This is a genomic window from Rhizobium albus, from assembly GCA_030160035.1.
GTDB classification, from domain to species: Bacteria; Pseudomonadota; Alphaproteobacteria; order Rhizobiales; family Rhizobiaceae; genus Georhizobium; species Georhizobium albus.
Map to the genome: position 1 here is coordinate 1202815 of BSNO01000003.1, position 379565 is coordinate 1582379.

Annotated in this window: 363 protein-coding genes, 12 tRNA genes, 1 pseudogene and 1 riboswitch (1 of these 377 running past the window's edge); of the genes and pseudogenes, 198 read left to right on the forward strand and 178 right to left on the reverse strand. The window is 62.0% G+C overall.

The annotated features are described in order from the left end of the window. The 5 genes from glcE to QQL76_RS13450 all read left to right on the forward strand — a co-directional run. Nucleotides 1-202: the 3' end of a glycolate oxidase subunit GlcE family protein gene (glcE, locus tag QQL76_RS13430; protein WP_499208376.1), read on the forward strand. It extends 1034 nt beyond the left edge of the window; only the last 202 of its 1236 coding nucleotides appear in the window; the start codon falls outside the window, past its left edge; it ends in the stop codon at nucleotides 200-202. Nucleotides 203-229: 27 nt separating this feature from the next. Further along, the gene (locus QQL76_RS13435) at nucleotides 230-628 is read left to right on the forward strand and encodes a DUF4870 family protein (protein ID WP_499208068.1); all 399 of its coding nucleotides are present in this window, start codon (nucleotides 230-232) and stop codon (nucleotides 626-628) included. 11 nt (nucleotides 629-639) lie between these two features. Continuing rightward, a complete protein-coding gene (glcF, locus tag QQL76_RS13440; protein ID WP_499208069.1) occupies nucleotides 640-1965 on the forward strand; it encodes a (Fe-S)-binding protein in 1326 nt (441 codons plus the stop codon). 26 nt (nucleotides 1966-1991) lie between these two features. Next, nucleotides 1992-3347, forward strand: coding sequence for an NAD(P)H-dependent oxidoreductase (locus QQL76_RS13445; RefSeq protein ID WP_499208070.1), 1356 nt, complete (start codon nucleotides 1992-1994; stop codon nucleotides 3345-3347). A 286-nt stretch (nucleotides 3348-3633) separates the two neighbouring features. Continuing rightward, nucleotides 3634-3858 carry a hypothetical protein gene (locus tag QQL76_RS13450; RefSeq protein WP_499208071.1) on the forward strand — a complete coding sequence of 75 codons (225 nt, stop codon included), beginning with the start codon at nucleotides 3634-3636 and terminating at the stop codon, nucleotides 3856-3858. Between the two features lie 31 nt (nucleotides 3859-3889). On the opposite strand, the gene QQL76_RS13455 is transcribed toward QQL76_RS13450, so the two are convergent. Beyond that, nucleotides 3890-3965, reverse strand: a tRNA-Val gene (locus QQL76_RS13455). 242 nt (nucleotides 3966-4207) lie between these two features. Here QQL76_RS13455 and QQL76_RS13460 point away from each other — a divergent pair. From QQL76_RS13460 to QQL76_RS13580, 25 genes are all read left to right on the forward strand, one after another. Continuing rightward, a tRNA-Asp gene (locus tag QQL76_RS13460) sits at nucleotides 4208-4284 on the forward strand. Between the two features lie 341 nt (nucleotides 4285-4625). Beyond that, nucleotides 4626-4991, forward strand: coding sequence for an NADH-quinone oxidoreductase subunit A (locus tag QQL76_RS13465; RefSeq protein ID WP_499208072.1), 366 nt, complete (start codon nucleotides 4626-4628; stop codon nucleotides 4989-4991). A 38-nt stretch (nucleotides 4992-5029) separates the two neighbouring features. Next, a complete protein-coding gene (locus tag QQL76_RS13470) occupies nucleotides 5030-5584 on the forward strand; it encodes a NuoB/complex I 20 kDa subunit family protein (protein ID WP_164528007.1) in 555 nt (184 codons plus the stop codon). Between the two features lie 65 nt (nucleotides 5585-5649). Next, the gene (locus QQL76_RS13475; protein WP_499208377.1) at nucleotides 5650-6261 is read left to right on the forward strand and encodes an NADH-quinone oxidoreductase subunit C; all 612 of its coding nucleotides are present in this window, start codon (nucleotides 5650-5652) and stop codon (nucleotides 6259-6261) included. A 3-nt stretch (nucleotides 6262-6264) separates the two neighbouring features. Continuing rightward, a complete protein-coding gene (locus QQL76_RS13480) occupies nucleotides 6265-7455 on the forward strand; it encodes an NADH-quinone oxidoreductase subunit D (protein WP_499208073.1) in 1191 nt (396 codons plus the stop codon). A gap of 2 nt (nucleotides 7456-7457) precedes the next feature. Continuing rightward, nucleotides 7458-7724, forward strand: coding sequence for a hypothetical protein (locus tag QQL76_RS13485; protein WP_499208378.1), 267 nt, complete (start codon nucleotides 7458-7460; stop codon nucleotides 7722-7724). A 15-nt stretch (nucleotides 7725-7739) separates the two neighbouring features. Then, nucleotides 7740-8957: an NADH-quinone oxidoreductase subunit E gene (locus QQL76_RS13490; RefSeq protein WP_499208074.1), complete on the forward strand. Its 1218-nt coding sequence runs from the start codon at nucleotides 7740-7742 to the stop codon at nucleotides 8955-8957. A gap of 14 nt (nucleotides 8958-8971) precedes the next feature. Beyond that, nucleotides 8972-10279, forward strand: coding sequence for an NADH-quinone oxidoreductase subunit NuoF (gene nuoF / locus QQL76_RS13495; protein ID WP_499208075.1), 1308 nt, complete (start codon nucleotides 8972-8974; stop codon nucleotides 10277-10279). Nucleotides 10280-10357: 78 nt separating this feature from the next. Next, the gene (locus QQL76_RS13500) at nucleotides 10358-11236 is read left to right on the forward strand and encodes an NADH-quinone oxidoreductase subunit E (protein ID WP_499208076.1); all 879 of its coding nucleotides are present in this window, start codon (nucleotides 10358-10360) and stop codon (nucleotides 11234-11236) included. 89 nt (nucleotides 11237-11325) lie between these two features. Continuing rightward, nucleotides 11326-13404: an NADH-quinone oxidoreductase subunit G family protein gene (nuoG, locus tag QQL76_RS13505; RefSeq protein WP_499208077.1), complete on the forward strand. Its 2079-nt coding sequence runs from the start codon at nucleotides 11326-11328 to the stop codon at nucleotides 13402-13404. Between the two features lie 18 nt (nucleotides 13405-13422). Then, complete coding sequence (gene nuoH / locus QQL76_RS13510; RefSeq protein WP_499208078.1) at nucleotides 13423-14469, forward strand: NADH-quinone oxidoreductase subunit H; 1047 nt, start codon at nucleotides 13423-13425, stop codon at nucleotides 14467-14469. Nucleotides 14470-14493: 24 nt separating this feature from the next. Then, complete coding sequence (gene nuoI / locus QQL76_RS13515) at nucleotides 14494-14982, forward strand: NADH-quinone oxidoreductase subunit NuoI (RefSeq protein ID WP_126010656.1); 489 nt, start codon at nucleotides 14494-14496, stop codon at nucleotides 14980-14982. A gap of 137 nt (nucleotides 14983-15119) precedes the next feature. Further along, nucleotides 15120-15734: an NADH-quinone oxidoreductase subunit J gene (locus tag QQL76_RS13520; protein ID WP_126010655.1), complete on the forward strand. Its 615-nt coding sequence runs from the start codon at nucleotides 15120-15122 to the stop codon at nucleotides 15732-15734. 48 nt (nucleotides 15735-15782) lie between these two features. Further along, complete coding sequence (gene nuoK, locus QQL76_RS13525) at nucleotides 15783-16091, forward strand: NADH-quinone oxidoreductase subunit NuoK (RefSeq protein ID WP_126010654.1); 309 nt, start codon at nucleotides 15783-15785, stop codon at nucleotides 16089-16091. An 8-nt stretch (nucleotides 16092-16099) separates the two neighbouring features. After that, nucleotides 16100-18088 carry an NADH-quinone oxidoreductase subunit L gene (nuoL, locus tag QQL76_RS13530; RefSeq protein WP_499208079.1) on the forward strand — a complete coding sequence of 663 codons (1989 nt, stop codon included), beginning with the start codon at nucleotides 16100-16102 and terminating at the stop codon, nucleotides 18086-18088. Further along, a complete protein-coding gene (locus QQL76_RS13535; RefSeq protein ID WP_126010652.1) occupies nucleotides 18088-19593 on the forward strand; it encodes an NADH-quinone oxidoreductase subunit M in 1506 nt (501 codons plus the stop codon). Before nuoL ends, QQL76_RS13535 begins: the two co-directional genes overlap by 1 nt. 16 nt (nucleotides 19594-19609) lie before the next feature. Then, nucleotides 19610-21052, forward strand: a complete 1443-nt coding sequence (gene nuoN / locus QQL76_RS13540; protein WP_499208080.1) for an NADH-quinone oxidoreductase subunit N — start codon at nucleotides 19610-19612, stop codon at nucleotides 21050-21052. 8 nt (nucleotides 21053-21060) lie between these two features. Continuing rightward, nucleotides 21061-21894, forward strand: a complete 834-nt coding sequence (locus tag QQL76_RS13545; RefSeq protein ID WP_499208081.1) for a biotin--[acetyl-CoA-carboxylase] ligase — start codon at nucleotides 21061-21063, stop codon at nucleotides 21892-21894. A gap of 68 nt (nucleotides 21895-21962) precedes the next feature. Then, a complete protein-coding gene (locus QQL76_RS13550; RefSeq protein ID WP_126010649.1) occupies nucleotides 21963-23630 on the forward strand; it encodes a ribonuclease J in 1668 nt (555 codons plus the stop codon). Nucleotides 23631-23643: 13 nt separating this feature from the next. After that, nucleotides 23644-24054, forward strand: coding sequence for a methylmalonyl-CoA epimerase (mce, locus tag QQL76_RS13555; protein WP_126010648.1), 411 nt, complete (start codon nucleotides 23644-23646; stop codon nucleotides 24052-24054). Nucleotides 24055-24081: 27 nt separating this feature from the next. After that, the gene (locus tag QQL76_RS13560) at nucleotides 24082-24351 is read left to right on the forward strand and encodes a DUF1467 family protein (protein WP_126010647.1); all 270 of its coding nucleotides are present in this window, start codon (nucleotides 24082-24084) and stop codon (nucleotides 24349-24351) included. 417 nt (nucleotides 24352-24768) lie between these two features. Next, nucleotides 24769-26100, forward strand: a complete 1332-nt coding sequence (proS, locus tag QQL76_RS13565) for a proline--tRNA ligase (RefSeq protein ID WP_126010646.1) — start codon at nucleotides 24769-24771, stop codon at nucleotides 26098-26100. Nucleotides 26101-26131: 31 nt separating this feature from the next. After that, complete coding sequence (locus QQL76_RS13570; protein ID WP_499208082.1) at nucleotides 26132-27451, forward strand: ABC transporter permease; 1320 nt, start codon at nucleotides 26132-26134, stop codon at nucleotides 27449-27451. Nucleotides 27452-27477: 26 nt separating this feature from the next. Next, entirely contained in the window at nucleotides 27478-28170 is a 693-nt protein-coding gene (locus QQL76_RS13575) for an ABC transporter ATP-binding protein (RefSeq protein WP_126010644.1), read from the forward strand. A gap of 178 nt (nucleotides 28171-28348) precedes the next feature. Beyond that, nucleotides 28349-28855 carry a hypothetical protein gene (locus QQL76_RS13580; protein WP_499208083.1) on the forward strand — a complete coding sequence of 169 codons (507 nt, stop codon included), beginning with the start codon at nucleotides 28349-28351 and terminating at the stop codon, nucleotides 28853-28855. A 21-nt stretch (nucleotides 28856-28876) separates the two neighbouring features. Here the strand turns inward: QQL76_RS13580 and QQL76_RS13585 are convergent, their stop codons facing one another. From QQL76_RS13585 to QQL76_RS13600, 4 genes are all read right to left on the reverse strand, one after another. After that, complete coding sequence (locus QQL76_RS13585) at nucleotides 28877-30115, reverse strand: L,D-transpeptidase family protein (protein ID WP_499208084.1); 1239 nt, start codon at nucleotides 30113-30115, stop codon at nucleotides 28877-28879. A gap of 97 nt (nucleotides 30116-30212) precedes the next feature. Then, complete coding sequence (locus tag QQL76_RS13590; protein WP_499208085.1) at nucleotides 30213-31514, reverse strand: DNA polymerase IV; 1302 nt, start codon at nucleotides 31512-31514, stop codon at nucleotides 30213-30215. A gap of 97 nt (nucleotides 31515-31611) precedes the next feature. Then, entirely contained in the window at nucleotides 31612-32268 is a 657-nt protein-coding gene (locus QQL76_RS13595; protein ID WP_499208086.1) for a hypothetical protein, read from the reverse strand. Nucleotides 32269-32271: 3 nt separating this feature from the next. Next, complete coding sequence (locus QQL76_RS13600) at nucleotides 32272-32583, reverse strand: DUF3572 domain-containing protein (RefSeq protein WP_499208087.1); 312 nt, start codon at nucleotides 32581-32583, stop codon at nucleotides 32272-32274. Nucleotides 32584-32691: 108 nt separating this feature from the next. Between QQL76_RS13600 and QQL76_RS13605 the strand changes: the two genes are divergently transcribed. Both QQL76_RS13605 and QQL76_RS13610 read left to right on the forward strand, forming a co-directional pair. Beyond that, nucleotides 32692-33063, forward strand: a complete 372-nt coding sequence (locus QQL76_RS13605; RefSeq protein WP_126010639.1) for a response regulator — start codon at nucleotides 32692-32694, stop codon at nucleotides 33061-33063. Then, nucleotides 33060-34427 carry a PleD family two-component system response regulator gene (locus QQL76_RS13610; protein ID WP_499208088.1) on the forward strand — a complete coding sequence of 456 codons (1368 nt, stop codon included), beginning with the start codon at nucleotides 33060-33062 and terminating at the stop codon, nucleotides 34425-34427. Before QQL76_RS13605 ends, QQL76_RS13610 begins: the two co-directional genes overlap by 4 nt. A 544-nt stretch (nucleotides 34428-34971) precedes the next feature. Here the strand turns inward: QQL76_RS13610 and rpmG are convergent. The 6 genes from rpmG to topA all read right to left on the reverse strand — a co-directional run bounded on the left by rpmG (nucleotide 34972) and on the right by topA (nucleotide 42745). Beyond that, a complete protein-coding gene (gene rpmG, locus QQL76_RS13615) occupies nucleotides 34972-35139 on the reverse strand; it encodes a 50S ribosomal protein L33 (protein WP_126010637.1) in 168 nt (55 codons plus the stop codon). 147 nt (nucleotides 35140-35286) lie between these two features. Further along, nucleotides 35287-36453 (reverse strand): MFS transporter, encoded by a 1167-nt coding sequence (locus QQL76_RS13620; RefSeq protein ID WP_499208089.1) that lies wholly within the window; start codon nucleotides 36451-36453, stop codon nucleotides 35287-35289. 19 nt (nucleotides 36454-36472) lie between these two features. Next, nucleotides 36473-37216 (reverse strand): NUDIX hydrolase, encoded by a 744-nt coding sequence (locus QQL76_RS13625; RefSeq protein WP_499208090.1) that lies wholly within the window; start codon nucleotides 37214-37216, stop codon nucleotides 36473-36475. Nucleotides 37217-37222: 6 nt separating this feature from the next. After that, complete coding sequence (locus QQL76_RS13630) at nucleotides 37223-37672, reverse strand: DUF983 domain-containing protein (protein WP_499208091.1); 450 nt, start codon at nucleotides 37670-37672, stop codon at nucleotides 37223-37225. A 98-nt stretch (nucleotides 37673-37770) separates the two neighbouring features. Continuing rightward, a complete protein-coding gene (gene rnr / locus QQL76_RS13635) occupies nucleotides 37771-40041 on the reverse strand; it encodes a ribonuclease R (RefSeq protein ID WP_499208379.1) in 2271 nt (756 codons plus the stop codon). 28 nt (nucleotides 40042-40069) lie between these two features. After that, a complete protein-coding gene (topA, locus tag QQL76_RS13640; protein WP_499208092.1) occupies nucleotides 40070-42745 on the reverse strand; it encodes a type I DNA topoisomerase in 2676 nt (891 codons plus the stop codon). A 264-nt stretch (nucleotides 42746-43009) separates the two neighbouring features. On the opposite strand from topA, the gene QQL76_RS13645 reads away from it, so the two are divergent. Continuing rightward, a complete protein-coding gene (locus QQL76_RS13645) occupies nucleotides 43010-43240 on the forward strand; it encodes a hypothetical protein (protein WP_499208093.1) in 231 nt (76 codons plus the stop codon). Here QQL76_RS13645 and dprA read toward each other — a convergent pair. Genes dprA through QQL76_RS13665 form a run of 4 tightly spaced genes read right to left on the reverse strand, consistent with a single transcriptional unit; the run spans nucleotide 43190 to nucleotide 47191 of the window. Next, entirely contained in the window at nucleotides 43190-44344 is a 1155-nt protein-coding gene (gene dprA / locus QQL76_RS13650; RefSeq protein WP_499208094.1) for a DNA-processing protein DprA, read from the reverse strand. The two genes, QQL76_RS13645 and dprA, sit on opposite strands and share 51 nt — an antisense overlap. Continuing rightward, nucleotides 44344-44958, reverse strand: a complete 615-nt coding sequence (gene plsY / locus QQL76_RS13655) for a glycerol-3-phosphate acyltransferase (protein ID WP_499208095.1) — start codon at nucleotides 44956-44958, stop codon at nucleotides 44344-44346. The genes dprA and plsY overlap by 1 nt, the downstream gene beginning before the upstream one ends. Before the next feature lie 14 nt (nucleotides 44959-44972). Next, the gene (locus QQL76_RS13660; RefSeq protein ID WP_499208096.1) at nucleotides 44973-46262 is read right to left on the reverse strand and encodes an amidohydrolase family protein; all 1290 of its coding nucleotides are present in this window, start codon (nucleotides 46260-46262) and stop codon (nucleotides 44973-44975) included. After that, nucleotides 46259-47191, reverse strand: a complete 933-nt coding sequence (locus QQL76_RS13665) for an aspartate carbamoyltransferase catalytic subunit (RefSeq protein WP_499208097.1) — start codon at nucleotides 47189-47191, stop codon at nucleotides 46259-46261. The genes QQL76_RS13660 and QQL76_RS13665 overlap by 4 nt, the downstream gene beginning before the upstream one ends. 151 nt (nucleotides 47192-47342) lie before the next feature. Between QQL76_RS13665 and QQL76_RS13670 the strand changes: the two genes are divergently transcribed. Beyond that, on the forward strand, nucleotides 47343-48989 hold the full coding sequence (locus QQL76_RS13670; protein WP_499208098.1) for an acyl-CoA dehydrogenase family protein: 1647 nt from the start codon (nucleotides 47343-47345) through the stop codon (nucleotides 48987-48989). Here the strand turns inward: QQL76_RS13670 and QQL76_RS13675 are convergent. Further along, on the reverse strand, nucleotides 48974-49906 hold the full coding sequence (locus tag QQL76_RS13675; RefSeq protein ID WP_499208099.1) for an AEC family transporter: 933 nt from the start codon (nucleotides 49904-49906) through the stop codon (nucleotides 48974-48976). The genes QQL76_RS13670 and QQL76_RS13675 overlap by 16 nt on opposite strands. Nucleotides 49907-50142: 236 nt before the next feature. Between QQL76_RS13675 and QQL76_RS13680 the strand changes: the two genes are divergently transcribed. Together QQL76_RS13680 and QQL76_RS13685 are read left to right on the forward strand one after the other, a co-directional pair. Next, entirely contained in the window at nucleotides 50143-50640 is a 498-nt protein-coding gene (locus tag QQL76_RS13680; RefSeq protein WP_499208100.1) for a hypothetical protein, read from the forward strand. Beyond that, nucleotides 50637-50960, forward strand: a complete 324-nt coding sequence (locus QQL76_RS13685; protein WP_499208101.1) for a DUF6105 family protein — start codon at nucleotides 50637-50639, stop codon at nucleotides 50958-50960. The genes QQL76_RS13680 and QQL76_RS13685 overlap by 4 nt, the downstream gene beginning before the upstream one ends. On the opposite strand, the gene ruvX is transcribed toward QQL76_RS13685, so the two are convergent. After that, complete coding sequence (gene ruvX / locus QQL76_RS13690; protein ID WP_404864539.1) at nucleotides 50927-51355, reverse strand: Holliday junction resolvase RuvX; 429 nt, start codon at nucleotides 51353-51355, stop codon at nucleotides 50927-50929. The genes QQL76_RS13685 and ruvX overlap by 34 nt on opposite strands. A gap of 131 nt (nucleotides 51356-51486) precedes the next feature. On the opposite strand from ruvX, the gene QQL76_RS13695 reads away from it, so the two are divergent. Then, entirely contained in the window at nucleotides 51487-52194 is a 708-nt protein-coding gene (locus QQL76_RS13695; protein WP_499208102.1) for a metal-dependent hydrolase, read from the forward strand. Nucleotides 52195-52223: 29 nt separating this feature from the next. Here the strand turns inward: QQL76_RS13695 and QQL76_RS13700 are convergent, their stop codons facing one another. Further along, nucleotides 52224-54185: a putative bifunctional diguanylate cyclase/phosphodiesterase gene (locus QQL76_RS13700; RefSeq protein WP_499208103.1), complete on the reverse strand. Its 1962-nt coding sequence runs from the start codon at nucleotides 54183-54185 to the stop codon at nucleotides 52224-52226. A gap of 163 nt (nucleotides 54186-54348) precedes the next feature. On the opposite strand from QQL76_RS13700, the gene gatC reads away from it, so the two are divergent. From gatC to recJ, 9 genes are all read left to right on the forward strand, one after another. Next, nucleotides 54349-54636 (forward strand): Asp-tRNA(Asn)/Glu-tRNA(Gln) amidotransferase subunit GatC, encoded by a 288-nt coding sequence (gatC, locus tag QQL76_RS13705; protein ID WP_126010622.1) that lies wholly within the window; start codon nucleotides 54349-54351, stop codon nucleotides 54634-54636. Nucleotides 54637-54690: 54 nt separating this feature from the next. Continuing rightward, nucleotides 54691-55107 carry a GNAT family N-acetyltransferase gene (locus QQL76_RS13710; protein ID WP_499208380.1) on the forward strand — a complete coding sequence of 139 codons (417 nt, stop codon included), beginning with the start codon at nucleotides 54691-54693 and terminating at the stop codon, nucleotides 55105-55107. Further along, on the forward strand, nucleotides 55107-56588 hold the full coding sequence (gene gatA, locus QQL76_RS13715; protein ID WP_499208104.1) for an amidase: 1482 nt from the start codon (nucleotides 55107-55109) through the stop codon (nucleotides 56586-56588). Before QQL76_RS13710 ends, gatA begins: the two co-directional genes overlap by 1 nt. Next, a complete protein-coding gene (locus QQL76_RS13720) occupies nucleotides 56582-57121 on the forward strand; it encodes a GNAT family N-acetyltransferase (protein ID WP_499208105.1) in 540 nt (179 codons plus the stop codon). The genes gatA and QQL76_RS13720 overlap by 7 nt, the downstream gene beginning before the upstream one ends. Nucleotides 57122-57233: 112 nt before the next feature. After that, nucleotides 57234-58736 (forward strand): Asp-tRNA(Asn)/Glu-tRNA(Gln) amidotransferase subunit GatB, encoded by a 1503-nt coding sequence (gene gatB, locus QQL76_RS13725; RefSeq protein ID WP_499208106.1) that lies wholly within the window; start codon nucleotides 57234-57236, stop codon nucleotides 58734-58736. 4 nt (nucleotides 58737-58740) lie between these two features. Then, nucleotides 58741-59232: a GNAT family N-acetyltransferase gene (locus tag QQL76_RS13730; protein WP_126010617.1), complete on the forward strand. Its 492-nt coding sequence runs from the start codon at nucleotides 58741-58743 to the stop codon at nucleotides 59230-59232. A gap of 119 nt (nucleotides 59233-59351) precedes the next feature. Beyond that, nucleotides 59352-60572: a pyridoxal phosphate-dependent aminotransferase gene (locus tag QQL76_RS13735; protein WP_499208107.1), complete on the forward strand. Its 1221-nt coding sequence runs from the start codon at nucleotides 59352-59354 to the stop codon at nucleotides 60570-60572. 58 nt (nucleotides 60573-60630) lie between these two features. Beyond that, nucleotides 60631-61956, forward strand: a complete 1326-nt coding sequence (locus tag QQL76_RS13740) for a homoserine dehydrogenase (RefSeq protein WP_499208108.1) — start codon at nucleotides 60631-60633, stop codon at nucleotides 61954-61956. Nucleotides 61957-62035: 79 nt separating this feature from the next. Beyond that, nucleotides 62036-63838: a single-stranded-DNA-specific exonuclease RecJ gene (gene recJ / locus QQL76_RS13745; RefSeq protein WP_499208109.1), complete on the forward strand. Its 1803-nt coding sequence runs from the start codon at nucleotides 62036-62038 to the stop codon at nucleotides 63836-63838. A 94-nt stretch (nucleotides 63839-63932) separates the two neighbouring features. On the opposite strand, the gene QQL76_RS13750 is transcribed toward recJ, so the two are convergent. The 3 genes from QQL76_RS13750 to QQL76_RS13760 all read right to left on the reverse strand — a co-directional run bounded on the left by QQL76_RS13750 (nucleotide 63933) and on the right by QQL76_RS13760 (nucleotide 66031). Beyond that, a tRNA-Glu gene (locus QQL76_RS13750) sits at nucleotides 63933-64007 on the reverse strand. 151 nt (nucleotides 64008-64158) lie between these two features. Further along, nucleotides 64159-65400 (reverse strand): YcbK family protein, encoded by a 1242-nt coding sequence (locus QQL76_RS13755; protein WP_499208110.1) that lies wholly within the window; start codon nucleotides 65398-65400, stop codon nucleotides 64159-64161. A 190-nt stretch (nucleotides 65401-65590) separates the two neighbouring features. Continuing rightward, nucleotides 65591-66031: a VOC family protein gene (locus tag QQL76_RS13760; RefSeq protein ID WP_499208111.1), complete on the reverse strand. Its 441-nt coding sequence runs from the start codon at nucleotides 66029-66031 to the stop codon at nucleotides 65591-65593. Between the two features lie 187 nt (nucleotides 66032-66218). Here QQL76_RS13760 and QQL76_RS13765 point away from each other — a divergent pair, with 187 nt between their 5' ends. Both QQL76_RS13765 and QQL76_RS13770 read left to right on the forward strand, forming a co-directional pair. Continuing rightward, on the forward strand, nucleotides 66219-66797 hold the full coding sequence (locus tag QQL76_RS13765) for a cold-shock protein (RefSeq protein ID WP_499208112.1): 579 nt from the start codon (nucleotides 66219-66221) through the stop codon (nucleotides 66795-66797). Between the two features lie 15 nt (nucleotides 66798-66812). Then, nucleotides 66813-67319 carry a DUF192 domain-containing protein gene (locus QQL76_RS13770; RefSeq protein ID WP_499208113.1) on the forward strand — a complete coding sequence of 169 codons (507 nt, stop codon included), beginning with the start codon at nucleotides 66813-66815 and terminating at the stop codon, nucleotides 67317-67319. A gap of 56 nt (nucleotides 67320-67375) precedes the next feature. On the opposite strand, the gene QQL76_RS13775 is transcribed toward QQL76_RS13770, so the two are convergent. After that, on the reverse strand, nucleotides 67376-68143 hold the full coding sequence (locus QQL76_RS13775) for an EAL domain-containing protein (protein ID WP_499208114.1): 768 nt from the start codon (nucleotides 68141-68143) through the stop codon (nucleotides 67376-67378). Nucleotides 68144-68328: 185 nt separating this feature from the next. Between QQL76_RS13775 and QQL76_RS13780 the strand changes: the two genes are divergently transcribed. From QQL76_RS13780 to QQL76_RS13800, 5 genes are all read left to right on the forward strand, one after another. Then, nucleotides 68329-68405, forward strand: a tRNA-Pro gene (locus QQL76_RS13780). Between the two features lie 47 nt (nucleotides 68406-68452). Then, nucleotides 68453-68758 (forward strand): ETC complex I subunit, encoded by a 306-nt coding sequence (locus QQL76_RS13785; RefSeq protein ID WP_151985664.1) that lies wholly within the window; start codon nucleotides 68453-68455, stop codon nucleotides 68756-68758. A 21-nt stretch (nucleotides 68759-68779) separates the two neighbouring features. Further along, a tRNA-Arg gene (locus QQL76_RS13790) sits at nucleotides 68780-68856 on the forward strand. Nucleotides 68857-69111: 255 nt separating this feature from the next. Further along, on the forward strand, nucleotides 69112-69873 hold the full coding sequence (locus QQL76_RS13795; protein ID WP_499208115.1) for a cytochrome c biogenesis CcdA family protein: 762 nt from the start codon (nucleotides 69112-69114) through the stop codon (nucleotides 69871-69873). Nucleotides 69874-69970: 97 nt separating this feature from the next. Further along, nucleotides 69971-70672 carry a DUF502 domain-containing protein gene (locus tag QQL76_RS13800; protein ID WP_126010554.1) on the forward strand — a complete coding sequence of 234 codons (702 nt, stop codon included), beginning with the start codon at nucleotides 69971-69973 and terminating at the stop codon, nucleotides 70670-70672. Here QQL76_RS13800 and recG read toward each other — a convergent pair whose 3' ends face one another. Continuing rightward, a complete protein-coding gene (recG, locus tag QQL76_RS13805; RefSeq protein WP_499208116.1) occupies nucleotides 70673-72778 on the reverse strand; it encodes an ATP-dependent DNA helicase RecG in 2106 nt (701 codons plus the stop codon). A gap of 96 nt (nucleotides 72779-72874) precedes the next feature. On the opposite strand from recG, the gene QQL76_RS13810 reads away from it, so the two are divergent. Together QQL76_RS13810 and mfd are read left to right on the forward strand one after the other, a co-directional pair. Beyond that, nucleotides 72875-73174 (forward strand): FAD assembly factor SdhE, encoded by a 300-nt coding sequence (locus QQL76_RS13810; protein WP_499208117.1) that lies wholly within the window; start codon nucleotides 72875-72877, stop codon nucleotides 73172-73174. A gap of 2 nt (nucleotides 73175-73176) precedes the next feature. Continuing rightward, nucleotides 73177-76692 carry a transcription-repair coupling factor gene (gene mfd, locus QQL76_RS13815; RefSeq protein ID WP_499208118.1) on the forward strand — a complete coding sequence of 1172 codons (3516 nt, stop codon included), beginning with the start codon at nucleotides 73177-73179 and terminating at the stop codon, nucleotides 76690-76692. Nucleotides 76693-77048: 356 nt separating this feature from the next. Here mfd and QQL76_RS13820 read toward each other — a convergent pair whose 3' ends face one another. Beyond that, nucleotides 77049-79028, reverse strand: coding sequence for a bifunctional 2',3'-cyclic-nucleotide 2'-phosphodiesterase/3'-nucleotidase (locus tag QQL76_RS13820; protein WP_499208381.1), 1980 nt, complete (start codon nucleotides 79026-79028; stop codon nucleotides 77049-77051). Between the two features lie 183 nt (nucleotides 79029-79211). Between QQL76_RS13820 and QQL76_RS13825 the strand changes: the two genes are divergently transcribed. Further along, the gene (locus tag QQL76_RS13825) at nucleotides 79212-79520 is read left to right on the forward strand and encodes an HlyU family transcriptional regulator (RefSeq protein ID WP_499208119.1); all 309 of its coding nucleotides are present in this window, start codon (nucleotides 79212-79214) and stop codon (nucleotides 79518-79520) included. A gap of 25 nt (nucleotides 79521-79545) precedes the next feature. Here QQL76_RS13825 and QQL76_RS13830 read toward each other — a convergent pair whose 3' ends face one another. Next, complete coding sequence (locus QQL76_RS13830; protein ID WP_499208120.1) at nucleotides 79546-81195, reverse strand: MFS transporter; 1650 nt, start codon at nucleotides 81193-81195, stop codon at nucleotides 79546-79548. 109 nt (nucleotides 81196-81304) lie between these two features. After that, a complete protein-coding gene (locus QQL76_RS13835) occupies nucleotides 81305-81778 on the reverse strand; it encodes an Lrp/AsnC family transcriptional regulator (protein WP_499208121.1) in 474 nt (157 codons plus the stop codon). A gap of 157 nt (nucleotides 81779-81935) precedes the next feature. Here QQL76_RS13835 and ald point away from each other — a divergent pair, with 157 nt between their 5' ends. Continuing rightward, nucleotides 81936-83054 (forward strand): alanine dehydrogenase, encoded by a 1119-nt coding sequence (gene ald / locus QQL76_RS13840; RefSeq protein WP_499208122.1) that lies wholly within the window; start codon nucleotides 81936-81938, stop codon nucleotides 83052-83054. 44 nt (nucleotides 83055-83098) lie between these two features. On the opposite strand, the gene QQL76_RS13845 is transcribed toward ald, so the two are convergent. Genes QQL76_RS13845 through QQL76_RS13860 form a run of 4 tightly spaced genes read right to left on the reverse strand, consistent with a single transcriptional unit; the run spans nucleotide 83099 to nucleotide 86366 of the window. Beyond that, nucleotides 83099-83611 carry a GNAT family N-acetyltransferase gene (locus QQL76_RS13845; RefSeq protein ID WP_499208382.1) on the reverse strand — a complete coding sequence of 171 codons (513 nt, stop codon included), beginning with the start codon at nucleotides 83609-83611 and terminating at the stop codon, nucleotides 83099-83101. 58 nt (nucleotides 83612-83669) lie between these two features. Continuing rightward, nucleotides 83670-84557, reverse strand: a complete 888-nt coding sequence (gene sseA / locus QQL76_RS13850) for a sulfurtransferase (protein ID WP_499208123.1) — start codon at nucleotides 84555-84557, stop codon at nucleotides 83670-83672. 31 nt (nucleotides 84558-84588) lie between these two features. Next, complete coding sequence (locus QQL76_RS13855) at nucleotides 84589-85326, reverse strand: alanyl-tRNA editing protein (RefSeq protein ID WP_499208124.1); 738 nt, start codon at nucleotides 85324-85326, stop codon at nucleotides 84589-84591. After that, entirely contained in the window at nucleotides 85323-86366 is a 1044-nt protein-coding gene (locus tag QQL76_RS13860) for a cysteine synthase A (protein ID WP_499208125.1), read from the reverse strand. Before QQL76_RS13860 ends, QQL76_RS13855 begins: the two co-directional genes overlap by 4 nt. 268 nt (nucleotides 86367-86634) lie before the next feature. On the opposite strand from QQL76_RS13860, the gene QQL76_RS13865 reads away from it, so the two are divergent. Then, nucleotides 86635-87306 (forward strand): cupin domain-containing protein, encoded by a 672-nt coding sequence (locus QQL76_RS13865; protein ID WP_499208126.1) that lies wholly within the window; start codon nucleotides 86635-86637, stop codon nucleotides 87304-87306. A gap of 99 nt (nucleotides 87307-87405) precedes the next feature. Next, entirely contained in the window at nucleotides 87406-88218 is an 813-nt protein-coding gene (locus QQL76_RS13870) for a Rossmann-fold NAD(P)-binding domain-containing protein (protein ID WP_499208127.1), read from the forward strand. A gap of 11 nt (nucleotides 88219-88229) precedes the next feature. Here the strand turns inward: QQL76_RS13870 and QQL76_RS13875 are convergent, their stop codons facing one another. The 6 genes from QQL76_RS13875 to QQL76_RS13900 form a co-directional block, all read right to left on the reverse strand. Further along, nucleotides 88230-89609 carry an MFS transporter gene (locus QQL76_RS13875; protein ID WP_499208128.1) on the reverse strand — a complete coding sequence of 460 codons (1380 nt, stop codon included), beginning with the start codon at nucleotides 89607-89609 and terminating at the stop codon, nucleotides 88230-88232. A 53-nt stretch (nucleotides 89610-89662) separates the two neighbouring features. Beyond that, the gene (locus QQL76_RS13880; protein ID WP_499208383.1) at nucleotides 89663-90916 is read right to left on the reverse strand and encodes an SAM-dependent methyltransferase; all 1254 of its coding nucleotides are present in this window, start codon (nucleotides 90914-90916) and stop codon (nucleotides 89663-89665) included. A 147-nt stretch (nucleotides 90917-91063) separates the two neighbouring features. Further along, nucleotides 91064-91909 carry a DUF1365 domain-containing protein gene (locus tag QQL76_RS13885; RefSeq protein WP_499208129.1) on the reverse strand — a complete coding sequence of 282 codons (846 nt, stop codon included), beginning with the start codon at nucleotides 91907-91909 and terminating at the stop codon, nucleotides 91064-91066. A gap of 9 nt (nucleotides 91910-91918) precedes the next feature. Then, nucleotides 91919-93289: an NAD(P)/FAD-dependent oxidoreductase gene (locus QQL76_RS13890; RefSeq protein WP_499208130.1), complete on the reverse strand. Its 1371-nt coding sequence runs from the start codon at nucleotides 93287-93289 to the stop codon at nucleotides 91919-91921. Further along, nucleotides 93286-94776, reverse strand: a complete 1491-nt coding sequence (locus QQL76_RS13895; RefSeq protein WP_499208131.1) for a cryptochrome/photolyase family protein — start codon at nucleotides 94774-94776, stop codon at nucleotides 93286-93288. Before QQL76_RS13895 ends, QQL76_RS13890 begins: the two co-directional genes overlap by 4 nt. Before the next feature lie 175 nt (nucleotides 94777-94951). Continuing rightward, a tRNA-Asn gene (locus tag QQL76_RS13900) sits at nucleotides 94952-95026 on the reverse strand. Between the two features lie 192 nt (nucleotides 95027-95218). Here QQL76_RS13900 and QQL76_RS13905 point away from each other — a divergent pair. Continuing rightward, nucleotides 95219-95521 carry a hypothetical protein gene (locus QQL76_RS13905; protein ID WP_126010536.1) on the forward strand — a complete coding sequence of 101 codons (303 nt, stop codon included), beginning with the start codon at nucleotides 95219-95221 and terminating at the stop codon, nucleotides 95519-95521. A 175-nt stretch (nucleotides 95522-95696) separates the two neighbouring features. Further along, nucleotides 95697-96572, forward strand: a complete 876-nt coding sequence (locus QQL76_RS13910; protein WP_499208132.1) for an alpha/beta hydrolase — start codon at nucleotides 95697-95699, stop codon at nucleotides 96570-96572. Nucleotides 96573-96629: 57 nt separating this feature from the next. On the opposite strand, the gene QQL76_RS13915 is transcribed toward QQL76_RS13910, so the two are convergent. From QQL76_RS13915 to minC, 4 genes are all read right to left on the reverse strand, one after another. Then, nucleotides 96630-96806 carry a hypothetical protein gene (locus tag QQL76_RS13915; protein WP_499208133.1) on the reverse strand — a complete coding sequence of 59 codons (177 nt, stop codon included), beginning with the start codon at nucleotides 96804-96806 and terminating at the stop codon, nucleotides 96630-96632. Nucleotides 96807-96889: 83 nt separating this feature from the next. Next, nucleotides 96890-97156, reverse strand: coding sequence for a cell division topological specificity factor MinE (gene minE, locus QQL76_RS13920; protein ID WP_126010534.1), 267 nt, complete (start codon nucleotides 97154-97156; stop codon nucleotides 96890-96892). After that, on the reverse strand, nucleotides 97153-97968 hold the full coding sequence (gene minD / locus QQL76_RS13925; protein WP_126010533.1) for a septum site-determining protein MinD: 816 nt from the start codon (nucleotides 97966-97968) through the stop codon (nucleotides 97153-97155). The genes minE and minD overlap by 4 nt, the downstream gene beginning before the upstream one ends. A gap of 29 nt (nucleotides 97969-97997) precedes the next feature. After that, nucleotides 97998-98741 carry a septum site-determining protein MinC gene (gene minC, locus QQL76_RS13930; protein WP_499208134.1) on the reverse strand — a complete coding sequence of 248 codons (744 nt, stop codon included), beginning with the start codon at nucleotides 98739-98741 and terminating at the stop codon, nucleotides 97998-98000. Nucleotides 98742-99160: 419 nt separating this feature from the next. Between minC and QQL76_RS13935 the strand changes: the two genes are divergently transcribed. From QQL76_RS13935 to QQL76_RS13970, 8 genes are all read left to right on the forward strand, one after another. Further along, nucleotides 99161-99234: transfer RNA gene (locus QQL76_RS13935), tRNA-Cys, on the forward strand. A gap of 163 nt (nucleotides 99235-99397) precedes the next feature. Further along, the gene (locus tag QQL76_RS13940) at nucleotides 99398-100066 is read left to right on the forward strand and encodes a protein-L-isoaspartate O-methyltransferase family protein (protein WP_499208384.1); all 669 of its coding nucleotides are present in this window, start codon (nucleotides 99398-99400) and stop codon (nucleotides 100064-100066) included. 157 nt (nucleotides 100067-100223) lie between these two features. Then, a complete protein-coding gene (locus QQL76_RS13945; protein WP_499208135.1) occupies nucleotides 100224-101570 on the forward strand; it encodes a TolC family protein in 1347 nt (448 codons plus the stop codon). A 155-nt stretch (nucleotides 101571-101725) separates the two neighbouring features. After that, a complete protein-coding gene (locus tag QQL76_RS13950; protein ID WP_499208136.1) occupies nucleotides 101726-102502 on the forward strand; it encodes a PopZ family protein in 777 nt (258 codons plus the stop codon). Nucleotides 102503-102654: 152 nt separating this feature from the next. Beyond that, nucleotides 102655-105561 (forward strand): valine--tRNA ligase, encoded by a 2907-nt coding sequence (locus tag QQL76_RS13955; protein WP_499208137.1) that lies wholly within the window; start codon nucleotides 102655-102657, stop codon nucleotides 105559-105561. Between the two features lie 453 nt (nucleotides 105562-106014). Then, entirely contained in the window at nucleotides 106015-107259 is a 1245-nt protein-coding gene (locus tag QQL76_RS13960) for an OmpP1/FadL family transporter (protein WP_499208138.1), read from the forward strand. Between the two features lie 266 nt (nucleotides 107260-107525). Then, nucleotides 107526-109250, forward strand: coding sequence for a dihydroxy-acid dehydratase (gene ilvD / locus QQL76_RS13965; RefSeq protein WP_499208139.1), 1725 nt, complete (start codon nucleotides 107526-107528; stop codon nucleotides 109248-109250). Nucleotides 109251-109284: 34 nt separating this feature from the next. After that, entirely contained in the window at nucleotides 109285-110049 is a 765-nt protein-coding gene (locus QQL76_RS13970; protein WP_499208385.1) for a tetratricopeptide repeat protein, read from the forward strand. A gap of 376 nt (nucleotides 110050-110425) precedes the next feature. On the opposite strand, the gene xth is transcribed toward QQL76_RS13970, so the two are convergent. The 3 genes from xth to erpA are packed head-to-tail and all read right to left on the reverse strand — an operon-like array spanning nucleotide 110426 to nucleotide 111814. Then, a complete protein-coding gene (gene xth / locus QQL76_RS13975; protein ID WP_126010524.1) occupies nucleotides 110426-111208 on the reverse strand; it encodes an exodeoxyribonuclease III in 783 nt (260 codons plus the stop codon). Then, a complete protein-coding gene (locus QQL76_RS13980) occupies nucleotides 111205-111501 on the reverse strand; it encodes a hypothetical protein (RefSeq protein WP_499208399.1) in 297 nt (98 codons plus the stop codon). Before QQL76_RS13980 ends, xth begins: the two co-directional genes overlap by 4 nt. Further along, the gene (erpA, locus tag QQL76_RS13985) at nucleotides 111473-111814 is read right to left on the reverse strand and encodes an iron-sulfur cluster insertion protein ErpA (RefSeq protein WP_126010523.1); all 342 of its coding nucleotides are present in this window, start codon (nucleotides 111812-111814) and stop codon (nucleotides 111473-111475) included. The genes QQL76_RS13980 and erpA overlap by 29 nt, the downstream gene beginning before the upstream one ends. Before the next feature lie 143 nt (nucleotides 111815-111957). Here erpA and QQL76_RS13990 point away from each other — a divergent pair, with 143 nt between their 5' ends. The 13 genes from QQL76_RS13990 to QQL76_RS14050 all read left to right on the forward strand — a co-directional run bounded on the left by QQL76_RS13990 (nucleotide 111958) and on the right by QQL76_RS14050 (nucleotide 128194). Continuing rightward, nucleotides 111958-113166 carry a deoxyguanosinetriphosphate triphosphohydrolase family protein gene (locus QQL76_RS13990; protein ID WP_499208140.1) on the forward strand — a complete coding sequence of 403 codons (1209 nt, stop codon included), beginning with the start codon at nucleotides 111958-111960 and terminating at the stop codon, nucleotides 113164-113166. A gap of 84 nt (nucleotides 113167-113250) precedes the next feature. Beyond that, nucleotides 113251-115005 (forward strand): arginine--tRNA ligase, encoded by a 1755-nt coding sequence (gene argS, locus QQL76_RS13995; RefSeq protein WP_499208141.1) that lies wholly within the window; start codon nucleotides 113251-113253, stop codon nucleotides 115003-115005. 65 nt (nucleotides 115006-115070) lie between these two features. Beyond that, nucleotides 115071-118946 (forward strand): SPOR domain-containing protein, encoded by a 3876-nt coding sequence (locus tag QQL76_RS14000; protein ID WP_499208142.1) that lies wholly within the window; start codon nucleotides 115071-115073, stop codon nucleotides 118944-118946. Between the two features lie 106 nt (nucleotides 118947-119052). After that, nucleotides 119053-120072, forward strand: a complete 1020-nt coding sequence (gene nagZ, locus QQL76_RS14005; protein WP_499208143.1) for a beta-N-acetylhexosaminidase — start codon at nucleotides 119053-119055, stop codon at nucleotides 120070-120072. Nucleotides 120073-120085: 13 nt separating this feature from the next. Continuing rightward, nucleotides 120086-120922 (forward strand): segregation and condensation protein A, encoded by an 837-nt coding sequence (locus tag QQL76_RS14010; protein ID WP_499208144.1) that lies wholly within the window; start codon nucleotides 120086-120088, stop codon nucleotides 120920-120922. After that, the gene (scpB, locus tag QQL76_RS14015; RefSeq protein WP_499208145.1) at nucleotides 120915-121622 is read left to right on the forward strand and encodes an SMC-Scp complex subunit ScpB; all 708 of its coding nucleotides are present in this window, start codon (nucleotides 120915-120917) and stop codon (nucleotides 121620-121622) included. The genes QQL76_RS14010 and scpB overlap by 8 nt, the downstream gene beginning before the upstream one ends. A 168-nt stretch (nucleotides 121623-121790) precedes the next feature. Continuing rightward, on the forward strand, nucleotides 121791-122003 hold the full coding sequence (locus QQL76_RS14020) for a twin-arginine translocase TatA/TatE family subunit (RefSeq protein WP_126010517.1): 213 nt from the start codon (nucleotides 121791-121793) through the stop codon (nucleotides 122001-122003). A 47-nt stretch (nucleotides 122004-122050) separates the two neighbouring features. After that, the gene (gene tatB, locus QQL76_RS14025) at nucleotides 122051-122848 is read left to right on the forward strand and encodes a Sec-independent protein translocase subunit TatB (RefSeq protein WP_499208146.1); all 798 of its coding nucleotides are present in this window, start codon (nucleotides 122051-122053) and stop codon (nucleotides 122846-122848) included. Then, a complete protein-coding gene (gene tatC, locus QQL76_RS14030; RefSeq protein ID WP_499208147.1) occupies nucleotides 122845-123669 on the forward strand; it encodes a twin-arginine translocase subunit TatC in 825 nt (274 codons plus the stop codon). The genes tatB and tatC overlap by 4 nt, the downstream gene beginning before the upstream one ends. 121 nt (nucleotides 123670-123790) lie before the next feature. Further along, complete coding sequence (serS, locus tag QQL76_RS14035) at nucleotides 123791-125074, forward strand: serine--tRNA ligase (RefSeq protein WP_499208148.1); 1284 nt, start codon at nucleotides 123791-123793, stop codon at nucleotides 125072-125074. Nucleotides 125075-125104: 30 nt separating this feature from the next. Continuing rightward, a complete protein-coding gene (gene surE, locus QQL76_RS14040) occupies nucleotides 125105-125875 on the forward strand; it encodes a 5'/3'-nucleotidase SurE (protein ID WP_499208149.1) in 771 nt (256 codons plus the stop codon). A 9-nt stretch (nucleotides 125876-125884) separates the two neighbouring features. After that, on the forward strand, nucleotides 125885-126547 hold the full coding sequence (locus QQL76_RS14045) for a protein-L-isoaspartate(D-aspartate) O-methyltransferase (RefSeq protein WP_245451297.1): 663 nt from the start codon (nucleotides 125885-125887) through the stop codon (nucleotides 126545-126547). Between the two features lie 102 nt (nucleotides 126548-126649). Further along, nucleotides 126650-128194 (forward strand): LysM peptidoglycan-binding domain-containing M23 family metallopeptidase, encoded by a 1545-nt coding sequence (locus QQL76_RS14050; protein ID WP_499208150.1) that lies wholly within the window; start codon nucleotides 126650-126652, stop codon nucleotides 128192-128194. 60 nt (nucleotides 128195-128254) lie between these two features. On the opposite strand, the gene QQL76_RS14055 is transcribed toward QQL76_RS14050, so the two are convergent. Then, the gene (locus QQL76_RS14055; protein ID WP_404862014.1) at nucleotides 128255-129142 is read right to left on the reverse strand and encodes an ATP-binding protein; all 888 of its coding nucleotides are present in this window, start codon (nucleotides 129140-129142) and stop codon (nucleotides 128255-128257) included. 182 nt (nucleotides 129143-129324) lie between these two features. On the opposite strand from QQL76_RS14055, the gene yajC reads away from it, so the two are divergent. The 7 genes from yajC (at nucleotide 129325) to QQL76_RS14090 (ending at nucleotide 136852) form a co-directional block, all read left to right on the forward strand. Beyond that, entirely contained in the window at nucleotides 129325-129648 is a 324-nt protein-coding gene (yajC, locus tag QQL76_RS14060) for a preprotein translocase subunit YajC (protein WP_499208151.1), read from the forward strand. A 100-nt stretch (nucleotides 129649-129748) separates the two neighbouring features. Continuing rightward, nucleotides 129749-132316, forward strand: coding sequence for a protein translocase subunit SecD/SecF (gene secDF / locus QQL76_RS14065; protein ID WP_499208152.1), 2568 nt, complete (start codon nucleotides 129749-129751; stop codon nucleotides 132314-132316). A 4-nt stretch (nucleotides 132317-132320) separates the two neighbouring features. Continuing rightward, on the forward strand, nucleotides 132321-132707 hold the full coding sequence (locus tag QQL76_RS14070) for an Mth938-like domain-containing protein (protein ID WP_126010508.1): 387 nt from the start codon (nucleotides 132321-132323) through the stop codon (nucleotides 132705-132707). Between the two features lie 6 nt (nucleotides 132708-132713). Next, entirely contained in the window at nucleotides 132714-133580 is an 867-nt protein-coding gene (locus tag QQL76_RS14075; protein ID WP_499208153.1) for a phytoene/squalene synthase family protein, read from the forward strand. Between the two features lie 119 nt (nucleotides 133581-133699). Further along, nucleotides 133700-134161: a hypothetical protein gene (locus QQL76_RS14080; protein WP_499208154.1), complete on the forward strand. Its 462-nt coding sequence runs from the start codon at nucleotides 133700-133702 to the stop codon at nucleotides 134159-134161. After that, on the forward strand, nucleotides 134148-135092 hold the full coding sequence (locus QQL76_RS14085) for a sterol desaturase family protein (RefSeq protein ID WP_499208155.1): 945 nt from the start codon (nucleotides 134148-134150) through the stop codon (nucleotides 135090-135092). The genes QQL76_RS14080 and QQL76_RS14085 overlap by 14 nt, the downstream gene beginning before the upstream one ends. After that, complete coding sequence (locus QQL76_RS14090; protein ID WP_499208156.1) at nucleotides 135089-136852, forward strand: DUF4153 domain-containing protein; 1764 nt, start codon at nucleotides 135089-135091, stop codon at nucleotides 136850-136852. Before QQL76_RS14085 ends, QQL76_RS14090 begins: the two co-directional genes overlap by 4 nt. 22 nt (nucleotides 136853-136874) lie before the next feature. On the opposite strand, the gene trmFO is transcribed toward QQL76_RS14090, so the two are convergent. From trmFO to QQL76_RS14110, 4 genes are all read right to left on the reverse strand, one after another. Beyond that, entirely contained in the window at nucleotides 136875-138311 is a 1437-nt protein-coding gene (gene trmFO, locus QQL76_RS14095; RefSeq protein WP_499208157.1) for a methylenetetrahydrofolate--tRNA-(uracil(54)-C(5))-methyltransferase (FADH(2)-oxidizing) TrmFO, read from the reverse strand. Nucleotides 138312-138354: 43 nt separating this feature from the next. Further along, on the reverse strand, nucleotides 138355-138495 hold the full coding sequence (locus QQL76_RS14100) for a YjiS-like domain-containing protein (protein WP_404862007.1): 141 nt from the start codon (nucleotides 138493-138495) through the stop codon (nucleotides 138355-138357). A gap of 184 nt (nucleotides 138496-138679) precedes the next feature. Further along, nucleotides 138680-138823, reverse strand: a complete 144-nt coding sequence (locus QQL76_RS14105) for a DUF1127 domain-containing protein (RefSeq protein ID WP_499208158.1) — start codon at nucleotides 138821-138823, stop codon at nucleotides 138680-138682. A gap of 179 nt (nucleotides 138824-139002) precedes the next feature. Continuing rightward, on the reverse strand, nucleotides 139003-139143 hold the full coding sequence (locus tag QQL76_RS14110) for a DUF1127 domain-containing protein (RefSeq protein WP_126010500.1): 141 nt from the start codon (nucleotides 139141-139143) through the stop codon (nucleotides 139003-139005). A gap of 796 nt (nucleotides 139144-139939) precedes the next feature. Here QQL76_RS14110 and QQL76_RS14115 point away from each other — a divergent pair. The 3 genes from QQL76_RS14115 to QQL76_RS14125 all read left to right on the forward strand — a co-directional run bounded on the left by QQL76_RS14115 (nucleotide 139940) and on the right by QQL76_RS14125 (nucleotide 143270). Next, a tRNA-Leu gene (locus QQL76_RS14115) sits at nucleotides 139940-140024 on the forward strand. Between the two features lie 98 nt (nucleotides 140025-140122). After that, the gene (gene tig, locus QQL76_RS14120) at nucleotides 140123-141607 is read left to right on the forward strand and encodes a trigger factor (RefSeq protein ID WP_499208159.1); all 1485 of its coding nucleotides are present in this window, start codon (nucleotides 140123-140125) and stop codon (nucleotides 141605-141607) included. Between the two features lie 118 nt (nucleotides 141608-141725). Further along, nucleotides 141726-143270: a cryptochrome/photolyase family protein gene (locus tag QQL76_RS14125; protein ID WP_499208160.1), complete on the forward strand. Its 1545-nt coding sequence runs from the start codon at nucleotides 141726-141728 to the stop codon at nucleotides 143268-143270. A gap of 16 nt (nucleotides 143271-143286) precedes the next feature. Here the strand turns inward: QQL76_RS14125 and radC are convergent, their stop codons facing one another. From radC to QQL76_RS14145, 4 genes are read right to left on the reverse strand one after another with little or no spacing between them, the layout of a single operon-like run. After that, nucleotides 143287-144057 (reverse strand): JAB domain-containing protein, encoded by a 771-nt coding sequence (gene radC / locus QQL76_RS14130; RefSeq protein WP_499208161.1) that lies wholly within the window; start codon nucleotides 144055-144057, stop codon nucleotides 143287-143289. Nucleotides 144058-144081: 24 nt separating this feature from the next. Continuing rightward, entirely contained in the window at nucleotides 144082-144909 is an 828-nt protein-coding gene (gene map, locus QQL76_RS14135; protein WP_499208162.1) for a type I methionyl aminopeptidase, read from the reverse strand. Further along, nucleotides 144910-145659, reverse strand: a complete 750-nt coding sequence (gene sfsA / locus QQL76_RS14140; protein ID WP_499208163.1) for a DNA/RNA nuclease SfsA — start codon at nucleotides 145657-145659, stop codon at nucleotides 144910-144912. Between the two features lie 7 nt (nucleotides 145660-145666). Next, nucleotides 145667-147520 carry a PHA/PHB synthase family protein gene (locus QQL76_RS14145; protein WP_499208164.1) on the reverse strand — a complete coding sequence of 618 codons (1854 nt, stop codon included), beginning with the start codon at nucleotides 147518-147520 and terminating at the stop codon, nucleotides 145667-145669. A 171-nt stretch (nucleotides 147521-147691) separates the two neighbouring features. Between QQL76_RS14145 and QQL76_RS14150 the strand changes: the two genes are divergently transcribed. The 3 genes from QQL76_RS14150 (at nucleotide 147692) to QQL76_RS14160 (ending at nucleotide 149171) form a co-directional block, all read left to right on the forward strand. Continuing rightward, on the forward strand, nucleotides 147692-148081 hold the full coding sequence (locus QQL76_RS14150) for a hypothetical protein (RefSeq protein ID WP_404861999.1): 390 nt from the start codon (nucleotides 147692-147694) through the stop codon (nucleotides 148079-148081). Between the two features lie 142 nt (nucleotides 148082-148223). Next, entirely contained in the window at nucleotides 148224-148622 is a 399-nt protein-coding gene (locus QQL76_RS14155; protein WP_126010492.1) for an NADH:ubiquinone oxidoreductase subunit NDUFA12, read from the forward strand. Nucleotides 148623-148736: 114 nt separating this feature from the next. Further along, entirely contained in the window at nucleotides 148737-149171 is a 435-nt protein-coding gene (locus tag QQL76_RS14160) for a DUF2155 domain-containing protein (RefSeq protein WP_499208165.1), read from the forward strand. Nucleotides 149172-149247: 76 nt separating this feature from the next. Here QQL76_RS14160 and QQL76_RS14165 read toward each other — a convergent pair whose 3' ends face one another. The 7 genes from QQL76_RS14165 to QQL76_RS14195 form a co-directional block, all read right to left on the reverse strand. Continuing rightward, nucleotides 149248-151383, reverse strand: a complete 2136-nt coding sequence (locus QQL76_RS14165; RefSeq protein WP_499208166.1) for an OmpA family protein — start codon at nucleotides 151381-151383, stop codon at nucleotides 149248-149250. A gap of 149 nt (nucleotides 151384-151532) precedes the next feature. Then, complete coding sequence (aat, locus tag QQL76_RS14170) at nucleotides 151533-152147, reverse strand: leucyl/phenylalanyl-tRNA--protein transferase (RefSeq protein WP_499208167.1); 615 nt, start codon at nucleotides 152145-152147, stop codon at nucleotides 151533-151535. A gap of 83 nt (nucleotides 152148-152230) precedes the next feature. Further along, the gene (gene accC / locus QQL76_RS14175) at nucleotides 152231-153574 is read right to left on the reverse strand and encodes an acetyl-CoA carboxylase biotin carboxylase subunit (protein WP_499208168.1); all 1344 of its coding nucleotides are present in this window, start codon (nucleotides 153572-153574) and stop codon (nucleotides 152231-152233) included. A 10-nt stretch (nucleotides 153575-153584) separates the two neighbouring features. Next, nucleotides 153585-154061 carry an acetyl-CoA carboxylase biotin carboxyl carrier protein gene (accB, locus tag QQL76_RS14180; protein ID WP_499208386.1) on the reverse strand — a complete coding sequence of 159 codons (477 nt, stop codon included), beginning with the start codon at nucleotides 154059-154061 and terminating at the stop codon, nucleotides 153585-153587. 28 nt (nucleotides 154062-154089) lie between these two features. After that, on the reverse strand, nucleotides 154090-154539 hold the full coding sequence (aroQ, locus tag QQL76_RS14185; RefSeq protein ID WP_499208169.1) for a type II 3-dehydroquinate dehydratase: 450 nt from the start codon (nucleotides 154537-154539) through the stop codon (nucleotides 154090-154092). Nucleotides 154540-154744: 205 nt separating this feature from the next. Beyond that, on the reverse strand, nucleotides 154745-155512 hold the full coding sequence (locus QQL76_RS14190; protein WP_499208387.1) for a DsbA family protein: 768 nt from the start codon (nucleotides 155510-155512) through the stop codon (nucleotides 154745-154747). 43 nt (nucleotides 155513-155555) lie between these two features. Then, nucleotides 155556-156923 (reverse strand): M48 family metalloprotease, encoded by a 1368-nt coding sequence (locus tag QQL76_RS14195; protein WP_499208170.1) that lies wholly within the window; start codon nucleotides 156921-156923, stop codon nucleotides 155556-155558. Between the two features lie 158 nt (nucleotides 156924-157081). On the opposite strand from QQL76_RS14195, the gene QQL76_RS14200 reads away from it, so the two are divergent. Further along, nucleotides 157082-158233 carry a pyridoxal phosphate-dependent aminotransferase gene (locus QQL76_RS14200; RefSeq protein WP_499208171.1) on the forward strand — a complete coding sequence of 384 codons (1152 nt, stop codon included), beginning with the start codon at nucleotides 157082-157084 and terminating at the stop codon, nucleotides 158231-158233. Nucleotides 158234-158306: 73 nt separating this feature from the next. Here QQL76_RS14200 and QQL76_RS14205 read toward each other — a convergent pair whose 3' ends face one another. Beyond that, entirely contained in the window at nucleotides 158307-161477 is a 3171-nt protein-coding gene (locus QQL76_RS14205; protein WP_499208172.1) for an Rne/Rng family ribonuclease, read from the reverse strand. Nucleotides 161478-162232: 755 nt separating this feature from the next. Between QQL76_RS14205 and QQL76_RS14210 the strand changes: the two genes are divergently transcribed. From QQL76_RS14210 to prfB, 3 genes are all read left to right on the forward strand, one after another. Continuing rightward, complete coding sequence (locus QQL76_RS14210) at nucleotides 162233-163471, forward strand: N-acetylmuramoyl-L-alanine amidase (RefSeq protein WP_499208173.1); 1239 nt, start codon at nucleotides 162233-162235, stop codon at nucleotides 163469-163471. Between the two features lie 186 nt (nucleotides 163472-163657). Beyond that, a complete protein-coding gene (locus QQL76_RS14215) occupies nucleotides 163658-166117 on the forward strand; it encodes a penicillin-binding protein 1A (RefSeq protein WP_499208174.1) in 2460 nt (819 codons plus the stop codon). A 121-nt stretch (nucleotides 166118-166238) separates the two neighbouring features. Beyond that, nucleotides 166239-167367 (forward strand): peptide chain release factor 2 gene (gene prfB / locus QQL76_RS14220; RefSeq protein ID WP_499208175.1). Its coding sequence is split into 2 segments (ribosomal slippage): nucleotides 166239-166307 and nucleotides 166309-167367, totalling 1128 coding nucleotides; the frame shifts between segments, so codons are not numbered across the junction. A gap of 21 nt (nucleotides 167368-167388) precedes the next feature. Here the strand turns inward: prfB and QQL76_RS14225 are convergent. Then, on the reverse strand, nucleotides 167389-168033 hold the full coding sequence (locus QQL76_RS14225; RefSeq protein ID WP_499208176.1) for a hypothetical protein: 645 nt from the start codon (nucleotides 168031-168033) through the stop codon (nucleotides 167389-167391). A gap of 199 nt (nucleotides 168034-168232) precedes the next feature. On the opposite strand from QQL76_RS14225, the gene QQL76_RS14230 reads away from it, so the two are divergent. Beyond that, entirely contained in the window at nucleotides 168233-168646 is a 414-nt protein-coding gene (locus QQL76_RS14230; protein WP_499208177.1) for a DUF4168 domain-containing protein, read from the forward strand. Between the two features lie 97 nt (nucleotides 168647-168743). On the opposite strand, the gene QQL76_RS14235 is transcribed toward QQL76_RS14230, so the two are convergent. From QQL76_RS14235 to gltX, 3 genes are all read right to left on the reverse strand, one after another. After that, the gene (locus QQL76_RS14235) at nucleotides 168744-169379 is read right to left on the reverse strand and encodes a MarC family protein (RefSeq protein ID WP_499208178.1); all 636 of its coding nucleotides are present in this window, start codon (nucleotides 169377-169379) and stop codon (nucleotides 168744-168746) included. Nucleotides 169380-169457: 78 nt separating this feature from the next. Then, complete coding sequence (gltA, locus tag QQL76_RS14240; RefSeq protein ID WP_499208179.1) at nucleotides 169458-170747, reverse strand: citrate synthase; 1290 nt, start codon at nucleotides 170745-170747, stop codon at nucleotides 169458-169460. Nucleotides 170748-170940: 193 nt separating this feature from the next. After that, nucleotides 170941-172359 (reverse strand): glutamate--tRNA ligase, encoded by a 1419-nt coding sequence (gltX, locus tag QQL76_RS14245; RefSeq protein ID WP_499208180.1) that lies wholly within the window; start codon nucleotides 172357-172359, stop codon nucleotides 170941-170943. A gap of 404 nt (nucleotides 172360-172763) precedes the next feature. Between gltX and QQL76_RS14250 the strand changes: the two genes are divergently transcribed. Then, the gene (locus QQL76_RS14250; protein WP_499208181.1) at nucleotides 172764-175058 is read left to right on the forward strand and encodes a ComEC/Rec2 family competence protein; all 2295 of its coding nucleotides are present in this window, start codon (nucleotides 172764-172766) and stop codon (nucleotides 175056-175058) included. Here the strand turns inward: QQL76_RS14250 and lexA are convergent. The 6 genes from lexA to QQL76_RS14280 form a co-directional block, all read right to left on the reverse strand. Continuing rightward, nucleotides 175052-175783: a transcriptional repressor LexA gene (gene lexA, locus QQL76_RS14255; RefSeq protein WP_499208182.1), complete on the reverse strand. Its 732-nt coding sequence runs from the start codon at nucleotides 175781-175783 to the stop codon at nucleotides 175052-175054. The two genes, QQL76_RS14250 and lexA, sit on opposite strands and share 7 nt — an antisense overlap. A 95-nt stretch (nucleotides 175784-175878) precedes the next feature. Next, nucleotides 175879-177096: a molybdopterin molybdotransferase MoeA gene (locus QQL76_RS14260; protein WP_499208183.1), complete on the reverse strand. Its 1218-nt coding sequence runs from the start codon at nucleotides 177094-177096 to the stop codon at nucleotides 175879-175881. Between the two features lie 2 nt (nucleotides 177097-177098). After that, on the reverse strand, nucleotides 177099-177602 hold the full coding sequence (gene moaC / locus QQL76_RS14265; RefSeq protein ID WP_499208184.1) for a cyclic pyranopterin monophosphate synthase MoaC: 504 nt from the start codon (nucleotides 177600-177602) through the stop codon (nucleotides 177099-177101). After that, entirely contained in the window at nucleotides 177599-178423 is an 825-nt protein-coding gene (gene trpC, locus QQL76_RS14270) for an indole-3-glycerol phosphate synthase TrpC (RefSeq protein WP_499208185.1), read from the reverse strand. Before trpC ends, moaC begins: the two co-directional genes overlap by 4 nt. A 34-nt stretch (nucleotides 178424-178457) precedes the next feature. Beyond that, nucleotides 178458-179483, reverse strand: coding sequence for an anthranilate phosphoribosyltransferase (trpD, locus tag QQL76_RS14275; protein ID WP_499208186.1), 1026 nt, complete (start codon nucleotides 179481-179483; stop codon nucleotides 178458-178460). A 25-nt stretch (nucleotides 179484-179508) separates the two neighbouring features. Continuing rightward, on the reverse strand, nucleotides 179509-181389 hold the full coding sequence (locus QQL76_RS14280) for a peptidylprolyl isomerase (RefSeq protein ID WP_499208187.1): 1881 nt from the start codon (nucleotides 181387-181389) through the stop codon (nucleotides 179509-179511). Between the two features lie 172 nt (nucleotides 181390-181561). Between QQL76_RS14280 and tpiA the strand changes: the two genes are divergently transcribed. The 8 genes from tpiA to QQL76_RS14320 all read left to right on the forward strand — a co-directional run bounded on the left by tpiA (nucleotide 181562) and on the right by QQL76_RS14320 (nucleotide 189144). Continuing rightward, the gene (tpiA, locus tag QQL76_RS14285) at nucleotides 181562-182326 is read left to right on the forward strand and encodes a triose-phosphate isomerase family protein (RefSeq protein ID WP_499208188.1); all 765 of its coding nucleotides are present in this window, start codon (nucleotides 181562-181564) and stop codon (nucleotides 182324-182326) included. Nucleotides 182327-182443: 117 nt separating this feature from the next. Beyond that, entirely contained in the window at nucleotides 182444-182983 is a 540-nt protein-coding gene (gene secG, locus QQL76_RS14290; protein WP_499208189.1) for a preprotein translocase subunit SecG, read from the forward strand. A gap of 155 nt (nucleotides 182984-183138) precedes the next feature. Continuing rightward, nucleotides 183139-184767, forward strand: a complete 1629-nt coding sequence (gene pyrG, locus QQL76_RS14295) for a CTP synthase (protein WP_499208190.1) — start codon at nucleotides 183139-183141, stop codon at nucleotides 184765-184767. Nucleotides 184768-184840: 73 nt separating this feature from the next. Then, the gene (locus QQL76_RS14300; protein ID WP_499208191.1) at nucleotides 184841-185734 is read left to right on the forward strand and encodes a VOC family protein; all 894 of its coding nucleotides are present in this window, start codon (nucleotides 184841-184843) and stop codon (nucleotides 185732-185734) included. A gap of 3 nt (nucleotides 185735-185737) precedes the next feature. Further along, nucleotides 185738-186577, forward strand: a complete 840-nt coding sequence (kdsA, locus tag QQL76_RS14305) for a 3-deoxy-8-phosphooctulonate synthase (protein WP_499208192.1) — start codon at nucleotides 185738-185740, stop codon at nucleotides 186575-186577. Nucleotides 186578-186789: 212 nt separating this feature from the next. After that, a complete protein-coding gene (locus QQL76_RS14310; protein ID WP_126010464.1) occupies nucleotides 186790-187326 on the forward strand; it encodes a DUF992 domain-containing protein in 537 nt (178 codons plus the stop codon). A 126-nt stretch (nucleotides 187327-187452) separates the two neighbouring features. Continuing rightward, entirely contained in the window at nucleotides 187453-188727 is a 1275-nt protein-coding gene (eno, locus tag QQL76_RS14315) for a phosphopyruvate hydratase (protein WP_499208193.1), read from the forward strand. A gap of 108 nt (nucleotides 188728-188835) precedes the next feature. Continuing rightward, complete coding sequence (locus QQL76_RS14320) at nucleotides 188836-189144, forward strand: FtsB family cell division protein (RefSeq protein ID WP_499208194.1); 309 nt, start codon at nucleotides 188836-188838, stop codon at nucleotides 189142-189144. A 73-nt stretch (nucleotides 189145-189217) separates the two neighbouring features. Here the strand turns inward: QQL76_RS14320 and QQL76_RS14325 are convergent, their stop codons facing one another. Both QQL76_RS14325 and QQL76_RS14330 read right to left on the reverse strand, forming a co-directional pair. After that, nucleotides 189218-189796 carry a transglycosylase SLT domain-containing protein gene (locus QQL76_RS14325; RefSeq protein WP_499208195.1) on the reverse strand — a complete coding sequence of 193 codons (579 nt, stop codon included), beginning with the start codon at nucleotides 189794-189796 and terminating at the stop codon, nucleotides 189218-189220. Nucleotides 189797-190067: 271 nt separating this feature from the next. Next, nucleotides 190068-191282, reverse strand: a complete 1215-nt coding sequence (locus QQL76_RS14330) for a cystathionine beta-lyase (protein WP_499208388.1) — start codon at nucleotides 191280-191282, stop codon at nucleotides 190068-190070. Nucleotides 191283-191548: 266 nt separating this feature from the next. On the opposite strand from QQL76_RS14330, the gene QQL76_RS14335 reads away from it, so the two are divergent. From QQL76_RS14335 to QQL76_RS14350, 4 genes are all read left to right on the forward strand, one after another. Further along, nucleotides 191549-192568: an amino acid ABC transporter substrate-binding protein gene (locus QQL76_RS14335; RefSeq protein WP_404861969.1), complete on the forward strand. Its 1020-nt coding sequence runs from the start codon at nucleotides 191549-191551 to the stop codon at nucleotides 192566-192568. Nucleotides 192569-192793: 225 nt separating this feature from the next. Further along, nucleotides 192794-193993, forward strand: coding sequence for an amino acid ABC transporter permease (locus tag QQL76_RS14340; RefSeq protein WP_499208196.1), 1200 nt, complete (start codon nucleotides 192794-192796; stop codon nucleotides 193991-193993). A 19-nt stretch (nucleotides 193994-194012) separates the two neighbouring features. Further along, nucleotides 194013-195164, forward strand: a complete 1152-nt coding sequence (locus QQL76_RS14345; protein ID WP_499208197.1) for an amino acid ABC transporter permease — start codon at nucleotides 194013-194015, stop codon at nucleotides 195162-195164. A gap of 18 nt (nucleotides 195165-195182) precedes the next feature. Then, a complete protein-coding gene (locus QQL76_RS14350; protein ID WP_499208198.1) occupies nucleotides 195183-195971 on the forward strand; it encodes an amino acid ABC transporter ATP-binding protein in 789 nt (262 codons plus the stop codon). 64 nt (nucleotides 195972-196035) lie between these two features. Here QQL76_RS14350 and QQL76_RS14355 read toward each other — a convergent pair whose 3' ends face one another. After that, nucleotides 196036-197202 (reverse strand): Rossmann-fold NAD(P)-binding domain-containing protein, encoded by a 1167-nt coding sequence (locus QQL76_RS14355; RefSeq protein WP_499208199.1) that lies wholly within the window; start codon nucleotides 197200-197202, stop codon nucleotides 196036-196038. A 15-nt stretch (nucleotides 197203-197217) separates the two neighbouring features. Beyond that, a complete protein-coding gene (locus tag QQL76_RS14360) occupies nucleotides 197218-197463 on the reverse strand; it encodes a zinc-finger domain-containing protein (RefSeq protein WP_499208200.1) in 246 nt (81 codons plus the stop codon). A gap of 159 nt (nucleotides 197464-197622) precedes the next feature. Between QQL76_RS14360 and QQL76_RS14365 the strand changes: the two genes are divergently transcribed. The 4 genes from QQL76_RS14365 (at nucleotide 197623) to QQL76_RS14380 (ending at nucleotide 200664) form a co-directional block, all read left to right on the forward strand. Then, on the forward strand, nucleotides 197623-198405 hold the full coding sequence (locus QQL76_RS14365) for an alpha/beta fold hydrolase (protein WP_499208201.1): 783 nt from the start codon (nucleotides 197623-197625) through the stop codon (nucleotides 198403-198405). After that, on the forward strand, nucleotides 198402-199283 hold the full coding sequence (locus QQL76_RS14370; protein WP_499208202.1) for an alpha/beta fold hydrolase: 882 nt from the start codon (nucleotides 198402-198404) through the stop codon (nucleotides 199281-199283). Before QQL76_RS14365 ends, QQL76_RS14370 begins: the two co-directional genes overlap by 4 nt. Nucleotides 199284-199452: 169 nt before the next feature. Next, nucleotides 199453-200274, forward strand: a complete 822-nt coding sequence (gene cysE / locus QQL76_RS14375; RefSeq protein ID WP_126010451.1) for a serine O-acetyltransferase — start codon at nucleotides 199453-199455, stop codon at nucleotides 200272-200274. A 186-nt stretch (nucleotides 200275-200460) separates the two neighbouring features. Further along, a complete protein-coding gene (locus tag QQL76_RS14380) occupies nucleotides 200461-200664 on the forward strand; it encodes a DUF3126 family protein (RefSeq protein WP_126010450.1) in 204 nt (67 codons plus the stop codon). A gap of 52 nt (nucleotides 200665-200716) precedes the next feature. Here QQL76_RS14380 and QQL76_RS14385 read toward each other — a convergent pair whose 3' ends face one another. Next, nucleotides 200717-201457 (reverse strand): hypothetical protein, encoded by a 741-nt coding sequence (locus QQL76_RS14385; RefSeq protein ID WP_499208203.1) that lies wholly within the window; start codon nucleotides 201455-201457, stop codon nucleotides 200717-200719. A 128-nt stretch (nucleotides 201458-201585) separates the two neighbouring features. Here QQL76_RS14385 and QQL76_RS14390 point away from each other — a divergent pair, with 128 nt between their 5' ends. Next, nucleotides 201586-202113 (forward strand): gamma carbonic anhydrase family protein, encoded by a 528-nt coding sequence (locus QQL76_RS14390; RefSeq protein WP_499208204.1) that lies wholly within the window; start codon nucleotides 201586-201588, stop codon nucleotides 202111-202113. Nucleotides 202114-202197: 84 nt separating this feature from the next. Here QQL76_RS14390 and QQL76_RS14395 read toward each other — a convergent pair whose 3' ends face one another. Beyond that, entirely contained in the window at nucleotides 202198-202809 is a 612-nt protein-coding gene (locus QQL76_RS14395; protein ID WP_499208205.1) for a transglutaminase-like cysteine peptidase, read from the reverse strand. Between the two features lie 292 nt (nucleotides 202810-203101). Further along, a complete protein-coding gene (locus QQL76_RS14400; RefSeq protein ID WP_499208206.1) occupies nucleotides 203102-203713 on the reverse strand; it encodes a PilZ domain-containing protein in 612 nt (203 codons plus the stop codon). 251 nt (nucleotides 203714-203964) lie between these two features. Here QQL76_RS14400 and QQL76_RS14405 point away from each other — a divergent pair, with 251 nt between their 5' ends. Beyond that, nucleotides 203965-204711, forward strand: a complete 747-nt coding sequence (locus QQL76_RS14405) for a rhomboid family intramembrane serine protease (protein ID WP_499208207.1) — start codon at nucleotides 203965-203967, stop codon at nucleotides 204709-204711. A gap of 115 nt (nucleotides 204712-204826) precedes the next feature. Continuing rightward, entirely contained in the window at nucleotides 204827-205255 is a 429-nt protein-coding gene (locus QQL76_RS14410) for a CBS domain-containing protein (RefSeq protein ID WP_499208208.1), read from the forward strand. A 4-nt stretch (nucleotides 205256-205259) separates the two neighbouring features. On the opposite strand, the gene QQL76_RS14415 is transcribed toward QQL76_RS14410, so the two are convergent. The 3 genes from QQL76_RS14415 to QQL76_RS14425 are packed head-to-tail and all read right to left on the reverse strand — an operon-like array spanning nucleotide 205260 to nucleotide 207599. Beyond that, nucleotides 205260-206603, reverse strand: coding sequence for a sensor histidine kinase (locus QQL76_RS14415; RefSeq protein ID WP_499208209.1), 1344 nt, complete (start codon nucleotides 206601-206603; stop codon nucleotides 205260-205262). A 1-nt stretch (nucleotide 206604) separates the two neighbouring features. Next, nucleotides 206605-207273 (reverse strand): response regulator transcription factor family protein, encoded by a 669-nt coding sequence (locus QQL76_RS14420; protein WP_499208210.1) that lies wholly within the window; start codon nucleotides 207271-207273, stop codon nucleotides 206605-206607. Beyond that, the gene (locus tag QQL76_RS14425; protein WP_499208211.1) at nucleotides 207270-207599 is read right to left on the reverse strand and encodes a PepSY domain-containing protein; all 330 of its coding nucleotides are present in this window, start codon (nucleotides 207597-207599) and stop codon (nucleotides 207270-207272) included. The genes QQL76_RS14420 and QQL76_RS14425 overlap by 4 nt, the downstream gene beginning before the upstream one ends. Nucleotides 207600-207789: 190 nt before the next feature. On the opposite strand from QQL76_RS14425, the gene QQL76_RS14430 reads away from it, so the two are divergent. The 4 genes from QQL76_RS14430 (at nucleotide 207790) to QQL76_RS14445 (ending at nucleotide 212717) form a co-directional block, all read left to right on the forward strand. Next, the gene (locus QQL76_RS14430; protein WP_499208212.1) at nucleotides 207790-208770 is read left to right on the forward strand and encodes a hypothetical protein; all 981 of its coding nucleotides are present in this window, start codon (nucleotides 207790-207792) and stop codon (nucleotides 208768-208770) included. 333 nt (nucleotides 208771-209103) lie between these two features. Next, the gene (locus QQL76_RS14435; protein ID WP_499208213.1) at nucleotides 209104-210060 is read left to right on the forward strand and encodes a TAXI family TRAP transporter solute-binding subunit; all 957 of its coding nucleotides are present in this window, start codon (nucleotides 209104-209106) and stop codon (nucleotides 210058-210060) included. A 135-nt stretch (nucleotides 210061-210195) separates the two neighbouring features. After that, on the forward strand, nucleotides 210196-212328 hold the full coding sequence (locus tag QQL76_RS14440) for a TRAP transporter permease (RefSeq protein WP_499208214.1): 2133 nt from the start codon (nucleotides 210196-210198) through the stop codon (nucleotides 212326-212328). Next, a complete protein-coding gene (locus QQL76_RS14445; RefSeq protein ID WP_499208215.1) occupies nucleotides 212325-212717 on the forward strand; it encodes a DUF1850 domain-containing protein in 393 nt (130 codons plus the stop codon). The genes QQL76_RS14440 and QQL76_RS14445 overlap by 4 nt, the downstream gene beginning before the upstream one ends. On the opposite strand, the gene QQL76_RS14450 is transcribed toward QQL76_RS14445, so the two are convergent. After that, nucleotides 212696-212917 carry a hypothetical protein gene (locus QQL76_RS14450; protein ID WP_126010437.1) on the reverse strand — a complete coding sequence of 74 codons (222 nt, stop codon included), beginning with the start codon at nucleotides 212915-212917 and terminating at the stop codon, nucleotides 212696-212698. The two genes, QQL76_RS14445 and QQL76_RS14450, sit on opposite strands and share 22 nt — an antisense overlap. Before the next feature lie 366 nt (nucleotides 212918-213283). Here QQL76_RS14450 and pdhA point away from each other — a divergent pair, with 366 nt between their 5' ends. The 8 genes from pdhA (at nucleotide 213284) to QQL76_RS14490 (ending at nucleotide 221489) form a co-directional block, all read left to right on the forward strand. Then, nucleotides 213284-214372: a pyruvate dehydrogenase (acetyl-transferring) E1 component subunit alpha gene (pdhA, locus tag QQL76_RS14455; RefSeq protein WP_499208216.1), complete on the forward strand. Its 1089-nt coding sequence runs from the start codon at nucleotides 213284-213286 to the stop codon at nucleotides 214370-214372. 15 nt (nucleotides 214373-214387) lie between these two features. Next, the gene (locus QQL76_RS14460; RefSeq protein ID WP_499208217.1) at nucleotides 214388-215797 is read left to right on the forward strand and encodes a pyruvate dehydrogenase complex E1 component subunit beta; all 1410 of its coding nucleotides are present in this window, start codon (nucleotides 214388-214390) and stop codon (nucleotides 215795-215797) included. 13 nt (nucleotides 215798-215810) lie between these two features. Further along, a complete protein-coding gene (locus QQL76_RS14465) occupies nucleotides 215811-217226 on the forward strand; it encodes a pyruvate dehydrogenase complex E2/E3BP family protein (RefSeq protein ID WP_499208218.1) in 1416 nt (471 codons plus the stop codon). Nucleotides 217227-217233: 7 nt separating this feature from the next. After that, nucleotides 217234-217875: an SGNH/GDSL hydrolase family protein gene (locus QQL76_RS14470; protein WP_499208219.1), complete on the forward strand. Its 642-nt coding sequence runs from the start codon at nucleotides 217234-217236 to the stop codon at nucleotides 217873-217875. 135 nt (nucleotides 217876-218010) lie between these two features. Beyond that, nucleotides 218011-219456 carry a dihydrolipoyl dehydrogenase gene (gene lpdA / locus QQL76_RS14475; protein WP_499208220.1) on the forward strand — a complete coding sequence of 482 codons (1446 nt, stop codon included), beginning with the start codon at nucleotides 218011-218013 and terminating at the stop codon, nucleotides 219454-219456. A gap of 105 nt (nucleotides 219457-219561) precedes the next feature. After that, complete coding sequence (locus QQL76_RS14480) at nucleotides 219562-219816, forward strand: GlsB/YeaQ/YmgE family stress response membrane protein (protein WP_126010431.1); 255 nt, start codon at nucleotides 219562-219564, stop codon at nucleotides 219814-219816. A gap of 124 nt (nucleotides 219817-219940) precedes the next feature. After that, the gene (lipA, locus tag QQL76_RS14485; RefSeq protein WP_499208221.1) at nucleotides 219941-220909 is read left to right on the forward strand and encodes a lipoyl synthase; all 969 of its coding nucleotides are present in this window, start codon (nucleotides 219941-219943) and stop codon (nucleotides 220907-220909) included. A 112-nt stretch (nucleotides 220910-221021) separates the two neighbouring features. Further along, on the forward strand, nucleotides 221022-221489 hold the full coding sequence (locus QQL76_RS14490; RefSeq protein WP_499208222.1) for a type II toxin-antitoxin system RatA family toxin: 468 nt from the start codon (nucleotides 221022-221024) through the stop codon (nucleotides 221487-221489). Nucleotides 221490-221501: 12 nt separating this feature from the next. Here QQL76_RS14490 and QQL76_RS14495 read toward each other — a convergent pair whose 3' ends face one another. From QQL76_RS14495 to QQL76_RS14515, 5 genes are all read right to left on the reverse strand, one after another. Beyond that, nucleotides 221502-221930, reverse strand: coding sequence for an HIT family protein (locus QQL76_RS14495; RefSeq protein ID WP_499208223.1), 429 nt, complete (start codon nucleotides 221928-221930; stop codon nucleotides 221502-221504). 94 nt (nucleotides 221931-222024) lie between these two features. After that, entirely contained in the window at nucleotides 222025-222354 is a 330-nt protein-coding gene (locus QQL76_RS14500; protein WP_126010427.1) for an SMR family transporter, read from the reverse strand. 68 nt (nucleotides 222355-222422) lie between these two features. Continuing rightward, entirely contained in the window at nucleotides 222423-223631 is a 1209-nt protein-coding gene (locus QQL76_RS14505; RefSeq protein WP_499208224.1) for a GNAT family N-acetyltransferase, read from the reverse strand. Nucleotides 223632-223694: 63 nt separating this feature from the next. After that, nucleotides 223695-224426 carry a glycerophosphodiester phosphodiesterase gene (locus tag QQL76_RS14510; protein WP_499208225.1) on the reverse strand — a complete coding sequence of 244 codons (732 nt, stop codon included), beginning with the start codon at nucleotides 224424-224426 and terminating at the stop codon, nucleotides 223695-223697. 30 nt (nucleotides 224427-224456) lie between these two features. Then, nucleotides 224457-224924: a RidA family protein gene (locus QQL76_RS14515; protein ID WP_499208226.1), complete on the reverse strand. Its 468-nt coding sequence runs from the start codon at nucleotides 224922-224924 to the stop codon at nucleotides 224457-224459. Nucleotides 224925-225060: 136 nt separating this feature from the next. On the opposite strand from QQL76_RS14515, the gene QQL76_RS14520 reads away from it, so the two are divergent. Further along, nucleotides 225061-225888, forward strand: coding sequence for a cell envelope integrity EipB family protein (locus QQL76_RS14520; RefSeq protein ID WP_499208389.1), 828 nt, complete (start codon nucleotides 225061-225063; stop codon nucleotides 225886-225888). 3 nt (nucleotides 225889-225891) lie between these two features. Here QQL76_RS14520 and QQL76_RS14525 read toward each other — a convergent pair whose 3' ends face one another. The 6 genes from QQL76_RS14525 to QQL76_RS14550 all read right to left on the reverse strand — a co-directional run bounded on the left by QQL76_RS14525 (nucleotide 225892) and on the right by QQL76_RS14550 (nucleotide 231008). Beyond that, the gene (locus QQL76_RS14525) at nucleotides 225892-226653 is read right to left on the reverse strand and encodes a molybdopterin-binding protein (protein ID WP_499208227.1); all 762 of its coding nucleotides are present in this window, start codon (nucleotides 226651-226653) and stop codon (nucleotides 225892-225894) included. Then, nucleotides 226650-227489, reverse strand: coding sequence for a cytochrome b/b6 domain-containing protein (locus tag QQL76_RS14530; RefSeq protein ID WP_499208228.1), 840 nt, complete (start codon nucleotides 227487-227489; stop codon nucleotides 226650-226652). Before QQL76_RS14530 ends, QQL76_RS14525 begins: the two co-directional genes overlap by 4 nt. A gap of 73 nt (nucleotides 227490-227562) precedes the next feature. Then, complete coding sequence (locus tag QQL76_RS14535) at nucleotides 227563-227868, reverse strand: hypothetical protein (RefSeq protein ID WP_499208229.1); 306 nt, start codon at nucleotides 227866-227868, stop codon at nucleotides 227563-227565. A 172-nt stretch (nucleotides 227869-228040) separates the two neighbouring features. Beyond that, nucleotides 228041-229069, reverse strand: a complete 1029-nt coding sequence (locus QQL76_RS14540) for a sensor histidine kinase (RefSeq protein WP_499208230.1) — start codon at nucleotides 229067-229069, stop codon at nucleotides 228041-228043. A gap of 2 nt (nucleotides 229070-229071) precedes the next feature. Then, nucleotides 229072-229518, reverse strand: a complete 447-nt coding sequence (locus QQL76_RS14545) for a response regulator (protein ID WP_126010421.1) — start codon at nucleotides 229516-229518, stop codon at nucleotides 229072-229074. Then, nucleotides 229515-231008, reverse strand: coding sequence for a sensor histidine kinase (locus tag QQL76_RS14550; RefSeq protein WP_499208231.1), 1494 nt, complete (start codon nucleotides 231006-231008; stop codon nucleotides 229515-229517). The genes QQL76_RS14545 and QQL76_RS14550 overlap by 4 nt, the downstream gene beginning before the upstream one ends. A gap of 320 nt (nucleotides 231009-231328) precedes the next feature. Here QQL76_RS14550 and rpsB point away from each other — a divergent pair, with 320 nt between their 5' ends. The 20 genes from rpsB to tgt all read left to right on the forward strand — a co-directional run bounded on the left by rpsB (nucleotide 231329) and on the right by tgt (nucleotide 252465). After that, the gene (gene rpsB / locus QQL76_RS14555) at nucleotides 231329-232117 is read left to right on the forward strand and encodes a 30S ribosomal protein S2 (RefSeq protein ID WP_126010419.1); all 789 of its coding nucleotides are present in this window, start codon (nucleotides 231329-231331) and stop codon (nucleotides 232115-232117) included. A 233-nt stretch (nucleotides 232118-232350) separates the two neighbouring features. Further along, entirely contained in the window at nucleotides 232351-233274 is a 924-nt protein-coding gene (tsf, locus tag QQL76_RS14560) for a translation elongation factor Ts (protein ID WP_126010418.1), read from the forward strand. 109 nt (nucleotides 233275-233383) lie between these two features. Then, nucleotides 233384-234109 (forward strand): uridine monophosphate kinase, encoded by a 726-nt coding sequence (pyrH, locus tag QQL76_RS14565; RefSeq protein ID WP_499208232.1) that lies wholly within the window; start codon nucleotides 233384-233386, stop codon nucleotides 234107-234109. A 60-nt stretch (nucleotides 234110-234169) separates the two neighbouring features. After that, entirely contained in the window at nucleotides 234170-234730 is a 561-nt protein-coding gene (gene frr / locus QQL76_RS14570; RefSeq protein WP_126010416.1) for a ribosome recycling factor, read from the forward strand. A gap of 59 nt (nucleotides 234731-234789) precedes the next feature. Continuing rightward, nucleotides 234790-235521: an isoprenyl transferase gene (locus QQL76_RS14575; RefSeq protein ID WP_499208233.1), complete on the forward strand. Its 732-nt coding sequence runs from the start codon at nucleotides 234790-234792 to the stop codon at nucleotides 235519-235521. After that, entirely contained in the window at nucleotides 235521-236360 is an 840-nt protein-coding gene (locus QQL76_RS14580; RefSeq protein ID WP_499208390.1) for a phosphatidate cytidylyltransferase, read from the forward strand. Before QQL76_RS14575 ends, QQL76_RS14580 begins: the two co-directional genes overlap by 1 nt. Before the next feature lie 74 nt (nucleotides 236361-236434). Beyond that, nucleotides 236435-237568, forward strand: coding sequence for a M50 family metallopeptidase (gene rseP, locus QQL76_RS14585; RefSeq protein WP_499208234.1), 1134 nt, complete (start codon nucleotides 236435-236437; stop codon nucleotides 237566-237568). A gap of 212 nt (nucleotides 237569-237780) precedes the next feature. Beyond that, nucleotides 237781-240123 carry an outer membrane protein assembly factor BamA gene (bamA, locus tag QQL76_RS14590; RefSeq protein ID WP_499208235.1) on the forward strand — a complete coding sequence of 781 codons (2343 nt, stop codon included), beginning with the start codon at nucleotides 237781-237783 and terminating at the stop codon, nucleotides 240121-240123. Nucleotides 240124-240194: 71 nt separating this feature from the next. After that, entirely contained in the window at nucleotides 240195-241262 is a 1068-nt protein-coding gene (lpxD, locus tag QQL76_RS14595; RefSeq protein ID WP_499208236.1) for a UDP-3-O-(3-hydroxymyristoyl)glucosamine N-acyltransferase, read from the forward strand. Continuing rightward, entirely contained in the window at nucleotides 241255-241731 is a 477-nt protein-coding gene (gene fabZ / locus QQL76_RS14600; protein ID WP_499208237.1) for a 3-hydroxyacyl-ACP dehydratase FabZ, read from the forward strand. Before lpxD ends, fabZ begins: the two co-directional genes overlap by 8 nt. Beyond that, nucleotides 241728-242537, forward strand: a complete 810-nt coding sequence (lpxA, locus tag QQL76_RS14605) for an acyl-ACP--UDP-N-acetylglucosamine O-acyltransferase (protein ID WP_499208238.1) — start codon at nucleotides 241728-241730, stop codon at nucleotides 242535-242537. The genes fabZ and lpxA overlap by 4 nt, the downstream gene beginning before the upstream one ends. Nucleotides 242538-242544: 7 nt before the next feature. Further along, a complete protein-coding gene (locus QQL76_RS14610) occupies nucleotides 242545-243411 on the forward strand; it encodes an LpxI family protein (protein WP_499208239.1) in 867 nt (288 codons plus the stop codon). Between the two features lie 14 nt (nucleotides 243412-243425). Beyond that, on the forward strand, nucleotides 243426-244625 hold the full coding sequence (lpxB, locus tag QQL76_RS14615) for a lipid-A-disaccharide synthase (RefSeq protein WP_499208391.1): 1200 nt from the start codon (nucleotides 243426-243428) through the stop codon (nucleotides 244623-244625). A gap of 122 nt (nucleotides 244626-244747) precedes the next feature. Continuing rightward, on the forward strand, nucleotides 244748-247579 hold the full coding sequence (gene gyrA / locus QQL76_RS14620; protein ID WP_499208240.1) for a DNA gyrase subunit A: 2832 nt from the start codon (nucleotides 244748-244750) through the stop codon (nucleotides 247577-247579). Nucleotides 247580-248202: 623 nt separating this feature from the next. After that, a complete protein-coding gene (coaD, locus tag QQL76_RS14625; RefSeq protein WP_499208241.1) occupies nucleotides 248203-248709 on the forward strand; it encodes a pantetheine-phosphate adenylyltransferase in 507 nt (168 codons plus the stop codon). Between the two features lie 19 nt (nucleotides 248710-248728). After that, nucleotides 248729-249304 carry a peptidylprolyl isomerase gene (locus QQL76_RS14630; protein WP_499208242.1) on the forward strand — a complete coding sequence of 192 codons (576 nt, stop codon included), beginning with the start codon at nucleotides 248729-248731 and terminating at the stop codon, nucleotides 249302-249304. 32 nt (nucleotides 249305-249336) lie between these two features. Next, nucleotides 249337-249846 carry a peptidylprolyl isomerase gene (locus tag QQL76_RS14635; RefSeq protein ID WP_499208243.1) on the forward strand — a complete coding sequence of 170 codons (510 nt, stop codon included), beginning with the start codon at nucleotides 249337-249339 and terminating at the stop codon, nucleotides 249844-249846. Continuing rightward, nucleotides 249843-250238, forward strand: coding sequence for a hypothetical protein (locus tag QQL76_RS14640; protein WP_499208244.1), 396 nt, complete (start codon nucleotides 249843-249845; stop codon nucleotides 250236-250238). Before QQL76_RS14635 ends, QQL76_RS14640 begins: the two co-directional genes overlap by 4 nt. Before the next feature lie 3 nt (nucleotides 250239-250241). Continuing rightward, nucleotides 250242-251342, forward strand: a complete 1101-nt coding sequence (gene queA / locus QQL76_RS14645) for an S-adenosylmethionine:tRNA ribosyltransferase-isomerase (RefSeq protein WP_499208245.1) — start codon at nucleotides 250242-250244, stop codon at nucleotides 251340-251342. Next, on the forward strand, nucleotides 251335-252465 hold the full coding sequence (gene tgt / locus QQL76_RS14650; RefSeq protein WP_499208246.1) for a tRNA guanosine(34) transglycosylase Tgt: 1131 nt from the start codon (nucleotides 251335-251337) through the stop codon (nucleotides 252463-252465). Before queA ends, tgt begins: the two co-directional genes overlap by 8 nt. A gap of 7 nt (nucleotides 252466-252472) precedes the next feature. Here the strand turns inward: tgt and QQL76_RS14655 are convergent, their stop codons facing one another. Next, complete coding sequence (locus QQL76_RS14655; protein WP_499208247.1) at nucleotides 252473-252895, reverse strand: DUF4864 domain-containing protein; 423 nt, start codon at nucleotides 252893-252895, stop codon at nucleotides 252473-252475. Nucleotides 252896-253183: 288 nt separating this feature from the next. Between QQL76_RS14655 and cysG the strand changes: the two genes are divergently transcribed. From cysG to mmsB, 8 genes are all read left to right on the forward strand, one after another. Next, a complete protein-coding gene (gene cysG / locus QQL76_RS14660) occupies nucleotides 253184-254611 on the forward strand; it encodes a siroheme synthase family protein (protein WP_499208248.1) in 1428 nt (475 codons plus the stop codon). A gap of 22 nt (nucleotides 254612-254633) precedes the next feature. Continuing rightward, nucleotides 254634-254960 (forward strand): DUF2849 domain-containing protein, encoded by a 327-nt coding sequence (locus tag QQL76_RS14665; protein WP_499208249.1) that lies wholly within the window; start codon nucleotides 254634-254636, stop codon nucleotides 254958-254960. Between the two features lie 12 nt (nucleotides 254961-254972). Then, entirely contained in the window at nucleotides 254973-256643 is a 1671-nt protein-coding gene (locus QQL76_RS14670) for a nitrite/sulfite reductase (protein ID WP_499208250.1), read from the forward strand. 9 nt (nucleotides 256644-256652) lie between these two features. Then, nucleotides 256653-257189, forward strand: a complete 537-nt coding sequence (locus QQL76_RS14675; RefSeq protein ID WP_499208251.1) for a DUF934 domain-containing protein — start codon at nucleotides 256653-256655, stop codon at nucleotides 257187-257189. Between the two features lie 29 nt (nucleotides 257190-257218). Continuing rightward, a complete protein-coding gene (locus QQL76_RS14680; RefSeq protein WP_499208252.1) occupies nucleotides 257219-257551 on the forward strand; it encodes a 2Fe-2S iron-sulfur cluster-binding family protein in 333 nt (110 codons plus the stop codon). A 93-nt stretch (nucleotides 257552-257644) separates the two neighbouring features. Further along, nucleotides 257645-258793 carry an acyl-CoA dehydrogenase family protein gene (locus QQL76_RS14685; RefSeq protein WP_499208253.1) on the forward strand — a complete coding sequence of 383 codons (1149 nt, stop codon included), beginning with the start codon at nucleotides 257645-257647 and terminating at the stop codon, nucleotides 258791-258793. Further along, on the forward strand, nucleotides 258790-259833 hold the full coding sequence (locus tag QQL76_RS14690; protein WP_499208254.1) for an enoyl-CoA hydratase/isomerase family protein: 1044 nt from the start codon (nucleotides 258790-258792) through the stop codon (nucleotides 259831-259833). Before QQL76_RS14685 ends, QQL76_RS14690 begins: the two co-directional genes overlap by 4 nt. Nucleotides 259834-259859: 26 nt before the next feature. Next, nucleotides 259860-260729, forward strand: coding sequence for an HIBADH family dehydrogenase (gene mmsB / locus QQL76_RS14695; protein WP_499208255.1), 870 nt, complete (start codon nucleotides 259860-259862; stop codon nucleotides 260727-260729). A gap of 39 nt (nucleotides 260730-260768) precedes the next feature. Here the strand turns inward: mmsB and QQL76_RS14700 are convergent, their stop codons facing one another. Then, entirely contained in the window at nucleotides 260769-260942 is a 174-nt protein-coding gene (locus tag QQL76_RS14700) for a hypothetical protein (RefSeq protein ID WP_164527888.1), read from the reverse strand. A 257-nt stretch (nucleotides 260943-261199) separates the two neighbouring features. Between QQL76_RS14700 and purU the strand changes: the two genes are divergently transcribed. Continuing rightward, nucleotides 261200-262051 (forward strand): formyltetrahydrofolate deformylase, encoded by an 852-nt coding sequence (gene purU, locus QQL76_RS14705; protein WP_499208256.1) that lies wholly within the window; start codon nucleotides 261200-261202, stop codon nucleotides 262049-262051. 48 nt (nucleotides 262052-262099) lie between these two features. On the opposite strand, the gene QQL76_RS14710 is transcribed toward purU, so the two are convergent. Continuing rightward, nucleotides 262100-263599, reverse strand: a complete 1500-nt coding sequence (locus QQL76_RS14710; RefSeq protein ID WP_499208257.1) for a CoA-acylating methylmalonate-semialdehyde dehydrogenase — start codon at nucleotides 263597-263599, stop codon at nucleotides 262100-262102. Nucleotides 263600-263718: 119 nt separating this feature from the next. Between QQL76_RS14710 and QQL76_RS14715 the strand changes: the two genes are divergently transcribed. Together QQL76_RS14715 and QQL76_RS14720 are read left to right on the forward strand one after the other, a co-directional pair. Then, nucleotides 263719-264645: a LysR family transcriptional regulator gene (locus QQL76_RS14715; protein ID WP_499208258.1), complete on the forward strand. Its 927-nt coding sequence runs from the start codon at nucleotides 263719-263721 to the stop codon at nucleotides 264643-264645. A 228-nt stretch (nucleotides 264646-264873) separates the two neighbouring features. Further along, nucleotides 264874-267156 carry a mechanosensitive ion channel domain-containing protein gene (locus QQL76_RS14720; protein ID WP_499208259.1) on the forward strand — a complete coding sequence of 761 codons (2283 nt, stop codon included), beginning with the start codon at nucleotides 264874-264876 and terminating at the stop codon, nucleotides 267154-267156. A 39-nt stretch (nucleotides 267157-267195) separates the two neighbouring features. Here QQL76_RS14720 and QQL76_RS14725 read toward each other — a convergent pair whose 3' ends face one another. After that, nucleotides 267196-267432, reverse strand: a complete 237-nt coding sequence (locus QQL76_RS14725) for an Lrp/AsnC ligand binding domain-containing protein (protein WP_499208260.1) — start codon at nucleotides 267430-267432, stop codon at nucleotides 267196-267198. A 152-nt stretch (nucleotides 267433-267584) separates the two neighbouring features. Here QQL76_RS14725 and QQL76_RS14730 point away from each other — a divergent pair, with 152 nt between their 5' ends. From QQL76_RS14730 to recQ, 3 genes are all read left to right on the forward strand, one after another. Continuing rightward, on the forward strand, nucleotides 267585-268145 hold the full coding sequence (locus QQL76_RS14730) for a LemA family protein (protein WP_499208261.1): 561 nt from the start codon (nucleotides 267585-267587) through the stop codon (nucleotides 268143-268145). 45 nt (nucleotides 268146-268190) lie between these two features. Beyond that, nucleotides 268191-270119, forward strand: coding sequence for a DUF2207 domain-containing protein (locus QQL76_RS14735; protein ID WP_499208392.1), 1929 nt, complete (start codon nucleotides 268191-268193; stop codon nucleotides 270117-270119). A 99-nt stretch (nucleotides 270120-270218) separates the two neighbouring features. Continuing rightward, nucleotides 270219-272006 carry a RecQ family ATP-dependent DNA helicase gene (gene recQ / locus QQL76_RS14740; protein ID WP_499208262.1) on the forward strand — a complete coding sequence of 596 codons (1788 nt, stop codon included), beginning with the start codon at nucleotides 270219-270221 and terminating at the stop codon, nucleotides 272004-272006. Nucleotides 272007-272030: 24 nt separating this feature from the next. Here recQ and QQL76_RS14745 read toward each other — a convergent pair whose 3' ends face one another. From QQL76_RS14745 to uvrA, 6 genes are all read right to left on the reverse strand, one after another. Beyond that, nucleotides 272031-272276: a hypothetical protein gene (locus QQL76_RS14745; protein ID WP_404861910.1), complete on the reverse strand. Its 246-nt coding sequence runs from the start codon at nucleotides 272274-272276 to the stop codon at nucleotides 272031-272033. A 269-nt stretch (nucleotides 272277-272545) separates the two neighbouring features. Beyond that, a complete protein-coding gene (gene glnA, locus QQL76_RS14750; protein WP_404861909.1) occupies nucleotides 272546-273952 on the reverse strand; it encodes a type I glutamate--ammonia ligase in 1407 nt (468 codons plus the stop codon). A gap of 69 nt (nucleotides 273953-274021) precedes the next feature. After that, nucleotides 274022-274360 (reverse strand): P-II family nitrogen regulator, encoded by a 339-nt coding sequence (locus QQL76_RS14755; RefSeq protein ID WP_126010387.1) that lies wholly within the window; start codon nucleotides 274358-274360, stop codon nucleotides 274022-274024. A 295-nt stretch (nucleotides 274361-274655) separates the two neighbouring features. Beyond that, entirely contained in the window at nucleotides 274656-275468 is an 813-nt protein-coding gene (locus tag QQL76_RS14760; protein WP_499208263.1) for a DUF72 domain-containing protein, read from the reverse strand. 9 nt (nucleotides 275469-275477) lie between these two features. Next, nucleotides 275478-276104, reverse strand: a complete 627-nt coding sequence (locus tag QQL76_RS14765) for a glutathione S-transferase family protein (protein ID WP_499208264.1) — start codon at nucleotides 276102-276104, stop codon at nucleotides 275478-275480. 42 nt (nucleotides 276105-276146) lie between these two features. Beyond that, nucleotides 276147-279068, reverse strand: coding sequence for an excinuclease ABC subunit UvrA (uvrA, locus tag QQL76_RS14770; RefSeq protein ID WP_499208265.1), 2922 nt, complete (start codon nucleotides 279066-279068; stop codon nucleotides 276147-276149). Nucleotides 279069-279425: 357 nt separating this feature from the next. On the opposite strand from uvrA, the gene QQL76_RS14775 reads away from it, so the two are divergent. After that, complete coding sequence (locus tag QQL76_RS14775) at nucleotides 279426-279935, forward strand: single-stranded DNA-binding protein (RefSeq protein WP_126010383.1); 510 nt, start codon at nucleotides 279426-279428, stop codon at nucleotides 279933-279935. 57 nt (nucleotides 279936-279992) lie between these two features. Here QQL76_RS14775 and QQL76_RS14780 read toward each other — a convergent pair whose 3' ends face one another. Continuing rightward, on the reverse strand, nucleotides 279993-280766 hold the full coding sequence (locus QQL76_RS14780; protein ID WP_499208266.1) for an NAD kinase: 774 nt from the start codon (nucleotides 280764-280766) through the stop codon (nucleotides 279993-279995). Between the two features lie 153 nt (nucleotides 280767-280919). On the opposite strand from QQL76_RS14780, the gene QQL76_RS14785 reads away from it, so the two are divergent. The 7 genes from QQL76_RS14785 to hflX all read left to right on the forward strand — a co-directional run bounded on the left by QQL76_RS14785 (nucleotide 280920) and on the right by hflX (nucleotide 287617). Beyond that, a tRNA-Thr gene (locus QQL76_RS14785) sits at nucleotides 280920-280995 on the forward strand. 207 nt (nucleotides 280996-281202) lie between these two features. Continuing rightward, nucleotides 281203-281970, forward strand: a complete 768-nt coding sequence (locus tag QQL76_RS14790; RefSeq protein ID WP_499208267.1) for an outer membrane protein — start codon at nucleotides 281203-281205, stop codon at nucleotides 281968-281970. 125 nt (nucleotides 281971-282095) lie between these two features. Further along, nucleotides 282096-283472 (forward strand): Trk system potassium transport protein TrkA, encoded by a 1377-nt coding sequence (gene trkA / locus QQL76_RS14795; protein ID WP_499208268.1) that lies wholly within the window; start codon nucleotides 282096-282098, stop codon nucleotides 283470-283472. 6 nt (nucleotides 283473-283478) lie between these two features. Then, on the forward strand, nucleotides 283479-284963 hold the full coding sequence (locus tag QQL76_RS14800; RefSeq protein ID WP_499208269.1) for a potassium transporter TrkG: 1485 nt from the start codon (nucleotides 283479-283481) through the stop codon (nucleotides 284961-284963). Nucleotides 284964-284997: 34 nt separating this feature from the next. Further along, the gene (locus tag QQL76_RS14805; protein ID WP_499208270.1) at nucleotides 284998-285861 is read left to right on the forward strand and encodes a D-amino-acid transaminase; all 864 of its coding nucleotides are present in this window, start codon (nucleotides 284998-285000) and stop codon (nucleotides 285859-285861) included. Between the two features lie 117 nt (nucleotides 285862-285978). After that, entirely contained in the window at nucleotides 285979-286230 is a 252-nt protein-coding gene (hfq, locus tag QQL76_RS14810) for an RNA chaperone Hfq (RefSeq protein WP_499208271.1), read from the forward strand. A gap of 13 nt (nucleotides 286231-286243) precedes the next feature. Beyond that, on the forward strand, nucleotides 286244-287617 hold the full coding sequence (gene hflX, locus QQL76_RS14815; protein WP_499208393.1) for a GTPase HflX: 1374 nt from the start codon (nucleotides 286244-286246) through the stop codon (nucleotides 287615-287617). Between the two features lie 41 nt (nucleotides 287618-287658). Here hflX and mazG read toward each other — a convergent pair whose 3' ends face one another. The 10 genes from mazG to QQL76_RS14865 form a co-directional block, all read right to left on the reverse strand. Beyond that, nucleotides 287659-288486, reverse strand: a complete 828-nt coding sequence (gene mazG / locus QQL76_RS14820) for a nucleoside triphosphate pyrophosphohydrolase (RefSeq protein WP_499208272.1) — start codon at nucleotides 288484-288486, stop codon at nucleotides 287659-287661. A 172-nt stretch (nucleotides 288487-288658) separates the two neighbouring features. Continuing rightward, the gene (locus tag QQL76_RS14825) at nucleotides 288659-289171 is read right to left on the reverse strand and encodes a YbaK/EbsC family protein (RefSeq protein WP_499208273.1); all 513 of its coding nucleotides are present in this window, start codon (nucleotides 289169-289171) and stop codon (nucleotides 288659-288661) included. Further along, nucleotides 289168-289998: an MBL fold metallo-hydrolase gene (locus tag QQL76_RS14830; protein WP_499208274.1), complete on the reverse strand. Its 831-nt coding sequence runs from the start codon at nucleotides 289996-289998 to the stop codon at nucleotides 289168-289170. Before QQL76_RS14830 ends, QQL76_RS14825 begins: the two co-directional genes overlap by 4 nt. An 8-nt stretch (nucleotides 289999-290006) precedes the next feature. Next, nucleotides 290007-290801, reverse strand: a complete 795-nt coding sequence (locus QQL76_RS14835) for a TatD family hydrolase (RefSeq protein WP_499208275.1) — start codon at nucleotides 290799-290801, stop codon at nucleotides 290007-290009. Between the two features lie 36 nt (nucleotides 290802-290837). Then, entirely contained in the window at nucleotides 290838-292388 is a 1551-nt protein-coding gene (gene metG / locus QQL76_RS14840; protein ID WP_499208394.1) for a methionine--tRNA ligase, read from the reverse strand. 56 nt (nucleotides 292389-292444) lie between these two features. Next, nucleotides 292445-293491 carry a DNA polymerase III subunit delta' gene (locus tag QQL76_RS14845; protein ID WP_499208276.1) on the reverse strand — a complete coding sequence of 349 codons (1047 nt, stop codon included), beginning with the start codon at nucleotides 293489-293491 and terminating at the stop codon, nucleotides 292445-292447. Continuing rightward, nucleotides 293488-294162, reverse strand: a complete 675-nt coding sequence (tmk, locus tag QQL76_RS14850; protein WP_499208277.1) for a dTMP kinase — start codon at nucleotides 294160-294162, stop codon at nucleotides 293488-293490. The genes QQL76_RS14845 and tmk overlap by 4 nt, the downstream gene beginning before the upstream one ends. A gap of 123 nt (nucleotides 294163-294285) precedes the next feature. Then, a complete protein-coding gene (locus QQL76_RS14855; RefSeq protein WP_499208278.1) occupies nucleotides 294286-295452 on the reverse strand; it encodes a D-alanyl-D-alanine carboxypeptidase family protein in 1167 nt (388 codons plus the stop codon). Nucleotides 295453-295587: 135 nt separating this feature from the next. After that, nucleotides 295588-296697 (reverse strand): septal ring lytic transglycosylase RlpA family protein, encoded by a 1110-nt coding sequence (locus tag QQL76_RS14860; protein ID WP_499208279.1) that lies wholly within the window; start codon nucleotides 296695-296697, stop codon nucleotides 295588-295590. A gap of 254 nt (nucleotides 296698-296951) precedes the next feature. Next, nucleotides 296952-297446, reverse strand: a complete 495-nt coding sequence (locus tag QQL76_RS14865) for a hypothetical protein (RefSeq protein ID WP_499208280.1) — start codon at nucleotides 297444-297446, stop codon at nucleotides 296952-296954. Between the two features lie 172 nt (nucleotides 297447-297618). Between QQL76_RS14865 and QQL76_RS14870 the strand changes: the two genes are divergently transcribed. Further along, a tRNA-Ser gene (locus QQL76_RS14870) sits at nucleotides 297619-297708 on the forward strand. Nucleotides 297709-297749: 41 nt separating this feature from the next. Here the strand turns inward: QQL76_RS14870 and QQL76_RS14875 are convergent. The 13 genes from QQL76_RS14875 to dusB all read right to left on the reverse strand — a co-directional run bounded on the left by QQL76_RS14875 (nucleotide 297750) and on the right by dusB (nucleotide 312195). Next, the gene (locus QQL76_RS14875; protein WP_499208281.1) at nucleotides 297750-298280 is read right to left on the reverse strand and encodes a hypothetical protein; all 531 of its coding nucleotides are present in this window, start codon (nucleotides 298278-298280) and stop codon (nucleotides 297750-297752) included. A 13-nt stretch (nucleotides 298281-298293) separates the two neighbouring features. Beyond that, the gene (locus QQL76_RS14880) at nucleotides 298294-299493 is read right to left on the reverse strand and encodes an agmatinase family protein (protein WP_205665584.1); all 1200 of its coding nucleotides are present in this window, start codon (nucleotides 299491-299493) and stop codon (nucleotides 298294-298296) included. A 37-nt stretch (nucleotides 299494-299530) separates the two neighbouring features. Beyond that, complete coding sequence (locus QQL76_RS14885) at nucleotides 299531-300340, reverse strand: ABC transporter ATP-binding protein (protein ID WP_499208282.1); 810 nt, start codon at nucleotides 300338-300340, stop codon at nucleotides 299531-299533. After that, nucleotides 300337-301158: an ABC transporter permease gene (locus QQL76_RS14890; protein WP_499208283.1), complete on the reverse strand. Its 822-nt coding sequence runs from the start codon at nucleotides 301156-301158 to the stop codon at nucleotides 300337-300339. The genes QQL76_RS14885 and QQL76_RS14890 overlap by 4 nt, the downstream gene beginning before the upstream one ends. Continuing rightward, nucleotides 301149-301841, reverse strand: coding sequence for a hypothetical protein (locus QQL76_RS14895; protein WP_499208284.1), 693 nt, complete (start codon nucleotides 301839-301841; stop codon nucleotides 301149-301151). The genes QQL76_RS14890 and QQL76_RS14895 overlap by 10 nt, the downstream gene beginning before the upstream one ends. After that, nucleotides 301834-302898, reverse strand: coding sequence for an isopenicillin N synthase family dioxygenase (locus QQL76_RS14900; protein ID WP_499208285.1), 1065 nt, complete (start codon nucleotides 302896-302898; stop codon nucleotides 301834-301836). The genes QQL76_RS14895 and QQL76_RS14900 overlap by 8 nt, the downstream gene beginning before the upstream one ends. 12 nt (nucleotides 302899-302910) lie before the next feature. After that, the gene (locus QQL76_RS14905) at nucleotides 302911-303984 is read right to left on the reverse strand and encodes a putative urea ABC transporter substrate-binding protein (RefSeq protein WP_499208395.1); all 1074 of its coding nucleotides are present in this window, start codon (nucleotides 303982-303984) and stop codon (nucleotides 302911-302913) included. A 98-nt stretch (nucleotides 303985-304082) separates the two neighbouring features. Further along, nucleotides 304083-304197: riboswitch (guanidine-I (ykkC/yxkD leader) on the reverse strand. A gap of 152 nt (nucleotides 304198-304349) precedes the next feature. Next, nucleotides 304350-304685 carry a hypothetical protein gene (locus QQL76_RS14910; protein ID WP_499208286.1) on the reverse strand — a complete coding sequence of 112 codons (336 nt, stop codon included), beginning with the start codon at nucleotides 304683-304685 and terminating at the stop codon, nucleotides 304350-304352. 128 nt (nucleotides 304686-304813) lie between these two features. Further along, the gene (ntrX, locus tag QQL76_RS14915) at nucleotides 304814-306178 is read right to left on the reverse strand and encodes a sigma-54-dependent transcriptional regulator (protein WP_499208287.1); all 1365 of its coding nucleotides are present in this window, start codon (nucleotides 306176-306178) and stop codon (nucleotides 304814-304816) included. After that, nucleotides 306168-308453, reverse strand: a complete 2286-nt coding sequence (locus QQL76_RS14920; protein ID WP_499208288.1) for a sensor histidine kinase NtrY-like — start codon at nucleotides 308451-308453, stop codon at nucleotides 306168-306170. Before QQL76_RS14920 ends, ntrX begins: the two co-directional genes overlap by 11 nt. A 96-nt stretch (nucleotides 308454-308549) precedes the next feature. Beyond that, nucleotides 308550-310001 (reverse strand): nitrogen regulation protein NR(I), encoded by a 1452-nt coding sequence (gene ntrC, locus QQL76_RS14925; RefSeq protein ID WP_404861825.1) that lies wholly within the window; start codon nucleotides 309999-310001, stop codon nucleotides 308550-308552. After that, nucleotides 309998-311155: a two-component system sensor histidine kinase NtrB gene (locus tag QQL76_RS14930; RefSeq protein ID WP_499208289.1), complete on the reverse strand. Its 1158-nt coding sequence runs from the start codon at nucleotides 311153-311155 to the stop codon at nucleotides 309998-310000. The genes ntrC and QQL76_RS14930 overlap by 4 nt, the downstream gene beginning before the upstream one ends. A 14-nt stretch (nucleotides 311156-311169) precedes the next feature. Continuing rightward, nucleotides 311170-312195, reverse strand: coding sequence for a tRNA dihydrouridine synthase (gene dusB / locus QQL76_RS14935; protein ID WP_499208290.1), 1026 nt, complete (start codon nucleotides 312193-312195; stop codon nucleotides 311170-311172). 180 nt (nucleotides 312196-312375) lie between these two features. On the opposite strand from dusB, the gene QQL76_RS14940 reads away from it, so the two are divergent. Then, nucleotides 312376-313590, forward strand: a complete 1215-nt coding sequence (locus tag QQL76_RS14940; protein ID WP_499208396.1) for a bifunctional 2-C-methyl-D-erythritol 4-phosphate cytidylyltransferase IspD/2-C-methyl-D-erythritol 2,4-cyclodiphosphate synthase — start codon at nucleotides 312376-312378, stop codon at nucleotides 313588-313590. Continuing rightward, nucleotides 313571-314041: pseudogene (locus tag QQL76_RS14945) on the forward strand (CinA family protein); the annotation flags it as partial. The gene QQL76_RS14940 and the pseudogene QQL76_RS14945, both read left to right, overlap by 20 nt. 22 nt (nucleotides 314042-314063) lie before the next feature. Here QQL76_RS14945 and QQL76_RS14950 read toward each other — a convergent pair. From QQL76_RS14950 to QQL76_RS14970, 5 genes are all read right to left on the reverse strand, one after another. Further along, entirely contained in the window at nucleotides 314064-314414 is a 351-nt protein-coding gene (locus tag QQL76_RS14950; protein WP_499208291.1) for an AzlD domain-containing protein, read from the reverse strand. After that, entirely contained in the window at nucleotides 314411-315061 is a 651-nt protein-coding gene (locus QQL76_RS14955) for an AzlC family ABC transporter permease (RefSeq protein ID WP_404861821.1), read from the reverse strand. Before QQL76_RS14955 ends, QQL76_RS14950 begins: the two co-directional genes overlap by 4 nt. 257 nt (nucleotides 315062-315318) lie before the next feature. After that, on the reverse strand, nucleotides 315319-317853 hold the full coding sequence (gene clpA / locus QQL76_RS14960; RefSeq protein ID WP_499208292.1) for an ATP-dependent Clp protease ATP-binding subunit: 2535 nt from the start codon (nucleotides 317851-317853) through the stop codon (nucleotides 315319-315321). A 12-nt stretch (nucleotides 317854-317865) separates the two neighbouring features. Beyond that, nucleotides 317866-318219, reverse strand: a complete 354-nt coding sequence (gene clpS, locus QQL76_RS14965) for an ATP-dependent Clp protease adapter ClpS (protein ID WP_126010351.1) — start codon at nucleotides 318217-318219, stop codon at nucleotides 317866-317868. 257 nt (nucleotides 318220-318476) lie between these two features. Beyond that, on the reverse strand, nucleotides 318477-318806 hold the full coding sequence (locus QQL76_RS14970) for a phasin family protein (RefSeq protein WP_126010350.1): 330 nt from the start codon (nucleotides 318804-318806) through the stop codon (nucleotides 318477-318479). 297 nt (nucleotides 318807-319103) lie between these two features. Here QQL76_RS14970 and QQL76_RS14975 point away from each other — a divergent pair, with 297 nt between their 5' ends. Then, complete coding sequence (locus QQL76_RS14975) at nucleotides 319104-320570, forward strand: D-alanyl-D-alanine carboxypeptidase (protein WP_499208293.1); 1467 nt, start codon at nucleotides 319104-319106, stop codon at nucleotides 320568-320570. A gap of 94 nt (nucleotides 320571-320664) precedes the next feature. Here the strand turns inward: QQL76_RS14975 and QQL76_RS14980 are convergent, their stop codons facing one another. The 4 genes from QQL76_RS14980 to QQL76_RS14995 all read right to left on the reverse strand — a co-directional run bounded on the left by QQL76_RS14980 (nucleotide 320665) and on the right by QQL76_RS14995 (nucleotide 324096). Then, nucleotides 320665-321360 carry a DnaJ domain-containing protein gene (locus QQL76_RS14980; protein ID WP_499208294.1) on the reverse strand — a complete coding sequence of 232 codons (696 nt, stop codon included), beginning with the start codon at nucleotides 321358-321360 and terminating at the stop codon, nucleotides 320665-320667. A 1-nt stretch (nucleotide 321361) separates the two neighbouring features. Further along, nucleotides 321362-322105 (reverse strand): VWA domain-containing protein, encoded by a 744-nt coding sequence (locus QQL76_RS14985; RefSeq protein WP_499208295.1) that lies wholly within the window; start codon nucleotides 322103-322105, stop codon nucleotides 321362-321364. 78 nt (nucleotides 322106-322183) lie between these two features. Then, nucleotides 322184-322621: a DUF1489 family protein gene (locus tag QQL76_RS14990; protein WP_499208296.1), complete on the reverse strand. Its 438-nt coding sequence runs from the start codon at nucleotides 322619-322621 to the stop codon at nucleotides 322184-322186. A 74-nt stretch (nucleotides 322622-322695) separates the two neighbouring features. Next, nucleotides 322696-324096, reverse strand: coding sequence for a serine dehydratase alpha family protein (locus QQL76_RS14995; RefSeq protein WP_499208297.1), 1401 nt, complete (start codon nucleotides 324094-324096; stop codon nucleotides 322696-322698). A 624-nt stretch (nucleotides 324097-324720) separates the two neighbouring features. Here QQL76_RS14995 and QQL76_RS15000 point away from each other — a divergent pair. Beyond that, on the forward strand, nucleotides 324721-325440 hold the full coding sequence (locus tag QQL76_RS15000) for a DUF599 domain-containing protein (RefSeq protein ID WP_499208298.1): 720 nt from the start codon (nucleotides 324721-324723) through the stop codon (nucleotides 325438-325440). Here the strand turns inward: QQL76_RS15000 and QQL76_RS15005 are convergent. Next, complete coding sequence (locus QQL76_RS15005) at nucleotides 325401-326237, reverse strand: aldo/keto reductase (RefSeq protein WP_499208299.1); 837 nt, start codon at nucleotides 326235-326237, stop codon at nucleotides 325401-325403. The genes QQL76_RS15000 and QQL76_RS15005 overlap by 40 nt on opposite strands. Before the next feature lie 113 nt (nucleotides 326238-326350). Here QQL76_RS15005 and QQL76_RS15010 point away from each other — a divergent pair, with 113 nt between their 5' ends. Then, the gene (locus tag QQL76_RS15010) at nucleotides 326351-327334 is read left to right on the forward strand and encodes an acetyltransferase domain-containing protein (RefSeq protein ID WP_499208300.1); all 984 of its coding nucleotides are present in this window, start codon (nucleotides 326351-326353) and stop codon (nucleotides 327332-327334) included. Nucleotides 327335-327350: 16 nt separating this feature from the next. Here the strand turns inward: QQL76_RS15010 and QQL76_RS15015 are convergent, their stop codons facing one another. The 4 genes from QQL76_RS15015 to QQL76_RS15030 all read right to left on the reverse strand — a co-directional run bounded on the left by QQL76_RS15015 (nucleotide 327351) and on the right by QQL76_RS15030 (nucleotide 330421). Next, on the reverse strand, nucleotides 327351-327737 hold the full coding sequence (locus tag QQL76_RS15015) for a MerR family transcriptional regulator (RefSeq protein WP_126010344.1): 387 nt from the start codon (nucleotides 327735-327737) through the stop codon (nucleotides 327351-327353). 66 nt (nucleotides 327738-327803) lie between these two features. Further along, on the reverse strand, nucleotides 327804-329231 hold the full coding sequence (gene mgtE, locus QQL76_RS15020; RefSeq protein ID WP_499208301.1) for a magnesium transporter: 1428 nt from the start codon (nucleotides 329229-329231) through the stop codon (nucleotides 327804-327806). A 183-nt stretch (nucleotides 329232-329414) separates the two neighbouring features. Next, nucleotides 329415-330212, reverse strand: coding sequence for a DUF1003 domain-containing protein (locus QQL76_RS15025; RefSeq protein WP_499208302.1), 798 nt, complete (start codon nucleotides 330210-330212; stop codon nucleotides 329415-329417). Nucleotides 330213-330336: 124 nt separating this feature from the next. Then, nucleotides 330337-330421 (reverse strand) — tRNA-Leu (locus tag QQL76_RS15030). 146 nt (nucleotides 330422-330567) lie between these two features. Here QQL76_RS15030 and lipB point away from each other — a divergent pair. Further along, entirely contained in the window at nucleotides 330568-331317 is a 750-nt protein-coding gene (lipB, locus tag QQL76_RS15035) for a lipoate-protein ligase B (RefSeq protein ID WP_499208303.1), read from the forward strand. A gap of 4 nt (nucleotides 331318-331321) precedes the next feature. Here the strand turns inward: lipB and QQL76_RS15040 are convergent, their stop codons facing one another. Together QQL76_RS15040 and QQL76_RS15045 are read right to left on the reverse strand one after the other, a co-directional pair. After that, nucleotides 331322-333334 (reverse strand): acetyl-CoA carboxylase biotin carboxylase subunit, encoded by a 2013-nt coding sequence (locus QQL76_RS15040; protein WP_499208304.1) that lies wholly within the window; start codon nucleotides 333332-333334, stop codon nucleotides 331322-331324. 76 nt (nucleotides 333335-333410) lie between these two features. Next, on the reverse strand, nucleotides 333411-334349 hold the full coding sequence (locus QQL76_RS15045) for a DMT family transporter (protein ID WP_499208305.1): 939 nt from the start codon (nucleotides 334347-334349) through the stop codon (nucleotides 333411-333413). Nucleotides 334350-334420: 71 nt separating this feature from the next. Between QQL76_RS15045 and QQL76_RS15050 the strand changes: the two genes are divergently transcribed. The 3 genes from QQL76_RS15050 to gph all read left to right on the forward strand — a co-directional run bounded on the left by QQL76_RS15050 (nucleotide 334421) and on the right by gph (nucleotide 336744). After that, the gene (locus QQL76_RS15050; RefSeq protein ID WP_499208306.1) at nucleotides 334421-334816 is read left to right on the forward strand and encodes a helix-turn-helix domain-containing protein; all 396 of its coding nucleotides are present in this window, start codon (nucleotides 334421-334423) and stop codon (nucleotides 334814-334816) included. 106 nt (nucleotides 334817-334922) lie between these two features. Further along, nucleotides 334923-336050 carry an S-(hydroxymethyl)glutathione dehydrogenase/class III alcohol dehydrogenase gene (locus tag QQL76_RS15055; protein ID WP_499208307.1) on the forward strand — a complete coding sequence of 376 codons (1128 nt, stop codon included), beginning with the start codon at nucleotides 334923-334925 and terminating at the stop codon, nucleotides 336048-336050. Further along, nucleotides 336013-336744, forward strand: coding sequence for a phosphoglycolate phosphatase (gph, locus tag QQL76_RS15060; protein ID WP_499208308.1), 732 nt, complete (start codon nucleotides 336013-336015; stop codon nucleotides 336742-336744). Before QQL76_RS15055 ends, gph begins: the two co-directional genes overlap by 38 nt. A 71-nt stretch (nucleotides 336745-336815) precedes the next feature. Here the strand turns inward: gph and QQL76_RS15065 are convergent, their stop codons facing one another. After that, nucleotides 336816-338825, reverse strand: a complete 2010-nt coding sequence (locus QQL76_RS15065) for a L,D-transpeptidase family protein (RefSeq protein WP_499208309.1) — start codon at nucleotides 338823-338825, stop codon at nucleotides 336816-336818. 295 nt (nucleotides 338826-339120) lie between these two features. Between QQL76_RS15065 and QQL76_RS15070 the strand changes: the two genes are divergently transcribed. Together QQL76_RS15070 and QQL76_RS15075 are read left to right on the forward strand one after the other, a co-directional pair. After that, a complete protein-coding gene (locus QQL76_RS15070; protein WP_126010287.1) occupies nucleotides 339121-340728 on the forward strand; it encodes a fumarate hydratase in 1608 nt (535 codons plus the stop codon). A gap of 135 nt (nucleotides 340729-340863) precedes the next feature. Further along, nucleotides 340864-341940: a GGDEF domain-containing protein gene (locus tag QQL76_RS15075; protein ID WP_499208310.1), complete on the forward strand. Its 1077-nt coding sequence runs from the start codon at nucleotides 340864-340866 to the stop codon at nucleotides 341938-341940. A gap of 26 nt (nucleotides 341941-341966) precedes the next feature. On the opposite strand, the gene QQL76_RS15080 is transcribed toward QQL76_RS15075, so the two are convergent. Continuing rightward, a complete protein-coding gene (locus QQL76_RS15080) occupies nucleotides 341967-342362 on the reverse strand; it encodes a gamma-butyrobetaine hydroxylase family protein (RefSeq protein WP_499208311.1) in 396 nt (131 codons plus the stop codon). A gap of 205 nt (nucleotides 342363-342567) precedes the next feature. Between QQL76_RS15080 and moaA the strand changes: the two genes are divergently transcribed. Then, nucleotides 342568-343557, forward strand: coding sequence for a GTP 3',8-cyclase MoaA (gene moaA / locus QQL76_RS15085; protein WP_499208397.1), 990 nt, complete (start codon nucleotides 342568-342570; stop codon nucleotides 343555-343557). 26 nt (nucleotides 343558-343583) lie between these two features. Further along, nucleotides 343584-344612 (forward strand): alpha/beta hydrolase, encoded by a 1029-nt coding sequence (locus QQL76_RS15090; protein ID WP_499208312.1) that lies wholly within the window; start codon nucleotides 343584-343586, stop codon nucleotides 344610-344612. Here the strand turns inward: QQL76_RS15090 and QQL76_RS15095 are convergent. Both QQL76_RS15095 and QQL76_RS15100 read right to left on the reverse strand, forming a co-directional pair. Continuing rightward, entirely contained in the window at nucleotides 344552-345766 is a 1215-nt protein-coding gene (locus QQL76_RS15095) for an MFS transporter (RefSeq protein WP_499208313.1), read from the reverse strand. The genes QQL76_RS15090 and QQL76_RS15095 overlap by 61 nt on opposite strands. 147 nt (nucleotides 345767-345913) lie before the next feature. Continuing rightward, a tRNA-Leu gene (locus QQL76_RS15100) sits at nucleotides 345914-345998 on the reverse strand. A gap of 155 nt (nucleotides 345999-346153) precedes the next feature. Here QQL76_RS15100 and QQL76_RS15105 point away from each other — a divergent pair. Then, nucleotides 346154-347302: a vWA domain-containing protein gene (locus tag QQL76_RS15105; RefSeq protein ID WP_499208314.1), complete on the forward strand. Its 1149-nt coding sequence runs from the start codon at nucleotides 346154-346156 to the stop codon at nucleotides 347300-347302. A 67-nt stretch (nucleotides 347303-347369) separates the two neighbouring features. Here the strand turns inward: QQL76_RS15105 and wrbA are convergent, their stop codons facing one another. Next, a complete protein-coding gene (gene wrbA, locus QQL76_RS15110; RefSeq protein ID WP_499208315.1) occupies nucleotides 347370-347966 on the reverse strand; it encodes an NAD(P)H:quinone oxidoreductase in 597 nt (198 codons plus the stop codon). A gap of 198 nt (nucleotides 347967-348164) precedes the next feature. Between wrbA and QQL76_RS15115 the strand changes: the two genes are divergently transcribed. Both QQL76_RS15115 and gpt read left to right on the forward strand, forming a co-directional pair. After that, entirely contained in the window at nucleotides 348165-348932 is a 768-nt protein-coding gene (locus QQL76_RS15115) for a competence/damage-inducible protein A (RefSeq protein ID WP_499208316.1), read from the forward strand. Nucleotides 348933-349004: 72 nt separating this feature from the next. Beyond that, on the forward strand, nucleotides 349005-349502 hold the full coding sequence (gene gpt / locus QQL76_RS15120; RefSeq protein WP_404861796.1) for a xanthine phosphoribosyltransferase: 498 nt from the start codon (nucleotides 349005-349007) through the stop codon (nucleotides 349500-349502). A 30-nt stretch (nucleotides 349503-349532) separates the two neighbouring features. Here gpt and QQL76_RS15125 read toward each other — a convergent pair whose 3' ends face one another. Then, nucleotides 349533-350477: an AraC family transcriptional regulator gene (locus tag QQL76_RS15125; RefSeq protein WP_499208317.1), complete on the reverse strand. Its 945-nt coding sequence runs from the start codon at nucleotides 350475-350477 to the stop codon at nucleotides 349533-349535. A gap of 101 nt (nucleotides 350478-350578) precedes the next feature. On the opposite strand from QQL76_RS15125, the gene QQL76_RS15130 reads away from it, so the two are divergent. Further along, complete coding sequence (locus QQL76_RS15130; RefSeq protein ID WP_499208318.1) at nucleotides 350579-351343, forward strand: SDR family NAD(P)-dependent oxidoreductase; 765 nt, start codon at nucleotides 350579-350581, stop codon at nucleotides 351341-351343. A 73-nt stretch (nucleotides 351344-351416) separates the two neighbouring features. Here the strand turns inward: QQL76_RS15130 and QQL76_RS15135 are convergent, their stop codons facing one another. After that, entirely contained in the window at nucleotides 351417-353618 is a 2202-nt protein-coding gene (locus QQL76_RS15135; RefSeq protein WP_499208319.1) for an esterase-like activity of phytase family protein, read from the reverse strand. A gap of 222 nt (nucleotides 353619-353840) precedes the next feature. Here QQL76_RS15135 and QQL76_RS15140 point away from each other — a divergent pair, with 222 nt between their 5' ends. Beyond that, nucleotides 353841-355346, forward strand: a complete 1506-nt coding sequence (locus QQL76_RS15140; protein WP_499208320.1) for an inorganic phosphate transporter — start codon at nucleotides 353841-353843, stop codon at nucleotides 355344-355346. Between the two features lie 16 nt (nucleotides 355347-355362). Here QQL76_RS15140 and QQL76_RS15145 read toward each other — a convergent pair whose 3' ends face one another. Continuing rightward, nucleotides 355363-355824, reverse strand: a complete 462-nt coding sequence (locus QQL76_RS15145) for an NUDIX hydrolase (RefSeq protein WP_404861791.1) — start codon at nucleotides 355822-355824, stop codon at nucleotides 355363-355365. Nucleotides 355825-356405: 581 nt separating this feature from the next. On the opposite strand from QQL76_RS15145, the gene QQL76_RS15150 reads away from it, so the two are divergent. From QQL76_RS15150 to QQL76_RS15160, 3 genes are all read left to right on the forward strand, one after another. Further along, on the forward strand, nucleotides 356406-360239 hold the full coding sequence (locus tag QQL76_RS15150; RefSeq protein ID WP_499208321.1) for a vitamin B12-dependent ribonucleotide reductase: 3834 nt from the start codon (nucleotides 356406-356408) through the stop codon (nucleotides 360237-360239). A gap of 9 nt (nucleotides 360240-360248) precedes the next feature. After that, complete coding sequence (locus tag QQL76_RS15155) at nucleotides 360249-361367, forward strand: hypothetical protein (RefSeq protein WP_499208322.1); 1119 nt, start codon at nucleotides 360249-360251, stop codon at nucleotides 361365-361367. Nucleotides 361368-361587: 220 nt separating this feature from the next. After that, nucleotides 361588-362499, forward strand: coding sequence for an NAD-dependent epimerase/dehydratase family protein (locus QQL76_RS15160; protein ID WP_499208323.1), 912 nt, complete (start codon nucleotides 361588-361590; stop codon nucleotides 362497-362499). An 88-nt stretch (nucleotides 362500-362587) separates the two neighbouring features. On the opposite strand, the gene QQL76_RS15165 is transcribed toward QQL76_RS15160, so the two are convergent. Next, nucleotides 362588-363760, reverse strand: a complete 1173-nt coding sequence (locus tag QQL76_RS15165) for a zinc-dependent alcohol dehydrogenase (RefSeq protein WP_499208324.1) — start codon at nucleotides 363758-363760, stop codon at nucleotides 362588-362590. Between the two features lie 212 nt (nucleotides 363761-363972). On the opposite strand from QQL76_RS15165, the gene QQL76_RS15170 reads away from it, so the two are divergent. Next, nucleotides 363973-364695 (forward strand): thermonuclease family protein, encoded by a 723-nt coding sequence (locus QQL76_RS15170; protein WP_499208325.1) that lies wholly within the window; start codon nucleotides 363973-363975, stop codon nucleotides 364693-364695. Between the two features lie 103 nt (nucleotides 364696-364798). Here QQL76_RS15170 and rplQ read toward each other — a convergent pair whose 3' ends face one another. The 27 genes from rplQ to rpsJ all read right to left on the reverse strand — a co-directional run bounded on the left by rplQ (nucleotide 364799) and on the right by rpsJ (nucleotide 379427). Beyond that, nucleotides 364799-365224, reverse strand: coding sequence for a bL17 family ribosomal protein (gene rplQ, locus QQL76_RS15175; protein ID WP_499208326.1), 426 nt, complete (start codon nucleotides 365222-365224; stop codon nucleotides 364799-364801). A gap of 53 nt (nucleotides 365225-365277) precedes the next feature. Beyond that, nucleotides 365278-366288, reverse strand: coding sequence for a DNA-directed RNA polymerase subunit alpha (locus QQL76_RS15180; RefSeq protein ID WP_126010270.1), 1011 nt, complete (start codon nucleotides 366286-366288; stop codon nucleotides 365278-365280). A 105-nt stretch (nucleotides 366289-366393) separates the two neighbouring features. After that, nucleotides 366394-366783: a 30S ribosomal protein S11 gene (gene rpsK, locus QQL76_RS15185; RefSeq protein ID WP_126010269.1), complete on the reverse strand. Its 390-nt coding sequence runs from the start codon at nucleotides 366781-366783 to the stop codon at nucleotides 366394-366396. A 145-nt stretch (nucleotides 366784-366928) separates the two neighbouring features. Next, nucleotides 366929-367297 (reverse strand): 30S ribosomal protein S13, encoded by a 369-nt coding sequence (gene rpsM / locus QQL76_RS15190; RefSeq protein ID WP_499208327.1) that lies wholly within the window; start codon nucleotides 367295-367297, stop codon nucleotides 366929-366931. A gap of 248 nt (nucleotides 367298-367545) precedes the next feature. After that, nucleotides 367546-368196, reverse strand: a complete 651-nt coding sequence (locus QQL76_RS15195; RefSeq protein ID WP_499208328.1) for a nucleoside monophosphate kinase — start codon at nucleotides 368194-368196, stop codon at nucleotides 367546-367548. After that, on the reverse strand, nucleotides 368193-369533 hold the full coding sequence (gene secY, locus QQL76_RS15200; RefSeq protein ID WP_404861785.1) for a preprotein translocase subunit SecY: 1341 nt from the start codon (nucleotides 369531-369533) through the stop codon (nucleotides 368193-368195). Before secY ends, QQL76_RS15195 begins: the two co-directional genes overlap by 4 nt. Before the next feature lie 240 nt (nucleotides 369534-369773). Then, complete coding sequence (rplO, locus tag QQL76_RS15205) at nucleotides 369774-370262, reverse strand: large ribosomal subunit protein uL15 (RefSeq protein ID WP_499208329.1); 489 nt, start codon at nucleotides 370260-370262, stop codon at nucleotides 369774-369776. Nucleotides 370263-370281: 19 nt separating this feature from the next. Then, nucleotides 370282-370482 (reverse strand): 50S ribosomal protein L30, encoded by a 201-nt coding sequence (rpmD, locus tag QQL76_RS15210; RefSeq protein WP_126010264.1) that lies wholly within the window; start codon nucleotides 370480-370482, stop codon nucleotides 370282-370284. A gap of 61 nt (nucleotides 370483-370543) precedes the next feature. Further along, entirely contained in the window at nucleotides 370544-371116 is a 573-nt protein-coding gene (rpsE, locus tag QQL76_RS15215; protein WP_126010263.1) for a 30S ribosomal protein S5, read from the reverse strand. Nucleotides 371117-371166: 50 nt separating this feature from the next. Further along, entirely contained in the window at nucleotides 371167-371529 is a 363-nt protein-coding gene (rplR, locus tag QQL76_RS15220) for a 50S ribosomal protein L18 (protein WP_126010262.1), read from the reverse strand. Between the two features lie 12 nt (nucleotides 371530-371541). Beyond that, nucleotides 371542-372075 carry a 50S ribosomal protein L6 gene (rplF, locus tag QQL76_RS15225; RefSeq protein ID WP_499208330.1) on the reverse strand — a complete coding sequence of 178 codons (534 nt, stop codon included), beginning with the start codon at nucleotides 372073-372075 and terminating at the stop codon, nucleotides 371542-371544. Between the two features lie 41 nt (nucleotides 372076-372116). Next, nucleotides 372117-372515 (reverse strand): 30S ribosomal protein S8, encoded by a 399-nt coding sequence (gene rpsH, locus QQL76_RS15230; protein ID WP_126010260.1) that lies wholly within the window; start codon nucleotides 372513-372515, stop codon nucleotides 372117-372119. Nucleotides 372516-372527: 12 nt separating this feature from the next. Beyond that, nucleotides 372528-372833, reverse strand: a complete 306-nt coding sequence (rpsN, locus tag QQL76_RS15235; RefSeq protein ID WP_126010259.1) for a 30S ribosomal protein S14 — start codon at nucleotides 372831-372833, stop codon at nucleotides 372528-372530. Between the two features lie 34 nt (nucleotides 372834-372867). Next, nucleotides 372868-373425: a large ribosomal subunit protein uL5 gene (gene rplE / locus QQL76_RS15240; RefSeq protein WP_499208331.1), complete on the reverse strand. Its 558-nt coding sequence runs from the start codon at nucleotides 373423-373425 to the stop codon at nucleotides 372868-372870. Continuing rightward, entirely contained in the window at nucleotides 373418-373729 is a 312-nt protein-coding gene (gene rplX / locus QQL76_RS15245; RefSeq protein WP_126010257.1) for a 50S ribosomal protein L24, read from the reverse strand. Before rplX ends, rplE begins: the two co-directional genes overlap by 8 nt. 12 nt (nucleotides 373730-373741) lie before the next feature. Then, complete coding sequence (rplN, locus tag QQL76_RS15250) at nucleotides 373742-374110, reverse strand: 50S ribosomal protein L14 (protein ID WP_126010256.1); 369 nt, start codon at nucleotides 374108-374110, stop codon at nucleotides 373742-373744. 118 nt (nucleotides 374111-374228) lie between these two features. Then, a complete protein-coding gene (gene rpsQ, locus QQL76_RS15255) occupies nucleotides 374229-374468 on the reverse strand; it encodes a 30S ribosomal protein S17 (RefSeq protein WP_404861783.1) in 240 nt (79 codons plus the stop codon). 13 nt (nucleotides 374469-374481) lie between these two features. Further along, complete coding sequence (gene rpmC, locus QQL76_RS15260) at nucleotides 374482-374685, reverse strand: 50S ribosomal protein L29 (protein ID WP_126010254.1); 204 nt, start codon at nucleotides 374683-374685, stop codon at nucleotides 374482-374484. 11 nt (nucleotides 374686-374696) lie between these two features. Then, complete coding sequence (gene rplP, locus QQL76_RS15265) at nucleotides 374697-375110, reverse strand: 50S ribosomal protein L16 (protein WP_126010253.1); 414 nt, start codon at nucleotides 375108-375110, stop codon at nucleotides 374697-374699. Between the two features lie 36 nt (nucleotides 375111-375146). Continuing rightward, nucleotides 375147-375851, reverse strand: coding sequence for a 30S ribosomal protein S3 (rpsC, locus tag QQL76_RS15270; protein ID WP_126010252.1), 705 nt, complete (start codon nucleotides 375849-375851; stop codon nucleotides 375147-375149). A gap of 2 nt (nucleotides 375852-375853) precedes the next feature. Further along, a complete protein-coding gene (gene rplV / locus QQL76_RS15275; RefSeq protein WP_126010251.1) occupies nucleotides 375854-376243 on the reverse strand; it encodes a 50S ribosomal protein L22 in 390 nt (129 codons plus the stop codon). 2 nt (nucleotides 376244-376245) lie between these two features. Beyond that, nucleotides 376246-376524: a 30S ribosomal protein S19 gene (gene rpsS, locus QQL76_RS15280; protein WP_126010250.1), complete on the reverse strand. Its 279-nt coding sequence runs from the start codon at nucleotides 376522-376524 to the stop codon at nucleotides 376246-376248. Nucleotides 376525-376539: 15 nt separating this feature from the next. Next, entirely contained in the window at nucleotides 376540-377376 is an 837-nt protein-coding gene (gene rplB, locus QQL76_RS15285; RefSeq protein WP_126010249.1) for a 50S ribosomal protein L2, read from the reverse strand. 39 nt (nucleotides 377377-377415) lie between these two features. Continuing rightward, nucleotides 377416-377709 (reverse strand): 50S ribosomal protein L23, encoded by a 294-nt coding sequence (locus QQL76_RS15290; protein WP_126010248.1) that lies wholly within the window; start codon nucleotides 377707-377709, stop codon nucleotides 377416-377418. Next, a complete protein-coding gene (gene rplD, locus QQL76_RS15295) occupies nucleotides 377706-378326 on the reverse strand; it encodes a 50S ribosomal protein L4 (RefSeq protein ID WP_126010247.1) in 621 nt (206 codons plus the stop codon). Before rplD ends, QQL76_RS15290 begins: the two co-directional genes overlap by 4 nt. Further along, nucleotides 378326-379045: a 50S ribosomal protein L3 gene (gene rplC / locus QQL76_RS15300; protein ID WP_126010246.1), complete on the reverse strand. Its 720-nt coding sequence runs from the start codon at nucleotides 379043-379045 to the stop codon at nucleotides 378326-378328. The genes rplD and rplC overlap by 1 nt, the downstream gene beginning before the upstream one ends. A gap of 73 nt (nucleotides 379046-379118) precedes the next feature. After that, nucleotides 379119-379427 (reverse strand): 30S ribosomal protein S10, encoded by a 309-nt coding sequence (rpsJ, locus tag QQL76_RS15305; protein ID WP_099868158.1) that lies wholly within the window; start codon nucleotides 379425-379427, stop codon nucleotides 379119-379121. Nucleotides 379428-379565 lie beyond the last annotated feature (138 nt).

Here is a 379565-nt window from a genome sequence, read left to right on the forward strand (position 1 = left end):
GCGCCAGGCGATCCGCGCAGTCGGCGGAGGCCACGCGACGCTGGTGCGCGCTGCGCCGGAATTGCGCCGTTCGGTGGACGTGTTCGAACCGCAGCCCGGTCCGCTGGCGGCTCTGTCTGCACGTCTCAAGGCCGAGTTCGACCCGATCGGCATCCTCAATCCCGGTCGCATGGCCGCGCTGAAGGCGCCCGAGCCCGCGTGAGCGACAAATATTGAAAGGCACACGTCGATGAGCTTGCACGAGGAAGGTCCAAGGGCGCCACAGCCCGGCGGCAGCACACCCAATGGCGGTGGCTGGTTCGAGCCCGGCAAGAACAACATCATGTTGATCTACGGCCTCTATCTTGTCAGCGCCATTGTCGGCGTCACCGCGTTCGTCGGACTGATCATGGCCTATATGAGCCGCGGCACCGCACAGCCCTGGGCTGAGACGCATTACACCTGGGCGATCCGCACCTTCTGGATCGGCGTTCTCTACACCATCATCAGCTCGATCCTGGCGCTCGTCGCGATCGGCTTCCTGCTGATGATCCTCGTCGCGATCTGGGCAATCGTTCGCATCATCGCCGGCCTGCAGAAAGCATCGCGCGAGGATCCGATGCCCAATCCGCAGAGCTGGCTTTTCTAGGATTCGCTGCTTTGGAAACGAATTTCTCCGCCGCCCAGCTTGCCGATCCCGGCGTCGCCGAATCGGAAAAGATCCTGCGCAAATGCGTTCATTGCGGCTTCTGCACCGCGACGTGCCCGACCTATGTGACGCTCGGCAACGAGCTCGATAGCCCGCGCGGACGGATCTACCTGATCAAGGACATGCTGGAAAACGACCGGCCGGCCGACAAGGAGATCGTGACGCATATCGATCGTTGTCTCTCGTGCCTTGCCTGCATGACGACGTGCCCCTCGGGCGTGAATTACATGCACCTCGTCGATCATGCCCGCGTCCACATCGAGAAGACCTACAAGCGGCCGCTGATGAACAGGCTGACGCGCCAGGTGCTCGCTGCCGTGCTGCCGTATCCCGCGCGTTTCCGGCTGGCGCTGAACGCGGCGCGGCTCGGCCGGCCGCTGGCGCCGCTCTTCGATTCGGTGAAGCCGCTGAAGCCCTTTGCCGCCATGCTGCGCCTGGCCCCCTCGTCGGTGCCCGCCAAATCGAAGTCCGCAGAGCCGGGCGCGCGGGCCGCCACCGGCACCCGCCGTGGCCGCGTGGCGATTCTTACCGGATGCGCCCAGCCGGTCCTGAAACCGTCCATCAACGAAGCGACCATCCGGCTTCTAACGCGCCTCGGCATCGAGGTCGTGGTGCCGGAAGGCGAAGGCTGTTGCGGCGCGCTGGTCCATCATATGGGCCGCGAGGAAGCGGCGCTCGAATCGGCAAGGCGCAATGTCGATGTCTGGACACGTGAGATCGAGCGGGGTCTCGACGCGATCATCATCACCGCATCCGGCTGCGGCACGACGATCAAGGATTACGGCTACATGCTCCGGCTCGATCCGGCCTATTCGGAAAAGGCGCGAATCGTTTCGGAGCGGACCAAGGACATCACCGAATATCTGATGACGCTGGCGATCCCCGCGGTTGCGGCACCCGAGCCGCTGACGGTGGCTTATCATTCGGCCTGCTCCATGCAGCACGGCCAGAAGATCACGCGCCAGCCGAAAGACCTTCTGAAGGCCGCTGGGTTCATTGTGAAAGATCCGCCCGAAGGACATCTGTGCTGCGGGTCGGCCGGCACCTACAACATCATGCAGCCGGAAATTTCGGCCCGATTGAAGACGCGCAAGATCGCCAATATCGAGAAAACACGGCCGGATGTGGTGGCGACCGGCAACATCGGCTGCATCACCCAGATCGCAAGCGGCACGGCCATTCCCGTCATCCATACGGTCGAGCTTCTGGACTGGGCCCATGGTGGGCCGAAGCCTGCCGGCCTTGTCGCCGCACGGACGCTGGAGGCGGCCGAGTAACTTCAAAACGTCCGGGGAGGACAATCATGAACCTATACGCCAAGCTCTGCCGCAGGGCAGAGGAGGGCCGGCCCGTTCGCGTCGGCCTCATCGGGTCGGGAAAATTCGGCTCGATGTTTTTGTCGCAGGTTCGAACCATCCCCGGCATGCATTTGATGGGCATCGCGGACCTGTCGGCCGAGCGTGCCCGCAAGGCGCTTGAGGCAACCGGTTGGGATGCCGATTCGGCGATCGCTCGATCCTTCGATGATGCCCGGTCCTCCGGCCGCACGATGATTACCCAGGATACGGAAGCGCTGATTAAGGCCGATGGGCTGGATGTGGTGGTCGATGCGACCGGCAATCCCGCAGCCGGCGTGCGGCACGCGCTGCTTGCCGCCGAGCATGGCCGCCACATCGTCATGGTCAATGTCGAGGCGGACGTGCTTGCCGGCCCTCTGCTGGCCGAGCGGTTCCGCCGCGCCGGGCTTGTCTACGCCATGGCCTATGGCGACCAGCCGGCGCTCGTCTGCGAAATGGTGGACTGGGCCCGCACCTGCGGCTTCCGGGTCGTGGCTGCCGGCAAGGGCACCAAATATCTGCCCGAATACAGCCGCTCCACGCCCGACACCGTATGGGGCTATTATGGAATCACGCCGGAAGATGCTGCCAAGGGCGGCATGAACCCGCAAATGTTCAATTCCTTCATCGACGGCACGAAATCCGCAATCGAGATGGCGGCCATCGCCAACGCGACGGGCTTGGCTGCGCCTGAAGACGGCCTTTCTTTCCCGCCTTGCGGGGTTCACGATCTCGCCGAGATCCTGAAGCCGCGCGCCCAAGGCGGACTTTTGGAAAAGAGCGGCATGGTCGAGGTAATCTCGAGCGAGGAGCGCGATGGCCGCCATGTCGTCGGCGATCTGCGCTGGGGCGTCTACGTGACCTTCGAGGCCGAGGACGAGGGCGCACGCGGTGACTATGCGAGGCGCTGCTTCAAGGAATATCAGGTCGCGACTGACCGGTCCGGCCGTTACGCCTCGCTCTACCGACCATCCCATCTGATTGGGCTCGAACTTCCCGTCAGCGTTGCGTCCGCCGCGCTGCGCAACGAGCCGACCGGCGAGCCGGTGAGCTTCTCAGCCGACGTCGCCGCCGTTTCAAAGCGCGCCTTGAAGGCCGGCGAGATGCTCGACGGGGAGGGTGGCTATACGGTGTGGGGCAAACTCATGCCGGCCGAGCGCTCGCTTGCTTTCGGCGCGCTTCCGATCGGTCTCGCCCACGGCGTGAAACTCACCCGCGACGTCGCCGCTGGCGCAGTCGTCACATGGGCCGATGTGGCGATCGAGAACAGCCAGGCCGTCCGCACTCGCCGCGAGATGGAATCAGCCTTCAACCGACCATGAGGTTGTCCGGCGGAATCCCGCTCAGCCCTCATGGTGAGCCTGTCGAACCACGAGGGCGTGGCAGGATGTCGGGCATATCGTTCTGCGGCAACCCCGGCCGCAGATGGAGGCCCGCCTGAGCTTTTTAGTCACGGCGAGACCCACCGACTCACCATTTCATCCGCATCGGCCGCCAGACGACCGCTTCGCGAATGCGTTCGTTATCGCGTTCCACCACATAGGTCTTCAGCCGGCGCGACCCGCATTGCTTGCACCGAAAGGGCACGTTCTGGATCGCCCGACTCGGATGAACGAACTGGGTCAGATCCAACGAGAAAAACAGCGCCTTCCGGTCGCAGGGAAGGCACTCGGCCTGAATATAAAGGCCATGGCGCGCGGCATCTTCAAGCGTTCGGATCGGGCGGGGCATGGTCGAGAAGTGGAACAAATAAGGAACATCGTCAATGGCCGAAAAGCTGAACGGCAGTTGGCCGCACGCGTACGAGCAGAAGTGATCGCGGCTAACAGATGACGAGCAACGCAGCAAAAAAGAGAAGGGGGGATGGTGGGCGATGACAGGCTCGAACTGCCGACATCCTCGGTGTAAACGAGGCGCTCTACCAACTGAGCTAATCGCCCCCGGCCGGTAACGGTGACCGGCGGTACGGGCGTCCATCTAGGCGTTTTGGATGGGCAGTGCAAGAGAAAAACGCGCCGATTGTGCAGAGCCATGGGGAGAGATGGCCGGTGGAAAATTGGCGTCGTGCAATTGTCGTATTTCGTCCAACCTGCGCTTGACAGCCCCGAAGCAAGGTCCTATTCAGCCGCCACGAACGAAGCGCGGCCCACACAAAACGCGGTCACTGCTTTGCTTCATGGATGCGGGTGTAGCTCAGTTGGTTAGAGTGCCGGCCTGTCACGCCGGAGGTCGCGGGTTCGAGCCCCGTCACTCGCGCCACTTTCCTCTGAAATTTCAGAATGTTGGAAAGTGGCGCTCACGCCTCGTGTGAGTACGCACATCGCTTTTCTTTTATCGCTGCTGGTGGTTGGGCGTCGCGCACCATTGGGCGCTTGGCGGTACCATTTGCGCATGGTTGACAACGACGTCTCGTGGAGCGGGCCACTCGCCCGTCATCAAGACGACATCGCGGGTTGAATTGGCGGCGTTCGCCCTTGCTTCGCGTGTCCCCGTGCGATAGTCAGACACCGCATTGCAACATGACCTGCTTCCGAACGATTGGGCATCTTGGCCGTCTCGCGCGACCTTTGAGGATGCCTCGGAAGCAAGAGGCAGCCATCATGAACGAACTTCTCGGTTCCTACGTCCCCATCGCCATCTTCCTGGGGCTTTCGCTTTTCATCGGATGCGCGCTGCTCCTGGCGCCATTTCTCGTCGCCTATCGCGCGCCGGACCAGGAAAAGCTGTCGGCTTACGAATGCGGCTTCAACGCGTTCGACGACGCCCGCATGAAGTTCGACATCCGATTCTACCTCGTGGCGATCCTCTTCATCATCTTCGACCTCGAAGTGGCCTTCCTTTTCCCGTGGGCGGTGTCCTTCAATGAAATCGGCTGGATCGGTTTCTGGTCGATGATGAGCTTCCTTGTCGTGCTGACCGTCGGCTTTATCTATGAATGGAAGAAGGGAGCGCTCGAATGGCAGTAGCGTACCCGCAGCGCCCGGCGGCACAGGGCGGCGCCACCATGGTAGCTCCGGCTTCGTCAGGTATCATCGATCCGAATACCGGCAAGCCGATCGGTCATGACGACGCGTTTTTTGGTGAGATCAACAACGAACTGGCCGATCGCGGTTTTCTCGTCACCTCGACCGACGAACTGATCAAATGGGCACGCACGGGCTCGCTCATGTGGATGACGTTCGGGCTTGCCTGCTGCGCCGTCGAGATGATGCAGATGTCGATGCCGCGCTATGACGCCGAGCGTTTCGGCTTTGCACCGCGCGCGAGCCCGCGCCAGTCCGACGTCATGATCGTGGCCGGCACGCTGACCAATAAGATGGCGCCGGCGCTGCGCAAGGTCTACGACCAGATGCCGGAGCCGCGCTACGTGATTTCCATGGGCTCCTGCGCTAACGGCGGCGGTTACTACCACTATTCCTATTCTGTGGTGCGCGGCTGCGACCGCGTCGTGCCCGTCGATATCTACGTCCCGGGCTGCCCGCCGACCGCCGAAGCCCTGCTTTACGGCGTCATGCTGCTGCAGAAGAAAATCCGGCGCACGGGTACCATCGAGCGCTGACGCTTGCCGCGGCGTCCGGCGCTGGGCTGGGCGACCGCTTCCCTTTGTGGAGAAAACGGTTGGATATTGCTGTTACGAGCGCCGGGCTGAAAGAGCTTGCGGCCTACATTCGTGAAGAGCGTGGGGCTCTCGTCACCGACGCGACAATCGCGTTCGGCGAGCTGACACTGCACGTGCAGCCATCCGGATTGATCGAGCTGGCGACGTTCCTGCGCGACGATCCGCAGTGCCAGTTCGTGAATTTCATCGACATCTGCGGCGTCGACTGGCCGGGCAGGGCCGAGCGTTTCGACGTGGTCTATCATCTCCTGTCCCCGCGCCAGAACCTGCGCATCCGTCTGAAGCTCATGACGGGCGAGGACGTGCCGGTGCCGTCGCTGTGCGGCGTCTATCCCGGTGCAGACTGGTTTGAGCGCGAGGCCTACGATCTTTACGGCATCCTGTTCACCGGCCATCCTGACCTGCGCCGCATCCTCACCGACTACGGTTTCGAGGGCCATCCGCTGCGCAAGGATTTTCCGCTGACGGGCTTCGTCGAGGTGCGTTACGACGACGAGGTCAAGCGCGTCGTCTACGATCCGGTGGAACTGCGCCAGGAATATCGCGACTTCGACTTCCTCTCGCCATGGGAAGGCACCGACTACGTGCTGCCCGGCGACGAAAAGAAGAGCCAGTAGGTCATGACCGAACACAACGTCCGCAACTTCAACATCAATTTCGGCCCGCAGCATCCGGCCGCGCACGGCGTTCTGCGCCTCGTGCTGGAGCTTGACGGCGAAATCGTCGAGCGCGTCGATCCGCATATCGGGCTCCTGCACCGCGGCACCGAAAAGCTGATCGAGCACAAGACCTACACGCAGGCGATCCCGTATTTTGATCGTCTCGACTATGTCGCGCCGATGAACCAGGAGCATGCCTTCGCGCTTGCCGTGGAACGTCTTGCAGGCGTCGAGGTGCCGATTCGCGGCCAGCTGATCCGCGTTCTCTATTCCGAGATCGGTCGCATCCTCTCGCACCTTCTGAACGTGACCACGCAGGCCATGGACGTCGGTGCGCTGACGCCACCGCTCTGGGGCTTCGAAGAGCGCGAAAAGCTGATGGTGTTCTACGAGCGGGCGTCCGGCTCGCGTATGCACGCCGCCTATGTGCGACCGGGCGGCGTCCATCAGGACCTGCCGGAACAGCTCGTCGAGGACATCGGCAAATGGTGCGATCCGTTCCTCAGGACGGTCGACGACATCGACGAGCTTCTGACGGAGAACCGCATCTTCAAGCAGCGCAACGCCGATATCGGCGTCGTGACGCTCGACGAATGCTGGGCCTGGGGCTTTTCGGGCGTCATGGTGCGCGGCTCGGGCGCCGCTTGGGATCTGCGCCGCTCGCAGCCCTATGAGTGCTATTCGGATTTCGAGTTCGATATTCCGATCGGCAAGAACGGCGACTGCTATGACCGCTATCTCATCCGCATGGAAGAGATGCGCCAGTCGGCCCGCATCATGAAGCAGTGCGTAGAGCGCCTGCTCGGCAAGGACAAGATCGGCCCGGTCTCCTCGCGCGACGGCAAGATCGTTGCGCCGAAGAGGGGCGAGATGAAGCGCTCGATGGAAGCTCTCATTCACCACTTCAAGCTCTACACCGAGGGCTATCGCGTACCGGAAGGCGAGGTCTACGCCGCCGTTGAAGCGCCCAAGGGCGAATTCGGCGTCTATCTCGTATCCGACGGCACGAACCGCCCCTATCGCTGCAAGATCCGCGCACCCGGCTATGCGCATCTTCAGGCGATGGACTTCATTTGCCGTGGTCACCAATTGGCCGACGTGTCGGCGATCCTCGGCTCGCTTGATATCGTGTTCGGCGAGGTTGATCGCTGATGCTGAGGCTGGTCGCGCTCCTGGTGCTGGGTCTGGCAGCGTCGCCGGCCGCGGCCCAGACAGCCAATCCATCGAGCTCGCTCGGCGGTCCTTCGGGTGCGGTATCATCCGGTTCCCGCTCGATGGGCGCTCTGGTCGCCGAAGGCTACGAGATCAAGGCGTCATCGCCGACCGGAAACAGATTCGTCGTCTTCCTGCAGAAGGAAGGCTCCGCCTATGCTTGCGAATTCGTGACGCTGTCGAATTCGCGCTGTGGCGAAATCGACTAGAGAGGCAATTGCGAAATGTCCGTGCGTCGTCTTGCTGAAGACCATGTTCAACCCCCGGCCTTCGCCTTCAATGCGGAAAACGCCGACTGGGCCGAAGCGACCATCCGCAAATATCCCGAGGGGCGCCAGCAGTCGGCCATCATCCCGCTTCTGATGCGGGCGCAGGAGCAGGAAGGCTGGGTCACCAAGGCCGCGATCGAAGGCATCGCCGACATGCTGTCGATGCCCTATATCCGCGCGCTCGAAGTGGCGACCTTCTACACCCAGTTCCAGCTCAAGCCGGTCGGCACCCGCGCCCATGTCCAGGTCTGCGGGACGACGCCTTGCATGTTGCGCGGCTCGGAAGATCTGATGCGCGTCTGCCGCGAGAAGATCCATGCGCAGCCGTTTCACACCAACGCGACGGGCACGCTCTCCTGGGAAGAAGTCGAGTGTCAGGGCGCCTGCGTGAACGCGCCGATGGTGATGATCTTCAAGGATGCCTATGAGGACCTGACGCCCGAGCAGCTCGCCGACATCATTGACAAGTTCGATGCGGGCGAGGGTGCTTCGGTGACGCCCGGTCCACAGAACGGCCGTCATCTTTCGGCGCCGCTCGGCGGGGCGACCACTCTGCTCGACGAGGACGCGATGCAGCGTGTCGCCGATCGGGATGTCGCCGAGCGCGCCGTGAAGCCGTCGGCGCCTGAGGGCGCCTCTGGTGGAGAAGAGGCCGTCGAAAAAGGCCGTCCTGCGCAGAAGGGCGTGCCGCTCGAAGCCGATCCGACTGTTGCAAGGCCGCAGGAAGCCAAGGGCCCCGGTGGCCCATCGAAGACCAAGGACGAAGCCGGTGGCGAGCCGGCCGATCCGAAAAATGTCGAAGCCGACGCGGCCCCGGCGGCAAGCGGCCGAACCGGCGGCGATCGCACCGATGCGCCTGCTGCCACGGCCTCAGTGCGCTCGACTCCGGTCAATGATGCGGACAAGCCGGCGCCTGCGGAAAAGCCGGCAGAGCCGGACGATCTCAAGCTCATTTCCGGTATCGGTCCAAGGATCGAAGCGAAGCTGAACGATCTGGGGATCTGGACCTATGAGCGCGTCGCAAGCCTGACGCCGGCGGAGCGGGCCTGGGTCGACGACTACCTCAAATTCTCCGGTCGCATCGAGCGCGACGACTGGGTGCGCCAGGCCGAGGCACTCGCCCGGGGTGGCGAGGCGGAATATGTCCGCGTCTTCGGCCGGAAGCCGCGATAAGGAAGGTATGGACGATGCTGAAAGACGAAGACCGCATCTTTACCAATATCTACGGTTTGAAGGACAAGTCCCTGAAGGGCGCGATGCAGCGCGGCCACTGGGACGGAACCGATATCCTGATCGCCAATGGGCGTGACTGGGTGATTTCCGAGATGAAGGCGTCGGGTCTGCGCGGCCGCGGCGGCGCGGGCTTCCCGACCGGCCTGAAATGGTCCTTCATGCCGAAAGAGAGCGACGGCCGTCCGCATTATCTGGTCGTCAACGCCGACGAATCCGAGCCCGGTACCTGCAAGGACCGGGACATCATGCGCAACGATCCGCACACGCTGATCGAAGGCTGCGTGATTGCCGGTTTCGCGATGGGCGCCCATGTCGGCTACATCTATCTGCGCGGCGAATATATGCGCGAACGCGAAGCCCTGCAGACCGCGATCGACGAATGCTACGACGCCGGCCTTCTCGGCACCGGCAACAAGTGCGGATGGGATTTCGATCTCTACCTCCACCACGGCGCCGGCGCCTATATTTGCGGTGAAGAGACGGCGCTTCTCGAAAGCCTCGAAGGCAAGAAGGGCCAGCCGCGCCTGAAGCCGCCGTTCCCGGCGAATGTTGGCCTCTACGGCTGCCCGACGACCGTCAACAACGTCGAGTCGATCGCCGTTGCACCCACCATCCTGCGTCGCGGTGGTGCTTGGTTCGCCGGCATCGGCCGGCCGAACAACACGGGCACCAAGCTTTTTTGCGTATCCGGCCACGTCAACACGCCGTGCACCGTCGAAGAAGCCATGTCGATCCCATTTCGCGAACTGATCGACAAGCATTGCGGCGGCATTCGCGGTGGCTGGGAAAATCTGCTGGCGGTCATCCCCGGTGGCTCGTCCGTACCCGTGGTCCCGGCCGACCAGATCATCGATTGTCCGATGGATTTCGATTCGCTGCGCGATCTGAAGTCCGGTCTCGGTACGGCAGCGGTCATCGTGATGGACAAGTCGACCGACATCATCAAGGCGATCGCGCGTCTCTCGGCCTTCTACAAGCATGAGAGCTGCGGCCAGTGCACGCCCTGCCGTGAAGGCACGGGCTGGATGTGGCGCGTGATGGAACGCATGGTCGAAGGCCGCGCCCAGAAGCGCGAAATCGACATGCTCTTCGATGTGACGAAGCAAGTCGAAGGCCATACGATCTGTGCGCTCGGCGACGCTGCCGCATGGCCGATCCAGGGCCTGATCCGCCATTTCCGTCCAGAAATGGAAAAGCGCATTGAAGCCTACACCTACCGGGCCGATTCGACCCGCAACACGACACTGCAAGCGGCCGAATAAGCCGCGGCACAAAGACTGATCTAGAGGAAACGTCTCACTGGGACCCATGACGTCATGACGACAGCAAGGAGAACTCCGATGTCGCAAGCAGCATCTCCCTTTGGAATGAGCCCGGAAGACATGATGAAGCCGGTTGCCGACATGCAGCAGATGATGACGGACATGGCGAAGGCCATGCCGGCTTCGCGCATGATGTCGCCGTTGATGACACACCCGACGGCTGCAGCGGTTGCGGCAAGCGCCATCGGCATGGGCGCGGCAAGCCAGATGATGGGCATCTTCTTCGGCTCCGTGCAGGGCGCGATGGAAGCATCCCGCCGGTTCGGTCTGCCTGTCGCGCCAATGACCTTCGATGCGAAAACTGCATTGAAGTCTGCCGATGTCGAAGCCATGACCAATGCCGGCACCAAGATTGTCGACGATGCGGTAAAGCAGACGGAAAAAGCCTCGAAGGCTGTCGAGAAGACGGTGGCCGAAAGCGTCAAGACGGCCACGAAGACCGCTGAAGCTGCGACCAAGGTTGCGCGCAAGGCGGAGAAGTCTGTGAAAGACGCGGCTGCCTCGAGCACGGCTGTTGTCGAGAAGGCAGTGAAATCGGCTTCGGCCGCTTCTGTGCGGTCGGCCGAGCCCGTTGCGGCCAAATCGATGCAGAAGGCGGCGAACGCGACCGTCGAAGCCGTCGCCAAGGTCCAGACGGACGCCGTGAAGGCTGCAGAGGCGATGATGGTTGCACCGGCCTCCATCGCCAAGCCTGCAAGCCCGGACGATCTGAAGACGATTTCCGGGATCGGCCCGAAGGTGGAAGAAGTGCTGAACAAGCTCGGCGTCTGGTCGTTCGCGCAGATCGCCGCATGGAGCGACAAGGAAATCGCCTGGGTCGAGGATCATCTTCAGTTGAAAGGCCGCATCGGCCGGGATGATTGGATCGGCCAAGCGGCGGGATTTGCCAAGAAATAGGTTGCACTGGCGGCCCGTCCGATGCGAAAGCCGGGCCGGCCGCCGATGCGGTTCAAAGACACGCGGCATCGGCCGCATGAGGACTGAGAATGGCTAGGTTGAAAATCGACGGAAGAGAGATCGAGGTTCCGGATCACTACACGCTGTTGCAGGCGTGTGAGGAAGCCGGCGCCGAGGTTCCGCGATTCTGCTTCCATGAGCGACTTTCGATCGCCGGCAATTGCCGCATGTGCCTGGTCGAGGTGAAGGGCGGCCCGCCGAAGCCGGCGGCTTCCTGCGCCATGGGCGTGCGCGACATGCGTCCTGGCCCCAACGGCGAATTGCCGGAAGTCTTCACCACCACGCCGATGGTGAAGAAGGCGCGCGAAGGGGTGATGGAGTTCCTCCTCATCAACCACCCGCTCGATTGCCCGATCTGCGACCAGGGTGGCGAATGCGACCTGCAGGACCAGGCCATGGCCTTCGGCATGGACAATTCGCGGTTCTACGAAAACAAGCGCGCCGTCGAAGACAAATATATCGGCCCGCTCGTCAAGACGATCATGAACCGCTGCATTCACTGCACGCGCTGCGTTCGCTTCACGACCGAAGTCGCCGGGATTTCCGAGCTCGGCCTTGTCGGTCGCGGCGAGGATGCCGAGATCACCACCTATCTCGAACACGCGATGACGTCGGAACTTCAGGGCAACGTCATCGACCTGTGCCCGGTCGGGGCGCTGACGTCCAAGCCCTACGCATTCCAGGCGCGTCCTTGGGAACTCGGCAAGACCGAGTCGATCGATGTCATGGACGCCTGCGGCTCCGCGATCCGCGTCGATACGCGCGGCCGCGAAGTCATGCGCATCATGCCGCGCATCAATGAGGCGATCAACGAAGAGTGGATCTCCGACAAGACCCGCTTCATCTGGGATGGCCTGCGCACGCAGCGCCTCGATCGTCCCTATGTGAAGCGCGACGGCCGTCTCCAGCCGGCAAGCTGGGGCGAAGCCTTTGCGGCGATCAAGGCGCAGGTTTCCGCAACATCGGCCGACCGGATCGGCGCGATTGCCGGCGATCTGGCAGCGGTCGAGGAAATCTACGCGCTGAAGCTTCTCATGGAGAAGCTCGGCTCCACCAATATGGACTGTCGCCAGGACGGTGCAGCGCTTGATCCGTCGCTTGGCCGTGCCTCCTACATTTTCAATCCGACAATCGAAGGCATTGAAGATGCCGATGCGCTGCTGATCATCGGCGCCAATCCGCGCTTCGAGGCTTCGGTCCTGAATGCCCGCATCCGCAAGCGCTGGCGGATGGAAAACTTCCCCGTCGGCGTGATCGGTGAAGAGGCTGACCTTCGCTACGAGTACACCTATCTTGGCGCCGGCACCGATACGCTCGCCGGCCTCGTCGATGGCTCGGGTGACTTCTTCAAGGTACTGCAGGACGCTGAGCGGCCGATGATCATTGTCGGGCAGGGCGCTCTGGCCCGCACCGATGGCGCGGCGGTACTCGACAGCGTGCTGGCGCTTGCCGATGCCGTCGGCGTTGTCAGCGAAGATTGGAACGGTTTCGGCGTGCTCCACACGGCTGCAGCCCGCGTCGGCGCTCTCGACCTCGGCTTCGTGCCGGGACAGGGCGGCAAGAATGCCGCGGAGATGCTCGGCGACACCGACGTGCTCTTCCTTCTGGGTGCGGACGAACTGGATTTCACGGCCCGCAATGCCGGCTTCACGGTTTATATCGGCACCCATGGCGACAATGGCGCCCATCAGGCGGATGTCATCCTGCCGGGCTCGGCCTATACCGAAAAGTCCGGCACCTATGTGAACACGGAAGGCCGCGTGCAGATGGCATCGCGCGCCGGTTTCGCGCCTGGCGACGCCAAGGAAGACTGGGCGATCCTGCGTGCGCTGTCGGACGTGCTGGGCCACAAGCTGCCGTTCGATTCGCTGCCGCAGCTGCGTGCGCATCTCTACGCCGCCCACCCGCATTTCGCAGCGATCGACGAGATCGCGGTCGGCGTTGTGTCCGGCATTCGCGGCCGCAAGGCTGGCAGCAATTTCGACAAGACCCCGTTCCGCTCGCCGGTGACGGATTTCTACCTGACCAACCCGATTGCCCGCGCTTCAGCGGTCATGGCCGAATGCTCGGCGCTTGCGCGCGGCGACGTCAAAGTCGCAGCCGAATAGCCGCCGAGGGGGACGATGATGGACGGATTTTTCGCAACTTACGCCTGGCCGGCCTTGATTATTCTCGGTCAGTCGCTCCTGCTTCTGGTCGCGCTCTTGGTGTTCATCGCCTATGTGCTCTACGCCGACCGCAAGATCTGGGCGGCCGTGCAGATGCGCCGCGGCCCGAACGTCGTCGGTCCCTGGGGGCTGCTGCAGTCTTTCGCCGACCTTCTGAAATTCGTCCTCAAGGAGCCGGTCATCCCGTCCGGCGCCAACAAAGGCATCTTCCTTCTGGCCCCGCTCGTCTCCGTGACGCTGGCGCTTGCCGCCTGGGCCGTCATCCCGATCAACGAGAACTGGGCGATCGCCTCGATCAATGTCGGCATCCTCTATGTCTTCGCCATCTCCTCGCTCGAGGTGTACGGCGTGATCATGGGCGGCTGGGCATCGAACTCGAAATACCCGTTCCTCGGTGCGCTGCGCTCGGCTGCGCAAATGGTCTCCTACGAAGTCTCCATCGGCTTCGTCATCGTCACCGTTCTTCTCTGCGTCGGGTCGCTCAGCTTGACGGACATCGTCCTGTCGCAGCGTGACGGTCTCGGCACGATGGTCGGCCTGCCAAATTCCTTCCTCGATTGGCACTGGCTCGCGCTGTTCCCGATGTTCATCATCTTCTTCATCTCGGCGCTCGCCGAGACGAACCGGCCGCCTTTCGACCTGCCGGAAGCCGAATCGGAACTCGTTGCGGGCTTTATGGTGGAATATGGCTCCACGCCGTACATGATGTTCATGCTCGGCGAATACGCCGCAATCGTCCTGATGTGCGCCCTGACGACGATCCTGTTTCTGGGCGGCTGGCTTCCCCCTGTCGATTTCTGGCTCATTAGTTGGGTCCCGGGCGTCGTCTGGTTCGTTCTCAAGATGTGCATGGTCTTCTTCATGTTCGCCATGGTGAAGGCCTTTGTGCCCCGTTACCGCTACGATCAGCTGATGCGTCTTGGCTGGAAGGTTTTCCTGCCGATCTCGCTCGCAATGGTCGTCATCACCGCATTCGTTCTCAAACTGACCGGCTGGTCCGCCTGATCGGCCGGGAGAGGTTGAAAAGCCATGGCTCTTGCTCAAGCCGCTAAATCGCTGTTTCTCAAGGAATTCGTCGGCGCGTTCTTCCTGTCGATGCGCTACTTCTTCGCGCCGAAGGCAACCGTGAACTACCCGTTCGAGAAAGGCCCTGTCAGCCCGCGTTTTCGCGGTGAGCATGCCCTGCGCCGCTATCCGAACGGCGAGGAACGCTGCATTGCCTGCAAGCTCTGCGAAGCGATCTGCCCGGCACAGGCGATCACCATCGAGGCCGGCCCACGCCGCAACGACGGCACCCGCCGCACGGTGCGCTACGACATCGATATGGTGAAGTGCATCTATTGCGGCTTCTGCCAGGAAGCCTGCCCGGTAGACGCCATCGTCGAAGGGCCCAATTTCGAGTTCGCCACCGAGACGCGTGAAGAGCTTTATTACGACAAGGATCGCCTGCTCGAGAACGGTGATCGCTGGGAGCGCGAAATCGCCCGCAACATAAAGATGGATTCGCCGTACCGGTGATGATCTAGACGGGGCGAAGGCCCTGATCTAAGAGAACCGCGCGAGGTTCTGCCTCTCGCACCTGCGAAAGACACTCTTGAGCGCCGCTTTCGAATTTTCGGGACTGCGCGGCATTCGGGAAGACAAAGGCACGCCAGATGGGTCTTCAGGCCGTATTCTTCTATCTCTTCGCCTTCGTCGCCGTGGCATCGGCGTTCATGGTGATTTCGGCCCGCAATCCGGTTCACTCGGTGCTGTTCCTGATTCTGACCTTCTTCAATTCGGCCGGCCTGTTCCTGCTGACGGGCGCCGAATTCCTCGCGATGATCCTGCTCGTGGTCTATGTCGGCGCGGTCGCGGTCCTCTTCCTCTTCGTCGTCATGATGCTCGACGTGGACTTCACGCAGCTGCGTTCGGGCGTGCTGGAATATGCGCCGATCGGTGCGCTGGTCGGCCTGATCCTCGCGGCAGAGCTCATCATCGTGCTCGGCGGGGCGACGTTCGCTCCCGAGATCGCCGGTTCCGGCGCGATGGCAATCCCGCCTTTGACCGAACGCCAGAATACGCAGGCGCTCGGCGACGTGCTCTACACGGACTTCATCTACTTCTTCCAGATCGCCGGCCTGATCCTTCTGGTCGCGATGATCGGTGCGATCGTTCTGACGCTGCGCCAGCGTGACAACGTCAAGCGCCAGGACATCGCAGCCCAGGTCGCCCGCGGCCCCGCCAACTCGATCGAGGTGGTGAAGGTCAAGCCGGGGCAGGGCGTCTGATTGCTTTATTATAGCCTTCCACGAGGGCTACGAGGGGTTTAGGGACTCATGGAAATCGGGATTTCCCACTATCTGACGGTCGGCGCGCTGCTCTTCACGATCGGCGTCTTCGGCATCTTCCTCAACCGGAAGAACGTCATCGTCATTCTCATGTCGGTCGAACTGATCCTGCTCGCCGTCAACCTGAACCTGGTCGCCTTCTCCGCTTTCCTGAACGACATCGTCGGCCAGGTCTTTGCGCTGTTCATCCTGACGGTCGCGGCGGCGGAAGCGGCCATCGGCCTCGCCATCCTCGTCACGTTCTACCGCAACCGCGGCTCCATCGCGGTTGAAGACATCAACACGATGAAGGGCTGACCTGCGTCATGTATCACGCGATCGTCTTCCTGCCGCTGATCGGCGCCATCATCGCCGGGCTCTTCGGCCGCTCGCTGGGCGCCAAGGCCTGTGAGTACATCACCTCCGGCTTCCTGGTCTTTGCCGCGTTTCTGTCGTGGATTGCCTTCTTTTCGGTCGCCTATGGCGACACCGACGTCATCCGCGTTCCCGTGCTGCAGTGGATCCAGTCCGGCTCCATGTCGGTCGACTGGTCGTTCCGCATCGACACGCTGACGGCCGTCATGCTGGTTGTCGTCAACACCGTCTCGGCCTTGGTGCACATCTACTCGATCGGCTACATGCACCACGATCCGCATCGGCCGCGCTTCTTTGCCTATCTGTCGCTCTTCACCTTCGCCATGCTGATGCTGGTGACGTCTGACAATCTGCTGCAGATGTTCTTCGGATGGGAAGGCGTCGGTCTCGCCTCCTATTTGCTGATCGGCTTCTGGTACAAGAAGCCGACAGCCACGGCTGCTGCGATGAAAGCGTTCATCGTCAACCGCGTCGGCGATTTCGGTTTCGCGCTCGGCATCTTCGGCGTCTTCGTCCTGTTCGGCTCAATCAGCTTCGATACGATCTTTGCCGGTGCGGCCGACTTCATGCCGGTGGAGGGTGCAGACCCGGGTATGGAAGTCGTCTTGAACTTCCTCGGCTACAGCCTGACCCGTGCCGACGCGCTGACCGTCACCTGCCTGCTGCTCTTCATGGGCGCCATGGGCAAATCCGCCCAGTTCCTGCTGCACACCTGGCTGCCGGACGCCATGGAAGGCCCAACGCCGGTATCGGCGCTCATCCACGCAGCTACCATGGTTACCGCAGGCGTGTTTCTTGTCGCCCGCATGTCGCCCATCTTCGAACTCAGCATCGATGCGCGCACGGTCGTCGTCATCATTGGCGCGATCACGGCCTTCTTCGCCGCCACCGTCGGTCTGGTCCAGAACGACATCAAGCGCGTCATCGCCTATTCGACCTGCTCGCAACTCGGCTACATGTTCGTGGCGCTCGGCATCGGCGCCTATGGCGCGGCGATCTTTCACCTCTTCACGCACGCCTTCTTCAAGGCACTGCTGTTCCTCGGCGCCGGCTCGGTCATCCATGCCGTATCGGACGAGCAGGACATGCGCCGCATGGGCGGGCTGCGCATATACATCCCGCGCACCTACTGGATGATGATCATCGGCACGGTCGCGCTGACAGGCGTCGGCATCCCGGGCCTCTATTTCGGCACCGCCGGCTTCTTCTCCAAGGATGCGATCATCGAAAGCGCCTTCGTCGCGGAGAATGCGGCTGCTGGCTTCGCCTTCACCATGCTGGTCATCGCCGCGCTCTTCACGAGCTTCTATTCCTGGCGCCTGATCTTCATGACCTTCCATGGCAAGCCACGTGCTTCGGCCGACGTCATGCACCATGTGCATGAATCGCCCGCGATCATGATGGTGCCGCTCTATATCCTCGCGGTTGGCGCTCTGCTGGCCGGCATCCTGTTCCACAAGCAATTCTTCGGCGATTACTACGAGGGCTTCTGGCAGGGCGCGCTGTTCACGCTGCCGACCAACCAGATCCTGGAGGAGTTCCACCACGTTCCGTTCTGGGTGAAGCTGAGCCCCTTCATGGCCATGCTCATCGGCCTCGTGACCGCCTGGTACATGTATATCCGCTCGCCGGAAACGCCGAAGGAACTCGCCGCCCAGCATCGCGGGCTCTACCAGTTCCTTTTGAACAAGTGGTACTTCGACGAACTCTATGACTTCCTGTTCGTGCGCTCGTCCAAGGCGCTCGGCCGGTTCCTCTGGAAGGAGGGCGACGGGCGCGTCATCGACGGCTTCGGGCCGAACGGCGTCGCCGCGCGCGTTCAGGACGTGACGGGCCGCGTGGTCCGCCTCCAGTCCGGTTACCTTTATCATTACGCATTCGTCATGCTGATCGGCGTCGCTGCGCTCGTCACCTGGATGATGCTCGGGAGTGCCTTCTGATGACCGATTGGCCGATCCTTTCCACGGTCACATTTCTTCCGCTGGTCGGTGCTCTGCTGATCCTGATGATCCGGGATGATTCCGAGATCGGCCGGCGCAATATCCGCAATGTGGCACTGCTGGCGACGAGCTTCACCTTCGTGCTGTCGCTCTTCATCTGGATCAACTTCGACAGCGCCGAGCCGAACTTCCAGATGGTGGAGCGGGTCGAGTGGCTGGGTAGCGGCATTGCCTATCATATGGGCGTCGACGGCATCTCGATGCTGTTCGTCATCCTGACCACGTTCCTGATGCCGATCTGCATTCTCGCCAGCTGGCGGGTCGAGAAGCGCGTCAAGGAATACATGATCGCGTTTCTCGTGCTCGAAACGTTCATGATCGGCGTCTTCTGCGCGCTCGATATCGTTCTTTTCTACATCTTCTTCGAAGCCGGCCTCATTCCGATGTTCATCATCATCGGTGTCTGGGGCGGCAAGCGGCGCGTCTACGCCTCGTTCAAGTTCTTCCTCTACACGCTGCTCGGCTCGCTGCTGATGCTGCTCGCCATCATGGCGATGTACTGGGACGCCGGCACGACGGACATTCCGCTGCTGCTTAACCATGACTTCTCGGCAGAGATGCAGTTCTGGTTGTGGATCGCGTTCTTTGCGTCCTTTGCCGTGAAGATGCCGATGTGGCCGGTCCACACCTGGCTGCCGGATGCCCACGTCGAAGCGCCGACCGCAGGTTCGGTCATTCTGGCGGCGATCCTGCTGAAACTCGGCGGCTATGGCTTCATCCGCTTCTCGCTAGCCATGTTCCCGCTGGCGTCCGCCGACTTCGCACCGCTCGTCTTTGCGCTCTCCGTCATCGCCATCATCTACACCTCGCTGGTAGCGCTGATGCAGGAAGACATCAAGAAGCTGATCGCCTACTCGTCCGTCGCCCATATGGGCTACGTCACGATGGGTATCTTCGCAGCCAACGCGCAAGGTCTTCAGGGCGCGATCTTCCAGATGCTGTCGCACGGCCTCGTATCCGGCGCGCTCTTCCTCTGCGTCGGCGTGATCTACGACCGGCTGCATACCCGCGAGATCGCGGCCTATGGCGGCCTCGTCAACAACATGCCGAAATACGCGCTGGTCTTCATGGTCTTCACCATGGCCAATGTCGGCCTGCCGGGCACGTCAGGCTTCGTCGGCGAGTTCCTGACCCTGATCGGCATTTTCCGCGTCAACACCTGGGTCGCTCTCCTGGCCACGACCGGCGTCGTGCTATCGGCCGCCTATGCACTCTGGCTCTATCGCCGCATCATCTTCGGTGCGCTGGAGAAGGAGAGCCTGAAGGCGATGCTGGACCTCAGCCGCCGCGAGAAGGTCATCCTTTATCCGCTCGTCGCGCTCGTCATCTTCTTCGGCGTCTATCCTATGCCGATCCTCGATGTGACGGCGGCTTCGGTCGAAAATCTCTTGAACAACTATACGGCCGCGATCCAGTCCGCGGGCGATGTCGCCCTCTCGAACTGATGCTCCGAGGACCAAAATGACCGCTGAACTGCTGCTGCAAAGCATCCAACTGTCGATGCCGGAAATCATTCTGGCCGTCGGCGCCATGGCATTGCTCATGGTCGGCGTCTTTTCGGGCGAGCGCTCCACCAGCATGGTCACCGGCCTTGCAGTCGGCGTCCTGATCATTGCGGGACTGTGGCTCCTGCTGGTGACTGGCACGGGCAGCGCATTCGGCGGTGCGTTCCTCGCGGATCCATTCGCGAAGTTCATGAAGGTGCTGATCCTGATCGGCTCCATCACGGCGATGGTGATGTCCGTCGGGCAGGCGCGCGAGGAGCGGATCAACCGCTTCGAATTTCCGGTCCTGATCGTTCTCGCCACGCTCGGCATGATGCTGATGGTTTCTGCCAACAGCATGATCGCGCTCTATCTCGCGCTCGAGCTGCAGTCGCTGGCGCTCTACGTCGTCGCCGCGATCAATCGCGACAGCGTTCGTTCGACGGAAGCCGGCCTCAAATATTTCGTCCTCGGCGCACTGTCGTCGGGCATGCTGCTCTATGGCGCGTCGCTGATCTACGGCTTCACAGGCCACACGGGCTTCCAGGAGATCGCGGCGGTGCTTGCAGCCGACGAGCGCTCGCTCGGCCTCGTCTTCGGTCTCGTCTTCGTCCTGGCAGGCCTCGCCTTCAAGATTTCGGCCGTGCCGTTCCACATGTGGACGCCGGACGTCTATGAAGGTGCACCGACGGCGGTCACGGCATTCTTTGCCGCCGCTCCGAAGGTCGCTGCCATGGCCATGCTGACCCGCATCGTCATCGAAGCCTTCGAGCCGATCACGCCGGACTGGCAGCAGATCATCGTTTTTGTTTCGATCGCCTCGATGATCCTCGGCGCCTTTGCCGCGATAGGTCAGCGCAACATCAAGCGCCTGATGGCCTATTCGTCGATTGGCCACATGGGCTACGCGCTGGTCGGCCTCGCCGCCGGCACGCAGGCAGGCGTATCGGGCGTCGCGCTCTACATGCTGATCTACATGGTGATGACGCTCGGCACCTTCGCCTGCATCCTGGCGATGCGAAAGAAGGAAGAGGGCAATGTCGAGGAAATCGACGATCTTGCCGGGCTCGCCTCCACGCATCCCTTCATGGCGATGATGTTGACGATCCTCATGTTCTCGCTGGCCGGCATTCCGCCGCTCGCAGGCTTCTTCGCCAAGTATTTCGTCTTCGTTGCCGCCATCGAAGCCGAGCTCTATGCGCTGGCCGTCATTGGCGTGCTCGCATCGTGCGTCGGCGCCTATTATTACCTCCGGATCATCAAGATCATGTGGTTCGATGAAGCGACGGAAAGCTTCGTGCCGGCTTCTGGCGAACTGAAGCTTGTGTACGGCATCGCTGGCATCTTCACGCTGGGTTATCTGTTCATCGGCGGCCCGATCGGTGCTGCTGCGCAGGCAGCCGCCGCGTCGTTCTTTTGAGCCTGGGCGTGGCGGCCAAGCAAGCGCACTTCGCTCTGGCTCCAACGGCCGCCCAGTCGGGCTACCGCGTCAAAAGCTTTGAGACCGTCGGGTCGACCAATGCCGAGGCTCTCGATGCAGCGCGTGCTGGCGACACCGGCCGGTGCTGGTTCGTGTCCGATCATCAGCAAACCGGGCGAGGGCGCAGGGGTCGGCCATGGCAGACCGAGCGGGGAAACCTCGCCGCGTCACTTCTGATCGTGGATGATCTGGACCTGAAGGCAACGGCGACGCTCGGTTTCGTCGCGGGTCTGGCGTTGCACGATGCACTGAGCGCGCTGATCCCCGACGCGGACCTCGCCGTGGCTCTCGACGGTGATGCGCGGCGGCGGTTCGAGCTGAAATGGCCGAACGACGTTCTGGCCGGCGGCGCGAAGCTTTCCGGCATTCTTCTGGAATCGACCAAGCTGCCAAATGGCCGCCAGGCCACATCGATCGGTTGGGGCGTCAACGTTGTCACCCATCCAGGCGATACCGAATTTCCAGCGACGTCTCTGCGGGCACTGGGCAGCAGCGCCGATGCGGGCGACGTTTTCCTCGCGCTCAGCGACGCTTGGGCCGAAAATCACGCCATCTGGAACGGTGCTTCGGGACTGGATGCCATCAGGTCGCGCTGGCTCGAGCGCGCAAGCGGGCTCGGCGGACAGGTCGCGGTCCGGATCGACGGACGGGTCGCGCGCGGTATATTCGAAACGATCGACAGCGATTGTCGCTTCGTCATCCGTGAAGATGACGGTCGCCTGACCCATATAACAGCCGGTGACGTGCATTTCGGCGCAGTCGCATCCGCGCGGGCAATCTGACCCTGCTTGAAGATTGCGGAGCGTCGAGAATGCCGGTCGCGCCAGAACAAGGACATTGAAGAAGGCTAATGGCGAAACAGGACGAACTTGTATTTCTGCCGCTTGGCGGTGTCGGTGAGATCGGCATGAACCTGGGTCTTTACGGCTGGGGCCCTGCCGGCGCGCGCGAATGGCTGATGGTCGATTGCGGCGTGACCTTTCCAGGTCCCGACCTGCCGGGCGTCGACCTCGTCCTGCCGGATATCTCGTTCATCGAGGAAGAACGCGCCAATCTGCGTGGCATCGTCATCACGCACGCGCATGAGGATCATTACGGCGCGCTGTCGGATCTCTGGCCTGGGCTGAACTGTGCGGTCTACGCCACACCGTTCACGGCCGGCATGCTCGAAGCGAAGCGGTCCTACGAGCGCGAGCGCAATCCCGTGCCGATCACCGTCTACAAGCCGGGAGACCGGTTCACGGTCGGCCCGTTCCAGGTCGAGGCCATTCCGGTCAACCACTCAATCCCCGAACCGGTGTCGCTGGCGATCACGACGCCTGCGGGCACCGTCATCCATACGGGTGACTGGAAGATCGACGAGGAGCCGACGCTGCTGCCGAAGACCGATGCGCATCGCTTCCAGCAACTGGGCGATGCCGGCGTGCTGGCGATGATCTGCGATTCCACCAACGCCATGCGCGAAGGCGTATCGCCGTCGGAGCGCGCCGTCAGCGACAGCTTACGCTCGATCATCGAGCGTGCCGAGGGCAGGGTGGCGATCACCACATTCGCCTCCAATGTCGGCCGCATTCGCTCGATCGCCGAAGCCGCGCGCGACGCCGGGCGCCAGTGCCTGCTGCTCGGCTCTTCCATGAAGCGCGTTGCCGATGTTGCAACCGAAATCGGCTTGATGGACGACATCCCGCCCTTCATCGCCGAGGACGAGTTCGGCTATATCCCGCGCGACAAGGTCGTCGTGATCCTAACCGGCAGTCAGGGCGAGCCACGCGCAGCACTCGCCAAGATCGCGCGCGATGAGATGCGCCATGTGGCGCTGACGGCCGGCGACACGGTTGTCTTCTCCTCGCGCACCATTCCGGGCAATGAGAAGGCGATTCTCGACATCATCAATGGTCTGGTCGATCAGGGCATCAAGATCATCACCGACGGCGCCGAACTTGTGCATGTGTCGGGCCACCCGCGCCGCTCGGAACTGCAGCAGATGTATTCCTGGGTGAAGCCGCAGATCCTCGTGCCCGTGCATGGCGAGGCAGCCCATCTCTCCGCGCATGCGGAACTTGCCAAAGCATCGGGCATCAAGCAGGTGCCGCGGCTTCGCAACGGGATGATGTTGCGTCTCGCACCCGGGCCCGCCGAGATCATCGACGAAGCCCCGGTCGGCCGGATCTACAAGGATGGCCGACTGATCGGCGATCTGGAGGAGATGGCGATCGGCGAGCGTCGCAAGCTCTCCTTCGTCGGCCATGTCGTCGTCAACGTTCTTCTCGATGCGAAATACGAGCTCGATCGCGATCCCGAGATCATCACCCAGGGCGTCCCCGCCTTTGACGACGAAGGCGATGCCATCGCCGACCTTCTGGTCGATGCGGCGATTGGCGCGGTGGACTCCATCCCGCGCGCTCGGCGAAAAGATCTCGCGACCGTACGTGAGTCCGTGCGCCGGTCGGTGCGCGCCGAGGTCAACAACATCTGGGGCAAGAAGCCGGTGACCACCGTTCTCGTCACCCGGATTTAAGGGAGGAGACACCGTGCTGGGACGCTTGAACCACGTCGCGATCGCGGTGCCGAACATCGCCGCGGCAAGCGCGATCTATCGCGAGACGCTCGGTGCCGACGTGTCGGAGCCGCAGTCCTTGACGGACCACGGAGTGACGGTGGTCTTCGTCGATCTCGGCAACACCAAGGTCGAACTGCTTGAGCCGCTGGGTGAATCCTCGCCGATTGCGGCTTTTCTCGAGAAGAACCCGTCCGGCGGCATGCATCACATCTGCTATGAGGTCGAAGACATCTTCAAGGCGCGAGACCATCTGATCAAGGAGGGCGCGCGCGTCCTCGGTGATGGCAAGCCCAAGCTCGGCGCCCATGGCAAACCCGTCCTGTTTCTGCATCCAAAGGATTTCTGCGGGACGCTTGTCGAACTAGAACAGAGCGCGGCCTGAGCGCCGCCAAGCCAAGGCTTCCCTGCCATGTCCTTCTTTTCCGGATTTGCTGTCTATTTCATCATCTGGTGGGTCACGCTTTTTGCGGTTCTTCCGCTTGGCGTCCGCACGCAGGAAGAAGCGGGCGACATCACGCTGGGCACCACCGAAAGCGCGCCGTTCACCGCACAACTCGGGAAGAAGGCGCTGATCACCACTTTGGTATCCGGTGTGATTTTTGCGGTCTACTATGTGATCACGTCGGTTTACGGTCTATCCGTCGACAGCATACCACGCATCGTTCCGGAATTCGGCTAGACGTCCGCGCCTGACGCCTCTGGTCGGAAAGCAAAAAAAAACAAGGCCAAAGCCTTGTTTTTTGAAGTCCCGCGTGATCGACCCGATTTCTCGGTGGCAGCGATTTAGCGCGCCGGCGACCTGATCCTCCCAAGACTTGACCGCGAATGGGCAGAAATTCATCGATCCCTGCCTCGTTTGTGGGCACAAGCTAGCGTAAGGGGATTTGAATGTCACCATCAATCTTCGAAAAACTGTCACATTTCGTCGCAGGGTTGTGATCGCTTCGTGAGCCAACGTCATTGCATTGGCTACCGATCCGGCGCGGCAAGGGGCCGGGTTCCATTCAATCCGCGAAGCCGCTATGAACGCGCGTCTTTCCATCGCCAATTCGCCTGATTCCGGGGCTAGCCCAATCAGGTCACACCTGGACACGCCATGCGCCTCTCACGCTACTTTCTTCCCATCCTGAAAGAGATTCCCAAGGAAGCGGAGATCGTTTCGCATCGCCTCATGCTGCGTGCGGGCATGATCCGCCAGCAGTCGGCCGGCATCTATTCCTGGCTGCCGCTCGGCAAGCGCGTCCTCGATCGCGTGAACGCCATCGTTCGTGAAGAGCAAAACCGCGCCGGCGCCATCGAAATCATGATGCCGACGATCCAGTCGGCCGACCTCTGGATGGAAAGCGGCCGCTACGACGATTACGGCAAGGAAATGCTGCGCATTGAGGATCGCCAGAAGCGCGCGATGCTCTACGGGCCGACCAACGAGGAGATGGTGACCGACATTTTCCGGTCCTATGTACGCTCCTATAAGAGCTTGCCGCTCAACCTCTATCACATCCAGCTGAAGTTTCGCGACGAGATCCGCCCGCGATTTGGCACCATGCGCTCGCGCGAATTCATGATGAAAGATGCCTATTCCTTCGACATCGACAAGGCAGCGGCAGTTCATTCCTACAACAAGATGTTCGTCGCCTATCTGCGCACCTTCGCGCGGCTCGGCCTGAAGGCGATCCCGATGCGCGCCGATACCGGTCCGATCGGCGGCGATCTCAGCCATGAATTCATCATCCTGGCGTCGACGGGCGAGTCGGAAGTGTTCTGCCACCGCGATTTCATGGATTTCGAAATCCCCGGTGACGATACCGATTTCGACGATGTGGCCGGCCTGCAGTCGACCGTCGATCGCTGGACGTCGCTCTATGCCGCGACCTCCGAGATGCACGATGCCGACGCGTTTGCCGCTGTTCCGGAGCATTCGAAGGTTTCAGCCCGCGGCATCGAAGTTGGCCACATCTTCTATTTCGGCACCAAATACTCCGCTCCGATGAAGGCGACGGTCACTGGTCCGGACGGCAAGGATCACCCGGTTCACATGGGTTCCTACGGCATCGGCCCGACACGTCTCGTCCCCGCGATCGTTGAGGCGAGCCATGACGAGGGCGGCATCATATGGCCGGCCGGCGTGGCGCCATTCGATGCGGTCATCATCAACATGAAGGCCGGCGATCAGGCCTGTGATGCGGCGTGCGAACAAGTTTACGCGGCGATGACTGCCGCCGGGCTGGACGTGCTGCTGGACGACACCGACGAGCGGGCAGGTGGCAAGTTCGCCACGGCCGACCTGATCGGCGTGCCATTGCAGGTGATTGTGGGTCCGCGGGGCATTGCGGCTGGCGAAGTGGAAATCAAGACACGCAGCACGGGCGAGCGCGAGACGCTGCCGCTCGATGCGGCGATCAACCGACTGACTGCGACTGCAGGCTGAGCGCAACCGACGATCCAAGGGGATAGCCGACATGAGTGACGCCACCGCCGTGCCGGACAATGCGCTCGAGGAGCAGCCGCGGCCTGTGTCGCGTTCTGCCGGCGCCTTTTCGGCGTTCGAGCGCATGGTCGCTTGGCGCTATCTGCGCTCGCGCCGCAAGGAAGCGTTCATCTCGGTGATCGCCGGTTTCTCCTTTGTCGGCATCGTTCTTGGCGTTGCCACGCTCATCATCGTCATGGCCGTGATGAACGGTTTCCGCACCGAACTGATCGACCGTATTCTCGGCATCAATGGTCACATGATCGTTCAGCCGATGGACCGACCGCTCGACGATTACCGGGATCTGGCTGCCCGTTTCGAAGGCGTCCAAGGCGTCGAAATGGCAATTCCCCTGGTCGAGGGGCAGACACTTGCTTCCGGTTTTCAGGGTGCGGGCACCGGCGCGATCGTCAAGGGCATCAGCGCGGACGACCTGACGCGCATGACGACGGTTTCGGAAAACATCCGGTCGGGTGATCTCGTCGGCTTTGCCGCGGGGCAGGGCGTATTGGTCGGATCGCGCATGGCCGAAGCGCTGGGCGTCGGCGCCGGCGATGACATCACCCTGGTGGCACCCGATGGCGACATTACTCCCCTTGGCGTGACGCCGCGGGTCAAATCCTATCCGATTTCCGGCGTGTTCGAGATCGGTATGTCGGAATTCGATGCGGCGATCATCTTCATGCCGCTCGAAGAAGCGCAGCTCTACTTCAATGCCGAGGGTCTGGTTCAATCGATCGAGCTGTTCGTCCAGAATCCTGATTTGGTCCAGGACTACCGCGCGGCGATCGAAGAGGCAGCGGGTCGGCAGATCTTCGTGACGGATTGGCGCCAGCGCAATCAAACCTTCTTCTCGGCGCTTGAAGTCGAGCGCAACGTGATGTTCATGATCCTGACGCTGATCGTGCTCGTTGCCGCGCTCAACATCATTTCCGGCCTGATCATGCTGGTGAAGGACAAGGGCCGCGATATCGCGATCCTGCGCACCATGGGCGCGACGTCGAGCTCGATCATGCGCATCTTCTTCATGACCGGCGCAGCCATCGGCGTCACCGGAACGATCGCGGGCGTCTTGCTCGGCGTCATCGTCTGCCTCAACGTGGAGTCGATCCGCTGGTTCTTCTCCTGGCTGTCGGGCACGACGATCTTCGATCCGGAACTCTATTTCCTGTCGCAGTTGCCGGCCGAGATGGATCCGGGCGAGACGCTGTCGGTGATCCTGATGGCGTTGCTGCTGTCCTTCATCGCCACGCTGTTCCCGGCCTGGCGTGCTTCACGCCTCGATCCCGTCGACGCTCTTCGCTACGAATAGACCTCCGAACAGAATAGAAAATCCGCATGGTCCTCGATACCGCACCCTATGTGCTGCAGCTTCAGCAGGTCGAACGGCACTACAACCAGGGCGACACCGAGCTCGCCATTCTGCGCGGCGCCGACTTTTCGTTGAAGCGCGGCGAAATCGTCGCGCTCGTCGCGCCGTCGGGCGCAGGCAAGTCGACGCTGCTGCATGTGGCGGGTCTCCTGGAAAAGCCGGATGCTGGCGAAGTTCTTTTGGCCGGTGATCCCTGCTCCAACCTCACGGACGAGCAGCGGACAGATCGCCGGCGCAGCGATATCGGCTTCGTCTACCAGTTCCACCATCTGCTGCCCGAGTTCACGGCCCTTGAGAACATCATGATGCCGCAGCTGATCGGCGGCCTGCCGGAAAAGGAAGCGTCGGAGCGCGCGGCTCAGCTTCTCGATTACATGCGCATCGGCCACCGCGCCGGTCACCGGCCATCGGAGCTGTCCGGCGGCGAACAGCAGCGCGTGGCGATTGCCCGTGCCGTTGCCAATGCACCGCTCATCCTGCTCGCCGACGAGCCGACCGGCAATCTCGATCCCGAAACGGCTGGCTATGTCTTCGAGGCTCTGGAGGCACTGGTGCGCCAGTCCGGCCTCGCGGCATTGATCGCCACGCACAACCACGAACTGGCCGGTCTCATGGATCGCCGGGTGACGCTGAGCGAAGGCCTCGTCGTCGACTTTTAGAAAATCGCTTCAGTTCTCTTGAAAACCGGCGTGGCCTTGGCTGCGCCGTGCGCTTCAACACGCCTTTGTGATCGTACCTGTCTTATCCCGCACGCATTGCCGCGCCAATTGGGATGCGGCGATCGAAGAAGGGCGCGCTCGTCAAATGACAAACGACACTCTGTCAGGAGACACGATCATGAAGCTTATTCTAGCCTTGGTGCCCGCCCTCGTCATCGGCGTGAGCTTTCCCGCAGCGGCCGAAGACACGGCATTTATCGAAGGGCTTTCGGGCTCTTGGGCCGGCGAGGGCACGGCGCGGCGCACCGCCGACAGCGAACCGGTTGGCGTGAACTGCCAGTTCACGTCCAGCGCCGAGGCCCAGAGTTTCAGCCTCGATGGCACCTGTCGCGCCATGGCAATCATTCGCCAGAACGTCTCGGCGCAGCTGACGAACACCAGCGGCACCAGCTATGAAGGCATCTATACCGGTCCCCGCGGCGGACAATCGGCGCTTTCGGGTGCCCGAAACGGCAACACGCTCGACCTGCAGGTCGCCTGGGCTCAGGAAGTCAATGGCGACAGTGAGGCACGCATGCAGGTGGAAGTGCCCAACCCGGACTCCATGATCATCCGCACTATCGATACCAGCCCCACAACGGGTGCCGAGGTCGTGACGAGCGAGATCAGCCTCAGCCGCCAGTAACCGGCGCGCTGTTCGTTTCCGTCATCCCCGCCGCGTTAGCACGATGAAGTCGGTGCCTTTGCCGGTTTCAGTGCCGAGGCCGTTGTCCGAGATGGCGAGCGAAGAGCCGACCGTCAGCTCGCGCGACAGCCGATCGGAGATGGCCGGCGTGAGCTGCAGTCGGCCAAGCGTCGACGCTAGATCGACTTGCGCGGCCGTCGGGGCGGCATCGGGTTCAAGTGCGGTCAATCCGGCGACCGAAGGGGCAGGCCGGTCCGACAAGGACAGGCCGTTCCACGTCGCCCTGCCGGCGGTGATGGCAGACACCGTGACCAGATGCGCTCCCAGTGGACGCTCCGGCGACTTCAAATGCACCGGCATGTCGAAAATCGGCACGAAGTCGCGCCGCGCATAGAGATGCCCGGCCGGCACGTCGCCCTTGCCCGCCGCTTCGTACAAGGCGGCGATATCGGCCTTTGCCAGATAGCCGGTCGGCGTGAGACCTGCTTCCTTTTGGAAGCGACGGAGCGCATCGGCGGTGCGTGGCCCGGCGAACCCATCGGTAGCACCGGCATCAAAACCGAGCGTGTTGAGCAGTTGCTGCGCATCCCGGGTCAGCTCGCGGTGGGTGCGGCGCGTGAGGAAGAGCCGCAGCGGCGATCGCGGCGTTTCGGCCGATCCGGCATCGGTCACCGTTGCAGTCATCTGACCTGCAGATGCCACCTCGACCCCCTCCGCATGTGGATCAAGCGTGTCCAGCCGCAGTTCCAGATTGCCCGCCATCAGCCGATCGTAGGGCGTGAGCGCGTCGGGCAGAGTACGATGTCGGATCGACTTAGGCCGGATGCTCTCGCGCGTGATGACAACATGGGCCTGCAGCTGCGTCATCGCAAAAAGATCGCGCGCAAAGTCATTCGGCATGCGCACGCAGCCGTGGGAAGCCGCATAGCCAGGCACATGGTTCGAGGCATGGAGCGCGATGCCGGACCAGGTCAGCCGTTGCATATGGGGCATCGGCGCATTCGAGTAGATATTCGACCGGTGGAACGTGCGCTTGTCCAGGATCGAGAAGATGCCGGTCGGCGTTGTATGGCCAGCCTTGCCACTGGAAATCGGCGAGGAGGCAATTTCGTCAAGGCCGGAGAAAACGACGAGCCGCTGCGCATCGAGCGACACGCAGATCGTCAGCGGTTCCTTGCTGCTTGAAGCGACCGCTTCGCGAATGCCGCCGGACGCCAGCAGGGAAACGGACAGAAAGCCCAGAAAAGATCGTCGATCCATGATTTCATACTCGATACAGACAAGGGATCGTCCTCAGTCTGCCCGAGATAGATTTCCGGAATCTTGCGATTGCCTGCTGATCAGTTGCCCGATGACGTCAGGCGTCATCTCGCTCCGGGCGCCCGCGATTTCCTCGGCCGAACGTATAGCCGGTTTCGACGCTTGCACGCCCGAATTTGGCGCGTACGCTGTCCATGGCGCTTTCCGCCACCGCCCGGCGGCCTGCCAGTGGGTCCACGAGATCCGGCATGTCTGCGCGGGCAAGATCGGTGAGGTCGGAAACGCCGATCCCGAGCAGCCGGAATTTCGTTCCGTCCATTTCCTTTTCCAGCAGAGAAAGTCCGGTGCGGAAGATCCGATCGGCATAGCGCGTCGGGTCGTCCAGACGCCGGTTGCGGGTGCGGATGCGAAAATCAGCCGTCTTCAACTTCAGCACCACGGTTTGCCCGGCAATACCCGATGCCTTCAATCGATGAGCCACCGTCTCCGACAGCGAGCGCAGAACCGGCACGAGATCGTCTGGACGACCGAGATCGCTGTTGAAGGTCGTTTCCGCCGAAACGCTCTTGGCAGCCTCGCGGGGTTCGACCACCCGCTCGTCGCGCCCGCGTGAAAGCCGGTAGAGCCGTTGCCCCATGGAGCCGTAGCGCGCCATGAGAACGCCTTCCTCCATGCGCTGCAATTGGCCGATAGAGCGGATGCCGTCGGCGGCAAGCTTGTCGGCGAAGGCTTTACCCACGCCCCAGATCATCGTCACGGGCTTATCGGCCAGAAACTCGAGCGCCTCGGCCTCGCCGATCACCGCAAATCCCCGCGGCTTGTCGAGATCGGACGCGACCTTGGCGAGAAACTTGCAGTAGGAAAGCCCCACCGAAACCGTGATCCCGATTTCGTTCTGCACGCGCGTCGCGAAACGCGCCAAGGTGCGGGCAGGGCTGTCCCGGTGCAGCTTTTCCGTGCCCGTGAGGTCGAGAAACGCTTCATCGATCGAGATCGGCTGAACAAGCGGCGTCAGCGCTTCCATCAGCCGCCGCACCTCGCGACCCACCGCAACGTATTTCTCCATGTTCGGCTTGATGACGACCGCTTCGGGGCAGGCCTCGAGCGCCTTGAACATCGGCATGGCCGAGCGAACACCGGAGATGCGGGCAATGTAGCAGGCCGTGGAAACAACGCCGCGCTTGCCGCCGCCGATGATCACCGGCTTGTCGGCAAGCTCCGGATTGTCACGCTTTTCCACCGCTGCATAAAAAGCGTCGCAGTCGATATGGGCGATCGACAGACGGTCGAGCTCGGCATGACGCACGATGCGAGGGCTGCCGCATGCCTGGCAAAACCGGCCGCGCGAAACGGCCGGCCGCAGGCAATCCCGGCAGAAGCTCAAGACGGCGTCACCCATGGCGCGAGATTGTCGTCCTCTGGAACATAAGTTGAACACCTGCACGATAAGCGCTAGCGTTCAGATGCTCAAGACGTCGGGATAGCGAGTCGGAGCGTCAATTCTCAAGAAATTCGAGGATCAGATCACGCGTCTCGTTCCAGTCCTTCGCCATCGCGACCTTCTCGCCAGGATGCGGCGCCAGAGCGCGGAATGTGTCGTTGGCCATCAGGTTGATGAGGAGAGCGTTCGGCAGCCGGTCGCGCACGGAGTGCAGATTGTGGAAGATGTCGTCGATGAACACGACCTTGGTGTCGCGATCCCCGTGAATGAGATGAAGCACCGTGCCCTTTTCGTCCTCGGTCGCAATCATCGGGTAGGACATGTCGTGCGCGTCGAGCAGAGTGCGCCGAACGGCGAAATGGCGCGGCGGCATCGCCGTCAGAAAGACGATGTCCGCGTGGTGCTTCAATGCGGCGAGCGTTTCGGCGGCGCTGGCAACCGGTGTTTGCCAATCATGCTGCTCGACGAAGAACGCATCGATGCTGGCCGAGATGTCTCGATCCGAGACAGGTGTGCCATCGTCGCGCCGGTAGACATTGCCGTGCAACCGGAACGACGAGGGGCGCAGCTCCAGTCCCTTGTTCTCCAGATAGGCAATGAAGGGCGTGACGAATTCGAGCACGACTTCATCGACATCGCAGACGATCAGAGGGCGGTTGGAACGCGCGACCCAGTCGAACTGGGCAAGATCTTCGGGAAGGACAGCGGGCATCGGTCAGAAGCTGTTGGTGTCGAGGCCAGGCGGGCCGGACAGGGCCCGGTGGGCGCGCGCAACGCGCTCGGGCTTTTCGCCGGTCGCCGCGCAGAAATCCATCAAGGTCCGCTCGTGGTCCATGAGGAAGTCGATCAGCGCCAGATGAAAGCCAGGCTCACCGGCCGACTGGCGCAGGGTCGAAACGCTCATGCCGGTCAGCGACAGAAAGCGGCCGAGAAGCTCCGGTTCGTTCGCCAGCCAGCCAAGTATAGAAATCGCGATCGTCTCGGCTTCAGTCCCGTCTTTTCCGGGTTGTGTTGCATTTGATGCCAAGAGTTTGCTTTTCCTCAACCAGATGCCGATACGGTAGAACAGTGAAGGGAGCGGCTTTCGCCGGCGACGAGACGTCCAAGCCGAAGTGAACCGCTGATGGGAGTATCTATGCCCAAGACCGTTTTGATTGTCGAGGACAACGAGCTGAACATGAAGCTGTTCCGCGACTTGATCGAGGCGTCCGGCTACGAGACCATCCAGACCCGCAATGGGACCGAAGCGGTCGATCTTGCCCGCGCCCACCGCCCCGATCTGATCCTCATGGACATCCAGCTTCCGGAAGTCTCCGGCCTCGACGTCACCAAATGGCTGAAAGCCGATGACGAGCTTCACTCGATCCCGGTCATCGCCGTCACTGCTTTTGCCATGAAGGGAGACGAGGAGCGCATCCGCCAGGGCGGTTGCGAGGCCTATATTTCGAAGCCGATCTCCGTGCCGCGCTTTCTCGAAACGATAAAGACCTACCTGGGTGAGGCATGACCGCGCGCATTCTCGTCGTCGATGACGTCCCGGCCAACGTCAAGCTTCTCGAAGCCAGGCTGCTTGCCGACTATTTCGAAGTTCTGACCGCCGTAGACGGCCCGAGCGCGCTCAATGTCTGCGCCGCGACTCAGGTCGATCTCATCCTGCTCGACATCATGATGCCCGGCATGGATGGCTTCGAGGTCTGCGAGCGGCTGAAGGCGAACCCGCGCACCGCACATATTCCGGTGGTGATGGTGACGGCGCTCGATCAATCGGAAGATCGGGTGAGGGGCCTGCGTGCAGGCGCCGACGAGTTCCTGACCAAGCCTGTCAACGACATCCAGCTCATGACGCGGGTGCGTAGCCTGCTGCGCCTGAAGGCGCTTGGCGACGAGCTGCGCATGCGCGCCGAGACTGCTGAGCTGATCGGAACGCAGGATCTGATCAACGGCGTTGACGGCATCGACAAGGCCCATGTCCTGCTCGTCGATGAACGCGTCAGTGCCCAGGAGCGCGTCACCCGCATGCTCGCACCGATTGCCGAGGTGGTGTGCATGTCGGATCCGCAGGCCGCGTTGTTCGAAGCGGCGGAACGGCCTTACGATCTGGCCATCATCAGCGACAATTTCACCAACTACGATTCGTTGCGGCTTTGCTCGCAGCTGCGCTCGGTGGAGCGCACGCGCTTCCTGCCGGTGATGCTGATGGCTGAAGCCGGCTCGCAGGCTCTCGTCACGCGTGCGCTCGAACTCGGCGTCAACGACTACATCCAGCGCCCGATCGACCCGCACGAGCTTCTGGCGCGTGCCAACACGCAGATCAAGCGCAAGCGCTACAACGATCACCTGCGCAGCAGCGTGCGCGCCACGATCGAACTGGCTGTCACCGATGCTTTGACGGGCCTCTACAACCGACGTTATCTCGACACCCACATGCCTGTTCTGGTCGAGCGCTCGAGCAAGCGGGAAAGGCCGCTTTCGGTCTGCATGATTGACCTCGACCGCTTCAAGTCGATCAACGACAATTTCGGGCATCAGGCTGGCGATGATGTGCTGCGGGAACTGTCGCGCCGCATCAAGCAAGCCGTGCGCGGTGCCGATCTTGCCTGTCGCTATGGGGGCGAGGAGTTCGTTGTCGTGATGCCCGATACCGACGGCACGCTCGCCGCAGCTGTTGCCGAGCGCCTGCGCGTCAGCATCGAGGCCGTGCCCTTTAGGGTCAACGGCCGCGCCGAGCCGCTCTCCGTCACCGCGTCGCTCGGCATCGCGACGCTCAAGGATGGTGAGGCGGCTGCAAGCAGCGTCTTCCAGCGCGCGGATGAGGCGCTCTACACGGCCAAGCGCAGCGGTCGCAACCGTGTGGTCGCAGCAGCAGCCTAGACCGCTCCCATCCATTTCGTTGTTGCGTGGAAAAAATCATGGATCGCTTGTGACGAAAGCGTCAGAGTGGATCGTGAAGCCGACCGAGCACCACGTCAGTGTCGCTAGACTTGGTGCTTCTAACTGTAAAAAATTCTATACACGGTTCTGCAGGTATCGGACGTCGCTTAAAGCCTCCACAATTAACCAAGGTCCTGTGCGCCTTAGAAAATGCTTAACGCAAGATTGATTTCGTAGGGTTTTTGGGCGAAGCTTCAAGGGTGAGGCGTTGGGACACTTCACCTAAACAGATAACCCCGTGATGTTCAGGTCCGCCGCATCTCCTGGGTCATGGGGTCGGTCGATCAGAGCGCTCGAACAAACGTGGCATCCTCGTACCACGTCGAGCGCCTGATCGACCCCTTTTTGTTGGCACGGCTACCAACCGTCCCATCACCCAAGACACCGAGTTATCTTCAAAAACGACAAAACCCCGGACGAGGAGTCCAGGGTTGCCAATGCTCTTCCGACGATGTCCGCGCGGCGTGCCGCGCAGAACGAAGACTTACTTGATCTTCGTTTCCTTGAACTCGACGTGCTTGCGTGCGATCGGGTCGTACTTCGTCTTGTTCATCTTGTCGGTCATGGTGCGGCTGTTCTTCTTCGTAACGTAGAAGAAGCCGGTGTCTGCCGTTGAAAGCAGCTTGATCTTGATTGTGGTTGCCTTGGCCATGGGAATTCCTGCTCGTCAAAAACGACGCCGCGGACAGCCGACCGGCTCCACGGCGCGAGAAACTTGGGGCGATACCTACTGATTGTCCCGCGGATGTCAAGGTCGATTGGGGCCCGGAGGTCGTGTCGGAGCCCTATACCCAGGGTTTCAGCCCCGCGCGGGTCCGAAAATCATACGTCCGAGTGTCAGGAGCACGTAGAGGCTGAAGAAGAATCCAAGGGCAATCGCGAATCCGTCCGTCCCGAAGATGTCCATGGCGATTCCGATTGTCTGCGGCCCGATAAGAGCACCGAGCGCGTAGCAGAGGATGAAAGCGGCATTGGCGGCTGCAAGATCGGCGCCTTTGAGCGAGGCTCCAAGATGGGTCAGGCCGACCGTGTAGAGCCCGCAGACCACGCCGCCCCACACGAAGAGCACCGCCGCCATCAGCCACCAGCCTCCCACGATGAACGGCAGTGCGGCAGAGCCTGCAAGCCCGATCAGAGCCAGCAGTGTCAGCAAGATGCGCCGGCTCTTCACCCGGTCGGCAACGAGGCCGATTGGAATCTGCAGCAGCACGTTGCCGAGACCGATCGCCGTAAGGAGGAGCGCACCTTCCGATTCGATGAAGCCGGTGCGTGCCGCATAGATTGGGAATAGCGCCAGCCCGCCCGCTTCGACGGCACCGAAGACGAAGACGGCGGCAGTGGCCGTCGGCACCAGAAAGACGTAGCGCAGGAAACTGCGCCGCGGCTTCTCTTCAATCCGCGGCGCTTCGTTTCGCGCCAGCGCGATGGGAATGACCGCCGCAAGCACAATGGCGGCGCCGGCCGCAAAGGGCAGCATCCCCTGGCTCCCGATCATGGCGAAGATCAGCGGGCCGGTGGCAAAACCAAGAGCCAGAACGGTGCCATAGACGCCGAGCACGAGTCCGCGCCGCTCCGGCGGTGCCGCGGCATTGATCCAGAATTCCGACAGGATGAACACGATGGTGACGGCGCCGTGGAACACGACGCGCAGCGGAAACCATGTCCAGAAGGGTTCCGCGATATAGAAGCAAAGGCCGCTTGCCGCAGCGAGGCAGAGCATCACGATCATGGTGCGCGCGACGCCGAACCAGCGCGCAAGCTTGGGTGCAAGCGGTGCGGCCGCGATCGATGCCAGGCCGGCAAACGCCGTATTGAAGCCGATCATCGAGGAGGAGATGCCGCGGCGCTCCATGATGACACTCAGCAGCGGCAGGCCGAGGCCGATGGCAACGCCGACGGCGCCGATGGCTGCAAGCGCAGCGATTAACGAAGACCACCGGATCGTCGTACCGACCTCGGACCGCATGGCGTTGCTCCGCATGGAATCAGATGATGTCGCGCACGAAGGTGCCGTGCTTCACGTAGTAGAAGGGGACCGGTTGATCGAAAGGCAGGTCTGGCTCCGAGCTCAGCGCATCCTGGAGATCGCCAATGATCGTGCGGGTAATGCGCGGCAGTTGCACCCGGTCGATATCGTCGAACCCGATCCAGGTCAGATCCTGAAGTTCCTCGCTGTCGGAAACGTCCTTCGGGTCTGCGCCGATCTCGTCGAGGAAACAGGCGAAGAACCGCGTGTCGAACCGTCGGCTCTGTCGCGGTGGCGTGATTGCCCGCGCAACGTAGCGAAGAGATGAGAGGTCCGGTGCCAGCCTGCGCTCGGAGAAACCGGACCAGTCGGAATGGAGGCCAACTTTGCCGTCGCCGGCAATCATGATCCCGGCCTCTTCCGACGTCTCGCGAACGGCCGCGACCGCCAGCGCCTGCGCGCGAGCGGCGGTCATTGTGCGATCCGTGCGTGTCATGAGGCGCTCCGTCACCGTCTCCTTCAGCGGCCTGGCGACGCCGACCCGCGAATCGGCGCGATCGCGACGACCACCGGGAAACACGTAGAAATTGGGCATGAAGGTGTGGGCGCGAGCGCGCTTGCCGACGAGAAATCGAATCTCAGGACCAGTACGATCGATCAGGATGATCGAAGCGGCATCCTTCGGCTTCAAAAGGGGATGCTCGCCGGAAGTGATATAGCGTGTGCCTGCCCGGGGCGCCTGGTCGCGCGCCATGCCGCTCATGGTCGGTCAGGTCCGGCTCTCATCGGGCACCTCGTCCAGCGGATCTTCTTCACCGCCGAAGCCATGCATACGCAACGCCCATTGCAGTCCGATGACGCCGCCTTTCAGCGGCTGCATGCTCGCAACGGTCATGATCAGGGTGACCGGGATCCAGAACGCAAGCGCCTGCCAGGATGTCCAGTCGACGACGCGCTCCCCGAACATGTAGCCTGCGACCACGATGTGGCCGACGATGAAGATCGCGAGATAGGGCGGCAGATCGTCGGCACGATGATGGTGCATCTCCTCGCCGCAGGAAGCGCAGTGATCGACGGGCTTCAGGAAAGCGCGAAACAATTTGCCTTCGCCACAGGCGGGGCACTGACATTTCAGACCGCGCATGATCGATCCGCCAAGCGCACGAGGAGCATCATCATGCCGGTCGTCTGCCGCGTGCGATTGTCCGAATGTCTGCATCTCGACGGTCTCTTTTCATGAACCCGGGCGTTGATGCACCATATAGGCGCGAATGGAGCCGATGTCGCCCCATTCGGCCTTTTCGGCGCGCATTTGCCTCAGCGACGTCCGCGAGGTGGCCGTGTGCCGGGCTTTTTCGACGCGCCGCGCCGCTTCTCGCCATGCTTGGCCTTGTGAAACGATCTCGCGCCCGCAGGCATCTTGCGTGGCTCGCTGACGATCTCGAAACGGAGCGCACCCGCGAGCGGGAGTGCCTCGACAAGCTTGACCTCGACATCGTCGCCCAGACGGAAGCCTTCACCACTCTCGCGACCCGTCATCGACTGATGCGCCTCGTCATAGATGAAATAGTCGTAGCCGAGCGTCGATACCGGCACGAAGCCGTCTGCCCCGAACTGCGGAAGCGAGACGAAGAGGCCGGATTTGACGACGCCGGAAACGCGGCCATCGAACGTATCGCCGACCCGGCTGGCCAGATGATGGGCGATCAACCGGTCGACCGTGTCGCGCTCCGCGGCCATCGCCCGGCGTTCCGACGTGGAGATGTCGGCTGCGATGTCGACCAGCGCCGCTTCCTCTTCCGGCGTGATCGCGCCATCTCCCAGCTTGAGGGAGCCGATGAGTGCCCGGTGGACGATAAGGTCGGCATAGCGGCGGATCGGCGAGGTGAAATGCGCGTATCGCATCAGGTTCAGGCCGAAATGACCGAGATTGTCAGCGCTGTAGATCGCTTGGCTCTGTGACCGCAGGACCATCTCCGACACCATCGTCTCATGCGGCTTGCCGCTTGCCGATGCCAGGATGTGGTTGAAATTGTTGGCGCGAAGGCTGCCGCGCGCAAGCGACAGATCAAGCGTCGCCAGGAACTCGCGCAGAGTTTCCTGCTTGGCCAGAGATGGAGCGTCGTGGATGCGATAGATCAGGCTCTGGCGCTTGCGCTCCAGTGTTTCCGCAGCGGCCACATTCGCCTGGATCATGCATTCTTCGATGAGCTTGTGGGCATCGAGCCGTGGCGGCACGATCACCTTGTCGACCTTGCCATCCTTGTCGAGCACGATCTTGCGCTCCGGCAGATCGAGCTCCAGTGGCTGTCGCTTGTCGCGACCCTTGCGCATCGTGCCGTAGGCTTCCCAGAGCGGCTTCAGCACGCCTTCGAGCAGCGTGTCCGTCTTATCGTCTGTCGCACCGTCGATGGCCGCCTGGGCCTGTTGATAGGAAAGCTTGGCAAGGCTCCTCATCATAATGCGATGGAAACTGTGGCGCAGCTTCTGGCCATCCTTCGAAAAGGTCATGCGCACGGCGAGTGCGGGCCGGTCGACGCCTTCCTTCAGCGAGCAGAGGTCGTTGGAGATCCGTTCGGGCAGCATCGGCACGACCCGGTCGGGGAAATAGACCGAATTGCCGCGCTTCAGCGCTTCGCGGTCCAACTGCGATCCCGAGCGCACATAGTGGGAAACGTCGGCGATCGCGACCGTGACGATGTGGCCGCCCTTGTTGTCGGGCGAGGGATCCGGCTCGGCATGGACCGCGTCGTCATGGTCCTTTGCGTCCGGCGGGTCGATCGTGACCAGCGCGAGATCACGCCAGTCTTCGCGGTGCGCCATGGTTGCCGGCTTCGCGGCCTCAGCCTCGGCTATGACGCTGTCGGGAAAGACATGCGGAATGCCGTGATCGTGGATGGCGATCATCGAGATCGCCTTCTCGCTCGAAACCGAGCCGATGACCGAAAGAACCTCTGCGCGTGCCAGCCCAAAGCGTCCGATCCGTGTGACTGCGATCTCGACCAGATCGCCGTCTTGCGCGTTGTTGGCCTGTGCTGCTTCGACGACGAGCTCGTTCTGCTGACGCTCGATCGGCATGATGCGTCCGCCGCCGCCGGGCTCGGCACGGAAGACGCCGAGCGATGCGTCCTTGCGCTTGTCGATCAGCTTGATGACACGGGCGGTGTAGGCCGGGCCGGTCTTGTCCTTCGACGGGAATATTTTCGCCAGCACCCGATCGCCGACACCGGGCGTGCGGCCAGGCTTGCCCGAACGGCCGACCGCTCTGTTGAGGCGGATCGACACGGCGGGCGCAACTTTCTGCGCGTCGTCCCATTCGGCGGGCCGACCGATCAGTCCGCCCTCGGCGTCACGTGTCGTGATGTCGATGAGCGTGACGGGCGGCAGCTTGTCTGGACGAACGAGCTGCTTGCGGTCCTTCTGGACCAGCCCGTCATCGGCCAGATCGCGCAACAGGTCCTTCAGCGCAACGCGATCCTCACCCTTAAGCCCAAAGGCCTTCGCGATATCGCGCTTTGTGGCGCGATCCGGGTTGTCCGCGATGAAAGCGAGCAATGTCTCGCGGTCGGGCAGGGTGGAGTGGGCGATGGTCTTGCCTCCGGCGAAGGGTCGGACCCTACGCCTCCTTCGATTTTGCCGAACTTGTCTTCTCGGTCGATGTCTTGGCAGCGGCTGCCTTCTTCTTCGGGGCGGCCTTCTTTACAGCAGCCGGCTTCTTGGCCGGGGTTGCCTTCTTGGCTGCCGCCTTCTTCGGCGCAGCCTTCTTGCCGCTCTTGCCGGCGCGCTCGGCCACCAGCTCCAGCGCCTTTTCAAGCGTCACGGCCTGCGGGTCGAGGTCCTTCGGAAGCGTCGCGTTGACCTTGCCCCAATTGACATAGGGGCCGTAACGGCCGTCGCGCACGGTGATCGCGCCGCCATCGGGGTGCTCGCCGAGCTCCTTCAACGCCGCAGTGGCTGTGCGACCGCGCGCAGGGCCCTTGGCCTTGCGTTCCGCAATAACCGTCACTGCCCGATTGAGGCCGATGGTGAAGACATCCTCGACCGTCTCGAGGTTCGCGTAGCCGCCATCGTGCAGAAGGAAGGGACCGTAGCGGCCGAGGCCGGCCGAAATCATCTTGCCGCTTTCAGGATGCTTGCCGATGTCGCGCGGCAGGCCGATCAGCGCCATCGCCTTTTCATGGTCGATGTCCTCGACCTTCCAGCCCTTCGGCAAGCTCGAGCGCTTCGCTTCCTTGCCGTCGCCCCGCTGGACGTAAGGACCGAAACGGCCTGATCGAAGCGTGATCGGCTCGCCCGTGTGCGGGTCGCGGCCCAGATCCTTCGGCTCGCCGGACAGCTGCGCTTCGTCGCCATTGGCACTCTCGGCGGAAAGCTGGCGGGTAAAATTGCATTCCGGATAGTTCGAGCAGCCGACGAAGGCGCCAAACTTGCCGAGCTTCAGCGACAGATTGCCGGTGCCGCAGGTCGGGCAGATGCGTGGATTGCCGCCGTCTTCGCGCTTGGGGAAGACGATCGGGGCAAGCTCTTCGTTCAAGACGTCGAGCACGTCGGAAACGCGCAATTCCTTGGTGTTCTCGATCTGCGCGAAGAAATCCTTCCAGAACGCGCGCAGCACGTCTTTCCAGGCAAGATCGCCGTTCGAGATCTTGTCGAGCTGCTCTTCGAGATTGGCGGTGAAGTCGTACTCCACATAGCGCTCGAAGAAGTTCTGCAGAAACGCTGTGACGAGACGTCCCTTGGCCTGCGGGATCAGCTTGCGCTTGTCGATCTCAACATATTCACGGTCCTGCAGCGTGGAAAGCGTCGCCGCATAGGTCGACGGCCGGCCGATGCCGAGCTCTTCCATGCGCTTGATCAGCGTCGCTTCCGAGTAGCGCGGCGGCGGTTCGGTAAAGTGCTGGGATGCGTTGATCTTTTCTTTGGCGACGGTCTCGCGTGCATTGATTTCCGGCAGACGGCCATCGTCGTCACCGTCGTCGGATTGCTCGCCGTCTTCCTTCTGATCCGTGTAGGCGGCGATGAAGCCGTCGAAGCGGATGACGGAGCCCGTGGCTCTCAGGCCCGCGATCTTGTCGCCATTCTTGGCGGCGATCTCGACGGTGGTCCGCTCGATCTCCGCCGATGCCATCTGGCTTGCGATCGCCCGCTTCCAGATCAGGTCGTAAAGACGGATCTGGTCCTGGTCGAGATAGCGCTTCACGTCATCGGGGCGGCGCTCGAAGCCGGTAGGGCGGATCGCCTCGTGGGCTTCCTGTGCGTTCTTCGCCTTGGTCGAATAAAAGCGCGGCTTTTCGGGCCGGTAGCGGTCGCCGAAATTCGACGCGATCTCCTCGCGTGCGGCCTCGATGGCGCTCATGTCCATCTGCACGCCATCGGTTCGCATATAGGTGATGAGACCGACGGTCTCGCCGCCGATGTCGATGCCTTCATACAGCTTCTGCGCGACCTGCATGGTGCGCTTGGCATTGAAGCCGAGCTTCGAAGATGCAGCCTGCTGCAGGGTCGAGGTCGTGAAGGGCGGGGCAGGGTTGCGCTTCGTCGGCTTTGCCTCGACGCTTTCGACCGTGAAGGAGGCGCCTTCAAGCATCGCCTTAATCGTGTCGGCTTCGCCGACATTCGACACGGTTTGGCGCTGGATCCGCTTGCCCTCATAGGACGAGAGCCGCGCATTGAAGACGTCGTTGCGCGGTGTCTTCAGGTCGGCGCTGATCTGCCAGTATTCTTCGGCGACGAAACGCTCGATTTCCGCCTCGCGATCGCAGACGAGCCGAAGCGCCACCGACTGAACGCGGCCGGCCGAGCGCGCACCGGGCAGCTTGCGCCACAGAACCGGGGAGAGATTGAAGCCGACGAGGTAGTCGAGCGCGCGCCGCGCCAGATAGGCATCGACCAGCGGCGCATCGATATCGCGCGGATTGGCCATCGCATCGAGCACGGCCTTCTTGGTGATCGCGTTGAAGACGACGCGCTGGACGGATTTGTCCTTCAGCGCCTTCTTCTTGTTCAGCACTTCCAGCACGTGCCAGGAAATGGCTTCACCTTCGCGATCCGGGTCGGTCGCAAGAATGAGGCTGTCGGCGCCCTTGAGCGCGTCGGTGATGTCCTTCAGTCGCTTGTTGGAGGCGGTATCCACCTCCCATCTCATCTCGAAATCCTCGTCCGGCTTCACCGAGCCGTCCTTGGCCGGCAGGTCGCGCACGTGGCCAAAGGAGGCCAGGACCTTGAAGTCCTTGCCGAGGTATTTGTTGATTGTCTTTGCCTTGGCAGGCGATTCGACGACGACGACGTTCATGAACACGCTCAAATTCTGATGAGTGGGCACCGCGCGACCAGTGCTGGATAGTGCCGCTTGGCGGCGATCACAGGCCCGGAGATGGACAGCAAGCGGCTTGAGGTCAAGTCATTTCCGATTATGCAGCAATTGCTCATGTAGTTATACAACCTCAAGATGCGCCACGGTGTGTTGCACTTATGGCTAGAACCGCTATGTTTCTGACATTGGCTTTGGACCGATGATCCTGAGCTCGGATGAGGCGCTGCGCGCGGGAGACCTCAAATGGATGGTCAGAGAAATGGCGGGCGCGACCATGCGCATGACCCGGAGACAATAGCCTTCATCCGGCAGATGCTCGGCGAACTGCGCGTCATGGCAGAGCAGCAGCGGTGCTTCATGCTCTGCTATCTCATCGAGATGGCGTATGTTGAGGCGGGCGACATCCAGCTCGGCGTCAAGCCGTCAGACATCATCCGTAAGAAGACTGACCAGTCCGGACGGATGACGGGATAGCCGCCCGGCAAGATCAAGCTCGAGCAGGACCAGGTAAACGACAGCCGGCGGCAGTCCGGTATGGCGCACGATATCATCCACTTCGACGGGCGTCGCGCCCAGCGCCGACACGATCCTGTCGCGATCTGTTTCGCCAGGCTCGGCCTGCAAGCCAGGTCCATCCTCGTCCCGCTCGCGCACCGAGAGCGGCGGCGCGACCGGCCTGCCGACCAAAGGAGCCAACGCTTCCAGAATGTCAGCGCTGCCGGTGATCAGCGTCGCGCCGTCCTTGATCAGCGCGTTGGTGCCGGTCGATCGCGGGTCAAGCGGCGATCCCGGAACCGCGAAGACGATGCGGCCGAAATCCGCGGCACGACGCGCCGAAATGAGCGAGCCCGAGCGGGTCGCTGCCTCCACCACGACGAGGCCGTAGCCGATGCCGGCAATCAGGCGATTGCGGCGCGGAAAGTCGCGGGCGCGGGGCTCCCATCCAAACGGCATTTCCGAAACGGCAAGACCGGCGCCGTCCGTCATCTGCTGGTAGAGCTCGAGATTTTCGGGCGGGTAGGGCATGTCGAGCCCCCCGGCCATCGCCGCGATGGTGCCCGTTTCGAGCGTCGCACGGTGGGCCGCCGCATCGATGCCTCGGGCGAGACCGGACACGACGACGTATCCGGCGGCCCCGACCTCGCGCGCCATGCGGGCGGTGAACTTCGCGCCCGCCGCCGATGCATTGCGCGAGCCGACGAAGGCGACCGCCGGCTTCTGGGTCAGTGATGTGTCACCTTTGACCGCCAGAAGCGGTGGGGCGGCATCGATCGAACGCAGAAGCGGTGGGTAGTCCGGCTCCCCGATCCCGACGAAGCGCGCACCGAAGCGCGTCGCCTGTTCCAGTTCCCGCTCGGCCTGTTCGACACTCGCCACCCGCAGTGACCGCCCGCCACCACGTTCCGAAAGGTCGGGCAGGGCATCGAGCGCAGCTTCTGCCGAGCCGCAATGGTTGATCAGTTCGCGGAAGGTGGCAGGACCGACATTGTCGCTGCGGATGAGGCGCAGCCAGGCGAGGCGCTGGCGATCGGTGAGCGCGATCCCGCGCGGCCGGCCGGCGCCCCCATCGTGCGCCATCAGCCGCGGGCCCCGATCCGGCTTTCGGTGCCGTTGATCAGGCGGCCGATATTCGCCCGGTGCTTGATGAAGGTGATGATGCTCATGATGACGAAAAGCTCCATCAACCGCATTTCCCCCAGAATGAAGAAGGAAAGCGGAACGACGATCGCTGCAAGAAGCGCGGCAAGTGAGGAATAGCGCGTGAAATAGGCCGTTCCGATCCAGATCACCGCGAAGATCAGCACCATTGCGGGCGCAAGCCCGAGCAGCACACCCACATAGGTTGCAACACCCTTGCCCCCGCGAAACTTCAACCACACGGGGAAAAGGTGGCCGATAAACGCACCGAAGCCGGCAATGATGGCGAGGATTTCGGAAAATTGCGCGGCGACGACGACCGCCAACGTGCCTTTGAGGGCGTCTCCGATGAGCGTTGCGGCCGCAAGCTTTTTGTTGCCAGTGCGCAGAACGTTTGTGGCGCCGATGTTGCCGGACCCAATGTTGCGCACGTCCCCAAGCCCGGCCATGCGCGTCAGGATGAGCCCGAAGGGGATGGAGCCGAGCAGGTAGCCGAACGTCAGCGCAACCAGGAACAGGTCGAATTGGACCTGCGTGATGATCGGTTCAGGCATGCATCAACTCCGGCTCAATCCGCTCTGAAGACTGTGGCGCCCGCCACGAAGGTTTGCAAGACGCGCCCCTGGAAGCGTGCATCTTCGAACGGCGTGTTCTTGGAGGTCGAGACGATGCGATCCTTCGAAAACACGAAGGGCTCGTAGAGATCGACGATCGCGAGATCGGCCCGTGCCCCAACCTTCAGCGTGCCCGCGTCGAGGCCGTAGCGCTTGGCAGGGCTCGTTGAAAGCGCGTCGATGAGCCGAGGGAGCGGCACGTCGCCGGAATGGTGCAGCCGCAATGCGGCGGCGAACAGCGTTTCGAGACCAATGGCGCCGTTTTCCGCGTCGGAGAAGGGCAGGCGCTTGGTATCGACGTCCTGCGGGTCATGGGCTGACGAAATGATGTCGATCGTGCCGTCGCGCACGGCCTCTACCATCGCACGACGATCCTCCTCGGTGCGCAGCGGCGGCGACAGCTTGAAGAAGGTGCGGTATTCGCCGATGTCGTTCTCGTTCAGCGTCAGATGGTTGATTGAGATGCCGGCGCTCACGTCGAGCCCGCGCGCTTTTGCAGCCGCAATGGCGTCGCTGGATTCGGGAACCGAGATGCTGGTTGCGTGGTAGCGTCCACGCGTCAGTGCAGCGAGGCGCAAATCGCGCTCGAGCGGGATGATTTCCGCTTCGCGCGGGATCCCCGACAGGCCGAGCCAGCTGGCGAAAAGCCCGGCGTTCATCACGCCCTGGGCCGCTAGATGCTTGTCCTGCGTCTCGCAGGCGATCAGGGCGCCGAAATCGCGTGCATAGGTCAGCGCGCGGCGGATGACGGCAGTGTTGGCGAGCGTGCGTCTCCCATCGGTGAAGACGACGGCGCCTGCGGCCGAGAGAAGGCCGATCTCGGTCATCTCCTCGCCCGCGAGGGCTTTTGTAAGCGCTGCTGCGGGATAAACACGCACGACCGCCGAATCGCGCGCCGTCTTCAGAACGAATTCGACGAGCGCCACATCGTCGATCGCCGGGGTCGTATCCGGCATCATGACGAAGGACGTGACACCGCCCGCAGCGGCTGCCCGACTGGCCGAAGCGATGGTCTCGCGGTGCTCGCTGCCGGGTTCGCCGACGTGAACGCGCGTATCGACGAGCCCGGGAATGACCAGCTTGTCGCGGCAGTCGATGATTTCGGCGCCTTCCGGAATGCCCTGATTATGGGCTCCAGCGCCGGCCGCTTCGATGATCCCGTCCTTGATGATGACGGAACCGATCTCATCGATGCCGCGCGACGGATCGATGATCTGCGCATCGGTGAGGACCGTGATCGTCATGGCCGCGCCTCCTCGCCTGTAAGAAGTGTTTCCATGACGGCCATGCGCACGGCGACCCCCATTTCCACCTGCTGCTCGATGACGCTCTGCGGGCCGTCTGCGATCTCCGAGGCGATCTCGACGCCACGGTTCATCGGGCCCGGGTGCATGACCAGCGCGTCCTCCTTGGCATAGGCAAGCTTCTCCGCATCGAGGCCATAGAAGCGGAAATATTCGCGCACCGATGGCACGAAAGCGCCTGACATGCGCTCGCGCTGAAGGCGCAGCATCATCACGACGTCGGCGTCCTTCAGCCCTTCCTTCATCGACGTGTAGACCTCGACGCCCATGTCGCCGATGCCCGAAGGCATCAGCGTGGATGGGCCAATGACGCGGACGCGCGCGCCCAGGAGATTGAGAAGCACGATGTTGGAGCGCGCCACGCGGCTGTGCAGCACGTCGCCGCAAATGGCGACGATCAGGCGGCCGACCTTGCCCTTTGCACGCCGGATCGTCAGCGCATCGAGCAGCGCCTGTGTCGGGTGCTCATGCGCGCCGTCGCCGGCATTGACGACGGAGCAGCCGACCTTCTGCGAAAGAAGTGCTGCGGCACCGGCTGACGAATGCCGCACGATGAGGATATCTGGCCGCATGGCGTTCAGCGTCATCGCCGTATCGACGAGCGTCTCGCCTTTTTTGACGGACGAATTGCCGACCGACATGTTCATCACGTCGGCGCCGAGCCGCTTTCCAGCCAGCTCGAAGGAGGCTTGTGTGCGCGTCGATGCTTCGAAGAAGAGGTTGATCTGCGTCAGCCCGCGCAGGCTCGCCTTCTTCTTTTCGCGCTGCCGACTAAGCGCGACGGCAGCATCGGATCGATCAAGGAGATAGTGGACGTCGGCCTCGTTCAGACCCTTGATGCCGAGAAGGTGGCGGTGCGGAAAGGACATGCGCGTGACGGGCTCCGGCTTGCGGCTCGTCGCTCTATAGGCGTGGCCCGCCGCCCGAACAAGCGCCGGCCCTCAGCGCAGCCGCGCTGCTCCACCGCAAATTCTCCGTCTATCCCGCTGCAATCGCGCTCGAATCCGGTTAGGAAGGGCGATGAGCACCCGTCCCCAGCCAGCGACCCACGACGTCTTCAACCAGCCGCCGCGCTTTTCGGGGATGAATGCCTATCGCGCCGATCCGCTGCTCGTCGAAATCACGCTCGACATGGATCGCGCACTCCGCCTCGATTTCGAGGGCGTCGGCCGTTTCGTGATGAGTGCGGAGGCGCAGGATCTCGCGCGGCTTGCCAACCGCAACCCGCCGGAACTGAAGACCCACGATCACCAGGGGAACCGCATCGACCAGGTGGATTTCCATCCCGCCTACCATGCGCTTTTGCGCAAATCTGTCTCGAGCGGGCTCCATGCCTCGGTCTGGGAAGACCTGCCGACGGAAGCGGGCGTCGCCCACAAGGCGCGCGCTGTCCGCTTTTTCCTGACGGCCGGGCTCGAGACAGGGCATCTTTGCCCCGTGACGATGACCAATGCATCGGTCGCCGCGATCATGGCGTCGCCCCGGATCGAACGCGATTGGCTGCCGAAGATCCTGTCCCGCAAATATGATTCCGCCCACAAGCCGGCGATGCAGAAGACCGGCATCACGCTCGGCATGGGCATGACCGAGAAGCAGGGCGGCACGGATGTGCGCGCCAACACGACATCTGCCGAGCGTGTGGGCGAGGGCATCTATCGGCTGGCCGGCCACAAATGGTTCATGTCCGCGCCGATGAGCGACGCATTCCTGATGCTGGCTCAGACGCCCGAAGGCATCGGCTGTTTTCTGGTTCCCCGCATCCTAGAGGACGGATCACCCAACGGTCTGCGATTCCAGCGCCTCAAGGACAAGCTCGGCAATCGGTCGAACGCTTCCAGCGAGGTGGAGTTTTCCGACACCTATGGCTTCCTGCTCGGCGAACCGGGCGAGGGCATCCGCACGATCCTCGACATGGTGACCATGACGCGGCTCGATTGCGCGGTCGCCTCCGCAGGCATCATGCGATCCTCGCTGGCCGACGCGGTGCACCACACCAGGCACCGCTCGGTGTTCGGCAAGAAGCTGGTCGACCAGCCGCTGATGGCGCGTGTTCTCGGCGACATGGCGCTTGATGTGGCAGCCGCGACAGCGCTCTCCATGCGGCTTGCCACCGCCTTCGACCGCGCCCGCAACGATCCGCGCGAAGCGGCTTACGCACGGCTGATGACGCCGGTCGTCAAATACTGGGTCTGCAAGATCGCTCCGGCTCTGGTCTACGAGGCGATGGAATCGGTCGGCGGCAATGGCTATGTCGAGGAGAAGGCGCTCGCCCGCCACTACCGCGAGGCCCCGGTCAACGCGATCTGGGAAGGTTCGGGCAACGTCATGGCGCTCGACGTGCTACGCGTACTGGCCCGGGGGCGCGATCTCTTCGACGTGGTGCTCGAAACGATCGCCGCCGATCTCGGTGCCGCGGGCAGGCGGACACGTGACGTCCTGGAGGCTGCCATGGCTGTCTGCGAGAGCGACCAGGGTGCGGCCCGCATGCTGACCGAGCAACTGGCCCTTTCAGCTGCAGCAGCGGAACTGAACCGAATAGGCGCAGGCCGCGTCGCCGATGCCTTCATCGAAACGCGGTTGGCGGGCGCTTGGCGCTCCACCTACGGAATGCTCGATTCGCGTTTCGACGCCCGCCAGCTCGTCGATCTTCTCTATCCGGAAAGCTGACGCAGCAGGAAGAGCGCCAGCGGCATGGTTCCGATTGAGGCCGCCGTCTGGATGGTCGTAATCGCCGCATAAAGCGGGGCGTCGCCATTCATCTGGCGCGCCAGCAGATAGCCGTTCATGGCCGTCGGCACTGCCGCGCAGAGGACCAGGATCTCGAGCGTTGCGCCTTCGATCCCCATGGCGAGCGCCACCGCGACCATCACCAGCGGAAACAGGATCAGCTTGATCGCAGAGGTCAGCGCTGCGACGGGGCGTGGTTTCAGGGCGTCGCCGACCCGCAGTCCAGCACCCACCATCAGGAGGCCGAGGCCGAGCGCGCTGGCGCCGATGAGATCGATCGCCGTGATCAGCGGGGCGGGGATGTCGAACGGCAGAAGGCGGGCGCCGAGGCCGGCGAGGCAGGACAGGATGAGCGGGTTGCGCACCATGCGCAGCGCCAGCACCGAGAGCTTGCGCGCCCCGCCGCCGAACCACACCATCACCGCCACGCAGACGAGATTGATCGGCAGGATGATCAGCGCCATCACGAGCGCGACGAGCGCAATCCCTTCAGCGCCGTGAAGGCTGCTGGCGATGGCGAGCGCGACGAAGCCGTTCCAGCGAATACCCGTCTGGAAGATGGTGGTGAAGCTCGATGCGGTGATGCCTTGCCGCTGCATGATCGGCCAAAGCGCAAGCACGAACGCCATCATCAGACAGAGCGTGATAGCGACGGTCAGTGCGACACGACCGATGTCGAGCGCTGCGAAATCGGCTTCATAGAGCGTCATCGAGAGGAGGGCGGGAAAGGCGACGAAATAGCCGAACTGCTCCAGCCCCGACCAAAATCCCTGGTCGATGGCATTCCAGCGCTTCAGCACGACCCCGAGCAGCACGAGCAGAAAGATCGGGATGATACTTTGCAGGATCGAAATCATGAATGCGGGCCTTTCGAAGCCCGTTCATTAGGCCCCATACGACGGATGAGCAACTCGCTCCGCAATGGGACCGCCGTTAACCATGAATAACGATAGCTGATTACCGCGATGGCCCGGAATCGTTGGCTCCCTTATGGTTAGCAGATCGTTAACGGGTTTTTGGCGGTAAGCTTTCTGCAACCGCGTTCTACTTGTTTTGTTAACGGTGTGACAAATGAGGCAAGGGCTTCCCACGCATGCGGACGATCGTGATCGGCATATCGCTGTTCTGGATGGTGGAGTTTTCCATGTCCGGGCTGAGCCGCGCCGTTCCGTCGCCCTCGGCCGCTGAGCCCGGAATGTTTGCTTGGTTGAGCATCAATCATCTCTTCGGTTTCGCTGAATTCGGGACAGCCGCATTGTTTTGCTTGGCGGCACTCTTTGCGCTGTTCGGCGCGGACGCGACCAAGCGCGATTCGGGCGAGACGCTTGTTGCAGCCGTAACCGGCGCATTGGTGCTGACGGCGGCGACACATGCCTTCGGCTGGCTCGAGGGCAGGGTGGATGCAGGCGTGTTCATCGAAGCCGGCCTGCTCCTGATGACGGGGGCGGCAGCGCTGTTCCTTGATGGGACCACCGTCAAAACAGCCGCTGCCGACGACGATGCGGCTGTTTCGAATGTTTACCTGAAGAACCGGATCGCCGCCGCGACAGCGTCCGTCCACACCTTCCCCGATGCGAGGCCGCGATCATGAAATGGTTTCTGATACTCTGGGCCGCGCCGGTGGGGTCGCTGATCGCATGGTATGGGCTTTCCTATCACGATATCAGCTTCGGCTTTTTCATGCTGACGCGTGAGACGCACGATCTGGTCTTCCAAATCTATGGAAATGTGCTCGGGATCGAGCCGGAAACCATACCGCCGCTGGTGGCGCGCGCGCTCGTGGTCGACACGTTCATCGTGCTGGGCATCGTCGCTTTTCGCAAGCGTCGTGAGATCCGGGCGTGGTGGGCAGCGCGTCACACGCGCAATGCGTCGCTTCAGAGCGACGAGAGCCTGTCGAGCGCTCCCTGAAGAATGAACGCCGCTGCGGCGGCGTCGATACGTTCAGCTCTTCTCGCGCGTGACACATCCATGCCGATCAGCGCCCGTTCGGCTGCCACCGTCGACAACCTCTCGTCCCAAAAGGCGAACGGAAGCTCGGTTAGAGGCTCCATATTGCGCACGAAGGCGCGGGTAGCCTGCGCCCGGGGGCCCTGGCTGCCATCCATGTTGATCGGCAGTCCGATCACAATGCCCGAAACCTGCTGCTCCGCCAGAAGCTTGAGCAGTGCGTCCGCGTCCTTGGAAAATTTCGCGCGCCGGATCACCCCGCGCGGGCTTGCCAGCGTCAGCCCCAGATCCGAAATGGCGACGCCGATCGTCTTGGTGCCGAGATCGAGGCCGGCGAGCGTGGTGCCCTTGGGCATGTGGCCGGGCAGGTCTTCGAGCGCGACGATTGACAAGATTTCGGCCTTCCGGATTTTGCAATTGGGCTTCTCTGCGCCATCTTCCGGCGCGGAGCAATAACCCCCGCTCGGGCATCAGCAAGGAGATATCGATGAAACTGACCTGGCTCGGACACGCCGCCTTCAGGATCGAAACCGACAAGGCAACGATCCTGATCGATCCGTTCCTCACTGGAAATCCCGGCTTCGCTGGTCTCGATCGCAGGGATGCCGTCGAAGGCGTCACGCATATCGTCCTGACCCATGGCCATGCGGATCATGTCGGCGATACCGCAGCGATCGCTAAGGAAACCGGTGCGACCGTCGTCGCCAATGCCGATCTCTGCGGCTTCCTCGGCAAGCATCGCGGCGTGGAGAAGCTCGATCCGACGAACACCGGCGGTACCGTCCATCATGACGGCTTCTCGGTGACCTATGTGAACGCGCTGCATTCCTCCGCCGACATCACCGAGGATGGCGTGTCGCACGCGCTCGGCAACGCCAATGGCTGCGTCTTCCACATCGAAGGCGGGCCAACGCTTCTGCACATGGGCGACACCGACATCTTCTCCGACATGGCGCTCATCCACGAACTGCACCGGCCAGAAATCGGCATCGTGCCCATCGGCGATCGTTTCACCATGGGCGGTGCCGTCGCAGCGCTCGCATGCCGCCGCTATTTCGACTTCAAGACGATTATTCCGTGCCACTACGGCTCGTTCCCGATCATCGATCAGACGGCGGATGTGTTCGTTGATGCGTTGGAGAGCCAGGCGGAACGCGCGAAAGTGGCCGCTGCCGGCACGCTGCATCAGTTCTGAGTTCTGAAGCAGGCTTCCGGCCCGAAAATCTATGCCCGCAGTGCGACACGCTGGCGCCCGGCGCTGCGGGCGAGGCTCAAGGCGTTCTGGAAGGTTAGCGGGCGGTCGAAATGGTAGCCCTGGCCATAGGCACAGCCGATGGTCTTCAACTGCGCCGCAATCGCGCCGCTTTCGACGCCTTCCGCGACGCAGTCGATCCCGAGATTCGCCGAGAGATCGACCACCGACTTCACGATGTTGCGGCAGCGCACGTCGTTTTCCATCTGCTGCACGAAGCTGCGGTCGATCTTAAGCTTGTCGAAGGCGAGGCGATGCACGTGGCTGAGACTCGAATAGCCCGTGCCGAAATCGTCGAGCGCCACCTTGATGCCGGCGGCGCGGAAAAGCGAAATCATCCGCTCCGCCGTTTCGAAGTTCGACAGGAGTGCCGTTTCTGTGATCTCGAATTCGAGGCGATTCGTGGCGACGCCCGAGCGCTCCACGAGGCTGAGGATTTTCAGCGCGTCGATATGATTGCAGATGTCGCGCGCCGAAAGATTGAACGAAATCCGGCAGTCGAGCGGCAGTTCGTCGAGTGCGTCGATCGCCTTGCGCAGGAGGATCAGCGATACGTCGTTGATCAGCCCGCAGCGCTCCGCAATCGGCACGAAGGCGGCGGGCGAAATCTCGCCGAGCGTCGCATTGTGCCACCGGCCGAGCGCCTCGAAGCTGACGACTTCACCCGTCTTCAGATCGACGATCGGCTGAAACGCCAGATAGAACTCCTGCCGGAGATCGCCGATCCGCAGTTCGCGCTCGATCGATGTCCGTTCATGCAGAAGCTGCGTGTGCTGCTCGGAAAAGATCTCGACGCCGCCATTCTGTTTGGACTTGGCCTGATAGAGCGCGAAATCTGCCTGTTCGATGAGGCTTGCAGCCGTCACATGACGTTCCTGCGAGACGACGATACCGCATGAGCCGGAAAGCCGTGCGATGCCGGCGGGCGTTTCGTAGTGGTCCTTCAGCGCGAGGCAAAGGGCGTTGGCGATGTCCAAGGCTTGGGCCGCATCCAGTTCCGAGGGCAGGATGAAGCCGAATTCGTCGCCCCCAATTCGCGCGATTGTGGTGCCGGGCTGCAGGATCTTGCGGAAGCGCCTGGCGGTCTCGACGAGAACCGAGTCACCGGCTGCATGGCCGAACACGTCGTTGACCGGCTTGAAGCCATCGAGGTCGATCAGGCCGATCACCGGAGGCTTGCCGCCCGCCGCCGTCCTCATCACCTGGTCGATTTTCTCGAAGAAGCTGCGCCGGTTGTCGAGGCCGGTCAGTTGGTCCTCAAGCGCGTGCTTGGCGTTCAGGACGCCGAGTTGCTCGGTCTCCTTCTGCTTTTGTTCGAGAATGTCGGAGATGCGCACGATCGACACGAAGTTGTCGAAATTGCTGTGCGTGACGTGGATGAAGGCAAGCGAGATGAAGCAGACACTGATCGAGATGGCCGTGAACACGGGCTGGCCGCTGAACATGAAGTTGCCGATCAGGATGAAGAAGACGCTGCCTGCCGTGACCAGTGCGGCCGGCGGGAGGTTCATCAGGCAGAAGACACAGGAAATGGCCGAGATCGACAGGAAGAAGGCGATGTGGCTCTGCTGGTAGGCATCGCCGAAGGGGTACAAGCTGACACCCCAGAAGCCGAAGCAGATGGAAAAGAGGCCGGCGAGCACGACGGTGCCGCGCATTTTGCGGACGGCCTGTTCGGGCGTCGGACGGTCGTTGCGCCGCAGATGCCATTTGGCCAGACGCACGATGCAGATGAGCGACAGGAAGCCCGGAACGTAGAGCGTCTGCCATTGCGGGGCCGCCCCATGGTGAGTCCATGCGAGTGCCGCCGCGTTCACCATCAGCAGGATGTAGAGAATCGGAATTTGCTGCGTCAGCGCGGCATATTGTGCGATCGCGAAACGCTCGTTTCCCACGTCGACATTGAAGAGAAATGACTTACGAAAAAACTGCAACACAACCAGGCACCCCCAACGGCTGCAGTTAAGAAGAGAAGCATTGAAATATCGTATAGACTGCTGGACATACGGGGATCGTAATGCACAGTTTGCCAGCCTTGCTCTCAGCAGGCACGAACGCTATAGGCACCCGCACGCCTGAAAATCCCGGAGTTTTCGCATGTCTGTCGATATCGCAACGGTAAAGCGCGTTGCCCGTCTGTCCCGCCTTGCGGTGAGCGACGAGGATGCACAGCGCATGGTCGGCGAGCTCAACGTCATCCTCGGCTTCGTCGAGCAACTGGACGAGGTCGACGTGAGCGGCGTCGAGCCGATGACCTCGGTGATTGCCATGGACATGAAGAAGCGCGCCGACGTCGTCACCGATGGCGACAAGGCTGCCGATATCGTGGCCAATGCGCCGGCTTCCGAAGAAGGCTTCTTCCTCGTCCCGAAAGTCGTGGAGTAGGCTGTGGATCTGGCTATCGCAGCCGAAACGCCTCTTCAGGACGATGTGCGTGACATGGTCAGCGCGCTGAACGCTCACATGATTCCGTTGACGCCGCGCGAGTTCCAGTTCCAGCTGACGGTCGAGCAGATGGCCGAGCCTTCGGTGACGGTGTTCGTCGCGCGCAATGGAGATGGAAACGCTGTCGGCATGGCGTCGCTGAAAGAGCATGGGGAAGGCCTCGGCGAGGTGAAGCGCATGTTTACCAAGCCCGAAGTGCGCGGCCAGCGCGTCGGCTCCGCGCTTTTGCGTCAGGTCGAGCAACGCGCTCGGGATCGCGGCCTGTCTCGCCTCGTTCTCGAGACGGGGGAGGCGCCGGGTTTCGAGGCCGCGTGGCGCATCTACGAGCGCAGCGGTTTTACCCAGTGCGGCGCTGTCCTCGACTATCCTGATTCCGGTTATTCCAGATTTTACGAAAAGAAGTTTGCCTGATGTCCGAACTGACCCGCCTGACCATCGCCGAAGCTCGCGAAAAGATGCGCGCACGCGACCTTTCCTCGGTCGAACTGACGGATGCCTATCTGAGCGCGATCGACGCCGCGAATCCCTCGATCAATGCCTATGTGACGGTGACGGCCGACAAGGCGCGCGCCATGGCAAAGCGTTCGGACGAGCGCATGGCGAGCGGTGAGGCGGGAGCACTCGAAGGAATCCCGCTTGGCATCAAGGATCTTTTTGCGACGGAAGGCGTCCATACGCAGGCCTGCAGCCATATCCTGAACAGCTTCGAGCCGCGCTACGAATCAACCGTCACGTCCAACCTCTGGAACGACGGCGCCGTCATGCTCGGCAAGCTGAACATGGACGAGTTCGCCATGGGCTCGTCCAACGAGACGTCCTATTACGGCCCGGTCGTGAACCCCTGGCGCGTCGAAGGCTCCAACAAGAGCCTCGTGCCCGGCGGCTCCTCCGGTGGCTCCGCGGCAGCCGTTGCCGCCGAACTCTGCGCCGGTGCTACCGCGACCGACACGGGCGGCTCCATCCGCCAGCCGGCCGCATTCACCGGCACGGTCGGCATTAAGCCGACCTATGGCCGCTGCTCGCGCTTCGGCATCGTCGCCTTCGCATCGTCGCTGGATCAGGCTGGTCCGATCGCTCGCGACGTGCGCGATGCGGCGATAATGCTGCGTTCCATGGCCTCGACCGATGCCAAGGACACGACCTCGGTCGATCGCGCTGTTCCGGATTACGAGGCCGCAGTCGGCCGTTCGGTCAAGGGCCTGAAGATCGGCATTCCGAAGGAGTACCGCGTCGACGGCATGCCGGGCGAGATCGACGCGCTCTGGCAGCAGGGCATTGACTGGCTGAAGGAAGCCGGCGCCGAAATCGTCGAGATTTCGCTGCCGCACACCAAATACGCGCTGCCCGCCTATTACATCGTGGCACCGGCCGAAGCGTCGTCGAACCTCGCGCGCTACGACGGCGTGCGCTACGGCCTGCGCCAGCAGGGCCGCGACATTCTGGAAATGTACGAGAAGACCCGCGCCGAAGGCTTTGGCGAGGAGGTTCAGCGCCGCATCATGATCGGCACCTATGTGCTTTCCGCCGGCTATTACGACGCTTACTACCTGAAGGCGCAGAAGGTCCGCACGCTGATCAAACGTGATTTCGAGACCGTCTTTGCCGATGGCGTCGATGCGATCCTGACGCCGGCAACGCCATCTGCAGCCTTCGAGATCGGCGATGCCGAAATGGCAGCCGATCCGGTCAAGATGTACTTGAACGACATCTTCACGGTCACGGTGAACATGGCCGGCCTTCCGGGCATCGCCGTGCCGGCGGGCACTTCGACGGATGGACTGCCGCTCGGTTTGCAGCTGATCGGCCGGCCCTTCGACGAAGAGACGCTCTTTGCCGCAGCCAGCGTCGTGGAGAAGGCTGCCGGCCGCTTCACGCCAAAGCGTTGGTGGTAATCCGACCAGCCAAACGCAGTGATGCCGCGAAACTCGCGGAGATCGGATATCGTGCCTGGGAAGACCGCCTGTCGGTTTGGGCATCGGGCCAGACAAACGTCGCGAGCCTTCGCCGCAACGCGATGGACTCCTATCTCACCTTCACGAGTCGCAGCTGGTCTCTGATCCGCGTTGCCGAGGAGGATGGCATGCCCGTCGGCTGGGGCGCCCATGAAGACCCACTCGACGTAGAAACAGCCAGGCCAAACGCCATTTCAGATCTCTGGATCGATCCCGACTTTCAGCGGCGCGGTCACGGCGCGAAGCTGCTCACCTGTCTGGAAGACGAGATCGTCGAGGCGGGACACGAGACTGCCGAGCTCGAAACCCATGCCCGCAATCACGAGGCGATCGCGTTCTATCGCCGCTATGGCTATACGGTGATCTGGCTTTCGACGGTCTATTCCGCATCGCTCGACCGCGACATTGAAAAGGTCGGAATGTCGAAGCGCCTGGTGCATGAGCCCGAAATTGAGATCTACGGACCTGCTTGATGGTATTGCGTCGCAGGGAAAGCGGATCGGCAGCAGCGCCAAAGTCCTTGCGCCGGGCAGCCCGATGTTCTAGCCAAAACCCACCCTCAAGGCCATTGAAGAGCGTCACCGCATGACCATCGTCGATACCCGCACACCCGATCCGAAGCGCTTCATCCCCGGTGCCACCGGCGATTGGGAAGTCGTCATCGGTATGGAGGTGCATGCGCAGGTGACGAGCAAGTCGAAGCTCTTTTCCGGTGCATCGACAGAGTTCGGCAAGGCGCCGAACGCCAACGTCTCGCTCGTCGATGCCGCGATGCCCGGCATGCTGCCGGTCATCAACGAGGAATGCGTGAAGCAGGCGGTGCGCACCGGCCTCGGCCTCAAGGCCCAGATCAACAAGCGCTCGATCTTTGACCGCAAGAACTATTTCTACCCGGACCTGCCGCAGGGCTACCAGATCTCCCAGTTCAAAGACCCGATCGTCGGCGAAGGCAAGATCGTGATCTCGGTCGGACCGGACCGTAAGGGCGAGTTCGAAGACATCGAAATCGGCATCGAGCGGCTGCACCTGGAACAGGATGCCGGCAAGTCGATGCACGACCAGCATCCGACCATGTCCTATGTGGACCTGAACCGCTCGGGCGTCGCGCTGATGGAAATCGTTTCCAAGCCGGATCTGCGCTCTTCCGACGAGGCGAAGGCCTATCTCACCAAGCTGCGCACCATTCTGCGTTACCTCGGCACCTGCGACGGCAACATGGACGAAGGCTCCATGCGGGCCGACGTCAACGTGTCCGTGCGCAAGCCAGGCGGCGACTTCGGAACGCGCTGCGAGATCAAGAACGTCAACTCCATTCGCTTCGTCGGCCAGTCCATCGAATACGAAGCGCGCCGCCAGATCGCCATTCTGGAAGAGGGTGGCTCGATCGACCAGGAGACGCGCCTGTTCGATCCGGGCAAGGGTGAGACCCGCTCCATGCGCTCCAAGGAAGACGCGCACGACTATCGCTATTTCCCCGATCCGGACCTTTTGCCGCTTGAGTTCGACGATGCGTTCATCGAAGAGCTTGCAGCACATCTGCCGGAACTGCCGGACGACAAGAAGGCGCGGCTGATCGAGACGGTAGGGCTTTCCGTCTATGACGCCTCCATCCTGGTGTCCGACAAAGCGATTGCCGATTATTTCGAACGCGCCGCCAAGGGCCGCGACGGCAAGCTCGTCGCCAACTGGGTGATCAACGACCTCCTGGGTGCCCTGAACAAAGCCGGCCAATCCATTGAAGAGACTCCGGTTTCGCCCGATCAGCTCGGCGGCATCGTCGACCTCATCAAGGCCGAAGTGATCTCCGGCAAGATCGCCAAGGATCTCTTTGAGATCGTCTGGAACGAGGGCGGCGATCCGGCTGCCATCGTCGAAGAACGCGGCATGAAGCAGGTCACCGATACCGGCGCGATCGAGAAGGCCGTGGATGAGATCATTGCCGCAAACCCCGACCAGGTGGAAAAGGCGAAGGCCAAGCCCTCGCTCGCCGGCTGGTTCGTGGGGCAGGTGATGAAGGCGACCGGCGGCAAGGCGAATCCGCAGGCGGTCAATGCGCTGGTCAAGGCCAAGCTCGGCCTCGAGGACTGATCGAATGTTCTTCGTACGAACGGCGATGAAGGCCGATCTTCCCGCCGTTCAAACTCTGCTGACTGAAACGTGGCACGCGACCTATGACACGCTCTACGGCGTGGAGAAGGTCGCGGAGATCACGCGCTCCTGGCATTCGGTGGAAGCGCTCCAGACGCGCCTGTCGCGGCCGCAATCGGAGTTTCTGGTTGCCGATGACGGCAAGCGGATCGGCGGGATGGCCTATGCGGCCCGCTCCGACAAGGATGTGGTCCTGCTCCACCAGATTTACGTGCACCCATCGCTGCAGCGCCAGGGTATCGGCCGCGATCTCTTCGCCGAGATCGAAACCTGCTTCGACGGGGCGAAGCGCATCCGCCTGGAGGTCGAGCCCGAAAACGAAGCCGCATGCGCTTTTTACCGCGCCCACGGGTTCGTGGAGGTCGGGCGCACCGAAAATTGCGGAGCCGACGGTTCCGGCATCCCGGCACTGGTGATGGAAAAGCCGCTTACCTGAGCGATCTTCAATGCGGCGCGCTTGCTCGCCACAATGTCCCGCTTGCTTTTGCGCTTGATTGGACGCATGCACGGCGTTCCACTATTCTTGGCCAAACCCAGTCTGATCCGGATAAATCGATGGAAGAGTTTCACAAGGTCCGCCGCCTTCCGCCCTACGTCTTCGAACAGGTCAACCGCCTGAAGGCGAGCGCGCGAGCGGCCGGCGCCGACATCATCGATCTCGGCATGGGAAATCCGGATCTGCCGACGCCGAAGGCCGTCGTCGACAAGCTGTGCGACGTCGTGCGCGATCCTCGCACCCACCGCTACTCGTCCTCGCGCGGTATCCCAGGCCTTCGCAAGGCTCAGGCAGCCTATTACGCTCGCCGCTTCGGCGTAAAGCTGAACCCTGACACGCAGGTCATCGCGACGCTCGGCTCCAAGGAAGGCTTCGCCAATATGGCGCAGGCGATCACCGCGCCGGGCGATGTCATCCTGTGCCCAGATCCGACCTATCCCATCCACGCCTTCGGCTTCCTGATGGCAGGCGGCGTGATCCGCTCCATGTCGGTCAAGCCCGACGACCAGTTCTTCGTCGCGATCGAGCGCGCCGTGCGCCATTCGATCCCAAAGCCGCTCGCGCTGATCCTCAACTATCCGTCGAACCCGACCGCCTACACGGCCGACCTCGATTTCTACAAGGAAGCGGTCGCGCAGGCGAAGAAGCACGACATCATCATCCTGTCGGATCTTGCCTATTCGGAGATCTATTTCGACGACAATGCGCCGCCGCCGTCGGTCCTGCAGGTGCCGGGTGCAATGGATGTGGCGGTGGAATTCACCTCCATGTCGAAGACCTTTTCCATGCCCGGCTGGCGCATGGGCTTTGCCGTCGGCAACGAGCGGCTGATTGCGGCGCTGTCTCGGGTCAAATCCTATCTCGATTACGGTGCCTTCACGCCAATCCAGGTTGCGGCGTCAGCTGCGCTCAACGGCGATGGCTCCGACATCGAAGAGGTGCGCAGCATCTACAAGCGTCGCCGCGACGTGCTGGTGGATAGCTTCAGCAAGGCGGGCTTCGACGTGCCGCCGCCGGCCGCCACCATGTTCGCCTGGGCTCCGATCCCGGAAAAGTTCAAGTCGCTCGGTTCGCTGGAATTTTCGAAACTTCTGGTCGAGAAGGCAGATGTCGCCGTGGCGCCCGGCATCGGTTTCGGCGAGCAGGGCGACGACTATGTGCGTATCGCACTGGTGGAGAACGAGCACCGCATCCGCCAGGCCGCGCGCAACATCAAGCGCTTCCTTGCAACGGCGGACGAGACGATGCACAACGTCATCGCGCTGAACGCACGGCGCTGATGCCTTTCGGCCGCGGGCATCTATCCGCGGTCCTTCCAAGCCGAACGATGGAAATTCCATGTCTGAACCGCTGAAAATCGGGATCGCAGGTCTCGGTACCGTTGGAGCCGCGCTCGTCCACGTCCTCGTGTCGCGCTATGCGCTGCTTGCCGAAGCCTGTGGCCGGCCGATCGAGATCGTCGCCGTGTCGGCGCGCGATCGCGAACGCAACCGCGGCATCGACCTGCGCGCGATGACATGGTTCGACGATCCGATCGAACTGGCGAAGACCGGCGAGATCGACGTCTTCGTCGAACTGATCGGCGGCGCGGCCGATCCGGCCTTGAGCGCGGTCGAAGCGGCCCTGTCGCGTGGCATCCATGTCGTTACCGCCAACAAGGCGCTGCTCGCCAAACATGGCGTCCGGCTGGCGGCGCTCGCGGAAGAGAAAGGCGTTCTCCTCAATTTCGAAGCGGCCGTCGCGGGTGGCATCCCGGTCATCAAGGCCATGCGCGAGTCGCTGACGGGCAACCGCGTCAGCCGCCTCTACGGCATCATGAACGGCACGGCGAACTACATCCTGACGACCATGGAGCGCGAAGGCCTGAGCTTCGAGGCGTGCCTCAAGGAAGCGCAGCGCCTCGGTTATGCGGAAGCGGATCCGACCTTCGACATCGAGGGCAACGACACCGCGCATAAGCTTGCCATCCTGACGAGCCTTGCCTTCGGCACCGAAATCGCAGCCGACGATATCTATCTCGAGGGTATCTCCAACATCTCGATCGACGACATCCGCGCCGCCGACGATCTCGGCTACCGCATCAAGCTACTTGGCGTCGCGCAGCGCACCGATTCCGGCATCGAGCAGCGCGTTCATCCCACCATGGTGCCGAAGGATAGCGTCATAGGCCGGGTCGACGGCGTGACGAACGCCGTCGCGATCGAATCCGACGTGCTCGGCGAGTTGATCATGTCGGGCCCAGGTGCGGGCGGTGACGCGACCGCGTCGGCGGTGATGGGTGACATCGCCGATATCGCCAAGAGTCGTCCCGGCATCCAGCACGGCCCTGCGCTCGGCAAGCCTGCAGCCAAGCTCGTTCCCTACAAACGCGCCAAGATGCGCAGCCATGAGGGTGGCTATTTCATTCGCGTCACCGTGCAGGACAAGGCCGGTGTCTTCGCGTCGATTGCAACGCACATGGCGGAGAATACGATCTCTCTCGAATCCATCGTCCAGCGCGCCAAGCACACGTCGCCGGCCGGCAGCGGCCGCCAGACGGTCGTGCTCGTCACTCATGCGACCACCGAATCATCCGTTCGGGCGGCTGTTCAGGCCATGGTCGCGGATGGCTATACGATCGGTGCGCCGCAGGTGATCCGGATTGAGCGTCCGAAAGCGGCTTGAGCCAGCGGATCGCTTGGCGAAGACCCGTTTCTAGGAGGCCCGTACTCGGGAAGCCGGTTCAAAGGAAGACGGAATAGAGATGGCGCCGATATCGGGAGAGGTCAGCCGCGCATTTCTCGATGTCGAGCGCTCGCTGACGGGCCAGCGCTGGGTGCAGCGCCTCGATCAGGCCGGCCTCAACCAGGCGCTCGCGATTTCCCAGTCTCTCGGGCTTTCTGAACTGGTGGCGCGGGTGATGGTCGGCCGCGGTGTGACCATGGGTGACGCCGTCGACTTTCTCGATCCGACGCTGAAACGTCTGATGCCCGACCCGTCGACGCTGACCGACATGGACCGGGCGGCCGAGCGCTTGGCGGCAGCCATCATCATCGGTGAACGCATCGCCATTTTCGGAGACTATGATGTCGACGGCGCATGTTCGTCGGCGCTCATGAAGCGGTTCCTCGACCATTTCGGTATCCAGAGCGAAATCTACATCCCGGACCGCATTTTCGAAGGTTACGGGCCGAATGTCGCGGCCATCGAGGAGCTGATCGATCGCGGCAACCGGCTGATCGTGACCGTCGACTGTGGCTCGACGAGCCATGAGTCGCTGGCTGCTGCCGCCGCGCGCGGAATCGATGTGGTGGTGATCGACCACCATCAGGTCGGCAATGTGCTTCCGCCATGCGCTGCGTTGGTCAATCCCAACCGGGAAGACGATCTTTCGGGCCAGGGTCACCTCTGCGCTGCCGGTGTCGTGTTCCTGACGCTGGTCGCCACCCTCCGGCTCCTGCGCATGCGCCAGCAGCCGGGGCATCAGACGATGAACCTCCTGTCGCTGCTCGATCTCGTGGCGCTCGGCACCGTATGCGACGTGGTGCCTCTGAAGGGGCTGAACCGCGCTTTCGTGACCAAGGGGCTCGTCGCTGCCCGCCAGCTGGCCAATCCGGGCCTGGCTGCGCTGGTGCGCGTTGCCGGGATTGGCGGACCCATCACGCCCTATCATTTTGGGTTCATGATCGGCCCGCGCATCAATGCCGGCGGGCGCATTGGTGATGCCGCCCTTGGCAGCCGACTGCTGACCATTGAGGACCGGGCACAGGCCGACCAGATCGCCATCCAGCTCGACGGGCTGAACCGCGAACGCCAGGCGATGGAAACGGCGATGCTGGAGGAGGCGGAAGCCGAAGCGCTGGCGGAATATGCCAACGGCTCGGGCCCGGCCGTTTTCGTTACGGCGCGCGAGGGCTGGCATCCTGGCATCGTCGGTCTCATCGCTTCGCGCCTGAAAGATCGGTTGCGCAGGCCGGCATTCGCCATCGCTTTTGACAGCCAGGGCAAGGGCTCGGGCTCCGGGCGATCAATTGCCGGGTTCGATCTCGGCCGGGCGGTGCGCGCAGCGGTGGATCGGGGGCTGCTGGTCAAGGGCGGCGGTCATGCCATGGCGGCCGGCCTCACGGTCGAGCGCTCGCGGCTCGGCGCGCTTCGTGCTTTTCTGGAAGAGCAGGCCGCGAAAAAGGTGGCGAGCCTCGTGGCCGACAGCACGTTGCAGATCGATGGTGCGCTTTCAGCGACAGGCGCGACGCTAGCCCTCTTCGATCTTCTCGAATCGGCCGGCCCCTATGGCGCCGGCCATCCGCAACCCATTTTCGCCCTGCCGCGCCATCGCCTGGTGGATGTGCGAACCGTCGGCAAGGGCCATGTGAAGATCAGTGCCGCCGCAGCCGATGGCAGGCGTGTCGATGGCATCGCGTTTCGCGCTGCCGACAGCGAACTGGGGCAGGGACTGCTCGCCGGGCAAGGGCTGTCGTTTCACTTCGCGGGAACGCTCACTGCAGACCATTGGCAGGGAACGCAACGTGTCCAACTGAGACTGCTGGACGCCGCTCGGGCTGATTGATCGGGAACTGAAGATCGGTTGCTCTGGCGAGCAAGCAGCGCAGCGACCGAACTCGGTCGGCTGTGACTGTATGGTGACTGCTTTAGGAGAGGGGTGGCACGCCCTAGGGGAGTCGAACCCCTCTTTCCAGAATGAAAATCTGGCGTCCTAACCGATAGACGAAGGGCGCATGCCGTGGTCGCCGCGAGGCGATGGGCGTCTTATAGTCAGGTGATCTGGTTCCCGCAAGCGCCAAACCGACCGATTTCGAAAAAAAATGACAGAAGAATGTGGTTTTTTGAGTCGGTGTTTTGTCAAGCCCAAACAAGGGCTTGCATGCATCAGCTGCGACGGCGGCAGCGCCAGTTCCAGTCGCGCTTCGAGCCGATATCCACATGCACGGAATCGGTATGGCAGTAGGTGCCAACACCGCCGCGGCCGGGCAGGCTGCGGGCGAACTCCGCGATGTCCCACTTGCTCACGCCCGGCACCTGAATGTCGGCCGCTTCGCAATACATGTGCCGCGATTCCATCGCGCCGCCGACCTTGCGATTATAGGCACGATCGCGGAAACCGGAGGTGACGAGAACAGGCCGGCCGAAATGGGCTTCGATACGCTTCAGGGTCTGAACCAGTTGAGGCTTGAGGCAGGCGACGTCGACGCGCTCGTGTTGCGTCCGCAACCGGCCGCCGGCAAGTCCGGCGATGCCGGCTGCAGAGGCAAGCCGAACCGTGCCGTTGTCGTCGGAATAGGAATTGTAATCGAAACCGTCGCGGTGCTGGAGCTGGTAGAGCGATCCGACTTCGCGGACGCCTGGCAGCACCGGTCCATCGGTGTTGGCGACACTCAGGCGGGCGCGTGGCGGGCTCGATTCGATGGAAGCCGTGGTGATCTGCGCGGGTGGTGCTTCTTCGGCAAACTCGTCTTCCGTCTCCACCGTCTCGTCTTCGGCAGCGCCAAGATCGATGATCGGCTGCGGTGCGCGATCATTCGACTGCTGAATGACCGGGCGCGGTTCGGCATCATCACCGCCATTGCGCGAAAAGAGACGGGCGAACGGGGAAGGGCCCCGGTCCGTCTCTTCCGACAAAGCGTTGACGGGCGCGGATGTCGAAGCCTGCTCGGCCGAGGCCACCTGCTGCGGCTCACCGGCGATGGCGGCCCGCGCAGTCGGATTCGCAACCTCTCCCGGCGCCGCGGCAGCGACGGCCTGCTCGGTCTCGGCTTGTGGCTGTGGTGCGACGGCTTCGGATGCGACAGTCTCGGCTTCTGGAACCGGAACGGTCTGCGTCGCAGCAGTCTCTACGGCTGCTTCGGCTTCGGCATCCGCTGTGGCGGTATCGGCAGAGGCGGCATCACCCGCTACCGTCGCAGCCGCGTTGCTCACCGGCGCATTGGCGCCAGACGCACCAACGCTGCTCGAAGGTCGGCTGATCGCCGAAGTGGTGATGGATGGATCGCCGTTGAAACCGAGCTGACCATCGTCGGAGACTGCGCATGCCGACAGCAATCCGAGAAGGGCGGTGGCCCCCGCCAGTCGCTTCAGAATATGGGCTGTCCGGCTGCGTCTTTCGACCTGCAATACCCCGTCCCCGCTCGTCCCGCTCTCAATATATGGCGAGCGTTTTAAGCAACTCGGCCGATATTGTCCATGCCCCCTGAGATTTCAGGGTCCAAACCGAATCACATGACCTTTCGGCCGATGAAAATCCGTGCGTTGGACATGGGAGAGCGAGACGGTGGAAACGATATTGTGTCGATGTTCGATGCGATTACCAGCTGCCGGTATTCTCCATCGAAGCCCATGGCTCTTGGCGCGGCAAGGCATCGCCTTTCTGTAGCAATTCGATCGAAATGCCATCCGGCGAGCGCACGAAGGCCATGTGCCCGTCGCGGGGCGGGCGGTTGATCGTGATGCCCGCGTTCTGCAGCTTGCTGCAAAGAGCGTAGATGTCGTCGACCACGTAGGCGAGATGACCGAAATTGCGCCCGCCGGTATAATCTTCCGGGTCCCAGTTGTAGGTGAGCTCTACCATCGGTGCGCGCTCGCTCTCGGCCCGCGCCTTGTCCTCGGGAGCCGCCAGGAAGACCAGGGTGAAACGACCCTGTTCGTTTTCCATGCGCCGGATTTCCACAAGGCCCAGCTTGTTGCAGTAAAAGTCGAGTGAGGCGTCCAGATCGCGCACGCGCACCATCGTGTGGAGATAACGCATCGGGGTGTCCTTTCATTTTGGTTCGGTCAGCCCGTAGGTAGGCGCAAGCGTGGCGCACACAATGCCGCCTCGTATGATTGGTCCTGTATTCATGGAAAAGTAACACTTGCGCAGAACGCCCTTTGCGATGCTATTCTGACAGACGAGAATCAAGATTACTTGGCTCGCATGACAAAGGCGGTAGGGGATGGGGGACAGCTCCTCGCATAAGGAATTTCGGCTCGACGACGCGGTCCTTAGCGATCCCGTCGACCTGATGGAGATTTCCGGCACCATCAAATGGTTCGATGTTGCCAAAGGTTTCGGCTTCATCGTGCCTGACAACGGGATGGAAGACGTTCTTCTACATGTCACCTGTCTGCGCCGCGATGGCTACCAGACCGTCATGGAAGGCACGCGCGTCGTGTGTGAGATCCAGAAGCGGGATCGGGGCTACCAGGCCTTCCGCGTACTTTCGATGGATCAGTCTAACCTGCCGCATCCCTCGCAGCTGCCGCCGGCACGCACCAAGGTTCAGGTGACGCCGACGAGCGGGCTCGAGCGCGCCATCGTCAAATGGTTCAACCGCACCAAGGGATTCGGATTCGTCTCGCGCGGCGAGGGGACCGAGGACATTTTCGTGCACATGGAAACGCTGCGTCGCTTCGGTCTGGCCGAACTGCGTCCCGGTCAGGTCGTGCTGGTTCGCTTCGGTCCGGGAAGCAAAGGCCTTATGGCTGCCGAAATTCACCCCGACAACGACAGTCCGTTCCCGCAATCGCACTGATCAATCGGAGTGCAGATGATCTTTTCCCGCCGCCATCTGGTTGCGAGCGCCGCATCGGCGCTTTTTCTTTTTATCGCAGCACCGCTTCAAGCCCAGGACCAGCAGGGTGAGCCCTCGCTGCTGCCGGTCCATGAGGAGCGTCTGGTCATCGAGACCTCCGAAGGCAGCTTCGATTATTCCGTGGAACTGGCCCTCAACGGGCGCGATCGTGCCTCGGGCCTGATGTTCCGCGAACAGATGGATGACGATCACGGCATGCTCTTCCGCTTCGAGGAGCCGCGCCAGATCACCATGTGGATGCGCAACACGCTGATCCCGCTGGACATGATCTTCATCCGCGGGGACGGAACGGTCGCCGGCCATCACGCAGATGCCGTTCCACTGTCGGAAGCCGTCATCGCTTCGCCCGAGCCGGTTCTCTTCGTGCTGGAGCTGAATGCCGGCAAGGCCGAGGAAATGGGACTGGCCGAAGGCGATCGCGTCTCCCACCCGATCGTCGCTGAAGCGGCCGGCGCGCAATAGCGCTTGTCGAGAGGGACGTGCCGCCAGGTGCCCGCTGTTCAGACGGCGGGCTCGCGTCAGGCGGCGGTCGCGAACAATCCGTCGAGCTCAGCGGTTGCAGCCAGGCTCTCGAAGGTCGGCCGCGCCAGCACATAGCCTTGCACCAGCCGCACGCCAAGGTCGCGCAGCACCTTCAGCTCTCCAATCGTCTCCACACCTTCGCACAGCGGCACGACACCGAGATCGTCCAGCATCGCCAGCGTATGGCGAACGATCGTGCGCTTGACGGGATTGGTGTCGATATCCCGGATCAGCTCCATGTCGAGCTTCACGATGTCGGGCTGGAATTGGGAGAGAAGTGCCAGGCCCGCGTGACCGGCGCCGAAATCGTCGATGGCCGTCTTGAAGCCCATGTCGCGATAGGTGCGCAGGATATGCAGCACATGCGCGGTATCGAGCCGCTCGTCCTCCGTGAACTCGAAGATGATCCGATCCAGCGGAAAGCCTGTCTTTATTGCGGTGGCCAGCGTCACGCGAATGCAGGCGCGGGGTTCATAGACGGCATTCGGCATGAAATTGATCGAAAGCTTCGTCGGCGCCTGCCGATCGAACAGCGTGGCCGCGAGTTCGATCGCTTTCACGCGGCACTGCTGATCGAAGGCGTAGCGGTTGTGGTCCTTGATCTGGCCGAGCACATGACCGGCACCTTCGCCGGAAAGACCCCGGACCAGCGCTTCATGCGCAAACACGTCACCCGATGAAATGTCTATGATGGGCTGAAACGCCATGGAGAAAGCGACATCGAGGTCGCTTCCGTCGCGACAGCCCGTGCAATTGATTCCCATGAACGCACCTCTCCCAATCAGCCAGATCGCATTGATAGGCGGGCGAGCCCTAAAATTTCGTTGCAATTGCATGGACCGCCGTCGTCGAATGTGGATACGCCATGGCGCTACCGGCGCGATTTCCAAGCATCGGCAGATTTTCTCCTTGCGCGCCATCCGCCGCAAAGGTAGGGGTCTCGCGTCGGCGGAGCGTAGCGCAGCCTGGTAGCGCATCTGGTTTGGGACCAGAGGGTCGCAGGTTCGAATCCTGCCGCTCCGACCAATCAAACTTTCCCGCGACGAGCAGGTAAGGGGAGACGCTGAGGCATCATGACGGCCAGGATCTACCGCCCCGCAAAGACGGCAATGCAATCCGGCAAGGCCAAGACCCAGGATTGGGTGCTTCGCTATGAGCCCGAAATTCCCCGCTCGATCGACCCGATGATGGGCTACACCTCTTCGCGCGACATGAAGCAGCAGATCAATCTGAGCTTCGATACCCGCGAGGCCGCCATCGACTACGCCGAACGCAACGGCATTCCCTATCGCGTCATCGAGCCGAAAGAGCCGAAGCGGAGCCGGGTCGCCTATTCCGACAATTTCCGCTATGACCGAAAGATGCCCTGGACGCACTGACGCCACCGTCAGCGCCCGCACGGCCCCTTAGCTCAGCTGGATAGAGCACCGGCCTTCTAAGCCGATGGTCGCAGGTTCGAATCCTGCAGGGGTCGCCATTGGGCGTTCTGCGCATGCCGTCAAATCGCCGGCACCCCGAAGGCTATGCCATTCTTTCAGAAACCAAGCTGGTATCGTGCGGCTCATGAAGGTCCGCCGACGTGCAGGTCGATTGCACGCCATTCTCTTCGGCAGACGGTGTTTGACAGCCACGGTCGGACACATCGTCGCTATGCGCGAAAAGGTGACTGGCCTTTCGAGGGCGCAATCCGGTAAGGCAGGGCATTCGAAGAGCCGGCGGACCCGAAAATAGCGTGACCATAGCCGATATCTCCATCTTCACGGCCATCTTGGCGGGCGCGATCTCGTTTCTGTCGCCCTGCGTACTGCCGTTGGTGCCGCCCTATCTCTGTTACATGGCCGGCGTGAGCGTCGAGGATTTCCGCGCGGAGCCGGCAGGCGCCGGCGGTGCGGTGGTGGCGACGCGCACGCGGCGTGCCGTGTTGCCGGCAGCGGTCATCTTCACGCTTGGTTTCGCGACCGTCTTCGTTGCACTCGGCGCTGGCGCATCGCAGATCGGGGCGCTCCTGCGCTCCAACATCATGCTCTTGTCGCAGGTCGGCGGCATCGTCATCATCGCCATGGGCCTGCATTTCCTCGGCGCGTTCCGGATCGGTATTCTCAACCGGGAAATGCGTTTCCAGGGTGCGGGAAAGCCGGCGACGCTCACCGGCGCCTATGTGATGGGTCTCGCCTTCGCGTTCGGCTGGACGCCCTGCATCGGGCCGGTTCTCGGCGCGATCCTTGGTGTTGCGGCTTCGCGCCAGACCGTGGGCGACGGCGCGCTCCTGCTTTCGGCCTATTCGCTGGGGCTTGCCATTCCGTTCTGGATCGCAGCCGCCTTCTCCGGCCATTTCATGCGGTTCCTCACGCGCTTTCGGCGTCACCTCGGCGCCGTGGAGAAGATCATGGGCGCGCTGCTTGTCTTCACCGGCATCATGTTCCTGACCGGCGGCATGGCGCGCTTTGCGTTTTGGCTGCTGGAGACATTCCCGGTCCTCGGCACGATCGGCTGACGGTGAAATCGCGCGCATCGCGTGCGCTCTGTCACATGCTTGCCGCATCGCCCACGCATAGGCCATAGTCCGCGTCGCTAGACGGACAGCTTCGACCATGGCCGAAAAACCAAAACGCCTGCCGCCAACCATGCGCATCAGGAACTACTTCCTGACGGGCCTGATCATCTGTGCGCCGCTGGCCATTACCGCCTATCTCACATGGTCGTTCATCATGTGGGTCGATGGCTGGGTGAAGCCCTATGTGCCGCGGGTCTATAATCCCGATACGTATTTGCCGTTTTCGGTGCCGGGCTTCGGGCTCGTTGCGGCGCTGATCTTCATCACGATCGTCGGCTTCCTCACCGCCAACATCATCGGGCGCACGCTGATCGATGTCGGCGAAAGCCTGCTCGATCGCATGCCGATCGTGCGCAGCATCTACAAGGGCCTGAAGCAGATCTTCCAGACCGTGCTGGCCGAGCAATCAAATTCCTTCAAGCAGGCGGGCCTGATCGAGTATCCGCGCACCGGTCTCTGGTCGATCGTTTTCCTGGCGACCGACACGAAGGGCGAGATCGGTCACAGGCTGGAAGAGCGCGGTGAGGACACCGTGTCGGTGTTCCTGCCGACGACGCCGAACCCAACCTCCGGCTACCTGCTCTTCGTCGAGCGAAAGGACGTCATCATTCTGGACATGACGGTGGAGGAGGCGGCCAAGATGATCATCTCCGCAGGCCTCGTCGCGCCGGATTATCAGCCGAAGCTGAAGGCACTGGCCGAGGCGCACCGCAAGGACGAGCCACGGCCGGCTGCCTGATCATCCGGCGCGCAGAAGCCGGATCGCCTCGTCACGGCGGAAGAGGTAGAGCAGGGCACGCAGTGCCTGTCCCCGCGGGCTGGCAAGCTCGGGATCGGTCTCCAGGATGTATCGCGCATCGTTGCGGGCCGTTTCGAGCAGATCCCCATGTGTCTCCAGGCTCGCGAAACGGAAGCCCGGCGTGCCCGATTGCCGCGTGCCGAGAAGCTCGCCTTCACCGCGCAGCTTCAGATCTTCCTCGGCAATGACGAACCCGTCCTCGGTGTCGCGCATCACGCCGAGGCGCGCCCGGCCGGTCTCGGAGAGCGGCGATTTATAGAGGAGGATGCATGACGATGCCTCGTCGCCCCGGCCGACGCGCCCACGCAACTGGTGCAACTGGGCAAGCCCGAAGCGTTCGGCATGTTCGATGACGATGATGGTCGCGTCCGGCACGTCGACGCCGACCTCGATGACGGTGGTCGCCACGAGGAGCCGGGTCTCGCCGTTCTTGAACGCCATCATCGCGGCGTCCTTTTCCGGCCCGCTCATGCGGCCGTGCACGAGCCCGACCTTTGGCCCGAGGACGGACGCCAACAGCTTGTGCCGCTCATCCGCCGACATGAGGTCGGACACCTCCGACTCTTCCACGAGCGGGCAGATCCAGTAGGCTTTCTTGCCTTCCGCCACCGCCGCGCTCAGCCGGTCTACCATCTCGCCGATCCGCTCGTCCGGCACAGTGACGGTCTGGATCGGCTTGCGGCCGGCGGGTTTTTCGGTGAGGCGCGACACGTCCATATCGCCGAAGGCGGCGAGCACGAGCGTGCGCGGAATCGGTGTCGCCGTCATCACGAGCATGTGGGGTGCCGCGCCCTTGGCCGTCAGCCGCAGGCGCTGGTGTACACCGAAGCGATGCTGCTCGTCGACGACTGCCAGCATCAGATCTTTGAACGTCACCGTGTCTTGGAAAAGCGCATGGGTACCGACGACGATCTGCGCGTCACCGCTTTCGATCCGCCCGAGCACGGCGGCCCGCTCGCGGCTGCCGGCGCGGCCCGTGAGGATGTCGACGCCGATCCCGAGCCCGGCCGTCAGCTTCTCGATGGTTGCCAGATGCTGCCGGGAAAGGATTTCCGTCGGTGCCATGAGCACCGCCTGGCCACCGGCTTCCACCGCCGCCAGCATCGCCATCAGCGCGACGACCGTCTTGCCGGAGCCCACGTCACCCTGCAGCAGCCGCAGCATGCGCTCGTCGGCCTGCATGTCGGCGAGGATGTCGTCGACGGCTTTGAGCTGTCCGCCGGTCAGTTTGAACGGTAAGTTGGTGCTGACCTTTTGGCTAAGCCAGCCCGTGCCGATGACGGGACGGCCCGAAAGCTTGCGGATGCGCTGCCGCACCATGGCAAGCGACAATTGTCCGGCCAACAATTCGTCATAGGCAAGCCGGCTGCGGAAACTGTTGCGCGGTTCGAGATCGGCGGCCGACTGGGGTGTATGCAGGTCCCGCAGCGCTTCATGGAAAGCCGGAAAGCCGTGAGGCGTGACGATGCCGGGATCGATCCATTCGTTGAGTACCGGAAGCGTCTCGAGGGCCCCATCTATCGCACGGCGCAGCACCTTCGGCGAAAGACCGGCCGTCAACGGATAGACCGGCTCGACGAACGGCATCGAGGCCGCATCCGCCTCCCGCACCATGTGATCCGGGTGAACCATGGATGGCCGCCCGTTGAACCAGTCGACCTTGCCCGAAACCAGCACGGTCTCGCCGATCGGCAGCGCATGTTTCAGCCAGTCGGTTTTCGCGCGAAAGAAGGTCAGCGCGATCTCGCCCGTGTCGTCGGAGGCAAAGACGCGATACGGCATGTTCGGCTTGCCGCGCGGGCCGGGCTGGTGACGGTCGATCGTCACCTTGAGCGTCACGATCAGTCCTTCGGGCGCGGACGCGATGCCCGGCTGCTGGCTGCGGTCGATGATCGAGTGCGGCGCGAGAAACATGAGATCGACGACACGCGTCTCCTCCGCCCCGTCACGGCCGGTCAGGCGCGCAATCAGGTCTGCGAGCTTCGGCCCGATACCGGGTCGGCTGGCAACGGGAACAAAGAAGGGGTCGAGTTCGCTGGGACGCATGGCCGCATACTGATGCCCCTCCGCAGGCGCGCGAGCAAGGCTGACAAGCGATGCAGGCTTGGCTATAGAGGCGCGATCAACAGGAAGCTTTCTCATATGACCGGTACGACAGTGACGAGCGCCGACCTTGATCCGCGCCGCAGGCGAATTCTCTTTCGCGCCTGGCACCGCGGCATTCGCGAGATGGACCTGATGCTCGGATCATTCTGCGATCGCGAAATCGCGACCATGAGCGAAGCCGAGATCGCGGAATTCGAGGGCATTCTGGCGCTCGACGACCGAGAGCTGGTCAAATGGGTGACGGGGGAAACCCCGATCCCGGCCAATTACGACACGCCGCTCTTCACCCGCATCCGCGCATTCGACCCCGACATATTCGGCACGAACAGGACCTGACGATGATCGAAGGCCTGTCGCTCGATCTCCTGACGAAGAACCGCACGCCCGTCACGCTGGCCCATGTGCCGGCTGGCGCCGAACCGCTCGTCATCGCCGAAATGGCGCGGGCAGGGCAGGCGGTCGCCTATGTGGTTTCAGACGGGCAGCGCATGGGCGATATCGCGCAGGCGCTTGCCTTTGTCGCGCCTGAGATCCCGGTGCTGCAATTATCAGCCTGGGACTGCCTGCCTTACGACCGCGTGTCGCCGAGCACGGAAGCTGCCGCGCGCCGGATTTCCGCGCTGACATCCCTCATCGGCTATCAGGCAAAGCCGCATCCGGCGATCGCGCTCGTGTCCGTTAACGCGATGCTCTTGAAGGCACCGCCGGTCTCCGTCATCGACGGGCTCGGCTTCACGGCGAAGGCCGGCAGCCAGGTTGGAATGGACGCGATCATCACCCGGCTTGCCGCAAACGGCTTCGAGCGTGTCTCAACCGTGCGCGAAGTCGGCGAATTTGCCGTACGCGGCGGCATTCTCGACGTCTATGTCCCGGGCGCACAGGAGCCGCTTCGCCTCGATTTCTTCGGCAATACGCTCGAAAGCGTGCGAAGCTTCGACCCGGCGACGCAGCGCACGACCGGGCAGGCGAAGACGCTCGACCTGAACCCGATGAGCGAGGTGACGCTGACGCCGGAAACGATCAGCCGCTTCCGCACGAATTATCTGGCGCTCTTCGGTGCCGCAACGCGCGACGACGCGCTCTATCAGGCGATCAGCGAGGGCCGCCGCTATGCGGGCATGGAGCATTGGCTCCCGCTCTTCTACGACAAGCTCGATACGGCCTTCGATTATCTGAAGGGCTTTTCCTTCATCACCGATCATCTTGTGGCCGAGGCGGCAGCCGAACGCTCGGCCCAGATCAAGGACCATTACGAGGCACGGCGCCACGCCGGCGAGCAGTCGGGCAAGGGGCAGGGCACGCCCTATAAGCCTGTGGCCCCTGAAAGCCTCTATCTCGACGCATCGGAAGTCATGGCGCGCATCGATGCGCTGCATGGCATCCGCATGACGCCCTTCGACGAACCGGAAACATCCGATCGCCGCGTGGTGACCCTTCAGGCCAAGCCTGGTCCGCGCTGGGCACGCAAGGTCGAGGAGGCACGCCAGGCCGGCAGTGCCGACGACGAACGCGAGAACCTCTTCGCCACCGCCTCGCGTCACATTGCCGACAAGCGGGCAGACGGCAAGCGCGTGCTCGTGACCGGCTGGTCGGAAGGTTCGCTCGATCGTCTGTTGCAGGTGCTGAGCGAGCACGGCCTTGCCCGCATCAAACGGATCGAGAAGCTCGACGATATTCTGAAGCTCGCCAAGGGCGAGGCTGCGGCTGCAATCCTGCCTCTGGAGCAGGGTTTCGAGACGGGCGATCTCGTCGTTATCGGCGAGCAGGACATTCTGGGCGACCGGCTTGTTCGCCGCGCGCGTCGCAAGAAGCGCGGCTCGGACTACATCTCGGAAGTGGCGGGGCTTGAAGAAGGCTCGATTGTCGTCCATGCCGAGCACGGCATCGGCCGCTTTGTCGGCCTCAAGATCATCGAGGCCATGGGCGCGCCCCATGACTGCCTCGAACTGCACTATGCCGGCGACGACAAGCTTTACTTGCCGGTCGAAAACATCGAACTCCTGTCGCGCTACGGGTCCGAGGGCACCGAGGTCACGCTCGACAAGCTTGGCGGCGTTGCCTGGCAGGCGCGCAAGGCCAAGCTGAAGAAGCGCCTGCTCGATATGGCAGGCGGCCTGATCCGCATTGCAGCCGAACGCCGCATGCGCTCAGCCCCGGTCCTGACGACGCCGGAAGGCCTTTACGACGAATTCGCGACCCGTTTCCCCTACGACGAGACGGAAGACCAGTTGAACGCCATCGAGGCAGTGCGCAGCGATCTTGGCGAAGGCCAGCCGATGGATCGTCTCGTCTGCGGCGATGTCGGCTTCGGCAAGACGGAAGTCGCCCTTCGCGCCGCCTTCGTTGCGGCGATGAACGGCGTCCAGGTGGCGCTGGTCGTGCCGACGACGCTGCTTGCGCGCCAGCACTACAAGACCTTTGCCGAGCGCTTCCGTGGCCTGCCCATCCGCGTCGCCCAGGCGTCCCGCCTCGTCGGCGCAAAGGAGCTCGCGCTCACCAAGGGCGAGCTCGCCAGCGGCAAGTGCGACATCGTTATCGGCACGCACGCATTGCTTGGCTCGTCGATCAAATTCGCCAATCTCGGCCTGCTCATCATCGACGAGGAGCAGCATTTCGGCGTCAAGCACAAGGAACGGCTGAAGGAGCTGAAGTCGGACATCCACGTGCTGACCTTGTCGGCGACGCCCATTCCGCGCACGTTGCAACTGGCCATGACCGGTGTGCGCGAACTGTCGCTGATCACGACGCCGCCGGTCGACCGCCTGGCGGTCCGCACCTTCATCTCGCCCTTCGATGCGCTGACGATCCGTGAGACGCTGCTGCGCGAGCACTATCGTGGTGGCCAGAGCTTCTATGTCTGCCCGCGCATCGCCGATCTGGAGGATGTGTCGGCCTTCCTGCAGTCGGAAGTGCCGGAGCTGAAGGTCGCGACCGCGCACGGCCAGATGCCGCCAGGCCAACTCGACGACATCATGAATGCCTTCTATGACGGCCACTACGATGTGCTCCTGTCGACGACGATCGTCGAATCCGGCCTCGACGTACCGCGCGCCAATACCCTGATCGTGCACCGCGCCGACATGTTCGGCCTTGCCCAGCTCTACCAGCTGCGCGGCCGCGTCGGCCGGTCGAAGGTGCGTGCCTTCGCGCTCTTCACGCTGCCGGCGAACCGCCTCATCGCGCCCATGGCCGAGCGGCGCCTCAAGGTGCTGCAGTCCCTGGACGAACTCGGCGCCGGGTTCCAGCTCGCCAGCCACGACCTCGATCTGCGCGGCGCGGGCAATCTGCTCGGCGAAGAGCAGTCGGGCCACATCAAGGAGGTCGGTTTCGAGCTCTACCAGCAGATGCTGGAGGAGGCCGTGGCCGAACTGAAGGGCGAGGACGAGGTCCGCGATACCGGCTGGTCGCCGCAGATCACCGTCGGCACCCCGGTCATGATCCCGGAAGACTATGTGCCGGACCTGCATCTGCGTCTCGGCCTCTACCGGCGCCTGGGCGAAATTACCGATCTTTCCGAGATCGACGATTTCGGCGCGGAACTCATCGACCGCTTCGGGCCGATGCCGACGGAAGTGCAGCACCTCCTGAAAATCGTGTACATCAAGGCGCTCTGCCGCACGGCGAACGTCGAAAAGCTGGACGCGGGGCCGAAGGGCGTCGTCGTGCAGTTCCGGGACAAGCAGTTCCCGAACCCCGCTGGCCTCGTGAAGCACATCGCGCGGCTCGGCAACCAGGCGAAGATCCGCCCGGACCACAGCGTCGTCTTCATCCGCGAACTGCCGACTCCGGAAAAGCGCCTTGGCGGCGCTGCCGTGATCATGAACAAGCTCGCGGAGATCGTGAAGGCCGCTTGATGGGGCTTGCGCCGATCCAGGTGGCCGTCATGGTCGGGCTTGACCCGACCATCTACGATGGACGCTCCGCCGGTAGACCCTCGGCACAAGGCCGAGGGTGACGGAAAGATTGGCGTGTGCCTCCGAACAGTGCGGTGCCGGAGAGTTGGCATGAGGCCCACTCTCCCCTCTTGCGGGGGAGATGTCCCGAAGGGACAGAGGGGGGCCGTGCCGTTTGCTGGTGCTCTCGCGTGCCACCGCCAGTCGCATCTGTGTCCGGGCACACGATGCCACCGACATGAGGAGAAGCCCCTCTGTCGGCCCCTTCGACAGGCTCAGGACCGACATCTCCCCCGCAAGGGGGGAGAGTGGGAGCGCTACAATGTAATCCGATACCGCGCGAAGCCGTTCTCGCCAGCCCCGGCTTCCTCGATCGCCACGCCTTCGACATCGGCGATCACGTCAGCGGCTGCCGGGCCCGTGTCGAAGACGACGGTGGTGTCGGGCAGAGGGCTGAAGCGCCAGTTGCCGTCGGCGGCAGGATCGATCTCGCCCTGTTCGATGATGTAGCGGACGATGATGTCGCGGTTGGTGTCCGGTCCGACGAAGATGATCTTGTCGGAGGTGATGCCCGGAAAGCTGCCCCCGCCGCCGGCGCGGTAGTTGTTCGTGGCGACCGCAAAGCGCTGGGCCGGATCGACAGGCGCGCCCTCGAAGGCAAGGTTCTTGATCCGGCTGGCGCCTTCATCGACGAGCACGCCTTCGGAATCGTAGCGAGAGGGCTGCGACAGGTCGATCTCGTAGGTGACGCCGTCGATTACGTCGAAATTGTAAGACGGGAAATCCGGATTGATCAGCGCGGCATCGGTCGCGCCCGGTTCGATCTGGTTGAAGATCCCGGCCGAGCGCTCCAGCCACTCCTTGAGATCGGCACCGGTGATGGCGACCGCATGGATTGTATTCGGATAGAGATAGAGGTCGGCGACGTTCCTGATCGCGATCTCGCCGATCGGCACGTCGGTGTAATAGTCCGGCCCGCCGCGCCCGCCAGCCTTGAACGGTGCGGCTGCGGAGAGCACCGGCAGATCGGCGTACTCTGGATCGCGTGACAGGATGTCGGCGATGTACCAGGTTTGCGCCTGGCTGACGATTTGCACCGACGGATCATCGGCGACCAGCGCGAAATAGGAATGCAGCCGGGCCGCCGTGCGCCCCACGGGCGTGCGGACATAGGCGATGGTCGCCTCGTGCTCGGCTTCGACGGAGGCAAGCACCTCGGCGTCGCTCTCGACCAGCGGCGTGACGGTTGAGTCCACCCGCTCGAAGATCGGCCGCGCCTCGGATGTGTGCGTGACGACCCGCCAGCTGTTGCCGTCGCGCTCCAGCAACAGGTCGATCAGCCCGAGATGGGAGCCCCAGAAGCCAGGCATCACGCCGGGCTTGCCGGCAATCGTGCCCTCGGCATTGTCGACGCCCGCCACCCCTTCGAACTCTTCGCCCGGGAAAACGCGGTGCAGATGGCCGGTGACAATCGCGTCGATGCCGTCGACGGCGGCAAGCGGAATCGCCGCATTCTCCATGCCGTCGCTATGGGCTTCTTCGCCGATGCCCGAATGGGCGAGCGCGATGACGATGTCGCAGCCTTCCTCGCGCATCTGCGGCACAAAGGCGCGTGCAGCTTCCACCATGTCGCGCGCGGCCGCGTTGCCGGTTAGGTGGGCGGCGTCCCAGGTCATGATCTGCGGTGGCACGAAACCGATAATGCCGATGCGGATCGGGTGTGTTTCCCCCGCGCCGTCGGTCAGCTCTCTGTCCAGAATGACATAGGGTTCGATATAAAGCTCGTCCTGCACCGGATTTCCGGCGAGTGCCCCGCGCGTGACATTGGCACAGACGAAGGGGAATTCAGCGCCGTCGAGCGCCTTGAAGAGAAAGTCGAGGCCGTAATTGAATTCGTGATTGCCGAGTGTGGAAGCGTCGAAGCCGAGCGCGTTCATCGCCTTGATGACGGGATGCACGTCGCCGTCGTTCAGGCCGCGCTCATAGGCGATGTAGTCGCCCATCGGGTTGCCCTGCAGGAAATCACCATTGTCGACGAGGATCGCGTTCGTCGCCTCCGCGCGGATCGAATTGACGATCGCCGCCGTGCGGGCAAGCCCCATCGTGTCGTTCTCGCGGTCGGCGTAATAGTCGTAGGGGTAGACATGCACGTGCAGGTCACTGGTGCCCATGATCCGGAGATGCGCCTGGTTCGCCTGCGCCCGTGCCGAGAACGGGTGCAGCAGGATGAGGGTAGAGAGAGCGGCGGAGCCGGTGAGCAGATGGCGTCGGGTCAGGGCAAGCGGCCTTTTATGCATGATCACGGGTACGGTTCCTCTCGATGTCGATGTGGCCTGATCCCCAGCGCCGCGCAATCGAGCATCTGCCTGTGACGCATTGATGACGGCAAAGCGGATCGGCATGAATGGTGGCCTGAAATGGCTGGCCAAGCGGCAGCCGCGTGCTAGAAAGCCTGAGCACCTGACCATGGGAGACCGGCAATGTCATTTCTTTCCAAGCTGTTCGGCCTTGGCGGCGAGAAGGCCGCGCCTACGCCTGTGGCAGCCGCTCCCATCGAACATCAGGGCTGTGAGATCATCGCAAAGCCGATGAGCGAAGGCGGCCAGTGGCGCGTTGCCGGCATCATCGCGAAGATTGTGGACGGCCAGCGTGTCGAGCGTCAGTTCATCCGCGCCGATCTCTGCATGACGGAAGAAGAAGCCGTCGAAGTCTCGCAGCGCAAGGGTCGTCAGATCATCGAGCAGAATCCGCGGCTTTTTGCCGATCCGGGCGATACCGGCCCGGTCTGATCGCCCGTCGGTCTTAGACACGGCCTCAGTGAATATCCAGCATGTCCTTGGGCGTGACGTGCTGGTTTGCGCTCCAGTCGGTTGAGCGCTCGATCATCCGGTGGATCACCGGCTTGCCCGGTCCCTTGTGCATGGCGCGAATGGCTTCCGCAATCACGGCATCGGCCTCCGTGGTGCGCTGATGATAGCGCTGATATTCCGTCCATGTCGGCAGGTGGTAGGTCTCCTGCCAGAGCTCGGGATCTTCCAGATCGCGCATCAGTGTCCAGTGGCGAGCGCCATTCCGGAAGCTAAGGCGCCGGCGTTCCGCCATGGCCTTCAGGAATTCCGGCATGTCGTCATTGCCAATGCGATACTCGACCATGATGACGATCGGGCCGCTCTGCGGCTTGATGTCGAGCGCGAGATGCGGCTCCTTCCAGCGGTTCAGCGGATCGAGTTTCAGCCGCGGTGGTGCCGGCAGCGGCAGGATGAGGCCGATCGCGGCGCCAACCACCATCAGAACCGATGCCGCAAGCAGCGCGTTCGAAGCGCCATAGCTCTCCGTCACCATGCCCCAGACCCACGAACCGAGCGCCATGCCCGTGAAGGTGGCCATCTGATAAAGTGATAACAGCCGCCCGACGACCCATCGTGGCGTCGACAGCTGCACGGTAGTGTTGAAAAGGGAAAGCGTCAGCACCCAGCAGGCTCCGCCAAGCGTCATCGCTGCCATGGTCAGCGGCGCGGAGCGGCTGAACGAGGCGATGAAGGCGCAGGCGGCGAAGCCGAGGAAGCCGGTTCGGATCAGCGTTTCACCGGCAAAGCGCGCCCGCAGCGCCGAATTGGAAAGCGCCACCGCGACCGCGCCAAGCCCGAACGAGCCAAGCAGCAGGCCGAAGAGCTGCGGGCCACCTTGCAGAATATCGCGCGCAATCAGCGGCATCAGCGCCATCACGGCACTCGCCGAAATGCCGAACATGGCACTGCGCAGCATGACGATCTCGATCTTCGGCGACATGACGAGATAGCGAAGGCCGGTCATGATCGCGCTGCCAAGGCTCTCGCGCGGCAGCGTGCTCGCCGGGAGCGATGGCTTCCAGCGCACGAGAACGAAGATCAGTCCGAGATAGCTTGCTGCATTGATGGCGAAGGCGGCGGCGGCGCCTGCCGCAGCAACGATCGCGCCGCCGATGGCCGGACCGACGCTGCGCGACAGGTTGAAGCCCATAGAGTTCAGCGTGACGGCTTGCGGAAGATCGTCGCGACCGACCATGTCGCCGACGGAAGCCTGCCAGGAGGGATTGTTGAGCGCCATGCCCGAGCCGATCAGGAAGGTCAGGCCGAGCAGTGTCCATGGCGTTAGCGCGTCGTACCATGCGGCAATCGCAAGCACGGTCGCGACGACCAGCATGAAGCATTGGGCAAGCAGCATGACCTTGCGCCGATCATAGCTGTCGGCGATGGCACCCGAGATCAGCGCGAGAAAGGCGATGGGCAGCGCGTTCGATGCCTGGACAAGCGCCACCATGTCCGCCGAAGCCGCCAGCTGCGTCATCAACCAGGCGGCGCCCACCGTTTGGATCAGCATGCCGAAATTCGATGCCATGGCGCCAAGCCAGATGGCGCGGAATGTCGGATGCCTCAGCGGTGCGAGCGCGGCAAACGTCGCAGGCTTGGAAACGTCTTCCTTCATGATCGGCTTTCGGTGAGGCGGCTTGCAGGCAGTTTGAACGATGCGGGGGAGAGCGAGACTAAACCTCTGTCTCCGCTTCCGGAACCCCTGTTGCCTCAAACACCGGCGGTCAGAAATGTTCCGCGTCGATGCCGATATTCGGTCTGTCGATCACGTCGCGCAGCGCAAACGAGGAGTTGATGCGCACCACATGGGGCAGGGCCGACAACCAGTCCCGATGCAGCCGCTCGTAATCCTGGAGATCCTTGACGGCGACCCGCAGCACGTAATCGTACTCGCCCGACATCAGGTAGCAGGACAAGACGTTGGGGCAGAGCTTCACGGCCTTCTCGAATTCGGAGAGCGTGCGCGCGAACTGGCCCGACAGCGAGATGTGAACGATCGCCGTCATGCCGTAGCCCAGCGCCTTATCGGACAGTCGCGCGTGATACCCGCGGATAACGCCGGACTTTTCAAGCAGATCGAGGCGGCGGGAGCAGGCAGAAGGCGAGAGCCCCACAGCTTCCGCGAGATTGGCGTTCGAGATGCGCCCTTCATCTTGCAGGCGCTTCAAAATCGCACGATCGATAGCGTCGAACTCCATAGGCGGCGAAATCCCCGAATAAAGCGGCAAGAGACGCAAGAATATTCGAAATTCCGCGATCTGTGAATTCATCTTCGCAAGGACATTGCAGGCATCCAATGTTGAAATCTGGTTTCGTCGCCCGCCATCCCGTCGCGGGCCGCCATGGAGGATCGCGATGCGCGTAGGCTGCCCGAAGGAAATCAAGAATCACGAATACCGCGTCGGCCTGACGCCGGGCGCCGTGCGCGAATATGTTGCCCATGGCCATGAAGTGATCGTCGAAACCGGCGCGGGCACCGGCATCGGCGCCGATGACGGCGCCTATCAGGCGGCCGGCGCCAAGATTGTGGCAACAGCCGCAGAAATCTTCCAGCGCGCGGACATGGTCGTGAAGGTCAAGGAGCCGCAGCCGTCCGAATGGGCGCAGCTGCGCGAAGGCCAGTTGCTCTACACCTATCTGCACCTCGCTCCGGATCCCGCGCAGACCAAGGGGCTCGTCGAATCCGGTGTGACGGCAGTTGCCTACGAGACCGTTACCGACGACCATGGCGGCCTGCCGCTTCTCGCTCCGATGTCGGAAGTTGCCGGACGCCTCGCCATCCAGGCCGGCGCAACCGCGCTGCAGAAAGCCAATGGCGGCCGCGGCATCCTGCTCGGTGGCGTTCCTGGCGTGCTGCCCGCGCGTGTTTCTGTCATCGGCGGCGGTGTCGTCGGGCTTCATGCGGCGAAGATGGCAGTCGGCCTCGGTGCCGAGGTGACGATTCTGGATCGTTCTCTGCCGCGCCTTCGTCAACTCGACGACATCTTCAACGGCCGCGTCCGCACGCGCTTCTCCACGATAGAGGCGCTGGAAGACGAAGTTTTCACCGCCGACCTGGTCATAGGCGCTGTTCTGATCCCGGGCGCTGCGGCACCGAAGCTCGTCACCCGCGAGATGCTTTCAGGCATGAAGCGCGGTGCCGTCATCGTCGATGTGGCGATCGACCAGGGCGGTTGCTTCGAGACGAGCCACGCGACGACCCATTCCGAGCCGACCTACGAGGTCGACGGCATCGTGCATTACTGCGTGGCCAACATGCCGGGCGCCGTGCCGATCACATCGGCCCATGCTCTGAACAACGCGACCCTGCAGCACGGCCTGAGGCTCGCCGATCGTGGCCTGAAGGCGATTGCCGAAGACAAGCATCTGCGCGCCGGCCTCAACGTTCATGCCGGCCGCATCACCAATCGCGCCGTTGCCGAAGCGCTTGGCTACGAAGCCGTGGAACCGCAAGCGGTCCTCAAGGTCGCCTGAAGGCATGGATGGCAGCGCTCGGCCGCTGGCCGAGCGCTGCCATCTCAATCGAGCCTGGCAAGCCTCAGGTGATCGACGTCCGTCATCGGATGGATAAAGGTTTCCGTCTGACCGATCGGGTTGAAGCCCATTTTCTGGTAAAGCGGCAAAGCCGCCTTGTGGTCGAGCGTGCAGGTGTTCACCGTCACGCGCTCCGGTCCCAAAGCCCAGGCCGTATCGATCGCCTGGCGCAGGAACCAGCGCCCGATCCCGCGACCATGCGCGTGCTTCATCAGCCCGAAATAAGCGAGATCGACGACCTCGTCGCTTTCCCGCTTCAACTCGAAGAATCCTGCGGGTGCACCATCGAGGTAGAGCACGTCGATCGTGGTCGCCGGATCGTGCACGACGCCTGACAGCGTTTCGTCATCCATGCGCAACCGGTAGACCCAGTGGTAGTCGCGCCCGATTCGATACTGCAGGTAGCGGTAGAAGTGCAGCGGTATGTCCCGGGCGCGCATCAGTGCTGCCTGCACATTCACCGGCAGCGGGTGATGACCCGATGGTGGCTTGACCATCTCCAGATAGGTGACCGTCGTCGTCAGCGGTGCGGGCGTTTTGCCTTTGGCCAAGCCGTCACTCCTTCAGCGACGACGCGGCATCGTCGATGATGCCGGCGCCTTGCTTCACCGGCGTATCGTCCCGCGAACCCCATTCCGACCACGAACCGTCATAGAGCTTATTGTCCGTATAGCCGAGCGAGTGGAGCGCGAGCGTGATCGTCGCTGCCGTGACGCCCGAGCCGCAAGTGGTGACGACGGGTTTGGCAGGATCGACGCCGGCATGCTTCAGCGTCTCAGCGAGTGCTTCGAGATCCTTGAGACTTCCGTTTGCGCCGAGCGAGGCTGCCGGCACGTTGAAGGCACCCGGCATATGGCCCGAGCGCATGCCGGCGCGAGGCTCGGGCTCTTCGCCGGTGAAGCGACCATGCGGGCGCGCATCTGCGATCTGGGCGGAGCCATCGTCGATCACGGCGCGCACATCGTCGATCGTGGCAACCCGGCTCGCATCGAAGGTGGGGGTGAAGACAGCCGGCTCAGGCTCAGGCGCAGACGCCTCGGCCGTGACGGGGCGGCCTTCGGCCTTCCAGCGGTCGAGCCCGCCATCGAGCAGAAGCACCGAACCTGCGCCCATGGTGCGGAACATCCACCAAACGCGGGGAGCGGAAAAAAGCCCCGGACCGTCATAGACGACGATCGTGTCGTTCTCGGAGATGCCGAGGGCGCCGACTTTCGCAGCGAAGACCTCCGGCGAGGGCAGGGCGTGCGGCAGCGACGAATTCGGATCGACGATGGCGTCCTGATCGAAGAACACCGCCCCCGGGATATGGCCGTTCGCATAGTCAGCACGCTGGTCACGGTTCTGTGCAGGCAGGTACCAGGACGCATCGACGATCCGCAGGCGGGCTTCACCGAGCCGCGCCTGAAGCGTTTCGCCGTCGATGATGAATGGGCTTTTGGTCATGGCGTCATCCTCCCTGGTAGGCCCGGCAATACTAGTCCGGCGCGGGTCCGAAGCGAATGCGGAAACGTCGGTTTTCCTTGCCCTTTTTCTCGATCTTGGCGATGTGGATCGCGCCAACCTCCTGCGTTTCGGACACATGAGTGCCGCCGCAGGGCTGGCTGTCCACGCTCGAACCTTCGCCGATGCAGACGAGACGGATGCGCCCGGTACCACGGGGTGGCCGCACATTCTTAGACTTGACGATGCCTGGATTGGCGTCGAGCTCGGCCTCGTCGATCCACTGGGTGAAGATCGGGTGATTGGCGTTGACCAGTTCCATCAGCCGCGCGGTCACCTCGGCACGATCGATCGTCTCGCTCATGTCGAAATCGACCCGGCTGTCATCTTCGGCGACCGATGCGCCTGTGATCGGGTAGGGGCAGACAACGGAGAGCAAATGGCAAGCCGTGTGCATGCGCATCAGCCGGTATCGTCGCGCCCAGTCGACATGAAGCACCAGCCTCTCGCCGAGCTCCGGCTGGGCCGCCCCATCTAACGGCAGGTGGATGATCTGGCCCGGCGCCTCGCCCTTGATGGTCGCGGCGATTGGAATGAGCGAGCCGTCGGCGCGCTCGAATTGTCCCACATCGCCGGGCTGACCGCCCGATGTGGCATAAAAACAGGTCTGGTCGAGCACGATACCGCCGGCCGCATTGACGGACAGGACGGTTGCCTCGGCAGTCGAGAGATAGGCGTCTTCGATGAAGAGCGGACGCGTCGCCTCGCTCACGCCTGCACATCCTCGAATGGCACGTCGAACTTCGCAGGGTTCTCGATCCAGCCCGGCACCGGGAGATCCTTGGAGCGCAGGAACTCCGGGTTGAAGAGCTTGGACTGGTAGCGGTTGCCGTAGTCGCAGAGGATCGTCACGATCGTCTTGCCGGGGCCCATGTCGCGCGCCATGCGCATCGCACCGGCAATGTTTATGCCGCTGGAGCCGCCGAGGCAGAGGCCTTCTTCCTGCACGAGATCGAAGACGAGCGGCAGGGCTTCGGCATCGGGAACACGATAGGCGAAATCCGGCGTGAAGCCCTCGAGATTGGCCGTGATACGGCCCTGGCCGATGCCTTCGGTGATCGAGGTGCCGGGCGAGGCGAACTCGCCGCTGGTGTAATATGAGTAGAGCGCAGCACCTTCCGGATCGGCGAGGCCGATCTTGATGTCCGGGTTCTTGTCCTTCAGCCCCATGGAGACGCCGGCAAGCGTTCCGCCCGATCCGACGGCGCAGATGAAACCATCGACCTTTCCGTCAGTCTGCTCCCAAATCTCAGGCGCAGTCGTCGCGATATGCGCGTCCCGGTTCGCGGTGTTGTCGAACTGGTTCGCCCAGATCGCGCCATTTGGCTCGGTCTTTGCCAGCTGTTCCGCTAGACGCCCCGAGACCTTCACGTAATTGTTCGGGTTCTTGTAGGGCGCGGCCGGAACCTCGACCAGTTCGGCACCAAGGAGGCGAATCGCGTCCTTCTTTTCCTGGCTCTGCGTTTCGGGAATGACGATCACGGCACGGTAGCCGAGCGCGCGGGCCACGAGTGCCAGCCCGATTCCCGTGTTGCCCGCCGTGCCTTCGACGATCACGCCGCCTTGGCGCAGGAGGCCCTGCCGTTCCGCCTCGCGGATGATGAAGAGCGCAGCCCGGTCCTTCACCGATTGACCTGGGTTGAGAAACTCCGCCTTGCCGAGAATGGTGCAGCCGGTCTCCTCCGAGGCTCGTTTCAGCTTGATCAGCGGCGTATTGCCGATGGCGTCGAGAACGGAAGGAAGAAAGGACATGAAAATCCGCCTTTTGGGATTGTTTTTCGTAGAGTAAGAACGAGGTTGTGCGTTCTCAAGCCTTCTTTAGCAAGAAATGCCGTTCGCCTTTTAAGCTCCTGGGCGGAATGCAACATGCGTCTGGCGCACGCATGCGGAGGCGTGAATGCTCGACTATTTTGACCACTGATCCGAGTTGCCGAATTGACCGTATTCTCGATAGTGGTGGTATTGAAGAATCCTGGAAGCGGTGCTTGGGTGGAAGTGCCGCGTCAGAATAGGGCGACGAATGGTTCGTGAGCATATTGATACGATCGACTCGCTGATGGCGCGTTATGTTGCAGGCACGCTTCCGCTGCCCGCACACGTGCTGGTGCAGTCGCATCTCGAACTCCGCGAGGGTGCGCGCACCTTCGTCTCCGATCTAGAGGCAATGGCGGGCGACACGCTCGAAAGCCTTGCGCCGGCACCGATTGCTGCGCGCGACGACCTCCTGGATCGCATTTTTCAGTCAAAGCCGGATAGTATTCGTCTGACACCGATGGACTTTAGGACCGACATGCCGCGGACAGCGCCGAGCGAGGGCAGCATGCCTTTGGCGCTGCGGGATTTCGTCGGCTTCGACATCGCCGACGTTCCGTGGCGTACCAAGATGCCGGGCTTCAAGGAATACGACATGGGCGAGATCGATGGCTGCCATGTCAGCATGTTCTGGCTGCGCCCCGGTCGTGCCGTGCCGGCCCACACGCATCACGGCTGCGAAATCTCTCTCGTGTTGAAGGGCGCCTTCTCCGATGGCATGGGCCGTTATGGCCCCGGCGACATCTCCGTTGCCGACGATGATATCGACCATCGCCCCGTTGCCGAGAGCCATGGCCCCTGCATCGGCTTTGCCGTCACGGATGCGCCGCTGCGCCTCACCGGTTCTTTTCGCCAATTGATTGGCGACCTGATCGGCTGACGGGCTTCCTGCGTACCAGTTTCGAGCGGAACGAAAACCGCGCCGGCCAATTTTGGGCTGGCGCGTTTTCATTTCTGAAACACAAGCAGGAGCCGAGAGATGCGCCACTATTTCGCCGAACCATCCCATGGAGCCGTCTGGGTCACGGGCGCGAGCTCCGGCATTGGTGCGGCGCTGGCGCTGAAGCTCGCGCAGGCGGGCTACACGGTCGTTGCGACCGCCCGCGGCGAGGACAAGCTCAACGAGCTTGCGGCAAAGGCGTCCACAGCCAAGGGGCGCATCCACCCGATGCCGGGTGACGTAACCGATGAAGCCGACATGGCCCGCATCGTCGATTCGATCCTCAGCCAGCACGGCAAGCTCGCGCTCGCGATCTTCAATGCGGGCGTCTACATTCCGGTTCATGGCAACGAACTGAAGGTCGAGGACTTCCACAAGACGTTCGCCGTCAATCTGAACGGCGTCGTGAATGGGCTGGTGCCCACTGTGAATGCGATGCAGCGCGCGGGCAGGGGCCACATCGCCATCGTCTCCTCGGTCACGGGATATGGTGGATTGCCTACGAGCGCAGCCTACGGCGCCACGAAGGCCGCGCTGACCAACATGGCGGAAAGCCTGAAATTCGACCTCGACAAGATGAACATCCGCATTCAGGCGGTGCACCCGGGATTTGTCGACACGCCGGCAACCGAAAAGAATGAATTTGCCATGCCCGCGCTGATGAAGGTGGACGATGCGGTGGACCGGATCATCGAAGGGCTGAAGCGCCCGGGTTTCGAGATCACATTCCCCAAGCGCTTCACCTACGCCCTCAAGTTCCTCGGGCTTTTTCCCTATCCGGTCTACTTCGCGGCGATCAACCGCATGACGGGATGGTCGAAGCGCCCGCTGGAGAGCCGCGGAAGCGATTGAGCATACTCTGCCTAGCTGCTTGTCTCGCCATCGATCGAGGCTCGCAGCTTGGCATGCTCGGCCTCGTCGAGCGGGAAGTTCCACATTAGGAAGACCGCGATCAGCTTCAGCGCGATCGGCACCCAGGCGTAAATGACGGCGAGCGCGAGCAGGGATGTGTCGGTGTTGTTGCCGCTCGCCTGCGGATCAAAGCCGAAGAACGCCAGCGCCGGAAAGATCGTCCCGCCGGCAAGCGCCAGTGACAGTTTAGTGGCAAGGCTCCAGGCGGCGAAGTATATACCGGACCGCTGCTCGCCCGAGCTTGCCGTATCGACATCGACGACGTCGGCCTGGATCGACGCGGGGATCGTCAGGTCGAAGCCGAGAAAAATGCCGGTTGCGATGCACATCGCGCCAAAACCGTAGAGCGCGCCTTCCGGCAGCATCGGCGCCACGGCGAAAATCGCGCAATTGATCAGCATCGCCCAGCACCAGGCCCGGTGCTTGCCGATTGTGTCGGCGATCTTGAGCGCGATCGGCACCCCGATGACGCCGGAGAGGAAATAGAGGAAGAGCAGCGGGCCGCGTGCCTCGGGTAGACCAAGCCGTTCCGAGACGAAATAGAGGAAGAGCGTTGCCGGGATCCCGTTCGCCAGCCCGTTGATCAGATAGGCGAAGATCAAGCGCAGGAAGGGTTTGTTGTTGCGCAGATGGCCGAGCCCCTTTCGGAAATCGACGCGCTGCTTCGTATGTTCTTTCGGCTCCGGAACGATGAGAACGGCGATCAAGCCAAAAACTGGCAGGGCCACCGCAATGCCGATGGCGAGAAGTGCGAGCCCGTGGACGCCTTCTGCAGTGTCGAAGCCGATCGTGAACGGAACGGCGATCGCAATCAGCGTGCCGATCAGAATGAAACCCTCGCGCCACCCGGCAAGACGCGACCGCCCGCGATATCCACTGGACAGTTCGGCACCCCAGGCTGTCAGGGGAATGACGGATGCGGTGTAGCCGAGCGAGAGCATCATGCCCCAGCCAAGCAGGTAACCCGTGGTGGCGTCGACCGGCGGCCAGAAAAGCATGAAGCCCGACAGTGCCGTCAGCGGCAGGCTTGCCGCGAAAAGCGTGCGCCGCCGCCCGAAACGCGGCCGAAAGCGATCTGCCACGAAGCCGACCAGCGGGTCGTTCACGGCATCGAACAGCCGCATGACGAGAAGGGCGAAGCCGACGCCCGCAAGCGAGAGCCCCAGCGTCTCGGTGTAGAACGTCGGCAGCAGGATATAGAGCGGCAATGTCATGGCCGCGAGCGGAAGCGCCGGCAGCGCATAGGCTGCCAGAATGCGCGCAGGCACTTGGTCGCCATAGGAAGCCGTGCGCGCTGCGCTGGAGGGTTCAGGCTGGCTGCGCTTGGTCATGCGCGAAGCGAAGGGGCAGAGGATCGGAGGCTCATGCCGCTTCTACGTGCTGATCACCGTGCATAGACCACTTGGCGGACATTGATATTTTCCGCCCGGAACCCAGCCTCGCAGTAGAACAGATAGAATTCCCAGAGACGCTTGAACCGTTCGTCGAACCCGAGCGGCCGGATCGTTTCCCAGCGCGCCCAAAACCGCACGCGCCATTCGGCCAACGTGCGGGCGTAATCGGCTGCGAAGGCCCGGTTGCCGACGATGCTCAGTCCTGCCTCGTCCCCATATGTGCGCAAGTGCTCGTTGGTCGGCAGCATGCCGCCTGGAAAAACGTAGCGCTGGATGAAATCCGGCTGGCTGCGATACATGGGGTATACAGCACTGGCAATGGTGATTGCCTGGATGCCGGCGCGACCGCCTTCACGCAAGCAGTCTCGCAGCTTGCCGAAATAGGTCGCCCAGAATTTTTCGCCCACAGCTTCCAGCATCTCGATGGAGATGATCCGGTCGTAAACGCCTGTTTCGTCGCGATAATCCTGAAATTTGAATGTGGCGCGGTCGGAGAGACCAGCCTTCTGGATCCGCTCTTCCGCGTAGGCCAGTTGCTCGCGGCTGATCGTCAGGCCAGTGACTTTGCACCCGATCTCGCTTGCCGCAAACTCGGCAAACCCGCCCCAGCCGCAACCGATTTCCAGCACGTGGTCGTTCGGTCCGATGCCCGTCGCCTCTGCGAGCGCCCGGTACTTGGCGATCTGTGCCGACTGCAGGTCGTTTGCGCCGGTCTGGTAGAGTGCCGACGAGTAGGTCATCGTCGGGTCGAGCCATTCCTTGTAGAAGGCGTTTCCGAGATCGTAATGGGCGGCGATGTTGCGCTTGGACTGGCTGCGCGTGTTGATGTTCAGCCAATGGCGCAGCTTGTCGAAGAGCTGCAGGATTCCTCGTCCGCCAGTCGCGTACTTCTCGCCAAGATCCATGTTGACGAGGAAGAGCTCGAGGAACGCCGTAACGTCGGGGCTGTCCCAATCATGATCCATATAGGATTCGCCAACACCGATCGTGCCGCGCATGAAGGCACGTTGCGGAAGGTTCCAGTTGTGCAGGACGACGGTCGCGTCCGGTCCGGGCTTTGCGCCCTCCACACGAAAGGTCCGGGCATCGGGCATGCGGACATTCAGCGCGCCGTAGTTCATGTTGACCAGCGCCTTCAGCGTCACCTGCGCACGCGCCGGCAGCCCCCGCATGAAGGCCGCGACATTGTCGGCCGTCAGCCGCTCGGCGGCTGCGAAGTGATCGTTGGAGAATATCGCATCCATACTCATGCACGTCCGTCCCAGTGATAGCCGGCTCTTTGAAGCATGACCGGCTTAAAATTGCCCCAACGGGTTCGCGTCTTGATCGTCACGGCGCTGGCAGCCGGTCTTGCAAGAATGCGAGGATGAAAAGCCAATCTGTCTTTGCGTTCAAGCGGTGTCATCATCGAAGCTTACGGCGACCGGAGCCGGTCCGCGCGACCGATAGCGGGCGCCTTTCAGCCAGAGCCGAAGCGCCTCGAAATGGATGCCGGCCACGATCTTCCATGTCTGGAACGGCACCCGCAGCAGGCACCCGAGAATCGCTCGTGATGTGAAGTCGGTGCGCTCACCATCGAAGGTTGCGGAGAGAAAAGGACCTTGGCTGTCCGTCTCCAGAATGCGCCACCGCATGGCCTCACCCGGTGGAAGCATGCGGAAATGGTAGCGCATCTCCATGTCGATAAAGGGCGATACGAAGAACCGCTTGTTTCGCTCCTGGCGGATACCGGCCGGGCTCACGTCTCCCGGCTTGCACACGCAGACATAGCTGTGACGCTCGCCGAACGTATTGCGCACTTCATAAACCAGCGCCTTCAAAACATCGTGCCGGTCGTAGGCGTAGTAGACTGCAAGAGGATTGAACACGCGCCCGAAAACGCGCGGATAGCAGGCAAGCAGAACGCGGTCGGCCTTCTCGGTCAAGCCGGCCTGGCTCAGCAGATGATCGACATAGCTGCGCGCGCTGTCATGTGGGCCGTCGATGTGATCGCTTTCATGGAAGGATGTGACAGCGGCACGGTTCACGCCGAACAGCTTGCTTTGCCGATCGGCGTCGTTCAGCCGATCGAGATCGATCAGGATGTTGAAGACGCGGTAGGTGAAGCGATGCGGCTTCGGGCGCATGCGTTGATGCATCACGTCGCCCACATAGAGACTGACAGCCGCAGCCGGCGCCGGAAAGGCAATGGCGGTTGAGGCTTGGCTCGTCTCGAAATTGGGTGCGTGCACGGTCATGGCGAAAGCCTATTCCGCAGCCTCGACGAAGTCGACAGAGGGATCCGTTTCCCATGACCGCCAGGGAATTGTCGCACCCAGCGCTTCGGCCGCAGCGAGTCCCGAAGACAGGCCGTCCTCGTGGAAGCCGTAGCCCGTCCAGGCACCGGCAAACCACGTGTTGGACTGTCCCTGCAGCCCAGCCAACTGCTGCTGGATCCTGACCGCGTCCGCACCGAACTGCGGGTGGTCGTAGGAGAACTCGCCGAAGACCTTCGCCGGATCCGGTTCGCGATCGGGATTGAGCGTCACGAAAAGCGGGCAGGCGGGATCGATGCCCTGAAGGCGGTTCATCCAGTAGGTGACGGCCACATCGCCTTCGCCGCCATCGACCGACGAGCGTAGATAATTCCAGGATGCCCAAACCTTGCGCCGTTTCGGCATGAGGTTTGGATCGCGATGCAGAACGACGCGGTTCGGCCGGTACGGAATACCCTCAAGGACCTGTCTCTCTGCTTCGCTCGCATCTTGAAGCATCGCCAGCGCCTGGTCGGAATGTGCCGCGATCACGATGGCACCGAAAACGTCTTCATGGCCCGAAGAATCGCGAACGAAGACCTTGCCACCGGAGCGCCGGACGCTGACGGCGCCGCAGCCGACGCGCGTCCTGTCCTTCAGTGGAGAAAGCAGGCGCTCGAGATAGGTGCGCGATCCACCGGTGACGGTCCGCCACGGCAGCTGCTGGCTGTACACGAGACGATGGTTGTCGAAGAAATTGACGAAATGCTCTGCCGGAAATTCCATCATCTGCTTGGCCGGCGTCGACCAGATCGCAGCCGCCATTGGCACCAGGTAGTTGTTGGTGAAGCCCGGCGAGAAGCGGCGCCAGTTGAGATAATCGCCGATCGAAATATTGCGCAGATGGCCGTCGGCGCGATCGCGCAGGCACATCTTGTTGAAGCGCAGGATTTCCCGAAGCATCACGAGGAAGGTCGGGCGAAAGAAATTGCGCTTCTGCGCAAAGAGCGTGCGAAAGCTGTCGCCGCTCCATTCCAGCTTTCCGTGGTCGAGCGACAGCGAAAAGCTCATATTGCTCTTATGAGTCTCGACGCCGAGATGCTCGAAAAGCGCCTTGAGATTGGGATAGTTCACCTCGTTATACACGATGAACCCCGTATCGACGGCGATGGCCTTGCCCTCATAGTCGACGTCGACAGTGGCCGTATGTCCGCCGAGACGCGATTCCTTTTCGTAAAGCGTGACGTCGTTGTCGGCGTTCAATGCCCAGGCAGCGGACGATCCGGAGATGCCGGAGCCGATCACGGCGATCCGGCGACGCTGGCCGTTCTCACGGTCGATCGGGACGGCGCCGCGTTCCGGATGAGGCAAGTGAACGGTCATGCTGCTTCCTTGAGTTTCTTGTAGGCGTCGAGAGCGCGCTGTCGCGCTTTCTGATGGTCCACGATCGGGCGCGGGTAATTCTTGCCGAGCGTGATGCCCGCGCGGCTCAATACCTCGGTCGGTGCTTCCCAAGGCGTCTGGATGTACTTGTCGGGCAGCTTGGCCAGTTCCGGCACGAAGCGGCGCACATAGTCGCCCTTCTGATCGAATTTCGAGCCCTGGAGCATTGGGTTGAAGATGCGGAAATAGGGGGAAGCGTCGGCGCCGGATCCGGCGACCCACTGCCATTGGGCGGCGTTCGAAGCCGGGTCGGCATCGACGAGTGTATCCCAGAACCAGTCCTCGCCAATGCGCCAGTCGATCAGGAGATGCTTGGTCAGGAACGATGCCACGATCATCCGGACCCGATTGTGCATCCAGCCGGTTTGCCAAAGCTGACGCATTCCTGCATCCACGATCGGATAACCCGTCATCCCGCGCTGCCAGGCGCGAAGCGCATCCTCGTCCTGCCGCCACGGCATCGCGTCGAAAGCGGCATTGTAGTTCGCTTCGGCAAGATCGGGCTTGTGAAAGAGCAGGTGGTAGGAAAACTCGCGCCAGACGATTTCCTTGCGATAGGTGGTGCGATCCTCGCTCGCCACTTCTTTCGGGCGGCGACTCGTCTCGGCCCAGATCTGATAGGGCGTGATTTCGCCGAAGGCGAGGTGCGGGGACATGCGTGACGTTCCGGCACGGTCGGGCAGGTCGCGCCCCTCGGCATAGGCATCGAAGGGACCTGCGATGAAATCGTCCAGGCATTTCCATGCGCCGGCCTCGCCCGGCGTCCAGCTGTCCCCGGTTCCCCCCGACCAGTCGGGCTTGGTCGGCAACAGCTTCCAATCGTCGAGCTTGTCTGACGAAAGATTTCCGGCCGGGTTTGTGACCTTGCGCGGTGCGCCGATCGGATCACGCGGCGGCGTTCCGGCATCCAGCGCGCGCCAGAACGGCGTGTAGACCTTGTAATGACCACCGCTGCCCGTCGTCGTTTTGGACGGTTCGTGCAGGAGCTGTCCGTCGAAGCTCTCCACGTGGATGCCGTCATCTTTCAGGGCAGTCTTGAGTTCCGTGTCGATCGCAATGCCCGGAGGGTCGTAGCGGCGGTTCCAGAACACACTGCCCGCTTTCGATTCGTCGACGACGGCGCGCACGAGTTTCTCCGACTTGCCGCTCTTCAGAATCAGGGGAATATCGAGCGCGGCGAGAGATGCCTTCAGCGCGACGAGCGAGTGATGCAGCCACCAGCGGCGGGCGCCGCCGAGCTTGCGCGGCGCCCGAGCCGTTTCGTCCAGAATGAAGAGTGCAATGACCGGCGCATCGCTGTCCACGGCCTTTGCGAGAGCGAGATTGTCTTTGACGCGCAGATCGTTGCGGAACCATACCACAACAGGTCCGCCGGCATGCGCTTCATTCGTCGCGCCACCATCCTTCTCCCGCGCTCTAGGTGCCATGAAAACGCTTTTCTGTCTGAAACGTCAGAAGGGGAAATCGGACCATCCCCGTGTTGGTGTCGTTACGTCGATACGAACGGAATGGATCAAAGGTTTCAGAGACAAAGCAAGGAGGGCTGCACATGAAAAAGGCCGCTGCCCCGTGAAACGGATGGCAAGCGGCCTTTGACGTGATTGGCTCCCCGGGCCGGATTCGAACCAGCGACCGATCGATTAACAGTCGAGTGCTCTACCACTGAGCTACCGGGGAAAAACTCGTCTTTTCGTCGAGTTGGCGAGCCTATAACAAATGCCTTTCCCACTTGCAAAGCCGTTTCCAGAAAAAAGTGCTCCGTCTTGCACATTCATCGCAGAGTGCCCACTTCTCAACACCGAGGCGCCTGGGGGCGACCGTTGCGAGGTGGCGTTGCCAGCCGTGTCCGAAACCAATCCTGAAAGTAAAATGGCATCCGAAAGCCGCTTCCGGTTCGATCCCGTAACCCGAACGATTCATATCCTCGGGCGCCGGATCAGCCTGCCGCAGTCGCGTGGTGCACGCATAGCGCTCGGTATTGCCCTGATCTTCGGAGGGATCTTCAGCTTCCTGCCGATTCTCGGCATCTGGATGCTGCCGCTTGGTCTTTTGGTCCTGTCGCAGGATTTTGCCTTCGTGCGCCGCTGGCGCCGGTCGGGCTCGGTCTATTACGGCCGGCGCTGGGGCCGGAAGCCCAAGGCGCCAGCCGGTCAGGACCATCCCGAGCATTGAGCGTGTTGGCGTGCGCCACAGCGTCGTTGATGATGAACGCCATTGCCACGTTCCAGCCAAATCGCGCTGCTTGATGTGGGGTGAACGAATCGAAAGATGACGCCTCCAGCAAGGGTACGCGCACTTCCCAATGACTGTTTCGACCGACCGCTCCGGCACGGGGATGATGCGCAAAATGGCAATCGGGCTTGTATTGGCTTCCACGCTGTTGGCCGCGACGTTCGGCGTCGCCACGACCATTCCCGAGCACATCCTTTTTCGCCAGCGGACGCTCTTCAACTTGCTGGAACTCGACAGCCGGCTTGCCGTCCAGCCGCTTGATTACGAGACCCATGACGGCCTGACGATCCGCGCCTGGTATCTGCCTGCCGTCCCGGGCAAACCCACCATCGTCTACTTTGCCGGCCGGGAAGGCGACCTGGTTCGAAAGCCCCGGCATCTCTACGAACTCGCGGAGGAAGGCTACGGCCTGATTCTGGCGGGGTACAGGGGGTATGGCGGCAATCCCGGCCGGCCCCGCGAGGGCAACATGTATCGCGACGCTGCCGCGATGCTCGATCAGGCCGAGCAGGCGGGCCTCGCCCGGGATGGCTTCGTGCTCTACGGCTACTCGATGGGATCCGGCATCGCGACCAACGCGGCGGTGCAGATCGAGCCCCGCGCGCTGATCCTGGAAGCGCCGATGACCAGTTTTCCGGAAGCCGTTCGCCAGCAGGTTGCCCGCGTGCCGAATTGGGTGGTGCGCACCAAGTTCGACAATGTCGCCCGGCTTGCGGAACTGAAGGTTCCGGTTCTGATCGTTGCCGGCGAACAGGATCCGGTGACGCCGGCTAGGTTTGCGACCATGCTGGCATCTGCAAACGATCAGTTTGCGACGGCTGTCATCGTGCCGACTGCAAACCACGTGAACATCATCCGGCTGGGCGGACGGCAAGCGATCGCTGCTTTCATGGAGCAGTTTGACGGGAGCGGCATCCTCGCCTCGTTGTCGGCGCTCGGTGATCAAGCGAGCGACATCGCCGACCAGATTCTGCCTACCATGGACGACTGACCAGCGCTGCTTGAAGGCATTCGCTGGCTCGAAACGTCAGATCGACGATCGCGATGGTCAGCCGGCCTGGCTGACCACGCGTTCATGGACGCCCGCCACTTCCTCACAGACGCGCACATGTTCGATGAGTGCATCCATGGTCAGGCAGGCGCTGATCGTACGGATGTCACGGTTCTGAAACTTCGGCAGCCGCTGAAGCTCTTTCAAACGTTCGAGAAGGGCCAATCGTGTCATGCTGGGTCTCCTTATCGTCTGGAGCCGGCGGCCGAGATCAGCCACCGGAAGGTTCGATGCCGGCATCCTTGCCAGCCAGGTCGTCAGGCAGCGCGAACGCCGGCCGACAGCGGTATTTCGATGTCCACCTCGAGCGTCGAGACCGAGTCGCCCCGGTCCATCTTCACGAGAACCTTGTCGCGATCGACCTGCACGTGCTTTGCGATCACCGCCAGGATTTCCTCGCGCAGGACGGCCACCAGATCGGAATGGCCGACCGTGGTGCGCTCATGGGCCAGGAGGACCTGCAGACGCTCGCGCGCTTTCGGCGCCGAGGTCGTTTGTCGATTGAAGAAGCTGAAGAGGCTCATGCGGCCCTCCTTCCGAAAATCTTCTCGAACAGCCCACGCTTTTCGCCCGGGATGGTCATCGCCACCTGTTCGCCGGCAAGGCGACGAGCCGCATCGTGATAGGCAATAGCGGCAGCACCACGGCCTTCGGCTAGCGTCACCGGCGAACCGATGTTGGAAGCGCGAAGCACATCCATGCTTTCCGGAATGATGCCGAGAAGCGGAATGGAGAGAATCTCCAGAACGTCGTCGACCTTCAGCATGTCGCCACGCTCGGCGCGAACCGCGTCGTAGCGCGTGAGAAGCAGATGCTTCTCGACCCGCTCGCCGCGTTCGGCTTTCGCCGTCTTGGCGTCGAGAAGCCCGATGATGCGATCCGAATCGCGAACCGACGACACTTCCGGGTTGGTGACGACGACGGCGATGTCGGCATGACGCATGGCGAGCGTCGCGCCACGCTCGATGCCTGCGGGGCTGTCGCAGATGATCCAGTCGAACTGTTGGCGAAGCTCGGCCATGACCTTCTCCACGCCTTCGGACGTGAGATTGTCCTTGTCGCGGGTCTGGGAGGCGGGCAGCAGGTGAAGCGTATCCAGGCGCTTGTCGCGGATGAGTGCCTGCGACAATTTCGCATCGCCTTGGATCACATTGATCAGGTCATAGACGACGCGTCGCTCGGCGCCCATGACCAGATCGAGGTTGCGCAGGCCGACGTCGAAATCGACGACGACGGTCTTCTCGTTCCTTTGCGCAAGTGCCGCGCCGAGCGCGGCGGTCGAAGTCGTCTTGCCGACCCCGCCTTTGCCCGATGTCACCACGATAACTTTAGCCATATCTCTCTCCTGTCCTGGCCGCCCCCGGCTCAAATGAGTTTTTCTGCCATGATCGCGTCGCCTTCCAGCCAGAGCTGAACGGCCTCGCCACGCAATCCGGGCTGCATGTCTTCCGCTGTCTTGTACAAACCGTCGATTGCCAGAAGCTCGGCCTCGAGCTTGCGGCAGAAGATGCGCGCCGATGCATTGCCGATCGAACCGGCAAGCGCGCGGCCGCGCAGTGTTCCGTAGACGTGGATGGAACCACCCGCGACGACTTCCGCGCCGGAGGCGACCGATCCGATGATGGTCACGTCGCCTTCCGGGAAGATCACCGACTGGCCTGAGCGCACCGGCTCGTGAATGATGATCGACGGCATGGCGCGCATGACTTGCGGCGCGCTGACCGGCTGCGGCTTGCTGCTCGTCGCGGATTTTTCCGGCGCCGCGGTATCGGCTTCCGGCTCGTCGAAATCGGGAGCAGGGCGCCCGCCGCGCATTGCCGGCGGCATGCCGCTCGTCAGTTGAGACGGGCGCGCGCCCTCGATGCCCATGACTCGTACATTGCGCTCGGAAAGCGCGTCGATCAGCGATTTCAGTTCGTGCTTGTCGACGTCGAGATCCTCGACATCCAGCACAACCGGGCGACCGAGGAAAAAACCCGCCGAGCGGTGCGCAAGGTCGTCCAGGCGGGCAAGCCAGCCGTCCAAAGGCAGTTCCGGCGACAGGACGAGCGCCAGAAAGGAACGGCCTTTGAGCCTGATGGGACGGGTGTCGGTTAGCACTTTGGTCATCTACGTTAAAAATCCATTGCCAATCGATAGGCGTGCGTTGGTTAACCAACCGTTAACCGAGCTTGCCTGTGCGAAGCTGGAGCGAGGCTGGTGGCCTGTTCCAAATCTGCACGGCGCTCGAACCTGGCCATCCGGCGAAGCGAAGCCGAGACTGTCCTTCACGGCAGGGGCTCGCGAGACGACGAATCGCGACTCACTGAAGCCTCAGTCGACCTGAAAAGCTGGGCAAAGACGTGTCCGTCGGTGCTTGCGTCCTGCTTATCCCGGTTTCTTCTCGGCCCCATGGCGGACGCAGCGTGTGCGCCTGCGTTGGAAAGCGCGGTGGCAGCCAAAAAACGCACCATTGCCGCAAGCCCTGCTTGAACTGTGGGGGAATTCATTCTAATGCCCTCAGCCGTCGGCAGCGCTTGCCGATACGAGGCCTCGTGGCGGAGTGGTTACGCAGAGGACTGCAAATCCTTGTATCCCGGTTCGATTCCGGGCGAGGCCTCCAATCTTTCGATCCCAGCAAGAACAGTCCCGCCAGTTGCAGTGCGTGTGCAGGCGAGGGCGGTTCTTTGTCTTTGCCATTCGCGCGATGACGGTTTATCGAAGCGACGGGCAGCGCTTGCAGCGGTGCCGACGGGGATATGCAGGAGTTTTCCAGTCCGATGACGATCGATTACGCTCAGGCGCGTGCCAAGATGGTCGACTGCCAGATCCGCACGATGGATGTCACGCAACATGCGGTCCTTGCGGCCTTCTCGGAGGTGCCGCGCGAGGCTTTCGTGCCGGCCAAGTTCGCTCAGCTTGCCTATATCGATGACGATCTGCTCGTGAAGGAAGGCAAGGACGGTGCGCCCGATCGCTTCATGATGGAGGCCGGCCAGCACGCCCGTCTCGTTCAGCTTGCGGAAATCACGCCGAACGACGTCGTCCTGGAGATCGGATGTGCGACCGGCTACGGCGCTGCGATCCTGTCGCGTCTTGCCGGCTCGGTCGTCGCACTGGAATCGGATCCTGAGCTTGCCGATGAAGCCAGCGCGAAGCTCGCCGATCTTGGCTTCGACAACGTCGCGGTCGTGCAGGGTGACCTGGCAGCCGGTTGTCAGGACGAAGCGCCTTACGACGCCATCATCTTTTCTGGCGCCGTGGAGGTTTTTCCTTCGGCGATTCTGACCCAGTTGCGCGATGGTGGCCGGCTCGTCGTGGTCGAGGGAACGGGCAACGCCGCGCGCGCCAAACTCTATATACGCGAAGGCGAATTCACCGCGCAGCGGACCGTCTTCAACTCGGCCGTGAAGCCGCTGCCCGGCTTCTCCAAGGCCCCTGAATTCGTGTTTTGATCGGTTGAATGGCGCTGTTGCGATCCGGCAACGCGCCGCCGCATACTTGGCGTAAGCTTGCCTGTGTACTTGTCTCTAATAGACGGCGGCGCGATAAGCGTCTGACGGACACGATTCATCATCGTGATCGCGATGTATTTTGACTGAGGAGTTCGTCATGGCGCGTTACCGCAAATGGCTTTCGACATTCGCGCTTGCGTCTATCATGGCCTTCTCCCCCACGATCTCCATGGCCGAAACGATCCTCGGCGCCATGGCCAAGGCCTACGAGAACAATCCTGATCTGAACGCGGCAAGAGCCGGCCTCAGGGCGACCGACGAGGGCGTCGCGATTGCCCGATCGGGATACCGCCCCCGCATCGCCGCGCAGCTCGATGTGTCGGCCACCGAGACCTCGACCGGCTTTGGCGATGGCACCGATGCTGCGCTCGGACTGTCCGTTTCGCAGACCTTGTTTGACGGGTTCCAGACGCGCAATGCCGTTCTCGGCGCGCAGTCGGATGTGTTCGCGGGCCAGGAAGGGCTTCGCAGCACCGAACAGGACATCCTGCTGTCGGCGGCGCAGGCCTTCATGAACGTCGTGCGTGACCGCCAGATCGTCCAGATCCGTCGCCAGAACCTCGAATTCCTCAACGAGCAGCTGAATGCTGCCCAGGCGCGTTTCGATGTAGGTGAAGGCACCCGCACCGATGTCAGCCAGGCGCAGGCCTCGCTCGCTGCAGCGGAAGCCGGTCTGGTGGCCGCGCGGGCGCAGGTGAGCTCGTCTGAAGCCGTGTACGTCCAGATCGTCGGCGCGGCGCCGCCCGCGTCCATGACGCCGGCCCCGGCTGCAGGTGGTCTGCTGCCGCCCTCGCTGGATACAGCGGTCACATCCGGTCTTGCCGAGCACCCGCTGGTCAAGTCCGCGCAATTCGCGATGAACGCGGCCGACTTTTCGGTCAAGCAAGCCGAAGGCGCGCTTCTTCCGGGCGTCAATCTGAGCGGCTCGGTTGGCCAGGATCTCCAGAGCGGCGATACGCAGGCGACGATCGGGGCAACGCTGTCGGTGCCGATCTACCAGGGCGGCTTGACGTCGGCACAGGTGCGCCAGAGTAAGGAACTGCTCGGCCAGGCGCGCATCAACGTCGATGTTGCCCGCAACCAGCTTCGTCAGGCGATCGTCACGTCCTGGACCCAGCTCGAGGCCTCCCGCGCTGCGATCGCGGCAAACCGCGCCCAGCTCAATGCATCCGACCTCGCTCTCTCGGGCGTTATCGAAGAGCGCGATGTCGGGCAGCGCACCACGCTTGACGTGCTGAATGCGCAGCAGGACGTGCTGACAGCGCGCGAAACGCTGGCGCAGGCCGAGCGCGATGCCATCGTGGCCAGCTATTCGGTGCTGTCCACCACCGGCCGGTTGCTTGTCGGTCGCCTTGGTCTCCAGGTGGCCGAATATCGGCCGGAAGTCCATTACGAGGCTGTCCAGGACAAGTGGTACGGCCTGCGGACCATCGACGGACGCTAGTCTACACTTCGGTCTCGAAGCTTATTGTCAGACAAAGTTGTGCATCCCCGGTGGCCCACGGTCACCGGGGATTCTTTTCGTCGCATCAATCGCTTATGATCAAACCGAACGAATCGGGCCGATCAGGCCCGGCAGGCGGCGGTAAGAGGGCAACGATGGTACAGACGAGCGCGGCGCGAGAGCCTTCCATGGAGGAAATTCTGGCCTCCATCCGCCGGATCATCGAGACCAACGATGCAGCGTCGCCGGACCGTGGCGATAGCCGGCCCCAGCTTGCCGCCGTGAGCGAGGTGCCTGCTGCGGCACAGCCCCAGAACACCCAAGTCGACAATCACCCGCAGCCCCAGGCTGCACAGTCAGCTGCGGCGGCCCGAACCATTTCGCTTGCCGATGTCGCCGCACGTCTTCGGTCGGCGCCGGATGCGCAGCCGATACCGGCCGCCGCAGCGCCTGCCGTAGAGGACGAGGTCGCAAGGGCCATGACCGCGGATAGCCTCCAGCGCTTCGACAGCGAAGAACTGGACGTCGCCGAGGACGATGCCGCGAATGACCATTGGAACCGCCTGGCCGACGAGGAGCATTTCGAAGAGCCGGCCGATGGAAGCGACTGGCCGGACCTCGACGCGCTCGATCAGTCCGCCTCCGTTCTTCACCTGCACGAGCATGCTGCCGAAAAGGCGCAGGACACGCGCACATCCACCGAGCAGAAGGGCGGCGAGCTCATCTCGAGTGCTGCCGGCGCCAAGGTCGCAGCGGCCTTCGAAGACCTGAACGAAGCGGTCGTGCGCGGCCAGATGCGGTCTTTCGACGACATCGCGGAGGACATGCTGCGTCCGATGCTGAAGGATTGGCTCGACGACAATCTGCCGACGCTCGTGGAACGCCTCGTGCGCGAAGAGATCGAGCGCGTCGCGAGGGGTGGTCGGCGCTAACTTCCGACGCCGCCTCGAACGTCAGCTGACATTGCAAACTGCATCTGCAAGCGGGCAGGCCTATGGAGCCTCGCTCGGTTGCGCATTTGGTTGACTCGGCGCCGGCCATCCGGTTTACACCGCACCACCAGTTCTCCCCGAAAGCCGCGTTGATGCTTGAAAAAACCTATGATGCACGGGCAATCGAGCCTGAAATTTCCAAGCGTTGGGAAGAGGCCGATGCCTTCCGCGCCGGTGCCGGCGCCAAGGAGGGAGCTGATCCCTATACCATCGTCATCCCGCCGCCAAACGTCACCGGCTCGCTCCATATGGGCCACGCGCTCAACAACACGCTTCAGGATGCGCTGATCCGTTTCGAGCGCATGCGCGGGAAGAACGTGCTGTGGCAGCCGGGCATGGACCATGCGGGCATCGCCACGCAAATGGTCGTCGAGCGCCAGCTGGCCGAGCGCCAGGAGCCGAACCGCCGCACCATGGGCCGCGACGCGTTCGTCGACCGCGTCTGGCAGTGGAAGGACGAGTCCGGCGGGATGATCATGAACCAGCTGAAGCGCCTTGGCGCCTCGGCGGATTTCTCGCGCGAACGGTTCACCATGGACGAGGGCCTGTCCAAGGCAGTCCTGGAGGTGTTCGTCACGCTCTACAAGGAAGGCCTGATCTATCGCGGCAAGCGGCTGGTCAACTGGGACCCGAAATTCGAAACTGCGATTTCGGATCTCGAAGTCGAGAATCGCGAAGTCGAAGGCCACATGTGGCACTTCAAGTATCCGCTGGCCGGGGGCGAAACCTACGAATATGTCGAGCGCGATGCCGATGGAAACGTCGTGCTCAGCGAGACCCGCGATTATATAGCGATCGCAACAACACGCCCGGAAACGATGCTCGGCGACGGTGCTGTCGCTGTTCATCCATCGGATGAGCGTTATGCGCCGATTGTCGGAAAGCTTTGCGAAATTCCCGTCGGGCCCAAAGATCACCGCCGCCTGATCCCGATCATCACCGACGAATATCCCGACAAGGATTTCGGTTCCGGTGCGGTCAAGATCACCGGTGCGCACGACTTCAACGACTACGCTGTCGCCAAGCGCAACGACATCCCGCTCTACCGCCTGATGGACCTGACAGCTTCGCTGCGCACCGACGGCCAGGGCTACGCGACCTGCGCCGCGCAGGCTGCTGAAATCGTCCGTTCGGGCGAACTGCCTGACGAAGCGACCATCGACGAGATCAATCTCGTTCCCGACGAATACCGTGGTCTCGACCGCTATGCCGCGCGTGAAAAGATCGTTCAGGCGATCAACGCGGAAGGTCTCGCGGTCATGACGACCGATGTCGAGGGCAACACCGTGCCCTTCGTCGAGACCAAGATGATCATGCAGCCCTTCGGCGATCGCTCCGGCGTCGTCATCGAGCCGATGCTGACCGACCAGTGGTTCGCCGATGCCGCAACATTGGCAAAGCCCGCCATCGCCTCTGTCCGCGAAGGCCGCACCAGGTTTGTCCCAAAGAACTGGGAAAAGACCTATTTCGAATGGATGGAAAACATCCAGCCCTGGTGCATCTCGCGCCAGTTGTGGTGGGGTCACCAGATCCCGGCCTGGTATGGCCCGGATGGCTCCGTTTTCGTCGAAAAGACGGAAGAAGAGGCGCTCCACGCTGCCATCCAGCACTACATTTCGCATGAAGGCCCATGGAAGGCCTGGATCGAGGAGAAGCTCGAGACCTACAAGCCCGGCGAGATCTTGACCCGCGACGAGGACGTGCTCGACACGTGGTTCTCCTCCGCGCTGTGGCCGTTCTCCACGCTCGGCTGGCCCGACAAGACGAAGGAACTCGAAACCTATTACCAGACCGACGTCCTCGTCACCGGATTCGACATCATCTTCTTCTGGGTCGCCCGCATGATGATGATGGGTCTGCATTTCATGGACGAAGAGCCGTTCCACACGGTCTATGTCCACGCGCTCGTTCGCGACAAGAACGGCGCGAAGATGTCGAAGTCGAAGGGCAACGTCATCGATCCGCTCGAACTCATCGACGAGTACGGCGCCGACGCGCTGCGCTTCACGCTGGCGATCATGGCGGCGCAGGGCCGCGACGTGAAACTCGATCCGGCCCGCATCGCCGGCTACCGGAACTTCGGCACCAAGCTCTGGAATGCGACGCGCTTTGCCGAGATGAACGGCGCCATTCATGGCGGGGATTTCGATCCGGCATCTGCAAAGCTGCCGGTCAATCGCTGGATCCTGACCGAACTTACCCGGACCGCGCGTGAGATGACGCGCGCGATGGAAGAATACCGCTTCAACGAAGCCGCCGCGAGCGCCTACCGGTTCGTCTGGAACCAGGTTTGCGATTGGTATCTGGAGCTTCTGAAGCCCGTCTTCATGGCCGGCAGCGCGGACGAACAGGCCGAGGCGCGCGCCTGTGCCGGCTTCGTGCTCGATTCCATCTACCGCCTGCTGCACCCGTTCATGCCGTTCATGACGGAAGAGCTGTGGCGGGTGACGGCCACGGGCGAGGGCCGTGCAACGCTTCTGTGTCACGCCGAATGGCCGAACCCGGACTTCGCCGACGAAGCGGCAGCCGGCGAACTCAACTGGCTGGTCGATCTCGTCACCGGCATTCGGTCGGCGCGTTCCGAGATGAACGTTCCGCCTTCGGCAACGGCGCCGCTCGTCGTCGTCGGTGCCTCCGCCGACACCGTTTCGCGGCTGGAACGTCAGCGCGACGCTATGGGCCGTCTGGCGCGTGCCACGTCGATCGATCACGCAGAGGCCCCACCTCGCGGTGCCGCCCAGATCGTCGTGGGTGAAGCGACCTATTGCCTGCCGCTCGGCCAGTTGATCGACGTGGAGGCTGAAAAGGCTCGCCTCGACAAGGCGATCGGCAAGGTCGATGCGGATCTCGCCAAGATCGGCGGCAAGCTGTCGAACGAGAAGTTCGTCGCCAATGCCAAGCCCGAAGTGGTCGAAGCCGAGCGCGAGAAGCTTGCCGAGCTCGAAGCCCAGCGTGCCGGGCTGGTCGCAGCCCGCGAGCGGATCGCAGCGGCCGACTGAGGATTCGGAAGGCGCGGGCCGCAAGGAACCGCGCCTCCACCCCGCAGAGCGTGGTCCCTGCACCGCTCTGCCCATCGGCCTGGGTGGCCTGGTTCATTCAATGTGAATCACTCGGGACCGTTGCCGAGAACCGGCGACATCCGCCTCTTGCAGGAGCTTACGTAAGGGCAGATCACGTCAAGAATGACGGATGGATTGCTTTGCGACGGAATGTTGCGCAACAGCAACAAATCGCGGTGCGAGGCCGAAATTTGTCTTAAATCGGGCCGTTCGTGCCTCAATCCGGTTGAAATCCTGTCGCGACGTCCCATCGGAGCGCGAAAACCGAGCGATTTTGAACCGCGTGTGGGCGCTTAGAAGAAATCGCCCAAATGCGCACATATTGCCATTCCGCCGCGAACAAGTACCCATTCCATCACGCTCGTTGACTAGACTGATCGGGGAGGGGTTACCATGAAGCGTGCACTACTTATTTCGACGGCTCTTGGCGTCGCATTGTCCGCCAGCCAGGCTTTCGCCGGCGGCCTGGAACGCGGCGGCTACAACATCGATCTCCTGTTCGATCCGAGCGACTACGCAGCCGACGCCAGCGTGACCTACGTCATGCCGAAGCGCGAACTCGACAATGTTAGGGACGTCAACCCGGCAAACGGCGTTGGCTCGAACGGTATCGGTGGCGGTCAGTCTAGCGGCGTTCGTGATACGGAAAGCTATTTCGTCCCGCGCGTCGGCTTCAAGGCCGGTTTCGCCGAAGCGGCAGACTGCCTCGTGCAGTATTCGCAGCCTTGGGGTGCCCATTCCAATCCGGGTGCTGACTGGGTCGGCGCGAACTCGAACATCGAGACCAAGATCGACAGCCACAGCGCCGACTTTACTTGTTCCTATCGCTTCGCGGTCGGTCCTGGCCAGTTCCGCATCATCGGCGGTGGCTACTACCAGGAAGTCGAAGGCTTCAAGGAGCGTCTCGTCGCTCCGGTTCCGCTGCTCGCACCGGGTGCCGGCACCGGCGTCGGTCGCCTGGATCTCGAAGGCAATGGCTGGGGCTACCGCGTCGGCGCCGCCTATGAAATGCCTGAGATCGCCCTTCGCGCGAGCCTCGTCTATAACTCCGAAGTCGATCTCGGCGACGTTACCGGTACACTCGATCTGCGTCAGATCCCTGGTGCCATCAATCCGGCAAACCCGTTCCTGGGCGGTGTAACGGACGTGTTCGGCACGGCCACCATGCCCCAGAGCGTCGAGCTCAAGGTACAATCGGGCATCGCGCCAGGCTGGCTCGCTTTTGGTAGTGTGAAGTGGGTCGACTGGAGCGTTCTTCAGACGCTGCCCTTCTGCCCCACCGCCTTTAGCGCGGTTCCCTGCACCGCAGGTGGCCCGACGGAAGCGACCTCGCTGGAACTCCTCTACCAGGATGGCTGGACGGTGTCGGCTGGTATCGGTCACAAGTTCTCCGAGACGATCAGCGGCGCTGCGTCGCTCACCTGGGATCGTGGCACGGCAACGACGCTCGGCACCCAGACTGACACGTGGACGGTGTCCGGCGGCCTGTCCTACACGCCAAGCGAGATGGTGGAACTGCGCTTCGGCGGCGCGCTGGGCGTGCTGACCTCCGGATCGTCTATCGATGAGGATGTCGCCTACGATTTCGGCAATGATTTCGTCGGTGCGATCCAGGCTGGCGCCCGCATCCGGTTCTGATACGACCTTCAAGTGTTGACTGCGAAACCCGGCGCATGCGCCGGGTTTTTTTGTGCTTTGCTCTAAGTCTGTTGCACGCTGCTACTCTCACTTTGTTGCGATGTGGCGCTTTGGTCACAGTCGTGAGCAGACAAGTTTGCTAACCATTCCTCGGGCATGATCTGCCCCCGTGCCGCCACAAACCGGCGGCAGTTGGAGGGGGCTCGAAGGGGGACCGCGATGATCGCGGAGTTCGAGCGAGAGAGAGTGCCGGGGTCGGGTCATTCATGGACGTCAAGTCGTTCGACAAATCGAAACTTCCGAGCCGTCATACGACGGTGGGTCCGGCGCGGGCTCCGCACCGGTCGTATCTTTACGCCATGGGTCTTTCGGCTGAAGAGATCAACCAGCCACTCGTCGGCGTCGCCAGCTGCTGGAACGAGGCAGCGCCGTGCAACATCTCGCTGATGCGCCAGGCGCAGGTTGTGAAGAAGGGCGTTGCCGCCGCCCGGGGTACCCCGCGAGAATTCTGTACCATCACCGTCACCGATGGCATCGCCATGGGCCACCAAGGCATGAAGGCGTCGCTGGTTTCCCGTGACGTCATCGCCGACAGCGTCGAGTTGACGATGCGCGGCCATTGCTACGATGCCATCGTCGGTCTTGCCGGTTGTGACAAGTCGCTGCCCGGTATGATGATGGCGATGGTCCGTCTCAACGTGCCCTCGATCTTCATTTATGGCGGGTCGATCCTTCCTGGCTCGTTCCGCGGACGCCAGATCACCGTTCAGGACGTCTTCGAAGCCGTGGGCCAGCACTCCGTTGGCGCCATGTCGGACGAAGACCTGCTCGAGATCGAACAGGTCGCCTGTCCCTCAGCCGGTTCCTGCGGCGCGCAGTTCACGGCCAATACGATGGCAACCGTCGCCGAGGCGATCGGTCTGGCGCTGCCCTATAGCTGTGGTGCACCGGCGCCATACGAAATCCGCGACCGCTTCTGCTACGCTTCCGGCGAGAAGGTGATGGAACTCATCGCCCGTAACATCCGTCCGCGCGACATCGTCACGAAGAAGGCGCTGGAGAATGCGGCAGCCGTGGTCGCCGCCACGGGCGGGTCCACCAACGCCGCATTGCATCTGCCAGCCATTGCGCATGAATGCGGCATCGAGTTCGATCTCTTCGACGTCGCCGAGATCTTCCGCAAGACGCCCTATATCGCCGATCTGAAGCCCGGCGGGCGCTATGTGGCCAAGGACATGTTCGAGGCCGGCGGCATCCCGCTCCTGATGAAGACCATGCTCGAGCACGGCTATCTTCATGGCGATTGCATGACCGTGACAGGCCGCACTATCGCCGAAAACATGGACTATGTCCGCTGGAATGAGCAGCAGGATGTCGTTCGCCCAGCCGATAAGCCCATTACGGCAACGGGCGGTGTCGTGGGGCTACGGGGCAACCTCGCGCCGGAAGGCGCGATTGTTAAGGTTGCCGGCATGACGAACCAGAAATTCTTGGGACCCGCCCGCTGCTTCGACAGCGAGGAAGCCTGCTTCGAGGCCGTCAGCCAGCGCGCCTATAACGAGGGCGACGTGATCGTCATTCGCTACGAGGGTCCGAAAGGCGGCCCGGGCATGCGTGAGATGCTGGCGACGACCGCGGCGATCTATGGCCAGGGCATGGGCGACAAGGTCGCTCTGATCACCGACGGCCGTTTTTCCGGCGCGACCCGCGGCTTCTGCATCGGCCATGTCGGACCGGAAGCGGCCGAAGGTGGTCCGATCGGCCTGCTGCGCGATGGCGACATCATCGAGATCGATGCGATCGCCGGCACGCTGAACGTCCAACTGACGGACGAGGAACTGAAGGCCCGCGCTGCGGATTGGAGCCCTCGGGAAACGGACTACGCCTCGGGCGTGCTATGGAAATACGCGCAGACGGTCGGATCGGCACGCTATGGCGCTGTGACCCATCCGGGCGGCGCCAAAGAAAAACACTGCTATGCGGATATTTGAAACCATGCTGCGTCGGTCGCGCCTTTGTCGGTTGATGGGTTTTGTCGCGAGCGTCGCGACGGTCTGCATCGCGGCGACTCCGTCGCGTGCTTTCGACCCCGACGCCGGCGTGACGCGTGAATCCGGTCCGTTCGATCTCTTCCGCTTCGGCTTTTCCGCCTACAAGAACGGCGACAAGGACGACGCCGTCGAAGCGTATCGCTACGCGGCCGAAAAGGGCCATCCCGGTGCCCGTTGGGCGCTCGCCAACATGTATGCCTATGGCGATGGCGTGGAAGAAAACGACTACGAAGCCTTCAAGATCTATAACGAGATCGCAAGGCAGGGCGTCGAGCCCGGGTCGGAAGATCTCGGCTACTTCGTCAACGCCCTCATGTCGCTTGCCGGCTACTACAAGCGCGGCATTCCGGGCAGCCCGGTGGCCGTCGATATGGTGCAGGCGCGCCAGCTTTATTTCCACGCTGCTTCGGCATTCGGCCTCGCAGACGCGCAATTCGAGCTCGCTCGGCTGATGATGGATGGCTTGGGCGGCGACGACGATGTCCACCAGGCGAAGAAATGGTTGAACCGCGCCGCTCAGGCTGGCCACGCGGGCGCGACCGCTTTGCTCGGTCATCAGCTCTTCACCGAAGGGCAGGTCGTCCGTGGCCTGGCTTACATGACGAGTGGGCTGGAACGGGCAAGCGACGCCGAAAAGATTTGGATCCGCACGCTGCAGGAGCAGGCGTTTTCGATCGCAGACGAAAACGATCGTCGCACTGCGATCGCACTGGCCCAGGATCTTATAGCCCGCCAGTAGCCACTGAGTGGCTCTTGATCAGCACGAGCCAGGCTGGCGGAGCCACGACGTGTTGTTGAGCTTCATGCCGCACTGCACGTTGTAGCGCTCTCCATTGACCTCTAGGCAGATCGTGTCGCCCTGAGCCACACGCTCACCCTGATGCCGGCATCGCCCGCCACGGACTATCGCAGGGTCGTCTCCGCGGTCCTGGCCTTCACCCATCGCGCTTTGGCTGGGCCATTCCCGAGCCGGCTCCTGCGCGGCTGACCCGGTTGCCATCAGTGCCGATAGTAGAAGAACTCGTCCCAGTGTTTGCATTGCGACACCTCCCGCGCTCCCATCCACAGGATGCGCCGGGTTCGCCCGACAAGCAATGTCGCCGAGCTGCAGGTGTTCAGAACGCCAGAACGGCCGCTGCGGGCACGTGGTCCGAAGGCTTTTCCCAACTGCGCACCTGCCGGTCGATGTCGGCGGATACCAGCTTTGAGGCAGCTTCCGGCGACAGCAGCAGATGGTCGATGCGGATGCCGTTGTTCTTCTGCCAGGCGCCTGCCTGGTAGTCCCAGAAGGTGTAGAGGCCCGGCGCATCGCTGACCGCGCGGATTGCGTCGGTCATGCCCAGATTTTCAAGCATGCGGTAGGCGTTGCGCGTCTCGGGCTGGAAGAGAGCATCGCCGAGCCACGCATCCGCATTGTAGCAGTCATAGGGCTCTGGAATGACGTTGTAGTCGCCGGCGATCACGATCGGCTCCTCGAGCGCGAGCCGCCCCTCCAGCCAGATGTGAAGCCGCTTCATCCAGGCGAGCTTGTAGGGGAATTTCGGCGTGTCGATCGGATTTCCGTTGGGCAGATAGATGCAAGCGACCCGCACGACGCCGGAGGCGGTGGAAAAGACGGCTTCCATGAAACGCGCGTGGTCGTCCTCGTCGTCACCCGGAAGACCGCGAAGCACTTCGTCGGGCGAGGTGCGCGACAGGATGGCCACACCGTTGAAGCCCTTCTGGCCGTGAGTCTCCACATGGAAGCCGAGCGTCTCGATCTCCAGTCTCGGGAAGTTCTCGTCGACGGATTTGATCTCCTGAAGGCAGATCACGTCCGCATCCGTCTCCTTCAGCCAGGTGAGAAGATTGTCGAGCCGCGCCTTGATTCCATTGATGTTCCAGGTGACGATTTTCATGCCGATGATCTCGCTCGGGTGGAAAGGCGCCGCGAGGCGACGATCGAAGAAATGGCGGCCGTCACCACGGGAAGGAGAACGAGGCTGACGCCGAATGCGAGCAGGGATAGATCATGTGGCTCGTCCGTCAAGGCATGGCGCAGTTCCGTGCCGATGATCACCAGCAACCCCGCTGAGATCATGGTGCCGAGGACGAAACGCCGCGCGAGCATCCCGGCCGAATAGCTGGCCAGCGCCGGCGGCTGAAACCGGCGCCTCAGCCGTTCAGATCGAGAAGCTGGTGCCGCAGCCACAGGACGCGATCGCGTTCGGATTGCGGATCTGGAAGCTCTGGCCCATCAGGTCATCGACAAAATCGATCTCCGAGCCGGCCATGTAGACGAGTGACATGGAATCGATCAGCACTTTGCCGCTCTCGCCGCCAAGAACCAGGTCGTCGTCCTGTTGGTCGTCCACCAGATCGAACTTGTAGGAAAAGCCCGAGCAGCCGCCACCTTCGACCGAGACGCGCAGAGCCGTTTTGGACGGCTCGGCCGCAACGATCTCCGCAACGCGCCGGGCGGCAGCCTCCGACAATGTCACTTTCTGGATATCTTGGATGGTCATGGTCACTCCGTCGACAGGGCCGCGCGAGAGGCAGCATAAATTCCTGTAACTATATATCTATAGGTATGAAGCGGGCGAGGGGGCGTCAATGGCGCTTGTCCCCCTGCTTCAAACGTGGATGCGGCTTCAAGGGATGGGCGGAGATGCTGGACAAGAGCCTTCTGGGCTACGGATTTTGCGAGCGGGCACCTTATGCGGCAGATCCTGCGGGCACGCGCGGCCGACTGGTTCCCGAAGAGCAAAGCCGCACGCGCTCCGATTTCCAGCGGGACCGCGACCGCATCATCCATTCCACCGCCTTCAGGCGGCTTGCGCACAAGACGCAGGTTTTCGTGGCGCTTGAAGGCGACCACTACCGCACGCGCCTCACACACACGATGGAAGTGGCCCAGATCGCCCGTGGTCTCGCCCGGGCGCTGCGGCTTGACGAGGATCTCGCAGAGGCCGTCGCACTCGTGCATGATTTTGGCCATACGCCCTTTGGCCACACGGGCGAGGATGTGCTCGACGAGGTGCTGGGTCACTGTGGCGGCTTCGACCACAATGCGCAGTCGCTGCGCATCGTCACCGCGCTGGAGCGCCGCTACGCGAATTTCGATGGCCTGAACCTGACCTGGGAGACGCTTGACGGCCTGGTCAAGCACAATGGGCCCATGGTGGGCCCGCATTCGAACGGGAAACCGGTGCCGAAGCCGATCCTAGATTTCGACGCCCGCCTCGATCTGGAACTCGACAGTTTCGCAAGTCTGGAAGCACAGGTGGCGGCGATCGCGGACGATATCGCCTACAACACCCACGACATCGATGACGGCCTGCGCGCCGGCCTGCTGACACTGGAGATGCTGGACGAGGTGCCTTTCCTGGCCGAGATGCTCGCATCGATGCGGGCGCAGCACCCGAAGCTCGAGGCCGACCGTATCGCCCATGAGATCATGCGCCGGCAGATCACCTCCATGGTCGAAGACGTCATTACCGTCGCTCAAACCCGCATCACGGAAGTCAATCCGCAATCGTCCGGCGATGTCCGCGCCGCGGGCCAGGCGTTCGCAGTTTTCTCTGATGAAATGGCCGCGACAGATAAGGCTTTGAAGCGCTTCCTGTTCGCCAACCTCTATCGCCATCCGGACGTCATGCGGGTCCGCAAGGCGGCGGCGAAGGTGCTGCATGATTTGTTCGGCGCCTTGATGGACGATCCGAGCTTGATGAAAGGTCACTTCTGGCAGGATGGTATCGTGGGGGCATCGGGCGACGACAAGGCGCGCCATGTCGCCGACTATCTGGCCGGGATGACGGACACCTACGCGCTGTCGATGCACCGGCGATTGTTTGACCATACGCCTGAATTGCGTTAGCGCAGGCCCGACTTCCCGCTTCCCCGTCGTGACCATGTGCGCGCTCTTCAACGCCGTGAACGACCCGTATTTCGGACTGAGACGATGAATTTGTTCAAAGACTTCGAAGGCCGCATCAAGAACGGGCTTCAAACCCTTGAAGACATTGCAGCTGCCGAAGGTCTGCCGCTTGATCGCATTGCCGTCGAGCCGCCGCGCGACGCGTCCCATGGCGACGTTGCGACCAATGCCGCGCTGGTTCTCGCCAAGCCCCTTGGGTTGAACCCCCGCGCGCTTGCCGAACGTATCGTGCCCGTTCTGGAAGCCGATCCGGATATCGCCGCCGTCTCGGTCGCCGGGCCCGGCTTCATCAACATGAAGCTGTCGCCCGCCTACTGGCAGAAGCTTCTGGCCCATGTCCTGAAGCAGGGAACGGACTTTGGGCGCTCCGAGATCGGCGCTGGCAAGTCCGTCAACGTCGAATATGTCTCCGCCAACCCGACTGGCCCGATGCATGTCGGTCACTGCCGCGGCGCCGTTGTCGGCGATACGCTCGCCAACCTGCTCGGCTTTGCGGGCTATGAGGTCACCAAGGAATATTACATCAACGACGCCGGCGCGCAGATCCAGGTGCTCGCCCGTTCCGCCTATCTTCGTTACCGCGAAGCGCTTGGCGAAACGATCTGCGAAATCCCGTCCGGTCTCTATCCGGGCGACTATCTCGTGCCGGTAGGCGAGGCGCTGAAGGCGGAATTCGGCGATGATCTGAAGCATATGCCGGAAGAGGAATGGCTGCCGATCGTCTCAGATCGCGCGATCGACGCCATGATGGTGATGATCCGCGCCGATCTCGCCCAGCTGAATGTGGTGCACGACGTTTTCTATTCGGAGCGCTCGCTTCATGCCGGGAGTGGCGGCGCGATCCTGTCGGCGATCAACGATCTGACCTTCAAGGGCCACGTCTATAAAGGTACGCTGCCGCCGCCGAAGGGCCAGCTGCCGGAAGACTGGGAAGATCGCGAGCAGACCCTGTTCCGCTCGACTGCTGTCGGCGATGACATTGATAGGCCGCTGGTGAAATCCGACGGAACCTTCACGTATTTTGCCGCTGACGTCGCCTATTTCCGCGACAAGTTCGAGCGCCATTTCGACGAGATGATCTATGTGCTCGGGGCCGACCATGGCGGTTATGTGAAGCGGCTTGAAGCCGTTGCGCGCGCCGTTTCCGAAGGCAAGTCCAAACTGACCGTGCTTTTGTGCCAGCTCGTCAAGCTCTACCGCAATGGCGAGCCCGTACGCATGTCGAAGCGCTCCGGCGATTTCGTGACGCTGCGTGAGGTGGTCGACGAGGTCGGCCGCGACGCCGTGCGCTTCATGATGATCTATCGCAAGAGCAGTGAGCCGCTCGATTTTGATTTCGCCAAGGTCACCGAGCAGTCGAAGGACAACCCGGTGTTCTACGTGCAGTATGCTCATGCCCGCTGCGCCAGCGTGATGCGGCAGGCGGCGGAGGCCTTTCCTGATGCAGCACTCGACGACGCCGCCTTCGCCGAAAATCTCGACCTGTTGACCGACCCGAGCGAATTGCAGCTGATCGGCAAACTCGCCGAATATCCGCGCATGGTGGAAAGCGCCGCCATCGCACAAGAGCCGCACAAGATCGCATTCTATCTCTACGATCTGGCCAGCGAATTCCACGGCCACTGGAACAAGGGGAAGGATTTCCCTGAATTACGCTTTGTTAACGATAAAAATCGAGAATTAAGCTTCGCCAGACTGGGTCTGGTGCGCGCAGTCGCCGCAGTCCTTCGTTCCGGACTGACCTTGACCGGCACTGAAGCACCAGAAGAAATGCGGTAGCAAAGCCACCATTTCCCCACAATAGTCTGGCATCCGAAACTGGTTTTGCGGGCGAGTGAGTGGTTATGGCTGACAATCAAAGGACGCGTTACACGGGTAGAGACGCGCCGTTCCTGTCGGATGGCGATCCTCTCGCGGAGCTTGCACGTATTGCGGGCTTCGACCAGCCCGAGGAGCAAGTGGTCGAACAGCACTCGACTTCGACCGAGGACGCGGATGCATCCGCATTCGACCTCGAAGCCGAACTCATGCGCTCGATCGGCCTCGAAGACGCACCTGAGATCACGCCGGAAGCGGTCGAGGTTCAGCATTCGGAGAGCCATGAGCCTGTCGAGCTGAGAGAAGAGGAAATCCCGGCCTTCCTCAAAGCACGCCCGGCGCCGGCCGAATCGAATGCGCCGCCTGCTGTTGAAAACACTCCGCCCGTCCTCGTCGAAGAGCCAGTCATGGCCTCGGCTGCCGACGAAGCCTTGCCGGACCAGTTTGAGCTTGCTGACGCATCACTGATGGCCGAACCGTCCGTACCGGAAGTCGATCGTCAGTCAGCCGCCAACGCTGAACTTGCCATCGATCAGCGCCTGGAAGCTGTTGGCGAAAGCGCGCCTGCTGGCGAGACCGATGACGCTGTTGCGGCAGAGGCAGAACGCGAGGCGGGCCCGTCCGCGCTGATCCATCTCTTGGAAGAAGCAACCGTTGAAGCGGAATTTGGCGGGGTCGAGGAGTTCGATGCCCCTGAGTTCGATGCCACTGAGGAGGCGCAACTCAGCGACGAAATCCTGCGTTCGTTCGACGAGGACCTCGAAACGGCTTCGTTCGATGAGCCGGCCGTCGAGGCTTGGGAGCCGGCCACGGCGTCAAGCCCGCTACCGGCTTTGGCCGCCTACGCTCAACCGGCCGACACCAGTGCCTTGACCGATTTTTCGGCTCTCGACACTTCGGATGACGACGCCGTCTGGCGCGAGATGGTGCAATACGCGCTTCCCGGAAACGAAGCGCAGGCCGTCGCAGCCGCTCCTGCGGTGATGGCGCCTGAGCATGGTGAGCCTGAACATGCTGAGCCTGAGCATTCGGATGCCGAGATCGTAGCCGAAGAAGCCCCGTTCGAGCTTGTCGAGGCGGAGCCGGTCGCGGTCGCCGCGGTTCCCGCTTCCCTTGTCGACGACGGTCATTGGGACATCGCAGACGAGCTTGAGGCCGCATTTGCCGACTACGGCTCGCCAAAGGCCGCGCCGATCGCCGAGCCGGCCGCCGAAGTAACGATCCCTGAGACCGAGGTTGAACCTCTCTCCTCGACGGTTGAGTACTCGGAAGACCTGTCGCATCCCATCGAAGAGGACCTTGCCGAGGCATTTGAAGCTCTTCCGTTCAAGGCCGAAGAGCAAAGCACTGAAGCCTTTGCCGAGCCCGTTGCCCTGGCAGTGGAGGCCTTCGAGCCAGTTGTTGGCGCCGAGGATGCCTATCACGAAAGCTTCGATGAGCCTGCCGTAGCTTTTGCGCCGGAGCCTCAGCCAGAGCCAGAGCCAGAAATCGAGCTCGATTTCTCGGCACTTGAGAATTTCGAGTTCGACGAACCCCAGGACCTGTCCCAGGACGAGCCGGTGTACGAACGGGCCTACGAGGCGCTGTCCTTCACGCCCGAAGCACCTGAAGCTCCGCAACCGGATCCATTCATAGAAGAACTCACGATCACTGATCTGGAGCTCGATGAGCCGGCGCCGGGTGAGAGCGCTGCGGACCACGCATTCGTGGATATCGAGCCCGCGTCATCGATGGATTCGTCGTCGGTCAGCGACGGACAGGACATCAATTTCGATTTCTCGGATTTCGAATTCGAACTGCAGGATGTCGGGCCAGCCGATCCCGTGCCCGCGGAACACGCTGCTGCACCCGAGCCATTGACCGAGGCACCGGTTGCCGAGGACGCTACCTGGCAGGATCAGACGTCTGAATCGATCGTCCAGCCGGCACCGATTGCCGCCGCGGCGGCAGCGGTCGTCGCTGCGCCAACCTTGGCATCGCTTCTCGGTCGGCGGGCGAGCGACCCTGCGCCAGCCCACGTTGAACCTGTGCGGAACGATTATTCCAGCGTGGAATCGCAGCGGAGCGAGCCAGCCCGTCCCGAGCCCACGCGCATCGAGCCCACCCGCATCGAGCCGGCCCGCACCGAGCCGGCACGTCAGGAAGCATTGTCGTTCGAAGCGGCCATTGCCTCGCGGCCGAAGCCCGTCCGACAGGAACCGGTCGCGCCGGCAGTCCTGCCCTTCGAATTTCATGATGTTGCCGACACAAGCGACGTGATCGAGCCGGTTCGTGAAATCGAAGTTCCCGACTTTCCGGAAGACGAAGAGGTTCCCCGAGCAGACACGAGCGACGATTTCGATCTGTCGGGTCTGGAAGCGGAATTCGCTGACATTTTGGCACGCAACGAACCGAGCGACGCTGCCGAACCGTCGACAGCACAAAACAATGCCGCGTCGGCTGTCGTCATTCCGCTGGCAGCCGCAAGACCCGAAGCTGCGCGGCCGCTGCCTGACCAGATCGATTTCACCGACTTCGATTTCGGCCAGGCCACTCGCCCATCCAGTTCTGCTCCCGACCATGACAACGAACGGGATGTCGACGATATCTCGTTCGCTGATCTGGAACGCGGCGAGATCGCTCCGGGCGCGGTTGCTCAAGGAGCGGCTGCTCGGCGTCCTGCGTGGAAAACGGGCGTTGCAGCGCTTGCGATTATCGCGGCTGCAGGTCTTGCCGCCTACGCCTTCATGGGCAGCCCCGGCGGCGGCAGCGGCGAGCCTCGCATCATCGCGGCGAGCGAAGAGCCAATCAAAGTCGCACCCGAAGATCCGGGCGGCCGCACCGTTCCGAACCAGGATCAGGCCGTCTATGGGCAGGTCGATGGCAGCAGCGCCAATGGCGACGACATCAACCTGATTTCCCGTGCCGAAGAACCCGTGGACGTGGTTCAGCGCACGGTCGATCCCAATGTGCTGCCGCTTGAGGGTCGCCCGTTCTCCGGCGGAGCGCCCGAAGACGACATGGACGTGATGGATGAGGATGTGGCGGGCCTCAGCGAAGGCAATCTCGCCATGCGCGGCGCCGTTAGCGACGAGGATCCGCTGGGTGTCGCACCCCGCATGGTTCGCACCTCCGTTGTCCGTGCCGATGGAACGCTCGTTCCTGCCGCGCCGGTCGATCTCTCGGCGGCAGCAGATGTGCCGGTCGTTGGTGAGGATGCGCAACTGCCTGGCGACGAGGCTGCGGGCATTGCCTCGATCAGTGACCAGGCGGCTCTGGACGCTACGCAGCTGATTGCAGCCGCCGACGCGGGCGCAGGTCTTACCGATGGAACGGCTCAGGTGCCGGCTGATCAGGCTGCTGCGGCGTCACCAGCGCCGGGTGTCCCGCTGCCGCAACCTCGCCCCGACGCTGCTTCCGCGCCCGCTGTAGCCAGCGAGCGGCTCCAGGCAGAAGTGCCGCCGGCTTCTGCGGAATCGGTGGCGCCCGTGAGAACGGTTCAGACGACGACCTTCAGCAATCCCGCTCAGCCGACGCCTGGCGACCGGCCGGCCGATCAGCCGGTGACGATCGTCGGTCAGACATCGCCAGCTGCCGGGCAAGCGCCGCAGCCGGCGGCACCCGCCGAGCAGCCTGTGCAAACGGCTGCCGTCGCGCAGTCCGGCGCGCTCGACAATCCGGGCGGCTATGTCGTGCAGATCGCCTCGCAGCCGACGCAGGAATCGGCACAGTCGACCTATAACAGCCTGGCCTCGCGGTACGGCTCGATCATCGGCGGACGGCAGGTTCAGATCCAGGCCGCCGAAATCCCTGATCGCGGAACGTTCTACCGCGTGCGGGTCGCAGGCGGTTCACGCGAAGAGGCTGTGGCACTGTGCGAGCGGTACCAGGCGGCCGGCGGCAGCTGCTTCGTCGCCCGCTGAGGCGAAGGACCTGACAGCAGGCTCTAGGGGAGCCGGAACATTCTAAAGATGTTGATGGCCGGGTGGCGTGCTACCCGGTCTCTGCCTCGGTCGCTATCATGGCGGGATGACCGAATCAAAAGCGATGATCCTGGGCCTCAAAGGCCCCGAAATTCTCCCGGAAGAGCGCAGCTTCTTCGAAGCGGAGCGCCCCTGGGGTTTCATTCTTTTCTCTCGAAACATCGTTGATGCCGACCAGCTTCGCGCGCTGACGGCCGACCTCAGGTCGATCGCAGGCGACCGGCCCCTTCCGATCTTCATCGATCAGGAAGGCGGGCGGGTTCAGCGTTTGCGGCAGCCATTCGCGCCCAACTATCCACCGGGCGCCCGCCTGGGCGACATCTATCGCCAGGACCGCCAGAGCGGCTTGCGCGCTGCCTGGCTGCTGTCACGCATCCACGCCTTCGACCTTAATCGTTTCGGGATCAATGCCGATTGCCTTCCGGTTCTCGACATTCCCGTTCCCGGCAGCCACGACGTGATCGGTGACCGTGCTTATGGCACCGATCCGGTCACGGTTGCGGAGATGGGCGAGGCGGCCATGCAGGGCCTTCTCGCGGGTGGCGTTCTTCCGGTCATCAAGCACATTCCCGGCCATGGCCGGTCACGGGGAGATTCGCACCTCGAACTGCCGGTGGTGGATGAATCCCTCGAAGAACTGGAAGCAACGGATTTCAAGCCGTTCGCCGCACTGAACAAGGCGCCGATGGCGATGACCGCGCATGTGGTCTACCGTGCGATCGATGCCGATCATCCGGCGACGACCTCCAGAAAGGTCATCGCCGACATCATCCGCGGCCGGATGGGCTTCGACAGCTTACTGATGTCGGACGATGTGTCCATGAAGGCGCTGGCCGGCTCTTTCGCTGACCGGACACGGGCGATCTTTGCAGCCGGCTGCGATATGGCCCTGCACTGCAATGGCGACATGGACGAGATGACCGCCATTGCGGCCGAGACGCCCGTCCTTGAAGGCCGCCCGCTCGAACGTGCCAAAGCCGCGCTTGAAGGCTTGTCATACAGGGACGATGCGGATGAGCGCGCCATTCGCGACGAATTCGAGGGACTGACCCAAGCCGTGGCTTGAGAGGGCTGTTCAGATGCTGCCGAAGCCTGTCGAAAGCGCAAGCCAGACAACCGTCAGCCCGGCGGAGGCGTTGCCCTGGGATGCGCCCGAGCGCAGACCGGAAGAAGCTCTGCACATCGACGTGGATGGTTTTGAAGGCCCGCTCGATCTGCTGCTGCATCTCGCGCGACACCAGCGTGTTGATCTGGCACGGATCTCGATCCTTGCGCTTGCCGAGCAATATCTGGATTTCATCGATCAGGCGCGAAAGGTTCGGCTCGAACTCGCGGCCGATTACCTCGTCATGGCGGCCTGGCTTGCGTTCTTGAAATCGCGCCTGCTTTTGCCGAAGCCCGCCAAGGACGATGGGCCGAGCGGCGAGGAGTTGGCGGCGCAACTCGCCTTCCGGCTGAAGCGGCTTGAAGCCATGCGCGAGGCTGCAGCCCGCCTCGTCAACCGCAACCGGCTTGGCCGCGACGTCTTCGCGCGTGGGGCGCCGGAGGAGATCGAAGCCGAACGCGGCTCGAAGTTTCAGGCCTCGCTCTATGATCTCCTGATCGCCTATGCCTCTCAGCGCCAGCGGCTCGCCGTCACAACGGTCACGATTGCCTCGCGGGCGGTGTGGTCGCTTGCCGATGCCCGCGCGATCCTCACCCGCATGGTTGGCACGATTGAAGAGTGGACAGCGCTCGACCAGTTCCTCGTGCGCTACCTGTCGCGGCCCGAGGAGCGCGCCAGCGCCATGGCCAGTGCCTTCGCGGCATCGCTCGAACTGGTGCGGGAAGGGCATCTGGACATCCGCCAGGCCGAGCCCTTCGCCCCTATCTACCTGCGCCGGGGCCCGAAGGCGGGTGCACAACCCAATGGCTGATATCGTTCCTCTGAAGCCTGGTCAGAAGGGCACGTCGACCGGGCTCGATGCCGAGATCGACGAGGCCGCGCGCATCGCGGAAGCGCTGATTTTTGCTTCGGCCGAACCGGTCGACGAAGCGCTGATCGTCCGCAAGCTGCCGCAGGGCATCAACGTGCGCGTCGTCATGGATCGGCTCATGCACCACTATGCCGACCGCGGCGTGAACCTGGTCCGGGTCGGCGATGCCTGGGCGTTTCGCACCGCCGCCGATCTTGCCTTCCTGATCCGGGACGACAAGACCGAGATACGCAAATTGTCGCGGGCAGGTCTCGAAGTGCTCGCGATCATCGCCTATCACCAGCCGGTGACACGGGCGGAAATCGAGGAAATCCGGGGTGTGGCGACGTCGAAAGGCACGCTGGACGTGTTGCTGGAATCTGGCTGGGTTCGCATGCGCGGCCGACGCCGGTCGCCGGGCCGCCCTGTGACCTATGGAACCACGAACGGCTTCCTCGACCATTTCGGCCTGGCCGAGCTCGGGGATCTGCCGGGAGTGGAGGAATTGAAGGGCGCCGGTCTCCTTTCCGGGCGCGTTCCGGCCAATTTCAGCTTCCCGATGCCGGGAGAGGGCGAGGAACTCGCCGAGGACGAAGATCCGATCACGCAGATGGACCTCGAAGAGCTCGGCCTGCTTGCGCCACGCGGCGAAGAGAATTGAAATCACCGCGGAATAGATCGAGCGGCCAGCCGTTTATCAGCTTGAAGACTGATGCCCAATCGATTGCACGTGCGCAATGATTGGGCTAACCACTGGCAGGATTGAATTTGAAAGGGGCTGGCTCGTATCCCACATGAGGGAAGCGGGCGTGCCGCATGGGAGAATGTGATGGGTAGCTTTAGCATCTGGCACTGGCTGATCGTTCTGGTCGTCGTTCTGCTTCTTTTCGGCCGCGGCAAGATCCCCGAGCTGATGGGCGACGTCGCAAAAGGCATCAAGAGTTTCAAGCGGGGCATGAGCGACGACGAGACTGCGGCAACGCCGGACAGCTCCAAGACGGTCGAGCACCAGGCTGAAGAGCGCAAGGATCGGGTGAGCTAAGTCGGTCCGACCGTCTTTAGAGCTCAGCGCGAGGAGCGTTCACTTCCATGTTGGACTTAGGTTGGGGAGAAATCCTCGTCATCGCGATCGTGCTGATCCTCGTCGTCGGCCCGAAGGACTTGCCGCGCGTGTTGCGGACATTCGGGCGGACGATGACGAAGCTCAGATCCATGGCCGGCGAATTCCGCAGCCAATTCGACGAGGCTCTGAAGGAAGCGGAGCTCGATGACGTTCGAAAGACCGTCAACGACGCTCGTAGCCTCAATCCCGCCCGCGAATTGCGCGATGCGCTGAACCCGCTGAAGCAGGCGGGCGACGACCTTCGCTCCGACATCAACAAGGCCATGCGCGACAAGCCGACCGTCGCGCAGAAGGATCCATCGGCTCCGGCGCCTGGTTCGGACGCCGCAAATCCGGTGCCTGCATCTACGCCGCCAGCCGTCGCGGCTGCGTCGTCTGCCGCGGCGTCCGGCGCTGCAGCATCGACCTCATCCACTTCGGCCTCATCTGCAGCCGCTGTTTCAAAGCCGGAAGCAGTTGCCAAGCCAGTAGCGGCCGCCAAGCAAGTTGCTCCAGCCAAGTCGACCACATCCGCCAAGCCGGCTGCGTCCGCCAGCGCCGCGCCGAACAGCACGGCAGGTGTCGCCAAGCCTGAAGCCGTGAGTGCGACAACGGTTGGTGCGCCGCCGAGCAGTGTGCGCAAGCCAGCTGCAACGAAAACCCCACGATCGAAGCCGGCGTCGTCGGCCAGTGCCGCCGATCCGAAGCCGAACCAGGCGTCTGCCGATAAGCCTGCTGCCGCGCCAAGAGCCCGTCAGGCAGCAAAAAAGACAGGTGAAGCGTGAGCGCGGACATCGAGGACAAGCCCCAGCCACTGATCGAGCATCTCATCGAGCTTCGTTCGAGGCTGATGTGGGCTGTCGGCGCGTTCTTCCTCGCCTTCCTCGTCTGCTTTTTCTTCGCTCAGCCGTTGTTCAACATCCTCGTCTATCCATTCCAGTGGGCCGTCGTCTGGGCCGGGCTGGACGGCCGCGAGGTCGAGCTGATCTACACGGCGCCGCAGGAATTCTTCTTCACGCAGATCAAGATCGGCATGTTCGGCGGCCTGGTGCTCGCCTTTCCGGTGATCGCGGCGCAGATCTACAAGTTCGTTGCCCCGGGCCTCTACAAGAACGAGAAGCAGGCATTTCTGCCGTTCCTGGTGGCTTCGCCGATCCTGTTTCTGGTTGGTGGCGCGCTCGTCTATTTCTTCTTCACGCCCATGGTCATGTGGTTTTTCCTGGCCATGGAGCAGACCGGCGCAGGCGGCGAAGTCGCGATCCAGTTGCTCCCGCGCGTCTCGGAATATCTCGGTCTGGTCATGACCTTGATCTTCGCGTTCGGCCTGGTGTTCCAGTTGCCGGTCGTCACAACGCTGATGGTCAAGTCCGGATTGATCACGGTCCAGTCGTTGATCGACAAGCGCAAATTTGCGATCGTCATCGCCTTCGTGGCTGCCGCCATCCTGACCCCGCCGGATCCGGTTAGCCAGATCGGTCTCGCGCTGCCCACGATCCTTCTTTACGAGATCTCCATCTGGATCGGTCGTCGCATCGAACGCCAGCGTAAGGAAGATGAGGCGAAAGCCGAGGCCGCAGAGCAGGCAACGGTTCCAGCCAAGGACTGATCCTCCGAGCGGGAGTGCGTGTCGCGAGGGGCGGGGCTTCCGCTTGCCTCTCAAATCGCGTAGAGCGCGCGCACGGTCATTGAACCCAATTCCACGCAGCTCGAAGACTTTTGGACGCGACATGCTCGATATCAAATGGATCCGTGACAATCCCGGCCTCATGGACCAGGCACTGAGGAAGCGCGGTGCCGAGCCCATTGCCGCGCGTCTGATCGCGCTGGATGAAGCGCGCCGCGCGGAGATTGCGCGGCTTCAGGACATGCAGTCGCGCCGCAACGCCGCCTCGAAAGAGATCGGCACTGCGATGGCGGCCGGTGACAAGGAGCGCGCCGAGGCCCTGAAAGCCGAGGTTGCTGGTCTCAAGCAGGCGATGCAGGACAGCGAAGAGGCTGCACGTCGCAATGACGAGGAACTGTCGGCAGCGCTCAGCGTGCTGCCGAACATCCCGGCCGACGACGTGCCCGAGGGCGCCGACGAAACCGACAATGTCGAAATCCGTACCCATGGTGAAAAACCGACCTGGAATCATCCGGCCAAGGAGCATTTCGAGATCGGTGAAGCGCTTGGCGGCATGGATTTCGAGGGTGCCTCCAGGATCTCCGGCGCACGTTTCACGGTCCTCAAGGGCGATCTCGCCCGGCTGGAACGCGCGCTTGGTCAGTTCATGCTGGACCTGCACACGACTGAGCACGGTTATCAGGAAGTCTCGCCGCCCTTGCTGGTGCGTGACCCGGCTTTGTTCGGCACAGGTCAGCTGCCGAAGTACGAAGAAGATCTCTTCAAGACCGGCGATGGCCGCTATCTGATCCCGACCGCCGAAGTGCCTCTGACGAACCTCGTGCGCGACGAGATCGTGGACATCGCCGCATTGCCGCTGCGCTTCACGGCGCTGACGCCGAGCTTCCGCTCCGAAGCGGGTTCGGCCGGCCGCGACACGCGCGGAATGCTGCGTCAGCATCAGTTCATGAAATGCGAGCTCGTCTCCATCACCGATGCGGAGAATTCGGTGGCGGAGCATGAGCGGATGACAGCCTGTGCGGAGGAGGTCCTGAAACGCCTCGGCCTGCATTACCGTGTCGTGACGCTCTGCACCGGCGACATGGGCTTCAGCGCTCGCAAGACCTACGACATCGAAGTCTGGCTGCCTGGCCAGAACGCCTATCGCGAAATTTCATCCTGCTCCGTCTGCGGCGACTTTCAGGCGCGGCGGATGAACGCCCGTTACCGCGTTGCCGGCGAGAAGACGATGCGCTTCGTGCACACGCTGAACGGGTCGGGTATAGCGGTCGGGCGCGCACTCATTGCCGTGTTGGAGAACTATCTGAACGCGGATGGGTCTGTCACCATCCCCGAGGCTCTGGTTCCTTACATGGGTGGCAAGACGCGGATCGAGGCAGTTCGCTAGGACGGACGGACAAACAAGGGAGCGAGGCGCTTGCGCATTCTTCTGACCAATGACGACGGCATCCATGCCGAAGGCCTGAAGGTGCTGGAGCGCATCGCGGCAACGCTGTCCGATGACGTGTGGGTCGTCGCGCCGGAAACCGATCAGAGCGGTCTCGCCCATTCGCTGACCCTGTCGGAGCCATTGCGCTTGCGCAAAGAGGGCGACCGGCGTTTCGCACTGCGCGGCACGCCGACCGATTGCGTCATCATGGGCGTGCGCGAAGTGATGAATAGCCCCCCAGATCTCGTGCTGTCCGGCGTCAATGCAGGCCAGAACATCGCCGAAGACGTGTCCTATTCCGGCACCGTTGCCGGTGCGATCGAAGGCACGCTGCTCGGCATCAGGTCGATCGCGCTCAGCCAGGCGTTTCTGTCCCATCGTGAACGCCGCATCGACTGGGAAACGGTCGGCCGCCACGCACCGGCGCTGTTGAAGCGTCTCATCGGCCTGGAGATCCCGCGCGACACCTTCCTCAACGTCAACTTCCCGCCTTGCGGTCCGGAAGATGTCGTCGGCGTCAAAGTGGCGTCGCAGGCCCGCCGCCTGCATGGCCTGTCGATGGAAAAGCGCGCGGACGGGCGCGGCTTTCCCTATTACTGGCTGCGGTTCTCCCGCGATGCTGCCGAAGACATTGCACCCGGCACCGATGTCGAGGCGATGACCGAAAATCGCATATCGGTAACGCCGCTTAAACTGGATATGACCGATTATAAGTTTCAGGCGCACCTGGCAGAGGTGCTGCAAGACGCAGCAGAGTGATCGTCGTCCTTGATTGACAGCCGAAATCCTCTTGGAGAGATCGAAGGCTTTGCGAGCCTGCTCCTGCGTTTGCGGCGGGAAGGCATCGCGGACGCGACCCTGCTTGCCGCCTTGGAAGAGACGCCCCGCTCGCAATTCGTGCCCCCGATCCATGCGGATCTGGCGTACTCGTCGCGGATGATTCCGATCGAGTGCGGCACCTTCATGGAAGGCGCGGACCTGATGGCGCGTCTTCTTTACCAGCTCGATCTGAAGGCGGGGCAGCGGGTGCTGGAAGTCGGCACCGGCTCCGGTTTCGCCGCAGCCGTCATGGCGCGCATCGTCGACCGAGTGGTCAGCGTCGAGCGCTACCGTACGCTGCATGCCATTGCGCAGCAGCGGCTGGAGCATTTCGGCCTGCGCAATGTCGCGCTCAAGCTCGCCGATGGCCGGCAGGGTGTCGCCGGCGAGGGGACATTCGATCGCATCTTCGTCGCGGGCGCCTTCGAGCAGATGCCGCGAAGCTTCGTCGATCATCTTGCACCGGAAGGGCAGATGCTGACGGGCATCATCAAGGAAAACGGCCGGGTCGTCCTGTCGCGGCTCACTCGCATCGGCAACCGCTTCGAACGCACCGATGGGCCTGAGCTGCCCTATCTGCCGCTGGTCCCCGGCGTCGCAGCGCGCATCTAATAGCGGAAATCACGAAATCGATCGGCTTTTCTGCGGGTTATTCGCATCTTGTGCGGGACAATGCGTGGCGCATTAACCGGCGGGTAACATTAACAGGGCTTAATGACGGTCATGCGTATCTGCGTCGTCTTGGGGCTCTACATGCGAAAGACTGGTCCATCTAAATCCGCCAAATCCGCCGGCGTCATCGGCGCGGCACTGCTGGCCGTCCTTCTCGCCGGCTGCAGCTCTGAATCCCTGAGGCTTGGCGGTCTCGACAATTTCACCACCGCCACGGTGCCGACCCCGCAGGAAAACGTTGGCCAGGGTGGCATGGCGCAGGGCATGGCGGCGCCTCAGCAGGCAGCGGCTTCCCAGCCTTACCCCGGCGATCAAAGCTATTCTTCCGGCCAGTATGCGCTCGCTCCGACCGGTGGCGTGCAGCGTTCGCAGTTGGCGCCGACATCGTCCGCCCCCATGGCGCCGGACACCATGACGACGGCAACGACCCCGGTTGCCACGGCGCCGGTCATTCCTCCGGCAACGGCGAGCGCCAACCGGCCCCGTGGCTGGTCGACCGAAGGTGCGCCGCGCGTCACCGTGCAGCCGAACGAAACACTCTTCAGCATTTCGCAGCGTTACAGCGTGCCGGTCGAGCAGATCATGCAGGCAAACGGCATCAGCGATGCATCCCAAATCAGAAGCGGTCAGCAGATCGTCATCCCGGGCTATAGCCGCGGCGGCACCGTTGCTTCGGCAGCGCCTGCCCAGTCGGCGCCTGCCCAGCCTGCGGCTCCCTCAGCTCAGCAGATGGCAGCCGCTTCGCCGGCGGTGGATCCGCGTCTTGCCGAACGGTCGCTCAACGAGCAGGCCGCGCAGCTGACAGCGCCTGCCGCCTCGGCTCCTTCGGCGGGTGGTTCAACCTACACCGTCAAGGCAGGCGATACGCTGAGCCGCATTTCGCGTGAGACCGGTGTTTCCGTCGCAGCTCTTCGCCAGGCGAACAACATTTCCGGCGACAACATCCGTCTTGGCCAGACGCTGAACCTGGGTGGTGCAGCCGCTCCGCAGCCGGCGGCTACCGCTGTCGCACAGGCGCCCGCTCAGCAGCCACGTGTCGACCCACAGCAGACCGCCGCCGTCACCACTGCTGCCGCCGCACCCGCCGCCCAGCCGCAGCAGCCTGCGGCGCCGCAGCAGAGCTACACGCCCCCGGCGGCCAGCGAGCCAGCTGCACGCATCGACGACGCCGTCGGCAACGATGTCGCCGCGATCGCTCCGGAAGCAACGGGCATCGGCAAGCTTCGCTGGCCGGTACGCGGTCAGGTCGTAACGGCGTTCGGTGCTCAGGATGGCAGCGTGCGCAATGACGGCATCGACATTTCGGTCCCGGAAGGCTCTGAGATCAAGGCAGCCGAGAACGGCGTCGTCATTTATGCAGGCTCCGGCCTCAAGGAATACGGCAACACCGTTCTGGTGCGTCACGACAACGGCTTGGTCACGGTTTACGGCCATGCAAGCGAGCTGAAAGTCAATCGAGGCGACAACGTCACGCGCGGTCAGGTCATCGCGGCATCGGGCATGACGGGCACGGCAACACAGCCGAAAGTCCATTTCGAGGTGCGCGAAAACGCCACGCCGGTGGACCCGACCCGCTTCCTCGACTGACAGTCGATCACAAGTTTCAAAAATCGCGGCGCCCATGTGGCGCCGCTTTCGTTTGCGCCGTCAGGCGCGCCGGGCTGTGAGCGCCTTACCGCTTCGGCCGGCGAGATCCTGAATGTACTGCCAGGCGACGCGGCCGGACCGATCGCCCCGCGTCGTCGCCCATTCAAGCGATTCTCGCCTGAGCGTGTCCGCATCGGCATCGAGGCCGTAATGGCTGGCATAGGACGTCACCATGGCAAGGTAGTCGTCCTGGCTGCATTTGTGAAAGCCGAGCCAGAGCCCGAACCTGTCCGACAGAGAGACTTTTTCCTCAACCGCCTCGGAGGGATTGATCGCCGTCGAGCGCTCGTTCTCCATCATGTCGCGCGGCAGCAGGTGGCGGCGGTTGGACGTCGCGTAAAACAACACGTTCTCCGGACGCCCCTCGATCCCGCCATCAAGCGCGGCCTTGAGCGATTTGTAGTCCGTATCGTCGTGATCGAACGATAGATCGTCGCAGAAAAGGAGGATGCGGTACGCCGTTTCCAGGCGCAGAACAGCCATCAGACGCGGTAGAAGAGCGATGTCTTCGCGGTGAATTTCCACGAGCTTCAGCGGCGGCCGTGCTGGATCGGCGCTTGCCGTCAGCGTCGCATGCGTCGCCTTGATCAGGGAAGATTTGCCCATGCCGCGCGCGCCCCAGAGCAGCACGTTGTTGGCCGGGAGGCCATCGGCAAACCGTTGCGTGTTTTCAACGAAGATGTCGCGGACGCGATCCACGCCCTTGATGAGGCTGAGGTCAATACGGTTCGGCTGAGGCACAGGCTTCAGCGTTCCAGTCTCACCTTCGAAGAGGAAGCACTGCGCCGCGGCGAGATCCGGTTTCGGCCACTGACGACCGCCTCGCTCGACAGCCAGGCGCAGCAAGCGCACCTCCTCGATCAACTCGCTCAACACTGCCTTCGTCATCCGCCTCTACCCAGCCTCCACCAACGTTGAGGGCGCGGTTAGCATGTCATGCCACCGGGCGAAAGACGACGGCTTGGATGACGCGCCCAGTTCGGTTGCATTCCAAGGCGTCGTGGCTATATTCCGCGCACGCCAAGGGGGGCAAGAAGCCGCCGCAACGAGTTTTCCGAAGGAGCCTATTCATGTTCGTCACTCCGGCCTATGCGCAGACCGCGGGCGGCGGCGCCGAGATCGTCATGTCGATCCTGCCGTTCATCCTGATCTTCGTCATCATGTACTTCCTCATCATCCGGCCCCAGCGCCAGCAGATGAAGAAGCGCGAAGAAATGCTGAAAGGCATCCGCCGCGGCGACCAGATCGTCACGGGCGGCGGCATCCTGGCGCGCGTCACCAAGGTGATCGACGACACGGAACTGGAAGCGGAAATTGCCGAGGGCACGAAGGTCCGTATCGCCCGCGCGCTGATTGCCGACGTCCGCGTCAAGGGCGAGCCGGTCAAGGAATAGCCCTTCGCCGTAGAAAGACCATCCTGCGCTCCTAGAGGGGGCGCATAGACCGCGGACCGATGGAGCCATCGGTCCGCAATCCAATTGGAAGCACCCCGCCATGCTGTATTTCGACCGCTGGAAAACCATCCTGATCTGGCTCGTGGTTCTCGCCGGCGTCGTCGTCGCGGCACCGAACCTGGTCTCGCAGGAACGGCTGGCGGGTCTGCCCGATTGGCTGCCCAAGCGGCAGATGACACTGGGCCTTGATCTGCAGGGTGGCGTCCATCTCCTGCTCGAGATCGATCGCGACGACATCGTCGAAGAGCGTCTGCGCACCGTCGAGAGCGACGTCAGGCAGTATCTGCGTGAAGCCGGCATCGGCTATACCGGTCTCGTGCGCTCCGATACGTCGGTCCGCGTTCGCATCCGTGATGCCGAGCAACTGGCTGCAGCGCGCACGGCTCTCCAGCCGCTGACGGCGCCGGTCAATTCCGGCCTGTTTGGTGGCGGAACCGTGAGCGAAGTCGCGATCGAAGAGCCGGAAACGGGCGTCCTCAACATCGGGCTTACCGATTCCGGTATCGATTACCGCATGTCGTCGGCGGTGGCGCAGTCCGTCGAAGTGGTTCGCCGCCGTATCGACGAACTCGGTACGACCGAGCCGACCATCCAGCGCCAGGGTTCCAACCGCGTGCTCGTGCAGGTTCCAGGCGAAGCCGATCCGCAGCGCGTCAAGGATCTGATCGGTCAGACCGCTCGCCTGTCGTTCCGCATGGTCGATACGTCCATCCCCGTGCAGGAAGCGATCAACGGACGGCCGCCGGCCACGTCGGAAGTGCTTCAGTCCGTCGAAGGTGATCAGCCTTATCTCGTCGAGATCCGCGAGCTCGTTTCGGGCGAAAGCCTCACCGACTCCCAAGCTGGTTTCGATCAGCGCACCAATGAGCCGATCGTGACATTCCGCTTCGATTCACGCGGCGCCCAGGCATTTGGCGCAGCAACGCAACAGAATGTCGGCCGTCCTTTCGCGATCGTGCTCGACAACCAGGTCATCTCCGCACCTGTCATCAACGAACCTATCCTCGGTGGTTCTGGCCAGATTTCCGGCAGCTTCACGCCGCAGACGGCCAACGACCTTGCCATCCTCCTGCGCGCCGGTGCGCTGCCGGCGGACCTGACCGTCGTCGAGGAACGCGCTGTCGGTCCGGGTCTCGGTGCCGATTCCATCGCGGCCGGCCAGTTCGCATCGATCATCGGCGGCCTGCTGGTCGTCGTGTTCATGGTCGTGGCCTATGGCCAGCTCGGCATCATCGCCAACATCGCCCTCGTCGCCAACGTCGCGCTCATTATCGCGACGCTGACATTCCTGGGTGCAACGCTCACCTTGCCCGGCATCGCCGGCATCATCCTCACCATGGGCATGGCGGTGGATTCCAACGTCATCATCTATGAGCGCGTGAAGGAAGAGCGCAGACAGGGACGCAGCCTCGTCCAGTCGCTCGATGCGGGCTTTTCCCGCGCCATGGCGACGGTTCTCGATGCCAACATGACCACGCTGATCGCCGCTGTGATCCTGTTCTATCTCGGCTCCGGCCCGGTTCGCGGCTTCGCCATCACGCTTGCGATCGGCATCGTGACGACCGTCTTCACCGCCTTCACGCTGACCCGCTGGCTGATCGCGTTCTGGCTGCGCCGTGCCAAGCCGAAGGAAATGCCGAAGGGCATGGTCACGCTGGTGCCGCCGGATACGAAGATCGGCTTCATGCGCTGGCGCAAGGCTGCCTTCGGCTTCTCGATCGTCTCGTCGATTGCCGCAATCGCCATGTTCTTCACCATGGGCCTGAACTACGGCATCGATTTCCTCGGCGGTTCGAGCATCGAAGTCCGTGCCCAGTCGGGCGCAGCCGACGTTGCCGATGTTCGTGAGCGCCTCGGCAGCCTGCAGATCGGCGAGGTCCAAGTTCAGGAATTCGGTTCCGAAAGCGATCTGCTCGTCCGCATCGGCTCTGCCGAAGACGACGTGACGACGCAGGCCAATGTCACCGCCGCACAACAGGAACTGGCATCCGACTACGAAATCCGGCGTGTTGAAGTGGTCGGGCCAACGGTTTCGTCGGAACTGGCACTGGCCGGCACGATCGGCGTTCTCGCCGCGATGGCGGCGATGCTCGTCTACATCTGGCTGCGGTTCGAATGGCACTTTGGCCTGGGCGCCATTGCCTCGACCCTGCATGACGTGATCCTGATGATCGGGTTCTTCGTGCTCTTCGGCATCGAATTCAATCTGACCAGTATCGCGGCCATCCTCACGATCGTCGGCTATTCGATCAACGACACCGTGGTGGTCTACGATCGCGTGCGTGAGAATCTGCGGCGCTACAAGAAGATGCCGTTGATCGAGCTTCTTGATCTGTCGATGAACCAGACGCTTTCGCGGACAGTGCTCACCGGCATCACGACGCTGCTGGCCCTGACTGCGCTCTACCTTTTCGGCGGTGAAGTCATTGCCTCGTTCACGCTGGCCATGATCATCGGCATCGTCGTCGGCACTTACTCGTCGATCTTCATCGCCGGTCCGATGCTCGTGCTTTTCAACCTTCGTCCAGGCGCGCTGTCGCTCGACGATGGCAACGAGCGCGGCAGCACGACCGAGGGTGCGATCGATCAGCGTCCTGGAACGGCCTGAGCCCATGGCGAAAGGCATCGTCATTCGCGAAGCGCACTTTCCGGGCCGGGCACCCATCGACGCATATGGGGACGGTGGCTTCCGGTTTGCCGACATGTCGCATCGCGGATCGCTGCTGTGCCTCCCGTCGGGCATTCACGGCTGGTCGGCGGAGGAGGGCGCGGCACTGGATGTCGAGCTGTTCGAGCGGGTGCTGGCGGAAGCCGGCGACATTGAGGTGTTGCTGGTCGGCACGGGCCGCGAAATCCGGCCTCTCCCCAAGGAACTGAAGGCCGCGTTTCGGGCAGCCGGGATGACGTCCGATCCGATGAGTACAGGTGCGGCCGTGCGGACATACAACGTCATGCTAGCCGAATCGCGCGCTGTCGCCGCCGCCTTGATCGTCGTTTGATCCCCCATGGATCGCGAGGCCGACGGCACGCTCACGCAACACGAAGCATACTGCCTCGCTGAGCTGCGCGAGCTCGACCGGGACCGCTATCTCGCCTGCCTGCTTTCACCGGCTTCGGTCCGCGGAGCGCTCGCTTCGCTCTACCTGTTCAACGCAGAGATTGCGCGTGTTCGCGACCTCGTACGGGAGCCATTGGCTGGCGAAGTGCGCCTGCAGTGGTGGCGCGATGTGATCACCGGTTCGGGTACGAGCACCGCAGCAGGCCACCCGGGTGCCGAGGCGCTGCTCGCTACGATCGACCGACACCGCCTGCCGCGCGATGCCTTCGATCGGTTCATCGAAGCCCGCCTCTTCGATCTTTACGATGATCCCATGCCGGACCGCGCAGCCTTCGAAGCCTATGCCGGTGAGACGGCAGCGACGGTCATCCAGCTCGCGGCAGTGATTCTGGGTGGAGAGCGGGCAACGAGCGCTGCGGAAGCAGCAGGCCATGCAGGCGTTGCACAGGCGGTCGCCGGCACGCTGCTCCTGCTGCCCATCCACCATGCACGCGGCCAGCTGCTGGTGCCGGGCGATATTCTCTCGGCATGCGGCACCGATGCCGAATCGTTTCTGGGTGAGCGGCACCACGAAGGATCGGTGATTGCAGCCCTCGTCGCCTATGGACGCGATCATCTCGCGCGCGCCCGCAACGCCGCGAAACGGATGGATAGGGACCTGTTCGCTGCGTTCCTGCCGATTGCGCTCGTTGCCCCGATCCTTGATCGTGCGGCGCGATCGGGGCAGACGATCGAAGACCTCTCGCGCATACAGCCACCCCAGTGGCGGCGACAGCTCAGGTTGCTCCGGGCTGCCTCCACAAGTCGTTTCTAACCACGCCAAAGCGGCGCAACGAAGGTGCTTGATCATTGGGCCGTTCATTGACGGCTTGACCGGCAGGGGGAGCTGGCTGCAAGGCTGATGCGTATTCACGCTCTTGGGAGGCGGTTGCAGTGAGTCTCGGTCTGCTCGTTGCCATTGTGATAGGCGGTATCGTGCTCGTCGTCCTGACGGTTCATCGCTCAGGCGGGTCCGCACAGGCATTGCTGGACGATGCCGGCGCCGCGATCGTTGAATTCGGCAAGGCCTATCCGGCTCTTCCCATCCGCGACGTCGTGCTGACCGCCGATCGCCGCGCGGCGTTCCTGCGCCTTGCCGACCAGCAGACGGGCTTCGTTCAGGCACACGGACGTCACACGATTGCACGCCTGCTGCAGGGAGGCGCCGTGCATGTGTCGGCAGGGCCGGAAGCGCGCTCCCTCGCGATCGATTTCAAGGAAACCACCTTCAAGGACGGCGTTTTCGTGTTCGCATCGGCGGAAGACGCCGCCGAAGTGTCGCTATGGCTCATCGGAGCCCTGATTGCTGCCAGGGATGAAGAGCGGCCGGCCCGGGGAGAGAATGGCGATGCCTGATTTTCCGGATGTCACGCAACTCGCCATCCCGCTGTTCATCGGCGCGATGCTCATCGAAATCGTGCTGATCCGTCGGTTCAAGCGGCGCGGTGCCTTCGAAACGCGCGATACGCTGGCGAGCCTGCTGCTCGGCACCGGCAATGTCGTCTCCGGTCTGCTGCTTGGTTTCGTGTCTTTCGGCGTTTTGATCTGGGCATGGGACTACCGCATCTTCGATTTCGGCACGTCGTGGTGGGCCATCGCGCTCTGCTTCGTGCTCGATGATCTGCGCTACTACTGGTATCACCGCATCGCCCATCGTTCGCGCTGGGTCTGGGCGGAGCATGTGATCCACCATTCCTCGCAGCACTACAATCTCTCCACCGCGCTTCGCCAGAGTTGGACCGGCACCTTCACGGGCATGTTCATCCTGCGGCTGCCGTTGGTGCTGATCGGCTTCCATCCACTCGTCATCCTGTTCGTCGGTGGGCTGAACCTCGTCTATCAGTTCTGGATCCATACCGAGACGATCGGAAAGATGTGGCGGCCGATCGAATGGATCTTCAACACGCCATCGCATCATCGCGTGCACCACGCGACCAATCCGCGGTACCTGGATGCCAACTATGCCGGTTGCCTGATCGTTTGGGATCGCATGTTCGGCACGTTCGTTCCGGAACTGGATAGCGACCAGCCGCGCTATGGGATCGTCCGCAATGTCGGCACCTTCAATCCGATCCGGCTCGCATTTCACGAGTGGATCGACATGTTCAAGGATGCCGCACGCCCCGGGCTGACCTTGCGCCAGAGGCTCGGATACCTGTTCGCGCCGCCAGGCTGGAGCCACGATGGCTCGCGTCAGGGATCGCTCGAACTGAAGGAAGAGTATGTGCGACAGAACCCTGATCAGATCGGAACGCCGGGCCTGCCGGGGCAGGGCGTAGCTCCGTGACATCAGTGGAGCAGAACCAGTCTTCGACCGGCCCGCGCAAGGGCTGGGGCAGCGTGATCGGCGAGATGTTCGATGGCACGCTCAATGCGCTGCGGCGTTTTCCAGTTGTGGCGCTGCTTCTGGTGCTCATCACCATCGAGGCGAATGGCCGAGTTGGCGAATGGTGGCCGCTGTTCTGGGGCGACCGCGGTTTCGCCTATCCGTTGACGGTCGCCACCATAGCGGCACTGGCTGTCTGTCTGTCGCTACAGTCGCGGCGATTGGGGCGACTACCCGAACTGCTGGCCGCGCTTCTCGCCTTCTGTCTGATCGAGTGGAAAGAAGCCGTTCGTATTTACGAGCAGACATTCGTCGTCGCACTCGCTGGACTGGTCCTTGTCGGCCCATTCCTGCAGCGCGGGAGCAGCGAAAGTTTCTGGCTGTTCGTGGTGCGTTTCCTGTTCGCCGGCTTGCTCGGGCTTCTTGCCCTGCTTCTCTTTGCCGGCGGCTTCTCCGCAATCCTCGCGAGCCTCACCTATCTCTTTGGCATCGCGGTACCGGAGCAGGTCTATGGCCATGTCTGGGCGACAGTCGGCTGCTTTGCAGCGCCCTTGTTCGCGCTTGGCCAATTGCCGGCGGCGACAGATTTCGACACACCTGAAGACGCTCCTGTTCCCGTGCGGCGCGGCATGCAGGTGCTTGGCGATTATGTGGCCGCACCGCTGCTGGTCATTTACGCCGTGCTCCTGCACATCTATGCCGCGACAATTATCCTGTCCGGTGACTGGCCGGCAGGCCAGGTGGGTTGGCTCGTGCTCACCTTCGGCGTCTGCCTGTTTGCAGCGCTGATGGTCATCCACCCGTTCCTCTCCAGCGCCCGGCCGCCGACACGACTGCTCCTGCGCTGGTGGCCGGTCATGCTTCCCGTACCGCTGCTCCTTCTTTTGTTGGCAACCTGGCAGCGCATCTCGGTCTATGGCGTAACGCCGGATCGCTATCTGCTTGTGCTTTTTGGAGTGGTGACGGCGGCGATCCTTCTCGCGCAACTGCGGCCGAGCCTTCGCGGCGACATCCGGGTCATCGCGGCTCTTCCCGTTCTGGCGCTTCTCGTCACGTCCTTCGGACCCCAGGGTGCAGTCAGCATCTCGATCGAAAGCCAGAGCGAGCGGTTTCGTGCAATGGTCGCCGATCCGCCCTTCACGCCGGAAGAGAACGCCGAGGCACTCGACATTCTCAGCTATCTCGAAGTCGCAGGTGGGCTCGGCGCGGTCGAGCCGGAGGTTCTGCCGAGTTCTGCCGAAGCAGGCACAGGCCTGTTACGCCGCATCGCGGTGGCCTATGGCCTTGATCCGACACTGCGAACCACGGGCGAAGCAGGCCAGTTCAGCCGATCTTTCCAAACATCGGGTGTCATCGCCACGAACGGCTACGACATCCTGCTCGTCGATTTCTCTGCCTACCGCGGAACGACTGCGCGCAACTGGTCCGTGCCGGGGCTGTCGCAGCCGCTGTCGATCAGCCTGCGGGACAACTCCCTGACGCTCAGCAGCGAAGGCGAAACGGTCGTCTTCGACGTTCCGGTCGACACATTGTTGGAGATGGAAGACGGGACGCCAGCCGAAGCGGCCGAGATCACACTCTCGAGCCAAGGGCGCCAGATCAGCATTCAGCCGAACTACGTCACCTTCGATCGGTTCGATGCGCCGTCGCTCGCCAACATCGGCGGCGTTCTCTTGCTCAGGCTGTCTGACTGGAGCAGCGACGGCCCTGCCCAGCGCTGAGCGAAGGGCCGGGTTTTCGCGGCTACTCGGCGGCTTGACGAAAATCGCTTTCGCCAAGCCATGCGGCGCAATCGGCGAGCGCGCGATGTGCCATGGCGCGCTTCTTGGCGACCGTTTTGTCCTTGCCGCGAAAGCGCTTCACGCCCTCCGGCCGCACGATCGCTCCCGGGTCCAGTGGCGGGAACAGACCGAAATTGACGTTCATCGGCTGGAACGACCGCTTGCCCGGCTCATCGTCGGAAACGATATGGCCACCCGTAATATGCCCCAGCAGCGACCCGAAAGCGGACGTCGCAGGTGGCACGGAGGGCGCAAGGCCCTTGGCCTCCGCCGCAGCGAAGCGACCGGCCAGGAGACCGATTGCGGCCGATTCGACATAGCCTTCGCAGCCCGTAATCTGTCCGGCAAAGCGGATGTCCGAACGCGCCTTCAGGCGCAGCGTCGCGTCGAGCAGCACCGGCGAGTTGAGATAGGTGTTGCGATGCAGGCCACCGAGACGGGCGAATTCGGCATGCTGCAGCCCGGGTATCATCCGGAAGATCTCGGTCTGTGCGCCATATTTCAGCTTGGTCTGGAAGCCGACCATGTTGAAGAGCGTACCGAGAGCATTGTCCTGGCGCAGCTGGACGACCGCGTAGGCCTTCTCGGTCGGCTTGTGGGCGTTGGTCAGGCCCATCGGCTTCATCGGCCCATGGCGAAGCGTTTCGCGGCCTCGCTCGGCCATTACTTCGATCGGGAGGCAGCCATCGAAATAGGGCGTGCCTTCCCAATCCTTGAAGCTCGTCTTGTCGCCGGCCAGCAATGCGTCGACGAAGGCGTTGTATTCCGCTTCCGTCATCGGGCAGTTGATATAGTCTTTGCCCGTGCCGCCGGGGCCGACCTTGTCGTAGCGCGACTGATACCAGCAGATATCCATGTCGATGGACTCGGCGTGGACGATCGGCGCGATCGCATCGAAGAAGGCGAGGGCATCGGCACCCGTGACTTCACCGATCGATTCGGCGAGCGAGGGCGCCGTCAGGGGACCGGTGGCGATGATCGTCCGACCCCATTCGACGGGTGGCAGGCCCGTCACTTCCTCACGCTCGATGGTGACGAGCGGATGGTCGTTCAGCGCCTTCGTCACGGCGTCGGAAAAGCCCACTCGGTCGACGGCAAGCGCGCCTCCTGCCGGCACCTGATTGCGGTCGCCGCACGCCATGATGAGCGACCCGGCAAGCCGCATCTCGGCATGCAGGACGCCGACCGCGTTCGTCTCCGCATCGTCCGACCGAAACGAGTTCGAGCAGACGAGTTCGGCGAGGCCGTCGGTGAGGTGGGCATCGGTGCCGCGGATCGGTCGCATTTCGTGGAGAACGACGGGAACGCCTGCCTGAGCGATCTGCCAGGCGGCTTCCGAGCCTGCAAGTCCTCCGCCGATCACGTGAACGGGCTTTGGGTGATCTGCTGTATCTGTCATGCGCGCGTCATATCATTCTGGCGCGGCAAGGCCAACGGGCGTTTCAGCGCGCCTGGCGTCCGCTGCGGGCAACGTCGAAACGCGTCAGGCCGATGTCTTCGAGCGTCTCGTTGGAGAGGCCGCGAAGCGTGTTCATGGTGCGGCGACGGCTGAGCCACGACCGGGCATTGTTGAGAATGAGCATGGTTCACCTGATTGGGATGTGACGGCGCACGAGCCGTCTCTTGGTGCTGCTTCTACTGCCCATTGGCGAGCGTAAGTAGCGCTGATGTCCGAGGCCAGCCATGCGAGGCAGGCAGCGCTGGGATCAATCCGAAGCGGCAACCATGAAATGCCGATTTTTCAGGCATGTGCCGGTACTTTGAGCGTTACTTGACCGCGGTGCGAGCCACAAGCGGGATGTCGCGTCGGGTCAGCCCGAGATCAGCGAGCTCTCTGCTCGTCATCTGCTCGAGATCCGTGCAGGCGATACGGTATTGGCGCCAGCGCCGAAAGGATTCCGCAAGGCTCATGATGCTCGCTCCGTTCGGTCCGGGACCGGAATTTGGATCACGTCGCTGAAAACAAGAGCGCCCGCCGGGGGAGGAGATCCGGCGGGCGCACTTTGTTTGATCGGAAGCTGGGAGGAGGAGGGCCGCCGATCGCTCGGCCCGACACTGGGAGGAGGAGTGTGTCCGGCCGAATTTCGTAATTAGATCGCCTGGCGAGCGATGCGCGCGATGTCAGCGCGGTTTACACCGATGTCGCTGAGTTCGCGGTCCGACATGCGGGCCAGTTCGTTGCGGGTCTGACGGTACTTGCGCCAGTTGTTGAAAGTGCGTGCTACGTTCATCTTCATGTCCTTCGTATTTCCCAGGCCTGCTCTTGGGCGGCCCGATCTCGTTGGACTGAAGATAGGTGCGATCACCCAATTTGTGCAGTGCGAAATAAGCATCGTGGCTATGCGCTGGCTGCAGACCGAATGAGATCGTTAAGATTTGATTCATTTGCACGTGCATCCGCGCTTAGGCCGATGGAGCACGAGATGACGCACGACATTGCTGGCCGCCGCCGGGAACGGCGAGGCGAACCAATCATATGATTTATTTGGGAAGATCTGAAAAAAATAACGCCCGCTGGGGGAGGAGGATCCAGCGGGCGCCATTTGTAGCGATGAATGGTTGGGAGGAGGAGAACCATCCATCATATCGGAGAGGCAATGGGAGGAGGAGTTTGCCGCTCCGAATTCTTTGCCGCCTTACGGGCGACCCTCGATCGAGGCACTCAGTTGCGCCGTTCGATGACTTCAACATAAGGCGACCGATCAGATTTGTGCAGTGCAATATCTGCATGGAAGCCATGCACCTTACGCAACTCTGTCACACGTCAGCTTTTGGCCGGCCTTGCGTCCGCAATGTGAGGGGCCGATCACCGCGTTTCAAGAGCGGGCCGCTCGCTCACCGAGGCGAACACGGTGCATAAACGCGCTCGCTAGGGGAGAGTTCCATTCGATCTTGCGTCGATGCTAAAAGAGCGAAACGGCGGCGCCAAATACCCCATTTTTCCTTTGAACCCTCCAGAACGGGTGATATAGAGACGCGCGTTCAAGGCTGGCCCGCTATGCCTTGAGTGTTGATCTGGCGAGCAGAGCGGGTGTGGTGGAATTGGTAGACACGCCAGATTTAGGTTCTGGTGGCGAAAGCCGTGGGGGTTCAAGTCCCTCCACCCGCACCAGACAGAATTGAACGCCGCTTCCGGCAATTTGAATTCCGGTTCAGCGCTCCTCGACGACGTCGCGAGAGCGCTGCCAAGAACTATCAAGAAGGTGAACGATGCAGGTAACCGAGACCCTGGCCGAAGGCCTGAAGCGCGAGATCAAAGTCGTCGTGCCCGCGCAGGAGATGGAGCAGAAGCTCAACGAGCGCCTGGCCGATGCCAAGAACAAGGTCCGTCTGAACGGCTTCCGCCCCGGCAAGGTGCCGATGTCGCATCTCAAGAAGATGTACGGCAAGTCGTTCATGGCCGATCTCGTCAATGAGATCATCCGCGACAAGCCGGGCGCGATCCTGACAGAGCGCGGCGAGCGCTCCGCCACGCAGCCTGAAATCAAGATGACCGAGGACGAGGCGGAAGCCAACGAGATCCTCGACGCCAAGAAGGACTTCGAGTTCTCGCTGGCCTACGAAGTCATCCCGGCAATCGAACTCAAGGGCGATTCCAAGCTGACGGTCACGCGCGAAGTCGTCGACATTCCGGATGAGGAAGTCGAAGAGCAGGTGCTCCGCATCGCCGAGAACGCCAAGACCTATGAGACCAAGAAGGGCAAGGCTGCCGACGGCGATCGCGTGACCATCGACTATCTCGGCAAGATCGACGGCGAGCCCTTCGATGGCGGCAAGGACGACGATGCCGAACTGGTCATCGGCTCCAAGCGCTTCATTCCCGGCTTCGAAGAGCAACTGGTCGGCGTGAAGGCCGGCGACGAGAAGACGATCACAGTTTCGTTCCCGGATGATTACCCGGCGGCCAACCTTGCCGGCAAGGAAGCCACCTTCGACATCAAGGTCAAGGACGTCGCCGCTGCGGCCGAACTGACGATCGACGACGAGCTGGCCAAGAAGCTCGGCCTCGAATCGGCCGATAAGCTGCGCGAAGTCGTTCGCGGTCAGATCGAGAGCCAGTACGGCCAGATGACGCGCCAGAAGGTGAAGCGTCAGATCCTCGACCAGCTCGACGAACTCTACCAGTTCGACACGCCCGAGACGCTTGTCGACGCCGAGTTCAACAACATCTGGACGCAGATCACCCGTGATCTCGAACAGTCCGGCAAGAGCTTCGAAGACGAGGACACGACCGAGGAAGCAGCGCGCGAAGAGTATCGCAAGCTTGCCGAACGCCGCGTCCGCCTCGGTCTGGTTCTTTCCGAGATCGGCGAAAAGGCCGGCGTGAAGGTTGCCGACGAGGAAATGCAGCGCGCGCTCTATGAGCAGGTTCGCCAGTTCCCCGGCCAGGAACGCCAGATCATGGAATATTTCCAGAAGACCCCGGGTGCAGCCGCATCGCTGCGCGCGCCGATCTTCGAGGAAAAGGTCATCGATCACCTGCTTTCCGAAGCCGACGTCACCGACAAGACCGTCAGCAAGGAAGAGCTGATGGCTGAAGACGAGGACGAGACGGGCAGCAAGGCTGAAGCTTCCGAAAAGAAGCCTGCCAAGAAGAAGGCTGCCAAGAAGGACGAGACGGTTGCCGCCGACGAGGGCGAAAAGAAGCCCGCCAAGAAGAAGGCAGCCAAGAAGGACGACGCCGAAGAGGCCTGATCCTCGCTTCGGATCTCTAAGTTCGACAAGAGGCCGTCCGCAAAACGCGGGCGGCCTTTTTCAATCCTTGCAGCGCGCTATGTGCCGGACATCGGATGGATGAAGGGCTTAGACCACAGTGGCGCAAACGAAAGACCGCACGGGCGGAACGCTCAGATTTGTCCTTGGCGATCAACTGAGCCGCGACCTGTCTGCGCTGGACGGAGCCGACAAGGATCGCGACGTGATCCTGATTGCGGAAGTGGGCGCCGAGGCAAGCTACGTGCGCCATCACAAGAAGAAGATCGCCTTCCTCTTCTCCGCCATGCGCCATTTCGCACGCGATCTGGAGGGCGCCGGCTTCACCGTTCACTACATGCGATTCGACGAGGGCGTCGCGTCGCTCGAGGATGCGCTGAAGCGGGCGATCGACGCGCATGCCCCTGAAGCAGTCGTGATGACCGAGGCGGCGGAGCACCGCGTGCTGATGATGCAGAAGGAGTGGCGCGATGGGGTGGGCGTGCCGCTGACGGTTCTTCCGGACACGCGCTTCTTCTGCTCCCACAAGCGGTTCAAGGAATGGGCGGGCGAGTACCCGAAGTCGCTCCGGATGGAGTATTTCTACCGCGAGATGCGCCGCCTGACCGGCTACCTGATGGACGGCGATGCACCGGAAGGCGGGAAGTGGAACTTCGACCACGACAATCGGGTGAAGCTGCCAGCCGATCTGAAAGCGCCGAAGCGGCCGACCTATACGGTCGACGATGAGACGAAAGCGGTCCTCGCGCTCGTCGCGGAGCAGTTCAAAGACAATTTCGGTGACCTTGAGCCCTTCGATTATCCCGTCACGCGCCGGCAGGCGCTGCACTATCTCGATTGGTTCATCGACACGGCACTGCCGAATTTCGGGACCTATCAGGACGCCATGCGCCAGGGCGAGCCGTTGCTCTTTCATTCAAACCTGTCAGGTCTCATCAATTGCGGGCTCCTATCGCCGCGTGAATGCTGCGACCGCGTGGAAGAAGCGTGGCGCGACGGGGCTGTGCCGATCAACGCGGCGGAAGGCTTCATCCGTCAGGTCATCGGCTGGCGCGAATTCATCCGCGGCATCTACTGGCTGAAAATGCCGGACTATGCCGGTTCAAACGCCTTGTCGGCTGACAAGAAGCTGCCCGACTTCTTCTGGACGGCGAAAACCGAGATGAACTGCCTGAAGCAGTCGATAGGGGAGACCAAGGCAAATGCCTATGCCCATCACATTCAGCGCCTGATGGTCATCGGCAATTTCTGCCTGCTCACGGGCCTCGACCCAAAGGAAGTGCAGGAATGGTACTTGCTCGTCTACCATGACGCCTATGAATGGGTGGAGATGCCGAACGTCGTCGGCATGATCCTCTATGCCGATGGCGGCTTCTTCGCCTCCAAGCCCTATGCCGCCTCCGGCGCCTATATCGACCGGATGTCGGACTATTGCGGCAACTGCCGCTACGATGTGAAGAAGAAGAACGGCGAAAAGGCCTGTCCCTTCAACTATCTCTACTGGGATTTCCTGCTGCGCAACCGCGCCGCCTTCCAGAAGAATCACCGCATGGGCGTCATCATGAAAAGCCTCGACCGGATGGGCGAGGACAAGATCCACGCCATCAGGCGCGACAGCCGGCGATTCCTCGATCAGCTGAGCTGAACGCGGAGCCGGCCATTCACATCAGTTGCAGGCCCCGCAGGCTCGCATGGCCCTGTCGGCCAATGATGATGTGATCATGCACGACGATGCCGAGCGGCTTTCCGGTCTCCACGATGGTGCGCGTCATGTCGATATCGGCACGCGATGGTGTCGGATCCCCTGATGGATGGTTGTGCACGAGGATCAGCGCGCTTGCTGAAAGCTCCAGCGCTCGGCGCATCACCTCGCGGGGATAGACGGGCGTATGATCGACCGTGCCGGTCTGCTGCACTTCGTCTGCAATCAGGACGTTTTTCTTGTCGAGGAACAGGATACGAAACTGCTCCCGTGTCTCGAACGCCATGGCGGCATGGCAATAGTCGATCACCTGCTGCCAGGAAGCCAGCACCTGGCGCGCCGCGATCTCGCCTTTCAGCATGCGTTGGCCGACCGCCGCCACCACTTTGAGATCGAGCGCCGCCGCCTCGCCGATACCGTCGATCTCGCTGAGAAGATGCGGCGGTGCGCCGAGGACCTCCGACAAGGATCCGAACCGCGCGATCAGCGCCTTTGCGATTGGTTTTGTGTCGCGTCTGGGCAGTATGCGGAAGAGCAGAAGCTCCAGAAGCTCGTAATCTGCGAGCCCCTGGACACCATTGTCTCGAAAGCGGTCGCGCAGCCGGTCTCGGTGACCATGGTAGTGGGCCGGCGCCGTCTTCGTGGCACGAGGCGGCTGGACCGGGCCTTCTGCGAAAAAGGCGCGTTCGTCGGCGTACTGCTCGTCGTCCGGCTCTATGATCGATGCCATGACGAACGCCCCCGCCGCGCCGCGTCAGCCAGGCAGGCCGGGACGGTCGAGACCGCCAGGCGAGAGCGTGAATATCTCGCAGCCTGTCTCGGTCACGCCGACCGTGTGTTCGTACTGAGCGGAAAGCGAGCGGTCGCGCGTCACGGCTGTCCAGCCATCGGCAAGCACCTTCACATGCGGCTTGCCGAGATTGATCATCGGTTCGATCGTGAAGATCATGCCGGGCCGCATTTCCGGGCCTTCATTCGCGCGGCCATAGTGCAGGATGTTGGGCGCATCGTGAAAGAGGCGACCGAGCCCGTGGCCGCAGAAATCGCGAACGACCGAGCAGCGCTCGGCCTCGGCGTAGGTCTGGATCGCTTCGCCGATCGCCCCGGTGCGTGCGCCGGGCTTCACCGCCGCGATGCCGCGCATCATCGATTCGTGCGTGACTTCGAGCAGTCGCTCGGCAGCGCGCTTGATCTGCCCAACCGGATACATGCGGCTTGAATCGCCATGCCATCCATCGACGACGAGCGTCACGTCGATATTGACGATGTCACCGTCGCGCAGGGGCTTGTCGTTCGGGATGCCGTGACAGACGACGTGATTGATCGAGGTGCAGGACGATTTGGTGTAGCCGCGATAATTCATCGTTGCGGGCAGGGCGCCGTGATCGCGGCCGAATTCGAACACGAACTTGTCGATCGCATCTGTGGTGACACCCGGCACGACCATCGGCGCCAGTGCGTCAAGGCATCGTGCGGTCAGCTGGCAGGCCTTGCGCATCCCTTCGAAGCCATCTTCACCGTAGAGGCGGATCTGCCCGTTGTTCTTCTGTGGCGCCAATTCTGCGGCGATGTAGCTGACCATCTATGGTTGTCCGGTTTTCAGGAGCCGGTCCTCGCGGACCATCATCCCGGGCTCATCGATCACGATGAGATCCACGGGACGAATTTCTTCTGAAGTGATGTCGCATCGAACGGCGAAAGCTTCAACCCCGCGCCCTACGGCGCGGTCGAAAGCCGCAGCATAATTGGGATCGAGATCGCGACAAAGCTTCAATCGGGATCCATCGCTGCGCTGGACGAGAAACAGCATGACCGCACGGTGCCCCGCTTCGACCATGTCGCCGAGCTCGTCCAGATGCTTGGCACCGCGAGTGGTGACGCTGTCGGGAAACTCAAACAGTCCCTTCACGCGCGTCATGTGCACGTTCTTGACTTCGACATAGGCCCGGCCGAGCTGCGGGTCCTCGAGCAGAATGTCGATGCGCGATGCTTGGCCGTATTTCTGTTCGCGCTTCAGCACGGCGTAGTCGCCGAGATTCGAGATCAGCCCTGCAAGGATCGCTTCCTCCGCAAGACGGTTGGGCAGGCCCGTGTTGATGCCGACGATGGTGCCGTCGGCTTCGACCAGTTCCAGGCAGTGACGATATTTGCGGGTGGGGCTATCGTGCTCGGAAAGCCAGATCCGCGAACCCGGCGTCGTCAGGCCCCACATCGACCCCGTGTTGGGGCAGGAGCCCGTGATTTTCGTGCCGTCGTTAAGGACGGCGTCGAACAGAAAGCGCTTGTAGCGGCTGACCAGCGTCGCCGGCACGAGGGGCGTCTTGAACTTCATCGAGGCGTCAGGCTCTGGAGCGAACGTAGGAGCCCGGTGCATCCTCGATGGGCTTAAGCTTCCTGCCGCCGGGCTTGCGCGATTTGGCGTCCACCATCGCGTCCATGCCTTCGAGCTCGGTCAACCATTGCTGCCAGTGAGGCCACCACGATCCGGGATGCTCTTCGGCATTCTGAACCCAGTCTTCGAAGGCGCCGACCGGTGGGCCACCTGTCCAGAACTGGTATTTCTTCTTGTCGGGCGGATTGACCACCCCGGCGATGTGGCCGGAGCCAGACAGGACATATTGCACGTCACCGCCGAAGAACTGGCTGCCGATGAAGACCGACTTGGCAGGCGCGATGTGGTCTTCCTTCGTTGCCAGATTATAGACCGGTATCCGAACGTCCTTCAGCGAGAGACGATGCCCTGCAAGCTCCATCTTGCCCATAGACAGCTTGTTCTCAAGATAGCAATTGCGCAAGTAGAACGAGTGGTTGGCGCAGGGCATTCGCGTCGAATCGGAATTCCAGTAGAGCAAGTCGAAGGGCATCGGATCCTTGCCCTTCAGGTAGTTGTTGACGACGTAAGGCCAGATCAGGTCGGACGATCGGAGCATGTTGAAGGCCGTCGACATCTTGGAGCCGTCGAGGAAGCCGGATTTCTCCATGCCGGCTTCGATCGCCTCGATCTGGTCCTCGTCGACGAACACCTTCAGGTCGCCCGCATGGGTGAAATCGACCTGCGTCGTCAGGAACGTCACGGATTTGATCCGCGTGTCCTTTTCCTTGGCGTGAAGTGCCAGCGTTGCCGCCAGAAGCGTGCCGCCGACGCAGTAGCCGATGGCGTTGACGCCGGTTTCCCCCGTTGCCTGCTCGGCAGCATCGAGCGCGAATCCGATGCCGTCGCGCGCATAGGACTCCCAGTCCATGTTGCGGTGGCGCTCGTCCGGATTGACCCAGGAGATCACAAAGACGGTATGCCCCTGCGCCACGGCCCAGGCGATGAACGACTTCTGCGGATTGAGGTCGAGGATGTAAAACTTGTTGATCCATGGCGGGCAGATGAGAAGAGGCCGCTTCAGCACCTTCTCCGTCGTCGGCTCGTATTGAATGACCTGGCAGACATCGCTCTGTGCGATCACTTTCCCCGGCGTCGTCGCCAGGTTTTCGCCGACCTTGAACTTGGATGCGTCGGACTGACGAAGCTTAAGGTCGCCTTTGCCGGCGGCGATGTCTTCGGCCAGCATGCGCATGCCGCGCACGAGGTTCTCCCCGTTCTCCGCCACGGTGTCGCGGTAGAGCTCAGGATTGGTCAGAAGAAAGTTGCTCGGCGAAAGCGCGTCGATGATCTGGCGCGTGTAGAACTGCGCCTTGTGTTTCAGATGCGGGTCGAGACCTTCGGCATCGACGATCAGCTTCTCGGCCCAGTCGGATGTCACCCAATAGGCACCGCGCAGGAAATCGAAGAAGGCGTTGTCGTTCCAATCCTTGTCGGAAAAGCGCTTGTCGCCGACATGTGCAGGAGGCGTGGCCGGTGGCGCGTCTGCGCCCGAGAGGCGCTGGATCGACGCATTCCAGATCGAGAAATAGGACGTGAGAAGATGCGTCTGCGCTTCGATCGCGCGCGAGGGATCGGAAAGCCAGTACTCGGAAACCTTCGCAAAGGTTTTCACCATGTCGGCATAAGGCTCTGAAATGGTGTCGGTTTTCTCGCCGCTCTCCCGCGGCGCGACCCAGGCTGCGGCAGCACGACCCAGCTCTTCGAGCATGCGCGCGAGGTTGCGCGCGAACGCCTCGGGATCCTTGACGATATAAGGCTCAATTGCCTTTGCGTCGCCGATCGGCGGCTTGTCGCTGCCAGACGCCTTTGTCATGGCCATCCTCCCTCATGCTGCGCTTGGATTGCGCGTCGCCTTAACGGCTTGTTCCCAAAGCCTACTATACCGAAGCGCTTCATTGTAAGAGAAATAAGACGATGGGATTCGATGTGTCGGCCCGTCATGCGACCGGTGCGGTCAGCATGCGGCGGAGTGTGGCGGCAGGATGGACGTATGACGAAACATTTGCGGTGGATCCTTCTGGTCCTCTGTGCGGGGCTTGCAGCGTGCACATCGAGCGACCCGAGTGCGCCGAACTACAACCCGAGCTTTGCGGCCATCAATGACACGCTGAACCGTCCGGAGCCCCGCACGCCCGCGCCCTTCGTTGAGGCCGGTGCGCGGCGTAGCGGCGTGTTTCCGACCTTTGCCACGCCGCCCGCGCGAAGCACGGTCCAGATGACCGAGCTGCAGCGCGAGATGCAGCGTGCAGAACTGGCCGCGGCACTCGCTTCGCAGCGCAACGACCGCAGCGCCGCCAACCGCTATCGCGCGCGCGTAGCCGAACTGCAGGCGCTGGCGCGAAACCATGGCCCGGAGCAGCTGGCGAGGATCGAGAACTGATCCGCCGGCCCGTTGGGATTTCGCGCGGCAACGGGCACGGGATGGGTATCGGATTGGCGCCGCCTATGGACTTCGCAACGCGTTGACGCCATAACGCGCCTGTTGAAAACAGCCGGGCGCTCGGCGTTTATCGAGGTTTCTCATGAAGAAATTTTTGCTGCAGTTCTTCACCTGGTGGAACGGCGCAACGCTCAACACGCGCTTCCACACGTGGCGACACGGCGCCGAGGTGGGAACGGATGAGTTCGGCAATGTCTACTATCAGGGCGGCACCGATTCCGAGGGCCGGACGAGGCGCTGGGTCATGTACAACGGGCTTGCTGATGCATCCCGGATTCCTGCAGCCTGGCATGGCTGGATGCACCACCGGACCGACATTGCGCCGAACGACGAAAACTATCAGCCGCGGGCATGGCAGAAGCCGCACAAGCCGAACCTGACCGGCTCATCCGCGGCTTACCGTCCGAAGGGGTCGATCCTGACCGGGACTGAGCGTCCGCGCGTTACCGGCGATTACGACGCCTGGACGCCGAAGTCCTAAGCGATCGACCAGCCGAAACCTTTTGGCCACAATGCGCAGTTAGGTCACCGATGAATCGGCTCGCCGCTCGTCAGGCGCAGAGCTGAGCTGAAAGCGGCTTCAAGGCAGGCGAGCATGACATCTTTGATCAGGAAACATCTTATCGTTTGCGGCGCGACCGCTTTGCTCGGCGCCACAGGTTTAGCGCAGTTCGCGGTTCCTGAAGCTCAGGCTGCGCGGATCGAGAATCGTGTCGCCGTGTTCTCGGGCATCGACAAGATCACCGGCCGCATCACCACCTTCGACGTCTACATCAATGAGACCGTCCAGTTTGGGGCGCTGCAAGTGACCCCGCGCGTCTGCTACACGCGCGACGAAACCGAAGCGCCGAAAACGACGACCTTCGTGGAGGTCGACGAGATCACCCTCGACCGCAAGATCAGACGTATATTCACCGGGTGGATGTTTGCCGATTCACCGGCACTCAACGCTGTCGAACATGCAGTTTACGACGTCTGGCTCGACACCTGTAAAATGGAATCCGACGTTCCTGCACCACAGGAAAGCTGATCGATCCACATGATTGCGAATTAAAAAGGCCGCCGGATGAAAATCCGGCGGCCTTTTTTGTTGCGGTAAAAGCGTTTTACTGAGCTTGGGCAGTCTGAACAAGCGGTGTGATGCGGCGGACCGTCACGCGACGGTTCAACTGCTCCGGCTCCTGCGTGTTCACCTTCAGGTACCGTTCGCCGTAACCCTGCGTCTGCAGGTTTTCCGGCGGGATACCGAACACGTTGGTCAGAGCGACAGCGATCGACTCGGCGCGCTGGTCGGAAAGCAGCAGGTTGGCCTGGTCGCTGCCGACAGCATCCGTATGACCTTCAAGCAGGAAGATCTCGCTCTCGTCGGCCTCCAGCATATCGATCATCGCATTCGCGATTTCCTCGAGCGCCGGAACCTGACTCTCGCTGATCGATGCACTGCCGAAGTCGAACGTGATGTTGTCCAGATCGACACGGGGCATGATGTCGCGAACGCGAGCCGAGCGCTTCACTTCCTCGACCGAATAGATTTCGGTCACAGGCTCGATCGGCGGCTGCTCGAAGAACGTGACGTAGTCCGTGTAGTCATCCGCCCGCGTCGAGTCGTAGATATACTGATCGACCGGAATGGTGAGCTGCAACGGCGGCAGGTATGTGCCCGGATCGACGTAAACATACTGTTCTTCCTGATCATATTCAGGCGCATAGAACAGGACGACTTCCTGACCGTTCGGACGGACGCGCGACCGCTGAACGATGTCGCCGTAGCGATTGCGGATCGTGATGATCTGGGAACCGTTTTCGCGCAGAACGACTTCACGGACACGGCCACGCGGCAATTCTTCGTAATACACGTCCTGAGAATTGATGGCGATACGATCGCGATCGTTGTTCTCGACGATATAACGGTTGTTCACCTCGTAGACGTAACGGTTTTCCGTCTGATTAATAATCGTGATGTTGTCCGGCCGCTCGAATGTGGGAATCGCGTCGAGACGCTGACCTTCCTCAGCGATGACCGATTGAACCTCAATCTGAGGCGCGAACTCCCGAGCGATGGCCTGAGCTTCGGCGTCCGACGTCGGGCGCTGATTGCGCTGCGCTTCGAGAGCTTCGATGCGCTGACGAAGACGTTCGACTTCTTCCGGATCCTGTGTTGGAACAGGCTGAGCCTGGACGGCAGCATCGGCACCGGCAGCGTTCGGATCCGTCGTGGCTTCAACCGGAAGCGGCTCTTCCTTTGCACTGTCGAGGATCGGCGCACCGCCTTCGACCGGAAGCATTTCCGGAGCGGGCTGTTCGACCGCACCTTGCTCGCCGCCGGTCGCATCCGGGGTACCTTCAACAGGCGCTTCCGTGCCGGCAGGTGCTTCGCCCGGCAGAGGCTGGGCTGGAGCGGCAGCGGGATCTTCTACAGGAGCGCCATCGGCTGCCGGCTCTTCGGCGGCAGGTGCTTCAGGCGCCGCATCGACCGGAGCCTCAGCTTCAGGCGCTGCATCGACGGGAGCTTCCTGCGGGACAGGGACATCTTCGGCTGCAGGAGCTTCGCCTTCAACCGGTGCTTCCTCGGCAGCGGGAGCCTCTTCAACGGCCGGAGCTTCTTCCTGCATCGTTTCGACAGGAGCTTCTTCAGCGGCAGGTGCCTCTTCGGCCGGAGCCTCTTCTACGACAGGGGCTTCTTCAGCCGCCGGCGCTTCCTCGACCGGAGTTTCTTCTGCGGGCGCTTCTTCGACAGGAGCTTCTTCGACCGGTGCTTCTTCAACAGCCGGAGCTTCTTCGACGGGCGCAGCTTCGGGCGCCGGCGCTTCTTCAGCGGCTGGCTCTTCCATCACCGGCGCTTCTTCCGGCACGGGTGCTGGCTCAGGTGCGGGTTCTGGTGCCGGAGCAGGCTCCGGGGCGGGCTCAGGCTGAGGAGCCGGCTCTGGAGCCGGTTCCGGGGCGGGCGCGGGCTCAGGAGCAGGCTCGGCCGGAGCTTCCGGTGGCGCTTCCTGTACTGGCGGCTGCTCTTGCGGCGCTTCCTCTACAGGTGGCTCGGCTTGCGGGGCCGGAGCCTCGCCGCCGACGCAAGCGCCATCCATGGGCACGGTCCCGGGGGGGCACTCTGCCTGAGCCAGCAGCATCGAGGTGCCAGCCGCATTGGTGGCCTGCTTCGGCGCAGCGTTGGCGCCGCCAGCGGCAATACTGGCCGCCAATAGGGGAAGAGCCGCTGTCGCCAGCAGCTTCTTTCGAATGACCGACATATCGTATTCCTTTTTGTTGTCCGTCCCTGCGGTCAAAAACGTGTGAACAGGTCCCTGGTTCCAACAAGGATCGGTCGGACTACAATGAAAGTGCTAAGCTGAACGGGCCATGAAAGCGTTGTTCATCAAATGCTGATAACGCAATGATTTCAGAAGGATATATTTGGATAGGAGAGCGCGTCGGCAAGAAGCCCGTCATAGGTCGAACGCGGTACGTCGACGGCGCCGAAGCGCTTCAGATGATCGGTCGTGAACTGCGTGTCGAGCAGCTGAAAGCCGCGCCGCTTGAGCCGGTCGACGAGATGCACCAGGCAGATTTTCGATGCATCGGTCGCGGTCGAGAACATGCTCTCGCCGAAGAACGCGGCGCCGAGCGATACACCATAGAGCCCACCCACGAGCTCGTCGCCCCGCCAGGCTTCGACGGAATGCGCGTGGCCGAGCCTATGAAGATCGTTGTAGAGCGCGCGGATCGTCGCGTTGATCCAGGTGGATTTACGGCCGGGCGCAGGCTCGGCGCACCCGGCGATAACTGCTGGGAACGCGGTGTTCACGCGGATATCGAAGGGGTCTGCACGCAGGGTGCGGGCAAGGCGCCGCGGCAGATGGAAGTCGTCGAGCGGTATGATGCCGCGCACTTCCGGCTCGACCCAGAAGATCGTCGGATCATCGGCGGATTCGGCCATGGGAAACAAGCCGCAGCTATAGGCCTTGAGAAGCAGCTCCGGCGTCAGTTCCAGCCGACTGTCCCGTCCGCGCGCCATCGCCGTCTTGCTCTCCAGAAAATGCCGCGCGTCTCAAAAAGCCGCACGGCGCTGTTTGCTCAGGACCTGAGAAGCGCCTCAGTTCACTCAGGCTCTTTCAGAAACTGCTCCAGCCAATGGATATCATAATCGCCATTGGCGATGTCGGGATTGTTGAGCAGTTCGCGGAAGAGGGGGATCGTCGTCTTGATACCATCGACCACGAACTCGTCGAGCGCGCGGCGCAGACGCATCATGCATTCGACGCGCGTGCGCCCATGCACGATCAGCTTCCCGATGAGGCTGTCGTAATAGGGCGGAATGGCGTAGCCCTGGTAGACGGCCGAATCGACGCGCACGCCGAGACCGCCAGGCGTGTGATAGTGGGTCACGGTGCCCGGTGACGGCACGAAAGTGCGTGGATCTTCAGCGTTGATGCGGCACTCGATGGCATGGCCATGGAAGCGAACGTCTTCCTGGCGCACCGAGAGACCACCGCCCGAGGCGACGCGGATCTGTTCATGAACCAGATCGATGCCGGTGATCGCCTCCGTGACCGGATGCTCCACCTGCAGGCGCGTGTTCATCTCGATGAAATAGAACTCGCCATTTTCATAGAGAAATTCGATCGTGCCGGCGCCGCGATATTTCAGCTTGCACATAGCATCGGCACAGATCTGGCCGATGCGAGCACGCTGCTCCTCATTGAGAGCCGGCGAATTGGCTTCTTCCCAGACCTTTTGGTGACGACGCTGCAGCGAGCAATCACGTTCGCCGAGATGGATCGCATTTCCCTGGCCATCGCCAAGAACCTGGATCTCGATGTGCCGCGGCTTGCCGAGATACTTTTCCAGATAGACGGAGTCGTTGCCAAACGCTGAGCCGGCTTCGGAGCGCGCGGTCGAGAGCGCCTCGGAAAGGTCAGCGGGCGTGCGCGCGACCTTCATGCCGCGACCGCCGCCACCGGCCGTCGCCTTGATCAGGACCGGGTAGCCGATCTCTTCGGCGATGCGGGCGGCTTCGGCATCATCCTGCACTTCGCCTTCCGAACCGGGCACGACCGGAATGCCCAGCGCTTCGGCCGTCTTCTTCGCGGTGATCTTGTCGCCCATGATCCGGATGTGTTCGGAGGTCGGGCCGATGAAGGTGAGGCCGTGCGCCTCCAGGATTTCCGCGAATTTCGCGTTCTCGGACAGGAAGCCGTAGCCAGGATGGACGGCATCCGCACCGGTGATTTCGCAGGCAGCGACGATCTGATGGATATTCAGGTAGCTGTCACGCGAGGGCGGCGGGCCGATGCAAACGCTTTCGTCGGCAAGACGCACATGCATCGCGTTCTGGTCGGCCGTGGAATGCACGGCAACCGTTTGAATGCCGAGTTCCTTGCAGGCGCGCAGCACGCGAAGGGCGATTTCGCCGCGATTGGCTATGAGGACCTTTGAAAACATCGCGGGCGGCCTACTGGATCGTCACGAGCGGCTCGCCGAACTCGACGGGCTGGCCATCTTCGATCAGGATCGCCGTCACGGTGCCGGATTTCGGCGCCGGGATCTGGTTCATCGTCTTCATCGCTTCGATGATCAGGATCGTCTGGCCTTCCTTCACCGTCTGGCCGACTTCGGCGAAGGGACGTGCGCCGGGCGAGGGCGCCAGATAGGCTGTGCCGACCATCGGCGAAGACACGATGTCCTTCGGGTTGTGTTCGGGCTTGGCCGGTGCAGCAGGCTCGGCTGTAGGGGCGGACGCAGGCGCTGGCGCCGGTGCAGCAGCCTGCTGTCCAGCCGGTGCCTGAACATATTGGGGAGCGGGACTGCGCGAAACGCGGATCCGAAGATCGTCCTGCTCGACCTCGATTTCGGTCAGATTCGTTTCGGTCAGGATGTTCGCGAGATCGCGGATGAGCCCCTGATCGATGCCCGGCTTCTTGTCTGCCATCGGCTTGTCGCCCTTCTTCATGATCTTGTCAGTTCTTTTGCTGGTTCACGATGCCCACGAGCGCCTGAAGCGCAAGCGGATAGCCCGCAGGCCCGAAGCCACAGATGACGCCTTTGACGACAGGCGCGATCATCGTGCGGTGGCGGAAGGCCTCGCGGGCGTGGATGTTGGAGAGATGCAGCTCGACGACGGGGATACCGATTGCACGGATCGCGTCGTGGAGCGCAATCGAGGTGTGACCGTACGCGCCGGGATTGATGACGACGCCCTCGGCCTTCTCGCCGGCCTCATGCAGCCAGTCGACCAGCACGCCTTCATGGTTTGTCTGTCGGAATTCCAGCACACAGCCAAGCTCGTCGGCCTTCTGCCGGCAGGCGGTCTCGATATCCGCCAGCGTCACGGCGCCGTAAATGCCAGGCTCGCGCTTCCCGAGCGCATTGAGATTGGGACCGTTGAGGACAAACAGGGTGCCTGACACGTTCAGCTTTACTCGCAATGGGCAGGCCGATGTGTGTCACGCATCCGGCGAGACTTCTGTCATCGTCGGTGGGGTCGTCCATCGGCGCGCATTCAATTTTGTGCGGGTGGTATAACGGTCCAAGTGACGCAACGGAAGGCTTTTGACACAGACAAAGCCACCCTTTGCACGGTTTCGGATAGTCAATCCGCGCTTGATGAGCGCTTCAGCAGGTCGCGCTGTCGCAGCTGCGCACGTTCTCGATCTTCTGGATCAGGAACTCGGCTCCCATTGCGCCATAGACCGCTTCGTCACCGATCACATAGGAGGGGGTGCCCGAGATGCCGAGCGCATCTGCAAGTTCATAGGACTGCCGGATCTGGGCATCGATCTGCGGATCGGCAAGTTTCTCGCGAAGCGCGGCTTCCTCGACACCCAACTCGGCCGCAACGGCAATGGCCGATGCCTCGTCGGCGCGTTCGCCGGTCATCAGCGCATCCTGAAACGCGCCATATTGCTCGGGCGACACCGCGCGGAATGCCATGCTGATGCGATGCGCGCCGATGGAATCCGGTCCGAGGATCGGGAATTCCTTCAGGATCACGCGCACATTGTCGTCGCTCGCGATGATCGCCTTCATGTCCGCATGTGCGCGCTTGCAGTAGCCGCAATTGTAATCGAAGAACTCGACGATGGTGACGTCGCCGTCCGGATTGCCGAGTGCGACATCGCCAGGCGCTTCGAACAGCGCCGATGCCGAGGCGGCGATCGCCGCGCCAGCGCGCTCCTGCAGGCTAGCCTGCTGACGCGTTTCCAGCGCCTGCTGCACTTCGATCATGATCTCGGGATTGGCGATCAGATATTCGCGAATGAACGCGCCCATCTCTTCCTTCTCCGCATCGTCAAGCGCCAGGGCGGGGCTTGCGATGGTAAGAGCGGCACCGAGCAAAAGCGCACCGCTATGGCGACGCAGGGTTTGGAGCAGGCTGTTCATCTGGATCCTGTTCTTTCTCGGCAGTGTCACGGTTTCGCCGCGCTCATTGGCCGACGGTGACGATGTCATTGGCACGTGTCCATGCCGGAGTGCCCGGCTGCAGCTTCTGCTGCGCCCGAGCTGCGAAAATGCGCGCTTCCTGCACGTTGCCGGCGCGGAAGTAACCCTCTGCCATGGTCAGTTCGGCATTGGCAACATCGCCGCGCTGGCCATAGGCCTGCGAAAGCTGGCGATAAGCGCTGAGATTGGTTGGGTCGGCGCCGATCGCCTCACGGAGATCGCTGATCGCCTGCTCGACGAGCGCCGGCTGGCCGGTCCGCATCAGCGCGAACCCACGCTGCGCACGGATCAGGCCGGAATTGTTCGGGTCGAGCTGAGCCGCGCGCTGGAATGAGCTGGCGGCTGCTTCCGCCTGGTTGCCGCTGAGCAGGATCTCGCCCTTGGCCTCGTGAAAATACGGATTGTTCGGCTGCTCGGCGAGAAGTGCGTCGATCTTCTGCAACGCCGAGCCGACATTGCCCGACAACCGCGTCGCGATCGCGTCGCCGTAGCGATAGCCGACATTGGCCGTGTTGCCGTTGAACGCGCGCTGCAGAGCTGGGTGACCGCCGACATTGGCAGCGATCTTCCCCCGCATGAGGTCGTGTCGCCGCTGCAGCGAAGCATCGACCGGGCTGTTGAAATAGGGGCTGGATCGGGCGAGGTCTTCGAGAAGCGCAATGCGCTCGCGCGGAAGAGGGTGGCTCTGCTGATAGGGATCAACCTGCACGCCCGCGAGCGCCAGGCCCTGCGAGAAGCGATTGAAGGTCGCGAGCATGCCGGCCGCCGACTGGCCCGTCGCATTGAGATAGGTGATCGCCGACTGGTCGGCGTTGATTTCCTCGGTGCGGCGATAGCTGAGCAGGCTGCGCTGCGCGATGCCGCCCGATGCCGCCGCAACGCCCATGCCGGCCGAGGCAGTGCCGTCATTGCCGGAGAGTGATCCGGCAGCGACAGCGCCGACGCCGAGAAGACTGCCGACCACGCCGAAAATCTGGGAGCGTGCAATCTGCTCGCGAAGCCGTGCCTGGTGCCCGCCTGCAATATGGCCGGCCTCATGAGCAAGGACGCCGATGATTTCGCCCGGCGATTCGGCGAGCAACAGCGCGCCCGTGTTGATGAAGATGCGGCGTCCATCGACGAAAGCGTTGAAGGAGCGGTTGTTGACCAGAACGATCTCGATGTTGCGCTGCGTCAGTCCCGCCGCACCGAAGATCGGGCGGGCGTAATCCTTCAGCAATGCTTCGATTTCGGCGTCGCGAACGATGGCAATCGATTGCGCGCTGGCCGTCGGCGCATTTGTGAGCATGGACGAACAGGCGATGGCGGCCGTAGCCGCGAAGGTCAGTGCCTTGCGCACGAGCTTGTGCATGACGTCTCCTATCCCACCGAACGCCAAAGCCTAGCGGGTTCCTGAGCAGAATTGAACCCGCGGCATTTGGCGCTTGCCGGCCATCGCGCCATTGTGATCGCCGCACCAATCCGGCATTTGTGAGGCCGTAATGCCAGACCCCCGATGATGAGGTAATCGTGTTCGAAGTTTCCACGCGCAGCGCCGTTGAACCCTTTCACGCAATGGATGTGCTGGCCGAAGCCAACCGCCGCCGCGCCGCTGGCCGCAGTGTCGTGTCGCTTGCCGTCGGCCAACCATCCCATCCGGCACCGGCCGTCGCGCTCGAAGCGGCACGACAGGCGCTCGAGACCGGCCGGCTTGGCTATACCGACGCTCTTGGAACGCAGTCGCTGCGTCAGGCGATCGCACAACACTATGCGGAATATTACGGGGTAACCGTCGCGCCGGAGCGAATCGCAGTGATGACCGGCTCGTCTGCGGCGTTCAATGTTGCGTTTCTCACGCTCTTCGATGCCGGAGACAGGGTCGCAATCACGCGCCCCGGATATCCCGCATACCGCAACATTCTTGCAGCGCTTGGGCTGCAGCCGGTGGAGATTGCTGTCAGTGAGGAGACGGGCCACACACTGACACCCGACGCCTTGAAGGCCGCGGAAGCGGAATACGGCCGCATCAAGGGCGTCTTGCTCGCAAGTCCGGCCAATCCGACGGGTACCGTCACGGGGCGCGCCGCTTTGTCTGCATTGGCCGACCACTGCGCCCGAACCGGAACGGCCTTCATCTCCGACGAGATCTATCACGGCCTGACATTTGCGGGAGAAGAGACCACCGCGGTCGCGCTCAGCGAAGAAGCGGTCGTGATCAACTCCTTCTCGAAATACTACTGCATGACGGGCTGGCGCATCGGCTGGATGGTTCTGCCGCAGCATCTGGTGCGCGCGGTCGAGCGGGTCACGCAGAGCCTCTACATCTCGGCACCCGAACTGTCGCAGATCGCCGCCGCGGCTGCATTTCGTGGGAAGACGGAGCTCGACGGCGTCCGAGAGCATTACCGCACGAACCGTCAGATTCTGGCAGATCGTCTCCCTGGCCTCGGCTTTCAGATCGCATCGCCCATGGACGGCGCCTTCTACGCTTATGCCGACGTATCGCGCATGACCAACGACACGATGGATTTCGCCTGGAAGATGCTGCGCGAGATCGATGTGGCGATCACTCCTGGGATCGATTTCGATCCCGTCAACGGCCACCGCACCGTACGCCTTTCTTATGCGGGCGCGACGGAAGACATCGTCGAGGCACTGGACCGCATCGCGGCCTGGGTCTGAGTAGAAACGAAAAGACCCGCCTCGATGAAGAGGCGGGTCTTTGATTATTCAGAAGGGCTGGGTACCCGCGCGGTCAAAAGAAACCGCGGCGCTGCCACCAGCCACCCTTTTTGGGCTTGGCTTCACCTTCCGGCTCGGCCTTCTGTCCATTGGACACAAGTTGCGGCTCGGCAGGCTTCGCTGGCTCGACGGGTGCTTCCGCTTCCGGTTGGACGACGGGCGCGCTCTCCTGGACAGCCTCCGCAGCAACCTCCTCGGCGACTGCCGGTGCAGCTTCCTGCGTTTCCGGCTCAGCAGCGACTGTGCTCACATCCTCGGCCGGCTCGGCCTTGGCAGCTTTCTTAGCACGCGGCTTGCGCGCAGGCTTGACCGGCTCCGCGTCAGCGTCGGCCTCAACGGCATCGGACTTCTTCCGCGTGGCGCGGCGCCGCTTTGGCTTCTCTTCGGACGCCGCTGCCTCGTCTTCAGCCGGCGCCGCTACGGCCTCTTCGGAAACGACAGGTGCAGGCTCGGCGTCAGCCGGCGCAGCAGCAAGCTCCACCGTTTCCACCACTGCACCCTCGACGGCGTCTGCCGCATCCTGATCGGCCTGCGCCGGCTCGCCTTCGCCGACTTCGTGCTCGGCCGATGTCTCTTCGCCGGACGCATCGCCCTCGGAAGCGTTCAGCTCCTGACCATCTTCACCCTGACGGTTGCGACGACCGCCACGCTTGCCGCGGCGGCGGCGCTTGCGCGGCCGTCCGTCATCGTCGCTCGCCTGGACTTCCGAACCCGATTCTACGCTATCCGCTGCATCGTCGTCGTCTTCGTCGGTTTCAGTCGAACCGGCTTCGGCTGCGACGGCACCGTTCTCGTCGTCGCGGTCACGGCCGCCACGACGGCGCCTGCGACGACGCTTCTTCCGGTCTCCGTTTTCGCCGTTCTCCACGCGTGTTTCGCTGCGCGTCTCCGCGCGTGCCTCGACAGGCGCTTCGGCAACGTCTGCGTCTTCCTCTTCCTCGTCCCAAACAGGACCCGCGACGCCATCGTCGTCATCGTCGTAATTGGCAAGAGGCATGATCGTCTCGATGCGCACCGGGTTCTCGACGGGAGCACCGCGATCGATGGCGAGATGTGCCGAACCAATGGAAGCATCCGCATCGATGGTGATCGAAACGCCGAAGCGGCGTTCCATCTCCACAATGCTCTGGCGCTTCTGGTTGAGCACGTAGATCGCCGTCGCCGGCATCGTGCGCACGATCAGATCGTGCGTCGTGCTCTTCAGTAGGAACTCCTCGATCGAGCGGATCACGTGGAGCGCGACCGACGATTGCGAGCGAACATGGCCCGTGCCGCCGCAATGATCGCAAACCTGGGTGGTCGATTCCAGAACCGAGGCGCGGATTCGCTGGCGCGACATTTCCAGAAGGCCGAAATGCGAGATGCGGCCGACCTGGATGCGTGCGCGATCGTTCTTGAGCGCATCCTTGAGGCGCTTTTCCACCGACCGGTTGTTGCGCTTCTCTTCCATGTCGATGAAGTCGACGACGATCAGGCCGGCGAGGTCGCGCAGCCTGAGCTGGCGCGCCACTTCGTCGGCTGCTTCCAGGTTCGTCTGGAGTGCCGTGTCCTCGATGGAGTGCTCACGTGTGGAGCGGCCCGAGTTTACGTCGATCGCAACCAGCGCTTCGGTCTGGTTGATGATGATGTAGCCGCCAGACTTCAGCGTCACCTGCGGCTGCAGCATGCGATCGAGCTGCGCCTCGATGCCCGAGCGCGAGAAGATCGGGTGCACTTCGCGGTAGGGCTGAACCACCTTTGCGTGGCTCGGCATCAGCATCTTCATGAAGTCTTTCGCTTCACGATAGCCGTCCTCGCCCGAAACGACGATCTCGCTGATGTCCTTGTTGTAGAGATCGCGGATCGAACGCTTGATCAGGCTGCCCTCCTCGTAGACGAGGCAGGGGGCCGTGGAAGCGAGCGTCAGATTGCGCACGTTCTCCCACAAACGCATCAGATATTCGAAATCGCGCTTCACTTCGGCTTTGGTGCGGTTGGCACCGGCAGTGCGCAGGATAACGCCCATGCCCTGAGGCACTTCGAGGCCGCGGGCCACTTCCTTCAGGCGCTTACGGTCCTGCGCATTGGTGATCTTGCGCGAAATGCCGCCACCACGTGCCGTGTTCGGCATCAGGACCGAATAGCGGCCGGCCAGCGACAGATAGGTCGTCAGAGCGGCGCCCTTGTTGCCGCGCTCTTCCTTGACCACCTGGACGAGAAGGATCTGGCGGCGCTTGATGACTTCCTGGATGCGGTACTGCTTGCGCGGCTTGCGCACCGAACGATCCGGCAGTTCTTCGAGCGCATCTTCCGCGCCGACCGATTCGACGCGGCCGCCGGCTTCTTCTTCGTGATCGTCGCCGCCGCGTCGGGCCTGGTTGCGGCGTCCGCGGCGGCGCTTGCCGTCCCGCTCGCCATTGCTGTCGCCTTCGCCGTCGTCGTCGCTGCCTGCCTGGTCGTCCTCTTCATCCTCGTCGTCGTCACTCTCGGTGACGGCGTTGCGGAGATCGAGGTTGCTGTCGGCAGCCTTGCCTTCGACGAACTTTGCGGCTTCGAAATCCACTTCGCCCGGGTCGCGCTCGCCGTCGTCGCCAGTGTCGACAGGCTCGGAAACGGATTCCGTTTCAACGATCGCAGCCATCGAGCGACCGTCGCTCTCATCGTCATCGCTGTCGTCATCACCGACAATGGCAGACGAGCCGCCATCCAGATCCTCGACCGCGTCTTCCACGGCGTCTGTTTCGGCATCCGCCTTGCGACCGCGGCGGCGTCCACGCTTCGACTTGCGCGCCGGTGCAGCATCGTCGTCGCCATCGCTGTCGCCGATGTCTTCGCTCGCGTCGTCGGCCGGCGCCGACGCTGCTGCGCGGTCGGCCGCCTCGTCGGCTTCGTTCTCGTGCCGAGCACGCTCGGCTTCCGCTTCGGCCTCGGCAGCGAGCAGGGCCTGACGGTCGGCGAGCGGGATCTGGTAGTAGTCGGGATGAATTTCGGAGAAGGCGAGGAAGCCGTGGCGGTTGCCGCCGTAGTCGACGAAGGCGGCCTGGAGTGACGGCTCTACGCGGGTGACCTTCGCGAGGTAGATATTGCCCCGCAGCTGCTTCTTATGCTGCGATTCAAAATCGAATTCTTCTATGCGGCTGCCGCGAACGACAACGACACGCGTCTCTTCCTTGTGAGACGCGTCGATAAGCATTTTGTCTGCCATTGAACTTCTGCTCCTCGGCAGCCGCGCAGCCGCGCGCCCGCCGCACCGTCAGGACACAAGGTCCGACGAAGAGGCGGGGCGACAGATTGCAGGGTGCCGGATGTCGATATTCTCGATCGATGACGCGGGGCGGAAGATTGGGTGTCGGCCAAAGCGCCGGTCGATGACCGCCTGCCTGTCCGCTCCACCGTTCCGAACCCGAATGTCATAAAGAAACCACGAGAATAATTGTTTCCTGAAAGGCCTCGTCGAGGCCGATGAAAATGCCCGATGCACAGGCGATGGGGTGGCCGATGGCCATTAACGAGACCCGGCGCAGCCGGGCGAACGCGATTCATGGTGAGGGAAATCGGGGCGGAAGGACGTCGGATGTACCCGGGTCGGCGCTACTGCGTTTTCGCCACAGTGTCAGCCGCTGTCACGCCGGTCACTATCCCGTCATCGTCCCAATTCCTCTCTTTGCTTTTATGAATTCAAAGTTGATTAGGCAAGGAAATAAAAATGGGCGGCAGGACGGGTTGAAGCGTCGGCTACGCCGAACAGCAAAGGTCCGGCGGTGGGAGCAGAGCGGCAGAAACGGGCCGTCAACCCTTCATTAACCATGTCGGCGCAGTGTCGCAGCGCATATGGGCAGACGTTCCGGACTTGTGGTCCAGGCTCGCATCCTGCTAGCCCCATTGAAGCCACTGACATCCGCGACACGGCATCGTCTACGCCATGACCTGAGGAGGCAGACCGAGATGGACAGGACCCGAATGACCCGGTCTTTCTTGCGTGTGGTGGCCGCGATTTTGGCGTGTCTGACCATCCTGTCGCTGCCAGCCGCTGCTCAAGAGCGCGCCTCAGGGAGCCGTCATCTGGCTTTCGGCGCGCGTATCGCCGGCGACGAGTTGCGCACCCGCGTCGTCGTGGATTTCGAGACCGAACCTCAGTTCGAGGTGCATTACCTGAACGATCCCAAGCGGGTGATCATCGATCTGCCCGAGACGGTCTTCGCGTTCGACGAGGATGCCCTGCCGCCGCGCGGCCTCTTCGAAATGATTCGCTATGGCGCCATGGGCCCTGGCCGATCGCGGATGGTGTTCACGGCCATCGGCCCCGTCGAGCTGGAGAACGCGATGGTCGAACCGCGCGAGGACGGCCGCGGCCATCGTTTCGTGTTCGACGCCGTCGCCACCAGCGATGAGGCATTCGCGTCGAATGTGCGCGGCCAGCAATGGCGCCAGGCAGGCGGCCCATCCGGAGCGCAGTCAGGCACGCAGGGTGTGACGGTCGGCGAGGGCGCAGGCGAGGCGCGCCCGTTCACCATCGTTCTCGATCCCGGACATGGCGGCATCGATGCCGGTGCGAAGGGCCGAGCCGGTACGGACGAAAAGGACGTCACGCTTGCATTCGCCAAGGCGGTCGCGGCCGCTCTGGAGACGAGCGATGACATTCGGGTGGTGCTGACCCGTGACGACGACCGCTTCATCGCGCTTGGTGAACGTGTGCGCATTGCGCGCCAGCACAGTGCGGACCTGATGATGTCGATCCACGCCGATTCGATCAGACTGCCCGAAATCCGCGGCGCGACAGTCTACACCCTGTCTGACCGCGCCTCCGACGCCATGGCGGCCGATCTCGCCCGTCGCGAAAACCGCGTGGACGAACTCGCCGGTGTCGCGACCGGCAGCGAAGATGAAGACGTGGTGGACATCCTGCTCGATCTGACCAGGCGCGAAACCCAGGTCTTCTCGGTCGGTCTTGCCCGATCGGTCCTCGACAGGATGCGCGGGGAAATCCGGTTGATCAACAATCCGCATCGATTCGCGGGATTCTCCGTTCTGAGAGCTCCTGATGTGCCGTCGCTGCTGGTCGAACTTGGCTATCTGTCCAATGCAGAGGACGAGAAACTGCTGATCGACGAGGAGTGGCGCACCAAAACGGCGGGCCTCCTGGCGGATGCGATCAAATCCTTCCGAGCGCAGGTGTTCGCGGCTGCAAAAGATTTGTGAATGAAGCTGGGCCGCGATATGCTGTGGCCAACTGGAAACACGTTCCATCCATTCGGTTCGATAGCGACGTCTGAGGGGCCATAAGCCCTATTTTGCGCACATTCCGCGGGGTAGGTCGGGACAACGACATGCGCCGTTCGAATGGCAGCAGTCGAATGAGAAACGAACAGGCTCGGCAGACGCGATATGATCAGACTGATTGGCTATTTCTTCGGAATCGGCACCATTTTCGCCCTTATCGCCGCAGCCGCCGTCGCCTGGTACGTCGTCAACGTGACCGAGGACCTTCCGGACTACGAAGTTCTGGCGAACTACGAGCCGCCCGTGACGACGCGGTTTCATGCCGCTTCGGGCGAGCTTATGGCCGAATATGCGCGCGAACGTCGGCTCTTCCTGCCGATCCAGGCCATTCCGGATCGGGTAAAGGCAGCGTTTTTGTCCGCAGAAGACAAGAATTTCTACTCGCATCCCGGCATCGACCCCATCGGTCTTGCCCGCGCCATCGTAGTCAACGTGCAGAACCTCGGTTCGGGTCGGCGGCCGGTTGGTGCGTCCACGATCACGCAGCAGGTCGCCAAGAACTTCCTCCTGAGCGCCGATCAGACGATCGACCGCAAGGTCAAGGAAGCGATTCTCTCGTTTCGCATCGAGCAGGCCTATTCGAAGGACCGCATCCTCGAACTCTATTTGAACGAGATCTTCTTCGGCTACGGCGCCTACGGTATCGCCGGTGCGGCGCTGTCCTATTTCGACAAATCCGTGAATGAGCTGACGATCGCAGAAGCCGCCTATCTCGCAGCGTTGCCGAAAGCGCCTTCCAACTATCATCCCTTCCGGCAGACCGAGCGCGCCATCGAGCGCCGCGATTGGGTCGTCGATCGGATGCTCGAGAACGGCTATATCAGCGTGGAGGAAGCACGCGAGGCGAAGGCATCTCCGCTGGGTGTCGAGCCGTCCACCGGCAATTCCACGCTCTTTGCGTCCGATTATTTCGCCGAGGAAGTCCGTCGCCAGATCATTTCACGCTACGGCCAGGATGCCCTCTACGAAGGTGGCCTTTCGGTCCGCACGACGCTGAACCCGCAGATGCAGATCGCCGCCCGCCAGGCGCTGCACGACGGTCTGATTGCCTATGACGAAAGCCGCGGCTTCCGCGGCCCGGTCGATACGGTCGACATCTCGGGCGACTGGGGCGTCGCGATGGCGGAAATCAACGAGTTGAGCGATGTTCCGGAATGGAAGCTCGGTGTCGTGCTCGAAGCGAATGACGCAGGTGCCACGATCGGTCTCAAGCCGCGCCCCACGGGCTCCGGCGAAGTCGGTGAGGATCGCGAGACGATCACGCTGCCGGCTGCCGGCATGGAGTGGGCCTACCGCATGAACATTGACGGACAGTCGTCCACCGCGCGCAGCCCGGCCGGCGTCCTCAATCCCGGCGACGTGGTGTTCGTCGAGGAGATGGATGGCGAGAATGCTGGCTGGCGCCTGCGCCAGCCGCCGGAAGTGCAGGGCGCGCTCGTCGCGATGGACCCGCATACCGGCCGCGTGCTTGCTCTGGCAGGGGGCTTTTCCTACGCCCAGTCGGAATTTAACCGCGCCACGCAGGCAATGCGCCAGCCCGGCTCGGCCTTCAAGCCGTTCGTGTACGCTGCAGCGCTCGACAATGGCTATACACCGGCGTCGGTGGTGATGGACGCGCCGATCGAAGTCGTCTCCGGCAACGAGATCTGGCGTCCGAAGAACTACGGTGGCGATGCGGCCGGACCTTCGACGCTCCGCCTCGGGATCGAGCGCTCGCGCAATCTCATGACCGTGCGCCTTGCCCAGGACATGGGCATGGATCTAGTCGCCGAGTATTCGGAGCGCTTCGGCATCTACGACAACCTCATGCCCTATCTGCCGATGTCGCTTGGCGCCGGCGAAACCACGGTGCTGAGGCTTGTCAGCGCCTATTCGGTCATCGCGAATGGCGGCAAGGCCATTGAGCCTTCGCTGATCGACCGCGTGCAGGATCGCTATGGACGGACTGTATTCCGTCACGAAGAGCGCGTGTGCGAGACCTGCGCTGCCAACGAATGGCAGGGCCAGGAAGAGCCGGTGATCGCCGATAACCGCCAGCAGGTGCTCGACCCGATGACGGCCTATCAGATGACCTCGATGCTGGAAGGCGTCGTGACCCGCGGAACAGCGGCGAGCGCCGTCAATCTCGGCCGTCCGACCGCTGGCAAGACGGGCACGACCAATGAAGAGCGCGATGCGTGGTTCGTCGGCTACACGCCCGACCTCGTGACCGGCGTCTACATGGGCTTCGACAATCCGCGTCCGATGGGCCGTGGATCGACAGGCGGTGGGCTTGCTGCTCCGATCTTCAACGCGTTCATGAACGATGTGCTCGAAGGCGTGCCACCGGCCGACTTCCGCATCCCCGAAGGCTTGAACCTCATTGCCATCGACCGCCGCACCGGCATGGCATCGAACGGGCAGGGCGGCGACGTGATCATGGAAGCATTCAAGCCGGGCACGGGCCCTGCTCAGGACTTCTTCGTCATCGGCAACCTGGACAGCTATCAGTCGAGCGAGGAGATCATCCAGTCCTCGCCACAGGCCAACCGTGCCGTGACCTCCGGTGCCGGCGGCCTTTACTGAGCCGCCACGCGCAGTCCGGGTCAGTCTGTTGACCTGAAGACCTTTACAGGCCGGAGCCTCGTGACTAGGTTCCGGCCACGAAACGACAAATCCCAATCGACACGCAGGAAGAAGCACGCCAATGCGCTCCGAAACCGCATCCGTCGTCGACGACATCAAGCAGGGGTTGGCCCTGCTGAGGAGGCATCTTTGACTGGGATCAATCCGTCAAACGCCTAGACTACCTCAATCACAAATCCGAAGACGCAGCCCTCTGGAACGATCCGATGGAAGCCCAGAAGTTGATGCGCGAGCGTCAGTCTCTGGAAGATTCCATCACCGGCATCCGGGCGCTCGAAACGTCGCTTGAAGACAATCTCGGTCTCATCGAACTCGGTGAGGAAGAGGGCGACGATGGCGTGGTGCGTGAGGCCGAGCAACTCCTTAAGGAGATGCGCGCCGAACTCGATCGACGCCAGATCGAAGCGCTGCTCGCCGGCGAGGCCGACAGCAACGACACCTACCTCGAAATTCACTCCGGCGCCGGCGGCACAGAGAGCCAGGACTGGGCGAACATGCTTTTGCGCATGTACACGCGCTGGGCCGAGCGGCGGAAGTTCAAGGTCGAGGTCATGGAAGTGCATGACGGCGAAGAAGCGGGCATCAAGTCCGCGACGCTGTTGATCAAGGGCCACAATGCCTATGGCTGGCTGAAAACCGAGTCGGGCGTGCATCGCCTCGTCCGTATATCGCCGTTCGACAGCCAGGCGCGCCGTCACACGTCGTTTTCGAGCGTCTGGGTCTATCCCGTCATCGACGATACGATCCAGATCGAGATCAACGAAAGCGACTGTCGCATCGATACCTATCGCTCGTCGGGCGCTGGCGGACAGCACGTCAACACGACCGACTCGGCCGTGCGTATCACGCATATGCCGAGTGGCATCGTGGTGCAGTGCCAGCAGGAGCGCTCGCAGCACAAGAACCGCGAAAAAGCCTGGAACATGCTGCGCGCTCGTCTTTACGAAGCTGAGCTAAAGCGTCGGGAAGAAGCGGCAAGCGCCACCGAAGCGACGAAGACGGAGATCGGCTGGGGCCACCAGATCCGTTCTTACGTGCTGCAGCCTTACCAGCTGGTCAAGGATCTGCGCACCGGGGTGGAGAGCACCAACCCGCAGGAAGTGCTGGATGGCTCGGTTGACGCCTTCATGGAAGCAGCGCTCGCGCATCGCGTCCATGGCGGCGACGAGACGATCGAAGACGTCGACTGAATATATCCTACTCGAACGGCGTCAGTTGCTGGCGCCGTTCAGCGTCAACTCGCCAAACTCGTCTACGAAGAGTTCGAGCATATCGGGCTCCGGCGCATTGGGCGCGTCCTTGATATAGATGAAGGCAGCAAAACCCGGTGAGGCCGAAATGCCGGTCGAGTTTTCCGGCCGGATGTCGGTGATGTAGCCCGAGCGCTCGGTGACTTCAGTGATTTCGGTGGTTTCCAGAAGCTCGGGACCGTTTTCGGTCAATGCAACGCGCTGGAGATAGAGGCGCGAGCTGTTGTCTTCACTGCGGATCGCCAAAGCCCGATAATAGCCGCGCTGATCTGGTTCGGCGTCTGCCGGGGCCTCGGCCTCGCCTTCGGTGGTTTCCCCTGCCGCTTCGATCGTTTGCCAGAAGCCGCCGCTGACCACGAACAGCAGGCGAGGTGAAAGACCTTCCGCCAGATCCGAGGGTTCCTGCGCAAACACGGCCATGGGTCCCGCAACTGCAAGAGCAACTGCCAGTGCCAGCGCGTGGATTGGTCGTTTCAACATCACTGCTGGCATCCTCCTGAAGCGTCCAGTCTCCGGAAGATATGCTGCAATGATGACAGTTCTCAAGTCACGCGTCGTTAGCTGTTGTCGGAAGTAATTCGAGATACTGTTAAAGCTCCACTTCATCTTCGCGGGCGGTTGGGAAATTATTGTTTCCCGGATTGGCTGAACGTGACGGTCTGAGCGCCGTTTGTGGATGCCAACGGGTGGTTATGCGGGTCGCGGATCAATAGGTTGTTCAGTGTCGCTGTCGCTTCGCACTCAGTGCGTGCGGCACAATTCTATCAAGTTGCTGATACGCGACGAGATGAAAGGGAACGACCTTATGATGATCAAAAGATATTCGATCATGGCGCTTGCAGCTGTAAGCTTGGCACTGCCAGCGACGGGCCTTGCCGTTGCACAGGAGGCGATGCCGGCGCAGCCTCAGACTGAGCAGCCCATGACTGAACAGTATTCCGACGAGACGCTTCGGTCTTTCGCGACAGCGTTCCTGCAGGTGGACGAAGTCAATCGCGAATACACGCCACGCCTGCAGGAGGCGACGACACCCGAAGAGCAGGAGCAGATCCAGGCGGAAGCCAGCCAGCAGATGGTGAGCATCGTCGAAGAGTCGGACGTCACGGTGCAGGAATACACGTCAATCATGCAGGCGGCCCAGGCCGATCCGGCTTTGGCCGAAAAGCTGACCCAGTACATCGGCGAAGCATCGGACGGCGCCCCGGCGCCGGCGCAATAACAACGACGGCCTCAAGAAAAGCGGGTCGAGTTTCGGTCCGAGGACTTCTCCCACTCGGGTCGTCGAGCGGCTGCCGGATACGTCCGGCGGCCGTTTTCTATGATCGAAGCGGGATGTCGATCGAGCCCACCCCGTCGATCACGAACTGCACCGCAAGCGCTGCGAGAATGACGCCCAGCAATCGGGTAAGGATCATGCGGCCGGTGGCGCCCAGAAAGCGATCCAGCCGCTCGGCGACCACCAGCGTGCCGAACAGGATCAGGACGCAAATGAGGATCACGCCGACGAGTTCGGCGCGCTCGATCGGTCCCTGAAAAGAGCCGGAAAGCAGGATGATCGCCGAAATCGCGCCTGGCCCCGCAACGAGTGGAATTGCCAGCGGAAAGACGGCGATGTTGGAGATATGGTCCTGCGTGATGGCGCGTTCCGCGGTTGTCTCGTGCCGCTCCTGCCGCTTCTCAAAAATCATCTCGAAGGCGATCCAGAAAAGAAGCAGCCCGCCAGCGATGCGGAAGGCGCCGAGCGTGATACCGAGCAGCGAGAGAATGGCGGAACCGGTGACGGCGAACAGGCTGAGGAGGACTGCGGCGATGATGCAGCCACGCAGCGCAACCTGAAAGCGCTGCGCCCTGTTCATGCCGTTGGTCAGGCCGAGAAAGATCGGCGCGAGACCCGGCGGATCGATGAGGACGATGATGGTCGCCAACGCATTGAGGAGAAGATCGTAGTTCATCGCGCGGCTCTCATCAAAAAAGAAAACGGCGGAAGCGCTGGATGCGCTCCCGCCGCCGATGGCAGTATCTTGGACGACTTAGTTGCGCTTGGAAACCGGCACGTATTCGCGCTGAGCCTCGCCCGTATAAAGCTGACGCGGACGACCGATGCGCTGGGACGGATCCTCGATCATCTCGTTCCACTGAGCGATCCAGCCGACCGTACGTGCCAGCGCGAAGAGCACCGTGAACATCGTGGTGGGGAATCCGAGCGCCTTCAGGGTGATACCCGAATAGAAGTCGATGTTCGGATAGAGCTTCTTCTCGACGAAATAGTCATCGGTGAGCGCGATGCGCTCCAGCTCCATGGCAACGTCGAGCAGCGGATCGTCTTTGATGCCAAGCTCGGCCAGAACCTCATGCGTCGTTTTCTGCATGATCTTGGCGCGCGGGTCATAGTTCTTGTAGACGCGGTGGCCAAAGCCCATCAAGCGGAACGGATCGTTCTTGTCCTTGGCGCGGGCGATGAATTCCGGAATGCGATCGACCGAGCCGATTTCGCCGAGCATGTTGAGCGCAGCTTCGTTCGCGCCGCCATGTGCGGGGCCCCAGAGGCAGGCAATGCCAGCCGCGATGCAGGCGAACGGATTTGCACCCGACGAGCCGGCGAGGCGAACCGTGGAGGTCGATGCGTTCTGCTCGTGATCGGCATGCAGGATGAAGATGCGGTCCATGGCGCGCGACAGCACCGGATTGACCACATACTCCTCGCAGGGAACGGCAAAGCACATGCGCAGGAAGTTCGACGTGTAGTCGAGATCGTTCTTCGGGTACACGAAGGGCTGGCCGACGTGATACTTGAACGCCATCGCAGCGATCGTCGGCATCTTCGCAATCATGCGCAGGCTCGCGACCATGCGCTGGTGCGGATCGGTGATGTCGGTGGAGTCGTGGTAGAACGCGGACAGAGCGCCGACGACACCGCACATGATGGCCATGGGATGCGCATCGCGGCGGAAGCCGGTGAAGAAGCGCGACATCTGCTCATGGATCATCGTGTGATGGGTCACGCGATAATCGAAGTCTTCCTTCTGCGCCTTCGTCGGCAGTTCCCCGTAGAGAAGCAGGTAGCAGACTTCGAGGAAGTCGCCATGCTCGGCAAGCTGCTCGATCGGGTAACCGCGGTGCAGCAAGACACCTTCGTCGCCGTCGATATAGGTGATCTTGGATTCGCAAGAGGCGGTCGAGGTGAAGCCCGGATCATAGGTAAAGGCGCCGGTGTGCTTGTAGAGCGCGGCGATATCGTAGACTTCAGGGCCGATCGTCCCCTTGCGGACCGGAAAATCCACTTCCTTGCCATCCACGGTCAGTTTGGCGCTTTCAGTCATGTCGAACCCTTCCCAATCTCTCCGAAACATGAGCGCATTCGTCAGAAAGGCGCCCATGGCTGGCGAATTGCTATATGATTTCGCTGCACCTGCCAAGTTGTCGACAATCGAATTGTGCAGCGCCGCAATGTGTGCTTAGGCCAGCACTTGCGACGACAATGCTCTTGTCGATCAAGCAAGACGTTTCAATCGGTTAGCCGAGCTGATCGGCAATCCGACCGAGCGATTCCTCGCGGCCCAAAACTTTCAGAACATCGAACACGCCGGGCGAAACGGCCCGTCCCGTGAGTGCAGCGCGAAGAGGCTGGGCGACCTTGCCGAGCTTGAGTCCTTCGCGCTCCGCATAGGCGCGGACGGTCTCGTCCAGCGACTCGATTTCCCAGGACTGAAGCGCCTGCAGCTCAGGAAGAAGACCCTCGAGAACCGGGCGACCTTCGGCGAGAATCGCCGCCGCCTTTTCGTCGTTCTGCAGCGGGCGCTCGTCGAACAGGAAGCGCGCGCCATCGGCGAGCTCGACCAGCGTCTTTGCGCGCTCCTTCAGCCCCGGCATCACAGCCAGCAGTTGGGCGCGGCGCTCGTCCGTCATGCGGTCGATGAAATAGGCGCCGCCTTCCATCTCGGGAAGGATGGCGATCAGGCTGTCGACGAGCCGCGCGTCATCGGCCTGGCGGATATAGTGCCCGTTCAAGGCTTCGAGCTTCTTGATGTCGAACCGGGCGGCACCCTTGTTGATGTCCGAGACGTCGAACCACTCGATCATCTGCTCGGTCGACATGATCTCGTCATCGCCATGGCTCCAGCCGAGGCGCACGAGGTAGTTGGTGAGCGCTTCGGGCAGGAAACCCATCGCGCGGTAGGCTTCGGCACCGAGCGCGCCGTGGCGCTTGGAGAGCTTCGCGCCATCGGCGCCGTGGATCAGCGGAATATGAGCCATGGAGGGAATGTCCCAGCCCATTGCCTTGTAGATGATCGACTGGCGCGCGGCGTTCGTCAGGTGGTCGTCGCCGCGGATGATGTCGGTCACGCCCATGTCGTGGTCGTCGACGACGACCGCAAGCATATAGGTCGGATTGCCGTCCGAGCGCAGGATGATGAAATCGTCCAGATCGGCATTCGGAAAGCGCACATCGCCCTGCACCTTGTCGCGAACCAGCGTCTCGCCATCGCGCGGCGCCTTGATGCGGATGGCCGGGCTCACGCCTTCCGGTGCTTCGGAAGCATCGCGGTCGCGCCAGCGCCCATCGTAGCGCGGCGGCTTGCCGGCAGCCCGCTGTGCCTCGCGCATGGCATCCAATTCCTCAGCCGAGGCATAGCAATAATAGGCCTCGCCACGCTTCACCAGTTCCTCGGCGATTTCGCGGTGGCGTGCGGCACGCTCGAATTGCGAGATCGGCTCGCCGTCCCAGGAGAGCCCCAGCCAGCTTAGCCCATCCAGAATGGCGTCGACGGCAGCATCGGTCGAGCGTGCGCGATCGGTGTCCTCGATGCGCAGCAGCATCTTGCCGCCCCGGTTCTGGGCGTAGAGCCAGTTGAACAGCGCCGTGCGCGCACCGCCGATGTGGAGGTATCCAGTGGGCGAGGGCGCGAAGCGGGTGACGATCCCTTCGGACATGATCTTGAACCTGTAAGTGATGCTGGTTGAGCGACGATCGGGTCCCTTGAAGGCCGCATCGTCCTGTTGGCGGTGATCTAACACACGAGGGCGACAGCGCAAGGCTTGCGGTGTATCCTGGGGCCGGGCGAGGGGGCCCGACCAGGATGGCGCATGCTGATGCTGAACGCGAGCCAGTGAATGGCTCCGCTTGCGAGCGGACTGCGTTTGCGTTCGACCCCGCCGATCCTCACGCCGATCATGATCCGAACAAAGATTCTCGCCTCATCCCCAACACGTCTCGATCGTCGCGCCGACGCTGGTCGCATCGGAGCGTAAGGCAGGCACTTGATGAGGAGCGAGGCCACGGCGCGCTGTTTCTGTGGGCCTCCGCCTTCTTCGCGACAGGTGCCGCGCTCTGGCGCATGCTGCCAAGCGATCCGCCGTTTGTCGCAACGCTTGGGCTCACCATCGCTGTGGGATTGGCCGCAGCACTCACGGCGAGCCGGCTGCGGAACGTGCTCGCCGCGCTGTGCCTGATCCTGGCCGGGCTCGCTTCCGCCGCGGCGGAGGCGGATCGGCGTGCCATCACCGTTCTGGACAGTCCCGTGGTCACGACCATCTCTGGCCGGGTGCTGTCGCGGGAAATCGATGAGGAGGGTCGCTGGCGTTACCTCGTCGAAGTCCGGTCGACGCATGACCCGACGCTGCGCCGGCCGCCCGAACGGGTGCGGCTTCTGGCGCGCAGCAACCATCCCGATATCGAGATTGGTGCGTCGATCATCGGCCTGGCACGACTTGCGCCACCGTCCGGTCCCGCAATGCCCGGCACGTTCGATTTTGCCTTCAACTCCTATTTCGCCGGCATCGGCGCTTTCGGGTTTTTCTACGGCCCGCCCGGAATCATGCCCGGTGATCAGGCCGAAGAAAGCTACGCCGACCGGATCGCCCAATGGACGACTGAACTCCGCGAAACAATCGCGTTCCGGATCAAGGAGGTGATCCCAGGCGACGCGGGCGCCGTTGCAGCCGCAATGACCGTATCCGACCGTCGGGCCATCTCCGAAGAGACCAATGAAGCCTTTCGCATTACGGGGCTTGCCCACATCCTGTCCATTTCCGGCCTGCACATGTCGCTGGCTGCAGCCCTTATGTTCACCGGATTGCGGCTCGGCTTTGCACTTGTTCCGGGCGCCGCCCAGGCCTGGCCGGTGAAGAAATTCGCAGCGCTCGGCGCCATCGGCACCTCCACCTTCTACCTGCTGATTTCCGGCGCCGTCATCTCCGCACAGCGCGCCTGGATCATGGTGGTCGTCATGCTGGTTGCGGTGCTGCTCGACCGGGCTGCGCTGACCATGCGCAATGTCGCGATCGCGGCCTTTCTCATCCTTCTCGTCACGCCGTCAGCGGTGACATCGCCCGGCTTCCAGATGTCTTTTGCAGCAACCGCTGCCCTCATTGCCGCCTATGGTGGCTGGGCAGCGCGTAACAGGAACAAGACGCCGGATTTCACGACCTCGAAGCAAGGCTTCGTCTGGCGCTGGACGTTGCTGATCGTCGGTCTGGCCGTGACATCGCTGATTGCCGGCGCGGCGACGGGGATCTTCTCGGCCCACCATTTCCACCGCATGTCGAGCTACGGGATGATCGCCAACGTAATTGCGATGCCGGTCATCTCGGTCATCGTCATGCCATTCGGCACGCTTGCGCTGCTGACGATGCCATTCGGCCTCGATGCGATTTTCCTGACGATCATGGGGCTGGGGTTGGAGGCGGTCATCGCCATCGGCCATCATGTCGCCGCCTATGGGGATGGTTTCGCCACGGGGAAGATCCCCGGAGCCGTTACGGCGCTTCTGTCGCTGGCGCTGCTCATCCTGGTCTTCACACGAACATGGCTGCGAAGTGCCGCTTTGTTACCCGCGCTCGCAGCGGCCTTCATCATGACGGCCGACCTGCGCGCCGACCGGCCTCTGCTGCTGATCGCCGAAGACGCTCGCCTGGCCGGAATCCTGCGCGAGGACGGCCTGGCGACCAACCGCGCGCGTCCGAGCAGTTTCATCTTCGATCAATGGGCGACGGCAACCCGGCTTGCGACCCATGTCCCGCCAATCGTTGTTGTCGATGCACAGGCAGACCTCCCGTCAGCCGAGACGCCTGTCGAGCCGGTCGAGGGCGATACCGAGATCGACCCCGCCATCGCCTATGGGACGATGCGCCGGGCTGTCCTCGACTTGGAAGACGGACAGATGGCAGGCGTGTTCCGATGCCGCCGCGGCGCGTTCTGCGTGGCCCGGCTGGAGAACGGAACCATCGTCGCCTGGCTGGAGGAACCGGCCTATGTCGGCCCTGCATGCGACATGGCCGATATCGCCATCATTCCGATACCGCTGACCCTGCGTGAATGCCGCTCCGGCGCGAAGCTCTTCACCGCCCGCACTTTGCGTGAAACCGGCGCGATCGCCGTCTACGCCGCGTCGATGGAGCAAGGCTTTGCGGCGAACGAGGCGCGTGCGTCAGGCACTGAACTTGGCGACGGGACCGGCCCAAAACCCGCATTCCGCTTCGAAGAGGCCGCCGGTCGCATGCGCGCTTGGACGCGACACCGCTACTATGACTGGAGAACGGGGAGCTTCGCCGAGCCCGGTCAGGGCAACGCCAATTCTACCATCTCGAGCACGAGCGGAGATGAAAGGGCCGGCACTGTCACCGATCAGTGATAGCGCCGGATGAGACCCACGAGCTTGCCCTGTATCTTCACGCGATCCGGTCCGAAGATCCGTGTTTCATAGGCCGGATTGGCTGCTTCAAGCGCGACGGACGCTCCCTTGCGGCGGAAACGCTTCAACGTCGCTTCCTCGTCATCGACAAGAGCCACGACGATGTCGCCTGGATTGGCTGTCGACGCATTCTTGATAATGACCGTATCGCCGTCGAAGATGCCGGCATCGATCATCGAATCGCCTTTGACCTCAAGCGCGTAGTGCTCGCCCCCGCCCAGCATGTCCGGCGGGACCACGATGGAATGGGTGTTGTTCTGGATGGCGGAGATCGGCACACCCGCCGCGATGCGACCCATGACAGGCACGCTGATTGCGCTGTTGTCGTTGTCTCGCGGCATCTCGCTTTGACGGCGATCCGAAACAACCTCCGGCTTCGGCGTCTTGCCCAGTGAGCCTTCGATGACGCTTGGCGAAAAACCCCGGCGCTGCGGCACGGCCGCGTTGTAGCTTTCCGGCAGCTTGATTACTTCCAGTGCACGCGCGCGGTTCGGCAGGCGGCGAATGAAGCCGCGTTCCTCCAACGCGATGATCAGGCGATGGATCCCCGACTTGGACGCGAGATCGAGGGCTTCCTTCATCTCGTCGAAGGATGGCGGCACGCCGCTTTCCTTCAGGCGCTCATGGATGAAAAGAAGCAGTTCCTGCTGCTTACGCGTCAACATCGGCTGCTTGGGCCCCCGCTTGATCGGATGGAAACAAATGTGGAACACACTTTATCTGTTCCTTTTGTGTTCCGCAAGTCCATCAGCAAACGAGGCTAAATCCGCCTTAGCAGGATCGCCCGTACAGTGTCGCCGGCCTTTGCCTCGGGGGCGAATGGCGGTCGAACGACCAGGCCATCGGCTTCGGCGAACACGCGCATCATGGATGAGTCCTGCCGGGTGGCAGGCGTGGCGACGAGCGTTCCGTCGGGCCGCCGGTGCATCGCCGCGCGCAGATAATCCTGGCGCACGTCGTTTTCGGCGAGGTCTACGTCGAGGATCGCGTCGACCGCCTGCACATGATGGGTGCGGCCGGCGAGCTTCGCGATCAGAGGCGTCAGGAAGACGTGCGAGCAGACAAGGCTCGAGACAGGGTTTCCCGGTAGCCCGAGAACATGCATCGGGCCGATGCGGCCGCTCATCAGCGGCTTGCCGGGCCGCATGGCAATCTTCCAGAACTTCAGCTCCAGACCGTGCGATTCCAGCACCTTCCGAACGAGGTCGTGATCGCCAACCGAGGCGCCGCCAAGCGTCACCAGGATATCGGCGCCTGCCGCCTGAGCGGCGTCGATCGATCGGTTCAGGGCATCAAGCGTATCGGCGGCAATGCCGAGGTCGATCGGTTCGCCGCCCGCTTCTTTGACAATGGCGGCGACGCCAAAACTGTTTGACGCGATGATCTGATCGCCGCGTGGATCGGCACCCGGCGGCACGAGCTCGTCGCCGGTCGCCAGAATGGCGACGCGCGGGCGCCGATGGACGGGCAGGGCGGGGAGGTTCATCGCTGCCGCCAGCGTCAGCCGGCCGGCATCGAGCATCGCCCCCTTGGCGATCACCGTCTCGCCACGATGGAAGTCGAGACCTGCACGCCGCACGAACCGCCCGGCCTGCACCGGCTCGACGACCTCGACGAGGCTTTTATCAAGCGGCCGTGCGTTTTCCTGGATGAGGATCGCGTCGGCTCCTTGAGGGACCGGTGCGCCGGTGAAGATGCGGACGGTCTCGCCGCGTCCGATGGCGCCCGTGAACCCGTGTCCGGCTGCCGATTCGCCGATGACCCTCAACGTCGCACCTGGCTCTGCCGTATCCGCGGCGATCACGGCATAGCCATCCATGGCCGAGGCAGGAAACGGAGGCTGGTCGCGCATGGCGATCAGCGGCTCGGCAACGACCCGGCCCCATGCTTCATGGAGCGGAACGTGTTCGATATCGACAATCGGTCGGGCGTCGGCGAGAATCAGTTGGAGCGCATCGTCGACGGGAAGCAGCGCCATGATCAGCGTGCCCCGTCGCTGCCCGGATGGTTCCAGTTGCCCGACTTGCCGCCGGTCTTGGAGAGCAGCCGGACGCCGGTGATTTCCATCGCCTTGTCGACGGCTTTTGCCATGTCGTAGAGGGTGAGGCAGGCGACCGAAACCGCCGTCAGCGCTTCCATCTCGACCCCCGTCTGACCCTTGAGGCGCGCCATGGCCTCGACGCGCAGGCCGGGCAGAGTGTCGACCGCCTCGATCGTGACCGCAACCTTGGTCAGCATCAGCGGATGGCAAAGCGGAATGAGGTCGGCCGTCCGCTTGGCGGCCATGATGCCAGCAATGCGCGCCGTGGCGATCACGTCGCCCTTTGCTGCGCCGCCTGACTGGATGAGCGCGAGCGTTTCCGGAGCCATCTTCACAAAGCCTTCGGCGATCGCGATGCGCTCGGTCTCTGCCTTGCCGCCGACATCCACCATGGTGGCGCGCCCCTGTTCGTCGAGATGCGTGAGTCGCGCTTCGTCGCTCATTGCGCTGCTGCCCCGCTTTTGCCCGTCAGCAGCTTGCCTGTGAGCAGCGTCTCCGTCGCGCTGGTGACATCGTCGATGCGCATCAGGCTTTCGCCGACAAGGAACGTGCCGATGCCGGCGCGCTCGAGCCGCAGGCAATCCTCATGGGTGAAGATGCCGCTTTCGCCGACGAGGTGGCGGCCAGCGGCCATGGGTGCGAGCCGCTCGCTGTTGTCCAGCGACACCTCGAAGGTGCGCAGATTGCGGTTGTTGATGCCGATGAGCGGGGAACTCAGCGAAAGCGCGCGCTCCATTTCCGCCTCGTCATGCACCTCGACCAGCACGTCCATCCCGAGATCGACGGCCGTATCGTGAAGCTGAAGCGCCATCGCGTCATCGAGGCAAGCCATGATGACGAGGATGGCATCGGCGCCCATCGCGCGGGCTTCGTACACCTGGTACGGATCGAACAGAAAATCCTTGCGGATGACCGGCAGCGCCGTTGCGGAACGCGCAGCGATCAGAAATTCCGGCGCGCCCATGAACGATGGCGTGTCTGTCAAGATCGAGAGGCAAGCGGCGCCGCCCGCCTCATAGGCGCGCGCCAGTGCCGGCGGATCGAAATCGGCGCGAATGAGCCCCTTGGACGGGCTGGCCTTCTTGATCTCGGCGATCAGAGCGAAGTCCCCGCGAGCGCGTTTCGCTTCAAGCGCGGTCAGGAATCCGCGCGGCGCGTCAGCGTCCGAAGCCGCTGCCTTTACCTCCGCGAGCGGCCGAGCGGCCTTGGCGGCGGCGATTTCCTCGCGCTTATAGGCTTCGATGCGGGTCAGAATATCGCTCAACGCCCCAATTCCTTCATATCAAGCCGGTTCGTCATCATGCCGCGGCCGCGTGCCGCTGCGAAACCGTCACGAGGCGCTCCAGCACCGCAAGTGCGGCACCGTCGTCGATCGATTTCGCCGCCAGCTCCAGTCCTTCCGCCACCGTCTCGGCGCGGCCGGCGACCACCAGCGAGGCGCCGGCATTCAGAAGCGCGATCTCGCGATAGGCATCTTTCGAGCCGCGAAGAACAGCCTGCAAGGCCTTGGCATTGTGTGCGCCGTCAGCGCCCTTCAGCGCATCGATCGGCACGCGCTTCAGGCCGAGCTCTTCAGGCTCGATCGAGAAACGTCGGATCGAACCGTTTTCCAGCGCAACGACATCCGTTCGTCCAGTCGTCGTCATCTCGTCGAGACCGGCGCCATGGACGACCCAGACACGCTCCGAGCCGAGATCCTTCAGCACCTCGGCAAGCGGCTCCAGCCATTCCGGGGCGAAAACGCCGAGCAACTGCCGCTTGGCGCCAGCGGGATTGGAGAGCGGGCCGAGCAGATTGAAGATCGTGCGGGTTCCGAGTTCCACGCGCGTCGGCCCCACATGACGCATCGCTGCATGGTGGGCAGGGGCGAACATGAAGCCGATGCCGGCTTCCTCGATACAAGCAGCAATGGCCGGCGCCTTGAGATCGATCGCAACGCCGAGTGCCATCAGCGCGTCCGCAGCGCCGGATTTCGACGAGAGCGCGCGGTTGCCGTGCTTGGCGACGGGCACCCCGCATCCCGCGACGATGAAGGCCGCGCAGGTGGAGACATTGTAGGTGCCGGTGCCGTCGCCACCGGTACCGACGATGTCGATCGCATCGGCCGGCGCCCCGACGGTCACCATCTTGCTGCGCATGGTCGTCACGGCGCCGACGATTTCGTCCACCGTTTCGCCGCGCACTCTGAGTGCCATCAGGAAACCACCGATCTGGCTCGGCGTGGCATCGCCCGACATCATGATGTCGAACGCGGCCTTTGCGTCGTCGCGCGAGAGCGGGACACCGGACGCAGCCTTGGCGAGGTAGCTCTTCATGTCTGCCATTACGGCACCCCCCGATGTCGCGTCTTTAGAAACCGAGCGCCTGCGTGCCGAGCTGCTGGTTGATCCGCACCGGATATTCCGCCTGCAGGCGGGTCACGAGCTGATCGAGCAGGTCATCGCCGCCGCTGCGGGCGATGGCGGTCCGTTCCTGATCGGAGATCGCATTCGATGCGGAAATCGCCACTTCGTTGACGCGCATGACGATCTCGCCGGCGCCATTCGCGGCTGGCGCGGTTGCCACGTGCCCACCGGGGCCCGCAAAGGCTGCCGCGATGGCCTCAGGCCCGAAGGTGGCGTTCTCGCTGTCGCGCTGCAGATTGTATTCGGTGCGCACAGTCGCCCCGAGTTCCGTTGCGATCTCGGCAAGAGGCGTGCCGTCGGCTGCGGAAGCGCGAAGCTCTTCGGCGCGTGCAGCGAGCGCTGCAGCGCGTTGATCCGCTTGCCAGTCGGCGACCACGTCGTCACGCACTTCGTCCAGCGTGCGGTCGCGTGCTTCTTCGATGTCCAGGACCTCGAAGAACAGATAGCCATCGGAGCCGAGATTGATCGGCTGCGTCTCGATACCGATGTCGGTGTCGAAGGCCTGGGCCAAAAGATCGCGCGACTGTGGCAGATCGCTCAGCACGTCGCCTTCGGGCGTGCGACCCGAGCGGTCGACCGCTTCGATCACAACCGGTGTCAGCTGTTGCTCGCGCGCGGCATCCTGCACCGACAGGCCGCCGGCGCGGGCGTCTTCATAGGCGTTGAAGACATCGAACAGCGTCTGTGACGCTTCCGCCATGGCGAGATCCTCGCGGATCTCCGCTTCGACATCTTCGAATGCGGTCTCCTCGCCACCCTCGATCGCGGCAACGCGCAGAATGACCGGGCCAAAGGGACCGTCGACGACGTCGGTAACACCACCTGCTTCGTCCACGGCAAATGCCGCTTCCGCCAGCGCCGCGTTCGTCATCTGGTTTTGCGCGAACGTGCCGATGCGCACATCTGCGGCAGTGCGGCCGGCTTCGGCGACCACGTCGTCGAATGAAGTGCCTTCTGCCAACGCCGCTGCCGCGGCTTCCGCCGCCTCGCGGTTCGGGAAAACGAGCTGATCCAGCGTGCGCTGTTCGACGCTCGTATAACGCTCGGGATTGTTGTCGAATTCGGCGCGCACCACTTCGGCATCAATGCCGTCCGGGTCGGCGATGTCGCTTGCCGTCAGCGTCACATAGGCGATGCTGCGATATTCCGGAGCTGTGTATCGGCTGCCATTGTCTTCGAAATAGGCGGCAAGCTCTTCATCCGACGGTTCACCGATCGGATCGATCATGCTCTCGTCGACGATTAGGTAGTCCACGGTGCGTGTCTCGGCGCGATGGCGGCCGAAGGCATCGAGCATTGTGTCGGGCAGTTCGAAACCGTCGGCCAGGGCTTCCACGACCTGCGTGCGGACGGCGACCTGCTGGCGATTGCGGATATAGTCATCCTCGCTCATGCCGACATTGCGCAGCACGGCGGCAAAGTTCTGGCGGCTGAACTGGCCATTGATGCCTTGAAAAGCCGGATCCGCCGCGATGAGACCAGCCAGTCGGTCCTCCGAAAGCCCGAGCTGCATGTTGCGCGCCTGCTCGTCCAGCGCTGCGCCGGCGACCAGCTGAGAATAGACCTGATTCTCGATGCCGAAGGCGCGTGCTTGTTCCGTCGTGATGCGGGTGCCGAACTGCTGCGACAGCAGGGAGAGCTGGCGATCATAGGCAAGCCGGAATTCAAGCGCCGACACTTCGGTTTCGCCGACCGAAACGACGGTGTCGCCACCGCCCGAGAACATCGATCCGCTGACGCCCCAGACCGCGAAGGACGCGACGAGCAGGAAGAACAGGCCTTTGGCGACCCAGGTCTGGGCGCCCCTTCGCAGCATTGTCAGCATGTCTTACCCGTTCGTCCTCTTGCTTTCACGCGGATGCGCGCTGTTCTAACCGCGTTGATGCGGCACGTAAATGCCGTATCGTGGGCGCTTCTGCCCATGCGTTCGTTTGATTTTCGAGGCCAGTCTGGTAGCTACGGCCAGCGAATAAAGTTGAAGAAGGTGGACACGCACAATGACACCCGGCATCAGGCCACTCGTGGCCGGTAATTGGAAGATGAACGGCCTTCGCGACAATCTCGGCGAGCTGAAGGCGATCATCGACGGCGTGGACACGCCTTCGCTGGAGATGATCGATACCCTCATCTGCCCGCCGGTGACGCTCGTCTACGTGGCCACTGCGCTCGTCGAAGACAGCGAACTTGCCATTGGCGCACAGGATTGCCACTGGAATGCGTTCGGTGCGCATACCGGCGACATTTCCGCCGAGATGATTGCCGATTGCCTGGCGACGCATGTGATCGTCGGCCATTCGGAACGCCGTGCGGACCACGGCGAGGACGACGCAACGGTGGCGCGCAAGGCAGAAGCCGCCTGGGACGCCGGCCTGGTGGCCATCATCTGCATCGGTGAGACGGAAGCGGAGCGGAAGTCGGGCGAGACGCTGGCCGTTCTTGGCCGTCAACTGGCCGGTTCGGTGCCGGATGGGGCCGAGGCGGAGATGACGATCATCGCCTATGAGCCCGTCTGGGCCATCGGAACCGGGCTGACGCCGACGGCCGACGATGTGGCGGAGGCGCACGCGTTCATTCGTGAGACGCTTGTCGGCCGCTTCGACGACGAGGGCGCCGCGATGCGCATTCTCTATGGCGGCTCGGTCAAGCCATCGAACGCGCGTGAACTGATGGCCGTCCACAATGTCGATGGCGCGCTCGTCGGCGGCGCGAGCTTGAAAGCCGATGATTTCCTCGCCATCTGTGCCGCGTACAACGATATCTGACCACGCATCGTTGCGATGCGCTCGAAATGATGGCTTCGGGGTTGGAAATGCAGCAGCTCTCGTGTAGAGGGGCCGCTGATTTTCCGACCATTGCCGCCTTTTGGCAGGACCCCCAATATGCAGACCGTCTTGATCGTCATCCATCTCATGATCGTGCTCGCGCTCGTCGCGGTCGTGCTTGTCCAACGTTCCGAAGGGGGCGGCCTGGGGATCGGCGGCGGTGGCGGCAACATGATGGCGTCGCGGTCTTCGGGCAATGCGCTGACGCGGATCACCGGCATCCTGGCTTTGGCCTTCTTCGTCACATCGCTGACGCTCGGCATTCTTGCCCGATACGAGCAGGGACCTTCCAGCATTCTCGATCGAATCGAAGGCCAGACTGAAGGCACCGGCCAGGGCATTCTCGATCAGCTCGGCGGCCCGGCTCCGCAGACAGAGACCGCGCCGGACGGCGAGAGCGATATTCCGTCTCTGCCTTCCAGTGATCCCGCGCCGCAGACGCAGGCTCCGGCAACCGATGCACCTGCGACTGACGCACCGGCTGCCGTGGACGAGGCACCTGCCGCAACCGACGCTGCACCGGCGGCTCCCGCAGGCACCGACGCGCCGGCAGCCGAAGATGCGCCCGCACCGAATACGGTCCCGACAGGCCAGTAACAGCGGCCACGATATGCAGGATGCGGCGCCCGGTCTGGCGCCGCATTTTTTTGTGCGGAATGGTGCCCGACGCAGGCAGCAGTCCACAGAAATTGGTTCCCGGTCTGCACTTTCGGCTGGTGGAATCGCAGGTGAGAGACTAACGAGGTAAGCCCATGGCGCGATATGTTTTCATCACAGGCGGCGTGGTCTCCTCCCTCGGCAAGGGCATCGCATCCGCAGCTCTCGGTGCACTCCTCCAGGCACGCGGCTACCGCGTGCGGCTGAAGAAGCTCGATCCCTATCTCAACGTCGACCCAGGCACGATGAGCCCGACGCAGCACGGCGAAGTGTTCGTGACGGACGATGGCGCCGAGACCGACCTCGATCTTGGCCACTACGAGCGCTTCACGGGCCGCTCCGCCATGCAGTCGGACAACATCACGACCGGGCGCATTTACAAGAACATCATCGATAAGGAACGGCGCGGCGACTATCTGGGCGCAACCGTCCAGGTCATTCCGCACGTCACCAACGAGATCAAGAACTTCGTGCTGGAAGGCAACGAGGACTATGATTTCGTACTCTGCGAAATCGGCGGCACCGTTGGCGACATCGAGGCCATGCCTTTCGTCGAAGCGATCCGCCAGCTCGGCAACGACCTGCCGCGCGGCAATGCCATCTACGTCCACCTGACCTTGATGCCGTTCATCGCGGCCGCCGGGGAACTCAAGACGAAGCCGACGCAGCATTCGGTCAAGGAACTGCAGGCGCTCGGCATCGCTCCGGACATCCTGCTCGTGCGCGCCGACCGCGATATTCCGGTCGATGAGCGCCGCAAGCTGTCGCTCTTCTGCAATGTACGGCCATCCGCCGTAATTCAGGCGCTCGACGTTGCTTCGATCTACGACGTGCCGATGGCCTACCACAAGGAAGGTCTTGACAGCGAAGTGCTGGCGGCCTTCGGCATCGAGCCGGCTCCGAAGCCGCGCCTGGAGCGCTGGGAAGACGTCGCACACCGCATCCGCACGCCGGAAGGCGAAGTGACGATTGCGGTGGTCGGCAAGTACACCGGTCTGAAGGACGCCTATAAGTCGCTGATCGAAGCGCTTTATCACGGCGGCATCGCCAACCGCGTGAAGGTCAATCTCGAATGGATCGAATCGGAGATCTTCGAAAAGGAAGACCCGTCGCCCTGGCTTGAGAAAGTACACGGCATCCTCGTGCCTGGCGGCTTCGGCGAGCGCGGTTCGGAAGGCAAGATCCTCGCAGCGCGCTTCGCCCGCGAACGTAAGGTGCCGTATTTCGGCATCTGCTTCGGCATGCAGATGGCCGTTCTCGAGGCCGCCCGCTCGCTGGCCGGGATCGACAAGGCATCCTCGACCGAATTCGGACCCGCAAAAGAGCCGGTCGTCGGCCTGATGACCGAATGGCTGAAGGGCAACATGCTAGAGAAGCGATCCGCAGCTGGCGATCTCGGCGGCACGATGCGTCTCGGCGCCTATGTCGCGCATCTGAAGCCTGGCACGAAGATTGCCGAGATTTACGGCGCGAACGAAATTTCCGAGCGTCACCGTCACCGCTACGAGGTCAATGTCGACTACAAGGACCAGCTCGAAAATTGCGGCCTGACTTTCTCCGGCATGTCTCCGGACGGCGTTCTGCCGGAAACGATCGAATATGCGGATCATCCGTGGTTCATCGGCGTGCAGTACCATCCGGAGCTGAAGAGCCGCCCGCTGGAACCGCATCCGCTTTTCGCCAGCTTCATCGAAGCGGCCGTTGAGCAGAGCCGGCTGTTCTAGACGGTGTGGGCGACGGCGGGACGTGCTGTCTTGACCGTTGCCACGATCGGGTCCGGGCGCTAGAAGCCCGGCCATGATCGCATCTTCGCAAACCACCCGTCCGCTCGACCATCTGGTCCTTCCTGTCTCCGATCTCGCAACGGCGCGCAGCCGCTACGAGGCGCTTGGCTTCACGGTCGCGCCGCGTGGTGAGCACCCGTTCGGCACCGAAAACGCCTGCGTCTTTTTCAAGGGCGGCACATTCCTCGAGCCTTTGGCCGTCGCCGACCGCGAGATCGCCGAGCGTGAGGCGCGGGCCGGCAACGTGTTCGTCGGCCGCGACCAGGCGTACAGGTTCCGCCGTGGACAGGACGGCTTCTCCGCCATCGTGATGGGCAGCGAAGACGCCGACCGCGACGATGCCGCGTTTGCCGAAGCGGGGCTGTCTGCCGGGGGGATGCTCAGCTTCTCGCGCAAGTTCAAGACACCGGCCGGTGAGGAAGGCGAGGCGGCGTTCAAGCTCTCCTTCGCGGCCGATCCGCGAGCGCCGGATGCTTATTTCTTCACCTGCCAGCGCATCAACGTGCCGGCTGTGGACCGCACGGCGCTGGAGAACCATGCCAACGGCGTGGTCGGCATGCGCGAGATCATCGCGGTCGAGGAAAACCCCTCCGATTTTCAGTATCTGCTGCAGGAAATCGCCGGCACGCGCGACATCGATGCGCATTCCTTTGGAATTTCCGCCGATGCCGCCAATGCGCGGCTTTCCATTCTGACGCCGGCGGGACTCGAAGCCTATTTCGGCGCAAAAGTCGAAGGCCGCGAGCGCGGCATCCACCTCACTGCGATCATTTTCACCGTAGCAGATCTCTCCGCATGCCAGGCGCAGATCGCCCGGTCCGGCATCGCAACCCGCACATCCGGCAACCGGCTGATCGTCGACCGCGCAGCCGGGCAGGGTGCGATCTTCATCTTCGAGGAGGCGTAAACCATGGCAAGTCCCGCGAGCATCGTGAACGCCGGCAAAGTCGCGTTCCACAATTCCGGCCCGCTCAGCCTGATCGCCGGCCCCTGCCAGATGGAAAGCCGCGACCATGCCTTCGAACTGGCCGGGCAGTTGAAGACGCTCTGCGCGGAGCTCGGAATCGGCCTCGTCTACAAATCATCCTTCGACAAGGCGAACCGCACGTCGCTCAGCGGCAAGCGCGGCATCGGCCTAGAAAAGAGCGTTGAAGTCTTTGCCGACATCAAGCGAGAATTCGATCTTCCCGTTTTGACCGACATTCACACCGAAGAGCAGTGCGCCGTCGTCGGCGAAGTGGTCGATATCCTGCAGATCCCGGCCTTCCTGTGCCGCCAGACGGACCTGCTGATCGCGGCTGCCAACACCGGCCGTGTCGTCAACATCAAGAAGGGCCAGTTCCTCGCGCCCTGGGACATGAAGAATGTGCTCGCCAAGGTGACGGAGAGCGGCAATCTGAACGTCCTTCTGACCGAGCGCGGCGCTTCCTTCGGCTACAACACGCTCGTTTCCGACATGCGTTCGCTGCCGATCATGGCCTCGCTCGGCGCGCCGGTCGTCTTCGATGCGACGCATTCGGTCCAGCAGCCGGGCGGGCAGGGTGGCTCATCGGGTGGCCAGCGCGAATTCGTGGAAACGCTCGCACGCGCAGCAGTCGCAGTCGGCGTCGCCGGTGTGTTCATCGAGACGCATGAAGACCCAGACAACGCCCCGTCCGACGGCCCGAACATGGTGCCGATCAAGGACATGCGGCGCCTGCTGGAGACCTTGATGGCCTTCGATGCCGTGGCTAAAGGAGCACAGCATTAGAGCGTTTCCCGGTGAAGTGGATATCGGTTCACCGTTCGGAAACGCGACAAATCAAAAACCTAAAGTGATTGAGCGCTTCGCAGATAAGCGTATTCACTTTAGACGATCAAAATCTTGCCGGGATCATAATCGTTAATTGTGCGTTTCGTGGTCAGGTGCCGGCCGGGAACTTTTCATTCCTTTGGCCGGCGCTTCCCATAAAGGAGACGTCAATGAAAAAAATCATCGCCAGCGCAGTGCTGGGATCAGTCGCGCTCGCAGGCGGCTCGATCGCTCATGCTGCCGACATCGCCCCGGTCTATCAGCCAGCTCCGGTCGTTTATCAGGATGCCGGCCCGCGTGATGGCGTCCGCGTCGGCTACCTCGATTGCGGCATCGGAAGCGGTGTGGGCTACGTGCTCGGCTCGGCCAAGTCGGTCGATTGCGTATTCCGCCCGGCTGCCGGTGCAGCCCCGACGGATGCCTATACCGGCACGATCCGCAAGCTGGGCGTCGATCTCGGCTTCACCACGAACCAGCGCATGATCTGGGCCGTCGTTGCCCCGACTGCCGGTTATCATCAGGGTTCGCTCGGTGGGCTCTATAAGGGTCTCACGGCCGAAGCCACGGTGGGCGCAGGCGTCGGCACCAACGTGCTCGTCGGCGGCACGTCCGGTTCCGTCCAACTGCAGACCGTCAGCGTTACCGGCCAGCTCGGCCTCAACGTCGCCGCTGCCGGCACGTCGATGACGCTCAACCCGGTCAACTGACCAGATCACTGATGGGCCTTCGCGAGCACCGATCGCGAAGGCCTGCCTCCATTGCCTTTTTCCCCCCATCCATTAAGACGGCGCGCGGACACCCTCCTTTGGTCTTCCCTTTGAAAGGACGCCGCAATGACCGCCATCGTCGACATCATCGGACGTGAAATTCTCGACAGCCGGGGCAATCCCACCGTCGAGGTGGATGTGATCCTCGAAGATGGTTCGATGGGCCGGGCGGCGGTTCCCTCCGGCGCTTCCACAGGCGCCCACGAAGCCGTCGAACTGCGTGACGGCGGCGAGCGCTATCTCGGCAAGGGCGTCGAGCAGGCGGTCGAATCGGTCAACGGCGAGATCTTCGACGCCTTGTCCGGTCTGGAAGCCGAAAACCAGATCCACATCGATGAACTGATGATCGAGCTCGATGGCACGCAGAACAAGTCGCGCCTCGGCGCCAACGCGATTCTCGGTGTCTCGCTGGCCGTCGCCAAGGCCGCGGCAGAAGCCAACACGCTGCCGCTCTATCGCTATGTCGGCGGCGTGCATGCCCATGTGCTGCCGGTGCCGATGATGAACATCATCAATGGCGGCGAACACGCCGACAACCCGATCGACTTCCAGGAATTCATGATCATGCCCGTCGGCGCCGAATCGTTGCGCGACGCGGTTCGCATGGGCGCCGAAGTCTTCCACACGCTGAAGAAAGAGCTGTCCGCGAACGGCCACAACACCAATGTCGGTGACGAGGGTGGCTTTGCCCCGAACATCGAAAGCGCTCCGGCCGCCCTCGATTTCATCATGAAGTCGATCGAGAAGGCCGGTTATCGCCCGGGCGAGGACATGTACCTCGCGCTCGATTGCGCCTCGACCGAGTTCTTCAAGGACGGGAAATACGTGCTGGAAGGTGAGGGCCGCACGCTCGAGCCCGAGGCGATGGCCGATTATCTCGCCGAGCTCGTCGGCAAATATCCGATCGCCTCGATCGAGGACGGCATGGCGGAAGACGACTGGGACGGCTGGAAGGCCCTGACCAACAAGGTCGGCAGCGAGTGCCAGCTCGTCGGCGACGACCTGTTCGTCACCAATTCGGCGCGCCTGCGCGACGGCATCAAGATGGGCGTCGCAAACTCCATCCTCGTCAAGGTCAACCAGATCGGTACGCTGACGGAAACCTTGAACGCCGTTTCGATGGCGCACCGTGCCAACTACACGGCCGTCATGTCCCACCGGTCAGGCGAAACAGAAGATTCCACCATCGCCGACTTGGCCGTTGCCACAAACTGCGGACAGATCAAGACCGGCTCGCTTGCCCGTTCCGACCGGCTTGCGAAATACAACCAGCTGATCCGCATCGAGGAAGAGCTCGGCGCGCAGGCGATCTATGCGGGCCGCGATATCCTGCGCGGGTAAGCCTCTGAAGCACATGCTTAAGGGGCGGTGCTAACCGTCTCTTAAGCATGATCGTGCCAAGACTATGAACGTCGTCAGTTGCCCTGCGGGGCTATGGGTAGCGCGTTCATGTCGACACGACAGAAGAGAAAATCGAAGCTTTCACGGCTGATCATTCCAGCCGTTGCGATCTCGTTCTTTGCCTATTTCGGTTTCCATGCGGTCCATGGTGCCTATGGCCTCAACGCCAAGATGCACCTGGAGCACCGCGCCATGGAGCTGCGGGCGCAGTTGACCGAGATCGTTGCCGAACGCGAGGCGCTTGAAAAGCGCGTCGCACTCCTCGACAACACGACGCTCGAGCGCGACATGCTCGACGAGCGCGCGCGGGACCTCCTGAACGTCGCGCGCCCGGACGAAATCGTCATCTACCGTTGATCGTCAAAGACTTAGCTGCACAAAAAAGGGCGCTCCGTGAGCGCCCTTTTTTGTGCAGGTCATCGTGATGGCGTCACGCGCGACCGCAGGCGCGCATCTGGTTGGCGTAGGTCTGTGCCATTTGCGCTGCCCGGTCCGCACCGCGCAAAGCGATCGAACTGTTGCGCCATGAGCCGCGGGAGTAGCCGCCATGGCCGGAATAATAGGCGAGATAGAGGTTGCGCATGTCGTTGAGCGCGATGCCGTTCCGCTGGTGGCTCTGATGGTGGTACCAGGCAACGAACGTCACGGCGTCGCCGAAATTCGTCCGCCGGGCCGACCAGCGGCCGGTTTTGGCCTGATATTCCGACCACGTGCCGTCAAGCGCCTGCGAATAGCCATAGGCGGTGGAGGCGCGCTTTCCCGGAATGATACCGAGATGCCATTTGCGCGGCGGGCGGGCACGGGCTCTGAAGCTTGATTCTGTGTTGATGGTGGCCATCAGGATCGGGACGGGGACACCATATTGACGCTCGGCGGCTTTGGCCTGTCGATACCAGTTGCCGACCAAGCCGTCGCGCTGGTCGAATACCGCACAAACATTGTTCGTCTGCGTTGGCGGGCTCGCGCAGCCGGCAAGAACCAGCATGGCGATGAGTAGCATGGCACGCATAACAATAACCTCATGCAATCAAGCACGAGTCATTGCTTAAAATTGTAAGGATCCCGTTAACGATGCTGGTTGAAGACGATTCACGCTACGACCGGGGACCCGGCCGCGCGCGCTTGCGACGAAAATACTCAAGCGCCTTCTTGAAGATGAATGCGTAGATCAGTTTTTTCATATGCCGCTCCTTCAGCGCTCTGGTTGTCGCCGCTAAATGCGGGACGGGCACATGCAGTTCCGCTGAACAGGGCTTATTTGCGGTAATTTTCGCACAGAATCATGCGCTAGCCGCTGCCGCCAAGCCCCGCTCGATGTCAGCGATCAAATCTGCGGCGTCTTCGAGGCCGATCTGCAGACGGATGACAGGCCCCTCCTTGGGCGCCTTCGCCACGGTGCGGTCGGATAGATTGGCGACGACGGCAAGGCTTTCATAGCCACCCCAGGAATAGCCGAGGCCGAAGATCCTTAGCGCATCGAGAAATGCATGCGCCTTTGCTTTGTGCTGATGAGCGTCGGGACAATCGAGCACAATTGAGAAGAGCCCGCTCGCCCCACAGAAATCGCGCTTCCAGAGATCATGCCCGGGAAAACTCGGTAGCGCTGGATGCAGCACACGCGCGACGCCGGCCTTGCCTTCCAGGCCTTCCGCAAGGGCAAGGGCGGTTTTCTGGTGCCGCTCGAGGCGCACGCCCATCGTACGCAAACCGCGCAGGATGGTGTAGCAGTCGTCCGGAGCGGCGCAGACGCCCATGGCGAACAGCGTGTCTTTCAGCTGCGGGAAGCAGCGCTCATTGGCGGAAACTGTGCCCAGCAGCACGTCGGAATGTCCGCTCGGATATTTGGTCGCCGCATGGATCGAGATGTCGACGCCGAAATCCAGCGGCCGGAAGAAGAGGGGGGTCGCCCAGGTGTTGTCCATCATGACGATGGCGCCAGCGGCGTGCGCCGCTTTGGCGATCGCCGGAATGTCCTGCATTTCGAAGGTGTTCGAACCGGGCGATTCCGTCAGAACCACTTTGGTGTTCGATTTCATGACGGTCGCGATATCGGCGCCGAGCGACGGATCGTAATACTCCACCTCGATGCCGAGCCGCTTGAGCATCGTGTCGGCGAAATGCCGCGTTGGGAAATAGACGGAATCGACGATCAGGACGTGGTCGCCCGCCGAGAGGAATGCGAGCAGTGGAATGCTGACGGCGGCGAGCCCGGACGGCACGAGAATGGTACCCGCCGATCCTTCGAGCTCATCGATAGCGGCTGCCAGCGCATCGGTGGTCGGCGTTCCCTTGGTTCCGTAGGTATATTGCTGGTCGCGGCGCTCCATGCGATCCGCGTTTGGGAACAGCACGGTGGACGCGCGCACCACCGGCGGATTGACGAAGCCGAAGAAGTCCTTTGGATCGTTTCCCATATGCGCGAGCCGGGTGTTGATGCCGTGGCTTTTGTCTTCGGTTGTCACGTCTTTATCCCTATCGCCGGTTTGCCAGCCCAAATCGGGCGCCACACTATTCAGGCCGTGGCGGAAAACCAATGGCGAACTGGCATTTGCACACATTCGCGCGAGTTGCTCCTAAAACAGGCGCCTAAAGAAAATCACTGCCTCCTATTTCTGCACAACGGGTCTTGACCCCTCCGCTGTTTCGGAATGTGATGGCATTCCCAAATTCGATCTGTGGCTGGGGTTAGCGATCAAAGCGCTTCGAATGGTCGGCAGTCGGGGTTGGGGAGTGCAGAGGGCAACAATCAAAAGGTATAACGATGACAAAGATCATTCTGTCGGCCGTGGCTGGCGCAGCCGCCCTGACCTTGGGCGCGCATGCAGCTTCGGCGCAGACGCTGGAGGCCGTAAAAGCCAAGGGCTACATCCAGTGCGGCGTTTCCACGGGTCTGGCTGGTTTTTCCAACACCGACGACGCTGGTGAATGGACCGGCCTCGACGTCGACTTCTGCCGCGCAATGGCCGCTGCGATTTTCGATGACCCGGAAGCCGTCCGCTTCTCGCCGCTGTCCGCCGTCGAGCGCTTCACGGCGCTGCAGTCGGGCGAAATCGACGTGCTTTCGCGCAACACGACCTGGACCATGAGCCGCGACACGGCTCTCGGCCTGAACTTCGTCGGCGTGACCTTCTACGATGGTCAGGGCTTCATGGTTCCTGCCGAACTCAACGTCGATTCCGCCCTGCAGCTGTCGGGCGCATCTGTCTGCGTTCAGTCCGGTACCACGACCGAGCTCAACCTGACCGACTACTTCAGCGCCAACAACATGGAATACAATCCGGTTGTCTTCGAAGGCCTGGAAGAGGTCAACGCCGCCTACAATGCAGGCCGTTGCGATGTCTACACGACCGACAGCTCGGGCCTCTATGCGATCCGTCTGACGCTCGACAATCCGGATGACCACGTCGTTCTGCCAGAGCTGATCTCGAAAGAGCCGCTCGGACCTGCCGTTCGTCGCGGTGACGACCAGTGGTTCGGTATTGCCAAGTGGGTCTATTACGGCCTGGTTTACGCTGAAGAGCTCGGCATCTCCTCGGAAAACCTCGAGGAAATGCTTGCTTCGGAAAACCCGGACGTTCGTCGCGCGCTTGGTGGTGACGGCACGTTCGGCGCCGACATGGGCCTCGAGAACGATTGGCTCGTCAAGATTGTCCGCCACGTCGGCAATTACGGCGAAGTCTTCGAGCGCAACGTCGGTGCGGACTCCCCGCTCCAGATCGAGCGTGGTCTGAACGCGCTCTACACGGATGGCGGTCTGCAGTACGGCATGCCGATCCGCTAAGACCGGAACCAGCTCAGCGGTTCCGCGGTATCAAAGCCGCGGAACCGCTTTTGGCATCAGGATAGGGTTGTGGGTCTGTACGATGAGAGTGCAGCCTGCTTCACTTCCTGTGTTTGTATTGGTGGATCAACCTGGCGACGATTGCGTCGAGCAAGGTCGAAACGCTGAAGAGTCGGTCTTCGGACAAACCTGTTGCCTCCGGCACGCAGCGGGAAGCGAGACACAATGACAATTGCGACTATCGATTCCAGTGCATCGCAGCCTGCACGCGCATCTCTGTTCTACGATCCTGTCATTCGCGGGGTCGTCTTTCAGGTGCTTTTGGCGCTGTTCATTATTTATCTGGTCTATTCTGGTGTCACCAACGCAGCCAACAACCTGGCGCGGGCTGGCATCGCCACGGGTTTCGGATTTCTCAACAATCGTGCGGGTTTTGATATCGGCCAGTCGCTAATTCCCTACACGGCAAATTCCACCTATCGACAGGCTTTCTTCGTCGGCTTGACGAATACGATCTTCGTCGCCGCGATCGGCATTTTCTTCGCCACCATCCTCGGTTTCATCGTTGGCATTGCGCGGCTTTCCAAGAACTTCCTCGTCCGCAAGGTCGCTGAAGTCTATGTCGAGACGCTGCGCAACATACCGCTGCTGTTGCAACTGTTGTTCTGGTACAAGGCTGTCCTGTCGGCGCTGCCGGCGCCGCGTGGCTCGATCGAGATGTTCAACAGCTCGGTCTTCCTGAACAATCGCGGCCTGATCATGCCGCAATATCTCGCGGAGGCTGGCGCCTCGATCTTCTACGCCTCGATCGCCATCGGCATTGCGGTCGCAGTCGTGATCGCGCGCTGGGCCAAGAAGCGCCAGATGGCCACCGGCCAGATTTTCCCGACGATCCGCGTTGCGCTGGGCCTGATCATCGGTGTGCCGCTCGTCGTGCTCTTCGTCTTGGGTGTTCCTTTCACGGCAGAATATCCCGAGCTGTCGGGCTTCAACTTCCGCGGCGGCACCACGATCCGCCCCGAATTCATGGCGTTGTTGCTCGGATTGTCGCTTTACACAGCGGCATTCATCGCCGAAATCGTGCGTGCTGGCATTCTCGCCGTGTCAAAGGGCCAGACCGAGGCGGCGTTTTCGCTGGGCCTGCGTCCCAACACCACGATGCGTCTCGTCATCATTCCGCAGGCGCTTCGCGTCATCATCCCACCGCTGACCAGCCAGTATCTGAACCTGACGAAGAACTCGTCGCTGGCCATTGCCGTCGGCTATCCCGACCTCGTCTCGGTCTTCTCGGGTACGGTCGCGAACCAGACGGGGCAGGCGGTGGAGGTGATTTCGATCACCATGATCGTCTACCTGACACTGTCGTTGCTGACATCGGCCTTCATGAACTGGTTCAACTCGCGCGTCGCGCTGGTCGAACGCTGATTGGCGAGGGGGAAAAATCATGTCTGACACCCACGCAGAAACCGATGTCGCGACCACGAGGCTCGCATTCGTTCGAGATGACTTCCTCAAAAGTGAAGCCCCACCGGTGCGCGAAGGCGGTTTCGGCCACTGGCTGAAAGTCAATCTCTTCGCAACCCCGAAGGATACCATCCTGACGATCCTGATGGCCCTGTTCCTGGCCTGGATCCTGCCGCCGCTCTTCAACTGGGCATTTTTCAGCGCGGTCTGGGATGGTTCGAACCGCGAGGCTTGCCTGGGTGAAGGGCAGGGAGCGTGCTGGGCCTTTGTGGACGCCAAGTTCGGCCAGTTCATGTATGGCCGCTACCCGATCGATGAGCGCTGGCGCGTGGACCTGACGGCGATCCTCTTGATTGTCTCGCTCGTTCCGTTGGCCATCCCGTCCGTTCCGTACAAGAAGTTCAATGCGATCTTCCTGCTGGTGATTTTTCCGATCATCGCGTTCATCTTGCTGACCGGCCAGTTCGGCCTGCCGCCGGTGCGCACCGATCTGTGGGGCGGTCTCTTGGTGACGCTCGTCGTTGCTATCGTCGGCATCGTCGTGTCGCTGCCGCTCGGCGTCTTGCTCGCGCTCGGGCGCCGGTCGCATCTGCCCTTCGTCAAATATGCGTCGATCGTCTTCATCGAGTTCTGGCGCGGCGTTCCGCTCATCACGATCCTGTTCATGTCGTCGGTGATGCTGCCGCTGTTCCTGCCCGACGGCGTGACATTCGATAAGCTGTTGCGAGCACTGGTGGGCGTAGCCTTCTTCGCATCCGCCTATATGGCCGAAGTCATTCGCGGCGGGCTTCAAGCGATCCCCAAGGGTCAGTATGAGGCGGCTGATGCGATGGGCCTGTCCTACTGGCAGAAGATGCGCCTCATCATTCTGCCGCAGGCGCTGACGCTCGTCATTCCAGGCATCGTGAATACGTTCATCGGCCTATTTAAGGACACGAGCCTCGTTCTGATCATCGGTATCTTCGATCTGCTCGGTATCGTGCAGTTGAATTTCGCCGATCCCAATTGGGCCGCGCCGCAAACCGCGATCACGGGCTTTGCCTTTGCGGCACTCGTCTATTTCATTTTCTGTTTCGGCATGTCGAAATACTCGCTCTACATGGAGCGCCGCCTCGACACGAGCCACCGGTAACCTCGAAGGGCATTCATCATGGCTGAACCAGCTACCCAGGAATTCGACGCGAGCAAGTTGAAAGTCTCCGACACCGATGTCGCCATCGACATCGTCGGCATGAACAAGTGGTACGGCGATTTCCATGTCCTGCGCGATATCAATCTGCGCGTCATGCGTGGCGAACGGATCGTCGTTGCCGGACCCTCCGGTTCGGGCAAATCCACGATGATACGGTGCATCAACCGTCTGGAAGAGCACCAAAAGGGCAAGATCGTCGTCGACGGCATCGAACTCACGAACGATTTGAAGAAGATCGATGAAGTTCGCCGCGAAGTCGGCATGGTGTTTCAGCACTTCAATCTGTTCCCGCATCTGACGATTCTCGAGAACTGCACGCTCGCGCCGATCTGGGTGCGCAAGATGCCGAAGAAGAAGGCTGACGAGATCGCGATGCACTATCTCGAGCGCGTCAAGATCCCCGAGCAGGCAAACAAATATCCGGGCCAGCTTTCAGGCGGCCAGCAGCAGCGCGTCGCCATCGCACGGTCGCTGTGTATGAACCCGCGCATCATGCTGTTCGATGAGCCGACTTCGGCGCTCGATCCAGAAATGATCAAGGAAGTGCTCGACACGATGGTGAGCCTTGCCGAAGAAGGCATGACCATGATCTGCGTCACGCACGAAATGGGCTTCGCCCGCCAGGTCGCCAACCGCGTGATCTTCATGGACCAGGGACAGATCGTCGAGCAGAACGCACCGGCGGAGTTCTTCGACAATCCGCAGCACGAGCGCACCAAGCTCTTCCTGAGCCAGATCCTGCACTAGTGAAAATTGCGCGCATTGTCCTTGGACGATGCGCGCCGCTTGCCCCAGCTGAAAATCGCCGCCGTCACTCGATGGAGCGGTCGCCGTAGAGCCAGTCGAAATCGCCCGCCAGATCGTCGGGCTTGCGCAGGGCCAGCACGATATCTCGCCCGAGCCTGATCGGGCCTCGCGCATGATAGGCGAAGCGATTGAAGGCAGCGCGCCGGGCGACCTTGTCGATGCGCGGACGCCGGGCGGCGATGAAAGCAGCGACACCGGCATCGATATCATCGCCTGCCACATGTGAGGCCAAGGCATAGGCATCTTCGATCGCCATGGCTGCGCCTTGTGCGGCGTAGGGTGGCATCGCATGTGCGGCATCACCGATCAGCACCAGGCGCCCGGCGCCCCAGTACTGCCCCGACAATCCATGGATCGGCCAGCGGCCGTTCATGTCGGCACGATCGAAGAGCCCGGTCAGCCGTGAGGGCCACCGGCTGAAAGCCTGGCTCAGCTCGTGACGCGCAGCGTCGTTGCCGGACCAGTTCGCTTCCATCGCCGCGCCGTGGGTGATGGCCACGAGAGTGACCGTGCCGCGCGACTTCAGCGGGTAGGCGACGAGATGCGTCTGCGGAGCGATGAAGGCGCTGAGCCTGTCCGGATCGAAGAGAGAGCCGATCGCCTCGCGTGGCAAGGTCATGCGCCAGGCGATCTGCCCGGTGAAGGGCGCTTTGGCGGGACCACCCGCACTTGCGCGCATTCTGGACCAGACACCATCGGCGCCGACCACTAGATCGGGCATCCGCCCGCTTCGCGCCTCGATGTCATGGCGCACCGCCTCAACACCCGCGCCCTCGATCCGGACATCCAGATGCAACTCGATCGAAGGGTGATCCAGAACAGCCTGATGGAGAACCGATTGCAGGTCCGCCCGGTGAATGACTGCATAGGGCGCACCCCACCGTTCACGCGCCTTCGCGCCGGCCGGTACTTGCGCCACATGGCGGCCTGTCAGGCCGGAGACGAGGTCGATCGAAGGTGGCTCATGCCATTTGTCAGCCAGTTGTTCGACAAGGCCGAGCCGGTCCAGAAGCCGGCTCGCGTTCGGCGAGAGCTGAAGACCGGCGCCAACTTCAGCCAGTTCGACAGCCTGCTCGTAGATGGAGACGGTAAGGCCCTTGCCGGCCAGCGCCAGTGCTGAGGTCAGCCCGGCAATGCCGGCTCCGACAATGGCTGCATGGCGCTGGGTCACGAAAACGCCGCCGCTTCAGGCGGCCTGGCGGTCGTAGCTGCAGCCTGCGGGCTTCGTTTCCGTAGCGCCAAGAGCCGGGTTGAAACGGTAGAGCGTCGAGCAGTACGGACAGACCTTTTCGTTGTCGTCGCCCATGTCTAGGAATTCGTGCGGATGGTCGAAAGGCGGCGTTGCGCCCACGCACATGAATTCTTTCACCCCGATTTCCACGACGGCATGTCCATCGTCGTTCTGGAAGTGGGGAATGCCGTGGCCAGCCATGTTCTGCTCCGTTTGTCGGTTCTTGCGCGCGCCGGACCATACAAAGGCCTAGGCGGAAAGTGTAGCCGTTTCTCACGCGAAAGCCGCGGCTGTCGTCGCGCAAGGTCTTCCGGTCGGCCGGGTCTGCCTCTAGTGTGCCGCGCAACAAAGAGGACCCGCATGAATCTCGACAAGAAGCAGATGCATCACTTTCGATCTGGCGATCTCACCATAGCCTATCTCGATGAAGGGCCGCGTGAGGGTGCACCCGTTCTCCTCATCCACGGCTTCGCATCGACCGCCCATGTCAATTGGGTCTATCCGGGATGGGTGAAGACGCTGACTGAGGCCGGCTATCGCGCCATTGCGCTCGACAATCGCGGGCATGGGGAAAGCGACAAGCCGCATGATCCAAGCGCCTATACGGCCTCGATCATGGCGGGTGACGGGCTGGCTCTGCTCGATCACCTGGAGATCGAACGAGCTCATGTGTTCGGCTATTCCATGGGTGCGCGCAATTCCGCGTTTCTTGCGCACCACGCGCCGGAGCGGGTGAATCGGCTCGTTCTCGGCGGCCTTGCGGCGGGGTTGGTCAAGGGCGTTGGCGACTGGACGCCGATTGCCGACGCGCTCTTGGCCGACAGCATCGACGTGGTGACGCACGCGCGCGGGCGCATGTTCAGGGCGTTTGCCGAACAGACGAAGAGCGATCGAAAGGCTCTCGCCGCCTGCATCACCTCGCGCGAGGAACTGAAGCCCGAGCAGTTGTCACGCCTGACGATGCCGGTGCTCGTCGGCGTTGGTACCAAGGACGATATCGCCGGCTCTCCGGAGGAGCTTGTCGCCATGCTTCCCAATGCACGCGGCGTCGATATTCCGAACCGCGACCATATGCTCGCGGTGGGCGACAAGGTGTTCAAAGCCGCCGTTCTGGATTTCCTTACGGAAGAAGACTCGGTTTGAAGACGATTGCGTTTGAAGGCGTCGAGGGCAATCGCATCGTCGCCGACCTCTACGAGCCCAGTGCCAAATCTGCTCATTCGCCCGTCCTCCTCGTTCATGGCGGCGGGCAGACGCGGCATGCCTGGCGCGGCACGGCGCGTGCATTGGCCAACGCCGGCTTCACCGCAATCGCTATGGACCAGCGCGGCCATGGTGACAGCGCCTGGGTCGGCTCCAAGGCCTACGCCTTCTATGATTTCGCCGCCGACCTTGCGGCCGTGTGCCGGGACATCGAGCAAAAGCATGGTCGGCGTCCGATCGTGGTCGGTGCATCGCTTGGCGGGCTTGCTTCGCTGCTGGCGGAGGGCAGGGCGGATCATGATCTGCTCGGTGGCCTCGTCCTCGTCGACGTGACCCCGCGCATGGATCCCGACGGAATTCGACGCATCCACGGCTTCATGGGCGAGCGCATGGGCGAAGGGTTTGCGACGCTCGAGGAGGCAGCCGCCGCCATCAGCGCTTATCTGCCCGCGCGACGCAAACCGGCGTCCCTGTCCGGGCTCGCAAAGAACCTGCGACGCGGCGACGACGGACGATATCGCTGGCACTGGGACCCGGCCTTCATGGCTGGTCCGCGCCCGGTGAATTTCGAACGCCCATCTGTGGAGGCCGAACTGGATCTGATCGTTGCGAAGCTCAAGGTGCCGATGCTGCTCGTTCGCGGTCGCCAATCGGAGCTGGTCACGGAGGAGGCGGTCGCGGAATTCCTCAAGGCCGTGCCGCATGCGCGCTATGTCGACGTTCTGGGAGCGGGACACATGGTTGCCGGCGACAGAAACGATGCGTTCACCGATGCGGTGATCGGCTTTTTGCTGGAAGAAGCGGCGGTTGCGTCGTAATCTGCATCCAAGCGGGCGATGCGATAAGCGACATCTCCGAGATGCGTGGGCAGCTTTCAGCGAACGCAAAAATTTCATCTTGAATCTGCATAGTACCAACACCCCATTTAAGTCAGGCGATCAGTCCACTATGTTTGCGGCTGGAGCCACTTTGCGAGAGGAGCCGTCCATGGCTGCGCGCAGCGATGCGAAACTGACCGACAACCTCAAGGTCATGGACCCGATCTGGAACGCGATCCGCCAGGAAGCCGAAGAGGCGTCCGTCAACGAGCCCGTTCTTTCAGGCTTTCTCTACAGCACCATCCTCAATGCCCGCAGTCTTGAGGAGGCGGTGATCCACCGGATTTCCGAGCGCCTCGACCATGCGGACGTGCCAGCCAGCGTGATCCGGCAAGCATTTCTCGAAATGCGCGACGATTGGCGGGAGTGGGAATCCTGGCTGCGGGTCGACATCCAGGCCGTGTATGATCGCGATCCCGCCTGCGACCGGTTCATCGAGCCCGTTCTCTATTTCAAAGGCTTCCACGCCATCCAGACGCACCGGCTGGCTCATTGGCTCTGGACCAAGGGGCGCCGTGATTTTGCGCTTTATCTGCAAAGCCGCTCGTCCGCTGTCTTCCAGACGGACATCAATCCGGCTGCTCCCTTCGGCAAGGGCATCTTCCTGGATCACGCGACCGGTCTCGTTGTCGGCGCGACGGCCCGCGTCGGCGACAACGTCTCTATCCTGCAGGGCGTGACGCTTGGCGGTACCGGTAAGCAGGGCGGCGATCGCCACCCGAAGATCGAAAACGGCGTGCTCATCGGCGCCGGCGCGAAGATCCTCGGCAACATCGTCATCGGCCATTGCTCGCGCATCGCCGCCGGCTCGGTGGTGCTGAAGCCGGTGCCGGCAAATTCCACCGTCGCCGGAGTTCCGGCCCGCGTCATCGGAAGTGCTGGTTGCGACGAGCCGTCGCGCGCGATGGACCAGCTGCTCGGCTCCATCTAAGAGTGCTTTTCGGCAATCCGGGTTTACAGCCCGGCTTGCCGCATGCGACAAGCGCTCCGGTTCACGACCGGCACTGCAATGACGTGATTTGCAGCCGGTTCCATCATCTGTAAACTCCGGTCCGTATTGCGCCGCGCTTATTTGCGGGCGACGATATCGCACCGACCGCAAGCCACGGAGCCTCCATTGAAGCCCGACGAAATCCGCAAGCTAGAGGCCTATTTCAAGCGCACCTTCAACGACCGCATGCAGGTCAAGGCGCGTCCGCGAAAGGACGACTCCGCCGAGGTCTATATCGGTGACGAGTTCCTGGGCGTCGTTTTCCGCGACGACGAAGACGGCGATCTTTCCTTCAATTTCTCGATGGCGATCCTCGACGTCGATCTGTGATCAAGGACTGATCCGTGCCGGTCGTAAGACCGATCGTGCGGCTGATCCGATCTCAATCCTGCAGTGCGACATCCAGATATTGGCGCACTGCCTCCTCCACCGATTGCCATTCCGGCAGGAGTGCCGCTGGGAACCGGTAGAGCACCGATGTGTCGCTGCCGACCAGAATGTCGCGCTGGCAAGCCGTTGTGGTGAGGCCGAAACTGGACGCATCCGTGTCGTCCAGGCAGCGAACGACATAAGGGGCGGCAGTCGCCTTGCTCTCCACGTACAAAAGTTCGCCCGCATAGCCGGTCACATGCGTCAGCCTGTGGACGGAAAGTCCCGACGGGCCAGGTTCTGCTGCTCCTTCGACCAGGTGGCTGTAGATCGGCGCATAGCGGCCGGACATGTCCTTCGACATGATCTGCGGTGTGAGCGACACGAAGATGACCGCGCTGGTTCCGTCGACCGCGTTGAAGGCATCGCGCGTCTCTGCGGAATAGCCCTGCATGTCCGGCCAGCGGAAGTAGAGATCAAGACTCGCTTTGGGACCTGCGTGGCGCTGGTTCTCGAAACGGATGACATTGGCCGGCAGATCGAAGACGTCCTCACCGATCGTCGAGCGAAACAGCTCGGTCGATGTGGAGTGGCCGGCCATGGCGATGCGTTCGCCCACCCACCGCCCGCCGACAGCCGCCGCGGCCGACAGCGCCGCAAAAGCGGCGACGCCGAGCATCAACCGTGTCACGAGTCGCGAGGTGATGATCGGCTCGAAGCGTTCGCCTTCATGTCTGGTCTGATCGTATGCCATGATGCCTCTCTGGCGCATCTGATCGCCGCAACGAATCGACGAAGCGAGATGCGAAGCGGGCTTTAAGGCTTGCGCCAACAGGGTTAACCCGTTCTTAACGCGAAGAGCTGATTTGGGAGGATGATGGATTGGCGCTTTATCGACTGGACGAGAGAGAACCAGCGCTGCCCGACGGTTTTCATTGGATCGCGGCTTCAGCGGAAGTCATCGGCGCTGTGGAGATCGGCGAGGATGTCGGCATATGGTTCAACGCGGTTCTGCGCGGCGACAACGAGTTCATTCGCGTCGGACGGAGCTCCAACATTCAGGAAAACTGCGTCCTCCACACCGATATGGGCTTTCCCTTGAGCATCGGGGAAGGTTGCACCATCGGGCATAAGGCGATGCTGCATGGCTGCACGATCGGCGACAACAGCCTGATCGGAATGGGCGCCACGGTCTTGAACGGCGCGGTGATCGGCAAGAACTGCCTCATTGGCGCCGGGGCACTCGTGACCGAACGCAAGATCATCCCGGACAATTCCATGGTGCTGGGCTCGCCCGGCAAAGTGGTTCGTGAACTGGATGAGACCGCAATCACGATGCTGCGGCTTTCGGCTGCCCACTACATCGACAATGCCAAGCGTTTTGCTGCCGGTCTCGTGCGCATCGACTAAAAGAAAAAAAGCCGGCACTCCTTTTTGGAGCGCCGGCCAGAGAGACCCGTGCACGGGGAAGCGGGACGGGTCTTAGGGATTGGACTAGCGCACGGCGCCGACAGCCATTGGATTGCGGTTGTCGTCGATCTTGTTCCAGCGGCCGGCATGGTTGCCTGCCTGGCGCTTGAGATAAGTGTATTCCGTGTCGGACCAGAGCATGACGCGCTCACGCATGTTGTCCAGAATGAAGTCGCCATGGTCGGTGGTGACCGTCAGCACGGCATGGCCGGAACCGTCCGGCTGCAGGACGACGGTGATCAGCAGATGTTCAGCGGAAAAGCCGCGCTCAATCAGCATGCGGCGCTTGAGCAGAGCGTAGTCCTCGCAGTCGCCAACGCTGGTCGGGAAGTCCCAGTACTCCTCGACGCCGTAGATCTCCTGATCCGTCAGCGGAATGATTGTCCGGTTCACTGTCGCGTTGACATGCAGCATGTCGGCCCACGCTTGGCGGGTCAGCTGCGCCGGTGCGCCGGTGACGCCCGAAGTCGCCTGGCATTCCTGCGGCAGGCGCAGGCAGAATTCGTGATGGCCAATCGGCTGGCTCGTGGCGCCGGTTGTGACCATGTTGAGCGAGGCTGCGCCTGCACTGTTCTGTCCCAGAATGGCACCCGTCAGAGCGATTGCCGCGAAGATTGCTTTTTGCATTTTGTTCATTGGTTGCTTCCCCGTGTTGGGAAGACATTGCCACGAACAATTTTAGATCACGCAAAATAGCGGAGTAGAGTTAAGTACAAATGCGATGTTATGCGTCAAGAAATCCGAAACTATACTATACCGCATTTTATCGATTGACGAACAACTTTCTTAACCATCGAAATCCCGGAGTTCTCGCGTTTGCAGCACGAAAAAGGCCGCCTCGCGTAGAGCGAGGCGGCCTTGTCTTGTTTTGGTGCAGCGACTGTTCTGGCCAAAAAAATGGCTTGTTATGGGCCAGGGGCCGGAAAAATTATCCGAGATAATTTCGCAATGCTTCGGGCGGTTGAACGCGCACGAACTCCATGGCTACGCCTTCCTGGAAGTGGCGCACCACGCGGCCGCGCATCGTGCCGAGCGTCAGCGGCGTACCTAGGGCAGGTCGTACGTCGATCTCGATTGCGGCGCCGGAAAGCGACAAATCGATCACGCGGCACGCATAGCGACGGCCGTCTTCTAGAAGGATTTCGGAACGCGCACTGCGCGGCGTATAGCGTTCATGGCGACGATCTTCTGGCAGGGCAAGTTCGTGCTTGTTGGCAAGCCATGTCAGCTGCGCCGCCAGCTTCTCCCGCTTGCGCTGCGTCGCGTTGAGCGTGATGGAAAAGCCGCGCCCATCCGCCTCCACCACACGGCCCTCGATACGTCCGATGTGATCGAGGTAAGCCACGATCCGCTCGTTGACTTTGGGCCGCGCGGTGCATTGAAACACCACATCACCCGGCGACATTTCCGCCGCAACGCAATCGAACTCGGAAAAATCCGCGCACATGAGGCGACCGGGCAGGTTGACGGTCACGCTCTGGAAGCGTCGATCGCCGGATGCAGTCGGGGCGCTTGGCGCCTTTTCGAGGACGAATGACATGGTGCCCCTTGGCATAAGCAGGATCTTGTCCCCAAGGTTAGGCCATATCTGTTAACAACCGGTAATATTCGCCAGTCGTCGTCGTGTAAAAATGGCGCATTGCGCGTCCGGCGCGGGCTTTGTGCACGTTGTGCGTGCAAGGTGCCTTGGCCTCATTCGATTGACTTTGAGCGCTCACCGTCCCACCTCTGAACCGACGCCGATGCCGCCGAAGCGGCTCTGGCCGGACGCGGCGCAGGAGTGATAAATCCATGACCAACGACAATGGCAGTGAGGCGCCCGGAGAACCGTTCGGCGCAGCGCCCGAGCCTGAGCGGCGTTCCGAACCGGTCTTCAATCTGCCCCGTGTCGTGGTTGTGGCACTCGGCCTGCTCTGGGCGATCCATCTGATCCGTGTCGGGCTTCTGGGCCGCATCCAGGATCTGGGGTTGCTGCTGGAAACGGCGTTCATTCCGTTGCGATACGCCGTTCCTTTGACGGATCAGTCACCCGCATGGCTCTGGTCACCCGTCACCTATTCGCTGCTCCATGGCAGCTTTGCCCATATCATCGTGAACTCATTGTGGCTGGTTGCGTTCGGAGCGATCGTGGCGCGACGGATCGGCACGACGCGCTTCGTCTTGTTCTGGGTCGCGTCGGCCGTGGCTGCCGTCGCGTTGCATCTCGCCGTCCATTGGGGAGACGACGTGCCCGTCATCGGCGCGTCCGGTGTCGTTTCCGGCCTCATGGGTGCGGCGGCGCGGTTTGCCTTTCCGCAGAGCGGCCGCTTCAGGCGTGAAAAGGCGCACTTCCTGCCGCGACTGTCGGTGGTGGAATCGCTGAGCAACCGGACTGTCCTCGTCTATGTGGGGCTCTGGTTCGGCATCAACGCCTTGGCCGCCTTCGGCTTCGGGTCGGACCCGACTGGCACGACCCAGATCGCATGGGAGGCACATATCGGGGGATTCCTGTTCGGCTTTCTCGGCTTCGCCTTCTTTGATCGTCGTTCCTGGGCCTGACCATCGGCACCCCAAGGTCCTGCTTGAAAAACTTCTGCCGCCGCCGCACGATGCGCCGCGAGGGTGCTCGGATGGGTGGGGAAATTGCGTCGAGCCGCGGCATGTGGAGGAAGAGATGACAGTCAGGACCATATTGGATGAGAAGGGACGCAACGTGACCACGGTCGGTCGCGAAACGACCCTCATGGAAGCCGCGCGCGTGCTGACGCAGCAGAAGATCGGCGCGGTCGTCGTCGTCGATCCGGATCGTCACATTCTCGGCATTCTGTCCGAACGCGATATCGTGCGCGCCATCGCCGAACGTGGCAGCGACGTCATGGATCAGGACGTTGCAAGCGTCATGACGCGCAAAGTGGTTCAATGTCGCGAAGAGAGTTCCATCAATGAGGTGATGGAGATCATGACCAATGGCCGCTTCCGCCATCTGCCGGTTGCGGTCGACGGCAGGCTGTCCGGCATCATATCCATCGGCGACGTTGTGCGACGGCGCATTCAGGATGTCGAGCGTGAGGCGGAAGACATGAAGGCCTATATCGCAAGCTGATTGCTCACGCCTCGCTGGCTGGAAGCTCCAGCGTGGCCAGAAGGCCGCTGCCGGCGGCGCGTTCAAGCGTGAGCGTGCCGCCATAGAGACGCGCCAGGTCGTCGACGATTGAAAGGCCAAGGCCGCTGCCGGGCTTGCTTTCGTCGAAGCGCACGCCACGCGACGTCGCAGCTTGAAGAGCATCTTCCGCAAGCCCCGGACCGTCATCCCGGATCGATATGGTGATGCGACCGCCATCCACCGGTCTGGCCGTCACCAGAACCGATTTCGATGCCCATTTGCAGGCATTGTCGATCAGGTTTCCGAGCATCTCGTCAAGATCCTGTCGCTCGCCGGCGAAGGTCGGTTGGCCGTCGATGTCGACCTGCAGGGATAGGTGACGATCGGCGTGAATGCCGCGGAATACCGGCAGCAGATCCGAGATTGCTTCGCTGACCGAGACCCGCGCACCGAGCACGCCGTGCGACGCCGCCGAACGGGCACGCCGTAGATGGTGGCCGATCAGCCGGTTCATCTGCTCCGTCGCATCGAGCAGGACAGCATCGTCGGCATTGCTTGCCGACTGGAGCCGGTTGCTCAAGACCGATAGCGGTGTCTTCAGGCCATGAGCGAGGTTGCCTACGTGGGTTCGCGCGCGGTCGATCACCGTTTTGTTGTGGGCAAGCAGCGCGTTGATCTCGGACGCGACGGGCGCGATCTCGACATAAGGCTGATCGGGCAGACGCTCCTTGTCGCCACGCCGCACGGCGGCAAGGTCCCGCCCGAGCTTGGCGAGCGGCTGCAATCCGAAATGCACCTGAAGCCCGATTGCGATCGCGATTCCGGCGGCAAGCAAAGCAAGCGACAGGACGAGCGGCTGAACGATGGTCGCCACTTCGTCCTCGATCAGGTCCGCAGGCATGGCGACCACGACCCTCAGCCGGCGCGTGCCACCCGGCGCCGTGAAATCGCGCTCCTGCTTGCGGATGATTGCCCCGTTGGGCCCTGGTTCCGTGCGGGTCGTGATCGTGCCATCCGGTTCGGCGACCGCGACGCCAAGCTCGACATCCCAGAGAGAACGGGAGCGCGACAGGACACCATTTTCGTCATTGACCTGCCAGTACCAGCCGGAAAGCGGTCGATCGAAGCGAGGATCGACCACGGAATTGGCGATGACCACGTTTCCCTGCTCGTCGAACTCGGTGCCGGACATGACGGCGATCATCGTAGCCTGCAACTGCGCATCCGCGTTGCGTTCGACGAATTGGCGCAGCAGTGCCGAAATGAAGAGCCCCGCGATCAGGATCGCAACAGTCGTCCAGACCAGCGCCAGGCCGACAAGACGCAGTTTCAGCGATCGTCGCGCCATATCAGGCGTCCGTAGGCGCGGAGAGGCGATATCCCTGGCCGCGGATCGTCTCGATCATATTGCGACCGATCTTGCGCCGCAGCCGGCCGATGATCACTTCGATCGAATTGAAGTCGCGATCCGTATCGCGCTCATAAAGATGTTCGCTCAGTTCGGTGCGCGTGATCGGGCGTTCCGCGTGGTGGATCAGGTAGGACAGCATCCGCGTCTCGAACGCCGTAAGCTTCAGCGGCAGACCATCGAGCGTGATGATGGCGAGTTGCGTGTCGAGCACCAGCGGACCGCAGGTCAGTTCGCTCGTTGCATGGCCTGCCGCGCGCCGCACAATGCTGCGGCAGCGCACGACGACTTCTTCCATGCGGAAGGGTTTGACGACGTAGTCGTCGGCACCGGCGCGAAAGCCGCGGACCTTTTCGGACCAGTCGTCGCGCGCCGTCAGGATCAGAACCGGCATCAAGCGCTTGCCGCGTCGCCAGCTCGTCAGGACCGAGATGCCATCCATCTTGGGCAGTCCGAGATCCAGCACGACCACATCATAGGTTTCGGTCATACCGAGGAATTCGGCCGCTTCGCCATCATGCGACGTATCGACCGCAAAGCCGGCTGCGGTCAGCGCCTCGGCGAGCTGGGCAGCGATGCGCTCATCGTCTTCCACCACAAGCGCTCTCATGGGCGTCGCCTCGCATCCACCAAACCGCGGCCGTCGGCCTCCAATATGGCACCGTCGCGTCCGTCGACACGGATCCGCAGAATGTCGCCGCGTGGCGTCAGCATGCGCAAGGCATAGACGATATCGGTGCGCTCATGCGGCCTTCCGGTATCGAGCACGGCTTCGATGACCGTTCCCTCGAACCGCTCCTGGGCGCGCTCCATAGCTTCAGCGATGGATATGGTCGCGCCTTGAGACTGGGCGAGGATCGTCGGCGCGATCGGGTTTGCCGCTACGGACGTGGTGCCCATGATCGCGATACCTGAGGCAACGACAAGTGCGAGCAAGACAGGTCGCTTGAGCCCTTTTGGAGAAGAAGGAATAACATCGGTCATCATGACCGCATGTATAGCGCTTCATCTTGAATGGAAGTTGAACCATGCGGTTGCGGTCTCGTTCAGGCCAGATGACCTAAAAGAAGGGCAAGTCGAAACGCAGTCTTTCAAACCGTTTGCGGCATCAGCAAAGGAACTGACCATGAAACGCATGCCGAACCCCATTCTTCCAATGCTCGTCGCAGCCGCGTCCCTCCCGTTCGCTGGCACTGTCGCGTTCGCGCAGACGGTGTCGATCGATCAGCTCGGCAACTCCGCTGGCATGAACATCCAAGGCGAGGTCAGCGACGTGTTCGGCAATCGTTTCGTGCTCGATGACGGCACGGGACGGGTCCTCGTCGAGATGGGGCCGGAGCGCGGTCAGGAATACGACATTCGTGCCGGCGAACGGCTTACTGTCTTTGGCGAACCGGATGGCGATGGTTTCGACGCGTTCCGAATCGTGCGCGAAGACGGTAGCGAGATCGAGGTACGCAGCGCCGATGGTCCGCCGCCATGGGGCAATGCTGAGCGTCGTCCTGCGTCAGACGGCGCGCCTGCAGGCCAGGAAGATGTTCAGCAGATTGTTTCCATGCTCGAGGCCGCGGGTCTGACAGACGTCCGTCTCGACGAGCGCAAAGGCCGCCACTATGAATTCGAGACCCGCGACGCGGACGGCCGGGAGGTCGACATCGATGTTTTCTTCGACGGGCAGATCAAGAAGATCGATGTCGAAAGCGACAGGGCGGCGCCAACCGTGGACCTGACGACGTTTTTGCCGGAGGCCATCCGCGCCGCAGTTGCCGAGCGCGGCATCGTCGACCTTCGGGAGTATGACGTGAAGCGCAACCATGCCGAAGTGGATGGTTATGATGCCGAAGGACGCGAGATCGAAATGGAGATCGCCGCCGACGGACGCATTCTCAAAGTCGAGATCGACGATGATCAGGTGCGCGCTCCACAACCAAGCGTCGATGAAAGCACTCTGCGGACGGCTGTCGAGGCCGGCGGCTATGCATGGGGCGGCGACGTTGAGCGCAAGCCGCGCCATTTCGAGGTGAGCGCCGTGAACCCGGAGGGTGAAACGGTCATGCTGCACGTGGATCTGAACGGCGAAATCTACAAGGAACAGCTTCGGCGCTGAACGTGGTATCCGGAAGATCGAAGATCGAAGCCGGCGGTTCGTGATGGACCGCCGGCTTCTTTCGTTTGGGACGCAACCCGGGAAACGTCCCCGCTGGGCGCTGTGCAACTTGCCTGATGGGGAGGTGCCGTGTAGCTTTCGCGCCGTCGGGTGGCGCTTGCCCGTTCAAGAGAGCGCGATCAATCACGGCCCAAGCGGTCGCTGGCAGTCGGTTCGGCGCGGGGAGCGCGCTTGAGAGCGGCGGCATATGGAGGAATCGGGCGGCGGCGCGTCGCCTGTGTTTGCAGCAGAAAAACGCGGGCGAGAGACCCGTCATGTGGAGGAGATAAAACGATGTCGAAACTGATGAAGAAGGCTGTCCTTGGCGGGATGGTCCTGGCAATCGGTGCATTTCCGGGCGCCGCAAGCGCGCAGCAGTTCATCAACGTGCTGACCGGCGGCACGTCGGGGGTCTATTATCCCCTGGGCGTTGCGATGTCCGAGATCTACGGCGACAACATCGAAGGCGTTCGGACCCAGGTCCAGGCCACCAAGGCATCGGTCGAGAACCTCAATCTCCTTGAACAGGGCAGAGGCGAGATCGGTTTCTCGCTCGGCGATTCCCTCGTCATGGGCTGGGAAGGCAACGAGGAGGCCGGCTTCCGTGCACCTCTGCAGAAGCTGCGCCGTGTTGCAGCGATCTACCCGAACTATCTCCAGCTCGTCGCGACGGCTGATTCCGGCATCACGACGCTCGCCGATCTGGAAGGCCGTACCCTGTCGGTCGGCGCACCGGCTTCAGGCACGGAGTTGAACACCCGCGCCATTCTTGGCGCCGCCGACATGACCTACGAGGATCTCGGTCAGGTCCAGTATCTGCCTTTCGCCGAATCCGTCGAACTGATGAAGAACCGTCAGCTGGATGCGACGCTGCAGTCGGCTGGTCTCGGTGTCGCATCGATCCAGGATCTGTCCACGACCAACCCAACGACGATCGTCGAAATTCCAGCAGAACTGGTGGAATCGATTGGTGCCCCTTATGCACCGGCCATCATCCCGGCGGGCACCTATGAGGGCCAGGATGAAGACGTGGAGACGGCCTCGGTCATTAATTACCTCGTGACGCATGAAGATGTGGATGAGGAAACCGTCTACCAGATGACCAAGCTGCTCTTCGAGAACCTCGATCGGATGGAGTCTGCGCATTCGGCCGCCGCCGCGATCGACATCCAGAACGCCGTGGATGAAAATCCTGTGCCGCTGCATCCGGGTGCAGAGCGCTACTACCGCGAGCAGGGCCTCATCGACTGACATGTCGACGAAATTGCTATGAAACCGATCCAGCGTCCCGGGCTTCCCCGGGGCGCTGATTACGTATCGACCCACAGAATGAAGCGGCTCGGCGGCGCTTTCGTCGCCTGGAAGACGTTCAGCGAGTAATAGACCATGACATCCACCGATCGCGACTTGCCCTTGCAGGCGGAACTCCAGGCACCGCACGAAGCTTCCGAAGCCGAGCACGGTCTGCCCAGTGGGTTCGGTCATGGATTGGAAGGGCGTATCGTCTTCCTGATCGCCATTGCCTTCTCGGTTTTTCAATTGTGGTTCGCGGCTTACCACTCATTGCCCAGCCAGACGGTTCGTGCGCTGCATGTCGGCTTCGTGCTGCTGCTCGGCTTCTCGCTCATCGCCAGCCTCAAGGGTGGCCCGCTGCCGCTGCGCATCGCGCTTTGGAGCGCCGGCATCTTGGGCTTTCTGACCGGCGTCTACCATTTCGTCTTCTACGAAGATCTCATTCTTCGCGAAGGCGGCTGGCTGATCACGCAGGACCTCGTCGTCGGCACGATCATGATCGTCCTCGTTTTCGAAGCGACGCGTCGCCTGATGGGGATCGCGCTCCCGATCATTGCTGGCATCTTCCTGCTCTATGGCCTCTCCGGCCAATACTTCCCCGGCGTGCTTGCCCATCGCGGTTACGGCTTCGACCAGATCATCGGACATCTCGGCTTCGGCACAGAGGGCATCTACGGCACGCCGGTTTACGTCTCGGCGACCTACATTTTCCTGTTCATCCTTTTCGGCTCGTTCCTCGAGCGGGCGGGGATGATCAAGCTGTTCACGGATGTCTCGCTTGGCATGGTCGGGCACACGCGCGGCGGACCGGCGAAGGTGGCCGTGGTATCCTCGGGCTTCATGGGCACGATTTCCGGCTCCGGCGTCGCCAACGTCGTCACGACTGGCCAGTTCACCATCCCGCTGATGAAACGCTTCGGCTACAAGCCGGCCTTTGCCGGCGGCGTCGAAGCCGTGTCCTCCATGGGTGGGCAGATCATGCCCCCGGTCATGGGCGCCGTCGCCTTCATCATGGCCGAGACACTCAACATCCCCTATCGTGAGGTGGTCATCGCCGCGATCATTCCGGCAGCCCTCTATTTCTTCTCGGCCTTCTGGATGGTGCATCTGGAAGCCGGCAAGCGCGGTCTGGTCGGCATGAGGCCTGACCAACTGCCGAGCGCCATCGGCGCGCTGCGGGCAGGATGGTACCTGATCATTCCCCTGGCGGCACTCGTCTATCTGCTGTTCACGGGCTACACGCCGCTCTTTGCCGGCACGATGGGTCTCGCCCTTACGGCTGTCCTCATCCTCGGCGGCGCCATCGCGCGCGGGCTGCCCGGCCAGGCGATCCGCTTTCTGTTCTGGATCCTGCTCGGCCTGCTCTGCGCCGCGTTCTTTCAATATGGCGTCAACGTCATCATCACCACGATCGCCGTGCTCATCGCCGTCAATGCCTTCGTCAAGGGCGGTCGGCAGACGCTCGCCGATTGCCGCGACGCTCTGGCCGACGGTGCCAAGAATGCCCTGCCGGTCGCGATCGCCTGCGCCATGGTCGGCGTCATCATCGGCATCCTCACCCTAACCGGTTCGGCCTCGACCTTCGCATCCTTCATCGTCCGCATTGGTGAGACGAACCTTTTCCTGTCGCTCGTTCTGACGATGATCACCTGTCTCATCCTCGGCATGGGCATCCCGACGATCCCGAACTACATCATCACGTCGTCCATCGCCGGCCCGGCGCTGTTGGAGCTCGGCGTTCCGCTGCTCGTCAGCCACATGTTCGTGTTCTATTTCGGCATCCTTGCCGACCTGACGCCGCCGGTCGCACTCGCTGCCTTCGCCGCAGCTCCGATTGCCAAGGAGTCAGGCATGAAGATCGGCATGCAGGCGGTGAAGATCGCGCTCGCAGGCTTCGTCATCCCCTTCATGGCGGTCTATACCCCAGCGCTCATGATGCAGGATGGCGGCCCGCTCGCCGAAGCGATCGGCTTCTGGCCGGCCGTTGCCTACATCGTCTTCAAGACCGTAATCTCCATTTCGCTCTGGGGGGCTGCGGCGATCGGCTTCATGTTCGCACCGCTTGCCTGGTGGGAACGGCTGCTGGCGACAGCCGCCGCCTTCTCGCTCGTTCTGGCTATGCCGATCACCGATGAAGTGGGCTTCGCGCTCGCTGCCCTGTTCCTGGCTCTGCAATGGTGGCGCGGCCGCAGGGGCCGCGAGCAGGCCACCGTCGCCGGCGAATGAGCCTCTGCCTGAGCGCGGCGGGCAAAACCGTCGCGCTCGCGCTCGAAGCATTCTCCCTCGTCTGGACGCACTCGGTGGAAAAGACCGAATGGCGCGAGGAGTGGCGCATCGCCGATGGCCTGTTGGTCATCGAGCGTGCGCATGTTCAGGGCACGGGTGCCGGAATGGAGATTCCAGCCGGTGCGCAGTTGATCGATGGGGCATGGGTCTACGAGCCCGACCTGCCACCCCGGCCGTCCGTGATCTTCTCGGATGCAGGGCAGGGCAGCGACTGGCAGATATGCGCCATGGACAGTTGCCGCGCGATGGGCACGCTTCTGCCTGTCTCCGGCACCACCCTGGAAATGAAGGCCTGCAATGGACTTGGTCAGCCGCTGTTTGAGGACTGACAGCCGACCCCGCGTTCGAGCGCCACGGCGCGTAGAACCTTCCTCAAGCGAAACCGCTCGAACGGCACCGGCGCACTGCGATAGCGTGCGGTGAGAAGGTCCTCGTCGAGCTCATCGATCGCGGCTCGAATATCGTCGTTGCTCACTGCCTGATCATCAACCAGAAAGCGCACCATCTTATCGAAGCTGTCCGACGTCATGTCGATCTCCAAAGGCATGAGGTTATGCCCCCGAACTCGCTAAAATGGCAGAACTCCAGCGCTTATAAAGCCGGCTTCCCCAATGCTCTCGGGAGACGGCTAACGAGTGCTTGTCGTCTGTACCATTTTCGGCCACCGGCAAGCCCGGGTAACGGCTTGGAATGCTCCGCGCATAGTGCGCCGCACCATCTCCTTGTGCGCCGCAATGACCGCAATGCAGCAATTAACACGAAACAAGTTAATTTCGGAAAACGTTCGTCTTTTCAGTCACTTCCGCTGCATTGAAGCTATGCATTTGCGCTGTTGCTGGTCCTTTCGCTTTGGCATAGGTTCGGTGTAACGAAATGCGTCTCAGGGAGGAAATGCATGGCCACGCGCAAGCCCGCGTCAACGGCTGCACGCCGTACGTCATCTGCCCGCACATCCGCATCCGTTCGCCAGCAGACGAAGAAGTCGTCACCTGTCGGACAGATCATCGCGCCTCCGGCGCCGGAGGAGTTCACCAAGGAGCGTGAACTGCAGGCCTACAACGACATGCTGCTGATCCGGCGTTTCGAAGAGAAGGCCGGGCAGCTCTACGGCATGGGCTTCATCGGCGGCTTCTGCCACCTCTACATCGGTCAGGAAGCTGTCGTCATCGGTATGCAGATGGCGCTGAAAGAGGGCGACCAGGTCATCACGGGCTACCGTGACCATGGTCACATGCTCGCCACCGGCATGAGCCCGCGCGGCGTCATGGCCGAACTGACCGGCCGCCGGGATGGTTACTCCCGCGGCAAGGGCGGCTCCATGCACATGTTCTCCAAGGAGAAGGGCTTTTACGGCGGTCACGGCATCGTCGGCGGCCAGGTTTCGCTCGGCACCGGGCTTGCCTTTGCGAACAGCTACCGTGGCAACGACAACATCTCACTGACCTATTTCGGTGACGGCGCGGCCAACCAGGGCCAGGTCTACGAAAGCTTCAACATGGCGGCGCTCTGGAAGCTGCCCGTCGTCTACATCGTCGAAAACAACCGTTACGCTATGGGCACATCGGTATCGCGCGCTTCGGCCCAGACCGATTTCTCGCAGCGCGGCGCATCGTTCAACATCCCAGGTATTCAGGTGGACGGCATGGACGTGCGCGCGGTCAAGGCCGCCGGCGACCTCGCCGCCGAGCACTGCCGTTCGGGCAAGGGCCCGATCATTCTGGAAATGCTGACCTACCGGTACCGCGGCCACTCCATGTCGGACCCTGCGAAATACCGCACCAAGGACGAAGTGCAGAAAATGCGCTCCGAGCAGGACCCGATCGAGCAGGTGCGCAAGCGGATCCTCGACAATGCATGGGCGAGCGAAGACGAACTGAAGGCGATGGATAAGAAGATCCGCGACATCGTGGCCGATAGCGCCGATTTCGCGCAGTCAAATCCAGAGCCGGATCCGTCCGAGCTTTACACCAACATCCTCATCTAAGGTTGGGAGCCGCCCATGTCTGTTGAAATTCTGATGCCGGCGCTGTCCCCGACGATGGAAGAGGGCACGCTGTCGAAATGGTTGAAAAAGGAAGGCGATACGGTCACCGCCGGTGACGTCATCGCCGAGATCGAGACCGATAAGGCGACGATGGAAGTCGAAGCCGTCGACGAAGGCACGATCGCCAAGATCGTCGTTCCGGAAGGCACCGAGAACGTCAAGGTGAACGCCGTCATCGCGATCCTCGCGGAAGAAGGCGAAGACGCGTCGGCCGCCGCGTCCGGTGGTGACCAGAAGGCAGAAGCCGAAGCGTCCGCGGAAGCCGAAGCTCCCAAGGAAGAGCCGAAAGGTGAAGCCGAGGGCTCCAAGGACAGCGGCAAGGTTCCGGCCCAGCCCAAGGTCGAAGCGCAGTCCGATCCGGATATTCCGGAAGGCACCGAAATGGTATCGACGACGGTGCGAGAAGCACTCCGCGACGCCATGGCTGAGGAGATGCGCCGCGACAAGGACGTCTTCATCATGGGTGAAGAAGTCGCCGAATATCAGGGCGCCTACAAGATCACGCAGGGCCTGCTGGACGAGTTCGGCGCCAAGCGCGTGGTCGATACGCCGATCACGGAGCATGGCTTTGCCGGCGTCGGCGTCGGTGCGGCCATGTCGGGTCTGAAGCCGATCGTCGAATTCATGACGTTCAACTTCGCCATGCAGGCGATCGACCACATCGTGAACTCGGCTGCCAAGACCCTTTACATGGCCGGTGGCCAGATGGGTGCGCCGATCGTCTTCCGTGGACCGAACGGCGCGGCAGCGCGCGTCGGTGCCCAGCACTCGCAGTGCTATGCCGCATGGTACGGACACATCCCGGGCCTCAAGGTCGTCATGCCTTACACGGCAGCCGACGCCAAGGGCCTGCTCAAGGCCGCTATTCGGGATCCCAACCCGATCATCTTCCTCGAAAACGAAATCCTTTACGGCCAGAGCTTCGACGTCCCGAAGATGGACGATTTCGTGTTGCCGATCGGCAAGGCCCGGATTCACAAGAAGGGCACGGACGTCACGATCGTCTCCTTCGGCATCGGCATGACCTACGCGGTCAAGGCTATGGACGAACTGGCCGGCATTGGCATCGATGTCGAGCTCATCGATCTTCGTACGATCCGCCCGATGGACCTGCCGACCGTCATCGAGTCCGTGAAGAAGACCGGCCGTCTGGTCACCGTGGAAGAGGGGTTCCCGCAATCTTCCGTGGGCACCGAGATTGCCACGCGCGTGATGCAGCAGGCATTCGATTATCTTGACGCGCCGATCATCACGATCGCCGGCAAGGACGTGCCGATGCCTTACGCCGCCAACCTGGAAAAACTCGCGCTGCCGAATGTCCAGGAAGTCGTCGATGCTGTGAAAGCCGTGACTTACAAAGCCTGAGGGAGGGCAAGAGATGCCGATCAACATCACGATGCCCGCGCTCTCTCCCACGATGGAAGAGGGCAATCTCGCAAAATGGCTGGTGAAGGAGGGAGACAAGGTCTCCTCCGGTGACGTCATCGCGGAGATCGAAACCGACAAGGCGACGATGGAAGTCGAAGCCGTCGACGAAGGCACGGTCGCAAAGCTCGTTGTGCCGGCCGGTACAGAAGGCGTGAAGGTCAACGCCGTCATCGCCATCCTCGCCGAAGAAGGTGAAGACGCCGCTGCCGCTGCCAAGGGCGGTGATGGTAGCAAAGATGCTGAAGCAGCTTCAAAAGCCCCTCATCCTGAGCCTGTCGAAGGGCGAGGGGATGAAGGGCAAGATCGGGCCACCCCCGCCCTTCGACAAGCTCAGGGTGAGGGTGGATCGACGACCGAGCAAGCAAAGCCGGTCGCCGACCAGGCGCCCGCTGCGGCTACGCCGGCACCGAAGAAAGACGGTGAGCGCATTTTCGCATCGCCGCTCGCCCGTCGCCTCGCCAAGGAAAGCGGCCTCGACCTCACCGCTGTCTCGGGCTCCGGTCCGAAAGGCCGCATCGTGAAAGCCGATATCGAGGCAGCCGCCAAGGGTGGCGCGCCGAAGGCAGCGGCAAGCGCGGCGCAGGCTCAGTCCACATCGGCCACCGCACCAGCGCCGATGGCGAAAGGCGCCAGCGACGAGCAGGTTCTCAAGAACTTCGCTGAAGGCTCCTACGAGCTCGTCCCGCATGACGGCATGCGCAAGACCATCGCCAAGCGGCTGGTCGAGTCCAAGCAGACCGTCCCGCACTTCTACGTATCGGTCGATTGCGAGCTTGATGCGCTTCTGGCGTTACGCAAGCAGTTGAACGACGCCGCACCGGTTCGGGACGACAAGCCCGCCTACAAGCTTTCGGTCAACGATCTGGTGATCAAGGCGCTCGCTCTGGCGCTCCGAGACGTGCCGGACGCGAACGTGTCCTGGACCGAAAGCGCGATGGTCAAGCACAAGCACGCCGATGTCGGCGTTGCCGTGTCGATCCCGGGTGGCCTGATCACGCCAATCATCCGCAAGGCCGAGGAGAAGTCGCTGTCTGCGATCTCGAACGAGATGAAGGATCTCGGTAAGCGCGCCCGTGACCGCAAGCTGAAGCCGGAAGAGTACCAGGGCGGAACGTCGGCGGTCTCCAACATGGGCATGATGGGCGTCAAGAACTTCTCCGCCGTCATCAACCCGCCGCATGCCACCATCCTTGCGGTTGGCGCTGGTGAGAAGCGGCCGGTCGTGAAGAAAGGCGAGCTGGCGATTGCGGAGGTCATGACGGTCACGCTCTCGACCGACCACCGCTGCGTCGATGGCGCGCTCGGAGCCGAACTGATCGGTGCCTTCAAGCGCTACATCGAAAACCCGATGGGAATGCTGGTCTAGGGACGGTTTGATGAAAACCATCCTCTGCTTCGGCGATTCCCTCACCTGGGGCACCGATGCCGCCACGGGCGGTCGGCATGACTATGCCGATCGCTGGCCGTCCTCGTTGAAGGCGCATCTCGGTGGTGAGATCGATGTCATCGCCGAGGGGCTTGGCGGCCGCACGACGGCTTACGACGATCCGACGGCTCTTGCCGAACGGGCAGGGACCAAGATCCTGCCGACGCTTCTCTCGAGCCACGAGCCGATCGATCTCGTCATCATCATGCTCGGCACCAACGATCTGAAAGCGAAGGTCGCCGGCCGCGCCATCGATGCGATGCTCGGCATGGAGCGCCTGGTGGAGCAGGTGAAGCATCACACTTGGCGCCCACTCTACGATGCGCCGGAAGTCCTGATCGTCGCGCCGCCGATCATTTGCGAGACCGCCGATCCGATCTTCTCGGCGATGTACAGCGGCGCGATTGAACAGTCCGAGATGCTTGGGTCTTTCTACGCCGATCTCGCAGACGAAATGGGCTGCGGCTTTTTCGATGCATCGTCGGTCGCCGTGACGACCCCGATCGACGGCGTGCATCTCGATGCAGACAACACACGCGCCATAGGCAAGGGCATAGCGCCGATCGTCCGGGTCATGCTCGGGATCTAGAGCGTTTCCAGGTGAAGTGGAGACCGGTTCACCGTTCGGAAACGCGACAAAAGAAAAGCTTGGAGTATTTGAGCGATTCGAAGAGAAGCGAAATTACTCCAAAGCGTTTCCAGGTGAAGTGAGAAGGATAGGGACATGGCCGAAAGCTACGACGTCATCATCATCGGTTCGGGCCCCGGCGGCTACGTCACCGCAATCCGCTCTGCTCAGCTGGGCTTCAAGACGGCGATCGTCGAGCGCGAGCATCTGGGCGGCATCTGCCTGAATTGGGGCTGCATCCCGACCAAGGCGCTTCTGCGCTCGGCCGAAATCCTCGATCACGCCAACCACGCCAAGGATTACGGCCTGACGCTGGAAGGCAAGATGACCGCCAAGGTGGAGGACGTGGTCAAGCGCTCCCGTGGCGTCTCGCTGCGTCTCAATGGCGGCGTCGGCTTCCTGATGAAGAAGAACAAGATCGACGTCATCTGGGGCGAAGCCGAACTGACAAAGCCCGGCGAGATCAAGGTCTCGGCGATGAAGAAGAAGCCAGTCGAGCCTCAGCCGCCGGTGCCCAAGGGCACGAAGGGTGAGGGGACCTACACCGCCAAGCACATCATCCTGGCGACCGGCGCACGGCCCCGCACGCTGCCCGGCATCGAGCCTGACGGCAAGCTGATCTGGACCTATTTCGAGGCCATGGTGCCGCAGGAGATGCCGAAATCGTTGCTGGTCATGGGCTCTGGCGCCATCGGCATCGAATTCGCATCATTCTACCGGTCGATGGGCGTCGACGTCACTGTCGTCGAATTGATGCCGAATATCATGCCGGTGGAGGATGTGGAGATTTCGGCCATAGCCCGCAAGGCGCTCGAAAAGCGCGGCATGAAGATTATCACCGAGGCGAAGGTCAGCAAGGTCGACAAGGCTGCCAATTCGGTCACGGCCCATATCGAGACCAAGGATGGCAAAACCCAGACGATCACCGCCGACCGTCTCATCTCGGCCGTTGGTGTTCAGGGCAACATCGAAAATCTCGGGCTCGAAAAGCTTGGCGTGAAGACCGACCGCGGCTGCGTGGTCACCGACGGCTACGGCAAGACCAATGTCGCCGGGCTATATGCGATCGGAGACGTTGCAGGGCCGCCGATGCTCGCCCATAAGGCCGAGCATGAAGGCGTGATCTGCATCGAGAAGATCGCGGGCGTCCCAGGCGTGCATGCCATGGACAAGAACAAGATTCCGGGTTGCACCTATTGCCACCCGCAGGTTGCGTCGGTCGGCCTGACGGAAGCCAAGGCCAAGGAAGCCGGTCGCGATGTCCGCGTCGGTCGCTTCCAGTTCGCGGCCAACGGCAAGGCGATTGCGCTCGGTGAAGACAATGGGCTGATCAAGACGATCTTCGACAAGAAGACCGGCGAACTTCTCGGTGCCCATATGGTCGGTGCGGAAGTGACGGAGCTCATCCAGGGTTTTGTGGTCGCCATGAACCTTGAGACCACCGAAGAGGATCTCATGCACACGATCTTCCCGCATCCGACGCTGTCGGAAATGATGAAGGAAAGCGTGCTCGACGCCTATGGCCGTGTTTTAAACGCCTGATCCACGTCTGCCGGTCCATCAGCAAATTCGAAGACACCGGGAACCGCGAGGGCCTTTGTAACGTTTTAAGCCCGACTTCTAATTGATGGAAAAGGAGATGGGGTCATGGATCTGAACGGCATGGGACTGCTGGGCGCAATTATCGTCGGCGGCATCGCGGGTTGGCTCGCGGAAAAGTTCATGAAGAGCAATCACGGCGTCTTCATGAATATCATTCTCGGCATCATCGGTGCCGCGCTGCTGAACTTCCTGCTGAGCGTACTCGGCATCTACACCGGCACCGGCGTTCTGATCTACTTGATCGTTGGCTTCATCGGCGCTTGCATCCTGATCGCTCTCGGTCGCGCCATCAGGCGATAATCGATCGCAAGCAATGCTTTGAGACAAGGCCGCCATGCAGATGGCGGCCTTACTTTTTTCTCGTCGACCGACTATAACCGCTCCATCTAATTCATCGCGCGCCAAACCGCGTTCTGGAGCATTCATGGTTACAGTGCTGGACACCATCGCCGAAGCAAAGCAGCGTCCGCGGCACCCGGAAAAGGCGCATCGGCCGGATACGGAAATCGCCCGCAAGCCGGAATGGATCCGCGTCAAGGCGCCCACTTCCCAAGGATATCGCGAAACGCGCGAATTGGTGAAGTCGCACAACCTGGTCACGGTCTGCGAAGAGGCCGGCTGTCCCAATATCGGCGAATGCTGGGACAAGAAGCACGCGACGTTCATGATCATGGGCGAGATCTGCACCCGTGCCTGCGCGTTCTGCAACGTCGCGACCGGCATGCCGAATGCGCTCGATCCCCATGAGCCGGAAAATGTCGGTCTTGCCGTCGCGAAGATGGGCCTGAACCACGTGGTGATCACGTCGGTCGATCGCGACGATCTTGCAGATGGCGGCGCCCAGCATTTCGTCGAGGTGATCCACGCAATTCGGCGTCACGCGCACGGAACGACGATCGAGATTCTTACGCCGGATTTCCTGCGCAAGCCGGGTGCCCTGGAAGCTGTGGTCGCGGCGCGGCCCGATGTCTTCAACCACAATCTGGAGACCGTTGCCTCGAACTATCTGACGGTCAGACCGGGTGCCCGCTATTTCCACTCGATCCGCCTGCTGCAACGGGTGAAGGAACTCGACCCAACGATCTTCACCAAGTCCGGCATCATGGTGGGTCTCGGCGAAGAACGGAACGAAGTGCTGCAGTTGATGGACGATCTGCGCACCGCCGATGTCGATTTCATCACCATCGGCCAGTATCTGCAGCCGAGCCGAAAGCATCATCGGGTCGTCAGCTTCGTGACGCCGGACGAATTCAAGTCCTATGAGACCGTCGCCTATTCAAAGGGCTTCCTGATGGTGTCGGCCAGCCCGCTGACCCGTTCCTCGCATCATGCGGGCGACGATTTTGCCCGGCTTCGTGCAGCGCGCGAAAAGAAGCTCGCGCTGGCATCCTGAACGCGCTCTCGACGCCGTGTCGGCCTTTCCGGGTCGACATGGCGCGATGAGCTCTTATCTATGGGAAAATCGTCTTTTCCTGAAGCGGCACTGCCGCCAACCGCCGTGATTTATGCCTCAGTTCGAAACAACCCGCCACGTGAACCACTCCGCAAGCGACATGTTCGCACTCGTTGCCGATGTCGAGCGCTATCCCGAATTCCTGCCGCTTTGCGAAAGCCTCACAGTGCGCTCGCGCAAGGAGGGCGAGGACGGCAAGGAGCTGCTCGTTGCCGACATGGCGGTAGGCTATAAGGCCATTCGCGAGACGTTTGCGAGCCAGGTCGTCTTGCGCCCGGCCGAAAATCGCATCGACGTGAAGTATATCGACGGCCCGTTCCGGTATCTCGACAACCGCTGGACGTTTGAGGACAAAGGCCAGGACAACTGCGCCGTGCACTTCTTCATCGACTACCAGTTCCGCAACCGCATGCTGGGCATGCTGATGGGTACAATGTTCGATCGCGCCTTCCGCACATTTGCAGAAGCATTCGAGCGCCGGGCCGACGAGATTTACGGCCGGCGCAAGCAGACGGGCTGATCTTTCAAGCGGTCAGAGCGCTGCGCGGATCTTCTCCGCATTGGCTTTCAGGACGTCCGGATCTTCCATGGTTCCCGTGTGCGGCTTCAGCGCAACGCCGTCGAAGCGGGGGATTACGTGGACATGAAGATGGAAAACCACCTGGCCGCCGGCGCTCTCGTTGAACTGCTGAATGGTCACGCCATCCGCATTGAAGGCCGTTTTCACGGCGCGGGCCAGCTTCTGCACGGTGGCCATCACATGCGAGAGATCGTTGGGCTCGACATCCAGAATGTTGCGTGACGGAGCCTTGGGCAGGACGAGGCAGTGGCCGTCACCGCGCGGCATGATGTCCATGAAGGCAAGCGTGTGCTCGTCCTCGTAGACGCGATGGGCCGGCAGTTCGCCGCGCAGGATCTTGGCGAAGATGTTGGCGTCGTCATAAGCCGCAGGCGTGGTCATTGTCAGGTCTCCGTAGGTTGCGTCCATGTGCGGAATTGTCGGCCGGCCCGTCAAGTCTCAGCCTTTGCAGCGCCCGGAAATGCCGATCAGGACTTCAGTGCCCGACCGTCCGCGAAAAGAGATTGACGATCAGAACACCGGCGATGATCAGCGCAAGACCGATCACGGCCGGAAGATCGAGCCGCTGCCCGAACGCGAAATAGCCGATCGCCGCAATCAGCACGATGCCTGTGCCGGACCACAGCGCATAGACGATCCCGACGGGCATCGTCTTCAGCGTCAGCGACAGGAAAAAGAACGCGATGCTGTAACCGCCGATGGTCACGAGCGAAGGCCACAGCCGCGTGAAGCCTTCCGACAGCTTGAGCGCGGACGTGGCAATCACCTCGAAGATGACGGCGACGACGAGGTAGACGTAAACCATGGGGCTGCTTTCGGGCGCGTGGGGCGACGGGTCTCCCGTCTAGCCCGTCGGGCGGGCGAAAGCGAGCGTCATGCCTTCTTGAAGGGCCCGTGTTCGGTGAGGATCGCGCCGATCTGGTCGACTTCGCGGCGTTCCTGCTCGAGATAGTCGGCAACCGCACGCTTCAGCCCCGGATGGGCAATGTAATGGGCGGAGTGGGTCGTAACCGGCAGATAGCCGCGTGCGAGCTTGTGTTCCCCTTGCGCGCCGGCTTCGACGCGAGGCAGGCCGCGTTCGATCGCGAAATTAATGGCCTGATGGTAGCAGACCTCGAAATGCAGAAAGGGATGATCCTCGATGCAACCCCAGTGCCTGCCGAAGACGCAGTCGTCGCCGATGAAGTTGATCGCACCGGCGATGTATCGTCCCTCTCGCTTGGCCATCACAAGCAGGATGTCGTCTGCCATCGTTTCGCCGATCAGGCTGAAGAAGGCACGGTTGAGATAGGGCCGGCCCCATTTGCGTGCGCCGGTATCGATATAGAAGCCGTAGAACGCATCCCATTGCGCTTCAGTGATCGATGCGCCCGTGAGGCGCTCGATTGAGATGCCGTTTTCCACGGCCTGCTGCCGTTCGCGCCTGAGCGCCTTGCGTTTGCGTGACGCCAGCGTGGTGAGGAAATCGTCGTAGCTGGCATAGGATTCGTTGTGGAAATGAAACTGCTGGTCGGTCCGGTGCAGAAAGCCGGTCTCCTCGAAGATCGGCATCTCGCCTTCTGGAATGAAGGTAATGTGCGCCGATGAGATCCCGAGCCGGTCCGTCAGGGCGATGAGACCCTGCGCCAGTGCGGTCTGCACGATCGGCCGACGCGTATCGGCAGGCGCCAGAAGACGAGGACCTGTCGCAGGCGTGAAGGGGATCGAAGCCTGCAGCTTGGGATAATATTCACCGCCGGCACGCTCGAATGCATCCGCCCAGCCGTGATCGAAGACATATTCACCCTGGCTGTGGCTCTTGAGGTAAGCCGGCACGGCGCCGCAAAGTGTGCCGTCCGGGTCCTTCAGCATCAAATGGCGCGGCAGCCAACCTGTCTTGGCGGCGACTGAGCCGGATCGTTCGAGCGCGGACAGGAAGTCGTAAGAGAGAAACGGATTGTAGGGAATGGTCGCTATCGCGCTGGCCCGCGTCGTTCCGGCGAGCTTGTCCCAGCTTGAGCGCTCGATGTCGGCCATCGACGACGCCACTTCGATCGTGAACTCGATCTGGCCGCGATCTTCAGCAGCGTCTCCGGCAGTCATCGCATTCCCCATATTCGCACGTGCGAGAAAGGTAGTGCGCCGCCTGGAGATTTTAAGGCCTGCCTAGCTTGGCGATGACGCCACGCTGCGCGGATCGAAACCCTCGAAGGTGATCTGATCCGCATGGCGCATGCTGTGATGAAGCGCCGCTTCGTCGCGCACCGTCCAGGTGATGACCGGCTTGCCGCTTTCCCGCACGCCATCGATGAACGGGTTCGGCAGATGGAACGCGCAATAGGATACGAAATCGAGCCCAAGCCGCATCGCATCCTCGTGCCGTTGCAGGTCTTCGGTTCGCTGGCCTTCGGCTGTCAGGCCAAGCGGGTAGGGGCATTCGAGCGCCTTCAGATCCCGGAGAAGCCAGTGGTCGAACGACATAAGGGCGACTGGTCCGTCGTAGCCTTCGAGGTCTTCGAGAACCGCTCCGGCGAAATCGTCGTCGTCACCTTCGCAGCCTTTCAGCTCCACGACGAGCGGAACACGTCCGGCGACAAGCGCCAGCAACTGCTTGAACGTCGGGATCCGCTCCCTTGTGCCCCCCACGGTCAAGAGCGCCAGCTCCGTCGAAAGCCTGTCGCGGGTCCGCCCGGGCAGGCTGCAAAGCCGCTCCAGCGTATCGTCATGAAAAACGACCGGAACGCCGTCTGCGGCGAGATGGAGGTCGCACTCGATGGCAAAGCCGGCCTCCACCGCCCGCTCGAATGCGGCAAGCGTATTTTCCCAGACGGTGCGGTTGAGGTCGTGATAGCCGCGATGGGCGATGGGATGTTCAGTCAGCCAGGCAAGCGTCTGCATTGGTGTTCTGCGGCTCGTCGTTGAGAGAAATCAGGCGATCTGGAAGATGGCGTCGACCTCGACGGCCGCATTGAGCGGCAGCGAGGCCGTGCCGACCGCGGCACGCGCGTGCTTGCCCTTGTCTCCGAGGATTGCTGCAAAAAGATCGGACGCGCCGTTGACGACGAGGTGCTGCTCGACGAAGTCCGGCGTCGAAGCGACATAGCCCGTAATCCGAATTAGCTGCACGATCCGCTCCAGATCACCACCGAGCGCCGACTTTGCCTGTGCCAGAACGTTGATGGCGCAAAGCTCGGCTGCCGCCTGGCCCGCCAGCACCTTGTGATCGTGGCCGAGATGGCCCGTATAGGCGAGATGCCCGTTCTCCAGGGGCAGTTGGCCGGAAATGTAGAGCATGTCTCCAGCGATCACCCAAGCGACGTAATTGGCAGCTGGAGCAGCCGCCTGCGGAAGATCGATCCCGCGTTCGGCAAGTCGCTCGGCAATCGTGTTGGCCATGAAGATACACCCGTTTTTCTGCGCCTAAGATGTCTTATCGGGGCACGGCGTCAAGCGCCTCGCTTTTGCCCCGAGGCATCCTGTAACATGTGTCAGGTTTTGCTAGGAGACATGAATGTTGGGATTTGCCGGTCGTATGGCATTTGGATCAGCTGCGGCACTCGCGGGGCTGCTTTCAACCACTGCGCTCAGCATGGCGCAGCCGGCAGGCGCCGCAGCGCTCGTTCCGCATCGCGCCGTCTATGATCTGGAACTCGCCAATTCGGAAGAGAGATCCGGCATTTCAGGCGTCTATGGCCGCATGGTCTACGAGATGAACGGCTCGGCCTGCGATGGCTTTACCGTGAACTTTCGATTCGTGACGCGGATCGACACCGAGGAATTTTCCCGGGTCACCGACCAGCAGACGACGACCTACGAGGATCTGCGCGCCGGCACGTTCGAATTCGTCAATCGCTCCTTCGTGGACGATACGCTCGACAGCGAGACGCGAGGCTCGGCCCGTCGCACGGACGATGCAATCGATGTCGAGATGGAAGCTCCCCAGCAGATGTCGCTGGCGCTCGATCGTGCGCTGTTTCCGACCGACCACATGATCGAGCTGATCGCCAAAGCCAAAGCCGGCGAGCGCTTCTACCAGTCGCACATCTATGATGGGTCGGATGATGGCGCCAAGATCATGTTGACGACGACCGTTATTGGCGAACCGCGGCAGCCGAGCGCCCAGGACACCGAGGCGAAACAGGCTGGCCCCTTCGCCAACGACACCGCCTGGCCGGTGACGATCGCCTATTTCAACGAAGCGGACAGCGGCGACGAAGTGCCGGAGTACCAGATCTCGTTCAAGCTCTACGAGAACGGGCTGACCCGCGACCTGGAAATGGACTATGGCGACTTCGCGCTTCGCGGCACGCTCACCGGGCTGGAGGTGTTCGACGCCAAGGCATGCGCTGAACAGCCCTAGCCTTCAGATGCCCGCATACCATTCGTAAGCCCCGGCATCTTCCCAGTAGCCGCCACGACCCCGGCCGATCCCTTCGAGGCTCTCCACGGCTTCGATGCGCATGACGAACTTCGCCTGCTTGTAACCAAGCTGACGTTCGACCCGCAGGCGCAGCGGTGCGCCGTGACCAATGGGCAAGTCGCCGTCATTCATGCCGTAGGCAAGGATCGTCTGCGGATGGAAGGCTTCGACGAGGTCGATGCTCTCGTAATAGGGCGTCCCGCGAAAGTCGTCCGCACAGTGGAAGACGATGTAGCGGGCGTTGGGCGCAAGCCCCGCACGATCTAGCAACGGGCCAAGCGGCGCCCCGGTCCATTTGCCGATCGCGCTCCAGCCTTCCACGCAGTCGTGCCGCGTGATCTGAATACGGGCGGGCAGGGCGCGAAGCTCGGCCATCGAAATCGATTGCGGCCGCGCCACAAGCCCATCGATGCGGAGGCGATAGTCTGAAAAACCCGAAGCTGCGTGGCGCTCCCATTCCGCGCTTTCCGGCCGCGTATTGCCGTTCATGCGGAAAGTCGGCGACAGCGCCTCGGGCGGATATTCGCGCGCCAGGGCGTCACCGACGATGAACCGCTGAATGCGGTAGCTCAGCCATTCGCCGCTCGAGAGAAACTGGCGGAATGCCGGGCTCTGGCCGAGTGCATCGCAGCCTGACAACGCCATTGCAGAGCCGGTGAGCGCAGCACCCGTGATCAGCCTGCGCCTGGAAAGAAGAGTGGTCATCGTGTTTTCTCCTGGGGCAGGCGATAGCGACCGGTGATCATGGAGCGGATCTCGTTGATCGGCCCTGCCAGCACGACCATGGCGAGATGGACGAGGATGAACGCCACCATGGCGAATGCGGCGATGAAATGGATGGAGCGCGCCGATTGTCGACCGCCGAAAAGATCGATCAGCCAGGGCCACGCGGCGACCATCGTCGGCGACATCGTCAGGCCGGTCAGCACGAGAACGGGCAAGAGCACGGCCAGTACAGACAGATAGGCGAGCTTCTGCAGCACGTTGTAATGGCGCGCGGCCTCGCCCGTCGGAAACTTGAGCCGTGCATGGGCTGCGATGTCACCAAGAATATGCGATGGCGCCAGCTCGGCACGCTTCGGCAGCAGATCGCGCCGCAGATGGCCGTTTATGAGGCTGACCAGTGCGTAAAGCGCAAGTCCACCTGCGAAAAGCCAGCTGAAGGTCAGATGCCAGCGCCGTGAAAGCGCGAGATTGTAGCTGGACGGGATCGTGACCCAATGCGGGAAGGCCCGGTTCTGCCAGGCGCCTTCCGCATTTTGCCAGCGCCCCAGAACACCCGTCGTATCGATCTGGAGCGCGCCGACGCGCAGATAGCCGCGCTCCTGCTCGGCACCGATCTGCAGCCATGCGGGGTCCGGGTTCGCGCCGTAGTCACCCCAGTAGAGGCGCGGATGCGCGTTGAAGATCATCAGTCCGCTCATCAGCATGACAAAAAGGATGACCACATTCGTCCAATGCCACAGCCGCGTCGAAAGCCGATGACGGCGAACGACGATCGGCGCATCTGGGATCGGCGGTGAAAACTCGGTTGTAGACATGGCGGCCCTCCGGGCGGGTTGAGCCAGGTGACGCCTGTCGCGGGTCACCCGGCTCCAAGGCATGCGTCGATGCTTACATCGTGTCCGAAATCATGCTCTCAGGCGCGTCGGCGCAGGCGGCCGTGACACTGGCCACGGTTGCGTCCGCAGCCATGTCATCGGCGCCCATGTCATCGGCAGCCATGTCATCGGCTGCCATGTCGTCCGCTGGCATGTCGTCGGCCATCATGTCGCCGCTGTGAAGCGCCTCGACGGCAGCCATCTGTCCCGCCTCGTCGAGCGCAAGGAAATCGGCGCAGGTGAGGTCCGAACCGCTCTGTGCGAAGGCCGGCATGGCAAGCATGAGGGTGAGGGCAGTCGTTGTCAGGATCGTCTTCATGGTGGTGGCTCCCAGGGTTGACGCCTCAGCGGGCGGTGAGGGCCAATCCACACGAGTTGTCGATCACTGTCGAAACAACACTGCGCGCGTTTTTGTCGCGCACAACTCACGCCAATGTCGGCTCTGCGTGAGTGCAGCGTGATCGTTTGTGGCGAAGTGGAGGTATTCGGGGCTAAATCCCCAAAGTCACCTTGGCGCGGGTGCCGGGATGCTGCAGCTCGTAAGACAGCGTCGCACCGAGATTCGCGGCCATCGAATTGACCAGGCGCGTGCCGAGCCCTGTGCCCTTGGTGCTCTGACTGGTCCCGTCCCAGCCCACGCCATCGTCTTCCACGACGAGCACGGCGCCATCCGGGATGGCGTCGAGGAACACGCGCACTTCGCCCTTCACGCCCTCGGCGTAGGCATATTTTAGCGCGTTCGTGACCAGTTCGGCGGTCATGATGCCGATGGAGATCGCCATGTCGGTGGGCACCCGCACAGCATCCATGCGAATCCTGAGCCGGGCGCTCGAGGCGAGCGACATGTCCAGCTCCTTGACGAGCGTCGTCAGATACTCGCCGATATCGACGAAGCGCACGTCGTCGGATGTGTAGAGGCGCTTGTGTACGCCGGCGATGGCGGAGATGCGTGCCTGGGTTTCGATCAGCGCGTTCTTGGCGGCAGGCTCGCTCAACGTATTTGCCTGCATGCGGATCAGCGCCCCGACGATTGCGAGACTGTTCGCCACGCGGTGGTTCACTTCGCTGAGCAGCAGTTCCGCGCGCTCCTTCGCCTCGCGCAGTTCAGCTTCCACGCGCTCCTTGGCGCGCATCAGCCGTGCGCGCTCGACCGCCTGATCGATCGCGCTTGCAAGGAGCTCGGGAAAGTCTTCCGACACGCTTTTGGTGACGTAGTCGAAGGCACCCGCCTTCAGCGCCGCAACGGCGATCGCAGTTTCCGCCGAGCCCGTGACGTAGACGACCGGCGGCGCGTGTTCGATACCGGCGAGCTCGGCGAGCACGTCCAGACCCGTTCCACTATCGAGGTAGTGGTCGAGACCGATGACATCGATGCCGCCGGCACGGATTCGCTCCAGGCCGGCACTGGCCTTGTCGGCACGCTCCACCTCATAGCCTCGCCGCTCCAGATTCTTCTGGATCAGACGCGCCAGTCCGGGATCGTCATCGATGTAGAGAACGCGCGTCGGCCGGGAAGCCATCATCAGGCACTTTCGGGGATCTGCATCACCGAGAAGAACAAACCAAGCTGGCGGATCGCATTGGCGAAGCCTTCATAGTTGACGGGTTTGGTAATGTAGACGTTGGCACCGAGATCGTAGCAGCGCTGGATCTCGCGCTCGTCGTCGGTCGTCGTCAACACCACGACCGGTGCGCGCTTGGTGTTCGGGTTTGCCTTGACCTTCTCGAGGATCGAGACGCCGCTCATGTCCGGCAGATTGAGATCGAGCAGGATGAGGAGATGGCGGCTTGCGCTGACATCGCCCGAGCCATCGGAGCCGAAGAGATGGGCAAGCGCGCTCGTGCCGTCGGTGAATGGAATGATCTCGTTGCTGACGCCGGCGCGGCGGATGTTCTTTTCGATCAGCCTGGCATGGCCTTCGTCGTCTTCGATCATCACGATCGTGACGGGCTTCGCTTCACTGCTCATTGCATGCTCCCGATAAATCTACGCATATCGCGGGCCAGAACGACCCTGAATGTCGATCCCTTGCCGAGTTCGGAGGTGACAGTGATGTCGCCACCCAGATTTCGAACGAGGGTCCTCACATGGGCAAGGCCGATGCCTTCACCCGGTTTGCTTTGCTCTCCGGACCGCCGGAACAGCTCGAAGACGCGTTCGTGGTCGTCGGCCGCAATTCCCCGGCCATTGTCGGCGACATCGATCGCGATGCGGTTGCCGATCAGCTTCTCGCCCGAGATCTTTATGCGCAACGGTCGGCTCGCGTCTGCGTACTTTACCGCATTGTCGAGCAGATTGCCGAATATCTGATCGAGAGACATGCGGTCGGACAGAATGGTCGGCAGGTCGTCGGCGACATCGATGACGCCGTCTAGCTCGCCGACCTGATGCTGGATGGCGTTCGCGCTGGCCTGAAGCATATTCGTCAGATCGATCGATTCGGCTCTGATCGGCCTGCGCCCATCACGAGAGATCTTGAGAATGGCGTTGATCAGCCCATCCATCTTTCGAGTCGATGAGCGAATGAAGCCGACCGCTTCCGGCAGATCTTCCGTCGCTGCCAGCCGCGCATCGCTGGCAAGCTGGTCGTCACCGGCGACGTCGCTCCGCTCCATGTAGTCGCGAATGGGCTTGATGCTGGCTTCGAGCTCGCTCGTGAAGCCCATGATGTTGACCAATGGCGCCCTGAGATCGTGCGTCACGATATAGGCGAAGCGCTGAACCTCTTCGTTCGCCCGTGCAAGTTCCGCGGTACGCTCTGCGACGCGCTCCTCGAGCGTGATGTTCGTCGTTGACAGAAGTCTGCGCGCCTCGGCGATCTCGCGCGTATAGAGGATGACGACCCAGGCGCTGCCGCCGACGACGGCAATGATGACGAGAGCGCCAATCAGGCTGGTCCAATAGAGAGCCGAAGCACTGCCCCTTTGCTGGGCTACGCTTTCGGCGAGCCGCTGGTCGGCGTCCTGAACGACACCGGTCAGGAGCTCCCGCAGATCGCTCATTGCTATCTGGCCCGTGTCGGCCTGGACGAGCTCCAGAGCTGCCTCGCGATTACCTGCACGAGCGAGACGGATCGTCTCTTCCAATTCATTGAGTTTCACGGCAGCCGCGTCGTTGATCGCTGCTGAGATCGCATCGCCACCCGGGCGAGACTGAAGAAGATTCGTCAGACGCTGCCGATGCGATTCAAGCTCCTGCCGGGCCTGGTTGTAGGGCGCGAGATAGACTTCGTCTTGTGTCAGCAGAAAACCGCGCTGACCCGTCTCGGCATCCTGCAGCGCGGTGCGGAAGTCGAGTGTTGCTGCACGCAGATCGCGAGCGGCCAGAACCTCATTGAAATGGTCCTGGCTTCGATTGCCGAGCCAAAGGCTCATGCCGACGATGACGAGCAACGCGGCAAGCCCGGCCAGCATGAGAGCTGCCGTCGTACGGACGAGGGTCGAACTTGAGATTGGCATGGAGCGCGATCTTGTGGAAACGATGTTTGATGACCGAAAAGCAGGCCTCGTGCAAGCGAGTTGTCAAATGACCGAAAACTCTTTCCGACACCGTGCATATTCGGCATCAGGCGCGCCAATGCACGTCCCAAGGCTGTGGCTGGGGGAGCCCATGACAGGCTTGCGGGAGGCAGTGGGTTGCCATTCTTCGACGAGTTCTATATGGCAGCGACCATTCCACACGCGCGGTTTGGGATTGGCCGGGAGAAATCCGGTCCGTTCCGCCGGTGGCCGAAAGGCTGTTGCTGCGCGGAGGTTCAACCGGAAAGGATACACAAGGCATGTCACTGCCCGATTTTTCCATGCGCCAATTGCTAGAAGCTGGCGTTCACTTTGGTCACCAGACCCACCGTTGGAACCCCAAGATGAAGCCTTTCATCTTCGGTGACCGCAACAACGTCCACATCATCGATCTCGCTCAGACCGTTCCGCTCCTGCACCAGGCGCTGAAGGTCGTGTCTGACACCGTCGCCGGTGGCGGCCGCGTGCTCTTCGTCGGCACCAAGCGCCAGGCGTCCGAGATCATTGCCGATGCCGCAAAGCGTTCGGCTCAGTATTACGTCAACGCCCGCTGGCTCGGCGGCATGCTGACGAACTGGAAGACGATCTCCAACTCGATCCAGCGTCTGCGCAAGCTCGACGAGCTGCTCGCCGGCGACGCCCAGGGTCTGACCAAGAAAGAGCGTCTCAACCTCGATCGCGAGCGCGAGAAGCTTGAGCGTGCGCTTGGCGGTATCCGCGATATGGGCGGCACACCGGACCTGATATTCATCATCGACACCAACAAAGAAGCGATCGCGATCGACGAAGCCAAGCGCCTCGGCATCCCGGTTGTCGCCGTCGTCGATTCGAACTGTGATCCAGACCGCGTCGACTACCCGATTCCGGGCAATGACGATGCCGCCCGTGCGATCTCGCTTTATTGCGAACTGATCTCGCGCGCCGCTCTCGATGGCATCGCGCGCCAGCAGGGTGCTTCGGGCGTTGACGTCGGCGCATCCGCCGAGACGCCTGTCGAGCCTGCGCTTGACGACGCCGGCAGTGTCGAGGGCGAAGGCGCCACCGCCTAAGCTCCGATCGTCCTGCATTCAGACGGCCGGCGCCGCGAACAATCGCTTCGCCGGCCGTCATGCATATGAAGACGATGTCGGCCTAGTTTGTCGCGTTTTTCACATGGTGAACCGGTAATTACTTCACCTGGAAACGCTCTAACGTGCCGAAGAATTCGACAGGGCGCGGTCTCCACGCCCCAACCAGGTCCCGCCCAAGCCGGCCGGACCATGACAGACGACAAGAGGCTAGAATGAACATTACCGCTCAGATGGTGAAAGAACTGCGCGAAAAGTCCGGCGCAGGCATGATGGACTGCAAGAAGGCGCTGGCCGAAACCAATGGTGACATGGAAGCAGCGATCGACTGGCTGCGCGCCAAGGGCATCGCTAAGGCCGACAAGAAGGCCAGCCGCACGGCTGCCGAAGGCCTGGTCGGCGTAGCCAGCGAAGGCACGAAGGCTGTCGTCGTCGAGCTGAACTCGGAGACCGACTTCGTTGCGCGCAACGACAAGTTCCAGGATCTCGTCGCAGGTGTCGCCAAGGTCGCGCTCACCACGGACGGTTCCGTCGAGGCCGTTTCGGCAGCAACCTACCCGGCAACGTCCAAGCCCGTCGGCGACACCATCAAGGATGCAGTCGCGACAATCGGCGAGAACATGGCCCTGCGCCGCACCGCTCTTCTGACCGTGTCGGACGGCGTCGTCGCGACCTACATGCACAACGCCGTTGCCACCGATCTCGGCAAGCTCGGCGTGCTCGTTGCGCTGGAATCGACCGGCGACAAGGACAAGCTCAACGCCATCGGTCGCCAGGTTGCCATGCATGTCGCAGCGACCAACCCACTCGCTCTGACCTCGCAGGACGTGGATGCGACGGTCGCCGAGCGCGAGCGTCAGATCTTCATCGAGCAGGCGCGCGAGTCCGGCAAGCCGGAAAACATCATCGAGAAGATGGTGGAAGGCCGCATGCGCAAGTTCTACGAGGAAGTCGCTCTGCTGTCGCAGGCCTTCGTCATGAACCCCGACCACACGGTCGGCGATGCCGTGAAGGCAGCCGAGGCCGAAGTCGGCGCACCGATCAAGGTCACGGGCTTCGTCCGCTTTGCTCTCGGTGAAGGCATCGAACGCGAAGAAACCGACTTCGCAGCCGAAGTCGCGGCAGTCGCCAAGGGCTGATTGCCCGATCGATTGTCCACGGCCGTGAACACCGCAAGGGCACTGCGTGACAACGTGGTGCCCTTCGTGTATGCGGCTTGTCCAGCTTCAGAAAAAGACGAGTGAACGCATGAAAACCGACGCCCCGCGCTACAAGCGCATCCTGCTGAAGGCCTCGGGTGAGGCGTTGATGGGCAGTCAGGGCTTCGGGATCGACGTCGAAGTGGCCGACCGCATTGCCAGCGACATCGCCGAAGTGCGCGCCATGGGTGTAGAGGTCGGCGTGGTCGTCGGCGGCGGCAATATTTTCCGCGGCGTGGCCGTCGCCTCCAAGGGCGGCGATCGCGTGACGGGCGACCACATGGGCATGCTCGCCACAGTCATCAACGCCCTGGCGCTGGCAACCTCGCTGCGCAAGCTCGGCATCGACACCGAGGTCCTCTCGGCCATTGCCATGCCGGAGATCTGCCAGAGCTTTTCTCAACGCGCAGCCCTGCATCACCTCGACAAGGGCCGGGTCGTGATCTTTGCCGGTGGAACGGGCAACCCCTTCTTCACGACCGATTCCGCCGCTGCGCTCCGCGCTGCCGAAATGGGCGCCGAAGCGATCCTCAAGGGCACACAGGTCGACGGAATCTATTCCGCCGATCCGAAGAAGGACCCGACCGCGACGCGCTTCGATAGCCTTACCCACGCCGAGGTTCTTGAGAAGGGACTGGCCGTCATGGACGTCGCCGCGGTTTCGCTTGCCCGCGAAAACGCGATCCCGATCATCGTTTTCTCCATCCACGAAAAAGGCGGCCTGGCCGCAATCGTAACAGGCGGCGGCCGAGGTACGGTCGTCACCGACAGATAGAATGAGGTGGCTGGCGAGCGTTGTCGCGCCGCCGATCACCCGCGCATGGGAGCATGAATCATGGCTGATGGAACGAACTTTTCCGAGCTGAAGCGGCGCATGGAAGGTGCCGTCACGGCATTCAAGAACGACGTCAACGGTTTGCGCACGGGCCGCGCATCGGCAAACGTACTCGATCCGGTGATGGTCGAGGCCTATGGCTCGCGCATGCCGCTCAACCAGGTCGCGAACGTCGGTGTCGCGGAAGCGCGCATGTTGTCCGTGCAGGTTTGGGACAAGCAGATGGTCGGCGCCGTCGATCGCGGCATCCGTGAAGCCAATCTCGGCCTCAACCCGATCGTCGACGGCCAGACGCTGCGCATTCCGCTGCCTGACCTCAACGAAGAACGCCGCCGCGAACTGGTCAAAGTGGCACATAACTATGCCGAGACCGCGCGAGTCGCTGCGCGCCATGTGCGCCGCGACGGCATGGACGAGTTGAAGAAGAACGAAAAAGCGGGCGTCATCAGCCAGGACGACAGCCGCCAGCAGTCCGATCGGGTCCAAAAGATGACCGATGAGACCATTGCCGAGATCGACCGCTTGCTCGTCGATAAGGAAAAGGAAATCATGCAGGTCTAGATTGGCGCCTGCATGACCGGGCGACCAAGTCGTTCTCGGTGCGAAGCCTTAGCGGAGTTTTGCCTTTGACCACGCCGCATCACGTCGCGATCATCATGGACGGCAATGGCCGGTGGGCCAAGCGGCGCGGCCTTCCACGGACCATGGGACACCGCAAGGGTGTCGAAGCCGTGCGCGAAACGGTGCAGGCAGCAGGCGAGGCAGGTGTCCGCTATCTCACGCTGTTTGCCTTCTCGTCAGAAAACTGGAACCGCCCGGAAGAAGAGATCACCGATCTCATGGGGCTGCTGAAGCTCTTCATCCGGCGAGACCTCGCGGAACTCCACAAGGAGAACATCCGCATCCGTGTGATCGGAGATCGGGCGCGGCTGGATCGCGAGATCCTGGGCCTCCTGGTCGAAGCGGAAGAGCTCACCCGCAACAACAGCGCGATGCACCTTGTGATCGCGTTCAACTATGGCGGGCGGGACGAGATCGTGCGTGCCGCCAAGCGTCTGGCCGAAGCGGTCGGGCGAGGCGAGTTGTCGCCGGCCAACGTCAACGAGCACACGCTGTCGGCATTTCTGGATACGGCGGGCATTCCCGACCCTGATGTCATCATCCGCACGAGCGGCGAGCAGCGTTTGTCGAATTTTCTCCTGTGGCAGGCGGCCTACACGGAATTCGTCTTCGTGCCGGTGCTCTGGCCGGACTTCGACAAATCGGCCTTTCACCGCGCGCTGGATGAATACGCTTCGCGGGAGCGCCGCTTCGGGGCCGTTCCCGAACGCGATGTCGCGCTCGGTTCGTGATGCAGCTGGAATTGAAGCAGCGGGTCGTTTCCGCAGTCATCCTCGGCATTGCAGTCCTGCTTCTGGCCTGGTTCGGCGGCCTTCCTTTTCGCGTTTTCTGCGCCATCCTCGCCGCGCTGATCTACTATGAGTGGACCACGATGGTGCAGGCCGAACGCCGGTCCCGCCCGGCCTTTCTCGTCGGCTGGGCCAGCATGGGCGCCATCATGTGGTTCATCGTCGGCAACGCCTTTGCTTATTCCACCGGCGCAATCCTGATCGGTGCGGGCGCGGTCGCTCTCGCCGCCCGGACAAGCGGCCGTGGCCCGTGGATGGGCCTCGGCGTTCTCTATGCCGGCTTTTCCGGCTTGGCGCTTGCGGCTTTGCGCGACGACACGACACTGGGTCTCATCGGAATGGCGTTCGTCTTCGCCGTCGTCTGGGCGACCGACATTCTCGCCTATTTCTGCGGCCGGGCTTTGGGCGGTCGCAAGCTTGCCCCGAAGATATCGCCCGGAAAGACCTGGTCCGGCGCCATTTTCGGCATGTTCGGCGGGATCGCCGCAGGCACGGCGGTCGCGCTTTTGACGCTGGAGAGGGGCGATATCTGGATCCCGATCCTCTGCGCTGTTCTGTCGGTCGCCAGCCAGGTGGGCGATCTCTTCGAATCCTGGATGAAGCGGCGTTACGCGGTGAAGGACTCCGGCCGGCTTATTCCGGGCCACGGCGGCGTCATGGACAGGGTCGACGGTCTCGTATTTGCCGCTTTTGCAGCCTTTCTCATAGCGCTGGTGATCGCGGGCGGGATTCCCAGCTCGTCCAGCGGTTCACCGATTGCCTGGGCGCTCTTGGGCGGATAGGACCCAGCAGTCGTCACTCACATGAATTTCAGGCGCATCTTAAGATGCGCCGCTTTTGAGCAGGGACACGTCCGATGGATGCGCTGGCATCGACCTTCGCCTTTCTGACCGGCTACATTCTGCCATTCCTCGTGGTTTTGACGATCGTCGTCTTCGTCCATGAAATGGGCCACTACCTCGTCGGACGGTGGTGCGGCATCCGCGTCATGGCCTTTTCCGTCGGGTTCGGCCCGGAAATCTTTGGGTTCAATGACAAGCACGGCACTCGCTGGAAGCTTTCGGCCATCCCGCTTGGCGGCTATGTGAAATTCTTCGGCGATGAAAACGCCGCGAGCGTGCCCGACAATGACGGCTACGCGGCCATGAGCGAGGCCGACCGCCGGAGCTCTTTCCAGGGAGCAGCTCTATGGCGCCGCGCTTTGACCGTCGCAGCAGGACCGATCGCCAACTTCATCCTGGCGATCGCGATCTTCGCCACGGTCTTCACGCTTTACGGCCGCCCGGTATCCGACCCGGTCGTCGCCGAAGTGCAGCCGGGCAGTGCTGCCGAAACAGCTGGGATCGCGCCTGGCGACATCTTCGTCGCCATCGACGGCAACTCGATCGAGACCTTCGATGATGTGCGCCGTTACGTATCGAGCCGTCCGGAAGTCGAAATCACCGTCACCATGCAGCGGGATGGCGTCGAGCGCGACTTCACCCTGGTCCCCGCCCGTGAGGAAATTGAGGACAATTTCGGCAATCGCCTGGAAGTCGGCCTAATCGGCGTCGTCACCAACCAAGACACGGGCAATTTCCGAACGGTCGAGATGGGACCATTGGAAGCGACGGGGCAGGCGGTTGCCGAGACGAGCTATATCGTCACCCGCACCTTCGGCTACATCCGCAACATCATCATCGGTCAGGAGAAAGCCGATCAGCTCGGCGGGCCGATCCGGGTGGCTCAGGTTTCCGGCCAGATGGCGACGCTTGGCATCCTTGCGGTGATCCAGCTCGCAGCAGTGCTGTCGGTTTCTATTGGACTGTTGAACCTTATGCCGGTACCGATGCTGGACGGCGGCCATCTGGTCTTCTATGCGATTGAGGCGATCCGGGGGCGACCTCTTGGCGAGAATGCGCAGGAGATGGCATTCCGGATCGGTTTGGGGATGGTGCTGGCACTGATGGTCTTTGCGACCTGGAACGATGTCAACATGCTGTTGGGTTAGTCGCTGAAACGCTGCTATCCACCCGGAAATAAAGGGATTGTTTACGACGTTTGAAGGCTGGAGTGGCCTTTGGGCCACGCCTTGAAATGAAGTAAACAGAAATTAACCGCCAGCCTTGCTTGTAGGGCAAAAGCGGGTAAAAAACGACGGACTATTCGGAATCGGGGCATCCGTCTGGTGTGGTGGTTCGGGCAAAAAGGTTAGAGTTCATAATGAGAGCCGGTTCGAAGTTCATGGGTGCGGTGTCTGCCGTTGCCCTTGCCACGGGAATTGCATCCAGCGGAGCGGGTATTGCTTTCCTGAGTGCAACGACCGCCGCACAGGCGGCAGTCGTCAACAGCATCCAGGTGCAGGGCAACAGCCGCATCGATGCAGAGACCGTTCGCGGCAACATCACCATTCGCCCAGGTCAGGACTTCACGAACGCCGACATCGACGAATCCGTCCGTCGCCTGTTCGCCACCGGCCTGTTCTCCGACATCCGTATTGCCCAGCAGGGCGGTGCACTCGTCGTTACGGTTTCGGAAAACCAGATCCTCAACCAGGTGGTCTTCAACGGCAACAGCCGCATTCGCGACCGCCAGCTCGAGACGATCGTTCAGACCAAGCCGCTCGGACCGTACAGCGAGCCGCTCGTTCAGGCCGACATCCAGGCGATCCGCGATGCTTACGCCGCGATCGGCCGAAACGATGCCACGGTGACGACCAATACAGTCACACTCGCCGACGGCCGCATCAACCTCGCTTTCGAAGTCAACGAAGGCGACCGTACGCGCATCTCGACGATCAATTTTGTCGGCAACCAGGCCTTCAACGATGGTCGCTTGCGCGAAGTGATCACAACCAAGCGCTCGAACTTCCTGTCGTTCCTGACGCGCCGTGACGTTTACGCCGAAGACAAGCTGCGCGCGGACGAAGAACTGCTGCGCCGCTTCTATTACAACCGTGGCTATGCGGACTTCCAGGTCGTATCGTCCTTCGCCGAGCTCGATCCGGCAACCAATGAGTACACGGTCACGATCACAGTCCAGGAAGGCGAGCGTTACAACTTTGGCGCGGTCAACGTCGAAAGCTCCGTCGCGGACGTGAATACGGAAGAGCTTCAGGCGCTCGTTCAAAGCCGTTCCGGCGCGACCTACAGCGCGGAAGACGTCGAAGACACGATCGTTGCGATTTCCGAGCGCGTTGCCGATTCCGGCTTCCCGTTCGCTCAGGTGACGCCGCGCGGCGATCGCGATTTCGCAAACCGCACGATTTCGGTCAGCTACCTGATCGACCAGGGCCCGCGCGCTTATGTCGAGCGCATCGAAATCCGCGGCAACACCCGGACGCGTGACTACGTCATCCGCCGCGAATTCGATCTGTCGGAAGGCGATGCCTTCAACCAGGCCATGGTTCGCCGTGCACGTGAGCGTCTGCAGCGTCTTGGCTATTTCGGCTCGGTCGAAATCTCGACGGCGCCGGGCTCGCAGCCGGACCGCATCATCATCATCGTCGACGTTCAGGACCAGCCGACCGGCGAGTTCTCGATCGGTGCCGGTTACTCGACGGGCAGCGATGGCGGTGCATCGATCGAAGCGTCGGTAACGGAGCGCAACTTCCTCGGTCGTGGTCAGTTCATCCGCGTCGCTGCCGGCGGTGGCGAGAATTCGCGCAGCTACCGCGTCAGCTTCACCGAGCCTTATTTCCTCGGCTACCGTCTCGCCGCGGGCTTCGATGTGTTCCGCGTCGAAGACGACCGTCCAGACAACTACAGCTATGAGCAGACCGGTGTGACGCTGCGCGTGGCAGCACCGATCACCAACAATCTGACGGCTGGTCTGGCCTACAACTTCTCCGAAACCCGCTACACGGGAACAGACTCGTCGTTGTCGCTCGCCTATCAGCAGGGCATCGCCAGCAGCCCGTGGATCAAGTCGTCGATCTCGCCGACGCTGACCTTCAACACGCTGGATGACCGCCAGCTGCCACGTGATGGCATCTTCGCCGAAGCCGGCATGGAAGTCGCTGGCCTCGGTGGCGATGCGGAGTTCATCAAGTTCACGGGTCGGGCAAACTACTTCCAGCTGCTGTCTGAGTCTCAGGACATCATCGGCTCGGTCGCCGTTGGTGCGGGCCACATGGTTTCGCTCGGCGACAATGCGCGCGTGTTCGACCAGTTCCTGCAGGGCGGCGAGACCATTCGTGGTTTCGATGCGCGTGGCTTCGGTCCGCGGTCTGAGCTTCTGGCCGATGGAGATCGTGATGCGCTTGGCGGCACGACCTACTTCAACGCGTCCGCCGAAGCATCCATGCCGATGCCGGTCGTCCCGCGTGACTTCGGTCTTCGCGTCGCAGCCTTTGCCGATGCCGGTACGCTCTATGGGACTGATCTTGATCCGTCCGTCACCGTAGGTGGCGTCGGCTTTGACCAGACCTGGCGCGCCTCGGTTGGTGCATCGCTCATCTGGGCTTCTCCCTTCGGTCCGCTGCGTCTCGACTACGCCGTGCCGGTCGCCAAGGAAGAGTTCGATGATGTTCAGGAATTCCGCTTCGGCGCATCGTCGCGGTTCTAACCGCTTCTCGACGCGAGCACGCAATCCAAAGCCGGGCATGATGCCCGGCTCATTCATTCTGTAAGCTGCCGATGGATCGTCCACTTTTCTTCCCGCCGCATACCGGCATCCCGCTTGGGCAGCTCGCGGCGGAGATCGGCGCAGAATTGCACGATCCGCGGCTCTCGGACCGTCTGATCACGTCGGTCGCACCTCTTTCTCGCGCAGCCGTTCAGGATCTGACGTTTATCACGTCACGGCGTCATGCCGAGATGCTGGTCGGGTTGAAGGCCGGAGCCATCGTCTGCCACAAGGACATGGCGCCTTCCGTTCCGGATAACGTGGCCGCGCTGCTTGCGCCGGCACCCCAGTCTGCCTTTGCGCGCGCTGCAGCGCTGCTTTACCCCTCATCCATGCGTCCGCTGACGCTGACGAACGAAAGCGGCATTTCGCCCAAGGCTTTTGTGCATCCGGGTGCTCAACTTGAGCCGGGCGTGGTCGTGGATGTCAGCGCCGTCGTCGGCGATGGTGCTGAGATCGGCGCCGGTACCATCATCGGCGCTGCTGCCGTGATTGGGCCCGGCTGCAAGATCGGTCGCAACTGCTCCATCGGCCCCAACAGCACCGTGCAGTGCTCGTTTATCGGCAATGATGTGATCATCCATCCGGGCGCGCGGATCGGCCAGGACGGTTTTGGTTATGCACCGTCGCCCGCGGGCATGCTCAAGATCCCGCAGCTCGGCCGCGTCATCATCCAGGATCGCGTGGAAATCGGCGCGAACACGGCCGTCGACCGCGGCGCCATGGACGATACGGTGATCGGCGAGGGCACGAAGATCGATAATCTCGTCCAGGTTGGTCACAATGTCCGCATCGGTCGCCACTGCGTGATCGTCGGTCAGGTTGCGATCGCCGGCAGCGTGACGATCGGCGATCAGGTCATGATAGGCGGCGGCACCACCATCGCGGGACACCTTCAGATTGGCGCAGGCGCGCAGATTGCTGGTATGAGCGCCGTCGCCGCCGATGTACCCGGCGCGGCCCGCTGGGGCGGCATTCCAGCGCGACCCATGCGCGCCTTTCTGCGCGACATGGCCGAAATCCGCGCCCGCGCATTTAACAGAAGCTCGAAGAACGTAGGAGTTGAGCCGGATGAATGACCTGACCGGCACCGAGACCATGGATGAGCTCGATGTGCGGGCCATCATGCGTCTGCTGCCCCATCGCTATCCATTTCTGCTGATCGACCGCATCATCGGCATCGTGCGGGATGAGCGGGCGGTCGGCATCAAGAACGTGACGGCCAACGAGCCGCATTTCACCGGCCATTTTCCTGAAAATCCCATCATGCCTGGCGTTCTCATCGTCGAAGGCATGGCGCAGACTGCCGGCGCGATTTGCGCACGCCACCAGGCGAAAAGTTCGACGCTCGTTTACTTCATGACCATTGACAATGCCCGCTTCCGCAAGCCGGTTGTTCCTGGCGACCGGGTGGAGTATCACGTCGCCAAGATCAAACAGCGCGGCAATGTCTGGAAGTTCCACTGCGAAGCGCTCGTCGGCGGCGTCAAGGTGGCCGAAGCCGATATCGGTGCCATGCTTGCGCAGCAGGAAAGCGAGAACGAATGACCTCTGCCTCAGCGCGGGTTCACCCTTCCTCGGTCGTCGAGGAAGGCGCAGTCATTGGCGAGAATGTTTCGATTGGCCCTTTCTGCCATATCGGTCCGAATGTCGTGCTGGGCGATGATTGCCAGATCCTCAGTCACGTCGCGATAACCGGCTTCACTGTTCTCGGCAAAGGCTGCCGCGTATTTCCCGGCGCCATGCTGGGGTTCGAACCGCAAAACCTGGCCTATAAGGGCGAGCAGACGCGTCTCGAAATCGGCGAAGGCTGCACGATGCGCGAAGGCGTCACCATGCATCCCGGCATGCCGAACGCCGGTGGGCTGACCTCCGTCGGCAAGAACTGCCTGTTCCTCGCCTATAGCCACGTCGCCCATGACTGCCATGTCGGCGACAACGTCGTGCTCTCCAACAACGTCATGTTGGCCGGTCACGTGACGGTCGGCGACAGGGTCATCATCGGCGGCGGCGCTGCCGTTCACCAGTTTGCCCGCATCGGCCATCGGGCCTTCATCGGCGGTCTGTCGGCCGTCAATTTCGATGTCATTCCCTATGGCATGCTGAATGGCAATCCCGGCGTGCTCGGTGGCTTGAACATTATCGGCATGCAGCGTGCCGGCATGGACAAGGCGAGCATCCACGAGGTGCGCCGCGCTTTCCGTCATATCTTCCAGGGTCCGGGCTCCGTACGCCAGAACGCAGCGGAAGCACGTGCGCTCTATTCGAGCAACGAGACCGTCAGGCAGATCATCGACTTCATCGAGGCCGAGAGCGAACGCGCGCTGTCGTCGCCGGCCCGGGCTCATCGGTAGGCCTTCCATGGCGGCGGTCAGCCGAGAGCCGAGCAGGGGTCGCGTCGCGATCCTCGCCGGTGCCGGCAATCTGCCGACCCATGTTGCCCGCGCCATTCGTTCCGCGGGCGAAGATCCCTTCATCATTGCCTTGAGCGCAGAGGCCGATGGTGACTGGACCAGCTTTCAGCACGAACACATCGGCACTGGCGACTTCGCGGCCGTGGAGCGCATCGTCAGGGTCAACGGCATCGACCGACTGATCCTGTCGGGAAGCGTCAAGCGGCGCCCTGAATGGCGCGAGATCCGTCCGACCTGGAAGACGCTCGCGCGCATGCCGGGTGTCGTTCGAACGTTGTTGCGCGGCGGAGATGATCAGGTCCTGCGCATGGTTATTGCTTTGATCGAGAGCGCTGGTGCCCGTGTCATCGGCGCCCATGAAGTGGCGCCCGACCTGGTCGCAACTCTTGGTGCTCTGACTACGGTCGAGCCTGATGCCGCCAGCCGGCGCGACATCGCCGCGGGAAGGGAAGCTGCTTTGGCCCTCGGCCGGCTAGATCTGGGTCAAGCCGCAGTTGCAATTGGCGGTCGGGTCGTGGCGCTCGAGGGCGTCGAGGGCACCGACGAGATGCTCGCACGCGTCGCCGATCTGCGGTGCCGCGGCCGGCTTTCCACTTCGCGCAAAGGCGTACTGGTCAAATTCTGCAAGCCCGGTCAGGATGAACGCGCAGATCTGCCGACGATCGGTGCCGGCACGGTGAAAGGTCTCATCGAGGCTGGACTTGCCGGCGTTGCCGTGGAAGCGGGACGATCCTTGCTGCTGGAGCGCGAAGCCGCCATCTCGGCTGCCAATGAAGCTGGCATCTTCATCGCTGGCGTGACGCGGGAGGATTGATGATCGACCGGGCCATGACATCCCGCCGCGTCAAAGTCGCGATCATCGCCGGCGAGCCGTCCGGCGATCGCTTGGGCGCCGATTTGATCGCTGCCATGAAGATGCAGGCGGGTGACCGCTCGATCGAACTCGTCGGCATCGGCGGCGAGGAAATGCAAGGCGAGGGTCTGGTCTCGCTGTTCGACTACTCGGAGCTCTCCATCGTCGGGGTGAGCGCCGTCGTCGCGAAGCTGCCGAAACTTTTATGGCGCATCCGCCAAGCAGCCGATGCGATCGTCGAGGCCAAGCCCGACGTCCTGATCATCATCGACAGCCCGGATTTCACGCACCGCGTCGCCCGTCGCGTGAAGGCACGGCTGCCCGATCTGCCGGTCGTCGACTATGTGTGCCCGACCGTATGGGCATGGAAGCCGGAGCGCGCGCCGGCGATGCGCGGCTATATCGACCACGTGCTGTCGGTCTTTCCATTCGAGCCTCAGGTTGTCGCGGCTCTTGGTGGCCCACCGACCACCTATATCGGCCACCGATTGGTGTTCGACATGGGACTGCTGTCGGCGCGGGCCGAGCAGCTGGACCGCCGGCGCAAGCAGCAGCTGACCGGTCTCTGCATGCTGCTGCCCGGTTCGCGCAAGTCGGAACTGACGCGTCTGCTGCCCGTCTTCGCCGAGGCCGCAGCCGAGCTCTCTGCTTTGCGTCCGGGTGTGCGGTTTATCCTTCCGACGATTGCGCGCCACCAAGCATTCGTTGCCGAGCAGGTCGCGACCTGGCCGGTCAAGGTTGAGGTCGTCGTGGGTGAAGGCGCGAAATGGGGCGCTTTCGCTCAATCCGACGCCGCGCTTGCTGCCTCCGGCACCGTGCTTTTGGAACTGGCACTGGCCGGCGTTCCTTGCGTCTCGGCGTACAAGCTCGACCCTCTGGCCAAACTGCTGATCTCGAAGATCACCGGCTGGAGCGCCGCGCTGCCGAACCTCATCGCGGATTATCCCGTCATACGCGAGTTCTTCAACGATCAGGCCCGTGGCAACCGGCTGGCTCGCGAGACCTTGCGTCTGATGGATCACACGATCGAGCGCAAGGCCATGCTGGAGGGGTTCGATACCGTCCGCAGGGCCATGTCGGTGACCCGGACACCGGGCGAGCACGCAGCCGAAATCGTGCTCCGTTTCATCGATCGTCCAAACGTGACCGGCGAACCTCCCGCAATTGCGCATTGAATGCGCAATCCCTACATAAAGGCCGGGAAAAGCACCGTTCGAGAGCCCTCGAAATTGGCTTTGACCGCACCGTTTCGCTATAAACGGCAAGCCGAATCTGACCTTAGAGAACGTGATCCATTTTGACTGAGATAGTTCCCCCCGGCGGGCCGCAGGGCCCATCTGGCATAGAGCCGGTTTCGATCGTCGACGAGATGCAGCGCTCCTATCTCGATTACGCCATGAGCGTGATCGTGTCGCGCGCATTGCCCGACGTGCGCGACGGCCTGAAGCCGGTGCATCGGCGCATCCTCTATGCGATGCACGAGAGCGGTTATCACTGGAACAGGAAATACGTGAAGTCGTCGCGCATCGTCGGCGACGTCATGGGTAAATACCACCCGCACGGCGACAGCGCGATCTATGACGCCATGGTGCGCATGGCGCAGCCCTGGTCGCTGCGCGCGATGCTCATCGACGGGCAGGGCAATTTCGGTTCGATCGATGGCGATCCGCCGGCGGCCATGCGTTACACCGAAGCGCGGCTGGCGAAGCTCGCGCATGAGCTTCTTGAAGACATCGACAAGGACACGGTCGATTTCCAGGAAACCTACGACAGCTCCGGCTCCGAGCCGAAGGTGCTGCCGGCGCGGTTTCCGAACCTGCTGGCCAACGGCGCAGGCGGCATCGCCGTCGGCATGGCGACGAACATTCCACCGCACAATATCGGTGAACTGGTCGACGGCTGCATCGCGCTGATCGACGATCCGTCGCTCGATCTGATCCAGCTGATGGAGTTCATTCCTGGTCCGGATTTCCCGACGGGCGGCATCATCCTCGGACGCTCCGGCATTCGCAGTGCGTTCGAGACCGGCCGTGGCTCGGTCGTCATGCGCGGAAAGGTGCATATCGAACAGATCCGCGGCGACCGCGAAGCGATCATCATCACCGAAGTTCCCTATCAGGTGAACAAGGCTTCGATGATCGAAAAGATGGCCGAGCTGGTGCGCGACAAGCGCATCGAGGGCATCTCCGACCTGCGCGACGAATCTGACCGTCAGGGTTACCGCGTCGTGGTCGAGTTGAAGCGCGACGCCAACGCCGATGTGATCTTGAACCAGCTGTATCGCTACACGCCCCTGCAGACCTCCTTTGGCTGCAACATGGTGGCGCTGAACGGCGGCAAGCCGGAGCTGATGAACCTGATGGACATGCTGAGGGCGTTCATCGCCTTCCGCGAGACCGTCATCTCCCGGCGCACCAAGTTCCTGCTGCGCAAGGCACGCGATCGCGCGCATGTGCTCGTCGGCATGGCGATCGCCGTCGCCAATATCGATGAAGTCATCCACCTGATCCGCAACGCACCGGACCCGCAGGCTGCACGCGAGCAGCTGATGGAGCGCCGCTGGCCGGCCAAGGACGTTGCGCCGCTCATCCGGCTCATCGACGACCCGCGCCATCGCATCAACGAGGATGGCACCTACAATCTCTCCGAAGAGCAGGCGCGCGCCATTTTGGAGCTGCGTCTTCAGCGCCTCACCGCGCTTGGCCGTGAGGAAATCGACGACGAGCTGAACAAGATCGGCGAGGAGATCAAGGATTACCTCGATATCCTGTCGTCGCGCATTCGTATCCGCGAGATCATCAAGCAGGAACTGCGCGACGTCAAAGACGAGTTCGGCACGCCGCGGCGGACCGAGCTCGGCGATGGCGGCCCCGACATGGACGATGAGGACCTCATCGCCCGCGAAGATATGGTCGTTACCGTATCGCACTCCGGCTACATCAAGCGCGTGCCGCTTGCGACCTATCGGGCGCAGCGCCGCGGCGGCAAGGGCCGCTCCGGTATGTCGACGCGCGACGAGGATTTCGTCACGCGCCTCTTCGTCGCCAACACGCACACGCCGGTGCTGTTCTTCTCTTCGCGTGGCATCGTCTACAAGGAAAAGGTCTGGCGCCTGCCGATCGGCACGCCGCAGTCTCGCGGCAAGGCGCTGATCAACCTCCTTCCCATCGAGCATGGCGACCGCATCACTGCGATCATGCCGCTGCCCGAGGATGAGGAAAGCTGGGGCAATCTCGACGTGATGTTCTCCACCACGCGGGGAACGGTCCGTCGCAACAAGCTGTCGGATTTCGTCCAGGTGAACCGCAATGGCAAGATCGCCATGAAGTTCGACGACGAGAGCGATCAGATCCTGAACGTCGAGACCTGCACCGAGCATGACGACGTCGTTCTAACGACCGCGCTTGGGCAGTCGATCCGCTTCCCGACGACGGACGTGCGTGTCTTCGCAGGCCGCAATTCGATCGGCGTTCGCGGCATCTCGCTGGCTGACAGCGATCATGTGATCTCGATGGCGATCCTGTCGCATGTGGATGCCGACCCGGCCGAGCGCGCTGCCTTCCTGAAGCGGGCAACGGCGGAACGGCGCTCGGCGAACGGTGACGAGGAAGAAGTCACGCTGGTGGGAGAAGACGTCGTCGAAGCCGTCGATCTGAATAATGAGCGGTTCGAGGAGCTGAAGGCCCGCGAACAGTTCGTTCTGACCGTCAGCGCCAAGGGCTATGGCAAACTGTCATCGTCCTATGATTTCCGCATCTCCGGACGTGGCGGCAAGGGCATCCGGGCAACCGACATCGCCAAGATCGGCGAGATCGGCGAACTCGTGGCCTTCTTCCCGGTCGAGCGTGGCGATCAGATCATGCTGGTCTCCAATGGCGGCCAGTTGATCCGGGTACCCGTCAGCGGCATCCGCATCGCCAGCCGTGCGACCAAGGGCGTCACGATCTTCTCGACCTCGAAGGACGAGCGCGTGGTTTCGGTCGAGCGCATCAGCGAGCCGGAGCCGGGAGCCGTCGACGAAGTGCTCGAGGAGGCAGCCGAGGCGGATGCACTCGAGGAAATCGCGCGCGAGAGCGAAACCGACGACGAGAGCGGCAGCGGAGAAGAGACGGGCAGCAGCGAAGAATAAGCTGCTGTATCTGTCATCGGAATACAAAAAACCGGTCGCGGAGGGAACGCGACCGGTTTTTGATGTGTCCTTGTCGGGGCAGGGAAACCCAAACTTCGGACTGGAGGTCAGTCAGTCGTTTTGCCCTGGGGCAAAGTCTAAAAGCGGCGCGTGGTCCGCGCTCTTGCTCTTGCTTGTTTTGCTTCCCGTCTCATCTGCGACAGCATTGCCGCCACATCTGTGATCAACACGCACGCAATAAAAGCGGCAAAAATGGTTAGGGTCGTCAGCATGGCGTGCTCTTTTAAGCTTGAGCTCAATAGTATTGGTGACGAACCGGGTTACGCACAGACTTGGACTGCCGGTTTTCGCTGCTGAGCGCCACTGCTGTGGCAACTGTCATAGCGATGAACATGACGATAGCGAGGATCAGAAGAGGCATGGTTCCAGTCTCCGTTATGCCCAGTGAACGCAGGCGTCCAAAAAAGGTTTCATTCGATACTTGGATTTTAAGCAGTGTATCGCTGAGCCAGACTTGAACGGGCCATTCATTTCGCGTTCATCGGCCACTGGAGGTCGAGGCGCCGTTGCTTGCGCGACGACCGATGGCGTGACACAAGGCACCCCAAGCCAGGGAACCACCAATGACCACTGCCTTCTATCCTGGGTCCTTCGACCCATTGACCAACGGCCATCTCGATGTGCTGCTACAGGCATTGTCACTCGGCGAAAAACTGGTCGTCGGCATTGGTATCCACCCGGGCAAGAAGCCGCTCTTCAGTTTCGAAGAACGCGCCGATCTCATTCGCGCGTCCCTGAAGGAAGTCCTGCCGGACGCTTTGTCCCGCGTCACGGTCGTCGATTTTGGAAATCTCGTTGTGGATGCGGCGCGTGAGAATGGCGCATCGATCCTGATCCGCGGCCTGCGCGATGGGACCGACTTCGACTACGAGATGCAGATGGCCGGCATGAACCGCCAGATGGCGCCCGATATCCAGACTGTGTTTCTGCCGGCCGGCGCTTCGTCCCGGCCGATTACGGCCACATTGGTGCGCCAGATCGCTTCGATGGGTGGCGATGTCAGTGCTTTCGTTCCGGGTTCGGTTCGATCGGCTTTGGCTGCGCGTTTCCCTGCCCAAGACCGAAATTGACACAATTGGAGATTGCCTGATGAAATTCGTGCTGGCCGCGACAACCGCACTTATGTTGGGAGGCCTTTCGGCCATTGCACAGGAAAGCGGCGCACAAGAGGCCGCCGGCGATCTCGTCATCGAATTGAAGGATGGCGTCGTGCGCGTCGACCTGCTCGACGACGTGGCGCCGCAGCACACGCAGCGCCTGCGCGACCTCGCCACTGCCGGCGAATACGACAACGTCGCTTTTCACCGCGTGATCGACGGCTTCATGGCCCAGACGGGCGATGTGGAGTTCGGTGACCTGACCGATGGCTATATGGCGCCTCGCGCCGGCACCGGCGGCTCCGACCTACCGAACCTTCCCGCTGAGTTTTCCGATGTGCCTTTCGAGCGTGGCGTTGTCGGCATGGCGCGTTCGCAGGACCCGAACTCGGCCAATTCGCAGTTCTTCATCATGTTCGACGAAGGCTCGTTCCTGAACGGCCAGTACACGGTCGTCGGCCGCGTGACGGAAGGCATGGACTATGTGGACGCGATCAAGAAGGGTGATCAGGCAGCCAACGGCTCCGTCGATAGCCCGGACCGTATGATCAGCGTGCGCGTCGAATAATCAGCGTCACAGATCAAAAACAGGAGAGACCCATGGCCGAGATCAAGGATCCGGAAAACGCACTCGTGATGGAAACGACCAAGGGCAGGGTCGTGATCGAACTCTTGCCGGACCTCGCGCCCGAGCACGTCAAGCGCATCAAGGAGCTTGCCCGCGAGACTGCTTATGACGGCGTCGTCTTCCACCGGGTCATCGATGGCTTCATGGCACAGACCGGCGACGTGAAATTCGGAAAGAGCGGCGGCAAGGACTTCAACCCGGGCCGTGCCGGCATGGGTGGTTCCGACAAGCCGGACCTGAAGGCGGAATTCTCGAACGTCAGCCATGTGCGCGGCACCTGCTCGATGGCCCGCTCGCAGAGCCCGAATTCGGCCAACTCGCAATTCTTCATCTGCCTGGCCGATGCTCCTTGGCTCAACAAGCAGTATTCCGTCTGGGGTCAGGTGCTGGAAGGCATGGATGTCATCGACCTGATCAAGAAGGGCGAGCCCGTTCGCGACCCCGACCAGATCGTTTCGCTGCGGGTTGCCGCAGACGCATGATGCTTCCGCGCTTCGCTCTCCTGGTCCTCGCATTCTCGGCGATGGCGCCGGCCGCCCACGCGACCGGCACGATCACCTGCGCCGATCAGGACGACCGCGTGGCGCTGGAGCTTTCGATCGGCTCCTTGCCGGTCCTCAAGGTGGTCGGCGGCTCCATTGCCGTCGACGACCGGATGATTTCGATCGGCGATGAGGGCGCGGACGCATTCGCCGTCGGCCAGGCCTTCCGCGCTGACGGGCGGCTGATGGTGGATTTCACCGACACGAATATCGAGGCCGTGACGGCGCGATTGCGCCTCGAAGAGACTGGAGAGTCACGCGATTTCGTGACGGCCGGGACGTTCCAGCTTGTCGGTACGGGTGCCTACGCCGTGACCTGCGTCGGACCTTGATCCATGCGCGTCGATCTCTTCGATTTCGATCTGCCCGATGAGCGGATCGCCCTTCGCCCGGCCGTACCGCGCGACAGCGCCAGGCTTCTGGGCGTCGATCCGCATGCTCAGGCACCGCTGAGTGACCATATCGTCAGCGATCTTCCATTGTTGCTCGAGTCGGGCGATGCACTCGTCTTCAACGACACCAAGGTCATCCCCGCGCAATTCGAGGGTCTGCGACGTCGACCGGGTCCGGAAGGCGCCGATGTCACCGTCAGCGTCTCGGCGACCTTGCACATGCGCGCCGCATCCAACCGGTGGTGGGCATTCCTGAAACCCGGCAAGCGCGTGAAGCAGGGCGACCGGATTGAATTCGGCGGCTCCACAGGAACTTGCCTTGTGGGCCGTCTCGATGCCACCGTGATCGAGAAGGGCGAGGGCGGCGAAGTCTTGCTCGCTTTCGATCTTGACGGGCCGGCGCTCGACGAAGCGATCATGTCCGTCGGCCACGTGCCTTTGCCGCCCTATATCGCCTCCAAACGTCCCGAAGATGCGCAGGATCGCGCCGATTATCAGACGATCTATGCGCGTGAAGACGGAGCCGTCGCCGCGCCGACCGCCGGTCTGCATTTCACCGATGCTTTGTTGAGCGCCCTGGAAGACCGAGGAATCGAACGGCACTTCGTGACCTTGCATGTCGGGGCAGGGACGTTTCTTCCCGTAAAGGCAGAAACGACCGAAGATCACCGCATGCACTCTGAGATCGGTCATGTATCAGCGGCGACCGCCGAGGCTTTGAACGCGGTCCGCGCCCGTGGCGGGCGGATCGTTTCGGTCGGCACGACCTCGCTGCGGCTTCTGGAAAGTGCCGCCAGCGAAGATGGAAAGATCCAGCCTTGGTCGGGTGCGACCGACATCTTCATCACGCCCGGCTATCGCTTCCGTGCCGTCGACATGCTGATGACCAATTTCCACCTGCCGCGCTCGACGCTCTTCATGCTGGTCTCCGCCTTTGCCGGGCTGGACACGATGCGGGCGGCTTACGCGCACGCCATCGCCAAAGAGTACCGCTTCTATTCCTACGGCGATTCCTCGCTGCTCAAGAAAGCCGACCATGAGTGACGTCTTCCGCTTCGATATCGCCGCGACCGACGGGGCGGCGCGCACAGGCGCGATATCGATGCCGCGCGGCACGGTCCGCACGCCGGCCTTCATGCCGGTCGGCACCGCCGGCACCGTCAAGGCGATGTATCTCGACCAGGTGCGCGACCTCGGCGCCGATATCATCCTCGGCAACACTTACCATCTGATGCTGCGGCCGGGTGCCGAGCGCGTTGCGCGGCTCGGCGGCCTGCACGACCTGATCCGTTGGCCGCACCCGATCCTGACGGATTCGGGCGGATTCCAGGTGATGTCGCTCTCCGGCCTGCGCAAGCTGGATGAGCAGGGCGTCACGTTCCAATCGCATGTCGATGGCAGTCGCCACCACATGAGCCCGGAGCGATCGATCGAGATCCAGGGTCTGCTCGGATCGGACATCCAGATGCAGCTCGACGAATGTGTGGCTCTTCCTGCCAAGCGTTCCGAGGTCGAGCGCGCCATGGACATGTCCGTTCGTTGGGCCGAACGCTGCAAGACGGCATTCGGCGATCAACCCGGCAAGGCGATGTTCGGCATCGTGCAGGGTGGCGACCAGCCCGATCTGCGCGTCAAATCGGCTGAGGCGCTGAAGGCGCTCGACCTCAAGGGTTATGCCGTCGGCGGTCTTGCTGTGGGTGAACCGCAAGACGTGATGCTGGCCATGCTTGAAACGACGTGCCCCGTGCTGCCCAGCGAGAAGCCGCGCTATCTCATGGGCGTCGGCACGCCCGACGACATCATCAAGTCGGTTGCCCGCGGCATCGACATGTTCGACTGCGTGATGCCGACGCGCGCCGGCCGTCATGGTCTGGCATTCACGAGACGGGGCCGCATCAATCTGCGCAACGCTCGCCATGCGGAAGACACGAGGCCGCTGGACGAGGAGTCCTCATGCCCGGCGAGCCGAGACTATTCGCGCGCCTATCTGCACCATCTCGTGCGCGCCAACGAGGCACTGGGCGGCATGCTGCTCACTTGGAACAACCTTGCTTACTACCAGGACCTGATGCGCGAAATTCGCCAGGCGATCGCCGAGGGCCGTTTCGCCGACTTCATGGCCGAGACGCAGGACGAATGGGCGCGCGGAGATATCGCGCCCCGCTGATCAAGCGTCAGGTCTGCGGCGCGGCGGACTTCACCATCTGCACGCCGTTGATCTTGAAGATGCCATCCTCCTGCTTCTTGAGAATGTAAAGCGCCGTCCAGTCATCCCCGTCGGGCCCGGCGATCAGCACCTCCTGCGCGATGCGGTCGCCTTCGAGCGGACGGGACCGACCAAAGGCGAAATTGTTGGGACGATAAACCGGCGCATAGCTGCTCTGGACCATCTGGAAGAAGCGATCCTTGTCGACGAACATCGTCTGAATCTCGGGCGCAGCGTGGAAATAGGCGGCATCGGCGTCGTCGTTGAGGAAAGCCGCAATCTGACTTTCGATGACCGCCTGAGCCTCCTCGACATCGTCCGCCAAAGCCGGAAGAGGAGCGAGAGGCAAGGCGGCAAGCAGCAGGCCAATGAATGCAGTCTTGATGCGCATGGTGACCTCCAGCAGGGGCTGATGATGGAAGGATAGGCGAGTCCCAGCGCGGGGGAAGTGCCCGACGGACATATTCGAGAGCACCCTATGGCGAGTGTGCAGCGCCTCTCCGAAACCCCTTTGATTTCCCGATGGTTTTTGCGGCGCGTGCGGTTCGGGAAGAAATCGTTCGCTTTTCCCGACAGAGATGAAAAGCGCATCCGGCAGGACTTTTGCGAACGCATTCCTGTTTCTTCTTTGCAGCGCGGCTCTCCGGCACAATGCACGCTAGATCAATAGGAGTGCATCGTGGCGGACCGCCAACAACAGCTCAGCGTCTTTCCGGCCTTTTTCAAGGTCGAGGACCGCGTTGTCGCGATCTTCGGAAACGGCGCCGAAGCTTTTGCCAAGACGCGGCTGTTGCTGAACACCCGCGCCGACATCCGCGTTTATGCCGAGGCGCCGGAGGCGGACTTCGCGCGCTTCATTCGTGAAAATGCCGTTGCACACGTTGCCGCGAGCTTCTCTCGTGATGCGATCGAGAATGCTGTTCTCGTTTTCGCTGCGACCGGTGATGCAGCCGAAGATCAGCGGATCGTTGCGGAAGCGCGCGCGCTGCGCATCCCGGCAAACGCCGTCGACCAGCCCGAAGAATGCGACTTCTATACGCCGGCTCTGGTCAACCGCGCGCCGGTGGCCGTGGCGATCGGCACCGAAGGCGCCGGGCCGGTCCTCGGCCAGATGATCCGCTCGCGCATCGACCAGATGCTGTCGCCGTCGCTTGGCGCGCTCGCTCGTTTGGCAGCGAGCTATCGCATTGCCGTGGACCGCTTGATGCCGCGTGGTGTTGCCCGCCGCATTTTCTGGCGCCGTTTCTTCGAAGGCGGCGTTGCCGACCACGTCTCTCGTGGTGATCTTTCCCAGGCCCGACGCGAAGCCACACGCATGCTCCGCCAGCGCGAGGATGTCGAAGGCCACGTCTGGCTGGTCGGCGCAGGTCCGGGCGCGGTCGATCTTCTGACCCTGCGCGCGCAGCGGGTGATGATGGAAGCCGACGCCATTGTTTACGACGCGCTTGTGCCTCAGGCGATCGTCGACATGGGCCGTCGCGATGCCGACCGGTTTTCCGTGGGCAAGCGCAAGGGCTGCCATTCCAAGTCGCAGAACGAGATTAATGCACTTCTTGTCGAGCTTGCTTCCTCTGGCAAGCGCGTGGTCCGGCTGAAATCCGGCGATCCGCTGGTCTACGGGCGCGCTGCTGAGGAAATGGCCGCATTGCGTGATGCCGGGATCGGTTATGAAATCGTTCCGGGCATCACATCCGCATTCGCTGCAGCGGCCGACTTCGAACTTCCGCTGACGCTGCGTGGCGTCGCATCCTCGATGGTTTTCACGACCGGCCATGATCTTCAGGGCGAGACGCTGCCCGACTGGGCGAGCCTGGCGTGCTCGGGTGCGACGATTGCCGTCTATATGGGCCGAACCGTTGCCGCCGACGTGGCGCGCCGGCTGGTCGCAGCAGGCATGTCGCCCGATACGACGGTTGCTGTGATCGAGAATGCCAGCCGCTCGGATCGGCGGCTCTTCCACGGCGTCCTGGCCGATCTTCCCGCGATCCAGGATCGCAGCGATCTGACCGGTCCCGTCATGGTCATCATCGGCGACGCTGTTGCCGGCGCCAATTTTGCAAATTCAACGCTGCTGGATCCGCTCATGGCGGCCAGCGAAGCGGCATAAGGATAAGAAAAGGAGTGCACGCATGGCTCTCAAGGTTCTCACCGCCAATCGGCTCAGCGACGGCATCGCCGTCTGGCTCGGCGCCGATGGTTCCTGGCAGGAAACGATCGACGAGGCTTTCGTCGCGCGCCACGAGGCAGCGCTGACGGGCCTTCAGGATGCCGAGAAAGTGGCGGCATTCGACATCCAGGTCGTCGACGTGACGCTGGTCGATGTCGAGGAACGTGACGGACACCTTTATCCGCTTCGCTTGCGTGAGCGCATCCGCGCAGCAGGCCCGACCGTACGCCTCGATCTTGGCAAGCAGGCCGAAACGCTTGCAGATGATGCCGCTGCAATCGCAGCCTGAAGGACGCTTCGCATGTATCGTTACGATGAATTCGACCACGCTTTCGTGCGCGAGCGGGTCGAGCAGTATCGCGACCAGGTCGACCGTCGCGTCTCCGGCGAGATCACCGAGGACCAGTTCAAGCCGCTGCGGCTGATGAATGGCGTGTATCTGCAGCTGCATGCCTACATGCTGCGCGTGGCGGTTCCATACGGAACGCTGTCGTCGACGCAGATGCGCAGGCTCGCGCATATCGCCCGCGTCTACGACCGGGGCTACGGCCATTTCACCACGCGCCAGAACATCCAGTACAACTGGCCGAAACTGGTCGACACGCCTAAGATTCTTGAAGAGCTGGCCGAAGTCGAGATGCACGCCATCCAGACCTCGGGCAACTGCATTCGTAATGTTACGGCCGATCACTTTGCCGGCGTCGCTGCCGACGAGGTCGCCGATCCGCGGCCCTATGCCGAAATCCTGCGCCAGTGGTCGTCGGTTCATCCGGAATTCTCGTTCCTGCCGCGCAAGTTCAAGATCGCGGTCACGGGCGCCGAGCGCGATCGCGCCGCGATCCAGACGCATGATATCGGATTGCACCTGAAGAAGAACGATGCAGGCGAGCTCGGTTTTGCGGTCTATATCGGCGGTGGGCAGGGCCGTACGCCCATGGTCGCGAAGCTGATCCGCGAATTCCTGCCGGAGAGCGAATTGCTGTCTTACACGACGGCGATCCTGCGCGTTTACAATCTCTTCGGTCGCCGCGACAACAAGTACAAGGCGCGCATCAAGATCCTCGTCCATGAGACCGGGACCGAGGAACTGACGGCGCAGATCGAAGCGGAGTGGGAAAAGCTGCGTGCCGGCGAGCTTGCGTTGCCGGATGCGGATATCGCAGCGATCACAAGCTATTTTGCCATGCCCAATCTGCCGGAGCGTTCCGAAGGGTGGGCTCTGCTGGCAGCCGAGAAGAAGCGTTACGCACTATTTGCCGCCTGGGTGCAGCAGAACGTGACGGCGCACAAGAACCCTGATTACGGCGTCGTGACAATTTCGCTGAAGCCGATCGGTGGCATTCCTGGCGATGCGTCCGACGTGCAGATGGACCTGATCGCCGATATCGCCGAAGCCTACAGCCATGACGAGATCCGCGTGACGCACGAGCAGAACCTCGTGCTGCCTCACGTTGCGCTTGCCGATCTGAAGGCCGTCTATGACCGCCTGGCCGGTGCGGAGCTTGCGACCGCCAACAACAACCTGATCACCGACATCATTGCATGCCCGGGTCTCGACTATTGTGCTCTGGCAAACGCCCGCTCGATCCCTGTCGCCCAGGAAATCTCCAACCGTTTCGGCAGTGCCGAGCGGCAGTTGGAGATCGGCGAGTTGAAGATCAAGATTTCGGGCTGCATCAACGCCTGCGGCCACCACCATGTGGGCCACATCGGTATTCTCGGCGTCGAGAAGAAGGGTGCTGAGCTCTACCAGATCACGCTAGGCGGCTCGGCAGACAACGAGACGTCGATCGGTGAGATCGTCGGTCGCGGCTTTGAGCCTGAGAAGATCACCGATGCGATCGAGACGGTTGTCGACACCTATCTCGGCCTGCGCACCTCGCCGGAAGAGACCTTCATCCAGGCGTACCGCCGCGTCGGGGCGCAGCCCTTCAAGACAGCGCTCTATGGTGAGCCGGCCAAGGCGGCGTGAGGACAGGTGATGACTGAAGTAAAAGTCTGGACGGAGCAGGGCTTCGTCGCCAACGATCCCTGGCAGATCGTCGAGTTTCAGGACGAGTTGCCGGAGGGCGACGTGATCGTTCCTCTGGAAGCATTCGTTGCGCTCTCCGACGAGCAGCGGCACGGCGTTGGCTTCGAACCCGGGCGCAACACGCGCCGCATCGGCGTGTTGATTTCACCCGATGACGAGCCCGAGACGATCGCCGACATGCTTGGCCAGATCGCCCTGGTCGCGATCGATTTTCCGAAGTTCTCCGATGGCCGCGGCTTCTCGCATGCCGCGATGCTGCGCGAGCAATTGGGGTATAGAGGCGAGATTCGCGCCGTCGGTGACGTGCTCATCGATCAGATACCGCTCATGCGTCGCGTCGGCTTCGACAGCTTTTCGGTGAAAAGCGCGACGACCCTGAAGCGTCTTGAGGAGGGCCGTCCCGGCGGTATATCTCTCCACTATCAACCGACTGCGAAGGACGCGCAGGCCGGACAAGGCTATAGCTGGCGGCGACGCTCCGCCTGAATCCCGTTCCGTTCCGTAAAGGCGATCCGATGCACATCAATGTCACCGATCAGGACGGCGTCCAGCACCGTCTCGAGGCTCTCGAAGGCTTCCGGGTGATGGAAATCATCCGCGACTGGGGCTTGAACATCAACGCCGAATGCGGCGGCGCCTGCGCTTGCGCGACGTGCCACGTCTATGTCGCCGATGAATGGCTCGATCGTCTCTACCCGCAGGAAGACGAGGAAGTCGACATGCTCGACGCCGCCTTCATGGTTGAAAACAACTCGCGCCTGTCCTGTCAGATCATCATGAGCGAAGACCTCGACGGGCTCGAGGTCACGTTGGCGCCCGGTACCGAGAAGGAAAAGGTGGCAGCCTGATCGGGTGCGCGGCAGTCGCGCCTAGCCACTGCTGGCAATTGTCATTCCATCGCGATAGTGCAACCTTCCGGCAACGATCGGGAGGGTCAGGCGATGGATTTTGCGCTAAGCGAGGAACAGCTCGCGATATTCGAAATGGCGCGCGATTTTGGCTCCGAGCGGATCGCGCCCCATGCCTCCGCCTGGGAAGACTCGGGCACCATCCCGAAAGATGTGCTGAAGGATGCCGCCGCCCTTGGGCTTGCTGCGATCTACGTCCGTGAAGAGAATGGTGGTTCCGGCCTCACGCGGCTCGACGCCGCTCTGATCTTCGAAGCGCTCTCGATGGCCTGTCCGTCCGTCGCCGCCTTTTTGTCCATCCACAACATGTGCGCCTGGATGATCGATCGATTCGGTGACGAGGCGACGCAGGGACGTTGGCTGGCGCCGCTCGCCCGCATGGACGTGATCGCGTCCTATTGCCTGACGGAACCCAACTCCGGCTCTGATGCCGCCGCACTCGCCACGCGGGCCGAGCGCATGGGCGACACATTGCGCCTCAACGGTACCAAGTCTTTCATCTCGGGCGGCTCCTATTCCGATCTCTACATCGTCATGGCACGCACCGGCCAAACGGGACCGTCCGGCATCTCCGCTGTCATCGTGGAGGATGGAGCGCCGGGACTGTCTTTTGGCGCTCTGGAAAAGAAGATGGGATGGCGAGCACAGCCAACGAGCGAAGTGCGGTTCGATGATTGTGATGTGCCGGCTAACAATCTTCTGGGCAAAGAAGGCGAGGGCTTCAAATATGCGATGGCCGGTCTGGACGGCGGGCGGCTGAACATCGCAGCCTGTGCCTTGGGGGCGGCCCAAACTGCGCTCGACAAGGCGCTGGCCTATACCGGCGAACGCAGGGCTTTCGGCCAGACGCTGGATCAGTTCCAGGGCCTGCAGTTCCGCCTTGCCGATATGGAAACTGAGTTGCAGGCCGCGCGGATCTTCTTGCGCCAGGCTGCCTGGAAACTGGATCAGGGTGCGCCGGACGCAACCAAATTCTGCGCCATGGCCAAGCGATTCGTTACGGACACGGCATTTGAGGTCGCCAACCAGGCGCTGCAGCTGCACGGCGGCTATGGCTATTTAGCCGACTATGGGATCGAGAAGATCGTCCGCGATCTCCGGGTCCACCAGATCCTCGAAGGCACCAACGAGATCATGCGCCTCATCACCGCTCGTGCGCTGTTGAAGGAACGCGGACATTGAGCGAAGCGCCTGAAGTCATCATCCGCAAGCAGGGGCGGGCAGGGCGCATTACGCTCAATCGCCCCCATGCTCTCAATGCGCTGACCCATGCGATGGCGCTCGCCATCGAACATGCGCTGCTGATCTGGCGGGACGACCCGGATGTGGCGCTGGTCATCGTCGACGCCGCCGGCGAGAAGGCCTTCTGCGCCGGTGGCGACATTCAGGATCTGTATCGATCCGGCATGGCCGGGGACTTTGAGCACGGCCGACGCTTCTGGAGCGACGAATACCGCCTGAATGCGCTGATCGCCCATTACCCGAAGCCATATGTCGCGTTGATGGATGGCATCACGCTCGGCGGTGGCGTCGGCATCGGCGCCCATGGCTCGCATCGGATCGTGAGCGAACGCACGATGCTCGCCATGCCCGAATGCGGCATCGGGCTCGTGCCGGATGTTGGCGGCTCGTTCATTCTCGGCCATGCGCCCGGCCGGATGGGCCTCTATCTCGGGCTCACCGGCATGCGCCTGAAGGCCGATGGCGCGATCTACACGGGCTTTGCCGATCATCTGGTCCCGCACGAGCGTCTTGCCGATCTGGTGGCGGCCCTCTGTGAAGGCGGGGACGCATCCGCGATCAGCGATTATCGCGCCGACCCGGATGACGGCAATCTGCGCTCCATTGCGCATGAGGTCGACGAAGCATTCGAGGGCACCGATCCAGTCGTGCATCTGCAGCGCCTCGACGCAGCATCGGCGGACGGCAACTGGCAGCAGGACGCTGCGAAAGCGATCAGGCGCGCAAGCCCGCTTTCGGTCCAGTGCACGACCCTGATCATTGCAGCAGCTGCCGGCTTTTCAGACGTCGGTGATGCTCTGCGCCAGGAATACCGGTTCGTGTGGCGTTGCATGGAGCAGGGAGATTTTCTCGAAGGCGTGCGCGCCCAACTGATCGACAAGGATCGCAATCCGCGATGGCGCCATGCGAGCCTTGAAGAAGCGGCCGGCGAGGCTGCCGCGATGCTGGCGCCGCTCGGTGACGATGAACTGATAATTTGACTGAAGAAGACGAGAAGGGGTCGATCATGCGCGTCGGTTTTATAGGACTTGGCAACATGGGTGCGCCGATGGCCACCAATCTGGTCAAGGCTGGCCACGAAGTCACCGGCTTCGACGTGGCCGGCGTTCAGATCGATGGCGTGCGGTCAGCCACCTCCGCCGCGGAGGCTGCGCGTGATCAGGACGTGGTGATCACCATGCTGCCGAGCGGCAGCATCCTACAATCCGTCTACGCCGAGATCGTTCCGGCTGCCCGCAAGGGGGCGTGTCTCATCGACTGCTCGACGGTGGATGTGGAGAGCGCGCGGGCAGCTCACGCCGCTGCAGAGGCTGCCGGGCTCCTCAGCGTCGACGCACCCGTCTCAGGCGGTGTGGGCGGTGCCGCGGCGGGCACGCTCACTTTCATGGCGGGCGGAACGGACGAAGCGTTCGGCGTGGCACTGCCGCTCTTCGAGATCATGGGCAAAAAGGCGGTGCATTGCGGTGCAGCCGGGGCCGGCCAGGCCGCGAAGATCTGCAACAACATGATCCTCGGCATTTCGATGATCGGCGTATGCGAAGCCTTTGTGTTGGCAGACAAGCTTGGCCTGTCGCGCCAGAGCGTGTTTGACGTGGTGTCCACCTCGTCCGGCTCCTGCTGGTCGATGAACACCTATTGCCCGGCACCGGGCATAGGCCCGCAAAGTCCTGCCGATAACAACTACCGACCCGGCTTTGCGGCGGAACTCATGCTGAAGGATCTGAAATTGTCCCAGGCGGCGGCACAAGCTGTCGATGCGGCAACGCCCATGGGCGAACGGGCAACGGAGCTGTATGAGGCCTTCGTTGCCGAAGGCGGCAAGGGCCGGGATTTCTCAGCGATGATCGAAGCGTTGGCGGGCCAATCCCGCCGTTGACCGGCGAGATTGAAGTTGGATGTATTGGCTTTGCGGCAATCAGGCCGCGCGCAGCACCGCATTCAAGGCGTCCAGGTCGACGACGGCCTCACGCACGACGAGCCGATGAATTTCGTCGGGTTCGCACCCGTCCTGTCTCAGGCGCTGGACAATGGCCTGCAGGGTCTTGTCATCCGTAACGCGTGGTTTGTGGCCAATCGGCTTGCTGCGCATTCCTGATCATCCTCATCCATTTCGAGTGGTCCCGGGGGTAGGAATCAATCGAGTCCGAACTGTGTCGAGATTCTCATCATCCACAGGTCAGTTGAACCTGTGGATTCTTGAGCTAGACAACCGAGGGAGAAGGCGCGCCATGTCGTGAATCAGACATGGCGTGTCCATGTGAAGCAGTGCAGCGGGCTTGTGCTCGGCTAAAGGCCATGAACAAGCACATTTTCTTGGCAAAGAGCCCGACAACAAACGAGATTGCGATGACTCATCCTTACGTCCTGACCCTTTCCTGCACCGATCGCCCCGGCATCGTGGCGGCCGTGACGACGGAACTCGCGGCGAGCGGCTCGAACATCGCGGAAAGCGCTCAGTTTTGGGATCGCGTGACGGGCCGTTTCTTCATGCGCATTGCCTTCCATGCGCCGGATGCCATGACGAAGGACGAGATCGAACGCGCTCTGAAGCCGGCTGTCGATCGCTTCGATATGAAGACCACGATCAGCGACCAGGCGCGCCGACCGAAGATGATCGTGATGGTCTCGAAATTCGACCATGCGCTTTTGCATCTGCTCTACCAGATCCGCGTCGGTTGGCTGGATGCGGAAGTGGTTGCCGTCGTGTCGAATCACGAAACCTCACGCCGCACGGCGGAGCTCGAAAACATCCCCTATCACCACTGGCCGGTGAACAAGGAGAACAAGACCGAGCAGGAAGAGAAGCTGATTGCGCTTGTGAAGGAAACCGGCGCCGACCTCGTCGTGCTTGCCCGCTATATGCAGGTGCTGTCGGACAATCTCTCAAAACGGCTGTTCGGCAAGGTGATCAACATTCACCACTCCTTCCTGCCATCGTTCAAGGGCGCCAAGCCCTATCACCAGGCGCATGAGCGCGGCGTGAAGCTGATCGGCGCGACGGCGCATTATGTGACACCGGATCTGGATGAAGGCCCGATCATCGAGCAGGAAACCGAGCGCGTCACCCATGCGATGAGCGCCGATGATTTCGTGGCGACAGGGCGGGATATCGAAAGCCGCGTGCTCGCCCGCGCAGTCAAGATGCATCTGGAAAGTCGCGTCATGCTGAACGGGCACAAGACGGTCGTCTTCGGTTGAAGAGAAAAGAACGCCGGACGAGCAGCCCGGCGTTCTTCTTGAGGTTTGTCAGCCCATCGTGGGAATGACGAATTCAGCGCCATCCTTGATGCCCGAGGGCCAGCGCTGCGTCACCGTCTTGGTGCGCGTATAGAAGCGGAACGCGTCCGGACCATGCTGGTTCAGATCGCCGAAGCCCGAACGCTTCCAGCCACCGAAGGTGTGGTAAGCGAGCGGCACGGGAATCGGGACGTTGACACCCACCATGCCCACATTGATGCGGCTGACGAAATCGCGCGCCGCATCGCCGTCGCGGGTGAAGATCGCAACGCCGTTGCCATATTCATGCTCCATGGGCAGACGGATCGCGTCCTCGTAGTTCTTGGCGCGGACGACCGAGAGCACGGGTCCGAAGATTTCCTGGCGATAAATCTCCATGTCCGTCGTGACATGGTCGAACAGGCAGCCGCCGATGAAATTGCCGTTTTCATAGCCCTGAAGCTTGAAGTCGCGGCCGTCGACGACGAGCTTCGCACCCGCGTCCACGCCCGAATTGACGAGGCCGAGCACGCGGTCACGCGCTTCCTTCGTTACGAGCGGCCCGAAATCGACATCGTCGCCGCCGGTGTATGGGCCGATCTTCAGCGCTTCGACCATCGGCGCCAGCTTTTCGATTAGACGATCCGCCGTTTCCTGGCCAACAGGTACGGCGACCGATACGGCCATGCAGCGCTCGCCCGCCGCTCCGTAGCCTGCTCCGACCAGCGCGTTCGCCGCCTGGTCGAGATCGGCATCGGGCATGATGATCATGTGGTTCTTGGCGCCGCCGAAGCACTGGACGCGTTTGCCGTTGGAGCAGCCGCGGCCGTAGATGTATTCGGCGATTGGCGTGGAGCCGACGAAGCCGATCGCCATGATGTCCGGGTGATCGAGGATGGCGTCGACCGCTTCCTTGTCGCCATTGACGACGTTGAGGATGCCTGCTGGCAGACCCGCTTCCAGCATGAGTTCGGCGAGCATCATCGGCACTGACGGATCGCGTTCGGACGGCTTGAGGATGAAGGCGTTGCCCGCCGCAATGGCCGGGCAGAACTTCCACATCGGGATCATCGCCGGAAAATTGAAGGGCGTGATGCCGGCCACGACGCCGAGCGGCTGGCGCATGGAATAGAGATCGATGCCCGGACCGGCGCCTTCGGTGTACTCGCCCTTGAGAAGATGCGGCGCGCCGATGCAGAATTCGGCCACTTCCAGCCCGCGGATAATATCGCCCTTGGCATCCGGGATCGTCTTGCCATGCTCGCGCGACAGCATTTCGGCAAGCTTGTCCATGTCGCGGTGGAGCAGGTCGACGAACTTCATCAGAACGCGAGCGCGCCGCTGTGGGTTTGTCGCAGCCCAGGCCGGCTGCGCCTTCTTGGCGTTCTCGACCGCGCTCGCGAGATCCTCTTTCGAGGCAAGCGCCACAGTCGCATCCACCTCGCCCGTTGCCGGGTTGAAGACCTGACCGCTGCGGCCGCCGGATGCGCTGACGTGCTCGCCGCCGATGAAATGACCGATTTCCCGCATGTGTTCCTCCACTATCGCCATTGAACTGGTGAATTCTGCGCGCATTAGTGCACTATAAATTCGGCATAACAACAGCGCTGAAACCGGATCGGTTGTGCAATATTCGAAGGAGGCTTCTCGTGAACTGGGACGACGTGCGCATATTCCTGGCGGTCACGCGCCGCGGCCAGATCCTGTCGGCCGCCCGCACGCTCGGGATCAATCACGCCACCGTCAGCCGCCGGTTGACGGCGCTTGAGAAGGCGCTGGGAGCACGGCTGGTCCTGCGCCGAACCAATGGCTGTGAGCTCACCGGCGAGGGCGAAGCCTTCGTCGAAGCCGCGGAACGCATGGAGGCCGCCATGCTCACCGCGCAGGCGGGCTTTTCGGGCCAGGATGCGGCACTGTCCGGAACCGTCCGGATCGGTGCGCCGGATGGCTTCGGCATTTCGTTCCTCGCGCCACGCCTTGGTCGGCTGTTGACGCGCTATCCGGGGCTGCATGTGCAACTCGTGCCGGTGCCTCGCGTGTTCTCCTTGTCCCGCCGCGAAGCCGATATCGCGATCACCGTCGAGCGGCCGGACCAGGGCAGGGTCGTCGCGCGCAAGCTCGTCGACTATTCCCTCGGCTTTTATGCCTCGCGCGGATACGTCGCCCAGCACGGCATGCCCAAAGAGATCGAGGAGCTGAGACAGCATCGGCTGATCGGATATGTGGAAGATCTGGTCTTTTCGCGTGTGCTGAACTTCGCCGAGGAACTGCCGCGCGACGTGCGGGCGACTTTCGAGATATCGAGCGCCGTCGGTCAGGCGGAAGCCGTGCGCTCAGGCGCTGGCATCGGCATCCTGCATGATTTTACCGCTCGGCATGATCCGGATCTGGTGAACATTCTGACCGAGCACATTTTCAGGCGAGCCTACTGGATCGTCTACCACGAGAACGCGCGCGGCGTGGCGCGCGTCAAGGCCGTCAGCGATTTCGTCATGGAGGAGGTGGCAGCCGCCAGAGATGACTTTTTGCCCGATCCAGGCGCGCCGAACGATGATGTGCTTGCGGCGACGGGTTGATGTCATGGCCTCGTCTGGTAGAACCTGACCCGTGAAGCGCTTCGGGCAGCGCAGATGAACCGTCGGACCTCGGATTACGCGTGGGGTAATCTGTAGTGAGCGACGAGCAACAAGAATAAGAGCGACGTCTCGATGTTTGAGCCTAAGACCACCGTCTTCCAATCTTTCCGATTTTTGAGAATTCTCCTTTCTGTTCTTCTACTGGTCGGAACATTCGGCGCGGCCGGCATGTTGCCCGTTTCCGCCCAAGATGCCGAGCCCGCGGCCACCAATGAGGAAACGACACAAGCCGCGTCTCCTGAACTCCAGCTTCTGATCGAGGCGTTGCGCAATAACGAGAGCCGCAATCGGCTTCTGGAAGAGCTGGAAGCGGTTGCCGGTGAAGTCGAACCCGGTCCGGTCGAGACGATCGACGAAGCCCTGTTCGGCACATCAGAAACGTCGCTCGGGCGGCGAATTGCGGAGACAACGCGGTTTTTTGCTGAAAATGCGGCTGAATCTGCCGCGGCATTCGCCAATCAACTCTCGGCGGCACCGCGCATGTTCTCGGCACTGGATGCCGACCAAATCGATGTGCTGTGGCAGGCTCTGCGCGATCTCGCTTTGGTGATCGTCGCCACTTACGCGATCTTCGTCGCGCTACGCAGTTTCGCGAAGGGCTACTACCGGTCCATGGGGATCAAGTCGGCCTCCGCAACACTGTTGCAGCGCATCGTGTTCATCGTCGTGTCGGCCTTGCTGGACGTTCTGGTCGTCGTTGTCGCCTGGGCGGCTGGTTACATCATTGCCCTGACCGTCTTTGGGGAAATGGGCACCATCGGTTTGCGCCAGACGCTCTACCTCAACGCCTTCCTCATCGTTGAATTGGCGAAAGTCATCCTGCGCATCGTGCTTTCGCCGTCAGCTCCAGAGCTGCGGCTGCTGCCGGTTTCCAACAATGCCGCGATGCGGATGAACCGCGGCTTTACTTGGATCATCTCCATTCTCGGTTACGGCCAGCTGCTGCTTTTGCCGATCTTCAACCAGAGTGTCTCCCTGGCGGCCGGGCAAGCGATCTCCGCGCTGGTGGCACTGATCGCCTTGCTCATCGCCGTCGGCATGACCCTGTCCAACCGGCAGCGCGTGGCCGATTGGCTGCTGGATACGCCTGAGGATCAGCCGCGTAGCCGACACGTGCGTTTCCTGGCGCATCGCTGGCACTGGCCCGTGCTGCTCTATCTGGCGTTCCTGTTCGTGATCGTGCTGGCAAGTCCAGCCGGTGTGTTGCTGACCATTCTTGCCGCCAGCGGTCAGATCCTGCTTGCCGTCATCATCGGCTTCATGGTCTCCAACTGGATTGCACGGGCGATCGCGCGCGGTATCAGTCTGCCGGAGCGCCTCAATCAGCGCCTGCCGCTGCTCGAGCGCCGCCTCAACGCCTTCGTTCCGAAGCTGCTGACGGTGATCCGCGGCCTGATTTTCCTTGCGGTCCTGCTGTTCGTTCTCGACACGATCAATTTCTTCGATCTGCAGGGATGGATGCAAAGCCAGGTCGGCGTGCGCACCACGGCGGCTATCATTTCCGTGTTCTTCATCCTGATCTTCGCCTTCGCTGCCTGGCTCGCGTTGAACTCCTGGGTCGATTATCGCCTCAACCCCGACTACGGCCGGCCGGCGACATCGCGCGAGCAGACGCTGCTCAGCCTGCTCCGCAACGCGGCGACGATCGCAATTCTTGTGATCGGCGTGATGTTCGCGCTCTCGGAGATCGGCATCAACATCGCGCCGTTGATCGCGTCGGCGGGTGTGCTGGGCCTCGCCATTGGTTTCGGCGCACAAAAGCTCGTGCAGGACATCATCACCGGCGTCTTCATCCAGCTCGAAAACGCGGTCAATGTCGGGGACGTCATCACGGTTGCGGCGACGACCGGCACGGTCGAGCGGCTGACGATCCGCTCTGTCAGCCTTCGCGATGTCGAGGGCGCCTACCACATCATCCCGTTCTCGTCGGTCGACATGGTCACCAACTTCATGCGTGGCTTCGCCTATCACGTCGGCGATATCGGCATCGGCTATAGGGAAAATGTCGCGGAAGCGCAGGAAGCCATCATCGAGGCATTTGCCCGGCTGCGGGCCGATCCTGAGATCGCTCCGTCGATCATCGGCGACATGGAATGGTTCGGCGTCCAGTCGCTGGCAGACAGCGCCGTCATCGTGCGCGTGCGCATCAAGACTGTTCCCGGCAAGCAGTGGGCCGTCGGGCGCGCATTCAACGGCCAGATCAAGAAGATCTTCGACGAGCGCGACATCGAAATCCCGTTCCCGCATCAAACGCTGTTCTTTGGTACCGATAAAAAGGGCAACGCACCGGCAGCCCACATCCAACTGGAGAATGTGGCAAGCGGCGGAACGGCAGCTCCGGCTGCGACGACGGACGGCGCGACCTCGGCCCCGTCGAAGGAGGTCACCGTGCCACGTCGGCGCAAAAGACAAATCATCCGCGATGATGTCCCGGATGACGAAGAAAACTAGTTGGTTTGACTGATCGGCAGGGCGCGAGCCCGTTGCCGATCAGAACGCCTTGAAGGTCAGGATCGTGTGGGTGCGCTGCACCCCCTCGATCGTGTGCAGGTTCTCCGCCACGAAGTGGCCGATGTCGACTGCGTCCTCGACATAAAATTTGACGAGAAGATCGTACTGGCCGCTGACGGAATAGATCTCGGACGCGATTTCGCGCGCGGCGATTTCCGCCGCCACCTGATAGGCCTTGCCGAGCTGGCATTGGAATTCAACGAAAAAACAGCGCATGACAGGTCTCCGCTCGATCAGTCCACGCGATGAGGCCTAGCCGGTTTGCGACGGCATTTGAAGCGCCCATTGCCATCGACCCTGTCCATCATGACAAGTCGGCACGAAGCGGCTAGGGTCCGGCATTCGAAACGGGAAAGGCTGCAATGGGCATGACTGGCATCGTCATCGGCGTGATCGTCGTCGCGCTGATCCTCTACGGCATCGTCGTCTATAACGGGCTGGTGCGGGCAAGGCAGCTCGTTCAGGAGGCATGGAGCGGCATCGACGTCCAGCTTAAGCGCCGGGCCGATCTCATTCCGAACCTGGTCGAAACGGTCCGTGGCTATACCGATCACGAAGCGAACACGCTGCGCGAAGTCACTGAAATGCGTGCGCGCGCCCAGGCGGTGCCAGCCGACAACGTAAAGGGCAGGGCGGCTGCCGAAGGATTGCTGAGCCAGGCCCTCGGTCGCCTGATCGCCGTTGCCGAATCCTATCCGGACCTGAAGGCGAGCACCAATTTCAGCCAGTTGCAGACGTCGCTCGAAACACTCGAAGGCGAGATCCAGATGTCCCGGCGCTATTACAATGGCGCCGCGCGGGACTTGAACATCAAGGTTGAAAGCGTGCCGTCCAACATCGTGGCGAGCATGTTCGGCTTCGAAAAGGCCGAGTATTTCGAGATCGACGATCCGGCCGATCGGATCGTTCCCAAGGTCGCCTTTTCCTGAAATAGCCAGCGAGCCATCGACAGCATGATCGCGAAGCCCTCCTTTCTGCATCGGCTGGTTGCCGCTTTCTGCGTAGCGTTCACACTGGCTTTGATGCCGCTTGCCGCCAGTGCGCGCGAGGAAATCATCGCCTTCGATGCCGAGATCGACGTGGCGGCGGATGGTGTTCTGTCCGTCGTCGAGACCATTCGGGTCCGCGCGGAGGGCGATCTAATCCGCCGTGGCATCTACCGGGATTTTCCCCTGCGTATGGAAGATGCATCCGGCCGGCTCCGCGATGTGGGCTTCAATGTTTCAAGCGTCACGCGCGACGGCGCCGACGAGCCATACCGGGTGGAAGAAAGCAGCGGCATCGCCCGCGTCTATATCGGCGACGCCGATAGCATGGTGCCTCCCGGCATCCACACCTATGAAATCCACTACGAGACCGACCGCCAGATCCGCTATTTTGACACGCATGACGAGGTCTATTGGAACGTCACTGGCAATGGCTGGCTGTTTCCGATCCTGTCGGCATCGGCCGAGGTCAGTTTGCCGAGCGGCGCCACAATTGAAGACCTTGCGGTCTTCACCGGTCGCTATGGTGAGACGGGCAGCGCGGCAACGTCGCAACAGCTGGCTGACAACCGGGCGGTCTTCGCCACCACGGAGGTTCTGCAGCCGCAAGAGGGGCTGACAATTGCGGTCAAGATCTCCAAGGGAGCCATAGCAGCACCAAGCAGCGCTCAGGAGCGCGCTTGGTTCTGGCGTGACAATGCCGGTAGCATCCTCGCAGTCGTCTTTCTCATTCTGATCGGCGCCTACTATCTGTGGGCGTGGGACCGCGTTGGCCGCGATCCGCCAGCCGGCGTCGTGGTGCCGCGCTGGGATCCGCCCGAGAACGCGTCGCCGGCGATGGTCAACTACATTGCCAATCGCGGCCTGTCGGGTGGCGGCTTCACCGCCATCGCCGCTGCCATCCTCAACCTCGCCGTCAAGGGCTTCGTGACGCTGCGTGATCTCGACGGAGATCTCATCGTCACGCGCACCGAGCAGCGCGACGATGGCAGGCTCCCGGTCGGGGAAAGGGCGGTTCTGGTCGGCTTGGGCGAGCCGGGAAGTTTCCTTCCCATGAACCGCGCCAATGGCCCTGCCGTTCAGAGCCTGTCGAGCAAGTTCGTCAGCGCCATCGAAAGCGAGCACCGCGGCAAGTTCTATCGCCACAACTGGGCATATGTCGCAGGCGGCATCGCGCTGACCATCATCGGGCTCTTCGCCATCATTCTTTTCGGCGGCATGGACCAGGCGGCGGTGATCACTTTGGTCATGGCTGCGATCCCGGGCATCATACTGGCAGGGATCATGGTGCGAATGGGCCGAGCATTCCGTTCAGCTCGCAGCCTCGCACAGCGTATCGTGTCCATCATCGTCCTCGGCTTCATCGCATCGACGGCGCTGACGATCGGAAGCGGGCTCATCGGCGCGCTCTTCTTCACCGAGTTCAACGGTTTCCTCGTCGGCGCCATCGCGGCAATCTTCCTGCTGAACGGTGTCTTCTTTTTCCTCATGGGCGCTCCGACTGCCATCGGTGCGCGCATGCAGGACAGTATCGCCGGTCTGAAGCAATATCTCACCCTGGCCGAAGCGGAGCGCATGAACATGCAGGGCGCGCCCACCATGTCGCCGCGCCATTTCGAAACGCTCTTGCCCTATGCGGTGGCGCTCGGCGTGGAGAAGCCCTGGAGCCAGGCTTTCGAGCGCTGGCTGGCAACGGCTGCCGGTGCGGCTGTGGCGAGCCAGGCGGTGCCTTACTGGTTCTCCGGGCGGGATTTCTCGCCCGGCTCGTTTGCTGATTCCATCGGCGAAGTCGGTCATGACATTTCACGCAGTCTTTCCGCCGCGATCCCTCCTGCGAAGTCGTCGTCCTCCGGTTTCTCTGGCGGCGGCGGGTTCTCAGGAGGCGGTGGGGGCGGTGGTGGCGGCGGCGGCTGGTAGAAGCCTGTGGATCGCGTGTCGTCGCGTTGACTTGACCGGGCTCACGCGGTTGTCTCCGCACGCGTGATTTGCCCGCCGGATCAATCCAGAGGTTTATGAGTGTACGACAGCCCGAACTCCGTGCTGCGTGAAGTCTTCGGTTATCGAGACTTCAGGCCCGGCCAGCGCGACGTGATCGACCGGATCATTGCCGGTCGCAACGTCCTGGCCGTGATGCCGACGGGCGCGGGCAAGTCGATCTGCTTTCAAGTGCCAGCACTGATGAGTTCGCGTCTGACGATCGTGATCTCGCCGCTGGTCGCCCTCATGGACGATCAGACGGCTGCCTTGCGGGCCAACGGCGTTCCCGTTGCCGCAATCCATTCGGGCCATGACCGCCAGGTGAATGTCGACGCATGGCGCGATGTTTCCTCAGGCCGTGCGAAGCTTCTCTACCTGTCGCCGGAACGGCTGATGACGGACAGGATGCTGGACGCGATCGGACGGCTCGACCCGGGACTGTTCGTCATCGATGAAGCGCACTGCATCTCCAAATGGGGAGCGAACTTCCGCCCGGAATACGAGCGTCTCTCGGAGCTGAAGACACGCTTTCCGAACGCGCGGATCGCGGCCTTCACCGCAACGGCTGACAGTGCCACGCAGGGCGACATCGCTGTGAAACTGTTCGGTGGAAACGGCGAGATCGCGCTCCAGGGGTTCGATCGGCCCAACCTCTTCCTGGCGGTTGAACCGAAGCGCGACTGGAAGCGCCAGCTCGTCGCGTTTCTCGAAGAGCGGGCCGACCAGTCCGGTGTTGTCTATTGCCTCTCCCGGCAATCGACCGACGATGTCGCGGCCTATCTGGTGGAGAAAGGCTTCAATGCGATTGCCTACCACGCCGGTCATCCACCGGAGGTGCGCCGGGAGCGGCAAGGGCGCTTCATGCGGGAATCCGCCATCATGGTGGCGACGATCGCCTTCGGCATGGGCATCGACAAGCCGGATATCCGCTTCGTCTGCCACATGAACCTGCCAAGCAGCATGGAGGCATACTACCAGGAGATCGGCCGCGCCGGCCGCGACGGTCTGCCCGCAGATACGCAGCTCTTCTTCGGCCTGGACGATGTGCGCATGCGGCGGCAGTTCATCGAGAATGATGGCGAAGATCGCGACCATATTCTGCGCGAGCACAAGCGGCTCGATGCGCTGCTTGCCTATGCCGAAACCGCCGGCTGCCGCCGCGTCGCGCTGCTCGCCTATTTCGACGAGGAAGGTCAGCCTTGCGGCAACTGCGACAACTGCACTGATCCGCCGGACGTGATCGACGGCACCGGCGAAGCGCTGAAGCTTTTCGGCGTCATTGCCGCCACAGGCCAGAGTTTTGGCGCGTCACACCTCATCGACGTGTTGCGTGGCGGACGCACGGCCAAGATCGAGGAACGCCAGCACCACGATCTGGCGCTCTTCGGCAGCGGAGCAACGCGTTCCAAGGCCTACTGGCAGGCCTTCGTGCGCCAGGCGGTGGCGAACCGCTATCTGTCCATCAACATCCAGCGTTACGGAGCCCTGGAGCTCACGCCGCTGGCGGATCAGACCCTGGCGGGCAAGGCGCGCTTCGAACTGCGCGAGATCGTCGAGCAGGCCCAGTCGAGCCGTCCCGCGCCTCGAAAGACCGTCACCATCGATCCGGACGCCGAGCCGTTGTTCGCGCGTCTCAAGGCGCTGCGGCTGGAATTCGCTCGCGAGCGGTCCGTACCTGCCTATGTGGTTTTTCCGGATGCCACACTGATCGACATGGCCCAGCTTCGCCCGCGCACGATGGATGAACTCGCCATGGTCAACGGCGTCGGGCCCAAAAAGCTCGGCGACTATGGGGAAGCGTTCCTGAAAGTCATGCGCGAGGCCTGAGCCGCGCCGCATTGGATCGGTCGATCAGGTGACGATGGCCACGATCGAGAGCGCGATCAGCACGATCGAGCAGAAGAGCAGCGAGCCGAAGATGCGGGGACGGTCGAACACCACTGCGAAGGACGATCCCCACACGACGACGGCGGCGCCGAGGGCGTACATGAAGGCGGGCTTATCCTGCGAAGCAATGCCGAACGCCATCAAGCCGCAGATGACGATCGCGCCGAAGATCACCATGATGGCGAAGCCAAGCTGCTCGAAGTGATCCATTCGGCTCGTCCGTTCCGTCCGTTACGCTACAGGTTTCCAGGGCATTGCGCCTTGCAAACCGGAGGCAGGTGATCAGCGCCCACACTCAGTGTTGCGGTTGAATCGGCCTCCGGTCCGTGCGGCGCCATCATATCCATCCGCATTCGCGACGCTAGACCGCAAACGACATTTTCAGTTGCCCAGGTTTCAGCCCACAACGAAAAACCCCCGCGGCATGCCGCGGGGGTTCGAAGGTCGCCGATCGTCCGGATCACCCGGACGGAATGGGCTTAGACCGAGTAGTACATGTCGAATTCGACCGGGTGCGGCGTCATCTCGAAACGCATCACTTCAGCCATCTTCAGGTCGATGAAGGCATCGATCTGGTCGTCGTCGAACACGCCGCCGGCCGTCAGGAACTTGCGGTCGCGATCGAGGCTCTGGAGCGCTTCACGCAGGCTGCCGCAGACGGTCGGGATCTTCTTCAGTTCCTTCGGCGGCAGGTCGTAAAGGTCCTTGTCCATGGCCTTGCCCGGGTGGATCTTGTTCTTGATGCCATCGAGGCCTGCCATCAGCATGGCTGCGAAGGCGAGGTACGGGTTCGCCGTCGGATCCGGGAAGCGGACTTCGACGCGCTTCGACTTCGGCGAGGAGCCGAACGGAATGCGGCACGATGCCGAACGGTTACGGGCCGAGTAGGCGAGCAGAACCGGGGCTTCATAGCCCGGAACCAGACGCTTGTAGGAGTTGGTCGACGGGTTGGTGAAGGCGTTCAGTGCCTTGGCGTGACGGATGATACCGCCGATGTAGTAGAGGCAGTTTTCCGAAAGGCCGGCATACTCATCACCAGCAAACGTTGGCTTGCCGTCTTTCCAGATCGACTGGTGCACGTGCATGCCCGAGCCGTTGTCGCCATAGATCGGCTTCGGCATGAAGGTCGCCGTCTTGCCGTAGGCGTTTGCGACCTGATGGATCACGTACTTGTAGATCTGCATCTTGTCGGCGTTGCGGGTCAGCGTGTCGAACATGATGCCGAGCTCGTGCTGGGCAGCTGCCACTTCGTGGTGGTGCTTCTCGACCTTTACGCCCATTTCGGCCATGACCGTCAGCATTTCAGAACGCATGTCCTGGCAGCTGTCGATCGGCGGGACCGGGAAATAGCCGCCCTTGACGCGCGGACGGTGACCGAGGTTGCCCGTGTCGTAATCGGAATCGTCGTTCGACGGCAGTTCGGTCGAATCGAGCTTGAAGCCCGTGTTGTACGGGTCGGCCTTGTACTTAACGTCGTCGAAGACGAAGAACTCTGCTTCTGGGCCGACGAAGCAGGTATCGCCGATGCCGGATGCCTTCATGTAGGCTTCAGCCTTCTTGGCCGTGCCGCGGGGATCGCGGTTGTACGGCTCGCCCGTGACCGGATCGAGAATGTCGCAGATCACGACCATCGTGGACTGGGCAAAGAACGGATCGACGTGTGCCGTTTCGGTGTCCGGCATCAGCACCATGTCGGACTCGTTGATGGCTTTCCAGCCAGCTATCGAAGAGCCGTCGAACATCACGCCGTCGGCGAACATGTCGTCGTCGACCATCGACGCATCCATCGTGACGTGCTGCATCTTGCCCTTGGGGTCGGTAAAGCGCAGGTCGACGAACTTAACGTCGTTGTCCTTGATCTGTTTCAGGATGTCCTTGGCACTCATCAGCAATTTTCCCTGTTTGAGATATTGAATTAAACGATGGAGCGCCGGACAGCCGGCGCGCCGGGCAACTCAGATGGCGTCGACGCCGGTCTCACCGGTACGGATGCGGATCACCTCCTCCACATTCGACACGAAGATTTTGCCGTCTCCGATACGTCCGGTCTGAGCGGCGTTGCGGATAGCTTCGATGGCGGCGTCCGCCGTCTCGTCCGACAAGACGATCTCCACCTTCACCTTCGGCAGGAAGTCGACCACATATTCGGCGCCGCGGTAGAGTTCGGTGTGACCCTTCTGGCGTCCGAAGCCCTTGGCCTCGGTGACCGTAATGCCCTGCAAGCCAACTTCCTGAAGCGCTTCTTTCACTTCGTCGAGCTTGAAGGGTTTGATGATCGCCTCGATCTTTTTCATGAGAAAACCTGCTCTCCGCTTTTCCCGGAACGCGTGGTATCGCGCCCGCTCCCAGACGTATGCACGGTCCGTGCCACATCGCGCGAATTCGAGCCGTATTTCGCCAAATACGCAAGGGCTGACCGCAATTATGCTGCAAGATCAGACGAAACGCCGCATCGGGGACGGGCATCGCGTGAAAACCCGACCGTTTTGACGAATTTTCCAGAGAGGGATCATTCGCGTGATAGTGACAGACGTCGCCTAAATAGTGGGCAGAATGAGCATTATTTAATCGACACTAGATCGATAGCGCCTACCGGGCAATCCCAGTCCGCTCAGCCAGCGCCATCGCACCCTGAGGTGCTCTAATTTTCCCCTCGTGGATAATGTAGAGAAAGACGTCACGGGCCCGCTTTTCTGGCGCAGCGCTTGGATCTGCCAGTGGCAGGTCCGATGGCTGGCCACCTTTCGACCAGATGTCCGCCCGCTTCGCCCATGCATCCAAATCATGGCCAGGGTAGGCGGTCTCGATGTCGTCGCTGCCGCGTTGCAGGCGGGCATAGACGAAGTCGGCCGTCACGTCGGCGATTTCGGGATAGTCGTGATGGTGTGCGTAGCAGATGGCGACCGCGTGCTTGCGTGCGAGCGCGACGAACGCCGGATCGATGAAGCTTGCATGACGCACCTCCAGCACATGCCGAAATGTCGTGCTACCGTCCTTCTTCGGCAGCAACTGCAAAAAAAACTCGAAATCGTCGGGCTCGAACTTTTTGGTCGGCGCAAACTGCCACACGATCGGTCCGAGCCTGTCGCCCAGTTCGACGACGCCCGTATCGAAGAACTTCCGCATCGACTCGCCGGCTTCGGCGAGCACCTTCTTATTGGTGACGAAGCGGTTGCCCTTGACCGAAAAGACGAACCCCTCAGGCGTATCGGCAGCCCATTTCGCGAACGTCTCGGGCGTCTGCCCCCGATAGTAGGTGCCGTTGATCTCGATCGTCCGCAATTGCCGTGACGCGAAATGCAACTGCTGCTTCTTCGGCAGCTTGTCCGGGTAAAACGTGCCCTCCCAAGGCGCAAAGGTCCATCCGCCGATGCCGCATCGAATGGTTCCAGCGTCTGCCATGGGTACTCCTCAAGCCGGTGGGATGAACGGTTGGTAGATCGACTGGAACACCGGCATGACCCGCAGCGTCTCGCCATGACGCTGCAGTACAGGATAGTCGTCCAGATCGATAAGATCGGGATGGGCGGCGACCAAATGGTCGAGCATGGCGCCGATGGCGATATCCGCATGACCGATACGCTCACCGTTCCAGAACGCCGTAGCACGGCGGGATCCCTCCAATTCCAGCGCGGACAGCGCTGCCGCAATCTGCCGTTTGCAGCGCTCGATCCACTGTGTGGATGGGTGATCATGCAGAACATTTTCGTAGAAGAGGCTGACCGCCTTGTCGGAAATGCCCGTAGCCAGCGAGACGGACTTCATCGCTCGACGACGCTCAGGCTCGTTCACCGACAAAAGTCGCGCCTCGGGAGAAGCGAGGCCGTCCACATGGTCGATGATGCTGTGACTGTCGAGCAGAGTGTCCCCGTCATCGGTGACGAGCACCGGGACACGCAGCAGCGGATTGTAGGCAATCAGCCGATCTGCATCGCCGAAGGTCGACCACGGCCAGTGCTCGAAGGGCAACTCGTAGAGCGTCAACGCAATGCCGACGCGACGCACGAAGGGAGAATCATACTGACCAATCAGGATCATATCCGCCTCCAGTGATACGATGAGGCCAAGTTAGCCGAATGCCTACTCCGCCGCTTGAGATTTTGCCTGTGGGCGTCGCTCCAGAAGTTCCTTCAGGAACCGCCCCGTGTGCGACCGCTCCACCTTGACCACATCCTCCGGCGTTCCGCTTGCAACGATTTCGCCACCGCCATCGCCGCCTTCCGGACCGACGTCGATCAGCCAGTCGGCTGTCTTGATGACCTCGAGATTGTGCTCGATCACCACGACCGAATTGCCTTGGTCCACCAGTTCCTGCAGCACCTCGAGCAGTTTCGCAACGTCGTGGAAGTGCAAGCCGGTCGTCGGCTCGTCGAGAATGTAAAGCGTGCGTCCGGTCGAACGCTTGGCGAGTTCCTTGGCCAATTTGACGCGCTGCGCCTCGCCACCCGAAAGCGTCGTTGCCTGCTGACCGATCTTGACGTAACCGAGACCGACGCGGTTGAGCGTGATCAGCTTGTCGCGCACCGCTGGCACGGCTGCGAAGAATTCGACGCCTTCCTCGACGGTCGTGTCGAGCACATCGGCGATCGATTTGCCCTTGAAGGTGACGTCCAGCGTTTCGCGATTGTAGCGCTTGCCGTGACAAACGTCGCAGGTGACGTAGACATCCGGCAGGAAGTGCATCTCGATCTTGATCACGCCGTCGCCCTGGCAGGCTTCACAACGGCCACCCTTCACGTTGAAGGAGAACCGCCCCGGTTGATACCCACGTGCCTTGGACTCCGGCAAGCCCGCGAACCAGTCGCGGATGGGCGTAAATGCGCCCGTATAGGTGGCCGGATTCGAGCGCGGCGTCCGGCCAATCGGCGACTGGTCGATATCGATGACCTTGTCGATGAATTCCAGCCCGTCGATTCGATCGTGATCGGCCGGGTTTTCGCGCGCACCCATGATGCGGCGTGACGCGGCCTTGTAGAGCGTTTCGATCAGGAAGGTGGACTTCCCGCCACCCGAGACGCCGGTCACCGCCGTAAACAGGCCGAGCGGAATCGACGCCGTCACGTTCTTCAAATTGTTGCCGCGCGCCCCGACGACTTTCAGTTCCTTACGCTTCACCGGCTTGCGGCGCTGTGCCGGCACTGCGACGGAAAGGGCGCCGGACAGATATTTCCCCGTCAGCGACTTCGGATTGGCCATGATGTCGGACGGCGTTCCCTCGGCGATCACTTCGCCACCATGGATCCCCGCCGCCGGGCCGATATCCACGACATGATCCGCCGTCAGGATCGCATCCTCGTCGTGCTCGACGACGATCACCGTGTTGCCGATGTCGCGCAGGTGCTTCAGCGTGTCCAGAAGCCGGGCATTGTCGCGCTGGTGCAGACCGATCGAAGGCTCGTCGAGCACGTAGAGCACGCCCGTCAGACCCGAACCAATCTGGGAGGCGAGCCGGATGCGCTGGCTTTCGCCACCGGACAGGCTGCCGGAGTTGCGCGACAGAGTGAGGTAATCGAGCCCAACATCGTTCAGGAAGTTCAGTCGGTCGCGAATTTCCTTCAGGATGCGAACCGCAATCTCGTTCTGCTTGTCGTTCATCGCGGACGGCAGATCCTGAAACCAGGCGCCTGCATGCCGGATCGACATCTGCGAGACTTCGCCGATGTGGCGTCCGTCGATTTTGACCGCGAGCGCCTCGGGCTTCAGGCGATAGCCGTTGCAGGCCGGGCAGGGGGCCGCCGACATGTAGCGTTCGATCTCCTCGCGGGCCCAGGCGCTGTCGGTTTCTTTCCAGCGCCTCTCCAGATTCGGCACGATGCCTTCGAAGGTCTTCGCCGTCTTGTAGGAGCGCAGGCCGTCATCATAGTTGAAGATGATCTTGTCCTCCGTGCCGTGCAGGATTGCGTTCTGCGCATCTGCCGACAGGTCGGTCCACTTATCTGAAATCTTGAAACTGAAGTGCTTGCCGAGCGCCTCGAGCGTCTGGCGATAATAGGGCGAGGATGATTTCGCCCATGGCGCGATGGCGCCGTCACGCAGCGTGCGCGCCGTTTCTGGAATGATCAGCGCCGGATCGATCTTCTGCTGGGTGCCCAGGCCGTCGCAAGTGGGGCATGCGCCCGACGGGTTGTTGAACGAGAAGAGCCGCGGCTCGACTTCCGAAATCGTGAAGCCGGAGACGGGGCAGGCGAACTTCTCCGAAAAGAGGATCCGCTCATGGGTCTCGTTCTTCGATTTGTTCGCGCCGCCGCCTTCCGCAGTGTCTCCGGCCGGCAGTGGTTTGTCCGCAAACTCGGCGACCGCCAGACCGTCCGCCAGCCTCAGGCAGGTCTCCAGGCTGTCGGCCAGCCGCGCGCCGATGTCGTCGCGCACGACGATGCGGTCCACCACGATATCAATGTCGTGCTTGTATTTCTTGTCGAGTGTCGGCGCCTCGGCGATCTCGTAGAATTCGCCGTCGATCTTGACGCGCTGGAAGCCCTTCTTCAGTAGCTCGGCGAGCTCCTTGCGATATTCGCCTTTCCGCCCGCGCACGATCGGCGCGAGAATATAGAGCCGCGTGCCTTCCTCGAGCGCCATAACCCGGTCGACCATTTGGCTGACCGTCTGGCTCTCGATCGGCAAGCCCGTAGCCGGCGAATAGGGCACGCCGACGCGGGCAAACAGAAGCCGCATATAATCGTAGATTTCGGTGACGGTACCGACCGTCGAGCGCGGGTTCTTCGACGTGGTCTTCTGCTCGATGGAGATCGCCGGGCTTAGGCCGTCGATCTGGTCGACATCCGGCTTCTGCATCATTTCCAGGAATTGGCGCGCATAGGCCGAAAGGCTTTCGACATAGCGCCGCTGGCCCTCCGCATAAATCGTATCGAAGGCGAGCGATGATTTGCCCGATCCGGAAAGCCCGGTCATGACGATCAGGCTGTTGCGCGGAAGATCGAGATCGATCCCCTTGAGATTGTGCTCACGTGCACCGCGAATGGAAATGGTCTTGAGTTCGCTCATGAGATCGCCAGATGACACGTCGGTAAGATGGGGAGGTTCGAGGCTGCGCATCCACCCTCGTCGAACTGCGCAGTTGCCGTCAAATCATGTAGGTTCTCGCAGGACAATGTCGAGGGCCACGTGTCCGCCGCCGACCGACTCGGTTGACAAGCAAGCAAGAGGCTTTTAGAACAAAAAAAGAACAAAACATAGCCTGCCTTGCAAACGCCCAACTGCCCTGTGGAAATGCGGCGTGTGGGGCGCAGGTTCCTGCGAGTTCCGATAAGATGCCGCCTTTCAACAATGATCCCGCGGCGATGGCTTAAAGGCTGTTCGACCGGAGATCATTCAACCGGCGACTACAAGAAGGCATTCACCATGGCAGGAAGCGTCAACAAGGTCATTCTCGTCGGAAATCTGGGTGCCGACCCGGAAATTCGTCGCACACAGGACGGCCGCCCGATTGCCAATCTGTCCGTCGCGACTTCGGAGACCTGGCGCGATCGCAACTCCGGCGAACGCAAGGAAAAGACCGAATGGCACCGCGTCGTCATCTTCAATGAAGGCCTGTGCAAGGTCGCGGAAAGCTACCTGAAGAAGGGCGCCAAGGTGTATATCGAAGGCCAGCTTCAGACCCGCAAATGGCAGGATCAGAGCGGCCAGGACAAATACTCCACCGAGATCGTTCTGCAGGGGTTCAACTCGACATTGACCATGCTCGACGGACGCGGTGAAGGCGGTGGCATGGGTCAGGGTGGCGGCGGCGGTGGTCGCGGCGGCTCCGATTATTCGGGCGGCGGCGGTGGCGGCAACGATTACAACCGACAGTCGCCGGCATCGCGCAACGACGATTTCTCCCGCGACATGGACGACGAAATCCCGTTCTGATTGACGCGGACCAAGAGCTATCGAAGCGATGCGGGGAAACCCGCATCGCAGATCGCATCAATAAAGAAACTGCTCGGCCAGGATGCGGTCATCCCAGGAATGATCGGGATCCGACAAGAGGCGCGCGGTCGTCTGTTTTGATTGAACGATGCGGACGAGCCGGACGGATTTGACCTCCGTGTTGTCGGCGACTGCGTTGACCGGCCGCTTTTCGCGCTCCAGCACCTCGATCGTCACCTCCGCCTTGTTGGAGAGCAGCGCGCCTCTCCACCGCCGCGGGCGAAATGCGCTGACCGGGGTCAGTGCGAGCAATGGCGCGACGAGCGGCAAGATCGGGCCGTGGGCAGAGAGATTGTAGGCCGTCGAGCCCGCAGGCGTCGCCACCATCAGCCCGTCACAGACGAGCTCTTCGAGCCTGACTTTGCCATCGACGCTGACGCGCAGCTTGGCGGCCTGATACGACTGGCGAAGAACCGACACTTCATTGATCGCAAAGGCGTGCGTCTCAGCGCCATCCTCGTCGGTCGCGACCATTTCCAGCGGATTGATCTCGCTTTCCACCGCCCGCTCGATACGTTTGCGCAGGCCATCGGTGGCGTACTCGTTCATCAGAAAGCCGATCGAGCCCCGGTTCATGCCGTAAAGCACTTTGTTGGAATTCATCATGCGATGCAGCGTCTGCAGCATGAAGCCGTCGCCACCGAGTGCAATGATGACGTCGGCATCTTCCGGGGTATATGCACCGTAAAGCGCTTCCAGTTCGAATCGCGCCGCTTGCGCGTCCGGAGCGTTGCTCGAAATGAAACTCAATTTTTCCGTAGCACGCGCCATCCAGTCTCATCTCCCATTGCTGCGGCACATTGGCGAGGGATGGCGGATCGGGCAAGCGCGAAGGAGCCGGTCGCCGCGCTAATTTTTACCGCGACGCCGCCCTGTGCATTTCTCGTTTTACAGCGCCGGCAATTATGCTAATCACCCGCCCGTGCCCTTGTAGCTCAGTTGGTAGAGCATCTGATTTGTAATCAGAGGGTCGGGAGTTCGAGTCTCTCCGGGGGCACCATTTTCGGCAGCGCGGAATGCCTGGCCGCTCATCTCTCCAGAATTTGCTCATTTCCCAACGGATTTCCCGGTCCGAGCGCACATAGTGACATTCTGGCACCACCACCTGGCGCACCACCGTTTCGCCGCATTCTCAGCTTGCGGATGCATCGCACGCGACCAATAGTGCTCGGGGCCGGACAGCCCCACACTTCTGGAGATTCGGAACATGAAGAGACTGATTTTGACCGCGTCCATCCTGGCCGCGGCCGCACCGGCCTTTGCTGCTGATGCGGTAATGTATAACGATCCGGCACCTGCCGCCGCAGCGCCGATGGCTGCTGCGCCGAACTGGTCCGGCTTTTACGTCGGTGGCCAACTGGGCGGCGTCTTCGGCGAAACGGGTACGTTTGGCCTGTCTCCGTTCACTCCGGCCCTTCAGACGGCTTTCGCACCCGGCTTTTCGGGTGATTTCGATTCCGGCCTGATCGGCGGCGTCCATGCCGGTTACGACATCCAGTCCGGCAACTTCGTCTTCGGCGGCATTATCGATATTTCGGCCACGGACGTTTCGGACACGCAGAACGGCTTCTCCGTCACGCCTGCGCGCTACACGGTCACCCGTGAACTCGACTACCTCGCAACTCTGCGCGGCCGAATCGGCTATGCGATCGGCAGCAGCTTCCTCGTCTACGGCACGGCTGGTCTCGCCTATGGCCAGGTCGACTTCTCCTACGAGCAGCCCGGCTCAGGTGCCACGACGACGACTTCTGGCGGTCAGGATGATGACTTCGGCTACACCGTCGGTGCTGGCGTGGAAGCCATGGTCACGTCGAACATCTCGGTCGGTCTCGAGTACCTCTACACGGATCTCGGCGACAACGATTTCAATGCCAACCTCGTAGGCGGCCCGTTCGGCGCCGGCACCACGGGCTTTGGAACGGATCGTTCGTTCGACTTCCACACGGTCCAGGCGAAGGTCTCCTTCCGCTTCTAAGCCACTCAGGAAGGCGGTCGGATACCGACCGCCTTCCATCTCGCCGAACCCCTATGGCTCTGCCCGACGCGGCGCATTATGGTGCGGCGCATTGAAGCGAATCCTCGCGACCGAACGGGCAGGGCATGCGGATCATTATTTGTGGGGCGGGGCGCGTCGGCTTCGGCATCGCTGAAAAGCTGGCCCAGGAACAAAACGACGTCTCCGTCATCGACACGTCGGCCACGCTCATCAACGCGATACGCGACACGCTCGACGTGCGCGGCTATGTCGGCCATGGCGCCCATCCCGAAGTGCTGGCGCAAGCCGGGGCGGAGGAGGCGGACATGATCATCGCCGTCACGCTCTCCGACGAAGTGAACATGGTCGCCTGCCAGGTGGCGCATTCTCTCTTCAACGTCCCGACGAAGATTGCCCGCATCCGCGCCCAGAATTATCTGGCGCCGCATTATCTCGATCTTTTTTCGCGCGAACACATGCCGATCGACGTCATCATCTCGCCTGAGGTGGAGGTCGGCAAGATGGTGTTGCGCCGCATCGCTTTGCCGGGCGCGACCGATGCCGTCCGCTTCGCCAATGACGCGATCGTGCTCGTCGCCATCGAGTGCCTGGAAGACTGCCCGGTCGTGAACACACCGCTGGAACAGCTCTCGGAGTTGTTTCCCGACCTTACGGCAACCGTCGTCGGCGTGGTTCGCGACGGCCAGCTGATGGTGCCCCATTCCACCGATCAGCTCAGCACAGGGGATCTGGCCTATGTGATCTGCGACAAGGATCACGTTCGCCGCACGCTTGGCCTTTTCGGGCATGAAGAGCCAGAGGCGATCCGCATCGTCATCGCCGGCGGCGGCAATGTCGGCTATTTCGTCGCCAAGGCGATTGAGGAACGGCAACCGAACATCAAGGTCAAGATCATCGAACACGATCGCAGCCGCGCCATTGCGATCGCGGATCAGCTGCGCCGCGCGGTGGTGCTGAACGGCTCTTCGCTCGACCAGTCGATTCTGACGGAAGCCGATATCCACGATGCGGATCTCATCGTCTCGCTGACCAACGACGACCAGGTGAACATTCTGACCAGCGTGATGGCGAAGCGCCTCGGCTGCAAGGCAAGCCTTGCGCTGATCAACGAGCCATCGTTTCAGGAATTCACCAAGCCGATGGGGATCGACGCTTACATCAATCCCCGCGCCGTCACCATTTCGCGCATCCTGCAGCATGTGCGCCGCGGTCGCATTCGGGCTGTCTACAGCGTCGAGAAGGGCCAGGCCGAGGTGATCGAGGCGGAAGCGATGGACACGTCGCCGCTCGTCGGCAAGCCCTTGCGGGATCTCGATCTGCCGGATGGCGTGCGCATCGGTGCCATCTACCGTGACAAGCAGGTGGTGCAGCCGACTGGCTCGACCAAGATCAAGGCGAAGGACCGCGTCGTCATGTTCGCCCGCTCACGCGACGTCCGCCATGTCGAACAGATGTTCCGCGTCAGCCTCGAATTCTTCTGACCGCCGATGCTCGGCGCGATCTACCTCGTTACCCTTGCCTCCGGTGGTGTTCTCGCACTTCTCATACCCGCGGTGTTCATTGCGCTCGCCGGTGGCGATTTCGCGCTGGCGGAGGACATGGCGCTCGTCACCGCGTTCGGTGCCTGCATCTGCACCATGGTGCTCGCCTCGCTGTCTGAACGGATCGGACCACTCGAACGGGAGTTGAACTTCGTTTCGCTGGTCCTTGTCTGGCTCGTCACGCCCATCACGGCCGCACTTTGCCTGATGGCACTGGTCGGCCTCGGGCCCATGCAGGCATGGTTTGAAGGTGTGTCGGCGCTCACAACCGCTGGGGCAACCGTGCTGCAACGGCAGACCGTACCGACTGCGCTGCTTTTCTGGCGCTCGGCTCTCGAATGGTACGGCGGGTTCCTGATCCTCGTCTCCATCATCCACGTCCTGGCTCCCGCAGGGTTCGGCGGGCTGAAGGCAAGCGGGAGGCGGCGCGGAACCGGTGGCAAGGCCGATGGACATTGGGGAGCCATCGGCGCGTACTCCTCGATTTTTTGGCAGTACGGCGCGTTGACGATCGCCATTGCACTGCTGCTCATCATTGCGCGAGTTGATCCTGCCAACGCAGTCATGCTCGCCATGATGAGCATTTCAACTGGGGGATTTCTTCCTTTCGAAGGCACGCTCGACGAACATATCAGCCTTGGTGCGATATTCGTTCTTGCGATCGGCCTCTGTTTCGGCACGCTCAGCGTCTTCTGGCGGCGCAATATTCTGCGCAATCCAAGGCGAGTCCTGGCTGAAAACCGCGAGGCACGGATTGTGATCCTTGCGATCCTTGGGCTTGGCATCATCTACGCGGCGCGCATCTCCGAAGCGTCTGGCTCCTTCTCGGCGGTGGGGGTGCTGACAGCACTCGTGGAAGGCTTTTTCACCGCATCATCGCTCATCGCCACCAGCGGCGCCGAAACGCGACCCGGCGTTTTCGCGCTTTTGCCTTCCTTCCTCGTTTTGTGCGTCGTGTTCGTGGGTGCGAGCGTCTATTCCACTTCAGGCGGCATCAAGGTCTATCGCCTCGCGACCATGTGGATCTTTGCCAAGGCTGAACTCAACCGCCTGATCTATCCGAGCGCGGTCGCGCCATCGAAATTCGGCCGCGACCAGATCGATGATGACGCCATTCGCGCCGTCTGGTCCTATTTCGTGCTGGCGCTGCTATGCGTTGCCACCGGAACCGTCCTGATCACCGCAACGGCGGCGAATTTCGAAGGTGGGCTGGCCATGGCGGTGACCTTTTTCGCCGGCGCGAGCCCGGCCTATGAATCACTCATCCCGATCGAGGCGCAAGGGTCACAGGCAATCGCCGAAGCGTGGCCCGCCTTCGAGGTGCTGCCGACGACGGCGCTTCTTCCGGCAATTGTGCTCATGACGATCGGCAGGCTTGAAGTGCTCATCGTCTTCGCCGTAATCAACATCAAATACTGGCTGCAGCGCTGAACCATCTGCAACGATTGGAAAAAGGACATCGATCATGTCGCGCATCGCCTATGTGAATGGACGCTATCTGCCCCATGGCGCGGCGGCCGTGCATGTGGAAGATCGCGGCTACCAGTTCGCCGACGGGGTCTATGAGGTCTGCGAGGTCCGGCAAGGCTTCATCGTCGACATGACGCGCCATCTCGATCGCCTGGCGCGCTCGCTCAGCGAATTGCAGATGGGCTGGCCGCTGAGCCGGGACGCATTCAAGATGGTGCTGCGCGAAGTCGTGCGCCGCAACCGCGTGCGCAACGGGCTCGTCTACCTGCAAGTCACCCGCGGCGTCGCCCGTCGCGACCATGTGTTTCCAAGCGCTGCCACCATGCCGTCGCTCGTCGTGACGGCGAAGAAGACCGATCCGCGCGTCGTGCGGGCCAAGGTCGAGAAGGGGATCAGCGTCATCACGGTGCCGGAGAACCGTTGGGACCGTGTCGACATCAAGACGGTCGGCCTTCTCCCCAATGTGCTGGCGCGGCAGAAAGCCAAGGCCGAGGGCGCGCAGGAGGCGATCTTTGTGGATGTCGACGGCACCATAAAGGAAGGTGCGGCCACCAATGTCTGGATTGTCAGCGAAGACGGTGTGCTCATGACCCGGCCGGCCGACCACGGCATCCTGCGCGGCATCACCCGGGCCACGGTCATGGATGTGGCGGCAAAGCTCGATCTCAAGGTGGAAGAGCGCGCCTTCACTGTCGAGGAAGCCAAGCGGGCGCGCGAAATGTTCCTGACGGCTGCAACCTCCGTCGTCATACCGATCGTGTCGCTGGATGGCACCACCATTGCTAATGGCCACCCCGGCACCATGTCCGCTGAAATGCGGGATGCCTTTTTTGACGTTGCAGAAAAGACACCAACCTGATACCACCAAGGGAATAGGGGACCTTCACACTTCTCTTTTTTAGCATATTTTCAAAGGGTTACAGTGTGACGACTATCCGGCCCGGTCGAGGTCGGCAAAAAAGAAAGATGCGACGCCATGGCGGAACGTTCTCAAAATTTGCAGGACCTGTTTCTCAACACCGTCCGCAAGCAGAAGATTTCCCTGACGATCTTTTTGATCAATGGGGTCAAGCTGACCGGTGTCGTGACGTCCTTCGATAATTTCTGCGTACTCTTGCGCCGGGACGGGCACTCGCAGCTCGTCTATAAACATGCGATTTCGACGATCATGCCAGGCCAGCCGCTCCAGATGTTCGAGAGCGACGATGGTGCCGGCAGTGGATCGTGACCAAGGCTAATTGATCATCAGACAGCGTGACAAAGACGAGAAGGCCGACGATACGCCGAAGCGCAAACTTCGGGATGACAAGCGCGCCTTTGTTCTTGTACCCATCCTGAAACGCGATACGCGTGGCGACAAGTCTGCCGCGGCCGAACGCTCGGACGAAGCGCGGCTGGAGGAGGCTAATGGCCTCACGCGTGCGATCGACCTTGAAATCGCTCATGCCACCGTGGTGTCGGTGGCCAAGCCACAGCCGGCGACGCTGCTCGGCAGCGGCAAGGTCGAGGAGATCGGCGGCCTCCTGGAGACGCTGAATGCAGGTCTCGTCATCGTCGATCATCCACTGACGCCCGTCCAGCAGCGCAATCTTGAGCGCGAGTGGCATGCGAAGGTCATCGACCGCACGGGCCTCATCCTCGAAATCTTCGGCAGCCGCGCTTCGACGCGTGAAGGGGTGCTGCAGGTCGAACTCGCGCATTTGAACTACCAGAAGGGCCGACTGGTTCGCAGCTGGACCCACCTGGAGCGTCAGCGCGGTTCGACGAGCTTCATCGGCGGCCCCGGCGAAACGCAGATCGAAGCCGATCGCCGTATCCTTCAGGACAAGATCATCAAGCTCGAGCGCGAGCTGGAGCAGGTCCGCCGCACCCGCCAGCTGCACCGTGCGAAGCGCAAGAAGGTGCCGCATCCGATCGTTGCGCTTGTCGGCTATACGAATGCCGGCAAATCGACGCTCTTCAACAGCATCACCGGTGCTTCGGTCATGGCGCAGGACATGTTATTCGCGACGCTGGACCCGACGCTTCGGCGCATGAAACTGCCCAAGGGCAGGGCGGTGATCCTGTCCGACACGGTGGGCTTCATCTCCAACCTGCCGACGCATCTGGTGGCCGCCTTCCGCGCGACGCTGGAAGAGGTGCTGGAAGCCGATCTCGTGCTTCACGTGCGCGACATCGCCGACCCGGATACGGGCGCGCAGGCAGAAGACGTGCGCGCTATCCTTGAACAGCTCGGCCTCGGTGGCGAAGATGCGATCTCGCGCGCACCGATCATCGAGGTCTGGAACAAGATCGACCGGCTCGAACCCGAGGCGGCCACGGCCATCACCGAGAAAGCCGCCATCATGGCCGATACGGTGGTCGTGTCCGCCATTACGGGTGAGGGCGTCAATCGCCTGCTGTCGAAGGTGGAAGAGGCACTGTCGGGACAGACTGTCGAACGGCAGGTGGTCATCGGAACCGACGATCAGGCGACGCTGTCTTGGCTCTACGAGCACGCAAACATCCGCAATCGCGTGGATAACGACGACGGCACGGTCTTACTCGACGTCGAGATCACCGAACACGATTTTCGCGATTTCGAGATCCGCCTCAGCAACCATTCGGAAGAATGACGTCCTGATCGGCATCAGCTGAGCGGCGAGGGCATTCGGCGTCAGCTGCGCTCGATCTGTTTTGCCTGCTGCCATAGCGCTTCCATGCGCTCAAGCCCGGCTTCGGCAAGCGGAACGCCTTCGGCGTCCAACGTCTGTTCGATATGACCGAAACGACGCCGGAACTTCCCATTGGTGTCGCGCAGTGCCTGTTCTGGATCCACATCGAGCTGGCGCGCGAGATTGGCCATCGCAAAGATCAGGTCGCCGATTTCGTCCTTCACGGCTTCAACGCGACCGCCGGCAAGCGCTTCACGCAGCTCGGCAATTTCTTCCTCGATCTTGTCGAGCACAGGTGCAGGATCGGCCCAGTCGAAACCGACCTTAGAGGCTTTCTGCTGAAGCTTCAGGCCTTCCGTCAATGCGGGCAGGGCGCGGGGAACACCATCCAGCAGCCCTTCCCGGTCCGCCACCGGTAGTCCCCGAGCTGCTCGGCTTTGGGCTTTCGCAGCCTGTTCGGCAGCCTTGATCTCATCCCAGTTCGCCTTGACGGCCGCAGCGTCGGAAGCCTCACGATCGGCGAAGATATGAGGATGGCGTCGGATCATCTTCGCAGTGATCGCGCGCACGACTTCGCCGAAATCGAAGGATTGCTCTTCCTCGGCCATCCGGGCGTGGAAGACCACCTGCAGGAGCAGATCGCCCAGTTCGTCGCAGAGATCGTCACGATCGCCACGCTCGATGGCATCGGCGACCTCGTAAGCTTCCTCGATCGTATAAGGCTTGATCGTCTCGAAGGACTGCTTGATGTCCCAGGGACAGCCCGTCTCCGGATTCCGAAGCCTGGCCATGATGTCGAGAAGGGTGGAGATGTCACGTGAGGGCTGCATGAGAGATGTGTAGCGCAGCATCTCTGCCGGAGCACGGCACGATCTTCGGCGGTCGCAAATTTCCACAGGCCGACGATGCCAACGACCGACAGAGCAAAATCGCATAAGATATATTATGGAACTATTCGATGCGATGGAGTCTAGGAAATTGCTGGGCGAATTCGTATCCTGATCAGGATGATGCGGCGCTTTCCGGATTCACATCGAGAGCTTCCGCACCGATGGCGTGCCGGAGCTTGGCCGGATCGACAGCAAAGACGCTGTCTGGCCTGCCTGCAGCGGCATAGACGATCTCGAAGCCATCGAGCACGCGATCCATCCAGATGCTTGGCTTGGCCAAATGTCCGATCGGCGCCACGCCACCGATCGCAAAACCCGTTTCCTCACGCACCCGGCGCGCATCGCAGCGCCGCAGGTCGAGGCCATGATGGCGACGCAGGAAATCGAGATCCACATTGTGACGACCGGACACGAGCAGCAGGACGATCTTGCAGGTGCCGCTGTCTTCGAAGACGAGCGATTTGACGATCTGAGCGACGTCACAGCCGCATGCCGAAGCGGCTTCTTCCGCCGTGCGGGTCGAAGCGTCGAGCGTGCGGATTTCGATCTCAAGCCCCAATTTGGCAGCGTCTGCCGCAACCCGGTCGATGCTTGCCATCTTAGTCGAGAAAGCTTCGCTGCTCACTTGGGCCGATCCTCCAAAATGATGTCCCGTTCAAATCGCAGCAGATCGAAAGCCGGTGTCACATTGTCCGGCGTCTCTCTGTCCACCGTCGCGTAGTCCATCGGAATATGCATGTGGGTCAGATAGGTCTGACGAGGCTTTAGCCGCTCGATCCAGGACATCGCCTGGCCCAGCGACAGATGGCTCGGGTGCTCGCGGTACTGAAGTGCATCGATGATCAGAACATCAAGGCCTTGAAGTTTCGCAACGGTGTCATCCGGAAAGTCACTGATATCGCAGCAATATGCGACATCACCGATCCGAAACCCCAAGGACTGTATCGACCCGTGGACCTGCCTCAGCGGCTGGAACTGGATCTCCCGACCGGCGCCTGAAATGACGATCGGACGGTCATCATTCTCGATCAAAACAGGCATGACAATCGGCGGATAATCGCTGCCTTCCGGCGTTTCTATGCAGTAGGCAAAGCCTTCCTGAATGCGCTGGAGGGTAAACGCGTCGGCATGGATCGGCATGCGGCGCCGTGCCGACAGCGCGAAGATGCGCAGGTCGTCGATGCCATGGATGTGATCGGCATGCGGGTGCGTGTAGACGACGGCGTCGAGCGATCGCACCTCCGCTGCGATCATCTGCGCCCGGAAATCTGGACCGGTATCGATGACCACGGTCGTGCGGCCGCCATCCTCTGCGATCTGTTCGATCAGGAATGACGCACGTGTGCGCCGGTTCTTCGGCTCGCTGGGATCGCATGCGCCCCAGTCGCCATCGATGCGCGGCGTTCCGGGCGAAGAGCCGCATCCGAGAATGGTGAACCGCCTGCGCACCATGCGGTCTGTCATTCGCAGTCAGCGGCAATAGCGGGCATGCGGGAAAATACCTTCAACACGTTGTCCGTCGTCTGTTTGGCCAGGGCCTCGGCGCTGATGCCCTTCACATCTGCGAGCACGCGCGCCGTCTCGACGACATAGGCCGGCTCGTTGCGTTTTCCACGATAAGGCTGAGGCGCAAGATAGGGTGCGTCGGTTTCGACGAGCAATCGGTCGAGCGGCACGGTTTCAGCGATGGCACGCAGCGCGTCCGACTTCTTGAAAGTGAGAATGCCCGAGAACGACACGTAGCCGCCAAGCGCCACGCCGACTTCCGCGAGGCGTGCGCCGGACGAGAAGCAATGCAAGATGAACGGGAAGGCGCCCTTCCCGCTTTCTTCCTCGAGGATCGCGATCATGTCGTCGTCGGCATCGCGGGAATGAATGACGAGCGGCAGCCCGGTTTCACGCGACGCGGCGATGTGTCGGCGAAAGCCTTGGGCCTGAAGGTTCCGTGGCGCCTTGTCGTAGAAATAGTCGAGGCCGGCTTCGCCGATCGCGACGACCTTGGCATGCCGCGACAGTTCGATTAGGTCTTCGGTCGTGACATCCTGTTCTTCAGCCGCATTGTGCGGGTGGGTGCCGACTGAGCAGAACACGTTGTCATAGGCCTCCGCCAGCGCGCGGATGCCGTCGAAGCGCCGCACGCGTGTCGAGATCGTGACGAGCCGACCGACGCCGGCCGCCCGGGCACGCTCCACGATCGCGTCGCGTTCCTCGGCGAAATCGGGAAAGTCGAGATGGCAATGGCTATCGATGAGCATTCCCACGCCTCATGCTGGTTTCGAACGATCCGACGCTCAGACGCCTTCGGGCGCGACGTAACGCGGGAAAACACCCGATGGCGCCGGCAAGGCCGTGCCACTCACCAGACGTCCGGCATCGCCGAGCTGCGCGAAATCCCGCGAACCGTCGCCGACCGCCAGGAGATCCAGGAGCTTCGCGGCCGATTGCGGCATGAAAGGCTGGCAGAGGATCGCCACCTGCCGGATGACTTCGATCGTCACATACAGCACCGTTTCCATGCGTGCCGGATCGGTCTTGCGCAGTGCCCATGGCTCTTCACCGGCGAAATAGCGGTTGGCATCGGAAACGACCGTGAACACGCGGCCGAGCGCCTTGTGGATGGCCTGAGTGTTCATGTCCTCGCGCACCGGCTCCAGAAGCCCATCGGCAGCAGAAAGGATCTCGCGGTCATTGGCCGAGAGTTCGCCGCATACCGGCACCCTGCCCTCGCAGTTCTTGGCGATCATCGACAGCGACCGCTGGGCCAGATTGCCGAGATCGTTGGCGAGATCGGCATTGGTGCGCGTCGCGATCGCCTCCTCGCTGTAATTGCCGTCCTGCCCGAACGGCACCTCGCGCAGCAGGAAATATCGGACCTGATCCAACCCGAAATGAGTGACGAGATCGACCGGATCGACGACGTTGCCGACCGATTTCGACATCTTCTCCCCGCGATTGAAGACGAAGCCGTGGGCATAGACGCGCTTCGGCAAAGGCAGGCCTGCCGACATCAGGAAGGCCGGCCAATAGACGGCGTGGAAGCGGATGATGTCCTTGCCGATGATGTGGATGTCGGCTGGCCAGAAGCCCGCTCTCTCACTCTTTTCATCGGGATAGCCGGTTGCAGTGATGTAGTTTGTGAGGGCGTCGACCCAAACATACATGACGTGCCGCTCGTCGCCGGGAACCTTGATACCCCAGTCGAACGTGGTGCGCGACATGGACAGGTCTTTGAGCCCGCCCTTCACGAAGGAGATCACCTCGTTGCGGCGCTCCGCCGGTCCAATGAAATCGGGGTTCTCCTCATAGTGATGCAGCAACGGTTCGGCGAAGGCCGAAAGCTTGAAGAAATAGCTCTCCTCCTCGACCCATTCGACGATCGTCCCCTGCGGTCCGTAGCGCTGGCCGTCAGCGCGCAACTCGGTTTCGCTTTCTTGGTAGTAGGCTTCATCGCGCACCGAATACCAGCCGGAATAGACGTCCTTGTAGAGGTGGCCCGCCGCCTCCATCCGTTTCCAGATTTCCCTGCAAGCGGCGTGGTGACGCTCTTCGCTCGTGCGGATAAAATCATCATTCGACGCGTTGAGAAGCTCGCCCATCTTCTTGAATTCTGAAGAATTCCGGTCTGCGAGCTCCTGCACGTCCATGTCAAGCTTGCGCGCGGTCTGCAGCATCTTCTGGCCATGCTCGTCCGTGCCGGTAAGGAACAGCACGTCCTTTCCGTCATGGCGTTGGAACCGCGCCAGCGCATCGGTTGCGATCAGCTCGTAGGCATGGCCGATATGCGGCTTCGCATTCGGATAGGAAATGGCAGTCGTGATGTAGAAGCGATTGTTCTTGTTCATGGCGTCGGGATCGAGCGGTTCCATTGCGTTTGTGGCGTCTTAGGGCAAAAGGCCCGTCATGGCCATGGCTGAGCGGCTTCGATCAGCACGCCCAGCAGTGAAAGCATCGTTTGCTTTCGGTCGAGATTGTAGGCCTGCGCCGTCTGCAAGTCGCGAGAGGCCCGCTCAGCCGCCTCCGCCTGCCGGGCCGCACGCGCCGTCATGCCCTGAACACCGGACTGGCGCGCCATGTCACCGAGACGTGCGAGCGCATAGTCGCAGAAGAAACCGTAGGCCTCCTCGCGCTCCTTTGCGGCCAGCGTATCTGCCAGCACATGCATCTCGCGACGTGATGCATCCTGCCCCGCTTGCAGAAGCTTCTCGAGGGCGTCGATCAGATCCAGCCCTCCATAGTTCAGCATCATGATCGCGCGGCGCAGATTGCCTTCGGACCGCAGGGCGACCTTTTCGAGCTTCGCCGGGTCGAGACCAGCGCCGACGGGTAGCCGATGCAGTCCTGCCACGACGTCGTCTGAAGACAGCTGTGTCAGGCGAAGCGTCAGGCATCGTGACCGGATGGTGGGCAGGAGCCTGCCGGGCGCATGAGACACGACGAGAAACATCGCCCGTGCCGGTGGCTCCTCCAGCATCTTCAAGATGGCGTTCGCCGCTGACCGATGCAGGTCGTCGGCCGCATCGACGATCACGATGCGCCATCCGCCGGTTCCGGATGTCTGCTGAAGAAAGCGCCCTGCCCGACGAACCTCGTCGACCGTGATCGCGCTTTTCACACGCCCTGTCTTTTCGTCCACCGGACGTGTGAGATGCATCAGATCGTGTGAGGCGCCCGACGCCACCTGGCGAAAGACTGCAGACGCCGGATCCGGCACGGCAAGCCGCTCGGGGGCTTTCGCCGCATCGGGATAAGTGAGCACATGCTGTGCGAAGTGAAAGGCCAGCGTTGCCTTGCCGATTCCTTCAGGACCTTCGATCAGCACCGCATGATGGATGCGGCCGCTGCGATAGGCCTGTGCAAGAAACGCCGCTGCATCATGGTGCCCGACGAGATGGGTATTTTCACGCGGGCTGATCCCGCCATCAAGCCCGTCAGCGTCCGAACTCAAGATCGCGCACTCCCCAGGAGGCGGTCCATCTGATCCAATTGCAGATCGACAAGCGCAAGGATGTCTGCCGTCACGTCGGGAAGCGGCCGCGTTCCATCGACGATCTTGCAACGGTCGGGTTCGGCGCGCGCGATATCGAGGAAAGCCTGACGCCGCATCTCATGCGTCGCGACCGTCTCCTTTTCAAAGCGGTCCGGTGTGGCCTCGCCCCCTGCTCTCAGCGCCGCACGTTCGAGGCCGGTTGCAGCGGGAACGTCTATGACGATCGTGAGGTCAGGGACCATGCCGTTGACCGCAATCCGTTCGAGCGCCTTGACGAATTGCGGCTCGAGATTGCCCGTCACGCCTTGGTAGACCCGCGTCGAATCCATGAAGCGATCGCACAAGACGATCGTCCCTTTTGTGACAGCCGGCCGGATGACCTCTTCGACGTGGTCGCTGCGGGCCGCGGCAAAGAGTGTCGCCTCCATGCGGATGCCGAACTCCTCGGCGGCACCCGACAGGAGCACATGCCGAACGGCTTCTGCCCCGGGAGACCCGCCCGGTTCGCGCGTGGCGAGCACGTCATAGCCGCGCTCAGTCAACGTCTGCTTCAAAGCTCGGACTTGTGTCGACTTGCCGGTGCCCTCGCCGCCTTCGAACGTGATGAATATGCCGCGGCGTTCGGACAAGATGGGCGTTACCTGCAGAAGTTCATGTGACAAACCCGGGAGACCGAGCCGATGCCGGGTGTCTTAAAGGAAATTCACACGTCGGTGAACCGCCTTTAGATGAGCCTCGTCGCGTTGATGTTGCTACATCCAGCCGAGCAGCAATTCCTGCAGCGCGTCGAGAGCCTGCCGGTGAATGGGCCCCTTGCCGACTGCAGCGGCCGCATAGAGCGGCGTTTCCTGGCTAAGTGTTTCGCCGATCCAGACACGAAGGTGACCGACTTGCGCGCCCTCTTCCAGCGGTGCCTGAAGCGGCCAATCATAGACGATCCGCGCAGAGAGCCGGTCAGCATTGGCCGCAGGCACGAAGATATCGATCGGACCCTTGGCCTTCAGCGGCACGGAACCGCCGTCTCCACCATAGACACTCGCCCAGCCGACGACTTCGTCGGCTGCAAAGACCGGGCGGCGTTCAAAGGCCCGCATGCCCCATTCGAGGATCTTGCGCGCTTCTTCGGCCCGCTCGCGCTCGGTCGCCATGCCGCTCATCGCGAGAAACAGCCGCCGGCCATCGCGGTCGATCGAGGAGACGATGGCGTAACCCGATTCTTCCGTATACCCGGTCTTCAGGCCGTCGACGCCGATATTGGCGTTGAGCAGCGGATTCCGGTTCGACTGGCGAATATTGTTCCAGGTGAAATCGGGCTGCGAATAGAAGCGGTAATATTCCGGATAAGCCGCCTGAATGTGGCGCGCCAGAATGACGAGCTCGCGCATCGTCACGCGTGCATCGGGATGGGGCAGACCGGTCGAATTGCCGAAGACCGACGTTTCCATCCCCAATTGCCGGGCACGCTCGGTCATCAGCCCCGCAAAATTCGGCTCCGAACCCGCCATACCTTCGGCAATGACGATGCAGGCATCGTTGCCGGATTGGACGATCACGCCCTGGATGAGGTCTTCCAGCCGAATGGAGGAGCCGAGTTCCGCAAACATCGTCGATGTGCCGGAAATGGCGCCACCCGTCCGCCAGGCGTTTTCGGAAACGACGAATTCGTCGTTCATCGTGAGCCGGCCCGACTTGATGGCGCTGAAGACCAATTCCATGGTCATGAGCTTGGCGAGGGATGCAGGTGGAACGGCTTCGTTTTCGTTCTTGGCGTAGAGAACCGTGCCGGTTTCCGCCTCGATCAGATAGGCCTGCTTTGCGCGCGTTTCGAAAAGCTGCGCATGCGCAAAGCCCATGCATGCCACCAGCAAGATGACGCTGAAACCGATCAAACGTGCGAAATCATTGGCCGAACGAACCATGCCGCCACCCCAGTCCAAAGGCATCCCTACCAAGGAAGAGGGTAGCAAGCGCAACGACCCCGATCAATGAATCCTCGGGATGCGTTTCCGATTTATGGGTAACAACTGGACCAGCCGAGCTTCAGCGGCCGCCGGTCACCGGTTTTTCCAGGCGCCGATGATCGATTCCACGGAAAGCACTGCGTCATCGTCCACCAGAACCGCCTCGAAGGCACCGGAAGCAGCCTGCAGGCGATTCTCTGCATAGGCCGATACCGAGACGCGCTCCGTTTTCGCAGTTTCGAAGGAAGGACGCTCCGGCAGAACCGGTCCGATCTCGGGCAATGGCAGGACAATGGCGATCGCTTCGCTGCCGACGGGTGCCGCGGCAGGCACAGCCGTTGCTGCGGGAGCTTGCGCCGGCGCGGGATCCGCAGCGGCGACGACCGTCTCTTCGGCCTGCTGCGCGACAGGCGCTGCAGTCGTGGCGTCAAATGCGGCAGGTGCCGGGGCAGGCTGAAGAAGCTGCTGCTGCGCCATCTGGGCATCGCTCATGACGCCGGGCACGCCGCTCGCAGCGCCGCTGTTCATCGCCAGCATGACGCCTGAAGCGATCTGGCCTTCTGGAGCGACCGTCGGGCCACTCTCGCCTGGACGGCGATAGGAGGCCATCAGGAATGGCATGTCGTGACCATCGAGCTCCGCAGGCCCGACATACTCGACATTGACGTTGGCGACGCCGTCATTCTTGAAACCAAGAAGATCGGCAGCCTTGCTGGAGACGTCGATAATCCGGCCGCGGGTGAAGGGGCCACGATCGTTGACACGAACCATGACGGAATGGCCGTTTTCCTCGTTCGTCACGCGGGCGTAGCTCGGCAGAGGAAACGTCGGATGTGCAGCCGACAGGTGGTACTGATCGTAGATCTCGCCATTCGCTGTGCGGCGACCATGGAAATTCGGGCCGTACCACGATGCCAGGCCGGAGCGATTGTAATCGGGATCTTCGGCCGGCGTGTACCACTTACCGGCGATCTGGTAGGGCTTGCCGATCAACTCCCGACCGCCGCCTTTGGGAACAGCGAGCGCCGTGGTTACGCGCGTGCTGGCGGGAACACCATACTCAGCTTCGGTGAATGGCGGCGCCGTATCGAGTTCGGCCTGCTGCACGACCGGCTGTGTTGTGGCTGTGGTGTCACCCGTCGTGGTGCACGCCGCCGTGGAAAGGCCGAGGAAGCAGAGGGTGACGACGCGGCTCGCGCCCAACGAACGAAACGGTGCTGCTTGCGCGCTACCGTTGCTATCCCGATGCGCCCCCGCACCAGCTGGTCTTTTTGAATAGGTCAAGCCGCCTCTCGTCCCGCAATCTCTGCCGCCGCGCGCCGTAAGATACAGCCACGGCCAGACAACACAACGTCCCCACGTTCTCGGTCGCCTAATTCCTGGCCAATCATGGCAGAAATGAGAAGGGCGCGGCCACATTCGCGACCGCGCCCTTTGAGAAATCCATTGTGATGTGTTCAGCCTTCTATGCGGGCGCTACCGCTTTGTCCGTCATCGCGAACCCAGGTGATGGTCGTATCACCCGTCTTCTCAATGGTGAAACAGGAGACCTCACCGCGGTACCAAGTCGGGAATTGCTGGCAGAGATTGGCGCCCTCCACCCACCATTTTCCGGTCTCGCGCGGGGCAAAGAAGCGGGCGAGACCAAGCTCCGTACCATCACCAGTCACAGTGCCATCTGCATTGTAAATCAACGGAAATTCGCCGCCATAGGGCGTCGACAGATAGACACGCTTGCCGGAAATCAATGCCTCTAGACCGCTGCCTTCGACCGCTTCCTGGGCCGAAGCGCCGCTCATGAGCACGACGCTCGATAGGGCCGCAAAGGCGGCCAGCTTGTTCAACGTGTTCATCATCGTCTCCAGATCAGGTTGAGCTGTCTGATCTCCAAAACGCAAGCTCAGGGCAAACGGTTCAGTGTGAGTGACATCGTTGCAGGCCAGACGGGTCACTTTTTCTTGCCTTTTGACATAAAGGCGATTTTAGGGATCGCCAGCCGGCTTCAAGCGCAGCACGGCTGCCATTGACGCAGCTATTGCCCCCGCGCTAGAAGCGCCGATGCTCGGACTGCGACGGCGAACGGTTCACCTTCGCCAGCAGCGCAGGTCAAACACGGCGTCTCCCGGAGGGGTGGCCGAGCGGTTTAAGGCACCGGTCTTGAAAACCGGCGTGCGGGAGACCGTACCGTGGGTTCGAATCCCACCCCCTCCGCCACTCACTACTCAGTTTTTGAAGCACCTCCACTGCGATCTGACCTAGTGGTCGTGCTCCCGGAACCGGTCCGCCAGAAGCGTGCAGAGATCGATGTCGCGGCGCTCCTTCATCGAGACATAGGTGAACATCATCACCTCGCGCTCGGTCACCATCTTTCCAGGGAACGGCAGATAGGCGAGTTCGCTGGTGCCGAAGCCGGGCGTGGCGGTGCCGATCTGCCAATTGGTCTCGATGCGGGCGTCCACCAGATGCATGGCCTTGCCGCTGCTGTCCGGCATCTGGAAGGGAATTCCGGCGAGCCTCAGATAGCTGGTCTTGTCGCCGGCAGCCCGAAAGCCCTCGACGAAACTCGCGGCGAGCTCCTGCAGGTCCTGGCGCACGCGGGACGACCCGTGCGGGTGCGAATGCAGATGGTCGGCATGGCTGTGGTTGTGGCCGAGAGCCGGGCCAGTCGCCTCATCGTGATGGCCGTGGTGGTCATGGGAACCATGGGTACCATGTCCATGATCGTCGTGGCCATGATGGTGGTGATGGTGGTGGCCGTGCAGATGATGCGGTCGGGAACCGTGCATGGTCGCTGATCCTTCACTCGACGTCGGGGCCGGCCGGGATCGTCACCGGCTTGTCGATGATGCCGCGGTGCGAGCCGATCTTGCCGTGCGAGACGAGCGTTCCGAGCACATCGACGATCACGCGGGTTGCAAGCAGGGCCGTGATGTCGGACGTGTCGTAAGGCGGTGACACTTCCACGACCTCCAGCCCGCAGATCCCCTCCGCCGCCACACGTCCAACGAGTTCCAGTGCCTCGCGCGGCAGGAAGCCACCCGGCTCCGGCCAGCCCGTGCCGGGCACGAAGCCGCAATCGACGCTGTCGATGTCGAAGGAGATATAGACTGCGTCGGCATCTTTCCACGCAAGCTCCAGAGCGCGCGTGGCCGTCTCGGCGAGACCGAGTTCTTCGATATCGCGCATGGTGAAGATGTTGGTGTTGCGCTCCCTGGCGATCTCGACGCCTTCGCGCGGCACCTGCCAGCCACCGATGCCAACCTGAACGAGATTGACCGCCGGCACATTGGCAAGGTTGGTCGCGTGGAACCAGGGCGTCGTGTGCATGCGCTCGTCGAGATCCCGTTCCTGAATGTCGATGTGCCGGTCGAAATGCACAATCCCGATGCGCTTCGAGGTGCATTCGGCAATGCCGCGCACGCAAGGAAAGCCGATCGAATGGTCGCCGCCGATCATGATCGGCAAGGCCCCGGAGGAGAACACGTGGCTGACGGCACGCGTGATCTGGTCGAACGTCTTTTCGATGTTGGCGGGAATGGTGAAGACGTCGCCGACATCGCAGAGCGTCATCTGCTCGCGAAGGTCGACGCCCATCTCATAATTGTAGGGCGTGTAGAGCGCCGAGATCTTGCGCACGCCCTGCGGGCCGAAGCGCGTTCCGGGCCGGTAGGTCGTGCCGCCATCGAAGGGAATGCCGATGACGGCCGCGTCGTAGGCGCCCACCTTTGTGACGTCTTCGATGTAAGGCGCCTTGAGGAACGTGTTGATGCCGGCGTAATGGGGCAGTTCGCCGCGCGCAAATGTCGGGATGTTCTTGTCTGTCAGGCTGTCGGAGCCCGTGAGCCCCATCCGCAGCGCCCATTGGCGCTCCTTGTTCCAGGCAGCCGAAGGCAGCAGCGCTTCCTTTTCCGCCGCCTTCCACCCACGCAGGTTCAGCTTGTCGAAATCGGGATGATGCGAGCGGCTCGGCGCAGGCCGTGCCATTCGGCCGGCACCCATGGTGCGGCCCGCCCGGCCCGGCTCTGCAAAAAATGGATTACGCATGAACGTCAACTCCCTGATGCGAATGAGTTTTCAATATACCTGGCGGCAAGGCCGCAGCCGCTTTCGCCTTGTGATCGAGCGGCAGATCGTAGGTGATGGTCGCGCCGAACCGTTCCGGTGCATGCGGGTCATGGCGCACTTTGTCGAAGACGAGGATGCGCGTTCCGAGCTTGAAGGCTTCCTGGATGTCGTGCGTGACCATGAAAACGGTCATCCCGCAGGACCGCCATAGCTCGGTGATGAGCACATGCATGTCGGCCCGGATGCCAGGATCGAGCGCGCCGAAGGGTTCGTCGAGCAGAAGGATGCGCGGCTTCTTCAAGAGCGTCTGGCCGATCGCCAGGCGCTGCTGCATGCCGCCTGAAAGCTGTGCCGGATAGCGGTTGCGCGCATGGCTGAGCCCGATCTCGACCAGCATTTCCTCGGCCGCCTCCTCCGCGTGTCGCCGCGCCGCGCCGAAGAGCCGCGCGAGAAATGGCGAGCCGCCGATTTCAGCGGGCAGAAGCAGGTTCTGCCACACCGTCAAATGCGGAAAGACCGAGTATTTCTGAAAGACCACCCCACGGTCTGGATCAGGTTCCGCAGCGATCTTCTTGCCATCGACCAGGATCTCGCCCTTCTGCGGCGTCTCCTGCCCGAGCAGAAGGCGCAGGAAGGTCGATTTTCCACATCCAGAAGCGCCGACGATCGTCACGAAGGCCCCGCGGTCCACCGACATGTGCACCCGTTCGAGGATCGGGTTGCCGTCATAGCTGACATGGATGCCGCGGGCTTCGACGAAGGCTTTGCCTGCTCCGCTCATAGCGCATCCCCCTGCAAATGCGCCCAGCGGAAGGCCCGTCGGGACAAAAGCGCCAGCAGCCGGTCGGTGAGATAGGCAATCAGCGTGATCCAGGCGACATAAGGCACGATCACGTCCATCGCGAGATAACGCCGAACGAGAAATATCCGGTACCCGAGGCCTTCGGTAGACGCGATCGCTTCGGCGGAGATCAGGAATATCCACGCTGAGATCAGGCCCATGCGGATTGCCGTGATCAGCGCCGGCCAGATCTGCGGAAGCACGACGCGCAATGCGATCTGCCAGGAGGATGCGCCGAGCGTCTGCGCCTTCACCATCTCCTCACGCGGGATCGACAGCACCGTCTGCGCAAGCGATCGGATCATCAAAGGTGCGGTGCCGACCACGATCAGCCCGATCTTCGACGCCTCCCCAAGCCCGAGCACGATGAAGAGGATTGGTAGCACGGTGATGGGCGGGATCATCGAGAACGCCGAGATGAATGGCGCCAGAAAAGCGCGTCCATAGGGCAGGAACCCGATAAAGATGCCGATGAAGAGGCTGAGCGTCGCCGAGATGGCAAGACCCAGCCCCAGGCGCCACAGGCTCGCCGCCGTATCGAGCCAGAGGAGCCGATCGCCGGAGCGCACGTCCTCCTCGAATGCCATGATGCGAAAGGTTTCGGCCATGGTCGACAGCGACGGCAAAAGCTTGTCGGCCGGATTGTCGGCAAGCCGCGCCGCGCTGGCGAGAACGTAAACGATCGCCAACAACGCGAACGGCAAGAGCCCGAGAAACAGCGCCGTGGTGCGCGAGGGGTTGCGGTTCATCAGGCGCATCGGGCCACCTGGGCAATGACCGACGAGCCGGCTTCTTGCTCCAACCATGGATGCGTGGACAGAACCGCGCGTGTCTCCTCGATAAGGGTGATTTCCAGCGACGCCCTCCACAACAGATGCGCCCCATCAAGCGTCTCGACCGGTGCGTAGCTGTCGGCATGAGCCGGCGCAGGAGGTCGCGGTCGAACGCGCATCGAGAACCGCCCAGCCTTCAGCACCATTTTGCCAGCCGCGCTTGTCACGCCACAGGCGCTGTCCGATCCGGGGACCTTCCGCCAGTGTTCAAGATAATCGCTGGAAATGCCGGTCTCGATGATGAAGTTCGGCTCTGCAAAGGACATGCGACCGACATCGAGCGCCGTGCCGGGCCGCAGATCGTGGATGCGGAGCCAGGTACAAACGCTTCCCTCGACCTTCGTCAGCCCGGAGAAGCCTTCCTGCCTGGCGATAAAGCCGAGCTGTGCGTCACTGCATCCATCGAGCGCTTCTACGCCTGCGAATGTAGGACGATCGAGGGGAATGCGCAGGTCCGCATGCCAGTTCTCCGTCTGAAGCCAGAAGACGCGCTCGTCCTGCTCATTGCCGGCTCCAGCCACGCCATCGCGTTCGATCAGCGTTCTTTCCCAGAGGCCCCGATAAGCTTGCGGTACCGGCGGCAGGTGATGCTCGATCATTTCACCCATGGCCGGCCTTGCCCGTCGACGCTTCGTGACGTGCCGCCTGTCCAAACGACGACAGCGCCTTTGCATTTTCGGGCAGCACAATCTCGCCTCGGGCAAGCCGCTCACGCAGATAGGTGAAGCTCTGCACGGTCTGAGCAAAAAGGTGCTCGCCCGCACGGATCGGCTCGAAACGCGGTGCGTCGCCGGGCGCAATCAACTCGTTGAGCGGCGCAACCACCGTGTCGTAGTCGCAGGCGAAAAACAGCGGGAAGGAATAGCGTTCCTCCTGGACTTTGCGCACCCGGTGCGAGGTCGCCACGAACTGCCCGTTCGTCCAGACCTCCATCATGTCGCCAATATTGACGACAAACGCATCCGGCACGAGCGGCACGTCGATCCAGGCCCCCTCGCCGTTCATCACCTCGAGGCCAGGCGCCGTCGGCAGAAGAAGCGTGAAGCACTCGTAATCGGTGTGCGCGCCGAAACCCTGAACATCCTCCGCCGTCGCATCGAAGGGATAGTGCAGCAAACGCAACTGGCTTGGCGGATGGGTGACGAAGCGCTGGAAGAAGTCTTCCTCCTTGCCGAGTGCCAACGCAAATCCGGTGAGCAGCCTCCGACCCAGCTCGAAAACCGCATCGTAATAGGTGGTGATGTCCTCGCGGAACCCATCGAGTTCCGGCCACTGGTTCGGCCCGATCATTGGCGTGCCGGCGACGACGTCCGGATGGTCGGCCGGAAGATCCCGGCCGAGATCGAGCGCTTCCTTCTTGTCGCGCTTGCCGCCGACCAGCACCTCCTCACCCTCCGGCACATAGCCGCGATGGTTCGTCGAATTGCCGATATAGACGTCCATCTTCCGCTCGACCGGTTGAGCGAAGAAGCGTTTGGTCTGATTCAGCAGTCGCGCTCGCATCTCGCCGTCGACGCGATGTCCGGTGACGTAGAAGAACCCGACCTCGCGTGCTGCCTCGCCGAGCCTGTCGGCGACCGCGATGCGGTCGCTCGATTTGTCGCTGTAGAGCCCGCTCACGTCGATCAGTGGCAGACTGGTGAAAGCCGTAGATGCGCTGGCCATGCCGCCGGCCCCTCAGAGTGCGCCGTCGGCGGCCATCTGAACGACGCTTATGTCGAACCTCAGCTTGAGATTGGCCTGGTCGCCATAGGTGGCGCCGCCGGGAAACGAGACGCCGACGAATTCCGCGCTCGGCGCACCCTGCCCCAGGATACCCTTCTCGAACAGGAACTCGGTCACGAACTGCGTCGTCTCCGCCAAATCCTCGTCATTGGCAAATGCGATGAGATCGGCCGGCGTGTAGAACAGTTCGGTCGCGGCGAGCTGCTCCTGGTAGCCTTCGAGATCCGTGCCGGCAGCAGCCGCCATCGCCTCGAGTGCCGCAGTTCCCTCTGGCGTATCCGATTGCATCAGCGCAAGCACTTCGAACCATGCGCCGACGAGTGCCTTGCCAAAATCCGGGTTGGCGGCAAGCACCTCGGTGTTCACCACCATCAAGTCGAGGATCTCGCCGGGAATCTCAGAGGAATCGTAAACCAGTTCACCATCACCGGAGGCCAGGATCTCCGAAAGCATCGGGTTCCAGGTCGCCACCGCGGTGACATCGGGCGTGCCGTAGATGGAGACCATGTCCGCATCGGACGTGTTGACCACGGTGATGTCGCGCTCGGACAGGCCGACGCTTTCAAGAGCGCGCGCCAGGAAGTAGTGGGAAACCGAAAGCTCGACGAGGTTGACGCTCTGGCCGGCGATGGAGGCCAAGTCCCCGCCATCCTTTAGCACGAGGCCGTCATTGCCGTTCGAATAATCCCCGATGATCAACGCAGTCGTATCGACGCCGCCTGCTGCCGGGATCGACAGCGCATCCATGTTGGTCATGGTGCAGCCGTCATACTCGCCGGCCGTGTACTGGTTGATGGATTCGACATAGTCGTTGATCTGCGTGATCTCGACGGAAATGCCGTATTTCTCCGCCCATTTGTCCATGATCCCGCTATCGGCGAGGTATCCCCATGGCATCCAGCCGGCATAGATCGACCAGCAGACGTTGAACTCCGTCTTCTCCTGGGCCGAGACCGGCAGAGGGGCGATGAGTGTGGACGAGATCAGGGCGGCAATGGCAAGCGACTTCATGTCAATCGTCTCCAGTCAGGCTGTCGTCGGAAGGCGCTCGGCCGGCCGATCCTGTTGATGGAGATTTCCCACGCGCATCCGGGAGAGGTTTGCGCGCGACAAACCTGCGTGGTGCCTCCCGGGATTTTGTCCCGCCGTGTCACCGGGCAATCAACCCGGCTTGCACCTCTCGGACCAGCTCCGAGCCCCGCATTGGCGGGATCGGACGGAACCCTAGATGCCGTCACCACACTGATCATGTCAAAGCAAGCTTCGTGCCAGGCTTTAAAGGCCTGCATCTACGCGGATGACGGCAGCATCGCGTGCAATAATGCGCAACCGATCGGCACCCTGCCCCTTAATTAAGCGGTGCTCGGAGGCTCTTGTTGAGCTTCAGGAATTCAGATCCAGAAGGATTTGATAGTCGCAACGTCGTCGCGCAAGCCGAAGATGACCGGCTCCTCGGCCGGATCGAATTGCTCGGCCATCTGCTCGTAATAGGTCCGGATCCCGAGCGACGCATCACCGTCGACGCTGCCCGATCCGACTGCGCCATCCTGCTGCGTGAGGAGCGCAGATCCGATCGAGCCCGCAGCCTGAAGCGTCACCGGCGAGCGCGATGCCGCCACTGTTGGATTGACCGCGTTCGTGACCGGGAGATCCGTTGTCTGCGCCGGAGCCGCGCTGGCCGACCAGACCGTGCTGGTTTGAACAATCGGCGTCATCATGCCAGCCATCGCTCGACTCCTCGTGCGTTCAATAAGGCCAGATTCTCAAAGGTCTGACAGCGCGGATGCGATCCTTTCGACGGGAATTTTCAATCGCCAGAGTTAAGGAAGGATGAAGCCCGGTCTGTGGCAGTCCACTAAACGCCCAGCGATTTCAGCTTTCTGTGCAACGCCGAGCGTTCCATGCCGACGAACTCCGATGTCCGCGAGATGTTGCCACCGAACCGGTTGATCTGCGCGATCAGGTAGTCGCGTTCGAACATCTCGCGGGCTTCGCGCAGCGGCAGCGTCATGATGTGGCTGTCGCCGCGGCTCGCCGTCTTCGGCAGCATGTCGCCGATTTCGCCGGGCAGCATGTCAGCCGTGATCGGTTTGTCCGTGCCGTCGTTGCGCGCAAGGATCATCAGTCGCTCGATATTGTTGCGCAACTGCCGGATGTTGCCCGGCCAGTCATGCGCCTGCAGAACGGCCATGGCGTCATCGGCGATCGGTCGCGGCCGGATGCCGGCCTGTTCCGCGATCTGACGCATGAAGACATCGACGAGAAACGGAATATCCTCGCGCCGTTCTGCCAGCGACGGCACCTTGATCGGCACGACCGCCAGGCGATGGAAAAGGTCTTGCCGGAAGAGCCCTTCCGCAATCATCTGCTCGAGGTTGAAGGCGGTGGACGAGATGATGCGCACATCGACCTTCACGCGCTTGGAGCCGCCGACCCGCTCGAACTGCTGGTCGACGAGCACGCGCAGGATCTTGTTCTGCGTCTCGCGCGGCATGTCCGCCACTTCGTCGAGATAGAGGATCCCGCCATGGGCTTCTTCCAGAGCACCGATCTTACGCTCGTAGCCATTGTTGTTTTCGGTGCCGAACAGAGCCATTTCCATGCGCTCCGGCGTGATCGCTGCGGCGTTCATGGCAACGAACGGGCCATTCGCCCGGCTCGAATTGCGGTGGATGAGACGCGCGACCAGTTCCTTTCCCGACCCCGACGGACCGAGGATCATCACGCGGCTGTTGGTGGGCGCCACCTTGTCGATCGTGTTCTTCAACTGCGAGATGGCGATCGACGTCCCGATCAGCTCGACCGGATCGCCGCTCCGACGCTTCAATTCGCTGACTTCGCGCTTGAGCTTCGATGTCTCCAGCGCACGTTCGGCGATGAGGATCAGGCGGTCGCTTTTGAACGGCTTTTCGATGAAATCATAGGCACCGCGCTTGATGGCTGATACGGCGGTCTCGATGTTGCCGTGCCCCGAGATCATCACTACCGGAAGGTCCGGATAGCGCGTCTTGATTTCGTCCAGCAGAGCCAGACCATCCAATTTCGATCCTTGCAGCCAGATGTCCAGGAACACGAGCCGCGGCACGCGGTCGGAAATCGCCTGGATTGCGCTGTCGCTATCGAAAGCGGTGCGTGTTTCGTGTCCTTCGTCGGAGAGGATACCCGCGACCAGTTCGCGGATGTCCTGCTCGTCGTCCACGACCAGAATGTCAGACGCCATGGTGATTGGCCTCCTCAAGCATTGTGCTGTCCCTATCGGTTTCTTTCGCACCCGTGGAAAGGCGCACCCGAACCATCGCGCCACGGCCGGAATCGAAGTCCGGCGGCGCGTCGTGCAGTTCGAGGGAGCCGTCATGGTCCTCGACGATCTTCTTGACGATCGCGAGACCCAAACCGGTGCCCTTCTCACGCATGGTGATGTAGGGCTCCAGAATGCGGTTCCTGTTTTCCATCGGCAGTCCGCGACCGTTGTCGATCACGTCGACGACGATCTGGTCGTCCTCGGTGCGCGCGCGTACCTCGATGCGGCGGCCATCGCGCTCGGCATCTGCGGGCACGGCATCGATCGCTTCGCTGGCATTCTTGATCAGGTTGGAAAATGCCTGGCCAAGCATCCGCGCATCGAAAAGTCCCTGGATCGACCCGCTGTCGGCAACAAGCTTGAAGGAAATGTCGTTCCGGCTGACCTCACGCAGGAAAATGGCATCGCGGAGGATGTTCTTGAGGTCCGCCGGCTCCTTGGTCGGCTTGGGCATGCGAGCAAATGCCGAGAATTCGTCGACCATGCGGCCGATATCTTCCACCTGCCGCACGATCGTGTCCGTGCACTGGTCGAACACTGTGCGGTCGTCCTGATTGATCTGCTTTCCGTAACGTCGCCGGATGCGTTCGGCCGAAAGCTGGATCGGCGTCAGCGGGTTCTTGATCTCGTGCGCGATGCGGCGGGCAACGTCGGCCCAGGCGGTGGAGCGCTGCGCAATGACGAGATCTGTGATGTCGTCCAGCGTCACCACATAGGAGTTCTCGTCGCTGAGCGATTCCTCGCGGGTCACTTGAACGTTCAAGGTGCGCTCCGTGCCGCTGCGGATGACAGTCACCTGCTCGCGCGCTTCCTGGCGCCTGCGCTGCACGGCTTGTGACAGCACGGCGTCGATCTCGGGCGCAATGTCCGCCAGCCGCCGTCCGACAAGAGCGCCGGGGGGCATATTCATCATGATTTCAGCAGACGAATTCGAGATTGCTACTCGGCCGTCCCGGTCGATGCCCATGACCCCTGCCGAGACGCCGGACAGCACCGCTTCGGTAAAGCGGCGGCGCTCATCCATCTCGTCCTTCGCGGACAGGATCTGGTCGCGCTGCGTGCCGATCTGCACGATCATGTTGTTGAACGTGTCCGACAGATGGGCAACGTCGCCGTCCGATCCACGCACTGGCACCTGGACGGAAAGATCGCCCGCCGCCACCTGGTCTGCCGCGCCGATGAGCTGCCGGATCGGCCGCACGATACGGTCGGCAACGGCAATTGCGGTCCAGATCGCCGCAAGCAGCACGATCAGGGCGAAGCCGATATAGAGAATGCCGAAGGCGAGCTGCAGCGGCCCGCGATTGGCCTCCAGCGCCTGGTATTCGGCGATGTTGTCTTCCATCAGCCGCATGGACTGGATGACATCGGGATCGACGGCGCGGATCGTGTAGAGAAACGTGTCCGGGATGTCCTGCAGGCGCATGATCGCACCCACCAGATTGGTGACACCCGGAGGAATGAGCGTCGGACGGCCCTCGCTCGCCGAGCGCAGCGCATCCGGCGGAATGGCCGGCAACGGTCGCTCCGTCTCAATGTCCGCCCGCAAGATGACGGTGCCGTCGTTTCGAACAAGGAACGCACCCAGCAAGCCGCGTCCGGTCGCCTGCCGGGTCAGCAGCACCTGAAAGCCGGTCCGGTCCAGGGAATAGAGCTGTCGTGCATTGTCCAGATCGTTCGCCATCGAAACGGTCTGGCCCTGCAGGTAGCGCGCATTCTCCATCACATAGGCCTCGGCGACATCGAGCGAGGAACTGACGATCGATTGCGTGCGCATCGAGAACCAGCGGTCGAGCCCGATATCGAGCGTGATCGATGCGACGATCGCCACCAGGATGGCCGGCACGATGGCGACGATCGAGAACAGCCCGATAATGCGCACGTGGAGACGCGCAGCCGCCTTCCCGCGGCGACGCGCCTGGAATACGCGGCGGATCTCGTAGGCGATCAAGCCGAGAAGCGCGAGCACGAAGATGAGGTTGACGATGACGGCCGTCATCACGACTTCGTTGCGCGGCGCAATCGGTGTCAGGCCCATCAGGATCACGAACGAGCCGACGGCGCTGATCAGCGCAGTGACGACGACGATCAGACCGGGATTGGCGAGAATGCGGCGGCCTTCGCCCTGCTCGAGCGCCCCCGGCGGAGGGGCGCCGTGACTTTGGCTATCGACTGGAAAAGTGCTGATCGCCATGTCCGCCAGATGGTTGGATGTTCCCCCGCGGCGACTCGGCCGCCGTTGCCTTAGAGCAACGCTTTGTGGCGAAAATGCAACTATCTGGACGGCCGGTCAAGCGCTCCGCTGGCTGCGATAGACGCTGACACCAAGCTCGCGGATCTTCTTGCGCAGCGTGTTCCGGTTGAGGCCGAGAAGCTCTGCAGCGCGGATCTGGTTGCCACGCGTGGCGGTGAGCGCAGCGAGGATGAGCGGAAATTCCATCTCGTGCAGCACGCGATGATAGAGGCCCGGCGGCGGCAGATCTTCGCCATACTGCGCGAAATAGGTGCGCATGTTCTCTTCAACGGCCTGGGCGATCGTGACCGGGCCGGACAACCCCTCAGTGCTGATCGCACTCGCCGGCGCATCGGTGCGCAGTTCGTTGTCGATGATCTCGCGCGTGATCACTTCTTGTGGATAGAGCGCCGTCAGGCGCCGAACCACGTTCTCCAGTTCGCGCACATTGCCCGGCCAAGGATAGGATTTCATGAGCTCGAGCGCATCGCCGTCGAAGCGTTTGGCGTCCAGCCCCTCCTTCTGGCAGAGCTTGACGAAGTGGCGCACCAGATCGGGCACGTCCTCGGCCCGGTCGCGCAGTGCCGGCAAGCGCAGCGGCACGACGTTGAGGCGGTAATAAAGGTCTTCTCTGAAGAGACCCTGGTTGATCGAGGTCTTCAGATCCTTGTTGGTGGCGGCGACGATGCGCACGTCGGTCTTGATCGGCGTCCGGCCACCGACAGTCGTGTACTCGCCCTGCTGCAGGACGCGCAGAAGCCGCGTTTGCGCCTCCATCGGCATGTCGCCGATTTCGTCGAGGAACAGCGTGCCGCCCTCGGCCTGCTCGAAGCGGCCGGTCGACCGGTTATGCGCCCCGGTGAATGCGCCCTTCTCGTGGCCGAACAGTTCCGATTCGATCAGATCGCGCGGGATCGCCGCCATGTTGATGGCAACGAAAGGTCCATTGCGCCGCTTGCCGTAATCGTGCAGCGCGCGGGCGACCAGTTCCTTGCCGGTTCCGGACTCGCCCGTGATCATCAGCGTCAGGTCGGTCTGCATCAACCGCGCAAGCACGCGGTAGATTTCCTGCATGGCAGCGGAGCGACCGACCAGCGGGATGCCATCGTTCTGGTCGGCATCTGCCCGGTCGACGCGCTTTTTGGGCTCGGAAAGTGCTCGCCCGATGATGCCGATCATCTCGGTCAGATCGAACGGCTTCGGCAGATAATCATAGGCACCCTTCTCGGAAGCCTTGATCGCCGTCATGAACGTGTTCTGCGCGCTCATCACGAGCACCGGCAACTCCGGCCGCGCCTTCTTGATGCGTGGCAGAAGGTCGAAGGCGTTCTCATCGGGCATCACCACATCGGTGATGACGAGATCGCCTTCGCCTGCCGAAATCCACCGCCAGAGTGTCGACGCGTTCGACGTGATGCGGACATCATAGCCCGCACGCGTCAGAGCCTGATTGAGCACCGTGCGGATCGCGGCGTCGTCGTCGGCTACCAGAATTGTCGCTGATTTCATGCCTTGGCCTCGGCGTTGTCGTCCGGCCAGAGTGCGGTGCCCTTCGACACCGGCATCAATATGCGGAACACGGTCTTCTTGTTTTGGCTGTCGCACTCCACGATCCCGCCATGGGCGCCCACGATCTTTGCGACCAGTGCAAGGCCGAGCCCCGAGCCGTTGGTTTTTGTGGTGATGAACGGGTCGAAGAGATGCGGCAGCAGATCGTCTGGTACCCCCGGCCCATTGTCGATGACGCAGAATTCCAGCGGAAGCGAAACCTTTTCCCTGGAACCGGGAATAGACAGGCGGATCCCCGGACGGTAGGCAGTGGTGAGCATGATTTCGCCATCGGCCGCATCGCCGATAGCTTCGCTCGCGTTCTTCACCAGATTGAGGAAGACCTGGATCAGCTGATCGCGATTGGCAAAAACGAAGGGAAGCGACGGGTCGTATTGCTCGCTGATGCGGATGTCGCGGGCAAAGCCGGCTACGGCGACAGCCTTCACGTGATCGAGCACGGAGTGAATGTTGACCGGCTGGCGATCCACCGGGCGCTCGTCGGAGAACACTTCCATCCGGTCGACGAGGGAGACGATCCTGTCCGTCTCGTCGCGGATGAGCCTAGTCAGCGCGCGGTCTTCGTCATTGACCGAGCTTTCCAGAAGCTGCGCTGCACCGCGAATGCCCGAAAGCGGGTTTTTGATTTCGTGGGCAAGCATCGAGGCGAGCCCGGTGACGGAGCGTGCCGCGGCCCGGTGCGTCAGCTGCCGGTCGATCTTGTCTGCCATGGTGCGCACCTGCAGCACGATGACGACCGAGTCCTCGTCATCGGCCTCGCCCGAAACCGGTGCGACATAGAGATCGACGAGCTTCTCCCCGCCGAGCTTGGGCGAACTCAGATCCACACGATACTCGTTGATGGGTCCGCGACGCTCACGCACATGGTCGATGAGCGCCAGAAGCGGACTGCCGAACGGAATGTACTGATCGATCGTGTGGCGACGCAAAAGATCGGCGCTCACACCGAAGAAGTTCTCTGCAGCCCAGTTGGCGTAAGAAATGTTGCCTGCGCCGTTCACCATGATGACCGGGTGCTGGATGGTGTTCAAAACATGGGCCGTCACGCCGATGTCGGTCGGAAGATCGGTCGGACCAGCCGAGCTTGCGCTCATCTTTGCGCTCCTCATCAGGCGGCCTCGCCGTAAGCCGATGGCTTTGCCAAATTTTCGCAATTCAGAAACAGCTGCGACAAGGCCGCGATGACGGCTTTCGGATCATGATTGCCCATGACGATGGCCCGCATCTCCGCAGGAACATAGGTACAATGCAGGCCGAGATACCAGCCGAGATGCTTGCGCGCGCAGCGCAGCCCAAGCTCGGTGCCGTAGTGAGCGAGCATCGCCTCATAATGCTCGATGACCACATCGAGAATCTCTACCGCGCTGGATGGAGCAAGCCCGCTTCCCGCAAGCGCACCCGGCAACCATGGCTGGCCCTGCGCCGCACGCCCGACCATCACGGCATCGGCGCCTGAAGCAACCCTGATCGCGTGGCAGTCAGCCATCGTCGCCACATCGCCATTGGCAACCAGCGGTACCGAGATGGCATCCCGCACAGCCCGGATCGCATTCCAGTCGGCACGCCCTTCGTAGAACTGTTCGCGGGTGCGCCCGTGAACCGTGATCATCGCCGCCCCGGCATCTTCTGCCCGCGCTGCGATCTCCGGCGCGTTGATGGAGTTCTCGTCCCAGCCGAGGCGCATCTTGACGGTCACCGGCACGGACACGGCCGCGATCGTGGCGTCGACGAGCGACAACGCATGATCTGGATCGCGCATCAGCGCCGAACCGGAGTAGCCGCCAATGACCTTCTTGGCAGGGCAACCCATGTTGATGTCGATGACATCTGCACCCTCACCTTCCGCTATCCTGGCGGCCTCTGCCATCCAGGAGGCATCGCGGCCGGCAAGCTGAACGACATGCACGACACCGTCTTCCTGCGCCATGCGCCGGCGGGAGTCGCCGCTGTCGCCGACGAGTTCACGGCTAGCGATCATCTCGGTCACGACAAGCCCCGCACCAAAGCGATGCGCCAGCCGCCGAAACGGCAGGTCGGTCACGCCCGACATCGGCGCCAGAACGACGCGGTTGCGCACCGCGACGGAGCCGATCATCCAGGGATCAGAAAGATGGGAGTTCAGTTGAGGCTGCATGCGCAAAGGGCATCCTTTGTAATTGCCTTATTTTTAGACAGATTTCCAGCCGCTGCCAAGGGGCATGGGAAGACTTCTTGGCTGATCGATGGCATTTCACATAGGCTCGCGATAGACCATTCGTATGACGCACACGGCTCGTGTGCATCGCACGCAGAGGTGACTGACTTGACGACTGAAATGGATCGCGTGGCAGCCGTGATCGTGGCGGCCGGCCGAGGTGAACGGGCCGGCGACCCGTCCGAGGGGCCGAAACAGTATCGGCAGATCGGCAGCGCCCCGGTGCTCGCCCATGCCCTTTTGCCATTCATTGCTCATGAACAGATCGAAGACATCGTCGTGGTCATCCATCCGGATGACGAAGATGTGTTCACGCAAACCGTTCAGCCGCATCTTGGCGGCGCCGACATCAAGATCGTCTTCGGCGACAGGACGCGGCAGATGTCGGTGCGCCGCGGGCTCGAATCGCTCTCAGACCGCCGCCCAAGCCATGTCATGATCCATGACGGCGCACGGCCGTTCATCGAACGACCTGTCATCGACCGGGTGGTTGCCGGGCTGAAGGAAGTCGGCGACGCGATTCTGCCAGGCATCGCCGTTGCCGACACGTTGAAATCGACGACGCTCAGCCAGCGCGTGCTCAAGACTGTCCCACGCGACGGGCTCTATGCGGCGCAGACCCCTCAAGGCTTCGCCTATTCAGCGATCCTGGACGCGCATCGTCGCGCGGCGATTTCCGCCGACGACGGTTTCACCGACGACGCATCCATCGCCGAATGGGCAGACATCCCAGTCAGGGTCGTGGAAGGCTCGACACAGAACATCAAATTGACCGTACGTGAGGATATTGCCATGGCCGACCAGAAGCTCAGCGCCAAGGCCGATTATCCCGACGTCCGCACCGGCAACGGCTACGATGTGCACCGGCTCGAGCCCGGCAATGGCGTCACGCTCTGCGGCGTCTTCATCGCCCACGACCAGCGCCTCACCGGCCATTCCGATGCCGATGTCGGCTATCACGCATTGACCGATGCGCTTCTGGCCACGTGCGGCGCAGGAGACATCGGCGACCATTTCCCGCCATCCGACCCGCAGTGGAAAGGCGCACGCTCGAGCATCTTCCTGCAGCACGCGGCCGAGATCGTGCGCAGCCGCGGGGGAACAATCACCAATGCCGATGTTTCTCTCATCTGCGAGGCGCCGAGGATCGGACCGCATCGGGAAGCCATGCGCGCCGCCATGGCCCAGGATCTCGCCGTCGCGATCGAGCGTTGTTCGGTGAAGGCGACGACCAACGAGATGCTTGGCTTCATCGGCCGCGGTGAAGGCATTGCGGCCATCGCCACGGCGACGGTCATTTACGGAGGTTTGAGAGATGGACGCGACAATCGTTGAACTTGCCGCTTCGCTCGTCGAAAAGGCACGCAACGCCAAGGTGATGATCGCAACCGCCGAATCCTGCACCGGTGGACTGATCGCAGGCGCCATCACCGAAGTGCCCGGCTCATCCGATATTTTCGACCGGGGCTTCGTCACCTATTCGAACGACGCCAAGATGAAGATGCTGGGCGTCAAAGCAGAGACCTTGTCGACATACGGGGCTGTCTCGGCTGAAACTGCCCGGGAAATGGCCTTCGGCGCGCTCGCGAATTCCAATGCCGACTTTGCCGTTGCAGTCACCGGCATCGCCGGACCTGCGGGCGGGACACCGGAGAAGCCGGTGGGGCTCGTTTACATCGGCGTCGCCGAACTCGACGGGAAGACACAGGTTGCCGAGCAGCGCTTCGGCGATGTCGGCCGAGGGGCCGTACGGCAGGCCACTCTGGAGGCGGCGCTGCGGGCTTTGACGCTCGAAATTCACTGACCGATCAGGCTGCAAAGAAAATTCCGAGCAGCAGAAGCGCTTCACCGACTAGGATCCCGACAAGGATCCGGTGGCCGGAAAGGAGATAAGTCACGAAGCCGGCTGCTGCAGCCCCAACACGCAAGATTGCCGGAACATCTGCAAGTGCACCGGACGGTGAGACGATGAGGTTGGCGATCACGGCCGCCACCAGCGCGGTCGCAATGCACCGGACCAGGACAAGGATGTCGGCATCATCGGAGAGTTGGCCCCCGAGATAGACGCCGAGGAAACGCCAGCTGTCCGTTGCAAGCCAGCCCGCCACGAGAATGAAGAGATAAGGCCACCACCAGGCATCAATCGCGCCGAAGCTCATGGGTTCACGCCCTTCTTCCGACGGCTGTAGCGGTGAAAACCATAGGCCGCAAAGCCGCCCACCAGCCCGGTGGCGAGAAGCGCGAAATCGGGCGTCACCATCGCCATTACCGGGCCGAGCAAAAGGCCAAGTACCATGGCGACATGCCCTGCCCGCTCGCGCGCCGATCCCCAGAGCGAGGTGAGGAAATAGAGCGGCGTCAGAAAGAACAGGGCGGCAGAGACGCTCGGCGGCAGCACGTCCGCCACCATGTAGACCGCAGCCACCACCATCATGTTCAGAAGAATGAGCGACGCGCCGAGGCCGCCATACCAGGCGGTGCGGAAGTCTCGCGGGATCGAGCGCACTTCCTGCATGGCGAGCACCCAGGACGTGACGGCGACGAAATGCGCGAGCATGTATAGCACCCACCGACGTGTGCGCGGCCCGCGAATTTCCGGCACCAGCGCAACGACCATGGGACCCAGCCGAATCGACGAGAGCGCTACGGCGAATGTCGCTGCAGCAATGCCATTACCAGCCGCGATGGCGCCGACGAGCACGACCTTGGCAGGCAGCGCCCAGACGACGGCCGTCATGAAAACAGCATGGGCCATCGACAGCCCCGACTCCACCGCGAGCGCGGCAAAGCCGATGAAGCTCGACATCAAAATCAATGCTGGGATAGAAAATGCCGCCCCGATCCCACGCAGCAACCACCGCAAATGGGTGTCATCGGGACCTGGGATGGGCTCTGCGGGGTTTTGTGAAGGGTCATTCTGCAGCATCGAAGCCGGCGATAGCACAGCCGTCCGCACGAAGGAATAAAAAGATCAGGCTGCCTTAGCGTCTAATCTCGCTGACGTAACGAGAAAGGCCCGGCTGGAGACCAGCCGGGCCCTCGATCATTGAGGCGAAGCGGAATTTACTTGCGGCGCGGAACCTTCGGCACGGAGCTGCCTGACTTGCGGCTTGCCTGATCGGACCGCTCGGCGACCGCAACGTCGCCACCCGTGTCGGCTGCGGGACCGCCGTCTGGCATGGACCCGTCGTCTGGCCGTTCGGTGGACCGCTTCGGAGCCCGCGCCTTAGCTGCGGCAGGCTTCGGCTTCGCAGCCTTTTTCGCCGCCGGCTTGCGCGCTGGCTTGACCGGCACCTCGTCGGGGATCGCATCGAGCTTGAGGCCAGTCTTGCCGCCTTCCTTCGTCTCGACGGTCACCTTGACCGTGCCGCCCTTCTTGAGCTTGCCGAAGAGAACCTCGTTGGCGAGTTCCTTCTTGATGTGCTCCTGGATGACGCGGCCGAGCGGACGGGCACCCATGTTCTCATCATAGCCCTTCTCGGCGAGCCAAGCGATTGCGTCCTTGGACAGATCGAAGGTCACGCCACGTTCGGCCAGCTGGGCCTCGAGCTGCATGACGAACTTCTGTACCACCTGGTGGATCACCGGCGTCGGCAGCGAGCCGAACGGGATGATCGCGTCGAGACGGTTGCGGAATTCCGGCGTGAAGAGCCGGTTGATCGCTTCCGTGTCTTCGCCGGTCCGCTTGGCAGAACCGAAGCCGATCGCAGCCTTCTGCATGTCCGAAGCGCCCGCATTGGTCGTCATGATCAAGATGACGTTGCGGAAGTCGATCTGCTTGCCGTTGTGATCGGTGAGCTTGCCGTGATCCATGACCTGCAACAGGATGTTGAACAGATCCGGATGGGCCTTCTCGATCTCATCGAGCAGCAGCACGCAATGCGGATGCTGGTCGATGCCGTCGGTCAGGAGACCACCCTGGTCGAAGCCGACATAGCCGGGAGGTGCACCGAGCAGACGCGAAACCGTGTGCCGCTCCATGTATTCCGACATGTCGAAGCGCAGAAGCTCGACGCCGAGCGACTTTGCCAGTTGCTTGGCCACTTCCGTCTTGCCGACGCCCGTCGGGCCGGAGAACAGATAGCTGCCGATCGGCTTGTCCGGTTCCCGCAGGCCCGCACGTGCCAGCTTGATGGCCGATGACAGCGCGTCGATCGCGGTATCCTGGCCATAAACGACCGTGCGAAGCTCTTTTTCGAGATTGGCGAGTACCTGCTCGTCGTTCTGGGACACGTTCTTCGGAGGAATTCGGGCCATTGTCGCGATGGTGGCTTCGATCTCCTTCTCCGTCACGGTCTTCCGACGCTTGTTGGCCGGCAGCAGCATCTGCGACGCACCGGTCTCGTCGATCACGTCGATCGCCTTGTCCGGCAGCTTTCGGTCGTTGATGTAGCGCGCCGACAGCTCAACGGCCGACTTGATCGCCTGATCGGTGAACTTGATCTTGTGATAGTCCTCGTAATAGGGCTTCAGGCCCTTGAGAATCTTCACCGCGTCTTCGACGGAAGGCTCCTTCACGTCGATCTTCTGGAAGCGCCGTACCAAGGCACGGTCCTTCTCGAAGAACTGACGATATTCCTTATACGTCGTCGAGCCGATGCACCGGATCAGGCCGGAGGACAAGGCCGGCTTCAGAAGGTTCGAAGCGTCCATCGCGCCGCCGGAAGTCGCGCCGGCGCCGATCACTGTATGGATCTCGTCGATGAAGAGCACGGCTCCCGGTGTGTCCTCGAGCTCCTTGACGACCTGCTTCAGGCGCTCTTCGAAATCGCCACGGTACCGCGTGCCCGCAAGCAGCGTGCCCATGTCGAGCGAGAAGATGGTCGCGTCCAGAAGCACTTCCGGCACTTCCTTCTCGACGATGCGCTTGGCAAGCCCCTCGGCGATGGCGGTCTTGCCGACGCCCGGATCACCCACATAAAGCGGGTTGTTCTTAGACCGGCGGCAAAGCACTTGGATGGTGCGGTTGACCTCGTCCTGCCTGCCGATCAGCGGATCGACGCGGCCCTTCTTGGCCTTCTCGTTCAGGTTGACGCAGTAGGCGGTCAGCGCGTCCTGCGCCTTCTTCTTGCCGCCCTCGTCCTGGTCGGAACCGGCATTCGGACCGCCCTCCTCCTGCTCGTCCGCGCCGGAGACCGGACGTGCCTCGGAAGCGCCGGGACGCTTGGCGATACCATGCGAGATGAAGTTCACCGCATCGTAGCGCGTCATCTCCTGCTCCTGCAGGAAATAGGCGGCGTGGCTTTCGCGCTCGGCAAAGATCGCGACCAGCACGTTGGCGCCGGTCACTTCCTCGCGACCGGATGATTGCACGTGGATGACCGCGCGCTGGATGACGCGCTGGAAGCCGGATGTAGGTTTGGAATCCTCGTCATACCCGGTGACGAGGTTCTGCAGCTCGTTGTCGACATATTGCGTCACGATCGAGCGCAGTTGGTCGAGATTGACGTTGCAGGCACCCATGACGGCGGCCGCATCGGCGTCGTCGATCAGGGCCAGCAACAGATGTTCGAGCGTCGCATATTCGTGGTGGCGCTCGTTTGCCAGTGTAAGTGCCTGGTGCAGTGCCTTTTCAAGGCTGGAAGAAAATGTCGGCACGCTATCGGTTCCTTATTTCTTTTCCATCACGCATTGCAGCGGGTGCTGGTTCTGACGTGCGAAATCCATGACCTGCGTCACCTTGGTCTCGGCCACCTCGTAGGTGAACACACCGCATTCGCCGACACCATGATTGTGAACATGCAGCATGATGATCGTGGCGGCTTCACGGTCCTTTTGAAAGAACCGCTCGAGCACGTGGATGACGAACTCCATGGGCGTGTAGTCGTCGTTGATCAGGAGGACCCGGTAGAGGCTCGGTTTTTTGACCTTGGGTTTGGTGCGCGTGATCACCGAAGTCCCGCGCCCGGGTCCATCGCCGTTCTTGTCGTTTCCGCCTTGCGAGCGAACAGGCCAAGCGTGCATCTTGAGAAGTCACCTCATTCATCGGATCGACGCACCCGCCGTGCGCCGCCCTCGATCATCCTAAGCGTAATCTAAGTCTTCGCCACTGCATTTTAAGCCCCCCGCCCTGCCGTTTCATCACATTCGCTGCGATGGGCTCAGGATGGCGGGCACAAAAAAACCCGGCCGGGCCGCTGCGATCAGCGGTCTGGCCGGGTGCTTGTCGTCGACCCACCGCCCGTCCGACAGGGCAACGTGGGTTTGTCAGCCTTTGGCGCTTAGTTGGCAGCCTTGCCCATGGAGCGCTCGAACGGCTTGTAGACGTCCTTGGCGAGATCGGCATAGATTTCACCCATCTTCGTTGCCTGCTGGACGAAGGCTTCGTAGGACGACTTGGCGTAGTCGGTCTGGATTTCGAAGACCTTTTCCATCGACTTGGCAGCCGACAGCTTCTCGACCATCGCAGCGCTGTGCTCGAAAGACTTCTTGGAGTAGTCGGCAGCTTCCGAAGCGATGGTCTGCATGCCCGTCGCCATGGTCGAATAGCTCTTCAGCATCGTGTCCATGGTGTCTTTACCGGCCTTGTTGGCATCATCGAAATTCAACATATCGCACTCACCTTCTGGGTTGGTCGCGCAGGTATGATCTCACGCATCTTGCATGGGGCCGCATTCATAAGTGCACTGCAGCACGAGGTCAAGTTTTCTGGTGCATTGCAGCATGGCCGTCTCCAAATGGTCGGATTTGCCCGCTTTGGGTCAAATGCGAACCGGGGGATTCAGACTTTGTCCATCATAAACCAGTTGGTAACGATGCCGCCATTATGGTCTTGGCAACGGTGGCTGATGTGGGGGCTCGGCTGCCGGAAGCAATTCAATACTGCGTCGCGTATCAAGAGTTAGCCCGTGATCTATATCGCAGAAGGCATCGCCGGCCGTAAAACGGGCGAAAACCTCGCTATCGCCACGAGACTCCTCTTCACCGCATTGGTCATCTTGATTGTTGCAGCCGCTTCGCCGGCTGCCGCCAATCCCAAATATGCGGGCATCGTCATCGATGCGCGTACGGGGAAGACCCTTTATGCGGCCAATGCCGACGCGCCACGCTATCCGGCGTCGCTCACCAAGATGATGACCATGTATCTCGCCTTCGAGGCGATAGATGCTGGCCGCGTCACCAAGGAGAGCCGCATTCCCGTTTCACGGAAGGCCGCTGCCGAGCCGCCATCCAAGATCGGCATCCGTTCCGGCACGACGATCACCGTCGAGCAGGCGATGCGCGCCCTCGTCACCCGCTCCGCCAACGACGCGGCGACGGCGCTCGGCGAATTCCTCGGCGGCTCCGAGTCGCGCTTTGCCGAACTGATGACTCAGAAGGCCCGTCAACTCGGCATGTCCAAGACGACCTTCCGCAATGCCCACGGGCTGCCGAACTCGCAGCAGGTGACGACGGCCCGCGACATGGCCCGCCTCGGCATCGCGCTGCGGGAGCATTTCCCGCACCACTACCACTATTTCTCGACCCGCTCGTTCCAGTTCGGCGGCGCCACCTTCGGTAACCACAACCGTCTCCTTGGCAATGTGCGCGGCGTCGACGGCATCAAGACCGGCTTCATCAACGCGTCGGGCTTCAACCTCGTCTCTTCCGTCAACGACAATGACCGCCTCGTCGTCGCCGTCGTCATGGGCGGACGCACCGGCGCAAGCCGCGACGCACAGATGCGCAAGCTGATCGCCGAATATCTGCCGCAGGCAACACGTGGCGGCGGTGGCAACCTGATCGCCCGCTCCGGCGCATCGCCGGTTCTCGCGGCAAGTGCGTGGGCTCTGCCCGAGCGCGGCCCGGTACCGGTCTTCCGCGACCCGATCGACATGCGCGTGGCAACGGCCTATGCGGCACCTGCTCCGGCTTCGGCCCAGGCGGCTATTGCCGCAGCCTTCCCCGTGCCGAACGAGCGTCCGGTGGTCGGTCGCGAGGCGCTGGCCCAGGTTCTTCGTGAGCAGCAGGCGTCCGTGCCCACCCCGCCAGCCCCCATTGTAGGCCAGGAGATGGGCTCGTCCGAAATCGACGCCGTCACGACCGCAAGCACCGCTGCAGAAGTCGCAACCGCCTCTGCCGCCGTGCCGAGCGGCTGGGTCGTCCAGGTTGCCGCCATGCCCGATGCGTCCGAAGCAATGGCCTACCTTCAGAATGCGCAGCGCAAGGCGGGTGGCCCGATCTCTTCGGCGACACCGTTCACCGTTGCCTTCCAGGATGGCGGCTCCACCCTGCACCGCGCCCGCTTCGGTGGCTTTGCCGGCAAGAACGACGCCTGGGCCGCCTGCGAGAGCCTGAAGCGCTCCGGCTACGGTTGCTGGGCCACGCAGCAGTAAGGCTGCCACCAATCAAGCCGCGCGGACGCATGTGTATCAGGCCGCGCGGTCGAGTTTTCGAGATCCACCCCTGTTTGTATTGAGTTGATGGGGATCAGCGATGACGACGCAAGAGAATATCCTTGGCTTCATTGAGGCGCGCAGCAAGAAAGACCGAGCCGCCCGTGTCCGGATGAACCCGCTTCATGAGGCTGCGATGCGCCTGGCGGATTTCGGCTTCACTCGCACCCGGACGAAGACCAAGGACCTCGTAGGCCTCCTTCTCTGTCATGGCGCCCGTGCCTGGCGCAGCTCCCAGCCCGTCGTCCGCGTCCGCCTCAGCGTCGCCTCGCCAGCTGGGTATGCGGCGGTCAAGATACGCCTCTAGGAGCTGCCGGCTTTCCTCGTCGCTGAGCAGAGCTTCGTGCAGGGTGAGCAGTTCGGTCTCGTCGAGCGAAGCGAGATCGGCGCCCTCGAACGGGCCGGCAAGCACCAGGCCGTTCATGTCTCCGGTATCGAGATCGAGCTCCATCTCCAGCGCTGCGCTGCGCACCGTCGAATAGCGCCCCGGCTCCGACTGCACCGTCGTCGACCGGCCGAGCCTGCCGAACATGGCTGCAGACAAGCCGATCAGCGTCATTCCGACCCCTGCCCGACCCACCAGGGTCAGTACGAGACCGAAGAGCGCCAGAAGGCTGGGGCCCGCGTATTTCAGTCCGAAAGCGAGATGCCTAGGGTTCGCTCTCGTGAAGGCGAAGCCGAGCGCTGACAGAACCAGCAGCGCCAGGACGATGTAGAACAGCACCGCCATCCTATGTGCCCTGCCGCCCACCGGGCAGCTGCGACAACAAAAGCTGCGAACCCCGGCTCTTCGATGCCTTGAGCGCCTTCAGCCCGCCGGATGCATAGGTGGCCACGGCTTTGAGCAATTCGGCCAATTCGCCGGCAGCGTTTTCGTCGAAGCGGATATGTGCACCACCCGACAATCGCGCCATTTCCTTGAAGGCCGTCTCGGCTACGCTGTTGCGTCCTTCCTGAAACAGGAACAGCGGCACCTTGCGCAGCCCCAGTTCGCCGGCCTTGTGGCACAGCGCATCGATATCTTCTTCCATCGCGTCACCGATATAAACGGCAGCGCTGACGGGCTTCTTGACCGTCTCGTCGCGAATGTGGCTGAGCACCTTGCCGATCTGCGTCTGGCCGCCCCGGCAGTCGATCTTCGTCATCAGGTCGCGGAGGCTGCGCGTATCCGATACCCAGCGCGAGGCGCGGCATTCGTCATAGCCGCGGAAATAAACCAGCTGCACCGCCAGATTGCCCGCGGCTCCCACGGCGCCGAACATCTCACCCTGAAGCTGACAGGCCGCATCCCAGGTCGGTTGCCGGCTCATGGTGGCGTCGAGGGCAAAGACGAGGCGTCCGCCGCCCGCCTGCGGCTTGATGGCGCGTGCCGCGGCCAGGAAGCCGCTGATGGCACTCTTGGCCGAAACGGCTGCACCTTCGCCTTGCCGTGTCAACGGCCGGTTGGCTGTGCGATCCTTGTCCTTATCGGTCATGATGGGTGCAAATCCTTCTCATCAACCGAATCTGGCGTCTTGAGCCGCAAACACAAGAGCGCCACGGGCGCGCAGAGCTTAGAGGAGACCGAGCGAAGCGAGTTCCTGCCGCATTTCCATCGGCATGTCTGCGATCTCCGCGCCGGCGGATCCCAGGTCGGCAGGTGCATCGGCAGAAACGAGATATCGCCAGCCCTGAAATGGCCGGCGCGGCTGCCAGTTGGTGGCGATCAGCTCGGGATGCAGAACGAGATTGCAGCGCGAAATGCCCTCACCGTCGACGAAGGGCCGGATGTCCTTCAGGCGCTGGCGCACCTGCACGTTGCCCTTGATCACCCAGTAAAGCGAACCACCATCTAGCAGTTCGTCCATCCGCTTGGGCAGCATGCGCGTGGTGTGAAACTGCTCGGGCTCGAGCCCCTGAGCACGCATGGTGGAAAAGCGCCACTCGATATGGGCTGCCAGATCCTCGATGCTTTCCGCACCCACGCACAGTTTCAAAAGATGGAGAGCCATCGCCCCCGACTAGTTAAAAACCGTGGCCGATGGAAGGCCCGCCGGCTTTTCCACAGCCGGCAGGCGTACCGCGATCAGCACTCCACGACATTGACCGCGAGACCGCCGGTGCTGGTCTCCTTGTAGCGTTCGTTCATGTCGAGCCCGGTCTGGCGCATCGTTTCCACACACGCGTCGAGCGAGACGAAATGCGTGCCGTCCCCCTTCATGGCGAGCGACGCGGCGGTCACGGCCTTCACGGCGCCGAGCGCATTGCGCTCGATGCAAGGCACCTGCACCAGGCCGCCGACCGGATCGCAGGTCATGCCGAGGTGATGTTCCAGCGCGATCTCGGCGGCATTTTCCACCTGTGCCGGCGTTGCGCCCATGAGCGCGGCAAGGCCCGCCGCGGCCATCGCGGCAGCCGAACCGACTTCGCCTTGACAGCCTACTTCGGCCCCGGAGATGGAAGCGTTGTGCTTGATCAGCCCGCCGATCGCCGCTGCCGTCAGCAGGTAATCGCGAATGGAGCGAGGGTCGGCGTCATTGTGGAATTTGAGATAGTAGCGAATGGTCGCAGGAATCACTCCGGCAGCGCCGTTGGTCGGTGCCGTGACGACTCGGCCGCCCGACGCGTTCTCCTCGTTGACGGCCATGGCGAAGACGGACAGCCAGTCATTGGCAAGCAGCGGGTTGACCGTGTTGCGCTGCCAGTCGTCCTCGAGTTTCTGATGGATCGCACGCGCCCGGCGCTTCACCTTCAGTCCACCCGGCATGATGCCGTCCTGACCGAGCCCGCGCTCGATACAGCCATCCATCGCCATCCAGATGCGATCCAGACCTTGATCGAGCTCGGCTGCGTCCACCAACGTCTCTTCGTTGGCTCGCTTCATCTCCGCGATGTTGAGGCCGGAGTGCGACGCCATCTCCAGCATCTCGTTCGCCGTCGCGAATGGAAACGGTACCGGTCGATTCGACGTAGAAGGCCTCGCGCGATCCTTCGCCGCAAGTTCCTCTTCCGAAAGCACGAAACCGCCGCCGATCGAATAGTAGACGCGCCGCAGCAGCACCCGGTCGTCGCGGTCGAGCGCCAGGAACGCCATCCCGTTCGCATGACCCGCCAAGGGCTGCTTGCGATCGAAGATCAGGTCCTGGGCGGGATCGAACGCATAGGTCGGATGCCCGGCCGGCTCGATTATCTTCTTCCGTTCGACATCGTCGATGATGGCGTCCATGCGGTCCGGATCGACCTGATCCGGTGTTTCGCCGGTCAGACCAAGTATGACCGCCCGCCCTGTGCCGTGTCCGATACCCGTGAAGGCCAGCGATCCGTGCAGGCTCACTCTTATGCGCGCGACCTGCGCCGAACTGGGCCGCGGCCAATCGCCATGCAAGATTTCGTCGAGAAAGCGCACCGCTGCCGACATCGGCCCCATCGTGTGGGAGCTCGATGGGCCGACGCCGATCTTGAACACGTCGAAGACGGAGAGAAACATGGGCGCGCGGTCCTTGATGAGACGACCACCCTAACCCGATCGAGGTCGGGCGCAACATCCAGGAGCGGCATCGCAGTCGCCGGTTCGCGGCATCCGGCACAATCGGCGGCCCTACAACGCAAAAAAGCGCGGGATCACCCGCGCTTTTAGAGATTTTGGTCTTTCCTGGTGGCTGTTAGATGCCGCCGAACAGATAGGCCAACACCAGAATTCCGGCAAAACCGACCACTGCACGTGCCGTGAAGGCCCAGCAGGACTTTTGAGCGGTCTCTTCCATCATGACTCCACTTGATGCCCCGATATCGTAGGGAACGGTTGTTGTTCTTGTCTCGCTCCTGAAGGCCGTCATCTACAGAACCCTTTCAGACTTCGCAACTGCGAAATATGGCCACTTCTGGGCACAATCTCGCATGGCACCTGTGAACAATTCGCACCCCACGCTGCCATTCAAGGGGTCGCTTGGTTAACAAACGGTTAAATAGACCGTTAAACTTGGCCCCATTTTCACCGCATGCGTGAAGATTTGGTTGCCAGCTCAAACGCAGGCTGCCGCATTTGGTTGCGTCATGTATTGAGCTCAAGGCATGGTGCCTCGATCTCTTCAACTCCATGGAATGCCTGCTGATGACCTCTCTGGATGGCGCCGCCATCGTCCTGTTTCTCCTGTCCTGGGCGCTGTTCGCATGGCTGACGGACGGCGCGCGGCGCTTTGACCGGCAGAGTTTGACACGCTTGATGAACCGTCACCGGGCGCTCTGGATCCGTAACAGCCTGAAGCGGGATTTGCGGATGATCGACACGCAGATCATCGCTGGCCTGCAAAACGGTACGGCCTTTTTTGCCTCAACGGCAATAATCGCGATCGGTGGCTGCTTTGCCCTACTCGGCGCAACCGATCAGGTGCTGCGCGTCTATGCGGACCTGCCGATTTCGATTCCCGGTGGCAGAGCGGCGTTCGAGCTGAAGGTCGTCGGCCTCATCACCATTTTCGGCCACGCCTTCTTCAAGTTCGGCTGGTCCTACCGTCTCTTCAACTACGCGTCGATTCTCTACGGTGCCTTGCCGATGCGCGATGAACTTGAACGCGCACCAGAGCGCTCCGAACGACTGGTCGAAAGCGCCATCATGATGAACGTGCTGGCAGGCCGGCATTTCAACGCCGGCCTGCGCTCGATCTTCCTGTCGATCGGCTATCTCGGCTGGTTCATCGGACCGGTAGTCTTCATGGCGAGCACGCTGCTCGTCCTGTCGGTCCTGGTGCACCGCCAGTTCTTCTCGGCGGCGCGCCAGGTTCTGGCTGACAATCAGGCTGCGACGGAATCCCACTCAGGCGAGAAATCGTAGTCGCAGATCCGGTGGTTGGCGGATCGCAGAGCCGAGATCGCTGCCATTTCGGCGTCGGTGAGCTCGAAGTCGAAGATATCCGCATTCTGAGGCAGCCGACCTGGCTTGGACGTGCGCGGAATCGCCACCACGCCATCCTGCTGGACATGCCAGCGTAGCACGATCTGCGCCGGCGATTTGCCATGCGCTTCCGCCGCCGCCGCCACGGGGGCTGCTTCGAACACGTCACCGCCACGCCCGAGCGGGCAATAGGAAGTCATGGCCATGCCGCGCGCCCGGCAGGCCGCATGCACCTTCGACTGGTCGAGCATCGGGTGATATTCGACCTGATTGCACACGAGCGGCTCGTCCGTCAGCGCCCAGGCTTCGTCGAGCAACTTCGTTGTAAAATTCGATACACCGATGTGGCGCGTCAGCCCCTGCTTCTTGACCCGGTTGAGGGATGCGATCGAGTCTGCGAGCGGAATCTGCGGGTTCGGCCAGTGAATGAGGAGCAGGTCCAGATGGTCCACGCCAAGCCGCTTCAGGCTCGCCTCTGCAGCACGCTCGAGCGCGCCCGCGCCGATATCGGTGTACCAGACCTTGCTGGTCAGGAAGATGTCGTCCCTTGCCACACCGCCTGCACGGATGCCCTCTCCGACGGCTTCCTCGTTGTCGTACATGATGGCGGTGTCGATATGGCGGTAACCTGCGTCGAGCGCGGCATGCACCATCTCGACGCAATCATCGCCCTTCAAGGTCCAGGTGCCGAGCCCCAGCACGGGAATGTGTGCGCCATGGGCGGATACGGTCTTCATCAAGGGTACTCCTTTGCTGTGATCGGTTTCATTCGCATCTGTGTGTGAAACGATCTAGATCGGATCAAGTGCCGTCGTCGATTCGACGTAAACGTCCGCCGCGGGGAGACAAGATGGTAGATCAGGCCGGGATGCCCCATCGAAACCCCTCGACGCGTCTGATGCGCCTGGATGTGGCGCGCGGATTGGCGCTCGTGGCCATGGCCATCTATCATTTCACCTGGGACCTCGAGTTCTTTCGCTATGTCCCGCTCGGGCTGACATCCGAGGGCGCCTGGAAGATCTTTGCTCGCGGCATTGCCAGCACCTTCCTGTTCCTGGCGGGCTTCAGCCTGGTGCTCGGGCATTACCCGACGATCCGCTGGCGCCCGTTCCTGCGGCGGCTTGCCATGATCGTCGCAGCCGCGTTGGTCATCACGGTCGCCACCTATATCGCCTTTCCACAAGCGTTCATCTTCTTCGGCATTTTGCACGCCATCGCAGCCGCAAGTCTGATCGGCCTCGCGTTCCTGAGACTGCCGCCGGCGATCACGGCGATCATCGCGGTCCTGATCATCATCACGCCGAATGTTTTCAGCTCGACGGCATTTGATTGGCCCGGCCTTTGGTGGGTCGGCCTGTCAGCGAACCGGCCGGTCTCCAACGACTACGTGCCGCTCTTTCCGTGGCTCGGTGCAACGCTGCTCGGCATTGCAGCCGCACGGATCATCAAGGCGAAGGACTGGCTTGGTCACCTCGCGACCCGCTCCGAACCCGGCCGCTTGACCCGTGGGCTGGCGTTTGCGGGGCGCCACAGCCTTGCCGTCTACCTGATCCACCAGCCGATCCTGCTCGGCCTTGTCTACCTGGCGAGCATCGTCGCCCCACCGCCTGCGGCCGATCCCGGCGTCGCCTATATGAACAGCTGCGTCCAAAGCTGCTCAGCCACGCAAGGTGAACCTTTCTGTCAGTCATTTTGCGGATGCACGCTGGACGCGTTGAACGCTGCCGACCTGTTCGACGATCTGATCGCGGGAACGCTCGACCCGGCCGGCGATCCACGCGCGGTCGAGATCGCAAATCAATGCACGGCGGATATCTTCGGCGGCCAGCGCTAGAACCCGAAGCTTTGAATCAGGTGCTGACGCCGATTTCGGCCAGACGCGTCAGGCAAGCCTCTTCGACATTGTCGAGCTCGTTCAGCGTCTCCTCGATGTCCTTGCGCTTTTGCCGCAACTCGTTGCGCTTCTCGTCGACGCGCTTCATCAGAAGCTTGAGTTGCCCCTCTTCGCCCGGAGGATCCTTGTAAACCTGGATGATCTCTCGGATCTCGGCGATCGTGAAGCCGATGCGACGGCCGCGCAGGATTTCTTGGATCAAACGGCGGTCGGCCTGGCGGAAAAGACGGGTGCGGCCGCGACGCTCCGGCTGCACGAGTCCTTCGTCTTCGTAGAAGCGAAGTGTCCGGGTCGAAACGCCGAACTCGCGCGTTAATTCCGTAATGGTGTAATATTTGTTCAACGCAGCCTGATCCCCGACAAGGAACAGACGGTAGCGGCTTTTACGTAAAAGTCAATTTTTCTCCTGTCACGACAGGCCGAACCACCATGTTGCGATCCCGAGAAATGCGAAGAAACCGATGATGTCTGTGGTGGTCGTCACGAAGACGGCCGAGCCGACTGCGGGATCTGCCCCAAAGCGATCGAGGATCAGGGGCACAACGATGCCGGCAAGCGCTGCCACGAACATGTTGATGAGCATCGCGACCGCAATGATCCCCGCGATCTCCGCGCTCTGAAACCAGAAGCCGGCGACAGTGGCGATCAGCAGTCCGAAGATCAGTCCGTTGATCAGCCCGACGAGGCATTCGCGCCGGATGATGCGGGGTGCGTTGCGAAAGCTGAGATTGCGCGTCGCCAGGGCTCGGACCGTAACGGTCATGGTCTGCGACCCTGCATTGCCGCCCATGCCGGCGACGATGGGCATGAGCACAGCGAGCGCGACGATTTCCTGAATGGTCGCTTCGAACAGCGAAATCACGGAGGCCGCCATGAAGGCGGTGAGAAGGTTGGCGAAAAGCCACGGCACGCGCGAGCGAGATGTCGCTCGAACGCTATCGGAGAGTTCCTCATCCCCAACGCCGCCCATGCGCATCAAATCCTCCTCCGCCTCCTCCTGAATGACATCCACGACATCATCGATGGTGAGCACGCCGACGAGCCGCCCGTTCTTGTCGACCACGGCTGCCGAGAGAAGATCGTACTGCTCGAAAAGCTGCGCCGCCTCCTCTTGGTCCATCTCGGCGGCGATGGGATAATTGGTATCCCGCATGATGTCTTCGATCTTGACCTTGCGCTTGGTGCGCAGGATGCGGTCGAGATCGATGACGCCCATCAGCTTGAACGTAGGATCCACGACGAAGATCTGCGAGAAGCTTTCCGGCAGGTCCTCGTCTTCGCGCATGTAGTCGATCGTCTGGCCCACCGTCCAGAAAGGCGGCACCGCGACGAACTCCGTCTGCATGCGGCGGCCGGCGGTATCTTCCGGATAGTCCAACGCCCGACGAAGCCGAATCCGCTCCGTGAACGGCAGCTTTGCCAGAATGTCATCCTGGTCTTCCTGGTCGAGATCTTCGAGAATGTAGACCGCGTCATCGGAATCGAGATCGGCGAGCCCCTCCGCGATGCGCTCGTTCGGCATCGCGTCGATGATTTCGAGACGAACGGCCTCGTCGACTTCGGTCAGCGCCGAGAAGTCGAAGTCCGAGCCAAGCATCGTGACAAGCTGTCCGCGCTCGTCCGAATCGAGCGATTCGAGAAGGTCGCCGAGTTCGGATTCGTGCAGTTCGCCGACCTCGTCGGTCAGCGATTCGCGGTCGCCCTGTTCCAGTGCCGTAGTGACGCGCTCGACGAAGTCGCTGCGCAGATCACCGTCTTCCGTATAGACGTCATCGTCGGCCACGGGCTGGGCGTCCGCATTGCGTGCTTCGCTCGTCTTATCTGCGTTATCTTCCATGAAGATCCTTCACCTTCGGAAAGCGATAGCGTTAGCCCGCTGCGACGACACGCAAGCGACAATCCACGAACTTATGATTTGACGGAAGACGATCGGAGCACGGCAAAGACCAAGCACTCCGCATCCCTGTTATCCCACCGCATCGTAAACGGCTTGGACCACAATTGGTTTCGAAGCAATCGCTCAAGAAGGCTTTGGGTCGGATGGAGGAAGCGCTGGGCGCTGAGGGCTGTCGGCTGCTCCCTTGGACGCCTTTTTCTTTTTGGCAGTGGATCGAGCCGATGTCGGCAATGGCTGGCTGAGAAGCTCCATCTGCGTCTCCTGGATTTCGGTCAATCGTTCCCACTGACGCATCAGATGATGGTCGAACTTTTCGTGGAGATGCCGAATCTCAAGCTCCGCCTTGAGGTTCACGCGGTAATCGTTGAGCGACCGAAGACGGTCCTTCGCCTCTTGCCGCTTCTGGCTCATCATGATCAACGGCGCCTGGAATGCGGCGATCATCGAAAGCATCAGGTTGAGCAGGATGAAGGGATAGGGATCGAACGGCTGGCGCAGGAGCGGCACGAGATTGACGGTGACCCAGAGCATCAGAACGCCGACGAAGGTCAGGATGAAGGCCCAGGAACCCGCAAAGCCGGCGATACGATCGGCCGCGCGTTCGCCGAAGCTCAGCTGCTCGGCGTAATCCTCCTCGACGTTCTGGCTGAGCGTCTCGTCTCGCGACATGCTGGCAATGACAGACCGATCGAGCTCCGTCAGTTCGCCGCGTTCCCGCTCGATGGCACTTTCCAGCGCCTGCCACCTGGCCATCTGCAGATCCGTCGAACAGATGAAGCGGCTCCCACGCCAATTGGGGTGCACATCATCGAGATAGCGCGCAATGTTCGGGCGCACCCACTCCACGGAGAGGAGGGCTGCCTCTCTCTCGTTGCGCCCGCAGATGCCGCAATGACTGGCAGCGACCGCCTTGCGCGCCATCGCCTATCCTCTCGAACCGAGAACCAGCCTACACGATCGCCAAGCGTGGCACCAATGGCAAGATGACGTCCTGAAACGCAAAAAGCGCCGACATGCGGCGCTTTTGAAGTCTCCGGAAGGAGAATGGTGCGGTCGAGAAGACTCGAACTTCCACGGGTTGCCCCACAGCGACCTCAACGCTGCGCGTCTACCAATTCCGCCACGACCGCACGTGGTAGAAGCCGCTCTTGCCGGCGCCGGTCATCTAGCAAATCGATTTGGTGCGCACAAGCGCGAACGGTGAGAAAAACCGCTTGTCCCGAGACCATTTGCGAAAGCGTTGCGAACGGGCGCGTTCAGGCATAGATCAGGCGCCATGACTGTGCCTCCGCAAGCAAAGCCGCGCATCAATGCCGATCGCTCGACGATGGCCGATCGGTTCCTGCCGCTATCGGAGAGCCCGCCGGTGCGCTGGCGCGTCACCGAAGGCCTCACCGACTACGAATCGGCTGTTGCGTTGATGGAAGCCGAAGCGGCTCGCATCCATGATGGGTCGGCCGACGAACTCGTCTGGCTCGTCGAACATCCGCCGCTTTATACGGCCGGAACCTCTGCCCGAATGGACGATCTGATTGCGCCGGATCGCTTCCCGGTCTTTCACACGGGCCGCGGCGGCGAGTTCACCTATCACGGGCCCGGCCAGCGCGTTGCCTATGTGATGCTCGACCTCAAGCGCCGCCGGCAGGATGTGCGCGCCTTCGTGGCCGCGCTGGAGAATTGGGTCATCGCGACGCTGGCGGAGATGAACGTGCGCGGCGAACGACGGGAGGACCGGGTCGGCGTCTGGGTCGTGCGGCCGGAGCGCCCTCGCCTTTCCCCGGACCGCGCAGCCGAGGACAAGATCGCCGCAATCGGCATCCGGTTGCGCAAATGGGTCAGCTTCCACGGCATCGCGCTCAACGTCGAGCCGGACCTCGACCACTTCAGCGGCATCGTGCCCTGCGGCGTGAAAGACTACGGCGTAACGAGCCTCGTCGACCTTGGCCTGCCAATCACCATGGCTGACGCCGATCTGGCGCTCAGAGAGGCCTTCGAGACGATCTTCGGCCCCACCATCGACGGCTGAGCCGTCAGTCGAATTCCATGATCACAGCATCGACCGCAAGGCTTTCGCCGGGTGCCGCATTGATCTTGGAAACGACGAGATCGCGCTCGGCACGCAGAACGTTTTCCATCTTCATGGCTTCGACGACGGCGAGCGTCTCACCGGCCTTCACGTCCTGACCTTCCGTAACCGCGATGGAAACGACAAGCCCCGGCATCGGGCAAAGCAGGAGCTTCGACGTGTCCGGCGCCTCCTTCACAGGCATCAACCGGTCAAGTTCCGCAAGCCGCGGCGTCAGCACGCGAGCGGTGACCGAATAGCCCTGCCAGTCCACGCGGATTCCGTTCAGAACAGGCCGTGTCTGCGCCGTGACGCGACGGCCGTCGATCGTGCCGTTCCAGATGGCGTCACCCGGCCGGAAATGCGTTGTGACGGTCACAGGATCGGCGCCGTCAATGCTGACATCGAGCTCGAGAGGCATCGAAGCCATGCCATCGACGACGGCGACGTCGAGATAGACATCGCCAAGCCGCACGACCCAGTCCCGTCTCAGCGCGCCGTTATGAGGTGCCACGCGGTCGGCAAACCGGTCGAGCCTGTCCTTGCGCAACAGTTCGGCAGACAACGCCACGGCCGCCAGCACGGCAAGCGCGTCCTTACTTGGCTCTTCGGGAACGAAGCCATCCGGGTATTCTTCCGCGATGAAGGCTGTCGAAAGGCGTCCTTCCCGCCAGCGCGGATGGCGCATCAGCGCCGACAAGAACGGGATGTTATGGGCGATTCCATCGACCACGAAACCGTCGAGCGCCAGCCCCATCGCCTCGACTGCCGCAGGGCGCGTCGGCGCCCAGGTGCAGAGCTTGGCGAGCATCGGATCGTAGAACATCGAAATTTCGGCGCCTTCGAAAACGCCGGTGTCGTTGCGGATCACCGCGTCCGATCCCTTGATCTCCGCCGGGGGCCTATAGCGCGTCAGCCGTCCGATCGACGGCAGGAAGTTGCGGTAAGGATCTTCGGCATAAAGCCGGCTCTCGATCGCCCAGCCGTTCAGCATCACGTCGTCCTGCGCGATCGCCAGACGCTCGCCGGCTGCGACCCGGATCATCTGTTCCACCAGATCGATGCCCGTGACGAGTTCCGTCACGGGATGCTCGACCTGCAGGCGCGTGTTCATTTCCAGGAAATAGAAATTGCGGTCCCGGTCGACGATAAATTCGACCGTGCCGGCGCTCTGGTAGTCGACGGCCTGCGCAAGGGCCACGGCCTGCGCACCCATCGCGGCTCGTGTCGCCTCGTCGAGAAACGGCGATGGCGCTTCCTCGACGACCTTCTGGTTGCGCCGCTGGATCGAACATTCTCTCTCGCCGAGATGGATGCAGTGACCGTGGGAATCGGCAAGCACCTGGATTTCGATGTGCCGTGGCTCGACGATGAACTTCTCGATGAAGACACGGTCGTCGCCAAACGAGTTCTTCGCTTCCGACCGCGCCCGATCGAAGCCGTCGCGCACCTCGTCGCGGGAATGCGCGATGCGCATGCCCTTGCCTCCGCCGCCGGCAGACGCCTTGATCATCACCGGATAGCCGATCTCGTCGGCAATCCGCTCGGCCTCGTCGGCATTCTCGATCACGCCGATATGGCCCGGCACGGTCGAGACATTGGCATCCTTGGCGAATTTCTTCGATTCGATTTTGTCGCCCATGGCGCGGATGGCCTTGGGCTTCGGGCCGATGAAGACGATGCCCTCCGCCTCCAGCGCCTCGCAGAATGAAGCACGCTCCGACAGAAAGCCGTAGCCGGGATGCACGGCCTCGGCACCCGTCTCCTTGCAGGCCGCGATGATCTTCTCGGCGTTAAGATAGCTCTCCGACGCGGTTGCCGGACCGATGTGGACCGCTTCGTCGGCCATCTCGACATGGAGCGCGTCACGGTCGGCGTCGGAATAGACGGCGACGGTCGCGATGCCCATGCGTTTGGCAGTCTTGATCACGCGGCAAGCGATTTCGCCGCGATTGGCGATCAGGATCTTAGAGAACATGCGGTTGGTACCCCTCCGGTGCCGGCCCAAGGCAGGCGAAAGTCCTCATGCGCTTGTAGCCCAAGGCAAATCGAGTTCAAGCCTGAGGCGCGCCGGCAACGATACGTTCACGCCTAAAGATGAAGAGCCCCGAGGCAACGATGATGGCGATGCCGACCCATTTGGAGGTGCTCGGCACATCGGAAAACACGAGATAGCCGATGAGGACGGCAGAAATGATTTCGAGATACTGAAACGGTGCAAGCAGAGATGCCGGCGCCTTCTGAAATGCGAGAACGACCAGCCCGTGCCCGACCGCCGCCAGGAAGCCGAGCAAAAGAACGAGGCTGAAGCTCAGGCCGTTTGCTGGCCAGGATGGCGCGAGATCGGCAATCCCCACGACGCTGCCGATCCCCATTGCCAGGGCGATCATGACTGTGCCGCCGATGCCTGCCAGATACTGCATCACCATCGGCCCGTCATGCACGCCGAGCGAGCGGTTCAACAGCATGTAGACGGCAAATAGGCTTGCAGTACCGAGCGGCAGAAACGCGATGAAGCCGAAGCGGGCGAAGCTTGGCTGGATGACGATGAGTGCGCCGATGAAACCGAGCCCGATGGCCGCCCAGCGCCGCCAACCCACTTTTTCGCCGAGGATCAGCGCCGACAGGGCCGTCAGGATGAACGGCTCAACGAAGAAGATCGCAAGCGCATCGGCGATCGGCATGTATTTCACGGCAGCAAAGAAGCAGAGGCTCGCGCCACCGATCAGGAAGCCCCGCAGGATGTTCAGCCAGAAACGGTTCGACTTGAACCCAGACCGGCCGCTGACGAGAGCAATGGCCGCAACGGTCAGGATCAACTGCACGATGAAGCGATAGAACGACACTTGGCCCGGCGACATCGCCTGCTCGGTCGCCAGATACTTGCCTATGCCATCCATGACCGGCAAGATGAGCATGCCGACCGACATGATCATCATCCCCTGGGCATGGCTGCTATTGGCAGCCTGAACGGCAGTCGCGGTCTCACTCATGAGACGTCGTTACGGCTTTTCAATCCGGGGAACAACGCCTTTACATCCGGCGATATGCAAGAGGAGCTCCGATGCAGCATCCGGCCACGATTCTCGACGACAAACCCGAAGCCGACACGCTTGGCGGCCGCATTTCCACCGCGCGCGACGCTTTGGACATGTCCGTGCCGCAGCTGGCGCGGCGTCTGGGCGTCAAGACCGAGACCATCGCCGCCTGGGAGGGAGACCGTTCCGAGCCGCGGGCAAACCGCCTCATCATGCTCGCCGGCATTCTCGGCGTCGCCCCCACATGGCTCCTCAGCGGCTTCGGCTCGGCACCCGCCACCCAACCTGTGGACGCGGCGCTCAGTGTCATCACCCTGCAACTGGCGAAGCTCAAGGAGCAGCACCAGCACACCGCCGCGACGATCGATGCACTGGAGCGGGAAATCGCCTCGCTTAGCCGGCACTTGCAGAACGATGCCTGAGTTGCTGTGCCATGAGCGCGCACGACCAGTCATTGTTCCATTGGCCCCTTGAGGCAGAGGCCCCTCTCTGACATTTTCGCCGGCAATTCAGACAGGAGCACAGCCCATGGACGTTCGCGCCGCAGTCGCCTTTCAGGCGGGCAAGCCGCTTGAAGTGACCACCGTACAACTGGAAGGCCCCCGCGACGGCGAAGTCCTCATCGAGGTGAAGGCGACGGGCCTTTGCCACACCGATGATTTCACCCTGTCGGGCGCCGACCCCGAGGGGCTTTTCCCAGCCATTCTCGGCCATGAAGGTGCCGGCGTCGTCGTCGATGTCGGCAAGGGCGTCACCTCGGTGAAGAAGGGCGATCACGTCATCCCGCTCTATACGCCCGAGTGCCGGACCTGCCCCTCCTGCCTGTCACAGAAGACCAATCTCTGCACGGCGATCCGCTCCACCCAGGGCCAGGGCGTGATGCCGGATGGCAGCTCGCGCTTCTCCATCGGCAAAGACAAGATCCACCACTACATGGGCTGCTCGACCTTTGCGAACTACACCGTCCTGCCGGAAATCGCCGTCGCCAAGGTCAACCCGGACGCCCCCTTCGATAAGATCTGCTACATCGGCTGCGGCGTAACGACGGGCGTCGGCGCAGTCATCAACACGGCCAAGGTTGAGATCGGTGCGACCGCGATCGTCTTCGGTCTGGGCGGCATCGGCCTCAACGTCATCCAGGGCCTGCGGCTTGCCGGCGCCGACATGATCATCGGCGTCGATCTCAACAACGACAAGAAGGAGTGGGGCGAACGCTTCGGCATGACCCATTTCGTCAACCCGAAGGAAGTCGGCGACGACCTCGTCCTCTATCTCGTCAACATGACGAAGCGCGGCGCGGACCAGATCGGCGGCGCCGACTACACCTTCGATTGCACCGGCAACGTCAAGGTCATGCGCCAGGCGCTGGAAGCGGCTCACCGTGGATGGGGCGAATCAATCGTCATCGGCGTCGCCGGCGCGGGCCAGGAAATCTCCACCCGACCCTTCCAGCTCGTCACCGGCCGCGTCTGGAAAGGCACGGCCTTCGGCGGCGCCCGCGGCCGCACCGACGTGCCGAAGATCGTCGACTGGTACATGGAGGGCAAGATCGAGATCGATCCGATGATCACCCACACGCTGAAGCTCGAAGAGATCAACAAGGGCTTCGAGATGATGCATGCGGGCGAATCGATCCGTTCGGTCGTGGTCTACTGATCCGATGGCGCCCGCCCCGCTCGTCATCTTCGATCTTGACGGGACGCTCGTGGATACGGGTCCCGATCTTGTCGACAGCCTCAACCACACCATCGGCACGGCGGGGCTCACCCCCGTCGTGCTCGAGGACCTGAACCACCTCGTCGGCCAGGGTGCCCGCGTGATGATCGCGCGCGCCTTCGCCATGCAGAAGGTCGCGACCACGCCGGAACAGGGCGACCACCTGCTTGCGGTCTTTCTCGAGCATTATTCCGCCAACATGCCGGGACGGTCTCGTCCGTTCCCAGGACTGGTGGATGCAATGGATCGGCTGGAGACCGAAGGGTTTGCGCTCGCAATCTGCACCAACAAGAGCGAGACGATGTCGCTGCGCCTGCTGCAGACGCTCGGGCTATCGAAACGCTTCAAGGCGATCGTCGGCGGCGACAGCCTTCCGCACCGCAAGCCCGATCCGCGCCATATCCTCGGCACGATCGAGCGCGCAGGCGGAGATCCCCGCACCTCGGTGATGATCGGCGATTCCATCAATGACATCGCCGCGGCCCGCGATGCCGGTGTCGCCTCGATCGGCGTTCCCTTCGGCTACACCGACGTGCCGATTGCGGAACTGAAGCCAGACCTTGTCATCGAGCATTTCGATGCGCTGACCCCTGCCCTGGTCCACGATCTCATTCGTACGGCACGAGCGGCTTGAGGGAAATGCCTTCCTGATACGAAAACGGCGGCCTCGCGGCCGCCGTTTTGCGTTCTGGGGACTCTGACGCCTTAACTGTCGGCGTTACGGGCCTGGTTCGTCGCGGTGATGGCGCGACCGAGATACATGTCCCGCTCATAAACATCGTCGAAATACTCAACCTTGCCCTCGGCATTCGGCCAGGCGGTGAAGTAGGCGATGTAGACCGGGATATTGGCCTCGACCTTCAGCACCTTGTTGCGGCCATCGGCAATCTGGCTGCCGATATCGGCCTTGTCAGTGCCGAGCACGGCCGCAGCCATCGCGCGAGGGTCCTCCAGCCGCACGCAGCCATGGCTGTATGCGCGGGTATCGCGACCGAACAGGTCCTTGGCCGGAGTGTCGTGCATGTAGATCGCATGCTCGTTCGGGAACATGATCTTCAGTTCGCCGAGCGCATTGGTCGAGCCTGGGGGCTGGCGGACATTGTAGGGCACGTTGGCGCCGACGCCGTACCAGTTGATCGAGCTTGACGCGACCTGCGTTCCGCCCTGTGTGGTCACCTCATACCCGATGCGATCGAGATAGCCGGGATCCTGGCGCAGCTTCGGCAGCATCTCGTTGACGATGATCGAGCGCGGCACGCCCCAATAAGGGTTGAGCTCGACCGTCTGGATCTCGTCCTGGAAGAAATAGGTCTGGTTCGCCTTGGTGCCGACCACGGCGCGCATTTCCAGCGCTTCCTTGCCGTCTTCCACATAGCTGACCTTGAAGGCCGGCGCGTTGATCATGACGTGGCGCTCACCGAGATCGCGGTTGATCCACCGCAGCCGCTCCATTGAGAGCTGGACTGCCTCGATCTTGCGCGCATTGCTGACGCCAGTGAGCTTCACGATCGTGTTGCGACCGATGATGCCGTCGTCCATCAGCCCGGATTCCTTCTGGAAATCCTTGACAAGCTCGACGAGTGCGGTGTCGTAGACGGGGCTGCCCTGGTAGTCCGCGAAGGTGAGCGAATGCGTGGTCTTCAGCGCGTCCGATCCCCGCTCGCGAATGGCGGCGATGATCTTCGTCAGCTCCGGGTTGCTGCTGCCGGGACGCACGAGCGTACCTTCGGCGATCTCGACGCGATCGACGTCCGCATCCTCGGCGATCAGCCGATCATATTCGGCCTGCAAAGCCTGGAACTTCGCATGCGTCGGGCTGCGGCGCTCGAGGTAGGAGGTGATATTGGCCGTGCGCGCTGCGACCTTCAGCCCAGTGACGAGGTCGACCTCCTTCCGGTCGAAATCGTGGTAGCCCGAAATCCGGTTCGGCGCGATCCGCCCGCGGGTGGCATCGAGCATGTAGGACGCGACCGCGGCCGCCATCTCCATCTCGAACTGGAGCCGGGCGCGATCCGGGTTTGGCGCTGCTGCCTGAGCTGCATCAGATTGAGATGCACCAGACGCCGCTGCGCCGGACCGAGCCGCAGTGACCTGATTCGTCACGGCAGAGCTCGCTGCGGGCGCAGGCCACTCGACCAGATAGTCGGCCGGTGAGAGCCCGACCCGGTCGGCCTTCGCAAACACGGCCAGAGCCGCCTCGGCACGGGCGTTTGGACCATTGTCATTGGTCCAGACGAAGCCCGCATTCTCGCCGTAGAACGCCGTGACGGCTTCACCAACCTCGGCCAGCGCCCGCATCTGGATGTCGGCCAGGTGCCGGCTTGCCTGAGCGAAGGCATTGATGGGCGGCTGATCACCGCCAGCGGAGACCGAGCCGGTCACGACCGGATCGGCGAGCTTCGAAAAATCGACGCGGACGAGTTCGTCCGCCCTGTATGTATTGTATTTGGGCCCGACGACGACGGGCTCGGGCTCGGCCTGGCGCTGCGAGGCTTCCCAGGCACGCAACTGATCGACGCTGGACGGCTGCTGCGTCACCTGCCCGCTGTCGAGCGGCGAACCGCGACGTTCGGCATTGCGCTGGACGGCGCCTGGACCGCCCATGATGAAGTCGAGCAACGTCTGAGCGGACGCAGGGCCCTGAGGCACCGCGATCGTTCCGGCTGCGAGAAGCCACGCCATCGCCGCGACCGTGCCTGTCCTTTTGGAAAGCATACCAGCTCCGTATTTTCGATGTCCGTTTGCCGACCCAAACCGGGCCTGCATGAACCCGGGACCCTAAGCCCCTCATGGCAAACAAATGGTAACCAACACATTGGTTGACGGGTAGAAGCGACGGCTAATGTTGGCCGCCGGCCGACTTCTTTTCCGCCAACAGTGGCCGTTTTGCATAAGGGGCGGCGCCTGCGCCGCTCGCCCGCCGGCCGATTGCATTGCTTTTGGACGCGGGCTAAACGGGCTCCGGGCGCTCTCCAGCCCATCTTCCGTCAATGTCTCTGGATGACGAATCATGGCCGACGATCTCTTTCCGCTGGGCGCCGACGAAACGCCCTATCGCAAGCTTAGCGACCAGCACGTCTCCGTGGATACGTTTCGGGGCCAGGAAGTTCTGCTGGTCGAGCCGGAAGGATTGCGGCTTCTCTCCGAGCAGGCCTTCGCCGACATCAACCATCTCCTTCGCCCGGGCCATCTGGCGCAGCTCGCCAAGATCCTCGACGACCCGGAAGCAACAGACAACGACCGTTTCGTCGCCTATGATCTCATGAAGAACGCCAACATTGCCGCGGGCGGGGTCCTGCCGATGTGCCAGGATACGGGCACGGCAATCGTCATGGCGAAGAAGGGTCGTCGCGTCTGGACCGAAGGCGGCGATTATTCCGCGATCGCGCGCGGCGTCCTTGATGCCTACGAGAAGAAGAACCTGCGCTATTCGCAGCTCGCACCGCTCGGCATGTTCGAGGAAAAGAACACCAAGACCAACCTGCCCGCGCAGATCGACATCTACGAGGAAGGCGACGACGGATACGAATTCCTGTTCGTCGCCAAGGGTGGTGGCTCGGCCAACAAGACCTTTCTCTACCAGGGCACGCCCGCGCTTTTGACGCGTGACCGGATGATCGAATTCCTCAAGGAAAAGATCCTGACCCTCGGCACGGCCGCCTGCCCGCCTTATCACCTTGCGATCGTCATCGGCGGCACCTCGGCAGAGATGACGCTGAAGACGGTAAAGCTTGCCTCGACGCGTTATCTCGATGCGCTCCCCACCTCCGGTTCGGAAAGCGGCCATGCCTTCCGCGACATCGAGATGGAGCAAGAAATCCATAAGCTGACGCAGAGCCTCGGGGTCGGCGCGCAGTTCGGCGGCAAGTATTTCTGCCACGATGTGCGCGTGATCCGCCTGCCCCGCCACGGCGCCTCTCTCCCGATCGGTCTTGGCGTCTCCTGCTCGGCCGATCGCCAGGCCAAGGGCAAGATCACGAAGGACGGCATCTTCCTCGAAGCGCTCGAAGCCAATCCGGCGCGCTTCATGCCGGATATCGATGAAGAGCGCCTGTCGGGCGACGTCGTTAGGATCGATCTGCACCAGCCGATGAGCGAAATTCTAGCCCAGCTCTCGGCCCATCCCGTCAAGACGCGTCTGTCGCTGAACGGCACGATCATCGTCGCCCGCGATCTTGCCCATTCGAAGATCCGCGAGCGCCTGGAAGCCGGCGAACCCATGCCGGATTACATGAAAAACCACCCGATCTACTATGCCGGCCCGGCAAAGACGCCGGAAGGTTACGCATCCGGTTCGTTCGGCCCGACGACGGCCGGCCGCATGGACGCCTATGTCGACCAGTTCCAGTCGTTCGGCGGATCGATGGTGATGCTGGCCAAGGGAAACCGCTCGCGCGCTGTGCGCGATGCCTGCGAGCGCCATGGCGGCTTCTATCTCGGCTCGATCGGTGGCCCGGCAGCCCGGCTGGCGCAGGACTGCATCAAAAGCGTCGAGGTCGTCGAATATCCGGAACTCGGCATGGAAGCTGTCTGGAAAATCGAAGTCGAGGACTTTCCAGCCTTTATCGTCGTCGACGACAAGGGCAATGATTTCTTCAAGGAGCTTAACCTCGGTTGAGGCGCTGCAGCCTGCAACGTTGGACATTCCGGCGTCCAAGCATATGCTGAAGCGCTAAAGTGTTAATCAATTTAGAACCTTTCGTGCATAGATTTTGCAGGACGGACAGCAAAAACTAAACTTGGAAGAACGGGCATGAACCAGACAGCTAGACGCCCGGCGCCCGGAGACATCGCGACTCGCATCGCCATATCCATGCGCCGGCTCAATATCCCTGGTCTGCCCCGCAATTACGAACTCGTCTACGAAGCTTTTGCTGGCTCCGATCCGGACCTGACAAGGGCTTTTGTAGCGCTTGGCACCAGCCCGACCCAGGCCGATCTCGATGCGCTCGGACGGCAGTTCCTCGTTCACCATCACGGCCAGGGCATCGTCGCCGATGCGCAGGAGACGATTTCTCGGAACATCGAGGAATGCCTGCAACTGTTGCGACGGGAACAATCAAAGCTTGAAAATTATGGTCGCACGCTCGGCCGTGCGAATGCCGAGATGGTCGACCCGGAGTCCCTGCGGGTCGACATCATCCGCAACTTCATCACCATTCTCACCACGGCGACGGATAGCACGATCAATGACTCGCGTGCGGTCATCAACGGCATGGTCGGCCATGCCAGCGAAATCACCCGCGTCCGCAGCGAGTTGGACGAGTACAAGCGCATGGCCCATACCGACGTCATGACGCAGCTGTCCAATCGCCGGGCGTTCGACGACATGATGGCGCAGATCTACAGCGATCAGAAGTCCGCGATGTACTTCGCCCTCGTGATTGCCGACATCGACAAGTTCAAGCGCATCAACGATACCTTCGGCCATCCGGTCGGCGACAAGGTCATCAAGCTCATCGGCAGCCTGTTTCGGGCGGCATTGCGCAAGGATGTCTTCATCGCCCGTACCGGCGGCGAGGAGTTCGGCTTCATCCTGGCTGGCACGACCGCAGCCGAGACGATGAGCATCGCCAACCGCATCCGCACGACCGTGGAACAGACGCCCTTCGTCAACCAGCGCACCGGGACCGACTACGGCCCGGTCACCCTCTCCATGGGTGTCTGCATGGCCGCGGACGCCGAAAATGAGAGCGACCTCTACCGCAAGGCCGACGCCGCGCTTTACGCGTCGAAGAATGCGGGGCGCAATCGCGTCACAATGCACATGCCGGGCGCTGATGGCGAATTGTCCGAAGCGCGCGCCATGTACCGTAAGATCTCTGCCTGATCACGCGATCAGGCAGAGCAACCGATCTAGCTTCGCCTAGCCAGGCGCACCGGATCGCGCGATAGGCCCTTGGCGTCGAGGTCGGCCAGATAATCGGCCCATCGTGTTTCCCGCTCGCGCCCCAGTTCTCGCAGGAACGACCAGGAGAAGATCCCGGAATTGTGCATGTCGTCGAAGGTGATCCTGACCGCATAGTGGCCGACCGGGTCGATCGTCATGATGGCGACGTCGCGCTTGCCATAGACCGTGATGGCCTGTCCGGGACCATGGCCCTGCACTTCCGCAGACGGCGAACAGACCCGGAGCAGTTCCGCCTCGAGCGCGTAGCTCTCGGCATCACCGAAGCGCACGGTCAGAAGCTTCCGATCCTTCGATACGCGCAACTCCTGTGGAGCGTCCTGGCTTTGCTCGGTCGCGCTCATCATTCTCGTCCTTTCGTCGATACCGGCTTTTCCTTAGTCGCCTTTAGCGTCTAAAGCCAAGTTTCCGTGACCGGCAAGGCAGAACCTTGGTCGCGCCTTGACGCGGCGCCCCATCGTCGCAACATAGGGCGCAGGGAGAAATGCATTGAACCAGTTCAACAATTCCACGACAGGTGCACGCCCGCTCGCCGTCACCGAGCCACCGATGATCGATCCCTTCGGTCGCGCCATCAGCTATCTGCGCGTGTCGGTGACGGATCGTTGCGACTTCCGCTGCACCTATTGCATGGCGGAGAACATGACGTTTCTCCCGAAGAAGGACCTGCTGTCGCTCGAGGAACTCGACCGCCTCTGCACGGTGTTCATCGAAAAGGGCGTCCGCAGGCTGCGTCTCACCGGCGGCGAGCCGCTGGTGCGTAAGAACATCATGCATCTCATCCGCGATCTCTCGCGGCACCTGAAATCCGGTGCTCTCGAGGAATTGACGCTGACCACAAACGGCTCGCAGCTCTCGCGTTTTGCCGCTGAGCTCGCCGAATGTGGTGTGCGCCGCATCAACGTATCTCTCGATACGCTTGACCCCGACAAGTTTCGCCAGATCACCCGCTGGGGCGAGCTTTCGCGCGTTCTGGAAGGCATCGAAGCGGCCCAGGCGGCTGGCATTCACGTCAAGATCAATGCCGTGGCGCTCAAGGGTTTCAACAACGCCGAAATACCCGAGATGATCCGCTGGGCCCATGGCAAGGGCATGGACATGACGGTCATCGAAACGATGCCAATGGGCGAGATCGACGAGGACCGGACCGACCACTATCTGCCGCTCTCGCTGCTGCGCGCCGACCTTGCCCGGCAGTTCACGATGATCGACATTCCCTACAAGACCGGCGGCCCGGCGCGATACGTCGAAATTGCCGAAACCGGCGGCCGCCTTGGCTTCATCACGCCGATGACGCACAATTTCTGCGAAAGCTGCAACCGGGTGCGCCTCACCTGCACGGGAACGCTGTTCATGTGCCTCGGCCAGGAGGATGCCGCAGATCTTCGCGCCGCATTGCGCGCCTCGGAAGGCAACGGTCTCGTCTCCGAGGCGATCAACGAAGCGATCGGCCGCAAGCCGAAGGGTCATGACTTCGTCATCGACCGGCGCAACAATCGCCCGGCCGTTTCCCGCCACATGAGCGTCACGGGCGGCTGACGAAACCATCTCTTACCGGAGTGATGATGGTGCGACTGGGAAAGGCGATGCGACGGCTGCTTCTCCTGCTCGCTGCAGTCATCTTCGTCCTCTTCGTGATGTGGACGCTCGGCCCGCGCCCTGATGTCGATACCACCGTAAGCTTCGAGGCGGCGTCGATCGAGGCCGATCTGGATGCCTATCTGGAGCGCACGGAGGCCGCCTTCGGTGACATCCGGCCGAACCAGAGCAAGCAGATCGTGTGGGCCGACCCGGCAACGAAACAAGCGACACCCATTTCCCTCGTCTATGTCCATGGCTTCTCGGCTTCGCCGACGGAGTTGCGCCCGCTACCGGATCTGGTTGCGCAATCGCTTGGGGCGAATCTGTTCTTCACGCGACTGGCCGGCCATGGCCGGACCGGCGATGCGATGGCCGAGGCCACGGTGAATCAATGGGTGAATGATATCGCGGAAGCCATTGAGATCGGGCGCCGTTTGGGTGATCGCGTGGTCTTGATGGGGACATCGACGGGCGCGACGCTCGTGACCTGGGCGATGACCCAGCCAGACCTCGCCGACGATGTCGCGGCCACCGTGATGATTTCACCGAACTTCGGCCTCGCCGCGTCCGGCTCCGGCATCCTCACAATGCCCTGGGGCGGTCAACTGGCCGACCTCCTGATCGGAAGCTCCCGCAGCTTCGCGCCGAGAAATGCGGCGCATGCGGCGAATTGGACAACGACGTACCCGACGGCAGCGCTCTTGCCGATGGCCGCGCTCGTGGATCTGGCTGGGCAAGCGCCGGTGGAGACGATCGAGGTCCCCACGCTCTTCGTCTATTCCGAGGATGACGCCATCGTGCGTCCGGAGAGGACGGCCGCGATGGCGACCCGATGGGGCGCACCGACGAAGACCTTGCTGTTTACGGAGAGCGACGATCCGCAAAATCATCTGGTCGCCGGCGACATCATCTCACCGTCGACCACCGCGTCGCTTGCAGCAGCGATCGTCGACTATCTGGAGACGCTTGAACTTAGCCGCTCGCCGGGCCTCGCATCACGCGAGAACATGTAGATCGCAAGTCCGACGGCGAGCAGCAGCGCGTAGAAGCCGAACAGCGTCGAATAGGCCGATGCAGGGTCGGCGCCATCATAGGCGGAACCGAAAACCGGCCCTGTGGCGAACTGGATGAGCCCTGCGCCACCGATCGAGAAAAAATTCATCAGCGTCACGCCACGCCCGGTCAAATGTGCCGGGAAGAACGCACGCGCATGCGCCATCAGAACTCCGTAGCTCGTGCCGAACAGCCCGATCGCGACCAGCGCGGCAGCGGCGAACGCGAAGGGTGGCATCGGCACCAGGACCAGGGCCACGAGAATGGAGAAACTCGCCGCATTGCCGCCGAACGCGACCCATTTGCGGGTGCGCAGCAGCGTATCGAGTGGACCGTAGGCGAAGCTGCCAATGACCATGGCGATTGCCATGGTCAGCGCCACATTGCCGATCAACAGCGACCCTGCCCCATAAACCTGGTCCAGATAAGGCCCCGCCCACAAGCCACGGATCGTCGCCGCCGGCGCGTAGTTGACGGCGGTAAGCGGGATGATCGCCCAAAGAACCGGCATTTTTAATAGGTCGATATATCCCTTGAGGCCGCTCGACTGGCCATCGGATTCGAGTTTCTCTGGATCGCGTACCAGCACGAAGATCGCGACAGCCACCATGAGGCTGATCGCCCCCAGCGCCGCCATGGATGTTCGCCACCCGAAGAATTCTACCGAAGCGGCGAGCGGTGCGGCGCCGAGCACGTTGCCGGCATTGCCGATCGCGATGAACCAGGAGGCAAAGACGGCAAATCGCAGCGGTGAATACAGTCGCGCGAAGATGAAAAGCGACGCCATCAGAAGCGGCGAGCAGCCGATACCGATCAGCGCCATGGCCAGGATGATCGAGCCGGGCGTTTCGGCCGTCGCGAAGATCATCGCCCCACCCGCACCGCCAAGAGCCAAGAGCAAGGACGCCGTCCGCCGCGGACCATAGCGATCGAGCCAGGTGCCCACTGCAAACTGCATGAGCGCGAAGGTGACGAACCAGATCCCCGAGGCCAGCGACAATTGCGCATTGGTCATCCCGAGATCGGCCGAGAGCGTCGGCGTCAGTACAGCCAGAAACGACCGGAAGAACTGGGACAGAATATAGGACAGCGAGAGCGCAATCAGTCCGGCCATGGATCAGGCATCCGTTGCAAGCGAAAGTGGCACGTCGACCACGATTCACCCGTGCTCGCGGCGTCGAACTGTCTGTGTCACCATTTGGCCATAATGGCAACGATGCGGGCACTTGCCCAAAAGTTGGTCAACAAACCCGAGGATGCCTGGTGCGGGCGGCGGGACTCGAACCCGCACGACCCAGGGTCTCGGGATTTTAAGTCCCGTGTGTCTACCATTCCACCACGCCCGCACGCGGGGCAAATCAATAGCTTGGCGCAGTGCGCGGCGAAAGTCCCCCAGCGAGATTTCGAATTGATGGACGATGAAGATGCCCAGGCTTTCTGAAACGCAATCTTAAGATGTATCGGCGCAATTGGCGGGTGCAATAGAAGGTATACCCCGTCCATGAGCATGATGCTGAGACGGGTCGTGCGCATGATGCGCGACCAAAATGGCTCGTTCGCCATTCAATTGGCATTGTTGTTGCCCCTGCTTTTTGGGGTGGCATCGTTGGCTATCGACTACACGCGAGCACTCTCCTTCCGCAGCCACGCCGCAAACGCGGCCGATGCGGCAACGCTTGCTGCGGCGTCGAAGCTCGCGCTTGGCGACTTCAGCGAAGACGACGCCAGGGAGCTCGCCGAAGTCTTCTTTTTTGCGCAGTTGAGCCAGAGCAGCTCGGTAAAGGCGACAGAGCTCGCCTCCCTCAAACCGCAGATCGTGGCCGAACTGGATGATGCCCGCGGCGGGCGTACGGCAGAAGTCCGTCTCTCCGTCGATGGCGCCGTTCAGATGATGTTTCCGAGCTGGCTGATACCCGGCGACAGCCTCTCGTTTCACACCGAGAGCGTGTCAGTCAGTTCGAGCGAGACCCACAGCGCCTTCTCGATGATGCTCGTGCTCGATCAGTCGGGATCGATGATCGAGTGCGTCGTATCGCTGGGTTTCTTCAACATCCGCATTCAGGATCAGCAGCGGTGCGACGCCATGGGACAAACGACCCGCCTCACCTCCCTCCAACGCGCCGTTGCCAATCTCAGCCAAAAGCTCACAATCGCGGATCCGGAAATGAATTACGTCCGCATGGGCGCCACGACCTACGCGGAGAAAATAAAAGCTGAGCGTCTTCCCGTTTGGGGCACGGCCAGCACGTCGCAATTCGTGCAGACGATCCGGGCAGGCGGCAACACCGACTCCTCGGACGCTTTCAATGCCGCGTACAAGGCGGTGATACGTGATCAAGAACGTACGGAACATAAGAACCGTAATGGCCAAGAGCAGCCTGCGCGCATCATTCTGTTCATGACCGACGGCGAGAACAACAATGCCCCGGATACGCGCTACACACTCAACCGTTGCGCCGATGCAAAACAGGCAGACGTCATCATCTATTCCGTGGCATTCGAAGCCACCCGCGGCGGTCAAGCCATGCTGAGGGAATGTGCGTCGAGCGCCGATCACTATTTCGAAGCGGCCAATGCCGATCAGTTGATGGCGGCTTTCGAGCGCATCGGCGCCGAGGCTGCAAATCTTCTCGTCCGGGTCGCGCGCTGACCTCCACAAACGAAATGGGGCCGCCCCTTTCGGGACGACCCCATCATCATGGTCGCAGAGCTGCGTCTTAGGCGAGCTTGGCCGCGATCTTTGCGACGTGCTCGCCCTGATAGCGCGCACCGTCGAGCTCGATGGCGGAAGGCTGGCGCGAGCCGTCACCGGCTGCAATCGTCGTGGCGCCGTAAGGCGAGCCGCCCTTGACTTCTTCCACGCCCATCTGGCCCTGGAAGGCATAGGGCAGACCGACGATGACCATCCCGTGGTGCAGCAGCACCGTGTGGAAGCTGGTCAGCGTGGTTTCCTGGCCACCATGCTGGGTGGCCGACGAGGTGAAGGCCGAGCCGACCTTGCCGACGAGCTTGCCTTCGGCCCAGAGCGCACCGGTCTGGTCCAGGAAGTTCTTCATCTGCGCGGCCATGTTGCCGTAGCGGGTGGGGGTACCGAAGATGATCGCATCGTAGTCGGCGAGCTCGTTCGGCGATGCGATCGGCGCCTCCTGCTCGAGCTTGTAGTGATAGGCCTTCGCAACATCGTCCGGCACGAGTTCAGGCACGCGCTTGACGGTCACCTCGGCGCCGCCCTTGCGCGCGCCTTCCGCGACGGCATGCGCCATCTGCTCGATGTGTCCCCAGGTCGAGTAATAAAGTACGAGCACCTTGGCCATTGCGTCAGCTCCTTGTAGTGAGATTGAAAGGCCCGGCGATGGCCGGTTCGGAATGGTGGCGGCACGATAGCCAAACGATCGTTCAGCGAAAGCCATCAGGTCATCAACGGATTGTTCACAGTTAGGTTCAATCAGCCAGGTGATCCGATGCGTATGGATGCTTTTGTCCGGGACGTTAGCAAGAATGAGCAGGGGACGATGAGCGAAAAGCCGAGTGACGCAGGCGCAATGGACACGATCACCGCAGCCATGCTTGCCATCGGCGATGAGCTTCTGTCCGGCCGCACGAAAGACCGCAATATCGGCCATCTCGCCGACATGATGACGGCCGCCGGGATCGACCTCAAGGAAGTGCGCATCGTCTCCGACGATCACCACGCGATCGTCGAGGCCGTGCGGGCCCTGTCGAAGCGCTATACCTATCTCTTCACATCGGGTGGAATCGGCCCCACCCATGACGACATCACCGCCGATGCGATTGCGGATGCCGTCGGGCGGGAATGCACCCATGATCCCGCGGCAATGGCGCTGTTGGCCGACCACTATGCCGGCCGAGGACTGGAATTCACCGAGGCGCGACAGCGCATGGCGCGCATGCCGGTCGGCGCCGCCCATATCGAAAACCCGGTTTCGAAAGCGCCGGGCTTCATCGTGGACAACATTCACGTCATGGCCGGCGTGCCGTCCGTCTTCCAGGCGATGCTCGACAACGTCATGCCCACATTGAAGACCGGAGCGAAGATCCACTCGCTCTCGGTTGCCTGCCCCTATGGCGAGGGCGACATCGGTGGTCCACTTGCCGCGATTCAGAAGGCGCATCCGAACGTGGTCATCGGCTCCTACCCACGGTACGACGGCAAGCGCTTCTCCACCGAGATCGTCGCACGCTCCCGTGATCTTCAAGCCGCGCAAGCCGCACAGGATGCCATCGCTGCCATGATCGACGCGATCGTCCCGAACGACTGATGGGCCACGCGCTTGCGCCAACCAGGCGTTCCCGCTATTGGCCTCGCACCCTCAACGCCGGAGCCTCTCTTCATGTCGCTGCCAGACAAGGCCTTTCCCGTCTCCTGGGACCAGTTCCACCGCGATGCGCGCGCGCTCGCCTGGCGCCTGTCGGGCAATGGAACGCAGTGGAAGGCGATCGTCTGCATCACGCGTGGTGGCCTCGTGCCGGCCGCCATCATCGCGCGCGAGCTTGGCATTCGCATGATCGAGACGGTCTGCGTCGCCTCCTATCACGACTATGCCAATCAGGGTGAAATGCAGGTCCTGAAGCGCATCAATGACGATCTTCTGGAAAACGACGGCGAGGACATCCTCATCGTCGACGACCTGACCGACACGGGCAAAACCGCCGCCATCGTGCGCGCCATGCTGCCCAAGGCCCATTTTGCCACCGTCTATGCCAAGCCGAAGGGTCGTCCGCTGGTCGACAGCTTCGTCACCGAGGTCAGCCAGGATACCTGGATATATTTCCCGTGGGATCTCGGCTTTTCCTATGTCGAGCCCATCGCCAAAGATCACAAAGGCTGAGCAGGCGGCCAATCGTCGGCAGATACTGTCTTAAGCGAAAGCACGGTCGTCGCTGGGCGCCACCCCGAAGTGGCGGCTGTATTCGCGACTGAACTGCGAAGCACTTTCGTAGCCGACCTCGAATGCGGCCCGCGTGACGGAATGCGAGCCTGCGAACATCAGGCGTCTCGCTTCGATCAGCCTGAGCCTCTTCTGGAACTGCAGCGGCGTCGTTCGCGTCACGGCCTTGAAGTGCTCGTGAAAAGCCGACATGCTCATGCCTGCCGTATGCGCAAGGTCCTCGATCTTCAGCGGTTCGTCGAAGCGATCCTTGATCGTTGCGATGACGCTCGCAATGCGGCTGATGTGGCTGTCGGCGCGCGCCAGCATCCGAAGCACGCCCGCATGGCCAGCGCTCAGCACCCGGTAATGAATCTCCCGGATGACCAGCGGCGCCAGGATCGGTGCCTCAGGCTGGTCCACCAGTGCAAAGAGCCGGGCCATGGCATCGACGAGAGCCGCATCCGGCATGCCCACCTGCAGCGTTTCGCAGTTCGCCTGCACCGACCCGTTTGTCGTGGTCCTCAGGCCGCACTGCACCGCAAGCTCGCGCATCATCGCAACGTCCAGCGCGATGGCGATCGCGAGATAGGGCTTATCCTCGCTTGCCAGAACAACCCTGCTTTCAGCCGGCAGGTCGAGACCGACGATGAGCGACTGGCCTTCGGCGAACCGCACGCGCATGTCACCGACGACGGACTCCTTCGCGCCCTGCAGCACGAAGCAGAAGAGCGGCTGGTAGACCATCGGCTCGATGTCGGTCGCCTTCCGGCTTCGCACGATGCTCAAGCCGGGTATCGCTGTCATCAACGGCTGTTCGCCGGCGCCCTTGGCATCCGCATAGGCGATCACCGCTGGCCGGAGTTTTTCGATGATGTTCTCGCTCGTCATGCGGCAAATATAGACCTGCAGCAGGATGATTGAAAATACTGGCACCAACACTTCTGGAGGAATAGGCAAGACATCCCAATTATCCGTCAAGCCATTGAAGCAACCAGCGGCTAAAACAGGTCACGTCAATTCGCAAGGAGTTCCCCATGACCAGCACCACCAAGATCGCTCTGATAACCGGCGGCAGCCGTGGCCTCGGCCGCAACACCGCAGAGCATCTCGCCAGGAAAGGCGTCGACCTCGTCGTCACCTACAACAGCAACCGCGAGAATGCCGACGCCGTCGTTGCCGAAGCACGGCAGGCGGGCGTGAGCGCAGCAGCACTCAAGCTCGATACGACACGCACGGACACATTCGCAGCCTTCAGCGACGAGCTGCGCCAGACGCTGCTGCAGACATTCGATCGGGAGACGATCGATTTTCTCGTCAACAATGCGGGCACAGGCATCCACAAGCCGTTCGCCGAGACCACGGAAGAGGATTTCGATCACCTCGTCGCCATCCATCTCAAGGGCGTGTTCTTCCTGACCCAGCACCTTTTGCCGATGATCGAGGACGGCGGTCGGATCGTGAACGTCTCCAGCGGGCTGGCCCGCTTCACCCTCCCCGGCTACTCCGCTTATGCTGCGATGAAGGGCGGTATCGAGGTGCTGACGCGCTATCTCGCGAAAGAACTGGGAACACGCCGGATCTCCGTCAACACCATCGCACCAGGCGCCATCGAAACCGATTTCGGCGGCGGCGTCGTGCGCGACAATACCCATGTCAACGAGATGGTCGCAGCGAGTACGGCGATGGGCAGAGCCGGTTTGCCCGACGATATCGGCGGCGCGCTGTCGAGCCTGCTCGTCGGGGAGTTCGGCTGGATGACGGGACAGCGGATCGAAGTCTCGGGCGGCCAGAACATCTAGGTCTGGTTGATCTGCCGTAAACGAAAAAGGCCGGGCGAAAGCCCGGCCTTTTCATGATTGTCCGAAGAAACGCTCAGAACTCGGAAACGCCGCCGATCGACCAGAAGAAGGTCTCGCCGGAGGAATCGTCCACGCCGTCATTGTCGGTGACGACGAAGGCTTCCCCGCTCGCGTCCACGGCAAAGCCTTCCACCTTGTCGACGATGTAGCCGTTGTATGCAGCAAGACCCGGAATGAAGTCGTGGACTTCTTCCTTGGCGACCACGGGCAGTTCTCCGCTTAGTTCGGCGCCTGCAAGCTCGGCCACCGGTACGCGGTAGAGCTTCTTCAGCTCGGCTGCCGCACCAATCTGGTTGTCGCGCTCGACGATGTAGACATGCTCACCGTGCAGCGTGATTTCGGACAGGCCGACCCAGCCCTCGCCCTTCGCTTCCAGCGGATAGTGAACGGCTGCCCACTCGCCCGAAGCCGGCGTATAGGAAACCAGCTTCACCATGCCTTCCGGATCGTTGCCCCACTCGCGCTGGATGGCGATCCAGAGCGTCCCGTCGATCATCGTGATGCCTTCGGCGCCGGACCGCGTGGCACCCTCGAGCAGTGCTTCAGGGAAGAGGACTTCCTCCTGGATCGCACCCTCGGCGTTCACGCGATAGATCGCATGCGGAATGCCCTCATCGGCATCACCCTCATTGGCGAGCCAGAAGCCGCCCTCGCCGTCTGCGACGATGCCTTCCAGATCCATGTTTTGCGCGGTTTCGCCATCGCGGGTGATCGTGATGGCATCGGTGATCTGAGCAGGCGTCACGCTGGCATCGATCACATACATGCGCGGCTGGGCAGCGAAGACGGAATCGCTGACAGCATAGAGGCGCCCGGCTTCGGACGGATCGGCAGCGAGGCCCGACAACGCACCGAAAGCGATCGGCAGTTCGTTCTCGTCGCGCGTGGAGACGATCGTCGGGTACTGGGCGGCACCCTCGGTGCGCTCGAAGATCATGACATGCGCACGCACGCCACCGTCTTCGATGAGGTCGACTTCGTTGGCGACGGCGAAAAGGTTGCGCTCGGGGATCGCAACGATGCCTTCCGGCGAGATGCCCGAGGGCAGGATCTGAAGAAGCTCAGGCGCAGCATCTGCACCGTTGTCGCGATAGACGCCAACGACCGAACCACGCTCGGACAAAGGCAGGATCAGCGTTTCGTCGCCGAAGCGGGCGACTTCCATGCCCTCCGGCTCGATGCCCTTGGCGTCCGAACGACCGTCGGGATAGTGGCCGAGGAGCGCCACTTCGTGCTCGAAGCTGTTGCCGCTCTCATAGAGCACTTCGCCCATCTTGTTCATGATGGTGAAGCCACGCGAACCGCCCTCATAGTCGCCTTCATTGGCGATGGCGAAGCGGTCATTGTCCAGCCACTGGATCGCATCCGGCTCGCGCTTCACGGCCGTCGCCGAGCCGGAGAAATCGAACGCACCGTCGTCTTCGGTGTCGATGCCTGTCAGGTCCACCGCACCAGCGGAGAAATGCGCGGTCACGGTGCCATCGGCAGCGTTGATGATCGCGATATGGTTGTTTTCCTGGAGCGTCACGGCAAGTTCGTTGGCTTCGTTGAAGTCGACGAATTCCGGCTCCGGATCTTCAGGCGCAATTTCGGCGAGGCCCGTCAGGTCCACCGTGATCATCGCATCGCAATCCGGCACGCCATCGGTCAGCGGGAAGATTTTCACGTCCCCGGCAGGCATCTGCGGGATGACGCCGTCGTTCAGGTCCTCGTCACGCTGGTTCTCGATGGCGACCGCAGCGAACGTACCGTCCGGTGATACTGCGGTGGAATCAGGCTGACCGCCAAGATCGCACTGCGCTTCCATCGTCTGCGTCGCGATATCGACGACGGCCAGGAAGCCCGAAGGCTGCGTCAGGTCTTCGGTCGTGTTGACGCCGACCAGCACCTTGGAGCCGGCAACGGAAACGGCCGTTGGCTCGCCACCGTCCATCGCGAGGAAGCCGCCTGCCACGGGAGCGGCGGCGTCGGTAATGTCGATGAAGCCGATGCCACCTGCCGGGCTGTCCGAGTAGATCAGCATCATGCCGTCTTCGGTGGCCGTGATGATCTCGGCGGAAGACGGCGCGTTGACGTCTGCGTCTTCCGGCTTGTTGTCGACGACCGGGAAGGACGCGATGCGGTTGAAGTTCATGGCTTCCTGCGCCCACGCACCGGTGGTGGTCAGCAGGGTGCCGGCAAGCAAGGTCATTGCAAAATGTCTGGTGGTCGTCATGAGCCCCTCCAATCGGACATCGCGCGTCGATCGCGCCGTGCCTGCTCATGCAATGTGTCGATGACAGTGGGATGACAGAGAGAGGTCAGGTGACCCCGGCGGCGCGAGGGGGCAAAGGCGCCCCTGAAATAATGTGGTTGATCGGGCGATCGGGGGTGCCCGCCCCGGCCTTCAGATGCTATGCGCCCCGCACTGTCACAAAACTGTCATGAACGGGCAAGCATGGCCAAGAGCGCTCTCGACAAGGACCTGAACAAGGTCGTCAACCTGGAAACGGCGACCGGAGACCTCTCCAGAAGCCTAGCTTTTCCAGGGATCGCGCTCGTCTTCCTGCTCGGCGCCATGGTGGTTGCGGCATTCTATGCCGTCGAAGGCCCGCTCAGCTACCTCGTCATCATCGCGTCCGTCATCGCCGGTTACATGGCGCTCAACATTGGCGCGAACGACGTTGCCAACAATATGGGACCGGCTGTCGGCAGCCGGGCACTCACCATGGCCGGCGCGATCGCAATTGCGGTCGTGTGCGAAAGTGCCGGCGCGTTGCTCGCGGGCGGCGATGTCGTCAAGACCATCTCGAGCGAGTTGCTGCTGCCAGCCGTTCATCTCGAAACGGTGGACTTCATCGTCGTGATGACGGCCGCCCTGCTCTCCTCCGCCCTGTGGATCAATCTCGCCACCTATCTCGGAGCACCCGTCTCCACGACCCACTCCGTCGTCGGCGGCGTCATCGGAGCTGGCGTCGCGGCGGCCGGCTTCAGCGTTGTCGCATGGCCCGTGCTGGCGACCATCGTCGCGAGTTGGGTCATCTCGCCGGTGCTCGGCGGCGTCATGGCCGCCGGTGTGCTGGCTGTCGCCAACGCGACCATCTTGGAACGGGAAGACAAGATCAAAGCGGCCCGCGTCTGGGTGCCGGTTCTCATCTCCGGCATGGCCGCCGTCTTTGCCATGTATCTCACGATCAAGGGATTGAGCCGGATCTGGAGTGCCAGCCCGCTCCAGGTCCTGATGCTCGGCGCCGTCTTCGCGGTCATCGGCTGGATGCTGGCGCGTCCGTGGGTGATGCGCCGGTCGATCGGGCTGGAGAACCGGTCCAAGAGCATCAACGGTCTCTTCCGCCTGCCCTTGATCTTCGCGGCGGCGCTTTTGTCCTTCGCCCACGGCGCCAATGATGTCGCCAATGCGGTCGGGCCGCTCGCCGCGATCGTTGCGGCAGCCGGCAGCGGCTCGACCGATGTCGCCGCTGTCGCCCTTCCGCTGTGGGTGCTGGCGATCGGCGCGGTCGGCATCGCGCTCGGCCTTGCTTTGTTCGGTCCGCGGCTGATCAGGCTCGTCGGTGAAAAGATCACCAAGATGAACGAGATCCGCGCCTATTGCGTCGCCTTCGCCGCAGCAACCACCGTTCTCATCGCTTCCTGGCTTGGACTGCCGGTGTCCTCGACGCACATTGCCATCGGCGCCGTCTTCGGCGTCGGCTTCCTGCGCGAGGCGACGTCGAACCGCGGCGTGCGCAATCCGGCCGTCCAGCCCTATTCGCTCTTCCTGAACACCGACCGCCTCAACAAGACTCCGGAAGAAGCACTCGCCAATTTCCAGAAGCGCGAACGCCGTCGGCTTGTGCGCCGTCAGCACGGCCTGCAGATTGCAGCCGCCTGGGTGATCACCGTTCCGGCGGCCGGTCTCCTGTCCGCCCTGCTCTACTGGCTGATCGGCCTTCTGATCGTGGCCTGACCGCCCGGAGAAGGCTTCAGGCCGTCACGAGCTTGTCCACAGCCTCCGCCATCGCCACGGCGCCCCGGTCGGACAGCAGGCGTTTGGCTTCTTTCAGCATCACCCAGTGGCGATAGCGCTGCCCGATCTCCGGCCACTCGTCGAGCTGGCGCTCCACGCGCAGCGGGAACACCTCCACATTGATGATCGTGCGGCGAAGCAACTGCTTCACTGTCCGGTAGCTGCCGACCGGTTCCGGATGGACATGCCCTTCGACGCCCGCCTCTTCGAAAGCCTCCTGGGCTGCCGTCTCCTGCGGCGTCAGGCCTTCGATCAGCGAGCCTTTCGGGAAAATCCAGCGCCCGGTGCGCCGCGAGGTGATCAGGAGGAAGGCGCAACGCCCCTCGATCATCTGATAGGGCACTGCACCATACTGCTTCTTCGACGCGCGCCGGGAAGAGCCGGAAGCGATGCGATCCATGAGCGTCAACGAAGTCATTGCAGTGATCCCACTTATCAACAGGGCGGAGACGGAGCAGAGGTCGTTCGGACACTGGCCCACCCCCAATTCTCTATGTCATTTTTCGTACTTGAAGCGTTTGGCAAGTCCAGAGTTCCAACGGGTTCGACTTTCCCCAGTTTCCACCCTCCCAGCGCACAACATCTGGTATTCACATCCAAGCGCTCGCCCAGCCCTTGACCCATGATCCGAGTCGCAGTCTATTGGTTATCACGCTGTGAACAACGGCCCGCCGGCATGAAGCAGCCGGTCACAAATCAAGACAGTAAGCGTTGGTGAGCCCAGTCGGATGATCCGTTGCGGATCCTTCCTCGGGTTGCCTCGGCATGGCGTAACGGGGGTTGCCGCAGGCGGCGGCAGGGGTAGCGGAAACGGTGGATTTACACTATATTTAGTGTTGCCAGCCACCATCAACACAACATACGGTCTGGATCATTCGATTCCATCACGAGACCGGATTTCGAGGGCTGGCCGCGCCATGAAGAGCGCCGCCGGATGATGACAAATTGCGCCCGCCACGAAGACCGTCGGCAGGCACACCACGACAAGGACGAGGGACAATGCGCATCGAGCGGCGGTTTACTGAAGCGGGGCAATCGGCCTATGCGGCCATCGAATTCCGCAAGGCCATCAGCGAGATCAAGAATCCGGATGGCTCCGTCGTCTTCCGGCTCGCCGACATCGACGTTCCGGCGCAGTTCAGCCAGGTTGCGGCCGACATCCTCGCCCAGAAATATTTCCGCAAGGCCGGCGTTCCTGCCCGCCTGAAGCGCGTCGAGGAAAACGACGTGCCGTCGTTCCTGTGGCGTTCGGTCGCCGACGAGACGGCCCTCGCCGAACTGCCCGAGGACGAGCGCTACGGTTCCGAAACCGATGCCCGCCAGGTCTTCACCCGTCTTGCCGGCACCTGGACCTACTGGGGCTGGAAGGGCGGCTATTTCAATTCGGAAGAAGACGCCTCCGCCTTCATGGACGAGCTTGCCTACATGCTCGCCACGCAGCGCGTCGCGCCGAATTCCCCGCAATGGTTCAACACCGGCCTGCACTGGGCCTATGGCATCGATGGCCCCGGCCAGGGCCATTACTATGTCGACCCCTTCACCAAGAAGCTCGTCCAGTCGCAGTCGGCCTATGAGCACCCGCAGCCGCATGCCTGCTTCATCCAGTCGGTCGAAGACGATCTGGTCAATGAAAGCGGCATCATGGACCTCTGGGTCCGCGAAGCGCGCCTCTTCAAGTACGGTTCGGGCACCGGCTCCAACTTCTCCTATCTGCGCGGCGAAGGCGAAAAGCTGTCGGGCGGTGGCAAGTCGTCGGGCCTGATGTCCTTCCTCAAGATCGGTGACCGAGCAGCCGGCGCCATCAAGTCGGGCGGCACCACGCGCCGCGCCGCCAAGATGGTCGTCGTCGACATCGATCATCCGGACATCGAAGCCTACATCGACTGGAAGGTGAAGGAAGAGCAGAAGGTCGCCGCCCTCGTCACCGGCTCCAAGATCGTTGCCAAGCACCTGAAGACCATCATGAAGGCCTGCCTCAACTGCGAGGCCGACAATGGCGAGTGCTTCGACCCCAAGCTGAACTCGGCACTCAAGCGCGCCATCAAGGACGCCAAGCGTGACGCCGTTCCGGAAAACTACGTCAAGCGCGTCATCCAGTTCGCCAAGCAGGGCTATACTGATCTCGACTTCAAGACCTACGACACGGACTGGGATTCCGAGGCCTATCTGACCGTCTCGGGCCAGAACTCCAACAATTCCGTATCCATCAAGGACGACTTCCTGCGCGCTGTCGAAAGCGATGGCGACTGGAACCTGACCGCCCGCAAGGACGGCCGCGTGATGAAGACGCTGAAGGCGCGCGATCTGTGGGAAAAGATCGGGGAAGCCGCCTGGGCATCCGCCGATCCGGGCCTGCACTTCAACACGACCATGAACGACTGGCACACCTGCGTGTCGGCCGGCGCGATCCGCGCGTCGAACCCGTGCTCGGAATACATGTTCCTGGACGACACGGCCTGCAACCTCGCCTCGCTGAACCTGTTGCAGTTCAAGGACGCGCAGACCAAGAACATCGACATAGAAGCCTATGAGCACGCCGTGCGGCTCTGGACGATGGTGCTCGAAATCTCGGTCATGATGGCGCAGTTCCCCTCGCGCCAGATCGCCGAGCTCTCCTACAAGTACCGCACGCTCGGCCTCGGCTACGCCAATATCGGCGGCCTGCTGATGACCTCCGGCATTCCTTACGACTCCAAGGAAGGCCGCGCGATCTGCGGCGCGCTGACAGCCATCATGACCGGCGTCGCCTATGCGACTTCGGCGGAAATGGCCGGCGAGCTTGGCCCCTTCCCAGGCTACAAGCCCAACCGCGAGCACATGCTGCGCGTCATGCGCAACCATCGCCGTGCCGCCCGTGGCGAGAGCACCGGCTATGAAAAGCTGTCGGTCAATCCGGTGGCGCTGATCCATGGCGACTGCCCGGACCAGACGCTTGTCACCCATGCGATCGCCGCCTGGGATAAGGCCGTCGAGCTCGGCGAGAAGAACGGCTACCGCAATGCCCAGGCGACCGTTATCGCGCCGACCGGCACGATCGGCCTCGTCATGGATTGCGACACGACCGGCATCGAGCCCGATTTCGCGCTGGTCAAGTTCAAGAAGCTCGCCGGCGGCGGCTACTTCAAGATCATCAACCGTGCCGTTCCGGAAGCGCTGCGCACGCTCGGCTATTCCGAAAGCCAAATCGCCGAGATCGAGGCCTATGCGGTCGGCCACGGCAATCTGAACCAGGCGCCCGGCGTGAACCCCGGCTCGCTGAAGTCCAAGGGCTTCTCCGACGAGCAGGTGGAAGCGCTGAATGTCGCACTGAAGAGCGCCTTTGACATCAAGTTCGCCTTCAACCAGTGGACACTCGGTGCTGATTTCCTGAAGGAAAAGCTTGGCGTCACCGATGAGCAGATGAACGATTTCGAGTTCTCGCTGCTTGCCCATCTCGGCTACACCAAGAAGGAAATCGAAGCCGCCAACATCCATGTCTGCGGTGCCATGACGCTCGAAGGCGCGCCGTTCCTGAAGGACGAGCACCTGCCCGTCTTCGATTGCGCCAACCCCTGCGGCAAGATCGGCAAGCGCTATCTGTCGGTGGAAAGCCACATCCTGATGATGGCGGCCGCCCAGCCCTTCATCTCGGGCGCGATCTCCAAGACGATCAACATGCCGAACGAGGCGACCGTCGAGGATTGCAAGAACGCCTACATGCTCTCCTGGAAGCTCGCGCTGAAGGCGAACGCCCTTTACCGCGATGGCTCCAAGCTGTCCCAGCCGCTCAACGCCTCGCTGATCGAGGACGATGCGGACGAGGATGCCGATGAGGCGATCGAGGCGCTGGTTGCCCAGCCGGCAGCAGCCCAGGCCGTCACCATCACGGAGAAGGTCGTCGAGCGCGTCATCGAGCGGCTCTACCGCGACCGCGAGAAGCTGCCGAACCGCCGCAAGGGCTACACCCAGAAAGCCGTCGTCGGCGGCCACAAGGTGTATCTGCGCACCGGCGAATTCGACGATGGCCGCTTGGGCGAGATCTTCATCGACATGCACAAGGAAGGCGCTGCCTTCCGCGCGATGATGAACAATTTCGCCATCGCCATCTCGCTCGGCCTGCAATACGGCGTGCCGCTGGAAGAATATGTGGAGGCCTTCACCTTCACCAAGTTCGAGCCGGCCGGCATGGTGCAGGGCAACGACGCGATCAAGAACGCCACGTCGATCCTCGACTACGTGTTCCGCGAACTCGCCGTCTCCTACCTGTCGCGCCACGACCTCGCCCATGTCGACACGTCCGATTTCGGCAACACCGCACTCGGCAAGGGCGTGAAGGAAGGCAAGGCGCAGGCGATCTCGTCCGGCCTCACCCGCGGCCACAAGCTCACCATCGTGCAGCCGGAAACGCTGCGCCCGACCGGTGAGCCAAAAGGCGAAGCCATGAGCCCGGCCCCGGCACGCGTCGCCGCACCGACGGCGTCGATCTCCAACGTCACGGCCTTCTCGGGCACCAAGCAGCCGGCACCGCTCGCTGCCTCCCGCTCGACCGTGACGATGGCCTCAGGCGCCGGCGCAGCAACCGCCTTCAAGCGCGATCTCGACGAAGCTCCGGAAGACCTCAATGCTGGCGTCATCGACAACGACGCCGCGACCGAGCTCTTCTCCGACAAGGCCGCCGAAGAAGCCGCCCGCGCCAAGGCCGACGCCAAGAAGGTGGAAGCCGACCGCCGCGCCAAATCGCTGATGCAAGGCTACACGGGCAACTCCTGCCCCGAATGCCAGAACTTCACGATGGTGCGGAACGGCACCTGCGAGAAGTGCGATACATGTGGCGCCACGAGCGGCTGCAGCTGAGGCAGAGGCTTGAAACCGCTCCGAATATATCTTGATACTTCTGACTACGCCCGGCTTTACAAATCAAAGCCGGGCGATAGTATTGACCAGGTTCTTAATTTTCTTGAAGAAAACATTCAACGCGGCACTATCGAAATAGGCTATTCCTATTGGGTCGTGACTGAACTAATCCAAGATGGTGCAGAAGATTACGCCGAAGATCGTTTTGAGCGCGGCTCGATTATTCGCCGACTCTGTGGCTCAAATGCATTTCCATATTTGACTGATCTGGTGAATGGCGCCCGGTTTCCCAATGGCGGCTACTGGATGCCTCTCGACACTGTTTCATCGCTCAGTGTCTCACCAATGGCTGCCTCAATGCGAGACAAAATCAAAGGTGATCCGCGATTAAATCGAAGTTTGAGACGCAAGCTTGCAACGCGGTCTGGGCTTCAGGAGGCATTTCGTCAGTATGCCGACGGCTCCCTACTTCAACAGTCCGAGTTTCCAGATATCCCGTTCACGCCCGAGTTTATCGAAGGAAACTACCTTAAGCGGTACCTTACTGGGGAGATATCAGAGCAAGCTGTGAATCGAAAAATACGGGAGTGGATGTCAGACCCTCGTATCTTCTTTCGCATGTATTATCAGTATGGCAGGGGTAAAAACCCTTTGACCCCGATCGTTGACGGCGCAGCAGAGACAATTACAGCGGACCTCGAAAAATTTATTCGCTTGCAGCGGGACGTAGAAGATCTGTACTCCTCAGCCAGAATTAGTTATGAGAAATATAAATTTCAAAAATTGAAATTCGAAAATAATACTGGCCTCAACACGTCAATGATTTCCTTGGCAAAACCAAAGAAGCCAGTCTTTCCGGCGCCGGAAATCAAATTAGACGAGATCTTCGGCTTAGGTAAAAGCGCTTACATCAATACTTATTTGAAACAAGCAACAAAGCAAGCCTTCCAGTTTTCGCCTTCTGATCTCGTTGACCTACTTCATCTACGTTATATTTTTGAGTGCGACCTGCTACGTTGCGATTCAAAAATGGCCGCCATTTTTCGGACGTGCCCACACATGCCTAGCAGTCGTATCGTGGCAAAATTGGAAGATCTTCCCGGTCGCATCGCAGAACGACTCCATTAAATTCACATTCGCACCACTACCTCTCCTCGCCCCCGCGGGTCTGGCTCGTTATGGGACGCTTTATCTCTGGAACACTACTCGCCAGAGTCTTAGCACCTTCTGCCGGATCGTTGCGACAAAGCAGTGCGTGTGCGCAATCCCCCGTCCTCGCCGCCACCCCACCCTCGCCCTATATCGCCTCTCAATCGACATCTAACCCGTGCATCCCAAAAGGCCTCACATGAGCAAACGCATCGTTTTCACCGGCGGAAGCGGCAAGGCTGGGCGCCATGCGGTCGCCTATCTCAAGGCGCAGGGCCATACGGTGCTCAATGTCGATCTGAAGCCGCTCGATATCGAGGGGGTCAACACGCTGACGGCTGACCTGACGGACAGCGGCCAGGTCTTCAATGCGCTTTCGATGCATTTCGGGTTCGAGGGCTTCGAGACCGGCAAGGGGCCGGCGCCGGTCGATGCCGTGGTGCATTTCGCAGCCATTCCGCGGGTGCTGCTCCAGCCGGACAACGAGACGTTCAAGGCGAACGTCACCTCGACCTACAATGTCATCGAAGCGGCGACCAAGCTCGGCGTCCGCAAGATCGTCATCGCGTCCAGCGAAACCACCTATGGCGTGTGCTTTGCCGAGGGCGACAAGGACTACAAGCAGTTTCCGCTGGACGAGGACTACGACATCGATCCGATGGACAGCTACGGCCTGTCGAAGCTGGTGAACGAAAAGACCGGCAGGGCTTTTGCCGAACGCACGGGCGCCGACATCTACGCGCTGCGCATCGGCAACGTGATCGAACCGGAAGATTATGCCCGATTCCCGGCCTTCCTCGCCGATCCCCTGTCGCGCAAGCGCAATGCCTGGAGCTACATCGACGCCCGCGATCTCGGCCAGATCGTCGATCTGTGCATCGGCAGGGACGGTCTGGGCTTCCAGGTGTTCAACGCCGTGAACGACGAGATCACGGCCAATGAACCGAGTGCAGAATTCCTCGCCAAATGGGCGCCGAACACGCCGATCACGCAGCCGATGGACGAGTTTGAAGCCCCCATCTCGAACGCGAAGATCCGAAATGTGCTCGGCTTCAAGGAACAGCACAATTGGCGCCAATACGTGCCGGGCGCCGAACGGCAAGGCAGCTAGGCTTACAACGCGGCAAGCCGCAGATGGAAGCCATGCTCGTGGCTCCATCTGCGGCTTGCGCGCCCCGACGTCGAAGGGTGCAGCGACCTTAAGGCCGCATCACCACCTTCACGCACCCGTCGGTCTTGTCCCGGAACGCCTTGTACATATCCGGTCCTTCTTCCAGCGTCGCGTGATGCGTGATGACGAAGCTCGGGTCGATCTCGCCCTCCACCACCTTCTGCAGCAGCGGCTCCAGATAGCGGTGCGTGTGCGTCTGCCCCATCTTGAAGGTCAGCGCCTTGTTCATGGCCGGGCCAAAGGGCAGATGATCCACCATCCCCACATAGACGCCCGGGATCGACAGCGTGCCGCCCTTGCGGCATGAGAAGATCATCTCGCGCAGCACATGCGGCCGGTCGGTACCCAGCATCAGAGCGGCCTTTGCCTTGTCCAGCATGGAATCGGCGCTGGCGCCCGCATCCGCTTCGGTGCCGACGCAGTCGATGCAGCTGTCAGGCCCGCGCCCGTCGGTCATCTCCATCAGCGCGTCGTAGACATTCACATCCTTGAAATCGAGCGTCTCCGCCTTGCCGTGCGAGCGCGCCATCTCCAGACGCTCCGGCACGGTGTCGATGGCGATGACGCGTCCGGCGCCGAGCATCCAGGCACTCTGGATGGCAAACTGGCCAACCGGACCGCAGCCCCAGATCGCGACCGTGTCACCCGGTTCGATCTGCGCATTTTCAGCCGCCATGTAGCCGGTAGGGAAGATATCCGAGAGGAACAGCACCTGATCGTCCGGCAGCCCGTCCGGCACCTTGATCGGGCCGACATCGGCGAACGGCACACGGAGATATTCCGCCTGCCCGCCCGCATAGCCGCCGAGCAGGTGTGAATAGCCGAAGAGACCGGAGGGTGAGTGGCCCATCACCTTGCGCGCCATCTCGACGTTTCGGTTGGAGCGATCGCAAAGCGAGAACAGCTGCTTCTTGCAGAAGTAGCACTGCCCGCACGCCATGTTGAACGGCACGACGACCCGGTCGCCCACCTGGAACTTCTTGACCGAGCGGCCGACCTCGATCACCTCGCCCATGGTCTCGTGGCCAAGAATGTCGCCCGATTCCATCGTCGGCATGTAGCCGTCCATCAGGTGGAGGTCCGATCCACAGATCGCACAGGACGTCACCTTGATGATGATGTCGCCATCGTCTTCGATCGTCGGATCGTCCACCGAGTCGCAGCGAATGTCGCCCTTGCCGTGCCAGCACAGTGCTTTCATCTGATCGTCCCTTCCTATCCATTGCTGGCCCCCGAACAGGGCGCTGCGACCGATGTTCCATTGGCCGGTCGATGGACGGGGACGCCGGCGGGCTCATCCACAGCGAGATCCCTGCATTTCCGGGCGGCCGGCGCATTTTCATGGCGGCGTTAATCCCCGGGCAAGCGCTGCGGGCGACACTCACCTCCTTCCATTGCTTGGTGAGGTGTGACATGGCGCGGCGGAATTCTGGCAAAAGACGCAAGGCCGCGAAGCGGTCGGTGGGCGGCCAGCTGCTTGCCAGGCTCGGTCAGAGCATGCAGCTTGGCATCGTCGCGCTTGCCGTCGTCGGCGGGCACCATCTGCTGACCAGCGAGACCGGCGAGAAGCTCGTGACCGAGTTGGTGACGAAGCCGGCAAGCGAGGTCATCGCCCATGTAGAGACGGCACGCAGGCCCGCTCCGGCCCAGACGGGGACCCAGCCTGGAACCCAGGCTACGACCTCGGCCAAGCCAAACCCGCCTATGCCGGTCCCTTCCGTTGACCGTCAGGCAACGACCGCTGCGATCGACAGGGACGCCGTTCGTCCCCCTGCCCCGATCCCGGCCGCGGTGCAAATCACCATGTGCGGCTCTGGGGCCCGCATCAACTGCGTGGTCGATGGCGACACGATCTGGCTTGGCGGCCAGAACATCCGCATCGCCGATATCGACACGCCGGAAATCTTCAGCCCGCAATGCGCGGCCGAGCGCGAACGAGGCGAGCGGGCAGCCCGGCGCCTGCAGCAGCTCGTCAATGCGGGGCCAATAGAGCTGCGGAGAGGACTTCGCGACGAGGATCGCTATGGCCGCAAGCTGCGCACGCTGCATCGCGGCGGCCGCTCGCTCGGCGATATCCTGGTCGCCGAAGGGCTCGCCCGCAAATGGGATGGCGCACGCCGCGGCTGGTGCGCCTGATCCGCCCGTGACACCCGGCTGAATTTCATTCGTCCAAAGAAAAACCCCGCCCTTCGGTGAAGGACGGGGTTTCTGATAGCCCGGATAACGGAAGCGGCGTGGGTTACGCGGCTTCTGCTTCCCGCTCTTCGGCTTCGACGCGGGCACGGTCTGCTGCACCCTTGGCGTTGACGTCGCGTTCCACGAACTCGATGACGGCGAGCGGAGCGTTGTCACCGGCACGGAAGCCAGCCTTCATGATGCGCAGATAGCCGCCGTGACGGTCTGCGTAACGCGAAGCGATCGCGTCGAACAGCTTGCGCACTGCGTCCTGGTCCTTGATCTGCGAGAGCGCCTGGCGGCGCGCATGCAGGTCACCGCGCTTGCCGAGCGTAACGAGCTTCTCGACGATCGGGCGGATTTCCTTGGCCTTGGGCAGAGTGGTGACAATCTGCTCATGGACGATCAGGGACACGGCCATGTTGGCGAACATCGCCTTGCGGTGGCTTGCGGTCCGGTTGAGCTTGCGGCCTGCATTGCGATGGCGCATGAGCCTTCTCCTTCAGGGGCGGATGGCACTTTGGCTCATCCGCAGTCTAGGGGTTAATACTGGTCTTCGTAGCGCTTGGCGAGATCGTCGATGTTTTCCGGCGGCCAGGCGGGCACTTCCATGCCGAGATGCAGACCCATGGAGGCCAGCACTTCCTTGATCTCGTTCAGCGACTTGCGGCCGAAGTTCGGCGTACGGAGCATCTCCGCTTCGGTCTTCTGGATGAGATCGCCGATATAGACGATGTTGTCGTTCTTCAGGCAGTTCGCCGAACGGACCGAAAGCTCCAGCTCGTCGACCTTCTTGAGGAGCGCCGGGTTGAAAGCCAGTTCGGTGACGGCTTCTTCCTCGGTTTCCTTCTGCGGCTCGTCGAAATTGACGAAGACGCCAAGCTGGTCCTGGATGATGCGAGCGGCAAAAGCCACTGCGTCTTCACCCGTGACCGAACCGTCGGTCTCGATGGTCATGGTCAGCTTGTCGTAGTCGAGAACCTGGCCCTCACGGGTGTTTTCGACCTTGTACGAAACCTTCTTGACCGGCGAATAGAGGCTGTCGACCGGGATGAGGCCGATCGGCGCGTCTTCGGCGCGGTTGCGGTCGGCAGGCACATAGCCCTTGCCGTTGGCGACCGTGAACTCCATGCGGATTTCCGCGCCCTCGTCGAGGGTGCAGATGACGTGCTCGGGGTTCAGGATTTCGACGTCGCCGACGGTCTGGATGTCACCAGCCTTCACGACACCGGGGCCCTGCTTGCGCACGACCATACGCTTGGTCTCGTCGCCATCCATCTTGATGGCGATTTCCTTGATGTTCAGGACGATGTCGGTGACATCTTCGCGAACGCCCGGGATCGAGGAGAATTCATGCAGCACGCCGTCGATCTGGACTGCCGTGACGGCAGCGCCACGCAGCGACGACAGAAGCACGCGACGAAGCGCGTTGCCGAGGGTGAGGCCGAAGCCACGCTCGAGCGGCTCGGCAACCAGCGTCGCCTTGGTGCGGCCCGAGGAGGAGAACTCCACCTTGTTCGGCTTGATCAGTTCCTGCCAGTTTTTCTGGATCATGGTTTTTCCTTTCGCATCCCGCCACCATCCAATCGTGACGGGCAAGACGAAGAGCCGCAGAGGATCCGGGCCATCCCGGATCGTGCGGCATCGAAGAAGAGATGCTTAGACGCGGCGCTTCTTGCGCGGGCGGCAGCCATTGTGCGGGATCGGCGTCACATCGCGGATCGACGTGATCGTGAAACCGGCGGCCTGCAGCGCGCGCAGAGCCGACTCACGGCCCGAACCGGGGCCGCAGACTTCGACTTCCAGCGAACGCATGCCGTGTTCCTGCGCCTTCTTGGCGCAATCTTCCGCAGCCATCTGGGCAGCGAACGGCGTCGACTTGCGCGAACCCTTGAAGCCCTTGGCACCAGCAGACGACCAGGCAATTGCGTTGCCCTGTGCGTCGGTGATGGTGATCATGGTGTTGTTGAACGTCGAGTTTACGTGAGCAACGCCCGACGAGATATTCTTGCGTTCGCGACGGCGGACGCGTGCGGCTTCCTTGGCCATGGTCTTCCTTTCAGTCGATCTCTACGCCGCCGTAATACCAGCGGCTCCACCAGGTGGTGAATGGTGAATGGGAAAACGGTGAATGGACAAAGCCCACCTCGCGGCGAACACGCCATTCACCATTCACCATTAGCCATTCACCGCATTACTTCTTCTTGCCGGCAATCGCCTTTGCCGGACCCTTGCGGGTGCGAGCATTGGTGTGCGTGCGCTGGCCGCGGACCGGAAGGCCACGACGGTGACGCAGGCCGCGGTAGCAGCCGAGGTCCATGAGACGCTTGATGTTCATCGAGGTCTCACGACGCAGATCGCCCTCGACCTGATAGTCACGGTCGATGGACTCGCGGATCGCGAGAACTTCAGCGTCCGAGAGCTGGTTCACGCGGCGCTCTGCCGGAATGTTGTTCTTGGCGACAATCTCGGCAGCCAGCTTGGGGCCAATGCCGTGAATGTACTGAAGCGCGATGATGACGCGCTTGTTGGTCGGAATGTTTACGCCTGCAATGCGGGCCATACCCAATTCTCCATGTTGCCCGGAGCGATCCGGTGCCGGCCAGGCCGGCTGTAAAGATTACCCGCGTCCGGTGGAGGCCGGCCCATGCGGATCATGAACTCATCTTCAAAAGGCCAAACGCTCGTCCATCCGGACGAGAGAATCCGACAATCGTGAAGGGATGCGGTGCCGTAGTCGAAAACGGCACCGTCGTCAACCACCCGGCGCGATTCTCTTAGCAAGAACCGGGCCGAGCGATCTGGTTTGGGTCAGACGTTCGCGAGGATCGCTTCGATCTGGGCGGTCACATCGTCCATCGGTGCCATACCATCCAGGGACTTCAGCTTGCCCTTGCAGTGGTAGTAGCCGATCAGCGGCGACGTTTCCTTGTAGTAAGCCTGGAGGCGCGTCTGAACCGTTTCGGCCTTGTCGTCCGGTCGGCGCTTGAACTCCGTCGAGCCGCACTTGTCGCAGACGCCCGGGGTTTTCGGCTGATGGTTCGTGTCGTGATAGCCAGCGCCGCAATTGGCGCAGGTGTAACGTCCCGCGATGCGGTCGACCAGAAGCTCGTCGTCGACCCGCATCTCGATCACGACCGAAAGATCCAGGCCCTTTGCCGCCAGCATCTGCTCGACGGCATCGGCTTGCACCAGGGTCCGCGGATAACCGTCGAGGATGAAACCCTTGCGGCAATCGTCCTGATCGATCCGGTCGGACACGATCGCATTCACGATGTCGTCGGATACGAGCTTGCCCGCATCCATGACCGCTTTGGCGCGCTTGCCGACTTCGGTCTCGGCGGCGACCGCTGCACGCAGCATGTCGCCAGTTGAAAGTTGGGGAATGCCGTACTTCTCGACCAGCCGTTGAGCTTGTGTCCCCTTGCCCGCTCCCGGCGGTCCTAGAAGTATTAATCTCATCTCTTGCGCTTGCCTCCCCGCAGCTTGGACTTCTTGATGAGCCCCTCATATTGCTGCGCGATGAGATGCCCCTGAACCTGCGCTACCGTGTCGAGCGTCACATTGACGACGATCAGCAGCGATGTACCCCCGAGATAGAACGGAACGCCCGTCCGTGCGATTAGAAATTCGGGTAAGAGACAGACGACGACAAGATAGATAGCGCCAACGACGGTGATGCGAGTCAGCACGTAGTCGATGTAGTCCGCCGTACGCTCACCAGGACGGATGCCCGGGATGAAGCCACCGTGCTTCTTCAAATTGTCCGCCGTATCCTTCGGATTGAAGACGACAGCCGTGTAGAAGAAGGCGAAGAACGCGATCATTGCAGCGTAGAGCAGCATGTAGAGCGGCTGGCCATGGCCGAGCGTCGCCAGGATGGTCGTCGCCCATGGCGGCATCGTCGTCGTGTCGGAGAAGCCAGCAACCGTCGCCGGCAGAAGCAGGAGCGACGATGCGAAGATCGGCGGGATGACGCCGGCGGTATTGAGCTTCAGCGGCAGGTGCGACGTGTCGCCCTGGAACATCCGGTTGCCCACCTGGCGCTTCGGATACTGGATCAGAAGGCGGCGCTGCGCACGCTCGACGAAGACGATGAGCGCGATGCAGGCGATGGCGATCAAGATGACGGCGATGATGATGCCCGTCGACAGGGCGCCCGTGCGGCCGAGTTCCAGCGTGCCGGCGATTGCCGTCGGCATGGCGGCGACGATGCCCGCGAAGATGATCAGCGAAATGCCGTTGCCGATGCCGCGTGCCGTGATCTGCTCGCCGAGCCACATCAGGAACATCGTGCCGCCGACAAGCGTGATGACGGTCGAAATGCGGAAGAACCAGCCCGGATCGACGACGATCCCTGCCCCCGACTCAAGCCCGACAGCGATGCCGTAGGCCTGCAGCGTGCCGAGCAGCACGGTTCCATAGCGCGTGTACTGATTGATGACCTTGCGGCCCTGCTCGCCTTCCTTCTTCAGCTGCTCGAGCGACGGCACGACCGACGTCATGAGCTGCATGATGATGGAGGCGGAAATATACGGCATGATGCCGAGCGCAAAGATCGCCATGCGTTCGACAGCGCCGCCGGCGAACATGTTGAACAGCCCGAGCACGCCGCCCGCCTGCTGCTGGAAGGCCTGCGCGAAAGCGTCAGGATCCAGGCCCGGCAGCGGAATGAACGTCCCAAGCCGATAGACGAGAAGCGCACCAAGCGTGAACCAGATGCGCTTCTTCAAATCCTCGGCCTTGGCGAAGGCTGCGAAATTGAGATTGGAGGCGAGTTGTTCGGCTGCAGATGCCATGCAAATCTCCGCATGGTCGGCTTGTTTGAAAACCGCGCCGTAGTGCCGGCTGCGGAAAGCACGACCGTTCCACTTGATCGAAAGACCCGTTTATAGACGTACCCATGCCAGGGGAAGGTCGGCAATGAGCGCCGTCAAGATCTCCGAGCGTCCCATTTGCCGCATGGCGCGAGAGCGCTAGTGGCGGTCGTCATATGGGATGATGGCCGCCCGATTGTAAGAACCGGGCGGCCGATCAAATCACTTGGTGTCGGCGTCGTTTTCAGCAGCGGCGCTCAGGAGCTTGACCGAACCGCCAGCCTTCTCGATCTTTTCGATCGCGGACTTGGAGGCACCGGCAACTTCGAGCGTCAGCTTGGCCTTGAGGTCGCCATCGGAGAGGACGCGAACGCCGTCCTTGGAGCGACGGATGATGCCGGCAGCCTTCAGAGCCTCGACATCGACAGTTTTGCCGGCATCGAGCTTGTTGGCGTCGACTGCGGCCTGGATGCGGCCGAGCGAGATGACGTTGAAGTCCTTGGCGAAGATGTTCGTGAAGCCACGCTTCGGCAGGCGACGATAGATCGGCATCTGGCCGCCTTCGAAGCCGTTGATCGCGACGCCCGAACGGGACTTCTGACCCTTGACACCACGGCCAGCGGTCTTGCCGCTGCCCGAGCCGATGCCGCGACCGACGCGCTTGCGCGGCTTGGTGGCGCCGTCGACGTCATGCAATTCATTCAGTTTCATGATCTTCCTGCTCCCCGTCTCAGTTTTCTTCGACGACGCGAACGAGGTGAGAGACCGTCCGGATCATGCCACGTACCGACGGAGTGTCGACGAGCGTGCGGCGGCGGTGCATCTTGTTCAGGCCCAGGCCGATCAGCGTTGCACGCTGCTCTGCCGGGCGGCGGATGGGGCTGCCGATCTGTTCGATCGTGATCGTCTTGCCCGACTGTGTCTCAGCCATGATGATGGCTCCCTTCAAAGATGGCCGGACGCTCTCCTGAGCGTCGACGGCTCAACCCAACTTATTCCTCGACGGCAGCCGTGCTGCCCGAAGCTTCGGCGCGGCGCGCCTGAAGCGTCGCGAACTTGATGCCACGCTGTGCAGCGATGTCCTTGGGGTGCATCTGCTTCTTCAGCGCGTCGAAGGTGGCGCGAACCATGTTGTACGGGTTCGACGAACCGGTCGACTTGGCGACGACGTCATGCATGCCGAGCGTTTCGAAAACGGCGCGCATCGGACCACCGGCGATGATACCCGTACCGGGCTTTGCTGCACGAAGCAGAACCTTGCCGGCGCCGTGGCGGCCATGCACGTCATGGTGCAGGGTACGGCCCGAACGCAGCGGTACGAAGATGAGATCGCGCTTGGCGCTTTCGGTTGCCTTGCGGATGGCTTCCGGCACTTCGCGTGCCTTGCCATGACCGAAGCCTACGCGGCCCTTCTGGTCGCCGACGACGACGAGGGCTGCGAAACCGAAACGACGGCCGCCCTTGACGACCTTGGCGACGCGGTTGATGTGGACGAGCTTGTCGACGAATTCGCTATCGCGCTCTTCATCGCGACCGCGGTTTTCGCGGCGTGCTTCTCTTGCCATTGTCCTTGTCCTTATTTTTTTGCGGTTTCAATCGGCAGATTGAGTTGAGATTAGAAGCTCAGACCGCCTTCGCGGGCAGCTTCGGCGAGGGCCTTGATGCGGCCGTGGTAAATGAACGACCCACGGTCGAACACGACTTCCGTGACGCCGGCCTTGGTGGCGCGCTCTGCGAGGAGCTTGCCGACAGCGGCAGCAGCCGCCGTATCCGCACCCGTCTTCAGCGAAGTACGCAGATCCGTGTCCAGCGTCGATGCCGATGCGAGGGTGTGACCCTTCGTATCGTCGATCAGCTGGGCATAGATGTTCTTCGACGAACGATGAACCGACAGCCGCGGACGGCCGTTGGACACCTTCTTCAGCTGGCGGCGGACGCGTGAGGCACGACGCGTAAGGGTTTCTTTCTTGGTAGCCATCTTGGCAGTTCCTTACTTCTTCTTGCCTTCCTTGCGGACGATGCGCTCTTCCGCGTACTTCACGCCCTTGCCCTTGTAGGGCTCCGGCGAGCGGAATTCACGGATCTCCGCGGCGACTTGACCGACGCGTTGCTTGTCGATGCCGCTGATGATGATTTCCGTCGGCTTCGGGCAGGCGATCGAGATGCCTTCGGGCGTCTGATAGATGACGTCATGGCTGTAGCCAAGCGCCAACTGCAGATTTTTGCCCTGCATGGTGGCGCGGTAGCCGACGCCGTTGATCTCGAGCTTGCGCTCGTAGCCCTTGGAGACGCCCAGCATGATGTTTTCGACCATCGTGCGGGACATGCCCCACTTCGAACGAGCGTTCTTGCTGTCGTCCATCGGAGCGACGACGACTGCGCCATCTTCCATCTTCACCAGCACTTCGTCGTTTGCAACGAAGCTGAGCTCGCCCTTGGGGCCCTTGGCCTTGACCGTTTGGCCTTCCACCGAGGCAGTGACGCCCGAGGGAACCTGAACGGGTTTCTTACCGATACGAGACATTGTTCAACCTGTCTTTCTCGTGTGGGGAACCTGGCGGCGTCTTAGAAGACGCTGCACAGGACCTCGCCACCGACGTTCTGTTCGCGTGCCTGATGGTCCGCCATCACGCCCTTCGGGGTCGAAAGAATGGTGATGCCGAGGCCGTTTGCGACCTGCGGGATCGACTTGACCGAAACGTAGACGCGACGGCCGGGCTTCGACACACGCGCGATCTCGCGAATGACGGAACCGCCTTCGTGATACTTCAGCTCGATGGTGATTTCAGACTTGCCGTTGCCGAAGTCGGTCTCGGAATAGCCACGGATGTAGCCTTCCGACTCAAGGACGTCGAGCACGCGTGCGCGCAGCTTCGAAGCCGGCGTCGAAACGCTGGTCTTCTTGCGGCTGGCGCCGTTGCGGATACGGGTGAGCATATCGCCCAGGGGATCTGTCATGGCCATGTGCTCGTCTCCTTACCAGCTCGACTTCACAATGCCCGGCACCTTGCCGAGATTGCCGAGCTCGCGCAGCGCGATACGCGACATGCCGAGCTTGCGATAAAAGGCGCGCGGACGGCCCGACACTTCGCACCGGTTACGAATGCGCGTCTTGGAACCGTTACGCGGCAGTTCGGCGAGCTTGAGGGTCGCACGGAAGCGATCCTCGATCGGCAGTTCCTGGTTCTTCACGATCGCCTTGAGGGCCGCGCGCTTCTTAGCGTCCCGGGCCACCAGCTGACGCCGGCGCTTGTTCTTTTCGACTGCGCTGACTTTCGCCATTTCGCTTATCCTTCTTTACGCTTGCCGTTACGGACTACTGGCGGAACGGGAAGTTGAACTCTTTGAGAAGAGCCCGTGCTTCGTCGTCGTTCTTTGCCGTCGTGCAAACGATGATATCCATGCCCCACATCTGATCGACCTTGTCGTAGTTGATCTCGGGGAACACGATGTGTTCCTTGATGCCCATGGCGAAGTTGCCACGGCCGTCAAAGCTCTTCGGGTTCAGGCCGCGAAAGTCGCGAACGCGCGGCAGAGCCACGGTCACGAGGCGGTCCAGAAACTCATACATGCGGGTGCCGCGCAGCGTCACCTTGGCGCCGATCGGCATGCCTTCGCGGACCTTGAAGCCAGCGATCGACGTGCGTGCGCGGGTGATGACCGGCTTCTGGCCGGCGATTGCCGCGAGATCGGCAGCAGCGACCGAGGGCTTCTTGGAATCGCCCGTCGCTTCACCGACGCCCATATTGATCACGATCTTGTCCAGACGCGGGATCATCATGTCGTTTGCGTAGGAGAACTGCTCGCGCAGTGCGGCGCGGATGCGCTCGTTGTACTCGGTCTTGAGCCGCGGCTCGTACTTTGCCTCAGCCATTGATCGTATCTCCGGAACGCTTGGCGACACGAACCTTCTTGTCGCCGTCAATCTTGAAACCAACACGGGTCGCCTTGCCGTCCTTCGGATCGGCAAGCGCCAGGTTCGACAGGTGGATCGAGGCTTCCTTGGTGATGATGCCTGCTTCCTGCGTCTGGGTCTGGCGCTGGTGGCGCTTCACCATGTTGATGCCGCGCACGATTGCGCGATCGTCTTTCGGCATCACCTGGAGGACTTCGCCGGTGCGGCCCTTGTCCTTGCCGGTGATCACAACGACGCTGTCGCCTTTACGGATCTTTTGCATCGTGGTCTCTCCTTACAGCACTTCAGGCGCCAGCGAGATGATCTTCATGTGGCTCTTGGCGCGAAGCTCGCGCGGAACAGGGCCGAAGATACGCGTGCCGATAGGCTCTTTCTTGTTGTCGATAAGAACGGCTGCGTTCTTATCGAAGCGGATGACGGAACCGTCCGAACGACGGATATCCTTGGCCGTGCGAACCACGACCGCCTTCATGACATCGCCTTTCTTGACGCGCCCGCGCGGAATTGCTTCTTTTACCGAAACGACGATGATGTCGCCGATAGAAGCATATTTCCGCTTCGAGCCGCCCAGCACCTTGATGCACATGACACGACGAGCGCCGGAATTATCGGCGACGTCGAGGTTTGTTTGCATCTGAATCATGTCAGACCGCCTTTTCCTTCAATCGGCGAGGAGGCCATGCCACCCTCGCCTTCTGGCATTGTTGTTATTCGTGCTGGCGCGCTTCTGACGCGCCTTGCGGCAATCGTCAAGCCGACGATTATTCCGCAGCGTTGGAAACGACGGTCCAGCGCTTGTCTTTGGAGATCGGCGCGCACTCCTGGATGGAAACGAAGTCGCCGGTCTTGAACTGGTTGGTCTCGTCATGCGCCTTGTACTTCTTGGACCGGCGAACGGTCTTCTGAAGCAAGGGGTGCGCGAAGCGACGCTCCACGAGGACCACGACGGTCTTCTCGTTCTTGTCGCTGACGACGGTGCCCTGCAGAATGCGTTTCGGCATTGTTCTTGGTCCTTTAGGCCTTGGCTTCTGCCGCCAGCTTCTGGCGGGCAATTGTCTTGATGCGTGCGATGTCGCGACGGATCTCGCGAACGCGCGAGGTCTTTTCAAGCTGGCCGGTAGCCCGCTGGAAGCGCAGGTTGAACTGCTCCTTCTTCAGCTTGGCAAGTTCGTCGTTCAACTGGTCGGCGCTCAGCGCACGGACGTCTGTCGATTTCATTGTCCGTCTCCTTAATCGGCGATGCGCTGTACGAAGCGCGTCTTGACCGACAGCTTGGCGGCGCCGAGGCGAAGAGCCTCACGCGCGATTTCTTCCGAAACGCCATCGATCTCGAACATGATACGGCCTGGCTTGACCTTGCAGGCCCAGTAGTCGACCGAACCCTTACCCTTACCCATGCGGACTTCCGTGGGCTTGGAGGTGACCGGCACATCCGGGAACACCCGGATCCAGACGCGACCAGCACGCTTCATGTGACGGGTGATCGCGCGGCGAGCCGCTTCGATCTGACGCGCATTGACGCGGTCCGGTTCTTGCGCCTTCAGGCCGAAAGAACCGAAATTCAGGTCAGAGCCGCCCTTGGCCACGCCCTTGATGCGGCCCTTGAACTGCTTGCGGTACTTCGTACGCTTTGGCTGCAACATAGTCTTATTCTCCGAATTCTCGAACCGCGCTTATGATCACGCGTTCTCGCGGCGGCGCTGGCCACCCTGATTATCGCCTTCCAACGCGCGACGCTCCGAAGCCATCGGGTCATGCTCGAGGATCTCACCCTTGAAGATCCAGACCTTGATGCCGCAGATGCCGTAAGCCGTATGGGCCTCGGCCGTGCCGTAGTCGATATCGGCCCGCAGCGTATGCAGCGGCACGCGGCCTTCACGGTACCATTCGGTGCGCGCGATTTCCGCGCCGCCCAAACGACCGGCCGACGTGATACGGATACCTTCGGCGCCAAGACGCATGGCGGACTGAACGGCACGCTTCATGGCGCGACGGAATGCCACACGACGCTCGAGCTGCTGAGCAATCGACTGAGCGACCAGCGTCGCATCGGTCTCAGGCTTGCGCACTTCGACGATGTTGAGGTGCGTTTCCGAGTTGGTCATCTGTGAGAGGCGCTTGCGCAGCTTCTCGATGTCCGCGCCCTTCTTGCCGATGATGAGGCCCGGACGCGCAGCATGGATCGTGACCCGGCACTTCTTGTGCGGACGCTCGATCACCACCTTCGAAATCGCAGCCTGCTTCAGCTCATCCATGATGAACTTGCGGATCTTCAGATCCTCGTGAAGCAGCTTGGAGTATTCGGCGTTGTCGGCGAACCAGCGGCTGTCCCAGGTACGGTTGATGCCGAGGCGAAAGCCGATCGGATTGATTTTCTGACCCATACTTAAGCAGCCTTCCCGGTTTCTTCGACTTCGCGCACCACGATGGTCAGGTGCGAGAACGGCTTCTCGATGCGGCTCGCGCGGCCACGGCCACGAGCGTGGAAACGCTTCATCGTGATCGACTTGCCGACATGCGCTTCCGCGACGATCAGCTGGTCGACGTCGAGGTCGTGGTTGTTTTCAGCGTTTGCGATGGCAGACTGAAGCGTCTTGCGGACGGTTTCAGCGATGCGCTTGCGCGAAAACTCGAGATCGGCCAGAGCCCGCTCAACCTTCTTGCCGCGGATCATGGCCGCAACGAGATTGAGCTTCTGGGGACTGACGCGGATCGTGCGCGCAACTGCCTGCGCCTCGTTATCCTTGAGCCGGCGTTCGGCTTTGGCCTTGCCCATTGTTACTTCCTCTTCGCCTTCTTGTCCGCGCCGTGACCGTAGTAGGTCCGCGTCGGAGCGAATTCGCCGAACTTGTGTCCGACCATGTCTTCCGAAACTGATACCGGAATGTGCTTCGCGCCATTGTAGACACCGAAGGTCAGACCGACGAACTGCGGCAGGATCGTGGAGCGACGGCTCCAGATCTTGATCACTTCGCTGCGTCCGCCTTCGCGCACCTTCTCAGCCTTCTTGAGAAGATAGCCGTCGACAAACGGACCTTTCCAAACTGAACGAGCCAATTGAGACTTCCTCTCTTACTTCTTGCGCTGGTGGCGCGAGCGCATGATGAACTTGTCGGTCGACTTGTTCGACCGCGTACGCTTGCCCTTGGTCGGCTTGCCCCAGGGCGAAACCGGGTGACGACCACCCGAGGTCCGGCCTTCACCACCACCATGCGGGTGGTCGACGGGGTTCATGACGACGCCGCGGACATGCGGACGCTTGCCGCGCCAGCGGGTGCGACCAGCCTTGCCATCGTTGATGTTGCCGTGGTCCGGGTTCGAGACCGCGCCGACGGTGCCGAGGCACAGGCCCGACACGAGGCGCTGCTCGCCAGAGTTCAGGCGAAGGATCGCCATGCCCTGGTCGCGGCCAACGAGCTGAACGTAGGTGCCTGCCGAACGGGCGATCTGGCCACCCTTCTCCGGCTTCATCTCCACGTTGTGGACGATGGTGCCGACCGGCATGTTCTGAAGCGGCATGGCGTTGCCAGGCTTCACGTCCACAGCCTTGTTCGACGAGACGACCTTGTCGCCGACAGCCAGGCGCTGCGGAGCCAGGATGTAGCTCAGCTCACCGTCATCGTACTTGATGAGTGCGATGAATGCCGTGCGGTTCGGGTCGTATTCGAGACGCTCGACCGTTGCCGATACGTCGAACTTGCGACGCTTGAAATCGACCATGCGGTACGAACGCTTGTGACCACCGCCCTGGTAGCGCGCAGTGATGCGGCCGGCGTTGTTACGGCCGCCCTTCTGCGAAAGGCCTTCCGTCAGCGTCTTGACCGGCTTGCCCTTGTAGAGGGCGGAGCGATCGACGATGACGAGCTGGCGCGTGCTCGGCGTGATCGGATTGAAACTCTTCAATGCCATTTTCTTGTTTCCTTACGGTTCCGGTCGCTCAGGCGCGCCTCAGAGGCCCGTCGATACGTCGAGGGTCTGACCCTCGGCGAGCGTGACGATTGCCTTCTTGACGTCGCTCTGGCGGCCCTTGATGCCACGGAACCGCTTGACCTTGCCCTTGCGAAGCAGCGTGTTCACCGCCTTGACCTTGACGCCGAACAGCGCCTCGATCGCAGCCTTGATCTCCGGCTTGGTAGCCTTCTTTGCGACATTGAACACGACCTGGTTGTTGTCCGAGGCCATCGTTGCCTTTTCGGTGATCGCCGGTGAAACGATCACGTCGTAGTGACGAAGATCAGTCATTTGAACCGCTCCTCAAGCGCTTCGACAGCCGACTTGGACAAGACGAGCTTGCCGCGACGCAGGATGTCGTAAACATTGATGCCCTGTACCGGCAGAATATCCACGTTCGGGATGTTCTTGGCCGCAAGGCGGAAATTGCTGTCCAGGTCGGCGCCGCCGATCAGAAGTGCGTTCGTCAGGCCGAGCTTGCCGAAGGACTCCAGGAGACCCTTCGTCTTTGCTTCCTTCGCGACGAAATCGTCGATGACGATCAGGTCTTCCGAACGAAGCTTGGCCGACAGCGCATGCTTCAGGCCGAGCGCACGAACCTTCTTGGGAAGGTCATGGCCGTGGCTGCGAACGACCGGGCCGTGAGCCTTACCGCCGCCGCGGAACTGCGGAGCGCGTGCCGAGTGGTGACGTGCGCGGCCGGTGCCCTTCTGGCGGTACATCTTGGCGCCGGTGCGGGAAACTTCCGAACGGCCGAGCGCCTTGTGAGTGCCGGCCTGCTTCTTGGCAAGCTGCCAGCGAACGACGCGCTGCAGGAGATCGGCGCGGGGCTCCAGGCCAAAAACGGCGTCCGAAAGCGAAACCGTGCCGGCCGAGCTGCCGTCAAGAGTGGTGACGTTGAGATCCATTACTCGGCTCCCTCATTCGTAGCTTCAGCGGTCGCACCATTCGACGCCGAACGCAGTGCTGCCGGACGCGGAGCCGCTTCCGGGATCGGCGACTTGATGGCATCGCGAACGAGGATCCAGGCACCCTTGGAGCCGGGAACGGCGCCCTTGATGAGGATCAGGCCGCGGTCGACATCCGTCGAGACGACTTCGAGGTTCTGGGTCGTGACGCGCGTCTGGCCCATGTGACCAGCCATGCGCTTGCCCTTCCACACGCGGCCCGGATCCTGGTTGGAACCGGTCGAACCGTGCGAACGGTGCGAGACCGAAACGCCGTGAGTTGCACGCAGACCACCGAAGTTGTGGCGCTTCATGGCACCGGCGAAGCCCTTACCGATCGTGGTACCGGTCACGTCGACCAGCTGGCCGGCAACGAAGTGCTCGGCCGTCAGCTCGGCGCCGATATCGATCAGATTGTCTTCGCTGACGCGGAACTCGGCCAGCTTTGCCTTCGGCTCGACATTTGCAGCGGCGAAATGGCCGCGCAGTGCCTTCGTCGTGTTCTTGACCTTCTTGAGTCCGACGCCGAGTTGGACGGCTGCATAGCCGTTCTTCTCGACGGTCCGCTGAGCAACGACCTGGCAATTGTCGAGCTTGAGGACTGTTACCGGGATGTGGTCGCCGGCGTCGTTGTAGACCCGGGTCATCCCTACCTTTTGTGCAATCACACCTGAACGCATCGGTTCATTCCTTTTAGAGGAGTCGTTCGTTCATCCGGCGCTCTCAGGCGCCTTGGATGGTCCAGACCGACTCTTAAAGCTTGATTTCGACGTCGACGCCGGCAGCCAGGTCGAGCTTCATCAGCGCATCGACCGTCTGGGGGGTCGGATCGACGATGTCGAGAAGACGCTTGTGCGTGCGCATCTCGAATTGCTCGCGGCTCTTCTTGTCGATGTGCGGCGACCGGTTGACCGTGAACTTCTCGATCCGCGTCGGAAGCGGAACGGGACCACGGACATTGGCACCCGTGCGCTTGGCGGTCGAAACGATCTCACGCGTGGAGGCATCGAGAATCCGATGATCGAACGCCTTGAGGCGGATACGGATATTCTGGCCGTTCATTCGAATTCATCCTTGTTTGAAGTAAAGGCGCGCCGCCCGAAGCCGGCGCGCCATAAGGGTCAGACCAGCTCTTATTCCGTGATCGCGGCGACGATGCCGGCGCCGACGGTGCGGCCGCCTTCGCGGATGGCGAAGCGC

What these genes read in the sequence shown, in the direction of transcription:
- QQL76_RS13435 (WP_499208068.1), top strand. Translation starts at nt 230, where the DNA reads ATGAGCTTGCACGAGGAAGGTCCAAGGGCGCCACAGCCCGGCGGCAGC.
- QQL76_RS13445 (WP_499208070.1), top strand. Translation starts at nt 1,992, where the DNA reads ATGAACCTATACGCCAAGCTCTGCCGCAGGGCAGAGGAGGGCCGGCCC.
- QQL76_RS13450 (WP_499208071.1), top strand. Translation starts at nt 3,634, where the DNA reads ATGAACGAACTGGGTCAGATCCAACGAGAAAAACAGCGCCTTCCGGTC.
- QQL76_RS13465 (WP_499208072.1), top strand. Translation starts at nt 4,626, where the DNA reads ATGAACGAACTTCTCGGTTCCTACGTCCCCATCGCCATCTTCCTGGGG.
- QQL76_RS13470 (WP_164528007.1), top strand. Translation starts at nt 5,030, where the DNA reads ATGGTAGCTCCGGCTTCGTCAGGTATCATCGATCCGAATACCGGCAAG.
- QQL76_RS13480 (WP_499208073.1), top strand. Translation starts at nt 6,265, where the DNA reads ATGACCGAACACAACGTCCGCAACTTCAACATCAATTTCGGCCCGCAG.
- QQL76_RS13490 (WP_499208074.1), top strand. Translation starts at nt 7,740, where the DNA reads ATGTCCGTGCGTCGTCTTGCTGAAGACCATGTTCAACCCCCGGCCTTC.
- nuoF (WP_499208075.1), top strand. Translation starts at nt 8,972, where the DNA reads ATGCTGAAAGACGAAGACCGCATCTTTACCAATATCTACGGTTTGAAG.
- QQL76_RS13500 (WP_499208076.1), top strand. Translation starts at nt 10,358, where the DNA reads ATGTCGCAAGCAGCATCTCCCTTTGGAATGAGCCCGGAAGACATGATG.
- nuoG (WP_499208077.1), top strand. Translation starts at nt 11,326, where the DNA reads ATGGCTAGGTTGAAAATCGACGGAAGAGAGATCGAGGTTCCGGATCAC.
- nuoH (WP_499208078.1), top strand. Translation starts at nt 13,423, where the DNA reads ATGGACGGATTTTTCGCAACTTACGCCTGGCCGGCCTTGATTATTCTC.
- nuoI (WP_126010656.1), top strand. Translation starts at nt 14,494, where the DNA reads ATGGCTCTTGCTCAAGCCGCTAAATCGCTGTTTCTCAAGGAATTCGTC.
- QQL76_RS13520 (WP_126010655.1), top strand. Translation starts at nt 15,120, where the DNA reads ATGGGTCTTCAGGCCGTATTCTTCTATCTCTTCGCCTTCGTCGCCGTG.
- nuoK (WP_126010654.1), top strand. Translation starts at nt 15,783, where the DNA reads ATGGAAATCGGGATTTCCCACTATCTGACGGTCGGCGCGCTGCTCTTC.
- nuoL (WP_499208079.1), top strand. Translation starts at nt 16,100, where the DNA reads ATGTATCACGCGATCGTCTTCCTGCCGCTGATCGGCGCCATCATCGCC.
- QQL76_RS13535 (WP_126010652.1), top strand. Translation starts at nt 18,088, where the DNA reads ATGACCGATTGGCCGATCCTTTCCACGGTCACATTTCTTCCGCTGGTC.
- nuoN (WP_499208080.1), top strand. Translation starts at nt 19,610, where the DNA reads ATGACCGCTGAACTGCTGCTGCAAAGCATCCAACTGTCGATGCCGGAA.
- QQL76_RS13550 (WP_126010649.1), top strand. Translation starts at nt 21,963, where the DNA reads ATGGCGAAACAGGACGAACTTGTATTTCTGCCGCTTGGCGGTGTCGGT.
- QQL76_RS13560 (WP_126010647.1), top strand. Translation starts at nt 24,082, where the DNA reads ATGTCCTTCTTTTCCGGATTTGCTGTCTATTTCATCATCTGGTGGGTC.
- proS (WP_126010646.1), top strand. Translation starts at nt 24,769, where the DNA reads ATGCGCCTCTCACGCTACTTTCTTCCCATCCTGAAAGAGATTCCCAAG.
- QQL76_RS13570 (WP_499208082.1), top strand. Translation starts at nt 26,132, where the DNA reads ATGAGTGACGCCACCGCCGTGCCGGACAATGCGCTCGAGGAGCAGCCG.
- QQL76_RS13575 (WP_126010644.1), top strand. Translation starts at nt 27,478, where the DNA reads ATGGTCCTCGATACCGCACCCTATGTGCTGCAGCTTCAGCAGGTCGAA.
- QQL76_RS13580 (WP_499208083.1), top strand. Translation starts at nt 28,349, where the DNA reads ATGAAGCTTATTCTAGCCTTGGTGCCCGCCCTCGTCATCGGCGTGAGC.
- QQL76_RS13585 (WP_499208084.1), bottom strand. Translation starts at nt 30,115, where the DNA reads ATGGATCGACGATCTTTTCTGGGCTTTCTGTCCGTTTCCCTGCTGGCG.
- QQL76_RS13590 (WP_499208085.1), bottom strand. Translation starts at nt 31,514, where the DNA reads ATGGGTGACGCCGTCTTGAGCTTCTGCCGGGATTGCCTGCGGCCGGCC.
- QQL76_RS13595 (WP_499208086.1), bottom strand. Translation starts at nt 32,268, where the DNA reads ATGCCCGCTGTCCTTCCCGAAGATCTTGCCCAGTTCGACTGGGTCGCG.
- QQL76_RS13605 (WP_126010639.1), top strand. Translation starts at nt 32,692, where the DNA reads ATGCCCAAGACCGTTTTGATTGTCGAGGACAACGAGCTGAACATGAAG.
- QQL76_RS13610 (WP_499208088.1), top strand. Translation starts at nt 33,060, where the DNA reads ATGACCGCGCGCATTCTCGTCGTCGATGACGTCCCGGCCAACGTCAAG.
- rpmG (WP_126010637.1), bottom strand. Translation starts at nt 35,139, where the DNA reads ATGGCCAAGGCAACCACAATCAAGATCAAGCTGCTTTCAACGGCAGAC.
- QQL76_RS13620 (WP_499208089.1), bottom strand. Translation starts at nt 36,453, where the DNA reads ATGCGGTCCGAGGTCGGTACGACGATCCGGTGGTCTTCGTTAATCGCT.
- QQL76_RS13625 (WP_499208090.1), bottom strand. Translation starts at nt 37,216, where the DNA reads ATGAGCGGCATGGCGCGCGACCAGGCGCCCCGGGCAGGCACACGCTAT.
- QQL76_RS13630 (WP_499208091.1), bottom strand. Translation starts at nt 37,672, where the DNA reads ATGCAGACATTCGGACAATCGCACGCGGCAGACGACCGGCATGATGAT.
- topA (WP_499208092.1), bottom strand. Translation starts at nt 42,745, where the DNA reads ATGAACGTCGTCGTCGTCGAATCGCCTGCCAAGGCAAAGACAATCAAC.
- QQL76_RS13645 (WP_499208093.1), top strand. Translation starts at nt 43,010, where the DNA reads ATGGATGGTCAGAGAAATGGCGGGCGCGACCATGCGCATGACCCGGAG.
- dprA (WP_499208094.1), bottom strand. Translation starts at nt 44,344, where the DNA reads ATGGCGCACGATGGGGGCGCCGGCCGGCCGCGCGGGATCGCGCTCACC.
- plsY (WP_499208095.1), bottom strand. Translation starts at nt 44,958, where the DNA reads ATGCCTGAACCGATCATCACGCAGGTCCAATTCGACCTGTTCCTGGTT.
- QQL76_RS13660 (WP_499208096.1), bottom strand. Translation starts at nt 46,262, where the DNA reads ATGACGATCACGGTCCTCACCGATGCGCAGATCATCGATCCGTCGCGC.
- QQL76_RS13665 (WP_499208097.1), bottom strand. Translation starts at nt 47,191, where the DNA reads ATGTCCTTTCCGCACCGCCACCTTCTCGGCATCAAGGGTCTGAACGAG.
- QQL76_RS13670 (WP_499208098.1), top strand. Translation starts at nt 47,343, where the DNA reads ATGAGCACCCGTCCCCAGCCAGCGACCCACGACGTCTTCAACCAGCCG.
- QQL76_RS13675 (WP_499208099.1), bottom strand. Translation starts at nt 49,906, where the DNA reads ATGATTTCGATCCTGCAAAGTATCATCCCGATCTTTCTGCTCGTGCTG.
- QQL76_RS13680 (WP_499208100.1), top strand. Translation starts at nt 50,143, where the DNA reads ATGCGGACGATCGTGATCGGCATATCGCTGTTCTGGATGGTGGAGTTT.
- QQL76_RS13685 (WP_499208101.1), top strand. Translation starts at nt 50,637, where the DNA reads ATGAAATGGTTTCTGATACTCTGGGCCGCGCCGGTGGGGTCGCTGATC.
- ruvX (WP_404864539.1), bottom strand. Translation starts at nt 51,355, where the DNA reads ATGCCCAAGGGCACCACGCTCGCCGGCCTCGATCTCGGCACCAAGACG.
- QQL76_RS13695 (WP_499208102.1), top strand. Translation starts at nt 51,487, where the DNA reads ATGAAACTGACCTGGCTCGGACACGCCGCCTTCAGGATCGAAACCGAC.
- gatC (WP_126010622.1), top strand. Translation starts at nt 54,349, where the DNA reads ATGTCTGTCGATATCGCAACGGTAAAGCGCGTTGCCCGTCTGTCCCGC.
- QQL76_RS13710 (WP_499208380.1), top strand. Translation starts at nt 54,691, where the DNA reads ATGGTCAGCGCGCTGAACGCTCACATGATTCCGTTGACGCCGCGCGAG.
- gatA (WP_499208104.1), top strand. Translation starts at nt 55,107, where the DNA reads ATGTCCGAACTGACCCGCCTGACCATCGCCGAAGCTCGCGAAAAGATG.
- gatB (WP_499208106.1), top strand. Translation starts at nt 57,234, where the DNA reads ATGACCATCGTCGATACCCGCACACCCGATCCGAAGCGCTTCATCCCC.
- QQL76_RS13730 (WP_126010617.1), top strand. Translation starts at nt 58,741, where the DNA reads ATGTTCTTCGTACGAACGGCGATGAAGGCCGATCTTCCCGCCGTTCAA.
- QQL76_RS13735 (WP_499208107.1), top strand. Translation starts at nt 59,352, where the DNA reads ATGGAAGAGTTTCACAAGGTCCGCCGCCTTCCGCCCTACGTCTTCGAA.
- QQL76_RS13740 (WP_499208108.1), top strand. Translation starts at nt 60,631, where the DNA reads ATGTCTGAACCGCTGAAAATCGGGATCGCAGGTCTCGGTACCGTTGGA.
- recJ (WP_499208109.1), top strand. Translation starts at nt 62,036, where the DNA reads ATGGCGCCGATATCGGGAGAGGTCAGCCGCGCATTTCTCGATGTCGAG.
- QQL76_RS13760 (WP_499208111.1), bottom strand. Translation starts at nt 66,031, where the DNA reads ATGCGTTATCTCCACACGATGGTGCGCGTGCGCGATCTGGACGCCTCA.
- QQL76_RS13765 (WP_499208112.1), top strand. Translation starts at nt 66,219, where the DNA reads ATGGGGGACAGCTCCTCGCATAAGGAATTTCGGCTCGACGACGCGGTC.
- QQL76_RS13770 (WP_499208113.1), top strand. Translation starts at nt 66,813, where the DNA reads ATGATCTTTTCCCGCCGCCATCTGGTTGCGAGCGCCGCATCGGCGCTT.
- QQL76_RS13775 (WP_499208114.1), bottom strand. Translation starts at nt 68,143, where the DNA reads ATGGGAATCAATTGCACGGGCTGTCGCGACGGAAGCGACCTCGATGTC.
- QQL76_RS13785 (WP_151985664.1), top strand. Translation starts at nt 68,453, where the DNA reads ATGACGGCCAGGATCTACCGCCCCGCAAAGACGGCAATGCAATCCGGC.
- QQL76_RS13800 (WP_126010554.1), top strand. Translation starts at nt 69,971, where the DNA reads ATGGCCGAAAAACCAAAACGCCTGCCGCCAACCATGCGCATCAGGAAC.
- recG (WP_499208116.1), bottom strand. Translation starts at nt 72,778, where the DNA reads ATGCGTCCCAGCGAACTCGACCCCTTCTTTGTTCCCGTTGCCAGCCGA.
- QQL76_RS13810 (WP_499208117.1), top strand. Translation starts at nt 72,875, where the DNA reads ATGACCGGTACGACAGTGACGAGCGCCGACCTTGATCCGCGCCGCAGG.
- mfd (WP_499208118.1), top strand. Translation starts at nt 73,177, where the DNA reads ATGATCGAAGGCCTGTCGCTCGATCTCCTGACGAAGAACCGCACGCCC.
- QQL76_RS13820 (WP_499208381.1), bottom strand. Translation starts at nt 79,028, where the DNA reads ATGCATAAAAGGCCGCTTGCCCTGACCCGACGCCATCTGCTCACCGGC.
- QQL76_RS13825 (WP_499208119.1), top strand. Translation starts at nt 79,212, where the DNA reads ATGTCATTTCTTTCCAAGCTGTTCGGCCTTGGCGGCGAGAAGGCCGCG.
- QQL76_RS13830 (WP_499208120.1), bottom strand. Translation starts at nt 81,195, where the DNA reads ATGAAGGAAGACGTTTCCAAGCCTGCGACGTTTGCCGCGCTCGCACCG.
- QQL76_RS13835 (WP_499208121.1), bottom strand. Translation starts at nt 81,778, where the DNA reads ATGGAGTTCGACGCTATCGATCGTGCGATTTTGAAGCGCCTGCAAGAT.
- ald (WP_499208122.1), top strand. Translation starts at nt 81,936, where the DNA reads ATGCGCGTAGGCTGCCCGAAGGAAATCAAGAATCACGAATACCGCGTC.
- QQL76_RS13845 (WP_499208382.1), bottom strand. Translation starts at nt 83,611, where the DNA reads ATGGTCAAGCCACCATCGGGTCATCACCCGCTGCCGGTGAATGTGCAG.
- sseA (WP_499208123.1), bottom strand. Translation starts at nt 84,557, where the DNA reads ATGACCAAAAGCCCATTCATCATCGACGGCGAAACGCTTCAGGCGCGG.
- QQL76_RS13860 (WP_499208125.1), bottom strand. Translation starts at nt 86,366, where the DNA reads ATGTCCTTTCTTCCTTCCGTTCTCGACGCCATCGGCAATACGCCGCTG.
- QQL76_RS13865 (WP_499208126.1), top strand. Translation starts at nt 86,635, where the DNA reads ATGGTTCGTGAGCATATTGATACGATCGACTCGCTGATGGCGCGTTAT.
- QQL76_RS13870 (WP_499208127.1), top strand. Translation starts at nt 87,406, where the DNA reads ATGCGCCACTATTTCGCCGAACCATCCCATGGAGCCGTCTGGGTCACG.
- QQL76_RS13875 (WP_499208128.1), bottom strand. Translation starts at nt 89,609, where the DNA reads ATGACCAAGCGCAGCCAGCCTGAACCCTCCAGCGCAGCGCGCACGGCT.
- QQL76_RS13880 (WP_499208383.1), bottom strand. Translation starts at nt 90,916, where the DNA reads ATGGATGCGATATTCTCCAACGATCACTTCGCAGCCGCCGAGCGGCTG.
- QQL76_RS13885 (WP_499208129.1), bottom strand. Translation starts at nt 91,909, where the DNA reads ATGACCGTGCACGCACCCAATTTCGAGACGAGCCAAGCCTCAACCGCC.
- QQL76_RS13890 (WP_499208130.1), bottom strand. Translation starts at nt 93,289, where the DNA reads ATGACCGTTCACTTGCCTCATCCGGAACGCGGCGCCGTCCCGATCGAC.
- QQL76_RS13895 (WP_499208131.1), bottom strand. Translation starts at nt 94,776, where the DNA reads ATGGCACCTAGAGCGCGGGAGAAGGATGGTGGCGCGACGAATGAAGCG.
- QQL76_RS13905 (WP_126010536.1), top strand. Translation starts at nt 95,219, where the DNA reads ATGGCATCCGAAAGCCGCTTCCGGTTCGATCCCGTAACCCGAACGATT.
- QQL76_RS13910 (WP_499208132.1), top strand. Translation starts at nt 95,697, where the DNA reads ATGGCAATCGGGCTTGTATTGGCTTCCACGCTGTTGGCCGCGACGTTC.
- QQL76_RS13915 (WP_499208133.1), bottom strand. Translation starts at nt 96,806, where the DNA reads ATGACACGATTGGCCCTTCTCGAACGTTTGAAAGAGCTTCAGCGGCTG.
- minE (WP_126010534.1), bottom strand. Translation starts at nt 97,156, where the DNA reads ATGAGCCTCTTCAGCTTCTTCAATCGACAAACGACCTCGGCGCCGAAA.
- minD (WP_126010533.1), bottom strand. Translation starts at nt 97,968, where the DNA reads ATGGCTAAAGTTATCGTGGTGACATCGGGCAAAGGCGGGGTCGGCAAG.
- minC (WP_499208134.1), bottom strand. Translation starts at nt 98,741, where the DNA reads ATGACCAAAGTGCTAACCGACACCCGTCCCATCAGGCTCAAAGGCCGT.
- QQL76_RS13945 (WP_499208135.1), top strand. Translation starts at nt 100,224, where the DNA reads ATGGCGCGTTACCGCAAATGGCTTTCGACATTCGCGCTTGCGTCTATC.
- QQL76_RS13950 (WP_499208136.1), top strand. Translation starts at nt 101,726, where the DNA reads ATGGTACAGACGAGCGCGGCGCGAGAGCCTTCCATGGAGGAAATTCTG.
- QQL76_RS13955 (WP_499208137.1), top strand. Translation starts at nt 102,655, where the DNA reads ATGCTTGAAAAAACCTATGATGCACGGGCAATCGAGCCTGAAATTTCC.
- QQL76_RS13960 (WP_499208138.1), top strand. Translation starts at nt 106,015, where the DNA reads ATGAAGCGTGCACTACTTATTTCGACGGCTCTTGGCGTCGCATTGTCC.
- ilvD (WP_499208139.1), top strand. Translation starts at nt 107,526, where the DNA reads ATGGACGTCAAGTCGTTCGACAAATCGAAACTTCCGAGCCGTCATACG.
- QQL76_RS13970 (WP_499208385.1), top strand. Translation starts at nt 109,285, where the DNA reads ATGGGTTTTGTCGCGAGCGTCGCGACGGTCTGCATCGCGGCGACTCCG.
- xth (WP_126010524.1), bottom strand. Translation starts at nt 111,208, where the DNA reads ATGAAAATCGTCACCTGGAACATCAATGGAATCAAGGCGCGGCTCGAC.
- erpA (WP_126010523.1), bottom strand. Translation starts at nt 111,814, where the DNA reads ATGACCATCCAAGATATCCAGAAAGTGACATTGTCGGAGGCTGCCGCC.
- QQL76_RS13990 (WP_499208140.1), top strand. Translation starts at nt 111,958, where the DNA reads ATGCTGGACAAGAGCCTTCTGGGCTACGGATTTTGCGAGCGGGCACCT.
- argS (WP_499208141.1), top strand. Translation starts at nt 113,251, where the DNA reads ATGAATTTGTTCAAAGACTTCGAAGGCCGCATCAAGAACGGGCTTCAA.
- QQL76_RS14000 (WP_499208142.1), top strand. Translation starts at nt 115,071, where the DNA reads ATGGCTGACAATCAAAGGACGCGTTACACGGGTAGAGACGCGCCGTTC.
- nagZ (WP_499208143.1), top strand. Translation starts at nt 119,053, where the DNA reads ATGACCGAATCAAAAGCGATGATCCTGGGCCTCAAAGGCCCCGAAATT.
- QQL76_RS14010 (WP_499208144.1), top strand. Translation starts at nt 120,086, where the DNA reads ATGCTGCCGAAGCCTGTCGAAAGCGCAAGCCAGACAACCGTCAGCCCG.
- scpB (WP_499208145.1), top strand. Translation starts at nt 120,915, where the DNA reads ATGGCTGATATCGTTCCTCTGAAGCCTGGTCAGAAGGGCACGTCGACC.
- QQL76_RS14020 (WP_126010517.1), top strand. Translation starts at nt 121,791, where the DNA reads ATGGGTAGCTTTAGCATCTGGCACTGGCTGATCGTTCTGGTCGTCGTT.
- tatB (WP_499208146.1), top strand. Translation starts at nt 122,051, where the DNA reads ATGTTGGACTTAGGTTGGGGAGAAATCCTCGTCATCGCGATCGTGCTG.
- serS (WP_499208148.1), top strand. Translation starts at nt 123,791, where the DNA reads ATGCTCGATATCAAATGGATCCGTGACAATCCCGGCCTCATGGACCAG.
- QQL76_RS14050 (WP_499208150.1), top strand. Translation starts at nt 126,650, where the DNA reads ATGACGGTCATGCGTATCTGCGTCGTCTTGGGGCTCTACATGCGAAAG.
- QQL76_RS14055 (WP_404862014.1), bottom strand. Translation starts at nt 129,142, where the DNA reads ATGACGAAGGCAGTGTTGAGCGAGTTGATCGAGGAGGTGCGCTTGCTG.
- yajC (WP_499208151.1), top strand. Translation starts at nt 129,325, where the DNA reads ATGTTCGTCACTCCGGCCTATGCGCAGACCGCGGGCGGCGGCGCCGAG.
- secDF (WP_499208152.1), top strand. Translation starts at nt 129,749, where the DNA reads ATGCTGTATTTCGACCGCTGGAAAACCATCCTGATCTGGCTCGTGGTT.
- QQL76_RS14070 (WP_126010508.1), top strand. Translation starts at nt 132,321, where the DNA reads ATGGCGAAAGGCATCGTCATTCGCGAAGCGCACTTTCCGGGCCGGGCA.
- QQL76_RS14075 (WP_499208153.1), top strand. Translation starts at nt 132,714, where the DNA reads ATGGATCGCGAGGCCGACGGCACGCTCACGCAACACGAAGCATACTGC.
- QQL76_RS14085 (WP_499208155.1), top strand. Translation starts at nt 134,148, where the DNA reads ATGGCGATGCCTGATTTTCCGGATGTCACGCAACTCGCCATCCCGCTG.
- trmFO (WP_499208157.1), bottom strand. Translation starts at nt 138,311, where the DNA reads ATGACAGATACAGCAGATCACCCAAAGCCCGTTCACGTGATCGGCGGA.
- QQL76_RS14100 (WP_404862007.1), bottom strand. Translation starts at nt 138,495, where the DNA reads ATGCTCATTCTCAACAATGCCCGGTCGTGGCTCAGCCGTCGCCGCACC.
- QQL76_RS14105 (WP_499208158.1), bottom strand. Translation starts at nt 138,823, where the DNA reads ATGAGCCTTGCGGAATCCTTTCGGCGCTGGCGCCAATACCGTATCGCC.
- QQL76_RS14110 (WP_126010500.1), bottom strand. Translation starts at nt 139,143, where the DNA reads ATGAACGTAGCACGCACTTTCAACAACTGGCGCAAGTACCGTCAGACC.
- tig (WP_499208159.1), top strand. Translation starts at nt 140,123, where the DNA reads ATGCAGGTAACCGAGACCCTGGCCGAAGGCCTGAAGCGCGAGATCAAA.
- radC (WP_499208161.1), bottom strand. Translation starts at nt 144,057, where the DNA reads ATGGCATCGATCATAGAGCCGGACGACGAGCAGTACGCCGACGAACGC.
- map (WP_499208162.1), bottom strand. Translation starts at nt 144,909, where the DNA reads ATGGTCAGCTACATCGCCGCAGAATTGGCGCCACAGAAGAACAACGGG.
- sfsA (WP_499208163.1), bottom strand. Translation starts at nt 145,659, where the DNA reads ATGAAGTTCAAGACGCCCCTCGTGCCGGCGACGCTGGTCAGCCGCTAC.
- QQL76_RS14145 (WP_499208164.1), bottom strand. Translation starts at nt 147,520, where the DNA reads ATGGCCATGACAAAGGCGTCTGGCAGCGACAAGCCGCCGATCGGCGAC.
- QQL76_RS14150 (WP_404861999.1), top strand. Translation starts at nt 147,692, where the DNA reads ATGACGAAACATTTGCGGTGGATCCTTCTGGTCCTCTGTGCGGGGCTT.
- QQL76_RS14155 (WP_126010492.1), top strand. Translation starts at nt 148,224, where the DNA reads ATGAAGAAATTTTTGCTGCAGTTCTTCACCTGGTGGAACGGCGCAACG.
- QQL76_RS14160 (WP_499208165.1), top strand. Translation starts at nt 148,737, where the DNA reads ATGACATCTTTGATCAGGAAACATCTTATCGTTTGCGGCGCGACCGCT.
- QQL76_RS14165 (WP_499208166.1), bottom strand. Translation starts at nt 151,383, where the DNA reads ATGTCGGTCATTCGAAAGAAGCTGCTGGCGACAGCGGCTCTTCCCCTA.
- aat (WP_499208167.1), bottom strand. Translation starts at nt 152,147, where the DNA reads ATGGCGCGCGGACGGGACAGTCGGCTGGAACTGACGCCGGAGCTGCTT.
- accC (WP_499208168.1), bottom strand. Translation starts at nt 153,574, where the DNA reads ATGTTTTCAAAGGTCCTCATAGCCAATCGCGGCGAAATCGCCCTTCGC.
- accB (WP_499208386.1), bottom strand. Translation starts at nt 154,061, where the DNA reads ATGGCAGACAAGAAGCCGGGCATCGATCAGGGGCTCATCCGCGATCTC.
- QQL76_RS14190 (WP_499208387.1), bottom strand. Translation starts at nt 155,512, where the DNA reads ATGAACAGCCTGCTCCAAACCCTGCGTCGCCATAGCGGTGCGCTTTTG.
- QQL76_RS14195 (WP_499208170.1), bottom strand. Translation starts at nt 156,923, where the DNA reads ATGCACAAGCTCGTGCGCAAGGCACTGACCTTCGCGGCTACGGCCGCC.
- QQL76_RS14205 (WP_499208172.1), bottom strand. Translation starts at nt 161,477, where the DNA reads ATGGCAGACAAAATGCTTATCGACGCGTCTCACAAGGAAGAGACGCGT.
- QQL76_RS14210 (WP_499208173.1), top strand. Translation starts at nt 162,233, where the DNA reads ATGACCCGGTCTTTCTTGCGTGTGGTGGCCGCGATTTTGGCGTGTCTG.
- QQL76_RS14215 (WP_499208174.1), top strand. Translation starts at nt 163,658, where the DNA reads ATGATCAGACTGATTGGCTATTTCTTCGGAATCGGCACCATTTTCGCC.
- QQL76_RS14225 (WP_499208176.1), bottom strand. Translation starts at nt 168,033, where the DNA reads ATGAAGTGGAGCTTTAACAGTATCTCGAATTACTTCCGACAACAGCTA.
- QQL76_RS14230 (WP_499208177.1), top strand. Translation starts at nt 168,233, where the DNA reads ATGATGATCAAAAGATATTCGATCATGGCGCTTGCAGCTGTAAGCTTG.
- QQL76_RS14235 (WP_499208178.1), bottom strand. Translation starts at nt 169,379, where the DNA reads ATGAACTACGATCTTCTCCTCAATGCGTTGGCGACCATCATCGTCCTC.
- gltA (WP_499208179.1), bottom strand. Translation starts at nt 170,747, where the DNA reads ATGACTGAAAGCGCCAAACTGACCGTGGATGGCAAGGAAGTGGATTTT.
- gltX (WP_499208180.1), bottom strand. Translation starts at nt 172,359, where the DNA reads ATGTCCGAAGGGATCGTCACCCGCTTCGCGCCCTCGCCCACTGGATAC.
- QQL76_RS14250 (WP_499208181.1), top strand. Translation starts at nt 172,764, where the DNA reads ATGCTGCCAAGCGATCCGCCGTTTGTCGCAACGCTTGGGCTCACCATC.
- lexA (WP_499208182.1), bottom strand. Translation starts at nt 175,783, where the DNA reads ATGTTGACGCGTAAGCAGCAGGAACTGCTTCTTTTCATCCATGAGCGC.
- QQL76_RS14260 (WP_499208183.1), bottom strand. Translation starts at nt 177,096, where the DNA reads ATGGCGCTGCTTCCCGTCGACGATGCGCTCCAACTGATTCTCGCCGAC.
- moaC (WP_499208184.1), bottom strand. Translation starts at nt 177,602, where the DNA reads ATGAGCGACGAAGCGCGACTCACGCATCTCGACGAACAGGGGCGCGCC.
- trpD (WP_499208186.1), bottom strand. Translation starts at nt 179,483, where the DNA reads ATGGCAGACATGAAGAGCTACCTCGCCAAGGCTGCGTCCGGTGTCCCG.
- QQL76_RS14280 (WP_499208187.1), bottom strand. Translation starts at nt 181,389, where the DNA reads ATGCTGACAATGCTGCGAAGGGGCGCCCAGACCTGGGTCGCCAAAGGC.
- tpiA (WP_499208188.1), top strand. Translation starts at nt 181,562, where the DNA reads ATGACACCCGGCATCAGGCCACTCGTGGCCGGTAATTGGAAGATGAAC.
- secG (WP_499208189.1), top strand. Translation starts at nt 182,444, where the DNA reads ATGCAGACCGTCTTGATCGTCATCCATCTCATGATCGTGCTCGCGCTC.
- pyrG (WP_499208190.1), top strand. Translation starts at nt 183,139, where the DNA reads ATGGCGCGATATGTTTTCATCACAGGCGGCGTGGTCTCCTCCCTCGGC.
- QQL76_RS14300 (WP_499208191.1), top strand. Translation starts at nt 184,841, where the DNA reads ATGATCGCATCTTCGCAAACCACCCGTCCGCTCGACCATCTGGTCCTT.
- kdsA (WP_499208192.1), top strand. Translation starts at nt 185,738, where the DNA reads ATGGCAAGTCCCGCGAGCATCGTGAACGCCGGCAAAGTCGCGTTCCAC.
- QQL76_RS14310 (WP_126010464.1), top strand. Translation starts at nt 186,790, where the DNA reads ATGAAAAAAATCATCGCCAGCGCAGTGCTGGGATCAGTCGCGCTCGCA.
- eno (WP_499208193.1), top strand. Translation starts at nt 187,453, where the DNA reads ATGACCGCCATCGTCGACATCATCGGACGTGAAATTCTCGACAGCCGG.
- QQL76_RS14320 (WP_499208194.1), top strand. Translation starts at nt 188,836, where the DNA reads ATGTCGACACGACAGAAGAGAAAATCGAAGCTTTCACGGCTGATCATT.
- QQL76_RS14325 (WP_499208195.1), bottom strand. Translation starts at nt 189,796, where the DNA reads ATGCGTGCCATGCTACTCATCGCCATGCTGGTTCTTGCCGGCTGCGCG.
- QQL76_RS14335 (WP_404861969.1), top strand. Translation starts at nt 191,549, where the DNA reads ATGACAAAGATCATTCTGTCGGCCGTGGCTGGCGCAGCCGCCCTGACC.
- QQL76_RS14340 (WP_499208196.1), top strand. Translation starts at nt 192,794, where the DNA reads ATGACAATTGCGACTATCGATTCCAGTGCATCGCAGCCTGCACGCGCA.
- QQL76_RS14345 (WP_499208197.1), top strand. Translation starts at nt 194,013, where the DNA reads ATGTCTGACACCCACGCAGAAACCGATGTCGCGACCACGAGGCTCGCA.
- QQL76_RS14350 (WP_499208198.1), top strand. Translation starts at nt 195,183, where the DNA reads ATGGCTGAACCAGCTACCCAGGAATTCGACGCGAGCAAGTTGAAAGTC.
- QQL76_RS14360 (WP_499208200.1), bottom strand. Translation starts at nt 197,463, where the DNA reads ATGGCTGGCCACGGCATTCCCCACTTCCAGAACGACGATGGACATGCC.
- QQL76_RS14365 (WP_499208201.1), top strand. Translation starts at nt 197,623, where the DNA reads ATGAATCTCGACAAGAAGCAGATGCATCACTTTCGATCTGGCGATCTC.
- cysE (WP_126010451.1), top strand. Translation starts at nt 199,453, where the DNA reads ATGGCTGCGCGCAGCGATGCGAAACTGACCGACAACCTCAAGGTCATG.
- QQL76_RS14385 (WP_499208203.1), bottom strand. Translation starts at nt 201,457, where the DNA reads ATGGCATACGATCAGACCAGACATGAAGGCGAACGCTTCGAGCCGATC.
- QQL76_RS14395 (WP_499208205.1), bottom strand. Translation starts at nt 202,809, where the DNA reads ATGAACAAAATGCAAAAAGCAATCTTCGCGGCAATCGCTCTGACGGGT.
- QQL76_RS14400 (WP_499208206.1), bottom strand. Translation starts at nt 203,713, where the DNA reads ATGTCATTCGTCCTCGAAAAGGCGCCAAGCGCCCCGACTGCATCCGGC.
- QQL76_RS14405 (WP_499208207.1), top strand. Translation starts at nt 203,965, where the DNA reads ATGACCAACGACAATGGCAGTGAGGCGCCCGGAGAACCGTTCGGCGCA.
- QQL76_RS14410 (WP_499208208.1), top strand. Translation starts at nt 204,827, where the DNA reads ATGACAGTCAGGACCATATTGGATGAGAAGGGACGCAACGTGACCACG.
- QQL76_RS14415 (WP_499208209.1), bottom strand. Translation starts at nt 206,603, where the DNA reads ATGGCGCGACGATCGCTGAAACTGCGTCTTGTCGGCCTGGCGCTGGTC.
- QQL76_RS14420 (WP_499208210.1), bottom strand. Translation starts at nt 207,273, where the DNA reads ATGAGAGCGCTTGTGGTGGAAGACGATGAGCGCATCGCTGCCCAGCTC.
- QQL76_RS14430 (WP_499208212.1), top strand. Translation starts at nt 207,790, where the DNA reads ATGAAACGCATGCCGAACCCCATTCTTCCAATGCTCGTCGCAGCCGCG.
- QQL76_RS14435 (WP_499208213.1), top strand. Translation starts at nt 209,104, where the DNA reads ATGTCGAAACTGATGAAGAAGGCTGTCCTTGGCGGGATGGTCCTGGCA.
- QQL76_RS14440 (WP_499208214.1), top strand. Translation starts at nt 210,196, where the DNA reads ATGACATCCACCGATCGCGACTTGCCCTTGCAGGCGGAACTCCAGGCA.
- QQL76_RS14445 (WP_499208215.1), top strand. Translation starts at nt 212,325, where the DNA reads ATGAGCCTCTGCCTGAGCGCGGCGGGCAAAACCGTCGCGCTCGCGCTC.
- QQL76_RS14450 (WP_126010437.1), bottom strand. Translation starts at nt 212,917, where the DNA reads ATGACGTCGGACAGCTTCGATAAGATGGTGCGCTTTCTGGTTGATGAT.
- pdhA (WP_499208216.1), top strand. Translation starts at nt 213,284, where the DNA reads ATGGCCACGCGCAAGCCCGCGTCAACGGCTGCACGCCGTACGTCATCT.
- QQL76_RS14460 (WP_499208217.1), top strand. Translation starts at nt 214,388, where the DNA reads ATGTCTGTTGAAATTCTGATGCCGGCGCTGTCCCCGACGATGGAAGAG.
- QQL76_RS14465 (WP_499208218.1), top strand. Translation starts at nt 215,811, where the DNA reads ATGCCGATCAACATCACGATGCCCGCGCTCTCTCCCACGATGGAAGAG.
- lpdA (WP_499208220.1), top strand. Translation starts at nt 218,011, where the DNA reads ATGGCCGAAAGCTACGACGTCATCATCATCGGTTCGGGCCCCGGCGGC.
- QQL76_RS14480 (WP_126010431.1), top strand. Translation starts at nt 219,562, where the DNA reads ATGGATCTGAACGGCATGGGACTGCTGGGCGCAATTATCGTCGGCGGC.
- lipA (WP_499208221.1), top strand. Translation starts at nt 219,941, where the DNA reads ATGGTTACAGTGCTGGACACCATCGCCGAAGCAAAGCAGCGTCCGCGG.
- QQL76_RS14490 (WP_499208222.1), top strand. Translation starts at nt 221,022, where the DNA reads ATGCCTCAGTTCGAAACAACCCGCCACGTGAACCACTCCGCAAGCGAC.
- QQL76_RS14495 (WP_499208223.1), bottom strand. Translation starts at nt 221,930, where the DNA reads ATGACCACGCCTGCGGCTTATGACGACGCCAACATCTTCGCCAAGATC.
- QQL76_RS14500 (WP_126010427.1), bottom strand. Translation starts at nt 222,354, where the DNA reads ATGGTTTACGTCTACCTCGTCGTCGCCGTCATCTTCGAGGTGATTGCC.
- QQL76_RS14505 (WP_499208224.1), bottom strand. Translation starts at nt 223,631, where the DNA reads ATGACTGCCGGAGACGCTGCTGAAGATCGCGGCCAGATCGAGTTCACG.
- QQL76_RS14510 (WP_499208225.1), bottom strand. Translation starts at nt 224,426, where the DNA reads ATGCAGACGCTTGCCTGGCTGACTGAACATCCCATCGCCCATCGCGGC.
- QQL76_RS14515 (WP_499208226.1), bottom strand. Translation starts at nt 224,924, where the DNA reads ATGGCCAACACGATTGCCGAGCGACTTGCCGAACGCGGGATCGATCTT.
- QQL76_RS14520 (WP_499208389.1), top strand. Translation starts at nt 225,061, where the DNA reads ATGGCATTTGGATCAGCTGCGGCACTCGCGGGGCTGCTTTCAACCACT.
- QQL76_RS14525 (WP_499208227.1), bottom strand. Translation starts at nt 226,653, where the DNA reads ATGACCACTCTTCTTTCCAGGCGCAGGCTGATCACGGGTGCTGCGCTC.
- QQL76_RS14530 (WP_499208228.1), bottom strand. Translation starts at nt 227,489, where the DNA reads ATGTCTACAACCGAGTTTTCACCGCCGATCCCAGATGCGCCGATCGTC.
- QQL76_RS14535 (WP_499208229.1), bottom strand. Translation starts at nt 227,868, where the DNA reads ATGAAGACGATCCTGACAACGACTGCCCTCACCCTCATGCTTGCCATG.
- QQL76_RS14540 (WP_499208230.1), bottom strand. Translation starts at nt 229,069, where the DNA reads ATGGCTTCCCGGCCGACGCGCGTTCTCTACATCGATGACGATCCCGGA.
- QQL76_RS14545 (WP_126010421.1), bottom strand. Translation starts at nt 229,518, where the DNA reads ATGAGCAGTGAAGCGAAGCCCGTCACGATCGTGATGATCGAAGACGAC.
- QQL76_RS14550 (WP_499208231.1), bottom strand. Translation starts at nt 231,008, where the DNA reads ATGCCAATCTCAAGTTCGACCCTCGTCCGTACGACGGCAGCTCTCATG.
- rpsB (WP_126010419.1), top strand. Translation starts at nt 231,329, where the DNA reads ATGTCACTGCCCGATTTTTCCATGCGCCAATTGCTAGAAGCTGGCGTT.
- tsf (WP_126010418.1), top strand. Translation starts at nt 232,351, where the DNA reads ATGAACATTACCGCTCAGATGGTGAAAGAACTGCGCGAAAAGTCCGGC.
- pyrH (WP_499208232.1), top strand. Translation starts at nt 233,384, where the DNA reads ATGAAAACCGACGCCCCGCGCTACAAGCGCATCCTGCTGAAGGCCTCG.
- frr (WP_126010416.1), top strand. Translation starts at nt 234,170, where the DNA reads ATGGCTGATGGAACGAACTTTTCCGAGCTGAAGCGGCGCATGGAAGGT.
- QQL76_RS14580 (WP_499208390.1), top strand. Translation starts at nt 235,521, where the DNA reads ATGCAGCTGGAATTGAAGCAGCGGGTCGTTTCCGCAGTCATCCTCGGC.
- rseP (WP_499208234.1), top strand. Translation starts at nt 236,435, where the DNA reads ATGGATGCGCTGGCATCGACCTTCGCCTTTCTGACCGGCTACATTCTG.
- bamA (WP_499208235.1), top strand. Translation starts at nt 237,781, where the DNA reads ATGAGAGCCGGTTCGAAGTTCATGGGTGCGGTGTCTGCCGTTGCCCTT.
- lpxD (WP_499208236.1), top strand. Translation starts at nt 240,195, where the DNA reads ATGGATCGTCCACTTTTCTTCCCGCCGCATACCGGCATCCCGCTTGGG.
- fabZ (WP_499208237.1), top strand. Translation starts at nt 241,255, where the DNA reads ATGAATGACCTGACCGGCACCGAGACCATGGATGAGCTCGATGTGCGG.
- lpxA (WP_499208238.1), top strand. Translation starts at nt 241,728, where the DNA reads ATGACCTCTGCCTCAGCGCGGGTTCACCCTTCCTCGGTCGTCGAGGAA.
- QQL76_RS14610 (WP_499208239.1), top strand. Translation starts at nt 242,545, where the DNA reads ATGGCGGCGGTCAGCCGAGAGCCGAGCAGGGGTCGCGTCGCGATCCTC.
- lpxB (WP_499208391.1), top strand. Translation starts at nt 243,426, where the DNA reads ATGACATCCCGCCGCGTCAAAGTCGCGATCATCGCCGGCGAGCCGTCC.
- coaD (WP_499208241.1), top strand. Translation starts at nt 248,203, where the DNA reads ATGACCACTGCCTTCTATCCTGGGTCCTTCGACCCATTGACCAACGGC.
- QQL76_RS14630 (WP_499208242.1), top strand. Translation starts at nt 248,729, where the DNA reads ATGAAATTCGTGCTGGCCGCGACAACCGCACTTATGTTGGGAGGCCTT.
- QQL76_RS14635 (WP_499208243.1), top strand. Translation starts at nt 249,337, where the DNA reads ATGGCCGAGATCAAGGATCCGGAAAACGCACTCGTGATGGAAACGACC.
- QQL76_RS14640 (WP_499208244.1), top strand. Translation starts at nt 249,843, where the DNA reads ATGATGCTTCCGCGCTTCGCTCTCCTGGTCCTCGCATTCTCGGCGATG.
- queA (WP_499208245.1), top strand. Translation starts at nt 250,242, where the DNA reads ATGCGCGTCGATCTCTTCGATTTCGATCTGCCCGATGAGCGGATCGCC.
- tgt (WP_499208246.1), top strand. Translation starts at nt 251,335, where the DNA reads ATGAGTGACGTCTTCCGCTTCGATATCGCCGCGACCGACGGGGCGGCG.
- QQL76_RS14655 (WP_499208247.1), bottom strand. Translation starts at nt 252,895, where the DNA reads ATGCGCATCAAGACTGCATTCATTGGCCTGCTGCTTGCCGCCTTGCCT.
- QQL76_RS14665 (WP_499208249.1), top strand. Translation starts at nt 254,634, where the DNA reads ATGGCTCTCAAGGTTCTCACCGCCAATCGGCTCAGCGACGGCATCGCC.
- QQL76_RS14670 (WP_499208250.1), top strand. Translation starts at nt 254,973, where the DNA reads ATGTATCGTTACGATGAATTCGACCACGCTTTCGTGCGCGAGCGGGTC.
- QQL76_RS14675 (WP_499208251.1), top strand. Translation starts at nt 256,653, where the DNA reads ATGACTGAAGTAAAAGTCTGGACGGAGCAGGGCTTCGTCGCCAACGAT.
- QQL76_RS14680 (WP_499208252.1), top strand. Translation starts at nt 257,219, where the DNA reads ATGCACATCAATGTCACCGATCAGGACGGCGTCCAGCACCGTCTCGAG.
- QQL76_RS14685 (WP_499208253.1), top strand. Translation starts at nt 257,645, where the DNA reads ATGGATTTTGCGCTAAGCGAGGAACAGCTCGCGATATTCGAAATGGCG.
- mmsB (WP_499208255.1), top strand. Translation starts at nt 259,860, where the DNA reads ATGCGCGTCGGTTTTATAGGACTTGGCAACATGGGTGCGCCGATGGCC.
- QQL76_RS14700 (WP_164527888.1), bottom strand. Translation starts at nt 260,942, where the DNA reads ATGCGCAGCAAGCCGATTGGCCACAAACCACGCGTTACGGATGACAAG.
- purU (WP_499208256.1), top strand. Translation starts at nt 261,200, where the DNA reads ATGACTCATCCTTACGTCCTGACCCTTTCCTGCACCGATCGCCCCGGC.
- QQL76_RS14710 (WP_499208257.1), bottom strand. Translation starts at nt 263,599, where the DNA reads ATGCGGGAAATCGGTCATTTCATCGGCGGCGAGCACGTCAGCGCATCC.
- QQL76_RS14720 (WP_499208259.1), top strand. Translation starts at nt 264,874, where the DNA reads ATGTTGCCCGTTTCCGCCCAAGATGCCGAGCCCGCGGCCACCAATGAG.
- QQL76_RS14725 (WP_499208260.1), bottom strand. Translation starts at nt 267,432, where the DNA reads ATGCGCTGTTTTTTCGTTGAATTCCAATGCCAGCTCGGCAAGGCCTAT.
- QQL76_RS14730 (WP_499208261.1), top strand. Translation starts at nt 267,585, where the DNA reads ATGACTGGCATCGTCATCGGCGTGATCGTCGTCGCGCTGATCCTCTAC.
- QQL76_RS14745 (WP_404861910.1), bottom strand. Translation starts at nt 272,276, where the DNA reads ATGGATCACTTCGAGCAGCTTGGCTTCGCCATCATGGTGATCTTCGGC.
- glnA (WP_404861909.1), bottom strand. Translation starts at nt 273,952, where the DNA reads ATGAGTGCCAAGGACATCCTGAAACAGATCAAGGACAACGACGTTAAG.
- QQL76_RS14755 (WP_126010387.1), bottom strand. Translation starts at nt 274,360, where the DNA reads ATGAAAAAGATCGAGGCGATCATCAAACCCTTCAAGCTCGACGAAGTG.
- QQL76_RS14760 (WP_499208263.1), bottom strand. Translation starts at nt 275,468, where the DNA reads ATGGCAGACGCTGGAACCATTCGATGCGGCATCGGCGGATGGACCTTT.
- QQL76_RS14765 (WP_499208264.1), bottom strand. Translation starts at nt 276,104, where the DNA reads ATGATCCTGATTGGTCAGTATGATTCTCCCTTCGTGCGTCGCGTCGGC.
- uvrA (WP_499208265.1), bottom strand. Translation starts at nt 279,068, where the DNA reads ATGAGCGAACTCAAGACCATTTCCATTCGCGGTGCACGTGAGCACAAT.
- QQL76_RS14775 (WP_126010383.1), top strand. Translation starts at nt 279,426, where the DNA reads ATGGCAGGAAGCGTCAACAAGGTCATTCTCGTCGGAAATCTGGGTGCC.
- QQL76_RS14780 (WP_499208266.1), bottom strand. Translation starts at nt 280,766, where the DNA reads ATGGCGCGTGCTACGGAAAAATTGAGTTTCATTTCGAGCAACGCTCCG.
- QQL76_RS14790 (WP_499208267.1), top strand. Translation starts at nt 281,203, where the DNA reads ATGAAGAGACTGATTTTGACCGCGTCCATCCTGGCCGCGGCCGCACCG.
- trkA (WP_499208268.1), top strand. Translation starts at nt 282,096, where the DNA reads ATGCGGATCATTATTTGTGGGGCGGGGCGCGTCGGCTTCGGCATCGCT.
- QQL76_RS14800 (WP_499208269.1), top strand. Translation starts at nt 283,479, where the DNA reads ATGCTCGGCGCGATCTACCTCGTTACCCTTGCCTCCGGTGGTGTTCTC.
- QQL76_RS14805 (WP_499208270.1), top strand. Translation starts at nt 284,998, where the DNA reads ATGTCGCGCATCGCCTATGTGAATGGACGCTATCTGCCCCATGGCGCG.
- hfq (WP_499208271.1), top strand. Translation starts at nt 285,979, where the DNA reads ATGGCGGAACGTTCTCAAAATTTGCAGGACCTGTTTCTCAACACCGTC.
- mazG (WP_499208272.1), bottom strand. Translation starts at nt 288,486, where the DNA reads ATGCAGCCCTCACGTGACATCTCCACCCTTCTCGACATCATGGCCAGG.
- QQL76_RS14830 (WP_499208274.1), bottom strand. Translation starts at nt 289,998, where the DNA reads ATGGTGCGCAGGCGGTTCACCATTCTCGGATGCGGCTCTTCGCCCGGA.
- QQL76_RS14835 (WP_499208275.1), bottom strand. Translation starts at nt 290,801, where the DNA reads ATGCTCATCGATAGCCATTGCCATCTCGACTTTCCCGATTTCGCCGAG.
- metG (WP_499208394.1), bottom strand. Translation starts at nt 292,388, where the DNA reads ATGAACAAGAACAATCGCTTCTACATCACGACTGCCATTTCCTATCCG.
- QQL76_RS14855 (WP_499208278.1), bottom strand. Translation starts at nt 295,452, where the DNA reads ATGGTTCGTTCGGCCAATGATTTCGCACGTTTGATCGGTTTCAGCGTC.
- QQL76_RS14875 (WP_499208281.1), bottom strand. Translation starts at nt 298,280, where the DNA reads ATGCACGGTTCCCGACCGCATCATCTGCACGGCCACCACCATCACCAC.
- QQL76_RS14880 (WP_205665584.1), bottom strand. Translation starts at nt 299,493, where the DNA reads ATGGGTGCCGGCCGAATGGCACGGCCTGCGCCGAGCCGCTCGCATCAT.
- QQL76_RS14885 (WP_499208282.1), bottom strand. Translation starts at nt 300,340, where the DNA reads ATGAGCGGAGCAGGCAAAGCCTTCGTCGAAGCCCGCGGCATCCATGTC.
- QQL76_RS14890 (WP_499208283.1), bottom strand. Translation starts at nt 301,158, where the DNA reads ATGCGCCTGATGAACCGCAACCCCTCGCGCACCACGGCGCTGTTTCTC.
- QQL76_RS14895 (WP_499208284.1), bottom strand. Translation starts at nt 301,841, where the DNA reads ATGGGTGAAATGATCGAGCATCACCTGCCGCCGGTACCGCAAGCTTAT.
- QQL76_RS14900 (WP_499208285.1), bottom strand. Translation starts at nt 302,898, where the DNA reads ATGGCCAGCGCATCTACGGCTTTCACCAGTCTGCCACTGATCGACGTG.
- QQL76_RS14910 (WP_499208286.1), bottom strand. Translation starts at nt 304,685, where the DNA reads ATGGCTGGCATGATGACGCCGATTGTTCAAACCAGCACGGTCTGGTCG.
- ntrX (WP_499208287.1), bottom strand. Translation starts at nt 306,178, where the DNA reads ATGGCGTCTGACATTCTGGTCGTGGACGACGAGCAGGACATCCGCGAA.
- QQL76_RS14920 (WP_499208288.1), bottom strand. Translation starts at nt 308,453, where the DNA reads ATGGCGATCAGCACTTTTCCAGTCGATAGCCAAAGTCACGGCGCCCCT.
- ntrC (WP_404861825.1), bottom strand. Translation starts at nt 310,001, where the DNA reads ATGAAATCAGCGACAATTCTGGTAGCCGACGACGACGCCGCGATCCGC.
- QQL76_RS14930 (WP_499208289.1), bottom strand. Translation starts at nt 311,155, where the DNA reads ATGAGCGCAAGCTCGGCTGGTCCGACCGATCTTCCGACCGACATCGGC.
- dusB (WP_499208290.1), bottom strand. Translation starts at nt 312,195, where the DNA reads ATGCAGCCTCAACTGAACTCCCATCTTTCTGATCCCTGGATGATCGGC.
- QQL76_RS14940 (WP_499208396.1), top strand. Translation starts at nt 312,376, where the DNA reads ATGGATCGCGTGGCAGCCGTGATCGTGGCGGCCGGCCGAGGTGAACGG.
- QQL76_RS14950 (WP_499208291.1), bottom strand. Translation starts at nt 314,414, where the DNA reads ATGAGCTTCGGCGCGATTGATGCCTGGTGGTGGCCTTATCTCTTCATT.
- QQL76_RS14955 (WP_404861821.1), bottom strand. Translation starts at nt 315,061, where the DNA reads ATGTCGAGCTTCATCGGCTTTGCCGCGCTCGCGGTGGAGTCGGGGCTG.
- clpS (WP_126010351.1), bottom strand. Translation starts at nt 318,219, where the DNA reads ATGCACGCTTGGCCTGTTCGCTCGCAAGGCGGAAACGACAAGAACGGC.
- QQL76_RS14970 (WP_126010350.1), bottom strand. Translation starts at nt 318,806, where the DNA reads ATGTTGAATTTCGATGATGCCAACAAGGCCGGTAAAGACACCATGGAC.
- QQL76_RS14980 (WP_499208294.1), bottom strand. Translation starts at nt 321,360, where the DNA reads ATGGCGGTGCTGTTCTACATCGTCCTGGCGCTGCTGGTTCTGTCAGCG.
- QQL76_RS14985 (WP_499208295.1), bottom strand. Translation starts at nt 322,105, where the DNA reads ATGACCGATAAGGACAAGGATCGCACAGCCAACCGGCCGTTGACACGG.
- QQL76_RS14990 (WP_499208296.1), bottom strand. Translation starts at nt 322,621, where the DNA reads ATGGCTCTCCATCTTTTGAAACTGTGCGTGGGTGCGGAAAGCATCGAG.
- QQL76_RS14995 (WP_499208297.1), bottom strand. Translation starts at nt 324,096, where the DNA reads ATGTTTCTCTCCGTCTTCGACGTGTTCAAGATCGGCGTCGGCCCATCG.
- QQL76_RS15000 (WP_499208298.1), top strand. Translation starts at nt 324,721, where the DNA reads ATGACCTCTCTGGATGGCGCCGCCATCGTCCTGTTTCTCCTGTCCTGG.
- QQL76_RS15005 (WP_499208299.1), bottom strand. Translation starts at nt 326,237, where the DNA reads ATGAAGACCGTATCCGCCCATGGCGCACACATTCCCGTGCTGGGGCTC.
- QQL76_RS15010 (WP_499208300.1), top strand. Translation starts at nt 326,351, where the DNA reads ATGGTAGATCAGGCCGGGATGCCCCATCGAAACCCCTCGACGCGTCTG.
- mgtE (WP_499208301.1), bottom strand. Translation starts at nt 329,231, where the DNA reads ATGGAAGATAACGCAGATAAGACGAGCGAAGCACGCAATGCGGACGCC.
- QQL76_RS15025 (WP_499208302.1), bottom strand. Translation starts at nt 330,212, where the DNA reads ATGGCGCGCAAGGCGGTCGCTGCCAGTCATTGCGGCATCTGCGGGCGC.
- lipB (WP_499208303.1), top strand. Translation starts at nt 330,568, where the DNA reads ATGACTGTGCCTCCGCAAGCAAAGCCGCGCATCAATGCCGATCGCTCG.
- QQL76_RS15040 (WP_499208304.1), bottom strand. Translation starts at nt 333,334, where the DNA reads ATGTTCTCTAAGATCCTGATCGCCAATCGCGGCGAAATCGCTTGCCGC.
- QQL76_RS15045 (WP_499208305.1), bottom strand. Translation starts at nt 334,349, where the DNA reads ATGAGTGAGACCGCGACTGCCGTTCAGGCTGCCAATAGCAGCCATGCC.
- QQL76_RS15050 (WP_499208306.1), top strand. Translation starts at nt 334,421, where the DNA reads ATGCAGCATCCGGCCACGATTCTCGACGACAAACCCGAAGCCGACACG.
- QQL76_RS15055 (WP_499208307.1), top strand. Translation starts at nt 334,923, where the DNA reads ATGGACGTTCGCGCCGCAGTCGCCTTTCAGGCGGGCAAGCCGCTTGAA.
- gph (WP_499208308.1), top strand. Translation starts at nt 336,013, where the DNA reads ATGCGGGCGAATCGATCCGTTCGGTCGTGGTCTACTGATCCGATGGCG.
- QQL76_RS15065 (WP_499208309.1), bottom strand. Translation starts at nt 338,825, where the DNA reads ATGCTTTCCAAAAGGACAGGCACGGTCGCGGCGATGGCGTGGCTTCTC.
- QQL76_RS15070 (WP_126010287.1), top strand. Translation starts at nt 339,121, where the DNA reads ATGGCCGACGATCTCTTTCCGCTGGGCGCCGACGAAACGCCCTATCGC.
- QQL76_RS15075 (WP_499208310.1), top strand. Translation starts at nt 340,864, where the DNA reads ATGAACCAGACAGCTAGACGCCCGGCGCCCGGAGACATCGCGACTCGC.
- QQL76_RS15080 (WP_499208311.1), bottom strand. Translation starts at nt 342,362, where the DNA reads ATGAGCGCGACCGAGCAAAGCCAGGACGCTCCACAGGAGTTGCGCGTA.
- moaA (WP_499208397.1), top strand. Translation starts at nt 342,568, where the DNA reads ATGATCGATCCCTTCGGTCGCGCCATCAGCTATCTGCGCGTGTCGGTG.
- QQL76_RS15090 (WP_499208312.1), top strand. Translation starts at nt 343,584, where the DNA reads ATGGTGCGACTGGGAAAGGCGATGCGACGGCTGCTTCTCCTGCTCGCT.
- QQL76_RS15095 (WP_499208313.1), bottom strand. Translation starts at nt 345,766, where the DNA reads ATGGCCGGACTGATTGCGCTCTCGCTGTCCTATATTCTGTCCCAGTTC.
- QQL76_RS15105 (WP_499208314.1), top strand. Translation starts at nt 346,154, where the DNA reads ATGAGCATGATGCTGAGACGGGTCGTGCGCATGATGCGCGACCAAAAT.
- wrbA (WP_499208315.1), bottom strand. Translation starts at nt 347,966, where the DNA reads ATGGCCAAGGTGCTCGTACTTTATTACTCGACCTGGGGACACATCGAG.
- QQL76_RS15115 (WP_499208316.1), top strand. Translation starts at nt 348,165, where the DNA reads ATGAGCGAAAAGCCGAGTGACGCAGGCGCAATGGACACGATCACCGCA.
- gpt (WP_404861796.1), top strand. Translation starts at nt 349,005, where the DNA reads ATGTCGCTGCCAGACAAGGCCTTTCCCGTCTCCTGGGACCAGTTCCAC.
- QQL76_RS15130 (WP_499208318.1), top strand. Translation starts at nt 350,579, where the DNA reads ATGACCAGCACCACCAAGATCGCTCTGATAACCGGCGGCAGCCGTGGC.
- QQL76_RS15135 (WP_499208319.1), bottom strand. Translation starts at nt 353,618, where the DNA reads ATGACGACCACCAGACATTTTGCAATGACCTTGCTTGCCGGCACCCTG.
- QQL76_RS15140 (WP_499208320.1), top strand. Translation starts at nt 353,841, where the DNA reads ATGGCCAAGAGCGCTCTCGACAAGGACCTGAACAAGGTCGTCAACCTG.
- QQL76_RS15145 (WP_404861791.1), bottom strand. Translation starts at nt 355,824, where the DNA reads ATGACTTCGTTGACGCTCATGGATCGCATCGCTTCCGGCTCTTCCCGG.
- QQL76_RS15150 (WP_499208321.1), top strand. Translation starts at nt 356,406, where the DNA reads ATGCGCATCGAGCGGCGGTTTACTGAAGCGGGGCAATCGGCCTATGCG.
- QQL76_RS15160 (WP_499208323.1), top strand. Translation starts at nt 361,588, where the DNA reads ATGAGCAAACGCATCGTTTTCACCGGCGGAAGCGGCAAGGCTGGGCGC.
- QQL76_RS15165 (WP_499208324.1), bottom strand. Translation starts at nt 363,760, where the DNA reads ATGAAAGCACTGTGCTGGCACGGCAAGGGCGACATTCGCTGCGACTCG.
- QQL76_RS15170 (WP_499208325.1), top strand. Translation starts at nt 363,973, where the DNA reads ATGGCGCGGCGGAATTCTGGCAAAAGACGCAAGGCCGCGAAGCGGTCG.
- rplQ (WP_499208326.1), bottom strand. Translation starts at nt 365,224, where the DNA reads ATGCGCCATCGCAATGCAGGCCGCAAGCTCAACCGGACCGCAAGCCAC.
- QQL76_RS15180 (WP_126010270.1), bottom strand. Translation starts at nt 366,288, where the DNA reads ATGATCCAGAAAAACTGGCAGGAACTGATCAAGCCGAACAAGGTGGAG.
- rpsK (WP_126010269.1), bottom strand. Translation starts at nt 366,783, where the DNA reads ATGGCCAAGGAAGCCGCACGCGTCCGCCGTCGCGAACGCAAGAATATC.
- rpsM (WP_499208327.1), bottom strand. Translation starts at nt 367,297, where the DNA reads ATGGCCCGCATTGCAGGCGTAAACATTCCGACCAACAAGCGCGTCATC.
- QQL76_RS15195 (WP_499208328.1), bottom strand. Translation starts at nt 368,196, where the DNA reads ATGAGATTAATACTTCTAGGACCGCCGGGAGCGGGCAAGGGGACACAA.
- secY (WP_404861785.1), bottom strand. Translation starts at nt 369,533, where the DNA reads ATGGCATCTGCAGCCGAACAACTCGCCTCCAATCTCAATTTCGCAGCC.
- rplO (WP_499208329.1), bottom strand. Translation starts at nt 370,262, where the DNA reads ATGAAACTGAATGAATTGCATGACGTCGACGGCGCCACCAAGCCGCGC.
- rpmD (WP_126010264.1), bottom strand. Translation starts at nt 370,482, where the DNA reads ATGGCTGAGACACAGTCGGGCAAGACGATCACGATCGAACAGATCGGC.
- rpsE (WP_126010263.1), bottom strand. Translation starts at nt 371,116, where the DNA reads ATGGCAAGAGAAGCACGCCGCGAAAACCGCGGTCGCGATGAAGAGCGC.
- rplR (WP_126010262.1), bottom strand. Translation starts at nt 371,529, where the DNA reads ATGGCTACCAAGAAAGAAACCCTTACGCGTCGTGCCTCACGCGTCCGC.
- rplF (WP_499208330.1), bottom strand. Translation starts at nt 372,075, where the DNA reads ATGTCTCGTATCGGTAAGAAACCCGTTCAGGTTCCCTCGGGCGTCACT.
- rpsH (WP_126010260.1), bottom strand. Translation starts at nt 372,515, where the DNA reads ATGGCCATGACAGATCCCCTGGGCGATATGCTCACCCGTATCCGCAAC.
- rpsN (WP_126010259.1), bottom strand. Translation starts at nt 372,833, where the DNA reads ATGGCGAAAGTCAGCGCAGTCGAAAAGAACAAGCGCCGGCGTCAGCTG.
- rplE (WP_499208331.1), bottom strand. Translation starts at nt 373,425, where the DNA reads ATGGCTGAGGCAAAGTACGAGCCGCGGCTCAAGACCGAGTACAACGAG.
- rplX (WP_126010257.1), bottom strand. Translation starts at nt 373,729, where the DNA reads ATGCAAAAGATCCGTAAAGGCGACAGCGTCGTTGTGATCACCGGCAAG.
- rplN (WP_126010256.1), bottom strand. Translation starts at nt 374,110, where the DNA reads ATGATTCAGATGCAAACAAACCTCGACGTCGCCGATAATTCCGGCGCT.
- rpsQ (WP_404861783.1), bottom strand. Translation starts at nt 374,468, where the DNA reads ATGCCGAAACGCATTCTGCAGGGCACCGTCGTCAGCGACAAGAACGAG.
- rpmC (WP_126010254.1), bottom strand. Translation starts at nt 374,685, where the DNA reads ATGAAATCGACAGACGTCCGTGCGCTGAGCGCCGACCAGTTGAACGAC.
- rplP (WP_126010253.1), bottom strand. Translation starts at nt 375,110, where the DNA reads ATGTTGCAGCCAAAGCGTACGAAGTACCGCAAGCAGTTCAAGGGCCGC.
- rpsC (WP_126010252.1), bottom strand. Translation starts at nt 375,851, where the DNA reads ATGGGTCAGAAAATCAATCCGATCGGCTTTCGCCTCGGCATCAACCGT.
- rplV (WP_126010251.1), bottom strand. Translation starts at nt 376,243, where the DNA reads ATGGGCAAGGCCAAAGCCGAACGCCGGCTCAAGGATAACGAGGCGCAG.
- rplB (WP_126010249.1), bottom strand. Translation starts at nt 377,376, where the DNA reads ATGGCATTGAAGAGTTTCAATCCGATCACGCCGAGCACGCGCCAGCTC.
- QQL76_RS15290 (WP_126010248.1), bottom strand. Translation starts at nt 377,709, where the DNA reads ATGACTGATCTTCGTCACTACGACGTGATCGTTTCACCGGCGATCACC.
- rplD (WP_126010247.1), bottom strand. Translation starts at nt 378,326, where the DNA reads ATGGATCTCAACGTCACCACTCTTGACGGCAGCTCGGCCGGCACGGTT.
- rplC (WP_126010246.1), bottom strand. Translation starts at nt 379,045, where the DNA reads ATGCGTTCAGGTGTGATTGCACAAAAGGTAGGGATGACCCGGGTCTAC.
- rpsJ (WP_099868158.1), bottom strand. Translation starts at nt 379,427, where the DNA reads ATGAACGGCCAGAATATCCGTATCCGCCTCAAGGCGTTCGATCATCGG.